Origin of the sequence: Methylomonas albis (genome assembly GCF_014850955.1) — a bacterium.
In the GTDB taxonomy this organism is placed as follows: Bacteria; Pseudomonadota; Gammaproteobacteria; order Methylococcales; family Methylomonadaceae; genus Methylomonas; species Methylomonas albis.
This window is the reverse complement of sequence record NZ_JACXSS010000001.1, coordinates 4,719,514-5,180,886: the sequence shown is the minus strand read 5'-3', so window position 1 is coordinate 5,180,886 and position 461,373 is coordinate 4,719,514. Positions and strand designations below refer to the sequence as shown.

General features: G+C 49.9%; 420 protein-coding genes, 1 tRNA gene, 1 other RNA gene and 12 pseudogenes (1 of these 434 only partly in view). 253 read left to right on the top strand and 181 right to left on the bottom strand.

The window, feature by feature from the left end; translation table 11 throughout:
* The 4 genes in view from EBA_RS23445 to EBA_RS23430 are tightly spaced (at most 16 nt apart) and all read left to right on the top strand, a layout consistent with a single transcriptional unit that may run on beyond the window.
* Window positions 1-706, top strand: the 3' end of a protein-coding gene (locus tag EBA_RS23445; RefSeq protein ID WP_192376965.1) for a class I SAM-dependent DNA methyltransferase. Its footprint begins 863 nt before the window's first position; 706 of the gene's 1,569 nt are visible here — the last part of the coding sequence; its start codon lies off the left edge, out of view; the stop codon is at window positions 704-706.
* A complete protein-coding gene (locus EBA_RS23440; RefSeq protein ID WP_192376964.1) occupies window positions 699-2,087 on the top strand; it encodes a restriction endonuclease subunit S in 1,389 nt (462 codons plus the stop codon). Before EBA_RS23445 ends, EBA_RS23440 begins: the two co-directional genes overlap by 8 nt.
* 16 nt (window positions 2,088-2,103) lie before the next feature.
* Entirely contained in the window at window positions 2,104-3,762 is a 1,659-nt protein-coding gene (locus tag EBA_RS23435; RefSeq protein ID WP_192376963.1) for an AAA family ATPase, read from the top strand.
* The gene (locus EBA_RS23430; RefSeq protein WP_192376962.1) at window positions 3,696-4,856 is read left to right on the top strand and encodes a hypothetical protein; all 1,161 of its coding nucleotides are present in this window, start codon (window positions 3,696-3,698) and stop codon (window positions 4,854-4,856) included. Before EBA_RS23435 ends, EBA_RS23430 begins: the two co-directional genes overlap by 67 nt.
* A gap of 60 nt (window positions 4,857-4,916) precedes the next feature.
* On the opposite strand, the gene EBA_RS23425 is transcribed toward EBA_RS23430, so the two are convergent.
* Genes EBA_RS23425 through EBA_RS23410 form a run of 4 tightly spaced genes read right to left on the bottom strand, consistent with a single transcriptional unit; the run spans window position 4,917 to window position 9,548 of the window.
* Window positions 4,917-7,397 (bottom strand): S8 family peptidase, encoded by a 2,481-nt coding sequence (locus EBA_RS23425; protein ID WP_192376961.1) that lies wholly within the window; start codon window positions 7,395-7,397, stop codon window positions 4,917-4,919.
* Between the two features lie 6 nt (window positions 7,398-7,403).
* Complete coding sequence (locus EBA_RS23420) at window positions 7,404-8,120, bottom strand: AAA family ATPase (RefSeq protein ID WP_225616415.1); 717 nt, start codon at window positions 8,118-8,120, stop codon at window positions 7,404-7,406.
* A 38-nt stretch (window positions 8,121-8,158) separates the two neighbouring features.
* Entirely contained in the window at window positions 8,159-8,521 is a 363-nt protein-coding gene (locus EBA_RS23415; RefSeq protein WP_225616414.1) for a hypothetical protein, read from the bottom strand.
* Window positions 8,511-9,548 carry a hypothetical protein gene (locus EBA_RS23410; RefSeq protein WP_192376960.1) on the bottom strand — a complete coding sequence of 346 codons (1,038 nt, stop codon included), beginning with the start codon at window positions 9,546-9,548 and terminating at the stop codon, window positions 8,511-8,513. Before EBA_RS23410 ends, EBA_RS23415 begins: the two co-directional genes overlap by 11 nt.
* 124 nt (window positions 9,549-9,672) lie before the next feature.
* Between EBA_RS23410 and EBA_RS23405 the strand changes: the two genes are divergently transcribed.
* From EBA_RS23405 to EBA_RS23365, 9 genes are all read left to right on the top strand, one after another.
* On the top strand, window positions 9,673-9,978 hold the full coding sequence (locus EBA_RS23405) for a hypothetical protein (protein WP_192376959.1): 306 nt from the start codon (window positions 9,673-9,675) through the stop codon (window positions 9,976-9,978).
* Window positions 9,979-10,178: 200 nt separating this feature from the next.
* Complete coding sequence (gene istA / locus EBA_RS23400) at window positions 10,179-11,723, top strand: IS21 family transposase (RefSeq protein ID WP_192376958.1); 1,545 nt, start codon at window positions 10,179-10,181, stop codon at window positions 11,721-11,723.
* Window positions 11,723-12,469, top strand: a complete 747-nt coding sequence (gene istB, locus EBA_RS23395) for an IS21-like element helper ATPase IstB (RefSeq protein WP_192376957.1) — start codon at window positions 11,723-11,725, stop codon at window positions 12,467-12,469. Before istA ends, istB begins: the two co-directional genes overlap by 1 nt.
* A gap of 129 nt (window positions 12,470-12,598) precedes the next feature.
* Window positions 12,599-13,621, top strand: coding sequence for a Mu transposase C-terminal domain-containing protein (locus EBA_RS23390; protein WP_225616413.1), 1,023 nt, complete (start codon window positions 12,599-12,601; stop codon window positions 13,619-13,621).
* Complete coding sequence (locus EBA_RS23385) at window positions 13,599-14,573, top strand: TniB family NTP-binding protein (protein ID WP_192376956.1); 975 nt, start codon at window positions 13,599-13,601, stop codon at window positions 14,571-14,573. The genes EBA_RS23390 and EBA_RS23385 overlap by 23 nt, the downstream gene beginning before the upstream one ends.
* Window positions 14,570-16,576, top strand: a complete 2,007-nt coding sequence (locus tag EBA_RS23380; RefSeq protein WP_192376955.1) for a TniQ family protein — start codon at window positions 14,570-14,572, stop codon at window positions 16,574-16,576. The genes EBA_RS23385 and EBA_RS23380 overlap by 4 nt, the downstream gene beginning before the upstream one ends.
* Window positions 16,570-17,232, top strand: coding sequence for a TniQ family protein (locus EBA_RS25000; RefSeq protein WP_082885709.1), 663 nt, complete (start codon window positions 16,570-16,572; stop codon window positions 17,230-17,232). Before EBA_RS23380 ends, EBA_RS25000 begins: the two co-directional genes overlap by 7 nt.
* Window positions 17,233-17,747: 515 nt before the next feature.
* Window positions 17,748-18,569, top strand: coding sequence for a BglII/BstYI family type II restriction endonuclease (locus EBA_RS23370; RefSeq protein ID WP_192376954.1), 822 nt, complete (start codon window positions 17,748-17,750; stop codon window positions 18,567-18,569).
* Between the two features lie 120 nt (window positions 18,570-18,689).
* On the top strand, window positions 18,690-20,198 hold the full coding sequence (locus EBA_RS23365; protein WP_192376953.1) for a methyl-accepting chemotaxis protein: 1,509 nt from the start codon (window positions 18,690-18,692) through the stop codon (window positions 20,196-20,198).
* A gap of 311 nt (window positions 20,199-20,509) precedes the next feature.
* Here EBA_RS23365 and EBA_RS23360 read toward each other — a convergent pair whose 3' ends face one another.
* On the bottom strand, window positions 20,510-20,845 hold the full coding sequence (locus EBA_RS23360; RefSeq protein ID WP_192376952.1) for a hypothetical protein: 336 nt from the start codon (window positions 20,843-20,845) through the stop codon (window positions 20,510-20,512).
* 372 nt (window positions 20,846-21,217) lie between these two features.
* Here EBA_RS23360 and EBA_RS23355 point away from each other — a divergent pair, with 372 nt between their 5' ends.
* On the top strand, window positions 21,218-21,388 hold the full coding sequence (locus EBA_RS23355; protein ID WP_192376951.1) for a hypothetical protein: 171 nt from the start codon (window positions 21,218-21,220) through the stop codon (window positions 21,386-21,388).
* Between the two features lie 368 nt (window positions 21,389-21,756).
* On the opposite strand, the gene EBA_RS23350 is transcribed toward EBA_RS23355, so the two are convergent.
* A complete protein-coding gene (locus tag EBA_RS23350) occupies window positions 21,757-22,281 on the bottom strand; it encodes a helix-turn-helix transcriptional regulator (RefSeq protein ID WP_192376950.1) in 525 nt (174 codons plus the stop codon).
* Window positions 22,282-22,384: 103 nt separating this feature from the next.
* On the opposite strand from EBA_RS23350, the gene EBA_RS23345 reads away from it, so the two are divergent.
* The 3 genes from EBA_RS23345 (at window position 22,385) to EBA_RS23335 (ending at window position 24,334) form a co-directional block, all read left to right on the top strand.
* Window positions 22,385-23,077 carry a cytochrome b/b6 domain-containing protein gene (locus EBA_RS23345; protein ID WP_192376949.1) on the top strand — a complete coding sequence of 231 codons (693 nt, stop codon included), beginning with the start codon at window positions 22,385-22,387 and terminating at the stop codon, window positions 23,075-23,077.
* A gap of 39 nt (window positions 23,078-23,116) precedes the next feature.
* On the top strand, window positions 23,117-23,863 hold the full coding sequence (locus EBA_RS23340; protein ID WP_192376948.1) for a VIT1/CCC1 transporter family protein: 747 nt from the start codon (window positions 23,117-23,119) through the stop codon (window positions 23,861-23,863).
* A 213-nt stretch (window positions 23,864-24,076) separates the two neighbouring features.
* Entirely contained in the window at window positions 24,077-24,334 is a 258-nt protein-coding gene (locus EBA_RS23335; protein ID WP_192376947.1) for a hypothetical protein, read from the top strand.
* A 36-nt stretch (window positions 24,335-24,370) separates the two neighbouring features.
* Here EBA_RS23335 and EBA_RS23330 read toward each other — a convergent pair whose 3' ends face one another.
* Both EBA_RS23330 and EBA_RS24995 read right to left on the bottom strand, forming a co-directional pair.
* Window positions 24,371-24,823: a phosphate-starvation-inducible PsiE family protein gene (locus EBA_RS23330; RefSeq protein ID WP_192376946.1), complete on the bottom strand. Its 453-nt coding sequence runs from the start codon at window positions 24,821-24,823 to the stop codon at window positions 24,371-24,373.
* Between the two features lie 178 nt (window positions 24,824-25,001).
* Window positions 25,002-25,187 carry a KUP/HAK/KT family potassium transporter gene (locus tag EBA_RS24995; RefSeq protein ID WP_192377384.1) on the bottom strand — a complete coding sequence of 62 codons (186 nt, stop codon included), beginning with the start codon at window positions 25,185-25,187 and terminating at the stop codon, window positions 25,002-25,004.
* Window positions 25,188-25,410: 223 nt separating this feature from the next.
* Here EBA_RS24995 and EBA_RS24675 point away from each other — a divergent pair.
* A pseudogene (locus EBA_RS24675) lies at window positions 25,411-25,563 on the top strand (IS3 family transposase); the annotation flags it as partial.
* Window positions 25,564-25,774: 211 nt separating this feature from the next.
* On the opposite strand, the gene EBA_RS23315 reads toward EBA_RS24675, so the two are convergent.
* The 6 genes from EBA_RS23315 to EBA_RS23285 all read right to left on the bottom strand — a co-directional run bounded on the left by EBA_RS23315 (window position 25,775) and on the right by EBA_RS23285 (window position 32,884).
* A complete protein-coding gene (locus tag EBA_RS23315) occupies window positions 25,775-27,334 on the bottom strand; it encodes a glycosyltransferase family 39 protein (RefSeq protein WP_192376944.1) in 1,560 nt (519 codons plus the stop codon).
* 51 nt (window positions 27,335-27,385) lie between these two features.
* Entirely contained in the window at window positions 27,386-28,396 is a 1,011-nt protein-coding gene (locus tag EBA_RS23310; RefSeq protein WP_192376943.1) for a glycosyltransferase family 2 protein, read from the bottom strand.
* Entirely contained in the window at window positions 28,389-29,216 is an 828-nt protein-coding gene (locus tag EBA_RS23305) for a carbohydrate deacetylase (RefSeq protein ID WP_223146731.1), read from the bottom strand. Before EBA_RS23305 ends, EBA_RS23310 begins: the two co-directional genes overlap by 8 nt.
* Window positions 29,217-29,218: 2 nt before the next feature.
* The gene (locus EBA_RS23300; RefSeq protein WP_192376941.1) at window positions 29,219-31,012 is read right to left on the bottom strand and encodes a phospholipid carrier-dependent glycosyltransferase; all 1,794 of its coding nucleotides are present in this window, start codon (window positions 31,010-31,012) and stop codon (window positions 29,219-29,221) included.
* Window positions 31,013-31,742: 730 nt separating this feature from the next.
* Window positions 31,743-31,928 (bottom strand): KUP/HAK/KT family potassium transporter, encoded by a 186-nt coding sequence (locus EBA_RS23290; RefSeq protein ID WP_192377384.1) that lies wholly within the window; start codon window positions 31,926-31,928, stop codon window positions 31,743-31,745.
* A gap of 56 nt (window positions 31,929-31,984) precedes the next feature.
* On the bottom strand, window positions 31,985-32,884 hold the full coding sequence (locus EBA_RS23285; RefSeq protein ID WP_192376940.1) for a hypothetical protein: 900 nt from the start codon (window positions 32,882-32,884) through the stop codon (window positions 31,985-31,987).
* A gap of 758 nt (window positions 32,885-33,642) precedes the next feature.
* Here EBA_RS23285 and EBA_RS23280 point away from each other — a divergent pair.
* From EBA_RS23280 to pqqA, 4 genes are all read left to right on the top strand, one after another.
* Window positions 33,643-35,421, top strand: coding sequence for a PQQ-dependent dehydrogenase, methanol/ethanol family (locus EBA_RS23280; protein WP_192376939.1), 1,779 nt, complete (start codon window positions 33,643-33,645; stop codon window positions 35,419-35,421).
* A 34-nt stretch (window positions 35,422-35,455) separates the two neighbouring features.
* The gene (locus EBA_RS23275) at window positions 35,456-36,310 is read left to right on the top strand and encodes a substrate-binding domain-containing protein (RefSeq protein ID WP_192376938.1); all 855 of its coding nucleotides are present in this window, start codon (window positions 35,456-35,458) and stop codon (window positions 36,308-36,310) included.
* A 35-nt stretch (window positions 36,311-36,345) separates the two neighbouring features.
* Entirely contained in the window at window positions 36,346-36,963 is a 618-nt protein-coding gene (locus EBA_RS23270; protein WP_192376937.1) for a c-type cytochrome, read from the top strand.
* Between the two features lie 78 nt (window positions 36,964-37,041).
* Window positions 37,042-37,116: a pyrroloquinoline quinone precursor peptide PqqA gene (gene pqqA / locus EBA_RS24785; RefSeq protein ID WP_192377383.1), complete on the top strand. Its 75-nt coding sequence runs from the start codon at window positions 37,042-37,044 to the stop codon at window positions 37,114-37,116.
* Between the two features lie 103 nt (window positions 37,117-37,219).
* Here pqqA and EBA_RS23260 read toward each other — a convergent pair.
* From EBA_RS23260 to EBA_RS23240, 5 genes and pseudogenes are all read right to left on the bottom strand, one after another.
* Window positions 37,220-37,845 (bottom strand): annotated as a pseudogene (locus EBA_RS23260) (IS3 family transposase); the annotation flags it as partial.
* Window positions 37,846-38,116: 271 nt separating this feature from the next.
* Complete coding sequence (locus tag EBA_RS23255) at window positions 38,117-39,505, bottom strand: DUF3987 domain-containing protein (RefSeq protein WP_223146730.1); 1,389 nt, start codon at window positions 39,503-39,505, stop codon at window positions 38,117-38,119.
* A 21-nt stretch (window positions 39,506-39,526) separates the two neighbouring features.
* Complete coding sequence (locus EBA_RS23250) at window positions 39,527-40,408, bottom strand: plasmid partitioning protein RepB C-terminal domain-containing protein (protein ID WP_192376934.1); 882 nt, start codon at window positions 40,406-40,408, stop codon at window positions 39,527-39,529.
* Between the two features lie 2 nt (window positions 40,409-40,410).
* Window positions 40,411-41,310 (bottom strand): plasmid partitioning protein RepB C-terminal domain-containing protein, encoded by a 900-nt coding sequence (locus tag EBA_RS23245; protein WP_192376933.1) that lies wholly within the window; start codon window positions 41,308-41,310, stop codon window positions 40,411-40,413.
* Window positions 41,307-42,872, bottom strand: a complete 1,566-nt coding sequence (locus EBA_RS23240; RefSeq protein WP_223146729.1) for a recombinase family protein — start codon at window positions 42,870-42,872, stop codon at window positions 41,307-41,309. The genes EBA_RS23245 and EBA_RS23240 overlap by 4 nt, the downstream gene beginning before the upstream one ends.
* 298 nt (window positions 42,873-43,170) lie before the next feature.
* On the opposite strand from EBA_RS23240, the gene EBA_RS23235 reads away from it, so the two are divergent.
* The 6 genes from EBA_RS23235 to EBA_RS23210 all read left to right on the top strand — a co-directional run bounded on the left by EBA_RS23235 (window position 43,171) and on the right by EBA_RS23210 (window position 51,777).
* Window positions 43,171-43,470, top strand: a complete 300-nt coding sequence (locus EBA_RS23235; RefSeq protein WP_192376932.1) for a hypothetical protein — start codon at window positions 43,171-43,173, stop codon at window positions 43,468-43,470.
* Entirely contained in the window at window positions 43,433-44,623 is a 1,191-nt protein-coding gene (locus tag EBA_RS23230) for a Fic family protein (RefSeq protein WP_223146728.1), read from the top strand. The genes EBA_RS23235 and EBA_RS23230 overlap by 38 nt, the downstream gene beginning before the upstream one ends.
* 719 nt (window positions 44,624-45,342) lie before the next feature.
* Window positions 45,343-47,478, top strand: a complete 2,136-nt coding sequence (locus EBA_RS23225) for a type I restriction endonuclease (protein ID WP_223146727.1) — start codon at window positions 45,343-45,345, stop codon at window positions 47,476-47,478.
* Window positions 47,479-48,328: 850 nt separating this feature from the next.
* On the top strand, window positions 48,329-49,984 hold the full coding sequence (locus EBA_RS23220) for a protein adenylyltransferase SelO (RefSeq protein ID WP_223146726.1): 1,656 nt from the start codon (window positions 48,329-48,331) through the stop codon (window positions 49,982-49,984).
* A gap of 45 nt (window positions 49,985-50,029) precedes the next feature.
* Window positions 50,030-51,160, top strand: a complete 1,131-nt coding sequence (locus EBA_RS23215; protein WP_192376930.1) for a pentapeptide repeat-containing protein — start codon at window positions 50,030-50,032, stop codon at window positions 51,158-51,160.
* Window positions 51,161-51,528: 368 nt separating this feature from the next.
* Window positions 51,529-51,777 (top strand): AbrB/MazE/SpoVT family DNA-binding domain-containing protein, encoded by a 249-nt coding sequence (locus tag EBA_RS23210; protein WP_192376929.1) that lies wholly within the window; start codon window positions 51,529-51,531, stop codon window positions 51,775-51,777.
* A 141-nt stretch (window positions 51,778-51,918) separates the two neighbouring features.
* Here EBA_RS23210 and EBA_RS24670 read toward each other — a convergent pair whose 3' ends face one another.
* Window positions 51,919-52,173, bottom strand: coding sequence for a topoisomerase DNA-binding C4 zinc finger domain-containing protein (locus EBA_RS24670; RefSeq protein WP_225616412.1), 255 nt, complete (start codon window positions 52,171-52,173; stop codon window positions 51,919-51,921).
* Between the two features lie 65 nt (window positions 52,174-52,238).
* The gene (locus EBA_RS23200) at window positions 52,239-53,219 is read right to left on the bottom strand and encodes an NYN domain-containing protein (RefSeq protein WP_192376928.1); all 981 of its coding nucleotides are present in this window, start codon (window positions 53,217-53,219) and stop codon (window positions 52,239-52,241) included.
* Between the two features lie 71 nt (window positions 53,220-53,290).
* Between EBA_RS23200 and EBA_RS23195 the strand changes: the two genes are divergently transcribed.
* The 5 genes and pseudogenes from EBA_RS23195 to EBA_RS23175 all read left to right on the top strand — a co-directional run.
* Window positions 53,291-53,707: a transposase gene (locus EBA_RS23195; protein WP_192373081.1), complete on the top strand. Its 417-nt coding sequence runs from the start codon at window positions 53,291-53,293 to the stop codon at window positions 53,705-53,707.
* Window positions 53,683-54,033 (top strand): IS66 family insertion sequence element accessory protein TnpB, encoded by a 351-nt coding sequence (tnpB, locus tag EBA_RS23190; protein WP_192373083.1) that lies wholly within the window; start codon window positions 53,683-53,685, stop codon window positions 54,031-54,033. The genes EBA_RS23195 and tnpB overlap by 25 nt, the downstream gene beginning before the upstream one ends.
* Window positions 54,034-54,069: 36 nt before the next feature.
* Window positions 54,070-55,665, top strand: coding sequence for an IS66 family transposase (gene tnpC / locus EBA_RS23185; RefSeq protein ID WP_192373085.1), 1,596 nt, complete (start codon window positions 54,070-54,072; stop codon window positions 55,663-55,665).
* Window positions 55,666-55,834: 169 nt separating this feature from the next.
* Complete coding sequence (locus EBA_RS23180; protein WP_192376927.1) at window positions 55,835-56,023, top strand: hypothetical protein; 189 nt, start codon at window positions 55,835-55,837, stop codon at window positions 56,021-56,023.
* Window positions 56,024-56,197: 174 nt separating this feature from the next.
* Window positions 56,198-56,585, top strand: a pseudogene (locus tag EBA_RS23175) (DDE-type integrase/transposase/recombinase); the annotation flags it as partial.
* Between the two features lie 223 nt (window positions 56,586-56,808).
* Here EBA_RS23175 and EBA_RS23170 read toward each other — a convergent pair.
* Window positions 56,809-57,258 (bottom strand): hypothetical protein, encoded by a 450-nt coding sequence (locus tag EBA_RS23170; protein WP_192376926.1) that lies wholly within the window; start codon window positions 57,256-57,258, stop codon window positions 56,809-56,811.
* Window positions 57,259-57,676: 418 nt separating this feature from the next.
* On the opposite strand from EBA_RS23170, the gene EBA_RS23165 reads away from it, so the two are divergent.
* A complete protein-coding gene (locus EBA_RS23165; protein WP_192376925.1) occupies window positions 57,677-58,015 on the top strand; it encodes a PI-PLC domain-containing protein in 339 nt (112 codons plus the stop codon).
* 214 nt (window positions 58,016-58,229) lie between these two features.
* Here the strand turns inward: EBA_RS23165 and EBA_RS23160 are convergent, their stop codons facing one another.
* Window positions 58,230-58,424, bottom strand: coding sequence for a hypothetical protein (locus EBA_RS23160; protein ID WP_225616411.1), 195 nt, complete (start codon window positions 58,422-58,424; stop codon window positions 58,230-58,232).
* Between the two features lie 23 nt (window positions 58,425-58,447).
* A pseudogene (locus tag EBA_RS23155) lies at window positions 58,448-58,926 on the bottom strand (ISNCY family transposase); the annotation flags it as partial.
* Between EBA_RS23155 and EBA_RS23150 the strand changes: the two are divergent.
* A pseudogene (locus EBA_RS23150) lies at window positions 58,904-59,475 on the top strand (transposase); the annotation flags it as partial. The pseudogenes EBA_RS23155 and EBA_RS23150 sit on opposite strands and share 23 nt — an antisense overlap.
* 274 nt (window positions 59,476-59,749) lie before the next feature.
* Here EBA_RS23150 and EBA_RS23145 read toward each other — a convergent pair.
* Genes EBA_RS23145 through EBA_RS23135 form a run of 3 tightly spaced genes read right to left on the bottom strand, consistent with a single transcriptional unit; the run spans window position 59,750 to window position 63,020 of the window.
* Window positions 59,750-62,137: a Lon protease family protein gene (locus EBA_RS23145; RefSeq protein WP_192376922.1), complete on the bottom strand. Its 2,388-nt coding sequence runs from the start codon at window positions 62,135-62,137 to the stop codon at window positions 59,750-59,752.
* A 7-nt stretch (window positions 62,138-62,144) separates the two neighbouring features.
* Entirely contained in the window at window positions 62,145-62,753 is a 609-nt protein-coding gene (ribA, locus tag EBA_RS23140) for a GTP cyclohydrolase II (RefSeq protein WP_192376921.1), read from the bottom strand.
* A 27-nt stretch (window positions 62,754-62,780) separates the two neighbouring features.
* The gene (locus EBA_RS23135) at window positions 62,781-63,020 is read right to left on the bottom strand and encodes a DUF7230 family protein (protein WP_192376920.1); all 240 of its coding nucleotides are present in this window, start codon (window positions 63,018-63,020) and stop codon (window positions 62,781-62,783) included.
* Between the two features lie 54 nt (window positions 63,021-63,074).
* On the opposite strand from EBA_RS23135, the gene mnmG reads away from it, so the two are divergent.
* The 18 genes from mnmG to EBA_RS23045 all read left to right on the top strand — a co-directional run bounded on the left by mnmG (window position 63,075) and on the right by EBA_RS23045 (window position 80,826).
* Window positions 63,075-64,943 (top strand): tRNA uridine-5-carboxymethylaminomethyl(34) synthesis enzyme MnmG, encoded by a 1,869-nt coding sequence (mnmG, locus tag EBA_RS23130; RefSeq protein ID WP_229427862.1) that lies wholly within the window; start codon window positions 63,075-63,077, stop codon window positions 64,941-64,943.
* Window positions 64,943-65,569: a 16S rRNA (guanine(527)-N(7))-methyltransferase RsmG gene (rsmG, locus tag EBA_RS23125; protein WP_192376918.1), complete on the top strand. Its 627-nt coding sequence runs from the start codon at window positions 64,943-64,945 to the stop codon at window positions 65,567-65,569. Before mnmG ends, rsmG begins: the two co-directional genes overlap by 1 nt.
* Window positions 65,562-66,338 (top strand): ParA family protein, encoded by a 777-nt coding sequence (locus EBA_RS23120; protein WP_020484113.1) that lies wholly within the window; start codon window positions 65,562-65,564, stop codon window positions 66,336-66,338. Before rsmG ends, EBA_RS23120 begins: the two co-directional genes overlap by 8 nt.
* Window positions 66,335-67,183 carry a ParB/RepB/Spo0J family partition protein gene (locus tag EBA_RS23115; RefSeq protein WP_192376917.1) on the top strand — a complete coding sequence of 283 codons (849 nt, stop codon included), beginning with the start codon at window positions 66,335-66,337 and terminating at the stop codon, window positions 67,181-67,183. Before EBA_RS23120 ends, EBA_RS23115 begins: the two co-directional genes overlap by 4 nt.
* A 310-nt stretch (window positions 67,184-67,493) precedes the next feature.
* Window positions 67,494-67,862, top strand: coding sequence for an ATP synthase subunit I (locus EBA_RS23110; protein WP_192376916.1), 369 nt, complete (start codon window positions 67,494-67,496; stop codon window positions 67,860-67,862).
* Between the two features lie 18 nt (window positions 67,863-67,880).
* Window positions 67,881-68,645, top strand: coding sequence for a F0F1 ATP synthase subunit A (gene atpB, locus EBA_RS23105; protein ID WP_026147085.1), 765 nt, complete (start codon window positions 67,881-67,883; stop codon window positions 68,643-68,645).
* Window positions 68,646-68,687: 42 nt separating this feature from the next.
* Complete coding sequence (gene atpE, locus EBA_RS23100; protein WP_020484117.1) at window positions 68,688-68,972, top strand: F0F1 ATP synthase subunit C; 285 nt, start codon at window positions 68,688-68,690, stop codon at window positions 68,970-68,972.
* A gap of 84 nt (window positions 68,973-69,056) precedes the next feature.
* A complete protein-coding gene (locus tag EBA_RS23095) occupies window positions 69,057-69,530 on the top strand; it encodes a F0F1 ATP synthase subunit B (protein WP_192376915.1) in 474 nt (157 codons plus the stop codon).
* Between the two features lie 3 nt (window positions 69,531-69,533).
* Window positions 69,534-70,064 (top strand): F0F1 ATP synthase subunit delta, encoded by a 531-nt coding sequence (locus EBA_RS23090; protein ID WP_192376914.1) that lies wholly within the window; start codon window positions 69,534-69,536, stop codon window positions 70,062-70,064.
* Between the two features lie 22 nt (window positions 70,065-70,086).
* Window positions 70,087-71,628, top strand: a complete 1,542-nt coding sequence (gene atpA, locus EBA_RS23085; protein WP_192376913.1) for a F0F1 ATP synthase subunit alpha — start codon at window positions 70,087-70,089, stop codon at window positions 71,626-71,628.
* Between the two features lie 11 nt (window positions 71,629-71,639).
* Window positions 71,640-72,503, top strand: a complete 864-nt coding sequence (gene atpG, locus EBA_RS23080) for a F0F1 ATP synthase subunit gamma (RefSeq protein ID WP_192376912.1) — start codon at window positions 71,640-71,642, stop codon at window positions 72,501-72,503.
* A gap of 42 nt (window positions 72,504-72,545) precedes the next feature.
* On the top strand, window positions 72,546-73,919 hold the full coding sequence (atpD, locus tag EBA_RS23075) for a F0F1 ATP synthase subunit beta (protein ID WP_192376911.1): 1,374 nt from the start codon (window positions 72,546-72,548) through the stop codon (window positions 73,917-73,919).
* A gap of 24 nt (window positions 73,920-73,943) precedes the next feature.
* A complete protein-coding gene (locus EBA_RS23070) occupies window positions 73,944-74,366 on the top strand; it encodes a F0F1 ATP synthase subunit epsilon (protein ID WP_192376910.1) in 423 nt (140 codons plus the stop codon).
* Window positions 74,367-74,438: 72 nt separating this feature from the next.
* The gene (gene glmU / locus EBA_RS23065) at window positions 74,439-75,860 is read left to right on the top strand and encodes a bifunctional UDP-N-acetylglucosamine diphosphorylase/glucosamine-1-phosphate N-acetyltransferase GlmU (RefSeq protein ID WP_192376909.1); all 1,422 of its coding nucleotides are present in this window, start codon (window positions 74,439-74,441) and stop codon (window positions 75,858-75,860) included.
* A gap of 1 nt (window position 75,861) precedes the next feature.
* Window positions 75,862-77,691 (top strand): glutamine--fructose-6-phosphate transaminase (isomerizing), encoded by a 1,830-nt coding sequence (glmS, locus tag EBA_RS23060; RefSeq protein WP_192376908.1) that lies wholly within the window; start codon window positions 75,862-75,864, stop codon window positions 77,689-77,691.
* A gap of 260 nt (window positions 77,692-77,951) precedes the next feature.
* Window positions 77,952-78,089: a hypothetical protein gene (locus EBA_RS23055; RefSeq protein WP_192377396.1), complete on the top strand. Its 138-nt coding sequence runs from the start codon at window positions 77,952-77,954 to the stop codon at window positions 78,087-78,089.
* A gap of 364 nt (window positions 78,090-78,453) precedes the next feature.
* The gene (locus tag EBA_RS23050; RefSeq protein WP_192376907.1) at window positions 78,454-79,968 is read left to right on the top strand and encodes a TIR domain-containing protein; all 1,515 of its coding nucleotides are present in this window, start codon (window positions 78,454-78,456) and stop codon (window positions 79,966-79,968) included.
* 387 nt (window positions 79,969-80,355) lie between these two features.
* Window positions 80,356-80,826: a hypothetical protein gene (locus tag EBA_RS23045; protein WP_026602682.1), complete on the top strand. Its 471-nt coding sequence runs from the start codon at window positions 80,356-80,358 to the stop codon at window positions 80,824-80,826.
* Window positions 80,827-81,150: 324 nt separating this feature from the next.
* On the opposite strand, the gene EBA_RS23040 is transcribed toward EBA_RS23045, so the two are convergent.
* Together EBA_RS23040 and EBA_RS24475 are read right to left on the bottom strand one after the other, a co-directional pair.
* Window positions 81,151-82,380: an IS256 family transposase gene (locus EBA_RS23040; protein WP_192372263.1), complete on the bottom strand. Its 1,230-nt coding sequence runs from the start codon at window positions 82,378-82,380 to the stop codon at window positions 81,151-81,153.
* A 172-nt stretch (window positions 82,381-82,552) separates the two neighbouring features.
* Complete coding sequence (locus EBA_RS24475; RefSeq protein ID WP_229427415.1) at window positions 82,553-82,837, bottom strand: hypothetical protein; 285 nt, start codon at window positions 82,835-82,837, stop codon at window positions 82,553-82,555.
* Here EBA_RS24475 and EBA_RS24985 point away from each other — a divergent pair.
* The 7 genes from EBA_RS24985 to EBA_RS23005 all read left to right on the top strand — a co-directional run bounded on the left by EBA_RS24985 (window position 82,748) and on the right by EBA_RS23005 (window position 89,615).
* Window positions 82,748-83,044 (top strand): tyrosine-type recombinase/integrase, encoded by a 297-nt coding sequence (locus EBA_RS24985; RefSeq protein ID WP_407663605.1) that lies wholly within the window; start codon window positions 82,748-82,750, stop codon window positions 83,042-83,044. The genes EBA_RS24475 and EBA_RS24985 overlap by 90 nt on opposite strands.
* A gap of 426 nt (window positions 83,045-83,470) precedes the next feature.
* Complete coding sequence (locus EBA_RS23030; protein WP_192377376.1) at window positions 83,471-84,991, top strand: fumarate hydratase; 1,521 nt, start codon at window positions 83,471-83,473, stop codon at window positions 84,989-84,991.
* 289 nt (window positions 84,992-85,280) lie between these two features.
* Window positions 85,281-86,285 carry an AraC family transcriptional regulator gene (locus EBA_RS23025; protein WP_192376906.1) on the top strand — a complete coding sequence of 335 codons (1,005 nt, stop codon included), beginning with the start codon at window positions 85,281-85,283 and terminating at the stop codon, window positions 86,283-86,285.
* Window positions 86,286-86,535: 250 nt separating this feature from the next.
* Window positions 86,536-87,825, top strand: a complete 1,290-nt coding sequence (locus EBA_RS23020; RefSeq protein WP_192376905.1) for an SDR family oxidoreductase — start codon at window positions 86,536-86,538, stop codon at window positions 87,823-87,825.
* Complete coding sequence (locus EBA_RS23015; RefSeq protein WP_192376904.1) at window positions 87,822-88,295, top strand: DUF2269 family protein; 474 nt, start codon at window positions 87,822-87,824, stop codon at window positions 88,293-88,295. The genes EBA_RS23020 and EBA_RS23015 overlap by 4 nt, the downstream gene beginning before the upstream one ends.
* Window positions 88,296-88,298: 3 nt before the next feature.
* Complete coding sequence (locus EBA_RS23010; RefSeq protein ID WP_225616410.1) at window positions 88,299-88,880, top strand: DUF4166 domain-containing protein; 582 nt, start codon at window positions 88,299-88,301, stop codon at window positions 88,878-88,880.
* A 240-nt stretch (window positions 88,881-89,120) separates the two neighbouring features.
* Window positions 89,121-89,615 carry an SRPBCC domain-containing protein gene (locus EBA_RS23005; RefSeq protein WP_192376903.1) on the top strand — a complete coding sequence of 165 codons (495 nt, stop codon included), beginning with the start codon at window positions 89,121-89,123 and terminating at the stop codon, window positions 89,613-89,615.
* 78 nt (window positions 89,616-89,693) lie between these two features.
* Here EBA_RS23005 and EBA_RS23000 read toward each other — a convergent pair whose 3' ends face one another.
* The gene (locus tag EBA_RS23000; RefSeq protein ID WP_192376902.1) at window positions 89,694-90,770 is read right to left on the bottom strand and encodes an alkene reductase; all 1,077 of its coding nucleotides are present in this window, start codon (window positions 90,768-90,770) and stop codon (window positions 89,694-89,696) included.
* A gap of 1,373 nt (window positions 90,771-92,143) precedes the next feature.
* On the opposite strand from EBA_RS23000, the gene EBA_RS22995 reads away from it, so the two are divergent.
* Both EBA_RS22995 and EBA_RS22990 read left to right on the top strand, forming a co-directional pair.
* Window positions 92,144-92,305, top strand: coding sequence for a hypothetical protein (locus EBA_RS22995; RefSeq protein ID WP_192376901.1), 162 nt, complete (start codon window positions 92,144-92,146; stop codon window positions 92,303-92,305).
* Between the two features lie 170 nt (window positions 92,306-92,475).
* A complete protein-coding gene (locus EBA_RS22990) occupies window positions 92,476-92,697 on the top strand; it encodes a hypothetical protein (RefSeq protein WP_192376900.1) in 222 nt (73 codons plus the stop codon).
* A 67-nt stretch (window positions 92,698-92,764) separates the two neighbouring features.
* Here EBA_RS22990 and EBA_RS22985 read toward each other — a convergent pair whose 3' ends face one another.
* Together EBA_RS22985 and EBA_RS22980 are read right to left on the bottom strand one after the other, a co-directional pair.
* Entirely contained in the window at window positions 92,765-93,124 is a 360-nt protein-coding gene (locus EBA_RS22985) for a hypothetical protein (protein ID WP_225616409.1), read from the bottom strand.
* 35 nt (window positions 93,125-93,159) lie between these two features.
* A complete protein-coding gene (locus EBA_RS22980) occupies window positions 93,160-94,065 on the bottom strand; it encodes an FUSC family protein (protein WP_225616408.1) in 906 nt (301 codons plus the stop codon).
* 177 nt (window positions 94,066-94,242) lie between these two features.
* Here EBA_RS22980 and EBA_RS22975 point away from each other — a divergent pair.
* Window positions 94,243-94,568, top strand: a pseudogene (locus EBA_RS22975) (IS66 family transposase); the annotation flags it as partial.
* Window positions 94,569-94,844: 276 nt separating this feature from the next.
* On the opposite strand, the gene EBA_RS22970 reads toward EBA_RS22975, so the two are convergent.
* From EBA_RS22970 to EBA_RS22940, 7 genes are all read right to left on the bottom strand, one after another.
* Window positions 94,845-95,045 (bottom strand): hypothetical protein, encoded by a 201-nt coding sequence (locus EBA_RS22970; protein WP_192376899.1) that lies wholly within the window; start codon window positions 95,043-95,045, stop codon window positions 94,845-94,847.
* Between the two features lie 8 nt (window positions 95,046-95,053).
* Window positions 95,054-96,166 carry a hypothetical protein gene (locus tag EBA_RS22965; RefSeq protein WP_192376898.1) on the bottom strand — a complete coding sequence of 371 codons (1,113 nt, stop codon included), beginning with the start codon at window positions 96,164-96,166 and terminating at the stop codon, window positions 95,054-95,056.
* Between the two features lie 104 nt (window positions 96,167-96,270).
* Window positions 96,271-97,662: a bifunctional glycosyltransferase family 2/GtrA family protein gene (locus EBA_RS22960; protein WP_192376897.1), complete on the bottom strand. Its 1,392-nt coding sequence runs from the start codon at window positions 97,660-97,662 to the stop codon at window positions 96,271-96,273.
* A gap of 115 nt (window positions 97,663-97,777) precedes the next feature.
* On the bottom strand, window positions 97,778-98,869 hold the full coding sequence (gene dinB / locus EBA_RS22955) for a DNA polymerase IV (RefSeq protein WP_192376896.1): 1,092 nt from the start codon (window positions 98,867-98,869) through the stop codon (window positions 97,778-97,780).
* Between the two features lie 6 nt (window positions 98,870-98,875).
* Window positions 98,876-99,178 carry a DUF4389 domain-containing protein gene (locus tag EBA_RS22950; RefSeq protein WP_192376895.1) on the bottom strand — a complete coding sequence of 101 codons (303 nt, stop codon included), beginning with the start codon at window positions 99,176-99,178 and terminating at the stop codon, window positions 98,876-98,878.
* 7 nt (window positions 99,179-99,185) lie between these two features.
* A complete protein-coding gene (locus EBA_RS22945; protein ID WP_192376894.1) occupies window positions 99,186-100,205 on the bottom strand; it encodes a DUF2333 family protein in 1,020 nt (339 codons plus the stop codon).
* 108 nt (window positions 100,206-100,313) lie between these two features.
* Window positions 100,314-100,586 carry a YcgL domain-containing protein gene (locus tag EBA_RS22940; protein ID WP_192376893.1) on the bottom strand — a complete coding sequence of 91 codons (273 nt, stop codon included), beginning with the start codon at window positions 100,584-100,586 and terminating at the stop codon, window positions 100,314-100,316.
* Between the two features lie 87 nt (window positions 100,587-100,673).
* Here EBA_RS22940 and EBA_RS22935 point away from each other — a divergent pair, with 87 nt between their 5' ends.
* From EBA_RS22935 to EBA_RS22905, 7 genes and pseudogenes are all read left to right on the top strand, one after another.
* Window positions 100,674-101,264, top strand: a complete 591-nt coding sequence (locus tag EBA_RS22935; protein WP_192376892.1) for a CPBP family intramembrane glutamic endopeptidase — start codon at window positions 100,674-100,676, stop codon at window positions 101,262-101,264.
* A 9-nt stretch (window positions 101,265-101,273) separates the two neighbouring features.
* On the top strand, window positions 101,274-101,750 hold the full coding sequence (locus EBA_RS22930) for a hypothetical protein (RefSeq protein ID WP_225616407.1): 477 nt from the start codon (window positions 101,274-101,276) through the stop codon (window positions 101,748-101,750).
* Window positions 101,751-101,836: 86 nt separating this feature from the next.
* Window positions 101,837-103,303, top strand: coding sequence for an IMP dehydrogenase (gene guaB / locus EBA_RS22925; RefSeq protein ID WP_192376891.1), 1,467 nt, complete (start codon window positions 101,837-101,839; stop codon window positions 103,301-103,303).
* An 83-nt stretch (window positions 103,304-103,386) separates the two neighbouring features.
* Window positions 103,387-104,346, top strand: a complete 960-nt coding sequence (locus EBA_RS22920; RefSeq protein WP_225616406.1) for a class I SAM-dependent methyltransferase — start codon at window positions 103,387-103,389, stop codon at window positions 104,344-104,346.
* 73 nt (window positions 104,347-104,419) lie between these two features.
* Window positions 104,420-106,006 carry a glutamine-hydrolyzing GMP synthase gene (guaA, locus tag EBA_RS22915; RefSeq protein ID WP_192376890.1) on the top strand — a complete coding sequence of 529 codons (1,587 nt, stop codon included), beginning with the start codon at window positions 104,420-104,422 and terminating at the stop codon, window positions 106,004-106,006.
* Between the two features lie 320 nt (window positions 106,007-106,326).
* Entirely contained in the window at window positions 106,327-106,731 is a 405-nt protein-coding gene (locus tag EBA_RS22910) for an Arm DNA-binding domain-containing protein (RefSeq protein ID WP_456085610.1), read from the top strand.
* A 499-nt stretch (window positions 106,732-107,230) separates the two neighbouring features.
* Window positions 107,231-107,925 (top strand): annotated as a pseudogene (locus tag EBA_RS22905) (IS5 family transposase); the annotation flags it as partial.
* A gap of 497 nt (window positions 107,926-108,422) precedes the next feature.
* On the opposite strand, the gene EBA_RS22900 reads toward EBA_RS22905, so the two are convergent.
* The 3 genes from EBA_RS22900 to EBA_RS22890 all read right to left on the bottom strand — a co-directional run bounded on the left by EBA_RS22900 (window position 108,423) and on the right by EBA_RS22890 (window position 110,051).
* Window positions 108,423-109,079 (bottom strand): UPF0149 family protein, encoded by a 657-nt coding sequence (locus EBA_RS22900; RefSeq protein WP_192376888.1) that lies wholly within the window; start codon window positions 109,077-109,079, stop codon window positions 108,423-108,425.
* Window positions 109,080-109,447: 368 nt separating this feature from the next.
* The gene (locus EBA_RS22895) at window positions 109,448-109,684 is read right to left on the bottom strand and encodes a hypothetical protein (protein ID WP_192376887.1); all 237 of its coding nucleotides are present in this window, start codon (window positions 109,682-109,684) and stop codon (window positions 109,448-109,450) included.
* A gap of 118 nt (window positions 109,685-109,802) precedes the next feature.
* On the bottom strand, window positions 109,803-110,051 hold the full coding sequence (locus EBA_RS22890; protein ID WP_192376886.1) for a hypothetical protein: 249 nt from the start codon (window positions 110,049-110,051) through the stop codon (window positions 109,803-109,805).
* A gap of 619 nt (window positions 110,052-110,670) precedes the next feature.
* On the opposite strand from EBA_RS22890, the gene rnpB reads away from it, so the two are divergent.
* From rnpB to rimK, 5 genes are all read left to right on the top strand, one after another.
* Window positions 110,671-111,020, top strand: an RNA gene (rnpB, locus tag EBA_RS22885) — RNase P RNA component class A.
* A gap of 37 nt (window positions 111,021-111,057) precedes the next feature.
* Complete coding sequence (locus EBA_RS22880) at window positions 111,058-111,684, top strand: methylthioribulose 1-phosphate dehydratase (protein ID WP_192376885.1); 627 nt, start codon at window positions 111,058-111,060, stop codon at window positions 111,682-111,684.
* Window positions 111,681-112,238: a 1,2-dihydroxy-3-keto-5-methylthiopentene dioxygenase gene (locus EBA_RS22875; protein WP_192376884.1), complete on the top strand. Its 558-nt coding sequence runs from the start codon at window positions 111,681-111,683 to the stop codon at window positions 112,236-112,238. Before EBA_RS22880 ends, EBA_RS22875 begins: the two co-directional genes overlap by 4 nt.
* On the top strand, window positions 112,235-112,909 hold the full coding sequence (gene mtnC / locus EBA_RS22870; protein ID WP_192376883.1) for an acireductone synthase: 675 nt from the start codon (window positions 112,235-112,237) through the stop codon (window positions 112,907-112,909). Before EBA_RS22875 ends, mtnC begins: the two co-directional genes overlap by 4 nt.
* Window positions 112,910-112,927: 18 nt before the next feature.
* Entirely contained in the window at window positions 112,928-113,818 is an 891-nt protein-coding gene (gene rimK / locus EBA_RS22865) for a 30S ribosomal protein S6--L-glutamate ligase (RefSeq protein WP_192376882.1), read from the top strand.
* A gap of 87 nt (window positions 113,819-113,905) precedes the next feature.
* Here the strand turns inward: rimK and EBA_RS22860 are convergent, their stop codons facing one another.
* From EBA_RS22860 to EBA_RS22850, 3 genes are read right to left on the bottom strand one after another with little or no spacing between them, the layout of a single operon-like run.
* Window positions 113,906-114,316, bottom strand: coding sequence for an ExbD/TolR family protein (locus EBA_RS22860; protein WP_192376881.1), 411 nt, complete (start codon window positions 114,314-114,316; stop codon window positions 113,906-113,908).
* 4 nt (window positions 114,317-114,320) lie between these two features.
* Window positions 114,321-115,001: a MotA/TolQ/ExbB proton channel family protein gene (locus EBA_RS22855; protein ID WP_192376880.1), complete on the bottom strand. Its 681-nt coding sequence runs from the start codon at window positions 114,999-115,001 to the stop codon at window positions 114,321-114,323.
* A 15-nt stretch (window positions 115,002-115,016) separates the two neighbouring features.
* Window positions 115,017-115,808 carry an energy transducer TonB gene (locus EBA_RS22850; protein WP_225616405.1) on the bottom strand — a complete coding sequence of 264 codons (792 nt, stop codon included), beginning with the start codon at window positions 115,806-115,808 and terminating at the stop codon, window positions 115,017-115,019.
* A 224-nt stretch (window positions 115,809-116,032) separates the two neighbouring features.
* Between EBA_RS22850 and EBA_RS22845 the strand changes: the two genes are divergently transcribed.
* The gene (locus EBA_RS22845) at window positions 116,033-117,919 is read left to right on the top strand and encodes a potassium transporter Kup (RefSeq protein WP_192376878.1); all 1,887 of its coding nucleotides are present in this window, start codon (window positions 116,033-116,035) and stop codon (window positions 117,917-117,919) included.
* A gap of 26 nt (window positions 117,920-117,945) precedes the next feature.
* Here EBA_RS22845 and EBA_RS22840 read toward each other — a convergent pair whose 3' ends face one another.
* Together EBA_RS22840 and EBA_RS22835 are read right to left on the bottom strand one after the other, a co-directional pair.
* Window positions 117,946-118,407 (bottom strand): hypothetical protein, encoded by a 462-nt coding sequence (locus tag EBA_RS22840; RefSeq protein WP_192376877.1) that lies wholly within the window; start codon window positions 118,405-118,407, stop codon window positions 117,946-117,948.
* A gap of 79 nt (window positions 118,408-118,486) precedes the next feature.
* Window positions 118,487-119,356, bottom strand: a complete 870-nt coding sequence (locus EBA_RS22835) for a fumarylacetoacetate hydrolase family protein (RefSeq protein WP_192376876.1) — start codon at window positions 119,354-119,356, stop codon at window positions 118,487-118,489.
* Between the two features lie 360 nt (window positions 119,357-119,716).
* On the opposite strand from EBA_RS22835, the gene mmoX reads away from it, so the two are divergent.
* From mmoX to EBA_RS22760, 15 genes are all read left to right on the top strand, one after another.
* Window positions 119,717-121,300 carry an aromatic/alkene monooxygenase hydroxylase subunit alpha gene (mmoX, locus tag EBA_RS22830; RefSeq protein WP_192376875.1) on the top strand — a complete coding sequence of 528 codons (1,584 nt, stop codon included), beginning with the start codon at window positions 119,717-119,719 and terminating at the stop codon, window positions 121,298-121,300.
* A 31-nt stretch (window positions 121,301-121,331) separates the two neighbouring features.
* Entirely contained in the window at window positions 121,332-122,510 is a 1,179-nt protein-coding gene (gene mmoY / locus EBA_RS22825; RefSeq protein WP_192376874.1) for an aromatic/alkene monooxygenase hydroxylase subunit beta, read from the top strand.
* 9 nt (window positions 122,511-122,519) lie between these two features.
* Window positions 122,520-122,945: a methane monooxygenase regulator MmoB gene (mmoB, locus tag EBA_RS22820; RefSeq protein ID WP_192376873.1), complete on the top strand. Its 426-nt coding sequence runs from the start codon at window positions 122,520-122,522 to the stop codon at window positions 122,943-122,945.
* Between the two features lie 9 nt (window positions 122,946-122,954).
* Window positions 122,955-123,452: an aromatic/alkene monooxygenase hydroxylase subunit gamma gene (gene mmoZ / locus EBA_RS22815; protein WP_192376872.1), complete on the top strand. Its 498-nt coding sequence runs from the start codon at window positions 122,955-122,957 to the stop codon at window positions 123,450-123,452.
* Between the two features lie 213 nt (window positions 123,453-123,665).
* Complete coding sequence (mmoD, locus tag EBA_RS22810; RefSeq protein WP_192376871.1) at window positions 123,666-123,926, top strand: soluble methane monooxygenase-binding protein MmoD; 261 nt, start codon at window positions 123,666-123,668, stop codon at window positions 123,924-123,926.
* Between the two features lies 1 nt (window position 123,927).
* A complete protein-coding gene (mmoC, locus tag EBA_RS22805; protein WP_192376870.1) occupies window positions 123,928-124,965 on the top strand; it encodes an aromatic/alkene monooxygenase hydroxylase FAD-binding subunit MmoC in 1,038 nt (345 codons plus the stop codon).
* A 49-nt stretch (window positions 124,966-125,014) separates the two neighbouring features.
* A complete protein-coding gene (locus EBA_RS22800; protein ID WP_225616404.1) occupies window positions 125,015-125,371 on the top strand; it encodes a hypothetical protein in 357 nt (118 codons plus the stop codon).
* A gap of 22 nt (window positions 125,372-125,393) precedes the next feature.
* Window positions 125,394-127,076: a chaperonin GroEL gene (groEL, locus tag EBA_RS22795; RefSeq protein ID WP_192376869.1), complete on the top strand. Its 1,683-nt coding sequence runs from the start codon at window positions 125,394-125,396 to the stop codon at window positions 127,074-127,076.
* A 214-nt stretch (window positions 127,077-127,290) separates the two neighbouring features.
* Window positions 127,291-129,078 (top strand): sigma-54-dependent Fis family transcriptional regulator, encoded by a 1,788-nt coding sequence (locus tag EBA_RS22790; RefSeq protein WP_192376868.1) that lies wholly within the window; start codon window positions 127,291-127,293, stop codon window positions 129,076-129,078.
* A gap of 108 nt (window positions 129,079-129,186) precedes the next feature.
* Entirely contained in the window at window positions 129,187-130,671 is a 1,485-nt protein-coding gene (trpE, locus tag EBA_RS22785; protein WP_192376867.1) for an anthranilate synthase component I, read from the top strand.
* Window positions 130,668-131,258, top strand: coding sequence for an anthranilate synthase component II (locus tag EBA_RS22780; protein WP_192376866.1), 591 nt, complete (start codon window positions 130,668-130,670; stop codon window positions 131,256-131,258). Before trpE ends, EBA_RS22780 begins: the two co-directional genes overlap by 4 nt.
* Window positions 131,259-131,265: 7 nt before the next feature.
* Window positions 131,266-131,799 (top strand): DUF2442 domain-containing protein, encoded by a 534-nt coding sequence (locus EBA_RS22775; protein ID WP_225616403.1) that lies wholly within the window; start codon window positions 131,266-131,268, stop codon window positions 131,797-131,799.
* A gap of 86 nt (window positions 131,800-131,885) precedes the next feature.
* On the top strand, window positions 131,886-132,122 hold the full coding sequence (locus EBA_RS22770) for a hypothetical protein (RefSeq protein WP_192376865.1): 237 nt from the start codon (window positions 131,886-131,888) through the stop codon (window positions 132,120-132,122).
* Window positions 132,119-132,376, top strand: a complete 258-nt coding sequence (locus EBA_RS22765; protein WP_192376864.1) for a Txe/YoeB family addiction module toxin — start codon at window positions 132,119-132,121, stop codon at window positions 132,374-132,376. The genes EBA_RS22770 and EBA_RS22765 overlap by 4 nt, the downstream gene beginning before the upstream one ends.
* Window positions 132,377-132,383: 7 nt before the next feature.
* Complete coding sequence (locus EBA_RS22760) at window positions 132,384-133,628, top strand: TIGR03862 family flavoprotein (RefSeq protein WP_267874702.1); 1,245 nt, start codon at window positions 132,384-132,386, stop codon at window positions 133,626-133,628.
* Window positions 133,629-133,694: 66 nt separating this feature from the next.
* Here the strand turns inward: EBA_RS22760 and EBA_RS22755 are convergent, their stop codons facing one another.
* Window positions 133,695-134,540, bottom strand: coding sequence for a hypothetical protein (locus tag EBA_RS22755; protein WP_192376863.1), 846 nt, complete (start codon window positions 134,538-134,540; stop codon window positions 133,695-133,697).
* A 378-nt stretch (window positions 134,541-134,918) separates the two neighbouring features.
* Between EBA_RS22755 and trpD the strand changes: the two genes are divergently transcribed.
* From trpD to trpC, 6 genes and pseudogenes are all read left to right on the top strand, one after another.
* Window positions 134,919-135,935: an anthranilate phosphoribosyltransferase gene (gene trpD / locus EBA_RS22750; protein ID WP_192376862.1), complete on the top strand. Its 1,017-nt coding sequence runs from the start codon at window positions 134,919-134,921 to the stop codon at window positions 135,933-135,935.
* Between the two features lie 39 nt (window positions 135,936-135,974).
* Window positions 135,975-136,271, top strand: coding sequence for a type II toxin-antitoxin system RelE/ParE family toxin (locus tag EBA_RS22745; RefSeq protein ID WP_192376861.1), 297 nt, complete (start codon window positions 135,975-135,977; stop codon window positions 136,269-136,271).
* Between the two features lie 3 nt (window positions 136,272-136,274).
* The gene (locus EBA_RS22740) at window positions 136,275-136,580 is read left to right on the top strand and encodes an addiction module antidote protein (RefSeq protein WP_033157514.1); all 306 of its coding nucleotides are present in this window, start codon (window positions 136,275-136,277) and stop codon (window positions 136,578-136,580) included.
* A gap of 459 nt (window positions 136,581-137,039) precedes the next feature.
* Window positions 137,040-137,245 (top strand): annotated as a pseudogene (locus EBA_RS22735) (transposase); the annotation flags it as partial.
* A 32-nt stretch (window positions 137,246-137,277) separates the two neighbouring features.
* The gene (locus tag EBA_RS22730; protein WP_192376860.1) at window positions 137,278-137,820 is read left to right on the top strand and encodes a hypothetical protein; all 543 of its coding nucleotides are present in this window, start codon (window positions 137,278-137,280) and stop codon (window positions 137,818-137,820) included.
* Between the two features lie 728 nt (window positions 137,821-138,548).
* On the top strand, window positions 138,549-139,346 hold the full coding sequence (gene trpC, locus EBA_RS22725; RefSeq protein ID WP_192376859.1) for an indole-3-glycerol phosphate synthase TrpC: 798 nt from the start codon (window positions 138,549-138,551) through the stop codon (window positions 139,344-139,346).
* Window positions 139,347-139,514: 168 nt separating this feature from the next.
* Here trpC and EBA_RS22720 read toward each other — a convergent pair whose 3' ends face one another.
* Window positions 139,515-140,258, bottom strand: a complete 744-nt coding sequence (locus EBA_RS22720; protein WP_192376858.1) for a methylenetetrahydrofolate reductase — start codon at window positions 140,256-140,258, stop codon at window positions 139,515-139,517.
* Window positions 140,259-140,570: 312 nt separating this feature from the next.
* Between EBA_RS22720 and EBA_RS22715 the strand changes: the two genes are divergently transcribed.
* From EBA_RS22715 to EBA_RS22675, 9 genes are all read left to right on the top strand, one after another.
* Window positions 140,571-141,980 carry an efflux transporter outer membrane subunit gene (locus tag EBA_RS22715; protein WP_192376857.1) on the top strand — a complete coding sequence of 470 codons (1,410 nt, stop codon included), beginning with the start codon at window positions 140,571-140,573 and terminating at the stop codon, window positions 141,978-141,980.
* A complete protein-coding gene (locus tag EBA_RS22710; RefSeq protein ID WP_192376856.1) occupies window positions 141,977-143,155 on the top strand; it encodes an efflux RND transporter periplasmic adaptor subunit in 1,179 nt (392 codons plus the stop codon). The genes EBA_RS22715 and EBA_RS22710 overlap by 4 nt, the downstream gene beginning before the upstream one ends.
* Window positions 143,152-146,256, top strand: coding sequence for an efflux RND transporter permease subunit (locus EBA_RS22705; RefSeq protein ID WP_192376855.1), 3,105 nt, complete (start codon window positions 143,152-143,154; stop codon window positions 146,254-146,256). Before EBA_RS22710 ends, EBA_RS22705 begins: the two co-directional genes overlap by 4 nt.
* 278 nt (window positions 146,257-146,534) lie before the next feature.
* Window positions 146,535-147,587, top strand: a complete 1,053-nt coding sequence (locus EBA_RS22700) for a hypothetical protein (protein WP_225616402.1) — start codon at window positions 146,535-146,537, stop codon at window positions 147,585-147,587.
* Between the two features lie 32 nt (window positions 147,588-147,619).
* Complete coding sequence (locus EBA_RS22695) at window positions 147,620-148,027, top strand: type 2 periplasmic-binding domain-containing protein (protein ID WP_225616401.1); 408 nt, start codon at window positions 147,620-147,622, stop codon at window positions 148,025-148,027.
* 242 nt (window positions 148,028-148,269) lie between these two features.
* The gene (locus EBA_RS22690; RefSeq protein ID WP_225616400.1) at window positions 148,270-149,661 is read left to right on the top strand and encodes a cytochrome C; all 1,392 of its coding nucleotides are present in this window, start codon (window positions 148,270-148,272) and stop codon (window positions 149,659-149,661) included.
* 93 nt (window positions 149,662-149,754) lie between these two features.
* On the top strand, window positions 149,755-150,474 hold the full coding sequence (locus tag EBA_RS22685) for a hypothetical protein (RefSeq protein ID WP_192376854.1): 720 nt from the start codon (window positions 149,755-149,757) through the stop codon (window positions 150,472-150,474).
* 75 nt (window positions 150,475-150,549) lie between these two features.
* Window positions 150,550-152,334, top strand: coding sequence for a sensor histidine kinase (locus EBA_RS22680; RefSeq protein ID WP_192376853.1), 1,785 nt, complete (start codon window positions 150,550-150,552; stop codon window positions 152,332-152,334).
* The gene (locus tag EBA_RS22675) at window positions 152,328-153,701 is read left to right on the top strand and encodes a sigma-54-dependent transcriptional regulator (protein WP_192376852.1); all 1,374 of its coding nucleotides are present in this window, start codon (window positions 152,328-152,330) and stop codon (window positions 153,699-153,701) included. The genes EBA_RS22680 and EBA_RS22675 overlap by 7 nt, the downstream gene beginning before the upstream one ends.
* A gap of 215 nt (window positions 153,702-153,916) precedes the next feature.
* Here EBA_RS22675 and EBA_RS24980 read toward each other — a convergent pair whose 3' ends face one another.
* The 3 genes from EBA_RS24980 to EBA_RS24975 all read right to left on the bottom strand — a co-directional run bounded on the left by EBA_RS24980 (window position 153,917) and on the right by EBA_RS24975 (window position 154,797).
* Window positions 153,917-154,072, bottom strand: a complete 156-nt coding sequence (locus tag EBA_RS24980) for a DUF6538 domain-containing protein (RefSeq protein ID WP_407663592.1) — start codon at window positions 154,070-154,072, stop codon at window positions 153,917-153,919.
* 297 nt (window positions 154,073-154,369) lie between these two features.
* The gene (locus EBA_RS22670) at window positions 154,370-154,582 is read right to left on the bottom strand and encodes a hypothetical protein (protein ID WP_192376851.1); all 213 of its coding nucleotides are present in this window, start codon (window positions 154,580-154,582) and stop codon (window positions 154,370-154,372) included.
* Between the two features lie 35 nt (window positions 154,583-154,617).
* Window positions 154,618-154,797: an HGGxSTG domain-containing protein gene (locus EBA_RS24975; RefSeq protein ID WP_407663604.1), complete on the bottom strand. Its 180-nt coding sequence runs from the start codon at window positions 154,795-154,797 to the stop codon at window positions 154,618-154,620.
* A gap of 214 nt (window positions 154,798-155,011) precedes the next feature.
* Between EBA_RS24975 and EBA_RS22660 the strand changes: the two genes are divergently transcribed.
* Window positions 155,012-155,314, top strand: a complete 303-nt coding sequence (locus tag EBA_RS22660; protein ID WP_192376849.1) for a hypothetical protein — start codon at window positions 155,012-155,014, stop codon at window positions 155,312-155,314.
* Window positions 155,315-155,528: 214 nt separating this feature from the next.
* Here the strand turns inward: EBA_RS22660 and EBA_RS22655 are convergent, their stop codons facing one another.
* The 3 genes and pseudogenes from EBA_RS22655 to EBA_RS22645 form a co-directional block, all read right to left on the bottom strand.
* The gene (locus EBA_RS22655) at window positions 155,529-155,882 is read right to left on the bottom strand and encodes a hypothetical protein (protein ID WP_192376848.1); all 354 of its coding nucleotides are present in this window, start codon (window positions 155,880-155,882) and stop codon (window positions 155,529-155,531) included.
* Between the two features lie 2 nt (window positions 155,883-155,884).
* Entirely contained in the window at window positions 155,885-156,049 is a 165-nt protein-coding gene (locus EBA_RS22650) for a hypothetical protein (RefSeq protein WP_192376847.1), read from the bottom strand.
* Window positions 156,050-156,273: 224 nt separating this feature from the next.
* A pseudogene (locus EBA_RS22645) lies at window positions 156,274-156,722 on the bottom strand (transposase); the annotation flags it as partial.
* Window positions 156,723-157,907: 1,185 nt separating this feature from the next.
* On the opposite strand from EBA_RS22645, the gene EBA_RS22640 reads away from it, so the two are divergent.
* The 5 genes from EBA_RS22640 (at window position 157,908) to EBA_RS22615 (ending at window position 162,565) form a co-directional block, all read left to right on the top strand.
* A complete protein-coding gene (locus EBA_RS22640; protein ID WP_192376844.1) occupies window positions 157,908-158,411 on the top strand; it encodes a hypothetical protein in 504 nt (167 codons plus the stop codon).
* 717 nt (window positions 158,412-159,128) lie between these two features.
* Window positions 159,129-159,707: a hypothetical protein gene (locus tag EBA_RS22635; RefSeq protein WP_192376843.1), complete on the top strand. Its 579-nt coding sequence runs from the start codon at window positions 159,129-159,131 to the stop codon at window positions 159,705-159,707.
* Between the two features lie 38 nt (window positions 159,708-159,745).
* Window positions 159,746-160,015 carry a hypothetical protein gene (locus EBA_RS22630; protein ID WP_192376842.1) on the top strand — a complete coding sequence of 90 codons (270 nt, stop codon included), beginning with the start codon at window positions 159,746-159,748 and terminating at the stop codon, window positions 160,013-160,015.
* A 211-nt stretch (window positions 160,016-160,226) separates the two neighbouring features.
* Window positions 160,227-161,057 carry an N-acetylmuramidase domain-containing protein gene (locus tag EBA_RS24780; protein WP_267874713.1) on the top strand — a complete coding sequence of 277 codons (831 nt, stop codon included), beginning with the start codon at window positions 160,227-160,229 and terminating at the stop codon, window positions 161,055-161,057.
* Between the two features lie 59 nt (window positions 161,058-161,116).
* Window positions 161,117-162,565 (top strand): hypothetical protein, encoded by a 1,449-nt coding sequence (locus EBA_RS22615; protein WP_192376840.1) that lies wholly within the window; start codon window positions 161,117-161,119, stop codon window positions 162,563-162,565.
* A 145-nt stretch (window positions 162,566-162,710) separates the two neighbouring features.
* Here the strand turns inward: EBA_RS22615 and EBA_RS22610 are convergent, their stop codons facing one another.
* Entirely contained in the window at window positions 162,711-163,643 is a 933-nt protein-coding gene (locus EBA_RS22610) for an IS5 family transposase (protein WP_192377366.1), read from the bottom strand.
* Window positions 163,644-163,845: 202 nt separating this feature from the next.
* Between EBA_RS22610 and EBA_RS22605 the strand changes: the two genes are divergently transcribed.
* Window positions 163,846-164,091, top strand: coding sequence for a hypothetical protein (locus EBA_RS22605; RefSeq protein WP_192376839.1), 246 nt, complete (start codon window positions 163,846-163,848; stop codon window positions 164,089-164,091).
* Window positions 164,092-164,322: 231 nt separating this feature from the next.
* Here EBA_RS22605 and EBA_RS22600 read toward each other — a convergent pair whose 3' ends face one another.
* Window positions 164,323-164,886 carry a hypothetical protein gene (locus EBA_RS22600; RefSeq protein WP_192376838.1) on the bottom strand — a complete coding sequence of 188 codons (564 nt, stop codon included), beginning with the start codon at window positions 164,884-164,886 and terminating at the stop codon, window positions 164,323-164,325.
* 353 nt (window positions 164,887-165,239) lie between these two features.
* Here EBA_RS22600 and EBA_RS22595 point away from each other — a divergent pair, with 353 nt between their 5' ends.
* A complete protein-coding gene (locus tag EBA_RS22595) occupies window positions 165,240-166,277 on the top strand; it encodes a fatty acid desaturase family protein (protein WP_192376837.1) in 1,038 nt (345 codons plus the stop codon).
* A gap of 502 nt (window positions 166,278-166,779) precedes the next feature.
* Here EBA_RS22595 and hemG read toward each other — a convergent pair.
* Together hemG and EBA_RS22585 are read right to left on the bottom strand one after the other, a co-directional pair.
* Window positions 166,780-167,307 carry a menaquinone-dependent protoporphyrinogen IX dehydrogenase gene (hemG, locus tag EBA_RS22590; protein WP_192376836.1) on the bottom strand — a complete coding sequence of 176 codons (528 nt, stop codon included), beginning with the start codon at window positions 167,305-167,307 and terminating at the stop codon, window positions 166,780-166,782.
* Between the two features lie 89 nt (window positions 167,308-167,396).
* Window positions 167,397-168,191, bottom strand: coding sequence for a nuclease-related domain-containing protein (locus EBA_RS22585; RefSeq protein ID WP_192376835.1), 795 nt, complete (start codon window positions 168,189-168,191; stop codon window positions 167,397-167,399).
* A gap of 119 nt (window positions 168,192-168,310) precedes the next feature.
* Here EBA_RS22585 and EBA_RS22580 point away from each other — a divergent pair, with 119 nt between their 5' ends.
* On the top strand, window positions 168,311-169,051 hold the full coding sequence (locus EBA_RS22580; RefSeq protein ID WP_192376834.1) for a DEAD/DEAH box helicase family protein: 741 nt from the start codon (window positions 168,311-168,313) through the stop codon (window positions 169,049-169,051).
* Between the two features lie 311 nt (window positions 169,052-169,362).
* Here the strand turns inward: EBA_RS22580 and EBA_RS22575 are convergent, their stop codons facing one another.
* The 4 genes from EBA_RS22575 to EBA_RS22560 form a co-directional block, all read right to left on the bottom strand.
* Window positions 169,363-170,016: a hypothetical protein gene (locus tag EBA_RS22575; RefSeq protein ID WP_192376833.1), complete on the bottom strand. Its 654-nt coding sequence runs from the start codon at window positions 170,014-170,016 to the stop codon at window positions 169,363-169,365.
* 84 nt (window positions 170,017-170,100) lie between these two features.
* Complete coding sequence (locus EBA_RS22570; protein WP_407663603.1) at window positions 170,101-170,952, bottom strand: tyrosine-type recombinase/integrase; 852 nt, start codon at window positions 170,950-170,952, stop codon at window positions 170,101-170,103.
* Window positions 170,898-171,329 (bottom strand): Arm DNA-binding domain-containing protein, encoded by a 432-nt coding sequence (locus tag EBA_RS22565; RefSeq protein WP_225616399.1) that lies wholly within the window; start codon window positions 171,327-171,329, stop codon window positions 170,898-170,900. The genes EBA_RS22570 and EBA_RS22565 overlap by 55 nt, the downstream gene beginning before the upstream one ends.
* Window positions 171,330-171,494: 165 nt before the next feature.
* Window positions 171,495-171,582: transfer RNA gene (locus tag EBA_RS22560), tRNA-Ser, on the bottom strand.
* A 493-nt stretch (window positions 171,583-172,075) separates the two neighbouring features.
* Here EBA_RS22560 and EBA_RS22555 point away from each other — a divergent pair.
* Window positions 172,076-172,888, top strand: a complete 813-nt coding sequence (locus tag EBA_RS22555) for a sulfite exporter TauE/SafE family protein (RefSeq protein ID WP_192376832.1) — start codon at window positions 172,076-172,078, stop codon at window positions 172,886-172,888.
* A gap of 64 nt (window positions 172,889-172,952) precedes the next feature.
* Here EBA_RS22555 and typA read toward each other — a convergent pair whose 3' ends face one another.
* From typA to EBA_RS22535, 4 genes are all read right to left on the bottom strand, one after another.
* On the bottom strand, window positions 172,953-174,761 hold the full coding sequence (typA, locus tag EBA_RS22550; protein ID WP_192376831.1) for a translational GTPase TypA: 1,809 nt from the start codon (window positions 174,759-174,761) through the stop codon (window positions 172,953-172,955).
* Window positions 174,762-174,867: 106 nt separating this feature from the next.
* On the bottom strand, window positions 174,868-175,260 hold the full coding sequence (locus tag EBA_RS22545; RefSeq protein WP_192376830.1) for a rhodanese-like domain-containing protein: 393 nt from the start codon (window positions 175,258-175,260) through the stop codon (window positions 174,868-174,870).
* Entirely contained in the window at window positions 175,260-175,844 is a 585-nt protein-coding gene (locus EBA_RS22540; RefSeq protein WP_192376829.1) for a class I SAM-dependent methyltransferase, read from the bottom strand. The genes EBA_RS22545 and EBA_RS22540 overlap by 1 nt, the downstream gene beginning before the upstream one ends.
* Entirely contained in the window at window positions 175,841-176,743 is a 903-nt protein-coding gene (locus EBA_RS22535; protein ID WP_192376828.1) for a LysR family transcriptional regulator, read from the bottom strand. The genes EBA_RS22540 and EBA_RS22535 overlap by 4 nt, the downstream gene beginning before the upstream one ends.
* A gap of 526 nt (window positions 176,744-177,269) precedes the next feature.
* Here EBA_RS22535 and EBA_RS22530 point away from each other — a divergent pair.
* From EBA_RS22530 to EBA_RS22495, 8 genes are all read left to right on the top strand, one after another.
* Window positions 177,270-177,590 (top strand): phosphoribosyl-ATP diphosphatase, encoded by a 321-nt coding sequence (locus EBA_RS22530; RefSeq protein ID WP_192376827.1) that lies wholly within the window; start codon window positions 177,270-177,272, stop codon window positions 177,588-177,590.
* A gap of 22 nt (window positions 177,591-177,612) precedes the next feature.
* A complete protein-coding gene (tatA, locus tag EBA_RS22525; RefSeq protein ID WP_192376826.1) occupies window positions 177,613-177,828 on the top strand; it encodes a twin-arginine translocase TatA/TatE family subunit in 216 nt (71 codons plus the stop codon).
* Window positions 177,829-177,836: 8 nt separating this feature from the next.
* Window positions 177,837-178,160, top strand: coding sequence for a Sec-independent protein translocase protein TatB (tatB, locus tag EBA_RS22520; RefSeq protein ID WP_192376825.1), 324 nt, complete (start codon window positions 177,837-177,839; stop codon window positions 178,158-178,160).
* On the top strand, window positions 178,135-178,890 hold the full coding sequence (gene tatC / locus EBA_RS22515; RefSeq protein WP_192376824.1) for a twin-arginine translocase subunit TatC: 756 nt from the start codon (window positions 178,135-178,137) through the stop codon (window positions 178,888-178,890). The genes tatB and tatC overlap by 26 nt, the downstream gene beginning before the upstream one ends.
* A complete protein-coding gene (locus EBA_RS22510) occupies window positions 178,883-179,566 on the top strand; it encodes a YggS family pyridoxal phosphate-dependent enzyme (RefSeq protein WP_192376823.1) in 684 nt (227 codons plus the stop codon). The genes tatC and EBA_RS22510 overlap by 8 nt, the downstream gene beginning before the upstream one ends.
* Window positions 179,567-179,623: 57 nt before the next feature.
* Window positions 179,624-181,381, top strand: a complete 1,758-nt coding sequence (argS, locus tag EBA_RS22505) for an arginine--tRNA ligase (RefSeq protein WP_192376822.1) — start codon at window positions 179,624-179,626, stop codon at window positions 181,379-181,381.
* A complete protein-coding gene (locus tag EBA_RS22500) occupies window positions 181,381-182,022 on the top strand; it encodes an SPOR domain-containing protein (protein ID WP_192376821.1) in 642 nt (213 codons plus the stop codon). Before argS ends, EBA_RS22500 begins: the two co-directional genes overlap by 1 nt.
* A 144-nt stretch (window positions 182,023-182,166) precedes the next feature.
* A complete protein-coding gene (locus tag EBA_RS22495; RefSeq protein WP_192376820.1) occupies window positions 182,167-182,727 on the top strand; it encodes a FlgO family outer membrane protein in 561 nt (186 codons plus the stop codon).
* An 89-nt stretch (window positions 182,728-182,816) separates the two neighbouring features.
* Here the strand turns inward: EBA_RS22495 and EBA_RS22490 are convergent, their stop codons facing one another.
* On the bottom strand, window positions 182,817-183,836 hold the full coding sequence (locus tag EBA_RS22490; RefSeq protein WP_192376819.1) for an asparaginase: 1,020 nt from the start codon (window positions 183,834-183,836) through the stop codon (window positions 182,817-182,819).
* 56 nt (window positions 183,837-183,892) lie between these two features.
* Between EBA_RS22490 and EBA_RS22485 the strand changes: the two genes are divergently transcribed.
* From EBA_RS22485 to phoU, 6 genes are all read left to right on the top strand, one after another.
* Window positions 183,893-184,399: a dihydrofolate reductase gene (locus tag EBA_RS22485; RefSeq protein WP_192376818.1), complete on the top strand. Its 507-nt coding sequence runs from the start codon at window positions 183,893-183,895 to the stop codon at window positions 184,397-184,399.
* A 131-nt stretch (window positions 184,400-184,530) separates the two neighbouring features.
* On the top strand, window positions 184,531-185,520 hold the full coding sequence (locus EBA_RS22480) for a PstS family phosphate ABC transporter substrate-binding protein (RefSeq protein WP_192376817.1): 990 nt from the start codon (window positions 184,531-184,533) through the stop codon (window positions 185,518-185,520).
* Between the two features lie 215 nt (window positions 185,521-185,735).
* Window positions 185,736-188,012, top strand: coding sequence for an ABC transporter permease subunit (locus EBA_RS22475; protein ID WP_192376816.1), 2,277 nt, complete (start codon window positions 185,736-185,738; stop codon window positions 188,010-188,012).
* Window positions 188,009-189,664 carry a phosphate ABC transporter permease PstA gene (pstA, locus tag EBA_RS22470; protein ID WP_192376815.1) on the top strand — a complete coding sequence of 552 codons (1,656 nt, stop codon included), beginning with the start codon at window positions 188,009-188,011 and terminating at the stop codon, window positions 189,662-189,664. The genes EBA_RS22475 and pstA overlap by 4 nt, the downstream gene beginning before the upstream one ends.
* Before the next feature lie 36 nt (window positions 189,665-189,700).
* Window positions 189,701-190,534, top strand: coding sequence for a phosphate ABC transporter ATP-binding protein PstB (pstB, locus tag EBA_RS22465; RefSeq protein WP_192376814.1), 834 nt, complete (start codon window positions 189,701-189,703; stop codon window positions 190,532-190,534).
* A gap of 10 nt (window positions 190,535-190,544) precedes the next feature.
* The gene (gene phoU / locus EBA_RS22460; RefSeq protein ID WP_192376813.1) at window positions 190,545-191,264 is read left to right on the top strand and encodes a phosphate signaling complex protein PhoU; all 720 of its coding nucleotides are present in this window, start codon (window positions 190,545-190,547) and stop codon (window positions 191,262-191,264) included.
* A gap of 83 nt (window positions 191,265-191,347) precedes the next feature.
* Here phoU and EBA_RS22455 read toward each other — a convergent pair whose 3' ends face one another.
* From EBA_RS22455 to EBA_RS22440, 4 genes are all read right to left on the bottom strand, one after another.
* Complete coding sequence (locus EBA_RS22455) at window positions 191,348-191,914, bottom strand: YfiR family protein (RefSeq protein WP_192376812.1); 567 nt, start codon at window positions 191,912-191,914, stop codon at window positions 191,348-191,350.
* Window positions 191,915-193,903: a TonB-dependent receptor plug domain-containing protein gene (locus tag EBA_RS22450; protein ID WP_192376811.1), complete on the bottom strand. Its 1,989-nt coding sequence runs from the start codon at window positions 193,901-193,903 to the stop codon at window positions 191,915-191,917.
* 98 nt (window positions 193,904-194,001) lie between these two features.
* Entirely contained in the window at window positions 194,002-194,619 is a 618-nt protein-coding gene (locus tag EBA_RS22445; RefSeq protein WP_192376810.1) for a class I SAM-dependent methyltransferase, read from the bottom strand.
* A 6-nt stretch (window positions 194,620-194,625) separates the two neighbouring features.
* Window positions 194,626-195,597, bottom strand: a complete 972-nt coding sequence (locus EBA_RS22440) for a Tim44 domain-containing protein (protein WP_192376809.1) — start codon at window positions 195,595-195,597, stop codon at window positions 194,626-194,628.
* A gap of 142 nt (window positions 195,598-195,739) precedes the next feature.
* On the opposite strand from EBA_RS22440, the gene EBA_RS22435 reads away from it, so the two are divergent.
* From EBA_RS22435 to EBA_RS22410, 6 genes are all read left to right on the top strand, one after another.
* On the top strand, window positions 195,740-196,132 hold the full coding sequence (locus tag EBA_RS22435) for a hypothetical protein (protein ID WP_192376808.1): 393 nt from the start codon (window positions 195,740-195,742) through the stop codon (window positions 196,130-196,132).
* Window positions 196,133-196,261: 129 nt separating this feature from the next.
* Window positions 196,262-197,572, top strand: a complete 1,311-nt coding sequence (locus EBA_RS22430; RefSeq protein WP_192376807.1) for a TolC family protein — start codon at window positions 196,262-196,264, stop codon at window positions 197,570-197,572.
* The gene (locus tag EBA_RS22425; protein WP_192376806.1) at window positions 197,569-198,660 is read left to right on the top strand and encodes an efflux RND transporter periplasmic adaptor subunit; all 1,092 of its coding nucleotides are present in this window, start codon (window positions 197,569-197,571) and stop codon (window positions 198,658-198,660) included. The genes EBA_RS22430 and EBA_RS22425 overlap by 4 nt, the downstream gene beginning before the upstream one ends.
* A complete protein-coding gene (locus EBA_RS22420; protein WP_192376805.1) occupies window positions 198,660-201,722 on the top strand; it encodes an efflux RND transporter permease subunit in 3,063 nt (1,020 codons plus the stop codon). Before EBA_RS22425 ends, EBA_RS22420 begins: the two co-directional genes overlap by 1 nt.
* The gene (locus EBA_RS22415; RefSeq protein ID WP_192376804.1) at window positions 201,719-202,024 is read left to right on the top strand and encodes a DUF3240 family protein; all 306 of its coding nucleotides are present in this window, start codon (window positions 201,719-201,721) and stop codon (window positions 202,022-202,024) included. Before EBA_RS22420 ends, EBA_RS22415 begins: the two co-directional genes overlap by 4 nt.
* Window positions 202,025-202,122: 98 nt before the next feature.
* Window positions 202,123-202,836, top strand: a complete 714-nt coding sequence (locus tag EBA_RS22410) for a DUF3240 family protein (RefSeq protein ID WP_192376803.1) — start codon at window positions 202,123-202,125, stop codon at window positions 202,834-202,836.
* A 91-nt stretch (window positions 202,837-202,927) separates the two neighbouring features.
* Here EBA_RS22410 and fdxA read toward each other — a convergent pair whose 3' ends face one another.
* From fdxA to EBA_RS22380, 6 genes are all read right to left on the bottom strand, one after another.
* Window positions 202,928-203,251 (bottom strand): ferredoxin FdxA, encoded by a 324-nt coding sequence (gene fdxA, locus EBA_RS22405; protein ID WP_192376802.1) that lies wholly within the window; start codon window positions 203,249-203,251, stop codon window positions 202,928-202,930.
* Between the two features lie 151 nt (window positions 203,252-203,402).
* Complete coding sequence (gene fusA, locus EBA_RS22400; protein WP_192376801.1) at window positions 203,403-205,508, bottom strand: elongation factor G; 2,106 nt, start codon at window positions 205,506-205,508, stop codon at window positions 203,403-203,405.
* A gap of 220 nt (window positions 205,509-205,728) precedes the next feature.
* Complete coding sequence (locus EBA_RS22395; protein WP_192376800.1) at window positions 205,729-206,667, bottom strand: ketopantoate reductase family protein; 939 nt, start codon at window positions 206,665-206,667, stop codon at window positions 205,729-205,731.
* Window positions 206,664-207,356 (bottom strand): DnaA regulatory inactivator Hda, encoded by a 693-nt coding sequence (gene hda / locus EBA_RS22390; protein WP_192376799.1) that lies wholly within the window; start codon window positions 207,354-207,356, stop codon window positions 206,664-206,666. The genes EBA_RS22395 and hda overlap by 4 nt, the downstream gene beginning before the upstream one ends.
* 11 nt (window positions 207,357-207,367) lie before the next feature.
* A complete protein-coding gene (locus tag EBA_RS22385; protein ID WP_192376798.1) occupies window positions 207,368-207,712 on the bottom strand; it encodes a DUF2069 domain-containing protein in 345 nt (114 codons plus the stop codon).
* Window positions 207,713-207,914: 202 nt separating this feature from the next.
* A complete protein-coding gene (locus EBA_RS22380) occupies window positions 207,915-208,358 on the bottom strand; it encodes a GNAT family N-acetyltransferase (protein ID WP_192376797.1) in 444 nt (147 codons plus the stop codon).
* Window positions 208,359-208,664: 306 nt separating this feature from the next.
* Here EBA_RS22380 and glyQ point away from each other — a divergent pair, with 306 nt between their 5' ends.
* Genes glyQ through EBA_RS22360 form a run of 4 tightly spaced genes read left to right on the top strand, consistent with a single transcriptional unit; the run spans window position 208,665 to window position 212,907 of the window.
* Window positions 208,665-209,579, top strand: coding sequence for a glycine--tRNA ligase subunit alpha (gene glyQ, locus EBA_RS22375; RefSeq protein WP_192376796.1), 915 nt, complete (start codon window positions 208,665-208,667; stop codon window positions 209,577-209,579).
* Between the two features lies 1 nt (window position 209,580).
* Window positions 209,581-211,650 (top strand): glycine--tRNA ligase subunit beta, encoded by a 2,070-nt coding sequence (gene glyS, locus EBA_RS22370; RefSeq protein ID WP_192376795.1) that lies wholly within the window; start codon window positions 209,581-209,583, stop codon window positions 211,648-211,650.
* On the top strand, window positions 211,647-212,189 hold the full coding sequence (gene gmhB / locus EBA_RS22365) for a D-glycero-beta-D-manno-heptose 1,7-bisphosphate 7-phosphatase (protein WP_192376794.1): 543 nt from the start codon (window positions 211,647-211,649) through the stop codon (window positions 212,187-212,189). The genes glyS and gmhB overlap by 4 nt, the downstream gene beginning before the upstream one ends.
* Complete coding sequence (locus EBA_RS22360; RefSeq protein ID WP_192376793.1) at window positions 212,155-212,907, top strand: lysophospholipid acyltransferase family protein; 753 nt, start codon at window positions 212,155-212,157, stop codon at window positions 212,905-212,907. The genes gmhB and EBA_RS22360 overlap by 35 nt, the downstream gene beginning before the upstream one ends.
* A gap of 396 nt (window positions 212,908-213,303) precedes the next feature.
* Here EBA_RS22360 and EBA_RS22355 read toward each other — a convergent pair whose 3' ends face one another.
* The 3 genes from EBA_RS22355 to EBA_RS24665 all read right to left on the bottom strand — a co-directional run bounded on the left by EBA_RS22355 (window position 213,304) and on the right by EBA_RS24665 (window position 215,715).
* Window positions 213,304-213,441: a hypothetical protein gene (locus EBA_RS22355; RefSeq protein WP_192376792.1), complete on the bottom strand. Its 138-nt coding sequence runs from the start codon at window positions 213,439-213,441 to the stop codon at window positions 213,304-213,306.
* A gap of 103 nt (window positions 213,442-213,544) precedes the next feature.
* Window positions 213,545-215,452 carry a DCC1-like thiol-disulfide oxidoreductase family protein gene (locus EBA_RS22350; RefSeq protein ID WP_192376791.1) on the bottom strand — a complete coding sequence of 636 codons (1,908 nt, stop codon included), beginning with the start codon at window positions 215,450-215,452 and terminating at the stop codon, window positions 213,545-213,547.
* 134 nt (window positions 215,453-215,586) lie between these two features.
* Window positions 215,587-215,715 (bottom strand): hypothetical protein, encoded by a 129-nt coding sequence (locus EBA_RS24665; protein ID WP_020483807.1) that lies wholly within the window; start codon window positions 215,713-215,715, stop codon window positions 215,587-215,589.
* Window positions 215,716-215,932: 217 nt separating this feature from the next.
* On the opposite strand from EBA_RS24665, the gene EBA_RS22345 reads away from it, so the two are divergent.
* Window positions 215,933-216,352: a hypothetical protein gene (locus tag EBA_RS22345; protein ID WP_225616398.1), complete on the top strand. Its 420-nt coding sequence runs from the start codon at window positions 215,933-215,935 to the stop codon at window positions 216,350-216,352.
* 55 nt (window positions 216,353-216,407) lie between these two features.
* On the opposite strand, the gene EBA_RS22340 is transcribed toward EBA_RS22345, so the two are convergent.
* Entirely contained in the window at window positions 216,408-216,599 is a 192-nt protein-coding gene (locus tag EBA_RS22340; RefSeq protein WP_192376790.1) for a DUF2970 domain-containing protein, read from the bottom strand.
* 76 nt (window positions 216,600-216,675) lie between these two features.
* On the opposite strand from EBA_RS22340, the gene metH reads away from it, so the two are divergent.
* Entirely contained in the window at window positions 216,676-220,347 is a 3,672-nt protein-coding gene (gene metH / locus EBA_RS22335) for a methionine synthase (RefSeq protein ID WP_192376789.1), read from the top strand.
* 14 nt (window positions 220,348-220,361) lie between these two features.
* A complete protein-coding gene (locus tag EBA_RS22330) occupies window positions 220,362-220,628 on the top strand; it encodes a glutaredoxin family protein (RefSeq protein WP_192376788.1) in 267 nt (88 codons plus the stop codon).
* 42 nt (window positions 220,629-220,670) lie between these two features.
* Here the strand turns inward: EBA_RS22330 and EBA_RS22325 are convergent, their stop codons facing one another.
* Together EBA_RS22325 and EBA_RS22320 are read right to left on the bottom strand one after the other, a co-directional pair.
* Entirely contained in the window at window positions 220,671-224,801 is a 4,131-nt protein-coding gene (locus EBA_RS22325; RefSeq protein WP_192376787.1) for a PAS domain-containing protein, read from the bottom strand.
* A gap of 250 nt (window positions 224,802-225,051) precedes the next feature.
* Window positions 225,052-226,077: an HD domain-containing phosphohydrolase gene (locus EBA_RS22320; RefSeq protein WP_192376786.1), complete on the bottom strand. Its 1,026-nt coding sequence runs from the start codon at window positions 226,075-226,077 to the stop codon at window positions 225,052-225,054.
* Window positions 226,078-226,432: 355 nt separating this feature from the next.
* Between EBA_RS22320 and EBA_RS22315 the strand changes: the two genes are divergently transcribed.
* Window positions 226,433-226,618 carry a YjfB family protein gene (locus EBA_RS22315; RefSeq protein ID WP_192376785.1) on the top strand — a complete coding sequence of 62 codons (186 nt, stop codon included), beginning with the start codon at window positions 226,433-226,435 and terminating at the stop codon, window positions 226,616-226,618.
* A 20-nt stretch (window positions 226,619-226,638) separates the two neighbouring features.
* On the opposite strand, the gene rsmI is transcribed toward EBA_RS22315, so the two are convergent.
* Window positions 226,639-227,490 (bottom strand): 16S rRNA (cytidine(1402)-2'-O)-methyltransferase, encoded by an 852-nt coding sequence (gene rsmI, locus EBA_RS22310; RefSeq protein ID WP_192376784.1) that lies wholly within the window; start codon window positions 227,488-227,490, stop codon window positions 226,639-226,641.
* Between the two features lie 21 nt (window positions 227,491-227,511).
* Here rsmI and EBA_RS22305 point away from each other — a divergent pair, with 21 nt between their 5' ends.
* From EBA_RS22305 to EBA_RS22280, 6 genes are all read left to right on the top strand, one after another.
* Window positions 227,512-229,332 carry a penicillin-binding protein activator gene (locus EBA_RS22305; protein ID WP_192376783.1) on the top strand — a complete coding sequence of 607 codons (1,821 nt, stop codon included), beginning with the start codon at window positions 227,512-227,514 and terminating at the stop codon, window positions 229,330-229,332.
* Window position 229,333: 1 nt separating this feature from the next.
* The gene (locus EBA_RS22300) at window positions 229,334-229,702 is read left to right on the top strand and encodes a YraN family protein (protein ID WP_192376782.1); all 369 of its coding nucleotides are present in this window, start codon (window positions 229,334-229,336) and stop codon (window positions 229,700-229,702) included.
* A gap of 5 nt (window positions 229,703-229,707) precedes the next feature.
* The gene (locus EBA_RS22295) at window positions 229,708-230,295 is read left to right on the top strand and encodes a phosphoheptose isomerase (protein ID WP_020483819.1); all 588 of its coding nucleotides are present in this window, start codon (window positions 229,708-229,710) and stop codon (window positions 230,293-230,295) included.
* Window positions 230,296-230,485: 190 nt separating this feature from the next.
* The gene (locus tag EBA_RS22290) at window positions 230,486-230,959 is read left to right on the top strand and encodes a CYTH domain-containing protein (protein WP_192376781.1); all 474 of its coding nucleotides are present in this window, start codon (window positions 230,486-230,488) and stop codon (window positions 230,957-230,959) included.
* Window positions 230,960-231,275: 316 nt separating this feature from the next.
* Window positions 231,276-231,881, top strand: a complete 606-nt coding sequence (locus EBA_RS22285) for a tetratricopeptide repeat protein (protein WP_225616397.1) — start codon at window positions 231,276-231,278, stop codon at window positions 231,879-231,881.
* A 69-nt stretch (window positions 231,882-231,950) separates the two neighbouring features.
* Complete coding sequence (locus EBA_RS22280) at window positions 231,951-236,585, top strand: EAL domain-containing protein (protein ID WP_192376779.1); 4,635 nt, start codon at window positions 231,951-231,953, stop codon at window positions 236,583-236,585.
* Between the two features lie 272 nt (window positions 236,586-236,857).
* Here the strand turns inward: EBA_RS22280 and EBA_RS22275 are convergent, their stop codons facing one another.
* Both EBA_RS22275 and EBA_RS22270 read right to left on the bottom strand, forming a co-directional pair.
* Complete coding sequence (locus tag EBA_RS22275; RefSeq protein WP_192376778.1) at window positions 236,858-237,370, bottom strand: RNA polymerase sigma factor; 513 nt, start codon at window positions 237,368-237,370, stop codon at window positions 236,858-236,860.
* 9 nt (window positions 237,371-237,379) lie between these two features.
* Window positions 237,380-237,517: a hypothetical protein gene (locus tag EBA_RS22270; RefSeq protein ID WP_192376777.1), complete on the bottom strand. Its 138-nt coding sequence runs from the start codon at window positions 237,515-237,517 to the stop codon at window positions 237,380-237,382.
* A 46-nt stretch (window positions 237,518-237,563) separates the two neighbouring features.
* On the opposite strand from EBA_RS22270, the pseudogene EBA_RS24970 reads away from it, so the two are divergent.
* Window positions 237,564-238,103 (top strand): annotated as a pseudogene (locus EBA_RS24970) (REP-associated tyrosine transposase).
* Window positions 238,104-238,314: 211 nt separating this feature from the next.
* Here EBA_RS24970 and EBA_RS22260 read toward each other — a convergent pair.
* From EBA_RS22260 to EBA_RS22195, 14 genes are all read right to left on the bottom strand, one after another.
* The gene (locus EBA_RS22260; protein ID WP_192376776.1) at window positions 238,315-240,759 is read right to left on the bottom strand and encodes a TonB-dependent siderophore receptor; all 2,445 of its coding nucleotides are present in this window, start codon (window positions 240,757-240,759) and stop codon (window positions 238,315-238,317) included.
* A 280-nt stretch (window positions 240,760-241,039) separates the two neighbouring features.
* Entirely contained in the window at window positions 241,040-241,744 is a 705-nt protein-coding gene (locus EBA_RS22255) for a FecR family protein (RefSeq protein ID WP_225616396.1), read from the bottom strand.
* 50 nt (window positions 241,745-241,794) lie between these two features.
* On the bottom strand, window positions 241,795-242,004 hold the full coding sequence (locus EBA_RS22250; protein WP_229427859.1) for a DUF4880 domain-containing protein: 210 nt from the start codon (window positions 242,002-242,004) through the stop codon (window positions 241,795-241,797).
* Between the two features lie 6 nt (window positions 242,005-242,010).
* Window positions 242,011-242,517, bottom strand: a complete 507-nt coding sequence (locus EBA_RS22245) for a sigma-70 family RNA polymerase sigma factor (RefSeq protein ID WP_192376775.1) — start codon at window positions 242,515-242,517, stop codon at window positions 242,011-242,013.
* A 565-nt stretch (window positions 242,518-243,082) separates the two neighbouring features.
* Window positions 243,083-244,594: a cobyric acid synthase gene (locus EBA_RS22240; RefSeq protein WP_192376774.1), complete on the bottom strand. Its 1,512-nt coding sequence runs from the start codon at window positions 244,592-244,594 to the stop codon at window positions 243,083-243,085.
* Window positions 244,584-245,228 carry a 5,6-dimethylbenzimidazole synthase gene (bluB, locus tag EBA_RS22235; RefSeq protein ID WP_407663591.1) on the bottom strand — a complete coding sequence of 215 codons (645 nt, stop codon included), beginning with the start codon at window positions 245,226-245,228 and terminating at the stop codon, window positions 244,584-244,586. The genes EBA_RS22240 and bluB overlap by 11 nt, the downstream gene beginning before the upstream one ends.
* 65 nt (window positions 245,229-245,293) lie before the next feature.
* Window positions 245,294-246,016 carry an adenosylcobinamide-GDP ribazoletransferase gene (locus EBA_RS22230; RefSeq protein ID WP_192376772.1) on the bottom strand — a complete coding sequence of 241 codons (723 nt, stop codon included), beginning with the start codon at window positions 246,014-246,016 and terminating at the stop codon, window positions 245,294-245,296.
* Window positions 246,017-246,018: 2 nt separating this feature from the next.
* Complete coding sequence (locus EBA_RS22225) at window positions 246,019-246,432, bottom strand: TM2 domain-containing protein (RefSeq protein WP_192376771.1); 414 nt, start codon at window positions 246,430-246,432, stop codon at window positions 246,019-246,021.
* 183 nt (window positions 246,433-246,615) lie between these two features.
* The gene (gene cobT / locus EBA_RS22220; RefSeq protein WP_192376770.1) at window positions 246,616-247,656 is read right to left on the bottom strand and encodes a nicotinate-nucleotide--dimethylbenzimidazole phosphoribosyltransferase; all 1,041 of its coding nucleotides are present in this window, start codon (window positions 247,654-247,656) and stop codon (window positions 246,616-246,618) included.
* Between the two features lie 7 nt (window positions 247,657-247,663).
* A complete protein-coding gene (gene cobU / locus EBA_RS22215) occupies window positions 247,664-248,191 on the bottom strand; it encodes a bifunctional adenosylcobinamide kinase/adenosylcobinamide-phosphate guanylyltransferase (protein ID WP_192376769.1) in 528 nt (175 codons plus the stop codon).
* The gene (locus EBA_RS22210) at window positions 248,184-248,627 is read right to left on the bottom strand and encodes a universal stress protein (RefSeq protein ID WP_192376768.1); all 444 of its coding nucleotides are present in this window, start codon (window positions 248,625-248,627) and stop codon (window positions 248,184-248,186) included. Before EBA_RS22210 ends, cobU begins: the two co-directional genes overlap by 8 nt.
* 8 nt (window positions 248,628-248,635) lie before the next feature.
* Window positions 248,636-249,145, bottom strand: coding sequence for a hypothetical protein (locus tag EBA_RS22205; protein WP_192376767.1), 510 nt, complete (start codon window positions 249,143-249,145; stop codon window positions 248,636-248,638).
* 2 nt (window positions 249,146-249,147) lie between these two features.
* Window positions 249,148-251,031 (bottom strand): ATP-binding cassette domain-containing protein, encoded by a 1,884-nt coding sequence (locus EBA_RS22200; protein ID WP_192376766.1) that lies wholly within the window; start codon window positions 251,029-251,031, stop codon window positions 249,148-249,150.
* A 289-nt stretch (window positions 251,032-251,320) separates the two neighbouring features.
* Window positions 251,321-253,618: a PKD domain-containing protein gene (locus EBA_RS22195; protein WP_192376765.1), complete on the bottom strand. Its 2,298-nt coding sequence runs from the start codon at window positions 253,616-253,618 to the stop codon at window positions 251,321-251,323.
* 471 nt (window positions 253,619-254,089) lie between these two features.
* Between EBA_RS22195 and EBA_RS22190 the strand changes: the two genes are divergently transcribed.
* Together EBA_RS22190 and EBA_RS22185 are read left to right on the top strand one after the other, a co-directional pair.
* Window positions 254,090-254,458, top strand: a complete 369-nt coding sequence (locus EBA_RS22190; RefSeq protein WP_192376764.1) for a hypothetical protein — start codon at window positions 254,090-254,092, stop codon at window positions 254,456-254,458.
* 130 nt (window positions 254,459-254,588) lie between these two features.
* Window positions 254,589-254,855 (top strand): hypothetical protein, encoded by a 267-nt coding sequence (locus tag EBA_RS22185; protein ID WP_192376763.1) that lies wholly within the window; start codon window positions 254,589-254,591, stop codon window positions 254,853-254,855.
* A 143-nt stretch (window positions 254,856-254,998) separates the two neighbouring features.
* On the opposite strand, the gene EBA_RS22180 is transcribed toward EBA_RS22185, so the two are convergent.
* A complete protein-coding gene (locus EBA_RS22180; RefSeq protein ID WP_192376762.1) occupies window positions 254,999-255,679 on the bottom strand; it encodes a zinc ribbon domain-containing protein in 681 nt (226 codons plus the stop codon).
* Window positions 255,680-255,978: 299 nt separating this feature from the next.
* Between EBA_RS22180 and mutY the strand changes: the two genes are divergently transcribed.
* The 3 genes from mutY to EBA_RS22165 all read left to right on the top strand — a co-directional run bounded on the left by mutY (window position 255,979) and on the right by EBA_RS22165 (window position 258,013).
* On the top strand, window positions 255,979-257,046 hold the full coding sequence (gene mutY, locus EBA_RS22175) for an A/G-specific adenine glycosylase (protein ID WP_192376761.1): 1,068 nt from the start codon (window positions 255,979-255,981) through the stop codon (window positions 257,044-257,046).
* Window positions 257,030-257,302 (top strand): oxidative damage protection protein, encoded by a 273-nt coding sequence (locus tag EBA_RS22170; protein WP_192376760.1) that lies wholly within the window; start codon window positions 257,030-257,032, stop codon window positions 257,300-257,302. The genes mutY and EBA_RS22170 overlap by 17 nt, the downstream gene beginning before the upstream one ends.
* A gap of 165 nt (window positions 257,303-257,467) precedes the next feature.
* The gene (locus EBA_RS22165) at window positions 257,468-258,013 is read left to right on the top strand and encodes a globin family protein (RefSeq protein ID WP_192376759.1); all 546 of its coding nucleotides are present in this window, start codon (window positions 257,468-257,470) and stop codon (window positions 258,011-258,013) included.
* Window positions 258,014-258,059: 46 nt separating this feature from the next.
* Here the strand turns inward: EBA_RS22165 and EBA_RS22160 are convergent, their stop codons facing one another.
* The 6 genes from EBA_RS22160 to aceE all read right to left on the bottom strand — a co-directional run bounded on the left by EBA_RS22160 (window position 258,060) and on the right by aceE (window position 265,799).
* Window positions 258,060-258,506, bottom strand: coding sequence for a hypothetical protein (locus tag EBA_RS22160; protein WP_192376758.1), 447 nt, complete (start codon window positions 258,504-258,506; stop codon window positions 258,060-258,062).
* Between the two features lie 96 nt (window positions 258,507-258,602).
* Entirely contained in the window at window positions 258,603-260,018 is a 1,416-nt protein-coding gene (gene lpdA, locus EBA_RS22155; RefSeq protein ID WP_192376757.1) for a dihydrolipoyl dehydrogenase, read from the bottom strand.
* 108 nt (window positions 260,019-260,126) lie between these two features.
* Window positions 260,127-261,119 (bottom strand): hypothetical protein, encoded by a 993-nt coding sequence (locus EBA_RS22150; RefSeq protein ID WP_192376756.1) that lies wholly within the window; start codon window positions 261,117-261,119, stop codon window positions 260,127-260,129.
* A gap of 94 nt (window positions 261,120-261,213) precedes the next feature.
* The gene (locus tag EBA_RS22145) at window positions 261,214-261,717 is read right to left on the bottom strand and encodes an REP-associated tyrosine transposase (protein ID WP_192376755.1); all 504 of its coding nucleotides are present in this window, start codon (window positions 261,715-261,717) and stop codon (window positions 261,214-261,216) included.
* Between the two features lie 100 nt (window positions 261,718-261,817).
* Window positions 261,818-263,113: a 2-oxo acid dehydrogenase subunit E2 gene (locus tag EBA_RS22140; RefSeq protein WP_192376754.1), complete on the bottom strand. Its 1,296-nt coding sequence runs from the start codon at window positions 263,111-263,113 to the stop codon at window positions 261,818-261,820.
* A gap of 13 nt (window positions 263,114-263,126) precedes the next feature.
* Window positions 263,127-265,799 carry a pyruvate dehydrogenase (acetyl-transferring), homodimeric type gene (aceE, locus tag EBA_RS22135; RefSeq protein WP_192376753.1) on the bottom strand — a complete coding sequence of 891 codons (2,673 nt, stop codon included), beginning with the start codon at window positions 265,797-265,799 and terminating at the stop codon, window positions 263,127-263,129.
* Between the two features lie 283 nt (window positions 265,800-266,082).
* On the opposite strand from aceE, the gene EBA_RS22130 reads away from it, so the two are divergent.
* Window positions 266,083-266,655 carry a VPLPA-CTERM sorting domain-containing protein gene (locus EBA_RS22130; RefSeq protein ID WP_192376752.1) on the top strand — a complete coding sequence of 191 codons (573 nt, stop codon included), beginning with the start codon at window positions 266,083-266,085 and terminating at the stop codon, window positions 266,653-266,655.
* Window positions 266,656-266,726: 71 nt separating this feature from the next.
* Here the strand turns inward: EBA_RS22130 and EBA_RS22125 are convergent, their stop codons facing one another.
* Window positions 266,727-268,496 (bottom strand): retention module-containing protein, encoded by a 1,770-nt coding sequence (locus tag EBA_RS22125; RefSeq protein ID WP_192376751.1) that lies wholly within the window; start codon window positions 268,494-268,496, stop codon window positions 266,727-266,729.
* Window positions 268,497-268,608: 112 nt separating this feature from the next.
* Window positions 268,609-270,213, bottom strand: a complete 1,605-nt coding sequence (locus tag EBA_RS22120; protein WP_192376750.1) for a protein adenylyltransferase SelO — start codon at window positions 270,211-270,213, stop codon at window positions 268,609-268,611.
* 110 nt (window positions 270,214-270,323) lie between these two features.
* Between EBA_RS22120 and bamE the strand changes: the two genes are divergently transcribed.
* Window positions 270,324-270,668, top strand: a complete 345-nt coding sequence (gene bamE / locus EBA_RS22115; protein WP_020484282.1) for an outer membrane protein assembly factor BamE domain-containing protein — start codon at window positions 270,324-270,326, stop codon at window positions 270,666-270,668.
* A gap of 45 nt (window positions 270,669-270,713) precedes the next feature.
* Window positions 270,714-271,622 (top strand): M23 family metallopeptidase, encoded by a 909-nt coding sequence (locus EBA_RS22110; RefSeq protein WP_225616395.1) that lies wholly within the window; start codon window positions 270,714-270,716, stop codon window positions 271,620-271,622.
* Here the strand turns inward: EBA_RS22110 and EBA_RS22105 are convergent.
* Together EBA_RS22105 and EBA_RS22100 are read right to left on the bottom strand one after the other, a co-directional pair.
* Window positions 271,619-273,859, bottom strand: a complete 2,241-nt coding sequence (locus EBA_RS22105; RefSeq protein WP_192376748.1) for a PAS domain S-box protein — start codon at window positions 273,857-273,859, stop codon at window positions 271,619-271,621. The two genes, EBA_RS22110 and EBA_RS22105, sit on opposite strands and share 4 nt — an antisense overlap.
* A 110-nt stretch (window positions 273,860-273,969) precedes the next feature.
* Window positions 273,970-275,163: an MFS transporter gene (locus tag EBA_RS22100; protein ID WP_192376747.1), complete on the bottom strand. Its 1,194-nt coding sequence runs from the start codon at window positions 275,161-275,163 to the stop codon at window positions 273,970-273,972.
* A 162-nt stretch (window positions 275,164-275,325) separates the two neighbouring features.
* On the opposite strand from EBA_RS22100, the gene EBA_RS22095 reads away from it, so the two are divergent.
* From EBA_RS22095 to EBA_RS22065, 7 genes are all read left to right on the top strand, one after another.
* Entirely contained in the window at window positions 275,326-276,111 is a 786-nt protein-coding gene (locus tag EBA_RS22095; RefSeq protein ID WP_223146724.1) for a dienelactone hydrolase family protein, read from the top strand.
* Between the two features lie 387 nt (window positions 276,112-276,498).
* Window positions 276,499-277,152 carry a TetR/AcrR family transcriptional regulator C-terminal domain-containing protein gene (locus EBA_RS22090; RefSeq protein WP_192376746.1) on the top strand — a complete coding sequence of 218 codons (654 nt, stop codon included), beginning with the start codon at window positions 276,499-276,501 and terminating at the stop codon, window positions 277,150-277,152.
* A complete protein-coding gene (locus EBA_RS22085) occupies window positions 277,149-278,615 on the top strand; it encodes an efflux transporter outer membrane subunit (protein ID WP_192376745.1) in 1,467 nt (488 codons plus the stop codon). The genes EBA_RS22090 and EBA_RS22085 overlap by 4 nt, the downstream gene beginning before the upstream one ends.
* The gene (locus tag EBA_RS22080) at window positions 278,612-279,739 is read left to right on the top strand and encodes an efflux RND transporter periplasmic adaptor subunit (RefSeq protein ID WP_192376744.1); all 1,128 of its coding nucleotides are present in this window, start codon (window positions 278,612-278,614) and stop codon (window positions 279,737-279,739) included. Before EBA_RS22085 ends, EBA_RS22080 begins: the two co-directional genes overlap by 4 nt.
* 106 nt (window positions 279,740-279,845) lie before the next feature.
* Window positions 279,846-282,971: an efflux RND transporter permease subunit gene (locus EBA_RS22075; protein WP_192376743.1), complete on the top strand. Its 3,126-nt coding sequence runs from the start codon at window positions 279,846-279,848 to the stop codon at window positions 282,969-282,971.
* 233 nt (window positions 282,972-283,204) lie between these two features.
* A complete protein-coding gene (locus tag EBA_RS22070) occupies window positions 283,205-284,377 on the top strand; it encodes an efflux RND transporter periplasmic adaptor subunit (RefSeq protein WP_225616394.1) in 1,173 nt (390 codons plus the stop codon).
* A complete protein-coding gene (locus tag EBA_RS22065; protein ID WP_192376742.1) occupies window positions 284,377-287,427 on the top strand; it encodes an efflux RND transporter permease subunit in 3,051 nt (1,016 codons plus the stop codon). Before EBA_RS22070 ends, EBA_RS22065 begins: the two co-directional genes overlap by 1 nt.
* 30 nt (window positions 287,428-287,457) lie before the next feature.
* On the opposite strand, the gene crp is transcribed toward EBA_RS22065, so the two are convergent.
* Window positions 287,458-288,111: a cAMP-activated global transcriptional regulator CRP gene (gene crp / locus EBA_RS22060; protein ID WP_192376741.1), complete on the bottom strand. Its 654-nt coding sequence runs from the start codon at window positions 288,109-288,111 to the stop codon at window positions 287,458-287,460.
* A gap of 128 nt (window positions 288,112-288,239) precedes the next feature.
* On the opposite strand from crp, the gene EBA_RS22055 reads away from it, so the two are divergent.
* Window positions 288,240-288,659: an OsmC family protein gene (locus tag EBA_RS22055; protein ID WP_192376740.1), complete on the top strand. Its 420-nt coding sequence runs from the start codon at window positions 288,240-288,242 to the stop codon at window positions 288,657-288,659.
* Between the two features lie 4 nt (window positions 288,660-288,663).
* Window positions 288,664-289,443, top strand: a complete 780-nt coding sequence (gene speD, locus EBA_RS22050; RefSeq protein WP_036277248.1) for an adenosylmethionine decarboxylase — start codon at window positions 288,664-288,666, stop codon at window positions 289,441-289,443.
* Between the two features lie 61 nt (window positions 289,444-289,504).
* On the opposite strand, the gene EBA_RS22045 is transcribed toward speD, so the two are convergent.
* From EBA_RS22045 to apaG, 3 genes are all read right to left on the bottom strand, one after another.
* A complete protein-coding gene (locus EBA_RS22045; protein ID WP_192376739.1) occupies window positions 289,505-289,825 on the bottom strand; it encodes a periplasmic heavy metal sensor in 321 nt (106 codons plus the stop codon).
* Window positions 289,826-289,912: 87 nt separating this feature from the next.
* Window positions 289,913-290,746, bottom strand: coding sequence for a symmetrical bis(5'-nucleosyl)-tetraphosphatase (locus EBA_RS22040; RefSeq protein ID WP_192376738.1), 834 nt, complete (start codon window positions 290,744-290,746; stop codon window positions 289,913-289,915).
* Window positions 290,746-291,123, bottom strand: a complete 378-nt coding sequence (apaG, locus tag EBA_RS22035; RefSeq protein ID WP_192376737.1) for a Co2+/Mg2+ efflux protein ApaG — start codon at window positions 291,121-291,123, stop codon at window positions 290,746-290,748. The genes EBA_RS22040 and apaG overlap by 1 nt, the downstream gene beginning before the upstream one ends.
* A gap of 71 nt (window positions 291,124-291,194) precedes the next feature.
* Between apaG and EBA_RS22030 the strand changes: the two genes are divergently transcribed.
* The 4 genes from EBA_RS22030 (at window position 291,195) to EBA_RS22015 (ending at window position 295,454) form a co-directional block, all read left to right on the top strand.
* A complete protein-coding gene (locus EBA_RS22030) occupies window positions 291,195-291,716 on the top strand; it encodes an ankyrin repeat domain-containing protein (RefSeq protein WP_192376736.1) in 522 nt (173 codons plus the stop codon).
* A gap of 62 nt (window positions 291,717-291,778) precedes the next feature.
* Complete coding sequence (mpl, locus tag EBA_RS22025) at window positions 291,779-293,149, top strand: UDP-N-acetylmuramate:L-alanyl-gamma-D-glutamyl-meso-diaminopimelate ligase (RefSeq protein ID WP_192376735.1); 1,371 nt, start codon at window positions 291,779-291,781, stop codon at window positions 293,147-293,149.
* Between the two features lie 3 nt (window positions 293,150-293,152).
* The gene (locus EBA_RS22020; protein WP_192376734.1) at window positions 293,153-293,440 is read left to right on the top strand and encodes a SelT/SelW/SelH family protein; all 288 of its coding nucleotides are present in this window, start codon (window positions 293,153-293,155) and stop codon (window positions 293,438-293,440) included.
* The gene (locus tag EBA_RS22015) at window positions 293,409-295,454 is read left to right on the top strand and encodes a serine/threonine protein kinase (RefSeq protein WP_192376733.1); all 2,046 of its coding nucleotides are present in this window, start codon (window positions 293,409-293,411) and stop codon (window positions 295,452-295,454) included. Before EBA_RS22020 ends, EBA_RS22015 begins: the two co-directional genes overlap by 32 nt.
* A 44-nt stretch (window positions 295,455-295,498) precedes the next feature.
* Here the strand turns inward: EBA_RS22015 and EBA_RS22010 are convergent, their stop codons facing one another.
* Complete coding sequence (locus tag EBA_RS22010; protein WP_192376732.1) at window positions 295,499-297,121, bottom strand: phosphoethanolamine transferase; 1,623 nt, start codon at window positions 297,119-297,121, stop codon at window positions 295,499-295,501.
* 287 nt (window positions 297,122-297,408) lie between these two features.
* Entirely contained in the window at window positions 297,409-298,029 is a 621-nt protein-coding gene (gene yihA / locus EBA_RS22005; protein WP_192376731.1) for a ribosome biogenesis GTP-binding protein YihA/YsxC, read from the bottom strand.
* A 110-nt stretch (window positions 298,030-298,139) separates the two neighbouring features.
* Here yihA and EBA_RS22000 point away from each other — a divergent pair, with 110 nt between their 5' ends.
* The 4 genes from EBA_RS22000 to EBA_RS21985 all read left to right on the top strand — a co-directional run bounded on the left by EBA_RS22000 (window position 298,140) and on the right by EBA_RS21985 (window position 302,976).
* A complete protein-coding gene (locus EBA_RS22000; RefSeq protein ID WP_192376730.1) occupies window positions 298,140-298,823 on the top strand; it encodes a c-type cytochrome in 684 nt (227 codons plus the stop codon).
* A gap of 569 nt (window positions 298,824-299,392) precedes the next feature.
* The gene (locus EBA_RS21995) at window positions 299,393-299,998 is read left to right on the top strand and encodes a thiol:disulfide interchange protein DsbA/DsbL (protein WP_192376729.1); all 606 of its coding nucleotides are present in this window, start codon (window positions 299,393-299,395) and stop codon (window positions 299,996-299,998) included.
* A 125-nt stretch (window positions 299,999-300,123) separates the two neighbouring features.
* A complete protein-coding gene (locus EBA_RS21990) occupies window positions 300,124-301,650 on the top strand; it encodes a GGDEF domain-containing protein (protein WP_192376728.1) in 1,527 nt (508 codons plus the stop codon).
* A gap of 15 nt (window positions 301,651-301,665) precedes the next feature.
* Complete coding sequence (locus tag EBA_RS21985; RefSeq protein ID WP_192376727.1) at window positions 301,666-302,976, top strand: GGDEF domain-containing protein; 1,311 nt, start codon at window positions 301,666-301,668, stop codon at window positions 302,974-302,976.
* A 112-nt stretch (window positions 302,977-303,088) separates the two neighbouring features.
* On the opposite strand, the gene EBA_RS21980 is transcribed toward EBA_RS21985, so the two are convergent.
* Window positions 303,089-303,775, bottom strand: coding sequence for a hypothetical protein (locus EBA_RS21980; RefSeq protein ID WP_192376726.1), 687 nt, complete (start codon window positions 303,773-303,775; stop codon window positions 303,089-303,091).
* A 237-nt stretch (window positions 303,776-304,012) separates the two neighbouring features.
* A complete protein-coding gene (locus EBA_RS21975) occupies window positions 304,013-305,713 on the bottom strand; it encodes a glycoside hydrolase family 17 protein (protein ID WP_192376725.1) in 1,701 nt (566 codons plus the stop codon).
* A 256-nt stretch (window positions 305,714-305,969) separates the two neighbouring features.
* On the opposite strand from EBA_RS21975, the gene EBA_RS21970 reads away from it, so the two are divergent.
* On the top strand, window positions 305,970-307,691 hold the full coding sequence (locus EBA_RS21970; protein WP_192376724.1) for a multicopper oxidase domain-containing protein: 1,722 nt from the start codon (window positions 305,970-305,972) through the stop codon (window positions 307,689-307,691).
* A gap of 62 nt (window positions 307,692-307,753) precedes the next feature.
* Here the strand turns inward: EBA_RS21970 and EBA_RS21965 are convergent, their stop codons facing one another.
* Window positions 307,754-309,454: a multicopper oxidase domain-containing protein gene (locus EBA_RS21965; RefSeq protein ID WP_192376723.1), complete on the bottom strand. Its 1,701-nt coding sequence runs from the start codon at window positions 309,452-309,454 to the stop codon at window positions 307,754-307,756.
* 243 nt (window positions 309,455-309,697) lie between these two features.
* Between EBA_RS21965 and EBA_RS21960 the strand changes: the two genes are divergently transcribed.
* Entirely contained in the window at window positions 309,698-312,334 is a 2,637-nt protein-coding gene (locus tag EBA_RS21960; protein WP_192376722.1) for a UPF0182 family protein, read from the top strand.
* A gap of 39 nt (window positions 312,335-312,373) precedes the next feature.
* On the opposite strand, the gene EBA_RS21955 is transcribed toward EBA_RS21960, so the two are convergent.
* The gene (locus EBA_RS21955; protein WP_192377362.1) at window positions 312,374-312,811 is read right to left on the bottom strand and encodes an Rsd/AlgQ family anti-sigma factor; all 438 of its coding nucleotides are present in this window, start codon (window positions 312,809-312,811) and stop codon (window positions 312,374-312,376) included.
* Between the two features lie 298 nt (window positions 312,812-313,109).
* On the opposite strand from EBA_RS21955, the gene EBA_RS21950 reads away from it, so the two are divergent.
* The gene (locus EBA_RS21950; protein WP_192376721.1) at window positions 313,110-313,742 is read left to right on the top strand and encodes a hypothetical protein; all 633 of its coding nucleotides are present in this window, start codon (window positions 313,110-313,112) and stop codon (window positions 313,740-313,742) included.
* A 75-nt stretch (window positions 313,743-313,817) separates the two neighbouring features.
* Here EBA_RS21950 and EBA_RS21945 read toward each other — a convergent pair whose 3' ends face one another.
* The 3 genes from EBA_RS21945 to EBA_RS21935 form a co-directional block, all read right to left on the bottom strand.
* The gene (locus EBA_RS21945) at window positions 313,818-314,204 is read right to left on the bottom strand and encodes a hypothetical protein (RefSeq protein ID WP_192376720.1); all 387 of its coding nucleotides are present in this window, start codon (window positions 314,202-314,204) and stop codon (window positions 313,818-313,820) included.
* Window positions 314,205-314,368: 164 nt separating this feature from the next.
* Complete coding sequence (locus EBA_RS21940; protein ID WP_192376719.1) at window positions 314,369-315,202, bottom strand: SDR family oxidoreductase; 834 nt, start codon at window positions 315,200-315,202, stop codon at window positions 314,369-314,371.
* On the bottom strand, window positions 315,199-315,789 hold the full coding sequence (locus EBA_RS21935) for a DUF4124 domain-containing protein (RefSeq protein ID WP_192376718.1): 591 nt from the start codon (window positions 315,787-315,789) through the stop codon (window positions 315,199-315,201). The genes EBA_RS21940 and EBA_RS21935 overlap by 4 nt, the downstream gene beginning before the upstream one ends.
* Before the next feature lie 388 nt (window positions 315,790-316,177).
* On the opposite strand from EBA_RS21935, the gene EBA_RS21930 reads away from it, so the two are divergent.
* A complete protein-coding gene (locus EBA_RS21930) occupies window positions 316,178-317,011 on the top strand; it encodes a thymidylate synthase (protein WP_192376715.1) in 834 nt (277 codons plus the stop codon).
* Window positions 317,012-317,087: 76 nt separating this feature from the next.
* Here EBA_RS21930 and smbP read toward each other — a convergent pair whose 3' ends face one another.
* The gene (gene smbP / locus EBA_RS21925; protein WP_192376706.1) at window positions 317,088-317,423 is read right to left on the bottom strand and encodes a small metal-binding protein SmbP; all 336 of its coding nucleotides are present in this window, start codon (window positions 317,421-317,423) and stop codon (window positions 317,088-317,090) included.
* 201 nt (window positions 317,424-317,624) lie between these two features.
* Between smbP and nth the strand changes: the two genes are divergently transcribed.
* The 5 genes from nth to EBA_RS21900 all read left to right on the top strand — a co-directional run bounded on the left by nth (window position 317,625) and on the right by EBA_RS21900 (window position 321,164).
* A complete protein-coding gene (gene nth, locus EBA_RS21920; protein ID WP_192376705.1) occupies window positions 317,625-318,260 on the top strand; it encodes an endonuclease III in 636 nt (211 codons plus the stop codon).
* Window positions 318,261-318,367: 107 nt separating this feature from the next.
* Window positions 318,368-318,949 carry a hypothetical protein gene (locus EBA_RS21915; RefSeq protein ID WP_192376704.1) on the top strand — a complete coding sequence of 194 codons (582 nt, stop codon included), beginning with the start codon at window positions 318,368-318,370 and terminating at the stop codon, window positions 318,947-318,949.
* Window positions 318,950-318,978: 29 nt separating this feature from the next.
* On the top strand, window positions 318,979-319,551 hold the full coding sequence (locus EBA_RS21910) for a DedA family protein (RefSeq protein ID WP_192376702.1): 573 nt from the start codon (window positions 318,979-318,981) through the stop codon (window positions 319,549-319,551).
* Between the two features lie 3 nt (window positions 319,552-319,554).
* Window positions 319,555-320,406: an HvfB family MNIO-type RiPP peptide maturase gene (locus tag EBA_RS21905; RefSeq protein WP_192376701.1), complete on the top strand. Its 852-nt coding sequence runs from the start codon at window positions 319,555-319,557 to the stop codon at window positions 320,404-320,406.
* On the top strand, window positions 320,406-321,164 hold the full coding sequence (locus tag EBA_RS21900) for an HvfC family RiPP maturation protein (protein ID WP_192376700.1): 759 nt from the start codon (window positions 320,406-320,408) through the stop codon (window positions 321,162-321,164). The genes EBA_RS21905 and EBA_RS21900 overlap by 1 nt, the downstream gene beginning before the upstream one ends.
* Here the strand turns inward: EBA_RS21900 and EBA_RS21895 are convergent.
* On the bottom strand, window positions 321,142-321,477 hold the full coding sequence (locus EBA_RS21895; protein WP_192376695.1) for an ASCH domain-containing protein: 336 nt from the start codon (window positions 321,475-321,477) through the stop codon (window positions 321,142-321,144). The two genes, EBA_RS21900 and EBA_RS21895, sit on opposite strands and share 23 nt — an antisense overlap.
* 234 nt (window positions 321,478-321,711) lie before the next feature.
* On the opposite strand from EBA_RS21895, the gene EBA_RS21890 reads away from it, so the two are divergent.
* The 14 genes from EBA_RS21890 (at window position 321,712) to EBA_RS21825 (ending at window position 344,225) form a co-directional block, all read left to right on the top strand.
* Window positions 321,712-322,794 carry a methyl-accepting chemotaxis protein gene (locus tag EBA_RS21890; RefSeq protein WP_192376693.1) on the top strand — a complete coding sequence of 361 codons (1,083 nt, stop codon included), beginning with the start codon at window positions 321,712-321,714 and terminating at the stop codon, window positions 322,792-322,794.
* A 10-nt stretch (window positions 322,795-322,804) separates the two neighbouring features.
* Window positions 322,805-323,173 carry a response regulator gene (locus EBA_RS21885; protein WP_192376692.1) on the top strand — a complete coding sequence of 123 codons (369 nt, stop codon included), beginning with the start codon at window positions 322,805-322,807 and terminating at the stop codon, window positions 323,171-323,173.
* Between the two features lie 80 nt (window positions 323,174-323,253).
* Entirely contained in the window at window positions 323,254-323,547 is a 294-nt protein-coding gene (locus EBA_RS21880; protein WP_192376691.1) for an STAS domain-containing protein, read from the top strand.
* 5 nt (window positions 323,548-323,552) lie between these two features.
* Window positions 323,553-325,733, top strand: coding sequence for a chemotaxis protein CheA (locus EBA_RS21875; protein WP_192376689.1), 2,181 nt, complete (start codon window positions 323,553-323,555; stop codon window positions 325,731-325,733).
* 32 nt (window positions 325,734-325,765) lie between these two features.
* On the top strand, window positions 325,766-331,753 hold the full coding sequence (locus EBA_RS21870; protein ID WP_192376687.1) for a methyl-accepting chemotaxis protein: 5,988 nt from the start codon (window positions 325,766-325,768) through the stop codon (window positions 331,751-331,753).
* Window positions 331,754-331,904: 151 nt separating this feature from the next.
* Complete coding sequence (locus tag EBA_RS21865) at window positions 331,905-336,803, top strand: methyl-accepting chemotaxis protein (protein WP_223146723.1); 4,899 nt, start codon at window positions 331,905-331,907, stop codon at window positions 336,801-336,803.
* Between the two features lie 9 nt (window positions 336,804-336,812).
* Window positions 336,813-337,376 carry a chemotaxis protein CheW gene (locus EBA_RS21860; RefSeq protein WP_192376685.1) on the top strand — a complete coding sequence of 188 codons (564 nt, stop codon included), beginning with the start codon at window positions 336,813-336,815 and terminating at the stop codon, window positions 337,374-337,376.
* Between the two features lie 11 nt (window positions 337,377-337,387).
* Window positions 337,388-338,227: a CheR family methyltransferase gene (locus EBA_RS21855; RefSeq protein ID WP_192376684.1), complete on the top strand. Its 840-nt coding sequence runs from the start codon at window positions 337,388-337,390 to the stop codon at window positions 338,225-338,227.
* 13 nt (window positions 338,228-338,240) lie between these two features.
* The gene (locus EBA_RS21850) at window positions 338,241-338,747 is read left to right on the top strand and encodes a chemotaxis protein CheD (protein ID WP_192376683.1); all 507 of its coding nucleotides are present in this window, start codon (window positions 338,241-338,243) and stop codon (window positions 338,745-338,747) included.
* Complete coding sequence (locus tag EBA_RS21845; protein ID WP_192376682.1) at window positions 338,744-339,844, top strand: protein-glutamate methylesterase/protein-glutamine glutaminase; 1,101 nt, start codon at window positions 338,744-338,746, stop codon at window positions 339,842-339,844. The genes EBA_RS21850 and EBA_RS21845 overlap by 4 nt, the downstream gene beginning before the upstream one ends.
* Window positions 339,845-339,921: 77 nt before the next feature.
* Entirely contained in the window at window positions 339,922-340,362 is a 441-nt protein-coding gene (locus tag EBA_RS21840) for a VOC family protein (RefSeq protein WP_192376681.1), read from the top strand.
* Window positions 340,356-341,504 carry a radical SAM family heme chaperone HemW gene (hemW, locus tag EBA_RS21835; protein WP_192376680.1) on the top strand — a complete coding sequence of 383 codons (1,149 nt, stop codon included), beginning with the start codon at window positions 340,356-340,358 and terminating at the stop codon, window positions 341,502-341,504. The genes EBA_RS21840 and hemW overlap by 7 nt, the downstream gene beginning before the upstream one ends.
* A gap of 48 nt (window positions 341,505-341,552) precedes the next feature.
* Entirely contained in the window at window positions 341,553-342,191 is a 639-nt protein-coding gene (pyrE, locus tag EBA_RS21830) for an orotate phosphoribosyltransferase (protein WP_192376679.1), read from the top strand.
* Between the two features lie 102 nt (window positions 342,192-342,293).
* Window positions 342,294-344,225: a dynamin family protein gene (locus tag EBA_RS21825; protein ID WP_192376678.1), complete on the top strand. Its 1,932-nt coding sequence runs from the start codon at window positions 342,294-342,296 to the stop codon at window positions 344,223-344,225.
* Window positions 344,226-344,262: 37 nt separating this feature from the next.
* Here the strand turns inward: EBA_RS21825 and ampD are convergent, their stop codons facing one another.
* Window positions 344,263-344,829, bottom strand: a complete 567-nt coding sequence (gene ampD, locus EBA_RS21820) for a 1,6-anhydro-N-acetylmuramyl-L-alanine amidase AmpD (RefSeq protein WP_192377360.1) — start codon at window positions 344,827-344,829, stop codon at window positions 344,263-344,265.
* 128 nt (window positions 344,830-344,957) lie between these two features.
* Here ampD and nadC point away from each other — a divergent pair, with 128 nt between their 5' ends.
* Window positions 344,958-345,785 carry a carboxylating nicotinate-nucleotide diphosphorylase gene (gene nadC, locus EBA_RS21815; RefSeq protein WP_192376677.1) on the top strand — a complete coding sequence of 276 codons (828 nt, stop codon included), beginning with the start codon at window positions 344,958-344,960 and terminating at the stop codon, window positions 345,783-345,785.
* A gap of 17 nt (window positions 345,786-345,802) precedes the next feature.
* Here the strand turns inward: nadC and EBA_RS21810 are convergent, their stop codons facing one another.
* Window positions 345,803-346,315 (bottom strand): hypothetical protein, encoded by a 513-nt coding sequence (locus tag EBA_RS21810; RefSeq protein WP_192376676.1) that lies wholly within the window; start codon window positions 346,313-346,315, stop codon window positions 345,803-345,805.
* A gap of 251 nt (window positions 346,316-346,566) precedes the next feature.
* On the opposite strand from EBA_RS21810, the gene EBA_RS21805 reads away from it, so the two are divergent.
* Window positions 346,567-347,169: a peroxiredoxin gene (locus tag EBA_RS21805; RefSeq protein WP_064009166.1), complete on the top strand. Its 603-nt coding sequence runs from the start codon at window positions 346,567-346,569 to the stop codon at window positions 347,167-347,169.
* Window positions 347,170-347,356: 187 nt separating this feature from the next.
* On the opposite strand, the gene EBA_RS21800 is transcribed toward EBA_RS21805, so the two are convergent.
* The 6 genes from EBA_RS21800 to EBA_RS21775 all read right to left on the bottom strand — a co-directional run bounded on the left by EBA_RS21800 (window position 347,357) and on the right by EBA_RS21775 (window position 354,530).
* On the bottom strand, window positions 347,357-348,865 hold the full coding sequence (locus EBA_RS21800; protein WP_192376675.1) for a YifB family Mg chelatase-like AAA ATPase: 1,509 nt from the start codon (window positions 348,863-348,865) through the stop codon (window positions 347,357-347,359).
* 6 nt (window positions 348,866-348,871) lie between these two features.
* Window positions 348,872-349,123 carry a ubiquinone biosynthesis accessory factor UbiK gene (gene ubiK / locus EBA_RS21795; RefSeq protein WP_192376674.1) on the bottom strand — a complete coding sequence of 84 codons (252 nt, stop codon included), beginning with the start codon at window positions 349,121-349,123 and terminating at the stop codon, window positions 348,872-348,874.
* 4 nt (window positions 349,124-349,127) lie between these two features.
* Window positions 349,128-349,712: a MarR family winged helix-turn-helix transcriptional regulator gene (locus EBA_RS21790; protein ID WP_192376673.1), complete on the bottom strand. Its 585-nt coding sequence runs from the start codon at window positions 349,710-349,712 to the stop codon at window positions 349,128-349,130.
* Window positions 349,713-349,783: 71 nt separating this feature from the next.
* Entirely contained in the window at window positions 349,784-351,370 is a 1,587-nt protein-coding gene (locus EBA_RS21785; protein WP_192376672.1) for a hypothetical protein, read from the bottom strand.
* Window positions 351,371-351,381: 11 nt separating this feature from the next.
* Complete coding sequence (locus EBA_RS21780; RefSeq protein ID WP_192376671.1) at window positions 351,382-353,121, bottom strand: alpha/beta hydrolase; 1,740 nt, start codon at window positions 353,119-353,121, stop codon at window positions 351,382-351,384.
* A 23-nt stretch (window positions 353,122-353,144) separates the two neighbouring features.
* Window positions 353,145-354,530: a GMC family oxidoreductase gene (locus EBA_RS21775; RefSeq protein WP_225616393.1), complete on the bottom strand. Its 1,386-nt coding sequence runs from the start codon at window positions 354,528-354,530 to the stop codon at window positions 353,145-353,147.
* 663 nt (window positions 354,531-355,193) lie between these two features.
* Between EBA_RS21775 and EBA_RS21770 the strand changes: the two genes are divergently transcribed.
* The 4 genes from EBA_RS21770 to EBA_RS21755 all read left to right on the top strand — a co-directional run bounded on the left by EBA_RS21770 (window position 355,194) and on the right by EBA_RS21755 (window position 359,299).
* Window positions 355,194-356,423, top strand: a complete 1,230-nt coding sequence (locus tag EBA_RS21770; RefSeq protein ID WP_192376670.1) for an NADP-dependent isocitrate dehydrogenase — start codon at window positions 355,194-355,196, stop codon at window positions 356,421-356,423.
* A 136-nt stretch (window positions 356,424-356,559) separates the two neighbouring features.
* On the top strand, window positions 356,560-357,219 hold the full coding sequence (locus tag EBA_RS21765; protein ID WP_192376669.1) for a response regulator: 660 nt from the start codon (window positions 356,560-356,562) through the stop codon (window positions 357,217-357,219).
* Window positions 357,219-358,625, top strand: coding sequence for an ATP-binding protein (locus EBA_RS21760; RefSeq protein WP_192376668.1), 1,407 nt, complete (start codon window positions 357,219-357,221; stop codon window positions 358,623-358,625). The genes EBA_RS21765 and EBA_RS21760 overlap by 1 nt, the downstream gene beginning before the upstream one ends.
* A gap of 119 nt (window positions 358,626-358,744) precedes the next feature.
* Window positions 358,745-359,299 (top strand): HXXEE domain-containing protein, encoded by a 555-nt coding sequence (locus EBA_RS21755; protein WP_192376667.1) that lies wholly within the window; start codon window positions 358,745-358,747, stop codon window positions 359,297-359,299.
* Window positions 359,300-359,518: 219 nt separating this feature from the next.
* Here EBA_RS21755 and EBA_RS21750 read toward each other — a convergent pair whose 3' ends face one another.
* Window positions 359,519-360,109, bottom strand: coding sequence for a CHRD domain-containing protein (locus tag EBA_RS21750; protein ID WP_192376666.1), 591 nt, complete (start codon window positions 360,107-360,109; stop codon window positions 359,519-359,521).
* Between the two features lie 372 nt (window positions 360,110-360,481).
* Between EBA_RS21750 and EBA_RS21745 the strand changes: the two genes are divergently transcribed.
* From EBA_RS21745 to EBA_RS21730, 4 genes are read left to right on the top strand one after another with little or no spacing between them, the layout of a single operon-like run.
* On the top strand, window positions 360,482-361,702 hold the full coding sequence (locus EBA_RS21745; RefSeq protein ID WP_192376665.1) for a sialidase family protein: 1,221 nt from the start codon (window positions 360,482-360,484) through the stop codon (window positions 361,700-361,702).
* Window positions 361,703-361,726: 24 nt separating this feature from the next.
* A complete protein-coding gene (locus EBA_RS21740) occupies window positions 361,727-362,104 on the top strand; it encodes a copper resistance CopC family protein (protein ID WP_192376664.1) in 378 nt (125 codons plus the stop codon).
* Window positions 362,105-362,131: 27 nt separating this feature from the next.
* Window positions 362,132-362,800: a hypothetical protein gene (locus EBA_RS21735; protein WP_192376663.1), complete on the top strand. Its 669-nt coding sequence runs from the start codon at window positions 362,132-362,134 to the stop codon at window positions 362,798-362,800.
* Window positions 362,801-362,808: 8 nt separating this feature from the next.
* Window positions 362,809-363,924, top strand: coding sequence for a HupE/UreJ family protein (locus EBA_RS21730; protein ID WP_192376662.1), 1,116 nt, complete (start codon window positions 362,809-362,811; stop codon window positions 363,922-363,924).
* Window positions 363,925-364,081: 157 nt separating this feature from the next.
* On the opposite strand, the gene EBA_RS21725 is transcribed toward EBA_RS21730, so the two are convergent.
* On the bottom strand, window positions 364,082-366,469 hold the full coding sequence (locus EBA_RS21725; protein ID WP_192376661.1) for a TonB-dependent siderophore receptor: 2,388 nt from the start codon (window positions 366,467-366,469) through the stop codon (window positions 364,082-364,084).
* Between EBA_RS21725 and EBA_RS24660 the strand changes: the two genes are divergently transcribed.
* The 4 genes from EBA_RS24660 to EBA_RS21710 all read left to right on the top strand — a co-directional run bounded on the left by EBA_RS24660 (window position 366,468) and on the right by EBA_RS21710 (window position 369,068).
* Window positions 366,468-366,602: a hypothetical protein gene (locus tag EBA_RS24660; RefSeq protein WP_267873601.1), complete on the top strand. Its 135-nt coding sequence runs from the start codon at window positions 366,468-366,470 to the stop codon at window positions 366,600-366,602. The two genes, EBA_RS21725 and EBA_RS24660, sit on opposite strands and share 2 nt — an antisense overlap.
* A 287-nt stretch (window positions 366,603-366,889) precedes the next feature.
* Window positions 366,890-367,408, top strand: coding sequence for an RNA polymerase sigma factor (locus EBA_RS21720; RefSeq protein WP_192376660.1), 519 nt, complete (start codon window positions 366,890-366,892; stop codon window positions 367,406-367,408).
* A gap of 74 nt (window positions 367,409-367,482) precedes the next feature.
* On the top strand, window positions 367,483-368,469 hold the full coding sequence (locus EBA_RS21715) for a FecR family protein (RefSeq protein ID WP_192376659.1): 987 nt from the start codon (window positions 367,483-367,485) through the stop codon (window positions 368,467-368,469).
* Window positions 368,470-368,771: 302 nt separating this feature from the next.
* Window positions 368,772-369,068 carry a hypothetical protein gene (locus EBA_RS21710; protein ID WP_192376658.1) on the top strand — a complete coding sequence of 99 codons (297 nt, stop codon included), beginning with the start codon at window positions 368,772-368,774 and terminating at the stop codon, window positions 369,066-369,068.
* A gap of 170 nt (window positions 369,069-369,238) precedes the next feature.
* Here EBA_RS21710 and EBA_RS21705 read toward each other — a convergent pair whose 3' ends face one another.
* The 4 genes from EBA_RS21705 to EBA_RS21685 form a co-directional block, all read right to left on the bottom strand.
* On the bottom strand, window positions 369,239-369,940 hold the full coding sequence (locus tag EBA_RS21705) for a DUF2490 domain-containing protein (protein ID WP_192376657.1): 702 nt from the start codon (window positions 369,938-369,940) through the stop codon (window positions 369,239-369,241).
* Between the two features lie 516 nt (window positions 369,941-370,456).
* Window positions 370,457-370,891, bottom strand: a complete 435-nt coding sequence (locus tag EBA_RS21700; protein WP_192376656.1) for a hypothetical protein — start codon at window positions 370,889-370,891, stop codon at window positions 370,457-370,459.
* Window positions 370,892-371,219: 328 nt separating this feature from the next.
* Window positions 371,220-372,392, bottom strand: coding sequence for a bifunctional aminoglycoside phosphotransferase/ATP-binding protein (locus tag EBA_RS21695; RefSeq protein WP_229427881.1), 1,173 nt, complete (start codon window positions 372,390-372,392; stop codon window positions 371,220-371,222).
* Window positions 372,380-372,781, bottom strand: a complete 402-nt coding sequence (locus EBA_RS21685) for a hypothetical protein (protein ID WP_225616392.1) — start codon at window positions 372,779-372,781, stop codon at window positions 372,380-372,382. The genes EBA_RS21695 and EBA_RS21685 overlap by 13 nt, the downstream gene beginning before the upstream one ends.
* Before the next feature lie 315 nt (window positions 372,782-373,096).
* On the opposite strand from EBA_RS21685, the gene EBA_RS21680 reads away from it, so the two are divergent.
* From EBA_RS21680 to EBA_RS21655, 6 genes are all read left to right on the top strand, one after another.
* The gene (locus tag EBA_RS21680; RefSeq protein WP_192376655.1) at window positions 373,097-373,924 is read left to right on the top strand and encodes an undecaprenyl-diphosphate phosphatase; all 828 of its coding nucleotides are present in this window, start codon (window positions 373,097-373,099) and stop codon (window positions 373,922-373,924) included.
* A gap of 60 nt (window positions 373,925-373,984) precedes the next feature.
* Complete coding sequence (locus EBA_RS21675; protein ID WP_192376654.1) at window positions 373,985-374,968, top strand: calcium/sodium antiporter; 984 nt, start codon at window positions 373,985-373,987, stop codon at window positions 374,966-374,968.
* 2 nt (window positions 374,969-374,970) lie between these two features.
* On the top strand, window positions 374,971-377,637 hold the full coding sequence (locus EBA_RS21670) for an MMPL family transporter (protein WP_192376653.1): 2,667 nt from the start codon (window positions 374,971-374,973) through the stop codon (window positions 377,635-377,637).
* Between the two features lie 116 nt (window positions 377,638-377,753).
* Window positions 377,754-378,602 carry a flagellar motor stator protein MotA gene (gene motA, locus EBA_RS21665; protein WP_192376652.1) on the top strand — a complete coding sequence of 283 codons (849 nt, stop codon included), beginning with the start codon at window positions 377,754-377,756 and terminating at the stop codon, window positions 378,600-378,602.
* 6 nt (window positions 378,603-378,608) lie between these two features.
* A complete protein-coding gene (motB, locus tag EBA_RS21660) occupies window positions 378,609-379,580 on the top strand; it encodes a flagellar motor protein MotB (RefSeq protein WP_192376651.1) in 972 nt (323 codons plus the stop codon).
* Between the two features lie 48 nt (window positions 379,581-379,628).
* On the top strand, window positions 379,629-380,360 hold the full coding sequence (locus EBA_RS21655; RefSeq protein ID WP_192376650.1) for a class I SAM-dependent methyltransferase: 732 nt from the start codon (window positions 379,629-379,631) through the stop codon (window positions 380,358-380,360).
* 2 nt (window positions 380,361-380,362) lie between these two features.
* On the opposite strand, the gene EBA_RS21650 is transcribed toward EBA_RS21655, so the two are convergent.
* The 10 genes from EBA_RS21650 to pyrF all read right to left on the bottom strand — a co-directional run bounded on the left by EBA_RS21650 (window position 380,363) and on the right by pyrF (window position 390,970).
* Window positions 380,363-382,189, bottom strand: coding sequence for a polysaccharide biosynthesis protein (locus tag EBA_RS21650; protein WP_192376649.1), 1,827 nt, complete (start codon window positions 382,187-382,189; stop codon window positions 380,363-380,365).
* Window positions 382,186-383,217: an MraY family glycosyltransferase gene (locus tag EBA_RS21645; RefSeq protein ID WP_192376648.1), complete on the bottom strand. Its 1,032-nt coding sequence runs from the start codon at window positions 383,215-383,217 to the stop codon at window positions 382,186-382,188. The genes EBA_RS21650 and EBA_RS21645 overlap by 4 nt, the downstream gene beginning before the upstream one ends.
* 6 nt (window positions 383,218-383,223) lie before the next feature.
* Complete coding sequence (locus EBA_RS21640) at window positions 383,224-384,177, bottom strand: NAD-dependent epimerase/dehydratase family protein (RefSeq protein WP_192376647.1); 954 nt, start codon at window positions 384,175-384,177, stop codon at window positions 383,224-383,226.
* 127 nt (window positions 384,178-384,304) lie between these two features.
* Window positions 384,305-384,763, bottom strand: coding sequence for a DUF411 domain-containing protein (locus EBA_RS21635; RefSeq protein ID WP_192376646.1), 459 nt, complete (start codon window positions 384,761-384,763; stop codon window positions 384,305-384,307).
* A gap of 9 nt (window positions 384,764-384,772) precedes the next feature.
* Complete coding sequence (locus EBA_RS21630) at window positions 384,773-385,192, bottom strand: secondary thiamine-phosphate synthase enzyme YjbQ (RefSeq protein ID WP_192376645.1); 420 nt, start codon at window positions 385,190-385,192, stop codon at window positions 384,773-384,775.
* Between the two features lie 254 nt (window positions 385,193-385,446).
* The gene (hemE, locus tag EBA_RS21625) at window positions 385,447-386,511 is read right to left on the bottom strand and encodes a uroporphyrinogen decarboxylase (protein ID WP_192376644.1); all 1,065 of its coding nucleotides are present in this window, start codon (window positions 386,509-386,511) and stop codon (window positions 385,447-385,449) included.
* Between the two features lie 23 nt (window positions 386,512-386,534).
* On the bottom strand, window positions 386,535-388,166 hold the full coding sequence (locus tag EBA_RS21620) for an AAA family ATPase (protein WP_192376643.1): 1,632 nt from the start codon (window positions 388,164-388,166) through the stop codon (window positions 386,535-386,537).
* Window positions 388,156-389,238, bottom strand: a complete 1,083-nt coding sequence (gene aroB / locus EBA_RS21615) for a 3-dehydroquinate synthase (RefSeq protein WP_192376642.1) — start codon at window positions 389,236-389,238, stop codon at window positions 388,156-388,158. The genes EBA_RS21620 and aroB overlap by 11 nt, the downstream gene beginning before the upstream one ends.
* Window positions 389,210-389,764, bottom strand: coding sequence for a shikimate kinase (locus tag EBA_RS21610; protein WP_192376641.1), 555 nt, complete (start codon window positions 389,762-389,764; stop codon window positions 389,210-389,212). The genes aroB and EBA_RS21610 overlap by 29 nt, the downstream gene beginning before the upstream one ends.
* Before the next feature lie 480 nt (window positions 389,765-390,244).
* Window positions 390,245-390,970: an orotidine-5'-phosphate decarboxylase gene (gene pyrF, locus EBA_RS21605; RefSeq protein ID WP_192376640.1), complete on the bottom strand. Its 726-nt coding sequence runs from the start codon at window positions 390,968-390,970 to the stop codon at window positions 390,245-390,247.
* 302 nt (window positions 390,971-391,272) lie between these two features.
* Here pyrF and EBA_RS21600 point away from each other — a divergent pair, with 302 nt between their 5' ends.
* The 14 genes and pseudogenes from EBA_RS21600 (at window position 391,273) to EBA_RS21530 (ending at window position 406,951) form a co-directional block, all read left to right on the top strand.
* On the top strand, window positions 391,273-392,694 hold the full coding sequence (locus EBA_RS21600; RefSeq protein WP_225616391.1) for an undecaprenyl-phosphate glucose phosphotransferase: 1,422 nt from the start codon (window positions 391,273-391,275) through the stop codon (window positions 392,692-392,694).
* Between the two features lie 600 nt (window positions 392,695-393,294).
* Window positions 393,295-393,474, top strand: a complete 180-nt coding sequence (locus EBA_RS21595) for a hypothetical protein (protein ID WP_192376639.1) — start codon at window positions 393,295-393,297, stop codon at window positions 393,472-393,474.
* Window positions 393,471-393,839, top strand: a complete 369-nt coding sequence (locus tag EBA_RS21590; RefSeq protein WP_192376638.1) for a hypothetical protein — start codon at window positions 393,471-393,473, stop codon at window positions 393,837-393,839. Before EBA_RS21595 ends, EBA_RS21590 begins: the two co-directional genes overlap by 4 nt.
* Window positions 393,840-393,941: 102 nt before the next feature.
* Window positions 393,942-394,352, top strand: a complete 411-nt coding sequence (locus EBA_RS21585; RefSeq protein ID WP_192376637.1) for a VanZ family protein — start codon at window positions 393,942-393,944, stop codon at window positions 394,350-394,352.
* Window positions 394,353-394,362: 10 nt separating this feature from the next.
* On the top strand, window positions 394,363-395,406 hold the full coding sequence (locus EBA_RS21580) for an acyltransferase family protein (protein WP_192376636.1): 1,044 nt from the start codon (window positions 394,363-394,365) through the stop codon (window positions 395,404-395,406).
* Window positions 395,407-395,485: 79 nt separating this feature from the next.
* On the top strand, window positions 395,486-396,769 hold the full coding sequence (locus EBA_RS21575; protein ID WP_192376635.1) for an O-antigen ligase family protein: 1,284 nt from the start codon (window positions 395,486-395,488) through the stop codon (window positions 396,767-396,769).
* Between the two features lie 35 nt (window positions 396,770-396,804).
* The gene (locus EBA_RS21570; RefSeq protein WP_192376634.1) at window positions 396,805-398,334 is read left to right on the top strand and encodes a lipopolysaccharide biosynthesis protein; all 1,530 of its coding nucleotides are present in this window, start codon (window positions 396,805-396,807) and stop codon (window positions 398,332-398,334) included.
* A 97-nt stretch (window positions 398,335-398,431) separates the two neighbouring features.
* Window positions 398,432-399,424, top strand: coding sequence for a glycosyltransferase family 2 protein (locus tag EBA_RS21565; protein ID WP_192376633.1), 993 nt, complete (start codon window positions 398,432-398,434; stop codon window positions 399,422-399,424).
* Between the two features lie 91 nt (window positions 399,425-399,515).
* A complete protein-coding gene (locus EBA_RS21560; RefSeq protein ID WP_192376632.1) occupies window positions 399,516-400,643 on the top strand; it encodes a glycosyltransferase in 1,128 nt (375 codons plus the stop codon).
* Window positions 400,644-400,678: 35 nt separating this feature from the next.
* Window positions 400,679-401,881, top strand: coding sequence for an acyltransferase family protein (locus EBA_RS21555; protein WP_192376631.1), 1,203 nt, complete (start codon window positions 400,679-400,681; stop codon window positions 401,879-401,881).
* Between the two features lie 668 nt (window positions 401,882-402,549).
* Window positions 402,550-403,314: a class I SAM-dependent methyltransferase gene (locus EBA_RS21550; RefSeq protein WP_192376630.1), complete on the top strand. Its 765-nt coding sequence runs from the start codon at window positions 402,550-402,552 to the stop codon at window positions 403,312-403,314.
* 307 nt (window positions 403,315-403,621) lie between these two features.
* Complete coding sequence (locus EBA_RS21545; RefSeq protein ID WP_192376629.1) at window positions 403,622-404,755, top strand: glycosyltransferase family 4 protein; 1,134 nt, start codon at window positions 403,622-403,624, stop codon at window positions 404,753-404,755.
* Window positions 404,756-404,780: 25 nt separating this feature from the next.
* Window positions 404,781-405,694 (top strand): annotated as a pseudogene (locus EBA_RS21535) (DUF6625 family protein).
* Between the two features lie 84 nt (window positions 405,695-405,778).
* Entirely contained in the window at window positions 405,779-406,951 is a 1,173-nt protein-coding gene (locus EBA_RS21530) for a glycosyltransferase (RefSeq protein WP_192376626.1), read from the top strand.
* 801 nt (window positions 406,952-407,752) lie between these two features.
* Here the strand turns inward: EBA_RS21530 and EBA_RS21525 are convergent.
* On the bottom strand, window positions 407,753-409,834 hold the full coding sequence (locus EBA_RS21525; RefSeq protein ID WP_192376625.1) for a right-handed parallel beta-helix repeat-containing protein: 2,082 nt from the start codon (window positions 409,832-409,834) through the stop codon (window positions 407,753-407,755).
* A gap of 307 nt (window positions 409,835-410,141) precedes the next feature.
* Window positions 410,142-412,244 (bottom strand): right-handed parallel beta-helix repeat-containing protein, encoded by a 2,103-nt coding sequence (locus EBA_RS21520; protein WP_192376624.1) that lies wholly within the window; start codon window positions 412,242-412,244, stop codon window positions 410,142-410,144.
* A gap of 646 nt (window positions 412,245-412,890) precedes the next feature.
* Here EBA_RS21520 and EBA_RS21515 point away from each other — a divergent pair.
* The 4 genes from EBA_RS21515 to EBA_RS21500 all read left to right on the top strand — a co-directional run bounded on the left by EBA_RS21515 (window position 412,891) and on the right by EBA_RS21500 (window position 418,580).
* Window positions 412,891-413,061, top strand: coding sequence for a hypothetical protein (locus EBA_RS21515; protein ID WP_192376623.1), 171 nt, complete (start codon window positions 412,891-412,893; stop codon window positions 413,059-413,061).
* Between the two features lie 323 nt (window positions 413,062-413,384).
* On the top strand, window positions 413,385-414,005 hold the full coding sequence (locus EBA_RS21510) for a hypothetical protein (RefSeq protein ID WP_192376622.1): 621 nt from the start codon (window positions 413,385-413,387) through the stop codon (window positions 414,003-414,005).
* Window positions 414,006-414,271: 266 nt separating this feature from the next.
* Window positions 414,272-415,051 (top strand): WecB/TagA/CpsF family glycosyltransferase, encoded by a 780-nt coding sequence (locus tag EBA_RS21505; RefSeq protein WP_192376621.1) that lies wholly within the window; start codon window positions 414,272-414,274, stop codon window positions 415,049-415,051.
* A 298-nt stretch (window positions 415,052-415,349) separates the two neighbouring features.
* On the top strand, window positions 415,350-418,580 hold the full coding sequence (locus tag EBA_RS21500) for a beta strand repeat-containing protein (RefSeq protein WP_192376620.1): 3,231 nt from the start codon (window positions 415,350-415,352) through the stop codon (window positions 418,578-418,580).
* A gap of 262 nt (window positions 418,581-418,842) precedes the next feature.
* Here EBA_RS21500 and gltA read toward each other — a convergent pair whose 3' ends face one another.
* The gene (gene gltA, locus EBA_RS21495) at window positions 418,843-420,138 is read right to left on the bottom strand and encodes a citrate synthase (protein ID WP_192376619.1); all 1,296 of its coding nucleotides are present in this window, start codon (window positions 420,136-420,138) and stop codon (window positions 418,843-418,845) included.
* 290 nt (window positions 420,139-420,428) lie between these two features.
* Between gltA and EBA_RS21490 the strand changes: the two genes are divergently transcribed.
* On the top strand, window positions 420,429-424,460 hold the full coding sequence (locus EBA_RS21490; RefSeq protein WP_192376618.1) for a hypothetical protein: 4,032 nt from the start codon (window positions 420,429-420,431) through the stop codon (window positions 424,458-424,460).
* Window positions 424,461-424,790: 330 nt separating this feature from the next.
* On the opposite strand, the gene EBA_RS21485 is transcribed toward EBA_RS21490, so the two are convergent.
* Entirely contained in the window at window positions 424,791-425,069 is a 279-nt protein-coding gene (locus EBA_RS21485; RefSeq protein ID WP_192376617.1) for a hypothetical protein, read from the bottom strand.
* A gap of 204 nt (window positions 425,070-425,273) precedes the next feature.
* Here EBA_RS21485 and EBA_RS21480 point away from each other — a divergent pair, with 204 nt between their 5' ends.
* The 3 genes from EBA_RS21480 to EBA_RS21470 all read left to right on the top strand — a co-directional run bounded on the left by EBA_RS21480 (window position 425,274) and on the right by EBA_RS21470 (window position 426,671).
* Window positions 425,274-425,654, top strand: a complete 381-nt coding sequence (locus tag EBA_RS21480) for a hypothetical protein (RefSeq protein ID WP_192376616.1) — start codon at window positions 425,274-425,276, stop codon at window positions 425,652-425,654.
* A complete protein-coding gene (locus tag EBA_RS21475; RefSeq protein WP_192376615.1) occupies window positions 425,654-426,049 on the top strand; it encodes a glycine zipper family protein in 396 nt (131 codons plus the stop codon). Before EBA_RS21480 ends, EBA_RS21475 begins: the two co-directional genes overlap by 1 nt.
* A 175-nt stretch (window positions 426,050-426,224) precedes the next feature.
* Complete coding sequence (locus tag EBA_RS21470) at window positions 426,225-426,671, top strand: septal ring lytic transglycosylase RlpA family protein (RefSeq protein WP_225616390.1); 447 nt, start codon at window positions 426,225-426,227, stop codon at window positions 426,669-426,671.
* A 33-nt stretch (window positions 426,672-426,704) separates the two neighbouring features.
* Here the strand turns inward: EBA_RS21470 and EBA_RS21465 are convergent, their stop codons facing one another.
* The 5 genes from EBA_RS21465 to EBA_RS21445 all read right to left on the bottom strand — a co-directional run bounded on the left by EBA_RS21465 (window position 426,705) and on the right by EBA_RS21445 (window position 433,919).
* On the bottom strand, window positions 426,705-428,171 hold the full coding sequence (locus EBA_RS21465) for a methyl-accepting chemotaxis protein (protein ID WP_192376613.1): 1,467 nt from the start codon (window positions 428,169-428,171) through the stop codon (window positions 426,705-426,707).
* 3 nt (window positions 428,172-428,174) lie between these two features.
* A complete protein-coding gene (locus EBA_RS21460) occupies window positions 428,175-428,714 on the bottom strand; it encodes a PAS domain-containing protein (RefSeq protein WP_192376612.1) in 540 nt (179 codons plus the stop codon).
* Between the two features lie 152 nt (window positions 428,715-428,866).
* Window positions 428,867-429,661, bottom strand: coding sequence for a response regulator (locus EBA_RS21455; RefSeq protein WP_192376611.1), 795 nt, complete (start codon window positions 429,659-429,661; stop codon window positions 428,867-428,869).
* Between the two features lie 3 nt (window positions 429,662-429,664).
* Window positions 429,665-431,107, bottom strand: coding sequence for an HDOD domain-containing protein (locus tag EBA_RS21450; RefSeq protein ID WP_192376610.1), 1,443 nt, complete (start codon window positions 431,105-431,107; stop codon window positions 429,665-429,667).
* Window positions 431,108-431,111: 4 nt separating this feature from the next.
* Entirely contained in the window at window positions 431,112-433,919 is a 2,808-nt protein-coding gene (locus EBA_RS21445) for a valine--tRNA ligase (RefSeq protein WP_192376609.1), read from the bottom strand.
* A gap of 314 nt (window positions 433,920-434,233) precedes the next feature.
* On the opposite strand from EBA_RS21445, the gene EBA_RS21440 reads away from it, so the two are divergent.
* Entirely contained in the window at window positions 434,234-434,782 is a 549-nt protein-coding gene (locus tag EBA_RS21440) for a DUF4145 domain-containing protein (protein ID WP_192376608.1), read from the top strand.
* An 82-nt stretch (window positions 434,783-434,864) separates the two neighbouring features.
* Here EBA_RS21440 and EBA_RS21435 read toward each other — a convergent pair whose 3' ends face one another.
* Both EBA_RS21435 and EBA_RS21430 read right to left on the bottom strand, forming a co-directional pair.
* On the bottom strand, window positions 434,865-435,137 hold the full coding sequence (locus tag EBA_RS21435) for a BrnA antitoxin family protein (RefSeq protein ID WP_192376607.1): 273 nt from the start codon (window positions 435,135-435,137) through the stop codon (window positions 434,865-434,867).
* The gene (locus EBA_RS21430) at window positions 435,112-435,351 is read right to left on the bottom strand and encodes a BrnT family toxin (protein WP_225616632.1); all 240 of its coding nucleotides are present in this window, start codon (window positions 435,349-435,351) and stop codon (window positions 435,112-435,114) included. Before EBA_RS21430 ends, EBA_RS21435 begins: the two co-directional genes overlap by 26 nt.
* A 130-nt stretch (window positions 435,352-435,481) precedes the next feature.
* Between EBA_RS21430 and EBA_RS21425 the strand changes: the two genes are divergently transcribed.
* Window positions 435,482-436,012: an MOSC domain-containing protein gene (locus EBA_RS21425; protein ID WP_192376606.1), complete on the top strand. Its 531-nt coding sequence runs from the start codon at window positions 435,482-435,484 to the stop codon at window positions 436,010-436,012.
* Between the two features lie 83 nt (window positions 436,013-436,095).
* On the opposite strand, the gene EBA_RS21420 is transcribed toward EBA_RS21425, so the two are convergent.
* From EBA_RS21420 to EBA_RS21405, 4 genes are all read right to left on the bottom strand, one after another.
* Window positions 436,096-436,860: a hypothetical protein gene (locus EBA_RS21420; RefSeq protein WP_192376605.1), complete on the bottom strand. Its 765-nt coding sequence runs from the start codon at window positions 436,858-436,860 to the stop codon at window positions 436,096-436,098.
* Window positions 436,861-436,863: 3 nt separating this feature from the next.
* Window positions 436,864-437,286 (bottom strand): YqaA family protein, encoded by a 423-nt coding sequence (locus tag EBA_RS21415; protein ID WP_192376604.1) that lies wholly within the window; start codon window positions 437,284-437,286, stop codon window positions 436,864-436,866.
* A 59-nt stretch (window positions 437,287-437,345) separates the two neighbouring features.
* Entirely contained in the window at window positions 437,346-438,239 is an 894-nt protein-coding gene (locus EBA_RS21410; RefSeq protein WP_192376603.1) for a cupredoxin domain-containing protein, read from the bottom strand.
* A 132-nt stretch (window positions 438,240-438,371) separates the two neighbouring features.
* Window positions 438,372-438,965 (bottom strand): hypothetical protein, encoded by a 594-nt coding sequence (locus tag EBA_RS21405; protein WP_192376602.1) that lies wholly within the window; start codon window positions 438,963-438,965, stop codon window positions 438,372-438,374.
* 313 nt (window positions 438,966-439,278) lie between these two features.
* On the opposite strand from EBA_RS21405, the gene pgi reads away from it, so the two are divergent.
* Entirely contained in the window at window positions 439,279-440,916 is a 1,638-nt protein-coding gene (gene pgi / locus EBA_RS21400; protein WP_192376601.1) for a glucose-6-phosphate isomerase, read from the top strand.
* 255 nt (window positions 440,917-441,171) lie between these two features.
* On the opposite strand, the gene EBA_RS21395 is transcribed toward pgi, so the two are convergent.
* Both EBA_RS21395 and EBA_RS21390 read right to left on the bottom strand, forming a co-directional pair.
* Window positions 441,172-441,345 carry a hypothetical protein gene (locus EBA_RS21395; RefSeq protein WP_192376600.1) on the bottom strand — a complete coding sequence of 58 codons (174 nt, stop codon included), beginning with the start codon at window positions 441,343-441,345 and terminating at the stop codon, window positions 441,172-441,174.
* Between the two features lie 37 nt (window positions 441,346-441,382).
* Entirely contained in the window at window positions 441,383-441,853 is a 471-nt protein-coding gene (locus EBA_RS21390) for a hypothetical protein (RefSeq protein ID WP_192376599.1), read from the bottom strand.
* Window positions 441,854-442,093: 240 nt separating this feature from the next.
* On the opposite strand from EBA_RS21390, the gene EBA_RS21385 reads away from it, so the two are divergent.
* Window positions 442,094-442,309 (top strand): hypothetical protein, encoded by a 216-nt coding sequence (locus EBA_RS21385; RefSeq protein ID WP_192376598.1) that lies wholly within the window; start codon window positions 442,094-442,096, stop codon window positions 442,307-442,309.
* 113 nt (window positions 442,310-442,422) lie between these two features.
* Here EBA_RS21385 and EBA_RS21380 read toward each other — a convergent pair whose 3' ends face one another.
* The 3 genes from EBA_RS21380 to EBA_RS21370 are packed head-to-tail and all read right to left on the bottom strand — an operon-like array spanning window position 442,423 to window position 444,701.
* Entirely contained in the window at window positions 442,423-443,286 is an 864-nt protein-coding gene (locus EBA_RS21380) for an alpha/beta fold hydrolase (RefSeq protein ID WP_192376597.1), read from the bottom strand.
* Between the two features lie 50 nt (window positions 443,287-443,336).
* Window positions 443,337-443,933: a hypothetical protein gene (locus tag EBA_RS21375; protein ID WP_192376596.1), complete on the bottom strand. Its 597-nt coding sequence runs from the start codon at window positions 443,931-443,933 to the stop codon at window positions 443,337-443,339.
* Between the two features lie 60 nt (window positions 443,934-443,993).
* Window positions 443,994-444,701, bottom strand: a complete 708-nt coding sequence (locus EBA_RS21370) for an Lcl C-terminal domain-containing protein (protein ID WP_192376595.1) — start codon at window positions 444,699-444,701, stop codon at window positions 443,994-443,996.
* Between the two features lie 334 nt (window positions 444,702-445,035).
* On the opposite strand from EBA_RS21370, the gene EBA_RS21365 reads away from it, so the two are divergent.
* The 4 genes from EBA_RS21365 (at window position 445,036) to EBA_RS21350 (ending at window position 446,408) form a co-directional block, all read left to right on the top strand.
* The gene (locus EBA_RS21365; protein ID WP_192376594.1) at window positions 445,036-445,428 is read left to right on the top strand and encodes a hypothetical protein; all 393 of its coding nucleotides are present in this window, start codon (window positions 445,036-445,038) and stop codon (window positions 445,426-445,428) included.
* A gap of 194 nt (window positions 445,429-445,622) precedes the next feature.
* The gene (locus tag EBA_RS21360; protein ID WP_192376593.1) at window positions 445,623-445,787 is read left to right on the top strand and encodes a hypothetical protein; all 165 of its coding nucleotides are present in this window, start codon (window positions 445,623-445,625) and stop codon (window positions 445,785-445,787) included.
* Complete coding sequence (locus tag EBA_RS21355) at window positions 445,774-446,226, top strand: DUF998 domain-containing protein (protein ID WP_192376592.1); 453 nt, start codon at window positions 445,774-445,776, stop codon at window positions 446,224-446,226. Before EBA_RS21360 ends, EBA_RS21355 begins: the two co-directional genes overlap by 14 nt.
* Before the next feature lie 38 nt (window positions 446,227-446,264).
* The gene (locus EBA_RS21350; RefSeq protein WP_192376591.1) at window positions 446,265-446,408 is read left to right on the top strand and encodes a hypothetical protein; all 144 of its coding nucleotides are present in this window, start codon (window positions 446,265-446,267) and stop codon (window positions 446,406-446,408) included.
* Window positions 446,409-446,441: 33 nt separating this feature from the next.
* Here the strand turns inward: EBA_RS21350 and EBA_RS21345 are convergent, their stop codons facing one another.
* Both EBA_RS21345 and EBA_RS21340 read right to left on the bottom strand, forming a co-directional pair.
* Entirely contained in the window at window positions 446,442-447,158 is a 717-nt protein-coding gene (locus EBA_RS21345) for a hypothetical protein (protein ID WP_192376590.1), read from the bottom strand.
* 183 nt (window positions 447,159-447,341) lie between these two features.
* Window positions 447,342-447,755 (bottom strand): hypothetical protein, encoded by a 414-nt coding sequence (locus EBA_RS21340; RefSeq protein ID WP_192376589.1) that lies wholly within the window; start codon window positions 447,753-447,755, stop codon window positions 447,342-447,344.
* 454 nt (window positions 447,756-448,209) lie between these two features.
* Here EBA_RS21340 and EBA_RS21335 point away from each other — a divergent pair, with 454 nt between their 5' ends.
* Genes EBA_RS21335 through EBA_RS21320 form a run of 4 tightly spaced genes read left to right on the top strand, consistent with a single transcriptional unit; the run spans window position 448,210 to window position 451,203 of the window.
* A complete protein-coding gene (locus EBA_RS21335) occupies window positions 448,210-448,857 on the top strand; it encodes a LuxR C-terminal-related transcriptional regulator (protein ID WP_192376588.1) in 648 nt (215 codons plus the stop codon).
* Entirely contained in the window at window positions 448,857-450,677 is a 1,821-nt protein-coding gene (locus EBA_RS21330) for an ATP-binding response regulator (RefSeq protein ID WP_192376587.1), read from the top strand. Before EBA_RS21335 ends, EBA_RS21330 begins: the two co-directional genes overlap by 1 nt.
* Entirely contained in the window at window positions 450,658-450,879 is a 222-nt protein-coding gene (locus EBA_RS21325; protein ID WP_192376586.1) for a hypothetical protein, read from the top strand. The genes EBA_RS21330 and EBA_RS21325 overlap by 20 nt, the downstream gene beginning before the upstream one ends.
* 60 nt (window positions 450,880-450,939) lie before the next feature.
* Window positions 450,940-451,203 carry a hypothetical protein gene (locus EBA_RS21320; RefSeq protein WP_192376585.1) on the top strand — a complete coding sequence of 88 codons (264 nt, stop codon included), beginning with the start codon at window positions 450,940-450,942 and terminating at the stop codon, window positions 451,201-451,203.
* A gap of 24 nt (window positions 451,204-451,227) precedes the next feature.
* Here the strand turns inward: EBA_RS21320 and tnpC (EBA_RS21315) are convergent.
* The 8 genes and pseudogenes from tnpC (EBA_RS21315) to EBA_RS21280 all read right to left on the bottom strand — a co-directional run.
* Window positions 451,228-451,989: pseudogene (tnpC, locus tag EBA_RS21315) on the bottom strand (IS66 family transposase); the annotation flags it as partial.
* Window positions 451,971-452,345, bottom strand: coding sequence for an SIR2 family protein (locus EBA_RS21310; protein ID WP_192376584.1), 375 nt, complete (start codon window positions 452,343-452,345; stop codon window positions 451,971-451,973). The pseudogene tnpC (EBA_RS21315) and the gene EBA_RS21310, both read right to left, overlap by 19 nt.
* A 138-nt stretch (window positions 452,346-452,483) precedes the next feature.
* Window positions 452,484-452,777, bottom strand: coding sequence for a type II toxin-antitoxin system RelE/ParE family toxin (locus EBA_RS21305; RefSeq protein ID WP_192376583.1), 294 nt, complete (start codon window positions 452,775-452,777; stop codon window positions 452,484-452,486).
* Window positions 452,770-453,024 carry a type II toxin-antitoxin system ParD family antitoxin gene (locus tag EBA_RS21300; RefSeq protein ID WP_192376582.1) on the bottom strand — a complete coding sequence of 85 codons (255 nt, stop codon included), beginning with the start codon at window positions 453,022-453,024 and terminating at the stop codon, window positions 452,770-452,772. Before EBA_RS21300 ends, EBA_RS21305 begins: the two co-directional genes overlap by 8 nt.
* Window positions 453,025-453,707: 683 nt before the next feature.
* On the bottom strand, window positions 453,708-454,937 hold the full coding sequence (locus EBA_RS21295; protein ID WP_192376581.1) for an IS256 family transposase: 1,230 nt from the start codon (window positions 454,935-454,937) through the stop codon (window positions 453,708-453,710).
* A gap of 645 nt (window positions 454,938-455,582) precedes the next feature.
* The gene (locus EBA_RS21290) at window positions 455,583-458,201 is read right to left on the bottom strand and encodes a glycoside hydrolase family 15 protein (protein ID WP_223146722.1); all 2,619 of its coding nucleotides are present in this window, start codon (window positions 458,199-458,201) and stop codon (window positions 455,583-455,585) included.
* Window positions 458,202-458,248: 47 nt separating this feature from the next.
* The gene (locus EBA_RS21285) at window positions 458,249-459,061 is read right to left on the bottom strand and encodes a hypothetical protein (protein ID WP_192376580.1); all 813 of its coding nucleotides are present in this window, start codon (window positions 459,059-459,061) and stop codon (window positions 458,249-458,251) included.
* Between the two features lie 285 nt (window positions 459,062-459,346).
* Entirely contained in the window at window positions 459,347-461,326 is a 1,980-nt protein-coding gene (locus EBA_RS21280; protein WP_192376579.1) for a right-handed parallel beta-helix repeat-containing protein, read from the bottom strand.
* Between the last annotated feature and the right edge of the window lie 47 nt (window positions 461,327-461,373).

Genomic DNA, 461,373 nt, shown 5'->3' with positions numbered 1-461,373 from the left:
CAAGCAATTGGTGTTCTTGCAGCATATCTACCGTAGCCTGAAGCCAGGCGGACGCGCCGCCGTGGTGTTGCCGGATAACGTGCTATTCGAAGCCGGTGTCGGCAGCGACATCCGCCGCGACCTGATGCAAAAATGCAACCTGCACACCATCCTGCGCCTGCCGACCGGCATCTTTTACGCCCAGGGCGTAAAAACAAACGTGCTGTTCTTCAGCAAAGGTACTGCCGAGAATCCTAGACAGGAAGAAAATTGCACTCAACAGGTGTGGGTCTACGACTTGCGTACCAACATGCCTAGCTTCGGCAAACGCACGCCGTTCGATGAACAGCATTTAGCGCCGTTCGAAGTTTGCTATCACGCCGAAAACCGCCAGGAAGCAGATGGCCAAATCTCACTCTCCCTTGAGGAAGAGGGTCGGGGTGAGAGGGAAGTAGAATCCCGCTGGCGTTGCTTCAGTCGCGACTGGATCAAAACTCAAAAAGGCGACTCGCTGGACATAGCTTGGCTTAAAGACCAGGACAGCGTCGATGCCGCCAGCCTGCCGGAACCGGATGTCTTGGCCGCCGAAGCGATGAGCGAGATGACCGAGGCTTTGCGGGAATTGGATGGATTAATGACAGCGTTAGGAAAGTCAGACGAAGCCACATTACAAAAGAAAATGCTGGCAGACATCTTGGGGTTAGAGGGAGATATTGCCGATGTTTGAAGAGGTTTTGCCTGACGGTTGGGTGAGCACTAGACTGGGCAACTATATGTTTTTAAAGAATGGTTTTGCCTTTAAAAGCACTGATTACGTTGATAAAAGCGAGGACACATTTCCAATAATTCGGATATCGAATATTGATGGAAAATTAGCTTCTGATAAATCAGCAGCTCATATAAAGTCTGCTAACATCGCAAATGGGTTTGAAGTTGAAAATGGTGATTTACTAATTGCGATGTCAGGTGCAACAACGGGTAAGGTTGGTGTGTATCAAGGTCTCATGCCAGCGTATCAGAATCAGCGAGTAGGAAATTTGAAACTCATTGTTGATGAATTAGGGTCGAAAGGTTTTCGAAATTATCTAGTTGCCTTTTTATCCCCTGACATTTTAAAAATAGCATATGGTGGAGCACAACCTAACATATCTGGTAGCGCTATTGAAAATATGGTGGTTAATTTGCCACCTCTCGCCGAACAACACCAAATCGCCGCCAAACTGGACGAACTGCTGGCACAGGTAGACGGCATCAAAACCCGCCTCGACGCCATCCCCAAAATCCTCAAACGCTTCCGTCAATCCGTTCTGGCTGCGGCGGTAACAGGCAATTTGACTCAAGAATGGCGAAAAGTTAATCCAGGCATAAAATACTCGGCAAATTCAGTTGAACTTACTGAGTTTCGAGGAAAAGAGTTAGGAATGCTTCCAAAAAATTGGCAGTGGTTAAAATTTGATCAGGTGGCTTCTGTTGCATCAAACTTACAAGATCCATTACTAACTCCTGAAGCTTTTCACATCGCGCCTAATCACATCGAATCAGGTACAGGAAAGTTATTAGAATATACGACAGTCTCAGAAGACAAAGTGACAAGTTCAAAGCATCGCTTTTATGATGGTCAAATTTTATATTCAAAGATTCGGCCTTATTTATGCAAAGCTGCAATAGTGAGCTTTTCCGGTCTTTGTAGCGCCGATATGTATCCAATAAATTCAAAAATTAATACTCAATACCTTTTTCGATGGATATTATCACACCAGTTTACCTATTGGGCGTCTAATGCAGAAAGTCGTTCTGTTTTACCAAAAATTAATCAAAAGGACCTCGGAATAATCCCTGTGCCGACTCCGCCTCTTCAAGAACAAACCGAAATCGTCCGCCGCGTCGAACAACTCTTCGCTTACGCCGACCAAATCGAACAACGCGTCAAAGACGCCCAGGCCCGCGTCAACCACCTGACTCAATCCATCCTCGCCAAAGCCTTTCGCGGCGAACTCACCGCTGACTGGCGAGCGCAGAATCCCGATCTAATCAGTGGCGAAAACAGTGTGGAAGCTTTACTGAGCAAGATCAAAGCTGAGCGCATTAACGGTAAACGTAAAAAATAATACAGGGAAAATTGAATTGAAACTGCTCAATCTTACTTTGGATGGCTCCTACAAGGGACTTAGCAATCAGAGTTTTGATTTTAGTGTCGCTGATGGCAATGTAATTGCTTTCGTTGGGTTAAACGGTTCGGGTAAATCTCAATTATTAGAACTAATTGCAGAATTTTTTGCTTATGTTGAGCGAGCGTTACGGAAAGATTTTAAAGTTAGAAAATCTTTTCCATTTACAGTATCGGTTGAGTATGAATTAAGGTCATTCCATGCTGTTGAGCCAAATCTTATTTATGTTTATCGCATCACTATTCATAAATCGGGAAATATTGCTCTCCATATATACGATAGAAGTAATGGCTGGAAGGAATGGGGTTTCGATAACGCTGTTATACCCATGCATGTTGTTGGCTACTCTTCAGGGTTAAATGAAAACATACAACGTAGTTTTCTGAAAAACGCTGTGCAATATTTTGACGTCATGAAGGTTCGTGCAGATCGAAGACAAAGATTGGCAGCTAAATTAGATGAGCGAGGAATCGCCAATATAAACCGTTTTTACGCTGCTCGTTACTCTGGCATTTTCGATAAATCATTGAGTTCAGACGACTCCGATTTGGATTATCAAAGCCTCATAGAAAAAGACACCCGACTACCGGCAAATATATTTCTTGATTATGATTGTAATGCGTTATTGATGGCGTCTTTGTCAATACTTGATAAAGACGAGCTTAAATCTTTATTTTCAGAAATACCTTATTGCTACCCACAGAGCTTTACTATCCAGTATGATCTAAGAAAAGTGCCAATTGAGCAGGATTCGATTAGCGATATACGTCAATTAATTCGTATTGCTGGGCCTGATTCGCTTGATGGCATAGGTCGTAGGACTAGCAACAACGAGTATGAGTTGTATGAATTGCCATATCTTACGGGCAATATTATTTTTGATTTTTCAAAGCCAGGCTTGCTAGAAAAGTTGAGAGAGAATTATTACTCTGAACCGCTTAGTTTTTTTGAAAAGATTTATAAGCTGCAATTGTTAGGTGTTAAAAACTGGCAATCCTCGGATAAGAAAAACCTTCGTAATGATACTTTTGATGGCAATGTAAAAAAACCTCTTAAGACGAAATTACCCTTATCAGTTATTCAGCTTAAATTATCCGATGGTCGAAAATGCATCGATTTTGACGATCTGAGCGATGGCGAAGCTCAACTCATACAAACGATAGGTGCTGCCAGGGTTTTTCGTGACGAGCCAACCTTGTTCCTATTTGATGAGCCTGAAACACATTTGAATCCTGCTTGGCGCACTAACTTTCACAAGCACCTGAGCCTTGCGTTGAACAAGCCTAATCAACAGAATCAGGCTATACAGATGCTGCTTTCCACTCATTCGCCATTCCTAGTTTCTTCGCTCCAAAATGAAAATGTGTTTCGCTTTGAGCGCATGGATGACGGATCAATCATCATGGACTCAGTCACTAGTCAGACCTATGGCGCTTCATTTGAAGTGTTGATTAAACAGTTCTTTGGGCTTAAATCATTGATTTCACAAACTGCGGTTGATGAAATTAAAAAACATCTTGAGGCTGGAGATGATTCTGCCGCAAGACAATGGATAGTGGAAAATATTGGCGATTCCATGGAGAAAGCTTATTTGCTAAGGAAGTTAAAGGTCTAATGCTGTTCCCGTTGAATCCCCAAACACCTCGCTCGAAAATTTTTACTGCTTTAAATGAAGAGCTATTACATTTCTTGGAAGCTGCTATCGACGCTAATGAATTTAGCCTAGCTTTATTTACCGATATCGTAGGTCAAGCTTGTTGGGACAATACGAACACTAGAGACAAATTCAATGCATTGTGGGCGCAGTTGCACTTGCTGACGGAACATGAACGTCGACGGCTTTATAATAGAATCAGAAGTAGTCAAGATGTTAGGGGGTATTTTAGTAATCGAACTCTTGAATTTCCTGAAATATCACAAACTGAACTAAATAAAAAACTAGCCGAATTGACTCTACATTTATTTAGTAATACCAAAAAACTAGCTGGCATTCGTGACGCATGTGAAGGGGAAACAATACAGCACCACTTCAACAACTATCGCCAAATGAATGGCAATCTCTGCCAAGTATGCGGAACAGAAATCTTGGCACAGAAGAGATCAGGGATTTTGGATGAAGATCAATGGAGCGCGCCTTATGATCACTTGTTGAGCAAAGACAAATATCCAGCTTACGCAATTCACCCAGATAATCTGCTTCCTATATGTCATACCTGTAATAGCAAAGCAAAATTAGCAAAGCAGTTACTTATCAAAAAACAACATGATGGCACTGAAGTGCGAAGATTAGGTTTCTATCCGTATGAAGAAAGCTGTCGAGATTTGGTTAAGGTTGAGTTACATGGTGGAGTAGCATCATTACAACTTAAGGTTATTTGGGATACCCCCGACGTTGACACCGCTGAAAAAATTATTGCATGGGACGAAGTATATCAAGTAAAACAAAGAGTTGAAGGAGATCAGGTTGATTTTATTTCATGGATAGATGGTGATTGTCAGGCTATTGATTTTGATGATTTTAATCAGCAATTGCAAAGAAGAGCAAATCAGCCCAATGAACAGATTATTCGTTCAGAATGCTACAAATTCTGGCGCTTTAAGCTATACCGTTGGATTGCATATCAAGGTGATGACTTTAAAAATCAGCTTTGGGCAATGATTGAACAACGTCGAAGCGATTATGATTCGAGATTTATATACGGTGTATAAAAGAAAGCCAAAGACCTTCTGAAACTCTTATCAATTGATGCTCAGTAACTTGATTTGATTTTAAACGGTCAGTTGGATAACGATTTGGTTTTCAATCGCCGTGTAAATATCGGTTTCCACACTTGGTGTTTTAATGCTAACGATTAAGGCATATCGGGTCGATTTTCCCCATCTTTCTAAATTTGCTCGCTCTTTCCACCAACCCAGGACTGGATAAACGGCAATATAACCTCGCGCGGCAAGTTCAGCAGCTTGGCCTGTCCAGGTATCGGAGTGAACAGAGCCCAGGCTGCGCAATTTTTCACCTAACAGCCATTGGCCGCTATCGGGTGTAGCGCCGTTGTAGGCATGTTCTTCGTCTCTGGCTTTTTGATTGATGCGTTGTTTGAAATCTGTAAGTGTTTCTAATGGACGACGCACATCGAAACGCAGTCCGTGTGATGCATAGCGGTATTTATTGACCCAGCCGCGTTCCCCTGGGTTAGGTTCAATGAAATACGACAATGTCACCTTCATTTCAACTTGGGTATTCGGCGGTAAGTTGCGCAGAACATCCGTTGGCCAAGGCAAGGTGTGTAAATTGATGTCACGGGTTTTAACGTTACTGCCTTCCTTGGTGTACGGATGAATCACGTCTTGAGCAACAAGGGTCAGTTCGTTACGAGCACTCCAAAATAAGGTGTCTTCATCGGGTACGCCATATCCGCAATAACGCAAGAGTTGCCGGTATTTGTCCTTAGTCGTGAAAGGTTCGAACACCGCTTTCATGGCTGGCGTCCATAGGGCAGAATGAATCAATAGTGCCCTGATGGTTTCCGGCCAATAGTCTGGGTATAAGGCTTGTACTCTTGCTGCCAGATTTGCTGCCAAGGCTGCCGCAGCACTGGTATCGCCAAACGATACCAGTTGTTTACCCAGCACAAATTGATGGCCGGTGCTGAGCAATTGCAAGGCATCGTCGATGTAGTCGGCTTGGATATATGCTGGATTAGTGGCCATATTACCGGCTTCCATGACAATATCCGGCTTGATCGGCCAGGTCTTTTGCCATTCCATGGATGTGCAACTGGCAGGCGCTAATCCACCTGGCGGTGCTAATGGTTCCCAGCCAGGATTTGCCGCAGTATCCAGCCAAACCTTTTCGGTATAACCACCGACCGTGAGTGCATTCCAGGACTGACCTGGATCGTGGACTTCATCGGTCAGGTTATTGTTGGGATATAGGTGTCTGTACTGTGGATCAGTGTTGCCCGCCGAAAGAATGACCAAGCGCTGTTGATCGTCTTCATAACCCGATGTAATGGCGTCAATGGTTGCCGACCATGAAGATGGGCGACCACGGTCTCTGTCGTCGGTGGTGGACACCGCCATGCAAAACACGCGTTGCCGATCTGCTGAGATTTCCACTCTGCCTATACTGTCGCGAGTAATAGCGCCGTATAGTTCTTTGTCATTATGAAAATCTGGATTGGGCGTAATTTTGACCGATTCCAAACGATGGGTGAGTTGTATCGGCAATGGGTTAGCCAATGCCTCGGTTAAGTCGCCATAGATCGATACGCCCGCCATATTGGTGCCATGGCCGTTTCGATCATCGGTACCCCAACCGGGGATATAGGCATGCATGTCGGTCGTTTCTGCGACTGGCCTCAATAGCGGATGCTCATGATTGATACCGGTATCCAAAATACAAACCGTCGGTGCTGTATCAGGTGGTGGCGTCAAATTTTCTAAGGTTTGTTCGATCCAGGCACGTTGGTCTTGTCGACTCATACCGGTGAAGAAATCGGCGGTATCCTTGGCTTTTCTGAGCTCGGCAATTGCACCTAACAAATGGATTGAATGGCTAATTTGTTCGCGTGTACCGAAAACCAGAATAATGGTTCTGTCGAGAAAGCGAATCGACTCGGCACTTACCCTGAGATTGAGCTGCGGCGCATGCTCGCGAATAAAAGCTTCACAATCGTATCTTTCCGAATGTCTTAGCCAAACTTCCCACCAAATCGCTTGCCCTGCATCCGGGATCAATTCGGGCTCATCTGTCCAAAGCGCATCGATTGCGGCAAGCTTGATCGCACTAATGCTTTCAACCAACTCTCTATTTTTGGGTTGGTTTTTATTTGTGTTTTCAGACTGGTATTGGGCGATTTTGGTTAGAAAATGGGCAAGCTTACCTTCCGGTACGAAAACGGTGGCGATGGTTTTGCCATCAACAAGTTTTACGTTACAAAGCTCAATCCCGCTTCGATGAAATTCCAGGCTGGCAAACTTGAGCTCGAAATCCGGTTCGCTTTCAAAGGCCAGATAAAGACCATTACCGACATCCAATCCGAAAGCTTTTTGTTGTTCGATGATGCCGGATTCTTGAGACTGGATATGCTGAATTTGCTCAATCAGTTGTTGAGAGTGGGCCTGACGATCTCTTGATGGTGTTCTTAAGCCAGCGCCGCCCATTGCTTGAGTGGGACGGGAGTAACTTTCGGTGGTTACCGAATCTTTTATCAGTAAATGGGGTAAGCGTTCCTTGCTGTTTTCGGTCATTGGCTATTAATTTACTGTTTTTTGTCTGACTAGCCGTCGCTCTTTAATAGCATTCATGAGATCAGTCTGACTGACTATGTCTTTGTTATGAATAATCGCATCCTTGATTGCATCTTCACAGGCTCTAGTGATGTCACCGTAGCTCAAACTCAATGCAGCTTCGGCGGCTTTACTCCATAAAACTCTGGATGTTTTGAATACGGCAAGCTTAGACTTTAAAGCCGTTATGATTTCATCTTTGCTTGGTAGGTCGTATTCGATTAAATCATCGAACCGTCTAAACAGTGCATGATCGAGTAATTCATGATGATTAGTGGCTGCTATTAACAGACTGTCTGATGTATCCTGCTCGATCATTTGCAAAAAGCTGTTTAAGACTCTGCGAATCTCACCCACGTCGTTGCTGTTACCCCGCTGCGAACCAATGCTGTCGAATTCATCAAATAGATACACGCCACGGGTTTGTTCGATGGCATCGAAGATCAAGCGTAGTTTCCCCGCTGTTTCGCCCATGTATTTGGTCATCAGGCTTTCGAGTCTGACTATGAAAAGTGGTAGACCTAACTCACCAGCCAAGACCGATGCAGTCATAGTTTTGCCTGTTCCAGGCGGCCCAATCAATAACAGCTTTTTACGCGGCGCTAGGCCATGAGCACGTAGTTTTTGTACATGTTTGTGTTCCTTGATTAATCGATCTAGTTTTGCCTGAATGTTTTCAGACAACACCATATCCGCAAGCCGAATTTGAGGATAGGAAACATTCAACAACTGACTGAGTTCCCCCTGGGCTTTACTAATAGCGTCGGCTTTGACTCATTTAGGTTGGGGTTGCTTTTAGCGGAATCAATCAAATCGCGTATTTCTTTAGCCAGATTGCCGTGTCCCTTTTTAGCTTCCTGAGCAGCCATCTGCATAGCAATTGATAAAAACATAGCTTCGTCGCCATCGACATGCGACTTAAGTAATGCTTTGATTTGATTAGCAATAGCCACGGGAGTCAAGACCAGTAAAGTTTTATGAGAATTATGATGTAGTGTAATCGATATTGCTAGACCAGCAATACGGGATTGCAGCGTTTCTGACTGCTGCCTGAAATTTACAGGAAATCCAATTTCAATGCGCATCAGTTACCTTGTTTAGAGACTCCCATAGCTCATCATCAGGCAATCGCCCGTGGGTTCCCCTATTCAGATGAATCCATCCCCAATGAGCGAGCCGAAAATCATATGTCCACGACTTCCATTGCTGTTCTGTTGGTGGTCCAAACTGCCAGTTGGGCATCAATACCAAATTAAGCCCGTATGCCACGTCGGATCCTTTTTTTCCAGACAATAGCTGATACATTGTTTTACATTGGACGGCCCAAGAGGAAAACGGATTTATATCCCGTATTTCATAAAGCAAGCCATATAGCAGTTCAGCGGCCCGTTTGTAATGGGCAGGATTGATACCAAATTGCCGATCGCCCCAATCGGTTGCCGTAAAGACGCGAACCAGAAAAAGTACAAATAACTCTTCTGCAATGTTGCGGCGGCGAAAATCCATTCCCATCATCAATAACAGTTGGTAGATACTGCTAGCTTGACACTGGGTATCCTTATTTTCTCCAAGTCGCTTGGACTCTAGCCAGTACAGCAGCAATGCACTCAACGCATCGAGATTTCCCAACTTGACTAGCTTACTACCCAATCTATGCGTATAGGGCTGTCGTATTTTCAGGAAATTCATCTGATCTTTTGGCGGGTGATATACCACCGTCAGAACGCGTGGCTCCAACTTTTCCATCCAGCTATCAATTTTTGGCAAAGCCCGCTCACCCAAGCGCAAGACTTCCCAAAGAGGGTGATTTAGCTCTCTGGCGGAACCTGGAACTTTGGCTTCAACCAGATCAGCCAAAGCAGTACCGGGCTTGTGCTTGTCGGATTGATACCTACTCCATTTGTTTCGAAATGGCGTTCTTTTATCAATCGATGCTTTTGTGAGTGGTTCAAAGTAGCATTCCAGTTGGTAGGCGGTACTCAGACCGGTTTTTTGCTTGACGCCAGCATACCAATAACGGACTCGTAAGATATTGATGAGACGACGATTGCTGGGATCATCCCAAAATTGCTGCAGGTGCTGCCGCTTTTTTCCTTTGACGCGAAAACTCATAACCAATTGATTTATAAAAATGTTAACTGCTAATTTACAGTAAAAGTTTGCTTAAACTCTCCAGTTTTTTCAATAAACGACTTCGGTTAGGCTATCCGGCATCAGAATCACTACCGAGCGCAACATGACACAACCCGACTCTATCGAGCCTTTAATACTGGAATTGCAGGAGACATTGACTCGCCTGTACGGCCCACTATTGGCGAGTCGCGACCTCTGGAAATTGTTGGGATTTACCAATCCGGCGGCTTATCGCCAAGCCCGTTTGCGGCAGCGGATACCGGTAGTGGAATTCGAAATTGAAGGCCGGCGTGGCCGTTTTGCGTTGACGCAGGATGTTGCACGTTGGCTAGCCGAACAACGTTTATCTATCCCACAAACTAATAAAGACCAGGAGCCAACGAATGAACTAGCTGACAAGCCCAAATAATTCACAGACTCAGAACGACAAAAGCCCAGGGCGGCAACCCCGGGCTTTTCAAGAAACCGTCAAGAAATTCAGACACTCATGACGATTTCATTGTCGATCTAATCCAGACCGGCGTCAAGTCGGCCGTCTGTTCCCATACCCATTTTTTAATACATCGCAACGGGCGAAGGATTTCGCACGCCCGTTGCGAAGGAATGACAATGAAAATATCCATAACCACTTTGCGCCAAGTAATTCGACTCTTGGCAGACCCAGACCTTTCGATGCGCTCCATTGGCATCTCCTGCCGCATTTCACCCAACACCGTCAGAGCGGTCCGAGTGGTGTTGCTCGGAAAACAATTGACATGGGCTGACCTCCACGCCCTGGATGACGGCAAGCTTTACCAAGCGTTGTTCGGCGATAAAAAGTCGGGCGATTCTCGAAAACCTGTTCCAGACTGGATTCAGGCACATTCAGAAATGTACAAACGGGATATGACCTTGCAATTGCTTTGGGAGGAATATCGCCAGCGCAATCCGGAGGGATTTTCTTACGAGCAATATTGCCGCCGTTACCGAGCCTGGAAACGCAGTTGTAAGATCAGTCTGCGTCAAATCTATTTTCCGGGCGAATACATTTTCGTCGACTTTTGCGGGCGCACCATGCCGATTCGTAACGCTGAAACTGGCGAAGTCTGGTTCGCCCAGGTATTTGTCGGGGCACTGGGTGCTTCCGGGTATTTGTTTGCCATTGCCGTCGCCTCCCAGAAAATTGCCGACTGGCTGAAGGCTCACGCGCTCATGTTGGCTCATCTCGGTGGTGTACCGCGTTACATCGTACCGGACAATTTAAAATCCGCAGTGCTACAAAACAATAAACAGGGCTTGTTGTTGAATTCAGCCTATCAAGAATTTGCCGAGCACTACGATTTCATCGTGATGCCGGCCAGACCCCGCAAACCGAAGGATAAGTCCTTGGGTGAGATCGGTGTACAAATCGTACAGCGCTGGGTGCTGGCTCGGTTACGCGATCAAGTATTTTTCAGTTTGGACGAGTTGAATACTGCCATCAGCTACTGGATGGAAAAACTCAATGAGCGTACCACTCGTACTTATCCAAATAGTCGATTCCAACGCTTTTTCGAATTAGATGCACCGGTGTTAAAAGGGCTTCGCAGCGATCCCTATCCTTACAGCCAATGGCGTTATCAGGTCAGAGTGGACGAAAGTTATCACGTTGAATACGAGCAACATTACTATTCGGTGTTGTATACCTATGCTCATCACCAGGTTGATATTCGGGCCAACGACGAGTTTCTCCATGTCTACTACCAACGCCGATTAATTGCATCGCACACACGAAAATTCGGTCCCGGTCGAACCACCTTGGATGAGCATATGCCTCCCAACCACCGATTGTTTCGCGAAGGGACGCTGGAAGGATTGCAGACCTGGGCGCAATCGGTCGGCCCGTCCACCGTGACGTTTTTACAACGCAGTCTTGAAGACAAACGCCACTTTGCCAGTCGTCTAAAAGCCGCGCAATTGCTACGCCGAGACGCCCAGAAAGACAACTGGCAGGGGCGAATTGAATCAGCTTGTACCCATGCATTACGGCTAAATTGCCTGGGTTTTGACCGGCTAAGGGGTATTATTCGTACCAATGCCGATAGTCGCCAGTCTACGGCGCCAACTGTAATGGTGATTGAACACGAAAACTTGCGTGGCGCCGATTATTTCACCACCACACCAGGGGCATCATAATGATCATCGCTGGAACCATACCCCATACACTCGCTCAGCTCGGTCTGCACGGCATGGCTGCGGCCTTGGAAAAACAGCAGTCCGAGCCGAAATTTTCCGCCATGCCTTTTGAGCAACGTCTGGGTTTGTTGATTGAGCAGGAGTTGTTGAGTAAAGACGCCCGCAAAATCGAACGACTATTGAAAAACGCCAAACTCCGTTATTCCCAGGCGGTACTCGAAGACATCGATTACCGGAATCAACGTAGCCTGGACCCTTTGCAAATACAAACGTTGGCGACCGGTGAATGGATGCGGCAAAAGCAAAACCTGATTCTGACCGGTACGACCGGCACCGGCAAAAGTTGGATCGCCTGTGCCTTTGGTCAACAAGCTTGCCGGCGTGGCTTAAGTACGCTCTATATGACCGCAACCCGCTTATTTGAGAATTTAACCGTGGGGATGGCGGATGGCAGTTTGACCAAACTGCGACGTCAATTAATCAGCGCATCGTTGTTAATCATCGACGATGTCGGCATTGGCGGCGTACCCGCTCAATTGGGGCCGATACTTTTAGAAATCCTGGATCAGCAATCGATGGTCGGCTCCTTAATCCTCACCAGTCAATATCCGACCAATAAATGGTACGAATTATTCGAAGACGCCACGGTCGCGGACGCGATTTTGGACCGGATCGTCCATCGGGCTCATCCGATAGAACTCAAGGGCGAATCGATGCGGAAGCTGAAAGGTAAAAACACATCCTAGAGGGCTAATCCATCACTTGTGCAACTTGTCAGACCGAGAGTGTGCAAGTGATGCACTTAGGTGTGCAAATGTCGTGCACTTGAGTGTGCAAGTGGGTGCAATTATGCACCACCATCAGAGCTGGCTGTCATGCGTGCGCTACGGCATGCCATTCTGCCCAAAAACTATGTGACCCAGCAGTATCCAGACGTTGAATGCCAATGGCCAGCTTACGGCATCATGGTCACATTGGTTTGTGATAACGGTCTGGAATTCCATTCGGAGCAGCTGAAACGCATGTGTGCTGAGTTGAATATCGAAATCATCTACTGCCCCAAAAAACAGCCGCACTATAAAGGCGCTATTGAGCGATTCTTAGGGACGTTTAATCGGCAACTGAGCCACAAAATTGCCGGAACCACGTTCTCCAATATTACTCAGCGCGGCGATTATGACTCCGAAAATTCAGCGAACATGACTCTGGCCGAGTTTAAAAAGCTGCTCCATGTCTGGATCATTGATGTTTATAGCCAAGCCACCCACAGAAGCCTGGGTATTAGCCCGGCGCTGGCTTGGCAAGACGGTCTGAAAATCATCGAGCCCATACTGCCGGAAAGTAAGGAAAAGTTGGATTTGATTTTGGCGGTTCAAAAATCCCGTAAGCTCAACCACGAAGGCGTGCAATTTAAAGGTTTGATGTATAACTCGGCGGAACTGGCGGTGTTGCGCAAGCGCGGTGTTGGATCGGTCACCATCCGCATCAACCCGGAAGACCTGGGCGCCATTTGGGTGTTCGATGAACAGCAAGGTGATTATTTCACCGTGCCTTGTACCTATCCGGAATATGCCAACAACCTAACATTGGCCCAGCATTTGTTAATTCGTCGCCATGCCAATTTAACTAATGCCGAACGTATGGATGTCTCAATTTACGAGCGGGGCAAAGAAAAGCTCCGTCAGCTCATCGCGATGGCTAACACCAGCAAGAAACTCAGCCAGCGTAAAAAAGCCGCCCGCTACGATACCAAGGCTCTGCAACAAACACCGTTCTCATCTAACACACTACCCGAAAAAATGGGTAAGCCAAACGATCAAGACTATCGCACCGATGTCATTCCTGATTTCGAGGTAGCGATTAAGGAGGATGATCATGATCGATCAAAGCAATTTTAATAGCATGTGGGTCAGTGTCACTAAACTTATCATAAAATATCCGATATTTGATGATGCGTATCAATTACTTAGCGACGCCTGTATTTTTAATCAGCAAACTGGACTAGCAAAGAATTATCTTCTTGTCGGTCCTTCCGGCACTGGTAAATCAACGTTAAGGGATCTGTTAGTTCTGGCGTTTCCGCAATGCGAAACCCCAGATCGAAAAATAACACCGGTACTTGCTGTGGAAATTCCCGCAACGCCGACGATTAAAAATCTCGCTGAAGAAATTTTAACGCAACTTGGCGACCCGCTTTTCAATCGAGGTTCGGCAACGGAAAAAACTAATCGGATTTTACATTTGATTAAGGAATGTAAAATAAATCTGATTATTTTCGATGAGATGCATCATTTTGTGGAACATGGCCACAAAAAGTTACCGGCAGACGTTGCGGATTGGCTTAAAACGTTAATCAATAAGGCTCAGGTCTCGACAGTACTGATGGGGCTTGAGAATACGCAGATAATTCTGAACGTCAATGAACAATTGCGTCGACGATTTTGTCGTCGAATCGATCTGAAACCTTTCGATCTCGAATGCCCTACTAGTCGCAGCCACTTTCTGGGGGTCATTAAAAAGATCGACACCACGCTGGGTCTGCCGATTCCGATGGACTTGTATCAGGACGGGATTGCCCGGCAATTGCATTTCGCGACCAATGGCATCATGGGCTACATGGTCAAGCTGATGTTGGGTGCTTACAATTATGCACTTAAATTCGATTTGCCGGGCATCGACCGTGAATGCCTTGAAGGCGCATTCAGCGAGGATGTTTGGCATGAAGGCGTAGGCAAGTTGAATCCCTTTAATGCTGATTTTTTCGGTCAACGATTGGATCAATACGGCATGGTGTTCTACAAAGCGCCGGCAATGGGTTTGTCAAAAGCGAAAAAGAGGGAACTCCTATGACTGGCATGCCGTTAAGGTTGGTTTGTCCACCGATTCGCACCAGTGGCTACCCTGATGAAAATCCGATCGGCTATCTCATGCGCTTGGCCGACAAGAATACCTATCCGTCTTACCGGTGGTTGTTGGCAGGTAAAGGGGTTGAAACCGTCGATTATGCAAAGTTATATCAAACCTTCCTAAAGGCGGACTGGACAGGTTTTCAAAACGGTGATCATGGCCTTGATCAGATCTGCACCCTACCCACTATTCATCTGAATGCCACACGACTGCGTTATTGCCCGCTTTGTCTTCAGGAGGGTCACTATTGGCGAATTGGCTGGCAGCTTAAATTGGCATCCGCCTGTATTCACCACCGAGTTTGGTTGCACGATGTCTGCCCACTTTGCTATCAGGAACAAAGCTTTATCAAAGCGCCAGATAAGGACTGTGGCTGTTTGGCGAAATTGTCGGGTGCGCAAGCCATTATTGCGCCGTCATCGGTGGTTCAAATGCAGCAAGTTTTGGAGAAGGGCGCTCTGGAGGCCGGCAATCACTGGTTCGATGCCAAGCAGCTGCTAACGCTGCGTCAGCGCAGTGAATTGATCGCATTTCTGATGAAGTGGTTGGCGATCGGTGATGAGTTAGCCAAACCCGGCAGGCCGCAGTTTCAGCATGTTAGCGCGTTTCAGGCAACTGCCACGCAATGTGCTGACGCCCTGTTTTCCGACGACGAGGGATTTTGGCGCTATTTGCAAGCCATTCATTTTAACCGTGCCAGCCATATCGGCATCCAACAGAAACGTCTGGTATATTTTTACCGGCAGTTTTTCAAAGAATTTCCCGAGTCTTTGTTTGAGCCGCTAAAAGCCGTGGTCGAAGAATATGTCACATTGAACTTGATACGGGACATTACCCAAAAACACACCCTGTTCAGTAAAGATGCCAAGAGAGTTCAGCCTTGGGTTTCGTTTAACAGGGCCTGCAAGCAATATCATCTAGCCGCTTCGGTGTTGAGTCGAGCGATTACTGACAAACACGTTGCCGCTCATCATCAAACGACCCAGGCAAATTACACCCAATGCTCGATCTATCGACCGGATTTGGAAAAGATTCTGCCGCATTTGAAAAGCTTGATTTCGGCACACGATGCAGCTGAGATTCTGGGGGCCACGAAATCACAGTTTGCCCAGTTGCAAAACAGTGGATGCTTTAAATTCGAAATCCCACCCCGCGAGGGCTATTGTTCAACCTGGCAATATTCCAGGCTGGAGTTGGCAACCCTTATCGACATAATCAATCAGGGTGCGGCGCCGCTCACTGACGATTGTGTTCTCTTGGCAGCTACCCTGCAAAATCGAATTCGGGGCAGCATCGAGATGCCGTTCTTGAAACTGTTTAAAGCCATTGTGTCGGGACAACTCATTGTCAGGAAACCCGATGACCAACCTCGGCAATTCCGCAATCTATGGCTGGATAAAGCGGAGATTTGCCGATGGTTAAACCAGCTGCGGCCTCAGGCGGCGGCGTTGACGGTAACAAACGCCGCGAAAGTCCTGGGGATTAACGAAGAGTTTGCCTATCAGTTGGTCAATCGAGGCTATCTGAACCACCAGCTCGACTCACGAAATGCCAAGCGGATATGTCCAGACCATATTAGCCAGTTCAGGCAGGAGTACGTCATGTTATCCAAGCTGTCTGAAGCGTCTGGCCTCAGTTCGGCAAGACTGGTCGACATGTTGGCGTCGTCGGAAATATTCCCGGTCGACCACAACGTTGCTGACAAGCTTAGGCAAAAGCTTTATCGGCGCGCCGATGTGTTGGGGACAAGCGCACTTTCCCGGTATGTTGAACAATTACCCACATATCCTGTGCTTGAAAATAAAGTTGGAAACATGGGGCTGGCGAGCGTTGGAAAGCCAAACGCTGTTAATTCGACATCTGAGTTTCATCGTCTGGATAACGAAGCATTTGAGAAGGTCCTCTTCAATATCCCGCCAAAATCTCGGAAGGGGGAAGGATGTTGATTCCTTTTGACGACTATCCGATTCGCCCACAGATGAAGCACGGAGAAAGCCTATTAGGTTATGTTTACCGCTTTTATGCGGCTAACGGGCATAGCATACCTGCAGACGTCTGTAAGTGGGTATGTAGATTATCACTGGGACTGGAACGAGAATTCGATGAGTCGCTAAAGGTGAGCCAATCGGTGTTCGGCCGTAGCTTGGCACTGGATAATATTTGGTGGATTCGATCTCGCCTGGAGGCTCGTGCAGGTCGACATCAGGATCGGAAATTTAGGATCAGGCGTGGTCATATTCCAGTCCGATTTTGTACGATGTGTCTGAGTGAGTCGGGTTTCCACTATGATGTATTTGAGCATATGATGGGCGACGTATGTCCGCTCCATCGCCGAAACTTAATCAGTAGTTGTCCAAAGTGTTTTAGGCGCTTCTCATGGCGTACGATTAAATCTGATTGGCGATGCCATTGCGAAACACCGATTAAATCCATGGAAATGGGATACGCAACGCGAAATGGGATTTATATCTCCAATACATCGGCATTTGCGAGTTTTGAAGAATTGCCGTTTAGTTTCCAGTTTAAATTGAGACGGGAAGTAAATCCATCTGCTGTAGACCAATATATTCAGGGGCTGATGGCTCGGCTAGCAAGTCGGTAAAGCACTTATTCAGTACTCTGCCAAGACCAACAATGACCGGAAATAGGCGTGTATCAGTCTACATGGGCAATTTGCCCATGACACTGAAACCAATGTGTGAAGGGTTTGGAAAATTAGGGGGAATAGGTCGCGGGTCGATGTAGGTTTTAAGTTGAGAGGCTATTTACCCAGCCAAATTCCGGCCTTTTTGATCGAAATCCCCGGTTATTTACATCTTTTATACCCCAATTAACAGGTCCGTCTGCTGGTTGGGCACAAAAACCTGACAAGAGGGAATAGCTCGCGCTTTCAATTATGCAATCAGTTTTTTAGATGTGATTGGGGCGATAACTAGGGTCTGTGTACACAACAAAAATAGATCGAAGGTTGATAGTCTGGCTAAAACTGACGGTTGGAAACTAGTAACGATCTCTAACATGAGAAAAAGGCGGCAAGCTTACCGGAGGCACCCGGAAAGCTTGCCTAACCAAAACCAGCCTCACTAGGAGGCAAAGCAATGGCTAACAATACTCTATATGGAAAACGGACAAGATCCAGAATTGGATAACGAAAACCAAGTTGAAGAACAAGAATTCGAAGCGAACGATTCGGACGATATATTACTCTATTCCAGTCCCAATGCCGACAATCCGGCAGATGTTGACCGATATATTAGCGGCGAAGTACGTGCGCTGTATGACGTGTATAGCTACCGACACGCAGCGGCTATTTTGGCTAATTCCTTTCCGGAGGAACTCAAAGAAATTGAAGCGGCCTTGCTGGCTTTCCGTATTACGACGCGAGACTTAGGAACACCAGGTGGAAACAAATCCGTTATACCCCAGAAATTTTCGCGTACTTTACGCCCTAGTGGATGGGTCGAATCACGGATTCAAGGAGACCTTATAGTGAGGCTTCATGAGTACGATGAACAGGTTTTGTCTGATGGAAAAGTCCAAAAAGTGAAACGCCCTGACACTAAAACTCAGCTGATCGAGGCCTTTACTGACAGGCATAAAATCGACTTCATAAAAGGTCGTGTTGCCATCTATTTTGAATGGAACTCAACCAAAGAAAAGTTCGACCGGGATTTGCATGCCTTTCGGGCGTTCCACGAATTTGGACTGATTAGCTCGGTGGTCATCGTGACACGTAGCGATAACTTGAATCTCGTTTTGAACAAGGTGCCTCAGCTCAATAAAGCGGGTGAAGAAATCGGAAAAACCGTAAAAGCAAAATACGGCGCCAGTACAACCTGGATGAACCAGCTATTAAATCGGCTCAATGCCGGACTACATGAAGGTTATCCTGTTTTGGTATTCGGCATAACGCCAAAATTGATTGAAGATTGGGAATAAATATGAGGGGCAGTCGCCGGCTACTTGAATGCCGGGGATGTCCCACCCTTTTCAGGGGTAGAATCCGATCCAATCGATGATCAAAATGCAATGGGTACGTAGCTCCAAGGAGTGATAGTCATGGCACAACAGAACAAAAGCTCTAGTTTACGCAGTAAATTGCTCATGGCTTATGCCTGTAGTGCAATTGTTATCGTTATCATCGGTGCGTTCAGTTTCTTCGGCCTCTATAAAGCCTTAAATAGCTATCGACAGGATGTCAATAAGATGCAGGACAAGGCGCTCACGGTGTTGCACATTCAAAGTGAATTTAAAATTCAGGTACAAGAATGGAAAAATGTTCTATTACGCGGCAAGGACAACCAAAAGCGAGATAAATACTGGCAAAGTTTTCAAGAGAAAGAAGCAGCCGTCCGCCAAGACTCAGAGAATTTGGCAGAGAGCCTTCCCGTTGGCAAAGCCAAGACCAAGTTGAATGAATTTATCGCAGCCCATCAAAAGCTGACTCAAGACTATCGGCAGGGGTTGGCTGCTTACATCGAAGCAGGTGCCGACCCCTACATCGGTGATCAAGCCGTTACTGGAATTGATCGTGCTGCTACCAATTTGCTGAATGACGTTGAGAGTGAAATCAATGTGCTGGTACAGCAAGCGATTTCTAATGCTCACACGGAAGCCGAGCGCGGTGCCCAGTTCGGCATAATTGCCTTGCTAATCACATTTGGTGTTGGCATTGTTTCAGCCTACTGGATAGTTAGAATGTTGACGCAACAACTCGGCGGCGAACCTGCTTACGCGGTAGAAGCAGTGACCAGGATTGCTCATGGTGATTTAAATTTTGAAATTCAGTTGAAAGATAACGATCAAGCCAGCCTTTTGCATGAACTAAATGAGATGCGTCTAAAACTTTGCGAAGTGGTCAATGACGTTCGCGCTAATGCCAATAGTGTCGCCGGCATCGCTAAACAAATTAGTGTCAGCGCTCAAACACTCAGCCAAGCAGCCATTGAACAAGCATCAGGCATCGAAAAAACGTCATCCTCTGTTGAGCAACTCAACGCATCGGTACAACAAAATGCAGAAAATGCCGAAAACACTAACATTGTTGCCAATACAGCCGCAATCGATGCCAATAAAAGTAGTGAAGCCGTCAAGCGCACAGCTAGAGCGATGAAAGATATCAACAGCAAAATCAGTTTGATTGAAGATATTTCTTACAAAACCAACTTGTTATCGCTCAATGCCAGTATAGAGGCCGCCCGATCAGGCCAGCACGGAAAAGGCTTTGCCATAGTCGCTGCGGAAGTACGCAAACTGGCCGACAATAGTCATGCGGCAGCTATCGATATAAGCGAACTCACGCAAAGCAGCTTGGAAATCGCGGAACAAGCCGGACATTTGTTGACGCAAACCGTTCCCAATATTCAAAAAACGGCTGACTTGATTGCCAAAATTAGTGCGTCTTCCACAGAACAAGGCATAGGAATCAAACAAATTAACCAAGCCATGACGCAGCTAGATAGGGCTACTCAGCAAAACGCGTCGCTCTCAGAACAATTAGCCAGCACGGCTGAGGACATGAATAGGCAAGCTGACCAGTTACAACGATCCGTGGCGTTTTTCAGCTGAGCAGAATATCTATCCTACAGATAGGATTTAACGATTTTAAAACTACAGTCCGTTACCCAGCCTGGCAGCCAATGGTGTTAACCGGCGCGGAATTTTTCCAGAAATCGGCGCGATGGAAAACTCAGTAAATGATTGAAATTCTGTAACCCTTATAACAGGCTGGAAAAAGTTGGATTCCCATTTTGATTAAAAATTGGAAAATTTTTTACGCCGGTTAACACGCCAAACCAGCCAAACGCTTTTGTCGCGTTTCTCGACATTAAATGCAACAGTTTTATTGCCTATTGCAAGTCAGGCGGTCGCTATTAAATTTAGTCATCGTCATCGTAATAACCGTAGCCGTACCTATAGCGGTTCCAATCTCGCGCTTGGTCATACATCGCTTCGTTTTGGCGAATCTGATATTTGATGGCTTCATCGCGTTGCATAATTCGTTGTGCTTCCCGGAAGTCGCCTTCGTCCAACTCATGGCGTACATCCGCTTGTTCTTGTGCATTGATCGCAGCAATCTGATTATTGGCCATCGCATCTACCGGGTCATAGACCATTCCATAGCGGACGCCTGGATAATAAGCATGGCCATAACGATCAGCCATTGCTGAACTACACGCCACCATCAACGTCAAAGCAATTAAGACTTTGTTCATGACACCATCCTCAATCAATAAGTTAGTCAAATACTGCTCAATGAAGCCTAACCATTTCGCTTCCTTTGGGCTTGCTAACAATTTAGAGGCGCTGACTTAAACCGGTCTTAACAGTTTGGACTTTGAAACACCACGCAAAAAAAATCCGGCACAAGACCGGATTTGAAGGGAGGAAGTTATTGCACTGAACATCTCGTTGCAATGGCTATACTATATAAGATTATTCTAATTCTTTCGATGTGGCATATCGTCTCATGTACTTTAGTTCACATTATTGAGATTTAGCGTTCAAGCTTCAACAGACTATGCCGATAGTCACGGTGTCCGCCGAAACATGGCTGGCAGTTATTTACCACACTTTGGAGAGCAATCATGTCATCCGTTTCGGGAGTCGGTTCTTCACCTTATGTTGCCCAAACTTATCAAGCTAAAATGTCTGCACCTCCGCCACAGCCTGCTGCAACACCCGTGCAGCCTGTCGCAAAAGATGCGGATGGTGATAATGATGGCAGTGTAGGAAAGAACATTGATGTCAGAGCGTAAAAACGTTCAACGCATCGTTGGAAGAAGCCGCTAATCAGCGGCTTCTTTTTATCCTACTTAAAACGTCATTATAGGATCGTGAATTGTATCGACGGTCAAGGAGCAGAAAAGCAGTCAAGCCTGCTAACCGGCGCGGAATTTTTCCAGAAGTCAGCGCGATGGAAAACTCAGTGTAAATGATTGAAATTCTGTAACTCTCACAACCGGCTGGAAAAAGTTGGACGCTCTTTTTGCTCAAAAATTGGAAGATTTTTCATGCCGATTAACCACATAGACCGTTTCCCTTCTAACGATTACGTGTTCTTAACAGGTAACTCGGCTTAGTTTTGAACGCTAGCCACTGCTTAGACATTAGCATGGTCAAAGATCTAGCGAGGTAGTAGCAAATCTTCCAAAAAGAAAGCGGATAGCTCAGTGCGCCCTGTCACACCTGCTTTTCGGTAAATCGCACGGGCTTGATCGCGTATGGTGCGCTCGCTTGCATTGCGCACATTGGCAATTTCGCTATGGCTGAGTCCTTTTAACATCAAAAGCCCGACTTCAGATTCGGCAGGGGTTAGCTGCCACAGACCAAACTGTTTTCGGATTTGCACAGCCAAACCCGCAATAAGTTCACGATTGGCATCGCGCCATTGCTGAGCTTGTTGATGAGCTAAAGCCAAATCATGCGTTAACACATCAATCTTGGATTTTGAAAATTGATGGTAAAGCCGACCAAAGTAGACAATACCTGCTAATGAAAGTATCAGAATGATCACTTCTGTGAGTACATGGGTCCAAGATACCCCGTCTCGATAGTCACCGAATAGATCCAGTGCAATTAGCACGAAAACAAACAAACTGATGGCAATAGCCCATTGGCTAAAACGTTTGTTATCGTCGATTAATGCCATAAATAATCACCTATCCGTCGGATGACGGATGTAAAAAAATGCAGTTTAACCCACTATTACCTCGAACTTAATTTGTATCAGGCGTTTGATCAGGAGACATACCATGATAGGCAAAAAAGAATCTGTAAAAGTTTGGGGACCTTTGATTCGTATTGGACACTGGGCTTTGGTAATTGCATTTTTTACGGCGTATTTGACCGAAGATGATCTCATGCCTATCCATGTCTGGGCAGGCTATGTCGTGGCGGGTTATTTGGTCATGCGCATAGTGTGGGGCTTTTTCGGCGGCAAGTATGTCCGCTTCAGTCATTTCGTCTATTCGCCAGCTAGGATAGCTGACTATTTGAAAAATCTAATCACCCGTCAACCCCAGCATTATATCGGCCACAATCCGGCTGGAGGGATCATGGTGATTGCATTGTTACTTAGCTTGACAGGTACAGCTTTGACCGGCATGAAGTTATATGCGGTTGAGGACAACAAAGGTCCGTTCGCTCTATCCGCCGAGCAATTGCAAGCCCAAACACAATCAGCCTCACTGATTTCCGCTGCCAACGCAGAAGGCATCAAGGACGACGATGACGATGACAAATCCACAGCTGTGGATGCCACTTACAAGGTGGATAAGCAAAGTGAAGAGTTTTGGGAGGAATTACATGAGTTTTTCGCCAACCTGACGCTGTTATTAGTGTTCTTGCACATTTTGGGCGTTATCGTTTCCAGTTACGTCGACAAAGAGAAATTGGTTAAAGCGATGCTCACTGGCAAAAAAGACATTGATGATACTTACCAATAGCCACCCTGTTCACATGGCTAACAGTCAAAAGGAGGTCGTTTGAGACATTCTGAATTACATCGCGCCCATCGAATCGGCTGGTTACGCGCAGCGGTCTTAGGCGCTAACGATGGCATCGTCTCAACATCAAGCCTGGTGATTGGTGTCGCGGCTGCGCATACCGATTTTCACGCCATATTGGTCAGTGGGACGGCAGGCTTAGTGGCCGGTGCCATGTCTATGGCAGCGGGGGAATACGTCTCTGTTAGTTCCCAAGTCGATACCGAGCAAGCAGACCTGAAACGGGAAGCGCAAGAGTTGGCAGACAATCACCCTCATGAGGTGAATGAACTGAAAGCGATATATATCGACAGAGGTTTAGAACCTTTACTGGCTCAACAGGTAGCCGAACAACTGATGCATCACGACGCCTTGGCGGCACATGCTCGGGATGAGTTAGGGTTAACCGAAATAACAACAGCGCGTCCGTTGCAGGCAGCGTTAATCTCCGCACTGACGTTTTCATTAGGGGCTCTGTTACCCCTTGTCATGGTCATGATTTTCCCTTATTTGCCTTTGGCACACGTCAATCAGCTCATTATTGACGTAACGGCGTCGGATACCATGCCGGTGATTGTGACAGTCGGTACGGTTTCGCTGGTATCCCTAATGTCGCTAGGCGGTTTCTCCGCATTAGTGGGTGGCTCGGCTGTTTATACCGCTGTTGCTCGTGTGACATTTTGGGGCATGTTATCGATGGGTATTACTGCGGGTGTTGGTTTATTGTTCGGAGTCGTGAGCGGGTGACTTTGCTTCCCTAGTGAATCATTATGGGTTATCCCGTTGCCTTTCAGTTTAAAAATTCTGGCGTAGCGAAAATATTCAAGAGGTCGACATACGTTATTTGCAAAATTCGATTGCTAGACACCTCGGCATATCTTTTTAATCCGTCGTGGTGCTATGCAGGTTAACTACGGCAAAAATGCCGCAATTTTTATTAATTTATAGGTGTTAAAAAATATGGAATTTAGAACTGGTGTTTATCAGATAGCGATGCTGCTAGCAGGGTTAATATATGCTTGGCCTAAGTCTAAATTAAGTGTGCATCCAGAGCCGACAAGATTGACCTTTGATACTGACTCGCAAAGTTGGTTGCTAACACTCAATGAGGAATTGTCCTCGGGCATTGTGGTGTGTTTTTTGATTACCTTGGTCTATGGTTTTTATTGGCTTAGCTATCAAGAAAAATTTAAAAAAACCGGTAGCGATGAAAATTGACAGGATATATGCAACTTTACATCGGTTTGACACCAATTACTTTGCTTTCTCAATTTCAGTATCCCCCACCAACTTATGCACGATGCCGGTAATCAATAAAGCCAGAAGTAACAAGCCATATTGCCAAGGATCAAACACTTCGTCGCTTGGTAAATTGCTACCCGCCGATTTGACCGGCGCAATTATGATTTGTCGCATCAAGGTAATCATGGCCACATCGACGAAAACTCTCAGATGGATGGAGCCAGTTTGCACATAACTGATTTCCGCTGCAATCAGACTAGAGAAGGTCCAAACCAGGAACAGCGTAGCCAAGGCATGCAAGAAAGCAAAGCCTAATCCCAAGTGATGAACTTGATTTTCGACAATGAATTCCTGGATAGACTCCCAAACAACCATCAAACTGGCTATAGCTAATGCAATAGCCATCAAGACATGCAGAAAGTCATTAAAGCCTTTGAGAAATTTGATCAATAGTTCTGGTTTCATAATACGGAAGTGGGTAATAGATAAGATTAATGTTTCGAGAGAAAAGCGGGTGAAGTGCTATTTTGTAGGGTTTAACGTAAATAACAAGCTAAACATAGTTTCGAACTACACATAACGGCAAAGCCAATGCGACCTCCGGCTGAAGATCTGATGAGGGCTGTAGTTGTGCGAGTGGTAGCTACCTGGATTCGAGCAGTGCAGTGGTCGCTTCCGAGCTCAGATGAGGGACCGGGGATGGCCGGTCGGGGTCGTTGGCGGATTTAATTGGAATAAACCACGCAAGACGAATAGGCTTCAATACAAAATACCCAATGTCCGCGTAGAGAGTTTCTGCGTTGGTGATAGCCAGCACAACAGAACCCATGTGTTGAAGCAGATCGACAAAAGCGGCCGATCTCAATGATCAGCCGCTTCATAGCCTTAATAATCGACTGTCAAATTTCCGCCTGTCAAACCATAGTGCATTTGGTTACGCTGCTTGTATTGACGATATACACAAAACATACTTTCTAGTTAGCGTCTGGTGTTCCGAACCAGTTGCAGTTTGGGTGGAGTATTATCTGCCAAGGCACGTGGGCCAATGTAACGTCGAGGCCATTCATGGCGAGCGACTGCAAACACGGAACGATGCCAAACACCATGTCTTCGAATACATCGAAGTGTATTACAATCGGAAACAGCTTCATTCAAAATTGGGATATCTATCCCCTGAAGCCTTTGAATTTAAACATGCCTCTTAGCTATCTGTCTTTGAAACGCGTAGCTATGTGAGAGCTTTATGAAACCAGCAGCACAGTCGGATATCTCCGTTATTCCACTTTTGACAGCCAATGATCACAGCTTTTAATAGTTGACACATTGAAGGCGTTTTTTTCGAAGAGCGGTATTTTCAAGACGCGAACAGACTGCCAGCAAAACAAACTATATTTATGCTTTGCGATCTGGCACGTTTCAGCCGTGATTCAATCGACAATTTTTAGCGTCCGATTCGGGTGACAAAATAGCCCATGCATAGTCGTGCGGCAAATTACCCCATAGCAGAGAAAACGAACCGGCTGCCATGGCATGGTTAAACACTTCTGAATAATTTGAAGAATCTCTTGTTTCTATGGTCGTCAGCACCATGGCGCCGCAGTTTTTCAGATCCTGCTGAGTTAGCCAGGTTGATATACTCAAGTCATTATTCAGTAACGCAGTGGGCTCAGGGCGGGTGTGCAGCAATAAATTACCGGCTAACCAAGTATCCGCAATGACTATGTTTAAGGGCTGTCCTTGATGTTGTTGCCAGATTTCTGAGACGCGTTCCGCCAATAATTTACCGGGAAAATTGGTCCGGACATCGAGTCCGGCTACTTTCGGGTAAATTATCTTTCCAATGGCAAAGAGCAATAAAATCGTGATTTGACATGACCAGACTATATGACGGGTATTAGCCAATATCCGTTGGTGATTATATTTATCAAAAAAACATTTAACAATTAAAATACCCGACGGCAAGAAAAAGGCACTGACCCAGTCTCTGCTCAAAAAGCTGCCGTTTAATAGTGTCGGTAAGAGCGCAAGTAGGTTTGGTGTAATAAGCGTGGCCATCAAGAAACGCCAATCCGAATCCCGATGATTTATATACAAAACTTCAGTTGGCATACTTTGTTTTACACTAAGTTTTCTAATCCAAAAAAAACCTATAAAAAACGGTAAAAACGGTAGCATTTGCCCAATAAAAAATCGACCAAGAATATCAAACCGACTGTTTAACAGGTTTAATTCGCCATAAAAATAACTGAAGGGTAGCCAGTTATGATGCGACAACCAAAGCACATGAGGAAAAAGTACTAGGGTAAATATCGATGCGCTTATGAATAATCCACGAATGATGAATGGATTCGACCAGATATTTTGCCAGATCAAATAGACAAACGGACCGGCAATAACCAGTAAGGCGCTGTATTTGGTTAGCATCGCCAATCCGGCGACCAAACCCAATGTCAGCCAATTAAGGATACGTTGTGGTTCATGAATAGCGCGGTAAAAGTAGTACAAAACCGCGGCGGAAAAAGGCAAAGAAACGGTATTGTGATCAAATGAGGTTGGCTTGTAATTGTGATAGCCAATCAAGGAAGTGAGTAGAACTGCAGTAATCGCTAAATGAAGTGGCAGCATTTTCCTCGCCAGTCGCCAGACATAGATCAAAGCAATCACCGTACAACCCTGCGCAGCGAAAATCGTCAAGCCTATCGATGGTCCGTTTAATAGCCAATTGAGGCCTGCCATCAATATTGATGGTAGTGGCGGATGCTTATAATAGCCCCATTGCCACGTTTGAGACCAAATCACCTGTTCGACGCTGTCTAAAACAATCGATTCGGACAATATCGCAACTGTTATTGTCCAAGCTAGCCAATACACCAATAAAAAACCGATTAACTGACGAGTATCCCTATTCCCGGCAAGAGCAAAATCAGCATTTCGTTTCAGAAAAATATTTAAATTATCTATTTTTACAGCTAACAATATTTACACCTCAATAATTTGATGTAGTACCCCAGAAATATCAATATATACTTAACGCATTGCGCTACGTTTATACTCGGAGTTCAATGATTTTTCAGCGATCCTTTCGTCGAAGCCTACGCTTGCTTTCATTAAATACAGTGGTCTCTGTTTGACTTCTTCATATATTTTGGCGATATATTCGCCAATAATGCCCAAGCTGATCATAATAAAACTGCCAATTATGAGCAGGCAAATAATAGTTGTGGCAAATCCAGATACCGCTTGACCAGTAAACAAAGACCAAATCGCTTCACTGGCTACGGTAATTCCCAGTACCAATGTTGTAATCCCTAAAATAGTGACAATACGCAGTGGCAACACAGTAAACGACGTCAACGCGGTTATCGCTAATTCCAATAATGCCAAGAAAGACCATTTGCTTTTATCGCCTTGGCGAGTATCGACATCAAAGTAAACGTATTCCTCTTTAAAACCAAGCCAACTCGTCAATCCGCGATAAAAACGTTCTCGTTCCGGAAGTTGGTGGATAATGATGTCGACAATCTCAGCATCCAGTAACTTATAGTCTGAAGAATTATTGATATTTATGCCCCCCAAGCCAGAAATCAGTTTATTGATACAATAGGCCCTGGCCTTCTTTTCCATAGACTCTTGACTGCGCGCACGCTTTACTGCATGCACGATTTGCACGCCCTGTTGCCATTTTTCCAACAAATCCGGAATCAAAACAGGTGGGTGCTGAAGATCGGCATCGATGGTAATCACTGCTTCGCCAGTGGCATGTTCTAGCCCGGCAAAGATTGCCCCTTCCTTGCCGAAGTTTCGGCTCAATGAGATGGCTTTGATACGAGGTTCGAACTGAGCAAGGCGACAAACCTTTTGATAGGTGTCATCTTTGCTACCGTCATCAACCACGATAATCTCCCAATCGACTTTGCAGCTAAATAAAATCGAGATAATCTCGGTTAGTGCTTTCTCTATGCCCACACTTTCGTTATAGGCTGGAACCACGACGCTCAGCACCGGACCTTTATTCGAAATCAAGATATTGTTACTCATAGTGGCTTAATTGAATGCGGTATTTTTGATAAAGTTTTTGAATTTCCTGGCTACGCAGCAATCTCAATTCGCCCTCCCAATCGTGATAACTTGTTAACTTGCGATTTGTTATATGGGTGGCATCGAAATAGCCGGGATGGCACATTAGTTCATATGTCCAACCGGGATTGAGTGTTGCAAACCGGCTTGCCAAGTATTCCAGGCTGAGCCTTCCGCTTTGACCGATTCCCAGCAGAGGAAAGGTGCGGACGTTGAATCTAAGCCGGTTAATCATCGTCAGGCATTGCATCACCGTATTTCTTACCAGCCCGGCTAGTTCTATAGGTAACAACCATTCCGGGTTGGTTAACCTGATATGTTCCACCCGATAGTCTTGGGCTAGCTCCAGTGTTAGAGCAAACAGTACGGGTAACATGTGGATGTGTTCGTGGGAATTTAAAAAACGTATAGTTCGGCCACGGCAAGCCTCTATTTGTGCTCGCCATTCGTTGCGAATGTCATTAACGCCGACCTGACCGGTCAAGATCATCAAACTCATCATGTAAGTCGAGGGGAACTGACCATTGTGTTTCGCTAGCTTATCGGCCATGGCTGCCGTTAAAGGGCGCCCATGGCTTAAATTGAGATGAACCCCAACATCAAGATGCGGAACCTCTTGCAATCTAGCTAGTTGATGGTCTAAATCGGGGCTATTGCCGAGGATGCCAGTAGCCGATATTTTGTTGTCGGCTGCCAATTCAAGGATTCCGCGACTGACACTAGGGTAGTAACCGTAATCATCAGAGTTAACGATCAATCGAATCGGTTGACAATGAGCCATCATCAATTAGCCGAAACGGTTTCAAACAAGGTGTATCGACCAGCGATTTTGACCGGCTTAAGCTGCTGTTTCATAGCGTCGGAGAGCATGTCGAATAACTGCTGATTGAGGACATAAAAATGTCTATTAGCCTGCCGTAGGCTTTGCTGTAATGCGTCGAAATTCGTCAATTCCAGGGTTTTACCGGGCAAATAGAATTGGGCGGAAAATGGCCGTTCACTGATATAAATGAGTTGCTCATCAGGACCTGATTCGCGCAGAAAAGCATCGGCAATATGTTTTTGCGACTTATAAAACTCCACATCAGGCAGTTGGTAAATGAGCACTAACGCAAAAAACGATACGGGCACACACATTGTCAGAGCCGCCCGGTATTTTTTTGATTGCTCAACCCAGCCCGCCACCAACAAAGCCAAGCCCGGCAGGCCTGGCAACACATATGTCCAGATGACGTTGGCAGACAGCGTGAAAAATAAGACCGGTGACAGCATCCACAACAGGCAATACAGTTGCCAGCCATCACTGTCTTGGAAAAAAGTTTTGGTCGCCTTGCCTGGCATCGTGTTGATTAGCTTCTTCAGCAAAACCAAAGTCCAAGGAAAACCGGCGGCTAACCAATAAAGCCAGATCATGCCCCTGGCATGTTCGCGGCCCACACCATATAAATCCCCCTTCCAACCGCTCTCCGTAAAGCGCTTCCAATGTTCACCAATAAAGAAATATTCCCAAAACCCCGGCGTACGCTGTTCGGCCAACCAATACCAAGGTGCGGAAATGACCAGCATTATTAAAGTACCTTTAATCCAGGGAATCCGATGCCAAATCTCGTTCCAGCGTCCAGTAATGGCGGTCCACATGCCAATAGTCAGTCCGGAAATTACGATGGTAATCGGTCCCTTTGCCATCATGCCAATGCCCAGACCGACAAAAAACACATAACCCCATAAAGATTCGCGATGCCTTAATGCCAACCAAAACCCGGAAAGAGCAAGGGTGACACCGAAAGTCATGCATTGGTCCATTGCGACTGTGCCCGACATGACAAAAAACAGCACGGAGCTGGCCAGAACTAAAAGCGTGGAACGCGCGTAGTCGACGCTCCGCTGCAAATGGGCTAAATGAAACAGCACCCAAGCAATACCAATAGATAAGAATACAGACGGTAGCCGGGCAGCAAAATCGTTTACGCCGACAATCTCCATGCTTAGCGAGGTCAGCCATATTGTTAGAGGTGGCTTACCCCAGAAAGGGACACCATAATCAATCATCGGCGTTACCCAATTCTGGGTTTCCAACATCTTGCGGGCCATTTCCGCGTAGCGCGATTCCGATGGATCGTAAAGCGGATAAAGGCCCAGAGTTGCAATACGAATAAACAGAATTAGGAAAATCAGTGCCAAGCTCGGATGAGGTGTTCTGATCGAGAACCCTAGATCAGCGTTGCGTTTAAGACGAGGTTGATCAATGGCAAAGGTCCAGAACAGATTGGCAAAAAAATTCCAGAGCAAAACCAGAGCGGTAGCCATTAATTGCGCATAGAGGTAAAACAAACGCGGTACCAAGATTTGCATCAACGCCAAATTAATACCCATGCCAATCAATGCGATAAGGGTGAATTTAGGCAGAGTCTGCGTGTGAGGCTGACTAGAATTGAATGTCAGCTTGAAATTTAAAACATAATTCACAGCCAAACCCGCCAAGGCGCCCCATCCGGACGCTATGACCGGGTTAAAAGCTTCAAACTCGACTAGGGCATAAAGAATTGAATAATGAACAAGCGTCCCAACGACGCCCACGAGCGCGAATGAAAAAAATTTAAGGAACACGTAAGTCCGTTGTTTATAAAGAAAAATATTATTATTTCAGATCAAACGGTAGCTTAAGGCTTACTTTCATAGCTAGGTATTGAGTCGATGAATGCAGATATTGGTGTTTTATTTTTTATTTGGAAGCACTAGAAACCATAGTAATCAAGTTGAAACAGCGAAATCCGTGCCACAGGATAATCTTTACAAAACTTAACGATTGAAGGCGGCCGAAGAATAATAATTTACTTATGCATGGTTTATATGAACCCCGAATGGGGCAAAAGCCCAATTTAGATAAGCGGCGGGAGAGCGGAGATGTGCCCCTCCATCAACAATCAGTCTATATCGCTGGCGGAAACGCTGGATAAAAGCAGATCGCTCGGTTACCGCTTTAGTGAAATATACGAAGGGCCCAAAAAATAAACGCCAGATTGTTAAAGAGCTGGAGAATTTGGTTCAACAGCTCGTCGAAGAAATCTATCTCAAACCCGAAGGTAATAGCGTTAATGATGTCTATGAGACGTTAAAACTCAAAGTTAAGGCATTAAACGTCAATCGAAATAAGATCAATGTTTCTAGAGAAAAGCGGGTGAAGTGCTATTTTGTAGGGTTTAACGTAAATAACAAGCTAAACATAGTTTCGAACTACACATAACGGCAAAGCCAATGCGACCTCCGGCTGAAGATCTGATGAGGGCTGTAGTTGTGCGAGTGGTAGCTACCTGGATTCGAGCAGTGCAGTGGTCGCTTCCGAGCTCAGATGAGGGACCGGGGATGGCCGGTCGGGGTCGTTGGCGGATTTAATTGGAATAAACCACGCAAGACGAATAGGCTTCAATACAAAATACCCAATGTCCGCGTAGAGAGTTTCTGCGTTGGTGATAGCCAGCACAACAGAACCCATGTGTTGAAGCAGATCGACAAAAGCGGCCGATCTCAATGATCAGCCGCTTCATAGCCTTAATAATCGACTGTCAAATTTCCGCCTGTCAAACCATAGTGCATTTGGTTACGCTGCTTGTATTGACGATAAGCTTCCTTAATGCTGACGGTGATTGGTGTCCCGTTCTGATCTGTTGTGGAACCCGTCGCAGTGACAATGGTTACCCCAGGATGTACCGTGTTAGATTTTTCGACAACAAATACTGGGTTAAGCAAAGTGAAGGACAAGGAGGCTGAGGTGTAAACCACTTCCTTGTTTGTACCGTACGGAATTACCTGAATTACCCCACCGTTGGCGGTGGTCGCGCCCGGATCAATCGGCAGAACATTACCGATGCCGTTGCCTACCCAGTTGTCGGTGTATTGAACCGGTGTAACCGGTGTCGAATCGTTTATCACAATATCGCCAACGGCAATTCGGTTATTCAAGCTGTAAATTTCAAACTTTACCATTCCCGCAAATTCCGCCGGTAACGTGACGGTCGATACGCCTGCCGCATAGGGAATAGGATAGGTAAAGTAAGTTCCGTCAGGGTAGTTGGCGTATGCGGTCAAGGTATTCCCAACGCCGTAATCATTAACGGAAACCGACGAAACATCGAAAGTAATCCCAGAAGGCGGGTTTATAGCTACTTGAGCGCCTACGGCTGGGCTGGTACCGTATTTACCGGCAGTCACTTTGCCCGCATCGACGGCTGGAAGCACATTGGCAGGTATGCAGGTGTTTGATGTACCGGCAAGATTTGCACCCAGCATGGTTACATCAACAGCATAGCCAGATACCAGAACCTCGCACATTGGAATGGTGCTGATGGGTGATCGAGTGACTGGTAGATTGCCCGGAAATGTGAGGGTTAGCTGCTGAGCTTGGGCCAGATTCGAGAACAGCAGAGCGAGTAAAAGCGTAAAGAATCTCATATGGATGCATCCTTAGAATTGTGAGTAACAAATTATCTGGACGATCAAATCCGCAATCAGCCCAGCAAAACAACGAACAACTTCAAATTTTCGTGGTAATTCCATGCCGGGATTACCACGACAACATAAGTTCAAAATTAATCGGACATGCCATAGATTAGTGGGAGTTAATTAACTTCTGAACACATCAAAATAACTGTATTACATCAATATAAATTTAAACTGAAATCAACATTAAGAATTGGTTAAATATCTTTGAGAAAAAAGAATATTTAATAAGTTGTTAGCATATGTCTTCATGTAATTTTTTGATAAAAATCAAAAAATCTAGTCGAATAAATTTCATTTTATTCAGTGTAAGGCTTTTAATATTGAGCATTAGGTCTCGGAACACCTTGTTGTTTTTGCTTACCATTTTTCACAATTAGCCTGTTGATTTAATTGGTAATTATTTTTTATCGTTAATTATATTTCATGTGTTTTTAATTGAAAATTCATGTTTTTTTAATCAAAACATAATTTAAATTATGGGTTTTTGTCATATTTGTTCAAGTAGAATAAAAGTTGCGGGGGCAAGGACAATAATGGAGCTAGCCAGTATTTTCTAAGGATATTTATGTTAAGGACAGACTTACTCGTTTCAATTCCGGGTCATACCAATCTCTAACAGCAAAATATCTCTAGATAATCATTGGCTTCGACGGTATTCCTTTGAATAGAGGAATGCCAAATCTAACTTTTTATCTAAGGAGGCATAGATGCTTATTCAACAACGGCTTAGCGGACAGCAGCGGCCATCGCGAGCGTCTCAATTTCAGCTAAAACACGTAGTGAGCAGTATCTTAATCGGATCAGTATGTTTGATAGGATCGGCACGGGCCGGCACGGACTGGTCCACACCTGGAGGCACTTCGGATGGTCAACGTTATAGTGCGCTAGATCAAATCAATACCGGTAATGTTGCCGATTTGGCCGAAGAATATTCAGTGGATACCGGGGTTAAAGGTAGTCATATGGGCGAGCCATTGGTTATTGGCTCCACGCTTTACGTCGTGACGCCTTTCCCGAATAAATTGATCGCATACGATTTGGCCAACAAAGGTAAGGTCCTGTGGACCTATGTACCCAAGATCAATAAGTACGCCAAAGGCGTGCATTGTTGCGATGCCATCAATCGCGGCGCTGCTTATGCCGATGGCAAAATTGTGTTCAATCTACTCGATAACACCACGGTGGCTGTCAACGCCGTGACCGGCAAGGAAATCTGGCGGAATACTACCGCAGACGTGCGTTCCGGCGTCACGACATCCGGCGCGCCTGTCATCGTCAATGGCAAAGTCATTAGCGGTACCGTCAGCGGAGAAATGGGCGTCAGAGGCTGGGTATTGGCCTTGGATTTGAACACCGGCAAAGAGTTATGGCGTGGCTATAACACCGGGCCCGATAAGGATGTACTGATCAATAGCCAAACCAAATTGCCCTACACAACCGCCGGTCAAAATACTGATTTGGGTCAAAAAAGCTGGCCAGGTAATACTTGGCAACAGGGTGGCAGCTCAGCCTGGGCATATCTAACCTACGATAAAGAAACCGACACCGTGTTCTATGGTACTAGTCAGCCCGGTGTCTGGAACCCAGACGCCCGCGCGCCTGGCGACAACAAATGGGGTTCGTCGATCTTTGCTCGCGACCCGAATACCGGTGCCGTGAAATGGGTTTATCAAACCACGCCTCATGATAACTGGGATTTTGACGCAGACAGCGAAAACATTTCGGTTACCCAAACGATCAACGGTGTGGCACATAAACTTTTGGTGCACTTCGATAAAAACGGTTTTGCCTATGCGCTAGATCGGGAAACCGGCGAAATTGTCAGGGCCGACCAATTTATCCCGGAAGTCAATTGGGCCAGCAGTATAGATTTAACCACCGGTCGTCCTGTGGTCAATCAAGACAAGCTGACTCATACCGGTAAAACCACCTTTGATATTTGTCCGTCAGCCCTGGGTGCGAAAGGTTGGGAACCCGGCGCGTTCTCGCCAAAAACCGGCTTGTTCTACATGCCCACCTTTAATCTGTGTATGAACATGCACATGCTGAAAGCCGAGTACGTATACGGTGCGCCTTACATGGCAATGGATATGGCGATTGCACCAGCTTCCGACACCTCTTATACCAGTGAATTGATTGCCTGGGATGTGACCACCGGTAAGAAAGCCTTTGGCTTGAGAGAGCCCAAGGCCATATACGGCGGGGTGCTCAGCACGGGTGGCGGGCTGGTGTTTTACGGCACCCAAGACAAAGTCTTTAAAGCCATCGATGCCCGTCCGGAGCAAGCGGTTAATGGCGTGCCCAAGCTGTTGTGGTCCAAAACCATGGAGTGCAGTACTGTCGGTAACCCGATCACCTTTACCGGTCCCGACAACCAGCAACGCGTCGCGGTGTTTAGCGGCGTTGGCGCCATGGCGGGCGGTTTTGGCGGCGGAGCCTGCTCGGCCAAGACCGGTGGCAAGGTCCATGTCTATAAACTGCCTTAACTCGGCTGTCTAAATTCCAAGTCGAGGTATTGGCATGATTACAAGTTTTTTAAAGCGCCATCGCTGGCAGAGTCTGCTACCCGCAGTTTGCTTGCTGATTCTGGCCCAATCGGCGGTTGCGCAATCGGAGCTGCGTGTTTGTGCCGACCCTGACAACCTACCGTTTTCCAATCGCAAGCAAGAAGGCTTTGAGAACAAAATCGCTACATTGCTGGCTGAACAGTTACACGCCAAGTTGCGTTATACCTGGCAGCGGCAGCGGAACGGATTTATTCGTCAAACCTTGGGTGCGGAGCGATGCGATCTGGTCATGGGGGTTCCTCATGATTACGAACGGGTGTTGCCTACCGAGCCTTATTACTGGTCCGGTTATGTTTTTGTCACTGCGCGCAATCGTCATCTGAATATCACGTCGTTCGACGATCCGCTGTTGAAACAATTAAAAATCGGACTGCACGGTTTCGGTAATGACGGCTCAAACTCACCGCCGGCTAGCGCCTTGGCGCTGCGCGGTATCACGGATAACATCGTCGGTTATTCCCTGTGGGGAGATGGCATAGCCAAAAATCCGCAAGGCAGGATCATCGACGCCGTAGCCAAGGGAGAGATTGACGTAGCCGTCGTTTGGGGGCCCATCGCGGGTTATTACGCCAAACCGTATGGTCAACGCCTGGAAATTGCCCTAGCTCCTCATGATCCCAAATTGCCTGACATGCCTTTTGACTATGAGATATCGATGGGCGTCAGAAAGCAGGATCAGGCCTTTGCCGCGAAACTGGACGGTATTCTGGAACAACAGCATTACAAAATTCACGACATTTTGACGGCTTATCACGTGCCATTGATAGCGCCGATGATCGGCCAAGTTGCAGCCGATACGCTCAAATGAATGTCTCTTGAACATCCAATTACGAGGTTATCAACATGAAAGTTAGACCTATGACTATCCAACAGATGCTGGGATTTATCACCCTGGCTTCCGTTTTAAGTCTGGCGACTGCCGATCCTAGAATCATCAGTACCTACAAAGCATCCGAATCCGAAGGAAAAACCAGTACTAAAGGCGGTGGTTCCGATAGCGGTTCCGGCACAAGCGGCAGTGGTACAGGGAGCAGCAGCGGTACCGGCAGTACCAGTTCGGGAAGCACTGGTGGCTCGACGCCGGGTACGCAAACCTCTGGCAGCGGCACCGCTTACACCCTGCCCAGCAACTTTAATTTTAACTGTAACACCCGCAATGCGAACGCGGACGCCATCGAAAATGGACGCAGAGCCTATCTGAGATTGAATTGCTCGGTTTGCCATTCCGGTAACGGCCATGGCGGCACGATGGGGCCGAGTCTGGTGGGCGAAGGCGATGAAGTGGCGGAAGCCGTCAGTCAAGGCGAAGAAGGTGGAATGCCGTCATTCAAAAAGTATCTTTGCCCCAACGATCTGGCGGACTTGAAGGCTTATGTCGATTCACTAGGCAGCAAGACCTCGCCTGATTTTACCGACTGGTGGGTTCCCAATCCGCCAGCGCGCTGGGCTGATAGTCAGTAATTTTGATTTTGTTTAACGTGTGCTAAATCTTTGGATTTAGCGCATTTTCCGATGTAAAACTTTAATGAGGATATTTAGATGAAATGGGAAACACCAAGCTTCGCCGATCTACGATTTGGTTTTGAAGTAACTATGTATATCTACAACCGTTAATCAAACTCAAGCGGAGCTAACAAGATCCTGTTACTCCGCTTTATTCATTCCATTCCATGATGCCCCCTTATTGTGATGTGTCAACACTAAACCAGACACATGGTTAAGCGGCTTGATGCCGTAATTCGTCATTAACCGGAGACAGATAGCCATTGGCGGAATGCAGTCGCTCTCGGTTGTAAAACACTTCGATATATTCGAACACTGCTTGTTTGACCTGAGCGCGGGTCTGGAAAGTCTGCTGGTGAATCACTTCGGTTTTCAGGGTGTGAAAGAACTTTCCGAAACCGCGTTATCCCAACAGTTACCTTTTCGACTCATGCTTTGTCGAATGCCGTGTTGTTTAAGCAAAGCTCGATGGCTTTCTGAGGCATATTGGCTACCTCGGTCGGAATGCCAGAGCAAGCCTTTGCTGGGCTTGTGTTTCCAAATAGCCATCAAGAGTGCATCGTTGACCCACTGAGTTTTCATGTGCTCGGCCATCGACCAGCCCACGATCTGGCGAGAAAACAAGTCGATCACCACCGCCAAGTACAACCAGCCTTCCTGGGTATGGATATAAGTGATATCGCCCGCATAGACCCGGTTTGCTTGATCAACGGTAAACTGGCGATCCAAATGATTAGGCGCTATCGGTAGATCATGCTTGGAGTCGGTGGTGACTTTAAATCGGCGTTTGGTTTTACACATCAATCCAGCGTCCCTCATTAAGCGACCAATTCGCCGAGATTTTAAGTTCCACATTTTACTTCGAAGTCGAGGAACTATCCGTGTATTTCGGATATTGCCTCTTTATGAGCTGGATTGATTAATCCCCGTTGAATAGTGTCTAGACTATAAATAAAATGCGATATTGACGAGTTTTTGCGAACCCTGCGAATTTTGCGAACTGTGTTGCCTGATGAGGTTTTCAGGAGGGTTGCGCGAGTGCTAACTCTGCGCGAAGTGTGCGAACTGTGGTGTTCGTTGTGGCCTGGAAAAACGACAACTTCGGCGATTTTTAGCATAATCCTTCTTTAATGGCAGGTCCAGCTTCTACCAATCTATAAATCTTAGTCGGTATGCCCGGTGTTTCCTTGGGGCGATGAATCAGTTTAATACTAATTTTCGGCGGAGCCATGTTGAGGAGTTGCTCGAGGGCTGCGTCGATAACGGCTTTAGTTTGGTGTCTCTGAAAGCATTCCACGGTGATTTCACGACGGCTAGCCTGTCCTCTTTCTTTAAGAAATTCAACAATCCGTTCGGTTATCTGTCGAACTTGCACGATTTTCACTTCGTCGCTGGCACTATTAAAAACATATCTGGCTGATTCATTGGTATACCGAATCCAGGCCATTGCTACCTCAATATGCTCCACATCAATGTTAAGCTGGAGATCGGTTAAGGCAAACAACATGGCCATGCGCAATAGCATGGGCGCGTGCCGTTCCATCAATGATGTAACACGGTTACCCGCGCTATTATCATTAAGTTCGCCCAGATAGAATTGGGCGTAACGTCGTTGTGCCTGTGGTGTCAGGTCCATTCGTAGGAAATCATCATGCTTGGCGGTTCGGGCAAATTCAAGAATCTGCATCACCCGTAACGCCAAAGCATCTATGGTGATCTGGGGTGTTTCTTTTGGAAATGGCAATATTTCAGACCGTTCCGCCCAAATCATTAAAAACCGATTAGCCAAACCATTCGTCATTTCCCGGGATGTCATCAATGCCATCAATTCATGTGGTGTAATGGCTCCGCTGATGCAAACGTGGGGATTGCTGGCATATAGTCGGTTGGATTTGGTAGCCGGTTTCAAGCATATGCCGTCCCAGCAATCACGCAAAGCCGCCGACAGCGTGTTGCCTTTGCCCCGGCCGTGATGAAGGATATTGGAAAATTCGGACTCGATCACCCACAGCCGTTTGTCATCAATCGCCGGAATATTTTGTCCGCCTTGCCGGTAGCCGTCGTGAATCAGGGCCACCAGTCCTTCGCGACTGGACAGGCCACCGCGATGGATTTGGGGTACAAACTCTGGTTTCAGTTGTTGCACCGCCTGCGCTAGTCGAATGGTCAGTGCTAAGGCATCACCCTTGCGGCCGCGACCTGAGCGGCCAATATGCAGTACGAAAAGCCTAGCGTGATGCCAGGTATTACCAATGGGCAGATAGGGGTCACGGCCAATGGCGCAGGAAAGATAGGCCATGAAGTTGGCGGCAATCGCGTAAGGATTGGTTTCTGTGGCCGTGCTGCCAGCCCTCGCCACATCACCCACCAACCCATATAAACAGATTTCGGCGGGTTGAGGTGGATTTCGATGTATCTCCAAATCGTCATGATTAGGCGTAGCTGGAACAAAATCTTGTTCGTCATGTAATGTATTGCAAATCATGGTTTGCCCGCTCATGGCCGTACCCGACAATGTGCATTATTTATCCAGCGATACCGTCTGGATGATGTTTTCAATCTCGGCCAGTACGTCAGGCTGATGAAGCCGAAGGTAACGCGACACTTGTGGGTTATCGAGTAGTTTGGACAAATACCCTTTTGCCAGAACCAGATTTAGAATGACCTCACCATACGTTTGCTCGACCAATTTGTACTGCCCATGTAAATTAGTCATTTCTCGTTCCATTTTGCTGATTTGCTCGGGCGTTACGCCATTGATTCGCTTGGCTTTGCTGGGCTCGACCAATAAATTGTCAGGCGTCGCCATCAACAATGCCTGGGCGTAGGGCACGGTCAAATTGTTGGCTGACACCATGAGTTCCACGCATTCCAATTGTCGAATGGGTTTCATTTTCCGCAGCACCGGACTCACATAAGCCGAGAATTCCTGGTCCTTCAAGAGCTCAACTACCTCAGCGCATAAGCCATCCAGTAAATTGAGCTTTTTGTCCACGAAACTGATATCCATGTTCAACGCAATGGCGAGCCGCTCCCGGGAGACACCGTGTTCCACTGCTCGACGAATCATGTAATGTTCATGCACGGTCGAAAGGCGATTGATACGATTGTTGTAGGTATAGGATTCGTCGTCAGTGGCTATGAGACAGGGGGCATCGTCATATTCAAACTGGCGCAGCACCATCAACCGAATATGGCCATCCAGCAGAATGTGGTGCCCCGTCGCTTTATTAGCCTTGCCGATGGTCAAAGGCTCTATCAGGCCGACTTCGGCAATCGATGATTGAATTTGCTTAAACTTCCGGGAGTTCAGCAAACCCTCTGGCGTTTTTCGAGAAGGTAAAATCCGATCAAGCGGAATCACCAATTGTGACATTTCAAAACCGAGGGGTAATTCTGTCACAGCTAATGGCCTCCCGCCGATACACGCTCTGCCAGATATTTTGGCAGCGTTTCCAAGCTTTCGGCGCGCAGCAATGTTGTAAAATTTTCATCCGCGAGCAATTCTCGCAAGGCGCCGACGACGAACATCAGACGTTGTTGGGCAAATTCCGCCTTTTTGATCATCAGTTTTTGGCGGTCGACTTCCTTTTGATAACTTCTCACCAAGCTGATCGTCGTAACCTCTTTGGGCGTTTTTCGCGGGGCTGCATGTGCGATGGATCGCCCTAGACTTTGGCGTTGTAAAATAACCTTCCGCGCCTGAGTCAACTGCTTGCCTCTTAACTCACCCGATTCGTAAGCCTCCTGGAGAGCGACTTGTACATCTTTTTCGGCGTTGCCGACGTTTGCAATTTCTAGCGCGGTATTTAAAGGGATTCGTCCGCTTTCAACGGCGACAATCAACCGCTCTTCTCCTTGATCCAGTAACATCAAAATGCCTTGGACATAACAGGCGCTTAACCCCGTTTTTTTGGCAATGAGTGCCTTGTCATAACCCTGATCCCTCAATTGCTGAATGCCGGCCAATAACTCAAGCGGTCGACATTGGCGGCGGGCAATGTTTTCCGCCAGGCTCATGATGAAGGCGTCTTCATCGTCGACCTGAATGACTTGTGCTGGAATTCTGGTTTCCCCAAGTTCTTGATAGGCTTTGAGTCGCCCCTCGCCACAAATCAGCAGGAATTGATCTTGGCCATCCGCAGAGCGGCGGGGTGTCACCGTAATGGGCTTCTTGAGGCCAATGGTTTTGATGTTGTTAACGATCTCGCCAAAAACACGATGATTACGATCACGCGGGTTGAGTACCACAATCAGTTCAATGGGAATCATGTGGACACTACCTTGCCGATGTTGTTTGATCATGCCGCTCTCCGGATCCGGCTGCGTTCGGCCATGCCGTACAAGTAATCAAGGGTGTGGAACCGGTAACTTTCGAATTCAATGCTGTTGTGTTCACCGAGACTGATCTTGGGTATGCCGAAATCCAGCTTCGGCAATAAGTAGTAATCCAGAGGCGCCTGATTAGGTTGGTCCAAACGGACTACGATGGTGATATCTGGGGCCAAGCTGGTATCGAATCTGACTTTCCAGCGATAATGGCCGTTATCGAGAGTCTGGCACCGAGCCAGGACAACAGAGACTGAAAACTCGCGATTAATCAGCAGCAGATCGGTGGCCGGATCGCGCTCGACACTGCCACCGAGGTTGGCAATTTTCTGTTCGGTTTGCAAAACAATCTGCGGGTGGAGGCGGCGAAGGAACTGATTCACTTCGAGATAGCGGTAATCCCGGTCAGGGTTAAAACCGACGGTTTGGTAGGCACGGATCAGACTGCCGAAGTGGTGAACGTAGGCGGCTTTGGACGGCATGTCATCGGCTTCGTCGATGATCAGCCCGGACAGGAAGCCTCGGCGTTCGTAGAGATTGCGCAGTTTTTCGATCAGTTCGTCTTTGCTGTATCGATGTGCCCGCGCCCGAATAATGCCATGTGCCGTGTAGAACATCTCGGGAGGAACGATGGCTTCAAAAGCGCCTTCCTTCTTGATCCACATATCCGGCGAATTAACGATGCGAAGCTTTTTTAGTTTGAAGGATATGCGGTTGTAAATATTATTCCCGATGTACTTCTCGTTGCTCAGGACCTCGCGAACGGTACCGCGCGTCCAGTGACGATCCAGGTCGGTACGGACACCTCGCTCATTCAGTCGATTGGCTATTTCGGTTTCGCTGATGCCTTCATCGACGAACCATCGGTACATCTGATAGACGACCTTAATTTCATTATCCGGACCCGGCATCAGAATGACTCGATCGGTCTGTAGACTTTTATGTTCGCCTCTGGCTAGTTCGCCTTTGTGTGCGCCCGATTGATCAATCAATACCCGGCGTAATCCATAACCGGCAGGTCCGCCTTGGCGGAAGCCCATCTCTATCAGGCGGCACTGCCCCGCAAATACTTTGGTGGATAGTTCGCGACTGTATTCGCCGGCCATCGCGCGTTTGACGCCTTTGACGATGGTGGATACCGGTGAGCCGTCGTTTTCGAACTGCTCAGCGCAATAGGCGACCTGGATGCCGGCGCGGCGACAAATATATTCGTAGTAGGCGGATTCGTCGGCATCCTGAAACCGCCCCCAGCGACTAACGTCATAAACCAAGATGACTTGAAATTCCTGAGTACCGGCTTCGACATCCTTGATCAATTGCTGTAAAGCCTGTCGACCATCAATCCGTAATCCGCTTTTACCCTCGTCAGCGTAAGTTCGCACGATTACCAGGTTACGTCGGGCGGCATATTCTCGAATTTTGTCACCCTGATTTTCCGTGGAATATTGTTGGTGTTCCGTTGACATCCGCACGTATTGAGCGGCTTTAAGTGCAGGAGGATGCCTACTATCGGTTTCATTGGTATCGTCTGATTGCATAGCCCATCCCGTAAGCGCGAATTTGCATGTTGTCCTTGTTCAGCCTGATCCAAAGCCAGTCAATTCGGATCAGATGTCTCCAGTTTCAAGGACTTATTTACGTGTAACGGTAATATCAGCCATGGGTAATGTCTATCTGGTCATCTCTTTGCAATTTTCACGGAACCCGAGGAAACACAGGCATGCACCGTGATCTCTACGATCCACACGTCCATCTTTGCAATAGGGTCGTCTGACTTGCGGCTCAGCTGATAGATGCCTGGAGGTAGTGAATTAACAGGGATTGACGCATCCCTCTTTGCAATTACGCTGGCAGTCGCTTGCCGATTTCGTCCCCGTTGCAAAGCTCGATTTCGCTCGACATACTTTGGATGTGATTTGCGATATTGACGCCAATAGTCCGGATTGCGATCAATCCAGGCCTGCTGTGCGCGATTCTGGTTATCTAGATAATCAGGGTCATTTTGCATTTTGTTCCGCTGCCACTGCTTTTTACGCTGGCGCTGGCAACCGGGAGCTGAGCAATAGGATTGATGTGGGGTTTGTGGTCGAGGCAGAAATTGTTGGCCGCATGCAGGGCATTGTTTGTTCTCCATGAAACACTCCACGCAAAAATCTGTATAGAGCATGGAATTACTGCTTTTGGGTGTAAATGGGTGTATTTATGGATAATGGGTGTTATTGGGTGTAAGATTGGGCACATGATAAATTCTGACACCATCCAGATTACCCCGGAGATTCTTGGCTTAATCGCCAAAATTGATGAGTTCAAAGGCGCCTGGCGTGCATTGGGCACACTGGCGCCTGATCGCCTTTCCGCATTGCGACGAGTCGCAACGATTGAAAGCATCGGGTCATCTACCCGCATTGAAGGCAGCAAATTATCCGACCGCGATGTTGAGCGCTTGTTGTCGAATTTGCAGATCAAGACCTTTACCACACGAGACGAACAGGAAGTGGCGGGTTATGCCGAAGTCATGGATTTGGTATTTGCTTCCTGGGCGGACATCGCGCTGACCGAGAACCACATCAAGCAATTGCACCGCGACCTGCTGGTCTACAGCGAAAAGGATGCCTGGCATCGAGGTAACTACAAATCGTCCTCCAATAGCGTGGTTGCTTTTGACGAAAACGGATTGCAACTTGGCGTGGTATTCGAAACCGCTACGCCCTTTGATACCCCAAGATTAATGACCGAATTGGTCACGTGGATTCAGGAAGAACGCAGTTCAGCGCGACTGCATCCGTTGTTATTAATTGGTTTGTGGGTAGTTATTTTCCTTGAAATCCATCCCTTTCAAGATGGTAATGGCCGATTGAGTAGGGTGTTGACCACATTGCTGCTCCTACAAGCAGGTTATAGCTACGTGCCTTATAGCTCGCTGGAAAGCGTCATCGAAATGAACAAGGAAGCCTACTATCTGGCGTTAAGACAGACCCAGGGAACGATTCGAACCGAAGCGCCGAACTGGCAACCTTGGCTTTTGTTTTTCTTGCGTTCGCTTGCCGAGCAAATGCGTCGCCTCAACAAAAAAGTTGAGCGTGAAAAATTGGTTCTAGCGCCGTTGCCTGAGCTATCGCTGCAGATTGTCGAATTTACTCGAGAACACGGTCGCATGACGATGGCAGATGCCATCAGACTAACTGGAAGTAGTCGAAATACCCTGAAACAACATTTCAGGTCGCTGGTTGAGCAGAGACACCTCAATCAGCTTGGTAGTGGTCGGGGTGTTTGGTATGAGCTTCGCTGATCCAAAATGAATCTCGGTTCAATTGCGGAATCGGGAATTGAACTCCTGCCAAACTAGCCTGCATCGACCCGCAATAGCAGAGCAGACGCGGTTTGTTTCAAGTGGCGACACCACCCCAATTATCAAAGCCCAACTGGTCTCAGTTGGACTTTTTATTGCCTGTTACTGCGAGTTCATGCGGGTTTATGCACACGTAATGTGTTACTAGATTGGTTTATTTTTTGTAAGACATTGAATTTTAATGATTAAAATCAATTTATCAAAAATTATGAGATTTTGTTAGGTTTTAACCTTTAATTATGAGATTTTTTAAAGAAATGAAAATCTCATAATTTATGCAACCGGTTGATTTTTATGAAGGTCAGTTTTTCAGAAATTATGAGATCCGACAGTTGTCGATGTCAGATCTCATAATTTCTTAAATAAATCTCACAATTCTTGTACGTAATCTCAAAATTAATTAAACGCGCTACGAAATGGTCCGCATCTGGCGGACCACTTTTTTTACGCCAGAAAGATAGAGAAGCAGCTACTTAACAAGTTATTGTTGGACAAAACTCTGTACGCTTTGTCCGCGCACACGACAAGTCTCTAAGATGGAGCTACCCCAGCGTCATCAAAATAAATTCATCATGGCTTCTTTCTCGTTAAAGAGCCTGCTGATTGAATGAAAGTGTACGATTCTGATTAACAGGCTTAGCTTTCTTGCAAAGGATTACATGAAGTTCACAGAAGATACGCGCGTCAAGATTCCAACGATCCTGCATTTGGTTCGCCTCGGTTATCAATATGTATCGTTGAAAGATCAGCAATGGGATTTGGATACCAACTTATTTCCCGATCTGTTCAAAGCCGCAATCAGCAAGATCAATCCCGGCGTGGCCGATGCCGACGTTGATCGTTTGTTGGCCGATGTAAGGCTCACGCTGGACAACGACGACCTCGGTCAAGCCTTCTTCAACAAGCTTACGGATCGCTCCGGCATCAAGCTGATCGACTTTGAGCACTTCAACAAAAACAGCTTCCATGTTGTTACCGAACTGACCTACCAAAACGGCGACGAAGAGTTCCGGCCCGATATTACTTTGCTGATCAACGGCATGCCGTTGGTGTTTATCGAGGTCAAAAAACCCAACAACCGCGAAGGTATCTTGGCGGAACGAGATCGGATCAATAAACGTTTCCAAAATCCCAAGTTCAAACGCTTCGTCAACGTCACCCAATTGATGGTGTTTTCCAACAACATGGAATACGACGACGGCGATGTGCAGCCGATTCAGGGCGCGTTTTATGCCAGCCCTTCTTACCAACAGCCTCAATTCAATTATTTCCGTGAAGAAGAGGTTTTGAATCTGACGGCATTACTAACGCCTTTAGCCGATGAGACAGAACTGGCAGTCCTGAAAGACAATAACCTGGAAGTGATTCGCAGCAATCCGGAATTCATCACCAACAAAGATCCCAACCGCCCAACCAATCGGATTTGCAGCTCGTTACTGAGTCGTGAGCGACTGGCGTTTATACTGCGCTACGCCCTGACCTATGTGCATGAGACAGACGGCTTGCAAAAGCACGTCATGCGTTATCCGCAGTTATTCGCCACCAAAGCCATCGAGCGCAAATTAAACGAAGGTGTCAAAAAGGGTATCATCTGGCACACCCAAGGCAGTGGGAAAACGGCACTGGCCTTTTACAACGTGCGCTTTTTGACCGATTACTTTCAACAACGGCAAATCGTCCCAAAATTCTATTTCATCGTCGACCGAATCGATCTGCTGACGCAAGCTCACCGCGAATTCACCAGTCGAGGATTGATGGTGCATACCATCGACTCGCGTGAAGCTTTTAAAGGTACATTGACCTGGCTGTTTATCGATGCGGCTACTCGTTATTACCACCCCGATAGATTGCTTTCCGATCAGCGCCCGAGGAAAGAAAAACGATTGGCCGAATTGTTCTTGAGCGGCATTTTTCAGGGGCTGATTGAGGTTCAGGAGCTGCTTAACTTGACATTTGGGTTTGAGGAATTTCATCAGAAGGCGCCTTTGGTGGCTATGGCTGATCTAGCCAAGGAGCCTTACAAACGGATATTGAGGAGTCGCTCGGCGGGTAGCTTGCTCAGTCGCCGTGACGGCAAAAAAGAAAGTCGAATTTTAAAATTGATGCAGTCGGCTGATCTGGTTAAAACGGAAGTACTCGAAGGGTTCTTGAAAACCACCCGAACAAGTCGGCTTATCGGTGTCGAACCGGCTCTTCATAAGGAAGAGAGTCGCTTGCCTTATCTGTTCCCGACACGCCCACTCACAGCTTTAGAAATTTCTGAATTAGCTCCTGAGTGTGTTGGGCTACGCCAAGCCGATGGCAAGATTTGCCAAGAAAAACCTTCCGTTATTTGGGCCAAATATACCCAAGCGATACGAGGCGTATGGATAAAACCAACATTACTCGCAACCCTGCAAGATGGTGAGGAAGAGAAAAAACGTTCGAAGCCAGCAAAGTATTTACGAATCGGAACGGAAAAGAAGCGAAAAATTGTCGTCGCTTTGACGAACCTAAAAACCGACGACAGTGATTGGGCAGCGATGGCTTGCAATAAGTCCAATTTGTCACGGGTGCGCTATCGTCGTATTTCGGATTTGGTGAATCATGCACTTCGATTACACCCCAAGCCCGATTATCTTCTGTTTCCAGAGCTTTCGTTGCCACTGGCATGGGTCGATAGGCTTGAAACAACAAGTGGTATACGACTTGGTAAGGCTGGGGTTACTGACGTCTATCCAAGATCATCTCCCTGGTCGGCGAGTCACGCAAGCAAGTCTCGACGATTTTCAGGCCACCTATATGTCATTGGCTGAATATGCCAAGTCAGTAAATCGGGCGCCGCGATGGCTGCTACAAACTTTACAGATACAGCCGGTTTCAGGACCAATGATCGATGGCAGCCGGCAGTATTTTTTTCGTCGGTCTGAACTATATGGTGAATTGAATGGAAATGGAGCCAGTTTGATTCACACGTTGTCTCCAAAAGAAACGGAGTAGAAACCCCATGATGCCATGTAATCTTTGCAGTCCAGCCGATGAAAACGGTATACGTCAGCCCTTTGGTTCAGAGGGTCAAATGCTTCTGGGTTTAAAACAGCGTGGGAAAACGAAATACTTACCAGATGGAATGAGTTATCAACGGACATACGTTTGTCAGGATTGTGGCGCCGAATGGAAAATGATCGGTAAGCTTGGCCCAAATCCAAGTTACAAAGACATACCCATACTTGAAATCGTCAGGCGCTGAGCAGGAGAAATGCCAGAGAAAAAATCATCGTATTTTTGTAGGGTCTGCCGAGTTAGCTTACTTGCACCGCCATGGCGATAACGCGATGTATGCAACGACAATCGAGCTTCTAACTTGAAAAAATTGACGCCGCTATTGTTGAAAACGCGGTAAATCTTTGACACTCTTATGAGTATTTGCGGTTCCTAATGTACGCCGAACAATTCCTTGATGTATAAATAATCCTCAAAACCAGCGGATAAAACGAATTTTAACACCTCAGAAAAGACGGTTGTGCGTACATTAGGAACTTCTGGTATTGGAATTTATCTTAACGAGCCTTGGCATAAACAATTATGACAAACCGACTGCCCCAGAAAGCCTCCTCGACTATAACGAAGCTCCAGGATCTTGCGAAGTTGGCAAATTACTCTCTCATGGACACGCTGAACTGTGATCCTGACGCGACAAAAAACGGTGACGACCACGCACCGCGACAAGTCTTTACGGGACATTATGTCCCCGTCAAGCCGACCCCAATCATAGACCCTGAGTATGTAGCTCACAGCAAAAACTTTTTTTCCGAGCTTGGCTTTGCCGACAGCATGGCAGAGTCCTCCGATTTCGTCCGCATGTTCTCCGGCGATATCTCTCAGGTTCCAGAGCCGATGAGCAAGGTTGGTTGGGCGACTGGGTACGCACTTTCCATCTATGGCACGGAATACATTCAGCAGTGTCCGTTCCAAACTGGCAACGGGTATGGAGACGGTCGCGCAATTTCTGTGCTTGAGGCCGTCATCAACGGTCGACGCTGGGAGATGCAGCTCAAAGGTGGCGGTCGCACGCCATATTGCCGAGGCGCAGACGGTCGCGCTGTATTGCGGTCAAGTATCCGCGAGTTCTTGGCTCAGGAGCACATGTACGCACTGGGCGTGCCGACATCGCGGTCTTTGAGTTTGTACGTTTCAAAAACGGAGAAGGTAAAGCGACCATGGTACTCGGAGGGTTCGCGCTCGGAGAATCCGGACATGCTTATATCTGAGGCTGTCGCCATATCGACACGCGTCGCGCCGTCGTTCATTCGCGTCGGTCAACTTGAACTTTTCGCTCGCCGAACCCGTAAAAACGAACACCCGAAAGCGCTGGAAGAACTGGAGAAGATTGTACTGCACTTGATTGATCGTGAGTACGCTGACGTGGTCAATAAGCAACTCACAACTCCCGATAAACTGCTGTTGTTGGCGCGCGAGTTTCGTAGCCGCCTCACGTCACTGGTGGCGAACTGGATCCGTGTCGGCTTCTGCCAGGGTAATTTCAACAGCGACAACTGTGCAGTCGGTGGTTTTACACTTGATTATGGCCCCTTCGGCTTTTGCGATGTGTTTAACCCCCATTATCAGCCTTGGACGGGAGGCGGTCATCATTTCTCGTTCCTGAATCAACCAAGCGCAGCGCAACGCAATTTCGATATGTTTTGTTCGTCGTTGCGGCCGTTGCTGGCATCGCATCAGGACTATTTGCTAAAGCTCGACGAGATTCAAAGTGGATTCTCGAAAGTTATGGAAGAGCAAATGGAAAAGATGTGGGCCGCCAAGCTGGCTCTTAGTACTTTGAAAACAGCGTCTCATAAGGCACTTTGCAGCGCACTAATCAGCGAGCTAGGAACACTCATGATGCAAACGCCTGTCGATTACACTATTTTCTTCCGCGAGCTCTCGGCGGTACCCGACGACATGGGCCCACTCAAGAAAAGCTTCTACAATAACGCGGCGCATGATACTACCCCCAAAGAGATAGATAAGCGTTGGGCGGCGTGGCTCGCGAAATGGAAAACACTTCTCAGCAGTTCCAGTGAGGAAACCTCTAGGCAGATGAAGCTTGTAAACCCAAAGTACATTTTGCGAGAGTGGTTTGTTGTGCCGGCATATCAGCAAGCAGCTGTGGGAAATTATTCTCTAATTAGAGAACTTCAGGACGTGATGACGCAGCCCTATGAAGAGCAGTCGAAGGACGTGGAAGATAAATACTATAGGTTGAAACCGCCTGAGTTCTTTGAGGTGGGTGGATTGTCCCACCTTAGTTGCTCGTCGTGATTCGTTGGAATTGAAAAAGTAGTGCCACAGTAGGATTATTGAAGCATGAGCGAATATAAATGCCCCTTTTGTGCCGCTATTAATCGCTCGGACGCTGGAAAATGTAGCACCTGCCAGCAACCATTCCCGTGGGCTGAATCAGAGGCAAGAATCATCAATCTCATCAAAGAACGAGAAATTAGTCGCGTTCGCGCGACTCTTACTGTAGTTGAGGATCTATATGCTACCGTACGAGAGGGAAAACCTTTTCCAGTTTCGTCGCTCAAAGGGCTAATATTTTCATGGCTCCTACCACATGCAGTAGTCATAATTGGATCGTTGATCGGAGCATTACTTCTTTCAGTACAGACATACCTGATCTATCAGCAGATAGTCCTTCAAAAAGCACAGAACGACTTACTTATACATCAAACAACCCTGGATGTTTTCGACAAAACCTCTAGATTCAAGGAGATGTTGTCTAACTCACCAAATCCAGAAGAATGTATTCATAGACCTCGCGAAAAAATTACTCCTAAGTCCTCAAAAACCTGGATGTCACCAAATCTTGCTGCGATCCGCCAAATTGTTAGACTCTCAAGAAATGAACCAGCAACAACGATACCGGTTGTCGAAACGTTACTTGTGGATGACTCTGGAGCGGTATCATCTGGTGCATTCCTTGTTCTGGCTGAACTAAAGCGGCTAGGAATCTATGCTCCAGTTGATAAATTTGCTAATTTTTTTGGAGCGAGCTTGAAGGCGGCTCCATTTGAAGCATGGGAATTTTCTAACACGAATTTCCGCCTGGCCGATCTCTCTTCAGCTAGGATGCAGTCCGGTCATTTCGCCGGTTCTTGGTTCTCTGGTGCGAATCTTCATAATGCATATCTTTATGGATCACTTCTTACCGATACAGACCTAGACTGTACAGACTTGCGAAATGCTGATCTTAGTATGACTAATGTTGAACGAGCTAATTTCGAAGGGGCCGACCTTGATGGGGCCAATTTAAGTGGTATCAATAACTGGCAGCAGATCTCCAGTATAAAGGGTGCAAACATTCGGGGAGTAAAGAATGCGCCACCAGGATTCGAAGAATGGGCATTCGCCAACGGTGCAAAACCAGTTACCATGAGTAAGTCTGCCCAGTGGTCGGGTGAGGCGTCATGTGTTCGTCGGCTACCCTGCGAATGACAACTAAAACACGTTTACGGCAAGTTGCTGAAATGTGCGACTGAAGCAAACGGACCAACTCTAGAGATACGCCAATTGGTTGAAAGGTTTCGCGCAGTCAATCCACGTGTTTTTGGATCAGTACTACATGGGATTCACCGCGACGACAGTGATCTTGATTTATTGGTCGATGATACCCTTGTCAGTCATAAATCCACTACTATCAAAAAATACTAACGCATTGATAGGCCGGTATCGACCAATTGTGTTGAAAAAGTCGGTTTTTCATAAAATTTGGATAATTTTAATGTCATTTTTGATTTTAAGATATTGTTTTCATTGAAAATAAATTTTATGGTTTAACTTGCTTATCCAAGAAGGGTTAATAAATGCAAACTGAAATTAAGAAGTGGGGCAATAGTGCCGTGGTTCGATTGCCGGCCAGGATGCTTGCCCAATTGAAGTTGGAAGTTGGTTCATCAATTGAACTAACTGTTGACGAAACGGGTTTTCGGATTGAACGAACAACAGCAAAACCAAAGCTCAAGTTAGACGACTTGCTGGCCGAAATTACACCCGATAATCGACACGAACCAATTGAGTGGGGAACAAGCGTTGGGCGCGAAGTTGCAATGTGATGGCTGCGCACTATTTGCCTGTTGATTTCAATGGCTTTTTGCTTGCTAGTTGTAAAATGGCGTCTAATTTTCACCACAATGTTAAAGTCTGAGATCAAGCAAAAAGTGTTATAGATAAAATCCGCCTGATCAAATCTAACGTTAAACAGCTTTCACAGTGCGGCATCTAGGATAACCGCTACATCCCCAAAACTGATTGCCTTGGTTGTTTCCCGTTTTAGCGGTTCTCAATATCATCGGTTTTCCGCATTTAGGACAAGCGTTTTCAGGTTGCTGCTGCTTTTGCTCTACGATGCTCTTAACATGCCTGACATGCTCTATGTGAGTCCTGATGGACGGCTTAAGACGACCTGCTTGGATTTTGCGGCACGCTTCCGCTGCTTCGCTTTCGGTCAATAGGATTTTTTACAGTTCACGGATTAGTTTACTTTTTGCGCATCTCATAATATGAGTCACATGGTTTATTTCTCGCCAATTTGCTTCTTGATCGTGTCTTTGCTGATGGTCGAGAGGGTAATCTTCTTGATTTCCTTTGACTTCAATTCCAAGGCATTTGCCTTTTTTAGCTCGAGCAATTTCGCAATCATCAATTTATCCGACTTTAATAAAAAATCCTTGAGCGCAATCTTCCTAACCCGTACTGCATCAATACCGCCTTTAGCCTTTTCGGTATGAACTAAATCCATTCTGATAAATAATGAAAAGGCTTTATTGATTGTTGTTTTCGTGATACTGGAATCTACTTTATGACAGATGACGAAGATGGCCTCTCTTAGTGTAGCCGGATCAGAATAGACGTCCTTTACTGCAACGGCATGTTTATAAATTGTCTTAAGAATATCGGCTTTGTCAGGAAAAGCATTGTGCTTTTTCAGCAAGTTTTTATACGTATCCGCTAACGACGGATTGGTAATCTTTGGTTCAGTGGTGTTCGGATTTTTAGCTAAGTGTGCGAAGTTAATCGTACCCTTTTTCGTTAGCTTAACCCCGTCAATGGATTCTACAAAATCGGTAAAATTTTTAAAGCCGTAATGCCCTTCATCAAATTCTCGGGCTTTCTGCTTAAGGGTGTTTTTAATCTGGCAGATATTGATGGGCTCACCGGCAGATTTTAACTGTGCAGTAACCATCGAATTTGCTTGGGACTGTGTCAGCGAAGGCTTGGTTGAGTCAGTAACTTTCGAGTTGACGACAACGGGTTTTGCAACTGAAGTATCAGGGACCGTTAGCGTATCTATCACCTCGTCGGTATAGATGAATCGGCTGCAAGACGTTTTAACGCATTCACTCAGGGTTGAGTGCTGCCCAACACCAATGACCTCTTTATCCATTTCCCGTAAACGCCGAAACACCGGCGTAAAATCTGAGTCACCCGTGACCAGTACAAAGTAGTTGATGTTGGGTGTGGTTACACTTTTCTTGGACACACTGTAAGCGCTCATTTAACTACGTCTGTCATCGATAACTGAAAGAGTCGAAGATGGTGTCCACCTTCGACTAAGTGGACACCTACATGCTAGAGACAAAGAGTGCGTTATCCAGGCGGTTAGTCATCGGTCACCGCTGTGATGGCCGATGCCGCTATGATCCGATCGCTAAACAAGAGCTGGTTCAGAGTTGCTTGCAGCCGGGTGTGTCGATTGCACGCAAAGCGCTGGAGCATGGCATCAATGCTAACCTACTACGAAAGTGGATCAATCACTATCAGGCCGCTGCGCGTGACACCCAAGCCGATGAGTTAGTGCCGCCACTACCGGCTTTTGTGCCGGTGCTGACACCGGTTATTAAGTCTCAGACGTGCGAAGCGATGCTGTCCATTACCCTAGTGAACGGTGTGCAGATGACGCTCCAGGCCATTGACCTGGCTGAGCTATCACCGCTATTAAACACCTTGGCCCACTTGCCATGTTCCGCTTCGACCCGGGGTTAAAGGTTTATCTGTACCGTGAGCCGGTGGACGGCCGTAAAGCAATCAATGGTCTGGCGCTGCTGGTCGAACAGGGACTCAGCCTCAACCCGTTTGAGTCGGCGGTGTTTGTGTTTAGCAATCGCCGCCGTGATCGGATCAAGTTACTGGCCTGGGATCGCAACGGCTTCTGGTTAATGATTAAACGCCTGGAGGCTGACCGGTTCCGTTGGCCGAAGCAGGAGGCGCTGATGGTGCTGAGCGTGGAACAACTCCATTGGCTATTAGAGGGCATTGATCTGGCCGCCATGCGCCCACATTCCGCCCGAAGCTACAGCCAAATTAGCTGAGGTTTCGTCGTCAAAAACCTTGTAAAATAGGCACTTATGACGACGACTATCACGCTGACATCTGACGAATATGCGGCCTTATTGGCCGAGCGGCAGTCGTGGTTAGCTGACCAGCAGTTGGTGCATATGCTCACCCAACAACTACGTGTAGTCACCGTCGAGCGTGATCTGCTCAAGCAGCGGGTCGATGCCTTTTTACGGCAGCTGTTTGCTGCCAAATCTGAAGCCCGAGCTAATCCTGCTCAGCGCGACTTGTTCATCAACGAAGCCGAAGCGTTGGCGCCCACCGGACAGCCGGTGGCTGAAGAAAGCATTCCCGATACTGAAGTCCAGATCGCCCCCCATAGCCGCAAGAAACGCGGTCGCAAGCCGCTGGATCCTTATCTGCCTCGCGAGATTGTCCGTCATGAATTGCCAGAGTCGGAACGGGTATGCGCGCATGATGGCAGCCCATTGGTGGAAATCGGTGCCGAAATCAGTGAACAGCTGGACATCATTCCACAACAAGTGCGGGTGATACAGCATCAACGCATCAAATATGCCTGCCCCTGCTGTGATGACAGTATCCGGGTCACCCCGGCACCAGTGCGGATTATTCCGAAAGGCTTGCTCACCGAGGCGGCACTGGCCTGGGTCATTACCGGTAAATATCAGGACGGCCTGCCGTTATACCGGCAAGCCGCGCTGTTGAGCCGTTTTGGCGGTGATTTATCCCGCAGTACGCTGGCTGCGAGTGTGGTGCGCGTAGGACATGCGTTGCAACCTTTGATTAATCTGTTGCGGGATCGACTACTGGAAGCGGATGTCATTCACGGTGATGAGACCGTGGTGCAAGTGCTCAAAGAACCGGGGCGCGCAGCACAGACCAAGAGCTATTTGTGGGTGCAGATGACCGATTCTGGGCCTCCGATCCGCTTGTTCAGCTATACCCCGGGGCGTGGTCGTAGCCAGGCGCAACCCTTATACGAAGGCATCAAACCCGGCAGCGTTCTGATGAGCGATGGTTATGAGGTCTATAACGGTTTGGCTGCCGGTCACGGCCTGATTCACTTAGGGTGTTGGGCGCATGCCCGACGCTATTTCGTCGAAGCCGAAGCCGCGCAGCCCAAACCAGCCCGAGTGTCTGAGCCACTAGCGACACGCTTTATCACCGCGATTGGCCAGTTGTACGCCATTGAATCACGGACCAAAGACGCCAGTCCCGAACAACGTCTGCAATTCAGGCAAACGCACAGTCGCGAGATCCTGGCCAATATCGAAACACTGCTGCTACAACACCTGCATGGCGTGATGCCTAACAGTTTACTGGGCAAAGCACTGCATTACCTGTCAGCCCAATGGCCAAAACTGATCCGTTTTGTCGAGAACGGCCGCTGGCCGATTGATAATAACGCCTGCGAAAATGCGATTCGCCCCTTTGTGATTGGCCGTCGCAACTGGTTGTTCAGCGACACGGTGGGTGGCGCACAAGCCAGCGCCAGTCTTTATTCGCTCATCGAAACCTGCAAAGCCAATAGCATTGAGCCTTATGGTTATTTGATTGCCGTGTTCCGGCAACTGCCTTTGGCAAAAACGGCAGAAGATTTTGAAGCCCTGTTACCTTGGCAACTCACACCCTCTGTCATACGTTAATAAACTCAGTCAAGGGTGGTGTTTAATAAGCGCTTACGACACACTTTTACGATACCTAAAATTGAGTGTGGTCCAAATGAGCCGAGAAAAACCAAATATCTATACTGATCCTCACCACGAATATTGGACACGTTAAAAAGCGAGTATTCTCAACCGTAGAGAGAGGTACTTGTTTGAGCATAAATCGACTAGCATGAAAGCCGGCTATACCCGGCATAGCGCTGAATACTGGAAAACGGCGTCTAAGTTTTTCCAACTTTATAATAAAGAGCGATTAAATTTTCCAGTAGTTAACTACCATCCTGTTGAAAATATTACAGATGCTAATTTTTTTGGTGGAAAACTCCGCGCTCATTAGTGGCAAATATTGGAAGCCATTTTCATCGTGTTAAATAGCGTAAAACTTTTTCCAGAAATCGGCGCTATGGAAAATTCCGTAAATCATTGAAATAAAATAACTCGTCTAGGCACCTGAAAAAATTGGACGCTCATTTTGCTCAAAAAATGGAAAAATTTCCAGGCCGGTTAACAGTCCATGAGCGAACGGATGACAGCCGATCTGGCTTGTGATGCACTACGGATGGCGATTTTCAGACGTAAACGCCCCAAGTGCGTCATCGTTCACTCGGATCGCGGTAGCCAATATTGTTCCTATGCTTACCGGCAATTACTGCAACAACATCAGTTGCTGGGTAGCATGAGCGCAAAGGGCAATTGTTACGATAATGCCTGCGCCGAGAGTTTCATTCGCTCAAGGTCGAAGCCATTCACGGTGAGCGATTTGACACACGTGAAGGCATGCGGCAGACGGTATTTGAATACATCGAAACCGATACAATCCCGTCAGACTACACTCAACCAATGGCTTTTTAAGTCCGGTTGAATTTGAAGCCCAGTTTTATCAATCACTCGCTTCTTGATCTGTCCGTTTTTGATGGCGGGGATCATTATCGTCGGATTACGATTTCAAGGATTTAAATGTAATGATTTCGCCAATCAGCTTAACGCCAGCAGCGGCCAGTATTGCACCGGTTGCCCGATCTACAGATTCGCGCACCGGATCAAGATCGAGTCGTGCATAGATAACGTTACCAATAAGCCGCGCGAACGAAGCGTAGCGAAGAGAGCGTCAGCTTGATACGGTCACTCGTCAACCTCGACCTTGGGCTTCGCATTCGGGAAACGCGCGATCGCCGTTGCGAGGATGTCGATGTTCCCCGCATGGACGCTTTCAAAGCGGTGGCGGCTCGGGTGGAATGTCAGGAATTCATCATCGCCACCCTTCACCCTCATGCCGATACGCTTCAGCTCGCGGCGGCCGTAAACGCACTCCTTAGCCTTGCCATCAACGTCGTTAAAGATGGTGTACGAATAGCACTCATGCACCTCGCCACGGCCTATGTTGTCCTTATGTCGATGATCTTGTGTAATACGACCGAATCTAACCAACACCTGCTGACGACCGTCGATCTCCACAATGTCGGGATTTAAGCCACCTGCATCGGCAAAGTACACGGTAAACTTAATGCCGCGTAAGTCGCCGGTATAACCAATAATATTTTCTTTTATGTAAAATTTGTCACAATAACCCATTGTTTATCACTCCTGGTTAGCTAAAAACCACCTGATTCCTAACAAGTAATTAGATAGCCTCCGTCTATCATCCTTGATTGCTAGAATTAGTCAATAGGATCAGTTATTTTTTTGAAATTCTAATCGTATATCTTCCCATAATGGATGCTATACGTTCTTTTTGTAGTAAGTAATAAAGTTGCAAACTAAAGCCGTTAAGCCTAGAATCGTACCAAGAGCCTAGGCTAGGCGGCTTTTGCTTATGGCGAAAAAAATCATACCCAAATTTTGAATTAAAACACCAGAAATGGATAAAGGAGGGACGTGACGCTGATCATGGGCTTGACTATAAACCCTGGCTAACGATAGGGACCTTCCCTATTAGACGAAAGGACATTGAAAGGCAAACATTATACCTACTCAGCCATCGGTGAGTACCATGATTACCAAAGACCGTTCCAACTGGATGCATGAACATCGCGATATTCTGAACGACAAGTTTCTAGCCAGCATTTGCTTGCCGGGCAACCATGACAGCCCTACTGCAAAACTCCAGAATATCGCAACGGACGAGCGACGCAAGGATGATCGACTTCTCAATCTCAACAAGATTCCTTTTGGACTAGCCGAGCATGGATATATCGCGGCGAAGCTGATGGCAACAGCCACGACCAAGGACATTGCGACTCAACTGAATGACGGACTTAGAGCATTCGACTTTCGAGTATTCGAGCAGATGTTCGACGAATCTTACGTCATTGCGCCGGGGGGGCCATAAAAATACATGTGCCAGAACATTATGCATTCTACAGTGTCCATTCACTATTAGGTGAAAGCTACGAGGAACCAGGAGACATCTTTGACCAACTCACTGCATTCCTATCATCCAGGAAGGGCGAGATTCTGTATTTGTCTTTTCTCTTTCTGAAAACCCCTACAACGGCTGACACTCGCGCTAGATTCGCAGCTTTACTTAAACAAAAATTAGGCGCTTACGCGATCCCCGTAAACAACGAAGTCAGCCCGAAAAGGATCATTTTCAGCTCTGTCATCCGTCTGATTCTGGGCAATCCGGCTCTGTGCGAGATTGTCCTCCTGCCAAACGAGCCGGTTTCCCAGTGCTTGAGGTGAAAGCCGCGCAAATTCCTGTCCTTTTTGCGTACTTTCGCCTGAGCATCGCCGCCCATGGTTGTTCCGGTTGCCAAATCGATTACGCAGCGGATTTATTCTGCCAACCTTGTTTCGCCGCTCGCCGTCGTTTCTCGCGCGCTTGCTCTTGTTGCAAGAGGATGTCGCCGATACGGTGGATGTTGCGTGCCACAACGGCCAATGCCACATAGCGTTAAAAACGGCGATGCCGTGGTCGGGGCATTGGTCTAGACCGTGTACTTCCAATGCATTGATGGCCGATTCGACGGCTGCATGGTGGCGGCGCGCTTGTTTGAACATCACACTGTGTTCGATAGCCCGGCGTTCTTGGGAAAGCTTGCCTTTGCGCGACAGCACCACCTGATCCAACTGCTTTGCCAGATCCTGTTGGTTGGCGGGCGAATGAAAGCCTTTGTCAAAGCTGCAGGCCCGAAGGTCCGGAAACTTGTGCTGGGCATCCCGGATGATGGCGACCGCAACCTTGTCGTCCGTTTCGCCTGCCATCACCCGGTGGTGCAGGATGAATCGGTACTGGTCTTCCGGTACCGACATCACCTACATTCGGTTGTTGCGCGGATTCGACTATTTAGTGGCGATCATCGACTGCTACAGCCGCAAGGTATTGGCATGGCGGCTATCCAATACCCTGGATGCAGGATTCTGCGTGGACTGCCTGGAAGAAGCCATCACGAACTACGGCCCGCCGGCGGAGATCTTCAATTCCGACCAGGGTTCACAGTTCACCAGCGATAGCTTTACGGGCGTGTTGATTGAGCAGGGAATTACGATCAGCATGGACGGGGCCGAGGTCGCGCGCTGGATACTATTTTTGTCGAGCGATTATGGCGGACCGTGAAATATGAAGACGTCTATTTGAAAAAATACGACGGTATGCAGGAATTGCTGCTGGGATTAACGCAGTACTTCCTGTTCTACAACGATGAACGCTGGCACCAATCGCTAAATTACAAAACGCCGAACGAGGTGTATCAAACGGCGATGGGCGGCGGTGCTAAGATTGTGGATAAGTTTAATCATGCGAGGGAGACATTAGACTCAGTACCGCAAGATCGGGACAGCGCCATTTAGCTGGAGTGTAAATAGGGCTCTATCTTAAACTAGGCGTTTATTTGTCTGGACAATGGGGTCCACTTTAGTCTTGTCAGTGGCTTTGGTATTCCTGATGGTAACGTCGAAAAGCAGTTCTTTTACCATTTGCAGTAACTCCAAAAGTGAAAAGCGGTAAGTTTGGTTTGTTACTGCAAATATTTCAAACTGTTACTGAATTTTAATGCATGTTGCTGGACGATTATTATTGGATAGGCTATTGTTTTTGATGGATTTTAGGATGTCTTTTGACTTTCTAAACCCCGGTCTCGGTTTCCTTATCCTCGTCCGCAGACATATCGGAGATTTCTTTCAAACGGGCTACGGCCTTGAAGTTGACACTGCCTACGGGATACTGGCCTTCCGCGCTGATGGTGCCGGCCTCTTGCCCGGTCAACAGGCTCAGGGCTTCGTCCACATTCGACACTGTGTAAATCGCAAACAGGCCTTGCTCGACGGCATCCACCACTTGCTGTTTCAGCATCAGGTTGCGTTTGTTCGATGCCGGGATAATCACCGCCTGTTGTCCGGTCAAGCCTCGCGCCGCGCACAGCTCGAAAAAACCTTCGATTTTTTCGTTGACGCCGCCGATGGCTTGTACTTCGCCGTATTGATTGATCGAGCCGGTCATCGCAAAACCTTGTCGAATCGGGGTGCGGGTCAAGGCTGAGATCAGGCAACATAGTTCGGCCAGCGAGGCGCTGTCGCCGTCGATGTGACCATAGGATTGTTCCATGGCGATGCTGGCGGAGATAGCTAACGGAAATTGCTGGGCGTAACAGTGGCCGAGATAGCCGCTCAAAATCATCACGCCTTTGGAATGGATGGGTTGGCCCAGTTCCACTTCCCGTTCGATGTCGACGATGCCTCTGGAGCCGGGATGCACGGTGGCGGTGATCCGCGCCGGCGCGCCGAAGCTGCTGCCGCCGATGTCCATTACGGTCAGACCGTTGACTTTGCCGATGGCTTCGCCGTCGGTATCGATCAAGATGGTGCCTTCCAGCATTTCTTCCAGGATGGCTTCGGCAATCCGGCCATTGCGTTGTTCGCGGGCCGATAATGCCAGTTCGATTTCGGTGTTATCGATATTGACGGCTTGGGTTTGGCTGGCCAGTAAATTGGCTTCGGCGATGATTTCCAGGCAGCTGTTGACGTGTGCGGACAGGCGCTGTTGGTTTTCCGCTTGCCGGCAACTGTATTCGATTAAGCGCAGCAAGGCGCCATCGGTCAAGGCTTTGGCGCCGGAGTCGGCGGCGTGGCGTTTCAGCAATTGCACGAATTGGCCGACATTGTCCGGGCTGCGTTTGATATGATCGTCGAAGTCGGCTAACACCCGAAACATTTCGTTGAATTCACTATCCAGTTCTTCCAACAAATAGTAAATATCGCGCGAGCCGACCAGTATCACTTTGACATTGAGCGGGATTACGCCGGGTTTCAGGGTGATGGTGTTAATGCCCAGCTCGGAATAAGGCGACTCGATTTCGATGCGCCCGGCCTGTAGCGCCCGCTTTAAGCCTTCCCAGACGAAAGGGTAAGTCAGAATTTTTTCCGCATCCAGTATCAAATAACCGCCGTTGGCGCGGTGCAGCGAGCCGGGGCAGATACGCCGGTAACTGGTGACTAGCGTGCCTTGGTCGCTGACGTATTCGATGCGGCCGAACAGGTTTTGATAGATAGGATGCGGCTCGTAGATCACCGGCGCGCCGTTGCCGTCGTGTTTGCAATCCACCAGGATGTTGGGCAGGTATTGCTCGATTAGCGCCAGGCGCTTGGCGATGATCTCCCGGCTATCCTGGCTGCGGGTGGGCATCAGCAACTCGCCGATAGTATTGCTCAGGCTTTTTTCGATCTCTGCCAGATAAGTAATCACATCATCGACGTTTTGATACTTGTCGTTCAGCCCGGCCAGTAACGGTTCCAGAGCTTGCTTGATGGTGTCGTTGTCGAGCTGGCGGATTTCTTCCGCCAGCGTGCGCCGCCATTGCGGTAGTTCCAGCAACACATCGCCGAGATATTCTTCCAGTTCCTCGGTGTGTTGGTGGAAGGCATCGCGCTCGGCTTGCGGCAACAGGGTGAATTGATCTTCGTCCAGTGCCTTGTCATTGCGGATAGGTAGAAAAGTGATAGCGTCGCTGTCGCGGTACAAGGCCACGCTCATTTCGCGGGCCTTGCCATCGACCAAGTCGATGGCGGCGTTGTAGCGCTGATTAAAACGCCGTTCGATCGCGGTTTTCTTTTGCTGATAACTAGGGCTTTCGAACGCGGCCGGAAAAGTGGCCAGCACATCATCAATCAGTTTTTCGATGTCTTTGGCAAAGGCGTGTCCTTCCCCCGAAGGCAATTCGATGGCTACCGGCTCTCGCTGGTTCTCGAAATTGTCCACATAGGCATAAGACAGCGGCGCTTCCTGCTGTTCTGCATAGCTGCTCAAATAATGGCTGACCATAGACAGGCGGCCGGTGCCGGGATCGCCCATCACGAAGATGTTATAGCCCGGCGCTTTCATTGCGATGCCGAAAGCCAGGGCCGATTGGGCGCGGTTCTGGCCCAGAATGGTGTTGTGTTGTTCGCTTGGCGGGGTGCTGGGCAGATCGATAGCCAGCTTTAGGGCTGTGGCCGGTAGTTTTAATTGTTCAAGCATGGCTGGCTTATTGGCTATCCGGCATCGACAGCATGTGACGCATGCGTTCGGCCTTGGTTTTCAGGTATTCAAGATTGTCTTGATGAATGCGGGCTTCGATGGCGATGCGGTTATTTACCTTAATCCCCAGTTTGGTTAATTCGTCGATTTTCAATGGATTGTTGGTGATCAGTTCGATGGAGAGTACTTGCAAGCTGTGCAAAATTAGCGCAGCAATGTCGTATTGACGTTCGTCGGCCAAATGGCCGAGTTTGATATTGGCATCGACGGTATCCAGGCCCTGGTCTTGCAGATTGTAGGCCTGTAATTTTTTCAACAAACCGATGCCGCGGCCTTCCTGGCGCAGATAAATCAAGACGCCGCAACCGGCGGTGTTGATCAAGTCTAGCGCCATGTCCAGCTGTTCGCCGCAGTCGCAGCGCCGTGAACCCAGGACGTCTCCGGTGAAGCATTCGGAATGAATGCGTACCGGCACGTCTTCTTTGCCGGCCACTTCGCCCTTGACGAAGGCGACGTGTTCTTTTTTATCGAGACTGTTGCTGTAGTAGTGCAGAATGAATTCGCCGTGTTTGGTGGGAATTCGGGTTTGAACTTTATCTTCTATGCTTGCTTTCACTGATATTGAAATCCTTAATCCACGGCGTTAAGCGGCTATTGCCGGCGACTGCAGCGCTGCAGAAGCAATGGCGAATTGCCAGGAGCCTTTCTCAATCGCTTGTTCCGAAACGATTGAGAAAGGCTCCTGGCCTTGATGTTTGGCTTTACGGCGATATTGGGTTTTGTCGGCGTAGACTTGTGCTTTGTTGAATCGATGGGCGAATTTCGCCACCGGGTTTTTGCTGGGCTTGTCTTGCAAGTCCTTGCTGGGGTTTTGTTTTCTCATGCTTTTTTCTCCGCAAGCTATTAAAATAACGTTTTATTTGAACATAGAATGCCTGTGAAATTCCAGAAAGACTTTGATGTGATAGTAGTAGGCGGTGGTCATGCCGGTACTGAGGCAGCCTTGGCTGCTGCCCGTTCTGGTGCGCAAACTCTGTTGTTATCGCAAAACATTGAGACCCTGGGGCAGATGAGCTGCAACCCGGCGATAGGTGGCATCGGCAAGGGTCATCTGGTCAAGGAAGTAGATGCGCTGGGCGGTATCATGGCACAGGCCATCGATAAGGGTGGTATTCAGTTCCGCATTCTGAATGCCAGCAAAGGCCCCGCAGTGCGGGCGACGCGGGCGCAGGCGGACCGGATGCTTTATAAGCAAGCCGTGCGTACCGCATTGGAAAATCAGCCCAATCTGGCTTTGTTTCAGCAGACTGTTTCCGACCTGCTGGTTGAGGGCGACAGCGTGGTGGGTGTGAAAACTCAGATGGGTCTGGAGTTTAACGCCCGAGCGGTGGTGTTGACTGCCGGTACCTTTTTGGCTGGCCGCATTCATATCGGTTTGGAAAATTACAGCGGCGGGCGGGCCGGCGACGCGGCATCGATTGCCCTGGCCGAGCGTTTGCGTGAGCTGCCGTTCCGAATTGGTCGTTTGAAAACCGGCACGCCGGCGCGTATCGATGGCCGCACCATCGACTACAGCAAATTGCAGGAACAGCACGGCGATACCCCGCTGCCGGTATTTTCCTTTATGGGTAGCCGCGAACAGCATCCGCGGCAAATTTGCTGCCATATCACCCGCACCAATCAAGAAACCCACGACATCATTCGCTCCGGTCTGGACCGGTCGCCAATGTATTCCGGGATTATCGAAGGTGTCGGTCCGCGTTACTGTCCGTCGATTGAGGATAAAGTTGTGCGCTTCTCCGACCGCGACTCGCATCAGATTTTCGTCGAACCGGAAGGTTTGACGACCAATGAGGTTTACCCCAACGGCATTTCCACCAGTTTGCCATTCGATATTCAGTATCGCTTTATTCGCACCATGTTGGGTTTTGAAAATGCGGAAATCGTTCGCCCTGGTTATGCCATTGAATACGATTTTTTCGATCCGCGCGATTTAAAAACCTCGCTGGAAACCAAGCATATGAACGCCTTGTTCTTTGCCGGCCAGATCAACGGCACCACAGGTTACGAAGAAGCCGCCGCACAAGGCTTGATCGCCGGCTTAAACGCGGCACGCTTGGCCAAAGGCCTGGAAAGCTGGTGTCCGGGCCGCGACGAAGCCTACATTGGCGTGATGATCGATGACCTAATCACCCGCGGCACTGCCGAGCCGTACCGGATGTTCACGAGTCGCGCCGAATACCGTTTGCAGCTGCGTGAAGACAATGCCGATTTGCGTTTGACCGAACAAGGCCGCAAGCTGGGCTTGGTTGACGATGCGCGCTGGCAACGCTTTGAAGAAAAGCGCGAAGCCATCGCCAATCTGCAAGGCAAGCTGGCGAAAAAATGGATACGCACCGAATCCGACGAAGCGGCGCTGGCCGAAGAGTTGTGGGGCAAAAAATTATTGAAAGAAGCCAGCTTGATGGAAATGCTGCGCAGGCCGGAAGTGGATGTCGAGAATCTGCTGCGCTTCAGCGACGACGCCGAGGTGGATGAGCAAGTGGCCGAACAGGTGGCGATACAAGCCAAATATGCCGGCTACATCGACCGCCAACAAACCGAAATCAACCGCACCGCGCGCTATGAGCATTTGAAATTGCCGGATAATGTCGATTACAGCCTGGTGTCGGGCTTGTCCAACGAAGTCAGCGAAAAACTGAAAAAGCAGCGCCCGGAAACCCTGGGCCAGGCCTCACGGATTCCCGGCATCACCCCGGCGGCGATTTCTTTGTTGTTGGTGCATCTGAAAAAGAAAAGCGCTTGATGGATGCCTGTCGAGATAAGCTTGAGCTCGGCTTAAAAGCATTCGGGCTGGATGTAGGCGAACACGGAAATGATGCTTTATTGCGCTTTATTAAGCTGATAGCCAAATGGAATAAAGCCTATAACCTGACGGCTGTACGCGACCCATTGGAGATGGTGAGTTTGCATATCCTGGATAGTTTGGCGATATTGCCGCATCTAAATAACCCTCGCGTTGTGGACATCGGTACCGGTGCCGGCTTGCCGGGTATTCCGTTGGCGATCTGTCTGCCGGATTGCCATTTCACTTTGGTCGATTCCAACTCCAAGAAAACCCGCTTCGTACAACAGGCGGTGTTGGAGTTAAAGCTGAAAAATGTTGAAGTGGTACATAGCCGCGTTGAGCTGTTGCAGCCGGAAGTCTTATTTTCCACGGTGATTTGTCGGGCTTTTGCCAGCATGCAGGATATTCTGCAATTGACCGGTCATTTGCTGGCGGAGGATGGCGTGCTGCTGGCGATGAAAGGTCAGCAGCCCGAGCAAGAGCTGATAGACTTGGCCGAAACATACAGCGTGATTCCGCTGACGGTGCCCGGCATAGCGGCCGAGCGCTGCCTGATTCGACTGGAGAAACCCAAGCATGGCTAAGATTATCGCGATTACCAACCAAAAAGGCGGAGTCGGCAAAACCACTACCAGCGTCAATCTGGCGGCGGCGTTGGCGGCTACCAAGCGCAAGGTGTTGTTAATCGACCTGGACCCGCAAGGCAATGCGGCGATGGGCTGTGGCGTCAATAAGGAAGAGATCGAGTATTCCAGCTGCGAATTGCTGCTGGAGGAAGTGCCGGTTTCCGAGATAGTCGTAAAAAATAAGCAGCTGGGTTTTGATTTGATTCCCGGTAATGCAGATTTGACCGCTGCCGAAGTGCAATTGATGAGCGCGCAGCATCGCGAGCGCCGTCTGGCCGACGCTTTACTGACTATAAAAGATCAATACGATTACATCTTGATCGACTGCCCGCCGTCCTTGAATATGCTGACCTTGAATGCGATGGTGGCGGCCAACAGCGTGTTGATTCCGATGCAGTGCGAATATTATTCGCTGGAAGGCTTGTCTTCATTGATGTCCACCTTGCGCAGCATTCGCGATAGCGTCAATCCCGGTTTGTATCTGGAAGGCATATTGAGAACCATGGTCGATAGTCGGAGCCGTTTGGGCAAGGATGTCTCCGACCAGTTAATCGAGTATTTCGGAGACAAAGTCTTCAGAACCACTATTCCCAGAAACATTCGCCTGGCCGAGGCACCCAGTCACGGCGTGCCGGTACTGGCTTACGATAAAGCCTCGCGCGGCGCGATGGCATACATCGCGCTGGCCGGCGAAATGATCAGAAAAGAAAAAGCGGCCAAAAAATGATGCACAAAAAACGCGGTTTGGGCCGGGGTTTAAGCGAATTGTTGGGCGATGTCAGTGCGCCTGTGCCGGATAAGCCTCAAGACCCGCAAAGCTTGCCGATCGAGTTTTTACAGCGCGGGAAGTATCAGCCGCGTAAGGACATGGATCCGGAAAAACTAAAGGAGTTGTCGGATTCGATAGCCGCGCAAGGTATTATCCAGCCGATCATCGTCCGCAAAGTAGACGGCGAGAAATACGAAATCATCGCTGGCGAGCGCCGTTGGCGAGCCGCGCAGTTGGCCGAGCTGCAAGATGTACCCGTACTGATAAAGGATCTCGACGACCGGTCGGTGATGGCGATAGCCTTGATCGAAAACATTCAGCGCGAGGATTTGAATGCGTTGGAAGAAGCCGAGGCCTTGCATCGGTTGCAGGCGGAATTCGAACTCACCCATCAGCAGATCGCCACAGCAGTGGGCAAGTCGCGTACCACGATCACTAATTTATTACGCCTACTAGAGCTGGCGAGTGAAGTGAAAGGTATGTTGGGCAAGGGTTTGCTGGAAATGGGGCATGCCCGAGCATTGCTGGGGCTGGATGAAGCCAAGCAAGTCGAAATTGCCAATAAAGCCGTCAAGCAAGGTTTGACCGTCAGAGCTGTGGAAAAGCTGGTGCGCGAGCAGCATGAAGATAAGTCGGCGGCAGTGAAAAAAGTCGATCCGGATACCTTGCGCCTGCAACGAGACTTGAGCGAACGAACTGGTGCAAAGGTGGAAATAAATCATCAGAGCAGCGGAAAGGGGAAATTGATTTTTAGTTACACCAGCTTGGAAGAGCTGGAAGGCATCATAAAAAAAATCAACTGAGCGTTTCGGTGCTGGCAAATGTCGTATTTCGGCCACGACAGTTAATATTGTCAGCTTTGCTACATTGTCGAGTTTGGCAATATTTTAGAAAATCAGTGTGTTACGAAATGGCATGCGTATTGCTAAAAGCGTTGGGATGGAAGGTTTGGAGTAAAGTCTCTGTCCGTAGTATGGGTCGAAGGTTTTGTCGGGATAGTCTTGCCAAATCAACAAGGTGGCGAATCTAATGAGATATTCCCGGAAGTGCTTACCTTGCTTTAGGCGTGCTGGCTGGATATAATCGCCCAGCTCAAGACGAAAGGGGAAGTACATGGCAGCTAGAAATGAATTTTCTACTGTCAGAAAAGTAGTTTTTGGACAAGTCCTGATGGCTGCATTGGTGGCGTCGGGATTTTTATTGATGGGCGGTTGGAAAAGTGCAGTGTCTCCGTTACTAGGAGGGTTTGTGGCTATACTGCCCAATCTGTATTTTGCCTACAAAATCTATCTGGCCAAGGATTTGGGCGCGCAGGGTATCGTCAATGCATTTTATGCAGGCGAAACGGTTAAGTTAATTTTGACGGTAGCCCTGTTTTCTATCGTTTTACAGATTCCCTCTGTTGATTTCTTAACGCTGATGGTGGGTTATACCGCAGTGTTGTCGGTTTTTTGGTTTGCGCTGTTTTTGTGGCGTGATTAGTTTTTTTTGCGAGGATAAATGAGTACTGAAGGTGGCGCAACCGGTTATATAGTCCATCACTTGACACCGTTGTCGGTGGGTGAGGGATTTTGGACACTGCATCTGGATACCTTGTTTTTCTCCGCTTTTTTGGGTGGATTGTTCATACTGTTCTTCAAAACAGTGGCGGAAAGAGCGACATCCGGTGTGCCTGGTTTAGCACAAAATATTGCGGAAACCTTGGTGGAGTTTGTCGATACGCAGGTTAAGGACAGTTTTCACGGTCGTAGTCCTTTGATCGCGCCGCTGTCGTTAACGATTTTCTGCTGGGTGTTCATGTGGAATGCGATGGATATGCTGCCGGTGGATTTGTTGCCGATGATTGGTAGTTTGATGGGTATGGAGTACATGCGCGTAGTGCCTAGTACTGACTTGAACGGTACTTTCGCGTTATCCATAAGCGTGTTTTTCCTGATCTTCTTCTACAGTATCAAGGTTAAAGGATTGATGGGGTTCGCCAAGGAAATGACCTGCACGCCATTTGGTCCGAAAATGATGCCGTTCAATCTACTGCTTAAAACAGTTGAAGAATTGGCGAAACCAATCTCGCTGGGTTTGCGGTTATTCGGTAACCTGTATGCGGGTGAGTTGGTATTTATTCTGATTGCCTTACTGCCGCCTATCGTCCAGCCATTACTTGGCTTCCCTTGGGCTGTATTTCATATTCTGGTTATCACTCTACAGGCTTTTATATTCATGGTGTTGACCATCGTTTATTTGAGCTTAGCGCACGAAGATCACTAATAGTTTTATTTTCAACTTTCATATCAATATTTAGGAGACACTATGGAACTCGCATCATTAATTGCCAACGTACAAGGCTTCACCGTTATCGCCGTTGGCATCATCTTGGGCTTGGGCGCAATCGGTACTGCTATCGGCTTTGGTCTGCTGGGCGGTAAATTCCTGGAAGGCGCTGCTCGCCAACCTGAGTTGGTTCCTATGTTGCAGGTCAAAATGTTCATCATCGCCGGCTTGCTTGACGCGGTAACCATGATCGGTGTTGGTCTGGCTCTGATGTTGACTTTCGCAAACCCATTCCTTTCAGCCGTTCAATCCGTCGCGGGTTAATTAGCAATTATCGGATTGAGAGGAATAGGTTAAGCCCTATTCGCATACCGATAGAATGACAACGGCATTACGAGGAAAGCATCAATGAGCATCAATGCTACTCTGATCGGGCAGATGATAACTTTCACACTTCTGGTTTGGTTTACCATGAAGTATGTCTGGCCACCGATCATTGCCGCTCTGGAAGAGCGCAAAACCAAAATTTCCGAAGGTTTGGCTGCGGCCGAAAAAGGCCAGGAAGAAATTAAATTGGCTGAGAAAAAAGCCAAAGGCCTGCTGAAGGAAGCGAAAGAACAATCGGCGGAAATCGTCAGCGTAGCGCAAAAACGCGCCAATCAGCTGATTGAAGAGTCGAAAGATCAAGCCAAAAAAGAAGGCGAGCGTTTGCTTGAAGCAGCAAAAGCCCAGATAGAGCAGGAAATGTTGCATGCTAAAGAGAGCTTGCGCAAAGAAGTATCCTCACTGGCTTTGCGTGCAGCTGAACAGATTTTGAAAGAAGAAATCGACAAAGCCAAGCATCAAGACATTCTGACTAGAGCAGCGGACCAATTGGGTTAAGCAATGGCTGAGTTATCGACATTAGCAAGGCCTTACGCGGAAGCAGCTTTCAAGCGCGCCAAGGAAACTGGAGCGTCCAAGCAATGGTCCGATTCGTTGACGTTTTTGTCTTTGGTCATTCAGGATGAGGCGTTGGCTGCCATAGTCAAAAATCCTCGGGTTGGCAAACTGCGCACAGCACAGTTGATACTGGACATTTGCCAGGATCAGATTCAAGAAGAAGCCAAAAATCTTCTGAAAGTGTTGATAGAAAATGACAAGCTGCCCTTGCTACCGCAAATTGCGGTGATGTTCGAGCAGTACAAGGCGGATGATGAAGGTTACGTCAATGTTGATTTATACAGCGCGTACTCGCTAACAAAGGCCGAGCAAGGTAAATACGTAACCATGCTTGAGAAGCTTTTGAATAAAAAGGTCAATGCATCCGTTTCTGTCGATAAATCGTTAATTGGTGGCATCCTCGCTAAAGCGGGCGATAAAGTCATCGACGGTTCTATCAAAGGCCAGCTTCATCAATTAGCTAAAAGACTTTAAGAGTTAGAGCGGGAAAAATAAAATGCAATTAAATCCATCAGAAATAAGTGATCTGATCAAAAAGAAGATCGAAAACTTCGACGCCCATATTGAGGCTCATACCGAAGGCACCGTAGTCAGTGTCACCGACGGTATTGTTCGGGTTCACGGTCTGTCGGAAGCAATGCAAGGCGAAATGCTGGAATTCCCTGGCGGCTCTTACGGCATGGCTTTGAACCTGGAAAGAGACTCGGTCGGTGTGGTAATGCTCGGTGCTTACCAACATATTACCGAAGGTGATACCGTTAAATGTACCGGTAGAATTCTGGAAGTGCCGGTTGGCGAAGCGTTGTTGGGTCGGGTTGTTGACGCATTGGGTAATCCAATCGACGGCAAAGGCGCAATTGAAACCAAATTAAGCTCTCCAATCGAAAAAATCGCCCCCGGCGTTATCGCCCGTCAATCAGTTGATCAGCCGGTGCAAATCGGTTTGAAAGCGATAGACTCGATGATTCCTGTCGGTCGCGGCCAACGTGAGTTGATCATCGGTGACAGACAGACCGGTAAGACGGCGATTGCGATTGATGCGATCATCAATCAAAAAGGTACAGGTATCAAATGTATCTATGTTGCTATCGGTCAAAAGCGTTCTTCTATTGCCAACGTGGTTCGCAAACTGGAAGAGCACGGGGCGATGGAGCACACTATCATCGTGGTGGCTTCGGCTTCTGAATCGGCGGCGCTGCAATTTATTGCGCCTTACACCGGTTGCTCAATGGGCGAATATTTCCGTGACATTGGCGAAGACGCACTGATTATCTATGACGATTTGACCAAGCAAGCTTGGGCGTATCGCCAAATTTCATTGCTGTTGCGTCGTCCTCCAGGTCGTGAAGCATATCCTGGCGACGTGTTCTACATTCACTCGCGCTTGCTGGAACGTGCGGCTCGCATCAATGCGGTTGAAGTAGAAAAACTGACCAACGGTAAAGTGAAAGGCAAAACCGGTTCATTGACTGCGTTGCCGATTATCGAAACCCAAGGCGGCGACGTATCTGCTTTCGTACCGACCAACGTGATTTCGATCACCGACGGCCAGATATTTCTGGAAACCGGCCTGTTCAACTCAGGTATTCGTCCTGCGGTTAACGCCGGTCTGTCGGTATCTCGGGTTGGCGGTGCAGCACAAACCAAGATCATCAAAAAGCTCGGCGGCGGTATTCGTCTGGATTTGGCGCAGTTCCGCGAGTTGGCGGCGTTTGCTCAGTTCGCTTCCGATCTGGATGAAAGTACACGTAAGCAAATCGAGCGTGGACAACGCGTTACCGAACTGATGAAACAAAATCAATACGCGCCTATGAAGGTTGCGGACATGAGTGTTTCCTTGTATGCCGCTAATGCCGGATTCCTGGATAGCCTGGAAGTTAATAAAGTACGCGATTTTGAAGCGGCTTTACTGGACTTTATGCATACCGACGAATCAGCTTTGATGGCTAAAATCAACGAGAAAGGCGACTACAACGACGAGATTCAAAAAGGCATTCACAGTGCCATCGAACGTTTCGTCAAGACCGGTAGCTGGTAAAGGGTCCGCACATGGCTGTTGGCAAAGAGATACGTACCAAAATCGCGAGTATTAAAAACACTCAGAAGATTACTCGGGCCATGGAAATGGTGGCGGCGAGCAAGATGCGTAAAACCAAAGACAGAATGCAGGCCACTAGGCCTTACGCGAAAAAGATAGGCCAGATCATTAAACATCTGGCTTATGCCAATCCCGAATACAAGCATCCTTTTTTGATCGAACGCGAAGTCAAGCGCATCGGCATCATCGTAGTGAGCTCCGATAGAGGCTTGTGCGGTGGCCTGAATGCTAACTTGTTCCGAAAAGTGTTGGGCGAAATGCAGCAATGGCAAAGTCAGCAGATCGCGGTAGACGTTTGTACTATCGGTAGCAAAGCCGCCGGTTTTTTCAGCATGATCAAAGCCAATTTAATTGGGCAAGTCTCAAAATTGGGCGATACACCGCATCAGAACGAAATTATCGGCACGATCAAGATCATGCTGGATGCTTTCACTGCCGGTGAGATTGATGAATTGTTTTTGATCAGCAATGACTTTGTAAACACCATGACGCAAAAACCGGTCGTACAAAAATTGCTGCCGGTTGCTGTGGGCGATTTAGGTGAAGAGTCCAAAGGTCGCTGGGATTACTTATACGAACCTGATGCTAAAGAAGTATTGGACAGTTTATTGATCCGATATGTGGAATCCGCGGTTTTCCAAGGTTTAGTGGAAAACAACGCCTGCGAGCAGGCTGCCCGAATGGTGGCAATGAAAAGCGCATCCGATAACGCTGGGAATATCATTAAAGAATTGCAGTTGGTTTATAACAAAGCCAGACAAGCCGCAATTACGCAAGAGATTTCCGAGATCGTGGCCGGCGCCGCTGCTGTTTAGTGCATCAAGACAAGTTTAGAGATTTTAAAAGAGGACGACATAATGAGTTTGGGTAAAATCGTTCAGATCATCGGTGCGGTCGTAGACGTGGAGTTTCCACGTGATAACCTGCCGAGAGTATATGATGCGTTGAATGTTAAGGGCGGTCTGGTTTTGGAAGTTCAGCAGCAATTGGGCGACGGCGTAGTCCGGACCATTGCGATGGGCACCACCGATGGCTTGAGCCGAGGCATTGAAGTCAGCAACACCGGCGAAGCGATCAAGGTACCGGTCGGTCAGGCGACACTGGGACGCATCATGAATGTCCTTGGCGAGGCTATCGACGAAAAAGGTCCTATCGGTGAGAAAGAGAAATGGACTATCCATCGCGAGGCACCTTCATACGAAGAGCAAGCACCAGCCAACGAATTGTTGGAAACCGGTATCAAAGTGATCGACTTGGTTTGCCCTTTCGCGAAAGGCGGTAAAGTCGGTCTGTTCGGCGGTGCCGGTGTCGGCAAAACCGTCAACATGATGGAGTTGATCCGTAACATCGCGATTGAGCACAGTGGTTTCTCGGTATTTGCCGGCGTGGGTGAGCGGACTCGTGAAGGGAACGACTTCTACCACGAGATGACCGATTCCAACGTTATCGACAAAGTGTCGCTGGTTTACGGTCAGATGAACGAGCCACCAGGAAACCGTTTGCGCGTCGCGTTAACCGGTTTGACTATGGCGGAGTTTTTCCGTGACGAAGGCCGTGACGTACTGTTTTTCGTCGACAACATTTACCGTTATACCCTGGCAGGTACTGAAGTATCGGCGCTGTTGGGTCGTATGCCTTCTGCGGTGGGTTACCAACCTACACTGGCTGAAGAGATGGGTGTGTTGCAGGAGCGGATTACCTCTACAAAAACCGGTTCTATCACTTCGATCCAAGCGGTATACGTACCTGCTGACGATTTGACCGACCCGTCGCCTGCTACTACCTTCGCTCACTTGGATGCGACCGTGGTATTGTCGCGGCAGATCGCCGAGCTGGGTATTTATCCGGCTATCGATCCGCTGGACTCCAGCAGCCGTCAGCTTGATCCTTTGGTAATCGGCCAAGAGCATTACGAAGTGGCCCGTTCGGTACAAGGTATTTTGCAACGCTATAAAGAATTGCGCGACATTATCGCTATCTTGGGTATGGATGAATTGTCGGAAGTTGACAAATTGACCGTTTCCAGAGCGCGTAAAATTCAACGCTTTTTGTCACAACCGTTCTTTGTTGCCGAAGTCTTTACCGGTTCGCCAGGCAAATACGTATCCTTGAAAGATACCATTGCCGGCTTCAAAGGCATTATTAGCGGCGAGTACGATAGTATTCCGGAACAAGCTTTCTACATGGTCGGCACAATCGACGAAGCCATTGAAAAAGCCAAAGGCATGTAAACCACCTCATAGGAGAGTTTTGACATGGCAATGACAATTCATGTGGACATCGTCAGCGCGGAGCAGGAAATATTTTCCGGCTTGGCTGAAATGGTCTTTGCACCGGCCGAAATGGGCGATGTAGGTATCGCACCGCGCCATGCGCCGTTAATCACCAAGCTTAAGCCTGGTGAAGTGCGGGTTAAGCTGAGCGACAAAGAGTTCCAGGCGTTTTATGTGTCCGGTGGCTTTTTGGAAGTTCAGCCGCATTTGGTAACTGTGTTGGCGGATACCGCGATCAGAGCAAAAGACATCGACGAAGCGGCAGCATTGCACGCTAAAGCGAGAGCGGAAGAAATGCTAAGCGATAAATCGGGTAAAATCGATTACGCGATTGCGCAAGCCGAATTGGCCCAAGCCGTAAATCAATTGAGAACCTTGGAAAGATTAAGAAAACGTGGTGCGTAAACCATTTATTGCGTAAAAATATAAGCCCGATGACGTTTCGTTATCGGGCTTTTTTTGTTTTAAGGAATAGCAATGTCGATTAAAACCATCATCTTGGCAGCCGGCCAAGGCACCAGAATGCGTTCGTCGCGGCCTAAAGTACTGCATGAAATCGCCAATAAAGCGCTGTTGCAACATGTTTACGAAACCAGCCTCTCGCTGGAAAATAATCAGATTTTCGTTATCTACGGTCATGGCGGCGAAACTGTCAAACAAACATTAAGTAGTTTGGATGCCACCTGGATCGAGCAAAAACAGCAACTCGGCACTGGACATGCGGTACAGCAGGCGATTCACCATGTAGCCGATCCGGATACCGTATTGATTCTGTACGGAGATGTACCGTTATTAAAAGAAAAAACCATACAGACGCTATTGCACAAAGTCAGCCTAACATCCTTGGCTTTGCTCACCGTTAATTTGGATGACCCAACCGGGTACGGCCGCATCGTTCGCGATAAAGATCACGCCGTCGTCAAAATAGTCGAGCAAAAAGACGCTAACGAAGTGGAACTGCAAATCAGCGAAGGCAACACCGGTATTCTGGCTTGCAAAGGCAGCCAGTTGAAACAATGGCTGTCCAGACTGAGCAATAACAACGCACAAAACGAATACTATTTGACCGATATTATCGAAATGGCTGTGGAAGACGGGTTGAGTGTCGAAACCACCCAAGCCGGCAGTCAGGATGAAGTATTAGGTGTCAATAATCGTAACCAATTGGCGCATTTGGAGCGCGTCTATCAATCGGAGCAAGCGCAAGCGTTGATGGAAAAAGGCGTCACGCTCCGCGATCCGGCTCGCGTGGATGTGCGGGGCAGTTTTGCCGAGCTTGGTCAGGACATAGATGTGGACGTCAACGTAATCTTCGAGGGCATAAATCGCATCGGCTCCAACGTCAAAATCGGTCCCAATTGTTTGATTAAAAACGCCAGCATCGGGAACGATGTTGAAATCTTCGCTAACAGCGTGATTGAAGATGCCTCAGTCGGAACCGGTAGCCGAATTGGCCCATTCGCCCGTCTGCGTCCACAGACCGAATTGGCTGATCACGTACATATCGGCAATTTCGTGGAAATCAAAAAATCCACCGTTGCCGCAGGCAGCAAGATTAATCATTTAAGCTATATTGGCGATAGCGAAGTGGGCAGTAAAGTCAATATCGGCGCCGGCACCATTACATGCAACTACGACGGCGTGAATAAATTTAAAACCGTTATCGGCGATGGTGCCTTTATCGGCTCCGATACGCAGTTAGTGGCACCGGTGACGGTAGGTAAAAACGCCACCATTGGTGCCGGCTCTACCATCACCCGAGATACGCCGGAAAACCAGTTAACCCTTAGCCGGACCAAACAGCTTAGTGTGCCGACCTGGCAACGTCCGGTTAAACAGGCGGAGATTGTTCCTGACAATTCTCCGCAATCCTTAGCTCCCTGTCAGTCGGAGAAATAATATGTGTGGGATTGTCGCCGGGATTGCACAACGTAATGTTGTGCCGATTTTGCTGGAAGGCTTGAAACGCCTGGAATATCGCGGCTACGATTCGGCCGGTCTGGCCGTGGTCAGTCAAGGCGAGATATTCCGCAAACGCGAGCTGGGCAAAGTTAAAGGCCTGGAAGCATTAATCACAGCCGATCCTATCGAAGGCACTATCGGTATCGCGCACACCCGCTGGGCCACCCACGGCAAACCCAGCACTCGAAACGCCCACCCCCATGTCAGCCGCGATAAAGTGGCGGTGGTGCATAACGGTATTATCGAAAATCACGACCATCTGCGTACGGCCCTGCAGCAGAACGGTTTCGTATTTACCTCCGAAACCGATACCGAAGTCATCGTGCATAAAATTGCCGAAGAGCTGCAAACCACCGACAGCCTGTTAGGTGCGGTAAAAGCCTCAGTCGCGACCTTGCAGGGTGCCTACGCGCTGGGCGTGATCCACATCGACAGCCCGGATACATTGATTGCCTGCCGTAAAGGTAGTCCGTTGGTGATTGGTGTCGGCATCGGTGAGTATTTTATTGCGTCTGATGTTGCCGCTCTTTTGCCGGTGACACAGCGCTTCATTTTTCTGGAAGATGGCGACATCGCCGAATTGAAAATCGATAGCCTGGTCATTTACGACGAGCATGATCGCCGCGTCGAACGCCCTATTGTCGAAAGCCAATTAAAAGCCGATTCGGTCGACAAAGGCAAATACCGCCACTACATGCTCAAGGAAATTTACGAGCAAGCCTGGGCGGTGTCCGAAACCCTGGAAGGCCGTTTCATCGACAACCGCTTGCAAGACAACGCCTTCGGCCACAATGCAGCCGAAGTATTCGATCAAATCAAATCGGTACAAATTCTGGCTTGCGGCACCAGCTACCATTCCGGTTTGGTGGCGCGTTACTGGTTCGAAAAACTTGCTAGGGTGCCGTGCGCTATCGAAGTGGCTAGCGAATTCCGTTACCGTAATCCGGTGATTTCGCCCGACACACTGGTCGTCACGATTTCCCAATCCGGTGAAACCGCCGACACACTGGCGGCCTTGTTGGAAGCTAAACGCCTGGGTGTCAAACACTCTTTAGTGATTTGCAACGCTCCGGAAAGCTCGCTGGTCCGCGAATCCGATCTGGTTATGATGACCCGCGCCGGCCCGGAAATCGGTGTTGCCTCGACCAAAGCCTTCACCACCCAGTTGGTAGCCTTGCTGATGTTGATCATCGCCGTCGGCCGCCGCTTTGCCTTGACCAAGGAAACGGAAGAACAAATTGTCTCCGAGTTGTTCGGTCTGCCCGGCAACATCGAAAAAGTGCTGAAACTGGATAATGCTATCGAACTGTTGTCGCAGCGCTTTGCCGACAAACACAACGCGCTCTTCCTCGGTCGTGGCACCCATTACCCGATTGCGATGGAAGGCGCATTGAAGCTGAAGGAGATTTCCTACATCCACGCCGAAGCCTACCCCGCTGGCGAGTTGAAGCACGGCCCGCTGGCTTTGATCGACGCGGAAATGCCGGTGGTAACAGTCGCGCCCAACAACAACCTGCTGGAAAAACTGAAATCCAACATCCAGGAAGTCAGCGCCCGTGGCGGCCAATTGATCGTGTTCATGGATGAAGAACTGGCGGAAAGTAGCGACGAAAACGTGCAAATCGTCAAAATGCCCAGCGTCGCCAACATCATCTCGCCTATCGTCTACACCGTCCCGCTGCAATTGCTGTCCTACCACGTCGCCGTGCTGAAAGGCACCGACGTAGACCAGCCACGGAACCTAGCCAAGTCGGTCACGGTGGAATAGCGGTTAAATTGGCGGAACGGATTCCGAGGCGTTGAGGTTGGAAGTTAAGGGTTTGTCGAGCTTGGGTTCGGCAAACCCTTTTTTATTAATTATGATCTGATCGTTGTGTTTTGAATTGCCCGATGAACGGGAGGACAGATCGGCCCCGAGCGAAAATTAGTGTATTTAATCCGGCACGCCGGTTTGATATTCAAATAACGAAAGTTGTAGGGTGGATAAGCGAAGCGTCAGCCATCATGGAATAGAAGAGGTTTAAATAGGTGGATGGCGCTTCGCTTATCCACCCTACGGCCCTGGCGGAAAGCAGCGACGAAAACGTGCAAATCGTCAAAATGCCCAGCGTTGCCAACATCATCTCGCCTATCGTCTACACCGTCCCGTTGCAATTGCTGTCCTAGCACGTCGCCGTGCTCAAAGGCACCGATTTCGATCAGCCCAGGAACCTAGCCAAGTCGGTGACGGTGGAATAGCGGGTAATTTGGCGGAATGGATTTCGCGGGTGTAAGGGGTGAATTTAAGGGTATGTCGGGTTCGGCAAACCCTTTTTTTCGATTTGTAGCGGTTTAGTTATGTTCGAGATTCGTGTGTTACGGAGATTAAGGGAAGAGCGATATTGACCCAAAAACGACAGTCATTGTGAATTGTCTTTGGCGCTTTAACGACAAACAGCAGACATATGTGAAAATCCTATGCCATCCATTGTAGAATGGTGAAAGGAAACTAATTTTGGATTTGCAAATACAAACCCAGGCAAAACATTAAATGGATATATATAGTGTTTCAGAGGTATTTAATGAAAGTGAAATACCTGTACTTACTTTCGTTGAACCTAAAGAGTTTAGAGACATAGTTGGTTCTCTGGTTACTAGTGGTAAACATGTAACTCTAAGTGGCCCATCGGGCTGTGGAAAAACCACTTTAGCAAAAAAATCACTTGATGAAGCCGGGTTTGGTCCAGGGAATACACATTGGATATCAGGAAGGGATCATTCTAATGCACATTCTGCCTCCGAGTTATTTAGCAAAGAATTCTCCTGTGAAGAGAATGAGATACTGATTTGTTTGCAGGCTGCAGGCATTGTTGTTGTAGATGATTTTCATCATCTTCACGATGATGTAAGAAACGAAATTGGCTACAAGTTAAAACGTTGGCATGAACAAGGTGTTCGCTTTTTGGTAATAGGTATCGCTAGTTCCAGTAAGAAAATGCTGGATATAGATTCAGAGCTTGGGATTCGGAATGATGTTTATGAAATGAAGCGTCAAAGCGACGACTTTTGTGAAAAAGTTATTTCTCTAGGAGAAAAGCATTTATATATAAAAATTTCTGAAGATTCGCGCGCACAATTTGTTAGGGCTTCAGATGGTATTCCGTCTGCAATTCAGGTTATTTGCAGGGTTGCGTGCATCCGAAATAATGTACTAAAAACACAAAATGAATTAATTGAAATTTCATGCCAAATGAATGAAATTAAGGACGGTGTGCTAAGAATTTACAAAGGGAAGTATCACAATAAACTCGTAGGGTTGTGCAAAGGTAAGCAGCAAGCCAGATCAGTTCACAATACTTATTTCGACATAATTAAAATAATTGCAATTATTGGAAAAGGAGAAATTCATTTCCAAGAAATTCAACAAAGATTGTTAGCTCCTATAGAGGACGCCAAAGAAAAAGCAAAGAAAACCACATCTTTTCATAATTGTATTAAATATTTGCCGTCCGTTATTGAAGAACGTGGCCTTGATGATGCTGTCTACGTAAATCGTAATTCAGAAAGTATTTCTATAGAGGATCCTTCTTTCGGATTATATCTTAGCTTGATTGACCTTGATGAAATTGGACAATCTATCAAATTAAGACGTACCGGTTATCCTTGGGATGTTGCCGTTTCATTTGCTGGAGAAGATAGAGCCATTGTGGAAGAATTCAAGGATATCTTGAATGAATCGGGATACACCGTGTTTTACGATTTTGACGTTCAACATCAATTATGGGGCACCGATCTCAGAATAAAGTTGGCTGATGTTTATGCAAATGACGCGCAATATATGGTGATATTCCTATCAAATCATTATCCAGAAAAAGACTGGACAAATTTTGAATTTGAAATAGGCAAGGAGGCTAAGGGGAAGCGTACTGAAACGTACTTGTTACCCGTTAAGCTAGATGATGTCTCAGTAGTTGGGTTATCATCGAATGTTGGCTATATAGACCTAAGAAGATGTTCACCAAGCGATTTAGCTAATTCATTAATTGAGAAAATTGAACATAGCTAAGAAAACATCTCGGTAGGACCGTAGGATGTACTGAACAGCGTGAAGCGCATCGTTCGCGATTGGTGCGGTTCGTAAACTCGCTACACGCTATGCCTGCTTTTGGCTAGGCAATTGCCATTGGCGCTATTGTATTCGTCCGGCGGTTTTGGTCGCTTTAAGCCTTCCCTCTCAGGCCACAGCAAGTATGGCCTGAATCAAGAGCATCCATAAAAGTTAAATCTCAATCCCGGATTCCGCTTCGCTTCATCCAGGCTACGCACCTGATCAAATAAAATAAGCTCATATCTAACATATAAAATCACTCCTTTTTAGAAAAATAGCCTACGCTTTTTCTCTGCGGACAGGCGCTGCCGGTTCGCGTATTCGGCAACTTTGCAGGAGATTGAGATGAGTCAGAATTTGTTATCGTTAACTTTCAGCGACGCGGCGTTGGCAGAGATCGACGCGGCTTTGAATACCTTGGAAACCCATTTTGTCGGCTTTGCGTCGCTGTCGCCCGACCAGCGTCGCAATATTTTGAAGATGGGCGATAAAACCGAAGCGTTCTGCCGGCAGACGATGCTGCTGGCCGCACAAAATGCTCAGGCGATTCCGCCCAATCTGAACATGCCCGAGGCGCAAGCGGACATGACCAGCCTCGACCAACTCCGCCCACGCTTGCATCGGTTACGTGATTTGCAGGCGCGCGGCGACGATACCGACATGGCGCTGGGCAGCGACATTTACAGCTTTTGCCTGGACGCCTACGCTTCTTTAAAAATCGCCGGTAAAGGCGCGGCGCTGGAAACGCTGCGGCAAGCGATGGCGGTACGTTTCAATCGTGGCGCCAAGAGCAAAGTCGAACCAGCCGCCGGCTAAGCTTGACGGCGGAGTTTGCAACCGGCTGCGGGGGACGGCCGACCGCAAGGCTATACCGCCGAGCTTCAATACTACCAATCCCAGGCTTTTTGCCCTTCCCTAATGCCTTTTAGCCTTAACCGATAAGCAATGTGGCATGCCGGCAAGCCAAAAAGCCATGCTCGCAAGGCGAATAGCTGCAATCGCAAACTTACCTATGTTAGCGCGCAAGCGAAAACAGTCCTTGCCCATAGCAAATCGCTTTAATTGCCAGCCAATATAGCTTTGCGCGCCAGGTAAAAAGTCGGGTGAGGGTGTCCCGAATTTTGTGTAAACGGGTTTAAGTTATCGGTTAGGGATTCGGTCTTCGAACTGAATACTAAACCGGTTTAATGCGGCTTTCCAGTCATAGACGGGCATGGTCCACTTTTGGCTGATATTCTTCAATGCCAGATAGAGCAACTTGGATAATGCGTCATCGCTGGGGAAGATCGCGCGATTTTTTATGATTTTTCTCAGGCTTCGGTTCACCGATTCGATGGTATTAGTGGTGTAGATCACCTTGCGAATCTCGGGCGGATAGTCGAAAAACGGGATGATACGGTCCCAGTTTCGTCGCCAGATCGGGGCAATGGTGGGATAGGCTTCGTGCCAGTTGGCCTCGAATTCGGCCAGTTTTTGTTCGGCTTCCCTGACGGTAGCGGCTTGATAGATACGCTTGAGGTCGTCGGCGACCGACTGGCGCCTTTTGTAGCTGACGTAGTTAAGGCTGTTACGGACCAAGTGCACGATGCACAACTGCACAGTGGCTTTGGGAAACACGGTTTCGATCGCTTCCGGAAACCCCTTTAGACCGTCGACACAGGCGATAAAAATGTCGTTGACGCCACGGTTCTTGAGCTCGGTGACCACTTGCAGCCAAAATTTGGCGCCTTCGCTTTGGGCAATCCATAGCCCCAGCACCTCTTTGTGTCCGTCCAGATTGACACCAATAGCCAGATAGACCGCCTTGATCCGCACACTGCCACTGTCCCGCACTTTGGTGTGTAGGCAGTCGAGGTAGACGATGGGGTAAATCGGATCCAGCGGACGGGTTTGCCAGGCGCTCACCTCCTCAAGGACCGCGTCGGTCACCGAGGAAATCAAGGTGGGCGACACCTCCGTGTGATAGATCTCCAATAGATGGGCCTGGATTTCCCGTACCGTCAGGCCGCGGGCGTACAACGAGATGATCTTGTCGTCGAAGCCCGTCCAGCGCCGTTGATGCTTGGCGATAATCTGGGGTTCGAATTCGCCATGACGGTCACGGGGAATCTCGATGGGTAAGTCGCCGAAGTCGCCTTTGAGCGTTTTCCGGCTCTTGCCGTTACGGGCATTGCTATTGGCGTTGGTCACCGCCTCATGCTTGCCGTGGCCCAAATGCGCGGTCATTTCCGCTTCCAGGGCGCGTTCGACAATGGCTTTGGTCAACTGCTTTAACAGTCCATTGGCACCGATCAGGTCTTCGGGTGTTTGATAGTTCGACATCAAGGCATCGAGTAATTCATCAGGAATGGCTTTGGGTGATACGGTCATTTTTTCATCCTCTTCAGGATCGGTAGTTTCCTACCTCATGGCCGTTTACACAAAAATTCTTACACCCTCATTCGGTACGCCAATTTGGTTCAAACCCAAGCCTACTTGACCTTGCGCGCAAGAACAAAGTCGCGGCAACGCCAAACAAATTACCATTCAGAACGAGCAAAGCTCAATCAACGCTTGCATAAAGTTTCTGTTCCGCAATCATCTCTGTACTGTCGACAAGTTCGATTTCAAAAAGCTGCCACGCATTGACAGAAAAAATGAAGCGATCCGACGTTCGACGTTTGAACAGCGCGAATTTGATGCACTGGTTCGCATAGTCATATGCAAAGGTGGCCATTACTTTAAGCGGTGGCGAAAACTGCTCAAACCAAAACACGAAACCGATCTCATTTTTAGCCTGGATGGCAAAACCGAACTCAGCAAACGCACGCTGCTGTATCACTTCCACAAAATTGTCGAACTGGCTGATATTGAAGATAGCGAAAATAGAGACTCGGTCCCATACAGCTTACGGCACTATATGATCACCGAACGCATTATGAAAGGACTGAGCTTTAGACAAGTCGCGGAAATGTGCGGCACCAGTATCACGCAGATTGAACGCACTTACTATCATTTGAATGATGATATTAGGATGGAAAACGCTTTGGCTTGACCGTCGTTTAACAAGACGCTTGGGATAAAGCGTTACTGTGGTAACGCTTGCGCATTGAATGTCGGGAAACACGACAAACGCGTTGGCTGGTTTTGGCGCTCAAATAGCGTCATCGCGCGTTGCAACGATCCAGCTCGCTACAAGCGTATTCGTTTCCACTTAGCCAAGCTGTAAGACGAAATTTGAAGCTGATTTATTCTTAGCTAGCCTGCAAACTGATGCGCCGTTCTGATCATGTCAATCAAGGCAACACCGATCAAACGGGTTCGCGCAAATAACGGCAGCCTATCCGCAACGGTATTGGGCGCTATCGCGCTTTTGGCCAAGGAGCAGTGCTTGATGGGCATAGGCGGCTATAAAATACTCAATCTACTGGCACTTCGTGATAAATTTCGGCGCATTCTCATCCGCCAATCAGGTATCGCCATGACCACGATCCGCCAAGACGATTTCATCCAAAGCATCGCCGACGCCTTGCAATTTATCTCCTATTACCATCCGAAGGATTTTATCGACGCGCTATACGCCGCGTATCAACAGGAACAAAGCCCGGCCGCCAAGGACGCGATGGCGCAAATTCTGATTAACTCGCGGATGTGTGCGGAAGGCCGGCGGCCGATTTGTCAGGACACCGGTATCGTCACGGTGTTTTTGAAAATAGGTATGGACGTGCGCTGGGACGCCAAACTTGGTGTCAGCGAAATGGTTAACGAGGGCTTGCGTCGCGCCTATTTGCATCCGGACAATGTGCTGCGCGCATCGATTTTATCCGACCCAGCCGGCAAGCGCATCAACACCAAAGACAACACGCCGGCGGTAATTCATATGGAATTGGTACCGGGCGACAAAGTCGACGTGGAACTGGCGGCCAAGGGCGGCGGCTCGGAAGCCAAATCTAAATTCGTGATGCTTAACCCCTCAGACAGTATCGTCGATTGGGTGATGAAAACCGTGCCGACCATGGGCGCGGGCTGGTGTCCACCGGGTATTCTGGGCATCGGCATCGGTGGCACCGCCGAGAAAGCTATGCTCCTGGCCAAACAAGCCTGCATGGGTTCTATCGACATTCGGGATTTAATCGCCCGTGGCCCAAGCACTGCTTTGGAAGAACTGCGTCTGGCGCTATACGACAAAGTCAATGCGCTGGGCATAGGTGCGCAAGGCCTGGGTGGCTTGACCACGGTGTTGGACGTGAAAATCCTGGATTACCCGACTCATGCCGCCAACAAGCCGGTGGCGATGATCCCCAACTGCGCGGCCACCCGTCATGCGCATTTTGTATTAAATGGTGCCGGTCCGGCGCTGTTGACGCAGCCTAGTTTGGCGGACTGGCCGGAAATTACTCAAGCCGCCGGCAGCGCCCGCCGGGTCAATATCAACGGCTTGACCAAACAGGACGTCGCCGACTGGAAACCCGGCGAAACCTTGCTGCTCAGCGGTACGCTGCTGACCGGCCGTGACGCAGCCCACAAACGCATCGTCGATCTATTGAACAAAGGCGAGCCCTTGCCGGATGGCGTCGATCTCAAAGATAAATTTATCTACTACGTCGGCCCGGTCGATGCGGTGCGCGACGAAGTGGTCGGCCCGGCCGGCCCGACTACCGCCACGCGGATGGACGGCTTCACCGATACCGTGCTGGAAAAAACCGGTCTGCTGGGCATGATAGGCAAATCCGAGCGCGGCCCCAAAGCCATTGAGGCCATCGCCAAACATAAAGCCGTTTACCTGATCGCCATAGGTGGCGCGGCCTATTTGGTATCCAAAGCCATCAAACAAGCCCGCGTCATCGCCTTCCCGGAATTGGGCATGGAAGCGATCCACGAGTTTGTGGTTGAGGACATGCCGGTGACGGTGGCGGTGAATAGTCGCGGGGAGTCGATTCACAATACCGCGCCCAAGTTTTGGCAGGCGAAGATTGGGAAGATTCCGGTGCTGGTTGAGTGACTTGTTTCGCCCGGATTTGATTGTTTGGCAATGCCAAATATGTCTGTGCTAAGCGAAGCCGACTTAGCCGAAGCGAACGCTTGACTTCGACTCCGCTCAGTCAACGGAAAATCGCTTGGTTTGGGGACATTTATTGCCATAAATCGCCTAAATCCCACGCGGTAGATTTTTTCTTGAGGTGTCGCTGTTGCGACGCTTACTTGTCGTCGGTCTTGGACCGACAGCCGCGATTGGCACCGTTGAAAAATACCAGCTAAACTCAAGCTCCCTGTCTTCGCTCGTGTTCCCCATGCAGATTGTGTCCTTGTTATTCATCGGTTTCTCCCTGGGTTCAGCAGTCTTGCTCATGCTCGGCAATCTGTTGCACGGGCACGATCCCTCACGTTGGGCGTCTAAAGTGGCCGGGTTTTTATTGATTATCGGTTTGCTGGGCATCCAATGCCTGCATCTGGGTTGGCAGTTGGCTTGGTTCGATCAGGTGCATACTCCGCTGTATTTGCTGTTGCTTTACGGCATTGCGCCGAGTTTTTATTTCTATAGCCGGCAACTGTTGCTGGCTGAGGTTCTTTACCGTCGGTGGGACGGGTTGCATGCTCTGCCGTTAGGCTTGTGCCTGGTTTTGCCTTACCGGCTGGCCTTGCCGGCGGCGTTTTTGGTGGGTAGCGGCTATTTGCTCTGGCTGGCTAAAACCGTGTATGCGTTACGCCGGCAGCGCCAGCGTTTTCATCTGGAACTGCTGGCGCTGGGAACGTTGTTTGCGATTGCCGTTGCGGTGTTACTGCTGGGTTTTATTTGGCAGCTATTGGCCGAAGCCGATTTTATCGGCGCATACAGCGTATTAATCGGTCTGGCGTTTTTCGCCGTAACGCTGACTTTGCTGCGTTTTCCCGGCATCGCCGCCGATGTGTCGGAAGCGGTGCAGGCGGCTTATGCCGAATCGACTTTAAAACATGTCGATAAGCCGGCGCTATTAGCAAGACTCGATGCCTTAATGCAACAGGACAAACTCTATACCCTGGAAACTTTGAGCTTGGGCTCGTTGGCAGAGCAATTGGGGTTGAGCCAGCATCAACTGTCCGAGCTGATCAACACCGAGTTTCAACAAGGCTTTTCCCGCTATATCCGCCAGCAGCGCATCGACGCAGCCAAGCACTTACTGCTGGCAGAGCCGAATGCTTCGGTATTGTCGATAGGGCTGACGGTGGGGTTTAGTACACAGTCCAATTTCTACGCGGCGTTTCGCGATATTGTCGGCGTGGCGCCGGGACAATACCGAAAAACACATGCATCCTAAGTCAACAAACCTCCATTTTTATGATTTTGTAAGTTTATAAAGCATTGATATATGGTGGATTTCATTAGCCATACACTATTTCTATTCCTGTCCTATCAAGCTGGAAGCTCATCAGCCTGACGCTCGTTAACCTGCTCCTGCCTCTCAACTTTTGGAGCAAAACGATGAACATTCTCTGCAACTACTTACGGCCAAACCAAAGGCCAAACGCACGCGTCGCCGGCTGTATAGCTATTTCTGCGAGGTGCTTATGAATATCCTGCTAACCGGCGCCAGCGGTTTTATCGGCGATGCCGTGGCGCGCGAACTGTTGCGACAGAGGCATCATGTCACGGCCTGTTGCCGCCACCCTGAACGACTACTGATCAATAATCCAAAGCTGACGCTGCTAACCCTGGATTTTGCCAAGGCCTGTACGATTGAGGCCTGGCTGCCGCATTTGCAAGGTATCGCTGCTATCGTCAATTGCGTGGGCATTATTGCGGAGAGCACACACCAGCGTTTTGCCCAATTACATAGCCAAGCGCCGATATCCTTGTTTCAGGCGGGTACGCAAGCCGGGGTAAAAACAATCGTGCAGCTTTCGGCCCTGGGCGCCGATGCGGATGCCGAATCAGCCTACCATCTCAGCAAAAAAGTCGCGGACGATGCCTTGCGTGAATTGCCCGTGGACTGGTTTGTGTTGCAACCGTCACTGGTTTACGGACCCGGTGGCCAAAGCAGTGCCTTGTTTCACGCCTTAGCGGCCTTACCGGTACATCTGTTAGCGGATGGTGGATGGCAGCTATTGCAACCGATACATATCGACGATGTGGCCGCCACCGTCTGCCGTTGTCTCGAGCCGGCGGTAGCTGGCCGCAGAACTTTGGCTTTGGTCGGCCCCGGTCCGATTACTTACGCACAATGGCTGCAAGGGCTTAGGCATCGGTTGGGTAAGCCCCAAGCCGCCGCATGGTCCGTGTCTTATCGCTACGCCTTGGCCATGGCGGCTATGGGTAAATGGCTGGGCGAGCCGATGTTGCGCAAAGACAATGTGGCGATGCTAAGTCGGGGTAATAGTGCCGACTCGGGGCCTATCACCGCATTTTTGGGTCGTACCCCACTCAGCGTGAACGAGCAATGGTTCGAACAACCGGCCAGTCAAGCCGAGCGCTGGCAGGCGGGCTTATATTTTCTGAGGCCTGTGCTGCGATACGTGATTGCTATCGTCTGGTTGTGGAGCGGCATCACCTCGCTGTTTTTCTACCCACATGCATTGAGTTACCAGTTATTGGCGGCACTCGGCATCACCGGCTCCGGCGCGCCTATCACTTTATATGGTTTGGCGGCGATGGATATTGCTTTGGGTTTGGCGACCTTATCGCGGTTTAGGATCAGAAGCCTAATGCTGTGGCAGTTGTGGATCGTGTTGGCGTATAGCGGGGTGGTAGCGTGGCGTTTGCCGGAGTTTGTGTTTCACCCGTTCGGCCCGTTATTGAAAAACCTGCCGTTTTTAATGTGCTTGTTGATGATCAGAGAATTGGAAGGAGAGCAGTCATGATGTATTTATCGTTAAAGTTGATCCACATCCTCAGTGCCATCGTCTTGTTCGGCTTGGGTTCCGGCACGGTGTTTTATAAAGTGATGGCGGATAAAAGCGGCGACCACGCGGCCATCGCCACGACGAGTAAACATGTGGTGCTGGCCGATTGGTGGTTTACCACACCCACCGTAATTATCCAGCCGCTAACCGGTGTGTTACTCGCCGAGCAATTGTCGGCTTCGTTCGGCGACGGCTGGCTGTGGTGGACGCTGATCTTGTATTTAACCACCGGACTGTGCTGGCTGCCGGTCGTGCTGTTGCAGATCCGCATGCGCGACATCGCCGTTGATTCACTGGCTCAAGGCCGGGCCTTGCCGTATCTGTACCACTATTACGCAAAGATCTGGTTATGGCTGGGGGTGCCGGCTTTCTTCGGCATGATAGGCATCACCACTTTGATGGTGTTTCATAATGCACTAGGGGGCTAAGCCATGTCTAAATCATTGATGGAAACAGTATTGGGCGACGATTGGCAACAATTGCCGGACGTAATTCAAAGACATTACCGAATCAGCGACGGCCAACAAAGCCGGCTAGAGGGTACGATGGAGATAGGCTATCCCGGCTATCTGTTTCCGCTGATCTGGATGATTCATTTGTTTGGTGGCTTGTTGCTATGGCGCGGGCAGGCGGCACATGCCGAAGTTGACAAGACCGCCAACGGCGAATTACTGCACTGGTATCGAACGATGACTTATGCCAACGGCAGAACCGATTGCTTCAGCTCGCAGATGAGTTATGCGGCTGACCACGAGTTAATCGAAAGCATAGGCTTTGGTTTTGGTTTGCGTTTAAAGGTCAGTGTCGAGAATGGCGATTTACTGTACCGCAGCAAGGGCCATTTCTGGCAATGCGGTCCACTATGCCTGAACATTCCGGATTGTTTATTGCTGGGCTCGGCAAACATCCGCGAGCATGCCGTGTCGGAAGACGCATTTTATCTGGACTTCAGTATCCGTCATCCCTGGTGGGGTGTGAGCTATTACTATCGGGGTAACTTTCGCTATTGCTGACTGAGTTGATCAATGGAAAGGGCGGCACACCTATACAGCTGGCCTCGGTGCTCATTTATTACAAATTCGGGCATATTTAAAATATCTTGTTGCTGTGTGAGTCCTCGACGATCATATGGCTAAAGCTTCGATTAGGCAGTGGTGTCCGCATTATTTATTCAGCAGAAAGACTTGCTAGAACTGGCTTTTCCACCGGGCAAAACCGGTGGGTCAAAAATTGTGCATCAGGAGGGTTAACTTATGAACGATCAATCCGGCATACAATGGCCAGAGCATTACCATCCGCAAAACTGCCCGGTGCATGTTCGCAACGAACTGGATATGGCGGCTAAACCGGAGCAGATTTGGGCTTGGCTAGTAAGGGCGCCGTTGTGGCCGAATTGGTATGTCAATTCGGCCAATCTGCGCCTCCTGGAAACTGCCGGTACAGAGCTTAAACCGGGCACCCGCTTTCGTTGGAAAACTTTTGGCATCACCATTACCTCCACCGTGTTGGAGTACGTGCCAAATGAAAGACTGGCGTGGGATGCGAAGGGTTTAGGCGTTGACGCCTATCATGCCTGGCTATTGCGGCCGAGCACGAACGGTTGTGACGTGCTTACCGAAGAAACCCAGCATGGCTGGCTGGCCTGTCTTAGCCAACTGTTTTTACCAAACCGGATGTCCAAATATCACCAAATTTGGCTGGAGTCATTGCAGGGCAAGGCTTTGTCTGGACTTCCGGATGGCGATTAATATCTCCCCTGCGAGCATCGCAACTAACTGGTGTTTAATATTTGTGGTTCCCGCCTACGCGGGAGCCACAAGATTTTTTTAACCCACATCCGTTACCAAACTGGGGTAATCGGAGTAGCCAATTTTCGGGTCCTGCCCAGCAGCGCCATAAAAGGTTTCAGCATGGTAGGGATTAAGAGCCACATTCAGTTGCAAGCGCCGAACTAAATCGGGATTGGCAATATAGTCCTTGCCAAACGAGACGGCGTCGGCTTCGTCGGCAGCGATGACTTGCTGCGCGGTTTCCCGATTAAAACCTTCGTTGGCAATCAGCACACCGCCGAAGCGCTTTTTTAACTCCGGACTGATGCGATTTTCTCCGAGAGATTCGCGGGTAAAAATGAACGCAATGCCGCGCTGGCCTAATTGCTCCGCTAGATAACCGAACGTGTTCAATGGATCGGAATCGCCCATCGTATGTGAGTCACACCTGGGTGCAAGATGCACGCCCACGCGACCGGCGCCCCATACCGAAATAGCAGTATCGGTCACTTCTAACATTAAACGGGCGCGGTTTTCCACCGAACCGCCGTAGGCATCGGTTCTCTTGTTAGTGCTGTCCTGCAAAAACTGGTCTAACAGATAGCCATTAGCGCCATGAATCTCCACGCCGTCAAAACCGGCAATTTTGGCGTTTTCCGCACCTTCGCGGTAAGTCTCGACAATGCCGGGTATTTCGCAAATGTCCAAGGCTCTGGGTATTACGTAATCCCGCATGGGCCGCAACAGGCTGACATGCCCCAAAGGCGCAATCGCGCTGGGTGCAACGGGCAACTCGCCGTTTAGGTAATCCGGATGAGACACCCGGCCCACGTGCCAGAGTTGCAGGAAAATTCGCCCGCCGGCTGCATGAACTGCTTGGGTTACCTTGGCCCAGCCTTCTACTTGTTCATCCGACCAAATACCAGGTGTATCGGGATAGCCCACACCTTGGGCGGACACGCTTGTGGCCTCGCTTAAGATCAGCCCGGCATCCGCTCGCTGCGCATAGTATTCGGCCATCAGCTCGTTAGGCACACGGCCGGCACTGGCCCGGCAACGTGTTAAAGGCGCTAACACGATTCGGTTAGGTAAATTAATGTCGCCAACTTTGATGGGGTCAAACAGGTTACTCATGTGGTCTCCAAATTAAATGCAATTCATAGCTCTTTTACCTTACAACAAGCCATCCAGCTAGGTATTTTATGAAAATAAAAAATCGGTAGGAACTATCTCTCCATGCCAACCACTCCAAGAATTAGCGTCAAGAATAATCGTCAGTTAAGAGATGTTTAAGCCTAAGAGAGAACAATGAGTTGCAACTGAAGGATCCCAGAAAAGGAGGATTTATGTTCAGGCTTACAACACTATTGACAATCACCTTGTTCTTTTCAAGCGCAGTATTTGCGCATGACGGAGGCTGGCGCAACCGACATCGGCACGGCTATCACCAGGATAGCTATGGGTATAATTATAACAACCCGTATTACCAAACATACGTGCCGCCGCCCGCAGTGGGCTACTATCGGGCACCAGCAAACTATTACGGTTTGCCGCCGGTGAGAGGGTTTGTCTACCAACAACCCATCCCTATACGACGTTGCGACCGGAATAACCGGCACGGCTGGTAGTCATGAACACCACAATACGTTTGGCGCTTGTTTTGATTGCGCTGTCCATGCTGAGCGGGTGCGTGGCTTATGCTCCCTACGCTGAGCCCTATCCAGCAACGTATACCCCCTATGGCTACGGCTATGGCAGCTACGGACATAGTTACGGTTATTCGGCGCCGGTTGTGCCGGTACCCGTACCAATGTACCGTGGTGGGTGGGGATATGGAGGTTATAGGAGCTACGGCGGCGGTCATGGTGGTTATGGGCATTTCGGTCACCATGGGCATCGTTAAGATAGGCTGATCTGCCGCGGCAATTTGGCATGTGACACGATGTCGCATTCTATGTATTAGAAAATACTGATGTTATGTTGATCATTGCAGAGGCGTTCAGTGCAATAACTTCCTCCCTCAATTCCGGCCTCGTGTCGGATTTTTTTTGCGTACGACACTAACCGCTTGAGTGCCCAACTTAGTTTAAAGACGAAGCACCGGTTAAAACGCATTTCACCTTTTTTCAGTACGCTACCCCTTTTCTGATTAGGGCCGACATGCGTATCGTATTGAATCAGTGAAAGCCCTCCAAACCTCGAGTTTCAATCCTTTCGTCAATTAGCTACGGTCGTCGTCAACACACCAGGAACTGTTTGTTATTTCAACGTCTCTGAGAAGTAGATGAGGGTTGTTTAGCGCCCATTGTGGCAGTCAGTCCGGGATTTGCTGATATTGAAAAGACGGCTAGTTATTGCAATGTTGCCATGCTTGTTGCAAAAGTTCCGGAAACTTTGTTTCAAATTAAGAAACAAACAATGCAATAAACACCTGATTGTAAATATTTTTCGTAGGTATATAGTGAAGTCGTACTTAAAAGCGACTAAACATAGTCAAGGTGAACCCAATGAATACTTCAAATAGCTTTTACAGTGACGTGATGACTGGATTGTTTTTTGTCACCGGCATGCTCAGTTTCATGTCGGGTCAATTTATCCTTTCCACGCTGTTGTTTGGTGCCGCATCGTTGACCAGCAATTTGAACCTGGCAACGCCGGTGCGTATTTAAGATTTCCGTGTGACCTCTAGCGGCACCCCTGGCCGCAAACTCTATGGCCTCTATTTTGCCAGTAGGTAGAGGCCTTTTTTGGGGTTCTTTCAAACGAAGCTAAATTTAGCAGTAGGTTAAAGTTCGATCCAGTTATTCAATGCCAAGTACAACGCGATAGGAGAAATACCATGAGCTTACGTTACGCAAACATGAAAAGTGCGCTTGAGTTTTTATACGCACCTCCAGTCACTCTGCCCATTATCGAATCGTGGAGTGAGGACGAATTTGATGATGTATTAAACTGGATTGAACAAATGACTCGCCGGAATTGGCATCGAATACTTAAGCGCTCAGAAATATCCGTGCAACAAAGACCGGATGTCTTGAATGTATTGGATGTTGAAATGTAAGCGCTAATGCCAAAATAGGGATTTACCGGATTTACCCGTCTTTTATCACATGACCTAAGTTGTTTTATTAAGAATTCGGAGCGGATTTTTGAGGATATAAGACGGAATCCAGGGCAGTTTTTTCTATGTTTTCTATCAGCCCCACGATTTGCTGGTCCAGCATAAAGCGCGGCTCCCATTCCATCGCCAAGTCGTCAGCCAAACTGTCGATACAATGATGATCGACATAGCTTTGATGTAGACGTACTTGATGGTTGACAAGCTCCACCCGCTTGCCCGGTTGCTCGTCTTGCAGAAGCCCGGCAGCATGTTCCAGGGCGTTTGCAAGCGCGGCATCGAATGCCCGGCTGAACTGTTGCAATTCATCGGGAAAATGACTGAAGCGTTGGCCGCTGAGCAAGCGATAGCGTTTTCTGACTTGTAACAAACCGGATAAATGGCCGGTATCCTTGACAACTGTCCTCAGCGCCGCCCGCGTTCATGCACTTTTTCAGCTAAGCGTGCATCGGGTTCCAGTACCGCGTGCGCCAACAAGTCTTGAGCGGCGGCCAACTCTTTTTCCGCCGATAGTCGTAAGGGTAAAGTGTAAGTCAAAAGGTGACTGACATCGGGTAAGCGGTTGGTGAAGCTGGCGAGTGTGCGCAACGCCGCAATGCTGTGATGCCGGGCCAGCGCAATCGAGCGCCGCGGCCACAGCGCGTAGTCGATAACGCCCATCACGATAAGTCCGAGCAAAATGCCGATGACCCGGTCGCGCGGCAGATATAGATCGGTAACTTGACCGAAATCATGCAGCACAAACAACGCAAACGAAAAACCGAGTTGCCGACGCAGGTAAGCGATGCGTTCGCTGCCGGCGGTAATCCAGGCCGCCAATGCCCAAAATGGCGCCGTTGCAAACGCAAAGCCGACAACGGTATCGAGCTGAGATTGAAAGACCAATACGTAAAAATAAGCGCAGATTCCGCCGACGGCGGCACCCGACACCCGCAATAGCGAAAGCCAGTAGTCGGCGCCAAGACTGGTTTGTGCCGCAACCAGACAGGTGGGAATGGCGGTATTGATGTCGGGCCAGCCCAGGCTTTCCACGATCAACCTACACACTATCGCGCCCAGGGAGAACTTGATGCCAAATTGCACGCTGTCTGCATGCGTTGCCCAAAACTCGTAGCCAAACCAGGCTGGCAGCCAGCTATTTTCCGGGTTATTGGCGGATTCCACGTTGATTTTGTTACTGTCCGAAGCAGCTATCGGTTGATGCAAAGCGTGCATCAGCCCGACAATGCGTTGCAGCGCGCGCCACAAGGCGGTTAACAGCGACGGATTGGTTTCCCGCGCATAGCGTTGCAATACCTCGTCAGTTAACAAACTATTGATTTCGCCGGCGACATCGGCTGAGCTCGATATTCCGCAGCAAACCCTGATTAAGCCAATCGGCTACTGACGCAAACCGTCTATTTCCAGTAGCAGGGCTCTATAAGTCTCGTGGCGTTCGTGCAAAGCAGGATGAATCAATTCGGCATTTGCCAATAAACCCGTTTGCGCACCGCGCCCAATAGCGCCACGGCTAAAGCCATCGACTATAGCTTGAAACGCTGGGTGGCCTTAAGCCGTTACGCCGAAATAGGCGACCTGCCTATCGACAATAATCCGGTCGAGAACAGCATTCGCCCCATTGCCTTGGGGAAAAAGAATTGGCTGTTCGCCAGCTCTGAACGCGCCGGACAGCGGGCGGCCGTTATTCAAACCTTGCTCGGCACCGCGAAACTTAATGGCCTCGATCCGGCTGCCTGGCTAAAAGACGCCCTGGCCCCCCCACTTGGCCCAACAGCCGAATCGATGAGCTTCTACCGTTCAGTCACATCGATTAAATCCAAACGGCAACTAGCTGACGATGTGGTCGGACTGCTTGCTTACAGTGTTGCCAATGAATGTGACTGTGTAAAAACGTAAAAATCCAAAGAGTGGGGGAAAATTTAGTTTTTCAATTGTATTTTTTGCGTTTTACACCGCCTAGGTCGACTGCGACAACTCGCCACCTCCGGAAGCCGTCATTCACTAATTGCAGAATCTTATCGGAATTGGCGGCTGACAATAATTTAGAACAGCCTGCTGCTGGGTGGAGTTCGCAATATACAAAACACCATTTATTTTTCGGCTTTTGTCATCCACGGGCGTGCCAGCAGCAGCACGCTGAGCAAGCTGCAAAAAACCATATAGTGCGAGTAGCGAAAATCAGGCGATGGCGCCGCCAACATCAAACCCAACTCATGTAGGATGGCACTGGAAGTTAGACAAATCACTTCGATATTGGCCGTCGTGGGGCGAAACAGCGCGGTAAAAAACATACAAATTGTCAGAACAAAATAAGGCCAGGGTTGAAAAAACCAGTATTCAACATACTTGGACATACCGGCCTCAAGCAGCTCTTGCAATTTAGTTGCTTGTGGGGGGCGCCATAAGCCCGTTCGAAATCGACTGGAAAATCTTTAGCCATCATTACCGGGCTCCAGCTGTTATCCGGCACCAAACCCAGGACATATTTCGATACCGCCAAGCGGTGACGTAACCATAAAACCGGCTCCGCCAGTATGGTTTGAATCCACAGTGTGTGTAGTGCCTGTCGTTGCAGGTCTGATAGGCTTTCAAAGCCATGTATCTGCGATTCCATCGAATTGGTCGGGAGCTGTAAGGTTGGCGGCTTGGTGCGGAAAACCTCTCGCCAATACATCGGTGTATAGGCTTTTAGCAAAGGCTCGACAGAACCTGTTGAATTTAGGCTGCTAGCTAATTGATCAAAAATAGCTTGTTGTCGGCCTTTATCCTCAAGCCGTTTGATAACGCCGGCAATATCAAATGAGGCGTTGGCAATCCAGGGATAGGTATGCCTATCGGCAAGCCGGTTGTTTATCGCTCCGGTGGCCACAAATAATGCAAGGGCAAGCGCGGCAGCGGAAACTGCGGAGCGCACCAAGCCAAATACGCTGTTTTGTCGATATAAGCAAAATATGGCAAAGCTCAATATGGGTATTGTTGCAAAAAATGCATTATGTCTGATTAGGATGGCTAGCCATAAGACCAATACGGTTAGTGCAAATAACCGAAATGCCAGCCGTGGGTTTTGCTTGTTATCGTTTTTTATATGCCCCGCAATGCCGAAAGCGGTAAATAGTCCGCCCCACATCAGCATGTCTTTCAAAATCGCGCCACTGATACCAAACAACGGCGGTAAAAATAATAAAATGCCAAGTAATAACGCGGCGACCCTGCCGCCATAGGGTCTAAAAAAGGCATGAAAGGTCAGGTAGGCGCCCGCCCACACCAAGCCGAGTTGTAGAAACAGCATGCCCGCCGGTCCCGGCATGATGTTATCGGTGAAACGCCAAATAATCGCCATTAACGGCGGGTGCCAATCGGAAAAAAGACCTTCGCGAGCTTCAAGGATTTGATTGACCGCGTCATAACACATGAATCCGGGATACATAATGCCGAGATGGATTAAGAACCCGCCGACAAACATCAATTCGGTGGGCAGCGTTCTCGCAAACGCACTTATTTTTCGAGCATTTACCATCAGGCTTGACGAACTTTTTTAAAAACGATTAAACGTGACGCCGAAAAATTTAAAACCATCCCCGCCAATGAACCCGCAGCAACCGCTAGTGCGGGATGCTGATAAGCCATCGGCACACTAAATATCATCCACAAATAAGCGCCGTTGTTAGCGGTCCAACCGAACATATTGGCTAGCACATATCGCAGCCATTCGTGATGAATGGCGTGGTGGCTGGCTCCAAAGGTAAAGCGCCTGTTTAGCCACCAGGTCACGGTAACGGCTGCCGGAAAAGCCAGCATTTGCGCGCGCAACGGCCCCATGTTCTGCACTAGCGATTCTACCAAGCCGGCATTGACGATATAGCCAACTATCCCGACCAATCCAAAGCGCCACATCTGCCCTAGCAAATCGTCGTCCCTGGCATTTAAAAGGCCGCTATCGGCCTGCGAAATAGCCGCTGAATCGGCGCCATCGTTTGGAGCATAAACCGGTGAGGGGTATTGCAAATAGGTCAGCATGCGTAATTCCTTACGCCCGCGAGTCACTGTGTCCAGAATCGTGCCGGTAAATACACTCAAGGACGCCAGCAACATAATACCCATGGCAAGAAAGGCTGTCGGAAATCTAGGCACCAAGCCGGTATCCAGATAAGTCACGATCACGGGCCAGATTAGCGCCAAGGCGGTGATGCTTAGCAATCCGGCCAATGTCCCAAAAAACACCATGGGCCGCTCGTGTCTTACCAATCTGATAATCAGCATCAGGATGCGCCAGCCATCGCGATAAGTGCGCAATTTACTTTCCGAGCCTTCTGCCCGCCCCCGATACTCACCTTCGAGGTGTGCTGCCGGCATCGACAGCTCAAGCGTATGCACGGTCAACTCGGTTTCAATATCAAAGCCGGTGGACAGCGCCGGAAAGGATTTAACAAATCGCCGGGAAAACACCTTGTACCCGGAGAGCATATCCAAAATCCGGTTGCCGAAAATTTGTCGCACTACGCCGGTCAGCAGCCGGTTTCCAAAGCGATGCCCGCCTCGATAAGCCGCATCGCCGGTTTCCTGACGGATGCAATTAACCAGGTCGTAGGGGCCACTCATCGCCAACCTGATCATGTCCGGCGCCAAGCTGGCATCATAGGTGTCGTCGCCATCGACCATCAGGTAAAAATCGGCATCTATATCGCGGAACATGCGGCGCACGACATGGCCTTTCCCTTGTTGGGTTTCATTTCGTACCATGGCTCCCGCTGACCGCGCTTCCAGGACGGTGTTATCGCTGGAATTGTTGTCGAACACGTAAATAGCCGCATCGGGCAACGACTGTCTAAAGTCACTTACTACTCTTGCAATAGACACTTCTTCGTTATGGCAGGGAATGAGGACGGCAATTTTTAACTGATTGAACATGTTCGGTGCTTGGGCTTCCACAGAAAGATAGAGAAATTATAAATACCGACAAGATTGGGCAAGCCCTAGTCGAGCTGACAAAAATATCCGGTAAGCCTATTATGGCAAACCTGCTTCAACGCGGGTCGAACAAATCCATTTGCCGATATTGGCGCAGGCGGGTATCGCCATTTTCCAGGCCCGACAAGGTAACCCCTAGCAAGCGTATTTTAGTGGTACCAATGCCGGTATTTTTCAATAATTCAGTCAACAGTAGTCTAGTAGTCGGACTATCGCTGATCGGCTCCGCCAAGGTTCGGCCACGGGTGATTTGCACGAAATTTTGATATTTGATTTTCACAGTCAGTGTGTAGGCAGTCATCTGTTTTTCGGCCAATCTAACTAGGGCTTTTTCCAGCAAATCCTGTAAATAACACAGAATGGTGCTCAGATCGGCAATGTCGTGATCAAACGTGGTCTCGATGCCCACTGATTTCCGGGCTCGATTGGAGTTGACCTGGCGCAGATCAATACCTCGGGCAATGTTGTAATAATATTGGCCGGTTTTGCCAAAATGCCTCTGCAATTCCGCCAGCGGCACTTGCTTTAGCTCCTTGCCGGTCACAATGCCCAAATCGGACATTTTCTGCTCGGTAGCGCGGCCGATGCCGTGAAACTTGCCGATAGCCAAATTTTCCACAAACAAGGGGCCTTGTTCCGGCGTAATCAGATACAAACCATCCGGTTTGCCCAGGTCGGAGGCGATTTTCGCGAGAAATTTATTATAGGAAATGCCGGCCGAAGCCACCAACTCCGTTTGTCGGCGGATCTCCTGTTTGATGTGCTTGGCCAACAAAGTCGCGGAGCCTTGGTAAAGCTGGCTATCGCTAACATCGAGATAGGCTTCGTCCAGTGACAAGGGTTCGAAACATTCGCAGAAACGGGCGAAAATGCTACGGATAATCTCTGAAGCTTCCCGGTAAACATCAAAACGCGGTTTAACGAAAATAGCTTGCGGGCAAAGCCGGTAAGCATGCGCGGAAGGCATCGCCGAATGAACGCCAAACTGACGCGCTTCGTAACTACAAGTGGCGACTACGCCGCGCGAATCGGGCTTACCGCCAACGATAATGGGCTTATGACGATATTGAGGATGGTCGCGCTGTTCGACCGCCGCATAAAATGCATCCATGTCGATGTGGATGATTTTGCGCGACGCCGATTCCATGAACGTTTACTGCTTGCCGAGCAATTCCAGTTTGGCGGTTTCGTTCCAATCGGAAAACGGAAACGGCAGCTGCTCGGTATTGAAAGTCAAAAACAGCAAGATATGATAATGGTAAGTAGACAAGCTGCGGCCAAAGTTGAGGATGTTGGCATTAGCTTCGCCGGTAAATAACACCGAGCCGACCTGCAACAAGATCACCAGCCACAACAGCAGTTTAACCAAGCTATCGATGGCCGCGAAAATCAGCATGAATATGATGCGTTTCCAGGTCTCGATTTTTTTCAGATTTTCGTTGATTTGTTCCTGCATGATGGCATTAACCTCTGTTCATCACGTCCCGCAAGTCCAGCGCTGCCGCGTTGGCGCGAGCGATATAGTTGGCCATCGCCAGCGAATAGTTAGCAAATATACCAAAGCCGTCGCCATTCAATACCACAGGACTCAAGGTTGGCGACAAGGCGTTTTCCAGGGCTTGGATCATATTGTCCAAGGTATTCATCGCCCGCTTGTCCAGCAGGATGTCGGAAAAGTCATGTTTGATGGCTTTCAAAATATGTAACAGTGCCCAGCAGGAGCCGCGTGCTTCATAGAATACGTTATCGATCTCCATCCAGGGCGTTTGGCCGATGGTTGGCATATTGATGTCAACCGGATTCGATGGGTCGCCGTGGGTAGCGCCGGAAAATTTGTCGGTACTGGCCGCCAAGCGTGTGGAGAGACCGCCCAGCCGCTTAATAACAACCTCGGTATATTGCCAAAGGTTATCAGCTCTGGAGTGGAACTGTGCGGCTTTTGAAGTCGAAGACGGGTTTTGCAAGCGAACCATGTAGGCGTGTAGCGCTTCGATACCTTTTACGTATTCCGATTCGGTGGACGGTAAGGCCCAGGAATTACGTTCATAGTAAAAGTAGGGTTCGGCTCTTGCCAAATCGGGATCTTCAGCAGATTGCGATTGGTCGCGGGCGAAATGGTTACGTAGCGCGGTGGTGCCGTCGCGCAACATGACCAGCGCGCCGTACTCGAAATTTTGAATGTTATCGCAAAACAGACCCGGCGGCGCCACGTCGTTGGACAGGTACCCGCCGGATTTGAACAGAATCACATCAGCTATATGCGCCAGGGTGTTGGCATACACGTAGCCAATCGGCATTTGATCGGTGTGCGTGACATTCATACGCTCGATGGCTTCGTCCTGAACGCTGAACTGCTCGGGTTCGCGGCTCCACCATTCACCCAAAACCAGCATAATAATCAGAACGACGCATAACAGCGAACCAAAACCCCAAAGTATGCCTTTAGACTTTGCGTCTTCGTAAGCTAATGGATTATCTGACATGTGGTGCGTATCCTGGTCTGACTAAATAAATGAGCAAAAACCGTACTTTCCGATAAAGATTTTTTGTGACCATGGTAGCACGGATATACCAATATGGCGCGTGCGATTTCAGTGCAACCGCCTGTCTAAGGCCGCTGGCATGAGACTAATTAAAGTCGGTGGCAATTGCACGAAAAAGCCTTTGCTTTGTAGGCTGGCAATTACTTTTTCCGGATTTTCTCTGGCTAATTTGCGTTCCTGGGTCAACTGCAATTCCATTACAAATGTTAAACGACCAAGGCTTTTGAACAAGGCTTCCGGCACGGCGGAAAAGTCGTCCTTTTTATCCAGATACAAATAGAGTTCGTCTTTTTTTAGGCTTTTATAGATAAAACATTGCATGATGATGATTCCAGATCGCTAATGCTGCCAATTCTAATGGTTTTTGTTTAGAATTTTCAGCCCCCCGTTTGCCTAAACCTCAATACCATGGAAAATCAGCCCGCCACTTCAAACGCTTTTTTCAAGATAGCCTGTTATTTTGAGGGCTCGTTGGCTGTATTGGCCCTAGCTTTAGGTTGGCTCGCCGACTTAGATCCGTTTGCCAGTCTGGATTTTTCCGAGTCGGCATTGGGCATCGGTTTATTGGCAACCGGGCCGTTGCTTATCATGTTTTTCGCAATGCAACAGCTGAGCTATCCGCCGCTCCAAAAAATTCGCGACTTGTTATTGGAAACCTTGGGCGCCCGACTGGCATATAGACATTGGACCGATTTACTGATACTGGCTGCGATTGCCGGTTTTGCCGAAGAAGCGCTATTTCGCGGCTTTTTACAACCTTGGCTGGAAAGTGGCTGGGGTGAGAGCGTAGGCTTGTGGGTTAGTAACTTGTTGTTTGCATTGGTGCATGCGGTCACGCCGCTTTACGCGGTTTTAGCGATGCTGATGGGCCTATACATGGGGACGATGTTGGATTATGGCGGCGAACGCAATCTACTGGTGCCCATGGTGATTCATGCGGTTTATGATTTTGTAGCGTTTGTTGTTATCCTCCGCGATTACCGCAACCGCTCTCGTTAGGAGTTCTCGATGTCCGCTCAACCCCGGTTATCAGCCGCCGATCTTAGGGCGCACTGGCTCATCTGCGCTGCCATGCTATTATCGGTGCTCGGCTATAACCTGGCTTGTCATTTATGGGCTACCGAACTACGAATAGGCATTGACGAAGCGCAACGGGTGCTGATTAGGAGTGTGCTCTACGGCCTAGCTATTTTGTTATTTCCGCTCACCAATCTGCTACGTCACATCCTGCTGCGGCTAAACCAAACCATGCCGGGCCCAAAAACCGCTAGGCAGCGCTATCTGTTGACAATCATAATCACTCAAGTTTTGATCGAGGTTGTCAGCTTGTTCGGTTTAGCGATGTTTATTTTGGGCGACGGTTTTAACACTTTGTATATCTTCAGCTGCATGGGCGTGTTAGGCATTTTCCTACACAAACCCAATTCCGCCGAATATTTGGCCATCGCGGCGGCGCTCTCAATCGAAAACCGCCAGGCGACCTGAATACGATTGACTATTTCCGATTTTTCGGATTGCAGGTTAAGTTGTACAATGGCTGGCTTATTTACGATTAGCCACCCGGTGTGATTATGCAAATCATTCAAGAAGCTCTCACCTTTGACGATGTTTTATTGGTGCCCGCCCACTCCAGCGTACTCCCGCGCGAAGTCGAATTAAAAACCCAACTTACCCGCAAAATTAAGCTGAATATCCCGCTGGTGTCGGCGGCGATGGATACCGTTACCGAAGCCAGACTGGCCATCGCAATCGCTCAGGAAGGCGGCATCGGCATCATCCATAAAAATATGACGATCGAGCAGCAAGCGGCGGAAGTCAGACGCGTAAAAAAATACGAAAGCGGCGTCATCAAAGACCCGATCACCGTGTCGCCCAACGTTACGGTCCGCGAAGTGATGGAATTAACCCGCGCTAAAAATATCTCCGGCGTGCCGGTGGTTGACGGCGAAGAATTAGTGGGTATCGTCACCAGCCGCGACCTGCGCTTTGAAACCCGGCTGGACGAATCGATCCGCTCGATCATGACGCCGAAAGACAAACTGGTTACCGTCAACGAGTCGTTCAAACACAAAGAAGTCATCGATTTACTGCATAAACACCGCATCGAGAAAGTGCTGGTCGTCAACGACGCCTTCCACTTACGAGGCATGATTACCGTAAAGGACATCCAAAAAGCCAAGGATAACCCGCAAGCCTGCAAAGACGAGCAAGAAAGACTCATCGTCGGCGCCGCAGTGGGCACCGGCGCCGATACCGGAGAACGGGTTGGCGCATTGGTGGAAGCCGGCGTCGATGTCATCATCGTCGATACCGCCCACGGCCATTCCCAAGGCGTGCTGGATAAAGTGCGCTGGGTGAAACAAAACTTTCCGCATGTCCAAGTCATCGGCGGCAATATTGCTACCGCAGCTGCCGCATTGGCATTGGTCGAAGCGGGTGCCGACGGCGTCAAAGTCGGCATCGGTCCCGGCTCGATCTGTACTACGCGGATAGTTGCCGGTGTCGGGGTGCCGCAAATCACGGCTGTCAGCAATGTCGCCGATGCGCTGAAAGGCACCGGCGTCCCGCTAATCGCCGATGGTGGAATCCGTTATTCAGGCGATGTGGCCAAAGCTTTGGCGGCCGGCGCACATGCGGTGATGCTGGGCGGTTTGTTCGCAGGCACCGAGGAAGCGCCCGGCGAAGTCGAGTTATTCCAGGGGCGTTCCTACAAATCCTATCGCGGCATGGGCTCATTAGGAGCAATGTCGCAGCAACAAGGTTCCAGCGACCGCTATTTCCAGGAAGACACCGATCAAGTCGAAAAATTGGTGCCGGAAGGCATCGAAGGCCGGGTGCCTTATAAAGGTAGCGTGCTGGCGATTGTGCATCAGTTGTTGGGCGGCATTCGTTCCAGCATGGGCTACACCGGCAACAGCACTATTGCGGCGATGCATGAAAATGCTCAGTTTGTACGCGTCACCAGCGCCGGCATGCGCGAAAGCCATGTCCACGACGTGACGATAACCAAAGAAGCACCAAATTATCATATGAACTAAAACCGCTCCTCCAGTCTTTACTCCTTGGGTCTACGTATTTTGCGTAGACCTGCTTTATCGAAAATAAACCACAGAAGTTCGCAATGTCCGAAACCTCCTCAACTCCATGCAATCTTTGCGGCGGTAATCACGTTGCCGTGTTATCCATGCGCAGCCGCAGCGGCACCGAGTTGCGCACCGTAATCTGCAAGGACTGCGGACTGGTCTGGAGCGATCCATTCCCACACGATCCTCGTCAGTTTTACGAAGAAGACTATCGACTGGAATACAAAAACACTTATGCCCCCAAGGCCAAGCATATCTTGCGCGCCGGTCGAGTCGCTGTGAACAGGCATGAAAAAATCAAGCACTTGCTACACAAACCGCAAACCATGCTGGATGTAGGTACCGGTGGCGGCGAGTTCGCTTATTTGATTAAATCGCTGGGGCACGACCTGCATGGCATTGAGCCGAACAAGGGTTATGGTCAATATTCGGCGGCACAGTATGATTTGAATTTGCAGTTCGGCTTTATTCAAGACGCGCCGTTCGAAGAAAATAGTTTCGACCTGATTACCATTTGGCACGTCCTGGAACACACCGAAGATCCGTTTTTTGTGCTGGGCAAGTTACGCAGCCTTTTGAAACCCGACGGTGTATTAGTAGTGGAGGTGCCGAATATCGAGGCCACCTGCCAATCGCCAAGCAGCACGTTTCACGAGGCACATCTCTACAATTTCAATCTGGCGACGCTACGCCGCATGGGCGAAAAAGCTGGTTTGCTTGAGAACAGGCATTTGTTTTCCGAAGACGGCGGCAATGTCACCTTGTTTTTCAAAAAAGCCGAGTCGGTTGCCGATCAAACCGCCAATTGGGGTATCGCCGAAAATGCCGAACGCATTACCGCGATTGTGCGCGGCCATACCAATTTACGGCATTACATGCGCGCGGCCCCCTATTTACGTTTTATCAAACGTATGACACGTTCATTGCTTGAAAATCGGGACGTAAAAGGTTTCGATAATAATAAAAGCTTGCTCGATCAGCTTTATCGAGGCTTGTAGTACGCTCGTCACTTAGATTTTCCGGTGGGTACGCTATGTCTGCCCACCCTACATTTTTGAAAGGTTTTCCGTCATGTCATCCCACGCGACCAACATCCACTCCGACAAGATTCTGATCCTCGATTTCGGATCACAATATACGCAATTGATCGCCCGCCGCATCCGCGAAATTGGCGTGTATTGCGAGATTTATTCCTGCGATTGCAGCGCAGAGGAAGTCAAAAATTTCGCTCCGAAAGGCATCATCCTGTCCGGTGGCCCGGAAACCGTGACCAGCAGCGACACGCCGCGCGCACCGCAGATCGTTTTTGAATTGGGCGTGCCGGTACTGGGAATTTGCTACGGCATGCAAACCATGGCCGAGCAGTTGGGAGGCAAGGTGGAATCATCTGATCACCGCGAATTCGGCTATGCGCAGATTCGCGCTCGCGGCCATTCCAAGTTATTGTTAAATATCGAAGACCATGCCTCGCCGGAAGGTTTTGGGCTGCTGGATGTATGGATGAGCCACGGTGACCGCGTCGTCGAATTGCCCACCGGTTTTAAGTTGATCGCCAGCTCCGACGGTGCGCCGATTGCCGGCATCGCCGACGAAGACAAGAATTTTTACGCGCTGCAATTCCATCCGGAAGTCACCCATACCAAGCAGGGTGGGCGGATTTTGAGCCGTTTCGTATTGGAAATTTGCGGCTGCCTAGCGTTGTGGAATGCCAGCAATATCATCGAAGACAGCATCACTGCCGTGCGCGAAAAAGTCGGCAACGATCAAGTTATCCTGGGCTTATCCGGTGGCGTTGATTCCTCAGTAGTTGCCGCGCTGTTACATCGCGCTATTGGCGACCAACTAAGCTGCGTCTTCGTCGATACCGGTTTGCTACGATTGCATGAAGGCGATCAGGTGATGGCGATGTTTGCGCAGCACATGGGCATCAAAGTGATTCGCGTCGATGCCGAACAACGCTATTTAGCAGCGTTGGCTGGGATTAACGATCCTGAGCAAAAACGCAAAATCATCGGCGGATTGTTCGTGGACATCTTCGACGAAGAAGCGGTCAAACTCACGGATGCCAAGTGGCTGGCGCAAGGTACCATTTATCCGGACGTCATTGAATCAGCTGGCGCCAAAAGCGGCAAAGCGCACCTGATCAAATCGCACCACAACGTCGGCGGCCTGCCGGAAAACATGAAGCTGAAATTAGTCGAACCCTTGCGCGAACTGTTCAAGGACGAAGTGCGTAAGCTTGGCTTGGAACTAGGCTTGCCAGCCGACATGATCCATCGCCACCCCTTCCCCGGCCCCGGCCTGGGTGTGCGCATCCTCGGCGAAGTCAAAAAACAATATGCCGATTTACTGCGCCAGGCCGATGCCATTTTCATTGAAGAATTGTATCGTCACGACCTATATCACAAAGTCAGCCAAGCCTTCGCGGTATTCCTGCCGGTTAAATCGGTCGGCGTGATGGGCGATGGTCGCAAATACGACTATGTCATCGCCATTCGCGCGGTGGAAACCATAGACTTTATGACTGCCCGCTGGGCGCATCTGCCATATGACTTTTTGGATTTGATTTCACGCCGAATCATCAATGAAGTGGCGGGTATTTCTCGCGTCACCTACGACATCTCCGGCAAACCACCGGCTACGATAGAGTGGGAATGATCACGCGTTAGGCACTAGAAGGCACTAACTGGCAACAAATAACCAATAAGCCCATGTTTTAATGGGCTTTTTTGTTTTTGTTTTTGTTTTTGTGTTTTGCATTGTCTGGCAACTTTTAGCAGCGGGAAGCACCACTTGCGTGTGGTATTCAAGGTGGTATTATCAAGTCATGATGCCGTGAGTAATAGCCGATACCATGCTCCTTGATTCTATGCTTTCATGGCATCAGAATATTATAAATAAATGTTTTTATTGGTATTTTTACCTAATTTTTAGGTGATTTTTCAGTATGGTATCGAACTTAAATAAGGATAAGACTCTTGCTGACCGACACCAAGCTGCGCAACCTCAAGTCGAGGGACAAACTCTATAAGGTGAATGACCGGGATGGCCTATATGTGGCTATTACCCCTGCCGGCTCCATCTCATTCCGTTACAACTATTCGATCAATGGTAGGCAAGAGACGATCACCTTTGGTCGCTACGGTGTTGGTGGCATCACCTTGGCAGAAGCCCGTGAGCGACTTGGTGACGCCAAGCGGGTGGTCGCCAATGGGAAGTCGCCAGCCAAGGAAAAGGCTCGTGATAAGGCGCGAGTGAAAGGGGCTGAAACCTTTGCAGCCGGAAAATTTCAAGCTAGTTGTCGCCTCAATATAAAATTTTATGCGGCTATTTTGTCGGGATTCACGACCTCCTGGGGCGAGTTGTTTTGGGTTTCGGCATGATCCGGATTTAAGTGCACGGTATGGACTCTGTTCCAATTCCGAGTGTTTTGGCTCCATCGTCGCGGATTTTGGCGGCGGGCGTCTTCATAGAGCGATTTGCGTTGATTCAATAGCGCCTCGTCCAATCCAGCATGGCGTTGGGCCGGCGCTGAAAATCTTGGAAACGGAGCGATAGCGAAGTGAAGATTTTTAGTCCCCGATAGCCGTAGCGCTGGGCGGGTTTTCGCAGCGAAGCGGAGAAAACCTGCAAGGCATCGCGACACGGCGTCAAGTCATGCGAGAGCCGATGTTTCGACCCCCTGTTGGGTCGAAATGAGGTGACGCGGACGAATCGGGGCCGCCGAAGGCATAAACTGCCAGCAAATTTTTCGCGCTGAAATCGGATGGGACCCATTTCAGCTTTACCGAAAAATGCTGGCGCTCTTGTTTTATCTCAAATTTAAAAGGTTATAAAAATTTGAGGCGACAACTATTTTGACGCGGGGGGGTACTGGCCTTGGCGGAGTGGAAAAAGTTGCTGTCCGACGAGCATTTTTCCGTGGACGGTACGCTGATTCAGGCCTGGGCTTCGCACAAAAGTTTCGTCAAAAAGGACGGCTCGACCCCGCCCCGGAAGACGGTGGACGCAATCCCACCGTCAACTTCAAGGGCGAAAAACGCAGCAACGACACCCATGCATCGACCACCGATCCCGATGCCCGGCTGTACAAAAAGAGCGAAGGCGACAAATCTCAGCTAGCATTTCTAGGCCATGCCTTGATGGAAAACCGCAACGGTCTGGTGGTCGACGTCGAAGTTACCCAGGCCACTGGCACAGCAGAGCGTGAGGCGGCCGAAACCATGGTCAAGCGCACGATCAGTAAACCTGGCGCCACCTTGGGCGCCGACAAAAACTACGATACAGCGGATTTCGTGGGCAAGCTATGCCGACGCAAAGTCACCCCGCATGTCGCCAGCAAGAACAAAGGCTCGGCCATTGACGGCCGTACCACTAGGCACGACGGTTACCGCAAAAACCTCAAAACCCGCAAGCGGATCGAGGAAGTCTTCGGCTGGGCCAAGACCGTAGGCCCGCTACGGCAAACCCATTTCCGGGGCTTGAAGAAAATCGCTGCGCAAACGATTTTTACTTTTGCGGCTTATAACTTAACGCGAATGGGCGCCATTTTCGGCTGGCGTTACAGCAACGCCTAGGCAGTCGTGCGCCTGAAAGCCGCCAAAAGGCGGAATTTAACCCCTCTCGGGGCGAATATAACCGGCTAAAACCGGTTTTTGAGGCCTAATCGGGCTTCCAGACCACCCGGCGCTTCAAAATATCGCGTCGAAACCGAAAGTATGACGGCAAATTTCAACAGCCTGTTAAGGGTTTGTCGGGACAGGTTTCGGCAGACCCTTTTTGCAGGCCACGATCTACTCGTTGTATTTGGAATTACAATGATGGGGAGAATAGAGGTCGGCCGTAAGCGGAAGTTGGTATATTTAATCTTGATACCGGTTTGAAATTTAAATCGGCCATTCAAATAGCAACAATTGTAGGGTGGATAAGCGAAGCGTCATCCGCCATGGAATAGAAGAGTTTTAAATAGGTGGATGGCGCTTCGCTTATCCACCCTACGGCCCTAAATCTCACTAGTTCAGTCGTTTGTGGCTCCCGTCTTAGCGGGAGTCACAAACGCTAAACTCCGTGATTATTAACGGGCTGCTTCGGTGTTAGTTGCTCCATACGTTTGTAAGCGTCTAGCCATCGTCTCCGCAAATATCCGCAGACACTCATAAGCCGATGGCAATGTTTGAAATACTTCCGCAAGAATATACTCGTCGTTAGGCGGCGCATTATGCTTCGCGGCGAGTTGAGATCTAAGTAATTCCAGATTATCTAAGAAATTGACATCCTCTGTTACCAAGGCGGTGATTATGTTTACACTGGCTTTTACTACATCGTGGGTTTGACCGGTTTCATTGGCGATGATGCCACTTTGCCAAAAAGACCAACGCAGATTAATACCGCGCAAGAAGCCGTAACACCAATGCCAAACCTCATTCAAAGCATCGTTACTTAACTCGGAAAAATGGTAGGGAAAGCTAAGTTGGTTGTTTATTAACAATTTATTGCTTGCTTTGACTGTTGCAATCACGGCCTTTTTCAAGTTTTTCACTTGACTGTTAGTCAACTTAGGCTTTTGTCCCAGAAATAGTTCCGCCATCCATTCCGACGGATCGATAATGCAAGGGGTAATAGTAAGTGCGTGGAAAAACCCGTTTAAGCCCGCTTTGTTTAAATGAAGCGCCGGCTCGACGCATCTATCTAACGAGTGTAGTAAGTTATCTAAGGCGGTGTTGTAGATCATGGGGCTAATTTTTATGTAAGAAGTTATGGGTTTTGATCAATTTGTAAAGCTGTTCCTAAAGTCCCGTAACCCGTTATCTTTGCAAACGCACAAAGCCAATTAGTCATTGGACGTCTACGGTTACGTTAATGTGCTCTTAGTATGCCTTCGGCTGAGTTCGGGAAAACTAGGTCGAATCGATGGCCAAATTATCCTGCGTTCGTCAGGATTTGAATGGCTTGGGGCCTGAGGGGACAGCGCCTGCCAGTAAATTAATAGCCTATACACAAGATAAACCGCTTGCCGGGCGGAGTCGAAGTTAGTCAATTTGCCCGGCTTCGGCTACTTCGCTTAACACAAGTCCATTCGGCGAACGGTTGCGTAATAAGCTAATTTGCACGGCGATCAACGGACGCTGATTGCTGTTGGCTACGGTCGTTTGTATATCGAATACGCTTTAAGCGAAACCAAATCCAGGTTAATTTTTTATCGTCGTGATCCAGTTTTCTTTTGAAGGCCTCTTGTTCCGGCGACGACAGGCATTTTTGAGAATAACGCCGTAATTCGGCTACGCGTTTTTCGCCGATTTTGGCTATTAACTTTTTTTCCGCGTCTATTAATTTCATTAAGCTTTTCTGCGATTCTTGTCTGATCTCAAGCTCAATATCGGCTATATCGGTATTATTGGCGTACAACATTTTATATAGGTAAAAATTTAAAACGGATTGATAGTAGATAACTAGCTTATCGATCACTGGCGGATGGATTCGGACTGAGATAGATTACTTTGGGCCGAAAATTTGCTGCGGGATATTTCGGGTCATATTCGGCCATGTCTTCGGCTTTTTTCAGCTTTGATGAGATATTCTGACTTTCTGCTTGGTCCGCGCTGTAAATTATTTTAGGTTGAAAATACGCGGCAGGATAAGTTTCTGCGCAAATTGGCGATGCTAGGCTTAAGCTCACTAAACCAGTCCCTAGTAAAAGTTTCATGGTGACCTCCTATAGTATTAATTAGTATTAGCTACACCTTGTTCCAGATTCGAATAATTCCAGTGATGCTTAGAACTTTATCTGCTAAAGAAAGCCAGAACTACGCATATTAAAGGGAGTAATTATCTACCGGCGCCGATAAAGCTAATTTCATTATAAGCAGTAAATATGCCATAAAACCATCGCGGCATGGCCTGTCTTAAGTGATTGATTAGCGGGCTGGTTTATTTTTGCAAGTGAGCGAAAAAGAAGGCGAGTGTATATCTTTTGTACGACTGTCGATAAATAAAACGCCTAAACTTAATACAGCTGAAGTTTCCCGAAAATTTTCAAGCCAACATGATAGATATTCATCATTTATAGAAGCGCACTGAGAAAGGGTTGGACTGACAGCTTTTAGAAATATTGAATGTAGCTTATTGGCCGAATGCGACAGCATCGAGAATAGTTTGTCTCTTTTTTGAGCAGCGTGAGGTCGAATCGTCAGGTGAAGATTTCTCAATCTCAAACCATCGCGGCTAGCTTTCATCGAGTCCAAATCATTCAATGTCTCTCCATTCTCGGTAAACGTCGCGTGCAATTACCCCTATTTCCCGGCATTGCCTGTATAATCCTCACCAGAGTTGGCCGAACAGTCGCCGTTTTATGCAAATAAAAGGGAGGAAAGTCCGGGCTCCATAGGGCAGGGTGCCAGGTAATGCCTGGGAGGCGCGAGCCTACGGAAAGTGCCGCAGAAAATATACCGCCTGGTTTTTCGGAACCCGGTAAGGGTGAAATGGTGCGGTAAGAGCGCACCGCGCAACTGGTAACAGGTGTGGCAGGGTAAACCCCACCCGGAGCAAGATCAAATAGAGGAGCATTGGCGTGGCCCGCGCTGCTCCTGGGTAGATTGCTTGAGCGTCAGAGTGATCTGACGCCTAGATGAATGGCTGTTCAAGACAGAACCCGGCTTACAGGCCAACTCTTTCTCTTCTCTTCTTTTCTTTTGCAATCCGCAAAATATTCCATGACTGTAAAAACCGACGAATTTTTCCGCAAGGCAGATCAGTTGATTGCCGCCGGCCGCTTCATCGACAGCAAGGGCTGGGTGCCCGCCACCAGCGGCAATTTCTCCGCCAAACTCAGCGACGGCAATATTGCTATCACTGTGTCCGGCCGGCATAAAGGCCGCTTGCAAGCCGACGATATCATGTTGATCGACAGCAAAGGCCGTTCCCTGGACGGCAAGAAGCCGTCGGCGGAAACGCTCTTGCATACCTCGATTTATCAACGTTTTCCGGACGTTCAGGCGGTATTGCACCCGCATTCGATCAACGCCACGTTGACGGCGCGTTTGTTTAAAAATGAAATCGTGCTGAAGGATTACGAGCTGCTCAAAGCGTTTACCGGCATCAATACCCATGAGACCCGCATCGCCATCCCCATTTTCGGCAACGATCAGGACATTCCCAGATTGGCCGGCAAGGTGGAAAACTACCTGGACCATCACACTCATGACGTTTACGGCTATATTATTGCCGGCCACGGTTTTTATACTTGGGGCGCGTCGGTCGACGATGCCTTGCGCCACCTGGAAGCACTGGAATTTTTATTCGACGTTGAAATTCGCCTACATGGAGTAACAAGACTATGAGCGCACTAACCCTTTACCCTGCCGATAAACCACAACAAGGCACTACTTTTCGAGACTTTGCAGATATTGCCGCGCAACTGCAAGGCATCGGCGTCCAGTTTGAACGCTGGGAGGCCGATTGCGAGTTTTCGGCGGCGGACGATGCAGAGGCGGTTTTAAAGGGCTATCAAAGCTCGATAGACAAACTCAAGCGGCAATACGGTTTTCAGTCGGTGGATGTGATCAGTTTGAATGCGGACCATCCTAATAAAGACGCATTGCGACAAAAGTTTTTATCCGAGCATACCCACAGCGACTTCGAAGTGCGCTTTTTCGTGGAAGGTCGGGGCTTGTTTTATCTGCATGTCGGCGATCAAGTCTATGCGGTGCTGTGCGAGCAGGGCGATCTGATTAGCGTGCCTGCCAATACCACGCATTGGTTCGACATGGGCGAAACCCCGGCATTTAAGTGCGTTCGCCTGTTCACCACCGAAGACGGCTGGGTGGCGGAGTTTACCGGCAATCCGATTGCCGAACGCTTTCCGACCCTGGATCACTATCTGACAACGTTATGATCAAAGCCATTGTCACCGATATTGAAGGAACGACGTCGTCGCTATCCTTTGTGAAAGCTGTGTTGTTTCCGTATGCCCGCGCTCGCTTACCGGATTTTGTGAGACGTCATCGAGAGCAAGCCGAGATCAAGCCATTATTGGCCGAGGCCAAGCAAATTGCCGGCGGCGAGCAGGATGAAGACGCTCTGATCGCGCGATTCATTCACTGGATCGATACCGATCAAAAAATTACGCCATTGAAATCCTTACAGGGCTTGATCTGGCAGGAAGGCTATCGCAATGGCGATTTCACCGGCCATGTTTACGAAGATGCTGTGCGTAATTTAAGAAACTGGTTTGGCCAGGGTTATAAGCTGTATGTCTATTCCTCGGGCTCAGTACAGGCGCAAAAGCTACTGTTCGGACATAGCGACTACGGCGACCTTACGCCAATGTTTTCCGGTTACTTCGATACCCTCATTGGCGGTAAGAAGGAAGCCATTTCCTATGAACGTATTGCTGCCGAGCTGGGTTTACCGGCCGAACAAATTCTGTTTTTGTCGGATATAAAGGATGAACTGGACGCCGCTCGCCTGGCAGGCTTGGCGACTTGCTGGCTGGTGCGCGAGCAGGTGCTGGATACCGGCGCCGCGCATGTTCAGGTCAGCGATTTTGACGGCATTCATCTGTAAACGCGGCGTTATTCGCCTATGAAAATAGCGATCCTGTCGCGCGACGCGACGCTGTATTCCAGCGTCCGGCTGTTGGAGGCCGCCACCGCCCGCGGCCATGAGGCCAGGATATTCGATCCGACCCATTGTTACATGAACATCACCTCGATGAAGCCGTCTATCCATTACATGGGCGAAAATCTGGTAGGTTACGACGCGGTAATTCCCCGCATCGGCGCGTCTATCACCTTTTACGGGACGGCGGTGTTGCGACAGTTTGAGGTAATGAATACCTTTGTCCTCAATACTTCCGCATCGATCAGCCGTTCCCGCGACAAACTGGCTTCCAGCCAGTTGCTGGCGCGCAAGGGTATCGATCTGCCGATTACCGCGTTCGCCCACAATCCGGATAATATCGAAGATCTAATCGCCGAAGTCGGCGGCGCGCCGCTGGTGATCAAACTGGTGGAAGGTTCGCAAGGCATAGGCGTGGTATTGGCGGAAACCCATAACGCCGCGCATAGCGTGATTCAGGCCTTCATGGGGCTTAATGCAAACATCATGGTGCAGGAATTCATTCAGGAAGCAGCCGGCAGCGACATCCGCTGCTTTGTGGTCGGCGACAAGGTGGTTTCGGCGATGAAGCGGCAAGGCCGCGAAGGCGAGTTTCGTTCCAATCTGCATCGTGGCGGCACGGCCACGCTGGTCAGGCTGACTCCGCAAGAACGCTCGACTGCAGTACGAGCCGCCAAAATCATGGGCTTAAATGTCTGCGGTGTGGATTTGCTGCGTTCCAAACGCGGACCGCTGGTGATGGAAGTCAATTCCTCACCTGGTTTGGAAGGCATAGAAAAGACCAGCGACAAGGATATTGCCGGCTTGATGATCGAATATATTGAAAAGAATATAGGTAAAAATAAATCCGGGTAATCGGTAACCCGGATTGAGTAAACTGAATAGTTAGAGCGGTCGGGGGGTAGACCGTGGGTAGGGTAAGCAGATCCCTGTCGATATTGACTATTTTTCCAGCGTCACAAATGCCAGTTTGGAAATGCCGGCGTGCTGCACCGTAGCCATTACTTCGGCAACCTTGCCGTAATTCACGCCTTGATCGGCATAAATGTGAATGATTAGCTCGGGGTTGCCGGCCAATTCATTTCTTAGCGTAGTATCCAACGCCGTTAAATCGGCCACAGCATTTTTATTCAGTGTCACGCCGCCTAGCGCATCGATACCGAGTTGCATGGGCTGTTTTTCCATATCTGGTGTAGTAGAAGCCGTTTTCGGTAAGGCTACATTGACCGATTGGGTCAACAGAGGCGCAGTGACCAATAAAATAATCACCAGCACCAACATCACATCTACCAGCGGCGTAACATTAATTTCGCTAACCGGCCCATCGTCGTCTGAGTTTGTTTTAAATCCCATGTAATTAATCCTTGTTTTTACTGGTATTGTTGTATGAGTCGCCGAAGGCGATATGTAGAAAACCATCGACGAAATTTTCCAGCGAAGCCCGATGGTGCTTGGCGCGACGCTGGAAAAAATTATAGGCCAACACTGCCGGTACGGCTACGGCAATACCGATCGCGGTAGCAATTAAAGCATCGCCTATCGGCCCGGCAACCACGTCCAAACTGGCGGAACCGCTAGCGCTAATATCGTGCATGGCATGCATAATGCCAAGTACGGTACCGAATAGGCCGACGAATGGCGCCGTGCTGCCGATGCTGGCCAGCATGGTTAAGCCGCCTTCCATCCGGCGTTGCTCATCCTGCGTCTGTTTACGTAATGTTTGTTCCAGTAAATCTTGTGGAGAACCGCGAAACTTCAGGCTGGTGCAGGTCTCCGGATGTGTCATTTCCGCCAACCAGGCAAAGCCGCAGGCAGCGACGCGGGCTTTGGGGCCACGCGCGGTTTCGGCGGGTAGTTGCTCGGCGGCTTTTAAATCGGTCGTGTCCCAAAAAGCGCTGTCGTATTGTTTGTTATAATAATTATTCTTGGCAAACTGCCATATTTTGAAAAAAATCAAAGTCCACGTTATCAACGAAAACACCAGCAATGTGTAAAGGGTAGCGTTGATAACCGCTTCCGGGGCTATATGGTAGGGCATTAATCTCTCCGATTTTTATTCACGCAAAGTAAAAATTATTGGCACAATCACCGAACTGGCCACCGGCGTTTCGCCGCGTTTGGCCGGAATGAATTTCCATTTTTTCACGGCTTCCACCGCCGATTCGTCAAGCATCTCGTGGCCACTACTGCGCTCAACCGCCACCGAATCGCTCAAGCCTTCCGGCGACACCTGCACCCGTAACATCACCTTGCCCTGCCAGCCTCGGCTTTTAGCAATCATCGGATATTCCGGCTTGGGGTTGTGGGCGTAGTTGGCTCGAAAATTAGCTTCGGTAAACTGCTCGGCGTTGGTTGCGGTAGTGCTGGTCGTCGTACTCGTTACCGATGTACTGCTCGCTGTACTGGTTACCGGTGTCGGCTGCGGCTCGGAAACAGGCTCAACCGGCGCATATTCCGGCGCTTTTTGCACGATGGGCGGCGCTTTCTTCGGTACCGGCTTTGGCTCCGGCTTTTTCGGCGGCGGCTTTTTCTCGGGCGGTGGCGGTGCTGGAGGTGGCGGGGCCACGCTGGGTTTTGGCGCGGATATCGCTATCATCGATACTTCCATCGTCAACGGCTGCGCCGGGGTGACTTTTTCCTCGGGTTTCAATAACTGCTGCAAACCCCAAAGATGCAGCAAGAATACCAGTAAGGCTAACAACCTCAGCATGCTGGAGGGTCGTTCTTCCCCTAACAGCGTCTGCCAAAAAGAACCGTGACCGCTTGCCACTGTAGGCAGGTAACCGCCGAATGACGCTAACTCGTTATTTTGCAAAGCATCCTCGTGGTTTTTAAATAAATACATATAAACTGTTGAATACAAAATTAAGCGCGATTCGAATTTAGCCGGGTATTGTAAATTAATACGTCCTAGCGCGACAGCCGTCCTTACAGGAAAGAACACGAACTAACCAATCTTAACTAAGACGTTTCAGCCGTTAAAATCCCCACTGGTCGACGACGATTTCGGGCTAAATTACAATTTATGGCATAATTTCCCTTCCCGTCTGTATCTCCGATTTATTCCATATGCCCGAAAAACAATCCGTTCATACCCAGGGACAAGTCAATACACTGGCTTTAAGTGCGATAGGCGTGGTGTTTGGGGACATCGGTACCAGTCCGCTGTATGCGGTGAAAGAGGTGTTTCACGGCGGCTTGCCTACCGATGCTACCCATGTGCTTGGGGTGCTTTCCTTGATGTTTTGGGCCATCACCTTGGTGGTGACTACCAAATACGCGATTTTTATCATGCGTGCCGACAACAAGGGAGAAGGCGGCATCATGGCTTTGATGGCGTTGGCGCTGCAAGGCTCCAAGGATAATCCGACGCGTAAGGCTTTTATCGTCACCATTGGTTTGCTGGGAGCCTCTTTGTTTTATGGCGACAGCATGATTACGCCGGCCATTTCGGTACTCAGCGCCGTGGAAGGTTTGCAAATCGTGGCGCCGCGTCTTGATCACTACGTGTTGCCGATTACCATCGCGGTGCTCAGCGCGCTGTTCATTATCCAGACCAAAGGTACCGGCAAAGTCGGCAGAATGTTCGCGCCCATCATGTGTTTCTGGTTTGCCACGCTCGGTCTTTTGGGAGCCGTCAATATCGTCCAACACCCGGATGTATTGATGGCCGTTAACCCCTGCTATGCAATCAGTTTATTGTTCGAATTGGGCTGGAAGGGCTTTTTAATCATGGGCTCGGTGGTGTTGGCGATAACCGGTGCGGAAGCGCTATATGCAGATATGGGCCATTTCGGCTTGAAACCGATTCGCTTAGCCTGGTTTAGTTTCGTGTTTCCGGCTTTATTGTTGAACTACTTCGGCCAAGGGGCTTTGCTGATTGGCAATCCCCAGGCCGTCGAAAATCCGTTTTATTTAATGGCGCCACATTGGGCCATGTATCCACTGCTGATTCTGGCGACACTGTCCACCGTAATCGCCTCGCAAGCCGTGATTTCCGGGGCTTTTTCGGTAACCCGGCAAGCCATCCAGCTCGGTTACTGCCCCAGGATGAATATCCGCCACACTTCGGGCGACGAAATGGGCCAAGTCTATTTACCTGCCGTCAATTGGTTGCTGATGGTCTCGGTATTTATTTTAGTGTTGAGTTTTAGATCGTCGTCCGCATTGGCATCGGCTTACGGCATTGCGGTGACTGGTACGATGATCGTCGATACCATCCTGGCCTTTATCGTGATCCAGGCACTATGGCAATGGAATAAACCCACGAGTATCACTTTCCTATCGATATTTTTAATTATCGACCTGCTGTTCTTATCTTCGAACAGCCTGAAAATCCCTCATGGCGGCTGGCTGCCATTGGTAGTCGGCGCGGTGTTGTTTTTGATCATGACCACCTGGATTAGAGGGAAGGAGTTATTGGCCAGGTATTTGGACGAAAAACGGGTGCTGTTCGAGGAGTTGGAGCAACGTTTGCGGGATCGCCCGTTGGTGACCGTGCCTGGCACTGCGATTTACATGGCTCGTAGTGTACATGGCGTACCGCAGGTGTTATTACATAATTTGGAACATAATCATGTGATGCACGAAAAGCTGATCGTATTGACCATCGTGACGCGCGAAGAGCCTTATATCGACGAAGCCCATCGGGTGAAAATCCGCATGTTTGGCGATAGCGGCAATTTTTATCGGGTGAAACTATATTTTGGCTTTCAAGAGGAGCAGGACGTGCGCCGCGCCCTGCAACTTTGCTGTCATGAAGGTTTGGTTATCGATCAAAAAACCGTGTCGTTTTTTATCGGTAGCGAGAAACTCTCGTTCCGCCGCAAAAGCCCGATGCCGAAATGGCGGCGCTCCTTGTTCAGCTTCTTAACGCATAACTCTACCAGTGCCATCGAGTATTTCAAAATCCCCGTCGAACGCGTGATCGAACTGGGGATTCGCATCGAATTGTAGGCCACTAACTGAATGGCGCGACAAGGCTAGTCGCCGCGTCTGCCATGATGACCGCCCCAGCCGCCGTGTTGTTGGTGATCGCCACCGTTGCCGCTCCTACCGAAACCCTGTTCGTGCTGTTCCGGCATAGCCCGCTCCTGGCGCGGTGATTGCTCGGCATGCTGTTCATGCCTAAACTCCCGCTGACCCATATCCCTGTTTTGCCAGCCACCGTGTCCGCCATCGTGACGTCCAAAGTGCGGCACGGGCGCGCTCCAACCATGATGTTCATCACCGTGATGCTCGGGGCGATAACTCGGCTGCACAGAGTACCGGCCATAGGTAATACTGGTACTCGGGCGGGAATAACTACGCCCATAGCTTTGGTAATAGCTAGGCGACGAATAGTCACCGCCGTAACCTACAGAGTCACGCTGATAAGAGCCGGTCGCGCAGCCCGACAGGGTTAACGCGGCGATGGTGAGAATGGCGACTTGTATGGTTTTCATGACTGCCTCTTGGCTGGTTGGCCCTCTAATGTGAAGTTGGGCTTAGCGTAGCCGAGGCAGGCTTAATCCATGCTTAACGTCATCCGGCGACCAGAAAATGTTCCGGCTCGGCAATTACCGGATTGCTCAGCGAGCCCAGGCCTTCTATCTCGATGCGCACCGTTTGCCCCGGTTTCAGATAACCGCGCGGCTTCATCTTCACACCCACTCCTGCCGGCGTGCCGGTACTGATTACATCGCCAGGCTCCAGTGTCATCACTTGTGTCAGATAGGCGATCAACTCGTAACAATTAAAAATCATCTCGCTGGTATTGCCGTTTTGCCGCAACTCCTCGTCCACCCAAGTTTTTAGGCCCAGATTATGGGGATCGGCGATTTCGTCAGCGGTGACCAACCACGGCCCCAGCGGGCCATGCGTATCGAAGGATTTGCCCAAGGTCCAGGTTGGGGTGCGCTGTTGCCAGTCGCGTACCGTCACATCGTTGCAAATGGTGTAAGCGGCTATCACGTCATGTGCCTGTTCGACCGGTACATGTTTACAACGCTTCCCGATCACGAATGCCAGCTCACCCTCGTAATCCACTTTGTCGGACACGGGCGGCACATGAATCGCTTCGCCGTCAGCGATGACGCAAGTGCTTTGCTTGGTAAAAAAAGTTGGATATTCCGGTTTTTCCAGGCCGGTTTCACCAATGTGGTCGGCGTAATTTAACCCAACACCCAGCAATTTGCCGGGACGCGGAATTGGCGCCAGCAGTGTCACCTCGGCCAGTGGAATACGCGGCGCGCCGGAGTCGATCAGGGTTTGCATCGTCGATAATGCCTGAGCGCCCGCCGCCAGAAAATCTAGCATGTTGTTCGGCAGTTCGCCGTTTCCCGTTACCACAGCATCACCAAGTACCGCGCCGATGCGGATTTGGCCCTTATAGCTAAATGTCGCCAGTTTCATTCCCAAGTCACTCGATTACAAAAAACGGCATTGTAGCTCAGACCTATTGCCGGCAAACACTCGGTCGCCGTTTACTGCAAAAACCAGGAATAGACGTTTCATTTATAGTCAGTGTCGATTTATTGGACACCTAAATCCCTATTCCTGAATCGCTCTCCCAGTCAAAAATAAATCCTATCTCATTGTTATAACGCTGTTTTTTTTAATAGGCTCGTTTTGGTACGTATGTTGCTCTCAAGGCAGCGAGGCTGGCGCCACTCCAGACGAAGAAACCTGTTACAGACGGCAGGCAGGAAAGCACCTGACTACTGAATGGCGCTGGCCTCTTTTATTCTTATAACAGCACAACGAGGAACAATCATGGCGATAAGTACTGCTACAAAAGCCGCAACTGATGCATTGGCGGCGAATCCCGCGCCAGTCAGCGTAGGAGCACAGGAGGTTCATAGATGGATGCAGAGTTTTACGTGGGATTTTGATAAAAATCGAACCAAATATTCGACCAAATACAAAATGGCCAACGATACCAAAGAGCAATTCAAGCTGATCGCTAAAGAATATGCGCGTATGGAATCGGTAAAGGACGAACGTCAATTCGGTAGTTTGCAAGACGTGTTGACGCGGGTAGACGCTGCCAACCGCGTCCATCCGAAATGGAATGAGTCGATGAAAGTCATCTCCAATTTCCTGGAAGTGGGTGAATACAACGCGATTGCCGCGACCGGTATGTTGTGGGATTCTGCGACTGCTCCCGAGCAAAAAAATGGTTACTTGGGCCAAGTGTTAGACGAAATTCGCCACACTAACCAATGCGCGTACATCAACTACTACTTTGCCAAACAAGGCCAAGACGCTGCCGGTCATAACGATGCCCGTCGCACGCGTGCCATAGGCCCATTGTGGAAAGGCATGAAACGGGTGTTTTCCGATGGTTTTATTTCCGGAGACGCGGTGGAATGTTCCATCAATCTGCAGTTGGTCGGTGAAGCCTGTTTTACCAATCCATTGATCGTGGCGGTAACAGAGTGGGCGTCTGCCAATGGCGACGAAATGACGCCAACTGTGTTCCTGTCCATCGAAACCGATGAGTTGCGCCACATGGCTAACGGTTATCAAACCGTGGTATCCATCGCCAACGACGAAGCGGCTTCCAAATACCTGAACACCGACCTGAACAACGCCTTCTGGACCCAACAAAAATACTTCACACCGGTATTGGGCATGATGTTCGAATACGGCAGCCATTTCAAAGTGGAACCTTGGGTTAAAACCTGGAACCGTTGGGTGTACGAAGATTGGGGCGGTATTTGGATTGGTCGTCTAGGCAAATACGGCGTCGAATCGCCACGTAGCTTGCGCGATGCCAAAAAAGACGCTTACTGGGCACATCACGACTTGTTCTTGATTGCTTATGCCTTGTGGCCCACTGGCTTTTTCCGTTTGAGCCTGCCAACACAGGAAGAAGCTGATTGGTATGAAGCCAACTATCCAGGCTGGTACGACATGTATGGCAAAGTCTATGACGAATGGCGTGCCCGCGGTTGCGAAGATCCAAGCAGCGGCTTCCTGCCTATCCAGTGGTTCATCGAAAACAACCATCCGATCTATATCGACCGTGTTTCGCAAGTACCTTTCTGCCCAAGCTATTGCAAAGGTGAAAGCACGCTACGCGTTCTGGAATTCAACGGCAAAAAACATTCCTTCAGCGACCAATGGGGCGAAAGAATGTGGCTGTCAGAACCTGAGCGTTATGAGTGCCAAAACATCTTTGAACAATACGAAGGCCGCGAGTTATCCGATGTGATTGCCGAAGGCTTTGGTGTGCGTAGCGACGGCAAAACGCTGATCAGTCAGCCACACACCAACAAAGACGGCAAGTTGTGGACGCTGGATGACATCAAAAAGATTAATTGCGTGTTTTCGGATCCATTGAAAGCCCTGTAATCATTTCAACAATTGTTAAGGAAACCTGCTTATGTCTATAGAAGTGAATGGTGGAAGACGTGGTCTGACCGACCCGGAAATTGCCGCTAAAATCATGGCCGCCGTGCCCGACAAGCCGTTAGAAACCCAACGTAAAATGAACTATTTCATGAAACCGCGCGGTAAGCGGATTAATGAATATGAAGTGTTGTGTTGCTATAGCCAGCCGACACCGGACTGGATTCCTGGCGGCTTGGACTGGGGCGACTGGACCCAAAAATTCCACGGTGGCCGGCCATCCTGGAGTAATGAATCCACCGAAATGCGCAGCTCGGATTGGCTGGCGCATCGCGATCCGGCTTTCCGCTGGCACGCGCTGTATGTTAAGGATAAAGCCGAAGAATGGCGTTATACCGACCGCTTTCTGAAAGCCTATTCTGCTGATGGTCATGTGCGTTCGATCGATCCGGTTTGGCGTGATGAAGTGTTGGGCGATTATCTGGGTGCTTTCGGCTTTTACGAGTATGGCTTGTTCAATTCGCATTCCTCCGTGGTCCGTGATTGTCTGGGCGACACACTGCGCATGAGCAGCGCCATGATCGGTCTGGACAAGGTCGACAACGCGCAAATGATTCAAGCGGAGAGAACCTTTTTGTCTAAATTGGTGCCGGGCTTCCCCGAGTCCACCGATGTTCCAAAACAGGAATGGACGAAAGGCACTATTTTCAAAGGCGCTAGAGAATTGGTGCAAGATATTTGGCAAGCAACTTATGACTGGAACGAAATTTTGTTCTCCGGCCATATGATTTGCGACCCTATCTTCGGGCAATTTGTGCGTAGAGAATTCTTTCTGCGCTTGTCGTCATATTACGGCGACAACTTGACACCGTTCTTTATCAACCAAATGCAGTTGTATTTCTCGCAAACTAAAGGCATTACCACCGACATGTTCCATACCTGTCTGGGTGCCGACGTTGAGTTTGGCGATTACAACAACCGGTTGATGCGCGCTTGGGCCGATAAATGGCTACCTAGAACAGTCAACGCACTGAAAGACTTCATGGCTATTTACGCCACCATTCCGGAAATCAAAGGCGTCAGCGACAAAGCAGCGATTGAAGCGGCGCTGGTTCGGGTATTTGCCGATTGGAAACGCGATTTCGCCGATCCGATCAACTACAAAGTGGATACCGCCGCCCTCGTCAAAACCGTGTTAAGCGGACTCAAATAAGGAAATATTATGTCGAAAAGTTCAAATGCTTACAACGCTGGCATTATGCAAAAAACCGGCAAAGCCTTTGCCGATGAGTACTTCGCCGAAGATAACCAGGTCGTGCATGAAAGCCACGAAGTGGTACTAGTCTTGAAAAAATCCGATGAACTCAACACCGTGGTCGAAGAAATTTTGCTGGGCTCTCACAAAGCGGACAACCCCACGCTGGTGGTGGAAGATCGGGCCGGATTCTGGTGGTTGAAAGCGACAGGCAAGATCGAGATCGACTGTGTTGAAGTCTCCGAGTTACTAGGCAAACACTACAGCGTGTATGACCTGTTGGTGGATGTTTCATCCACTATCGGCCGCGCCTACACCTTGGGCGAAACCTTTACCATCACATCTGAATTGATGGGTCTTGACGTCAAACTGAAAGACTTAGCCGCAGCATAGGGGATAACAATGGCAAATATTCACGATAATCCTACTCGCAACGCCTGGATGACAAAAATTGCGACACTGGACACTGTGGCGAAAGCGCATGCTTTCTTGACCGACTTTCGTGCCAAGCACATGAGCCCGTTTAAAACCGACTGGTCGCTGGAATTGGATGGCCTCTGGATAGAGCTGAAAACTGAAGAGAAGCTGGCGCTATTGAAACATAAGGAATTCAACGACAACCAGCTTCTCAACAATTGCAGCTGCGGCGCCAATGCCCAGCAAGTTGCCAACGAAGCTCTCGCCAAAATGGCGGCCTGCGAGGATATGTATGAAGCAGAGCGTATTCATATCAACTTCAGATTGGCCTGCAAGCCGCCTGTCATGCCGGTCAATGTGTTTTTGGACACCGATCGCCAATTGGGTAACAAGTTGATGGAACTGCGTAACACCGACTACTACGCCTTACCGTTAGAGGAATTGCGTAAAAAACGGGGCGTGAAAGTGATTACCTTGCAGTAATCGCCCGACAGGATTGTCACCCCCTGCCCTGTTTTACTGTGCGGGATGAGGGGGTGGCATATTGCGAATCGCCACGCTGGAAGTGTGGCGATTCCTTTACACCCCAAACCGAATGTTTGCCAAATCCGAAAGGCTCTTACGCAGTCACGCGGGAAACCTATGTGCATGTTTGCAAACGTCGTTACAACGAACCACTAACTAGAAGTCAGTATTATGGATTTTTTCTCTAATTTTAAGTCGGCGGTAACGCCCGCTTTTCCGAGTGAAGCCGACAATCTCACCACGCTATACGACATCGAACCCTATACAGCTTTTACTGAAGATCTGGAGTTTATGTGGCGCTGGACCATCTATCGTGACCAAAAGCTGGTCCAGGAGGGTTGTTCCTTAACCCTGGATGCTTCAAAGCGCGCAGTTGATCATGTTCTGGCTTTTTTTAGCGTGTCGACCAAAAGCCAGTCTCATGGAGAATGACATGAGTACCCATCAAATTAAAATTATTACCCAAGATGGTGAATCCCTTTGTTTTGAGTGTTACGAAGACGAGGACGTCATCACCGCCGCCGTGCGACAGGACATCTATTTGATGTCATCCTGCCGGGAAGGCGGTTGCGCGACTTGCAAAGGTTTTTGTGCGGAAGGCGATTATGTTTTGGGTAAATGCAGTTCGCAGGCATTGCCGTATGAAGAAGAGGAAGCCGGGGAAGTCCTGTTATGCCGTTGCTATCCTACGACCGATTTAGACGTTGAAGTGCCTTATACCTACGACAGAATTTCATTTTCGCCCGAAGGTATGATGTTTGAAGCGGAAGTACTTGAGTTGTCGCAAATCTCCATCAACGTCATGAAGTTTTTGCTTCGGCGCACGGGCGACGACAAAACCATTAAATTCGAGTCAGGGCAATTTTTTGATCTGGAAATACCCGGCACCACGATAACCCGCTCCTATTCACCGGCTAACACCGCCAATAAAACTGGTGATTTGGAATTTTTGATTCGCGTCGTCGACGGTGGCAAATTTTCAGAGTATTTGAAAAATGATGCCAAAGTGGGGCAGAGATTGCATGTCAAAGGTCCGTCGGGCATTTTCGGCTTGAAAGAAAACGGCTTTACCCCGCGCTATTTTGTAGCCGGCGGTACCGGTCTGGCGCCGATATTGTCGATGGTGCGGCGGATGCAGGAATGGGAAGAACCGCAAAAGTGCATCATCTATTTCGGCGTCAATACCGAAGCCGAAATTTTCCATCTGGATGAGTTGAATCAATTAGCCGCGCAAATGCCGACGTTAGAACTAAGAAACTGCGTTTGGAAATGTTCGGATGATTGGCATTGTGAAAAAGGCAGTGTGGTGGACATCCTGCGCCGCGATTTGCAGGATACCGGTGCCAAGCCGGATTTATACCTGTGCGGGCCGCCTGGCATGGTCGACGCAACCTTTGCGGTGTGTGCCGAAATGGGGATACCCAAGGAACGCATCTATCTTGAAAAATTCCTGCCTAGCGGGTCGTCGTAATGCCACTGGCAAATGAGGTGCTGCGCCGTTGTATCTATGCTCGGCACGCTTGTTTGCTAAATTAAAACAGCTTTTTTCCATGCCGAAAAAGCGCAACGATGCTGAGGCAATTATGAAAGCCGATGATGTAGAGTTTCTTGCAGACATGGCTGTTCAACTGGATGAAACTATAAGAAAACTGGTGATAGACGAACAGGAAATTCTGGAAAAGTTAGGACCTGCCAGGGTTCAGGAATTAAAGGAGTTCTGGAATCAAGAGTTAACTGCTGAGGAAGACGCGGACTTTAAGCGGAGCATGGACTACTGGGACAAAACGCTTATCCGTATCTGGGCAAATTCCAAACGTGCTCGTCAAACCCGTGCCCAAGTCGGGCAAACCTTGATGAAATTAAATTCACATCTATAAAAACGATAGAGACGTCCTAGACATGAGTAAACAAATTATTTACAACCCGGAGGCTCGGCAGCGTTTGCTGCAAGGCATCAATGCGGTGGCGCGAGCGGCCAGCGTTACCTTGGGTAGCGCGGGTCCCGCCGTGATGATTCAACATCGGACCGACGGCATCATACCCATCTTTACTCGGGATGGCGTCACCGTTGCCAACTCCATAGTCATGGAAGATCGTATTGCCGATTTAGGTGCACGCATGCTGCGGGATGTGGCCGGCTCGGTGTCCCGCGAAGTCGGCGACGGCACCACCACGGCAATTGTTCTGGCGCAAAGTTTGGCTGTCGAAGCCCTGAAATGCGTGGCGGCCGGTTTTCATCCCCTGCAATTGCAAAAGGGGATGGAAGTGGCGCTGATCTTGGTGGAACAGCACTTGAAAAAAACCGCTGTCACTGCAAGCACGGATGACTGGGTCGAAAAAATTACCTTAGTCGCCAGCAAAGGCGAAGCCGGTGTCGGCAAACTGTTGAAACAAGCCCTGGCCGAGCTTGGCGAAGCCGGCACATTGACCTTCCAACTCGGCAATGGCCGAGAAGACCAGCTGGAGATTGTGGAAGGCATCCATTACGAACAGGGCTTTTTGTCGCCGTATTTTATTACCGATAAAACCAGGGCCGAAGCCGTTTTGGAGCGGCCCTATATCCTGCTGTATGACCGGGAAATCAGTGACTTCATGGAGCTGGTGCCTATTCTGGAAGAAGTGGCTGCTGAAGGCCGCCCCCTCCTGGTGATCGCTGAAGCGGTGGCCGAGAAGGCTTTGACAGGCTTGCTGCTGAATCATGTCCGCGGTATTTTCAAAGTGGTAGCAGTCAAGCCGCCCGGCTTTGGTGACAACCGCATCAATAGACTGAGCGATTTGGCGTTGTTAACCGGTGGCACGGCTATCTTGGAAGGGCATGCCATGCGGCTGGAAGATGTCTCACTGGCGCAGCTGGGTCAGGCCCAACGCGCGGTAATTGCAGAAGGCAGCACGACTATCGTTGGTGCGGTTGGTGCGCGCGAGTCGGTAAACACGCGCATAGCAGCGTTACGCGCTGAGTTGGCGCTGGTTCGCGCCCGTAAGCCCGGCGAAGGTTCAGCCACCGGAAATCTACACGAATCGGAAGAGCTGGAACAGCGTATCTCGGTTTTGTCAGGTAAGACCGGTACCTTTAATGTCGGTGGGATCACCGATATGGAGATCAAAGAACGTCTGGTGCGGATCGAAAATGCGTATTTGTCTGCCAAGGCCGCGCTGGAAGAAGGTGTTTTGCCCGGCGGCGGCGTAGGTTTGTTGCGTTGCATGGTCGCGTTAGAAGCGGTTATTGCCGAAAACGCTGAGCAGCAGCAAGGCATCACCATCGTCAAACATGCGCTGGGCGCACCGCTAAGACAATTGTTGAGTAATTGCGGCCTGAACAGTGAAGAAGTTTTGATGCGCTTATCCTCGCAAGCAGACCCGGCGTTTGCCATCGATATGCAGTTGCTGAATTACGGGCATTTTCTGGACATTGGCGTTATCGACCCCGTTAAAGTTGTGCGCATGGCCTTACGTAACGCGGTAAGCGTGGTTGCCACTTTGATCAGCAGCGAGACCGTGATCATGGACGTGCCGGATTTATCCATCATGGCCGACTTTTCGCCCGAATGGGCCGCCGCCACCCGCGAAGATCCGCGCCTTTAACAGCGCACCCATCCCCGCCTCTCCGCCTCCGAAAGTGAGAGTTTTTTCCTTTATTCTGCAATAGAGTAAGGCAATGTGACGTTATGTCGCATTGCCTCTTTTTTTGATTTTGTTATTTTGGACAGCATCGTAGTAAAAAGCAGCTAAACCTCTGTTTTTTATATTTTTGTTTTGTGCCGATACTAATTTGGCACACCAAAATACAAGAGGAAAAATGGATATTGCCTTGCATTTGCCCCACAACGTAAAAATTATCAAAGAAGCTTGCGCTTTCAAACCCACGCTGGAGTTTGAAGTTGACCGACCGATACAGGCCTGGCGTTGGATGGCGCAAACCCGTTGCGTCCCGGATCATGCCGATTGGGTGCGTCCGGAAGTTTCCGAATCCTGGCGCCGTTGCTTGGAGGACTATCAATTGCCCTTGGGCAATTATGCGCGCTGGGATCATCTGCGCTTCATAAGCGATCCGGAGCTGCTTATAAGCCCCGATGCGCAAAGCATTTCGGAGATGCTCAGCCATTTGGGCCACCAATTCGACGTGTTTCTGAAAGAAGCCGGGGTCATGCTGGTCTTGACCGATGCCGAAGGCCGCTTATTACAAGTGTTGGGTGAAAATCCGTTTGCCAGTCCGTTTATGCTGAGTTTGTATGAAAAACACAGTCGCTGGAGCGAAGCGGTTTTAGGCAATAACGGCATCGGCACTGCCGCGCAGCTGAAAAAGCCGATTGCCTTTCAAGGCATGGAGCATTTTTTAAGCCTGCTACATCCCTTCACCACAGTCGGCTACCCCTTATTGGACCAACACAACAATATATCGGCTGTGATTGGTTTGATCAGCGATAGGCAAGAAAGCATGAATTCGCTTTTCGCCTTTCTCCACTTATTGTGTGTGCTGTTGAATACCAATCTGCCCTTAACCCAAAGCCCGGTAGCTCAGGCGCGGGTACTGGAAAAAATACCGTTCAAGCTGGCAAAAAAACCACCCAGCCAGCACGAATCGGCGATTTCCGAGCAGTTGACAGCCTTGGTTGCGAAGGCCGTCAAACTGCAAAACCACAAGATACCGATGTTGATCACCGGCGAATCGGGTGTGGGTAAGGATCACTTCGTCAACCTACTGAAAAACGCCGGACCACGGAAGAATCAGCCACTGATCGCCATCAATTGCGCGTCGATTCCGCACGACTTGATCGAAAGCGAATTGTTCGGTTACGAAGCCGGCAGCTTCACCGGCGCCCGCAACGCCGGCAAGCCGGGAAAATTCTTGCTTGCGGACAAAGGCATCCTGTTTCTGGACGAAATCGGCGATATGAGCCTGGATTTACAATCGACTTTACTGCGGGTGCTGGAAACCTCGGAATTCACGCCGGTCGGCGGCAGTAAGCCGATTAAGGTAGACGTACAAATCGTCGCCGCCACCAACGTCCCCTTGCTGGAAGCCGTCGAAGCCGGCCGTTTTCGCCGCGACCTGTATTACCGGCTGAACGGCGCACAAATTCATCTACCGCCCTTGCGCGAGCGCGACGACAAACTCGGCATCATTCATCACATATTGCAACGCGAGTTGGCCAATCTGCCCAATCCTCAGGCAATCAGGATTTGTCCCAGTGTCATTACCTTAATAGAGCAGCATCCATGGCCCGGTAATATTCGGCAATTAATCAATGTGATCCGGGCCACGGTCTACACTGCCGGCGACACGCTGATTACCCGGCAGGATTTGCCCTTGGATTTTGTCGAAGAACTGGCCAAAGTAGTGCCGGCTATCGACAATATAGCCTTGGATAATATACCGCCTTACGCGCTGTCGGTAGTTCCCGGCCGGGCTATGACTCTGGAAGATTGGGAGTTGTACGGCATAAAAGCCAGCTTGCGGGAATGCGGGGGAAATATCTCATTGGCGGCAAAAAACTTAGGGATAACCCGCACCACTTTGTATCGGAAAATCGAACGATTCGGTCTGGATAAAATCGATTGGCGGGAGCATTCACAAGCCGGCTAAGCTTGGTGTTATTTCCGAGTGCATAGTTTTAAGCCGCGCGGGTCGCTGCTGGGCGCGTTGTGCGTTACAATCGCGAGTCGCACAACCGGTTGCTTCAAGAGAATAATAATGACACCCGCCGAATTTACCGCATACGCCCAACAAGGCTATAACCGCATTCCGATCTGCCGCGAAGTGTTGGCCGATCTGGACACGCCGCTCAGCGCTTATTTAAAGCTGGCCGACGGCCCTTATTCCTATTTGTTCGAATCCGTACATGGCGGCGAGCAGTGGGGACGGTACTCGATCATCGGCTTGCCTTGCAAAACCCGTATCAAAATCAGCGGCCACAACATCACGGTCGAAAAAGACGGCCAGGACACCCAAACTTTTGAGCACGCCCGGCCGCTGGAATGGATAGAAGAATTTCGGCAAGACTACAAGGTGCCGGATGTGCCGGGTTTGCCGCGCTTTAACGGCGGTCTGGTCGGCTATTTCGGTTACGAGACCATAGGCTACATAGAGCCGCGTTTGCAACCCAGCGGCAAGCCGGACCCTATCGGCGCGCCGGACATTTTGTTGATGGTGTCGCAAGACTTACTGGTATTCGACAACCTGTCCGGCAAAATGCTGTTGCTGACCCATGCCGATCCGACCCAAGCCCAAGCTTACGAAAATGCCAAGGCCAGACTGGACGAACTGGTGGTTAAGTTAAGAGAGTTGCAAGCTAATCCGCGAGCACATCCGGCCAGTAAACACGTCCACGAAAACGATTTTGTCTCCGGTTTTACCCAACAGGGCTACGAAGATGCGGTGCTAAAAGCCAAGCAATACATCACCGACGGCGATTGCATGCAGGTGGTGTTGTCGCAGCGTATGTCGATACCATTTAGAGCATCGCCGCTGGATTTGTATCGTGCCTTGCGCTGTCTGAATCCGTCGCCGTATATGTTTTATCTGAACCTGGCTGATTTTCATATTGTCGGTTCCTCGCCGGAAATTTTGGTGCGCCTGGAAGACAACGAAATCACCGTCCGCCCGATTGCCGGCACTCGCCGTCGTGGCGAAACCCACGAACAGGATTTGGAGTTGGAAAAAGAACTACTGGCCGATCCGAAAGAGATTGCCGAGCATTTGATGTTGATCGATCTGGGCCGCAACGACACCGGCCGCGTCGCCAAAATCGGCAGCGTCAAACTCACTGATAAAATGATCGTCGAGCGTTATTCGCACGTGATGCACATTGTTTCCAACGTCACTGGCGAATTGCAGGACGGCAAAAATGCGTTTGATGTACTCGCAGCCACCTTTCCTGCTGGAACAGTGAGCGGTGCACCCAAGATTCGGGCGATGGAAATCATCGACGAGTTGGAGCCGGTCAAGCGTGGCATTTATTCCGGCGCGGTCGGTTATATCTCCTGGTCCGGCAATCTGGATACCGCCATCGCCATTCGCACCGCGGTGATCAAAGATCAAACCTTACACATTCAGGCCGGCGCCGGCATTGTCTACGACTCGATTCCGCGCAATGAATGGGATGAAACAATGAACAAAGGCCGCGCGGTATTCCGCGCCGTCAGCATGGCCGAAGCCGGCCTCGGAGGCAAAGCATGAGCGGCGTCAGATTGGTGATGGTCGACAACTACGATTCTTTCACCTACAACCTGGTGCAATATTTCGGCGAACTTGGTGCCGAGGTGGTGGTGGTACGTAACGACGAGGTCACCGTCGAGGACATCGAAGGGCTGCGTCCCGACAAAATCGTCATTTCCCCCGGCCCCTGCACGCCCAAAGAAGCCGGTATTTCCGTGGACACCATCCATCGCTATGCTGGCAAATACCCGATTTTGGGTGTCTGTCTGGGGCACCAAAGCATAGGCTACGCCTTCGGCGGCAACATCATCCACGCCAAGCAAATCATGCATGGCAAAGTGTCGCCGGTGTATCACAAAGATTTAGGCGTGTTCAAAGGCTTAAGCAATCCGTTCACCGCGACCCGCTACCATTCCCTGGTCATCGAACAAACTAGCTTGCCCGATTGCCTGGAAGTGACCGCCTGGACCCAGGATGAGGCTGGGAAAATCGACGAAATCATGGGCGTGCGCCACAAAACGCTGGACATCGAAGGCGTGCAATTTCACCCGGAGTCGATTTTGACCGAGCATGGGCATGATATGTTGCGGAATTTTTTGGCGCGGTAAGATTGAAATGACAGGAGCTAAGTCCCGCATTTCAACATTGCTTGGCTTGAGTTTTTGGTTCGTGGTTTTCGCTTGGGACTTATATTTCGTATACCGTTGTCTGGAAGCATTGTTTACCGGCGAAATCGGTTTTGGCCGCAGTAGATCGATTATTGATATTAACGAAAGGCCCGGATGGTTCTGGTTTGCTTTTTGGTTTCAATTCATTTTGGGTTTAGCCGCAATACCGGTTATTTGGCAGGAAATTTCAAAGCTCCGAAAAAATTCTACGACACCCAGATCGGATGCTCCGGATAGCGATAAAGCTTTTAGTGTTGAAGTAACTCAAATTTCCAGCCATGGCCTTTGGTTGAAAACTAGGGAAAATACGTTGTACATGGCATATGACGATTTCCCGTGGTTTAAAAACCAGTCTCTTCAGATCATCTACCAAGTCGAAGAGCCATCGCCGGATCATTTTTATTGGCCGGAGATCGATGTTGATTTGACAATAGAAATGATCAAGCATCCTGATAGACATTTGTTGCAAGCCAAGATATAAGCCACTTGAATTAGGGAGTAACGGCAATTCCTGTTACTAATGCTGACTTTGTTACCGCCAACTCAAAATTTCGGGAGCGCATTAACGTGTACACAACTTACAAACTCAAAGCCAGCGAGCTTAACGACGATTTTCTGCAATCTGTTAAAGCCTTGTTCCACGATAAAGTAGTGGAAATCGCCATTTGCGATAGCTTGGAGGCCGAAGAAGACGAAACTACATATTTGCTGAAAAATCCGGTTAACAGCGAACGCTTGCTAACAGCCATTAACAATATCGAGCAAAAACAAAATATCGTTCGTATTGACCTATCCGAGCTATGAAAATCGCTTTCGAGCGAAGTGCATTTCAAGACTTCAATGAATGGGCGCAAACCGACAGAAAAATCTACCAGCGTATCGTTTCGCTGATTAACGACATCGCCCGCAATCCTCATAGTGGATTGGGTAAACCTGAGCCTTTGAAGCATCAGCTGCAAGGATTTTGGTCTAGGCGAATCGATCAGGAACATCGTTTGGTTTACCGGGTACAAAATGGTGAGTGCCTAATCGTCGCGTGCAAATATCATTACCGTTGATTCCAAGGTGACCGCCATTAGCTATTCAGCAATTATCATCGGCGCCGGCCCGGCCGGCTTGATGGCCGCCGAAGTGCTAAGCCAGGCCGGCTTGAGCGTCGCTGTGTATGACGCGATGCCCTCCGCTGGACGCAAATTTTTGATGGCCGGCAAGGGTGGGTTGAACATCACCCATTCGGAACCATTCGAGCCGTTTTTGTCTCGCTACGGCACACAGCGTGCCACACTGGAACCGATGCTAAACGCCTTTTCTCCTGAGGCCCTCAGAGCCTGGGTGCAAGGCTTGGGCATAGAAACCTTTGTCGGCACATCCGGCCGCGTGTTTCCAACGGAGATGAAGGCCGCACCGCTGCTACGCGCCTGGTTGCATCGCTTGCGTTCGAATGGTGTGCACTTTCATATGCGCCACCGCTGGCTGGGTTGGGATGACGATGGAGCGTTGCGTCTGAGCAATCCGGAAGGCGAAATTTCGGTCAAGCCACAGGCAACCGTGTTGGCCCTGGGCGGTGCCAGCTGGCCCCAACTGGGGTCGGATGGCGCTTGGGTGACTTGGTTGCAGGCGCACGGCGTGGAAATTGCACCCTTGCAAAGCGCTAATTGCGGATTTGAAGTGGCGTGGAGTGCGCATCTGCGCGAGAAGTTTGCCGGCGCGCCGCTCAAATCGGTAGCGCTGACCTTTACCGACACGCAGGGCTACACCGAACGCAGACTAGGCGAAATGGTGATTAGCGGGCACGGCGTGGAAGGCAGCCTGATTTACGCGTTTTCGCGGCGGCTGCGCGAATATCTGCATGTTCACGGCAATGCTACCTTCACGGTTGACCTACTGCCCGGACGCGATGAAGAACGGGTGCTGGCCGAAATCAGCCGCCCTCGGGGTTCCCGGTCCTTATCCAGCCATTTACAGAGTCGGGTTGGCATTTCCGGCGTCAAGGCGGCCTTACTGCATGAGGCGCTCAGTCAGGCACAATTTGCTGATGCCGCCATTCTGGCGAAGACTATCAAAGCCTTGCCCATCACTGTCCATGCCACCCGGCCCATCGCGGAGGCGATCAGCAGCGCCGGCGGTGTGAGTTTTAACAGCCTTGATCAAAATCTTATGCTTACCGCGTTACCCGGCATTTTTGTCGCCGGCGAGATGATGGATTGGGAGGCACCGACTGGGGGGTATTTGCTCTCGGCTTGCTTCGCTACCGGCCGCAGTGCCGGTCTGGGCGTGTGTGACTGGCTAAACCTCCGTGAGAAGTTTTAAAGAACACCCCACTCCATAGTCGGATGCAAAAATGGGGTAGCTGGCGCCACCCCTTCAACATCTTGTTTAGCTTGCGACTTCTGCAAATGGCCACATTCCGCGAATTGTTTTAGCCGACCGCAACGAGGCGGCTCCGGCCAAGACACTACCAAATAGCCAGAAAGCACCCGGTAACGGTACACTTCCGCCGCCTCCGGTTCCGTAGTCGTACCCGTAAACCGATGCACTGGTATTCGCGGAAAAACTTCCGCTCCAGCCGTCTTTAAAGACCAAAGCAACAGACAATATATCGTTTTCCGTCACTGGCGCGGAGCCGGTCGATAGATAGCGACTGACATTTTGGTTGACTGACCCGGAGTTTCCACCGTTGTAGTAACTCAAATTGAAGCTTGCGTTGGAGCTTGCGGAGGCATTACTTGAGGCGCCCAGGTCCCCCATCAAACTGTAATTCGCTTCGAAAATTAACAGTCCGCTGCCTTGCACAGTAAAACTGCCGGATCGCTGGCTACTGCTGCTGGCTGATAAGCTTTGATACGGAAAAGTGCCGTTTAGAGAGGCATTGGCATTGATTTCGTTAATCGATGTGGCGCTGGAAGCAGATCTGCTATAGGTCGATGTGGATAGTCCTTCTGTAGTCGAAGTCCCTGAACTCCAATTTGCCGCGCTGTCATTGGCGTTATAGTAGTAACCATAATTCACTTGGCTATTGTCGTACTGATTACTCCAGGTCAAGGTTGGCAGGCCATTGCCAATATCGATGGCGGTAATTTTAAAGGTACTCCAATCGATGGCCGCGCTCGCGGAAACCGTGGCCGCCTCGGTGGATTGAGCAAGGCAAAGCGGTAGCACCAGGATACTAAACAGATAAGTCTTAAAGTAAGGTCGCCGAATCGGCTTGGCAAGGTGTTTCATGGTAATTTCTCCATTGATTAACGAGAACAAATTTTCATCACATGACCAAACGGCCAAAAGCCGTCGCCATGCTAGTCAAGACTAACTCTTAGCGATAAGCCGCTTATTTAAAATGCTAGTCTTGGTCATCATTTAACAGCTAAGCCAATCCCCGTCAATTACCATAAAAATAAAACGGCTTAATCAATGCGCTACGTCAATAAAACTTGAAATTTATAAGCTGGCTTGCAATAAAATCGCCTTTCTTTATCTACCCATTCTCGAGAACGTATAGGCAAGCGCCCTCAGTCGCGAGGGATTGCCAGCCCGCAAGGTTTTCGATATGAGCTGTCGTTTGCTATCATCCCTGCCTTGACCAAAACACCGGCTACCCACTCCATGCAAATCCAAGCCACGCTGCAAAAACTTCTGGATAAACAAGACCTCAGCACCGAGGAAATGCGCGATGTGATGCGTACAATGATGCAAGGCGAATTAACCGACGCGCAAATCGCCGGCTTTTTGATCGCCTTGCGCTGCAAGGGTGAAACCATTGAAGAAATCGCCGCGGCGGTCAGTGTGTTACGTGAGCTGGTGCGACCGGTCCCGGTGCACGGCGAACATGTCATCGACACCTGCGGAACCGGCGGCGACGGAGCCAATACCTTCAATATTTCCACCACCGCCGCTTTCGTGGTGGCAGCGGCGGGCGGCAAGGTGGCCAAACATGGCAATCGCTCGGTATCCAGCAGCTGCGGCAGCGCCGATGTATTGGAAGCCGCCGGCATCAATCTGGATATGCCCGCCGAACAGGTGGCGCAATGCGTCAACGACATCGGCGTCGGCTTTTTGTTCGCCGCCAAACATCACAGCGCAGTGCGCCACACCGTTGGTCCGCGCAAGGAAATGGGTGTGCGCACCCTGTTCAACCTGATCGGCCCGCTCTCCAACCCAGCCAATGCGCCGCATCAATTGATCGGCGTGTTCGATAAACAATGGCTGGTGCCGGTCGCGGAAGTCTTGAAAAAACTGGGCAGCAAGCATGTGCTGGTGGTGCATGCGCGCGACGGCCTGGATGAAATAAGCATCGCTGCGCCCACCGACGTTGCCGAGTTGATCGACGGCATCATCCATTGCTACACCATCACGCCCGAGGGATTTGGCTTGTCTCGCGCCAGCCTCGAAACGCTATCGATTACCTGTGCTGCCGACAGTCTGGCTATCATTCGCTCGGTATTGAACAACCAAGCTGGCCCGGCTCGCGACATCGTTGCCTTGAACGCCGGCGCGGCAATTTATGCCGCCGATTTGACCGACTCGCTGGATGCTGGGATTCGCCGCGCGCATCAGGTGTTGGCGGATGGGAGTGCGTTGGGGAAGTTTGAGGCGTTGGTGGCGTATTCAAAAGCCGGTTAAAGTATTGACGTGATGTAATCGTTCGATTACAGTTTCTGCATGTACACAATCAAACAACTCCCCGCATTCAGCGAATGGCTGTTTGGCTTGAAAGATGGATTAACCCACCGCCGTTTGGCACGCCGACTGGAAAAAGCCCAACAAGGCAAACTCGGTGACGTTAAATCGGTAGGCGAGGGTGTTTTTGAAATGCGTGAACATTTCGGTCCCGGCTGGCGGATGTACTATGTGCAGCGAGGCGAGGTGTTGATTGTGATGCTGGGTGGCGGCGATAAATCAAGCCAGACCGCCGATATTGCCAAAGCTCAGCGCCTAGCCGCGTTGTTGGAGGACTGAATCATGAACGAAAAAATCAAAATTGCCGATTTGCCCGTATTCGACATTACCGAACATCTGGATAGCGATCAAGCCATTGCCGAATACCTAACCGTTGTTCTGGAAGAAGATGATCCGGCGGCCTTGGCCAATGCACTCGGCAGTATTGCCAGGGCGCGAGGCATGACCGAAATTGCCGCTGCCGCGGGCATCAGCCGCGAAGCCTTGTATAAAGCTTTACGCGCCGACGCCCAACCGCGTTTCGAGACCATTGCCAAAGTTTGCAAGGCGCTTGGGGTTAAGCTGACGGTGCAGACAATAGCGGCTTGAGATTAATTGTGTGTCGCTATCGCGACGGGTTTATTTTGTAGTCGGGTCTCGGCCCGACAGCCGGGATACTTTTTCTACGAAAACCATCCTTGGTTTTCGCCTTTCGGGCCAGCCTATCGGCTGTTCAAATTCGCTCCAGGCGAATTTGTGTTTGTCCAAAGAAAAGTATTCAAAAGAAAAGACACCCCGATGCCGCGTGTTTCCTGCGCTCCAGAGAGTTTGAGCGGGGTTGCCTGAAGGGGCTTCCCCGCGCCTGCATGCTACGCGCCGCATCCATGCGTCCCCCGTCGGGCTTATCCGCCCAAACTCTCCGGTGCTCGGCGCGGCATAGGGGACTAACCGCGCACCTTGAAAACTAAAGGCGGCAGATAATTTGGTAAGCTTGGGTAAGTGTTCTGCTGTAGGATGTTGCCGACGTTCGGATGCGCATCGTTCGCGACTAAAGCCCTGTCAAAACAAATGGAAGTCGTTATTCCGCCCAAGAAAAATCGGGTTGAACAACGAGCGTATGACAAGGCAATTTATCGCCTTCGCCAACTTGTGGAAAATGCTTTTTGCATTTGAAGCGATGGCGAGCTATTGCTACCCGCTACACGAAAAACGCAGTCTCGTTCCTGGCTGCGCTACACATCCGCTGTATTGCACTTTGGGCGGCTATCTTATGACGACACTATCTAGTTTCACGGAGAAAAAGATTATGAAAAAAATCATTACGTTTTTATTTTTTTTCTTGGGCGTTATTACATTTCCAAGTCATGCGAGCCTAGTAAAAGGTATCTTAGAAGAATCCAAATCCTTCCTAGTCCCTGATTACTTTTACCCACCCGAGCTTAATTCGGGCGGCGGTTGGCCTGGACAGCAAGCGACTATTTATAGTGGCGCGTCACTTATAGAATCTAAGAGTTATGTAAATGTTGAGTATGATGACGCCTTTTTCTTTATTGCATTGGAAGAAAGTTATCATATCGAGGTTGTTAACCTCAACTTCTATAACTATGAGTTTCAAGGAACCTTTGATCCAGATGTCGGCCCAACAGGTCAGTGGGTTTTTTTGGGTAATTCTACGCAAGAGCAGAGTTTCCAAGTTGGCTACCGTAAGCAGTATCTTGATGAAATTGTTTTACCTCTCCCTTCATCTCTAGCCTTATATACATCTGTACTGCTAGGCTCTTCGATATGGCGTATCAGTAGTCAACGCAAGGTAAATCTAGCTGGCGTAGGTCCGATTAGCGAAGCGTAATCGGACGCATGTTTAAACTTAACCAAGGCTAATTTCAAAAACGGCAATAAACAATGCCTAATTACCGACGCGCATTTGGTCCGGGTGGTACGTGGTTTTTACGGTAAATTTGCTGGAACGTAAAAACCACGATTTACTGCGTCGGGAAATAGATTTGTTACGTGAAGCCCTGAGGGTGGATTATGTGCATGTTAATCCGGTTAAGCATGGGCTTGTGTCACGAGTTGCCGATTGGCCGTTTTCGAGTTTTCATCGATATGTTGAAAAAGACGATTATCTAGAAAATTGGGACGGAGATTTAAAATGGTAGCGGGGGATGATTAACATGCGTCCGATTACGCTTCGGTAATCGGACCTACCGCAGCCTATTTTATAATTTGTAATTCCGGGATGGTTTTCTTCCCCTATGCCGCTAACACTGGAGGGTTTGGACGTAATAGTCTGTTAGGGGCGACGCAGGGATGCGGCGCGTTGCATGCAGGGGCAGGAAGCCAGGCAACCCCGTTCAAACCCTTCGGCGCGCAGGATCAAAGCGGCATTGGGGTGGCTTTTTCTTTGGATACTTTCTTTTGTCCACACAAAAGAAAGTATCTCGGCTGTCGGGCCGACAAATCGGCAGGATAGCCGATTTGCATGCGAAGCATCCGTAGGACGAAACACACGGATGTGATTCGTGAACCCGACGTTAAAATAACCGTCGCGATAGCGACACAAACTAAACAAGAAACATGACAGATACACCAGACATCCTAAAAACCATCCTAGCCAAAAAAGCCGAAGAAGTAGCCCGCCGCAAAAGCAACACGCCGCTGTCGCTGCTGGAAGAACTAGCCGGCACCGTGCAAGGCCCGCGCGGCTTTTATTCTGCATTGCGCAGCAAGGCCGATCAGAGAAAGCCGGCAATCATCGCCGAAATCAAGAAAGCCTCACCCAGCCAGGGCGTGATCCGCGAGAACTTCAAGCCGGTGGAAATTGCCGTCGATTATGCGTTTAGCGGCGCGACTTGTTTGTCGGTGCTGACCGACAAAGAGTTTTTCCAGGGTTCGGAAGCCAATCTGCAAATGGTGCGGCAAAACTGCCCGTTGCCGGCGATTCGCAAGGACTTCATGATCGACCCGTATCAAATCCACGAATCGCGCGCACTCGGCGCGGACTGCATCCTGCTGATCGTCGCTGCTTTGGACGACGCGATGTTGAAAGAACTGGCTGACACCGCCACCGGTTTGGGCATGGATGTGTTGACTGAAGTGCACGACGCGGAGGAATTGGAACGGGCATTGCAGCTGAACACCAATATGATCGGCATCAACAACCGCAATCTGCGTACCTTCGACGTGTCCTTGCAAACCACGCTGGATTTGAAAAACACCATCCCGGCCGACAAATTAATCGTCACCGAAAGCGGCATTCACACCCCGGCCGATGTGAAATTGATGCAGGACAACGGCATCTACACCTTCCTGGTCGGCGAAGCGTTTATGCGTGCAGAATCGCCAGGCAAAAAAATGCGTGAGTTGTTTTTTTAGGCCAACACCAAGATATTACCCAGAGCGTCTAAGGAGGAGTTTCCTCGCGGAACGGCAGGCGTTTCTCCCGTCGTTCCCGCAAACGCGGGAACCCAGGAAAATCAAAAAAGTGGATCCCAGCTTGCGCGGGGATGACGGATTCCTCCGGCTCCCCAAGCAAATCTCATATTACCCGCCCAATTTAATCTCAGCAAAATACCGGGCCAAATCAATCCGAATCGGCATGAAATAGACGTTCAAGCCATGCGCCGCTGCCAAGGCAATCACGCTGTTGGCAAATTCGACGTTCCAGTCGTAATCCGGCCGAAAACTCTTCGGAAACTTGACCTTGTTTTTCACTTCCCAGTAGTTCATAGAGGCTTTGCTGGTGATCGGGCTGATGCCGATATAGGTTTCCAGGTCTTGCATATGCTCGGCGTAGATGTCGATCATACGGCTGTCATAGAACGGCTGCGAGAAAAAGCCGCCGGCACCGGCATCGACCTTGCGCTGGATGTAATCGCATTCATCCTGCACACCGCTGCGATGCGGGTCGAAACCGGCATAAATATGTAAATTGGGAAAACGCTGGCGCACGGCCCGAATCAAATCCACCACATCGGTATTGTAAAACGAGCGCTTCAGACCTTCCGGCGGATCGCCGGACACCAACAAGACGCTGTCCAGCGCATATTCTTCGATGATGCGGTAGAGTTCGCCGCTTTCGATTTTAAAATCTATCGCCCGAAAATGTGGAATAAACCGGTATTTGCTTCGATCAACGCGGGTCGCCAATTCCCAGCTGCGGGTATCGAAGCGCTGGATGTCCGGGACATTAATGATGTTGATACTGTTGTCCAGCGTTTGGACAAAGCTGTATTGCTCGTCGAAAGCTTCTAGGCTGCGAGGGACGATTTCAAACGAAATATTCATTCGTATGGATGCTGGTTCGTTAGTGGGATGAAATAAATAGCGTCGATGTAATGCATCACTTAAGGCAGCGATTGTACCGCAGTACAAACAAACTCCGGTGAATTGGCGCGATTACCCGTTTTTAACCCGGCTCTTAAAATTCGCTGTGCCGTTAAAGCCTGATCGCAAACAATGTCGTTAATTGTCACGCGATCCGGGCAAATGCTCCTCTATTTTTCAGTTGCGGTGGGGATTTTGCGGTCTTGAACGTCTTAACTAATAGTCAGCCACTATTCATCTCATTCATTTATCGCTTCTCGCCATTCCGACTTAATGCCCGCCAAATTCTATTGCCCGACGTTGTGGATTTTTTCAGCCCTAGCGGCGCTATGGGCCGTTGGCTGCGAATCGCCAGCGCCGCGCGACGCCAAGGCTTTGGCTTTTCAGGCGCCGCAGCACTGGAGCAGCAACGGCCATTTTGCCGAGCCGGCCGTAACCGGTTGGCTGCAAGCTTTTAACGATACGGGTTTAACTGAGCTAGTCAACGCTGGCCTGATTGATAACTTTGATCTGAAAAGCGCCGCCGCCCGTGTCGATGCGGCGCGCGAGCAAGCAGTCATCGCCGGCTCCGGGCGCTGGCCGCAATTGTCGCTTGCGCAGGGCTATCAACGCGCAAAAACCAATGCCGGCGGCGAAAGCAGCGAGTACGGCGCGTTTACGGCGTTGTTTAACCTAAGCTGGGAGCTGGATGTGTGGGGCCGGATTAAAGCCGGACAACAAGCGGCGGAAACCGACGCCGAGGCCGCCGGCGACGATTTTCACGCCGCGCAACTGTCATTGGCGGCGCGGATAGCCCAAGCTTATTTCGAATTCAGCGAAGCGCAATTGCAAGCCGCGGTGGCTGCGCAATCGATCAAGGATAGAGGTGTGATCGCCGATCTGGTACGCGGTCGCTTTAACAAGGGTTTGACCCGTGGCCTGGATTTACGGCTGGTGCTGACCGATCTGGCGAATGCCGAAGCACAGCTGGCGCAGGCCAGAAATGATGTGCAATTAATCGGCAGGCGTTTGCAAGCGTTGTTGGGCCGTTATCCGGACAATCAGCTGAGGCAATCCGGATCGAATCAACTCGACCCTGCACTATCGCTGCCGCAACCGCCACCAAGCTTGACTGCCGGCTTACCCGCCGAGCTATTGGAGCGTCGCCCGGATGTGATCGCCGCCTTCAAACGCTTGCGGGCCGCCGACTCGCGCTTGGAAAGCGCCGAAAAAGCCTTGTTGCCGCGCGTAACATTGACGGGCGCCGGCGGCGCCAGCAGTGCGGCCTTGACCGAGATTATCGACCCGCGCGCGGCAGCCTGGAACCTCGCCGCCGGCCTGGCCCAGCCGCTGTTTACCGGCGGCCGGCTGCAAGGCGAAATCCGTTTTAACGAGGCCAAGGTCCAGGAAGCGTTTAACCAATATCAAAGCGTGGCGTTAAATGCCTTTCGGGAAGTGGAGCAAGCATTAGCCGCCGAAGCCTGGCTGCGCACTCAGGAACAGGCCTTACGCGAAGCGGTGCAGCAAACCGAGGCCAGCCGTAAGCTGGCGGTGTATTCCTATCGGCAGGGTTTGATCGAAATCTTGACCTTGCTCGATAGTTACCGCAGCACCCTCAATGCGCAAAGCGCGCATTTGGCCGTGCAGCGGCAATTATTGAACAATCGTATCAACCTCTATCTGGCATTAGGCGGTGGCGTTTGAATCCGCAAGCACGCAATTTAAAAATTCTGTTACCCATCCTGGTCTTGCTGGCCGCAGCCGGCGCGGCCTGGGCGATTATCGCCGCCAAGCCGCAAGCCGTTCAGCAAAGCGCCGAGCCGATTATCCCCAGCGTCAAGGTTATTCGCGTCGAGCCGCAAAGCCTGCGACTGAACGTGATGTCGCAAGGTGTGGTGACGCCGCGCGAGGCCATCGATTTGGTGACCGAAGTCGGCGGCAAGGTGGTACAAGCACATCCGGCTCTGGTCGCCGGTGGTTTTTTTGGCGCCAATGAAATACTGTTGACCATAGACCCGCGAGATTACGATTACGCCATCGTCGCCGCAGAAGCGCAGTTGGCGGAGGCTCGGCGGGTGCTGATCAACGAACAGGCCCAAGTCGAGCAGGCGCAAAGCGAATGGCAAGCATTGGGCGAAGGCGAACCCAGCCCGTTGGCGTTGCGCAAGCCGCAACTGGCGGAGGCGCAAGCCAAACTCAAGGCCGCCGAAGCCGATTTGGCCAAGGCCAAACTCAACCGCAGCCGCTGCGAATTGCGGGCGCCGTTTGCTGGTCGGGTACTGAGCAAGCAAGCCGGATTGGGTCAGTACCTCCCGTCCGGTGCGGTTGTAGCGCGAATTTATGCCAGCGACGTCGCCGAAATCCGTTTGCCCATCGGCACCGAACAACAGGCTTTTCTGGAACTGCCTTTGGGTGAAAACGGCAAAGCCGGTCGCTGGCCGGCGGTGACATTGCGGGCGGAATTGGCCGGTAAGCCGCAAAGTTGGCAAGGTCGCATCGTCCGCAGCGAAGCGGTGTTGGACGACAACAGCGGTCAGCTCTATCTGGTCGCGCAAGTCGGCGAACCGTTTCGGGAAACTGGGAATCGCTCGCCCTTATTGAGCGGCTTATTCGTGCAAGCCGAGATCGAGGGTGTGGTGCGTGATGGCCTGTTTTCCTTGCCGCGCAGCGCATTGAGCAGCTTGCAACAAGTCAAACTGGTCGATAGCGAGCAGCGCTTGGAAATTCGGCAGCTTGAAGTGCTGCGCCAGGAGGCCGAGCGCGCCATTATCAAAGCCGGTCTAAATCCCGGTGAACGGGTGGTGGTGTCGGAACTGCCGGTGCCGGTGGCGGGAATGAAGGTCAACGCGATAGAAGCGCCGCGCGAACCCGGCCGATGATTGATTCCAACCAGCGTGTAGGCCTATTGGCTTGGTTCGCCGGCAACCCGGTCGCGGCCAATTTATTGATGCTGTTGATTCTGACCGGCGGCGTGCTGGGCATCCTTGGTGTCGATAAGGAAGTGTTCCCGCGTTTCAGTCCGCATAAAATTGTGATCGAAGCTGTTTTTCCGGGCGCCGGACCGTCCGAAGTCGAGGAATCGGTGTGCGTACCCATCGAAGAATCCATTCACGATGTGCCGGGCGTTAAACATCTGCATGGCGAGATCAGGAGCGATAACTGCAAGATCGAAGTTGAAATACTGCCTGATCATGATCGCAACCAGATGATGGCGACGCTGCAAAGCCGGGTACAAGCCATTCCGCGTCTGCCGAAACAGCTGGAAAAAATCCAGGTGTTGCCGGCTGACCGCGAAGACGACGACGGCGTAATCTGGCTGGCCTTGCACGGCGCCACCGATGCCGCCACCTTGCAACGCTACGGCGACCGGATTCAGGAACAATTGGCGGCGATACCTGGCGTGAGTAGAGCCCGCAACTACGGCGAGCTGGCGTATGAAATCGACATCGAAGTGTTGCCGCAACAATTGCGCAAATACCAACTCACTCTGGATGAAGTGGCGCAGGCGGTGCGCAAGGCCTCGGTCGATCTGCCGGGTGGCTTGATTAAAAACCCCGACGGCGAGCTGCAACTGCGCGTCAGCGGCCGCGCCCGCGATGCGGATGCGGTCGGCGCCTTGATCGTCAAGACTTTACCGGACGGTAATCGGCTGCGCTTGGATCAGATTGCCACCATCAAGGATGGCCTTGAGGAACGCTTATGGGCCTGGCACCACAATGGTCAGACCGCCCAGGGTTGGGAAATCCACGCCGAACAGGACAGCGTTGCGGTCGCGCGCCGAGTCAAAGCTTACGTTGAAGAGATGCGCACGCAATTGCCGGAAGGCTTGCGCTTGATTACCTGGTGGGATGATTCGCAAGCCTACGACGAGCGCATCGGCACGCTGTTGGAAGACGGTTTGAGCGGTTTCGTGCTGGTCTGCCTGGTGCTGACTTTATTCTTGCGACTGCGGGTAGCGCTGTGGGCGGGCGTCGGCATCTTTACCTCCGTGTTGGGTGCGTTCTGGTTGATGCCGGCCTTGGATATTTCCTTGAACATGTTGTCCTTGTTCGGCTTTCTGTTGGCGATGGGCATCTTGGTGGATGATGCCATTATCATCGGCGAAAGCGTGCATAGCCGGCAGATCGAAGGCAAACTAACGCCGTTGCAAGCCACGATAAGCGGGGTGCAGGAAGTAGCGTTGCCGGTCAGTTTGTCGGTATTGATCGTACTGGTGGCGTTTTTGCCCGGTCTGTTTTTGCCCGGTTGGGCCGGGCAGATGATGCGGCCGATTTGCCTGGTGATGATATTGACCCTGGTGTTTTCCTTGGTCGAAGCCTTACTGATTCTGCCGTCGCATCTGGTTGGTGACATCGACACTCAAGTAAGCCCGAGCCGTTTACAACGCTTGCGCGAACGCATGAATCAAGGGCTGAATGATTTCGTCGACCGCGTCTACCGGCCCTTACTGGAAGCCGCACTGGCCTGGCGTTATTTGACCGTGGCCTTGTTCATCGGGCTGCTGGCAATCTGCGCAGCCTTGGTGCTCAGTGACCGGGTGCGGCAATCGATCAATCCCGACGTGACTAAAGACAGTTTTTGGGTGCAAATGAGTCTGCCGCAAAGCGCACCGTATAGCGAAACTCAGGCCTTAGCCGCTCAGGTGGAAAATGCCTTGTTTGCCTTGCGCGACCAGTTGGATGGGCGCAATCAAGCAAACCTTGACAGTGTCAGCGCGGCCCATGCCAACGATCACAGCGTCATCGTCGGTGTGGAAACCATTATCTGGGAGCACGGCGGCGGCATTTGGCTGGAGTTTTCTGAGGAAGGTCGGCGGCGTTTGAAAGTGGAACAATTCATCCGGGGCTGGCGGCAGCGGATCGGCGACATCGGCCGTGGCAAAATCGATTTTATCTATAAGGAAGGCGATGTGCCTTACGACATCGACTTAAGTCTGGGGGCGGGCGATCCGGGTTTGCTGCAACCAGCCGCGGAGCAACTTAAAAAGACACTGGAAGCGTTTCCCGGTGTTTACGATGTGATCGACTCCGCCGAACCCGGCAAACCGGAAGTGCGTCTGGCTCTGAAGCCGCAGGCTGAGCGCCTGGGTTTGCGCCTGGAACAATTGGCCGAGCAAGTTCGCCAGGGTTATTACGGAGAGGAAGTACATCGTTTCCTGCGCGGCCGCCGCGAAGTGAAAGTGATGGTGCGCTATCCGTTGGAACAACGGCAATCGCTGGACGCGTTGAAGGCGCAACCGGTACGCCTGCCAAACGGCAACAGCGTACCGCTGAACGATCTGGCCGAGATCAAGCTGGAACAAGGCTATTCCCGGCTGAATCGCGAAGACCGGCATCGGGTGTTGAAAGTACAGGCCCGCGTCGATCCGACCAAGGCCGATGTCAATGGCATTTACGCGGCACTGGAGAGCGGTGCTTTGCCGCATCTTGAGCAAGCTTTTCCGGGCTTGAACGTACAAATCGGTCAGCAGCGCCAGGAACAGGAAGCCATGCTGGCGGCCTTCGGCAAAAATACTTTGATAGCGCTGTTGGTGATCTACGCCTTGATCGCGGTGCCGTTTAAATCTTACAGCAAACCGCTGATCTTTCTATTGGCCGCGCCGGTGGCCTGGAGCGGCGCGGTGCTGGCGCATTGGGCAGCCGGCTTGCCCTTGTCGATGGAGTCGCTGGTGGGGATGATTGCAGCCAGCGGTGTGGTGGTTAACGACAGCCTGGTATTGCTGGACTACATCCGCCAGCACGGCGATGACGACACGCCGGTGGAAACGCTGATCGCCGCTGCCTGTACCTCGCGTTTCCGGCCGATTTTATTGGCTTTTCTGACTAACTTCGCCGGCTTCCTGCCGACGTTGATAGAAACCAGTCCGCAAGCGCAGTTTCTGATTCCGATGACTTTGTCGCTATCGGCAGGCCTGCTGATTGGTATGGCCGCCAGCTTGGTTTTGACACCGGTCTGTTACGCAATTTTGGGGAACAGATGATAGGCCGTGTCGGTTTGGAAAATATAAACTGGAGAGAGTGATCTTGCCCGGCGTATCTACAAAAAGCATAAAATCTACTTAATCGATCCATCCATACCCATCCATTTCAAACCGAAATACGAACATTTTTAGAGCTAAGTGGATTTGTTATATACATGGCTGCCTATGTATGCGACAAATCCCTAGCCATCTCGCCGTATTTTTATAAGTAAAAATTGCCAAACAACCGAAATTAGCATGATTATGAGAAAAGGCTCTCGCCACAAATTAGGTCATAGATGTTCATTGGTTTGAAGGCATGGCATTTACGGCTTCTGGTTACCCTAACTATATGGCTTTTTCAGCCAGCCAATCCAGCCAAGTGTGATGATGAATTTTCGCCGCCTTATCGGTTAGGCAGTGGTTATGCGTTAAGCGATAGTGGCTTCCGCTTGGGTGGTTATGTGAATGCCGAAGTGATGGCCGCTGGGACAAATCCGTGGCAGTTCCAGGTAAATGACTTAAGCCTGTTTGTTAGTTGGGATAAAAGCTCATGGTTGCGTTTCTTTTCCGAGCTGGAATTAGCGGATGTATTGACCGCCGGCCAGAGCCAAGCATTGAGTACTCATCAGACACATTTTGAGTCGGAACGCTTTTATTTCGATGGTTTGGTCAACGATAAACTGACGGTACGGGTCGGCAAATTTCTTACGCCTATTGGTCAATGGAACGTGCTGCATGCTGCGCCATTGGTCTGGACCACCTATCGTCCTGTTGCCACTGACAATTTATTTTCCACGCATGTGTCGGGCCTGATGCTGCACGGTGCCTTGCCGTTCGCCGACCGGCAACTCGAATACGCCGTCTACGGCGATGTTACCGAAACAGTCGATCCGCATTTGTCGGATAACCCTTTTAAAGATGCGTTTGGTGCCCATCTAAGATACCAATGGAATGACCAGTTACAATTCGGTATCTCGTTTACCAATTTTCTGCTGATAAACACCCAATCCGACCGCTATTCATTGGTAGGTATTGATGGATTGTGGCAATACAAGAAATACGAAATTCGCAGTGAAATCGTTTATCGTAGCCATGGTAATCTCCCGAACGACAAAAGCTTATGGCAAGGATACTTGCAAGGCGTAGCGCCACTGAACCGGCATTGGTTTCTAGTCGGTCGCTACGAAGCTTTCCAGCAAACTGTCGATAACACCGGTCATGTTGGTGTTATGGGCTTGGCCTATCGGCCTAGTCCGCCTATTGTCTGGAAGCTGGAATATCGTATCGGCGCTAACAATGACAGATTAGCGCCCGATGGTTTGGCTGCTTCATTTGCGGTTCTATTTTGATGGGGTACAAAACCTTTTGCACGATAGGTTTTATGCTGTTGTTTGGTTTTGGTCAGCAAATTCTCGCTGAGCCGATTGCTATTGTGACAGCAGCTAATAGTCCGTTACCTAAGCTGACATTTGAGACCTTGAAGCTCATTTATTTACGCAAGATTCAAATCGATGCCCAAGGTAATCACTGGATTCCTATCAATTTGCCTATTACACATCCGCTAAGACACGATTTTTCTGTGGCCTTATTTTCGATGCTGCCGGAGGATCAGGAGGATTACTGGAATGGTCAATACTTTCATGGCATTACGCCGCCACCGGTGATGCCTTCAGAAGAGGCTGTATTGCGTTTTATCAGTTCTACCCCCGGCGCGATTGGTTATGTTCAACACGATCATGTCGATGGTCGTGTCAAAATCATACTGAACTTGCCTATGGGGGGCCGCTAGGCGGCAGTCATACCAAAATTGCAGGGATCGCCCTGAACCATACCAAATTTGCAGACCTTTCTTGCGCGATGTGTCGGCAGAATTGAAAGCGCATTGCACCGACACAACTATAAGTGCTTGCTGGTATTGGTTTGTCATTACTATGGCATGGTAATTGAATCGATATTGAGGATGCATAATGAGTTAAATGTTTCACACTCGGATGCAGCTTTCAATTAGGCATAGTAAAAAGGTTGCAGTACATGGAAAAGCGGATGTTAAGACCGGCCAATGTAGGCCGTTGCGGGATGTGGATCTGCGTGGCGATATTTTGGTTAGGGCTATCGGGATCGGCCAACGCGCTACCGAGTTTTGCCCGCCAAACCGGCATGGCATGCGCCATGTGCCATACACAAGCGTTCGGCCCCAATCTTACCTCTTATGGCCGTCAATTCAAGCTCAATGGCTATACCTGGGGTAATAACGAATCCTTGTTGAGTCGTCTGGGCGGCATGGCCATGGGTTCTTTCACCAACACCAAAAAAGATAATCCCGATTTGGCTAATCCGGAAGATCAAGCATTGGCGAATCGGCAATATAACGCCAACAATAATTTGGCGATGGACCAGGCTTCGGCATTCTTTGGCGGCCGCGTATTCAAGCAATTGGGAGCGTTCATACAATTTACTTACGATGGCGTGGGGAGCGCATTCGCCCTGGACAATACTGATATTCGTATTTCCGACCAAGCCGATTTGTTAGGCCAAAATTTTGTGTATGGGTTATCGTTCAACAATAATCCATCCGTGCAGGATTTGTGGAACACCACGCCCGCCTGGGGATTTCCCTATGTCGGCTCGCCGCTGGCCAACGGTCCCAGTGCCGGACCGGCGATAAGCAGCTTTGACACGAAATTGGGCGGCGCGACGCTTTATACCATGGTCAATGATATTCTTTTCGTGGAAGCCGGCGCCTACACCAACTTTTCTCGTAGCTTGCAAAAAGGTATGGGTTACCGGGACATCAGCAAACTGGATGGCGGCGCACCGTATTGGCGGATAGCCTTACAAAAAGAATGGCAAGGCCACTATGTGTCGCTGGGGCATTTTGGCTTTCGAGCTAATGTGTTGCCTGATCCGACCGTTGCCTTGACTGATCGTTATACCGATTTGGGGTTGGACTTTAATTATCAATATCTGGCCAATCCAAAACATATCTACGAATTCAAGGCCAGCTATATTAGGGAACAGCAGGAGTTGGGTGCTAGTTATAACGCCAACTTTGATCCCGAGAATCCATCCGGTGCCAGTAGCTTTAATCAGCAATTGGGATTTTTGGGGTTGAACGGTTCGTATACCTTCGACCAGACTTATAGCGCCAGCGTCGGTTTTAATCACATCTACGGCAACAAGGATTTGGGCTTGTATAGCAACGTGCCGAATAAGCCGAACTCGGAGTTTTTTACCTTCGAGTTGGATTACGTGCCTTTTGGTAAAACCGCTTCCACCGGCGCCGCATCCTATTTGAATCTGCGTTTCGCGGCGCAGTACGTGGCCTATACCAAGCTCGATGGCGCGGATAAAAACTATGCTGGCCCCAATACAAGTGCTAGCGACAATAACACGCTGTATTTCAATACCTGGTTGAGTTTTTAGCCTTAAGAGGGTTAAGAATTGTCGTTCTATTGCCGGTACTGTTGTACCGGCATTTTTTGGATTTCGAGATTACATCGAGCGGCACAGTAATTTATGACTAAACAATACACTCGATTTAAAGATATATCGGTTAGCGAGCGAATATTAAACACCGTTTTTCTGTTAACCATCGGCTTGGCCTATATCATGGCCTTGATCAACATGTATTACACTCACCAGGGTCGAGACGGTAAGCCGGGATTGTCTATGAACGACATCGTCATCATGTACCACGGCTCCAATACCCAGACACGCTTGGCCACCGCCATTACCGGCATTATGGAGCCCAACCTCAAATATAAGGGCGACAAGGACGTCATTTTAAAATGGATACACGACGGTGCCGAAGAAAACGGCTATCGGCAAACCATTGCGCCTATTCTGAATAGGGACTGCATACTTTGCCACACGCCCAGCATTAATCCGGCATTACCGGATCTCAGCAATTACGCCGGTGTGTCGGAAGTCGCGCATAGCGGCGGCGCCTCGTTACCGGCGCTAGTCAGGGTGTCGCATATTCATTTGTTTGGTATTGCTTTCATTTTATTCTTCATCGGCCGAATATTTTTGTTGTGTGAGATCAATATCTACGTCAAGCGCATTGCGGTAGTCATCCCCTTTGCCGCTATGCTGTTGGACGTGATGTCTTGGTTCATCACTAAAAATATCTCACAGTTCGCTTACGTCGTGGTTCTTAGCGGCGCGCTGATGGGTATTTCCATGGGCGTGCAAATCCTGCTCAGTATCTATCAGATGTGGTTTTACAAACGCTAGACAACTTTCGTTGTCGGCTGTCTGTCATGCTGAATCTAGGTAAGCAACCGCTGGTTGCTGTCCTTATAATGGGGCATGCGAATTCAGCGGATTTTTTTATTGTCTTTTCTGGCCTTGTTATTTCTGGGAAGCGCGCCTATTGCGGCCCTGTCGTTTTATGCTTCCCGAGTCATGCTGCGACACGAGATAGCCAATAGCCTGGAAAACGATGCTGCCATGCTGATGCAGCAGATTGATATGTTGATGTTCGAACGCTTGCAAAACGTCCATTCCTGGAGTCAGTTGGATATTCTTCAGGAAGGCCGTATTGGCGACATCGACAAACGGCTGGCGCAGTTTCTGGAAAATATGGAGCAAAGTTATCCTGGTGTTTACCTAGGTTTGTTTTATTTGGATGACGCCAACAAAATCGTCGCCGCGTCCAATAGCGATGCGATAGGCTCGTATTTTCGTCCACAAGCCGACTGGATCCAGGCTAACCTGCCACATGGACAAATAGTATTGGAAGCGCCACAGCTAGAACCGCCTTATGATCACGCCCAATTGATCATGCGTGCCTCAGTGCCGGATAAATACTCTGCTGGCGAGCACGGCCAGTTATATGGAATTTTCGATTTCAAACACATCATGGAATTATTCGACCGTGCAAGTCGTGTCGAGTCAGGACAGCGGTATATCGTGTTGTTGGATGCGAACGGCAGAGCAATCGCCGGCTCAGCAGAAATACGCTCGCGACAAATGCTGCTCAGCCAAACCTTCGCCGGCTGGGGAGACAGTAAAGGACACGGATCAAAGATTCATCAGGGTGAGCCCTTGAGCCAGGCACCGGTTTTGGTTGGCTATGCCCATTCCCAAGGCTATCAGGCTTATGCCAATCTAGGCTGGTCATTGTTGATAATGCAGTCCACCGAACAGGCTTTTCAGTCGATCTGGCGCCTGTGGTGGTGGTTCGGCTGTGTGTTTTTGATTAGTAGCTTGATAGCTGCCGCAATAGCGCATTGGTTGGCTCGACGTATCGCTAGCCCCATATTGGACTTAACCTCCTGGGTCAGAAATTTTCAGATACTACCCGTATCCTTTAAGTCAGGTACGGCCGACATTAATGAAGTTCAGGAGTTAAGTCAGGCTTTTGCTCAATTGAGCGAGGACTTGGAGCAGTCGCGGCAACAAGTCATTCACGCCGCTAAATTGGCGGTAGTCGGCGAAATGGCTGCGATCATGGCGCATGAAGTTAGAACACCGCTCAGCATCTTGCAAACCAGCGCGCAGATTCTTCAGGCCGAAACCGCGTTAACGGAGGACGGACGCGACATGAGCCGAATTATCGTAGAAGAAAGCGCCCGCTTGAATCGGCTGATTTCAACCTTACTGGATTGTGCCCGCCCAAGGCCGCCCCATATGCGAGGCTTGGCGGTTGAATTGGTCATTGAGCGAGCCGTTGAATTGCTGAGTAAACAAGCGGAAAACAAGTCGATTGTGATCAAAGTCGTTAAGCCGCAACCGCTAACCATGATAGAGGCCGACGAAGAATTATTGGTACAAGTGTTTTTGAACTTGATGTTAAACGCCATTCAAATGTTGCCCGTGGCCGGCCATATACGCGTGCAAATCATTGCTAGCGATGTCAACCGCGTGCAGATAAAAGTTGAAGACGATGGTCCGGGCATTACGCCCGAATCGCGCCAGCGCCTCTTCGATCCGTTTTTCACTACCCGCGATACCGGAATCGGGCTTGGCCTGACAGTCACGCAGCAAATTATTCTTGCCCATGGCGGTAGCATAAAAGCCGGGCTTAGCGAATTAGGCGGTGCCTGTTTCACTATTCTTTTGCCAAAACGCCAAACAAAAAATCTATGCTAAGCGGTTCACGCGTATTAATTGTTGATGATGAAGCCAATGCCCGGCGGGTTTTGGAAGTTTTACTGAAAAAACTTAAATGTGATGTGCTGAGCGCTGAACATGCCCAAGCCGCTTTGAGCTTATTACGGGAAACAGACGTCGATTTGCTGATTACCGATCTGAATATGCCTGGCATGAATGGCCTGGAACTAATGGCTATGCTTCGTGATGAAGGTCATACGTTTCCGGTGATTGTTGTCACGGCATACGGCACGGTGGAAACTGCCGTGGCAGCCATGAAGCAGGGCGCTTTTGATTTCATCATACGGCCACTGGATGTCGAGCAAGTCGAATTGGTGGTAAGACGGGCGCTCGAGGTTAATCGCATACAACGTGAAAATCAGTTTTTACGGGATGAATCCGCTAAGGGATGGGATGAATTCATTGGTCAAAGCCAAAGCATGCACCAAGTGTATGAACTGATCCGTCAAGCCGGACCCAGTAAGGCCAGTATCTTTGTTTACGGGGAAACGGGTACCGGCAAGGAATTGGTGGCCCGTGCGGTACATGCCAGTTCAGGCCGGGAAGGCTTATTCGTCCCCATTAATTGCGCGGCTATACCGGCAGACATTTTGGAGAGTGAACTGTTCGGTTATGTGCGTGGCGCGTTTACCGGCGCGGTTAAAGACCGGGTCGGTAAGTTCGAGCTTGCTGACGGCGGTACGCTTTTTCTCGATGAAATTACTGAAATGCCGCCCGCCACCCAGGCAAAATTGTTGCGGGTTTTGCAGGAAAGCCGGGTCGACCGCTTGGGCAGTAATCGCAGCATTGAAATCGATTTGCGGGTAATTGCCGCCACCAATCGCAATCCGTTGGAGGCGGTCAAACAGGGACTGTTGCGGGAAGATTTGTACTACCGCTTGAATGTGTTGACCATTGCCTTGCCGGCCTTGCGGGAACGATTAGAGGATATCCCGCTATTGGCAGTGCACTTTATTGAGAAATACCGTTCATCCGTACAATATGGGGCGTCGACGCCATTGTCCGCCGATGTTTGCGAGGCCTTGTTAAATTATGATTGGCCCGGCAATGTGCGCGAGTTGGAAAACATGATAGAGCGGGCTTTGGTCTTGAGTCAGGGACAAACCATAGCATTGTGCCATTTTCCGCGGGAAATCTTGAATCGGTCCACTCAGGAAATCCCAGACGAGAATCTGCAACCAACAAACGAAGGCAACCTGGAAATGGAGTTTAACGTCGAAAGACTGGAAATCAGCTTATTAGCGCAGGCTCTATCCCTGGCTACTGGCAATAAAGCCAAAGCGGCGAGGTTGCTCAAAATCAGCGAACGCACGCTTTGGTATAAGCTGAAAAAATACGGCATTTGATAGACGTGGCTGATTTCGTATGCCACAAAAGCGGTGAATTGGACGTATTATTTCAAAAGTTCAATAAAAATTGGAAGGGTGGATTTGAGCTTGATCAGTGTCGCTTTGTTTCTTTGATCGTAACGGTTCAAAAAGTCTACTACCACCACTGATGGCTTAGGTGCTTGGTTTTGCTGGCGAGGGTTGGGTAATGGAAGATTTAGCAGATCCACTTTCTATAGTTCAATGAATGCTTCTGTTTGTTCTTTGGCTTCGGTTTTTAGACTGACCGTGACACGACTAAAGCTAAGAGAACTTTGGTACTCGGTAGGGATGATGAAGCGAAAGTAGTAGATGTTATTTCTACGAAGAAGATAACGAACACGTGCCAAAAGCAGACCCTTCTTTTAACAGTTTTTTGTAACAAAAACCGCTGTCAAAGGGTGCTTTGCGAAATAGACAATCGAACAATTATCTGTAGGCCTTTATTATCAAGGGTTAAGCGTATTTGTAAATCACAGTTACCCCTAAAGTTACCCCCGCCTGAACAATGTTGCTCCGTCATTTTGCAAAAATGGTGGGATTTTGATTCTTTAGGGTTGCTACATTATCACATGGCCTATTTTCTTGATTTTACAGGCGTTTAGGTAACTGACTGGTTCGTTCAACAAACTCTACTTTGCTGTACTTTATTCCGGTAAATCTTCCAATACATCATTTAACCAATCCACCAACGCCGCGCCTGGGTGAGTGTATGCACCGTATTCGGCAAGTTCACGCTGTAGCCTTGCCATTAGCTTGGGATTAATTTCAATATCCAATCGACGCACACCGCGCCGCCTGTTTAGCTCTCGCCTTTCCCGTTGATATTCGGCGGATGATTTAAAACTGGATGCGGCCATAATCGTTATTCCTCCGTACCTTTGGAACTAGAGTTTTATCTACCGGCATGACTTCGCTTTTGCTTCGGTCGGTTTCCGTTCAACGCCGCTCGCTGTTTGCCGGCTTCGGTCTTGGGGCCGGTGCTGCATCCGCCATGCCATTTACAGCGGCCATTCCTATAAATCGCTTTCTGTTTGCAAGCTGTCCCGGCTCGGGTTTTGGCTCCGCAAGTCATGTCCCGCAAATCATCGGGGAATGGTTCGCGAATTGGTGGTGGATATTGATAGCCCCGTTCTCGCCACTCAGCGAAAACAGCGTCATGCTGCCGATTGAATTCTTTAAGTCGCTTTCGTTGTTCAGTTGTACTCATAACCTTGGTATATACTGAAAGTCGAAAAAGGTAGAAGCTGAGAAACTCTGGGAACATTTGAAACAAACGGAGAACAACAATGAAAAAACTGATTTTGCTCCTTACCGCCCTGACGGCTAGTACCGCTTTTGCGGATAAATTCGTAAATGGGTATGTCCGTAAAGACGGCACATATGTAGCACCGCATTTACGCAGTAGCCCTGATCAATATCGTAGTAACAACTACGGTTCGCAAACCTTTGGTGGTTCGCAGCGAGACGAGTTCAGCAGCAATCCTGCCACAAATCGCGGAAATGCCGGTTACAACATGTACGACAACGACAATGATGGTCAATCAAACGCCTATGACAACACGCCGAACGGTGGAAGTGGTTGGAGATAGCCCGACAACGGTTCTTCCCCAATTATTTGCATTTTCACGCTAGGCATATGGTAAATAATAGGTACATCCCGCATAGTGAACACCCAAGGCTATTTTACGACAAGCTAAGTCATTGATTCTTGGTGTTTTGCGTTCATATTATGAACACCTGTTCACTATACGGCACGACTTGTTCAGCATACGGCACGAAGCGTTCATATAATGAACAAGCAAATCAATTTTCAGGCTGCCAGTTCCGCCATTCATCGCTTGGCTTGTGGTCGTTAAACTCTCGGAAAGTCAGCCGCCATTTTCTAGCTAATTGTTTGCTGAAATGGCCTTCCAGCATGAGTTTTATAAACCCGTGGCTTTCCAATTCTCTAAAGGCTTCGTGCGCCTTGCCCCGGCAACAGCCGATGCGCTTTTGTGCTTCGGAAATACTGTAAGCAATAGGTTCGTACATACGCCAGTGAGTTTGCATCAGGATCAGCAATTTAACCGCATTGCCGCTTAAATCCAGATAAGCGGCAGAGCGGATCATGTCGACGTCCTGGGCGATATAAGCTTTTTTCTTGAGCTTCGCCGCCATGCCTAACTGCCCAGAATCTTAACCCTAGCACCGACAACGCCATCTAGGGCCACTTTCACGGCTTGGTAAATGGCTTTGTAAGACTGCTGGCTTTCCATGCCCTGGGTCAACGCTTGGGCTGCTGTCAGTTCGGCCAGCTCCAGGGTTTTAAGCTGTACCGCTGTCATTAGCTCCCTGATTTCGGTCGCCTGCGGTTCGATGATGACCAGGGCTTTATAAACGGCGTTCGTGATGATTGAGAAATAGCGTTCGGCGTTCTGGCTGCCTTGGCACCCTTATGTTATTCCATTAGAACTGACACCTTCATTTCATTAATTTAGAATTCTGATAGGCTACAGTGCATGATCCTAGATTAGGCAAATTTCCCCTTATCCCAATCCGCAGGACTGATTTAGGGTATAGCCACCGTGACCCGGGCACCCAACTGGGTAAATCGATTTAGCAATGCCGCTCTGATTTGCAGGCCGGCCACTTGGCTGTTAAAGATTCTAGCGTTGACCCGTTCGCCTAAAAGTTTGAAACAACGCATTTTGGTTTCACCAGACTTCGGCGATGATAGCCACTCCATTTTCTACAGATGCCTCTGCCTAGCCTATCGGTCGTACGCAGTGTTTCATTCCTGGTAATGGCACCTAGGGTGTTTTCTTTCAGGGGTTTGCTGTCTTTGAGCACTGGAATTATGGTCTCGGCATCTCGCTCGGCAATCGCGCTCTTACTTTGCTTGGCATCATAAGCCCTGTGGGCACTGACCGAATCAATCCGGTTGTCGCGGGGTATCTGATTTAGCAAATCCGGCAAAACCTGAGCATCGGTCACCCGATTGGATGTCACCTCAATCGCCAGAAATGCCCAAGTGAACTTTACGCTGAGTATTCCGACAAAAATCAGCCAGCCATTCCGATTGAAAACCGCCAAAAGTTACGATTTAAACCTGGCCATCGGATTCCGATATGATTAAGCCATTGTTACATAACGTCTTTTGGAAGTGGTGAATTGTCACAATCGACCCAAACTTGACGGTCGCACTTCTCCAAAGCGTCCAGTCAACCAATCTGCATTCTGCGAACTGGATGCCCAGAAAGCTGCCTTTGGCGATTTCAACCAAACGGCTAATAGCCGCCAGACGAAATGATCCAGCCGATGGCTAATGTCGAGCCAAAAGCAGGCGTAGCTTAAATCATCAGTTTGGCGGTGGCCTGTCTATCGACCATGCAACCGACTTAGTACATTTGTACTGGTACAAATGAGTCATTGATTTATCAGAATTAGTTGATTATTGTTTCTTCAAACTAAATGATAGAAACTGGCATGGACTTTCAAAATGAATTGATTTGAAGCGTTGGGGTGAGCAGCGTTATATACAAAAATCATTGTAGTTAGCGTAAGAATAAATACGGGCTTAGGTATATCCAGCTAGGATAGGAGAACCTTCCAGTGAGCTTTTACGAAGACATTTTAGAATAATTCAAATCTAAAAACGGGCTTTTAAAGTAAGAAAGTTTATTTTCACCCGCGCTGCCAACCACGTTGGCCGATGTTGATAAAGCTAACAATATTCTAAGTTTCAATAAAATCTGTTCAGAGTTTGAGAGGCAATTGCTTGAGGTGTCAAAAAGCAGTGAGGACGACATCATCGAGAAAATATAAGAACTGGAAAATACGGAAACTGACTAAAAAACGCTGGCCCTTTCAAACGGCTTTTGTTAGGCCCGCGAGGGTCCCAGAGATTGGTCTGGGGATACGGTGTTCTAGTTAATGACTTTAATGTCTTCCCTAAACATTGGGATATTGTTGCGCAAGCAACACAAAGTGGCATCGGGATGATGAATACTGCCTCAACGATAGGTGGTGACCTCCTTTTCGCTTATTTGGGTGATAGACCTATTAGTGCTTGGTTTTCTTTTTGGTGAGCGTGCACTGATGAATTTACTTCCATAACTTAAGAGTCTTAAAGCAGGTTAGTTAAATCGCATTGGACTGAAATCACTAGATTATCGTCGATACACCAACTATAAAAGGCACACTATGCAAATTCAAGCCACCGATCAATCCCATGATGGGCCCTCTAACAAACCGCAAGTCGATACCCCGGTATTGGCAAAACTTGACATTCCCTTGTTTTATGCCACTGAGCGTGGGCCAATTCCCTGGCAACACAGTGTGTTTTGCGGAAAAGCGTTTGCTGAAACCGTACTGACGGAATGTGAGAAGCTATTTCAGGATAATAATTACGGTCTTGTACATATTGGGGTTTACAACCCCCGCCAGGCTAGACACAAGGATGGAACTCCAATCATCCCCATTCGATGGAGCAATCATGCTTATGGAGAAGCCATGGACTTTAAAGGTGTTTATACAGACAACGGTAACGGAGAATTTCTTGGCATTGCCAGAATGAAAGCTGAAATTCCCGGGTTTCTTAATAGTCTCCATACTGCTTGCGAAACCGCTGTCACTGCGATTAACCGTAAACCTGAAATTGTGGACGAAGGTGATTGGTTGCACTTAGGTATATGGCCTTCAAGATAAATCGGTCAACGAAACCCAAGTTATTACGCAGTTTTCCGCCGATGAAATTGCTAAAAAATCCAACGGACTGTTCGCTTCCTTAATCGTTCTATTGGCCATTACTTTGCCGCATTTCGTCAAATTCGGCAAAATTTGCGGTGAGTTTCGGGTTCGTTTCATACTGGTTTCAGAAATCCAGATAAAACCGAAACTACTTATGAAAATCTCAGCGCAGTTAATCTGGGATCTATCGCTGATCGAGCAGCGCTTCAAATGACTGACTGGTAGATGTGTGAATGGTTAACATGGCAACCTCCAAATTAGCTTACGGATCAGTTTGAATGATATCCAGAACCTATCTAATAACCCGTTAGGCAGGAGTTGCTGATTGGATGAACGGGAAATGGAAATCCGAAGGTTATGAGTTTGGATTTATCCAGATTGCAATACTGGCGGGAATGACTGCCGGAGACAATCCTCAATTTTGCCAACGGGAGGTGAGACCATCTGATTTAATGCTTGTCGTTCATTCGCTAACTGTCATAGTTCGTTACCTGCGAACGGCTAACATGCTTAGCTGTAAAGACAGCTGTGCTGATTCAGCAGTTCCTGTTCAGAATGAATAAAGTTATTTTCTAAATTTAATGGCAATAACTTAACTTATAGTGCAATATTTAATAATTAAAAATGCGATTTATAGCAGAATTTCATGTTAATTTTTCCGCTCCTGGAGGGTGTATGCAACAAATGTATAATATGTTTATATCTAAAATTGTATTTGCATTCTTTTTAGCTACGCTAGCAGGATGCGCGTCAGTGCCTGTGGAGGTCGCACAGCTACATCAGAAAGAACTCAGCATGATAAAAACCTTAGAAGCTAGTCATAAAAATATTGTGACTGCCTATTTCGATTCAAGAATTAGTGAATTTGAAGGATTTTATTTCAAACAATACGCACCTCGATACTTAGAAAACTATAAAGAGGCATGGGAAAATCAAAATGGAAAAAAATATGATTATGAACAAAACTTTCCCTCCTTTTATGAAAGTTCAATTGCAGTGTATCAAAGCGAAATTCAGCCTCTGTATACACTACGTAATAAACTATTGACCTCAATTGATGATGAATATTCAAAATTAATTACATCTCATCAGGCAATCGACACATGGTTAAAAAGTGTCAATGATCTTAATGATGCGGATAAAAAGGCAATAAATAATATTCTAGATGGCGCCATCCCCGGATTATCAATAGATAGTATAAAAGGCGAGGTTGATAACGTAATAAACGGAATCAAAGCCAAGCTATTTAAATAGTGTACCAATGTTTAAATTATAAAGTCAGGAGAAGTGTTATGCCAAAACAAGATGCAATCTCAAAAATAGCGCAAAATAAAACATCAGAAGAGTTTGCAGATGCATTATCGTCATATTCGAATCTTACCAGTGATCAGCTTGCAAAACTTTTTCCGGAGCAAAGTGATAAAGACGAAATTATTGCTCTCTTGAAAATAGTGAACTCCGCCGCAGATGACAATACGAAAAAGGCAGAACTTGTTGCCAAAATTAGTGATATTGGTGGTGCTGTGATAAAAGTCGCCAAACATTTTGCTACAGGATTATAGTTTGACTGTATAAATGCATTCTTAGGATTATTATGAGGATCTCGAAATGAATTTACAGAAGCAAGGACTCACTTTAAGTCGTGAAGGCATTAACCAAGTTTGTTCTTTGCTTGCTGTTTCCGAGGCGGAAGTTTGGTCCATTATTAATGTCGAGACGTCGGAATTTGGGTTTCTAAGTGATAGACGCCCTCAGATCCTTTTTTAGCGCCATATTTTTCATAAATTAACCAATGGCAAATATGACAACACATACTCTAACATAAGCCATGCTAATACCAGAGGTTATTTAGGTGGGGCAAGAGAATATGCCCGGCTAGGCGACGCATTGGCATTGGATAGGCAATCTGCTCTTAAAAGCGCTTCCTGGGGCATCGGTCAAGTAATGGGGACCAATTACAAATCGGGTGGATTCGATGAAGTTGAGGCTACGGTCACCACCATGGTTAATGATGAAGACTCACAACTACTGACTATGGCTAACTTCATAAAATCAAATCATCTTGATGGCGCATTACAAAATAAAAACTGGGAAACGTTTGCTCGTGTATATAATGGCGCTAATTTCAAAGATAATGACTATGATTCACGTTTGGTGTCGTCATATGCGCAATTCAAAGTAACCCTGCCAGATTTGCGTTTACGAACTGCGCAAGTAGCATTGCTTTATTTAGGGTTTGACCTAGGTAAAATTGATGGTTTACGAAGACGTCGAACGAGTACGGCAATTTATCAATTTCAGGAAAAATCTAAATTACCTCAGACAGGCCAGTTAGACCGAATTGCTGAAGATAACTTGCTTGAGGGGCGTTCAAGCCTGGTAATGCAAGTGCTGGAGGTTAGCCTAAATTTAACAACTTACAAATTTGTACTTAAAATATTGTTTTTGCAAGTGTCCACTATTTGTGGTTGTGACAGTGGACTTTATGTTAAAAATTGCTTTCAGATAATTACAAAAATCGTTAGAGCAAGGAAGGCTTGGAACAACTTTATGAGGTCATTTATTCTGAGATCAATCATAGTAGTTAATCTTCATGATCGATAGAGTCGGAGTGGGCCAATGCTCAGATACGTTAACTTAAATTTTAAAATGGAAGATGTTTTATGAAAAATATAATGCCTATGCTTGGTGGAGTATTGCTAACTGTATTATATTTCACGTATTCTGGGAAAATTTGTTTTCAACTAAATCTTGCCAACTATTCTCGCGATTATATTATATATTTAATAGTCTTATTTTTAGTTTTTCTTGCAATTACACCCATACTCTTGCCAATTCATAGATATAACAAATACGGTAAAAATAATCGCATTAACGATGTCACAGGTTTTTTCGATGTAGACCTTATAGCGGATTATTTCGACCAATTTTTTAGAGGTGATGACAATTGCAGAGAAACGGCCGAAACCTACAGAAAAAATCCGACTTATAAAAATAAGAAAGCGTTGAAAGATGTCTTTGATACAACAATAAGAGATACTTTTGGTCGAGACCGCATCAAATATGCGACGTACGTCCTTTTAATAGTTAGCTTTGTGGTACTGTTTTTTGCCATCGAGGGTGGGGTTCAATTGGCTAGAGAGCTTGGGGGTATAACCGATAGCAAGCCGGTTCATTTCCCTTTAGGACTTAGGCCAGATATTACTAGTCTTGCGGCTATTTTTGGCGCTTACACATGGATTACATCCGATGCAATCTATCGTTATCGCCGAAATGATTTCAATTCGTCGGACGTTTTATGGTATTCCTTACGACTGATTGTGGCCATCCCCTTGGGAGAGGCCGTTGCTGCGTTTGCTCCTATGCAGACTGCCGAAGGTAAAGCAGTGCCTGTCAGTTCTGCTGGCCCGCTATTAGCTTTTGTGATCAGTATGTTCTCCTTTTCCAGTATTCAACAGATGCTAGGTGCTTTCATTAACCGTGCTTACAACTTGCCAACTACAGCAGCAGATGCACGCGATGACGCGCTCATAAAATTGCCAGGAATCGATCAAACCGTCGCGGATCGGTTAGGGGCAGAGGGCATTACCACCATGGCACAACTAGTCGCTACCGACCCCGTTCTGTTATGCAGTCACACTGCAATCCCTTTCTGTTGTATTTTAGATTACGTTAATTCAGCGATGTTATGGAAATTAGTGGGAGCAAAACTGTTGATTTTGAGAGAGTTCGGTTGGCAAGGAACAAGTCAAGTCATCGCGTTCTCAGAAAGGAACATGCCGTCACTTATAGACAACATAAATACATTTAATAAGGCCAAACTTGAACTTGAAGAAGCCCAAACTGAAGTCTTTAATGCCAAGCAAACTTGTGGCGATTCTGAAAATGAGGCCATAAAGAATGCCCAAATATCTTTTAATAAAGCGAAAGAAAAATTCGATTCCGCATTAATACAAGTTAAAAATGGTGGCAAATCCGATGAATCCATATTTGTTGACATGGCGAAAAAAGCAGAAATGGCAGAATCAGCGTTTCCAGAAATCATAAATCAAATAATAATCGATTCCTACGCTCAGTTTATTTACAAAATTAAGATTGCTTGCGGAAAATAAAATATAAACGATTGTTAACTTTTTATATAGTTCCTGCGTAACCCCACTTTCATGAGATAGGCAGTCCAATGCCTGTTCTGATGGACTTTGTTGCATAAATCGAGGCAAGGGTAAATTCCCCCTTACCCCAGTCTGCCAGACGGATTTAGGACATGACCACGGTGATCGGCGTTCCCAGCTGGGTAAACCGATTTAATAGCGCCGCTCGGATTTGAAGTTCGGCGACTTGGCTAGTAAAGATACGCGCCGTGACCCGTTCGCCTAGCAGCTTGAAGCAACGCATTTTGGTTTCCACCAGGCTGCGACGATGATAACCACTCCATTTCTTCCAGATGGCTCTGCCTAACCGTTGCGTGGCACGTAGCGTTTCATTTCGGACTTGAGCCCCTGGCGTATTTTCTTTCCAGGGTTTACCGTTCTTGCGGACGGGAATAATCGCCTCGGCGTCGCCCTCAACGATTGCGGTGTGCGCGTTCTTGGTTTCATATGCGCCGTCACCGCTGACTGAATCGATGCGTTCGTCGCGAGGTATCTGATTCAGCATATGGGGCAACACCTGCGCGTCACCAACACGATTCGATGTCACTTCAATCGCCCGAATTTCCAAGGTTTCAGCATCAATACCCAAATGAACCTTGCGCCATTGCCGACGGTACTCGGCGCCATGCTTCTTAGTTTTCCATTCGCCTTCGCCCAGCATTTTCACGCCCGTACTGTCCACCAACAGATGTAAGCCATTCAGGTTGGAACGATAGGAAATACAGACTTGCAGATGCTGTTGGCGACGGCATAGTGTCGTGTAATCAGGTGTTGGCCAGTCCAGTCCCGACAGCTTCAACAAACTGGCCACCATGCCACTGGCTTGTCGTAATGCCACTCCGAATAGATTCTTAACCATCAAGCAAAACTGAATGGCGGCATCAGAAAACTTCTCAGATCGACCTCGCTTACCGCGACCAGGGGATAACCAATCCATCTTTTTATCAATCCACAGCAGCATCGCGCCACGTTGCTTCAGAGATTGATTGTAGTCACGCCAGTTCGTGGTTCGATATTTCTTCGGTTGCGGCTTGGATATTCCACTTGTGGGTCAGTAAATTCACTCCCCAACATGGGGTCGGTAGTCGATTTATGCAACAAAGCCCATTTTATCTAGCAATAATAATGAAGTAGTAATATACACATATATCCCTAATCCGATAACCATTTTACCATTGAATGCCAGGTATGTTGTTATATGTGGAAAATGGGACCATAAATATGGTTTTGATGGTGGGATTATGAGTTGGAAGGTTTGTGAGCATGAAGATGCACCGATCAATAAAAATGCCATAAAAATTTTGAAATCAGATGGTTCTTGGCTATTTCATTCAAATATTAATGGTAGCACAACAATTTCAATGAAAACCCATACTGAACCAGGAAGTGATTTAAAAAATGATTTATATGCGCTCTTCGTTAACTCCTTTGCTGGCAATAGACTAATAGAGGATTGTGACAGACTTAAAAAGCGCGTAGATCAATAAAAATTTGACTTAAAACAAGATGTGGTTTAGAAATTATAGATAAACTCGAGATCTAGTTAGATTGATTATGCTTATTATAATTCGGCCCCCATCTAAATTTTATGGGGGCATAGCAAGCTATCCCAAGTATGGTCAGCAACTTAAACTATTCGTTTATTTTGACAGATACTTTCGCGAAAGCCGGATAATTTAGTATTTAATTATAAATTCATTTTTAAGGCCAATAAAAAATTATTCTTGTTGATTGTTTTCATCGCCGTTTACCTGTAAAGCTTGCAACGCTCTATGGAGAACAAACTTACTCGTAAAATACCCCCCAAAAAAACCAGTCATTCCAGAGCATATTATAAGAAAAAAGACAAACACAGGGAGGCTTTCAATACTATATTTTAAAGGCGAATTTTCAGGCACAATTAGCTTAGAAGCCATCTCAGAAAATATCCAAAGTCGATCTCCAATTTTATCTATTTCAGTTAGAGTGATACCAATTATTATTTTGGTCAACCAATCCGAAATTTGTTCCAGATTTGTATTATGCAAAAACTTAGGATTACCGTCATTTCCAGGCACTGCATCAGAAACCTGCGAGGTCTTTGGTATTCCAAACAAGAAACCCAAAAAACCACCAATCGATGTTCCTCCTAAGCTAATTACTGCGAGGGTCGAAAAAATACCCCACTTAGGGAGACCGTCGGAGATATCTATGGAGTAGATTAAACAAAATACAGCAACGACTGACATGCCGATTGATACCCATATAAATAATTTTATCTCATCTTTATATTGATTGTTCATAGGGTCTGTCATAATTTTTACTAAATGTGAAAAATGGAATCGGCGAGTGACATATTTTCATGAAGGATTAATGTTACCAATAGCCCATGTTCGTCCTACAATAACTTTACACTGATCCTCAATATCATCTCGTACCCTATATGCATGTGTTTTCGACAAAAAAATGCTGCTCTCCAGTCCTTTATAGGTATGTGTCGTATTGTGTTGTGTCAAGCTACTTATCAGTTCTGGATTAATGGCTGATGTTAGCATTTTATTCGTAAGTTTCGAAAAAAATTTCCGGCAAAAACGGTGTCCCTCCTGTATACTTATCGTGCATGTTAATTGTCAATTAGCCATGGGAAGAGCTTTTAATGGTCACTATCCATCCGCAATTAATTGAAAAAGATGAACGGACTACCAATTTGGATTTAAGTAAGTATATTCCTAATATAAATACTTACTTAAATCCAAGGCCAACTATTTACTGGCTAGACTTTATTGGCTCTGTTTTTGCAACTAACCTTTTTATTTACATTTCTGTAAAAACCACATCTTTTTCGCCTCTGCAACTTATTTTCATTATTGCAGCCGCCATTTTTTTATATAGATCAACAGGATTTATACATGAGGCAGTGCATGTGGGAAAACAGATCTCATTTTTCCCGATAGCATTTAATATATTATTTGGATTTGTCCACAAACTACCCCTATATTCATATCATCCGCATAAATATCATCATCACACAAAAACATATGGCACAAGAAACGACCCTGAATATGAACTATTAAAAGGAACAGCTAGGTATCTTATTTTCATTCCTTTTTTTTCACAAATGGCATTTCCTCTGCTATTTTTAGTTAGGTTTGGGTTTTTTCCAATTTTACTGCCATTTATTGGCAAGAAGGGGCGTAACTATGTATATAGGTTTGCCTCCACAGCTGTCCTTAACTTACAATTTCAGCGCCCTTTACCAGACAAAAAAGAACGTACAGAATGGTATCAGCAAGACGCAGCGTGTTTTTTTTATAATTGTATTTTTTTTTACTTTATGGCCTCTGGCTACTGGCCTTGGAAAGTCCTTTATGTGTGGTACGGAATAACCTACCTTGCATCATTATTTAATTTTTACAGGACATTGTCAGTACATAATTACTATTCAAATTTCGAGAATACTAATTTCAAACAACAGATTCTAGACACAAATACCTATGAAGGTTCATGTGTTCTAGGATGGCTCTATCCTATAGGTACCCGATTTCACGCGCTTCACCATTTATTTCCCCAAATCCCTTATCATAATTTGGCAAAAATGCATCGATTAGTACTTAGCAATTTGCCAGATAATCATCCCTATAGAGAGACTATAGTCTCAAGTTTTATATCAGCGACTGAAAGATTACCTCATTAGATAAGTATTAATAATCGGAAATTTCTCCTAGTTTATATTGAAAATTATGGAACAGAGCGCATCTGTTATTTTAGTGTTTGCAACATGTGCTGCCTATCTTCGTCGGTAATTTTCATTCATTGAATTGACAGTCAACTTTATAATGTAATATTTACATTTAGTAATATGGTCCAATGGCCGGGTCGAGCCAAATAGGGCGTAAGGTTGCTTGCCGAAAAGCTGCCATTCGCTGAACTCAGGGGTCGAAAATTTCGCCAGTACCTTTATTGGCCGCTTTTGGCCGATCCCTAGCATTCAAGCACATAAAAATTCTTCCGCTACAACAGTGGCCTTGGGCTTGGAATCTCAAGCAGTTTTCAAATAAGAATCGGTGCCCGAATAGATTGAAATAAACATGCGGCTTTGAATGAACGAAAATAGATCGGCGAATTGAGCAATATCGGAGTATTCAGGTTGTATTAAACAATTTTGTTTAGTGGAGCCCCTTTGACGAATCGCCGAATTACATTGAACTGATCACCAAGCCAAAAGCGTCGACTTGGTTCCAATCGGTAAACTCGACAATCGCTGACGGATCAGTCGGCCCCTTGGTCACCCACATGATCAGGCGGATAATGGACCGATCAAATAAGCTGTAGCTGGGATAGTCGATTTTTCCGGCAAACACCGCCAGCTGCTTGGGCTTCCAGCGAATCTGTTTGAGAAATTTCTTCAGGTATGGATTGGTATCGGGCGTTTGCTTTTCCGGTTTTCGGGCGACCAGGTTGACCGAGAAAAAAGCGTTAGGCTTACTGTCCAAAATCGACTGGTTCTGTCTGCTGAAAGCCAGAATTTGAGGATCATGACGGCCATAGTGAATGCTGGCACCAATCACGATTTTATCGAAACTTCCCAATGCCACTCGATCAACATCTTGAATCGGGATCAGGGCAACTTGGTGTGACTGCTGTTCAATAACCGATTGCAATCTTTGGCAAATCTTTAGCGTTTGCCCATCGCGAGTTGAGTAGATGATCAGGATATTCGACATAGATTCTAAATCAAAACAATAGCTTTGCGTTATGCAACCGATTCTGGATAACTCGTAGGAAAGATATGCTTGCCAAATAACCAGTACAACTAAACTGGGCGCATAGCTCTGCACTGTGGAAAACCACTACATCCCCAAAATTGATTGCCTTGATTCTCGCCGTTTTTGGCTGTCCGCAATACCATTGGCTTTCCGCATTTCGGACAAGCATTTTCTGCCTGCTGCTGTTTTTGCTCGACAATATTTCTCACGTGTTTGACGTGCTCTACGTGCGTTTTAATCGACGGTTTAAGACGGCCAGATTCGAGTTTGCGGCAAATATCCGCGACTTCCGATTCTCTCAAAATCGGCTGCTGTTTGCTTTTTATGAAGCGAATATAACTTCCCGCATAAACCACGTTATCCGGCATGGGTGTTTGAAACTCACTATCGCCAATAAATACGACGACTGAAAACAACTGGTCTGGCGTCAATTCCAGAGCGGATTGTAATGTCTGCGTGTGTTTGTAATTTTGATGCAGCGGGTTTTGAAATTTATTGGTATGTCGATAAATTTTCTGCGTCCAAGTTTTCTGATGCTCGCCACCGAATATCCAGCCTTTTATATTCTTGGTTTCGATGACAAATACCCCATAGCGTGACACGATGACATGATCAATTTGTGTCGTGCCGCCGTCTTCGGTTCGCAGAGTGACATTTTTAAACAGCGTATAGATTTGTTTATCAAGCCGCAGTTTGGCGATCAAATTGACTTGAAATTCCCCCAACACACCCTTCATGAAAGGTGTTTTCAGGAAACCCAAAATCGCTAACAGCAGCCAAAACCACCAGTAATTACTAATGATTGGGCCGAGAGCTTGTATCAAAATTTGGTTAATATTCATTTAATGATCTGTGGCAGTCAGTTTGCCTAATCATAGTCTTAGTTTGCCGACTGACTCCATGCTCTTGTATCATTCGCGGCATTTACCCATCACTTGAAACTCAGCGCACATAGGGACACATGGCCAACAGCAATGAAGCGTTTTCACGTGCCATCATCGACGCCCAGCTCAAATCACAAGGTTGGAACATTCATGATTCGCTGTCAGTGCGCTTCGAATATGTACTGGAAAATGGCCGCGCCGACTATGTGCTGTGTGATCGGCATGGCCGTGCCATAGCCATCATCGAAGCCAAACGCTATGCGATCAGTCCCGGTGATGCGGCAGAACAAGCCAAAGGGTATGCTGAACAACTGAAAGTGCCGTACATTTTTCTCGCTAACGGCCAGGAAATTCTGTTTTGGGAATGGCAACGCGAGGCCTACCCGCATCCCATCAAAACCTTCTTTAGCCAGGGAGATCTGGAACGTCGCTTCGCCACCTACCAAGTCAGACAAGACATCACGGCGGTGGATATTGATAAGCACATTGCCGGGCGTGATTATCAGCTGGAATGTATCAACGCACTGTGTCACGAAATCAAACTGGGCCGCCGTAAACTTCTGGTAGAAATGGCAACCGGCACTGGCAAAACCCGTACCGCCGCAGCCTTCATTAAACGGCTGTTTCAAGCCAATGCCGCTACCCGCGTTCTGTTTCTGGTAGACCGCATCCCGTTGGCCAAGCAAACTGAAGATGCCTTTGCCGAATATCTGCCTGACTATCCCGCTTACGTACTACGTGCTGGCCGCCGCTTTCAAGACGAAAAGCAAATCACCATCACCACCTTGCAAAGCATGATCAATCTTTACGGTGATTAAGCCATCCAGCAATTGCGGGACAGTGTGAATACACCGTTCACAAAATGTAGATTTTTCTGAAAGCTTCTAAACCAAAGATGGCCGTCATCTGTAAAAGCCACCCATTTACCGCTCCCTCGAAAAAATACCTCGCTCATTGAACACCCCGTCAAAGTGCAAACCGTCCGAAAGGATTAACCGGAAACGGGGGACGAATCCCGCTTGTTGCCCCGTCGGGCTATCCGGTTAAATTCGATTTTAAAGGTTTATCTGATCTGCTTAAACGATATGACCTGCGCGCCATCCTTCAAGCCGTCCAGGCAACTTCATGCTTACTTTTTTATTACATGTTCAAGGTCTGACATCGCTTGGCTAATAAGCTCTAGGATGCACTCGGTAAACTTTTTTCTCTGTTGGGTTGATTCGGGCTCTGGCGAGATAGAAGACAGCAGAATACTCGAATCCATACCTCCTTCTTTCAAAGAAATTTTAATTTCGCCATCAAATGGGTGTTGCTCTGCAACTATTCCTATTATTTTCATGCCGCTATCATTGTATCCAGTACACTTACCACCATTTTCACACTTAAAATCAGTCGCTTTATATTTTTCCAGGCCATTGCCACCTATAAATATCTCCCCATAAGGAGGATAAACTATATCCCAATTCATGTGTTCAAAATTCATAATCGCAGGAACGAGTTTTAACGTTGGAGTAATTACGCTCTTATCCTTGAAATACAGGATGGAAAAAGAACCCATCAACACAACTGGGCTACCTGATAATGCTCTGAAATCCCTATATGCAGCTTGAAACTCAATCTCACAGGCAGAAATAACCCCTTGCTGAGTTATTTTGTTTGTTTTTATATAATTTTTCTGAATAACTCCATCGAAAACTGTTGAGTTAAGCTGTTCCAAACTACTTTGGGCAAAGGCATTGCTTGTTAAAATATAAAGCAATATCAATCTATTAAATTGGTTCATTCCATTTCTGCCGTTATTGTCATTTCTACTGAGGCCTTAATACTTGCCCTATAGGGCTGTCCCGTTAAATAGGATTATAACGGTTTAACTAACCTGCCTGAACGGCAAGACTTGTGCGCCAGCCTTCAAGCTATCCAGATAATCCGCCCAGCTTTGCATCATTTTGCGGCGCTCCGGCAAGTGTTGCGCCCGGTTGTAGGCGGCTTTAACCCGATTGCGTTCGGCATGAGCTAGCTGGCGCTCGATCATGTCGGAATGAAAGCCATGCTCGTGTAATAGCGTACTTGCGGTTGTTCTGAATCCGTGCGCGGTGTGCTGGCCTTGGTAACCCATGCGCCGGATGGCTGCGCCAATCGATTCGCGGCTGATATGTGGCTCATTGCCTTTTTTGCCCTGGTTGCTGGCGAAGACATAACGACTTGAGCCGGTTAGCGGCTGAATATCGCGCAACAAGGCAATGGCTTGTTTGCTGAGCGGGACGATATGCGCGTCTTTCATCTTCATTTTATCGGCGGCAATACGCCATTCGGCGGCGTCCAGGTCAAATTCCGTCCATTCGGCGGCGGCAAGGTTGGCCGGTCTGGCAAATATCAATGGTTGGAGTTGTAGAGCGGTTCTAACAACAAAATTTCCACCATAAGCATCTATATCCTTTAGCAATTCGGCTAATGATTTGGGTTCAGTAATGGCTGGAAAATGGCCGCGATTAGGTGACGGGAGCGCGCCGCGTAAATCGGCGGTTACGTCGCGTTCTGCGCGTCCCGTGGCGATACCGTAGCGGATTTGGCCGATGAATTGTTTGGTTCTGGCGGCGGTTTCCAGTGCGCCACGATCCACAATGCGGCGGAGGGTAGCCAACACCTCGACGGCGGATAAAACTTTTAAGGGCCTATTGCCAATCCAGGGGAAAACATCACGCTCGAAACATTGCTCGATGTGGGCATGATGGCTGGCGCTCCATTTTTCCGGTTGGCCTCCATAAATTCCTTGGCAACGGCGGCGAGGGTGTTTTCGGTACTGCCGGCTTTTTCGATCTTGCGGGTGATGGCGGGATCGATATTGTTGGCAATTTGCTTGCGGAATTCGTCGCGCTTATCTCTTGCTTGGCTGAGGCTGATTTCGGGGTAAGTGCCAAGTGACAGGGATTTCTCCTTACCCCCAAATCGGTACTTGAACCGCCACCACTTACCCCAACTTTCGCCTTGAGGCTGCACTAACAGGAAAAGGCCTTTCTCGTCCGACAGCTTGAAAGGCTTGCCGGCGCTGGCTTTCTCGTTTCTGTGGGCATTCTTGCATGCGGTGTCTGATAGCATTTGGGGGTAACTCCTGCATGGGATAAGTCAGTTACCCCAGATGTTACCCCCAGTTACCCCTGAATTTCAATACATCTGGCTGCATGTCGTTGGACAATAAAAAACCCGCTAAGCCAGATAACTTGCGGGTTTTTGATCTTCTTTGCATCTTGGTGGATGCTTAATTGGCGGAGAAAGAGGGATTCGAACCCTCGATACGTTGCCGTATACACACTTTCCAGGCGTGCGCCTTCGACCGCTCGGCCATCTCTCCTAATGTTCAGCTGGCTATTGTATAAGTTTCTTAGACTTAGCGCAATCGGCTACCTCGTTCTCGTTGCGCTCTCAAGAACAGCACTCACTCTTTTGTTGGATTGTGGCCACGTTAGTTGGGAGGCCGCTTTTTTTCCGCAGCAGTTTTGGCATTATGGATAGGAAGAGCGGCATATTTTCCCTACAAAACTGCAGGATCTCCTCGCGATCTGAGCAAGGGAGTCGGCGCTATTAAACGCAAATATCTCTGTCGTCAGCTTCGGGAAAGTCTATTGATACAAAAATCAATGTCCTATCAGGGTTTTTCTGTAAAAACTAAAGCGTACTGACGGCTTATAGCTTGATTCAGGCAGGTTGCGAGCAAGGTTAAGGCGATTCATAGCAGTATCTAAAAATTAAATATACATATGCCATTTAATCATTAATATGCTGGGCGATTGCGCTGGCATAATGAGTTCACTTATCGAATATTATGAAGTTTAAGGTGATTCTCTATGAATTTAATGTATACGGCCTCCGGTTTTGTCGTGGGTATGCTGGTCGGTGTGACTGGTGTTGGTGGTGGTTCGTTGATGACGCCGCTGCTGGTTTTTTTGTTTGGATTTAAACCAGCAGTCGCGGTAGGTACGGATTTACTGTACGCATCGATTACGAAAACCGCTGGGGTGTTTGTTCATCATGGCAAACACGGCTCGGTGGATTGGAAAATCGTCGGCTGGTTGGCCTTGGGTAGCTTGCCGTTCGCCAGCATCACGCTGTACGTGTTGAAAAATTTAATGGCGGTCGGAACGGAAGTGACCGGCGCGATTACGTTTACTCTTGGCGTTGCACTGTTACTGACGGCTTTTGCCTTGTTGGTGCGCAGTATTCTGTTGCGCAAAGCAGCCAAGACGGCGGCGATAGATGATGATCATAGTAATCAGGAAAACAGCGGCCGTTTTTCCCCGCGCTGGGAAAAAGTTGCCACGGTGTTTACCGGTGCGGTACTGGGAGTATTGGTTACATTATCCTCGGTTGGTGCCGGGGCTTTAGGGACTGTGGCTTTATTGTTTCTTTATCCAAAAATGACCACATTGAAAATTGTCGGTACCGATTTGGCGCATGCCATTCCGCTGACGGCGCTGGCTGGCTTGGGGCATTTGAGTTTGGGTAATTTTGATTTGGATTTGTTGATCAGCTTGTTGCTGGGCTCGGTGCCCGGCATTTGGATCGGTAGTCATTTGAGCGCCAAGATTCCGGAATATTTTCTGCGTCCGGTGTTGGCAACTTTGTTGTTGGTGATAGGCTTGAAGTTTGTAACGCAATAAGTTTTAACGGGCTTGACTTGAAAAAGCCGTTCTTGTCTAAGACAAGAACGGCTTTTTTGTCCGGCTATTTTGGCGCGCGTTTCCGCTCGTTTTCAGTCAATAAAATTTTACGTAGACGAATTGATTTAGGTGTTACTTCAACTAACTCATCATCACTGATAAATTCCAAGGCTTGTTCCAACGTCATTTTTTGAATTTTGGCACAGGACAAGCTATCGTCAGTACCCGCCGCACGGATGTTAGTTAATGGCTTGGGTTTGGTGGGGTTAACCACTAAATCGCTATTACGTGAATGGATACCTACCAATTGCCCTTCGTAGATTTCATCGCCATTAACCACTAACAACTCGCCGCGAGCTTGTAGTGGGTATAGGGAGTAATCGACCGCTTTACCTTTAGCCATGGAAATTAGCACGCCACGAATGCGATTACCCACCGCACCTTCTTTCACGGGGCCATAATGGTCGAAGACGTGATAGAACAAGCCCGATCCGGAGGTTGCGGTCAAAAACTCGGTTTGGAAGCCCAATAAGCCACGGGAAGGCACGATATATTCCAGACGGATACGGCCTTTACCATCCGGCACCATGTCTTTTAGGTCGCCTTTGCGCTCACCTAATTTTTCCATGATGGTGCCTTGATGCTGTTCCTCAACTTCAATCGTGACATTTTCATACGGTTCCGATTTAACCCCATCAATTTCTCTAATGATAACTTGGGGACGTGATACACCCAGCTCGAAACCTTCGCGGCGCATATTTTCGATCAACACCGATAAATGTAATTCACCACGGCCCGATACTTTAAATTTATCCGGGTCGTCGGTGGTTTCAACGCGTAGGGCTACATTGTGTTGTAACTCTTTTTGTAAGCGATCAAAAATTTGGCGGGTGGTGATGAATTTACCTTCTCTACCGGCAAATGGTGAGTTATTGACTTGGAAGGTCATGCTCACGGTCGGTTCATCGACCGATAGCGGCGGTAAAGCTACGACATTATTGGGGTCGCATAAAGTTTCCGAGATTTTTAAATTCTCAATCCCGCAGAAAGCGATGATGTCGCCCGCTTGCGCAGTTTCCACTTCAACGCGTTCCAGGCCATGGAAACCATAGAGTTTCAGCATGCGGCCACTGCGGTTTTTCCCTTCATTATCGACGATGGTTAACGGCATGTTACGCGTCACTTTGCCATGCTGAATACGGCCGATACCGATAACGCCCACATAGGAGTTGTAATCCAGGCTGATCACCTGCATTTGGAAGGGCGCATCGATTTCAACTGGCGGTGGTGCTACTTTATCGACAATCGTTTGGAACAGCGGGGTCATATCGCCGCCCGATACGTCGGCTTCCAGTCCGGCAAAACCGTTTAACGCAGAGGCATAAACAATCGGGAAATCCAATTGTTCATCGGTTGCGCCTAAGTTATCGAACAAATCAAAGGTTTGATCGACCACCCAATCAGGACGAGCGCCAGGGCGATCCACTTTGTTGATCACGACAATGGGTTTCAAGCCCAACGCGAAGGCCTTTTTAGTGACGAAACGAGTTTGCGGCATAGGGCCGTCGACCGCATCCACCAACAGCAAAACCGAATCAACCATCGATAAAACCCGCTCAACTTCGCCGCCGAAATCGGCATGGCCTGGGGTGTCGACGATGTTGATGTGATAGCCGTTCCAGTCAATCGCGGTATTTTTCGCCAGAATGGTAATGCCGCGCTCTTTTTCCAGCGCGTTAGAGTCCATCACTCGTTCGTCGACTTTGGTGTGAGCGTCGAAGGTACCGGATTGCTGTAAAAGTTGGTCGACTAAGGTGGTTTTACCGTGGTCGACGTGGGCGATGATCGCGATGTTTCTAAGTTTTTCTATCACAATAATTTACTTGATGATTTTTAAGGAACAGATAGGCTGGACGGTTAAGCCGACCAGCGAGATTTAGTTTTGGTTTACGCGCTGGCGCGGAGCCGATGACCGGGGATTAACTTTGTTGCCAAGGCAAGCCGTGAAAACGCCAGCCGCCAGAATTGCCGCGGTGCTTGTTTTCATCCAGCGGGCCTTCGAAGCCATCCAGAATGTTGATTAGATGTTCGTAGCCTGCCGCTTCCAAGGCTTTGGCGGCGTCTACAGAGCGTTGTCCGCTGCGGCACAACAGCAGAATCGGCGCGGTTTTATCCGGAGCATGTTGTTGCACTTGATCTACGAACCCCATGTTTAATTGCATGCCGGGAAATTCCTTCCAGGCCACATGAATTGCTTGCGGAGGGTGGCCGACAAAGCTGTGTTCGATGGCTGTCCTGACATCGATCAATATCGCCGCCGGATTAGTTTGTAATACAGCCCAGGATTGTTTGGGGTCGAGATTTTCTATCATTAATTTACCGCTTCATTTTCTTGCCCGATAAAACAGGCTTCGTTTCTATTGCCGAATCGCACATCGCCGAGTTTTGCGTATTCCTGGTAAAAAATCACGTTTAAGGGGCTAAACAGCCGCAATAATTCGTTGCTTGCCAGTAAGTAATCGGGATTGCTGGGGCCTTGTTGGTCAAGTTTGTTGCGGGTAAATGTTTGATAAAACAGCAGGCCGCCCGGTTTCAAGGCTGCCATTATCGCATTACACAGGGTTCGGTCAAGAAAACGACTGATGACAATCACATCGTAAGTCTGTTGCGGTAGGGTTTCGGCGTCGATAAAACATTGGTGGGTTGCAATATCAAGGTGTTTATTGACAGCTGTTTGCTGCAGAATTTGTAGGCCGACGGCGGAAATATCCCACGCGTCCACCTGCAAACCATATTCGGCGAGGAGTAGTGCGTTGCCGCCCAGCCCACAGGCCAAGTCCAGCGCTTTGCCATGCTTGGGTAGCAGGCATTGATGCTGGGTCAGCACCTCGGCAGGGGATGCCGGAGCGGAAGCATTTTGATATATGGCGTCCCACTTGTCTTGCAGGTCGCTCATGGGTTCATGCCGATCCGATGCGGCAGCCAAGCTTGAATAAACTCCAAAAACGACCGTACTTTGGCCGACAAATATTTTCGGTGTGGATAAACCGCATAAATTTCCAACGGCGAGATGGCGTATTGTTCCATTACCACTTGCAAGCGGCCTTGTTCGATGTCGCGGCCGACGATGTAGCGAGGCAGCATGATCAGGCCCAATCCGTTCACCGCAGCGTTGCGGATGGGGTCGGCCATGTTGGCCTGCATCCTGCCTGTGACGGTGACGGTGCGCTCTCCGAGAATGCCCTTGAAACGCCATTTGTTCCGAGGCGGAATTGCCCAGTTGATCAGACAGCTGTGATCTTCCAGGTCTTCCGGATCTTGTGGAGTGCCGTGCGACTTTAGATATTCCGGGGAGGCGCACACGACCAGCGACGAGCTCGCCAGCTTACGGGCTACCAAGCTGGTGTCGTTCAATTGACCTAAATAAATGGCTAAATCGACGCCTTCGTCGATCAAATCGACTTGCCCGCCTTTCAGCACCATTTCCACCGAGAGGTCGGGATAATTTTTTAGGTATTCGGTCAATCCCGGTGAAATATGGCTAGCACCGATGACTGGCGGCGCCAGAATTTTCAGGGTGCCGCGCGGTTCCGTTTGTAAGTGGGTGATTGCCGATTCCATCTCCGCCACATCCAGTAGAACCTGCTGGCAGCGTTCCAAATAGGCTTCGCCGGCTTCAGTCAGGCTTAAGCTGCGGGTCGTGCGATTGAACAAGCGTGTGTTCAGCTCGCTTTCCAATTGCATGATATGTTTGGTCGCCATGGCCCTGGAAATGTCGAGGTCCTTGGCGGCCCCGGCAAAGCTTCCGGCTTTGGCGACGCGGACAAAGACATTCATGCTGGTTAATTTGTCCATGTAATCTCCTGAAAAGTAAAAAATTCACCAAAAGGCGTTGACATTTTTATTGTTTCTTAATTGTATACAATTTATTTAATAAAAGCCTAATTGTAAACTTTTTTCTATCCTGTATAGTAGTTGGCAACTGATGAGCAAGCGCATGAGATTTTGTCAAGCACAAGATTTCAAAACAGAGAATTTGAGCACAATGAGTGAATTTAAAAAAGATATCTTAATCGGCACACTGTTTATCGCCGGTATTTGGAACTTTATTTCAGGCTTATTCGTAATCTCCACTGTATTGTTCGCTGCCGCGTCCATGTTTAGCAGCATGTCGACAAAAGCGCAGTTGAATAGCTGATCCAAGAATTTGTAACTACCTCCTGGTGTTGTAATAACGAGCGGAAACCTCCTTCTAAGCACTCCGCTGGTTTTTTTGCCTCCCTCTGCGCAAGCATTGGGAGGTTTTTTTTGCCTGTAGATTTTTTTTGGCTGTTTCGGCAACGTGCTATGATTTTGCGGTCATAAAACCACGTATATAATAATGAGCGACGTTTTACAGCAATTAGCCCAGGTTCTGGAGCAGCGTAAGCTGCAGACTGCTGATCAGTCCTATGTGGCCAGTTTGTATGCCAAAGGGCTGGATCATATTTTGAAAAAAATCGGCGAAGAGGCCACTGAAACGGTGATCGCCGCCAAAGACGGCGACAAGGATAAAATAGTTTACGAAACCGCCGACCTTTGGTTTCACTGCATGGTCATGTTGGCGCATCAGGAACTAGGCCCGGAACATGTGATCAATGAGTTGCAAAGGCGTTTCGGTTTGTCCGGTTTACAGGAAAAAGCGCAACGCGATGTGTCCTGATGGTTAAATTAAGGAGTAAACAATGGGTTTAAGTATTCCTCATCTATTGGTAGTGCTAGTTATCGTGGTGCTGGTGTTCGGCACCAAGCGCCTGAAAAATGTCGGTGCCGATCTCGGCGAAGCAATCAGGGGATTTCGTTCCGCGGTTAAGGAAGGCGGCGAAGACAAGTCTATCGCTCGCAAGGAAGAAGAGCCTTTGGAAGGTGAAGTCACCAGTAAAGAAAAAGATCAGGTTTAGTCAGCGATATGTTCGATGTAGGCTTTTCAGAATTGTTGATGGTTGGGTTAGTCGCGTTGTTGGTGCTGGGCCCGGAAAAATTGCCAAAGGCGGCGCGATTGGCTGGTTTATGGGTGGGAAAGGCCCGCACTGTATTAGCTACCGCAAAGGCCGAAATCAAGCAGGAGTTGCATGCGGAAGAAATGCGCCAGCTGATGCAGCAGCAAAGCATAGCCGGCGAATTGGAAAAAGTTGTGCAAGAGACCCAGTCGGCTCTCGATGATATTAACTTCAACGTAAAGGCTGCTGCCGAAATTAATCAGGACGATGACAAGCCAACAACCGCAGGATAACGAGCAGTCTTTTTTTAGCCATTTGGTCGAGCTGCGCGACCGCCTGTTAAAGGTGGCGTTATGTGTATTGCTGGTGTTTGTCGGTACTGCTAGTTACGCGAACGAGATCTACACCTACTTGGCGGAACCGTTGTTGCAGCACATGCCGAAAAACAGCACGATGATCGCCATTGATGTGGCGTCGCCGTTTTTCACGCCATTCAAATTGGCTTTTGTGGTGGCGGTGTTTATTTCCATACCGATCATCCTTTACCAGTTCTGGGGCTTCGTGGCGCCGGGCTTGTATCGACACGAAAAGCTGATGGTAGCGCCTTTGTTATTGGCTAGTACCTTGCTGTTTTACGGCGGCGCAGCCTTCGCCTATTTTCTGGTATTTCCGCTGGTATTCGGCTATCTCACTTCGGCAGCGCCGGCTGGCGTGGCGGTGATGACCGATATAGCCACTTATCTGGATTTTGTGTTGGCGATGTTTTTTGCCTTCGGCTTATCGTTTGAAATTCCGATTTTCACTATCGTACTGGTATGGACCGGCATTATTACTCCGGAATCTCTGTCTGAAAAAAGGCCCTATGTCATTGTCGGGGTGTTTGTGGTCGCGATGTTTTTGACGCCGCCCGACGCCTTGTCGCAAACCCTCTTGGCGGTGCCTATGTGGCTGTTGTTCGAATCCGGATTGTTGTTTTCGCGCTTATTCGTCAAAAAAGAGTCGGCGGCTGAGGGTCGTGAATAGTATCTCTCAGCGTTTTGCCAAGGTACGCAGGCAGCTCCGCCAGGCCGAAATAGATGCGCAACGTCCGCCGGGTAGCGTGCAACTGTTGGCCGTCAGCAAGACTAAGCCGGCGTCCGATATTGCCGCGGCCTATTGGATTGGGCAGCGCCATTTCGGCGAAAATTATTTGCAGGAAGCACTCAAAAAGCAGCAGGAATTGGCGGCGTTCAATATCAGCTGGCATTTCATCGGACCGATTCAATCCAACAAAACCAAACTTATTGCTCAGCAATTTGCCTGGGTACACAGCGTCGATCGCTTGAAAATAGCCGAACGTCTCAGTGAGCAGCGTCCGGACTATACGCCGCCTCTGAATATCTGTTTGCAGGTCAATATTAGCGACGAAGTCAGCAAGTCCGGTATCGAGTTGTCCGATTTGCCGGCACTGATCGCGCAAATTAGTACGTTGCCAAATTTGCGTTTGCGCGGGGTGATGGCGATTCCAGAGCCGCAGCAGGATTATCAGGCGCAATGTCTGCCGTATCGGCGGCTTTATCAAGCAGTGCGGCAGCTTGAGCGTGACGATCTCGATACCTTTTCGTTCGGGATGAGTGGCGATTTGCAGGCAGCGGTCGCTGAAGGCTCAACGCTGGTGCGGATAGGCACGGCGCTGTTCGGCGAGCGTCCTAGCCAATAATTTGTTTTTAATGGATAATGGCGGCTATTTTCCGATAAATCCCCATTCTTCAACGCGATGAAACAAAAGCTGGAATCCCTTTTACAACAAGCCGTTACAGCCCTTAAAACTCAAGGTATTCTCGAAAACGATTTTATTGCGCAAATCAATTTAGAACGTACGCGCGATGTTCAGCATGGTGATTTCGCCACCAATCTGGCAATGATGCTGGCCAAGCCGGCCAAACTTAATCCTAGACAGCTGGCCGAAAAAATCATCGCGGCGCTGCCCAGCGATGCACTTATTACCAAGGTTGACATTGCCGGCCCGGGATTTATCAATTTCTTCATCAATCCCGATAGCCAGTTCCAGATTGTCAAGCAGGTGCTAGATGCCGGCTCGGCGTTCGGTTTAAGCAAGATCGGCGCTGGCAAACGTGTCCAAGTCGAATTTGTTTCCGCTAATCCCACTGGGCCGTTGCATGTCGGCCATGGCCGTGGCGCCGCTTATGGTTCGGCAGTGGCGGATTTAATGGCGGCAGTCGGTTTTCAAGTCGAACGTGAATACTATGTGAACGACGCCGGCCGGCAGATGGATATTCTTGCCACCAGTGTCTGGTTGCGATATTTAGAAGCCTGCGACGAAGTAGTGCCTTTTCCGAGCAACGGCTATCGCGGCGAATATGTGCGGGAGATTTCCGCTAATTTGCACAAAAAAGCCGGCGACGCATACCGCCGAGCCGCAGCGCTAGTGTTGGCGGATTTACCCGCCGATGAGCCTCAAGGCGGCGATAAGGAAAAACACATCGATGCGTTGATTGACCGGGCCAAAACCTTGCTCGGAGAGGACTATCAAGAAGTATTTCAAGCCGGCCTGGATGAGATTCTGGACGACATTAAAGAGGATTTGGCCGAGTTCGGTGTCAGTTATCAACAGTGGTTTTCCGAGCGATCACTGATGGAAGATCATTCCGTTGAGCAAGCTTTACAGCGTCTGGATGCCGCGGGTTTTCTGTACAAAAAAGATGGCGCAACTTGGTTTGCCTCCAGCCGTCTGGGCGACGAAAAAGATAGAGTGGTAGTGCGGGACAACGGTCAAACCACCTATTTTGCTTCCGATATTGCCTACCACATGCACAAGTTGGATCGGGGCTTCGATCAGATCGTCAATATTTGGGGCGCCGACCACCATGGGTACATCCCGCGTGTGAAAGCCGCGATGCAAGCCCTGGGCGCCGACGAATCCAAACTGAAAGTATTGCTGGTGCAATTCGCGATCCTCTATCGTGGCGACGAAAAAGTACAGATGTCGACCCGCTCCGGCGAGTTCGTCACTTTAAGACAGCTGCGTAACGAAGTCGGCAGAGATGCTTGCCGCTTCTTTTACGTAATGCGCAAATCCGAGCAACATATGGATTTCGATTTGAAGCTGGCCACCTCCAGAAGTAACGAAAACCCTGTGTATTACGTGCAGTACGCGCACGCCAGAGTTTGTAGCGTATTACGCCAACTCGACGAAAAAGGCCGGCAACGCAATCCGCATTTGGGTATGGAACATCTGAATCTATTGACCGAAGAGCAGGAAACCGCGTTACTGACTACACTTTCGAAATACCCGGAAGCGTTGGAACGTGCAGCTGTGAATTTCGAACCTCATCAATTGATTCATTATCTGCGTGAACTGGCCAATCAGTTCCACAGTTATTACAACGCGCACCAGTTCCTGGTAGACGACGACAAACTTTGCAATGCCCGCATCAATTTGATTTGTGCGGTAAAGCAGGTATTGGTCAATGCCCTATCCCTATTGAAAATTAATACACCTGAAGCGATGTAATGGCCAGAGACTATAAGCACCGCGTTCAAAGTCCCAGTTACGCTAACAGTCGCAGAAAGCCGAAAAAGCCTGCGGTAGCGTTATGGCGTTGGTTGCTGGTCATCGCGCTGATTGTGGCTTTCGGGGTATTTTTGAACATGATCCGCAAGATGGTGCCGGAGCTGGTGGCCGGTAAACCGGAAGCGGAAGCACCGCAAGTAGTGGAAACGTTAAAACAGGAAGTGCCGACCAAGCCGCAAACCCAAACGGCTGCGGAACCGGAAAAGCCGGCAGAGCCGCCACAACCTGCGGAACCGGAAGAGCCTCGTTACGACTTTTATACCATACTGCCACAGGCGGAAGTGGTGGTGCCTGATTACGAAATCAAAACCCGTGTGCGCGAGCAGTTGGTCGGCAAAACCAAGGTGGCCAAATACATCATGCAAGCCGGTTCTTTCCGGGAAGCGCCGGAAGCCGAGCGCCACAAAGCTAAGCTGGCGTCGCTTGGCATAGAGTCCAGGGTCGAGAAGGCTAAAGTCGGCAATGTCATCTGGCACCGAGTTAAGGTCGGTCCTTACGATAATCCCGCCAGTGTTTCCACGATTAAGGAATTGCTGCAGAAAAACGGCATCGGTGTCATCGTTACCGAAAGTGGTCAATAAATGTTCAATAAGTCCAGGGTTTTGTCTGGCGTCGCTCAAGCAATTCTCCAGCGCAATGCTGTGTATACTGCGGTAGTAAATTAGATTGACTCGCTTGCTGTTTTAAGCTCTGATAACTTAAATAATTACGATAGGAGAGGCCTGATGGTTAACAAAAAGACGATGGTGCTAATGCTGTTGGCGCTGATCATGCTAAGTGGTTGCAGCCGGGGTTTTCGGGCTAGCGAAGTCAAAGATGACGATTTGGTTGAGGTAAGCTATGAGGCTGTCGATCAGCTCATTCTCGATTTACGCGAACCTTTGCCCAAAGGCAGTTTAGTGGTTATCAACTCGTTGGTTAATGTCGGCGAACTTGAGCAAACTCTGGCGTTTGGCCGAATTGTCTCGGATCAAATTTCCTCGGCCTTTCATCGGTCCGGTTACCGGGTGATGGGTATGGAATTGCCTACCGAAATTTTTGCTAAAAACGAAGCCGGCATCTTGCAGCTTCCTGATAAAACCAAGGAAGCGTTAAATAATGTTGGTGCCAAAGCTGTCATCGTCGGTTCGTTTGCGCCAGGCTACAACAAGGTTTACGTTTCGTTGCGGGTTGTCGATATTGCCAGCCAGAACGTAATTTCTTCCACCGACTATTCCGTGTCGATGGGTCCTGACGCCAAGGTTTTGGTTAAAAAGCCGCCAGCACCCGCGCCAGTTAAGCCATAGTATTCAACTATTAAGCGGATTGCCTCTTGGCAATCCGCTCCTCGCTACGCTCTAGCAGGCTGGTTCAGAATTATTGTTAGAATCGAACTTTAGTTACACTGCTCGTGAGCCAAATTATTCGCTAAATAGGCAGAAATTGCTGGCGCCGTGTCGAAATTGCCGTAAGCCAATAGTAATTTAGCGTAAGCCGCTTCCAGCGAAGTATTCCAGATCATTTCCGCCCCCACATCCAACAACTCGCGAGTTGAAGCGTATGCGCTTTCCGAATATAGCGCCGGCGCTAGATAAATTTTGATGCGGTTTGCCGCGCAGCGTTTGACGAACTCGACCAGACTGTATTGCTCGCCCATCACCGTCGAGGCGCAAGCCGCCCCGGAATGGTAAAGGTCGTGTAGTACTGCATCGACGCTGTTGAGATTGTAAGTCGAGTAATTCAGGCCGGGATAAGGCTTGATTAACAAAATTCGTTTGGAAAAATCGGCTTTAAGCGTCATTGGCGAGCGTGCGCTTAGCTCTAAATTTTGCAGGGATTGGAATCGTCCGTTCTCGAAGCGCATCCAGGCCTGCGACTGCACGCTGATAAAGTCGCTACTTAACGGCAAACAAGACGACAATCGGCTGCCAAGATGAATCAGCATTGCTTGCCCGGGATTTTGATAGGGCACGAACACGCCAGCCCGACCGAGTTGGCGGATAAACTCCACCGCACAGAGAAAATTCGCTACGCCGTTGGCTTGTGGATTGTCCAGCGGCAGATCGCTCGAAACCAACATTAGCGGAATCGTGAGACCATTGAAGTAAAGACTCAGTGCCGCAGCGCTAAAGGCCAAGCTATCAGTGCCATGCGTAATGATGATGCCGTCGAATTGGCTCAGATCTTCGGTTTCGATTGCAGCGATGATATGCGGCCAGTGGCTGGGATGCAGGTTTTCGCTGAGAATTTGCAATGGCTGCAAGGTTTTGAAACTTACCGAATCCGGCTTGGGGTCTTGTGCCGCAAAGCGCTGTAATAACTTATAACCGGCGCTGCCATGGGTATTGATGGTGTTGCCGCTAAGCTGTGAACCTATGGTGCCGCCGGTAAATACCAGCAGGATGTTTTTCTTCATAAATGATGGTTTCTAGTATGATGTTGCGCCTACAAGCCCCATCTTAAACACTCCGCATGAAAATATCACTGATCGTGGCATTGGCCAGCAATCGCGCGATTGGCCTGAACGGCCAAATGCCCTGGCATCTCTCGGCCGACTTGAAACGCTTCAAACAAATCACCATGGGCGCGCCGATATTGATGGGGCGTAAAACTTTCGAGGCCATCGGCCGGCCCTTGCCGGGACGGGAGAATATCATTATCAGCCGCGACCCAAGTTATCAACAGCCCGGTTGCCGGGTGTTTGGCGACATCGATAGTGTGTTGCAACGCTATGCCGATAGTCGGGAATTATTCGTGATTGGTGGCGCCACCTTGTATGAGGCAATGCTGCGCTACGCGGATTATTTGTATCTGACCGAGATTAATAAAAGTTTCGCAGGCGACACCTTCTTTCCGGAGATTGATCCCAGGCAATGGCGGGAAGTTAGCAGGGACGATGTCGAAAACGATCAAGCCGTTGATTTTACTTACAGCTTTTTAAAGCTGGAAAATGTCCACGCGGGCTCTAGTACGAGCTAGGTTTTGGCGAAACTCGCCTAGGGTAATTAAAATTGGGTGTGTTTGTCATAAAACTGTCATATTCGCTTCATACTATTGTCACGCTGGATTGGCAATATGAATCTTAAGTTTTAAACATTTCGAGAAAATATATGAAAAATACATTCAGGCTGAAATCGCTGGTATTAGGATTTGGTTTTGCATCGGCTGCTTGGGTCGGCGGTGAAGCAGTTGCGGCTCCCGCGACATTGGATCCGGCTTTGCCCGAATATGCAGCAGCCAGCGGCGTGTCCGGCAACATCTCCAGCGTTGGCTCGGATACTTTAGCGAACTTGATGACCTTGTGGGCCGAAGAATTCGGCAAGATTTATCCCAACGTCAACATCCAGATTCAAGCAGCCGGCTCTTCGACCGCGCCGCCGGCTCTGACCGAAGGCACCGCTAACCTAGGCCCGATGAGCCGGAAGATGAAAGACAATGAAATCGACGATTTCGAAAGCAAATACGGTTATAAACCTACTGCGGTCCCGGTTGCGATTGATGCGCTGGCGGTTTTCGTCAACAAGGACAACCCGGTTAAAGGCTTAAGTCTTCCGCAAGTCGATGCGATTTTATCGTCAACCCGTAAATGCGGTTTTGCCAACGATGTCACCAATTGGGGGCAAGTAGGCCTAACCGGCGCGTGGGCTAGCAGACCGATTCAAATGTACGGCCGTAACTCGGTTTCCGGCACTTACGGTTTCTTCAAAGACGAAGCATTGTGCAAAGGCGATTTCAAAAGCAACGTAAATGAGCAACCAGGTTCTGCTTCGGTCGTACAATCGGTTACTACTTCCGCAAATGGCATCGGTTATTCCGGTATCGGTTATTCCACCTCGGGTGTAAAAGCCGTACCTTTGGCGCATAAAGACGGTCAACCGTTTGTTGAGCCTACGCCGGAGAATGCAACCTCGGGCGCTTACCCGTTATCACGTTTCTTGTACGTTTACGTCAACAAAAAACCTAACGAGCCTCTGGCCCCCATGGAAAAAGAGTTCATCAAAATGGTGTTGTCTAAAACCGGCCAGCAAGTTGTGATCAAAGACGGTTATATTCCACTGCCAGCCAAGGCCGTTGAAAAAGCCTTGACGCTGGTTCAGTAATTACATCAGCCAAGGATGTCTGATAAAGGGACAATTCTGCATGGACGCAACAAGGGATTGGCTAATAGAAACAATGTCATTACCCCTCTCGCCAAGTAATGGCGGATGATCTTGTATAATATCAAGCCGATAATTCCAAGTTTTATCGGCTTTTTTGTCTCTGAATGCGTTGAGATTGTTCGGCGCAGCTTTTTGTTAACCAACGATACCTTGTTATGACCGAAGCCCGTCCCATTCCAAAAGCCACGCTGTTGCAAACAGCGACTAGCGATCGTTACCAGCGTTGGCGTCTGGTAAAAGACAAGATGGTGGAGCGCGGCGTGGTAGCCGGTGGTTTGGGCATTATTCTCGCCGTGGTGTTGATCTTTTTTTACCTATTGTATGTGGTTTTTCCGATACTGTTGCCCTCCCACGCGGAAGCAGTCGGTCGTTACGACGTGCCTGAGCAGGCGCTGGGCAATACGGTCTTCCTGTCGATGGAAGAACAGAACGAAGTGGCGGTGCGGTTTACCGACACCGGCAAAGCAATATTTTTTAGCGTTGCCACTGGTCAGCTTATTCGCGTGGACGCTTTGCCTATCCCCAATAACGTGCAAATCACCAGTTACGCCCACGGCGGCGTCGATAAAGGTGTTATCGCCTTTGGTCTATCGGATGGCCGCGCCGTGGTGGTTAAACACGATTACAAATTGAGTTATCCCGACGGCAAGCGGGTCATTACGCCGGCCATTCAGTATCCCTTGGGTGCCGAGCCATTGGTGGTAGATAAACAGGGCCAGGCGCTAACCAAACTGGCGCTTAAGTTGGGCGATAAAAACAGCACGCTGCTGGCAAAAACCGCCGATAACCGCCTGGTGTTGAGCAGCCTCAGCAAAAAAGAATCCTTGTTCGACGACGAAGGGACTTGGGAAGCCACCGATTCGGTGGTCGAGATGGCTGCGGATGGCGTCGATTTCATCCTGCTGGATAAAGAGCTGCGCAATCTGTATTTGGGCAGTCGTTCCGGGGATTTGACCGTGGTGGATATTCTCGATAAGAGTAAGCCCGAGATCAAACATAAGCTGAATGTGCTGAACCAAGGTGTGCAAATCAGCAGCATGGAGTTTTTGAACGGCGATATTTCCCTGTTGATAGGCGATACCAGCGGCGTGATGGCGCAATGGTCCATGGTCCGCGATCAGCAAAACCATTTCAGCATCGAAAAACTGCGCTCGTTTAAGGTATCCGACGCACCGATTATTACCATCAATCCGGAACAGCGCCGCAAAGGCATGCTGGCGGCCGACGCCAACGGCGAGATCGGTATTTATAGTTCCACTGCCGAGCGGGAATTAATCAAAGAAAAAATCGCCGGCGGAAAACCTGTTTCTGTCACCTTATCGCCGCGCGCCAATGCCATGTTGTTGCAGTCTGAAGACGGCAAAATCAATCATTGGACTATTGAAAACGAACACCCGGAAGTATCGTGGAGTTCGTTATGGAACAAGGTTTGGTACGAAAGTTATCCCAAACCCGATTACATCTGGCAATCATCCGCGGCCAGCAACGATTTCGAACCGAAAATGAGTCTGACGCCGCTGGTGTTCGGTACCTTAAAAGCCTCGTTTTATGCGATGTTGATGGGGGTGCCGCTGGCTTTGTTTGGCGCTATTTATACCGGTTACTTCATGGCGCCGAGCGTGCGCCAATATGTGAAGCCGGGCGTGGAAATCATGGGCGCATTACCAACCGTGATTTTGGGCTTTTTGGCCGGTTTGTGGCTGGCACCTTTTGTGGAAGCCAATCTCACCGGGATTTTTTCGCTGCTGATGATGGTGCCGCTGTCGGTGATGATTTTTGCCTATTTCTGGCAATACTTACCGGAAAAAACCCGTCACAAAATCCCTGACGGCTGGGATGCGGTTGTGCTGATCCCGGTGGTGATATTCGGTGCCTGGCTGTCTTTTCAGTTAAGTCCGTCCATAGAAGCCTTGTGTTTTAACGGCGATTTGCGGACCTGGATGCGCGAGGAATTTGGTATAGGTTACGATCAGCGCAACACCTTGGTGGTCGGTTTGGCGATGGGGTTTGCGGTCATTCCGATGATTTTCTCCATCGCCGAAGACGCGATTTTCAGCGTACCCAAGCATTTGACTACCGGCTCGCTGGCTTTGGGAGCTACGCCCTGGCAAACCATGACCAAGGTGGTCTTGCTGACTGCCAGCCCCGGTATTTTCTCGGCGATCATGATTGGTTTCGGTCGCGCGGTCGGCGAGACCATGATCGTGCTGATGGCCACCGGCAATACTGCGGTGATGGATTTGAGTATTTTCCAGGGTTTGCGCACACTGTCCGCCAATATCGCGGTGGAAATGCCGGAATCGGAAGTCAACAGCACTCACTATCGCGTGTTATTCCTGGCGGCCCTGGTGTTGTTCATGTTCACTTTTGTGGTCAACACGCTGGCTGAAGTCATTCGGCAGAATCTAAGACAAAAATACAGCTCATTATGATGAAAGCATGGTTTAAGAGCGGATCTCCCTGGATATGGATGACCGCCGGCGCGGTCAGTTTGAATCTGATATTGGTGGTGGGCTTGCTGCTGCTGATTGCGGTGAGGGGCTTGGGGCATTTTTGGCCGGCCGATATTATCGAATATCGTTATCAAGATCGCGATGGCCCGGAGAGTTCTATTGTCGGGGAAGCGGTGGCCACGTCACTATTGCCCGCCGCGCAAGCCAGGGCTGCCGGGCATGAGTTGCTGGATAATGGCGAATACTTGGTGCAGCATCTGGTAAAAACCGGTAACCGCGATATTCTCGGTAGCGATTTTCGCTGGATACAGCAGCAATATATCCACGGCCAATCTACTCCGGACGATTTGATGATGATCGAGCGCCGCGAGTGGGGTAATTTCTATGGGCGTTTACTGGCAGTTAAGGAAGATGGGCAAGTAATCGCTCAGGGCGAACAAGCCTGGCTAGCCGCGCAAGAAAAACTGGCGACCGTGTTGGATCAGCACGACGAAATCGACAGTTTGCAGGATCACGAAGTCGGTGCGATCAACTATGAATTGGAGCGCTTGCGTTTAAAGCAACGCGCGCTGGAACTGAAAAATGCCTGGAACGATGCGGCTAAGCAGGAATTTGCCGCGCAAAAACAGGCTTACGAGAAGCAATATCAAGTCATCCAGCAACAAATCGGCAAGCTAAGTAAAGAAAGCAAACGCTACAGCCTGGTGGTTGCGGAAGCCGGGCAAAAGGAAATTAGCCTGCCCTTGCATCGGGTTGTAAAAATGACTCGCCCTAACACCATGAGTGTGTTGGACAAATGTATCGAATATATTGAAAATTTCGCGACTTTTGTTAGTGAAGAACCGCGTGAAGCCAATACCGAAGGGGGTATTTTTCCGGCCATTTTCGGTACGGTGTTGATGGTGATGCTGATGGCGGTTGTGGTCACGCCGTTCGGAGTAATCGCTGCGGTTTATCTACGTGAATACGCCAAGCAAGGTTTTATTACCCGCGTGATCCGGATTGCCGTTAATAATTTGGCCGGCGTACCGTCCATCGTTTACGGCGTGTTTGGCTTGGGTTTTTTCGTGTATATCATCGGCGGTAACATCGACCGCCTGTTTTTCCCGGAAGCCGCGCCGGCACCGGTGTTCGGCACCCCTGGTTTGCTATGGGCCTCGTTGACATTGGCCTTGATGACCTTGCCGGTGGTGATCGTCGCCACCGAAGAAGGCTTGTCGCGGATTCCAAAATCAATCCGGGAAGGCAGCTTGGCGCTGGGTGCAACCAAAGCCGAAACCCTGTGGCGCACGGTATTGCCGATGGCTAGCCCGGCGATCATGACCGGCTTGATTCTGGCCGTGGCGCGCGCTGCCGGCGAAGTCGCGCCCTTGATGCTGGTTGGTGTGGTGAAACTGGCGCCAACCTTGCCTTTGGACGGCAATTTCCCTTATTTGCATTTGGATAGAAAGTTTATGCATTTGGGATTTCATATTTACGATGTCGGCTTCCAGAGCCCTAATGTCGAAGCGGCCAGGCCTTTGGTTTACGCGACGTCCCTGCTACTGGTGATGGTGATTATCGGCTTGAACATGTTCGCTATCTCCATACGTAACAATTTGCGGGAAAAATACCGCGCCCTGGAAAATTAAATTCGCATATCCATCCGGAAGACTGGACCCTATATCATGACAACAGCCCAAAAGAATACTCACGCCATTGACATTAGCGCGTTGAAAAGGGAAGACAGAAAAAGCGCCGAGCAGCTGCAAACCTGCATCAAAGTCGAAAATCTGGATTTGTTCTACGGACAGAAGCAGGCTTTACATAGCGTGAATATGGAAATGCCGAACAAGAAAGTGACTGCCTATATCGGTCCCAGCGGTTGCGGCAAATCGACGCTATTGCGCTGTATCAACCGGATGAATGATCTGGTCGACGGCGTGACTATCAAAGGCAAGATTCTCCTGGATGGCGAGGACATTTACGATAAATCGGTGAATGTCGCGGCTCTGCGCCGGCGAGTGGGTATGGTGTTTCAAAAGCCCAATCCGTTCCCGAAAACCATTTATGAAAACGTAGCCTATGGCCTAAGGATTCAAGGCATCAACGACCGGCGCATACTCGACGAAGTGGTCGAAAAATCCCTGCGCGGCGCGGCTTTATGGGATGAGATGAAAGACCGTTTGAACGACAATGCGCTAGGAATGTCCGGCGGTCAGCAGCAAAGGCTGGTAATTGCCCGGGCGATTGCGATTGAGCCGGAAGTAATCCTGTTGGATGAGCCGGCCTCGGCGCTGGACCCGATTTCCACGTTGAAAATCGAAGAGCTCATCAACGAACTAAAAGAAAAATATACGATCGTGATCGTTACCCACAACATGCAACAGGCGGCACGGGTATCCGATTTCACCGCTTTCATGTACATGGGCGAATTAATCGAATTTGGTGAAACCAGCGAGTTGTTTACCAATCCAGCAAAAAAACAAACAGAAGATTACATTACCGGTAGGTACGGCTAGGAGGTAGGCAATGGATAACAGCAAAATAAAACAGCACATTTCCCGTCAATTCAATGAGGAGATGGAAGATATTCGCAACAAGGTACTGACCATGGGCGGATTGGTTGAACAGCAAGTCGATTTGGCGACCAAGGCTTTCATGGGCAACGACATGGAAAATGCCGAAAAGGTCGTACAACAGGATCGGTATGTCAACGAAATGGAAAAAGACATTGATCATGAGTGCACCGAAATCATGGCCAAACGCCAGCCGGCGGCTTTTGATTTACGTATGCTGATTGCTACCATCAAAATCATCACCGACCTGGAGCGAATCGGCGACGAAGCAGCGCGCATTGCCAAAATGACCATGCGTTTGGAAGGCGCCGATTATTATCAAGACAAGTATTACGAAATCGAGCATCTGTTGAACTTGGTCAAGGACATGCTGAACGGTGCGTTGGATGCGTATGCCAGAAATGACGTCGAAGAAGTAATTGCGATTACCGAACAGGACGCCAAGGTAGACCGAGAATACACCAGCATCACCCGGCAGTTGATCACGCAGATGATGGAAAATCCGCGCAACATCACCAGAGCTCTGGATATGTTGTGGGCCGCGCGCGCGCTGGAACGGATAGGCGATCACTCCTGCAATGTCTGCGAGCAGGTGATATACATGGTAAAAGGCAAGGATGTGCGCCATCTCAGTCGCGAAGAACTGGAACGCACTGTCAACTCGGTTCGTTAGTTGAATGCATCGGTTTGAGTCTGGGCTGTGGTGATTTCGCTGGCCTGATCATGTCCGTACTGTAGCAGTGATTAACGTCATGCTTACTCGAGTATCCGCGAACTGCGCAGCAGTTTGGAGCTAACTGCCAGTCCGGTTCGTGTCACGTTTTTTAGCTGAATAACCGGTTGAATACGCGGGCCATCGTTAGCCAGACGGATCATGCCGCCGCGGTGTTCAAAATCGGCAATATCGCTGACGGTTAGCACCGGGAATGGCCTAACGAACTCCAGCGTCGCAGCGAGAATTCTTTCCTGTTGCGCCGGAATATAAATCACCTGGCACTCGTGCAATTGAGCGGGAACGGGATCGATAATGAGTTGAATCGGCTGTTCGTTTACCTGTTCGCCTTCGATCAGTTGCGCGAGGGTGCCGGTAACTGGCGAGTTGGCGTAACTGCAAAACAGAAACTCTTTGTTGGTCGCCGGCCAAGTGACAAAGTAGGCAAAGTTATATAGATAGGCTGCTTTAAGTTCTGTTTCGTTATATCGCAGTTCGTCTGCTATGCCTGCTTGTGTCGGTAGTATAAAGCCCAGTAGCAGCACTAACAGGCTCCGCCGCACAGCCGCGCCGGTGTTCGCCAAGACCGCAGACAAGCTTGGATGCAGCATTTAGTAGCGCACCGAGGCTTTAATATAATAATTTCGTTCGAATTCGCTACTGATCACCGCGTTGTCAAAGCTTGGATTGAATTCCAGGTGCCGGTTGTCCAGCAAATTCTGCGCGCCGACAGCAAGTTCGAAATGCAGATTCGGCTGCCAGCCCAGGCGCAGGTCCAGCCGATGATAGGCCGGCACCTGATTGATCAGGTGGTCGGTGTAATACCAATGCGCATCGAATTCTAATTGATACGGCAGATTGAAGTAGGAACTGAGGTTGAAACGGTTGCGGGCACTATTACCTTCAGCCACTGCTGCGGCGCTATCCAAACTTCCATCGCGCTGATGTACGGCAATCGCAAACAGGCTGTAGCTACCTTGCACACGCCATCGTTCGGATACCCGCCAATTCAGTGCAGTTTCCCAGCCGTAAGCTTCGCCTTTAGCCTTGTTGGCAATCAGAAACGGGATAGTCGTAGTGTCGCCGTTTACAATCGGCGTTTGCGGTTCGGTGGTACTGAGCCGGCCGTAATCGCTATAAAATAGCGTGGTATCCAGATTAAAAATGTCGCTGGGGAAAAATCGGTAGCCCAGTTCATAAGTCAGAGCGCTTTCCGAGTCGAAATTGCTGTCTCCCAATATATTGGCAGTGGTTCCAGGCCCCACGTTGAATAATACATTCACGTCGTGATCGACCCGCGCCGGCACTCTTACCGCTCTGGATACGGCACCCCAGAAGCTGTGATGTTGATTGGGTATCCACAATAGTCGGGCGGAAGGCTGGATTTCGAAGCCGGTAAAATCGTTGTGTTCGACTTTGCTGCCGTATATCAAGCGCAGTTCGTCGTCGAGAAATCGCCATTCGTCCTGAGCGAAGACATTAAACAAATGTACGTTGCGTTGGGGTGGATCGAAATGCAACAAGACCTGTTTTTGCTCAAGTTGATCGCTATTGAACCGATAGCCGGCGCCCCAAGTCACCTTATGTGCTTGCCAATTGAAATCATGCTGTAGATCCAGGTCGAAAGTGCTGCGCCGATAGTTCAGCCTGCTTTGGTCGCGGACGGCATGATCGAAATAGCTACGGATCTGGAGGCGGCTATCGTTATGCAAGGTCTGCTGCCAGCGCAATAACAGGTTGCCGCCATATTTTTTGGTATTGTCCGCGCTAATTGGCGATACCGGGTCGAGACTATTTAGCGATTGCTGCATGTCGCCATTGAAATAGTCGCCCTGTACGTTCAGATTTTCGCGGGCATCCGGCGTCCAGTCGCTGCGAAAACCGGCGCGGCCCATGTCGAGGCTGTCGTTGGCTTTGTCGCCGTTGCCGAAATGAAAATCCTCGCGATGGTTGTATTTTCCGTAGACTCGATAGCTAAAATCCGGATGGAGTTGGCCGCCGTAACGGAAGGTGCCGAATCCGGGTTCTTCCTTGCTGGTGCCGCCTGACAGCAACACGCCTTGCGACTCCTGAGCCGATCGGGTAACGATATTGATGACACCATTGACTGCGTTGGAGCCCCACAGCGTTGCCCCAGGACCGCGAATCACCTCAATACGGTCTATGTCTTCCAGCGGGTAGTCCTGCTCGTTCCAGTAAACGCCGGAGTTCAGCGGATCGTAAACGGTACGCCCATCCATCATCACCAACAGCTTGTTGGCATTTATCCCGTTAAAGCCGCGACTACTGATAGCCCATTGACTGGCATCCACGCGCGCGACTTCTAGGCCGGGCACCTTACGCAGCAGTTCCGGAATCGACTGCATCCCGGAGCGTCTGATTTCTTCATGGCTGATGACAAATACCGCCGACGGGGTTTCGCTGATAGGCTGCTGATTTTTCGAGGCGATGGAAACCGTGGTCGCATTCAGCTCTTGCAGAGATAAGGCTTTTAGGTGGGAAAGCGTATCGTCCGCAGCAACCGGCTTGACGGTGCATAAGACAGTGCAGAAAAACACTATGCGCTGACGTCTGCTCGCCGATTTAAATTTATTTGCCATAACTTCCGTCATTTACGCACGATTAAGCACGCATTCATTGTAGACGGCGGCGGCTAAATAGTAAAAACCGCCTTATTCAGCGGGTTTGTGACGAGGATTTACTTAATGGCGCGGATCAGTTTGATCATGTCGCCGCTGGTGGAATCGACAAGAATTTTTTGGAATGGGCAGGCTTGAACGCTCTTTAACGTTTGCCGATTGATATTGGCGCCTAAGGTATTCACAACTAGCGGGTTGAACAAATTCATCAGGGTGGCTATGGCTTTGTTGGAGCTTAACACATGTTCCAACAACAGCACTTGACCGCCGGGTTTGCAAACGCGATAGAGTTCCTTCAGGCCTTTTCTGGGTTTCGGCACCGAGCAGAACACAAAACTGGCGATGACCGTGTCGAAACTGTTATCGGCGTATTCCAGGAACTGTACATCCATCAGCGCCAGATCGACGGCAATCTGTTTGCGCTGTTGTTTGCGGCGGGCCATTTCCAGCATTTTCGGGCTGAAATCAATGCCGGTGATCCGGCCATCATCAGGGTAGAACTGGAAATTTTTCCCCGTTCCTACCCCGACTTCCAATATGTGGGCGCCGCTAACCTGCGACCAGAGCTTTTTACGTAAACGGCGGAACAGCAAGCCTTCCAGAAAGCCTTCCAGGCCATCGAAATAGGGCGCCAGCCTATCGTAGCGCTGTCTGATTTTATTACTTTCCGCCGTCATGCCGGATTATTCTGTAAATTGCTGAATGCCGTCCAGGAACCAGCGGGTTTGATTGCTGTTTATGGGTTTGACGAAATGCCATACTTCCTTGATGGCTTCAGCTTTACCGCCGTCTTCACTGATCAGCGCGTCGAACAAGACCACCGCTGCCAATTCCGAGCCGGCTTCGCGGACATCAATTAATTCGGCGCTCAGTTTCAGTACGTCAGTTTTGTTGCTGGCGCTGGATGCTTGCAATTGCTCTTGAATTTCCACAAACACCTTGTCGGTAGTTAAGCCGCGGATTTCCGCCAAGTCGCGACTATCCCATGCGGCTTGCAGGTAGCGATAGGCACTTTCTGCGCCGCTTAAAAAGGCACGCTGATCGAATCCGGCCGGCAGCTTGTTTGCATCGAAACTAGCGGCTTGTTGATAGTCATTGTTGCTTGATCCTGCTGTTCTGCCTTTTTTGAACAGCACATCGGTATCGAAACCAGAGGCACTGGCTGCCGGTTGCTGGTTCTCGCGATAATAATTTTGCGATTCCGCCGGTTGCGAGTGAGCGGGTCCGTAACCGGCCGGCGCGGCGGGTTGCTGGCGTGATCTGGCCGCAAACAAGCGATACAGCAGATAAGCGACGCCAGCGAATAGCAGCATGTCCATCATATTAATGTTTTCGAAAGCACCGCCGAAGAACAAAGAGCCTAATAGTCCGCCCAGGGCCAAGCCACCCAGCATACCCATCAGGCCGCCGCGACCAGCCCAGTTTTGTCTGGCTGTTTGATTCTGCGCAGCAGCTTGCTGTTGGCTAGCCGAACGGGTCGGCTGGCTGCTGGCGCCGCTAGGTGAGGTAGAGCGTTGAAAAGGCGTACTATAGCTTGGTTTACTGCCGAAGGATTTGCCGCCGCCCATACGTTTGGCCTGCGCTTCCTGGACACTGCCTAGCAGTAAGGCCAGCGCAATGAATAATGTTGCCAAGGTACCGATCTTTCTGTTCATAGGAATGTTTGCCTAATGTGGATAAGTGTATGCCGATATTCGGGGTAAAATCGCGTAATTCAAGTAGAATAGCCTTTCGTACTGCCCTACACAACCACCGTCTACTGATTAACGACAGCTCACAGACATCCTGAAAACATAAATGGTTGCATATTCGCGTCAATTTCTGGTTATGTTTTTGCTGCTCTTGCAGATTGCGGCGCCGTTAGTGCACGCCCATGTCGGCAAAGATGTCGCGTCGGGTGGTTTGCATCTACACGAATTCGAAGTCTTGCATATTGATCATGATGGCCCCGGTTTTACGGCTGTCGAGCATGATCTGCAAATTCAAAACAGTATTGTCAATCTTGGTTCGGTGATTAAGCAGCAGCAATTGCTGGACAGGCTTATGCCGGCCTTTTATCTGATTGTTAGCTCCGCTCCCGATTTTGCGGTTATGCGCCAAATCGATGCAGTTAATTACTCCCCGCATATTTCCCTACTTGCGCCGGACCCCTTACTCAGTCACAACCCTTCCCGCGCGCCGCCGCGCTGAAAGGGGCATGCTCCGCCATCGCGGCGGGGTTCGCTACACCTAATCGCCCCCTCTCGTCCCATAAAATGGCTGAAGCCTTCCAGGTTTTTGGCCGCTCAGCCTTATTTAATTTTTGCTTTGGAGTGCTCTATGAACGGATACCGTCATCTAAAATGCGGTTTGCCTGTTTTACTTCTGGTCGCGGCGCCTTGCCTTGCCGAGCTTAACGCGGTCGGCGAGGGCTTAGCCGCGACTCATAGTGAAGCGCCTGCGGCCAGTTTGATCGTCGAACACATGGATCCTATCGAAACCGACCCGTCGCTGAGCTTGTCGCAATTAGTCGATATCACCTTGGAAAAATATCCGGATCGCTTAGTCGGCGAAGCCTTGGCTCAAGAAGCAGATGCCTTGGCCGAACGCAGCAGTTCCTGGGTGGCCGGTTCAACTGCTTTGGCCTTGGATTATTTCGATGACCGGATAGCTGATGATCTAGGGTCTAGAGAGGCTGCCGCTAAATTTGAAGTGACAACCTGGAAATGGGGGCAACGCGATGCCGGCCAAGCCGTGGCGGAACGCGCCGGTGTTTCGGCGCAAAAGCAATCGGCGGCGGTTAAGCTGGAAGTGACGCGCTTGATCAGAGACGCCTTGTGGAATATGGAAATCGCCAATATCGGTTTGCAACAGGCGCAAAATGCTTTGTCGATTGCCGAGCATTTAATGAAAAAAGTCGAGCGCCGGGTCGAACTGGGTGATTTGCCGCGCGCGGATTTGCTGTTGGCCAAGGGTGAATATCTGCAAAATCGGGCGTTGGTCACCCAAGCCGAGGCGGAGGTGATGCATAGCCGTAAAGCCTATGCCAGCTTGACCACCTTGTCGCGTGTGCCGGGCAATTATCAGGAAAAACAAAGCGATATTACCTCCGTGACCAGCAGCCACCCGATGCTGGAAGCCATCAATGCCATCATTGACCGTAAACAGGCGGAAATTGACTGGACCAAAACCACTGATCCTATCAATCAGCCCAAGCTCAGTGTAGGCGCGAAAAGCCAACGGGACGGACGCAGCGGTCAGGACATAGAGAGCGTTGGGGTCGGCGTGGTGATGCTGTTTGGCGGCGATGCCTATAACGCGCCGGAAATCGCCAAAGTCAATCTGGAGCTGAATAACGCCAAAGCGCAACGCGAGCATCTTTACCGGCAATTGGAGAAAAATCTGCACGAAGCCGAGCATTCGTTGGAAGTGACGCGGGCGGAACTGGCGATAGCCAACGAACTGAAACAAATCGCCGAAACCCATCTGAAAATGACCGAAATCAGCTTTTCCGCCGGTGAAATCAATTTGCTGGATTTATTGAAAATACAAGCACGTAGTCTGGAGGCGATTCGCAACGCCAAACTACAGGAGGTTAAATTGCAGCGCAATATCGCCTTCTACAACCAAGCAGTTGGTGTTCAACCATGAAGCGGCTGATATTAGGTGTGCTGCTGATTCAAGCAGCTAATGCATTGGCGTTGGATAAGCAGATCCACATTTCTCAAGAACAAATAGACAATCTGGATATTAAAGTCGCTCAACTCCAGCCCAGTTCGCAGGTTCCGCTGTTTTATGCGCCGGGAAAAGTCGTAGTACCGGCTGATCATGAAGTATTGATCAGTACCAGCCAGCCTGGGCTGATCACTCAGCTGCCGGCCAATATTGGCGATAAGGTTAGTAAAGGCCAGCTTTTGGCCCAGCTGAATAGCCCGGCGCTGGTAGGCTTGCAACAGGCTTACTTAACTGCGAGTAGCGAATTGAATCTATCCGGCTTGGAGCAACGCCGTGATCAAAAGTTACTGCAGGAAGGTGTCATAGCCGAACGGCGCTGGCAGGAAACACAGATGCTGCATGGCAATAAATCCGCCAAAACCGATGAAGCGCGGCAGTTATTGTTATTGGCCGGTATGTCCGCTGCCGAGATAAAAACTCTGGCGCAAACTCGCAAACTCGAGAATCAACTCAATATCCGCTCGCCTATAGCCGGCGTGGTATTGGAACGAATGACCAGTCTGGGGGCTAGGCTGGACTTGCAAGCGCCGCTGTATCGGATTGCCGATTTATCGGAGCTATGGCTGGAAATTAATATTCCGCAGGAGCGCTTGAATACAATTCGAATCGGCGACCATGTAAGGTTGGAAGATAGCACGGTCACCGCAAGGATCAGCTTACTCGGCCAAAGTGTCAATCGCGACAACCAGACAGTGTTGGCCAGAGCGGTGATAGACGGTAAAACCGACGGTTTAAGAGTGGGTCAGAATGTGAATGTGCAGATCATGCAAAATAGCCCGCAAACCGGTTTTAAGGTGCCTAATGCCGCCATCGCCCAAAATGAAGGGCATGCGTATATTTTCGTGCGTAACAAAGACGGTTTCGTCGTGACCGAAGTTACCGTGAGTGGCAAGCAGGATGTTGATTCGCTGATAGCAGGCCCGCTGTCAGGTAGCGAACAAATTGCGATCAAGGGTGCGGTGGCTTTGAAGGCCAATTGGTTGGGTTTGGGAGGCGATGAATAATGGCCGGGTTAATTCGTTTTGCGTTGACTCAGCGCTTGTTAATCTTGCTTGGCGTGTTATTGCTGACGGGTGGCGGCTATTATGCCGTGATGCACATCCCTATCGATGCATTTCCGGAAGTGTCTCCCACCCAAGTGAAAATTATTGTCAAAGCCAACGGCATGACGCCGGAAGAGGTGGAAGCAAGAATTACCGCACCTATCGAAGTCGAGTTACTGGGCATTCCGCATCAAACCATGTTGCGCTCGCTGGCGAAATACGCGATTACCGACATTACACTGGATTTTGAAGAAGGTACCGATATTTACTGGGCCAGGCAACAGGTTGCAGAGCGGCTAAATACCTTGTGGGGTAATCTGCCGGCGGGTGTTCAAGGTGGTATAGCCCCGATGACTACGCCTTTGGGTGAGATGTTTATGTTTGCGATCGAGGGCGGCGATTTGTCGCTGATGCAACGCCGCGAGCTGCTGGATTGGACTATTAGACCGGCCTTGCGCACCGTAAAAGGCGTAGCAGATGTGAATGCTTTGGGCGGCTTGGTGCGCAGTTTTGAAGTAGTGCCTAACAATACCAAGATGGCGGCGCGCAATATCAATATCGAACAATTGATGGCGGCGCTGGAAAACAACAACCGTAATGACGGTGCCGGGCGGCTGACTGAAGGTGAGGAAGCTCTGATAGTTCGCGCCGAAGGGCGGATTAAGGATGAGCAAGATGTCAGGGCTATTGTGGTGGCGCAGCATGAGGGTTTGCCAATCAGGGTGGAGGATATTGCTGAAGTCCGCATCGGTGCGCTAACCCGCTATGGTGCCGTTAGCAAGGATGGCAACGGTGAAGCGGTTACCGCTGTGGTGTTGAGTCTACGTGGCGCCAATGCCCGCCAAACTATCGAGCAACTCGAAAGTAAACTGGTGGAATTAGGACCCAGCTTGCCGGAAGGTGTGCATCTCAATGTGTTTTATAACCGCGGCGTGTTGGTGGGCAAGGCGGTCAACACGGTTTCCAAGGCCTTAATGGAAGCCATCGTGCTGGTGGTGATTTTACTGATTCTGTTTCTGGGCGATTTGCGCGCGGCATTGACCGTGGCGCTAGCCTTGCCGATGGCGGCAATGGCGACTTTTATTTTGATGAACGCATTTGGCCTGTCGGCCAATTTGATGAGTTTGGGCGGGCTGGCAATCGCTATCGGGATGTTGGTAGACGGCGCGGTGGTGGTGGTGGAAAACGTGATTACCCAATTGGCCGATCACCACAAAGCAGAGCGCTTGCCGCGCTTGCATTTGATTTATCGGGCTACCCGCGAAGTGGCGGTGCCGGTGACTTCGGGGATTTTAATTATCATCATCGTGTTTTTGCCACTGCTGACTTTGCAAGGCCTGGAAGGCAAATTGTTTGGGCCGGTGGCGATGACTATCGTGTTTGCGTTAAGCGGCTCCTTGATTTTGTCATTGACGGTAATCCCGGTATTGGCCTCGCTGTTGTTGAAACAGGTATCCCATGAGGAGCCCTGGCTGCCGCGCAAATTGTTGCAATGGTATCAACCGATATTGGCGTGGTGTCTAGGGAATAACAAAAAAGTCTTTATCGGTGCCGGGGCTATGTTGTTGGCGAGCTTGCTGGTCTTCACTCAGATCGGTAGCACCTTTATGCCGACCATGGATGAAGGCGACATCATTATGCAGTTGGAAAAGCTACCGTCGATTACCTTGGCTGATTCCGTGCTGTTGGACGGCCAGGTGCAGAAAAATATTCTCGAACATATTCCGGAAGTACAAACCGTAGTTTCCAGGGTTGGCACCGATGAGTTGGGCTTGGATCCGATGAGCCTAAACGATACCGACACTTTCCTGATCCTGAAACCCAAGTCGGAATGGCGGATGGATACCAAGGAACAGCTCATTGAAGAGATTCGCAAAATCATGGTCCATACCCCGGGGATTTCGTTCGGCTTTACTCAGCCTATTGAGATGCGGGTTTCAGAAATGCTGACCGGTACCCGCGGTGATGTTGCGATCAAGTTATTCGGTGCCGATCTGGATACACTGAATCATAAAGCGGAAGAAATAGAAACAGTTCTAAAGACTATTCCAGGCTCCAGCGATGTGTTTACCCGCAAAAACGAGGGGATGCAGTTTTTGCAGTTGAGCATAAACCGGGAAGCCGCCGGCCGTTTTGGTCTTGATAGCAATAGTATCGAAACCCTGTTGCGTGCGCAGATAGAAGGGTTGCAGATGGGTATCGTCCAGGAAGGCGTGAAACGCACACCGTTGCTGTTGAGGGGTGATAGCAATACCGCGAACTTCGAGAACTTACAAATCAGTTTGCCCAACGGTGGGCATGTGCCGATTACCGCGGTGGCTAAAATAACGCCGGTGGAAGGTGTTGTTTCCATCAGTCGGGAAAAGGGCCAACGTTTTGTCGTCATTCGCAGCAACGTGGAAGACCGCGATTTGGTCGGATTTGTCAACGAGGCGCGTAAGGCAGTCGCCGACCGCGTTAAGTTGCCAAGCGGTTTTTATGTCGAGTTTGGCGGCCAGTTCGAAAACCAGCAACGCGCTTCCGCCCGGCTGTCGCTAGTGATTCCGTTGTCGCTGGGATTGATTTTTCTGTTGCTGTTTTCTACATTCGGCTCGGTGCGGCAGGCGGTGCTGGTATTGTCGAATATCCCGCTGGCGATGATAGGCGGTGTGTTCGCGTTGTGGCTGTCGGGCGAATATCTGTCGGTGCCGGCTTCGGTCGGTTTCATCGCTCTGCTGGGCATCGCGGTATTAAATGGCGTGGTGATGGTTAGTTATTTCAATCAGCTCTGCGCGACTGGCATGGAGCTGTCACGGGTGGTGATTATCGGCTCCGGTCGGCGGTTGCGGCCGGTATTGATGACGGCTAGTATTGCCGCCTTCGGCTTGATTCCACTGCTGTTTGCATCCGGGCCAGGCTCGGAAATTCAACGGCCGCTGGCTATTGTGGTCACCGGCGGTTTGCTGTCTTCAACCTTGCTGACCCTCATCTTGTTGCCGATACTCTATCGACTATTCGGCCGCCACCCGGAGCATTGCGTATGAGCCACGAGGCATTTTTATTGACTTTGAGCGTGCCCCCCAGCTTGGAAGAAGTCATGGTGGATTACCTGTTGTCCTTGGAATGGCGGCAGGGTTTCACCAGTTTTCCGGCCAATGTTCACGATCATAATCAGCAGGGTTTGTCGCTAGCAGAGCAGGTAGCCGGGCATCAGCGCAAAATTCGTTTTCAAATGTACGTCGAAAGACAAAACATTTCCGCATTATTGACTAAGCTAAAGGCGGATTTTGCCGGTTCCGGGTTACATTATTGGCTGGTGCCGGCTCTCGAACAAGGCGTCATCTAAGCATAAAGCATGCAGAAATGCACAGGGGATGCTACAGTTCAGGCAAACAGCGGTTAAACATTTTTGAATGAGCTATTTTCTGTGCCATACATAGCCCTATGAATATTTTTTTACGACGAATTCCTGCTAATACCAGGCATACTGAAATTTCCGAATTTGTGGCTCCTGCGTTAAAAAGTGGCTTGTTTAGAAAGTCGGGTCGCATAGTCGATGTGGAGATTCTGGCCTTACAGGATTCCCGCATAGGCACTATCGAATATCACGGCGTGGTAACGCTGGATTCCGAACTTTCGGTGCAAAGAGTCATTAAGGGTCTAAAAAATCGACGATTTAACGGCAGAATGGTGGTTGTTAGGCCTTATTACCATCGCAGTTGGTATAACGATCCCCGCCAGAATCAGCCTACTGCGTCGACCGATATAATGGAAAAACGCAAGGGCGATCGTAGGCGCGGCAAATATCTGCAAGTGATCAAAAATGCTTCTGATCGTTTCAATAGCGAAGACGATTTTTTCAAAACCGTTCACCATCAACAATTCTCCATTTCATTTATCGTGCCGCCTCTCATGGAGGGTCCGATGATGGAATGCCTAAGCAGTTTTGAGGAAGAGCTGCTTAATAGCGATACTGGCGAACACCAGATCACTAAATTTCTCACCGAAGCGGATGACGCGGAACAGCAAACCGCGCGCTTTCAAATTTATGCCGAGAAAATGGCAATTTCCGCTTTGCTGGAAAAATTGAAATCCGAATTTGCCGGTTCAGGTATTCATTACTGGATTATGCCGGTGGTGGATAAGGGTGAAATCTAGCTAATATGCGGCTGCTTTAACGAGGAGTTGAACCAACACCTTTCCGGTTGGGAGGGTGTTGGTTCAGTGCTACATGAGATAACGACGGTTCTTACTTTTCCAGCAACGCGAATTTTCCGGCTTTGCCGTTCCATTCGTCGGCATCCGGCAGAGAGTCTTTGACTTCAGTGATGATAGGCCATTTTTTGGCCAATTCCGCGTTCAGCGCAGCGAAGTGTTCTTGACCTTCAGGCAATTCGTCTTCCGCATGGATGGCGTTGGCCGGGCATTCCGGTTCGCACAGTGTGCAATCGATACATTCATCGGGGTCTATAACCAGAAAATTTGGACCCTCATGAAAGCAATCGACGGGGCATACGTCAACACAGTCGGTAAATTTGCATTTGATGCAGTTTTCGGTGATTACAAAAGCCATATTGTTCTTCCAAGGTTAGGTAAATGAACAAGTTTCCGTGCATTGCGGAAACTTTATGGTTAAAAATGCACCTGCCGCGTTTAGCGGCAGGTGGCTGATCGGCAATATAAGCAAAGTGATGGCGGAACTGTGTTCGGCCATCACAATCGGCTTATTTATCTTTGTTACGTTCTTTAACTTCCTTGATCACTTCTTCCGCGACATTGCGTGGGCAAGCGATGTAATGCGAGAACTCCATAGAGAACTGACCGCGACCGGAAGTCATGGTGCGCAAATCGCCGATGTAACCGAACATGTCGCTCAGCGGTACGTCGGCTTTGATACGCACACCGGTAATGCCTGCATCTTGCGATTTGATCATGCCGCGGCGGCGATTCAAGTCACCGATTACGTCGCCGACATGCGCATCCGGCGTGAATACGTCAACTTTCATGATGGGTTCCAGCAACTGCGGAGCCGCTTTCGGGATTGATTGGCGATACGCGGCGCGGGCAGCAATTTCGAAAGCGATGGATGAGGAGTCAACCGCGTGGAAACCACCATCGGTAAGAATGACCTTGAAGTCCAAGCAAGGGAAGCCTGCCAGAACACCTTTGTCGATACTGGCTTTAAAGCCTTTTTCAACAGCAGGCCAGTATTCGCGAGGTACGTTACCGCCGGTCACTTGTGATTCGAATATGAAGCCGCTACCTGGCTCACCTGGTTCGATGATGTAATCGATTTTCGCGTATTGACCTGAACCACCCGATTGTTTTTTGTGGGTGTAGCTGTCTTCGGTGCGTTGGGTAATGGTTTCGCGGTAGGCCACCTGTGGTTTTCCTACGTTGACGTCTACACCGTGGGTACGGCGCAAAATGTCGACTTTGATGTCCAGATGCAGCTCGCCCATCCCTTTGATGATGGTTTCGCCTGACTCTTGGTCGGTTTCGACGCGGAATGACGGGTCTTCTTGCACCATCTTGCCGATCGCGATACCCATTTTCTCGTTGCTGCCTTTGTCTTTCGGCGAAATCGCAATCGAGATGACGGGATCCGGGAATACCATAGGTTCCAGTGTGGCCGGCTTGTCAGGATCACATAAGGTATGGCCGGTTTGCACGTTTTTCAAACCGATTAAGGCCACGATGTCGCCTGCTTGTGCGGTTTCGATCTCGTTGCGGTCATCGGCGTGCATTTCCACCATACGGCCGATACGCTCGGATTTGCCGGTAAAGGTGTTTAATAGCGTATCGCCTTTTTTGATGCGGCCGGAGTAGATGCGGACAAAGTTCAAGGCGCCGAAACGGTCGTCCATGATTTTGAATACCAGGGCGCGCAAGGGGCGGTCGGCATCGACAATCGCGTATTCGCCGGTTGGAACGCCTTCTAGGTCGGTCTCGGGTTGTGGTTTGACTTCGGTTGGGTTCGGCAAATATTCGATAACGCCGTCCAGTACCAATTGCACACCTTTGTTTTTGAAAGACGAACCGCAAAAAGTCGGGAAGAAATCCATCGCGATGGTGCCTTTACGGATGCAGTGTTTGATTTCTTCAACGGTAGGCTCTTCACCTTCCAGATATTTTTCCATGATGTCGTCGTCTTGATCAGCCACTTGGTCGATCAATTTCGCGCGCCATTCTTCCACTTGCTCTGCCATATCAGCAGGGACGTCTTTAATTTCGTATTTCAATGGGTCGCCGGAGTTATCCCACACCCACGCTTTACGAGTCAGCAAATCGACTACGCCGACAAAGTTTTCTTCTTCGCCGATAGGCAGGGTCATGACGACCGGTTTTGCGCCCAATACTTGTTCGACCTGTTTAACGACGCGGTAGAAGTCGGCACCCATTCTGTCCAGTTTGTTGACGTAGATGACGCGAGAGACTTTGGAGTCGTTCGCATAACGCCAGTTGGTTTCAGATTGTGGCTCAACACCGCCGGAACCGCAGAATACACCGACGCCGCCGTCCAACACTTTCAAGGAACGATAAACTTCGATAGTAAAGTCAACGTGCCCAGGGGTGTCGATGATATTGAAACGGTGTGGTTGGAATTGGCTAGTGCTACCCGGCCAAAAACAGGTGGTGGCAGCCGATTGAATGGTGATGCCGCGTTCTTGCTCCTGCACCATGAAGTCTGTAGTCGCCGCGCCATCGTGCACTTCGCCGATTTTGTGGATTTTTCCGGTCAGCTTCAAAATCCGCTCGGTGGTAGTGGTTTTACCCGCATCGACGTGAGCGAAGATGCCGATGTTTCTGTAAAGCGATAGATCAGTCATGGTTATACTCTAAAAATGGACATAAAAACTTTTAAACCCCAGCACCATTGCCACGGTTAGTTGTGGATCACATAGCTGCTAGCCTAGCGAAATATGCGGCCGGTCTTCGCTTTGCAAGGGTCTGAGGCGAAATTCACACGGCTTCTTCAAAGACAAGGTCAATGAAAATCTTCACATTCTAACCGAAAAATAAGAAAAAGCAGAATGTCAATTGCGTGATTTATTTAAGCGGACCGCTGGAGCGGATTTGCAACTCCCTGAGTTGCATCAACACGTAAAGCGATTGCAGGCAGGGGCAGTCTACTCCTTGCCGTTGTGCGGCGCGCACCGCGTTACCGAGAATGGCTTCGGTTTCCATCGTATGGCCGCGTTCAAAATCCAGCAGCATGCTGGTTTTGTAAGGCGGCATTTCGCGCGTCAGGGTAATATGACTTTCGACAATATCAGTCGGCAAGGGGTGGCTGCAAGCTTCGGCAATATTACAGACTTCCTGCATCACTCGGCGAACAAAGTTTTCCTGATTCTGCAATATCGCCTGAGTTGCCAGGCCACCGGACAGCACCGAGAGTGGGTTGAACGGCGCGTTCCAGACGCATTTTTGCCAGCGGCTGGCGATAATATCTTCACTAATGACGCATTCGATGCCGGCTCGCAGGAACAAATCGCGCAAATGCGGCGTGTTGAGTTCATGACTGTTCGACAGATTGCCCAGGATTAGCTTGCCGTAGGCCAGGTGGCTGATCTTTCCCGGAGCAATTCGGTTACAGCAGATAAACGCCAAGCCACTGATTAATAGGTTGTCCGGAAAAGCTTGTTGCAGCTCATGTTCGATTTCGACACCGTTTTGGATCAGCGCAATCGCCGTGTGTGGAGCTACCGCATCGCGAATTAGTGCAACCCGATCGATGTCAGCGGTCACTTTGCTACATAAAATCAGGTAATCGGCTTGACCTTCGTAGTCGGCGGCATTGCGCAATACCTGGCTAGGCATGAATTGCCAGCTACCCAAGGTAGCGCTTTCGATTCGATAGCCCTGCTGTTTGACGATGTCATAATCGGAGCGGCACACCACCGAGACGTCGGCGCCGGCCTTGGCTAACAATCCGCCGTAAAAGCCGCCAATCGCGCCGGCGCCAGCGATCAACACCTTGTTGTTCATATTTCGTCAGCCAGAATCTGCTTTAAAAATGGAATGGTTAATTTGCGTTGTGCGGCCAAGGTCGCGCGGTCGATTTTTTCCAGGAGCAGCCATAGGGCGGTTAAATCGTGAACATAATGATTCAACAAAAATCGTCCTACCGCCGGCGGAATATCGAATCCCAGAAAATGGGCTTTGTAGGTCAGCGCTTCAATCAACTGATCGTCTCGCAAGGGCTGAATTTTTAAGGTCAACCCCCAAGCCATCCGGGTTTTCAGGTCCGGTAAATCAAAGCCTAAAAACTTCGGCGGGCAATCGGCAGACAGCAGCAATTTATAATTGTTCTGTCGATGAGCATTGTAAAAAGCAAACAGCGCATGCTCCCAATCGTCATGGCCGGCAAGCAATTGCATATCGTCGAAGCAAACCAGTTCCAAGTCTTCCAGGCCTTCCAGTAAGGTCGGGGGTGGTAGATTCTTGGCGTCAAAAGCCAGATAGAACGGATCTTTACCTGCCTGTTTGGCCTGCTGACAACACGCCTGGAGCAAATGACTCTTACCGCTACCGGCATCGCCCCAGACAAAAATCTGTTGTTCTTCGCCGTTTGAAGCCAAAGCCTGCAACTGAGCGACGATTTCGGCGTTATCGCCGGGGAAAAAACTGGCAAAGGTCTGATCGCTCTGAAACTCGAATTGCAATGGGACTTGCATCGCGCTAGTACTCAGGCTTTTTCCGCTTTATAGACATACAAGCCAGCACCGAAGCATAGTAGCAGGCTGAACAGCACTTCCAGTAGCGCATACGGTCGTTCTACTTGATTGACATAGGCTTCGGCGGCGCCATGCGCGAAATACGGTAGGCTCAAATAACACATCCAGGTACAGCTTTTCAGGTTGCGGTTTAATAAGCCTTTAAACGGCAGCAATAGCGGTCCGACTGAGATTAACAACAACAATGCCGTTGGCAACTTGCTTGATGGCGACAGTAGTGTGTGCCAAGCCATCATTAACAGAAACAAGCCGAAAAAGCCGATCAAGGCCGCGTAATAGTAATAGATTCGTTGCATGAGAGCGGCAAATGACCAGAGTGATAGAGTTAAACCTGATCTATTATCACAAAGTCTCTGCATTAATGCAGTGCCGCTCGCGTTTTGCCGGACACAAGAGTTGCTCACGATTAGAAAGTCACCCGCCAGTTTGGCGAGTTTTAGTGCGCTGGCCACCGATAGCCAGTGCTTGGCTTACCGTCGCGCAATCCGGTGTCGATATTTACAAAGCCAGGCGCATAGGCACCATTCCTGACAGCTCAAATCCTTGCCGCTGATAAAACCGCTGAGCGAGTTGATTATCGGCATCGGTCAACAAAGTAAGTCGGCGGCAACCATTTTGCCGGGCAAAGTCCACCGCGTGCTCCAGCAATAGACTGCCAACACCTTTGCCGCGTCCGCCAGGCAACACTACCATGTCTTCCAGCCAGGCTACCCGCTCGCCCAGTGCGGTGGAGATTGTGTACAAAAGATTAACCATGCCCACAATCTGATTTTCGTTGCGCGCAACAAAGATACGGCCGATGGTTGGGTCGGCTATGATGCGTGTCAAGCCCCGGCTTTGGGCCTGATAATCCGGTTGAAATTCTGCTTCTTGTCCGAACAGTTCGCTCAGTAGTTGGCAAAGCGCCGGGATGTCGCTCTCGCTGGCTAAACTTATTTCCACTTAACTCTTCCTTTTTTGATTCCAGATTGAATTACTGCAGACCTGTCAGTGAATACTCTAGCGGCTATAGCTTCGAGGATTCGATACAATCAAATCTTGGACGCCTGTCATTGCGTAGCCGGCGCTAGGCTCTCCGCAAGTCACACCGCAGTGGCCTAACTCTGGCGCTTTGATTTTGCTTTGTTCCATACGCGGAGCGACGTTAATAGGCTTAAGCGCAGATCCCTTAAAGCCCTCTGTCGCCTGTTTGGTGCGCGCTTTTCAGGTACAATAACTGTATTTTTTATCTATCAAGTGGCTCCCGACGTGTCGAATAGCAAAAACGATGTCTCTACTTTTCAGGGCCTGATTCTGACCTTGCAGGAATACTGGTCAAATCAGGGTTGTGTGTTATTGCAGCCTTTGGACCAGGAAGTGGGCGCCGGTACGTTTCATCCCGCCACTTTTTTGCGCGCCATCGGCCCGGAGCCCTGGAACTCGGCTTATGTGCAGCCCTCGCGCCGCCCCACCGATGGTCGTTATGGCGAAAACCCCAACCGCTTGCAGCATTATTATCAATTTCAGGTCATCATGAAGCCGTCGCCGGATAATATCCAGGAATTGTATCTGGGTTCACTGCGGCATATGGGCCTGGATCTACTTGAGCATGACATTCGCTTCGTCGAGGACAACTGGGAATCGCCGACTCTGGGCGCCTGGGGCCTGGGCTGGGAAGTCTGGCTCAACGGTATGGAAGTGACGCAGTTTACCTATTTCCAACAAGTCGGCGGTCTGGAATGTAGGCCGGTAAGTGGCGAGATTACTTACGGCTTGGAGCGGATAGCGATGTATCTGCAAGGCGTGGAAAGTGTTTACGACTTGGTTTGGACGCGCGGCCCGCAAGGCGTGGTCACGTATGGCGACGTGTTTCATCAAAACGAAGTGGAAATGTCCGAGTTCAACTTTGATCATGCCAATGTCGACTTTCTATTCCAATGCTTCGACACCTACGAACGCGAATGTCTGATGCTGCTGGAGAAAAACCTGCCTCTGCCGGCTTACGAAATGGTCTTAAAAGCCTCGCACGCCTTTAATCTGCTAGACGCCCGCCATGCCATCTCGGTCACCGAGCGGCAACGTTACATCTTACGGGTACGCCATATGGCCAAATCGGTCGCCGAAGCCTATTACAACCGTCGGGAAGCACTAGGTTTTCCGATTCTCGCCAGACAGGGAGCGTAACATGACCGAGACCAATCATTTATTGTTCGAATTGGGCTGCGAGGAATTGCCGCCAAAGTCCTTGAAAAAACTCAGCCAGGCTTTGCTGGACAACATCATGGCCGGCTTGCAAGAGGCCGGCTTATGCTACAACCAAGGCCGCGCCTATGCCACGCCGCGCCGCTTGGCGGTATTGATTGACGATTTACAAACCTTCCAGGCTGATAAAGTTGTTGAAAAGCGCGGCCCGGCAGTCCAGGCTGCGTATGGCCAGGACGGTACGCCAAGTAAGGCTGCGCTGGGTTTTGCCGCCAGTTGCGGCGCCGCGTTTGAAGATTTGGAAAAACTGGAAACCGACAAGGGTTCGTGGTTGATATTCAAACAAGCAGTTAAAGGCCAAGCCACTGCTGAGTTGATTCCAGACATCATACGTAAAAGTCTGAACAATCTGCCGATTGCCAAACGCATGCGCTGGGGCAGTTTCGACGCTGAGTTTGCTCGGCCGGTGCATTGGGCTGTTTTGCTGCTTGGCTCCGAAATTCTGATTACCGATATTCTTGGCCGCTCCACCGGTCGGGTAACCCGTGGTCATCGCTTTCATTCGCCACTGGATTTGAGTATCGGCAGCCCACACGATTACCTAGACATCTTGAAACAGCACGGCAAGGTGCTGGTCGACTTTGACGAGCGCATGAGCATCATCCGCGATGCCGCGAATCAGGCTGCCAGCAATGTCGGTGGTATTGCCCATATCGAAGACGATTTATTGGAGGAAGTGGCGGCACTCAACGAATGGCCAGTACCGGTAGTCGGTAATTTCGACGCGCGTTTTCTGGAGTTGCCGCAGGAGGTGTTGATCACCACGATGCAATCAAACCAGAAATATTTCCCAGTGAAGAATGCGGCGGGCCGGCTGTTACCGCACTTCATTACCTTCGCCAATATCGAAAGCTCCAACCCCGGCTCAATTCGTCAGGGCAATGAGCGCGTGGTGTTGCCACGCTTGGTTGACGCTGAGTTTTTCTGGAAACAGGATAGAAAGCAATCGCTGGCCGAACGGGTCGAGAGCTTGAAAAGTATCGTCTTTCAGAAGGATTTGGGCACTTTGTTCGATAAAACCGAGCGCGTCGCTAATTTGGCGGCTTTGATCGCGGAAAAGTTGGGTGCCGACGTGGAGCTTGCCAGACGTGCCGCTTTGCTGGCCAAAACCGATTTGATGACCAATATGGTCGGCGAATTCGCCAACCTGCAAGGTACGATGGGCCGTTATTACGCGGCAGCCGACGGTGAACATGCCGACGTGGCGTTGGCCTTGGAAGAACATTATTATCCCAAACAATCCGGCGGTGCGACACCAAGCGGTCAAATAGGCCAAGTACTGGCGCTGGCGGAGAAAATCGACACGCTAGCTGGCATTTTCAGCGCCGGCTTGATTCCGACCGGTGACAAAGATCCTTACGCTTTGCGCCGAGCCACGCTGGGCATTTTGCGGGTGCTGATCGAAAACGGTATTGCGCTGGATGTAGTCAAACTGCTGGATGTGGCGCTGGATCAGTTCAGCCACGGCTTTAATAAAGCCGAAACCCGGCAAAAGCTGATCGCTTTTCTGTTCGATCGCTTAAAAGGCTATTGTCTGGATCAAGGCTACACCAGCCACGAATTCGAAGCGGTGCTGGCTGTCAGTTCGGCTAGCCCTTTGGATTTTATGCTGCGTATTCGTGCCGTGCAAAGCTTTAGAGCCTTGCCGGAAGCGGAAAGTCTGGCGGCAGCAAACAAACGGATTATCAACATTCTGAAAAAATCGGATCAAGCCCCTGCAGAAGTCATTGGTACGCTGGTCGAAGCGGCCGAGAAAAACTTATTGGCGGCAGCCGAGCAATCGGAAACCGACATTTTGCCCCTGCTGGCCGAACAGAATTATCCGCTGGCGTTGAGTCGTTTAGCCCAATTGCGCGATAGCGTCGATGCGTTTTTCGATAACGTGATGGTCAACACCGACGATGAAGCGTTGCGCAACAGCCGTTTGGCATTGCTGGCCAAATTGTCCAATCAATTCCTAAAAATTGCCGATATATCCAAATTACAATCGTGACCGAGCGTTACGTTATTCTGGATCGGGACGGCACTATCAATGTCGATTCCGACGACTTTATCAAATCTCCCGAAGAATGGCTGCCGCTGGCCGGCAGCCTGGAAGCCATCGCGCTGTTAAATCGGCGCGGCTACAAAGTCGTGGTAATCAGCAATCAGTCGGGGATTGCCAGGGGCTTGTTCGATTTGGCGATGCTGGAGGCGATACATGCCAAAATGCTGCAATTAGCATCCAAGGCGGGCGGGAGCATAGAAGCCATTTATTTTTGCCCTCATGGCCCAAACGACATCTGCGACTGCCGCAAACCCCTGGACGGTCTGTTTCGGCGCTTTGCCGTCGACACGCAAGCCGATTTGAGCCGGACTTATGCGATTGGCGACTCCTTGCGCGATATTCAGGCCGCCGAGTTAGCTGGCGCCAAGCCGATTTTGGTCAGAACCGGGAAAGGCGAAAAAACCGCTATTGATAATCCCCAACTCAACGTTCCTATTTTCGATAATCTTTATGACGCAGCCACACACATCGTCTCGACAAGCTGATTTCAGAGTCTATTTAGGCTCGACATTATTGTTCATTTACATAGTCTTCTCGACACTGATTGTCGGAGTAGCCATCTTGGGTGGATTTTTTCTGCCGTTTCCGATGCGCTATAAAATCGCCGATATTTGGATCAACTGCCTGCTGTTTATGCTGAAGTTATGTTGCGGGCTAAGTTATGAAGTGGAAGGGCTGGAAAACATTCCCCGCGATAAAGCCGCGATTATTCTCAGCAAACATCAGTCGGCCTGGGAAACAGTGGCCTTGCGGCAATTTATTTCTCCGCAAACCGCGGTCTTGAAAAAATCGTTGCTGCAAATTCCATTCGGCGGCTGGGCACTTGCCACATTAAAACCGATCGCCATAGATCGGCAAAATCAGAAAGAAGCGCTAAAAATGCTGATTGAGCGAGGTATAGAACGGCTGCAGGAAGGCTTGTTTGTGGTGGTATTTCCGGAGGGAACTCGCGTAGCACCCGGCCATCATAAAAAATTCAACGCAGGCGGCGCGATGTTGGCGCAAAAATCCGGTTACCCGGTAATTCCACTGGCGCACAATGCCGGCGAATTTTGGCCGCGTAACAGCTTTTTGAAATATCCAGGCGTAATTAAGGTAAGGATTGGTCCTGCGATCAGCAGTACTGATAAAAAATCGAAGGATATTAATGCCGAGGCTGAGGCATGGATCAATAAAGCGATGTTGGAGCTCGGCGCGGGATGAACTGAAAGGCAAATCGAACGAGGTTATTAAAATTAACCACATAAAAAAGGCCCGCTTTTGCGGGCCTTTTTTTCAAGCTTAAAAAATTAAAGCGCTACTGAAGTAGAGCTAGAAACTTTTTGTTTTGATGCATCCGGATTGTCCATGCAACCGCTCAGGCCAGCAATCATCAGGGTCATAGCTAAAAGAGATAATACTTTTTTCATAACATCCTCCAAATAAAAGTTTTTTATATTTTTTCGTGTGCTGAATTAAATAGAAAATTAAGCACGGCGGGATTTAAACATGCCAAGGCAGTTTTGCGCAAACGAAATATGCTTGGAGGGGAGAGTATGAGTTCATAAGGCCCACTTGTGTGGGCCTTATCAGGATATTGCTTCCTGTAAAAAGCGATGGTTATTTCAGACCTGAACCTTGTTGGGCAGGTGAGCCATAGCCTTTTGGTTTTGGGTTGCCGCCGTCTGGATCATCCATGCAACCTGCCAAATTTACAATCATCAGCGCCATAGCCAAGAGAGAAAATACTTTTTTCATAACATCCTCCGAATTAAAGGTTTTTTATAATTTTTAATGTACTCACTTTAAGCACGGGCAAATTTATAGCATGACATTTCCGCTCATGCAATACCCTAATTCATTACAAGATATCGATGTCTTTTGGTAGATTGATCTTTATTTCTTTACCAAACCATTGCGCAGAGCCAATTGCTTGCCATTCTCCGGACAAATTGTTGCTCCTTAAGTCTTTTTCCCAGACAAAGGGGGCTCTGATTTTTTTCATTTTAACGATAAATTGTGTGCCATCCAGATCCAAGCTGGTCTTTTTGCCCCAGAAAGCCGTGACCTTCATGATGAATTTTTTCAAGCGGATTTCATCGATATTCGGCGTTACCGCGATGTTGGCCCACATCGAATGCACCCTCCCCCAATTTGGGGCCAATAAGCGGCCTTGATGACTCACAAACGGCAGCCAATGCTCTTCACCGTCGGCATCCAGATAGGTAATGGCCAGTAAACGGTCATAGCCTTCAAAATGGTCGTGCAGATACAAGGCATGCGGAGTAATGCCTAGAAACGTGTGGGACATCATCAATATCGCATTGCTCATATCCGCCAACATGTTGCTTATTGGTGTCTGGCGCGTGTCCACATGCAAGCGGTACAACAAGCCATAGTGGAAGCTGCTATTGAATTGAAACAAGATTAATACCAACAACACTTTGCTGATTTTGTGCACGCGACTTCTGGCCGGCAGCGCGTGCTCCGCTTCAAAAATTCTGTCATAAAGGCTCGGTGGCAAGGTTTCAGCCGAAATAGGCAAGCAACTCACATCGCACGCCAAGCGCGAACGGGAGTCGGCAATCGCGCGATAACGACGGCATATCCATTGATATAACAGCGGCAACTTCATTGCCCAGCCGATAATCGCCGTATAGCGCATTGCGATTAAAATTTGCGCATAAGTATCAACGCCGGCGTAAACCCGGCCATTACTATCCAATGCGTACAAATCGGTTAGCAGTTGCTTCTCGCCCAATTCGGCCAAGGCCGGATAGTCGATTGCGAATACTTGCGCCGGTTTGAAATCGACGCCGTGCAGTACGTCGAAATGATTGAGCGTTAAAACCGTGCGATTGCACAAGGGGCATTGCTGATCGTAAAACACCGTCAATGAAGGCTGTTTAACGCGCAGGAAGGCACCAATGCGTCTATACCAGGCAAACGGCATCACCAAGGCATAGAAAATCAACATTCCCATTCCGAACGGGTAAATATTGAAGGATAGGGTAATGCCCAAATGCAGTGAAATCCCGATCAGAAAATACAGCCATCTGCACTGGCGGCGATGAAAAAACAACAAGAAAGTGAACTGGAAAACAATGATGGTGTAGCCGATAATTTTCTGCAAAATCTCGATATTCAGCAGCCACGACAAATCCAGCGCGGACATGTAGTAGGGAATCGACGACGGCAACCACGCACCCAGGCCGTTACGCCAATGCTCGGCAAACATTTTGTGTATCGCTGAATCGAAGTACAAAAAGCCCAGGCAAAGCGCGACCGGCAGATAATAAGTTAATGCCGACACTTCGGATGTCTTGTACTGGGAATAATGTATAAACGGGCTCAGCAGTTTTTTTCTGAGACTATCTACTGCAAATGCCCGGTCGATCGGCATGAAAATCAAGAAGAAATTGGCGCCGATCATGAACAAGTCGAAGCCGCCGTCGAAATCGCGCTGCATCGGCGTGAAATTGACGAACACCAGCCAGAAAATATAGTTGGCAATACTGGTAGTTTGGCAGCGGTACCCAATGGCTAAACAGAAAGCGACCAGCGCCCAAAGCCAGAGAAAAAACGGAATCATTGGAAACTCGACATCCATGAATGGAATGGGGTCGAATATCAAATGATTGAAATATAAAAGAAAGAAAACTTCTTGCAGCGTCACCAAGCCGAACAATAGCCTGAACAAGCCTACGCCGGTAGCGGGTACTTTTTTGGAATAAAGAGCGTTTACTTTCCGAACTAACAGTTTGTACATATCGGGTTGGCAGGCCAAAAGGTCACGAATTATAAGGTATTTAAACTAAGCCTGCTTCAGGCAAAAAAAAAGCGGCTACGGGATCTATCCGTAGCCGCTTTTTCCAGAAAAGCTTTGTAAGCGAGGGGTATAGCTTACTCTTCGTCTTTAGGTTCAGCAAAAACCCATTTTACAAAAAAGTATCCTGCAGCGATGATAACCAGCGCTCCAATCATGCCCGACGGTTCTTTCAGCATTTCTGTTAAATCTAAGATCGCTCCCATGGGTGCCTCCTACCTTTAGTTAGTTGTTATAAAATGTGCCATGTCTTTGGCGGTCGAGCTTCATATGTTACTTTAGCCACCTTCAAAGTCAAGCGATTCATGGCTGTCGGGGAAACGTCCCACCGTAATTGCCATCCAGGTGGATTATGGTAGTATGCCCTCTCAACCAGATTTTTGAGAATTATAAAAATAGTTAACAGTTACAAGGGGAATAGAGATGATTGGTGGCGTAATAATGATTTTGACGGCAATCTGGGTATATCAAACCCTGATAAAAGCCAAAACCGGTAATATACTGTTGTGGGTTGCCGGCTGTGCCATAGTGTTCTTGGTCATTCAAGTGATGTTCTACAACATCAATATTATGATTATCGACGGATTAGACGGTAAAGATGTCGGCGGTGAATATGATCGCGATCTGACTAGCGTTGGCGATAGAAAAACGCAGGAAGGTGCTGGTGGCTGGTTCATGCCGGTTTTCTTCGAATTATTGCCGCCTTTTGCCGGCGTAATGGCCGTGGCTTTGATTCGTTGCCAGTTTATTTTGAAACAAGCGCTGACACCGGCTAATCTGTTCAGCGGCGTCAAAGAGCTGTTCGTTAGTATCAAAAACAGCTTCAAAACCTCCAGCAACTAAACAGGCTGATCCCGAAGCCCAAGGCAGCTTGGGCTTCGTTACCGACTGAAGTGCCTCAACCGCCGGTAACCGCGGATACGATACTGACTATCGTTAGAATAAATAACACAGTCACGACCAGCCCAACGAGAATATAGGCAGGCAAAGAGCCATGCTGAAAATCAAGCTCTCTATTCTTATTGCTCTGTACGCCGATCGCGGCGGCAATCACGCTTTTTACGACATGCAATAGACTGGGTTTAGACATGATTTCCCTCAAAATTTGGTTTGATAACAATACGGACTAGCCCACCGTACATTCACCCTTGCGAACTTCAGGCAGTATGAACAGCACACAAAGATTACACCAGTTATTATCTCAACGGATTTTGTTTCTGGACGGTGCCATGGGCACCATGATACAGAGCTACAAATTGGAGGAGAAGGATTATCGCGGCGCACGCTTTGCCGACTGGCCTGTCGATTTGAAGGGCAACAACGATTTATTATCAATTACCCAACCGGATGTAATCAAGGCCATACACCGTGCTTATCTGGACGCCGGCTCGGACATTCTGGAAACCAATACTTTCAACTCCACCCGTGTCGCGATGGCTGATTACCGGATGGAGGATCTGGCTTATGAAATCAACGTGGCATCGGCGCGGGTCGCCAAACAGGCCGCCGAGGAAGTCAGTGCGCTGACGCCGGACAAACCCCGTTTTGTCGCCGGCGTGCTGGGGCCCACCAATCGCACCTCATCAATGTCGCCGGATGTGAATGATCCGGGCTTCCGCAACATCACGTTCGATGATTTGGTAAGCGCCTACAGCGAAGCCACTCAAGGCCTGATAGATGGCGGTGCCGACATCATCCTGATCGAAACCGTGTTCGATACGCTGAATGCCAAAGCGGCGATTTTCGCGGTCGAACAGACTTTCGATAAACTCGGCTACAAATTGCCGGTGATGATCTCCGGCACGATTACCGACGCCTCCGGTCGCACCCTATCCGGCCAAACGGCAGCGGCATTCTGGTACTCATTAAAGCATGTGCAACCGATCTCGATAGGCTTCAACTGCGCACTGGGTGCTCAGGAATTGCGCCAGTATATCGAAGAACTGTCCAACATCGCCGATACCTACGTTTCCGCACATCCTAACGCCGGCCTGCCCAACGAATTTGGGGAATACGACGAAACCCCTGAGCAAATGGCCGCTGAATTGGCTGACTGGGCTGCCAGCGGGTATTTGAATATCATCGGCGGTTGCTGCGGCACCTCGCCCGACACCATCCGCGCTATCGTCGCTGCGCTGGATAAATATCCACCCCGCCAGATTCCGGAATTGGAAAAACGCTGCCACCTAGCCGGCCTGGAAGCCATGAGCATCGGTCCGGAAACTTTATTCGTCAACGTTGGCGAGCGCACCAACGTCACCGGCTCCGCAGTGTTCAAAAAAATGATCATTGAAGAGCGTTACGAAGAAGCCTTGGACGTTGCCAAACAGCAGGTCGAAAACGGCGCGCAGATTATCGACATCAATATGGACGAAGGCATGTTGGATTCCAAAGCGGCAATGGTGCGCTTTTTGAATCTGCTGGCAGCCGAGCCGGACATCGCCAAAGTGCCGATCATGCTCGACTCTTCCAAATGGGAGATTCTGGAAGCCGGTCTGAAATGCATCCAAGGCAAGGGCGTGGTTAACTCGATTTCCATCAAGGAAGGCGAGGAGGCGTTTATTAAGCACGCCAAGCTGGTACGCCGCTATGGCGCAGCCGTCATCGTGATGGCCTTCGATGAACAAGGCCAAGCCGATACGATGGAACGCAAGATCGAAATCTGCAGCCGCGCCTATAAAATTCTGACCGAACAAATCGGTTTCCCGCCGGAAGACATCATCTTCGATCCAAATATCTTTGCGGTCGCCACCGGCATCGAAGAACACAACAATTACGGCGTCGATTTCATCGAAGCCACCCGCGTCATCAAACAGACCTTGCCGCACGCCTTAATTTCCGGCGGCGTCTCCAATGTCTCGTTCTCGTTTCGCGGCAATAACCCGGTGCGCGAGGCGATTCACGCCGTGTTCCTTTATCACGCTGTTCATGCCGGCATGGATATGGGTATAGTCAACGCTGGACAGTTGGCGATTTACGCGGACATTCCCGACGAGCTGCGTAACGCCGTCGAAGACGTAATCCTGAATCGGACACCGGAAGGTACTGAAAATCTGCTGGCAATCGCCGAAAAATACCGCGGCAGCGGCCAGGCCGCCAAGGTAGAAACCCTGGAATGGCGCGAATGGCCGGTCAGCAAACGCTTGGAACACGCGCTGGTCAAAGGCGTCGCCGATTACATCGAAGAAGATACTGAAGCGGCCAGGTTGGAAGCCGAAAAACCGCTGCATGTCATCGAAGGCCCGTTGATGGACGGTATGAACGTAGTCGGCGACTTGTTCGGTGAAGGCAAGATGTTCTTGCCGCAAGTGGTCAAGTCGGCGCGGGTAATGAAAAAAGCCGTGGCGTATTTAATGCCATTCATGGACGCAGAAATAGACGGCAGCGAACGGCAAACCAACGGCAAGGTGCTGATGGCCACCGTGAAAGGCGATGTACACGACATTGGCAAGAACATCGTCGGCGTGGTATTGCAATGCAACAATTATGAAGTCATAGACCTAGGCGTGATGGTACCGGCTGAAACTATTTTGAAAACCGCCCGCGAGCAAAACGTCGATGTGATAGGTCTCAGCGGTTTGATCACGCCCTCGCTGGATGAAATGGTGCATGTCGCCAAAGAAATGCAGCGCCAAGGCTTCACGATTCCGTTGATGATAGGCGGCGCCACTACTTCGCGCGCGCATACCGCCGTAAAAATCGAACCGCACTATCAGTCGCCGACCGTCTACGTGACGGATGCATCGCGCAGTGTTGGCGTGGTCAGCTCCCTGCTCAGCGACGATTTAAAAGCCGATTTTGTGGAAAAAACCCGCGCCGAGTATGAAGTGGTGCGCGAGCGTCACAAGGGGCGACACGCCAAGAATCCCCAGCATAATCTGGAAAAAGCCCGGCAGAACAAATTCAATTACGCAGGCCATCAGCCGGTTAAGCCCAAGTTTCTCGGCACCAAAGTTATCGATAATTTCCCGCTGGATACGCTGGTTTGGTATATCGACTGGACGCCTTTCTTCCAGACCTGGGAATTGTCCGGCAGCTATCCGGCCATTCTTAGCGATCACGTGGTTGGCGTCGAAGCTACCAATCTATTCGAAGACGCTCAGGAGATGCTGAAACACCTGATTCGCGAGCAATGGTTGACAGCCAAGGCTGTGATCGGTTTCTTCCCCGTCAATAGCGACGGCGACGACATCGTGCTGTATAGCGACGACAGCCGCAGTCAGCAACGCGAAACGCTGCATCATTTGCGCCAGCAGAACGTCAAGGCGCCGGGCCGGCCCAATTACTGTCTTTCCGATTTCATCGCGCCGGTCGGTAGCGGCGTTGCCGACTATTTAGGTGGTTTTGCGGTAACTTCTGGTATCGGTATTGAAACCAAGTTGGCCGAATTCGAAAAAGATCACGACGACTACAGCTCCATCATGCTGAAAGCGTTAGCCGACCGTTTGGCTGAAGCGTTTGCGGAATACATGCATCAAGCGGTACGCCGCGATTACTGGGGCTATGCGGAAGATGAAGCGCACGATAACCATGCCTTGATCGAAGAAGCCTATCAAGGCATCCGTCCGGCTCCCGGCTATCCGGCTTGCCCGGACCACACCGAAAAAGCGAAGTTATTCGAGTTGCTGAACGTCACCGAAAACACCACTATCGAACTAACCGAAAACTTTGCGATGTATCCGACCGCGGCGGTTAGCGGCTGGTATTTCTCGCATCCTGATTCGCAGTATTTCAACGTCGGTAAGATCGATCAGGATCAGTTGGAGGATTATGCGCGGCGCAAAGGCTTGAAGATCGAAGTGGCCGAACGTTGGTTGGCGGCGCATTTAAACCATTAACCGGCCCTTCAGCAATGGCCGATTTCATCCTGTTCGGCACCGAAGGCTGCCATTTGTGCGAAGAGGCGGAAGCGGTATTGGTAGCTGCCGGGCTGGATTTTACGAGCCGGGACATTATGGACAGCGAGCAATGGTTGTGCGACTACGGCTTGTTGGTCCCAGTGTTATGGCATGCCAATAGCCGGCGCCAGCTAAATTGGCCATTTGATAGCCTGAAGCTAAAAGCGTTTAGTCAAGCCACCGACACAAACGACTGTTTGCCGCCAGAACGCCTGGCTTAGTATCTGTTTAGCGGCAGTCAAATCGCAAAGCCGAGCGAAAAATCAGCTGGCTATGGCCTTCAGAATGGCAGGATAGTCAAAGTTGTCAGCCAAATAGGTCAGGGTTTTGCGCAATTCCGTATCCTGCGCAGTTGCCAGAACAATCGCTTTTTCTATGCGTTCGGGCTCCAGACTTTCCAGCGCATTTTTCAATTCTTCGCGTACCGATGTCGGCAAGTCGGCCAACATGGCTGGCGTTAATATCGCGAATTGCCGGTTTTGTTCCGGAACACTCTCGTAAACGTAACGTACACCCAAGTGTTTAGCCAGACATTCATAGATTTCGTTAAAGCGGTAAGGCTTGCGCATAAAGTCGTTCATGCCGGCTTCCAGTAGTTCGCTACGCTGTTCCAGGAACGCAGAGGCTGTCAGGGCAACAATTACCACGTCCTGCCCGCCCGGCAGCTTACGGATTCTTCTGGTTGCCTCCAATCCGTCCATTACCGGCATCTGCCTATCCATCCAGATAAAGTGCGGTTGCCAAGTTTGAAATAGCTCTATACCTTGTGCGCCGTTGCCGGCCACCTTGCAGGAAAATCCGACCGATTCCATTAGCTTGGCAAGCAATAACTGGTTTTCGCGCTGATCTTCAACGATTAATATGCGGTAGTCGGTTTGCCCCTCAACTAAGCCGATTTCGGCCCCGGCTTCCGATTTGTCGAGATTGAGGCCGCTAATATCCGCCCCACTAACCTCTGCGAGCGGCAAGTCAATTCTAAATAAAGCACCTTGATCAGGGTGGCTTTCCAAGCTAAGCGTGCCGCCCATCAGTTCCACAAACTGGCGGCTAATGGTCAATCCCAGCCCGGTGCCTTGACTATCCCCGCGTTCGCCCAACTGTACGAACGGCTCGAAAATACGTTGCTGATCAGCCGCCGGGATTCCCACTCCGGAATCTTCGACTTCGATCTGTAGATGCGAAATGCGATTTTTGCGAGTGCCGAGGCGCAAGGTTACGCCGCCTTGCTGAGTAAACTTAATGGCATTACCCACCAGATTGATCAACACCTGACGTAAGCGGGCTTCGTCCCCGGCGATAAAGCGCGGAAACTGCGAAGCCTGATCAATCAACAACCTTAGGCCTTTTTCGGCGGCGCGGACACTCATCATGTCGGTAATGTCCCGCACCATATTGCCCAGGTCGAAGGGGGCATTTTCCAGATGCAGGCGGCCCACTTCGATTTTGGCCATTTCCAACACATCGTTAATCAAGGTCAACAAATGTTCACCACTGCGATTGATGATATCCAGGTTTTGCCTATGCTCGTCCGACAGCTGGGGACTTTTTCGCATCAATTTCGAGAAACCGAGAATGGCGTTCAGCGGGGTACGCAATTCGTGGCTCATATTGGCTAGAAATGTACTCTTGGCCCTATTTGCGGCTTCTGCCGCATCGCGCGCCAATACCAGGTCGGAAGTACGCTGCTGGATTTCGTCTTCGAGGTGTTCTTTATAACGCCGTAATTCTTCCTCGTTTTGCTTTTGATCGTGAATATCCATGCGAATACCCAGCATCCGCATGACTTTACCGTCCGAATCGCGCCTAATGGCGAAACCGCGCACATACTGCCAGCGATAACTGCCGTCTGCGTGGCGCATCCGTGCTTGATATTGATATTCTGTGAAATCGCGGGACAACACGTCGTTCATTTTGTCGCTGATCTCCGCCTGATCCTCAGGATGAACGCTCTCGAACCATTCGAGCCGGTCAACCATACCGGTCCGCGAAGGATAGCCGAGCATCGCGTAATAGGTAGGCGAGGCATACCATTGGTCGTTTTTTACGTCCCAGTCCCAAACACCGACTTGGCTAGCTTCTAATGTCAAACGTAGCCGCTCTTCGGAGTCGCGTAAATGCTCTTCCATTCGCAATCGCTCAGCCTTGTCGCGGAGCACGGTTATGCCAAAGGCCAAATCGCCGGCTAGTTCCTCCAGCAAACGGATCTCCGCTTCTGTGATAGCGTTTGGTTCCGAAGAATAAATCGTTAGCGATCCGAAACTATCCGCTTTTTGATTCTTCAAAGGTAAGGCAATAACTGAGCGATAGCCGCGCTGCAACGCAGCGTCTCGTGCCAAGGTCATCAAGGTATCCGTACTAACATCCTGAACATATACTTGTTCGCCGCTGCGAATGGCGGCGGCGGCGGGGCTTCTCGCGCTTGTCGCAGCCTCATCATAACTGTGATCGGTAGCAGCCAGATAGCCGTCTTCAAAACCGGCCCAGGCTACCGGGCGTATCGTTTGGGTCTGATCTTGCTCAAGATAGCCGACCCAGGCCATACGGTATTCGGCTTCGTCGCAGACAATGCGGCAGATTTCTTTGAGCAAGCTTTGTTCGTCGTCGGTACGCAGCAAAGCCTGATTGCAGTCACTAATCGCTCGCAGCTCGCGATTCAGCCGGAATAAGGCTGCTTCCGCACGCTTGGTTTCGGTGATGTCGGTGCGTAAATAAAGATAATTGCAAACCTGATAGGTATCGTCGTAAATCGGCGATGCAGTGATTTGTTCCCAACGCAATTCGCCGCTTTTGTGGCGATTTGTCAGCGAGGAGTTCCACAGTTTGCCTGCTGCCAAATTTGCCAAACAGTCTTGATACTCGTCAGCAGTTATTTCACTTGAAACTAATGCGCGAGGCGTCATTTTATAGGCCTCGCCAAACGCATACCCGGTGATGCAGGTGTAGGCGTGGTTGGTATAGATCAATATGCCCTTAAGGTCGGTAATCTGAATGCCGGTAGGATTCTGATCCGCCGCTTGCGCCAGCCGATTGATTTCAGTAGCGAATAGGTGCCGTTCTGTAATGTCGCGATTAGTGATACGCCGGCCGCGGTAGTTGTTGTGCTGCCCAAACACGGCTTGGCAACAATGAGAGATCCAGCGAATTTCGCCGTCGCGGCGGACAATGCGAAAATCCACTTCCGCCAAGCGTAAATGCTCGGCATCGTGTAGATGACCGGCCATCAAATGCCTGTCGTCGGGATGGATAACGCTTGACAGCAACTCGGCATCCGCCAAGAACTCCTCTGCGGCATAACCTGTCACTCGCCGGCTTGACGGTGACATATACAAAATCCGGCCGTCTTGGCCTTCCCAATATTCCCAATCGTAGGTAAAGTCAGCAACGGTATGGAACTTCTCCTCTTCAATCGCCAATTGTTTGGCAATCTCCAGGTGTCGCTTCCAGCTTTTGCCAATAAACCACGCGCTACTGACCGAGAGTAAGACGAACAGTATTACTAGGCCGGTCATTTCGAAGACTTCATCCCACCATTCAAGCAGATAGTCGTCTTCAGCCAGTCCGACGCTGATATAAAGCGGGTAAGGCGTTATTTTTCGAAAAGACACTACCCTGGTGGTTTTGTCGAAGCTAGTCGGCGTAAAGAAGACGCCGTTTGCATGCCCGGCTTCGAGCGTCTGGCGAAATTCAGGCGAAATGGTCTTATCGCCTATCACGCTGTCAGGCACTTCAGGGCTGGGGTAACGAAGAATCACGCCCATGTCCCCATCCCTTAGGTTAATGGCTCCGCGACTGCCAACATCAAGGTTGGAAAACGCATTACCCAGATTATCCAAAGAAACATTGGCGAAAACCACACCGGCGAAACTGCCGTCGGCATAGTTAAGACGGCGTGCAAAATTAATGACCCAAACCTTATTGATACGAGACATCACCGGTTTGTTAATAAATAGGCCAAGTTCCGGATGGTCGCGCAAACTGGAAAAATAGAGCCGATCCGCCATGTTGAGCGGCGTGTCTTTAGGTACATCCACACCATAGACTATCCAGCCCTGCTCGTCGGTAGCTCTAAGTCCAATCACCCATGGCAGACTTGATTGCAAATGCCGCATAAACTCAGACATCGCTTCGGCATCGACCTTCCCCAAAGTCTGTTGCCGTTGGAATTCGTCCACTGTCACCAATAGGCCTAAATCGACTTTGTCGATGACGCTACCCAAGTTTTGCGAGATGACGTTAGTTAAGTTTTGCGCATTGATTTCTGCGCGCTGTTGATATTTGTCGAAGCTGAGATACAGCGCAAATCCTACTGTAGAGAGAACCAGTAGGTTAAGCAGTAGTGCCCCGGCAATCAGCCGCTTGGAGAAACTGTTTTGAAAATCAGGCTGACGTGGCATAGCTGAACCCAAAAGACAGACATGGTTTACGGGTGTCCAAGCGCTATAGGACTTGGCGGAACCCTAACAACCGGATATTCCGGAGAAAGCGGGCATAACCGGTTTTTGCTTTGCCTGGGTTTCCAACTTTGCGGGAAAACGTCACAAAGACTCTCGAACTGCTACTAGCTATCGCGCCATAGTATCCGAGCAAACGATTTCGTGTGTACCATATTCGCAGAAGCCCTCGGTTCAATGCGCGAGGAACGGATTAAACAGGCAGACTGTAAGCCTGTTCGCGAAAAAGCTTCAAACAAATATCGACTATCTCTTGTTTATAAAGCACACCGCGATGATCGGAAATTTCCAGTAGTGCAGCATCAAGCCCCAAGCCTGCGCGGTACGGACGATGAGAAGTCATCGCTTCCACCACGTCGGCGACAGCTAGAATTTCGGCTTCCAGTAGAATTTCACCTGTCTTCAAGCCATGCGGATAGCCGCTGCCGTTGGGACGTTCGTGGTGTTGCAACACGATTTGCGCAATTGGCCAAGGGAAATTGATGGATTTAAGGATATCGTAGCCGGTTTCGGCGTGCCGCTTAATCAGGCTGAATTCCAAATCGTCTAGCCGTCCGGGCTTGCTCAGGATTTCGGCAGGAATCCGAATTTTGCCTATATCATGCACCACGCTCGCCAGAGTAAGCCCTTCGATTCGATCTTCCGACAATTGCAGGTTACGGGCAATTGCCGTGGCGAGGTGGGCGACGCGGCACTGATGTCCGGCTGTATAAGGGTCGCGCGCTTCGATGGTGGCGGCAATGGCTGTGACGAAATCCAGCATGCTGGCGCGCAACTTTCTCTCGCTTTCCATGAGCTTGCCGGTCCGTTCCTCTACCTGTTCCTCCAGATGATTGCGCAGCCGATCGAACTCCAAATGAGTTCGCACCCGAACCAATAATTCATCGCGTTGATAAGGCTTTGTAACAAAATCCACCGCGCCTAAATCAAAGCCCCGCACTTTTTCATCAGTATCCAGTATCGCGCTGACAAAGATGATAGGTACATCCTGAGTATTCGGATTGGCCTTTAACTGTCGGCAGACTTCAAATCCATCCATCTCCGGCATGCGAATATCCAATAGCACCAACTCCGGCGGATTTTTCAACGCGGAATTCAACGCCAATTGGCCACTGATCGCGGAACGTACTTCGTAGCCTTCTTCCTTGAGAATATCCGTTAACAGCTTTAATGATGCCGGGGTGTCGTCCACGGCAAGAATATTGCCTTTTTGTGTCATAGAATCATTAATCGGGTTGCCGAAACATTGTCAGGGTAGTGTCAATCGCAGTTATTGGCAAAATAGCGGGCATCTTCCGTAACGGTCGACTTCGGTTTGTCCATCGACGGAGGTTAATACACGCTACCCGGTTCGATTTTGATGCCGGCAACCAATCTTCCGACTCCGGAGCGAGTTGATAGCTTACGTTTAATTACCTGCAATAAACTCTGGTAATCAGCGGGCGAATCTCCGAGTGGACATTTTTTTACATACAACCTAAAGTTATCCGCCCACAGCTCGATAACCTAGTATATGCCAACAATGTCGCCTTGCCGAGATTGCTGCCATCAAATAAACCCTACGAGGCCATGCCATGCTTGATTCCGTCTCTTCCATCGCCGCGCTGGCGACACAAATGTCCACCCAAAAAACCGGTCAGCAAGTCCAAGTCGCCGTGCTGGCTAAAGCCAAGGAAATGCAGGATCAACAAGGGCAAAACGCCTTGAAATTGCTGGAGTCGGCCAGTGTGCCGAACAACAGTGTCGATGTCCGGGTTTGATTTGGCGGGTTGCGTAAAGCTTAGCTGTCTTGTTTATCCTGTATCGCCAGAGCGGCCTGATATAACGTTTTTTTGCGCTGGCCGGTAATCTCCGCAGTCAGCGCGGCGGCTGTTTTGGTGGAACATTCAGTCAGCAATATTCCCAATATCCGCCGTTGCTCGTCGTTTAGTTCATCGTCTTGCGCGCTAGACTCTCGACCGGCCACCAGCACCACGAATTCGCCCTTACGCATGTTTTCGTCGCTCTGCACTTTTTCCAATACTTTGGCTAATTCGTCACCGACAATGGTTTCATGCAGTTTGGTGATTTCCCTGGCCACGACGATTTGATGGTTGGCCGGAAATACCGTCAGCATGTCTTCTAGCGCCGCCTGGATGCGATGACTGGATTCGTAAAAGGCCCAAGTCGAGGAATCGCCCAGTTTGCTTTCAAAAAAGCTGCGTCGCGCCGAACCGGTACGAGGCAGAAAGCCTTCGAAACTAAAGCGACTGGTCGGTAAACCGGCCACCGACAAGGCTGCGATCAGCGCGCAGGCACCGGGGATTGGACACACGTCCACGCCTTGTTGTCTGGCCAACTTGACCAGCGGGAAGCCCGGGTCGCTGATCATCGGTGTGCCGGCATCTGACACCAGGGCCACCGATTGGCCTTCGCGGATTTTGTTCACCAAGCCTTGCGAAGCATGTTCTTCGTTGTGTTGATGTAAAGACTGCAACGGCTTATTGATACCGTAATGTTGCAATAGCATTTTGACGTGGCGGGTATCTTCGGCGGCAATCAAATCCACCTGTTTTAATATTTCCACCGCCCGAAAGCTGAAATCGGCCAGATTACCTATTGGCGTGGCAACCACGTATAATTTTCCGTACATTTATTCTTCAGGCCCTATGCTATGTCTGATCGCAAATTTGCCGCCATTATGCCGCGTCGTGTTTTAAGCTGCTGGTTTTTCGGCCTGTTAATACTGGCTTCGTGCGGCGAACAACCGGTCAAAAACAAGACCCAGCTGGAAGTGCGCCCGCAGACCAGCGCCCGGAAAGCCAAGCCGGCCGAACCGCCGCGCAGTTACCGGATGGCCGACAATCAAAACAGCCTGCACCTGCTGGACGCCGACACCCGACTGCAGGCTGGCGACACCCAGGCCGCGCAAAAAGCCCTGGATAAGGTCAACAGCGAGCAGTTGCCGCCGGAGTTATTCAGCAAATACAAGTTACTCCAGGCCCAAGTAGCATTGAGCATGGGTGATGCGGAGCAAGCCTTGAAAAAACTGGAAGGTGTGCGCCCCGCCGTAATGACCGACGCCGATCAGATAGCCTATTACCAATCCATGGCCTTTGTGAATGCCTTGCTGGGCGATGTGTTGCCCAGCGTCCGAGCACGTCTGAAACTTGGCCGGCTACTGCAAAAACCGGAACAACAAAAACAAAATATTGTCGCGATCCTGGATGCGCTTAGCGTGTTACCGCTGGAGACGCTAAGCGGCTCGTCACCCATCGTCGACGAACTGAGTGGCTGGATGGCGTTGGCTAAAATTCTTAAGCAACGCGGCGTAGCCGGTTTCGATACGGCCGCACAAATCCAGCAATGGCGGCAAATGTATCCCGGTCATCCGGCAAACGCTGATTATCTGCAAGCTTATTTGAATCCGCAGCCCATCAGCCAGCAAGCACTTCAAGAACCCGAACAACCGGCGCAAGCGCCTGCGCCAGGGTCGATCATTGCCGTGTTACTACCAGGTTCAGGCACTTACGCCGGTGCGGCTAAAGCGATCAGGGAAGGGCTGGCCGTAGCCCATCGCCTGGCCGCCAGCGCCGCCCCGCAAATGCCATTAAAATATTACGACAGCGAAAAAGACGATATAGCTAATGTGTATCGGCAAGCGGTTAGCGACGGCGCCAAACAGGTGATAGGGCCATTGGTGAAAGAACAAATCGAAAGTTTGGCGCAATCCACCGAATTAACTGTACCGGTGCTGGCGCTGAATCATTTGGAAAACCTGAGCAAAAGCAATTTGTATCAATTTGGCCTCAGCCCAATCGATGACGCGGAACAGCTGGTGCTGAAGGCCAAGCGCGATGGTCAACAGAACGCCGTGCTGCTGACACCCGATACCACTCAAGGCCAACGCGTGCGCCATTATCTGATGTCGGCTTGGCAAGCCAACGGTGGGGCGGTGGTTGGTATGGAAAGCTACGATCCGAAGCAACACGATTTCGCGGCCATCATGAAAACTTTGCTCAGCCCCAGCATCAGCGTGAATAGTCAGAAACAACCATTGGCCTTGTTCGTCAGCGCCAGCCCGGAATTGGCCAGAGAGCTCGCGCCGCAACTAAAGTACTCGCAAAGCAGCGAATTATCGATTTATGCGATGCCGAATATTTACAGTGGCCGGCAAAACCCGGTTCGTGACAGCGAGCTGGGCAAGGTTAATTTCTGCGATTTGCCCTGGGTGTTTGCCGATGCCTATAGCGGTCCGCTTAGCCAACAAGCCGTGCAGAACACTTGGCAAGGCCTGAGCGATAGTCAGGTCAAGCTGGTGGCGTTGGGCATAGATGCTTACAACATCATCGGCCAATTACCGCAGTTGGCGGGCGGGCCTTATGCCGGCGCGACCGGTCGCTTGTCCTTAAGCGGCGAAAACCGCATTACCCGCAAACTGGTCTGCGCACAGTTCAAAGGCGGCGTGCCGGTCGCCTCGGGTTTTCTCGAGTAGCATGTTATTCGGCAAAACCAAGCCGGTCCATCTGCAGAAAGGCGATAGCGCCGAACAACAGGCCTTGGCTTATTTACTAAAGCAGGGCTTGCAACTGGTGTGCAGCAATTTCCGTTGCAAAATGGGCGAGCTGGATCTGGTGATGAAGGACAGCGCGGCGCTGGTGATCGTGGAAGTACGCTTTCGCAAATCCGAACAATTCGGCGGCGCTCTAGCCAGTATCACCCGGCAAAAACAGGCGCGCATCGTCGCGGCCACACAACACTATGTCATAATCAACAACCTTAGCCATGCCTCGATTCGCTTCGACGTGGTTGCTATATCCGGCGATAACCGCCTGGACTGGATTAAAAACGCTTTTCAAACCTGAGCATTATGAGTTTACAAGATCGTATCATCGCCCATTTTTCCGACAGTATTCAAACCAAACAGGATGCGATGGCCAGCCTGTGCGAGCTGATCGAATTCGCCTCGCAAAAAATCGTCGAGGCCTTGGTAAATGACAAAAAGGTGCTGACTTGCGGCAACGGCGGTTCGGCGGGCGATGCCCAGCATTTTTCTTCGGAAATGCTCAACCGTTTCGAGCGCGAACGCCCGGCTTTACCGGCGATTGCGTTGAGCACCGATACCTCGACCATTACCTCTATCGCCAACGACTACCACTACGACGAAATCTTCGCGAAACAATTGCGCGCTCTCGGGCAGGCTGGCGACATCTTGCTGGTCTACACCAGCAGCGGTAACTCCGGCAATATCATTAAGGCGGTGAAAGTGGCCCACGACCGCGACATGACGGTGATCGCGCTAAGCGGCAAGGACGGCGGCGTGTTGGCCGGTGCCTTGAACGAAGCCGACATCGAAATCCGCGTACCGTCCTATTCCACCGCCCGCATTCAGGAAGTGCATTTGTTGATCTCGCATTGCCTATGCGATTTGATCGATCATCAGCTATTTGGCGGCTAATGCCTGATTCGCCGGTTCATCGGGTTGAGTGATAACCGGTGTAAACCGAACTATCGAGTCGTGCGCTGTTAATCCCCAGCGAAAAAGGCTGGAAAGTCTTTTATGCTCTCGTCTGAACCGAGGCAAAATAATCCCTATCCAATGAGTTAAGCGATTAACAATAAAGCTACCCAATCAAAGGAAAACAGCTATGGCGCTTGAGATTGAACATAAGTTTTTGCTGGCGAACGACGACTGGCGCAGTGAAGTCGATCATTCCGTACACTACAAACAGGGCTATTTAAGCAGTAGTCCGCTCAGCTCGATACGCGTGCGGATTTCCGATAGCAAGGCCTGGCTGAATATCAAGAGAGCCACTATCGGCACTCATCGGCAGGAGTTCGAATATGAAATTCCATTAAGCGATGCCAACAGCATTCTCGACGAGCTATGCCACAAACCGCTAGTCGAAAAGATCCGCTATTTTGTCTATCGCGACCGGCATGTTTGGGAAATTGACGAGTTTATGGGCGACAACCAAGGTTTGATTGTCGCTGAAATCGAATTATCGGCAATTGGTGAGGCTTTTGCTAAGCCGGCCTGGGTGGGCATGGAAGTTACTGACGATTTACGATACTACAACAATAATCTTTGCAAACATCCGTTCAAAGATTGGGACAAGTAACGGGCAGCAATCCAGGATGCGCGATAAAAAACGCTGTTTTCCGGTTTTTGCGTCGGATGTTGCAAAACAGGCACAAGGTATTCGCTGAGTCGCTACAGCACTACAAGCATAGACCTAAGCAGGCGCGCTGCAGCGTGGAGCGTGGCAAATTTTGGCGATAGGCAATACTTCGTTAAAACAATAATTTAAAGTGCATATTGAAATAGAGAATGCAATGCTCTATATTGATTGTATGACTAAAGCTACTATTGTTGTTTTTTTGATACTTTTTGCCGTTCCGCTGCGGGCATCGGAGCTTACGACAGCTATTGCCCATTTGGAAAGTGATTGGGCCAATGCTTATTACCAAAGCGATGAATCCCGGCAAAGGCAGACTTATCCGCAACTGCAAGAACAAGCTGCGGAATTGACAAAGCGCTACCCGAATGCCGCCGAGCCGAAAATTTGGCAAGCCACTATCATCGCTACCAATGCGGCGTTTCAATCTGCGCTGGCTGCCTTGTCAAGCCTGGATGCGGCCAAGGTCTTGCTGGAAGAAGCCATTGCTCAAAATCCCAATGCCTTGGATGGTGCGGCGTATGTCACTTTGGGTACGCTGTATTACATGGTCCCTGGCTGGCCGGTATCTTTTGGGGATAATCAACTCGCCGAGCAAATGTTGAAAGCCAGCTTGAAAATTAATCCTAACGGCATTGATGCCAATTACTTCTACGCCGATTATTTACTACAACAGGATCGTAGCGCGGAAGCCGAGGAATATTTGCGCAAGGCCGTCCAGGCTCCGTTGCGCAAACAGCAAGTTTTTGCAGATAGCCAGTTACAAAACGAAGCTAAACTCGCGTTGGCGAATACCCAGCAACGTAAATCCAACGCCGGCAAAAATAAATTCCAATCGCTGTTCACTTCCGCGACAGCTGACTAAATCCGCTTAGCCCATTTGCCTTTGGATGTAGAATATTCCTACTTTCAAAAAAGGTCGCGACTGGCATTTATGAAAAACCCTCTTTTCTGGCTGCCAGCGGTATTTTTTGTACTGTTTTGTACGTCCAGCCTCGCTGTTACGCCCAGCGCAAATCGGCCGCTGGAAAAAGTGGCATTACAATTAAAATGGTTTCACCAGTTCCAGTTCGCCGGCTATTACGCGGCAATCGAGCAAGGCTACTATGCCGAAGAAGGCCTGCAAGTAGAAATACGCGAGCGCGCACCTAGCCTGGACTACGTCGAACAAGTTGCCTCCGGGCAAGCCGAATACGGTATCGGCGATTCCGGCATCGTGGCGCAGTTCGCCAATGGCAAGCCCATCGTCGCCCTGGCCGCGATTTTTCAACACGATGCGCTGGTGCTATTCAGTAAACAATCGTCCGGCATCATTAGCCCTTACGAAATGGCCGGCAAACGCATCATGTACGATGTGGTTGGCGAGAATAATGCTCAGGTTCGCGCGCTGTTGGCCGAAGCCAATCTGAACGAAAGCCGCTATCAAAAAATTGCCGAGACATTTAACGACGCTGATTTTATTGCGGATAAAGTTGATGTAATGTCCGGCTATATCACCGACCGGCCCTTCGCTTTTCGGACCGCAGGCATCCAAGTCAATATCATCAATCCACAAAACTACGGTATCGACTTTTACGGCGACCTGCTGTTCACCAACCGCAAAGAATTACAGCAACATCCGGGGCGGGCCGAGCGTTTCCGCCGCGCCACTCTAAAAGGCTGGGAATATGCTCTAGCGCATCCCGATGCGCTTATCGAACTGATCCAAAAGCAGTATTCAAGAGAATTTAGCCAGGAGCAACTGCATTACGAAGCCGAGGAAACGCGCAAACTGATCTTGCCGGACAATATCCCCCTCGGCCAGATCGAGTCTGCCCGCTTACGCCGTGTGGCCGGGATTTACGCCAACTTGAAATTGGCCCGGCCCTTGAACGACAGCGAGCTTAACGACTTTGTTTATGGCGGCGGTAAGTCCGGCGATCTGCAATTGAGCGAGGCGGAACGCTTGTGGTTGGCCGAACATCCTGAAATTCGGGTGGGCATCGATCGGGATTTTCCGCCCTACGAATGGCTGGACTCCGCCGGCGAGTACCGTGGCATGATAGCCGAGCACCTGCAATTGATCGAGCGGCGTTTGGGAGTGAAATTTGTCATCACCAAGGATAAATCCTGGCAGGAAGTCCTGGATATGGCTAAACGCGGTGAGCTGGATATGCTGGCCGGTGCCAGCAAAACACCTGACCGCGAACAGTATCTGAATTTTACTCAACCTTACATTAGCACGCCGACCTTGATTATCGGCGATGAAACCAGCGGATATATTAATTCCTTACAACTACTGGCAGGTCGCCAGATTGCCATTGAGCAAGGTTATTTTGTTCAGGAGCTACTAAGTCGAGACTATCCAGAATTGCAACTGGTTACCGCCGCATCGGTAAAACAAGCGCTCAATTTACTTGCTGAAGCTAAGGTAGACGCATATATCGGTGATGCCGCCTCGGCCAGTTATGCGATCAAGCAGCAGGGTTTCTTAAATCTGCATATTGCCGGCCAACCCGGGTATGTCAACGAAACCCGGATGGCAGCCCTAAAATCCCAGCCGCAATTGCTGGCGCTGCTGGAAAAAGCCCTCGCCAGTATCAGCCAAACTGAACACGATGCCATTATTAATCGCTGGATGGGCTTGAAGGTCGAGCAAGGCATTCGGCTGGAGGCGCTGTTGCGATCGGCAGCCGCAGCCTTATTGGCTTTGTTGTTTTTTGCCTATTGGGTGTTCAGGCTGCGGCGGGAAATCAAAGCCCGCAAAGCGAGTGAAGCTGACTTGGCCAGGCTTTACACCAATATGTCGCTGGGTTTTGCATTACATCAGGTAATCCGCGATGAAAGCGGCAAAATCGTCGATTATCGCTATCTGGATATCAATCCGGCTTTTGAAAAAATGACCGGCATCGCTCGTGACAATTGGATAGGCAAAACCGTGAAACAGGTATTGCCTAATACCGAGGGTGCTTGGATCGCCAGTTTTGACGATTTGGACGCCAGCGGCGAACCGCAGCATTTCGAAAACTGTGTAGCCGATTTGGGCCGTTGGTATGCCATTGATTGCTATAAGGCCGGCCCCGACCAATTTGTGGTGTTGGTCCAGGACATTACCGCACGCAAACAGACCGAGCTGGCACTAAAAGAAAGCGAAGAACGCTTTCGTATCTGTCAAATCTATGGTGGCGTCGGCATTTGGGAAGCGGATTTGTTGAAAAATCGCCAGTTTTGGTCGGAAATCGTCACGACCGAATTGGGTTTTCCGAATAAGGCAATGCACACCTGGAGCGATTTCCTGGAAGTGGTTTGCCCGGAAGACAGGCCTTTAATCATAGAGGCGACCCGGCAGCATCTGGAATGCGGCGCCAAGTACGACGTGGAATACCGTATCCAAACCCCTACCGGCGAAAAGTGTTGGATGCGTTCGGTTGGCCAAGTCGAGCGAGACAGCGGCGGCAAACCAGTGCGCATGCGCGGCATTGTCCATGACATTAGCAAACGCAAGGCGGCTGAGGAAAAACTGCGGCTATCGGCGCGGGTGTTTTCGGACGCGCACGAAGGCATCATCATTACCGACCTTGATGCGGCGATCATCGATGTCAACGCCGCCTTCACCGACATCACCGGCTATAGCCGCGAGGAAGCGCTGGGCCGAAACCCCAGCTTTTTGAAATCCGGCCGGCAATTGCCGGAATTTTATGACGCCATGTGGGAGATCATAAACCGGACCGGGCATTGGCAAGGTGAAGTCTGGAATCGAAGGAAAAACGGCGATTTGTATGCCGAATTGTTAACGGTTTCGGCTTTGCGCGACGACGCCGGCAATATCATCAATTATCTGGGTTTGTTCTCGGACATCACCGAAAGCAAGCAACAGCAGCAGGCCCTGGAAGTGTTGGCGCATTTCGACCCGCTCACCCAATTGCCCAATCGCGCCTTATTTGCCGATCGCTTTGCCCAGGCTATCGCCCATAGCAAACGCGCTCAATCGCTGTTGGCGGTGTGTTACCTGGATTTGGATGGCTTCAAGCAAGTCAACGATAACTTCGGCCACGAAATCGGCGATCAATTATTGGTGGAAGTGGCTAAACGCATCAAGTTAAAGCTACGCGAAGGCGACACGGTTTGCCGGCTGGGTGGCGACGAATTTGCGTTGTTATTCGAAAATCTGCAGTCGGTGCAGCAATGCGAAGACGCACTGGCGCGGATTCATCAGGCGATGGCCGAGCCATTCGAGTTAGAAAACCGGCATGTGCGGATTGCCGCAAGCAGCGGCGTCACCATTTATCCTTTAGATTTGGACGATCAGGATATTCTATTGCGCCACGCGGACCAGGCCATGTACCAAGCCAAATCGGATGGTCGCAATCGCTATCGGATTTATGATCATTTGGCCGGACAAGCGACCCCTATCAACCAACGTCCCAGCCGTTTGGAGCAAGCCTTGGCGGAAGTCGGTCAGGCGCTGATGACTAACCAGTTTTGCATGTATTATCAACCCAGGGTCAACATTAAAGTCGGTGAGGTTGTTGGCATGGAAGCCCTGATCCGTTGGCAGCATCCGGAACGCGGCGTGTTGCTGCCAGCCGAATTTCTACCGATAGTCGAAAATACCTCGTTGGAAATCGACGTCAGCAATTGGGTGCTGAGACAAGCATTCAAGCAATTGCAAATCTGGCACGATCTAGGTGTGAATCTGCAAGTCAGCGTGAACATATCGCCGCGTCATCTGCAATGGCCGGATTTCATCAAAACCCTGGAAACCCTGCTGGCGGAATACCCGCAAATTCCTTCGAGACAATTAGAGTTGGAAGTATTGGAGAGTAGCGTACTGGAAGACTTGATCTCGGTTGGCGAGACGCTGAAACAATGCTATCACGACCTGGGGGTACCCTGTGCGCTCGACGATTTCGGCACCGGTTATTCGTCGCTGGCGCATTTGCGGCATTTGACCATCAACACTGTGAAGATCGATCAGAGTTTTGTGCGCAACATGATAGACGACCCCGACGACATGGCCATTGTCGAAAGTGTGATCGCTTTAGCCAAGGCGTTCAAGCGCGAAGCGGTTGCAGAAGGTGTAGAAGATATAGAACATGGCATTTTTCTAATCGACTTGGGGTGTAGCGTCGCTCAAGGTTGTGCCATCGCCGCAGCCATGCCGGCGAGCGCGGTATTGGGCTGGGTCAATAGCTATCAAAATTATCCGGCCTGGTCTGATTGCGCCAAGGTTTCGCTTAATAGTTGGCAAAGCCAATTGGAATTGCTGAAGCTTCAGCAGCTGTATTGGTTGCGTCGTCTGGAACAATGCCTGCAATCCACGTCCGGCGCTAATCCGCGCTGGCCTATCCTTAACTCGAAAAAATCGCATCTGGGTAGGTGGCTGGAACGGATTCGGCACGAACGCCGCATTGATACCGGTTTACTGGAGCAACTGGAGCGGGCGCAAGCTCGCCAACAGCTGTTGGCGGAAAAGCTCCAGCGTCATCGAATGGATGGTGGGGATGGTGGGGATGAAGATTTCAGTAAGTTACGCAAAGCTAATCTGCAAATAGTGCAGTTACTGGAGCAACTCGAATCAGAAGCCTGAGCGAAACAGTGAGGCCTGTGCGTATTCCGATCACACCTGCCAGGCATTCCGTACAACTCCAGCCAGATTTTGAACGCTTTGGAGCGGCCACTAGCGGTCATCCCCAAAAAATCAGAAATTTTTGATGTTTGCTCCAAAGCAGTCATTCGTATTTTAGAGGATCAGGCCTGATCTACTTTGAAATTTCCTGGCATCATCCACTTCGATACTCAATATTTAAATTGCCTATCAATTTTTGGTTTTTCGTGAGTAGTGGCATTGGTAGGGCTGGATTAATAACTGTCGTCACTCAAGCGCATTTCAGCCAGCAATTTTCCGGCCCGGCTCAACACGTGTTCGACGTGGCGCTCCGAAACCCCAAGTTCTACGGCAACTTGCCTCTGACTTTTGCCGTCTATGCGGTACAAATAAAGCATTTGCCGGCTGAATACGGGCAAGTCGCCTAACCAGAGATTGACCGCCCGCCATTGTTGCCAAACTTGCACGAACTGTTCGGGTTGCGGGCATGAGCAGGGCCATTCTTCGTCCAAGTCTCCACCGTCCCGCGCTTGGCGCCGAGCATGTGAGCGTAAATGATCCAACGCCAAATTACCGGCGACCCGGTACAAAAAGGCCCGGCTATTAGCGATTTGCACTTGGTTCGGATAATCGACAATATGCAAAAAGGTATCGTGCAATAAATCGGCTGCAGTTTCCGCGCAATCCACCCGACGTGACAGAAATTGCCGCAACTCGGTTTGATGGCGTAAAAAGGCCGCGGTCAGCGGCGGATAGTCGGGGTTCATTATCTAACGTTAAGAGTATTGGCTATAACAGGACAGGGGTGGACGGACCGCCTCGCCGGTGCTGCATCCGGCGACGATTAAAAACAGCTTCGCCGCTAGACCGTCGTAACGCTGCGCTAAAACCCTCAACTGGCGAATTTTCATCATGACTCCCATGCTATATTTTCGAATACCCTAAATGACATCAACTGCCATGCAATATCGACGAAATTACACGGAAGGTGGCAGTTATTTCTTTACCGTCAACCTGGCGGAGAGAAAACGACGCTTATTGGTGGAACACATCGATATATTACGTGAGACCATCCGCATTGTTCGCAGCCACTACCCGTTTCAGATCGACGCCATGGTGGTCATGCCGGACCATTTGCATGCTATTTTCACTCTGCCACCCGATGATGCCGATTACCCGACCCGCTGGATGTTGATCAAAGCCGGATTTTCCAGAAGCATTCCCAAAACCGAACGCATCAACGCCAGTCGCCAAAGCAAAGGCTAGCGTGGCGTATGGCAGCGGCGGTTTTGGGAACACACCCTGCAAGACGAAGACGACTTTCACCACCACATCGATTACATCCATTACAACCCCGTCAAACACGGTTATGTCACTCGTCCCGCCGACTGGCCGCATTCCAGTATCCACCGATACATCCAAGCCGGTACGTTACCCGCCGATTGGGGGGCGGCCTCCCCCGAAAACGACAAAATGTTTGGGGAGCGTAGGTTGGGGTGAGGTACGAACCCCAACACGACAAGGTTCAGTTATCAGCGAACCATGACAGCGAAACAGCGCAACCAATAAAATCATCAATAACCAATTAAGGCCGAACCGGTTAATAATGTTGGGGTTCGTGCCTCGCCCCAATCTACGCGACATCCCAACGTACCCGGTCATTAATGCCCTGTCGAAAAATATTTTTAATAAAAAATCTAAGTGCATATGATTAAAAATCAGCTCTAATTGACCCCATAAATGTAAGAGGTGCGCCAAATTGAATTTGGTTGGTGCTTTGTGTTCCTGCATAATAAGTTTTGTCCAAAATATTATCTACATTCAGCTGCGTAGTAATTTTTGATGAACCCACTTTCATCTGGTAACTTGTCATTAAGTTTACTGTTACGTATCCCGGTAATTGATAAGTATTAAATATATTACCTTGGCGCTCTCCAACACCAACTAAGCCAGCCCCAAACTTAAATCCGCGAAGATCACCTTCTTGCACTTCATAAGTATTCCAAAGGCTTCCTGAATTTCGAGGAACTGAAAATAATTTGTTTCCTTGATTACCTGTTCCTCCATCGCTGTCAACGTCTTTAATAATCTTTGCGAACGGAGTGTAGGTATATGCGATAATAACATTCCATCCAGGAAGTATTTCACCTGTTGTATCAAACTCTATTCCTCGTGTTTCTGCTGCTCCAAGTGCTCTATAATAAAATGTACCTGGGATAGAAACAGGTAAATTTTGCTTTGTTAAGTTGAAATATGAAATTGTAGATCGTAACTTTCCGTCCAAAAACTCAGTTTTTATACCTGTTTCCCATTGCTGTGCAGTTTGTGGCGGCAAATTATAGCCATTTGAACTAGATGATACGTTTGACACACCAAAATTCTCAGTGTAGCTGCCATAAAGTGATAGCCAGTTTACTGGTTGCCATAGCAACCCACCACGAGGACTAAGTCTATCTTCGGTAGGACTAGTAATTCCTGATATATTATTGCGAATCTGTGCATTGTCATATCGGAATCCACCAAGAGCATGAAAATCATATGGCAAATCGATTTGATCCTGAAAATATAATCCATACCAGGACTCAGTATTGCTAATGTTAAAACTATTAGCAGGTTCAAAATATGGTTGAGATGTAAAATAAACAGGATTAAAAACATTAAGTACAGATGGAGATGTTGTTATATTAATTCCATTGAGAGTGTCTTTAGTATTAAAATAATCAAATCCGAACAATAGGTTGTGTGTTGTGCTCCATGTATTTACCTTGCCAAGCAAGTTGATTGTGGTTGAATAGCGTTCTGCCTTGATTTGCGGGAAGTTTACAAAGAATCTATTTACAGTTCCGTCTAGATGAGCAGGGCCAGCAATATACATCTGGCGAATATCCTTATTGTCATAGTTTTGAGTCATAAATTTATTAACTACTTTCCAGTTGTCGTTAAATTCATGTGACCAATTAAATCCCGCTAATATACTATCACCATTATTCTTGCTGTTGAAAGGCTCTTCTAAGCTTCGGTTAATTGGGATAGGCGCTGGCCTTTTTCCCAGCTGTGGTATCCCGACATCTTGATTAGTATTGTAATGTTGGTATTCAAGCTCAAATGATGCTTGAGTTCGTGAGTCAATATTCCATTTAATTACTGGTGCGACAAAAACAGATTCCCTATCAATAAAATCTCTATAAGACCCTGAGTTTTCATAAGATAAGTTTAATCTATAAAGCAAAGTATCATCCTTGGTAATTGGCCCAGTAGAATCCATAGATGTACGATAGAAAGCATAAGAGCCAAATTGTTGCTGTATCGAGTTAAATGGGGTTGATAGAGGTTGCTTAGTAACTAAATTAATAATACCACCTGGTTCTGCTCGTCCATATAAAAGTGAGCCAGGCCCTTTGAGAACCTCTATTCGCTCAAGATTAGCTGTTTCACGTTTAGTTGTAGTAGAAGAATCAGTAGGCATGAGTAATCCATCACGGTACATATTTGTATTTTGAAATCCACGAACTAGAAAACCGTCGGAAGTACCTTGATTAAAACCACCTTGAACCACACCGCTGACATTTTCAACTGCTTTATCGATCCTAACGGCTTGACGATCTTGTATTACTTGCTTCGACACTACTTGTACCGAGAATGGTGTCTCCATGATCGGAGTATCGGTCTTGGTCGCAGTGGAAGAATTGGGAAGCCTGTAATCTTCGTTATAAGGATCGGTCGAGTCATAAACACCTTTCCCAGTCACTGTCACCGCCGGCAAAGTCGATGCAGCATTGCTTCCTGTCTCGGCAACCCTCACCGCCACCGCGCCCTCCGCTGTAAACGTATAAGTCAGACCGGTACCGGCCAGGAGTCTTTTCAAACCCTCTTCGGCGGTGTAGTCGCCATCCAGACCGGCCGTGGTTTTACCGTCGGTTAATGCAGCTTCCGCCGAATACATAAGCCCGGAGTTGGTCGCAAACTGTCTTAACGCCTGACCCAATGAACCGCCGCTTATGTGATAGCTGTGCCTGATGTTGGCCGTGTCCGTTCTGGTCTCTGCATACGCTGCTGTGGAAACGGTTAGCGCGGAGGCCAGCAAAATGTGTTGTATGGCCTGGTGCAATCGCGAGGGTTGTAGTCCTGCATTGCTGGTGCGACTCGTCATTGACATCGGTTTTATCTCCTTTAAATAATGGTGTTGTCATTACCTTTGCCAATCGAGATTCAAAATCCGGAACTAATAAATGAAAAAATTTTAAATATTTTTTTAACACTATGATTTTGTTTAAAAAATAAATTCAGTTTTTTTGCGACATGCACACGTACTGCTGTTGAAATTTACTTGCAGCCGACTTGCTCTGGGAAACACTGGAGTCCATGCAGTGGCTACATACAGGAACCAGTCACGGATCAAGAAGCAGGAGCGCAATGACCCGAGTAAAACAACCCGACTAGCGCGGTAGAATTTTTACCCAGTATGGGAATGGGCTGGATAGCTTGATCGGCAAGTTGGCCTGGAGATTTAACAGAACTTTGTCTGTGTCTTTGAGGGGAAAGGAGCCAAAAATGCGCATATCGGCAATCTCAGGCGCGCAGGTGACATAGCCTGTTCGGTAGCGATTCAGTTGTACTAAAAATTCACTAAGTGGGATGTTGTCGGCAAGCAGGATGCCTCGACTCCAAGCCGGTTGGTCGAATTTTATTGCGTGGGTTGGATCAGTATGAGTTGTGACAAACTGGGTTTCCTGGCCTGCTTGCAGCAGTTGTTTTGAGGCGGTTGGATCGGTGGGTTGGATTTCAACGCTATTGGCATAAACAGCGACCTGGCTGTAGTCGGGTTGTTTGCTAACGCTAAAGCGTGTGCCGAGCGCCCTAACCCTGCCGTCTTGTGTATCGACCACCAATGGTCGGTGCCAACCGATGTTGTCTTTGGCGGTTTCGATGTAAATTTCACCGGCAAGCAACTGTAAGCGTCGCAAATCCATGCTGAATTCAACATTCAAGGCGCTGCCGCTATCCAGCATGACCGTTGAGCCATCCGCCAAGGTGATGGTTTTGGTTTCACCCTGTGCAACATGATAATCCGCAGTCCATGCTTGCCAATAGCGGCTGCGGGAAAATTGCCAACTGGATAATCCCACCGCACCTAACAGCATGAGGTTCTTGATAGCGCGTCTACGATGTATATCAGGCGCTGTGAGTGCAACTAAGGCGGCCTTGGGGGGAGTGATCTGAGTCGATCTGCATGGAACTCCACTCTGGACCATGCGGTTTGGTGGTCCGGGTGTTCGGTCAGCCAGGTTTCCCATTGTGCTTGCTCAATTGGGTGTGCCTGCCCTTTACGCAGGATCGCATACCATTCGGCAGCCTGAGCCAGGATTTGCGGATCAATACTAGCGCGGCGTTGATTTTGCACGTTGCGTTAAAGGTCCGCGCTCAAGCATTGCAACATGGCTTGTGCAACATATTTTCTGACCATACGGTCACTGACGCCCATCTGCTGGGCAATTTCGGCATCGGTGAGATCTTCAAAGTGCGCCAAGAAAAATGCCTGACGGACTTTTGCCGGGAGTTGATTCAGTAATTCATCGATTTCTCGTAGTACCTCAAGAATGATGGCGTTTTCCTCGGGTGAGAGGACAAATTCTTCTGGAAAAGCCGCAATACGCTCCAGGTAGGCTTGTTCTATGTCGCTTCGTCGCCAGTGGTTAATCAGCAAACCATTTGCGATCGTTGTCAGAAAGGCGCGAGGCGCTTTTAGATTGGGGGCTTGTTTTGATGCAATGACGCGCACAAAGGTATCATGCGCATGATCTTCTGCTTGCAAGCGGCAGGAGACTTTGCGCTCAATCCAATGTAAAAGCCAATCATGGTGGTCTGAATATAATTGGCTGATGATGTAATTGTCAGTTAATCCTTTTGATGTCATGCATTACAGGGTCGAAACAAAAATTGGTTACAATCCATAGATGAGGCAATTTTTGTACCTTGCCTTAGAGTTGCTCTTTTTTGTTAGCATTTATTGATTGATTTTTATATATAAACAATTGGTTACGAAATTTTAGACTAAGAAGAATAGCTATGGCAGCTCGGTCAACTAATCTGATTTACGCACGGAGTACGCGATTTGACATGATTAAACCGTGTTAAATGACATGATTTAATTAAATTTGCATGTATCCCCGTGTCTTCTGAGGCATCAGAAAGCACACCCCAAGATTCGTCTTTGCGTGGCAAAATTTGAAAATGCCGGGAACTTCGCTATTAAAGAATAGCGCTAATTGACTGAACGTAACTTGGTCGGCCAACGTAAGCAATCTAAGAAAGACAACGTTGAGCGTCCGCTTTTCATCAAATTTGCCCTGCAAATACTTTTGAAACTAACATCTCTGAATGTCGCCTTGGGGTCGATTGTGACAAATCGCTACTTCCAAAAGCCGCCATTCAATACTAGCTTAATGGTATCGGGTTGGGTGGCGGTTTTGCGATTGGAATTAGTGGCTGTTTTCAGTCGGAATGAGTGTCTGGTTTGAGGTGGCATATGCAGCTTGTGCTTCCAGCAGGGCAAAATCGCAATGCGTCGCCAGACAATCGGCCAAACGTTCGATACCGGCTTCGCGTAAGGTGTTAAAATCCAGCGCTTGTGCGTGCCGATAACCTGCCCAGTTCAACAGGGCGTTGCAGGCTTCGGGCAAATCGAATAAACCGTGCAGATAACTTCCCGCCACCTGTCCGTCTGCTGATACGGCACCATCGTTGCCTTCGGCAAGTGAAAATAAGGGGTTTGACAGCGCGGAGCCGCTGCTGACGCCCTGATGAATCTCGTAGCCGGCTACCGGCGTAGTGTGCCGGTAAAAAGTGCCGGCGGTTTGTCGCAAGCATTTTTCCGTTTGCAAAACCGTTTCCAACGCCAACAAATCCAAACCTGCAGAACGACCGGCCGGACCTTCCAGTCCCAGCGGATCGTCAATGTGCTTACCCAGCATCTGAAAACCGCCGCAAATCCCCAGCAGTTTGCCCCCATAACGCAGATGGCGACTGATAAACGTGTCCCAGCCTTGCGCTCTAAGTCTAGCTAAATCGCTACGCACCGACTTGCTGCCAGGCAGCACGATCAAATCGGCACCCGCGAGTTGAGCGGGGCTTTTCGCAAAGCTTACCTGCACGCCGGGATGCAATTGCAGTGGATCGAAATCGGTATGATTGCTGAAGCTGGGTAGATGCGGCACGACGATATGAAAAGCGCCGGTTTCGCCCTGTTGGGCATGCCGGGTGGATAAAGCGTCTTCGGCTTCCAGATAGAGATCGTGCAAATACGGCAGCACGGCCAACACCGGCTTGCCGGTTCTCTGCTCCAACCAGTCTAAACCCGGTTGTAATAGCGCGATGTCGCCCCGGAAGCGGTTGATGACAAAACCGACAACGCGTTGTTGCTCGCTTGCCGACAGCAGTTCCAGCGTGCCGACCAAGTGTGCAAATACGCCACCGCGATCAATGTCGGCGATCAAAATCACCGGACAATCCACGGCTTCGGCAAAGCCCATATTGGCGATGTCGCCGGCGCGTAAATTAATCTCGGCTGGACTGCCGGCACCCTCGACTATCAGCATCTGGTATTGCGAGCTCAAGCGTTGCCACGATTCTAAAACCGCTTGCTTGGCAACTTTTTTATAATCGTGGTATTGGCTGGCCGATTGATTTTGCAGGACTTTGCCGTGAATAATCACTTGTGCGGTGGTATCGGTATTGGGCTTTAGCAGTACCGGATTCATATCACTATGCGGCGGCAAACCGCAGGCTGCGGCTTGGGCGGCTTGGGCGCGGCCGATCTCGCCGCCGTCGATAGTCACCGCGCTATTCAGCGCCATGTTTTGCGGCTTGAACGGCGCGACGGCGATACCTTGGCGCCGGTAATAACGGCACAAAGCGGTTACCAAGGTACTTTTGCCGGCGTCGGAAGTGGTGCCTTGCACCATCAACGCTGGGAACGGCGGTTTAGGATACATCGGGCCAGCCGTTTTCGTAGACAAATGCCGATAAGGGTTGCGGCGTTGCCCAATTTTCCAGTTCCAACATCGGTTTGGGGTAAAACTCGGCAACATGGCCAAGGCAAAGCACCGCAATCGGCCGACTACCGGCAGGCATTTTCAATAATAGCGCCAAGGCTTCGGGGTCGAACAGCGAAACCCAGCCCAAACCCAGGCCTTCCGCGCGCGCTGCCAACCACAGGTTTTGAATCGCGCAGGCCGCCGAGGCCAAGTCCATCTCCGGCAATGTCCTGCGACCGAAAATGTGTTGTTCGCGTCGATCCGGTAACGCTACGATCAGCAGTTCGCCGCAATCGAGTATGCCTTCCACTTTAAGCTTCATAAATTCATCGTGCCGTTCGGCCAACGCCTCGGCAGTGAGCCGGCGCTCTTGCTCGACCAGCGTATGAACATCCTTGCGTAAATTGCGATCAGTGACGCGGATAAAGCGCCAAGGTTGCATCAAGCCGACGCTGCCGGCTTGATGCGCAGCCTGCAACAGGCGGGTGAAAATCTCGGCATCGACCGGAGCCGAGAGAAAATGCCGCATGTCGCGGCGTTCGGCAATGGCGCGATAGACGCCGGCAAGTTGTTGATCGGGAAAACGATGCACGGCTGAGGAGGCCTTAGAATCCAATGGGGCTTCGGGAATTGCTGGCGACCGTGGAATTCGCGGTGTCATGGCAGCATAGCCGCAACGAGTACGGCCGCTTCTGTCAGCTCAACCGCCGCACCGTATACGTCGCCGGTTACGCCGCCCAAGCGCGACATAGCGGATTGCCGTACCCAAAATAATACGCCGCCGGCAAGCAGTACCGCTGGCAAGCCTAAAAATACAATAGCGATCAGGACGCTGGTTACAAACGCCCAATTTGCTTTCGACCTTGGCAGTTGTTGTAGTAGCGCTTCGGCTAAACCTTGCGGGCGAACATAGTCTGTTGTCAGCATCAACCCCAGGATTACGGCGCGGCCTAAAACCGGAGCTATCAGCATGGGGGCGAGGCGAGATTGTTCGAACATGGCGGTCAGCGCGGCAAACTTCAGCATTAAAACAAGGATCAGCACACTAACCGCAATCGGCCCGGAAGCCGGATCTTTCATGATTTGTAGGCTGCGCTGCTTATCGCCGTGGCCACCCACCCAAGCATCGGCACAATCGGCCAGACCGTCCAAATGCAAACCGCCGGTCAGTAACACCCATATTGCCAACACGATTGCCGCGAGCAACATAGGCGAACTGCCGGCAAACAGCATCGCCGGCAGACCCATTAGAATACCCAGCAGCATACCTACCGCAGGATAATACAAAACCGAACGCCCCAATACGGGCGCGCCAGTGTCATAGCGATAGCTAACGGGTATGCGAGTCAGAAATTGCAAGGCGACTAGAAAAGCATCCACGACTATTTCAGATGACGTCCCTTGGCATCTTTGTAGATATGCCCCGTGGCAATCAACACGCCTTCTATGAAGCCCCACATGACGCCGAAACCGCCGGTAATCAGCGTGACTACGGCTTGGGTAAATCCGAGAAAATAAAAGCCCAGATAAATGCGATGTAAACCGATCGCGCCGAACGCGATGCCCAGTAAAGCTGCCACTATCTTGCTTTTGACTGGTTTGGCTTCCATCAGATAAGCGCCGACCAGACTGACGTCGGTGACTTTGCCGCTTTCGTGATCGAAATCCACGTCGTCGCCGAGTTTTGGTGGCGCTTCCGATGTCCATTGATCGAGATGGAATTCGTAGAATTGACCTTCGTATTTGATCACGCCGGTCTGGCATCTTTCATCGTAACTTTCTATGTGTCCTAGCATGTTGTTTACCAAATCATCGTTATATGTTTTTATTATTATGTGCAGCTTGTCATCGCGGGCAGCTGCGGGTCTTAAAGCAAGCTCGACAATAATTAGCCAAGCTTATTTTTCGACGCTCATGATACGGGAAAGCCAAAGACCCCGCTATTGCACCTGAAACAGATGGCCGGCGGACAGACTATTTCAAGCAGTGGAGACTTGCGCCTGACTGAATGTAGCCATTTCATTGTGTAAGTGGCAGGCCATTTGCAACAACGGTACTGCCAACACCGCACCGCTACCTTCGCCCAGACGCATTTCCAGATTTAACAACGGCCGCGCATTTAGTGCTTGCAGTACGCGGGCATGGCCTTTTTCTGCGGAACAATGGCCGTAAAAAAACCAATCTACGCAACCGGGATTAATACCCGTCGCCAGCAAAGCTGCAACGCTGCTGATAAACCCGTCGATCAACACCGGTAAACCATTTTGGGCTGCGCTGATGTAGGCTGCGGTTAATGCGGCGATTTCGAAGCCACCTAAGGCTTTTAAAATATCCAATGGCGAGCGCAAAGCGGCTTGGTGCTGTTGTAAGGCTGAGTCGATGACGCCGGCTTTGTGATCGATTTGTCCGGCGTTCAGGCCAGTACCGGCGCCGGTAATTTCGGCGGCGGGTATCCGCAAGCTGGCGGCTGCCAGTGCACTGGCGCTGGTGGTATTGGCGATGCCCATTTCGCCGCCAATAAATAAATCAGCCTGGTTCGCTACGGCCCGCTCGACGGCAGCTTGGCCGGCGGCCAAGGCGATAGTTAATTGTGCGTCGTTCATCGCCGCCGTCCGATTGAAGTTGGCGGTGCCTGCGCCGGCTCGATGGCTGATGATATTGGGTAAAGCCACTGGCTGTAATAGCCCGACATCGACTACTTCGAAATGCGCATCGACATGGCGGGCCAGCACATTCACCGCTGCGCCGCCGGCTGCGAAGTTTTTTACCATCTCCATCGTGACCACTTGCGGAAACGCCGAGACGCCTTCTTCGGCAATGCCGTGATCGGCGGCAAATACGCTGATGTGAATTCTTTCCAGCTTAGGCCGTTCGTTGTGCTGCATCGCCGCTAATCTTACCGCGCAATCTTCCAGCAAACCCAAGGAGCCGGGCGGTTTGGTTAATTGCGTCTGTCTGTCCAATGCGTGTTGGTAATAGCCTGCATCGGGCGCGGCAATCGGCGCGGATAAGCTGTTCATAATGAAATTAGACGTGTTTGAGGATTTGCGGCAAACCGGCGGTGACCAGCACCACCTTGTCGCTGATTTGCGCGAGTTTTTGATGTAAAAAGCCGGCTTCGTCGACGAAACGGCGCGTCATCGCGTCGGCGGCTACGACACCCAAGCCGACTTCGTTGCTAACCATAATGACGCGTTGCCGGCCTGTCGCCAGCGCCGCGCATAAGGCATCGGCCTGTTGGCGATAGCGCTGCTCTTGCAGATTGCCTTGTTTATCGAATAACACATTACACAACCAAAGCGTCAGGCAATCGACCAGCAAGCAATGTTGTTTGCCTGCATACTCGCTAATTACCTTGGCCAAAGCGATGGGTTCTTCAACGGTTAGCCAGTGTGCCGGGCGGCGTTGTTGGTGATGTTGGATGCGGCTGTGCATCTCGTCGTCGCCGGCTTCGGCGGTAGCGATATACACTACTGGTAAACCACAGGCCAAAGCTTGTTGCTCGGCATAGCGGCTTTTACCGGAACGGGCACCGCCCAAAACCAGCTCAATCATCCGCTAACCGCACCGCCAGTACATCGCATTTGGCGTGATGCAGTACGCCGTTTGCAGTCGAGCCGAGCAACAAAGCAAAACCATGGCGGCCGTGCGAACCCACGACGATCAAGTCGGCCTGAATCTCTTCGGCTACTCGGACGATTTCCAGTTTGGGGCTACCCATTTCCAAATATTGGCGCTCCGCAGGAACATTCAGTTTTTCACCCAATTCACTCAGTCGCTTTTTGGTGGCTTCCATCAATTCCTGGGTCAAATCCACATCGAACGGAATAATGGGGCCGTAAGCCGGGTCGGTAATCGGCAGATTATCGACGACATGCACCAAGCTCAGTTGAGCATTGTTTTGCGTGGCGATTTGTTTGGCTTTTTCCGCAACTTGATCGCCATGTTCAAAAAAATCGGCAGCCAATAAAACATGTTTATAAATTGTCATAAATCCTCCTAATTGCTAGCGGCAATCTCGGTAAACAGCAAGGTCATCACCTGCGTGGAAATCAGTATATATAAAAAAGCCAGCGCCAAGCCGAACATTAGGGGTCTATCCAGGGCATGCCGGAAAATATTGCCATTGACCAGCCAGTGCCAGGCCATCAGCACTATCATCGCGATATAGGCCACCTGACTGATCTGAGTATTCAGGCTGGCGACCGCCGGAATGGCGCACAAACTAATTACCACATCTGCACCCAATAATGCGGTAAGGGTTTGCGGAAAGCGGTAGGTTTTGCCAGAAAAATATAATAGCGGATAGCAGAAACCCACCATTAATACGGTCTCCGCACCGATCTGCAGCAAGGCATGCGACCAATCGCTGTCCAGCAGCAAAATCAGCAGATTGATCAGTAGGTAGGGAATGAACATCAGCCGCAACAGCCAAGGCGATGCGGGCACATCCTGCGGCCCTTTGCGCAGAATGCAAATCTCAAAAAACAACACCATCAGTTGGTACATGTTCACTCCGCTTGTTGTAGGTTTTCCTCCGCTGCCAGCCAATCCATTTCTGCCTGTTCCAGCGCGCTATCGATTTGGCCTTTCCGACTCAGTAATTGCTTTAATTGTTCCTTATATTCCTCGACATAAATGGCCGGGTCGGCCAATTGTTCTTCCAGGTCGCGCTGCTGTTGATGAAAATTTTCCACCGCCGCTTCAGCTTTTTTCACCGCGTCCAACAACGGTTTTAAACGCTGCCGACGCTCGGCATCCAGTTTTCGCTGATCCTTGCGCGATACCCCGCCATTGTCGGTCGCCACCGGTTCGTCGCCTGCTTTTTTCTGCTCGGCCAGCCATTGCTTGTAATCGTCCAGATCGCCGTCGAACGCTTGCATCTTGCCGCCGGCCACCAATAACAATTGGTCGGTCACCGACCGTAGTAAATGCCTGTCATGCGACACTACCACGATGGCGCCCTGATATTCCTGCAAGGCCACACTCAAGGCATGGCGCATTTCTAGGTCCAGATGGTTGGTCGGTTCGTCCAACAGCAACAAATTCGGGTTTTGATAAACCAACATCGCCAGCACCAAGCGGGCTTTTTCGCCGCCGGAAAACGGTCCAACCGGATCGTTGACCTTGTCGCCGCGAAAATCAAAGCCGCCCAAAAAATTGCGCAAATCCTTCTCTGTAGCCTGCTTGTCCAGCTTTTGCAGATGCCAGAGCGGGCTTTCTTCCAGGCTCAGCAGTTCTAGCTGATGCTGAGCGAAATAGCCGATATGCAAATCCTGAGCGGTCTGTAGCTTACCAGTCAATGCCGGCATTTGCCCGGAAAGTACTTTGATCAGGCTGGACTTGCCGGCCCCATTGGGGCCCAGCAGGCCGATACGGTCGCCAGGCGCAATGGATAGGCTGGCGTTTTTTATTACCACTTTATCGCCGTAACCAATGTCGGCCTCTTCGATTTTTAGCAGCGGGTTAGGCATTTTTTTCGGCGGCGGAAAACTAAAACCAAACGGCGAATCGACATGAGCCTGAGCGATCAGCTCCATCCGCTCCAACGCTTTGATGCGGCTTTGTGCCTGTCTGGCCTTGGTGGCTTGCGCTTTAAAACGGTCAACAAAGCTTTGGATATGGGCAATTTCGCGCTGCTGTTTTTCGTAGGCGGTTTGTTGCTGAGCCAGTTTTTCGGCGCGCATGCGTTCGAAGTCGGAATAATTGCCCGTGTATATTTCGGCTCTGTTTTGTTCGATGTGGACGATGTGGTCAGTGATGGTGTCTAGAAAATCGCGGTCATGGGAAATCAACAGCAGCGTGCCGGGGTATTTACCGAGCCAATCCTGTAGATAAATCACTGCGTCCAAGTCCAGATGGTTGGTAGGCTCGTCCAGCAATAACACATCCGAGCGGCACATCAGCGCTTGCGCCAGATTCAAGCGCATGCGCCAGCCGCCGGAAAAAGAGCTGACAGGCCGGCTTTCCTGCTCGGTGCTGAAACCCAGGCCGTTCAGTAATCGCGATGCCCGCGCTTGGGCGGTATACCCGCCGACATGATCCAGAGCAGCGTGCAATTCCGCGAGTTTCAGGCCGTCGTGAGCTTGCTCCGCCGCCTGCAATTTTCCTTGCAACGCGCGCAGTTCGCGGTCGCCGTCCAGCACATAGTCTATGGCTGAACATTCCAAGGCCGGCGTTTCCTGGGCAACATGCGCGATTTCCAAATTCGGCGGCATGGAAAAATCGCCTTCGTCGGCATGTAATTCCCCGCGCAGTAACGCAAAAAGGCTGGATTTGCCGGCCCCGTTGGCGCCGGTCAGGCCGATTTTCTGACCTTTATGTATCGTGAAAGAGGCCTCGCTAAACAGCAGACGGTTGCCGCGACGGATGGCGATGTTTTTGAAATTGAGCATGATGGTGAAATTTGGCTGGGTGCGACGCCGCACAATAGGGGAATTTTAGCGCGGGAGAGGGGCGCGCGTCTTTTGCAGTTTACGTTGGATTGTGTGAGTTTGCTGTTTGGCTTGTTTTTTGCCGAGCCGAACAACTATATTGGGGCGCGAGGGGATAACGGCTAGGGAATGCGAGTAGGTGTGGAAAAGTTTTTAGGTTATCCCGGCTTCGGACTGTTTATCTTCAGCCGGGACAACGCCATCGTTTAGCTGGGGAAGGCTTAAGAGTAAGCCTTCCTAAGCATTTTAATTACCAGGATAAACTGCGTGCAATGGCACCGCTACCGTCGTACAAATAGCCGCTCTTGACTACCTTGGTAACTGTGAATGCGCAAGTGCCTTTACTGTTGCTGGGCAGCAGTGCACTGCTCAGGCTGGCGGTGCCTTTGGTGCCGGTAATAGAATAGCTGGTCCCGGTCACATTGGTTTTTGTCGTACCGGAGGTGACTGAACCGCTCCAAGTGCCATAAATGCCTGCTCCGGTAATTGTTGATGTTCCGGATTTGACGGCAATGTCGGCGACGCATTGCGATTTACCGCCGCTTAACAATTTGCGAGTCACTATGGTACTGGCAACTTTCATGTTTATTGCCGCGACACTTTGCGCCGCCTGAATACTTTGGCTGGTGCTGGTTTTCAAGCCGCTACTATCGGTAACTGTCAGGGTTGCTGTGTAGGCCCCAGGGGTGTTGTAGATATGGTTGACCGAGGCGCCGCTGGTTGCTGCTGAGCCATCGCCGAAATTCCATGCATATGAAGAGATAGAGCCACTTCTAGCGCTAGAGCCGGAACCATTCAGGGTTACGTTTAATGGTGCATCGCCGACTGTTGGCAGGGCGGAAATTACCGCTGCGGGAGGAACTGCAGCCTCAATGGGATAATTGCCGGTAATTTGGTATTGACCAAGGCTGCCGTAGTCAGAGTAACCCGTAGTTAAGTCGCCTTTACCAACCCCTTCGATTTTCAGAAAATATTTTCCGGCGTTGAGTGAAACGTTTAAGGACGCTGCCAAACTGTCCACTGGATTGGCTTGAGCAACGGTATTGCCTTGCGCGTCAATTAATTTTAGCAACACATCCAAATTGGGGGCAATTGCATCGGGTGTAACATTCAACTGCGCACTTCCCCCGCCTGTTGAAAACGCGAAAACGTCGACGTCCGTTGTGCGCTCGATGATGCCACTTTGTGAAATCGCGCTGGCATCGCCGGCTAAAGGTGCTGCACTGGCCGTCGTATCGGGGAAGTCGTCAGGCCGCACTGCGGCACCTGCGGCACTTATCACCGCGAGATCATCCTGCAGATTGTTGGCGCCCGGATACTCGCCTTTACTCCATTGTGAGACGGGTTTGTAGTAGCCCACACCCATGATCGGCGCCCAGCCGGTCGCACCGCTACCGTGGCCGGCATAGTAGCCGGTGGTGGCATTACCATCATGATTCAGGTTTAAGTTGTGCCCGACTTCGTGCGAAATAGCTTCGGCAACGTATTTGGGATAACCGTTGCCCAGTTTGTCGAAGAACACCCAGGCGGGCCGATAGCGTTCCGGGTAGGCGGCTGAATAATACGAAAACACGTTAACGTAAGCTACGCCGCCGCATGTTTGGTTGCAAAGTTCCGGCATAGATCGGGTAACCACGGCTCGAGTGCCGTACTGCACGTCGGTGGTGCTACTGCGCCTCAAGGCATCCAAAGTAGGTTCCTGAGTAGTAACGTCAACATCGAATGGGGCGTAGTCTTCCGCTACACGTTGCCATATTTCGCGAATGTTATTTAATTCCGTATTGCTGAAAGCGCCCGGGTTGCCATCGATATCATAGGCTTGAGCGGTAAGCGTAGTCATACTCCAGGCAGTGTTGGTCGCGACGTGGCCATTGAAATCCAAATAGATAACCCGATTGGAACCAGGCTTACTGTGCAGGGCGAATGGATCGGTAGTGGTCGTGCTTGCCGTGGCGCTACCAGCGCTGGTAGCGGTGGCGGTTTCTTGTTCGCCTTGACCCGGAGGAACTTTGGTATGGTCATCAATATAAAGCAAGCGACCACTTTCATCGATCCAGGCCGATGAATCGGTTCGCAATATATCTTCCAGGCGTTCGCTGGACATGTCGTAGGCTTTAGCTACGTCCCCAAGCTTATCGCCCAATGCGTCGATAGCGGCCTGACCGTTTTTTTTGCCTGTTAGCGTAATTTGCGGAAATGCCATTTCGGTTTCCGCCTCGGCGAGGTCGGCAATCCTGGCTGAGGTGTTTTGTGATTTTGCCCTAACGACTTCGAACGGGTTTTCCATGCCGGACCCATTTAAACCGGAGACGAATGCTTGAACTCGGCCATCGGTAAGCAGGGTCAAGCCATAGTTGTAGCCAACCAATGCGCTTTCGGCTTCTTGTTGTGAAGAAAAGTACAGCGGTTCTGAGGAAATACCGGCAGCCGAGGCCGGTAACGCTGTGCTCAAGTCATTTTCAATTGAGGTATTTTGTTCAACCGGCGGTGTGGCGCAACCCACTAAGGTGGTCAGTACGGCGGATGCGATAAGTGTTTGTTTGTTCATGATGGGACTCCCGTGCATTGAAAGATCACTGTACCTATTCCAAAAAAACCGGTAGATACAGGCGAATAGTTCTGTTTGTAGAGTAAACAACAAGGTGTCGAAAAATTTTGAGATCGGAGTGGCGTTTATGAAAAGAAGGGGAAAACTAAACGCATCAGTACCAAGCGGTCTTCAGTAACCCAGCCATTCAATGCCGCTGTGTTCGCGCTCGAAGCCCTTATTATCAAGTTGGATTAATGGCGATCACTAAGGACTCACGTACCGGGTGTGGTATTCGCGGGGATGATCTCTAAGGAAGCAACGGGCCCGTTTAATACTACGCAGAATCCTAGCAGAATTTTACGCGGACTCAATGTTATTCAATCAATTCGTTTTTTAGCGCAAAAAGTGTTGTCTGCTAAATCGTCTAGACTGATTTAGTAGCGATGCACGCATGGTCGCCGACGACCTATCACTTGAGGAGATTAACACATGAAATTGCCCTTATTACTGCAATTAATCGCTGCAATCGTATTGGTAACGGGATCCCAAGCTTGTGGCGCGGATATACTCACCACTGCTAATTACGTTGTCACGATTACCACGCACTGCGAAGAAGGCAACGTTAGTTGCGATAATGTCAGCTATCACGGCATATCAAAAAAAACCGGAAAATCAATTGACCTAAAAGGCAGCACCAAGCATGCAATGTGCGCTGATGGTGTAACACCTTGTAAATTTCTGGGCTATCAGTTCAAGATCGGCAATATTAATTATTTGGTTTTGGAGGCCGGTGCATTGAGAGTAGTCAAGGGTGAAAAGGACGTGCTAGTGGACGAAATTGGCGAATGGACTTATTAGCGGCGGTTGACTGGCAGATAAACTTAAGAACAGAGCGTTCAAGACACCCAGCCCTAACAAAATAAACTTTAATTGTCGGCAATGGTCTGAAGAGTTATTACAAGTTTCCAATCAAGCAAAGAGGTGAGTTATGTCGTTAAGAAACGAATTTGAAAGTTTGCTCGTTAATCTGGATTCGGTTCGCGAGGAATTGCAGCTGAAATTGCATCTAGCCTCAATGGAGGCCAAGGATGAATTCGAAGCAGCGGAAAAACAGTGGGTACAGATTAAAAATAAGGCCGCTGAGATTGCCGACGAGTCAATTGAAACCTCTGAGGAATATATCGCCAAGGCCAAAATTGTCGGCGATGAGTTGAAAGAAGCTTATCAACGAGTGGCCAAACGCCTATCCGAATGAGTTGTATAAATCCAAAAGCTAGCCGCTACCGATGTCTCAGTCTTGGCAGATGGTGATGGACTTCGAGCGCCTTTGTTAGGCTGCATGGAATTGAGCGTTGAAGGCGTGCGGTCTTTATTTCAGCAGTAAGCCCAGCCTATTCATCAACTGTCTGTTATTGTCGCCTTGCCTAGCGCCGATCCGCAGTTCTGACAATATTGTTGATCATCCGTAACATCCGCCCCGCATGCCGAACAAGTATCGGATGTCCGGGTTTTATGTCCGCATGCATTGCAGAAATGAGCGTTTGCGGCAATTTCTGCGCCGCACTGAGTGCAGGCTTGTTTTTGCGGGGGGATAAATCCCGTCACTATTTCAGCCAGCTTAGCGAGCGTATCGACCAAGTAAGCCGCATGGCGATAAGCCCTGAGCACGAACCAAATGCTGACACTTACAATCAGGATGATTGCGCTGCTATGGTAAATCGTTCTACCCAGGCCATCGACGAATGGTGCTAATAATTCCCAAAATAAGGCCTGCACGGTAATCACAATCAGCAGCGCGGTTAAAGGCTCGGCAATACCTCTGGCAAATGACAAGATACCGCCGCTATTGGGAATGGCTTCTATAACGTAGCTGGCGAAAAAATAAAATAAGATTAATGCTGCTAGTCTGGCTAGAAACCAGACAACGGCTGCAGCCTTAAATACCCCAGCCACTTCCAATTCCGTCATCACCGGCACTAGCGTAATTAGCTTGCCTATAAGCAGGATGCTGGCAATGGTGATAAATAGCTGTGCGGCTCGCTGCCATGCATTATTCGCGGAGGAAATTAAAGAAAACATACGCGTTCCAACTCCTGTTTATGGGGGACTTAATTTGAATCGATATATCGAATGAATTTTATTGCCCATTCACCCACCAGCGTTCCTTTGAGCCGGGCTTGAGTGGGATAAGTGGAGAATATCACACAAAAATTCTTACACCCTCCCGCGCAGACAAATGGCCTTTGATGATAACCAAGCCGGTCGCTAGTTATTTCCAGCTTGGCGATATCATCGCAAATGGTTTTTGCCGTATCTAAATCCGATACGGTACTATTCAATAGCAATCCCCAGTTGATTTCTCCTTCTCCCTAAGCCACATGTCCCCTGAACAATTCCAACAAAAACTCTTCATCTGGTTTGATATGCACGGTCGCAAAGATTTGCCTTGGCAACTGGAGATTAATCCCTATCGAGTCTGGGTGTCTGAGATTATGTTGCAGCAAACTCAAGTAGTCAGCGTGATTGCTTATTTCAATCGATTTGTCGCCAGATTTCCAACAGTGCAAAGCCTGGCAAGCGCAGAACTGGACGAGGTGTTACAGCACTGGTCCGGGCTTGGCTATTATGCTCGCGCCAGGAACCTGCACAAAACCGCGCAAATCGTTGCGGACAATGCCGGTGCATTTCCGCAAACAGTAGCAGAGCTCAGCGCTTTGCCCGGTATCGGCCGCTCCACAGCCGGGGCGATACTCAGCATCGCATGTGGGCAAAGCCAGCCTATCCTGGACGGCAACGTCAAACGCGTGCTGGCGCGGTTTCATGCCGTGCATGGCTGGCCTGGCGAGAATAAAGTGGCTGCACGGCTTTGGCAAATTAGTCAGCGTTATACGCCGAGGCAAAGAACCGGAGATTACACGCAGGCAATGATGGATTTGGGCGCCACGCTCTGCACCCGTAGCAAACCGTTATGCGAAGTTTGTCCGGTCGCTGCTGGCTGTCAGGCAAGGCAGTTGGGCTTGGTAAAGCATTTGCCTGGTTCCAAGCCCCGCAAGGATTTACCGGTAAAACAATTATATTTTTTGCTGTTAGTGGATGACGAAAACCGGATATTGCTGGAAAGGCGGCCGCCGACCGGTATTTGGGGAGGTCTTTGGAGCTTACCGGAGTTTGCCGATCCACAGGCTTTGCAAGATTGGTGTTTACACGGTAATTATCGAATTCATACATCGCAAACCTTGCCTAGCCAGCGTCACAGTTTTTCGCACTATCATCTGGATTACATCCCGCTGCTGGCGACACTGGAAAACCCCATAAACAATGTGATGGAAGGTGAGCGGACGGTTTGGTATAAAACTGCCGATATTAATACTTTAGGTCTACCGGCGCCGATCAAGCGTCTGCTGCAACAACATTTCACAGAGGATCAAAATGACGAGAATGATTAAATGCGTAAAACTGGGCGTTGAGGCTGAAGGCCTTGATTCACCGCCATTTCCGGGTGTCAACGGCCAACGCATTTTCGATCATGTATCGAAACAGGCCTGGAAAGACTGGTTGGCGATGCAAACCATGATCATAAACGAGCAGCGGCTGTCCAGTTTCGATCCAGCCGCAAAAAAGATATTGGAAACCGAGCGCGAGAAATTTTTGTTTGCCGGTGGCTTCGAATTGCCGGAGGGCTATGTGCCTAAAAAGGATTAGTATCGTTGAAGCTAGGCGGGTGAGTTGTAGGGGGCATCCCTGCGGTAGTGTCCGAATAATTTCTGTATAGGTTTTGTTTATTTTAAATCGCGAAAAAAGTTTGACAAATTGGCTTGGGCTGGAAAGCTTTGGATGAATGTCAAAACTATTGTCCGGAGAAAAATTATGAACGCAACCGCAGCTCCACAGATACAAGCTTTGCGTGCTACGCTCAACGACCAAGCCCTGATAGGTAAAATAGTCGATGTGTTGTATGCAAAAATGCTGGATGACTACCGCATAAACCGCTTCTTTTTCACCCGGCCTGCTGCGGAGCAGGCGGAGGCCTTAAAGGCATATTTAAGGGTTTACTTCAATAGTTTCAATAGTGCCGACGAGCAAGTATTGGAGGCATTGGATACGTATTTTACTACTGCGTTTGCTCGCACTAATGCCAAACCTAGCTTGGTCACCGGCAATGATTTTGCGTTCCTGCTGGATATTGTCGGTGGGCAAGAGATCAGAAACATTACTTTGTTAAGCCCCTCCCATTGTTTTTTGATCAAGCTCGGACCTGACGACTTCCATTACGACATTGTGATGGAACATTTGGCCGACTCTTTAAAACAACTGAATATTGCCGACGATCTGGCCTATCAAATGCTGGCTTTGGCAGAGAAAGGCAGACATGGTCTTTTGGCTAGAGGCGTAGAAGTTAAGAAAGCCGCTTGAATAGCGTTTTGGTAGCTAGGGTTTCTCTCGCTTAGGCATTGCAACCCTAGCTGTCGTCCTTGATCATTGCAACAAGAAAATCTACGAAGCTCTGAATGGCTAAGCCGGTGCCCACTGCGGTTGCCATGTTTGCCAGCAATTTGCTGACAACGGATAAAAGTTTTTCAAGCAGTTTGTGGCCGCCGATAATTTCTAGTCCGTACAGTAAAAATTCGCCTAAAAAATGATTGACGACGGCCAGTTTTAGATTTAGCTGGGTTCCCAATAAGCCTTGAGCTAACAAAGTGTGGGTTTCGGCGCGTTGCAAGGCGTCTTTTAAAGCCGAAAAATTGGAATTAAGTTCCATCCAGGCTTTTCTATAATCATCGCGAAATTTCGGTTGAAAATACTCGCCGTTATTTATCACCTTATCTAAAAACTGCTGCAGAGCATCAACGAAATTCAGCAATCTTTTTCTATCATCCTCGCCAGCCCCAAAGACAAATTTTTCCACTCGCTGTTCCTTCTATATGATGTCGGTGTTATCACCGAAAAATTGGCAGGCTGACTTTTAACCCGCGCACGAATTTTGCGCTTCGCAAAATAAGGACTATTTCTTTACATACAGGTCGGTAATCGTCCCCTCTATCATCTCCGCCGCAAACGCAAAGGTTTCTGACAACGTTGGATGCGGGTGGATGCTCAAACTAATATCGGTTGCATCCGCGCCCATTTCCAAAGCCAGCACCGCTTCTGCCACCAATTCTCCAGCGCCAGGCCCGGTAAAGCCGGCACCGAGAACGCGACCGGTGGTTTTGTCGGTGAGGATTTTGGTAATACCTTCACTACGACCTAGCGCCAGAGACCTGCCACTGGCAGCCCATGGAAACACAGCCTTATTGAATTCCACGCCTTGTTGCTGCGCCTGGGTTTCGGTTAAGCCCATCCATGCTACTTCGGGATCGGTATAAGCGACCGATGGAATGGTTAGTGCATCGAAACCGGCTTTATGGCCAGCAATCACTTCAGCGGCGATCTTGCCTTCGTGCGTGGCTTTGTGGGCCAGCATCGGATTACCGACGATGTCGCCGATCGCAAAAATATTGCTGATGTTGGTACGACCTTGCTTGTCCACTGGGATGAAGCCGCGTTCGTCGACGTTCACGCCGGCTTTGTCGGCATCGATCAGTTTCCCGTTCGGCCGGCGGCCGACAGCGACCAACACCGCATCGAACACTTCCGATTCCGGTGCATTTTTACCTTCCATCGTGACTTTAATGCCGGCGTCGGTAGCTTCCATCGCCTTGACGCTGGTTTGCAACCACAGGTTTTCATACTGTTTTTTGATCTTGCGTTGCAGCGGCGTGACCAAGTCTTTATCGCAGCCGGGGATAATCTGATCCATCAACTCAACGACGCTGATTTTCGAACCCAGCGCATGATAAACCGTCGCCATTTCCAGGCCGATGATGCCACCGCCGACGATCAGCAGATTTTCCGGAACCGTTTTCAGTTCCAATGCATCGGTGGAATCCCAAACGCGCGGGTCGTCATGCGGAAAGCTGGGGATTTTGGTTGGTTGCGAGCCGGCGGCAATAATCGCGTTATCGAATGTGACGGTTTGTACGCCGGCCTCGCTGGTCACGGTTAAGCTGTTCGCGGCGGCGAATTTGCCGACGCCATTGATTACCGTAACTTTGCGTTGTTTGGCCAATTTGCCCAGGCCTTGATTCAGACTTTGGCTGACGCTTTGTTTCCAGGCGCGGATCTGGTCAAGATCGATGTTGGGTTTACCGAAACTGACGCCATGTTCGGCCATGGCTTCCGCTTCGTGTATCACTTGCGCGGCGTGAAGCAAGGCTTTGGACGGAATACAGCCAACATTCAAACAAACCCCGCCCAATACCGGGTAGCGTTCGACCAACACGACTTGCTTGCCCAAATCAGCGGCGCGAAACGCAGCAGTGTAACCGCCGGGGCCGCCGCCCAGTACTAAAACTTCGGCATGCGTGACAGAATTGCTCATATCCTTAACTCCTAAAAAAAACTGAAATGGCTTTTGATTGATTTTTCCAACCAAGCCGTTTATTTATAATTATTGTTTTGGTTTGCAAGAAAAGGCATGGCGTATTCATTAACTCATTACTGGAAATTGAAGATTGCCAGCTTCGTTTAGCGCTAAAGTTGCTGGAGCGTAGCTTGGCATCGCATTTGCGTGTTGCGGTGCCAGCTCTAGCCATGCATTTAACATAGGCTTACCGGCTCGCATCAATTCGAATAAATCACGGAAAAAACGACTAAAGCCATCACCGTTTCTATTTAAAGTAAATATCAAATTAGCCGTTTTCGGTCCCGGTAGATTAATAGCATTCCGGATAGGCAGCTCGCCATTGGGCGAGGCTAACACTATAATTTTTGCGCCAGTTAGTTGGGCTACTTGTTTTATACCAGCAGAATTTATAGTCCCACGCAACATGCCATTTTCAAGTAAGTCGGCATAAAGGAACAAAACCTCACAACTTGGAATTTTCGTTACTGGCGCAATATTGATATTTTTGAAAAGCTGACTTAAGGCAGCTTTATCATCCTCCAGAAATGGCAAAAAATCGTCGCCAGAAAAATTGCAAAATCCCAAAGTAAGGGGTATTAAGTCTTTGCCATCATCTATTTTTATATCTTTCCCATTGGAAATAGGATGCAAATAAAGAATTTTCCACGGAGTAAAAATAGATCGCCATAGTGCGCTACCTACATCCCTTTCTATCGAACTACTAACACCGCATTGCAGACGGGATGATGTACCGGAATCAACATGGACAACGGACTTTTTACTGCGACACCAATCCAACCGAACTTGAACAAGATGATCACCAGATTCAACTTGAAAATGTTTTGTTTCTCCCGGAGCAATATCACCAACTTTTTCGTTATCGATAAATACAATACAAGGGCGAATAAACACTACTCCGCCATCACGTTCGACCGTAATACTCGTATGGGGGCGCTGTGTGGGGCCAGACCTTAGAGCTTCAGCTCGACGAATGAGACTTTTGTTAAAAACTCGTCTTCCCACAAAAGCGGACACCAGCATAATTAAAAAAAGTATCGCATATACCCGCATATCCATTTGCACCCTTTATCGATTAAATCTAAAGCAACGTAGGATGGATAAGCGCCAGCGCATCCATCACATCAAAATCTAACTTCATTCTAGCTCAAGTTCAACAATCGAATCCGGTTGAGCGTTCCTGCCAGTCAACGTCGTACCATCCGGCCTTGACCGCCTTTTTGAACGAAGAATAGGGCCAATCAATGGGCGATGGCGCCAAGCCATGCTTGACCGGATTGTAATGAATATAATCCATGTGTCGCCGCCAGTCATCTTCGTCGCGAATCTGGTGTTCCCAAAAACGGCGTTGCCAAATATCCCTTTCGCCAGGACGTTTTCCCACCGCGCCAATGCGTTTGGAAACGTATTTTTTGATTTCGCGCCAACGTCCGGAAAAATCCTGGTCGCTGACGGGTAATTGCCAAATACAATGACAATGATCGGGGAGAATTACCATGGCGTCAATTTTGAAAGGCTTTTCCGCCATCACCCGTTTGAACGCGGTTCGCAATAATTCGATATTTTCCGGCAATTCGAAAACGGGACGGCGGCGGTATGTCACCACGGTGAAAAAATAATTGCCGCCCGGTACGAATACTCGCCGGTAGTCGCTCATGTTTGTTTCGGATTTTGGTGGAAGCGCTGGCGCTTATCCACCCTACACTTAGAACAAACTGCGCAGGATGGGTAAGCGTTAAGCGCATCCATCAATTTACTTACAACAACAAACGCCGAATATCGCCCAAATTGGCTTTCAGCGCTTCCATGAAACGCGCGCCTTCGGCACCGTCTATGACGCGGTGGTCGTAAGTAATATCCAGCGGCAGCATCAGCTTAGGATCGAAGCTCGAACCATTCCAGACCGGTTGCACTTTCGAGCGGGTGACGCCCAAAATCGCCACTTCCGGCGCGTTGACGATAGGCGTAAACGCCGTGCCGCCGATGCCTCCCAGGCTGGAGATCGTCATGCAGCCGCCCTGCATGTCGGCAGGTTTCAATTTGCCGGTTCTGGCCAATTCGCTTTTCTCGGCCAGTTCATTGGAAAGCTGAAAAATGCCTTTTTTATCTACGTCGCGGATCACCGGTACCACCAAGCCGTTCGGGGTGTCGACGGCAATGCCGATATGGAAATAATGTTTGAAAATCAGCTTTTCGCCATCCGGAGACAGGGAGCTGTTGAAAGATGGATATTTTTGCATCGCCGCCACCAGCGCCTTCATGATGAAGATCAGACCGGTAACTTTGACGGCATCCTTCGCCAAGCCGGCGTTTACCGACTTACGGAAGTCTTCCATGGCATCGATGGCCACTTCGTCGTGATAGGTCACCAAAGGCAGATTCAGCCAGACGCGAGTCAGATTTTGGCCGGTCAGACGTTTGATTTTGCTGAGCGGTTTTTCCTCGATTTCGCCGAATTGGGTGAAATCGACTGCTGGAATGGCCGGTATGCCTGCGCCGCCGCTGGTTGATCCGCCGGATGCCATCGCTTGTTTGACAAAGCTTTTCACATCGTCTTGCAAGATACGGCCCTTGCGGCCGCTACCGGTTTGGATTTTGCTCAGATCAACGCCCAACTCGCGGGCAAACAGTCTGACGCTGGGCGTGGCGTGCGCTTTGAAACCTTCACTGCTCGCTGCGACAGGCGCAGCAGGCACCGTGACAGGTTGTGCGGGTTCAATTTTTGGGACTTCCACGACCGGTGCCGGAGTTGGTTCAACTGGGGCTGCAGTGGCGGCCGGCGCAGGTTCGACTGGCGCCGCAACAGCTGCCTCACCTACTTCAAGCGTGGCTATCAGTGTGCCCTCGGAGACTTTGTCGCCCGGCTTGATATGGACGGTTTTAATGGTGCCGGCGGCACTGGACGGTAAGTCCATGGTGGCTTTGTCAGTTTCCATCACCGCCAAAGTTTGCTCCACAGTGACCACGTCGCCAGGCTTGATCAGCACTTCGACGATGTCGATTTCAGGGACATTGCCGACGTCGGGGACCTTTATTTCGATTAAAGAACTCATATGTCGCTTTCCGTTAAATCAACCAAGGAGCGGTTGCGTCAGGGTTGATGTTGTATTTGGCAATCGCTACCTCGACCTTGGCGGCATCGAACTCGCCGGCTTGCGCCAGACTGTGCAATGCGGCAACGGTAACGTGGTATCTGTCCACTTCGAAGAAACTACGCAGCTTGGCGCGGGTGTCCGAGCGGCCGAAACCGTCGGTGCCCAGCACCGTATAAGGCCGTTTCATCCATGGGCGAATCTGCTCGGCAAAGGCGCGCATGTAATCGGTAGCGGCAATAATCGGTCCTTTACTATTGTCCAGACAATGCGCGATATGAGTGATACGCGGCTTTTCGGCCGGATGTAACCGGTTCCAACGTTCGCAGGTTTGGCCGTCGCGAGCCAGCTCGGTAAAGCTTGGGCAGCTCCAAATATCGGCGTCCACACCCCAGTCATCGTGCAGCAATTTGGCGGCTTCGATGACTTCGATAAAGATGGTGCCGGAACCCAGCAGTTGCACGCGCGGCTTTTTGCTGTTCGGGCCTTTTTTGAACAAATACATGCCTTTCAGAATGTCGGCCTCCGCGCCTTCCGGCATGGCCGGTTGGTCGTAGTTTTCGTTCATCAAGGTGATGTAATAGAAAATATCTTCCTGTTCGACGAACATCCGGCGCAAGCCGTCCTGGATGATCACCGCTAATTCACAGGCAAAGGTGGGGTCGTAGGAATAGCAGTTTGGCACGGTCGCCGACATCAGATGGCTGTGGCCGTCTTCGTGCTGCAAACCTTCGCCGTTCAAAGTGGTTCTGCCGGCGGTGCCGCCCAGCAGGAAACCGCGGGTACGTTGGTCTGCCGCGGCCCAGATCAAATCGCCGACCCTTTGGAAGCCGAACATCGAGTAATAGATGAAGAATGGAATCATCGGTACGCCGTGGGTGGAATACGCAGTACCGGCCGCAATCCAGTCGCATAGGCCGCCTGCTTCGTTGATACCTTCCTGCAATACCTGGCCGTGCTTATCTTCCTTATAAAACATCAACTGTTCGGCGTCTTGCGGCGTGTAAAGCTGACCTACTTGCGACCAGATACCCAACTGCCGGAACATGCCTTCCATGCCGAAGGTGCGCGATTCGTCCGGGACAATCGGTACTACGCGCTTGCCGATTTGTTTGTCTTTGACCAGGATGTTCAGAATCCGAACAAAAGCCATGGTGGTGGAAATTTCGTGGCCTTCGCCAGTGCCGTCTAGCAACGCTTTGAAAGCGGATAAGGCCGGGATTTCCAATGGGTAAGATTTGGCTCGGCGAGCCGGCAAATAGCCGCCTAAATCGACACGACGCTGACGCAGATAATTCAGTTCGGCAGAGTCTTCCGCGAAACGCAGGTAAGGAAGATTGATCAATTCTTCGTCGCTGACCGGCAATTGATAGCGGTCGCGGATGTATTTGATCGATTCCATGCTCATCTTCTTTTGTTGATGGCTGGTGTTTTGCGCCTGTCCCGAATCCCCCATGCCGTAACCTTTGATGGTTTTGGCCAGAACTACGGTGGGTTGGCCGCTATGGTTGACTGCCGCGTTGAAGGCTGCGAAGACTTTGATCGGGTCGTGGCCGCCGCGATTCAATTCCCATATGTCGCGGTCGGTGTAATCCTTGACTAGTTCCTGCAGTTCGGGTGTATTAAAGAATTTTTCCCGGACGTAAGCGCCGTCCTTGGATTTGAAGGTTTGGTAATCGCCATCGACGCATTCCATCATGCGTTTAACCACCAAACCGTCCTTGTCGCGGGACAGAATGGCGTCCCAACGCCGGCCCCAGATCACTTTGATGACATTCCAGTTGGCGCCGCGGAAGTTGGCTTCCAATTCTTGAATGATTTTGCCGTTGCCGCGTACCGGGCCGTCCAGACGTTGCAGGTTGCAGTTGACGACGAAAATCAGGTTATCCAGCTTTTCGCGGCCGGCCATGCCGATAGCGCCCAGGGTTTCCGGTTCGTCGGTTTCGCCGTCGCCCAGGAAGGCCCAAACTTTACGGCCTTCGGTGTTGGCAAAGCCGCGATTTTGCATGTAGCGCATGAAGCGGGCTTGGTAGATCGCCATAATCGGGCCCAGACCCATCGATACGGTGGGGAATTGCCAGAAGTCCGGCATCAGCCAAGGGTGCGGATAAGACGACAAGCCGTTGCCGCCGACTTCCTGTCTGAAACTATCCATTTGCTCTTCACTCAAACGGCCCAACAAGAAGGCATGAGCATAAGTGCCCGGCGCGGAATGGCCTTGCGAGAAAATCAGGTCGCCGCCGTGTTTATCCGAAGGTGCGTTCCAGAAATGATTTTGACCGACGTCGTACAAGGTGACGGCAGACGCGAAACTGGCGATATGGCCGCCGACGTTGGTGTATTTGTTGGCGCGTAACACCATCATCATGGCGTTCCAACGTACGTAAGAACGGATGGTGCGCTCAATGTCGGTATTACCGGGGAATTTGGGTTGCCGGTCTATCGGGATGGTATTGATATAAGGCGTATTGGCCGAAAACGGAATGTCCATGCCGGCTTGTCTGGCGGTACTGAGCAGGGTTTCAATCAGAAAACTGGCGCGTTCGCCGCCTTCTTTTTCTATTACCGCTTGCAGCGCCTCCATCCATTCTAGGGTTTCAGCAGGATCAATATCGTGTCTGGCGGCAATATCGGTATTGTTGGTCATTACGGAACCTTGGAAAACGTTGGATTAGCTTAAAAAGGATACCCGAAATGACCGGCTTGAGCATATTTTTTTAGCAGCCCACCGCCAGTTAATCGGGCTGCAATCCAGGTAAAACCTGCCAACAGACAAAAACCGAGCGAGTTTGGTTTTTGGAAATAGCTTAATGGTTGCTGTTTGCCTGGAACCGAATTGAATTTGTTGCTTTTCAGCCCTTAAGTACAGGTGGCATTGCAAGCCGACATGCCGTAAAATTTGCGCCAGTACTCATTTTTAAGGAAACCTGATGTGTAATCGAATATTTAAATCCTTGTTTGCTGTGTTTCTTGCTTCTGCAAGTTTAGAGGCTAGTGCCGCGATATTTACATCTCAAGTATTTCATCAAACTCAGGAGAGTGACGGTGAGCTTTTTACCTTTACAATCGAGAACGCACCGCTTGCAGCCTTGGTTGACGGTACCCTGTTGATCCATGCTCGTGGCGATTACAGTGATAATTCCAGTGAGAATATTGAGGTGATGGTTGAGGGGGCGTCGCAAGGTATCGTATCTCCTTCTGACGGCGGTAACATTATCACTAGCTATCACGCCGATGTTGTGGAATGGGACCAAGTGCTTGTGTTAAATGCCGCCGATTTAGTCAGTTGGACTAGCGATCAAAACATTGTTATTAAGCTGGATTTGAGCTCGGACGTGGAATATAGCCTGTTCGCTGGTGGCTTTAATGCCTTGCATCCGCCTTTTGTCGAGGCGACCTTGGTTTATGAAACCTCGGCTGTGCCGTTGCCGGCGGCAACGTGGTTATTCCTGAGCGGTTTAATCGGTATGCTTAGTTACGGCAGGTCGCGCAAAACTATGTGATCCCAACTATCTGCTCACACAAAAAAACCGGCTTAGGCCGGTTTTTTTGTGTGAGCAGATAGTTGCTAAGATTAGTGAATGACGCTATCCGGATGCTGTAAATCTGGCAATATTGGCGTGGTGATATTGTTTAACAGCGCGCCGGTATCGACGCTAAAGCTACCACTAACACTATCGCCGTCGCCGTCGGTCGCCGTAAAGCCAAAGTTTAACGATAAACTCTGGGCGCCAGGGACATTGTATTTTAGGCCCCCTAATTCGAACTTGCCCGCAGTCATTTGGATTACCAATGTATCGTAGCCGTCGACTACGTTGATTGCCGAGGTAAAGCCGTCGCTGGCGGGTGCGGTAACGTTTGCTCTGCTGCCCACTAAGTTGCCGTCTTTAAAGGCCGTCCAGGAAAACCTATCCGGGCCGGATTGATCGACATTGAACTCGTTGAGCTGAACGGCGTTGACCGCCGTCCCGAATTTAAACGTAATCGTCTCGCCTCTATCCAAGGCTGCGTCGTTAACTCCAATGTGGTTTTGGCTTAAAGCAAGATTGTCACCTTCCACCAGCACCGTACCCACAGAAATTTGTCCTGGGGAAACGACGCTGGCGTTGTCAAAAGTTAGAGCAACAGCTGGTGGGGCAGGCATATCCAATATGTCGAATAGCGTTAACTTATAAGCGCCATCCGGAGCGCTGTCGATGGTTGGCGACAACGAAAATACCAGGCGATCTTCAGTTTGAATGTCGGTAAGGTTTATACTTTCATTACCTCTGTCGACAAAAGCATAAAGCTCATCCAATCCATCGTTGTTTGAATCGAATATCTTGATGGTAAGGCTGTCCGATTTGGAGGTTAATCTACCATTCAAGTCCTGCAATCTGACTGCACCCAAACCGTCAAACCCTAGGTCGTAATCGATTAATCCGGTCAATGTGGTGCCTGCAACATCTTTAATGCTGCCATTGCTATTAGCAACGACAGGGCCGTCGTCGAATACACTGGCCGTGAAGCTGGTATTAGCCGTATTGCCATTCAGATCGCTTAACGTTGCGGAAAATGTAAAATCAATAGCAGGCGATTCCTGTGATCCCGTGTTCGCGTGGGTCAAGGCTTGCAATAGAGTGAAGGTATATGTGCCATTGTTAACGGCGACTTGATAAGAGCCGTCGTTGGCGGTCAATGTTTGCGTAGCGCTATCCCAAGTTGCGCCGCTGGCCGACAGCACAACCGATGCTGGGGCTAGGCCATTGATGAGTAATATTCCAGATTCGGTCGGCAACACGTTAGCGCTAGCTTCACTTTCATCCACGATTACATCGCCTGCAACAGCGGCTTGGCCAGGGTTTAAAATCAGTACTTCGGGCACTATTGGGACCAGCGCGATACCGGGACCAGTGGTATCAAAACCATTGGTGACCGGCGCTACCGGATTGAGGTACTCGACGGTAACCGGCACATGGCCTTCGTTACCGGCCCCCGGTGCGCCTCCTGCGCCAGGCGCTCCGCCGGCAGCGGTAGCTTCCGCTATTGCGGTTGGATCGGCGCCGGCCAGTAAGGCCGCCTGAATGTCTTCAGCGCTGAGCCCGGTCGCTGGTGGGGTTTGCGCGGTCTGGGCAACTTCGCCTTGTTCTTGTATAGCCGCGCCCAGTTGCATGCTGTCGTTACCGCCCATGTCAACCAAGGAGCCATTGGCAAGTTGTATCATCACCGTGCTGCCATCGGCAGTGGTCAAGAGATCGGTGGGGTAAACGCGGTCGCCTACCTGCAAAATTCGTTTACTGCCGTCTGCGGCTATTGCGGTGACGGTGCCGGTTACGATTTTAACGATACCGATTTCTTGGGCCATGCTCTGCTCCGGAGATTATTCCAGTTAAATAATGAGATTTAGAGCGCCAATAATAAGCTAATTTCAACAAGCTGACATAGTACCTTGGTCCGAAATTTGCCGAGACGAGTCGTTAGGAGCTGCAAGACAGCATGGAACAGCCGGCGCGCTGCTTAGCCCAGTCGGGCCGTTTAGCGGCAAAACTCTCTTTATCCGGTTGTTCGGCGTACGGATTGCGCAGCACTTCGAGCAATTCCCGCACCAAGGCAAAATCGCCTTGCTCGGCCTGGTCGATTGCCAACTGAGCCAGATAATTACGCAATACGTACCTCGGATTGACCGCGTTCATCGCTGCTCTGCGCTCCAGCGGCAGTCTGCTGTCGCGTTGACTGCGCAGACAATAGGCTTCGAACCAGCGTGTGGCTTGTTCTATGCCGTCGTCTGTCAATGGTTCGTAGCTGGTTTGCTGCAACATAGCCAAAAACTGCGCTAGCGAATCGGCACCAGTGCTTACATCAATATCGGCCAGCTGTCGATAAAACAAGGTCATATCGGTTTCAGCGGTTTGTAAAAGCTGGGTTAGTTCATTGACCAAGGCTTCGTCTTCGCTTGGCTCGAAGCCGATTAAACCCAGCTTGGCCGCCATCATAGCCTGCCAGCCGGCGTCGAAAGTTTCGGTGAAGGCCAATAAGGCTTGTTGCAAGCTTTCCGCGCGCATAATCAAGGGATACAAGGCGTTGGCGAGTTGCACCAAATTCCAATAGGCGATTTTCGCCTGATTGCCGAATCGGTAGCGGCGACCCTGGGCGTCGGTAGTGTTTGGTGTCCAATCCGGGTCGTAGTTTTCCAGCCAACCGTAAGGGCCGTAATCAATGGTTAAACCCAGTATCGACATATTGTCGGTGTTCATCACGCCGTGTACAAAGCCGACTCGCTGCCAGTGCACCACCATCTCGGCGGTTTTGCGGCATACTTCTTTAAACCAATTCAGGTAGACAGGAATCGACGGTTCGCCCAGTTCCGGAAAATCGGTACGGATGGTGTAATCCACCAACTTTTTCAGGGAGTCCAAATCGTCGCGCGCGGTGAAAATTTGAAAACTGCCGAAGCGGGTAAACGACTGTGCGACCCGACAGACCACTGCACCGGCTTCTCTTTGCGGATTACCGTCGTAGAACATATCGCGCACGACTTGCTGGCCAGTCAGGGTCACACTTAAGGCGCGAGTCGTCGGTACGCCGAGATGGTGCATGGCTTCGCTGCACAAAAATTCGCGTACCGATGAGCGTAATACCGCCAAACCGTCGGCGCTGCGTGAGTAAGGCGTCAAGCCGGCGCCCTTTAATTGCAAGGTGTAGCGTTGATTGCGGCTATTAACGACCTCGCCCAGGTTGATGGCCCGGCCATCGCCGAGCTGGCCGGCCCAATGGCCGAATTGATGGCCGCCGTAACACAGCGCATAAGCTTCCATGCCTTTTGCCAGTCGGCTACCGGCGAATACTCGGGCAAAATCCTCCGATTCACAGGTCTCGGCGGATAAGCCCAAGTCGTCGGCCACTTCCTGGGAATAAGCAAGCACCTGCGGCTGTTTCGCCGGCGTGGGTAGTGCCCAGGAATAACAGGCGAAATAAACCTGGCGCCGAAAATTGTCCGGTTCGGGATCACCTGGCAACTCACGGACAAAACGATTGTCGAAGTTCAGATTATCGAGGGCTGAGTTGTCGTTTTCGGTAGGCATGATGACATTCTGTCGGTGGCTAAAAAATTTTCGAATCGCGACTGGAACCGGCTAAGATAAGCCACTAACAGCTGTTTTATCTCAATCAACTTTTCACTCAGGGAATACAAATGAAAAACTTTCTTGCAAAACGCGGACCACGCGCCTTTGGCTTTAGTTCACTGCTGCTGGTCGCAAGCTTGGCGACGACGCAATTGACTGGCTGTTTTACCGTTGGTCAAGAATTCTCGCCGGTCAGAGTGCCGGAAATCAAAGTCGGCCAAACCCGCAAGCAAGATATTACCGAAATGTTCGGTACCCCTTGGCGCACCGGCATGGAAGATGGTAAGCCTACCTGGACTTACGGGATCTACAAATATGCCTTGTTCGGCGGTAACGATTCCCAGGATTTGCTGATTCGCTTTGATGCGCAAGGTGTGGTGCGTTCTTACACCTTTAGCTCTACCCGCAAATAATATTGGTGACCGGTGTTTGCGCGCCGAATTTTAGCGCTTTCGTTAATGCTGGTTTCCAGTGCGGGCCTAGCGAAAAAACTCTATAAATATCAGGATGCCGAAGGCAATTGGTATTTTACCGACCAAGAGCCCGCGGCTAATCAGCCGGCAGAAGTCAGGCAACTAAAAGCCGCCAGCCCAAAACGCGTTTGGCTGGAAAAAACCGCCGATCAACTGCGGCCAAGTTTTTTTGCGCTAAATGCGTATCCTGGGCCTGTCGAACTGGCAGTTGATTGGCGAGAGCGGGAAAATGTCAGCGCCAATCCGGATTTGCCGCGCCGCTTTGTCGTTGAGTCCGGGCAATCCGGCAGCTTGTTTTCGCTTATTCCCAACGAGCGGGCGGGGTCTTACAGCGTTAATCTGCAATACAGCTATGTGATTGGCCGGCCCTTACCGGGCTATGTGAGCCAGACGCTTTACAAGCCACCTTTGTCGGCCGGTGCGCAGTTTCAAATTACCCAAGCTTTTAATGGTCCTTACAGTCATCACGATCAACAAAATCGCTATGCGGTAGACATAATGATGCCGGTCGACACGCCGATTTACGCGGCGCGCGGCGGCATTGTGCTGGAAGTGGAAAACGATTACCTCGGCAATGGCACCAGCCAAACTTATGCTACCAAGGCGAATAGCATCAGGATCTTGCATGAGGACGGTTCCATGGCTGTTTACGCGCATCTGGCCCTGGAAAAGGCTCAGGTCAGTCCGGGAATGCAGGTGGTGACAGGACAGTTGATCGCCTATTCCGGCAATACCGGATTGACGACCGGACCGCATTTGCATTTTGCGGTGCAGATCAATCGCGGCATGGAACTGATTTCCGTACCGTTTCAATTCTCTGACGGCGCGGGGCTGGCCGTGGAGCCGCAACTTGGCTTGTGGTTATACGGACCTAAGCCGGCAATCGGCAACTAGCGAGCGGTTTCGCGCCTAAAAAACCGGAAACAGCCGCGACCGGCGCATTTGGCTTGGTACATGGCATAGTCGGCGTTTTTTATCAGGGTATTCGCATCCAGGCCGTCATCGGGATAGATGGCAATGCCCACACTGGAAGAAATATCCAGCGTGTGATGTTGAATCACAAACGGTTGGTTCAATTTGACCAAGATATTTTCCGCTACCAGTTCGGCGGCTGTGTGCCTGTCCAATTGACTGAGCAAGATTACGAACTCGTCGCCGCCCAAGCGCGACACGGTATCGGTTTCGCGCTTTACGCAGGCCTCCAGTCGATTAGCGACTTCCTTCAACAATAAATCGCCGACATCGTGGCCGAAACTGTCGTTGACGGGCTTGAATTTATCCAGGTCTAGATAAAGCAGGGCAAGCAGTCCGTGTTCGCGTCTTGCTTGGGCGACGGCCTGATGCAGGCGGTCGATCAACAGCGTGCGGTTAGGCAAGTCCGTCAGTGCGTCAAAGTGGGCCAGATGATGAATGTGTTGTTCTATCGCCTTGCGTGCGGTAATGTCCATCATCGTGCCGACATAATGGGTGATCGAGTCATCTGCGCCTTTCACGGCGCTGATGGTTAGCCATTCCGGAAATATATTGCCGTTCTTGCGCCGATTCCAGATTTCACCTTGCCAAACGCCCTTGCTATCGATTGAATTCCACATCTCCGCAAAAAACAGCGTATCGTGCACCCCGGAATTGAGCAAATTCATTTTTTGGCCGATGGCTTCCTCGCTTGAGTAGCCGGTAATTTCGGAAAATGATTTATTCACTTTTACAATCACGGTATCGGCGTCGGTTATCATCATGCCTTCCTGCGATTCGAAAGCAGTCGCGGCAATCCGTAATTCAGTCTCCAGACGCTTGCGTTCGCTTATGTTTTGCGCAAAGGTAAAACTCAGCTCAAAGCCATTGTGAGCGATATAGTGGCAGGTGAGCTCGACGGGAAACGTCGTGCCGTCCTTGCGCCGATGGCGGCTTTCGTGGCTGACGATTTCGCAGTCGCGCAAGCGGTCCCATATACCTGGCCAGGTGCCGGCCAGTAAGTCCGGATCGAATTCCCAAGGCTTCATGCCAACCAATTCTTCCCGCGCATAGCCCAAGGACTGGCAAGCGTAATCATTGACGTAAGTCACCACGCCCTGCGGGTCAAGACAGAAAAAAGCGGTTTTGCTTTTGTCTATCATGGTTTTGGTCAGCCATAACTCGTTTTCGATTTTTTTTAGGTCGGTGATGTCGTCGTATACTCCTAGTACTCCGACGGTTTTGCCATCGCTGTTTCGCAACGGTGCTTTGGAGGTTCGCAGCAGAATCTCCCGGCCATCGGGGGTGGTTTGCGGTTCTTCGTAGGCCAGTTTGGGCAAATTCGAGTGCATCACCAAGCGATCATCGTTGCGGTATATTTCTGCCTGATCTCGCCAGGACAATTGATTATCGGTTTTTCCGAGAATGTCTTCTGCTCCGCTCAAACCGCAATCTCGAGCAAACTGCGAATTGCAACCGAGATAGCGTGATTGCCCGTCTTTCCAAAATACTCGCATGGGTATGGTTTCGATCACCGATTGCAGCAAGCTCCGCGACTCGGCGAGTGCGTTCATCGCTTCGATGCGTTTGGAAATATCGTAGAGCATTACCAGTTGTAACTGACGGCCGGCTCGATCTATTCGGGTTGCGGTGGCCATGACATGTTTATACAGACCGTTTTTGCAACGGATTTTGATTTCCAGAGGTTGAAACTCAAGGTCGCTATTTTCTAAACGTTTTTGCCATTCCGCGTCTATCGTTTCGCGATAGGCTGTGTCAGGGAAGGCTTGCAGACGCCACTCGGACACACTGGGAATATCACTGATTTCGTAACCAAACACCGTGGTAAATTTTGGGTTAAGCATTTGGAGATTGCGTTCTGCATCGAACAGTGCCAACGGGACCGGCAATGCCGTGACGATAGAGCTTAGCTGGACATTGTCCTCTTTCAAGCCGATCAGTTGCTCCAAAAACGCGATGATCATGGCGCAGATCAGCGATGCCACAATCAGCGAAGCGACCAAGCCGGTAATTAGATAATCAAAGCTGATTTGGCCTTTCAGCAGCAAATCCATCACGGTGACAATCGATTCGGTGAGTAGCGTGGCCAGCAAAACCGACATCAGCCAAAGCTGAAATTTACTGATACGCTGTAAACGGCTGAGTAGGGTTTGATTCAAACTGGATTTAAATACTTACGCGGCTGAAAGGCTCAGCCATTTACGGCATATTTTGTGAGCCAAAGCTTACATCTTTGTAAGTCATTGTCAAAATTTTTCCTTGCTCAGCTTTACTTCTGCAACGACTGATGAGCAATCAGGATAAATAGCGTAATGGCACAAAATCCTGCGCCGGCAAAAAACGTAAACTCCGCCCCGTAGCTATCCCACAGTAAACCGGCTGTGACGCTGGCTATCAGCATGGCGATACCGCCTACCAGATTGAAAAAACCGTAAGCGGTGCCGCGGAGGTCGGCTGGCGCGGTGTCGGCAACCATTTTTGCCAGCAAGCCCTGGGTCATGCCCATGTGTATGCCCCACAGCCCCACGCCGGCGAGCACTACCCGCCAATCGGCGCTACTGGCCAATACCAGGTCGGCGGCGATCAGTACTAATAGTCCCCAGGCCAGCAATTTTCGATGCGATATGCTGTCGGAAAGTCTGCCGAACGGGTAAGCCGTAGCCGAATAAACGATGTTCATTGCCACCATTGCCAAAGGTAATAGTGCAATCGGAATGCCGCTTTGTTGGGCGCGCAGCACCAAAAATGCCTCGCTGAAACGCGCCAACGTGAACACTGCGCCGATAATCACTACGCGCCAATAGTCAGCATGTAAGTGTTGCAGATTGGCGCGCTTGATGGGATTACCGTGCTGCGAACGCTGAATATGTTTGGGTTCCTGCACACCAAACAGCAACATCATCACCGACAGCAGACCGGGGATGACCGCTACCCAAAATACCGCCCGAAAATCATTGGCCCAGAGTAGCATCAGCGCCACCGCCAGCAATGGCCCGAGAAAAGAGCCGACCGTATCCAGTGATTGCCGCAAACCGAACGCTGCGCCGCGAATTTCCGGCGGGGTGATGTCCGCTACCAGGGCATCGCGCGGTGCGCCGCGCATACCTTTGCCGACCCGATCCAACAGGCGTGCCGTCAAGACCATGCCGCTGCTGCCGGCGACGGCAAACAAAGGTTTGGTCAGAGCTCCCAGGCTGTAGCCTATCAAGGCCAGGCTTTTGCGCTTACCCAGATAGTCGCTGAGCACGCCGGAAAACACCTTCACGATCAGCGCGGTCGCTTCCGCGGCACCTTCGATTAAACCGATGCTCAGGCTGCTGGCATGCAGGGTGGTGAGCATGAATATCGGCAGCAGGCTGTGGATCATTTCCGAGGAAATATCCATCAACATACTAACAAAGCCCAATGCCCAAACGCCTTTGGGGATTTGTCGCCAGATAGGTTTTGCGCCGGAGTGCGTCATAGAGCCTCTTTTTTTGCCGTTTGGTTAAAGGAAATCGCTGCGTCTAGTTTGCTGTAAAACCTGCCGCCATGGTGGAAATTTATCGTTGTAAGGCAGGAGAGAAGATTGACAATATCCGTTAGCGGTGTAAACGTAAGGCCATATTTTCAACGGGAGGTTTTCATGATGCGCGCCTTATTCTTTTTGGCTTTATTGTTCAGTTCCGGTTTGCAAGCGGCATTGCAGGAGCAAACCGTCAGCTATACCGCCGGCGATACCACGCTAAAGGGCTATCTGGTTTGGGATGACGCGAAGGGCGACAAGCAGCCCGGTGTGTTGGTGGTCCACGAATGGTGGGGCTTGAACGACTACGCCCGGCAACGCGCGAAGATGTTGGCGGAGCTGGGATACACCGCGCTGGCGGTCGATATGTACGGCGACGGCAAATCCAGCGAGCATGCCGCCGAGGCGTCGGCATTCATGAATAACGTGGTGGAACGGGCCGGTGTGTCGCAACTGCGCTTTACGGCAGCGTTGGCCTTTTTACAAAAACAAGCCAGCGTTGATAAGGGCAAGATTGCGGCGATAGGCTATTGTTTCGGCGGCGCGACGGTATTGAATATGGCGCGTTTGGGCACCGATCTGGCGGCGGTGGTGAGTTTTCACGGCACTCTTGCTACGCAAACGCCGGCGCGGACCGGGAAAGTCAAGGCGCGGGTATTGGTGTTGAACGGTGCGGCCGACGAATTTGTCAGTGCCGATAGCGTTACGGCTTTTGAAAAAGAAATGACCCAAGCCGGCGTGGATTACCGTTTCGTCAACTATCCCGGCGCGCGCCACGGGTTTACCAACCCCGATGCCGATAGGTTGGGCAAAGCTAATGATTTGCCCATCGCTTACGACGCCGACGCGGATAAGCAATCCTGGGAAGCCATGCAGCAATTGTTTGGCGAAGTGTTCAAGCAATAACGAATCTAGACTCAATACGGCAGCAGTTAGCGTATAGACCGCGACAAATACGCTGACTGCTCGTTCGACTTTGGCTTGACGTCTTTGGATTTCAATTCCCAACAGGCGTTGAATCAATCTATTTTTGCACTTCACATCGCAATGGGCCGTAAAAATACCTGGCGCATTGACAACAGTCCGACCTAAGCAAGCGACATTCTCCACACGCCCAGAAACATCGGGCAGCAAACTGCCTGTGCCGCACGGCAAGAACGCACATCCCCCTGCCTAGATAAGCTTCCGGTTATGCCGCCATTATCCAATTTCTGACATGCGTACTTGTAAAGTGCGTAAATTTAGGAAATAATAAAAATGAAACGTTTTGTTTTTATTTTATCGGGAACAGCGATGGCGACAGAAACAACCAAAAAACCAAAAGTAGGACGCCCCAAGGCCGGCACGGAAACCGAGCGCAGTGAGTATTTATTGGATAGCGCCTTGACGATATTTATGCGCCAGGGCTACGCCAACGCGAGTATCGCCAAGATTGCTGCAGCGGCCGGCGTCTCGACCCGGACCATTTACGAACGCTACAAAAACAAGGCCGAACTGATGTTAGCCTCGGTGGACCGCTTGGTCGATTCCGATATTTCGGAAATGCAAGGTATCGATAATCTAGCCACGATGTCTTGTCGTGACGGCTTGATCGCGCTCGGCGACACATTGCTGGCTAAAGTGATGCAGCCCGACATGATCTCGTTTTACCGCATGGGCGTTGCCGAGGCGCGGCAATTTCCGGAATTGAGCGATTTGATCGAGAACAGCGGCCCCCAGCGGATTTACCAGATGCTTGCCGAATATTTGAGCGGCCACGACGAGTTAAGCGGCTTATCCGCTACAGATCGTCAGCGCGCGGCGGCCCTGTTCTTGGAAATGTTGGTTGCCGAGCCGAGAAACAAGGCGCTATTCGGTTGCCTAGCGGCCGATTGGGACGCCCGCGCCCACGTTGAATTCGTGGTTAAGGTGTTTTTATTCGGCATTGCCGGCGGGAGTTCTGTATGAGAACGGCCTTATTGACGATCCTGGCCGGCGGCGCCTTGGCCGGCTGCAGTGTGTTTCCCGACTACGTCCGGCCGACCATCGACACCCCGGCGCAATGGCAAGCCAAAGGCACCCAAGCCGCCGGTGCGGCAAAGCGGCTGGACTGGTGGCGCCAGTTCAACGATCCGCTGTTGACCCGCTTGCTGCAGGCCGCCGAACAGGATAACCCGACGCTGGCGCAAGCCGTGGCGAATATCGCGTCGGCGCGCGCCAGCCTGGCCGGCGCGGAGGCGGGGGGCATGCCCAGCCTGACCACCAAAGGCTCTTTCACTCGCTCCAAGGGTGGTACTACCACTGGCACCAGCACGCAAACCACCAGCGCGAGCGGCTCGAGTTTCAATACCGGCATTACCCAAATCCTGTCCGGCAGTCTCGATGCCAGTTGGGAGCTGGATTTGTTCGGCAAATTCGCCTTCAACCGGCAGGCCGAGCAGGCTCGACTGGCCGCGGCCGAATTGAACCTGCATAACGCTAAAGTGAGTTTGGCGGCCGAGGTGGCGAGCGATTATGTGAGTTACCGGGCCTGCCAACTGACGGCGGCCGCCTATCAAAACGCGATCGCTTCGAAACAAGACACCGCGCGCTTGACCGGCGTGCTGGCCGGCGCGGGATTTTCGTCGCCGGCCGACGCGGTATTGGCCGACGCCAGCCTGCATGCCAGCGAATCCAGTCTGATCGCCCAACGCACCGAGTGCGACAACACCGTTAAGGCCTTGGTGGCGTTGACGGGTTTGGCCGAAGCCGATTTGCGCGCTTGGCTGGCGGCTGGCGGCGGCATACCGGTCCCCACGCAATTCCAAGTGGATAGCGTGCCGGCCGATTTACTGACCCAGCGTCCGGATTTAGCCGCCGACGAGCGCAAATTGGCGGCGGCCAGTGCCGACATCGGCAACGCGGTCGCCAAGCGCTATCCCAGCGTTAGCCTGACCGGATCGATCGGCAAACGCAAAACCGAAACCACCGGCTTCACTTTGAGCAGTAACACCTGGTCGATAGGGCCGACCATCACCCTGCCGATCTTCGACGGCGGCGAGTTGCGATCCAAGGTGGATAGCGCCGAAGCCGCTTACGCCGGCGCGCTGGCTACCTACCAGGGCGACATTCGCACTGCGGTCAAGGAAGTTGAACAAGCCTTGGTCAATCTGCACGGCGCCGAGCAACGGGAAAGCGTGGAAGGCCGCAGCGCCGAGCAATATCGCCAGTATTTTCGGGCGGCCGAGCTCAACTGGCGCGCCGGCGGCCTGAGTCTGCTATCGCTGGAGGACGCGCGCGGTCAAATGATCAATCAGGAAATCAGTCACATCACCCAACAACAAAATCGCGTGCAGTATTGGATCGCGTTGTACAAAGCCCTGGGCGGCGGTTGGCGCGCCCAGGACACGCAATTGAGCGCCGGCGACACCCAGCGCGAGGAGTCATTATGAAATTCCATCAAACCATTTCGTTACCGACCTGGCTGGCCGGCATCACCTTGGCCGGTTTAAGCATCGCGATACCGGTCCTGACCAGCGCGCCGGCGCCGGCGGCGGTCGCCGCTAAATCCAAGCCGGTTTTGGCGGTCGAAACGCTGGTGCCGACTAGACAGGATTGGCCGGTGGCTATCAAGGTCAACGGCGCGGTGGCGGCTTGGCAAGAGGCCAAAATCGGCGCCGAAATCGGCAGTTTGCGGATCAAGCAAGTCTTGGTCGATGTCGGCGACCGGGTTAAGCGCGGTCAGGATTTGGCAGTGTTGGCCGACGACACCGTCCTCGCCGAACTGCACAAACAACAAGCGAGCGTCGACAAAAGCCGAGCCAATCTGGCCAAAGCCCAGGCCGACGCTGCCCGCGCTCGCGAAATCCAAGACAGCGGCGCCTTGTCGTCGCAGAAAATCGATGAATATGTGATCGCCGAGCAAACCGCCCGCGCCGATCTGGCCTTGGCGCAAGCGGAGCTGGAAAATCAGCGGATCCGTTTAAGCCAGACGCACATTGTCGCCTCGGACGACGGGGTGATTTCGGCGCGCGGCGCCGGTCTGGGCGATGTGGTCGCGGCCGGGACCGAGTTGTTCCGGCTGGTGCGTCAGGGGCGGGTGGAGTGGCGGGCCGAAGTCAATGCCCAGCAGCTCGCCCAAATCCGCGTCGGCCAAGCGGTGGAATTGAGCTTGCCCGACGGCGGCGGTGTGATCGGCAATGTGCGGATGACCGCGCCGACCGTGGACGACACCACCCGCAACGCGCTGGTTTACGTCGATATTCCGAACGCCGGGGCCAAGCCGGGCATGTATTTGCAAGGCAGCATCGTCGTCGGCGCGCAATCCGCCTTGGTCGTGCCGCAGACCGCATTGGTTTTGCGGGACGGCCGCGATTACTTGTTCGAAATCGCCGAGTTGTCCGGCTCGGCCGAGCAAACCGCCAAACCGGTGATTCAACGTAGCGTCGTCACCGGCCGCCGGGTCGGCGACTGGGTGGAAATCCGCGACGGCATTGGCGGCGATGCCCGCTTGGTCGCTAACGGCGGTGCGTTTTTAAAGGACGGCGACATCGTCAGCGTTACGCCTAACAACTAACGACCGGCGCGCTTATCCGCCACCCTTACACCGGCGCTGCTTAACGCATCGCCATTGATTAGCGCCCCAGTATCGCATCGCGGTCTCGGACGTAGGAGCAAAAATCATGAACTTTTCCGCATGGGCTATCCGCAAACCGGTGCCCAGTTTATTACTGTTCGCGGTGCTGTCCATCTTGGGTGGCCTGGGTTTACAACACTTGGGCAAGCAAAACTTCCCGGACATCGAAGTACCGACCATTACCGTCGCCGCCACCTTGGAAGGCGCGGCGCCGGCGCAGCTGGAAACCGAAGTCGCGCGCAAGATCGAGGACAAGATCGCCGCCATCGGCGGCGTCGAGCACGTACGCACCACAATCACCGACGGCTCGGTATCGATCAAGGTCGAGTTTAACATCGACAAGAATGCCGAAGAGGCCTTGAACCAAGTGCGCAACGCGGTGGATGGTGCCCGCGCCGAACTGCCGTCGGCCATGGCCGCGCCTATCGTCTCCAAGACCACAACGGCCGGTAACGCCATTCTGACGTATGTGGTCAGCGCCGAGAATATGGATGAAACGGCGCTGTCGTGGTTCGTCGATAACGATGTCAGCAAGCGTTTACTAGCGGTCAACGGCGTCGGCAGGGTGACGCGTACCGGCGGGGTCGATCGCGAGGTCCACGTCGATCTCGATCCGGTACGCATGGCCGGCTTGGGCGCGCAGGTCAGCGAAGTGGCGACGCAATTGAAAAAAGTCCAGCAGGATGCATCCGGGGGCCGCGGCGACATCGGCGGCGGCGTGCAGGCGGTGCGGACCTTGGGCCGGGTGGCGACGGCCGGCGAATTGCGCAACCTGGATATTCCGCTCGCCAACGGCAGCCACATCAAACTCGATCAAATTGCGGACATCACCGACACCATCGCCGAACGTTCCACCTACGCGACCCTCGACGGCCGGCCGGTCATCGGCTTCGACATCGTCCGCAACAAAGGCACCAGCGAAGTGACCGTGGCGGAAGCCGTGCGCGCGGCGCTGGCCGAATTCGCCGCCGAGCATCCGCAAGTGAGCATCCGCGAGGCCTTCGACACTGTCCAGCCGGTCGAGGACAACTATACCGGCTCGATGCACTTGCTGTACGAAGGAGCCATTCTGGCCGTGATCGTGGTTTGGTGGTTCTTGCGGGACTGGCGGGCGACACTGGTCGCGGCGGTCGCCTTACCCCTGTCCATCCTGCCGACCTTCGCGGCGATGTGGTACTTCGGTTTTAGTTTGAACATTTTGTCTTTACTGGCCTTGGCGTTGGTGGTGGGGATTTTGGTGGACGATGCCATCGTTGAAATCGAAAACATCGTCCGGCATTTGCGAATGGGCAAAACGCCGCTGCAGGCGGCAATGGACGCCGCCGACGAAATCGGCTTCGCGGTGATCGCCACCACCTTTACCTTGGTGGCGGTGTTCTTGCCGACTGCGTTCATGGGCGGAGTACCCGGCAAATTCTTTCGCCAATTCGGCATGACTGCGGCGGCAGCGGTACTGGCGTCGTTGTTGGTGGCGCGCTTGTTGACGCCGATGATGGCGGCCTATCTGCTGAAGCCGCATCCGGAACGCGACAGCGGCGATAACCCGGTGATGCGGGCCTATCTGCAGGTGGTGGACTGGTGTCTAGGCCATCGCTGGGCGGTCGGCGTTGGCGTGGTGGCGTTCGTGGCCGGTTCGCTGAGCCTGATGCCCTTGCTGCCCAAGGGTTTCGTACCGGCGTCCGACAACAGTCAAACCAAGGTTGCGCTGGAATTGCCGCCGGGCAGCACGCTGGCGCAAACCCGCAACATCGCCGCCGAAGCGGAACGTCGCTTGCGCGAGTTGCCGGACGTCACTCAAGTCTTTAGCGCGGATGGCGTTGGCAGCAGCGGCGGAGGTGGGCCGGACGCTGCTACCACCAACTACGAAGTGCGCAAGGCCTCCTTAACCCTGAGCCTGCGCGACCGCGCCGAACGTCCTTATAAGCAAGCTACGATCGAGGCGGCGATACGCGACAAGCTGGCCGATCTGCCCGGCGTGCGGGTGGCCGTAGGCAGCGGCGGCAGCGGCGAAAAGCTGCAGCTGACCCTGGCCAGCGACGATCCGCAAGCCCTGCGCCGGGCCGCCGATGCGGTCGAACTCGAACTGCGGCAAGTCAGCGGCCTGGGAAACATTACGTCTAGCGCTAGTTTGCAACGTCCGGAGATACAGATTACCCCGGATTTCAATAAAGCCGCCGAATTGGGCGTCACGGTCGAGGCCTTGGCCGAAGTGGTCAGGGTGGCCAGTTACGGCGACTATGCCAACGTGATGGCCAAGCTGAATCTGCCGCAACGGCAAATCCCGATTCGGGTGCGGCTGGCCGAGTCCGTGCGCCACAGCCTCGACGAAATCGGCCAATTGCGGGTGGCAGGACGCGTCGGCAGCGTCAGTCTGGCGACCTTGGCCGACATTCGTCTGGCCGGCGGCTTGCAGCAAATCGACCGCTTGGACCGGATGCGCAACACCACTTTCGAAATCGAGTTGGGCGAGCGGGTGGTAGGCGACGTGTTGGCTGAAGTCATGCAATTGCCGACCATGCAAAACCTGCCGGCCGGGGTGCGCACCATAGAGTCCGGCGACGCACAACGGATGAACGAGCTGTTCGGTAGTTTCGGCGGGGCGATGGCGATTGGCGTGTTGTGTATATACGTGGTGTTGGTGCTGTTGTTCGGCGACTTCAGCCAGCCGGTGACGATACTCGGTGCACTACCTTTATCGCTGGGCGGGGCATTCTTAGCCTTGCTGATGACCGGCGGCAGCTTCGCGATGCCCAGCGTGATCGGGCTGTTGATGCTGATGGGCGTGGTCACCAAAAACTCCATACTGCTGGTCGAATACGCGATGATCGCCCGCCGCGAGCGCGGCATGAGCCGATTCGACGCGGTGATCGATAGTTGCCGTAAGCGGGTGCAACCGATTCTGATGACGACGATCGCGATGGGCGCCGGCATGTTGCCTATCGCCCTGGGCTTGGGTGCCGACCCGAGTTTCCGGGCGCCGATGGCCATTACCGTGATCGGCGGCTTGCTGACCTCTACCGCACTGAGCTTGGTGGTGATTCCGGTGGCCTATACGGCTATTGACGATATTTTGAGTTTTGTCCGCCATATTGTCGGCTTGATCCGGCAACCGCGACATTGGCCGGTCGCGGAGAATGTCGCGGCAAATTCCGGCGAAGCCAGGGCGGACTAGGTGATTGAATAGCCCGAGGGAATCGTTCTGCGCGGTACGTGGATCTTTCAGTGTGTACGGTTCCTTTCGTCCTGCAATCCGGGAGAACCTAATGTTCGAAGCCGACTTTTTCAAACGGGTTGGCGCAGCATCGGTGAATAGGCCATCGATTGGCGAAATTTAAACCGAATGGTTCAGCCTTAAATTGTCGTATAGACTTGGCCCTGAGTAAATGTTTACCGAGATTTTTCGTCATGATGACACACCTAACGTGCTCTATTAGCTTTTATAAGCGTCATTCGCAGGGCGGCACGGCTCGCGGCGCACTGCTTGCAGGGGTTTTTACCGTGCTGGCTGCAGTACTTATAGTCTGGTCTTTACGGCTGGAAAGTCCGGATGCTTCCGTTCCGACGCAAGCCGTGCCGGCTTTAACGGTTACCCGGGCCGCTCCGCAATGGCGGCAATGGCCGACCACCATTGAGGCCTCCGGGGCGATTGCGGCTTGGCAAGAGGCCGTCATTGGCGCTCAGCAATCCGGATTAAGGTTAATCGAAGTCAATGTCAATGTTGGCGATCAGGTCAAACGTGGTCAGTTGTTGGCGCGCTTCGATACGGACATGCTGAGAGCCGATCTGGCGCAATTGAAGGCTAATCTGGCCCAGGCTCAGGCCACTGCCGTCCAGGCCGAGACCAATGAACAGCGGGTGTTGAAACTAAAAAATGCCGCGACACTTAGTCAACAGGAATTGCTGCGTTACGAAACCGAAGCGGAAATCGCCCGCACGCAGGTCGATGCGATCAAGGCCCAGTTAGCGGCCAAGCAGCTGCAACTGGGGTACGCCGAGGTACGCGCGCCCGACGACGGTGCGATTAGTGCGCGACTGGCGACATTGGGTGCAGTGTCCGGCAGTGGCCAGGAGTTGTTTCGGTTGATCAGGCAAAATCGGTTGGAATGGCGCGGCGAATTGACTGCCGGACAAATCGCGCAAATTCAGCCAGGCCAAGCGACTCAGCTTAGTCTTCCGGACGGCAGCATTGCCGAAGCCAGAGTACGACAATTGGCGCCGGCTCTGGATGAGCAATCCCGGCTGGGCCTTATGTATGCCGATATTCTGCCTGGCAGCCATGCGCGGGCCGGTATGTATGCCAGCGGTCGTATCGAGTTAAGTCAACGCCCGGCGCTGACTGTGCCGGCGGCCAGTGTGGTCATTCGCGACGGCCGCAGCTATGTGCTGAAGCTGCACAGCGCTGCCACTACTTCGCCAGTTAGTTTACAGGAGGTCGATACCGGCCGGCGGCAAGGCGTGGAAATTGAAATTGTCCACGGCTTGAGCGAAACCGACCGAGTGGTGGTGGAAGGTGCCGGCTTTCTCAACGATGGCGATCTCGTGCACATCGCTCCGGAGCCGGCGGCGAGGGTTGATTGATGAGTTTTGCCTCTTGGTCGATTCGCAACCCGATTCCATCGATTTTACTGTTTATCTTGTTGACCCTCGCCGGGCTGCGCGGTTTACAGCAGTTATCGATACAGAGCTTGCCGGATCTGGATTTGCCCAGCGTTATCGTTAAGCTTAGTCAACCGGGCGCGGCGCCGGCACAACTCGAAACCGAAGTGGCGCGCAAAGTCGAGGATTCGATCGCCACCTTATCCGGCTTGAAGCATATTCGCACCTCGATCACCGATGGTTCGGTGCAAATCAACGTCGAATTTATCTTGGAGAAAAAGCTCTCGGATGCCTTGATCGAAACCAAGGACGCGGTGGACCGGGTGCGCTCGGACTTGCCTAGCAGCGTGCTGCAACCCAGTATCAGCGCGGTGACAGTGGGCGGCGCGCCAATTTTGACCTACGCGATTGCCTCGGCCAAGTTGGACGAAGAAGCCTTGTCCTGGCTGGTGGACGACACCGTCGGCAAGATACTGTTGGGTGTAGCAGGCGTTGGTCGTTTCGAGCGTTTGGGCGGCGTGCAACGCGAAATTCAACTGGAAGTCGATCCGGTGCGGCTGGCGTCGTTGGGCGTCACCGCGACCGATGTGTCGCGAGCTTTGAAGCAAGTGCAGCAAGAGTCTTCCGGCGGTCGGGGTAATTTAGGCTTGGCGGAGCAATCCGTGCGCACACTGGCTACGGTGCGGCAGGCCAGCGAACTGGCGGCCTTACCAGTGGCAATAGCCAATGGTCATGAGGTGCGCTTGGATCAAATCGCCACAGTCCGCGATACGGTTGCCGAACGCACGCAATTGGCCGCGTTGGACGGCAAGCCATTGATAGGTTTCAACATCTACAGGGCCAAGGGTTTTGACGAAACCCGTATCGCTAAAGAGGTGGAACAGGCCTTGGCGCGGCTGCGCGAAGCCGATCCGTCCTTGAGTTTTACTTTGATTTCCGGTTCGGTCGCGTATTCGCAAGAGCAGTACGAAGGTTCGATGATGATGCTCTACGAAGGCGCGCTGTTGGCTGTCTTGGTGGTGTGGTGGTTCTTGCGCGATTGGCGGGCGACTTTGGTGTCGGCTTCGGCCCTGCCTTTGTCGATTCTGCCGACGTTTGCGGTGATGCATTGGCTGGGGTTTTCCATGAATATGCTGACCATGCTGGCTTTGGCTATCGTGGTCGGGATTTTGGTGGACGATGCGATTGTGGAAATCGAAAATATTGCCCGGCATGTACGGATGGGCAAGAGCATCCGGCAGGCTGCTGCGGAAGCGGTCGATGAAATCGCGCTGGCGGTCATCGCCACCACCTTGACGCTGGTGGTGGTGTTTATGCCTACCGCGCTGATGAGCGGCGTGTCAGGATTGTTTTTCCGGCAGTTCGGTTGGACCGCCGTAGTTGCGGTGCTGGCGTCCTTGCTGGTAGCGCGCTTGCTGACGCCGATGTTGGCGGCTTACTTACTCACCGAAGGCCATCATCCGGCCGCCGTCGATGGTAGGTTGATGCCGAGGTATTTAAAAGCTGTGCAGTGGACTTTGAGCCATCGCAAGACCACCATGCTGCTATCCGCGCTATTTTTTATCGGCGCTTGTGTATTGCTGCCCTTGATCCCGGGGGGTTTTGTGCCGCCCGCTGATCGCGGTTATACCACCGTGCAACTTGAGTTGCCTCCGGGTAGCTCGATAAACGATGCAGGCCGCGTTGCCGAAGCGGCGAGAGCGGTATTGCAACCACTGGCGGGAGTCGAACACGTTTTTACCGCAGTCGGCAGCAGTCAATTGGTTGGTGGCGGCGTGACCAGGCCCGGCGAGCAACGCAAGGGCGCGCTGACCATGACCTTAAGCGCTCGGGAGCAGCGGCCGCATCAAACGCAGATTGAGCAGGCAGTACGGGCGGCGTTGCGAGATGTGCCGGGCGCCCGCTTTTCCATTGGGATTGGCGGCCCTGGCGAGAAAATGTCTTTGATACTGTCCAGCGATAATGCGGCGGCGTTAAAAGCCAGTGCACAGGCGTTGGAGCGCGATTTGCGTACCGTGGGCACCCTGAGTAGCATTAGCTCCACCGCCAGCCTGGAACGGCCGGAAATCGCAATTCGGCCGGACTGGCAGCGCGCTGCCGAATTAGGCGTGACGGCCGAGCTGATCGGCGAAACGGTGAGGATTGCCACCAGCGGTGATTTTGATGCCCAACTGGCCAAGCTGAATCTGGATAACCGCCAACTTGCCATTCGAGTAAGAATAGCCGATGCCGCGCGGCAGGATTTACAGGTCTTAGCTAATCTGAGAGTTAGGGCGGGGGATAGATTGGTACCGCTATCCAGTGTGGCAGAATTGTCCTTAGCCAGCGGTTCTGCGCAGGTGGATAGGTACGACCGCCGCCGCTATGTCACAGTTAACGCCGAACTGGGCGGCATGTCCTTGGGTGAGGCTCTGGCCGCCGCCAAAACTTTGCCGGCGGTGGTGAATATGCCGTCCGGCGTTAAATTGATCCGGACCGGCGACGCCGAAATTATGGCGGAATTGGTCGGCAGTTTCAGCATGGCGATGTTGACCGGTTTGCTGTGCGTGTTTTGCGTGTTAGTACTGCTATTCAAGGATTTCTTTCAGCCCTTGACCATCCTGTCGGCGATACCTTTGTCGATGGGGGGAGCATTTATCGCATTGTTGCTGACCGGCGGAGAGTTAAATATTCCGTCGATGATAGGTTTGATCATGTTGATGGGCATTGTCACCAAAAATTCGATCTTGTTGGTGGAATATGCGTTGTTGGCGATGCGGGAGCATGGCCTAAGCCGGCATGATGCCTTGTTGGATGCGTGTCATAAACGAGCCAGGCCGATTGTCATGACGACGGTGGCCATGATTGCCGGCATGTTACCGATTGCGTTGGGATGGGGTGCGGACGCCAGTTTTCGTCAGCCGATGGCGGTGGCGGTAATCGGTGGCTTGATCAGCTCTACTTTGTTAAGTTTGCTGGTGGTGCCGGTGGTGTTTACCTACGTTGATGGCGCTCGTCAAAGTCTGGTACGCCGTTTTGGGTTGAAAGGCTGAGGGGCGTAACTACGCCCCTACAAACCTGTCTCAGCGGGTACCGAATACCACGATGGTTTTACCGTGCGCGGTAATTAAGCCCTTGTCTTCCAGCTCTTTCAAGACCCTGCCGGCCATTTCCCGCGAACAACCGACGATGCGGCCGATTTCCTGACGGGTGATATGCAGCTGCATGCCGTCCGGATGGGTAATCGCGTCCGGTTCCTTGGCCAAATCCAACAGCGTCCGGGCGATACGGCCTTCCACGTCCATGAAGGCCAAGTCGCGGTATTTGCGGCTGGTAATCAGCAAACGGGTCGATAGCTGCTCTCCCAGTACCGTCAGAATTTCGACGGCCTGGTCGCGTAAGTCGGCATTTAGCAGCATTTTGAAGCGTTCGTAACCGATTTCCGCCATCTGGCATTTGGTCCGGGTTTTCACTAGCACGCTACGGGTATCGGCGTTTTTGAACACGCCGATCTCGCCGACGAAATCGTGCTTGTTCAAGTAGGCCAGGATTAGTTCGCGGCCTTCCTCGTCTTCGACGCTGACGCTGACCGAGCCATCGACTACGAACAGTAACTTGTCGCCGACATCGCCGGGCCGGACGATGGTGATTTTGGCTGGATAGCTCCTAACATGGCAGAAGCGTAAAAAGGCGTCCAGGGCGGCTGGAGAAATCTTGTTTTGTTTAACAAAGCTCATAATTTGTAATAATTCTGTGAACTAGATTGGTTACCCTATCAAGGTGCAGTAGTTTTGCAAAAAAATCAAGACATTTGACGGGTTCGATGTAAAATTCGCGACAATTTTGATTCTGGTTGGGGTTTAGCATGCAGGCGACAATTAAATGGGTCGACGGTAGATTGTTCGTCGGCGAGTCCGGTAGCGGACACACGGTGGTGATGGATGGGCCACCGGATCACGGTGGTCGCAACTTGGGTGTGCGGCCCATGGAATTGCTGCTGTTAGGCATGGGCGGCTGTTCGTCGTTCGACGTGGTGGATATTTTGCAAAAGGGCCGGCATGACATTGTGCATTGCACTGCCGAGCTGAAAGCGGAACGGGTGGATACCGTGCCGGCCGTGTTTAGCAAAATTCATTTGCATTTCAAGGTGACCGGCAAAAATTTACCGGTCGCCGCAGTGGAGCGGGCTGTTAAATTATCCGCCGAAAAATATTGCTCGGCGTCCATTATGTTGGGCAGAGCGGGTGTAGAAATAAGTCATGATTTTGAAGTTATAGAGGGTTGATCGGTTGAGCAAATTACAGTTACACGGGTTTAACAACCTGACCAAATCGTTGAGTTTCAATATCTACGACGTTTGCTACGCGCCGAAAGAGCAGGAAAAAGCCTATATCGAATATATCGACGAAGCGTATAACGCCAAGCGTTTGACCCAGATTTTAAAAGACGTGGCCAACATTATCGGCGCGCAGATTTTGAATATCGCCCATCAGGATTACGACCCGCAGGGGGCCAGCGTCACGATGTTGATTTCCGAAGGTGCGGTGATTCCGGCCGGCATGAATTCAGAGTCGCCGGGGCCACTACCCGATACGATCCTGGCGCATTTGGATAAAAGCCACATCACCGTGCACACCTATCCGGAAAGCCATCCCGACACCGATATTTGTACTTTTCGGGCCGACATCGATGTCTCCACGTGCGGGCAGATTTCGCCGCTGAAAGCCTTGAATTATCTGATTCACAGCTTCGAGTCCGACATCGTGATCATGGACTACCGGGTGCGCGGCTTTACCCGTGACGTCTCGGGTCAAAAGCATTACATCGATCATAAAATCAATTCGATCCAGAATTACATCGCGGAAAGCACCAAAGAGCTGTACCAGATGATCGATGTCAACGTGTATCAGGAAAATATTTTCCACACCAAGATGATGCTGAAGGAAACCGAATTGGAAAATTACTTGTTCGAAAAGGAAAGTAATTTCAGCGACGATGAACAGGAAGAGATTCAGGAAATGCTGCAGGAAGAAATGGCCGAGATTTTTTACGGCCGGAATTTTTCTTAAAAAACGCGCTAAATCGAGCAACGGCCTCAGCGGGAAAAGCTACCGCTGAGGCCGTTTTTTTTTATGGAGCGGGCTTACGCGGGGCTTGTTCGCGCATTTTTTCTTGATGTTGCTTGCGCAAGTCGTCCATTTTCTGCATTTGTTCCGGGCTTAACACCTCTTTCATCCGGCTGTGCGATTCTTCGTGGATGGCGCGGAATTTATCGTGCTGCTCTTTAAAGATCGCTTCCAGTTTGGTTTTTTGCTCAGGGCTGAGTTGCAGCAGTTTGTTCAAATGTTCGAGTTTGTGATCCACCGGCTGGCCGTAGTCGTTTTCGCTGGGATAAGCGAAAGCGGTTAAAGGCAAGGCTAGGATGGCGGCGAGGAGCAGTTTTTTTCGCATGGGATAATCTCGGGTAAAGTTGATGTGGCAAGCCGAACCTGCTCGGCTTGCGAGCTAAGTTGGTGTCGGCGCGCCGGCAAAAGTTCACTAATATGAAAAGGCCTTGGGATTTTGCAGGGCCGCGCAGTCGATGCTGAAGCGTCTGGGCTGCTCCGACAGCTCCAGTGCCGTCAGTTGGCCGCCCCACAAGCAACCGGTGTCTATCGAATAACAGTTATAGCCGTCGAAGTAGCCCAGGGTGGACCAATGACCGAAGATGATGCGCATATCGATACTTTTGCGGCCAGGTACTTCAAACCAGGGTATTAAGTGATCGGGCTGGCTGCCGGGCGCACCTTTCGGCCCAAAGTCCATGACGCCGTCGACGGTGCAAAAACGCAGTCGGCTGAAACAATTGATCGCAAAGCGCAGTTTTTCGGTTTTGAGCAAATCATCGCGCCAGACCACCGGCTTGTTGCCGTACATGGACCTGAAAAAACGTTCGTGATCCGGGCTTTGCATGGCTTGCTCGGTTTCGCGCGCCATGCGCAAGGTGGTTTCAAAATCCCACTGCGGCGGCAATCCGGCGTGCAACATGCAAAAGTCGTCATTGTGATGGAATAACTTTTGATGCCGTAACCAGGCTATCAGTTCTTCGCAGTCTTCAGCTCGTAAAATGTCGCCCAGCGTGTCTTTCTTGCCGGCTTTGCCCAGCGATACCACTGTCGCAATCAAATGCAGATCGTGATTGCCGAGCACGGTAACGGCCGCCGACCCCAAACCCTTCACAAATCGCAAAGTTTCCAGCGATTTTGGGCCACGGTTCACCAGGTCGCCAGCCAGCCAGAGTTGGTCTTGGCCGGGATCGAAGCTTATATGGTCCAGTAAGCGGCGGAACTCGTCGTAACAGCCCTGAATGTCACCAATTGCATAAATCGCCATTAATGCAGTGTTCTAGGTATCGATAAAGTGAATTTAGGAATGGCTGCGTTAAAATTTTCGCCGGCGTCCGACTGCATTTCATATTTGCCCTGCATCACGCCGACCGGGGTTTCTATCATCGCCGCGCTGGTATAGCGGAACGAGTCGCCGGGGCTGAGATGCGGGTTTTCTCCCACCACGCCATCGCCATTTACTTCTTGTACCTTGCCGTTGGCATCGGTAATCAACCAGTGTCGGGTCATTAGCTTTGCCGGCGTGGAGCCGACATTGGTGATAGTGACCGTATAAGCAAAGACATAGCGGTTCTGCTCGGGGGACGATTGGGCCTCGATGTAGTAGGGTTGGGCTTCAACTAAAACTTTGTTTTTTTCGCTCATTGATAGATGATGTAAATCAGTATTTGCCTTATTTCACCCCAACTCATACCCAAACGCAAGCAAGCAATCCGATGAATATCCGCAGATTTCTAAGCGCCGGGCTGATTGTCTTGTCCTTGCAGGCACTTGCCGAAGACAATAAAGACTTATTTGCCGCCGCGGCGACCGGCAAGTTAGATCGTGTCGAGGCGCTTTTGGCGCAAGGGCTGGACGTCAATGGTAAGCTGGAGACGGACCGCACAGCGCTTATGGCTGCCAGTTTTAACGGCAATTTACGGATTGTCAAGGCGCTGCTGGCTTATGGTGCCGACGTCAATCTGGCGGATAAACTGGGCTCCACCGCGCTAACCGATGCGGTAATGTTCGGCAGTGCGGACATCGTTGGTGTGTTAATTGCCGTCGGTGCCAACGTCAATGCCGTGGATAACCAGAGCGTGAAAATTCTCGATAAGGCCAAAAAGCTTGGTCGCGAAAACATCGTTAAACTGTTAGAGGCGGCCGGTGCCAAGGGCTCGGAAGCCAAAGTCGAAGAAAAAATCGAAGGCGAGCCCAAACCCGCCGAGGAAAAAAAGCCGGAAGAACCCAAAAAATGATGCCACCAGTCCAAAACCGAATTTCCAGACTGCCATCTTAAACCCCGCTAAAATTATCAGAAATGACAGAATCACAAAAGCCACTACACATCCATATCCTCGGCATTTGCGGCACCTTCATGGGTGGCCTGGCCCTAATCGCCCGCGAACTGGGCTACACCGTCAGCGGCTCGGACCAAAATGTCTACCCGCCCATGAGCACCCAGTTGGAAGAGCAAGGTATTCGGCTGATGAACGGCTACAAGGCCGAAAATCTGGACTGCAAGCCGGACTTGGTCGTCGTCGGCAACGCCATGTCGCGCGGCAATTCAGAGGTGGAAGCGGTATTGAACTTAGGCTTGCCGTATATCTCGGGTCCGCAATGGCTGGCCGAGCACGTATTGCAACACAAATGGGTGTTGGCGGTGGCCGGGACTCACGGCAAGACCACCACCAGCAGTATGTTGGCTTGGGTCTTGGAATATAACGGTTTCAAACCCGGCTTTCTGATCGGCGGCATCCCGCTGAATTTTGGCATCTCTGCGCGTTTGGGCGAGTCGGATTTTTTTGTGATCGAAGCCGACGAATACGACTGCGCTTTTTTTGATAAGCGTTCCAAATTCGTCCATTACCGCCCACGCACCGCGATATTGAACAACCTGGAATACGATCACGCCGACATCTTCGAAAACCTGGACGCGATCAAAAAGCAGTTTCACCATTTGGTGCGCACTATCCCCAGCGAAGGTCTGATCATCGCCCCTGTTTGTGAACAGCATGTTACTGAAGTTTTGGAAATGGGCTGCTGGACGCCGGTCGTAAAGACCGCAATCGACCGCGAAGGCGATTGGCAGGCTCACTTGTTGAAAGCCGACGGCAGCCGCTTTAGCGTCAGTTTTGCCGGGCAAGAGCAAGGCACGGTTGACTGGACCTTGACCGGTCGCCATAGCGTCTACAACGCCTTGTCTGCCATCGCCGCCGCCCGGCATATCGGCATTCTGGCAAAAGATGCAATAGCGGCCTTGCAGCAATTCCAGAACGTCAAACGACGCATGGAAGTCATTGTCAAAAGCGCTGGCGTCACCGTTTACGATGATTTTGCCCATCACCCTACTGCGATCAAAACTACGCTGGATGGCTTGCGCCAACAAGTCGGCGACGAAAAAATCCTGGCCATCGTCGAGCCGCGCTCCAACACCATGCGTCTGGGTGTGCATACCCAATCCCTGGCGGAATCCTTGGGCCAGGCTGACCAGGCCATCCTGTATCAGCCGGATAACCTGGGCTGGGATTTGAGTCAGCTGTTGAAATACGCCAACAACATCGAGATTTGCAATAGCCTGGAAACTATCATCGCCACTATCAAGGCGCAAGCTGGCGGCGTTTGCCATGTGTTGTTGATGAGTAACGGTAGTTTCGGCGGCATTTATAAACGCTTGCGGGATGAGTTGTAAGCAATGAACCGCGTCGAAATCCGCTACTGCACCCAATGCCGTTGGTTATTGCGCGCGGCCTGGATGGCTCAGGAATTATTAAGCACTTTCGAGCAGGAACTGAGCGAATTGGCTCTGCAACCGGATACCGGCGGCATCTTCGATGTGCGCGCCAACGGCGAATTAGTCTGGTCCCGCAAACAGCAAGGTCGGTTTCCGGAAATTACCGAGTTAAAGCAATTGGTGCGCGATCAGATTGCCCCGGAGCGGGATCTGGGGCATGCCGACCGCAAGCCCACACCACAGTCTTGATTCGGCTGTACTGAGATCAGGCACGGCCAAGCTGTCTGCGATTATGCTCCCGGAAGACGACGCCACCATCATCAAACCGCCAGGCGACGATCTGACTCGGATCAAACTTCGCCCCTATCCGCAGGTGCTGGACGGCAACCCTGCATCCGATGGTAAATTCAACGACGATTATTCGTTGCGCGGCGCCGTGGGCGTGGGTGGTGGCGGCCAGGTGTTGCTCGGTTTTGACGAGCGCATCGGCCGCGAAGTGGCTATCAAGGAATTACTGGACCAAGCTGCGCACGAGGATACCGAACTGAATGCGCGTTTTCTCCGCGAAGCCCGCATTACCGGTCGCCTGGAGCATCCGGGCATAGTGCCGGTTTACGATCTGGGTAAGAAGCAAAGCGGTGCACCCTATTATGTGATGCGCTTGGTGCGTGGCGATACGCTGGCCAAGGCGCTCAAGGCCTGCAATGCTGAAGTGTTGCCTGAGCATGCGCTGTCGCGGCGCTTGAGCTTGTTGGACAGACTCATCGATGTTTGCGAAGCGGTGGCTTATGCCCATTCCAAAGGCGTGATTCATCGCGATATTAAGCCCGGCAATATCGTCTTGGGCCCGTTCGGTGAAACTATTGTCTTAGACTGGGGCTTAGCCAAGGTTGAAAACGAAGCAGATCTGGCTCCGCTGCTGTCTGCCGTCCCAAAACAGGCGGATGAGGATGCGGATTTGACCCGGATCGGCGATATTCTCGGCACTCCGGCGTATATGGCGCCGGAACAAGCTAATCCCAATTTCGGCGGCGTGGATACGCGTTCGGACGTATTTGCGCTGGGTTGCATTCTCTATTATTTGTTGGCCGGCCATCCGCCCTTGCGCGGTAGCGCTGATGAGATACTGGAACAACTTAGTTCGTTAGCGCCGATGCCCTCGGCTCGCGATCCCAAGTTGCCTGCGCCATCGGAATTGATCGCCATTTGCGATAAGGCCTTGGCCAAAGACAAATCACTGCGGTTTCCGGATGCGGCAACCCTAGCCGATGAATTGCGCGCTTATCGCGACGGCCGCTTGGTGAGTGCCTACGCGTATTCGCGCAGCGAGCTGCTGCGTCGATTCATCGCTCGCAACAAAATAGTCTTGTTGGCGACCGCCGCTGTATTGCTGGCTATCATGATCGGTGCCAGCGTAGCCGTGAAGTTTGGCATCGAGGCGCACCGCGCTCGGCAGTTGGCTGTCGCCGAAGCCGAGGCCGTCACCTTGGAAAAACAGCGGGTAGAATCCGCGCTGGCCGATGTAACTCGAATTTCCAACGACAATCTGACCGCCGCCGATGCTGTCGCCGCGACGATACGCGATGCCGTCGACGAAATTCGCATCGGTATCGAACAACTTGCAGTATCGGTACGGAATATAGCCGACCGACAGGCGATGACCGGCGCGCTGGAAGCGTTGCGCCTGAGTTATCCGGGGGCCGAAAGTTTTGCCGCGACTCGGGCGCCGGGGACGATCACCGCGGTTGCGCCCGCTAAATACGCGCAAGCTGTCGGTGCAGACACTTCGCAGCTAGAGCACAATATAGTGGCGCGAGAACGGGGTATTCCGACTATGAGTCGGGTTTATCAAGCACCGGAAGGTTTTGCGGCCGTCACGCTAGTGGTACCTATCAAACGCGGCAAAGTCGTCGCCGGTTTTATTTCCGCTCGCTTCAAGGCCGCCGATTTTTTGGGTGGTTTATTGGCCCGAGGGATTCAAACCGAAAATCGTACCTTATGGGTAGTACAAGACGATGGCCTGATCCTTTATGACACCGATCCGCACGAGATTGGCCTCAACCTGTTCCGGGAGGAGCGCTTTAGCCAGATTCCGGAATTACGCCAGCTTGCTACGGAAATTTCCAAGCAGGACGCCGGCGTCGGTTATTACCAAAGCGAGTCTGCCGGTCACGAGGCTCTGTCGCGACGCATTGCTTCCTGGGTGAGTTTGCGGCCCACTGAAAATCGGCAGTGGAAAGTGGTCGTTTTGGAGGCTTGGTGATTTTGTGCCGTTGGCGCTGCTAAGGTCTTTGGTGGTGTACCTCCTTACGAGTTATTTCGACATTCGGCAAATATATCCAAACTAGCATTATAAACCTGGGTGGCGACCCCCATAAGACCTAAAATTGAGTGAAATAAATTATCATGGCTGACAGGTCTGGCGCTGTGCTGATTTAAGCAGGGAATATCGATGTGGTTATTTTGGATAAAGCCATCTGAAAACCAGCTGAGCATAGGCACATGTTTTTGTTCGTCGGGTGCAATAAAATAAGGCAGGCCGTGTAAATAGACATTTTTTTCGCCTAGGGATTCACCGTGATCAGAGACATAAAACATCGCGGAATTATATTTTTGATTATTTTTCTTTAAAAAGTCGATGACATTTTTGAGGAAAAAGTCAGTATAAATAATCGTGTTGTCGTAAGCATTAACAAGCTCCTGCTGTGAACAATCGTTAAGCGTAGCCTTATCACACTCCGGCGTAAAAACTTTGAATTGTTGCGGGTGGCGTAAATTATAACCAGGACCGTGACTGCCTTGCTGGTGCAATACGATGACGCCATCCTGATTTTGTTTATCAAGATATTCTTGTAAATGTAGTAATAAAACTTCGTCGTAACACACTTCATCATTGCATAAATCGTTTAGATTTAAATGCGCCATATCCTCGTAAGTCACGCGGCTGCATACGCCTTTGCAACTATCGTTATTATTTCGCCATAAAACACTGATTCCGGCATGCGATAACACATCGAGCAGGTTTTCAGTATATTTCGCTTTTGACGAATCAAAGTGTTCACGACCGAAATTGGAAAACATGCACGGCACAGAGGCAGCAGTGGCGGTGCCACAGGAATATGCCTGGCTGAAATTGATAATGTGCTCTTGGCTTAATAGCGGGTTGGTTTGACGGCCATAACCGTCTAAAGAAAAATTGGCTGCTCTGGCGGTTTCACCTATTACCAATATTGTCAGATTTTTCTTGGTCGAATGATTGCGATTGGCAGATAGATTGGCATCGTTGCCGACAACGACCAAAGGGTGGTTTGATTTAAAAATACGGCTGACGTTGGAAATAGAGGAATCCACCAAGTTAACAGGGGTGATCAAATAACGAATCTCCCGGTTATTGCGATAAACCGAGGTGTAATCACCGTAAAAAAAATAACTTGTTATAAATATAGTGACGGCGCAGATAAGCAGTGTTTTGGCGTTGGCGGCCAATTGCCTTAGAAAAGAATAATATTGCGCAGGTCGATTCCAAATAAATATAGAAGGGATGATGCCCAACACGATAATGTATAAAAACATTTTAATATTAACTAATTCCAGGGCTTCCTTTGGATTGGTTTCCAAAGCATTTTGCAGCATGGTTTTGTCAATTACCACATCGTAAGCCAGCATAAAGTATTCTATTAGCGATGTTGCCAACAGAAAGAAAATCAATGTGCCTTTAAATAGGTATTTAAAGCGGAATACTGTGAAAAATAATACCAATAATGCGATTAAAACAATAAAAAAAGGCGCATAAAAAATAACAATATTAAGCGATAGCCCACCTTTAACTTCGAGCAATTTTCGCCATAGCGGCATATTGCAAAAGACAGCCATAAATAGCGAGACTAATAATGCCGGGGGAAAAAGGTTTGCGAGTTTGCTTTGGTTCATTAATTGCCAGTGGGCGTGTTATGTAGGATTGCAGCTGTAATTGTTCGTTCGGTTAGCACAGAGCAAGTAGCCTGGATGAAGCGCAGCGAAATCCGGGGCCGTAGAAGTATCACGGTCTAGGTTTTATTAAGCCCCTTCGACACGTGACGCAGTTTTTTGCAACAACAGGTTTTTAATTACGGGATGGTCTCTTGGTCGTTGGTCTGCGAGCCAACTCCAAAGCAACCCGTCGCAGCGGAGACAAACCAGATGACGACATTCAAGCTCTCCGCGTTTTGCAGCGGAATCTATTCCTCCGAAACAGCCATTTTCCTAAATCCAAACCAGTCATCCAAAACTTGATGCACATCGTCAATCCCCACTTTGTTCAAAGCAGAAAATAATTGCAAGGTCACCAAAATATCGGCTTGGCTTAAATCCTTCTGTACCTGCAACAACGTGGCTTTGGCCGCGCCGAATTTCAGTTTGTCGGATTTAGTCAGCAAAATGTGTAAGGGCAGTTTGCGATGTTCGCACCACTCGACCATTTGCCAATCGAAATCGGTGAGCGGGTGGCGGATGTCCATGACCTGGACGATGCCGCACAAGGCTTGGCGATTGTGCAGGTAACTTTCCATCATTTGTCGCCAGTCTTTTTTGATGGCTTCCGGGACTTTGGCGTAGCCGTAACCGGGCAAATCGACTAGCTTGCGTTTGGCGTCGATTTCAAAAAAATTCAATAGTTGGGTGCGTCCGGGGGTTTTACTGACGCGGGCCAGCGCGGTTTGTCGCACCAAAGTGTTAATCGCGCTGGATTTGCCGGCGTTGGAGCGCCCGGCGAAAGCGATCTCCATGCCTTGGTCGGGCGGTGCGTCCTTCAGTTTGGGGGCGCTGTTGATGAACTTGGCCTGATGGTAGATGTGATTCATCACAGTCTCGCTTAGTGTTTATAAATCGGTTAGAATCCGGCCATTATAGCGTCTGGCGGCTGTCATCAGCTTGCTTTATGTCGATCAACCTTCCTGAGCAGGGGCCCATAATGATAAAAAAATTGCTGACTGTTTCCATCTCTTTGTTGTTGGCAACCGCCGCCGGACAGTCAAACGCGCAGGGTAACGCTAGTGCCAGTGCCGGAAAAACCAAGGCCGCCAGTTGCGCGGGTTGCCACGGCGAAGACGGTAATAGCACGATGCCCGCGTTTCCGAAATTGGCGGGACAGCATCAAACCTATTTGGTTAAACAGTTGCAAGCCTTCAAGAGCGGTGCTCGCTTAGCGCCGATGATGGCGCCATTGGCGGCTGCTCTTGACGATCAAGCGATTCAGGAAATTGCCAGTTACTATGCCGGCAACAAGATTTCCACCAATCCGGCGCCGAAGTTGCCCGTGAGCGATGACGATGATGCGCCGGCTAAAACTGCCGAGCAGGAAAAAGCAGAGCTGGAAGCCTTAATCACGCAGGGTAGCGATTTATATCGTAACGGCAATATCAGTCGCGAAGTATCTGCTTGCGTGGCCTGCCACGGTCCTTACGCGGAAGGTAACAAACCGGCCTCGTTTCCGTCCCTGCATTCGCAACATGCCGATTATCTGATTAAAAGCCTGACTGACTTCAAAACCGGCGCGCGTAGCAATAACCGCGAAAACATGATGCACATGATCGCTACCAAAATGACCGACGCCGACATTAAAGCGGTTGCTTACTATATCTCTACGATGAAATAAGCTTTTTCCATCCGGCAGAGCCCATGCTCTGCCGGAATCCTGTCTAGCCCGTGCTCATCTCTTTCGGCTGTTCATGCCGCGCGCATCAGTCCGGCTTTCCGGGCTTGACGTATCTGATCATTACCTATTCGTGGCAATCACGAATCTGCCGGTGGTTGGTGTGGTGTTCTAGCAAAAGCGGCTCTATCCCACTTGCTAACAAAAAATCAGTTGAACCGCTAAGTGTTCGATTTTGCTCTGCTCGATCCGCAAAAGCCATAAGTGCTTGCAGTGGCGGCCGGTATCAATGTGTAGGGCTGCGGCATCGGTCAATTTGTAGGACGTTATGTAAGCCTAGTTATCGTGGCTGTCTTTACTCGACGATTTGATGTACAAATCCTTTGCGTCGGGCTTTGCTTTTCTCTCGCCGGCGATTATATTGGTGCGCTTTCGGTTAGGTACGCTTTGGGGCGCCGGTCTTGGGAGGCGAGTAAATCCTGGATCTTGCCTTCTAGATGTTTGGTCAGTGTGTTTACGCTTTTGGGCGAGAATATGTTTTTATCAGGATTACATTCTTACGGAGAACTTTGATGTTAAAAATAATCGCATTGTTGGGGCTGTTGGGCTTTTCTTCGCTGGTAAATGCGGAAGGTGGTTACGACGCTGTAACGCCGGCGCAGCCGGTGCAAAATCCAGACAAGATCGAAGTGATAGAGTTCTTTTGGTACGGTTGCCCGCATTGCTATAGTTTGGAGCCGTCCATGGTGGAATGGCTGAAAACCAAGCCCGCCAATGTTGAATTTATCCGCCAGCCCGCAGTGTTCAGCGATCTGTGGGGCAAGCATGCCAAGGCCTACTTTACCGCCGAAGCCTTGGGTGTTTTGGATAAAGTTCATGCTGATCTGTTTGATGCGATTCAGAACAAGAAGCAAAAATTAGTCAGCGAAGACGAGTTGGCTAAGTTTTTTGCCGATCATGGCGTTAAGGACGAGGAGTTTCGTAGTGCATATAACTCGTTTTTGGTCGATGCCAAGCTGCGACAAGCAGAGTCTACCGGTCCGCGTTATGGCATCAGCGGCGTACCCGCTTTGATCGTTAATGGTAAATACAAAGTCACCGGGCAGTCGGCCAAGTCTCAAGCCAATATGCTGACCGTTGTGAATCAGTTGATAGCCCAAGAAAGTCAGAAAAAATAAACATCCGACTAACGAATTGCTGCACAAGGACGTGAGAAGCTAGTGCTGATTGTTGGATGTTCGTCACAAATTCAACGATAGGCTATAATCAACCGACCAGGAATTTTAGAATTAGGGCATGTTTCATGGTTTTTTTTAAAAACAAGGATGAGGGTCCGGATAGGTGGAAGGATAAATACCTCAAGCTGTTGGACGACCAGGAACACACTGAAAAACAATACAAAGCCAACGAAGAGTTGTTGTGTAAGACCATCGTCCGTTTTGCGTTGGCTGTTAAAGGTCTGAACCGGCAACTCGATCCTCACTTAAATCGTATTCGCAATTTATTGAAAGGCGGCCTGCAAAGTCAGCTATTACAGAAAGAGCTGTCGGCTTTTTCTAGTGCGCTGATTATGCTGGAAGAGTCACCTGAGCCCGCTGTCCAGGATGCTTCCTTGTTGTTCGAATTTCTGGGCAAGCAATATCCTCAGCGCCAGGATCAGCTCGATGATATTCAAGGAAAGTACGAAAGCCGTCAGTTTAGTAACAATCAAACTTTTTATTTGGCCCTGCTGGAACTGGTAGAGGATAACAAGCCGCTTGCGAACATTGACTTGGCCTTGGAACTGAGCGAAGTGGATGCCAGAGCCATCAATATTCAATTAATCCGTTTGTTGGACAACGCCGAAATTCCGTTGATTTTTGCCGGGGATGCCGAAAAAATCAAAAGCCGATTGTACGCGGATCATGCCTTGGGGCCTATTTTTGACGATACGGTTGCGTTACTGTTGGCGGTAAAAAAACATTTGGAATCGGAACAGCAGGAAATGGCGGCATTTTTGTCGAAATTAACCGACCAGTTGACCGAGTTGGGCGTAAAAGCCACCGGAGTTAATGCTGCTAACGAAATTAGAGTTAAAAAGCGCAATCTGCTGGATCAGGCCGTATCTGAGCAAATCATGGAGTTGCGGGAAAAGTCTGAGAATGCGACTCAGCTGGAGCCGCTGAAGCAAATAGTCAGCAGTCGACTGATCACCATCACGCAACAAATTCAAGCGCATAACCTCCAGGAGCAACAGGAACGGGATAAGGCGCTGCGCGAAATGCAGGCCTTGTCGCAAAGGCTGCGGGAAATGGAGTCTGAGTCTTCTGAATTGCGCTCAAAGCTGGATCTTGCTCAGCATCGCGCCGCCCGCGACCCGTTGACCAATCTGCCGAATCGGTTAGTGTTTGAGGAACGCTTGGTTGATGAAATGGCGCGTTGTCGGCGTCATAAATCGCCGATGACGTTGATGGTTTGGGATGTAGATCTGTTTAAAAACATCAACGACACCTACGGACACAAGTGCGGGGACAAGGCTTTGATTGTTATTGCCGAATTATTATCCAAACACTGCCGGGAAACCGATTTTGTGGCGCGTTTCGGCGGCGAAGAATTTGTGATGATATTGCCTGGCGCCGATGCCGCATCGGCCTTAATGATAGCGGAAAAACTGCGGAAAACCTTGGAAAACAGTAGTTTCAATGCGAATGGCAACAAAGTGTCTATCACCTTATCGTGCGGAATTAGCCAGTTTGTCGAAGGCGATAGTAACGAGTCAATTTTCAACAGAGCCGATTCCGGCTTGTATAGTGCCAAACAAACCGGTCGTAACCGCTGCGTTGTAGTGTAATTAAGTGCAATAGACATGGCGACTAGTACCCCTTATTCGGCTTCACTTGATAACGAAAAGTTTTTATACAAGCTGGTCATTCAACTGCTGATTTTTTGCCAAGGCAGTCACAAGTTGTTGGAACCCCATCTGTTGGCGATAGGCGCGAAATTGCGGAGCGGTGCGAATTTGCAGGATTTACTGTTCGAGTTGCAAGCTGTGTCGAAAACCTTGTTGCACATTTCCAAGCAAGCTAAACAGGATGTGAATGTCGAGGAAAACGACAGTACTTCGTTGCAAAACAATTATCTGCTGGAGCGATTGGATGAATTGCTGGCCGATGCTCAAGTGCCGTTGCGTTTTCAGCAGCAGACCGCGCTGTTAAAGCAGCGGGTCAGGGCTAATCAGAGCGAGGAGTCGTATAAGAAGGTCATCGACTCGGCGATTACCTTGCTGCTAAATATCAAAGATTACAGCGTATCCGAGCAGAACGGCATCGACGTGTTTTTAGGGGATTTGAGCGAGCGGCTCGACGACCTTGGACAAGACGTAGAAACCGCAGGTCAAACCAATCGAGCATTGATCGACAATCGCGAGATTCTGAATACCGAAATTCACCGGCAAGTCGGTAACCTCAAAGATTCGACGCAGGCTGCTGAAGAGCTTGATCTGTTAAAAAATCACACTGCGGAGCACCTGGATCGTTTATTGGAGCAGATGCTCGAACACAAACAAATAGAAGATAAAAGGCAGCAGGAAGCACAAGAAAAAATTGAGTTAATGACGCAAAAGCTGCAGGAACTGGAAACCGAGACCGAAACCCTGCGCGTTAAACTCAAGATAGAGCACGACAAAGCACTATGTGATTCCTTGACCGGCTTGCCGAATCGTTTGGCGTATAACAATCGCGCCGAAATGGAAGTGAAACGTTGGAAGCGTTACCGAATGCCGCTAACGTTGATCATTTGGGATATCGATTTCTTCAAGCTAATCAACGATACCTATGGGCACAAGGCGGGTGATAAAACCCTGGCTTTAGTTGCGCAATTATTGCTAAACAATTGCCGGGACACCGATTTCGTGGCTCGCTACGGTGGCGAGGAGTTTGTGATGCTGATGCCAAATACCCAAGAGTTTCAAGCGTTGGGAATGGCGGAGAACACCCGTAAAATGATTCATAGCTGTGGGTTTAACTCTAACGGCGAAAATATCAATTTAACCCTGAGTTGCGGTATCAGTGAATTCACAGACGGCGATACGCATGACGACGTGTTCGTGCGGGCCGACCAAGCGCTGTATCAGTCCAAGCAAGGCGGGCGCAATCTGTGTAGCGTATTCAAAGGATAGTCTACCGATCTTGGGGGCTTTCTTTAGATGGGCTGATGATCTAGTGCGGAAAGTAAGGTGTTTTTAGCCGCTTCACAAAAGTAGTTGCTATTGAGTAGCGCTTTGTTTAATTTCAGCCGAACAGAAATGGGTAACGGGCCGATCTAAACGGTGTATTGGCTGTAAGGCAGCTGTCGAATATGCCTATCGCCTCATCGCAGGAGATGATTTCCTGTTGACTGTCCAGAATATAGTGAGCCAGATTGAGGATGCATTTCCAGTGGCGGCGATTGTCGATAAAGCGGAAAGCCTGGGACAGTAATTCCTGCATTTTCTCTTCGCGCTGGTTTTTCGATGCAATGAAATGATCCAGGTAACTGAGTACTTTTTCCAGATCGCTGTAGCCGCCATAGTTATGTAAGGCTTTGAAATTTATTAGATTAATATTAAAAACTTCGTCGTCGCGAATCGATACGTATTTTGCTTCCGCCAAAGGTCCAACCAATAAATTGATCACATCAGCTTCGTAGGCGCGTTGGCAGGCATGTTGCTGATTATCGTCAGATAGTTCGTTAAAGCTTTCCACAACGGCAATCGGCAAGTTTTGGATTAGATTGCCGTCTATCACTTTCGCGAAAAAATCATCGTAAGCGTTGCTTGGCCGTTTGACATGTATTTCGAAAAATACCGGGGGTAATTGTTTTTGGCGGTTGCCGAGATGAATAGCTGCGGCATGTCCTGCTTCATGAAAAGCTGTGCGCCAATTCAGTTCGCTAGGGTGCACGAAAGTTGACGTAGTTGAATAATAGTTTCGTTCCATAGACAGCGACCTCATCCAGAAAAAAGATGCGGCGCTAAGGCCGCATTGAGGAAGGATATTAAAACTCTTTACCCTTTAGGAGAGGGAGCGCATACATAAGAGTTGCATATAGTTTAATGGCGAGAGCATGGTTTGAAAATGTGACAAATTGACGCGCGGCAAACTGTCACTCAATATTGAAGGCGATTTATCCATGAAAAAACGGGTATTACGGCGTAACACCCGTTAACGTAAAACTTAAATGTCCTGTTTAAGGTGGCTCTTGGTCCAAAACGGTAAGGACAAGGCAAGCAAGCAAGCCAACCAGCTTAGGAGTTGCTGGTTATATAGCGTATAGGTCAGCGCAACGGGAAGGCCCTCTGAGAGACCTGGATGCGCTTGAATGAAATCGCGACCGTCCATAAAGGCTTTGCTTTCTCCCAGTATCAGTGCAATAGCGGCAAAGCTCAGTAAATAAGCAATAAACCGGTTGCAACGGCCCTGCAGGCTCCAGCCAATTAAACTGTCAAATGCCAATGATCGGCTATTGAGCTTGTGCTCTTTTAGCAATAGGCAAGCAATCAAGCCGATTACGCCGAAAGCCGGAATGGCGAATTGCTCTACGGGGAAGCTCAAATAGCGGCCATTGATGGCGAGGCCATAGGTCTTATAAAGTGCTAATAATATAAAGAGTAGATAACCGCTTCTCAAGCCGTTAGCCAACTGCATGTTGCCCGGTTTATCGATTAAAATATCGCTACTACGCTGCAGCAGTAGCGTGCCGAGAGCCGTATTCGCAATCACCAGCGCCACGGCATAAAGTCTTTGCCAGGTGCTGTAACTGGTGTACCAGAGAAAGTCGGCCAATGTCACCAGGCAGACGCTGAATACTTGCGCCAGGGTGAAAAACGCTAACATGCGGATCAGCGAGACCTGTTCCAGCTTTTTGGAATATTTCACGATTGCCAGCAGCCAGATCAGCGTGGCGACGGCAAAACGGTTCTGCCAATTGGGGGTTTCTTCGACTGGGCCGGTCAACGGGAATACCGGTTCGCGGTCCGCCGAGAACAAGCCCCAGTTGGCGCCAACCACGCCTTCCAGTTCGCTTTTCCAAGGCTGGTTAAAGGCCTCGACGATGTTGTAATCAAAGCCGTGGCGATTGGCGATCTGTATCATGCCGCGAATAAATTTGGCTTCGTTGACTACGCCGGGAATAGCCATTCCGCGCTGCCTGCCGGCGCTGGGCCAGCCGGATTCACCTATTAATATGGGTTTGCCGGGGGCAATGCCGCGGGCTTCATCTTCTACTTGTTTGACGATTTTTTCCAGATGTTGAGAGGCATTTTCCACCGAAATCGGCTCGTCTTCCCAATAAGGCAGAATGTGAATGGTAATGAAATCCACTTCATTGATCAGCTTGGGGTACTTCATATACATCGACCAGACATCCGCATAAGACACGGGTTGCTTGACCGCCTTTCTCACCTCGCGGATATACCCAATCAGTCTATCGACATCCATATCGCCGCGTAACAGCACTTCGTTGCCGACGATCACCCGTTTCACCACGTCGGGGTTTTCATTGGCCGATTTGATCAGCGCATTGACTTCACTGGTGTTGTCCTTGTAACCGTAGCCAAGCCAGGCGCCCTGGATCATTTTCAAGCCGTGTTTGCGGGCCAGATCAGGGGTGGGTTGCTGGCCGCCAAGGCTGGAGTAGGTGCGGATGCTTTCGGTCTTATCGGCAAGCAGGCGCAAGTCTTCGTCGATATGTTCCGCCAACGGGAATTTTTCTTCCAGCGGACTGAAGCCTTCCCGAAACGGTGCAAAGGACAGGCTCATCAACTTGCCGGACGGCACGTCGGTGCCGGCGTCTTGCGGCCGGTTATACAACCAGTCGAAACTGCCGTGAACTAAAAAGATGAAAATCAAACAAAGCAATACTCTGATGCTGGGCATAATCTGGCTGAGTGGTATGTTGCAAAAATGTCGCGGATTGACTGGCAATAATCGCTGCTTATGGAATTATAAGGCATTAGCCGGCTTGCCGAATTAGATCGTTTGGCGGTGGCATAAAACCGGCCAGGATTGTCGGTGTCTTTAATAATTAATTACTGTACTTTACCCATGGGTTCTGGTTACAGTATCTGGCTTTTCTGATATTCGGAAGCCTTGTTGAGGCATCCGTCAATTCGTCTGTTTTATGAGGTTTTGTATGCATAAAAAGGTTATCCCCATTCTGTGTGGCGCCATGCTGCTTCCGGCGTCGCAATGGGCTATGGCGGCGGTGGATAAATTACCGGCGACCAGTAGCGTCAAAATGGGTGCGGCAGAGGAAGTTTGTTCCGAATTTACCGATGCCAAGTGGCGTGATGCGCAAGTGATCGACGGAGTCGAAATACAAGAATCACGGATGTGTAACCCCGATAATCCTGCCGACATCGCCGCTTTTGTTAAGGGCACCAATAATATTTCAATGTCTACCTTGATGGAGACACAACTGGCCGCCGATGCGATTACCGTCGGTGAAGACATGGACGGCGACGGCGACCCCGATCACTATATTATAAAGCTGGAAATTGCCGAACTGAACGGCCATTCGCCAGACATGAAGGATCCGACCACTACGTTTGACATCGCTCCCGGCATTCAACCCACTTTTTGGGTCTATGCACCGAAAACTCGGGATATGTCGACACTGAGTCTGTACGAACCGGTCGCCAATCCTTTGCTACGCGCGCCGTCGCCGACGATACGGGTCGAACAAGGTGATATCGTTTGGTTGGTACTGGAAAACAGCCATTACTTTCCGCATTCGATCCATTTACACGGCGTTGATCATCCGTACATGGATCATAGTGGGGAAGGCAACGACGGTGTTGGTCAAACCGGTCAGATGGATGTGTTGCCCGGTCAGAGCAAAACTTACGTGATCAAGCCGCGTCAGCCCGGCACCATGTACTACCACTGCCATGTACAGCCGCACACGCATATTCCGATGGGTTTGCAGGGTCTATTTGTAGTTGAGGAAAATCGCCCTAACAACTGGGTGCAGGTTTTCAACGTTGGTAATGGACAGGTACGACATCCGTCAGTCGCGGTCAAAGAAAAATATGCCGCAGAATACGATCTGCACTATCAATCTGTAGACAAGGAACTGCATGAAATGGTGCGTTCCGCCAACGACCCTCGCATCATTGCCAGACGGATGAATCAGGAATATGACATCACTGATTCTACACCCGATTACTTCATGCTTAATGGCAGATCTTTCCCTTACACCTTAAGGGAGTCGCTGATCCTGATGGAAGAAAATAAAAAGGTGAAGCTGCGGATATTGAATGGTCATGAAGAAGCCTTTGCTATGCATATTCACGGCCACAAGCCGATGGTTACCCACTACGATGGCGTTGATAACGGTCCCAACTCGTATATCAAGCGCGACGTTCATGGCATGGTGCCAGCTCAGCGTATCGACCTAGAATTGAGCGGAGTGGACGATGGCTTAAATAGCTTTGGTCAGGGGGTCTGGATGTTCCACGACCACGTCGAAAAATCCTTTACCACTAACGGTATCGGCGAAGGGGGCGACATCAGCCTTGTCGTTTACAAGGGCTTCTCCGACGAAAAAGGCATTCCGAAAGTACATGGCATGAGCCTGGCACCTTATTTCACCAAAGAATTCTGGCAAGGTAAATATCCGGCCTGGCAGGATTATGATGCTTGGAAAAGCTTAGGCTTGCCGGAGCTCAGTAATAATAAGCAAGTGGCTTTTGTGCCGCCACCTCCAGTAGCCAAAGTTGATCTTGCAGCGCAGGCTGCCGCCGAAAATCAGCCGTCTTTTATCGGGCAATTATTGTATGGCTTGATATTAGGTGGATTAATTTACGTCGGCTTTGCCAATCGTCAGCGTATTATAGCGATGATCAAGAAGTAAGCGAAACCTGGATTGTCTAGCAACGCCGCTGTCGAGTTCGTCTCGGCAGCGGCGCTTTACTGTCAGCCTATGTAAAACTGCCGCATCATGCCTAAGTCTTCATGCTCAAGATTGTGGCAGTGATATAAAAACAAGCCTTTATAGTCTTGAAACGGTTTGACAATCTCGACCGTTTCCCCTGGCATTACCAATACCGTATCTTTCCAGCCCGAGTCGATAAAGCCGTCTTTTACCGTAGCATAATCCTTGGGCTTAACCTTGGCTGTGCTTCTGGACAGAATCTGGTATTGCTGACCGTGCAAGTGGATAGGATGGGCCATTTCCATCATCATGCCTCCGCCCATCCCGCCCATCCCCATGCCACCCATTTTGTGGTCGCCGGATTCGCCATCGTGTTCGTTATTGCCGTGCTGCATTCCTCCCATCATGCCCATGCCGCCGGCGTGTTGGCCTGCCGAATCACGATCGTGGAAAATTTTGATTTTCTTGATCGAACCTAGCGCGACTTTCTCGAAATCCATCACTCTGTCCATCGCAAATGACTTGCCGTTTAGCAAGGGCTTCATGTGTTGCATCGAAATGGCTATCGGTAGCGGATTGGCGGCATTGTCTACATCGCGTTCCGTTAGCTGTAGGAATGGCACCAGTTTTTCCGGCAGTTTTGGCGACTCGCTAACCTTCTCGCTGATTTTAAATACAGCAATCGGGAATTTGCCGCCTTGCGGCAAACGGTTGTGCATCATACCCATTCCGCGGCCATCCCCGTGCATTCTGTCATACATCCCCGGCATCACGCCGGAAAACGGCAGACTGTAAAGCATCAGTTGCGAGCCAACTTTACGACCACTGAAATCCAGCCATAAATCGACCCGTTCGCCGGGAGCTAGCATGATATAGGGTCGAGTTTCCGGTTTGGCCAGCAGGCCGGCGTCGGTACCGATTGCGGTTAACGGCGTGCCGTCTTCCCAGCCCAGTTTGTAAATCCGGGAATTGGAGCCGTTCGCGGCCCGGAAACGATAGGCTCGCGATTTCACTGCGAATTCGGCGTTGGGTTTGCCGTTGACCAGGATGTCGCTGCCCAAAAAGCCCATGATACGTTCCGGCATCGCATGCAGATATTGCAGCTGATTTTGACTGTCGAAACTCCGGTCTTGAATCACAAACGGTAAGTCGTACTCGCCGCCAGGTAACTCCAATTTGGCTTCGTCGCTGTCGTTGACGACGATCAAGCCGGCTAGACCACGATAAACCTGTTCGGCAGTCAAATCGTGCGAATGCGAATGGTAAAAGCTGGTGCCGGCTCGATTCAATACCTCGAATTCGTAGACAAACTGTTCGCCGGTATTGATTGAGTACATGGGGTGGCCGTCGCTGTGTTGCGGCACATGCAGGCCATGCCAGTGGATGATAGAGGGTTCTTTAAGCTTGTTATTGAAAAACACTCTGACTTTCTGGCCTTGCTGGAAAGTCAGTATCGGCCCCAAGTAGTTACCTGGCAATTGTGTCAAGGTGTTCGATGGACCCTTACGTAAGGCGGCTATGAATTTTTGTACCTGAGTAGCCGGTCCGCTGGAGAAAATGTTGACTTGCGCCGCTTGTGCGACAAATTCGATTTCCACATCGGCGGTGAAGCCTGGCGTGGCGGTTCTAGTAATTTTACCGCTGTCCGCCGCCAGCAGCAATCCCGGAAATGCGGCCGCGGCCGTACCGAGCATGGAATGTTGCAAAAATTGACGTCTACTGTAGTTGATATTATTGGACATGCGCTCCCCCTTTCTCTTATTGGCTTAGTGAATAAGCTTTTTATTATCGGTTTGAACATACTCCTTTTCCTGCGGGCAAACAACTCAGAGATGTGGTCAACAATCCAGCGATATGCCAGACAATCACAATCCTGAATTGGATGTTAGAATGCTCAGCCATTGATGTTGAGAGGACATTGCCGACCATTGTTTGGCGTTGTGTTCCGCAAGTAGGCGATCGGCTATCTAAGTAAAGAGGAAATTATGCGTAACTGGAAACTGTTGCCGGCGATTATTGCAGCAACCCTGGCGGCTGCTATTGTGCTATACGTCGCGTTCTACTTCGTGTTTCTCGATTTTTTCGTGGATTTATGGTGGTTCCGTTCGCTGGAGTTTGAAGCTTACTTTTGGCTGAAACTGCTCTACCGATTCATTTTTTCAGGTGCAGTTACTGCATTTTTCTTTGTTGTTTTTCTGTTTCATTTCTGGATTGCCTCTCGCTACCTGGGTCTGAATCCGCCCGATGAAACATTAATGGACGATTCCAAGCGCCGGCGTTTTCAACGTTTTGCCGATGTGTTCATGACTGGTTCGGCCAGGATATATACCCCAGTTTCGCTACTACTTGCTGTCGCTATTGCAGTGCCTTTCTACTTGCAATGGGAGCAGGCGCTACTGTTTTTCTTCGGTAGTGCTTCAGGTATCGTCGATCCTGTATACGGCAACGATGTCAGTTTTTACATGTTTTCCTATCCGATTTACATGCTGGTTCAGAAGGAGTTGCTAACCACGGCGGTAATTGTGTTCTTGGCTACCGGCGTGCTGTATTGGATGGAGCATGTGTTTGTGCCTAACCAAAGCAAGGAGTTTCCGTTCGGGGCGAAGATTCATTTGACCGTGCTGTTCACCTTTGTGGTGCTGTTCGTGATCTGGGGATTTTTGTTGGATCGCTTTTCCTTGCTATATGAGGGCGGCAACGAGCCAGTGTTTTTCGGGCCGGGCTTTGTGGATATGCGTTACAAACTACCGCTAATTTGGCTAGAGGTATTGTTCTTCTTAGCGATCGCTGTTTCGGTGGTTTTTTACGCGTTTTCGGAAAGGCATCGCAGTAAGGCGCTGATTATAGTTGCCACATTGGGGTTTTTCGCAGTTTGGGGGCTGCGAGGCTCGCACACAGTTCCGGAAATGATAGAAAAGTTTATCGTCAAGCCTAATTTTACCCGTACCGAAAGTGACTCAATGCGGATGAACATTGATGCGACCATGGCGGCGTTCGATTTAAATAATATCAAAGTCGTGGATTTCAAGGTTAGTCTGGATGCGACTAAAGACATAGAAGCCTGGTCCACAAAAAAGCATTTTGAAAATATTCCAGTTTGGGACCGAGAGTTTCTGATAGACGGCTACATGCAATTGCAGGGGCTACGTCCGTATTATGGCTTTCCGACAGTCGATGAAGATCGCTACTTCATTAATGGACACCATCAGCAAGTCAATCTGGCAGCCCGCGAAGTCAATATCGATAAGCTGCCCAAGGAGGCACAAAATTGGGAAAACACCCATTTGCGATATACCCATGGATACGGCGCGGTCATATCTCCTGCTGCTCAGGATGCCGGAATTCCTATTGTATGGTACTTGCGCGATTTGAACATGACTTCAGATGTCGGATTTTCAGTGAAATATCCGGATATTTATTATGGCCTAGAGAAATATCGCTATGCGATTGTGCCGAACAATTTGGTTGTTAGGGATATTTCCAGCTCCGCTCCGGAGGAGTCGCTGGATTATCAAGGAAACTCCGGCATACCGATTCCGTCTTTGTTCAGAAAGATGTTGTTCGCCTTCTATCTGAAAGACGAAAAAATCTTTTTCGCACCGAACATAACCACGCAAAGCAAGGTTCTGTTACGCCGTAATATCGATGAAAGGATTAGTACGCTGACGCCGTTTTTGCACTTGGATAAGGATCCTTATTTAGTTGTCGGTAAAGATCGATTTTATTGGATTCAAGACGCTTATACCTTGTCGAATTTTTATCCGGTTTCCAAGCCGGCGGCTGATGATTATTTGGATGGCGAGCACAAGTTTAACTATATCCGCAATTCGGTCAAAATCGTGGTTGATGCCTATGACGGCAGAGTCGACTACTATATTTCCGATCCAAAAGATCCGATCATCAATGCTTATAACCGAGCCTATCCTGGGGTTTTTAAAAACGTGCGGGAAATGCCGGACGAACTGCTAGAGCATTTGCGTTATCCGCGCGACTTGTATTATATGCAGATGAAAATTTATGCCAAATATCATCAAAACAGCCCGGAGTTGTTTTATGAACAGGCAGAAACCTGGCAATTCGCGTCGGTGGATGGGCTGCCCGTCCTGCCGTATTTCATTACCATGGACTTTGATCGTTGCAACGACCTGGAAGAGTTTGTGATGATCAATCCGATGACGCCGGTGCATAGGGAAAATTTAAGCATGGTCGGGGTTGCCGGAACTGTCGATGAAAATAGCTGCGATCACAGTTATAAGCCCGGTATCACTATCTACAAATTTCCGAAGGCTGTTCAGGTTAACGGACCGTCGCAGGTCAATGCGCTGATTGATCAAAATCCTGAAATTGCCGCACAATTTACGCTATGGAACCAGCAAGGTTCAGAAGTTAAAAAAGGCCGGATGGTGATTTTGACCATGGGTAATTCAATCTTATATGTGCAGCCCATTTATATGCTGGCGACCAAAACCAAGATACCTGAGCTGGCGCGAGTGATCGTTTCGATTGGTAATCAGGTGGTGATGGACAAAACCCTACAGGCGGCCTTCGGTCGCTTGAAGGATTTGTTTATCAAGGGTGCCAACGGTTCGGTTTCCGGGATTTCGTCCACCGAAAGCAAATAGCCGATTGGCGTCGTCTACAGGGGGAGAGACGCCAGGCGATCAATGTAGCAGCATGGAACATAGCCGGTCTTCTAACTCCATGCGCTCTGCAAGTCTTTCGCCGAGCACGGATAAATCCTGGGCCAGATTCTCGGTATTAAATTTACGCTTGCCGTCGTCGTAAGTGTCGCTGAAAGTAATGGCTGATTCGGTAGTGTTGGAAAAAGCCGGATACATCTGTTCAGCGTAAGACAGCGTTGAATTTTGATGTTGTTTTTCGGCAATTAGATGTTCGTAAATGCTGAAGTGGCCGAATGAGATGTAATCTATTAGCAGTTGTGAAAACTCCGATAGCATAGGCCTAATCGCGTTCTCGCTGGAGAATGGTTTCATTTCGGCGATTTGGCAATATAAGGTCCAGACTGCGGAGCGCTCTTCCTGCAATGCTGCAACCAGATGCAGATTGTTTGCGCTGGTGTCGGTAGCTATAGAATTCATTTCAGTCACGGCGCGTCTCCCTTTGAAAATTGACGAGCCTTAAATTTATGTGAATTGTTAGAAATGTTCAACAATTGATTAAAATATAAAGGAAATTTTCGTAAAATTTGTGACTGACTTTGCACCATTAGCTTTTATCTTTGTCGCATTAAACTGTGAGGCGAAGCCCTTAATCCAAGCTTGGCGGCTAAAAAACCAGCCGCAAAAGCAGCCCTTTGCAATCTACCGAAACCACGAAATCGTTCTAGTTATTAGTGGTGTAGGTAAAATTGCGATGGCGGGTGCGGTGGCTTATACAATGGCGCAATTTCCCGACATCGCCCAGCCTATCCTGCTTAATTTTGGTATCGCCGGCCATGGCCAACAGGCGCTAGGCAGTTGTTTTTTGGCCGATAAAGTCACTGACGCCGACACCCAGCGACACTTTTATCCGCAATTTTCTTTCCATACTCCTTGCCGGACACTACCGTTAACTACGTTGTCCAGGGCCGATGCCGATTATACCGACGATAATCTGCGCGACATGGAGGCTTCGGCGTTTTATGAAATAGCCGTTAAATTCAGTTCCAGCGAATTGATCCACTGCTTAAAAGTGGTGTCGGATAATGCCGAATCGACAATAGAGAATATCAATGAAGGTGCGGTCGCAGCGTGGGTGCAGGCGCGTCTAGCCAGTATAGACAATGTGATCTCTGCGCTGGTTAAGCTCAGGGGAGCGATGCCGGTCATAGAAAGCGAGTTATATAGACAGTTGCTTGGACAGTTTCATTTCACCGCGACCAATGCGGTTAAATTGCGTGCGCTGTTAAATCGTTGGCAAGTATTAAATCGGGATGGGACGTTCCATTTGTCTGAGACTAATACCGGTAACGCCAGGGAGTTATTAGTTTGGTTGGAAAGACAGCTAGAGGAAAAGCGGTTTTATTTGTAAAGCTTGCCAGAGCAGGCGGTGAACTTAGAGGGATTGAAAAATACGGGGTGCCCCGAAAGACACCCCGGGACAGCATTACAGCAGTTTTTTCAAAGCTTCAACGCCTTCTTTGCCGGCAGCTAAATGTTGTTTGGCTTCTTGCAAGTTAGCGGCTTTAGCTGAAGTAATGGCTGCTTTCAAATGGCCTCTAGCTTTATCGGCATATCTGGCAACTTTATCGTTTGCGTTCAGTTCCTTGATGAAACCAGCCGCTTTTTGGATCAAATCGACAACAGCAGCATCTTCAGCACCATTGTTGATTGCTGCCTCGGCAGCTGTAATACGCGCTACAACCTCATTGATTACATCGGTAGGTTTGTAAGCAGTTCTGCCTGGATCGGATTCAGCAACAGCAGCAGTTGAAAAAGAACCCATGGCAGCAGCTAAAGAGAACGCGATAACAGCACTTTTTAAAATTTTCATGTATTGAACCTCACAGTTATTTTTATAAGAACATATAGCTGCTAACCCAACCGCTTTAACCACTACATGTTGGGCCGGGATGATAGCACAGTTAATTCTGTTTGCTAGTCTGTTTATAGCGGTTTTTATGGTTTTTTCGGTGCTGAAAAAATGCCGCTGCGGCCTTATTCGACGCTGACTAGCAGGTTGTCCAGCCATGCGCTGGGCAGCAGCCGTTTCAGCCAGGCAAACAAATGCGTGGGCACTGTCACCCGGTAGCGAATTTTTGGCCGATTCGACTCCAAAGCATGCGCCACTTTTTCAGCGACTGCGGTGGGGGGTAAAGTAAACGGTGCAGCCGGACCGGGTTTTTGTAGTCGGGCTTCCATGGCTTTATAGGTATCTTTATGAAAGCTATGTTCGGCATCGATGTGTTTTTGATACAAAGCAAAAGCATTTTGCCGGAAACGGCTTGCTATTGGTCCCGGTTCGATCAAAACGATATGAATGCCGGTGCCACGCAATTCCAGTCGTAAAGTATCGGCCAAACCTTCCAATGCGAATTTGCTGGCGTTATATGCGCCGCGAAACTTCATGGCCACGAAACCCAGTACCGAGCTGTTATAAATCACCCGGCCATGTCCTTGTTTGCGCATCAACGGTAATAGCAGATTGGTTAGCTCATGCGTACCAAACAGATTGGTTTCGAATTGATGGCGCAACACATCCCTGCTCAAATCTTCCACTGCGCCGGGCTGGCCGAAGGCGCCATTATTAAATAGCGCATCGATTTTGCCGCCGGTTAGTACAATTAATTCAGTGACTGCCTGCTGGATGCTCTGCGAATCAGCCAGATCCAACAGCAGACATTCAAAACCTTCGCTGCGCAAACGTTCGACATCTTCGAGGTTGCGCGCCGAACAAATGACCCGATGGCCGCGTTGTTTTAAAAAGACGGAGGTGTGGTAGCCGATGCCGGAAGAGCAGCCGGTGACGAATAGGGTTTTACTGACAATCATGGTGGGGTGAGTTCAGCCTCGTTAAGTATAAAAGTCTTGCCGCTGCTGCAGTTGATCAAAAAATTCAGCTGATCCAGTTTGCTTTTAGCCGTCAACTCATCGGCCTCTATGCGCTGGCATTCGCCGCTGGCCAAGGCTTTTTGCGCTGCTAACCGGCGAAATTTTTCCACATCCGCCAGACGGCTTTCGAAGGGTTTGACTTGTGCGGGCAGTTTGTCCGGGTCGTAAGGCGGAATCGCGAAGGCGGAAAATTGCATGGGGTTCTGTTTGATCAGAGTTTGCGTCAACTCGCTTTGTGATTTGATTTCTTGTTTGGCTTTGGCAATAGCGTCAAGTTTGGCCTGTTGCTCCGCTTGTTCCTGGGCAGATTGCTGCTTTTTCAATTCGGCTTCCGCGGCTTGCTGTCTTTCCACGGCATTTAAGTCGATGCTGCCACCGGTTTTGGTATTCATCTGCACGGCTTTGTGCTCCACGGTACAGGGAGATGATTGGTAATTGGTGTGACCGGTTGCGTCGGTACATTTAAAAACCCCGGCCCAGCTGTCGACTGACAGGCACAGGGCAAAAACGAAGAAGAGATTTTTCATTGTGTTCCTGTTGGTTAAATACTATGGCAAAACTATTACCTAGCTCGCGGTCAGTGTAAATAAGTTTCTTCTATTGACTCATGTAAGCCCCGCGCCGCATCAAAAACACAAAGGTGGCTTTCGCCGCTGTCTGTTTCCAGTGTGCGATCTTGGCGAAGTTTATCAGGCTTTGCGGCAATATCCAGCCGGATAAAATGCTGATTGTAAATGCTGTTGGCGCGAAAGAACTTCCGGAAAGGCCCTCTAAGGTTTTGTTAGCGCTTCCTAGCGCTTCAGCAGTGCCGACTGGTGTTAGTGCCGACCGGAGATGACGATCTTAATGTCGGTTCGTTTCCAAAGATTTTCAGTGCAAGTTATACTGCCCACCAATTTTTGACCTTAGAGTGTTATGCAACCTTACTTGGATCTCCTCGCCGATATCATGACCAACGGTATCGACAAAAGCGACCGCACCGGTACTGGTACTCGATCAGTGTTTGGCCGACAGATGCGTTACAGCCTGGCTGATGGCTTTCCGTTGCTGACTACCAAAAAGCTACATTTCAAATCCATCGCCTGTGAGTTGTTGTGGTTTTTGCGTGGTGATACCAACATTAAATATTTGAACGATCACGGCGTAACGATCTGGAACGAGTGGGCCACGCCCGAAGGCGAGCTGGGTCCGGTGTACGGCGCTCAATGGCGTAACTGGCTGGGGCCGAACGGTGAGCGTTACGATCAGATGCTGATTTTGCTGGACAGTTTAAAAAATAAACCGGATTCGCGCCGACATATTGTCAGCGGTTGGAATGTGGCATTTTTGCCGGACGAAACTATCGGACCGCGCGAAAACGCAGCTGCGGGGCGTATGGCCTTGCCGCCTTGCCATGTGTTGTATCAATTTTATGTGGCAAACGGTAAGTTGTCCTGCATGATGACGCAGCGCAGTGCCGACTGCTTTTTAGGCGTGCCTTACAATCAGGCGAGCGTGGCGTTGTTGACGCATATGCTGGCGCAGCAATCCGACTTGGAAGTGGGTGAACTGATTATGTCGTTCGGTGACGTGCATATTTATCGCAACCATTTCGAACAAGTTGAATTGCAACTCAGCAGACAACCATGGTCTGCGCCGCAACTGAAATTCAGACGTCGGCCGGAATCGCTGTTTTCCTACGAGTTTGCCGACTTCGAATTGCTGGATTATCAGGCACATCGGCATATTGCCGGTGCTGTTTCAGTTTAGAGAAGTATGTAGAGACGCAAAACTTGTGTCTCTACATAGTGATCGCCAACGGATCTATTGGTTTGATGCTAAGGATTTACTTGTTGCCGGCTTTGATGTGTTCGACGGCTTCTTCGGCCGCTTTAGTAGCTACGTCGGCATGGCCCATTTTGCCGTGTTCAATGGCGCTTTCCAAGGATTTTACACCGGCATCGAGATGGGTTTTAGACTCGCCCTTGGCGACTTCGGCGCCTTTTTTGGCATGGGTAAGTGCTGCTTCGGCATGTTCCACCAAGATTGGACTATGGCCTGCCTTGCCATGGGCGACGGCTTGATTGGCGTGTTCCAGAGCCGCTGCGGCATGCTCTTCGGCAAATACACCGGTGCTGATGAACAATAAAGCGCTGACAATGATTGCTGTAAATGTTTTCATAATTCCCCCGAATTAAATTGTTGTGTTTTTTCGTGCACCGTTTTGGGTGCTAGCTAATGACTTGATGCGCGGGAGTTTGGTTCCAAATTTAATGATGCAATTAAATTTAATCGCCTTCCATCGTTCTTCGCGAACGACTAATGTTTACCTTGCAAGCCGGCGCAATCCTGGAAAGCTGGGCTTTGAATTTATTTTTTGAGTATGAATAACGAAAAACGCCTATTGATATTCGAACGGTTGGCGGAGGCCACGCCGAATCCAACCACCGAACTGAACTTCGTTACACCATTCGAATTGTTGGTGGCAGTGGTGTTGTCGGCGCAAGCGACCGATAAGGGCGTCAACAAGGCCACCGCCAAGTTGTTTCCGGTGGCCAATACGCCGCAGGCGATCTTGGCCTTGGGTGAAGACGGTTTGAAGGAGTACATCAAAACCATTGGTTTATTCAACAGTAAGGCGGCAAATGTCATAAAACTTTGCCAGACTCTGCTGGAAAAGCATGGCGGAGAAGTGCCGCGTGAGCGGGAGGCACTGGAGGCGCTAGCCGGTGTGGGTCGCAAAACGGCGAATGTGATTTTAAACACCGCATTCGGCGAACCCACCATCGCCGTGGACACGCATATTTTTCGGGTTTCCAACCGAATCGGTCTGGCTCCGGGAAAAAATGTGTTGGAAGTGGAGCGGAAACTGGACAAAACCGTGCCCAAGCAATACAAGAAAGATGCTCATCATTTATTGATTCTGCACGGCCGCTATTTTTGCGTGGCGAGGAAGCCGCGTTGTGGTGCTTGCTGCATCGCTGATGTCTGCGAATTTAAGGAAAAGAATTTAGACTGAATATGCAATAATCAAGCTTGAACCATAAAGATTACGCGTCAGTCGTAAGCCCCGGCAGTTGTATGTTGGAGCAACATAATTAAAAAATCACACGAGAGGATAAACGCATGAAAAAATTTAATAAATCTCCGTTGGCCGCCGCGATGGGTAGTGCGCTTCTGTCCGGTATGGCTATCAACGTACAGGCCGATACCAATCCATTCGCTGTTTCCGAGTTGTCCAGCGGCTATATGCAAGTTGCTGCGTCGCATGTCGAACATTCAAACGGCAAAATCAGCCAAGGTGCTTGTGGCTCTAATGCAGCGGACGGTAATGGCGTCAAAAAAAGTGATGGCAAAAAAGCCGAAGCTAAAAAAACTGAAGGTTCGTGCGGCGAAGGTATGTGCGGCGGCATGATGAGCGGCGGCAAAATGAAAAAAGGGATGGAAAGTTCATGCGGCGCCATGATGAAGGGTAAAGAAGGTGCTTGCGGTATGGGTATGATGACCGGCGGCGGTATGAGCAGCATGGGTAGCATGGGCGGTATGGATCATGGTGCCGACAAATCTACAAAAGCCGAAGAAGGCAGCTGCGGCGCGATGATGGGTGGCGAGAAAAAAGCCGCTGAACATAGCTGCGGCGCGATGATGAAAGGCGAAGAAGGCAGCTGCGGCAATAAAGTCGATGCCAACAAAGCCGCTGGCCATTAATTTCGATTCATCGCGAATATACCGACACTATGGATTTTCATGATTTACAGCAGCTGGTTATCGATTACGGCTATTTAGCCTTGTTTATCGGTACGTATCTGGAAGGCGAAACCATCTTAGTCATCGCCGGTTTTTTGGCACATGGTGGCTATTTGGAATTGGAATGGGTGATGCTGACCGCGTTTCTGGGTACCTTTGCCGGAGATCAGACCTTTTTCTATCTGGGGCGTTGGAAAGGTATCGCTTTTCTGGAGAAACGTCCGCTTTGGCACAGCAAGACCGATAAGGTCTTCGATTTGCTGCACAAGCATCAAATCCCGGTGATATTGGGATTCCGCTTTCTTTATGGCGTGCGCAACGTGACGCCATTTGTGATCGGAGCCAGCAAGATTCATCCCTTGAAGTTTTTCTTGCTAAATTTTCTCGGCGCCGGCATTTGGGCGATAGCAGTCGCGTATCTGGGTTATACCTTCGGCGAATTTGCCGAATCCATCATGGGCCAGGTCAAAAAATACGAAATGTATATTCTGGGTGTGTTGGTGGCTATTGGTGTGGCCTTGTTCTGGCGGTCTACGCACAAACCGGAAACACCGGAAGAGTAAGTCATGGATAGTGTTCGCAATCTCGTTCACGGTGCCGGCTTGGGCTTGAGGCGTTCGTTTTTGAGCGAGATTGTCGAATTGCCGCCCAGCAATGTCGGTTTTTACGAAGTGGCGCCGGAAAACTGGATGACCATAGGCGGCAAGTTCGGCAAGCAGTTTAGGGCAATGACAGAACGCTTCGACTTTGTTTGCCACGGTTTGTCTCTGTCGATAGGCAGCAGCGATGCGCTGGACGAGCAATTCGTGCGTGATCTGAAGCTGTTCATGCGTGAACACGGCATCAAGTTTTACAGTGAACATCTAAGTTATTGCAGCCGCGGCGGACATTTGTACGACTTGATGCCCATGCCGTTTACCGAAGACGCTGTTAAGCATGTCGCTGCGCGGATCCGTAGGGTGCAGGACATTCTGGAACAGCGCATGGCCATCGAAAACATTTCCTATTACGCCGCGCCGGGTCAGGAAATGGCCGAGATCGATTTTTTCAACGCGGTGGTCAATGAAGCCGATTGTGATGTCCTGATCGACATCAACAATATCTACGTTAACAGCGTCAATCACGGCTACGATGCCGAAGCGTTTCTGCGGGCCATGCCTGCCGAACGCATTGCTTACGCGCACATTGCCGGTCATTATGTGGAAGCAGAGGATTTTCTGGTCGATACCCACGGCGCGCCGGTGATTGATCCGGTCTGGACTTTGTTGGGAAAAGCTTACGAACTTTTCGGCGTGTTCCCTACCCTGCTGGAGCGGGATTTCAACATCCCCTCCTTGCTTGAATTAAGCAAAGAAGTAGACACCATCCAAACCATTCAGCAGCATTATGCGGCTGAGCGGCAAAAACAGGTGGCCTGATGGCTGCCGATTTTCAGGCTACCCAAGGCCAATTTGCCGCCTATATTCGCGATCCGCAAAATAACCCGCCACCGGCAGATGTCGAGCCGCGGCGTATGGCTATGTATCGGGAGTTGTTTTTCAATAATATCGACAGTTTTATTGCCAGTAATTTTCCGGTGTTGCGAGCCATCCTCAACGATGCGCAATGGCTGGAAATAACCCAGGATTTTTTCGCCAAGCATAGCTGTGAAACGCCGTATTTCTCGGAAATTGCCGAAGAGTTTTTAGCCTATCTGCAAAACGAACGTAACAATCCGGACGATTATGCGTTTCTGTTGGAATTGGCGCATTACGAATGGGTGGAAATGGCTTTGTCGATTGCCAAGTACACGCCAACGCTGGGCGACGGCGATTTTCTGGAGAAACTGTTACCGCGCAGCTTAGCCCTGTCGCCCTTGGCATGGCCGCTACTGTACCGCTATCCGGTGCAAGCCATAGGCCCTGAATTTTTGCCGCTAGAGCCGCCAGAGCAGCCCACTTGTTTGATCGTTTATCGGGACGCTCTCGACAATGTACATTTTCTCAAAACCACAGGCCTGACCATCCGTTTGCTGCAAATTTTGCAGGATAAAGGGCCTATGACGGGCGAGCGCTGTTTGCAAACGGTCGCCACGGAATTCCCGCAACTCGATAGCCAAGCTTTAATGACCAGCGGCCCGCCGATACTGCGGGAACTGGCCGAGAAAGGTATTCTTATTCCAGCTGTTGACGGCTGAAGCTGTGTACCCAGACCAGTCCGTCCTCGTTCCACTCCATGCCACTGTGCATTTTCAGAATTAAATCCTTATACATCGCCAGACTCGGATAGCCCTCGGCTCTAGCATCCGCGTCGCTCATGTCGCCTAATCTTTGGCGCACTACGCTAGTCACTTCGAACACTACCTCTTCCAACAAAAAGGTTTCGCCGGGGTACGCATATATGCCGTCGCGGCGTTGCTGGGTTTTTTCGCCGGCCAGCGTTGCGGCTACCAGTTTCGGGTGGCGAACCAATCGGTCTATATCACAGGCTTTTTCAGGGTAATTGTTCATGGTCATTTTATGGCACGCAAAAAGCCCCACACTCTAAAAGCCTTTTTTATGTAAAACAAGCGCGACGCGTAACTGGGTCACATTTTTTTTTCATCTATTGTGGTGTGTCAGGCATTTCCTACAAGCCTGAATCAGCAATATGGAATTCTATGACTATACTGCTCCATATATTCACGGTTGAGTCTTTGAATAGGTCCATGTAATTCGATTTCAAGTGAAAGGAGACTGAAACAAGTGGTGATTTATCAAGTTTTGATTCTGTTATTGCTGGCATCTCTGTTCAGTGGCTGGCTGGGTTCCTCGCTGATTAAACGGCGTTTGCTTGCTGAACAAGCAAATAAACCAGTGCCTCCGCCATCCTTGCCGATAGCCGAGCTGGAAAAATATCTTGCCGGTATCGACAAGTTCGCCAATGACATAGCGCCGGTGTGGGCATCGCACGTCGAAACGTCTCGACAACAAATGGAGCAGGCTATCGGTGAATTAACCGGGCGGTTTGCCGGTATCACCACCAGCCTCGATAGTGTGCTCAGTGTTTCGACTGGTTCGGGAATCGGCGGTAACGAAGACGTTTTTTCAAGTAGCAACGCCAACCTGCAAAAAGTTGTCGGTTCGCTGGATGCGGCGTTGCAAGAAAATCTGCAGGTGTTGACCAAAATTCGCTCGTTGGCAGGATTTATCGAAGAGCTGAAAAATATGGCCAGAGAAGTGGCGCGGATCGCCGAGCAAACCAATTTGATTGCCTTAAATGCCGCGATTGAGGCCGCTAGAGCCGGAGAAGCGGGCCGAGGATTTGCGGTGGTGGCCGACGAAGTTAGGAAACTATCCAATTTGTCCGGGGAAACCGGTAAATTAATCGGCTCCAAAGTCGAACAAGTCAGTGCGGCGATTCAAACTACGCTTGTCGCGGTGGAAAAAAGCACTGAAAACGAAACAGCCGCCGTTGCCGCTTCGCATGGCAATATTCAAACGGTGATGAATGCATTGCATGGCGTATTCGATCAACTCCGCAAACATTCAGATGATATGGATAGTCAAGCGAGGGTGATTAAGCGCGAAATTGATGAATCCTTGGTGCAATTTCAATTTCAAGATCGGATTGGCCAAGTTTTAATGCATGTGCGCGACAGCATCGGCGATTTGCCCCGGCATGTCATGAAGAGTCACGCCGACGGCGCTAAGAGTTTGAAGCCTCTGGCAACCGATGAAATTCTGCACGACCTGAGAAGCACTTACACGATGGAGTCCGAGCATCGCTCCCATGGCGGTCAAGGACACCATCAAGAACAAACATCTACCGAAATCACTTTTTTCTAGGGTAAAGAAAATGGCAAAAACGATATTAGTTGTCGATGACTCCGCTTCAGTTCGTCAAGTGGTCAGCATTGCTTTAAAAAGCGCTGGATACGATGTAATTGAAGGCGTGGATGGGAAAGATGCCTTGAGCAAATTGACCGGGCAAAAGGTTCACTTGGTTATTTCCGACGTCAATATGCCTAATATGGATGGCATCACCTTTGTTAAGGAACTCAAACAATTGGCGGCGTACAAATTCACTCCGGTGATTATGTTAACCACAGAGTCCCAGGAAGGTAAGAAACAGGAAGGGCAGGCGGCCGGTGCCAAGGCCTGGGTGGTAAAGCCATTCCAGCCCGCGCAAATGTTGGCGGCGGTTTCCAAGTTGATTCTCCCTTAAGTACACACTTTCGGCGGCTTAACGCTGGACGGTTCGTCCGAGGTTTCGGGCTTATCAATCTTATGATCAAGGGTTCCACAATGCAAACGCTAACTATAGAAGACGAGTTAACTATCTTTACCGCATCGGATCAGAAGCCTAATTTGCTTAGTTTTTTAGGTTCCGGTGACGAGCTAGAAATTAATCTGTCCGGCGTCATGGAAATGGATACCGCCGGTTTGCAGTTATTGATTTTGGTGAAGCGAGAAGCAGCCCAAACCGGTAAGCGCTTGCGATTTGTCATGCATAGCAAGGTGGTGTTGGACATTCTGGAACTCGCTAATCTGACTGCTGCATTTGGCGATCAGGTGGTCATCTCGCATAACGGGGATTAACGGATATGAGTATCGATGCTGAAATGAAGGCGGCTCTGGTCACTTTTACAATAGAAAGTCTGGAGTTATTGCAGGATATGGAAGATGGCCTGCTAAGTCTTGAAGATGGCGAAGATCCCACGGAACGGATTAATTCCATATTTCGCGCCGCACACACGATAAAAGGCTCGTCCGGCTTATTTGGACTCGATCATATCGTTAAATTTACCCATGTAGTGGAAAGTGTTTTAGACCTGGTCCGTGAGGGTAAGGTGGCGGTAAGCTCCGAGTTGATCGCTGTGTTGCTGCCTTGCTGCGATCACATGGCTTTACTGATCCGCGCGGTAATCGATGGCGATGTCGATGAAAATCCGACGACCACAGCCGCCGGAGATGATCTGTTAGTCGAGTTAAGGCCTTTTCTGGAGTGCGATAGCGATAACAAAGTAGCGGCCTTTACACCGGCTCAGGAGCGTTTCGAAGCCTCGGGCGGCGGGGATGTGGAAACAGGCGACTGGCATTTGTCCTTGCGATTTGGTGCAGACAGCTTACGCAGTGGTATGGACCCTTTGTCCTTCATCCGCTACCTCTCTACGCTAGGCAATATCGTCAATCTGACGACCATCACCAACAGTATTCCGGCTGCCGAGGACATGGATCCGGAAACTAATTATTTGGGCTTTGAGATAGACGTTAAAAGCCATGCCGGCAAGGAAGCGTTGGAAAATGTATTCGAGTTTGTCCGTGGCGATAGCTTGATACACATCTTGCCTTTGGAAAGTGCCATTGGTGATTACATTGAATTGATTCGTTCCTTGCCGGAAGACGATATTTTCCTCGGTGAGCTACTGGTAAAAAGCGGTGTGTTGACCAAACGCGAGTTGGACGAAGGCTTAAGCAAGCAAAAAATAGATTCCGAAAACAGCCAGACAGCGCAACCGATAGGCGAAATATTGGTAGGGCAGCGTGTCGTCCAGCAGCCTTTGATCAATGCAGCGTTGGAAAAACAAAAGCAGATCAAAGACAACAAAGCCCGTGAAAATCAGAGTATTCGGGTAGATGCGGAGCGCCTGGACAAGTTGATCGATCTGATTGGCGAACTGGTGATCTCCAGTGCCGGTGTGAACTTGCGTGCGCTGCAAGTCGCCGAAACAGTGCTCTTGGAAGCGACGAGCGAAATGATGCGCCTAGTCGAAGAGGTTCGCGATAGCGCATTGCAATTACGCATGGTGCCCATAGGCTCGACATTCAGCCGTTTCCAGCGCGTGGTTCGGGACGTCAGCAAGGATCTGGGCAAAGAGATCAATTTGGTTATAACCGGCGGTGATACCGAAGTAGATAAATCCGTTGTCGAAAAAATTGGCGATCCGCTGATGCATTTGGTGCGTAACGCCATGGACCACGGCATCGAGTCGGCCGAAGTTCGCCAACAAAACGGCAAGCCCAGTCAAGGCAGCCTGCGCCTGAATGCCTATCATGAGTCGGGCACCATTGCCATTGAGGTTGGCGATGATGGCGGTGGCTTAAACCGCGAGCGCATTTTGGCAAAAGCTGTTGAGAAAGGCCTGGTCGCGGCTGATGCCAAACTGACCGATCAGGAAGTCTACGCGCTTATCTTCGAGCCGGGCTTTTCCACGGCCGCGCAAATCTCCAACTTGTCCGGTCGCGGTGTGGGCATGGATGTGGTGAAGCGCAATGTCACTGATTTGCGCGGCAGCATCGAAGTTGAAAGCAGCATGGGCGTTGGCACCACCATACGGGTTCGTTTGCCGCTCACCCTAGCGATTATCGATGGCTTTTTGGTTGGCGTCGGTAAGGCATCGTTCGTTGTGCCGCTGGATCGGGTGGTGGAATGCCTGGAATTAACCAACGACACAGAAACTCACGATTACATGGATTTACGCGGTGAAGTATTGCCGTTTATCCGTCTCCGCAGTCTGTTCGGCATAGTTGAGCAACCGCCGCGCCGCTCCAACGTCATAGTCGTTGAGGTGGCCGGTAGCAAAACCGGGTTGGTCGTGGATCGTCTACTCGGTGAATTCCAAACCGTCATCAAGCCATTGGGCAAACTGTTTGCCCATGTTCAGGGCTTGGGCGGTTCCACCATATTGGGCAGCGGCGAAGTGGCGTTAATCCTGGATGTGCCGGTGTTGGTCAGTTCTTTTGAACAAAAACTCCAGCGCAATACACAGCTATATCCAGCGTGAATAAATCCCAGTAAGTCTTATGGATTAGAGTAATGAGAAATAATCAGCCTGTTACAAATACCGAACTGCATTTTTCTGAAGAAGATGTTCTTGCCTCCACCACAGATCTGGATGGACATATAACCAGTGTTAGTCCGGCTTTTGTAAAACTGAGCGGCTTTAGCGAGGAGGAGTTGCTTGGGCAAGCTCACAGCATAGTGCGCCATCCCGACATGCCCGCGGAAGCCTTTGAATGGATGTGGCAGACGATTATGTCCGGATGTAGTTGGCGCGGTTTAGTCAAAAACAGATCCAAAAACGGCGATTACTACTGGGTGGATGCCAATGTGTCTCCGATTTATACCGACGGACGGATTGTCGGCTATCGCTCTATTCGTTTCAGACCTAGCCGAGAAGAGGTTAACGAGGCTGCGTCTTTATATACGCGTATCAAAGCCGGCGGCATAAAAAACCCCTTTCAAGACAGAAAAATCAACAAGTTGTTAACAGGTATAAAGCTGGGGCAAAAATTTATCGCTTTGATTTTTTTAGCCATATTGATGTTCGCGGTGCCTACCTATTTACTCATTAGCCGCAGCCTGGAAGAAAAGAGCGCCACGCTTAAAGAGAAACAAGGCGTGGACTATAGCTCGGAAACCATCAAATTAATGCAGCTGGTGCTGGAACACCGCAATTTAGGCGCTGCCGTATTGGGCGGTAACGGTAAAGAGGCTGGTAGCTGGGAGACAAAACGTAACGAAGTTGCTCAACAACTTCAGGTAATCGACAAAGTAGACAGCCATTTATCGGCGCTCGGGTTGACATCCGCGTGGAGTCAATTGCGCAAGCAATGGCAGGAGCTGATAAAAGATGTTAATCAACTGGGTGTCAGTGCCAATTATGACAAACATAACGAATTCGTTGAGCAGTTACACGCATTTAACCGCTCGATAACGGAAAAATCGGGTATTGCCTTGGATCCGGAAGCCGGTACTTACTACTTGGCCGTATTCGCCATTAACCAAGTGCCGGACTTAACCGAAAAACTTGAAATGATGCGGGCCATAGTCCTACCAATAACGGAAGGAAAAGCGGCAGCCGACCATGGCGCTTTACACGAACTGAACAGTGCCGCCGAGGAAAATTTGGCGATAATCGATGAAACCATCGCCAAAATTGACCTGCTTGACGACCTCACCCGCTCAGCACTGCTTAAAGCCAGTCAGGATGCCAAGCAAGCATTAGCGCTCACGGAAGAAAAAATTCTGAATTCCACCAGATCACAGTCAGACGCTAAGGACTATGTACAAACTTTAAGCACCAGCATCAACCAGTATTATGCGAAATCCGCCGGACTGGGCCAGCTACTAAATAGTGGTTTCGATGCCCGTTTGGAGAGGATAAATTCGATCATTTTTACTACCCTAACAGTGTTGTTACTCTCGCTGAGCAGTTTCTTGGCACTTAGTTGGTACATCGTGATGGGTGTGCTTAGGCCGGTAAAATCCATGACGCAGGCTTTGACGATGTTCGGCCAAGGCCAAATGCCGCGACAAGACACCAACAATTACGGTTTGGAATTCAATCAGCTCAATGAGGGCATAAAGGCGGCGGTGTTTTCAGTGCAGGCGCTTATTGCCGATGCCAGGGTGCTGTCGCAAGCTGCAGTTGAAGGCAAACTGTCCACTAGGGCTGACGCCACCAAACACCAAGGCGATTTCGGCAGAATCGTCGAAGGCGTCAACAACACCCTGGATGCCGTGATCGTCCCGCTCAACGTCGCCGCCAACTACGTCGACAACATCTCCCGCGGCAACATCCCCGCCAAGATCACCGACACCTACAACGGCGACTTCAACGTCATCAAAAACAACCTCAACACCTGCATCGATGCCGTCAACGCCCTGGTGGCCGACGCCAACCTACTGGCCAAAGCCGCCGTGGACGGCCGCCTGTCCACCCGTGCCGACGCCAGCAAACACCAAGGCGACTTCGGCAAAATCGTCGAAGGCGTCAATAACACCCTGGACTCCGTGATCGGCCCCTTGAACGTGGCAGCGGACTACGTGGACAACATCTCCAAAGGTAACATCCCGGCGAAAATCACCGACACCTACAACGGTGACTTCAACACCATCAAAAACAACCTGAACAACTGCATCGACGCCATCAGCAACATGGTGACCGAAGCCGCTGCACTGGAAAAAGCCGCGATCGAAGGCCGCCTGGCCACCCGCGCCGACGCCAGCCAATACCAAGGCGACTACCGGAAAATCGTCGAAGGCGTCAACAACACCCTGGATGCCGTGATCGGTCCGCTCAACGTGGCTGCAAATTATGTCGACAACATCTCCCGCGGCAACATTCCCGCCAAGATCACCGACACCTACAACGGCGACTTCAACGTCATCAAAAACAACCTCAACACCTGCATCGATGCCGTCAATGCTTTGGTGGCCGACGCCAACCTACTGGCCAAAGCCGCCGTGGACGGCCGCTTGTCCACCCGTGCCGACGCCAGCAAACACCAAGGCGACTTCGGCAAAATCGTCGAAGGCGTCAATAACACCCTGGACTCCGTGATCGGCCCCTTGAACGTGGCAGCGGACTACGTGGACAACATCTCCAAAGGTAACATCCCGGCGAAAATCACCGACACCTACAACGGTGACTTCAACACCATCAAAAACAACCTGAACAACTGCATCGACGCCATCAGCAACATGGTGACCGAAGCCGCTGCACTGGAAAAAGCCGCGATCGAAGGCCGCCTGGCCACCCGCGCCGACGCCAGCCAATACCAAGGCGACTACCGGAAAATCGTCGAAGGCGTCAACAACACCCTGGATGCCGTGATCGTCCCGCTCAACGTCGCCGCCAACTACGTCGACAACATCTCCCGCGGCAACATTCCCGCCAAGATCACCGACACCTACAACGGCGACTTCAACGTCATCAAAAACAACCTCAACACCTGCATCGATGCCGTCAACGCCCTGGTGGCCGACGCCAACCTACTGGCCAAAGCCGCCGTGGACGGCCGCTTGTCCACCCGTGCCGACGCCAGCAAACACCAAGGCGACTTCGGCAAAATCGTCGAAGGCGTCAATAACACCCTGGACTCCGTGATCGGCCCCTTGAACGTGGCAGCGGACTACGTGGACAACATCTCCAAAGGTAACATCCCGGCGAAAATCACCGACACCTACAACGGTGACTTCAACACCATCAAAAACAACCTGAACAACTGCATCGACGCCATCAGCAACATGGTGACCGAAGCCGCTGCACTGGAAAAAGCCGCGATCGAAGGCCGCCTGGCCACCCGCGCCGACGCCAGCCAATACCAAGGCGACTACCGGAAAATCGTCGAAGGCGTCAACAACACCCTGGATGCCGTGATCGGTCCGCTCAACGTGGCTGCAAATTATGTCGACAACATCTCCCGCGGCAACATTCCCGCCAAGATCACCGACACCTACAACGGCGACTTCAACGTCATCAAAAACAACCTCAACACCTGCATCGATGCCGTCAACGCCCTGGTGGCCGACGCCAACCTACTGGCCAAAGCCGCCGTGGACGGCCGCTTGTCCACCCGTGCCGACGCCAGCAAACACCAAGGCGACTTCGGCAAAATCGTCGAAGGCGTCAATAACACCCTGGACTCCGTGATCGGCCCCTTGAACGTGGCAGCGGACTACGTGGACAACATCTCCAAAGGTAACATCCCGGCGAAAATCACCGACACCTACAACGGTGACTTCAACACCATCAAAAACAACCTGAACAACTGCATCGACGCCATCAGCAACATGGTGACCGAAGCCGCTGCACTGGAAAAAGCCGCGATCGAAGGCCGCCTGGCCACCCGCGCCGACGCCAGCCAATACCAAGGCGACTACCGGAAAATCGTCGAAGGCGTCAACAACACCCTGGATGCCGTGATCGGTCCGCTCAACGTGGCTGCAAATTATGTCGACAACATCTCCCGCGGCAACATTCCCGCCAAGATCACCGACACCTACAACGGCGACTTCAACGTCATCAAAAACAACCTCAACACCTGCATCGATGCCGTCAACGCCCTGGTGGCCGACGCCAACCTACTGGCCAAAGCCGCCGTGGACGGCCGCTTGTCCACCCGTGCCGACGCCAGCAAACACCAAGGCGACTTCGGCAAAATCGTCGAAGGCGTCAATAACACCCTGGACTCCGTGATCGGCCCCTTGAACGTGGCAGCGGACTACGTGGACAACATCTCCAAAGGTAACATCCCGGCGAAAATCACCGACACCTACAACGGTGACTTCAACACCATCAAAAACAACCTGAACAACTGCATCGACGCCATCAGCAACATGGTGACCGAAGCCGCTGCACTGGAAAAAGCCGCGATCGAAGGCCGCCTGGCCACCCGCGCCGACGCCAGCCAATACCAAGGCGACTACCGGAAAATCGTCGAAGGCGTCAACAACACCCTGGATGCCGTGATCGGTCCGCTCAACGTGGCTGCAAATTATGTCGACAACATCTCCCGCGGCAACATTCCCGCCAAGATCACCGACACCTACAACGGCGACTTCAACGTCATCAAAAACAACCTCAACACCTGCATCGATGCCGTCAATGCTTTGGTGGCCGACGCCAACCTGCTGGCATCTGCCGCCCAGGAAGGTCGCCTGCAAACCCGCGCGGATGCCGGCAAACACCAAGGCGACTTCCGTAAAATCGTCGAAGGCGTCAACGATACCCTGGATGGGGTGATTCTACCGCTCAACGAAGCGGTCGAAGTCCTGTCCCTGGTCGAACAAGGCGACTTGACCCGCACCGTAAGGGGCGACTACCGTGGTCAACTCGGCGACTTCAAAGATACCGTCAACAACACCATTGCCAACCTCTCCAAAACCATAAGCGACGTGATCGTCGCGGCCGACCAGCTGACCAATGCTTCCGAGCAAATCAGCTCCACCTCGCAGTCGCTATCGCAAGCGGCCAGCGAACAAGCCGCCAGCGTGGAAGAAACCAGCGCCAGTATCGAAGAAATGGCGGCCAGCATCAACCAAAACGCCGAGAACGCCAAAGTCACCGATGGCATGGCCGGCAAAGCCTCCAAAGAAGCCGTCGAAGGCGGCGGCGCGGTAAAACAAACCGTCGACGCGATGAAAGAAATCGCCAACAAAATCGGCATCATCGACGACATCGCCTACCAGACCAACATGTTGGCCTTAAACGCCGCCATTGAAGCGGCGCGAGCGGGCGACCACGGCAAAGGCTTTGCGGTGGTGGCGGCGGAAGTGCGCAAATTGGCGGAACGCAGCCAAGTGGCGGCGCAGGAAATTGGTGAATTGGCGGACAGCAGCGTGAAGACCGCCGAAAGCGCCGGCAAACTGCTGGACGAAATCGTACCGAGCATCGCCAAAACCTCCGACCTGGTCCAAGAAATCGCTGCCGCCTCGCAAGAGCAATCGGCCGGCGTCAGCCAAGTCAACAATGCGATGAACCAAATGAACCAAATCACCCAGCAAAACGCCTCGGCCAGCGAGCAGTTGGCGGCGACAGCGGAAGAGATGACCGGCCAATCCGAACAGCTGCAATCTCTGATGGCGTTTTTCAAAATCTCTAAAGGCGGACAGAGTTTCGCCGCAACCGGAAAATCACCGGCAGTAGCGGCCGAGGTTGAGTCCATCGATTTGGACGCGGCGCTGCAAGCCCATAGTGAATGGAAAATCAAGCTACGCCGGGGGATTAGTCAGCACGAGCAGATGGATTCGGCAACTATCGGTAGGGACAACTGTTGCAAATTGGGTAAGTGGTTGCACGGTCCCGGTCAAAAGCAATTTCAGCAATTAGCCAGCTTTAAAGATTGTCTGCAAAAGCACGCTGCATTTCACAAGGAGGCGGGCAGAGTCGCAGAAATTATCAATAGTGGCCAATATGAGACTGCCGAATCGATGTTGGATAGAGGCAGCGCATATGCCACCGCGTCCAGCGAGGTGGGATTGGCAATTACGGAATTAAAAAAACGAGCGCATTTGTAAGCGCAGACGGCACCGTCATAGGTGTCGTTTTAAAACGGTGCCGATTACAAAGGAGATCGGCGAAATCGCGGTGAGCAAGTGGCACCGTAAGGGATGCAGAAATTGAATAACGCGCGAGCGAAACTTTTTTAAATAATCAGAGGGTTTAACAATGACAGTCACACAACGCATGTTGTTATTAATCGGGTCGGCCGTATTGGGGTTGGCGGGTTTGGCCAGCTTCAATTACGTACAGATCGATAAGGTCTATACCGCAACCAATTTCAATACTATCAACACTTTGCCTAGCGTCTTGCTGTTGAACGACATCGTCGGTGAAATATCCGGGGTTCGTGCTCATGTCTGGCAACATCTGACCGAAACCGAAGATGCTGCTATGGTTCCTGTGGAGAAAGAAATAGACAGCAAACGTGCCAATATTGATAAGTTGCTGAAGGACTACGAAAAGTTTTTGGCGGACGACGAAGATAAAAGACTTTTGGCCGAAGATAAAAGCGCTTTGGCGGAGTATGACAAGTTAAGATTAAAAGTTCGCGACCTCTCCAGGCTAAATAAGAACGGTGAAGCGCGCGATTTCATGATGTCCAATCAAGCCGTGGTCGACAAACTGCTGACTGCTTTCAAAAATCACAGTGGCTACAATCAGCGTCTGGGTAAGCAATCTTCGGATGAGGCGGTGGCTATTCAATCCACAGCAACCACCATTTCCATCCTGATTTCACTACTGGCGGCTGCCATTGTTGGCGCCCTGGGTTTATTCATTGCCCGCAATCTAATGCGGCAGCTGGGTGGAGAGCCGAGCTTGGTAGCGGACTTGGCGTATAACATTTCGCAAGGTGATTTGGACAGCCAAATTCCGGTGCGAGCCGGCGATGAAACCAGTGTGATGGCTAACATGAAGCGGCTGAGCGATAACATTAAAGCCCTATTGGCCGAAATGGATCACATGGCTAATGAACATGAAAAAGGCGAGATAGACGTCGTTGTCGATCAGCACAAATTTCACGGCAGCTTTAAAGCCGTAGCCAAAGGCGTTAACGATATGGTTAATGGACACATTGCTGTTAAGAAGATTGCGATGGCGGTATTTAGAGCCTTTGGAGATGGTAACTTCGATGCGCCGATGGAAAAATTACCAGGTAAAAAAGTCTTTATCAACGAAACTATTGAATTGGTGCGCGGTAACTTGAAAGCGGTGGTCGCCGACGCCAATCTGCTGGCTATGGCTGCTGTGGAAGGTAAGTTAAGTACTCGCGCTGATGCGTCTAAACATCAAGGTGACTTTCGTAAATTGGTGGAAGGCGTCAATAACACCCTGGACTCCGTGATCGGCCCCTTGAACGTGGCAGCGGACTACGTGGACAACATCTCCAAAGGTAACATCCCGGCGAAAATCACCGACACCTACAACGGTGACTTCAACACCATCAAAAACAACCTGAACAACTGCATCGACGCCATCAGCAACATGGTGACCGAAGCCGCTGCACTGGAAAAAGCCGCGATCGAAGGCCGCCTGGCCACCCGCGCCGACGCCAGCCAATACCAAGGCGACTACCGGAAAATCGTCGAAGGCGTCAACAACACCCTGGATGCCGTGATCGTCCCGCTCAACGTCGCCGCCAACTACGTCGACAACATCTCCCGCGGCAACATTCCCGCCAAGATCACCGACACCTACAACGGCGACTTCAACGTCATCAAAAACAACCTCAACACCTGCATCGATGCCGTCAACGCCCTGGTGGCCGACGCCAACCTACTGGCCAAAGCCGCCGTGGACGGCCGCTTGTCCACCCGTGCCGACGCCAGCAAACACCAAGGCGACTTCGGCAAAATCGTCGAAGGCGTCAATAACACCCTGGACTCCGTGATCGGCCCCTTGAACGTGGCAGCGGACTACGTGGACAACATCTCCAAAGGTAACATCCCGGCGAAAATCACCGACACCTACAACGGTGACTTCAACACCATCAAAAACAACCTGAACAACTGCATCGACGCCATCAGCAACATGGTGACCGAAGCCGCTGCACTGGAAAAAGCCGCGATCGAAGGCCGCCTGGCCACCCGCGCCGACGCCAGCCAATACCAAGGCGACTACCGGAAAATCGTCGAAGGCGTCAACAACACCCTGGATGCCGTGATCGTCCCGCTCAACGTCGCCGCCAACTACGTCGACAACATCTCCCGCGGCAACATCCCCGCCAAGATCACCGACACCTACAACGGCGACTTCAACGTCATCAAAAACAACCTCAACACCTGCATCGATGCCGTCAACGCCCTGGTGGCCGACGCCAACCTACTGGCCAAAGCCGCCGTGGACGGCCGCCTGTCCACCCGTGCCGACGCCAGCAAACACCAAGGCGACTTCGGCAAAATCGTCGAAGGCGTCAATAACACCCTGGACTCCGTGATCGGCCCCTTGAACGTGGCAGCGGACTACGTGGACAACATCTCCAAAGGTAACATCCCGGCGAAAATCACCGACACCTACAACGGTGACTTCAACACCATCAAAAACAACCTGAACAACTGCATCGACGCCATCAGCAACATGGTGACCGAAGCCGCTGCACTGGAAAAAGCCGCGATCGAAGGCCGCCTGGCCACCCGCGCCGACGCCAGCCAATACCAAGGCGACTACCGGAAAATCGTCGAAGGCGTCAACAACACCCTGGATGCCGTGATCGTCCCGCTCAACGTCGCCGCCAACTACGTCGACAACATCTCCCGCGGCAACATTCCCGCCAAGATCACCGACACCTACAACGGCGACTTCAACGTCATCAAAAACAACCTCAACACCTGCATCGATGCCGTCAACGCCCTGGTGGCCGACGCCAACCTACTGGCCAAAGCCGCCGTGGACGGCCGCTTGTCCACCCGTGCCGACGCCAGCAAACACCAAGGCGACTTCGGCAAAATCGTCGAAGGCGTCAATAACACCCTGGACTCCGTGATCGGCCCCTTGAACGTGGCAGCGGACTACGTGGACAACATCTCCAAAGGTAACATCCCGGCGAAAATCACCGACACCTACAACGGTGACTTCAACACCATCAAAAACAACCTGAACAACTGCATCGACGCCATCAGCAACATGGTGACCGAAGCCGCTGCACTGGAAAAAGCCGCGATCGAAGGCCGCCTGGCCACCCGCGCCGACGCCAGCCAATACCAAGGCGACTACCGGAAAATCGTCGAAGGCGTCAACAACACCCTGGATGCCGTGATCGGTCCGCTCAACGTGGCTGCAAATTATGTCGACAACATCTCCCGCGGCAACATTCCCGCCAAGATCACCGACACCTACAACGGCGACTTCAACGTCATCAAAAACAACCTCAACACCTGCATCGATGCCGTCAACGCCCTGGTGGCCGACGCCAACCTACTGGCCAAAGCCGCCGTGGACGGCCGCTTGTCCACCCGTGCCGACGCCAGCAAACACCAAGGCGACTTCGGCAAAATCGTCGAAGGCGTCAATAACACCCTGGACTCCGTGATCGGCCCCTTGAACGTGGCAGCGGACTACGTGGACAACATCTCCAAAGGTAACATCCCGGCGAAAATCACCGACACCTACAACGGTGACTTCAACACCATCAAAAACAACCTGAACAACTGCATCGACGCCATCAGCAACATGGTGACCGAAGCCGCTGCACTGGAAAAAGCCGCGATCGAAGGCCGCCTGGCCACCCGCGCCGACGCCAGCCAATACCAAGGCGACTACCGGAAAATCGTCGAAGGCGTCAACAACACCCTGGATGCCGTGATCGGTCCGCTCAACGTGGCTGCAAATTATGTCGACAACATCTCCCGCGGCAACATTCCCGCCAAGATCACCGACACCTACAACGGCGACTTCAACGTCATCAAAAACAACCTCAACACCTGCATCGATGCCGTCAATGCTTTGGTGGCCGACGCCAACCTGCTGGCATCTGCCGCCCAGGAAGGTCGCCTGCAAACCCGCGCGGATGCCGGCAAACACCAAGGCGACTTCCGTAAAATCGTCGAAGGCGTCAACGATACCCTGGATGGGGTGATTCTACCGCTCAACGAAGCGGTCGAAGTCCTGTCCCTGGTCGAACAAGGCGACTTGACCCGCACCGTAAGGGGCGACTACCGTGGTCAACTCGGCGACTTCAAAGATACCGTCAACAACACCATTGCCAACCTCTCCAAAACCATAAGCGACGTGATCGTCGCGGCCGACCAGCTGACCAATGCTTCCGAGCAAATCAGCTCCACCTCGCAGTCGCTATCGCAAGCGGCCAGCGAACAAGCCGCCAGCGTGGAAGAAACCAGCGCCAGTATCGAAGAAATGGCGGCCAGCATCAACCAAAACGCCGAGAACGCCAAAGTCACCGATGGCATGGCCGGCAAAGCCTCCAAAGAAGCCGTCGAAGGCGGCGGCGCGGTAAAACAAACCGTCGACGCGATGAAAGAAATCGCCAACAAAATCGGCATCATCGACGACATCGCCTACCAGACCAACATGTTGGCCTTAAACGCCGCCATTGAAGCGGCGCGAGCGGGCGACCACGGCAAAGGCTTTGCGGTGGTGGCGGCGGAAGTGCGCAAATTGGCGGAACGCAGCCAAGTGGCGGCGCAGGAAATTGGTGAATTGGCGGACAGCAGCGTGAAGACCGCCGAAAGCGCCGGCAAACTGCTGGACGAAATCGTACCGAGCATCGCCAAAACCTCCGACCTGGTCCAAGAAATCGCTGCCGCCTCGCAAGAGCAATCGGCCGGCGTCAGCCAAGTCAACAATGCGATGAACCAAATGAACCAAATCACCCAGCAAAACGCCTCGGCCAGCGAGCAGTTGGCGGCGACAGCGGAAGAGATGACCGGCCAATCCGAACAGCTGCAATCTCTGATGGCGTTTTTCAAAATCGGTCAGGCTGCTCCGAGCGCCGGACGCGCCGTCAAAAAAGCGCCGAAGCGAATCGAGAAAGTCAAAGCGGTTAAGCCAAGTAGCGATGCGGACGAGCATGAGGCGGAGTTTGATTTAAGCCAATTTGAACGCTTCTAGGGGGCTGTCATGGGAGCAATAGCAACCACGTCGGCACAGTTGCCGGCCATAAGCCCTGACGCGTTAGCCAATGCCGGCCAGTACCTGACTTTTGTATTGGGTGGCGAGGTTTACGCATTGGGTATTTTAAACATTAAGGAGATTATCGATTACGGGCAACTTACAGAAGTGCCGATGATGCCGTCTTTTGTGCGCGGTGTGATCAACTTGCGCGGTAGCGTGGTGCCTGTCATCGATTTGTTGGCGCGTTTCGGGAGGGGGACAACGCAAATTGTCAAGCGTACCGGAATTGTTATTGTCGAGACCTCCGCCGGCGAAAACGAAGATGAGCTTAGCCAGGATATTGGCATTATCGTTGACGCCGTTAATGAGGTGGTGGAGATCAGCCGGCAGGATATCGAGCCGCCGCCCAGTTTCGGCGCCGGTATTAGGCCCGATTTTATTAATGGCATGGCGAAACGCGACAATCGTTTTGTAATTTTATTGAACGTAAACAAAGTTCTTTCCGTGGATGAAATGGCGGCATTGGGGCAAACCATCGCCGGGCCTGCTCATGAAGGAGCGATTGAGTAGGGTGCGTGACAATGACCGCTAACAACCGTGTGTATGGCTCTTCTCCGGTACTGCAGAAGCATGAGTTTTCCTGGATTAAGGATTATTTGTACAAGCATGCCGGTATTGTCCTGAATGACAGTAAGCATGCCATGGTCATGGGCCGCTTGGAAAAGCGGCTGCGGCATCATGGACTGAGCAACTACACCGAATATTTTCGGTTATTCGGTAAGCCCGGTTTCGAGAAAGAAACCACGATGGCGATCGATTTATTGACAACCAATGAAACGTATTTTTTTCGGGAGTCCAAGCATTTTGACTATTTGACCGAGCAGATTCTGCCTCAGCATTCGTCGGGCAAGCCTTTTCGGGTATGGAGCGCGGCAAGTTCCAGTGGTGAAGAGGCCTATACGCTGGCTATGTTATTGGCGAATCAAGCTAGGTTGGGGCAGTGGGAGATAGTGGGGACTGATATTTCCAGCCGTATTTTGGATAAGGCCCGCCGCGGTCTGTACCCGAATCATGCTGCCGAAAAAATCCCGACGATGTTGTTAAAGAAATATTGCTTGAAAGGGACTGGCGACTTCGATGGGTTTTTCTTGATTGATCCTGCGGTGCGTAAGCATGTGAAGTTTATTTACGCAAATTTGATCAGCAACTTACCGAATTTGGATATGTTCGATGTTATTTTTCTTAGAAATGTGATGATTTATTTCGATATGGAGACCAAGCAGCGCTTGTTGGAGCGGATTACCAAATATCTTCAACCTGGAGGTTATTTTTTTGTGAGTCATTCTGAGTCTTTGAGTGGTATGAAAACCGATTTGCAAATTGTTACACCGTCGATTTATCGCAAACCGATTAATACATGAGACTGGAAGTTATATGAAAAAGCCGGATTTTTTTATCGACATTTTTTTGCAGCCTGGGGAGCTGTATTTTGGCGATAGCGAAACGCGCATCAGGACTGTTTTGGGCTCATGTGTGGCGATTACCTTATGGCACCCTACGCGGCGGATTGGCGGTATGTGCCATTTTATGCTGCCGGGTAATAGGCGCATACAACGCCACAAAGGTTTGGATGGCCGTTATGCGGACGATGCGATGCTGATGTTTATGCAAGAGTTGCATAAAACCAAAACCAGGCCTGCTGATTACGAGGTGAAAGTGTTTGGTGGTGGGGACCAGTTTCCAGGGCACTCGAAACCTGCCAATCTCAGGGTTTCCGATAACAACGTGTTAGCGGGCAGAGCATTGCTGGCGGAACACGGGTTTCATATAAAAGCCGAGCATTTAGGCGGAACGGGCCACCGCAATGTTATTTTCGATTTGTGGAGCGGGCATGTGTATATGCGGCATATTTCTAAAGAATTAGAGGAGATTAGCGCATGAGCGACAAAAAAATAGGGGTATTGATCGTCGACGATTCCGCTGTGGTTCGCCAAGTGCTGACGCAACTGTTGAGCAAGTCCGCCGATATTAAGGTGTTAGGTTCCGTATCCGATCCGATATTTGCCATGGCGAAAATGAACCAGGATTGGCCGGATGTGGTTGTACTGGATGTGGAAATGCCCCGAATGGACGGCATTACGTTTTTGAAAAAGATTATGTCGGTACGGCCGACACCGGTGGTGATTTGTTCCACACTGACCGAAAAAGGCGCGGAAACCACCATGCAGGCGCTGTCTGCCGGTGCTACCGGTATCGTTACCAAGCCCAAGGCCGGCTTGAAAAGCTTTTTGGAGGATGATAGCGGCGACATTATTCATGCGATCAAGGCCGCCGCAATGACCGATATGCGGTGTATGAAGGCCATGACCATGGCGGTTCACGCTAAGCCTGGTCGGGTGCAAAATGAGCAAGCAACGACCGTAAGTGCCAATGCCAATGCCAATGCCAGTGCTTCCGCTTTGGCGGCTACCACGGACCGCTTGGTGGCAATCGGCACCTCTACCGGGGGGACGCAAGCTTTGGAAGTTGTGTTGACACAGTTATCTCGAATCAGTCCAGGCATTGTGATTGTGCAGCATATGCCGGAAAAATTTACCGGCGCGTTTGCCGCGCGTCTGAATAGCATTTGCGAAATTGAAGTCAAAGAAGCGGTAAGCGGAGATAGGGTTATTGCCGGTCGAGCGTTAATCGCGCCGGGTGGTAAGCATATGTCCGTAAAACGCAGTGGCGCTCAGTATGTGGTTGATGTCCAAGATGGGCCGTTAGTGAATAGGCATCGGCCGTCCGTCGATGTATTGTTTCGTTCGGTGGCCAAATGGGCTGGGAAAAACGCATTGGGTATCATCATGACCGGCATGGGTGATGACGGCGCGCGGGGGCTTAAAGATATGCATGCAGTCGGCGCGCGCACAGCCGGCCAGGATGAAAAAACCTGCGTGGTTTACGGTATGCCTAAAGAAGCCATGAAACTGGGCGCCGTGCAGCAGGAGTTACCGCTACAGGCGATTGCCGGCCTTATCGAACAATATGGAAAGTAAACGCCACAGCGCGCAAAACTTCTATATTTGGCGCCGACTCAGTCATAATTGCGCTTTTATTTTTCGGGGCGGCCAATATGCGTTATTTACACACCATGGTTCGGGTAAAGGATCTTGCCGCATCGCTGGATTTTTATTGCAATAAATTAGGGTTGGCTGAAGTTCGGCGGATGGAAAGTGATGCCGGGCGTTTTACTTTGGTATATCTGGCCGCCACTAGCGACCGGCAAAATGCCGAAGTGCTTGACGCGCCATTGCTGGAGCTTACCTACAATTGGGATACTGAGGATTATGGCGGAGGCCGTAATTTTGGCCATTTAGCCTTTGAAGTGGACGATATTTATGCGGTTTGCCGAGATTTGATGGCACGAGACGTGACGATTAATCGGCCGCCACGCGATGGCTGCATGGCATTTTTGCGTTCGCCCGACCAAATCTCCATCGAATTATTGCAAAAGGGTAGTGCGTTGCCACCGCAAGAGCCGTGGGCCTCCATGGCAAATGTCGGCGTGTGGTAAGGCCTGTCGAATTGTTGCCGCTGAGTCTTTATATCCATTTTCCCTGGTGTATCCAGAAGTGCCCGTATTGCGATTTTAATTCCCACGCCGTTAAGAATCCCATTCCGGAAGAGGCTTATGTCGATGCCTTGTTGATCGATTTGCAAGCTGATTTGGAATTGTTGGGTGCGCCGCGGAACATCAACAGCATATTTATGGGAGGTGGCACCCCCAGCTTGTTCTCGCCGGAGGCGTTGCATCGTTTGTTGGCCGGTGCCAGACAGTTAGTACCCTTGGCGGAACAGTGTGAAATTACCTTGGAAGCCAATCCCGGGACCTTTGAAAGTGCAAAATTTCAGGAGTTTCGGGATTTAGGCATCAATCGCCTGTCGATAGGTATTCAAAGCTTCCAGGACCGGCATTTGCGGACATTAGGCCGGGTGCATTCCGCCGCCGAAGCCAGGGCGGCGGTGGAAATAGCGGTTAAGGCCGGGTTCGATAATTTCAATCTTGATTTGATGTTCGGCTTACCGGATCAGAGTGAGGTTGAAGCCTTGAACGATGTGGAAATGGCTATTGATCTGGCCCCAACCCATATCTCCTTTTACCAGTTGACGCTGGAACCCAACACGTATTTTTATAAATTTCCGCCGAAACTGCCGGAAGACGATGTGATATTCAACGCGCAAAAGCGTTGCCAGCGCTTGTTGGCGGATCACGGCTATCAGCAGTACGAAGTTTCCGCGTATGCAAAGCCTGGCAAACAATCTTTGCACAATCGCAATTACTGGCAATTTGGCGATTATTTGGGGATAGGTGCCGGCGCGCACGGCAAGATCAGCCGAACCTTGCCGAACGAGATTGTTCGCACGGTTAAACCGAGAAGCCCCGAACACTATTTGTTTCAACCCGGTCGGTTGCAATGTGAAGCGATTGTTGTCGCACAATTGCCGTTAGAGTTCCTGATGAACCAATTGCGATTGAAGGCTGGATTTAGTTTGAACGACTATGAAGCGGCTACCGGATTGGCGGCGGATAGCTTGGAGCCGAATTTGTCGGTTTGTCTGGAGCAAGGTCTACTGTGTCGGCAGGGCTCGGTTTATAGCTGTACCGAAAAAGGCTGGGATTTTCTGGATGTGGTCCTAGAAAAATTCATCGATTAAATACGCACGGGTATAATTGCTCTCATTTTAGATTTGTAACACTCCACCATGCTTGATTACCAAAAACAGTTTATTCAGTACGCTTTGGATTGCGGCGTATTAAAGTTTGGCGAATTTCACTTAAAGTCCGGACGAGTCAGTCCTTATTTCTTTAATACCGGTTTGTTTAACAGCGGCGCTCAGCTGGATAAGCTGGGGCAGTTTTATGCGCAGGCGCTGATTAGTGCTGGCGTCGAGATAGACGTTTTGTACGGTCCGGCTTACAAAGGCATTCCCTTGGTCAGTACTACCTCGATTGCGTATTCCCGCTTGCAGCGCGATATTCCGTTTGCATTTAACCGCAAGGAAGCCAAGGATCACGGCGAGGGTGGCGTGTTGGTCGGTGCACCCTTGCAAGGCAAGGTCTGGATTCTGGATGATGTGATTACCGCCGGCACTTCGGTGCGCGAATCGGTGGAGATTATCAACGCGGCCAGAGCAACGGTGGCGGGGGTGCTTATAGCGCTGGATCGTCAGGAAAAAGGTCAGAACGAATTGTCGGCCGTGCAGGAAGTGTCGGTACAATTCGGCATTCCGGTGATTGCGATAATCTGTTTGGCGGATATCATTGAGTTTATTGCCCAAGAAGACGGTTCGACGGATAAGTTGGCTATTATCCAAGCCTATCGACAGCAGTACGGAATTTGAGTAGTCATGCGTGCCTTAGGCTTTTGCTTATGGATTATTGGTCTACACTTAGCCGTTACAATTTGCCCCTTATATTGAGTACAGTCGGAACAAAGGCGAGCCATGAGAAATCTGGAATTTAAAGAACAGTTGCACGAATACACGCATTGGCGCGAACAACTGATTCAGGGTATCGAATTGTATCGGGAGTGGCGTAATCGCTATCGCTTCAGTGACCCGCAAAGTACCGATACCTTGCTGAATATATTGCAAGGCTTGCATAATGATCGCGTTACCTTGGCGTTTGTGGCGGAGTTTTCCAGAGGTAAAACCGAGTTAATCAACGCGCTGTTTTTTGCGGAAACCGGCGTGCGTTTGTTGCCGTCGTCGCCGGGCCGCACTACGATGTCGCCTACTGAGCTATTCTGGGATGAAAAGGGCGGCAGTTATATTCGATTGCTCAATATCGAGAGTCGTTTGGAAGATATTTCCTTGATGGATTACAAGCGTAATCCTGACCGGTGGACGCAAATCGATCTGAATTGTGATTCGCCTACCCAGATGCAGGAAGCATTCAGAGAATTGATTTCGACTAAGCGGGTTTCTCGGGAAATGGCCGATAAGCTGGGTTTGTGGAACGAACGCGAAGCCGCCGAGCAAGGCATTATCAACCCGGAATCCGTGGAAGTGCCGTGTTGGCGGCATGCGATGATCAGTTTTCCACATCCCTTATTGAAAGAAGGTTTGTGCATTCTGGATACGCCGGGCTTGAATGCCCTGGGTACTGAGCCTGAGCTAACTTTAAGTATGTTGCCTAGTGCGCAAGCCATTATTTTCGTTTTGGCCGCCGATACCGGCGTGACTAAAAGCGACTTGGAAATGTGGAAAAGCCACGTCTGTAGTTCCAGGGGTAATCGTCGCCAAGGCTTGGCCGTGGTAATGAATAAAATCGACTCGATGTGGGACGACTTGGCTGGCGAAACGGGTTACGAAGCCTCGATCCAAAAACAAATCGAAACCTCGGCGATGATTCTGAATCTGGAGAAGGAAGTTATTTTTCCGGTTTCCGCGAAACAGGCTTTATTGGCTAAGGTGAAGGGCGACGATGCCTTGCTGCAAAAAAGTCGTCTCAATCTGCTGGAAAGCTATTTGTCAGATGATATTCTCGACCAACGTCGGGACATTCTGAAAGGGGTGGTCGATAAGGAAATTGGCTTTCTGGTTAGCGAATCCGTCAAGCTGATGGATTCTAAGATTGTTAACGCTCAAAAGCAGCTCGACGAATTCAAGCAGGTCGATTTCGAGAATCAGGAATTGACCGGTAAATTGATGGCGGAAACCCGCGACCGTCAAAACGCTTATATGGCCAATATCGAGAACTTTCAGGCCAGCCGCAAAGTGTTCGCAGTACAAGCCAAAATGTTAATCGACTCTTTTGCCAAAGAAAAAATCGATGACATCATCAGACGTACCAAGGACGATATGAGCAAAAGCCTGACCACTTACGGTATGAAACAGAATATGCGTAGGTTGTTCGACGAGTTGCGCGATCTGTTGCAGGACTCGGTGGATATGACCGAAGAAACTCGGCGCTTGATTAAAGCCATTCACAAAAAATTTCAGGACGAATACGGCTTTAAGGAAATCGAGCCACAGTTGTTTTCGATAAAACAGCACCAGTTTGAGCTGGAGCAGATTTTTGACGAAGGCGAAGCGTTTCGCAATAGCGCCAAAACCACGATGACCGAGCAAAGTATAGTGGTTAACAAGCTATACGGTACGTTGATAGCGAAGGCCAGAAATATATTGCAACTCGCCCAGCGCGATGCGGTTACTTGGAGCAATAGCGTTCTGTCACCGCTGATGCACCAAATCAAGGACCACAAAAAGCAAATCGAAAGCCGTTTGATTATGCTCAGAAAAATCAACGAATCCAAAGGCAATGTCAACGAGAGTATTGCGCAGTTAGAGGGTGAATTGGGGCCGCTACAAGTTCAGTATCAAGAGTTACTCGAGATTCTTAAATCCGTGCATTTGGAAGCTAAAGCCGATTAGCTCTGTTCAATTGTTCCTTGAGGGGCGCTTACGCCGCTTATTCCGAGGGGCTCGCAACTTTAAAAGCTAGCAATTCGTGAAAGTGCGGCCAGTCGAAAAAAGGGCCGGGGTCAGTTTTTCGGCCAGGGGCGATGTCGCTATGACCGACAATGAGCTGGTTCGACAATTTCGGATAATTTGCCAGCAAGGTTTTAGTCACATCGACTAGCTTCTGGTATTGCATGTTCGTGTATTCCACGCTTATTGCGCCTTCCAGCTCAATACCAATAGAAAAGTCGTTACAACGTTCCCTGTCTTGATATTTTGAGACGCCTGCGTGCCAGGCTCTGCGGTTGAACGGTACATATTGTCTAATGCTGCCATCCCGGCGAATCAGTAAATGCGCGGACACCTTAAGCTGATGTATGTCTTGGAAATAAGGATGCGCGCTTGGATCCAGGCAGTTGCAAAACAGTTGGTCGATATAGCCGCCCTCGAATTGCTCCGGAGGCAGGCTGATGCAATGGATTACTAATAAGGAAACGTCGTCGGGATCCGGTCTATCGTCGCAGTTCGGCGAAGCGATCTGGCAAGCGCTACTCAGGTAGTGGTCGAGAATCATCATAGTTTTCAAGCTCTGAGGGTGTTGCGGTATTTTAAAGATTTGCTTGCTGATTGGTCTGAGTTTCGTTCGGTAGTCACGAGTTTGCGGTTTATAATGACCAGCCTTGTTCATCGCCCATTATCACGTCCATGCAACCAAGTTCCGCAGAAATCGCGCGTTATCTCGCCGAAGATATAGGTAGCGGCGATATTACCGCCAGCATTGTCTCGGTCGAGGCCCAGGCTAATGCCACAGTGTTGACCCGAGAGCCCATGGTGCTGTGTGGCCGAACGTGGTTCGATGCTGTGTTTCAACAACTGAGTCCACGAGTCGTCGTCGATTGGCAATGCGATGAGGGCGAGAGCGTATCGGCGAATACATTGCTATGCCGGTTGTATGGCCCTGCTCGCGCATTGCTGACAGGCGAGCGCACAGCGCTGAATTTGCTGCAAACCTTATCCGCGACGGCTACTGCCGCTCGCCGCTATGCCGATGCTGTGGCGGGGACTGGCTGTAAGGTATTGGATACCCGAAAAACCGTGCCCGGCTTGCGTTTGGCGCAAAAATACGCGGTTAAGTGCGGTGGTTGTTTTAATCATCGTATCGGTTTATTCGATGCAGTCCTAATCAAGGAAAACCATATTATCGCGGCCGGCTCAATTGCCAACGCGATTGGACTGGCTAGAGGCTATGCGAATGTGCCGGTCGAGGTGGAGGTGGAAGACCTTGACGAATTTGCCCAGGCTTTTGCTTCGCAACCGGATCGGATAATGCTGGATAATTTTTCGCTGGCCGATATGCGTATAGCGGTGGGACGGAATCGGGGGGCGGTAGAGCTAGAAGCGTCAGGAAATATTACTTTGGATAATATTCGATCTGTAGCGGAAACCGGCGTCGACTTTATTTCGATAGGTGCCTTAACCAAAAACATCGCAGCGGTGGATCTGTCGATGCGTATAGCCATACGCATCGATTAATCACCATGCTGATGCGCTCAGTTAACAGCGTTCAACATCTCATTTTCATATAAACGCAATTTTTTCCAGTTCACGAATTTAGTGTCGTCGAACGGCGCGTCGTGATCTATGGCATGCTCGTAGCAGCTGCGAAATAGACGGGCGGTTCGAAACGCATGTAATTCGTCGTCGGCGGTGACCGTATCCACATTACCGACTTGGAAGGTTTTATTGCGGGACTTCCCGTCTTTTACCCAAAATACCGTGTAGCAAAGATAGCTTTTATCTTTGCGGTGATCGAATTTGATGGTTCTGGATACGCCGGTTACGCCCGTAGTGGTTTTGTTTTTGGGTGGTTTTAGGAAGCGGGTCTTGCTGCCTTTCAATACCACCAGCATCTGATCGCGCCAAGTGATCGCGGCTTTCAGCGACTTGGTTTTGCTACCCCAGAGCTTGTGAGAAAAATAACGGCTGCTTTCCTTGCCGCGCCGGACGATGCGTACTTGAAAACCGAAAGTATCGGGTTCTGTAATGTGTTTTACTTTTGCCATTTGTCGTACCCTAAAAAATCCACAAAGGTCTGCATAGTGAATTTAAGCAGCGCGAAGCACGCAGACCGCCTGTTATTTGTGTAAGCTATGGATTACAAATTAGCGCGAAATCGACAGTCTTGCAAGCGGAATTTGCTAGGATTATTAGGTGAATACCAACTAATTTAGTGTAGAATAAGTCTCAGCCTTTTTGCGGAGGCGTAAACATACTCTTAACCTTTTGTTTTTGTAACTAATTTTGGAGAAAATTGATGAGCGTTTTAGTAGGTAAGCAAGCTCCTGACTTTACAGTTCCTGCGGTATTAGGCGACGGTCAAATTGTTGACTCTTACAGTTTTTCCGGTGCGACTAGCGGCAAATATGCAGTACTTTTCTTTTATCCTTTGGATTTCACCTTCGTTTGCCCAAGCGAATTGATTGCTTTGGATCATCGTATCGACGAATTCAAAAGCCGTGGCGTTGAAGTGGTTGGTGTTTCTATTGACTCGCACTTTACCCATAACGCGTGGCGCAACACGCCTGTCAATCAAGGCGGTATCGGTCCCGTTCGCTACACACTGGCAGCCGACATGACGCATAGCATCTGCAAAGACTATGATGTTGAATCCGCTGGTGGCGTGGCTTTCCGCGGTAGTTTCTTGATTGATAAAGCAGGTGTTGTCCGTCATCAAGTTGTCAACGACTTGCCTCTGGGCCGTAACTTCGACGAAATGTTGCGCATGGTTGACGCGCTTCAGTTCCATGAAGAGCACGGCGAAGTTTGCCCAGCGGGTTGGACTAAAGGTGATGCAGGCATGAATGCCAATCCTGCTGGTGTAGCTGAATATCTGAGTAAAAATGCTGATAAACTGTAAGCATTAGCTTTATTTTGAGATAAGGCGCATTGTCTAGACAATGCGCCTTTTTTTTGCCTAACATTCTGTCTGGCCGAACGAAGTACATTGAAGAAATCTAGGCAGAGCTGCTTGGTAAATCTGCCGCCGCAATTCGCAAGTTATTCGCGTGTATGGTCAATCAATTTTTGCCAGCCGAAAACTTACTTTAGCGCGTTCTGTCCAGCTTGCGGTAGCCTATGGCTTCGCTAAGGTGAGCGATTTCAATAGTCGGGGAATTGGCCAGATCGGCAATCGTTCGCGCCAGTTTCAAAATCCGGTGGTAAGCCCTATGCGACAGGCCGAATTTTTCCAGCGCTTGTTCCAGTAGCTGGTGGCCGGTTTCAGACAAACCGCAAATAGTCTTCACTTCGGCGGCGGTCAGCGCGGCATTGGCTTTGCCTTGGCGTCGGTAAGCGATTTCTCGGGCCGCGACGACGCGTTGACGAATAGTCTCGCTAAGTTCTTCGCCGGTCGCCGAGCCTTTACGCAATACATCTAGCGCGACGCGCGGTACTTCCATATGCATGTCTATCCTGTCCAGTAGCGGTCCGGAAACTCTAGCGCGATAACGGGCTACTTGCTCCGATGTACAGCGGCAACGCCCGGATGCATCGCCCAGATAGCCGCATGGGCAGGGGTTCATTGCTGCGATCAATTGAAAGCTGGCCGGAAAATCGGCTTGGCGGTTGGCGCGGGAAATAGTGATATGGCCGGTTTCCAAGGGTTCGCGTAGAACTTCCAAAACCTTTCTATCGAACTCCGGAAGTTCGTCCAAAAATAAGGCACCGTTGTGCGACAGGGATATTTCGCCAGGTTTGGGATTGCTGCCGCCACCAACCAACGCCGCAGCTGATGCGGTATGGTGGGGTGCTCGGTATGGAGGTTGCCGCCAACGGCTGACGTCCAGACCATGGTCGCTGATAGAGGCCAACGCGGCCGTTTCCTGAGCTTGCTGTTCGCTGAGTTCCGGCAAAATCGTCGGCAAACGCGCCGCCAGCATGGATTTACCAGTGCCGGGCGGGCCTAGCATCAGTAAATTATGTTTTCCGGCAGCGGCAATTTCCATGGCTCGCTTGACGTGAAATTGGCCATGCACATCGGCAAAGTCGACGGTATAGACTACTTGCTCGACGCCTAGGCTGATTTCGGCTGGCGCAATGGCTTGCCGACCTGCAAGATGAGCACAGACTTCCAATAGCGTCCTAGCCGGCAGCAATTGTGCATCCTTGATTAACGAGGCCTCCGCCGCACAAGCTGCTGGCAGAATTAGTTGTCTGAAAGCGTTTCGGCAATGGATTGCCACTGGCAAAGCGCCGGGAATAGGCCGCAATTCGCCGCCTAGCGACAGTTCGCCTATGCATTCGTATTCATGCAGTGCGTCTTTGGGGATTTGTCCGGAAGCAGCCAGAATGCCCAAGGCAATCGCCAAATCGAAGCGGCCGCCTTCTTTGGGCAAGTCGGCGGGCGCCAGATTGATAGTGATGCGCTGAAACGGAAACTCGAAGTGCGAATTAATGATCGCTCCGCGCACCCTATCCTTGCTTTCTTTCACCGCTGTCTCGGGCAAGCCGACTATGTTTAGAGCAGGCAAACCGTTACTGACATGCACTTCCACGGTCACTTGCGGAGCGTCTATGCCGGCGCGGCCCCGGCTGTAAACGACGGCCAGTGACATGGCGCTTTAAGCTTGCGGAATCCGCTGTTCCAGATCGGCGACGCGTTTTTCCAGTTCTTCCAAACGGGCGCGGGTTTTTGCCAATACGGCTTTTTGCACTTCAAATTCTTCGCGGCTGACCAGGTCCAATTTGGATAACCCGCTTTGCAGCAAGGCGTGGACGTTTTTTTCGACGTCGTCTTTCAAGTTGGTCAAACCGGGTGGAATGGCGCCGGCGATACGTTCGGCAAGGTTGTCTATAGCTTTGGGATCGAACATGGTTTTACTCTTGGTCTATGAATGAATTGGGAACGGGTAAATGATCACGGCATATTTTATCAGTATCCTCGCGATCCAACGGTTGTTCAGTCAGGCCACATTGATAGTGATGAGCTTCCACCGAAAAATAATGGCAGGAGCGGCACAAGCCAAAACTCTTGGATTGGTTGACTTTCTGCAGCACGCCCAGTGTGGTTTGCAAGGCCTGGCCTATCGTATCGAATTCCTGCCGGCTGACCTTGGATTCGGCCTGCTTAAAAATATCCAAGGGTTTTAACTCGTCGATCAACTGCATGCCGGCTTCGGTTAGACTTAGATGCACCACCCTACCGTCTAACGGATCGGTAGTCTTATTCAGATAATGCTTACGCTCCAAAATCTGAATAGTCTGCGATACCGTGCCCTTGGTCAAGCCCAGATACTCGGCCACCGCAGCATGGGTGTTGCTGTATTTATTGCACTTGGCCAGATATTCCAACACCTGACCATGCACTGGTTGTAAGTTGATCGCTGCGTATTTTTTGCGTTCTTCCGAGCGCAATAAGGCGCTGATCCGTTCGATCAGCTTAAATGTGTCTAATTCATGCATTAGCGCGATTCTAACACAGGCCGGACGCTTAGCATGAACGGCGGCCGGCTGTGGTGTGGAAATCGGCGGATTTAGCCCAAACTATCCATGTGGTCGCCCCAACTAAGATTGTCTTTGACATAGTAGCGATACTGCCCCGGCGTTTGCTGTTGCAGACTCAACACATACAGCGTACGCCCGACGCCGCGCCGCCGATAACCGCTTTTTTCCTTATCCACGACTTGATCGCGCCAAGCGCCGAAGTTGATATAGGTAAAGTTGTTGTGTTTGCTGGGTGGCGGCGGATTAATGTCGGCTTCAGCTTCCAGGGGAATATGGGTGTGGCCTTCGCCGTGTAGCCGGAAACCTTGGGCTAGAAAAGCATCTTGAAAGGTCGGGAATGCTTGCAGGTTTTTAAAGCTGGCGCCATCCTCGCTGTAAACAGATATCGGCAGCAGTTTTTCTAGTATATCGGCGAGCAACAAAATACCCCGCACCAACCGCAATTGAATGCGGAACATATTGAAAGGGCCGGTCAGCATCAGCCACACTCGTGCGGCTTTCAAGCCAAGGCGCCGGGCCGCCGGTGAGCATTCCAGCACAAAGTCATCCTGCAACCATTCGCATAAGGCTTTGTATAGCTCGGCTTCGATAATATCGCGCACTGCCTCGGACGCTTTATTGCGCGTTTCATCCAAGATCCGACTGACGGCGGCCGTTGTTGGTCGGTACAGATCCAATTCGGCCAAAATCCGTTTGATGCGCGTCAGATCCGGTTCGGGTTGTGTCTGCCGTTGGTATTGGTCCAGAGCCAGATAACTGCGATAAATGAAGGTCGATAACGCGCCGGACGCGACGGTGTCGCCGAAGCAGGGCGCGGTGAACGGCTGGTAGTTCAGCTGTTGCCAAGCCTTGGCGCGCCAGCCATCCTTGGTGGTCCATCCCGGTTGGGTGTTGGCGGCCTTAAAACTGAGACAATTGTCGCGGTCTCGCCATTGTCCGTGTGTGATGAATAGCCGCAGTCCGGCGTCGCCCCAATAAAACGGCAGCCAGGGCACGCTGTCGGGCGCGGCGAACTGCTGCTCGTTGTCGAAGTACATTCGCCCTACCCATTCACGATACGCCGGAGATAGTTCCGAAATTATTTGCCCCAGGCATTTCTCGTAAAAAGTCTTCAACACCTCGGGAACAGTGAATATCTCCTTGTCATGGTTGCCCAGCAAGGTCAGCACTTCAACCGCTACGCCCTTGCCACGCAACGCCTTGGCGGTTTCCTGCAACAGATAGAAGAATCCTGCTGGTTTGCTTTCGCTTGGTCCGAGCGTGTGAATGTCAACGATCTTGTTCATAATCCTGGTCAAACAGGGCGCGAACTCCGGGTGTTGGCGCTGCCAGGGATATACCCGGCTTTTGGCCCATTCCGCACTGCGGATCATATCCACCACGTCGCCGTCCAAAATCAAAACCAGCTCGTTGATTGTCTGGGTGTCGCAGGTTCTGACGATGTCATCGAAGAAAGCTGGCCATACTGTTTCTTCCGGGCTTTGGTCGCCTGCGCTGTCGTCGGTGAAATGCACGTCGCTGATACAGACGCACAAGCGATTTTGCGGCACCGGGCCGCTGCGTTCTGCTTGCAGCGTAGCCAGCGTCAGTTCTAAATCTTCTTGAGTACTTGTCATGGCTGCATTCCTCAATTGCGATGTTTATTCAAGAATTCCACAAGACGCGGAAAAATATCCTGAGCGGCATTCTTGCCCATGATCACGTCGGCGTGGCCGTAATCCGGAATCACCGCCAATTCATGGCGACCAGGGACGATTTGCTCCAGACGTTGGTGGCAGACGATGTTGGAATCGCGGAACAAAGCATTGTCCTGACCGGCGACGAACAGGCACGGCGTTTCGATCTCGCTGGCATATTGAAAGTAATTGTCAGGCAGAGTCCGGTAACGTGGCTCGTTGGTTTGGTATTTGACGGCCGTGTTGCCAGCGTTGACCATTTTCAATACGTGACGGTAATAGTTGACCGAACTACCGCCGAACAGGTCGCCGCAACGGCGATGGGTCACATCGTGCAGATTTTCGTGTTTGTACAACACCGGAAAGCCCCAGCCCCACATAAAGCTCAGCATGTGGCATTCCGGCGAATCGCATTCGTGGTGGAATGCCGAAATCGCCATCGCCAGTAATTTGCCGGCGCCAAATCCCGGATCACGCCGCCAATGTGGATTCAGATAATCGACGCCCAGAATATAGTCGGCAGCAAGCGGCCCCAGATACAACTTGATTTTCGCGGGTAGCGGTACGCGCGGTGTCAAACCCACGCCATTGGCGATAAAACTGCTGATGCCGGTTACCGCCTTACCGAACAAGCTCATGCTAAACGCCAGCGCACCAAAGCAATGGCTGATCACGTGAATCCGCGCGTCCGGCCCCACCGCCTGGCGCACGGTCGAGATGGCCGCCGGCATGTCGTACAGGGCCAGATCGTCGACGTTGTAACGGTGTCGTTGCAGGTTGTAGGAATAGCGGTTGCTAATCCGGCCGTCCAGGGTCCAGACGTCACCAAAACCATTGTCCAGCAGATAACTGGTCAAATTGTAATGTTCGGGCATGATGAACATGTCGCTGGCGGCAGTCAGGCCGGGGACCAAAACGACCACGTCCTGACTGGCTGCGCGTTTGAAACGTAACAGACTCAAACCCAGCCGGTCGGCGGTGGTAAAGTGATGAGTCGTCACCTCGGCATCCTTCACGCCTTCCAGCGTATACAATGGAATCTCCCGCTCGAAACTGCCCATCTTTGGCGTCATGGACGGTTTGTAGACTTCCCATAGCGCGCCCAAAAAGAAGCCGCCGAAGCGTTCCACCGCGTGCAAGCGGTCTGTTAATGTTTCGCCGCTGGCGCGTATCGTGGTCAGTTGCTTGGCAAAGTCCATCACTTCGATATACAACAAGCCGGTGGCGTAGACCTTGGCTTTGGCTTCCTTGTCAGCTTCCACATGGCCCTTGAATAAGTTGGTGAACAAGGTGGTGGTGTCGGCCCACAGATCCGGACCGACGTTGTTTTGAATCTGTTTGCGCCCGCTCAGGGTCAAAGCCTGGCCGTTGGCATCGGTGAAAAACAGGCGATAGAGCATTTGTTTGCGATCGGCATCGGCGCTATCGACGAACAGATTGAACACGCCTTTATCCACCGTGCGCCGGCCGCCGATCAGATCGCCTTCCACATAGCCGATGGCCGCCGATTGATGGGCGTCGGATTCTAAAAAAGTATCCAAATCGTCGCTTTGGATGGTCAGATGAAACATGAAGTAATGGTTATCTTCCTTGCCTTGCCTATAACCGTCTTCGAAAGCGGTTTGGCCCAGGCTGAGATAGCCTTTCATTTCTTCGGTGAATTCGAACGAGGCTTTGTTGGTAGTTGTCATGTCAGTAGTCCTGTGAATTAGGTTTACACGCCCAAGCTGGCATCGGGTTTGATACCGGTGATACCTTCGGCAATCCATTCCGCAGTCGCGGAAATGGTTGCGACGGGGTTGGCGCCGACTGCACTGGGCAGAATTGAGCCATCGACGACATATAGGCCTTGATAGCCAAATGCCTGGCCGCGTTGCTCGGGGTGGCCGCTGACCACGCCTTTATCCGGCGAGTCGGCCAAGATACAGCCGCCCAAAGGATGTACGGTCACGTTGTGGCGAATCGGCAAGTCCCAAGTCGGTAGCGGGAAAAACCAATTGGATTTGACAAATTTTTTGAAGCGCTCGCCGGCCGAGAGAATCGCCTGATACAAACTCATGCTGGTTTCTTGCGGCCAGTCTAGGTCGATTCGGTCAGCCTTGTTGAGTGTCAGTGTGCCGTCGCCGTTATCCAGGCCCATGCAGAGCATGACTACGGATTTTGAGGACAAATCATCCTTTAAAATCTCATGCAAGGAAAATCCCAGCACACCGTTCCAGATGCCGTTGTGCAGATATTTTTTCAGCCATGCGGCCAGGGCTTTCACGGCCCGCACCAGCTTGCGTAGGGTGCTGGTCGGAAACGCGCCTTCTATATACCAAGCCAGCCAAGCCGGATAAGAGGCGTCTTCCAGTACGAAAGCCTGCTCTCTATTGAAGCGGTCGAACAAATTGTAATCGGTGTATTGGGTAATGACCGGCCCGTAGTTGGGGTCGGCGTCTTTTTTGCCTTCCACTGCAAATGACAGAAAGTCGCCATTGCCGGAGAACCAGCGCCCCAATTGCTCGCTGAGTTTGGGTAGGCTGTGATACACATCACGACAGCGCAGCAATAGCTCGTTGCTGCCGAACGTACCTGCCGAAACTACGACGCGGCGGGTTTTCAGGCTTTGCGACTGTCCCGAGGCAAAATTCTGAAATTCCACCCGATAGCCGAATTCGCCGCCAGCGGAGGCGTCGTCATCGCCATGCTGATTGAGGGGCACAATTTTTTCGGCTTGGCAGTCGGTAAACACTTGGCCACCATGCTGGTGTTGGCCGGCGTGAATGTAGTTTAGGTCCAGGGTGTTTTTAGAGTGGGTATTGCAGCCGATATCGCATTCGGCACAATAGGTACATGAAGTTTGCGTGGCGCCATAGCGGTTTTTCTCCTGCAAACCGATGGCGATGGGTGCGTCGGAACCGTTGTAGTTGTAATCGTTGCCAAAAAATACGCAGATGTCGGCCAGCTTGCTGGTGCGGTTTTCGTGGGCAGCAAACTCTTGAAACAGTTCGGTGCGGACGATTTTTCGGCGGCTGTCGGTTTGCCAGGATGGAACCGGGCGGGCTCCCAAAACTTGCTTGGCGACTTGATAATACGGAGCAAGGGTGGTTTTATCCAAGCCGGTCGGCCAGCCCTGCTCGAATACCTGCTCGGGGGGGCGAGGAAGACGTTGGCATAAATCAGCGATCCACCGCCCAGACCGGCGGAGATGACTGCATCCATCTTCTTATAATTGCGAATGTCGAACAGGCCGCGCAGATTCTTGTTTTGAATGTGGCGTGGCCGGTCTACCTCATCGCCTTCCATGCTCCAAAAACTGTCGGCAATTTGTTTGGGTGAGCGGGCGAAAGAACCCATCGGATAATGCCTGCCGCGTTCCAGTAACAGCACCTTGGCACCCCATTTTTGTGCGAGCCTGCAAAAACTGATGGAACCGCCGAAGCCGCTACCGATGACTATCGCTTCGTAATCAAAGATCGAATTAGCCATTTACACCTCCTCAAGAAAGATTTTTTATTATTTTTGGATCATTGTCCTGCTAGCAAAAAGTTAAAGAAAATCGGTGTTGCCAAGCTAAGCGTATCGCTAAAAACCTGTACAGAACAATGCCTTGCAACGTCATGCGCCGACGCTGTTTCGGCAGTATAGCCTAGTTCGTGTCGTGATTCGATTAATGTGAAAAAGGTCACTCGCAGCGTCGGGGATGGCGTTAAACATTCCTTGTTTTCGCGATAGGAAGGCTATACTTGAGGCCATTTTTAGCCATAGGTGAGGAGCCGTTATGAATAAAATATCCGTCAAAAATCCGGTGGTGGAGATCGACGGCGATGAAATGACTCGCATCATCTGGCATTTCATCAAAGACAAACTGATTCTGCCTTACCTGGATCTGCAAATCGACTATTACGACCTGGGAATCGAACAGCGAGATGCTACCGACGACCAAATTACCATCGATGCGGCCAATGCCATTAAAAAGCATGGCGTGGGGATAAAATGCGCCACCATCACCCCCGATGAAGCGAGGGTCGAAGAATTCAAACTGAAAAAAATGTACAAATCGCCGAACGGCACGATTCGGAATATTCTGGATGGCACGGTCTTCCGCGAACCGATCATATGCAATAACGTGCCGCGCCTGGTGCCGAATTGGACCCAGCCGATTTGCATTGGCCGGCATGCGTTCGGCGACCAATACCGAGCTACCGATTTCGTGACCAAGGGCAAAGGCAAATTAAAGATCAGCTTTACCCCGGACGATGGCGGTCCGGAGCAAAGTTTTGAGGTCTATCATTTCGAAGGTGACGGCGTGGCTCTGGCAATGTACAACACCGATGAATCCATCGCAGGTTTTGCCCGTAGCTGTTTCAACGTGGCGCTGGATCGTGGCTGGCCGCTGTATCTGTCCACCAAAAATACCATCCTAAAAAAATACGATGGCCGTTTCAAGGACATCTTCGAAGACATCTACCAAGCCGAATACAAAGACTTATACCAAACCACAGGCATCGTCTACGAACACAAACTAATCGACGACATGGTGGCATCGGCGTTGAAATGGAACGGCGCCTTTGTCTGGGCCTGCAAGAACTACGACGGCGACGTGCAATCGGATACCGTGGCGCAGGGTTTTGGATCGTTGGGCTTGATGACTTCCACCTTGGTCACGCCGGACGGAAAAACTATGGAAGCTGAAGCGGCGCATGGCACCGTCACCCGCCATTACCGCATGCATCAACAGGGCAAAAAAACCTCCACCAATCCGATTGCGTCTATCTTTGCCTGGACGCGCGGCTTGGCATTTCGCGGCAAATTGGACGGTAATCCTGAGCTGATTAACTTTTGCGAAACCCTGGAAAAAGTCTGTGTCGATACTGTCGAAGCGGGACAAATGACTAAGGATTTGGCCTTGTGCATCTACGGCGACGATTTAAACGACTCGCATTATTTGACGACCGAAGATTTTCTGGAGGCGCTGCGAGTCAATCTGGAGCAAAGCCTTTCAGCTTAATGCGGCTTTTGTAATTCGCTGGGTTTGGTCGCCGTCCCGGCGAATTTTTAAGTTGCTGACTTGCTCACAGATCGCTAAGAAATCATTGCTACAATCCAGGCTAAGTTAATCACTCAGCCCATAGGTACACAACATCATGCGCTTATTATTGGTAGAAGATGACGCCATCCTCGGTGATGGTTTGAAAGCCGGCTTGACGCTGGAAGGTTATGCGGTGGATTGGTTAATCGACGGTGCGCAGGCCGACGAAGCGCTGAAATTGAACCATTACGATCTCGTAGTGTTGGACCTGAACTTGCCGCGCATGGACGGGATGAGCGTGTTGAAAAACCTGCGCCGCCGTAAGGACAGTACCCCGGTTCTGGTCTTGACCGCTCGCGAAGGCGTCGCCGAACGGGTGGCGGGGTTGGACAACGGCGCCGACGACTTTGTCACCAAACCTTTCGATCTGGCGGAAATTTGCGCACGTTTGCGCGCATTGGCCCGCCGTCATGATGGCCATAGCTTACCCTTGCTGGAACACAAAGGCGTAACAATCGATCCGGCCGCGCACCAGGTTTATTTCAACGGCAAACCGGTTGATCTGGCGCAAAAAGAATTTGAAGTGCTTAGTTATCTAATTGGCCATATCGGCCAGGTCATCTCTCGTGCCCGTTTGGAAGAGTCTTTATATGCCTGGGGCTCGGAAGTGGAAAGCAATGCGGTGGAAGTACATATCCATCATCTGCGTAAAAAATTGGATACCAATCTGATTCGCACCATCCGCGGGGTCGGTTACATCATCGACGAAAATTAATGAGTAAACGCTTTCGACTGGCGCCGCGTTCGCTGAAAAAGCAGCTGCTGTTCTCGCTATTGTCTTCGCTGTTGTTGGTGTGGGGTGTGACTGCCTATATCAGTTACAAACAAACCCGCGACGAAATCGCCGAACTGTTTAATGCCGAATTAGCGCAGTCGGCGCGCGTGGTGCATGCTTTTGTGGAAAACATGGTGCGGCAACGGGCGCTGACCAAGTTGTGGGAGCGTGACAAAACCCCTGAACTGTTCGACACACCCATCCTTGGGCATAAGTACGAACGCAAGATTGCCTTTCAACTGCGCTCGGTGAAAGAAGGTTTGGTGTTGCGCTCGGAAAGCGCCCCGGAATATGCGTTGTCGCTGACCCGCAATGGCTATAGTGAAACGATGCTGGACGGTCAGCTTTGGCATGTGTTCAGTTTGAGCACCGAAAACGGCAATTATGTGATTCACGTTGGTCAGCGCGACGACATACGCCGGCAATTGGTGGAAGGTATCGCCGGCCAACAAGTGATCGGTTTTTTGATAGCGTTGCCGATTTTGGGCGTGATGATCTGGTGGATCGTTAGTCGTACGCTGTCGCCGGTCAATCAGGTCAAGGAACAATTGGCCAGCCGTGCCGCCGGCTATCTGCAACCACTTGATGTTGAAAATTTGCCGGACGAAGTGCTGCCGGTGGTCACGCAAATCAACAGCTTATTTGCGATGCTGGAACAGGCCTTTGCTAACGAACGCAACTTTACCTCAGACGCCTCTCATGAGCTGCGTACCCCGCTAGCCGGTCTGTTGACGCAAATTCAAGTGGCGCAAAAAACCACCGATGCGCAGATGCGCGATCAGGCTCTGCAAAAAGCCCAACAAGCAGTGTCTCGAATGACACATACGGTGCAGCAATTGCTGACTTTGTCACGGGTGCAGCACCAACAAGCCGGGATTGCCAAGCAGTCTGTCGATGTGAATCAAGCCTTGATCGAAGTGATTTCCGATTTGGATCACGCCGCCCGCGCCAAACGCATCGATATTGAATTACTAGGTGAGTCGGGTCTGCTGATAGACGCCAACCCCCAGTTATTTCAGGTGTTACTGCGCAATTTAATCGATAACGCAATCAAATATTCACCTACTCAAGGCTGTATCAAAGTGGTTTGTCGCCGCGAAAAAAATCGGCTTTATTTAAGCGTGGACGACAGCGGTCCCGGCGTTGCCGATGACGACTACCAGCGCATCACCCAGCGCTTTTACCGTTGCGTGGAGACCGCCAGTAGCGTCGAGGGTAGCGGCTTGGGTTTGTCCATCGTGCAGCGCATTGTGGCTTTGCATGCTGCCGAGATCGATTTTGCCAAGTCGAGTTTGGGTGGATTGAAAGCAATCTTGAGGCTGGATTTGATCGATCAGCGGCGGTAGTTCGACTCTAGCATGGTGGTATTGCCAAGGACGGATTGGCTCCAGCCGTCATTTGCAAGCAAAGTGTGACTATACTTTCTGCATTACTTCTATCCCTCTCCACTCTTTAAATCTTAATCATGCTTAACCGACTTATTGCGAACTGGGTTTATGGCGGCGTCCTGGCCGGGCTGTTATTGCTGTTGCTTACGCCCTTGCTGACGGCGTCATGGTCAGAAGCATTGACGGCGACGTTTCTCCTTTTGCCGGTTTATATGCTTCACCAATACGAAGAACATGACAATGACCGTTTCCGGCTGTTCTTCAATGCCACGCTCGGCAAAGGTAAGGACGTTCTCTCGCCAACTGCGGTATTTATCACTAATGTTCCCGGTGTTTGGGGTGTAATCGGCTTGTCGCTGTACCTGGCTGCGGGGGGCAATGTCGGATGGGCACTTATCGCGGTCTATCTGGTGCTGGTGAATGCTTTTGTCCATATTGTGCATGCCTTCGTTTTTCGCGGCTACAACCCCGGCCTTGGTACTGCGTTAGTGCTATTCACACCCTTTGGCGCGTATGCCTTGCGGCAGGTACAAATCGCGGGGGGAGGAGCGCCGGCGTTTCATGCGATAGGCCTTGTTATAGCGATTGCTATCCACGCGGCTATTTTGCTGCATGTGCGGCGCCAGCTATAAGTCGATACAAGTGCTGCCAAGTTTTTACCGTTGTGTGGAATCCTTGAACCCTGCCGAAGGTAATGGCTCGGGTTTATCGGTTTTAAAGATGGTTGCGCCCTGAAGCCCAAGCAGGCCGGAGGGCGCGTAAGCTTTTCCGGCCAATTTGTGTTTTGGAAATGGTTACGTGATCGCTGATTATTTTTTGCCAAAAAAGTGCCGCAGCGCCTACTCGGTATTTTAAGCTTGGTTGCGACGGCGGCTTAAAGAGAACAAACCGACGACGCTAGCAAATAACCAAATTGCAGCCGGTACGGGGACTGGTTGCAAGAATCCGCGAATCTCGCCGCCGAGAAATGCCTCAGTATGAATGTTGAGATAGGCTTTGCCCTCTGCCGCTCCGGCCAGCAAGGCATTCAATGCGGAGCTAACATTTTGGCCATGATTAAAGATGAATGCACTGTTATAACCGAATTGTTGGCTAAGATCGTAAGTTTGGTCCATGCTGCCGGATGCTTTGCCCAAAGGAAATAGACTAAAGCTTGGAGTTTCACTGGCTACGCCCGCCGTCCCGATACCGGCTAGGGAAGTGCAGCAATGGAGATGTGACGCGGTGGTGTTGCCTGTCAAGCCGCTAAAAGAAAGTTGAACCCGCATGGTGACTAAGTCCAGATCAAAAGTGACTAGACCTTTGCCAGTACCAGGCGAACTATTTGCGGGGGCTTCGTTTGGCCCAGATAAATCGACAGTATAAATAAGCTCGTGAGCTGCCGCGCCAGTGCTGGTTAAACTTACCGACAGTAACGCTAGTAACAACATAATGCTTTTCATGAAAATCTCCCTAAATACCAATGCTGGATTAATGGATTTTGTGTCAAAAAACGTCTGCCGATAGCTCAGTTCGCTACCTTCCCCTAAAAGGCAATTGGATTGTCACTTGCTTTGATATGTGCGGTCAATCACATAATTCTTAATTTTTTCAATGGCTAGATATTAAACCAAGTGGGCCGGCGACAAAGCCGGGATAGGTCGATTTGTCCTTCAATCAGCGGGCCGAAATTTGAGCGACGCTACTGGTATCCATTGGGCTTCTGTATTGCTCAAAGTTGCTGGCATTTCCCGTTTTTGGCAAGTTTCCCGGTTCTGATTTGCGCGTCAATATGGTCTAATCATCGCCTTTTTTGTCGGAGAGGCGTCATACCCATGCCAAACTTCAAGGCTATTTATTTGGGCGTTGCCGTGCTCACCAATTTGGCGTTGTTTGGTTGTGGCGAACAAAAACTTGCGACCGCGAAGCCGGCTTTGGGTCAGACTATTCTCAGCCCTATAGACGCCAAAGCGCTAGGCTTACAAAATCTAGTCAGTTTCGATGTGTATGTCGACAGGCAGACTGTGCATGCTGTTTTCGTCGCGATGCCAGCCGGTAGCAAGCAACCGTATATAGGCTATCTGCGCTCGGAAGACGGCGGCTTACATTGGTCGCCACCCAGCGCTTTAAGCCCACAATTTAATCAGCCTGTTGAGGCGAAAATCGGCAACGATATTCAAATTGCCGCAGCCGGCGACAAATTGCTGATCGTCTGGCAAACTACCGGCGAATTGCCGGGTATGGGGCCGTTGCTAACTGTTTATTCGACTGATGTCGGAAAAACTTGGCAGCAAGGAACCAAGCCGACCGGCAGCGATGCCGATCAATCGCACCACGAATTATTGGCTGACAGCGAAGGCCGCTTTCATGCGGTGTGGCTGGACGATAGAGACGAGAACGGATACCAAGGTGTGCGCTATGCGCGTAGCAGCGATGTTGGTAAAAGCTGGGAACTGGCACAGACTATCGATGATTCCAGTTGCTCGTGTTGCTGGAACCGCCTGGCTGTGGGCGCCGATGGCAAGTTGAATCTGTTGTATCGGGATATGCAGCCGCGCGATATGGCGTTGGCACAAACTGCTGATGGTGGCACCAGTTGGCAGCGCTTGAGTACGGTAGGTGAGTTCAATTGGATTTTCGATGGCTGTCCGCATAACGGCGGCGGATTGAGCGTGGCCGGCGATGGTTCTTTGCACAGTTTGGTATGGACCGGCGCGGAAAATCAGGTAGGGCTGTATCATATGCAATCCACCGACAGTGGTAAAAGCTGGACGCCGCCGCAACGGCTTGGCGAAGCCGGGGCATTTCATTCGGATATCGCGTTCGGTGCCGGTCGCTTGGTTGCAGTGTGGGATGCGCTGGGGCCGGAAGGTTCTAAAGTATCCGTCGCGGAATCCGCCGACAATGGCGGGCATTGGTCGGCGGCAAAACCTTTGTCCTTGTCAGGCGGTTCGGCAACATTTCCGCGCATCGTCGCCACGCAGACTGGCTTGCTGGCAATGTGGTTAGAGCAAACGCCAGCTGGCAAACAATGGTCGGCGGCAGTTTTACAATGATTTTTATACTTAAAAGAGGTGGTCATGCCCAAGTTAGACATAACAAAAATAATAAAACCCTGTTTGTTGGCCATCGCCTTATTCAGCCCGGTTCCGGCATTTGCGCACGCTATTTTGGTGAAATCGCAACCGGCTAAGGACGAAACCGTCACAGAATCGCCCAAGCAAATCGACTTGTGGTTTAACGACGCCGTACGCAGCGAATATAAAGCCCTGGCTGTGATCGATAGCACCGGTAAGCGCGTGGATAATCACGATGTCGGGCAAAGCCTGACCAACGGCGCCAACATTTATGCCACGGTGCCAACACTGGCACCCGGCACTTATACTATCCGCTACCGAGTGGTTTCCGAGGATACCCATATCGTCACCGGTAAGTTCGAATTTACCGTCAAGCCCTAGTTTGCATTCTTCCATCGGTTTACATTTATGACTATTCAGCGACTTCCCGTCTTATTGATAGCCGGGCTTATGGCCTGCGTCTTTTTACTGAGCGGCTGTGACAAGCTCGGATTTAGCAATAAGCAATCTAACGCATTGGGCAACCGCCCGGATTTGGATTGCATCATCGCCAACGATTTTTATGCAGTGCATTTCAGCGCTTATTTGCAACCGTCCAAGGACGATAAAAACGTCGATCCTAAAGCCGCTTTCGTGCCGTTTTGCCAAAAAATCCCCAGAGCCGGCAAGATGTTTTTCACCGCCGATCTGATCGATCGCGATATTCGCGCCACGCCTATCGGCATTCGTTTAGTGGAAGTGGAAAAGACCGGTCAGAAAGCCCCTGATGACTTTCGCGAAATCCGCACCGTCGCCGAAATTCCCTCCAAACTCTATCCAAAAGGCGCGGTAGAAGCGCAAGCCGATGTGGATAAAAACGGCGATTATGTGTTGTACCTATTGATCGGCGAAGCACTGGAAGACGACGATAAATTCCAGGTGGCCTTGGAAGTGGGTGTCGACCCAAAAGGCGCAGATCTGCCGTTGGTCGCTATTGGCGCTGTCGTGGCCTTGCTGTTAGTCGTGCTCGGGTTTTTGATCTATCTGTACAAACGTAAAAAAGCCGCGCCAGTCGATAATAATGGGGAACAGCCCTAGTGAAAGACATGCGTAAACGATATGGGCGGTTTGGCTTGGGGCCGTATCTGCTATTGGCCGGTTTGCTGTTGCAATCGGGCTGGGCGGTTGCCCACGCACCCGGCCTTAGCTCGATTGATGTAGCCGTCAAAGCTGATCAAGTCGTCACCAAATTGACTTTTGCCTTGCAAGACATCGAAGCCTTTGCACCGATGGACAGCGATCTGGATGCCGAAGTCAGCACCGCCGAGCGCGAAGCGGCCAAGCCGGATATCGCCAAAATGCTGGCTGAGCAGTTGCGGGTCAATGTTGATGGCAACGACGTACATATCGCAACGCCGGGCATCGTGAATTACGACGAGCAGAACAATGCCCATGTCGAGTTCAACTTTTCGGCTGCGCCGCAAAAGCAGCTGGTGTTGCAATCCAAACTACTGGCCTGGTTGCCGGACGGCCATCAGCAATATGTCACAGTGCGCGACGCTGCCGGGAACACGCTGCGCGAGAAAATGCTGAGCCGAGCCGACGACCAGCTGCAGCTGGGATTGGTCCAGGCCGACGCTTCCACCGTGCAAAATGATTCCAAGTTTTCGGCGTTTGCGGATTTTTTGAAACTGGGCATCGAGCACATTCTCACCGGTTACGATCATTTGCTGTTTTTGTTTGCCTTGCTGGCGGTGACGCATAGCTTCTGGCCGGCGATCAAGATTGTTACCTTTTTTACCATCGCCCATTCCATCACCCTGGCCTTTGCCGGGCTTAACCTGGTGCAGCTGCCCAGCAGTTTCGTCGAGCCGGTGATTGCTCTGACCATTATTTATGTGGCGGTGGAAAATATTATTCGCGGCGACCATCCCAAAGGTCGCCAATGGCTGACCTTTGGTTTTGGTTTGATTCACGGCTTTGGTTTTGCCAGCGTCTTGCGGGAAATGGATATTACCAGCGGCGATACCGGTATCTTGTTGCCTTTGCTGTCGTTTAACTTAGGTATAGAGACCGGCCAAATTGCCGTGGCATCGGTGGTATTGCCGCTGATCTGGTGGTTGAACAACAAACCGGCGATAGCCGAGAAATTTCTGAAAGCTTGCTCGGCGCTGGTGGCCTTGATGGGCGCTTATTGGTTGTTGGAGCGGACGGTTTTATAGACCTTAGCCGGTAGGTGTGGAACGTTTTTCCGGTCCCCGTGCGCTGCGCGGGGACCGGAATATTTGGCGTTGCGATGATTCTGTGCCGCAGCGAGGCGAAGATTGCAATTCCCACGTGGCGCGTGGGAATGAGCCCAAACACCTACCGTCTCACGGGTTAAAACTCTACCTTTATGGACCCCAGCAGCGTTCGCGGTGTGCCGATATTGACCCGCGAGTTTGGCCCCAGGCCTGGAATCACGTCTTGTAGATAATTTTTGTCCAGCAGGTTGTTTACATTCAGCTGGAAGGTGACTTTGGATTTACTGACTTTCAAATTGTAGGCCGCCATTAGGTCGACCGTGACGAACCCAGGCACATTATAGGTATTCGGCACATTGGTGGAGCCATCGCGCAGGGTAATGCCGCCGCCAACTTTAAAGCCTTTCAATGAATCCTGTTGAAAGTCGTAGGTATTCCAAAACGTCCCCACATTCCTTGGTATTGCGTACATTCGCAACCCTTCGCGGCCATTGTTATCTTTGGTAACGCGGGTGTCCAGATTGGCGTAGGTGGCAATCATATTCCAGCCCGGCAGGATTTCGCCTTTGATGTCCAGCTCCGGTCCGCGGCTACGTACTTCACCGACCGCAATGGAATACAGCGGATTGCTCGGATCGGTAGTGGCGACGTTTTGCTTGGTCAGATCGAAATAGGCCAGCGTGGCGCTGAGCCGGCCGTCGAAAAACTCGCTTTTGGCACCTAATTCCCATTGCTGCGCGCTCTCCGGTGGCAGCGGTTTACCGCCTTGAGCCAGACCGTTGGTGGCGCCAAAATTTTCGACATAGTTGCCGTAAAAGCTCAACCAATCTTGTGCTTGCCACAACACGCCGACTCGCGGAGTCACCGCATCGACGGAAAGATTTGTCAGCGCTACTTTATCGGCTTGATCGATCACCTGATAACGTAAACCGCCCATCACATGAATCCCGTGCGGCAACTGAATCTGATCCTGGGCGTACAAGCCGTAGAAGTCGGTGTCGGTGTCGTAGCGGTCAAATCCGGTCGGAAAGCGGTAGCCGGTGTGGATAGGGTTATAGATGTCGATGCCGGTCGCGGGATCGCCGTAATAATATTGGCCGGTCGAACAGTTGTTGTAATAATCGCCGCCGACCAACAGTGTGTGCTTCAATCCAAAGGTATTGAAATGGCCGGTTAAGTCCAGCGTCGTGTAATAAGTATTGATGTCGGCCGGATTGGCGACCACGATTCGATTTAACTGGTTACCCGTCAGTCCATCTCCCAGCATCGCTACGCTGTTCGGGGTATCCCGGCGTTCGGTGGCGAAACGGTGGCTGATGCTCCAGTCGTCGTTAAATTGATGCGACCAATTGAAGCCCAACAAAATGTCGTCGTGATTCTCCGGGGTCTTTTCCATTAAATTGCGCCCGCGCGGCATATCGATGAACCGGCCGTCGACGTAAGGCCAAACCATGGTGTCGTTGACCAGATTGTCGTGTTTGTATTCCATCTCGAAGGTAATTTGCGTTCGAGCGCTGATGTTCCATTTCAGCACCGGCGCCAGAAAGATGCGCTCGCTATCGACCAATTCCCGATACGACCCGCTATTTTCGTAAGACGCATTCATCCGGTACAACAAGGTATCGTCGTCCGTCAGCGGACCGGTCGCATCGATTGTGGTGCGGTAAAAATCGAACGAACCGAACTGCTGCTGTAAGGCGTAATAAGGGGTATTCAGCGGCTGCTTGGTCACCACGTTGACCATGCCGCCCGGCTCCATCCGCCCGTAAAGAATGGAGGCCGGGCCTTTGATCACTTCAACCCGTTCGACATTGGCCATCTGCCGTTTGCCCCAAGAACTGAACTCGGAGTCGTAGCGAAAGCCGTTCCGAAAGATAGCCGAACTGCGAAAACCGCGTAGGTACAGGTCGTCCGACAGGCCGCCGGAGCCCGCGCTGGCGGTTACGCCGCTGACATTTTTCAACGCGGTATCGATGGTGACGGCCTGCTGATCGCTCAATACTGCTTTCGGCACGATTTGAATATTTACCGGCGTTTCCATCAACGGCGTATCGGTTTTGGTAGCCGTCGCGGAATCGCGCAGCGCATAGTCCTTGCTATACGGATCGTTCGCGTCATACGCCGCCTTACCCATCACCGTCACAGCCGGCATCGTAGCCGCCGACTGCGGCTCGCTTTTATTGATCGGCGGTTTAGCTTCAATAATCGCCGTATCCTTGCCCACCAAACGATAGCCCAGCCCGCTGTCCTTCAGCAATTTATTCAGGCCTTGGGCAACGGTGACGGTGTCATGCAGGGCCGGCGCGCTCAAGCCGCGCGTCAGCTCGGCGTTGAACACCAGTTTCAGATTGGCCTGGTCGGCGAAAGCGGTCAGGGCTTCGGTCAAACCTCCGGCGGCGATTGAATAGGTTTGTGTGCTATCGAATAGGGGTTCGGCACTGAGCGTGGGGCAAGCAATGCTCAGTGCCAGGGCCGTCATGGCGAATGGCGTGGCGGTAAGCGGGGCGAATGTTGATGTCCTCATGGATGCTCCTGATTGCGTGAAGGGCGACGCCAATAGCCGGCGTTACTCTTCACAACGTTTCAGCGCGAAAATCATGAACACCGGCGCGATATTTTTTTCCAACATCGCCGGCATGCAGTGGCAATCAAGATAGTTTGGGGAAAGCATTTGGCTGGCTTGGACTGCGTCATATCCCGATCTGTACGGCATTTGACACGGTTTTAGTGACATGCAGAGGCTAGCAAATTTGGTGTATGGCTCAAACCGAGATTTAGCAAGCCGGGGTTGTAGGTGCTGCTCAAGCCTTATGCAAAGCCAAAATGGTGGAGATTTCCAGCGGGCCGGCTTACCTGATTCGGCAGCGGTTGAAGAAATTGGCGCCATTTTTGCTGTTGTATAAGCCGCTCACTCTTTTTCTTATCCTTGCCCATACGCCAACTGATGAATGCTGTTTCGGATAATCTGGATCATTTCTTTCGGGAAAACCGGGACGATTTAGTTGGCTTTTTTCTGCGGCGCTTGCATTGCCCGGATACTGCCAAGGATTTGGCCCAGGAAACCTTCTTGCGGATTTTGTTCTCCGAACAACGCGGGCCCACCCAGGATAGGCGGGCTTTGGCGTTTTTCATCGCCGGCAATTTGGTGGTCGACCACATTCGCAAGGAATCGGTCCGAGCCCGTTATGCTCCAGCCCAGGATATGCCGGCCGACATGCTGGAGGCGGTCGCCAGCAATGACCCGGATTCCGAAAAGCAGTTGATGGTTTTGCAAGATCTGGAAGCGGTCGATGCAGCCTTGAATGAATTGCCGGACGATTGCCGTACGGCTTTTTACCTGAGCGCCATTGAAGGCCTGACGTATACGCAAATTGGCGAATGTCTGGGGGTGTCCGAACGGGTTATCGCCAAACGCATTGCTAAGACCCTAAAGCATTGCCGGGCCAGTCGCGAACAGTATTGAATCCAGTAGCCGGTTTATTTTTCGGCGGCATTATTATATCGTTCCCACCCTCTTCCTTTGTCCCCGCTGCCTTGATGAACATCAATCCCGACAACTCCGGCGAAAGCTTAGCCGACCAGGCGATAGACTGGTTGGTGCAGATGCGTTCCGGGTCGGTTACCGATGCCATGCGTTGCGAGTTCGAGGTTTGGTATAGGCAAGACGACGCGCACCGGCAAGCCTATGTCGAGGCCGAGATGCTGTGGGGTTCGGTTGCTGAGGCGGTCAAAGCTGCGCCGCCCGCTAATCTTCCGGCCGGGCAGCTGCGGTCGGTGCCGCAAGCGGTAGCAATTCGCCGCAGGCCGCGTCTCGCGGGCTTGGCGCTGGCAGCCTCGCTGCTGCTTGGGGCAATGTTGGGCCGGGGCATGCTGCAAGATTGGTTGCTTAGCGATTATGCAACCGCCGTTGGTGAGCAACAGCAGATTCAACTCGCCGACGGCAGCAGTGTGCTGCTGAATACCGATACCGCGCTGGCGCTGGACTGGTCGGCGGAGCGGCGGCGGGTGGTGTTGCTCAGAGGGCAAGCCGAATTCAAGGTCGTCGCTGACACACATAGGCCGTTTGAAGTTGTCGCGGGCGATACCGCGGTCCGGGCTTTGGGGACGGTGTTTGATGTGGCGCGGCGGGAATCCGGTGCGGTCGAGGTCAGCGTCACAGAGCATGCGGTGGCGGTACGGTTGACCGACAAACCCGATGTGGTGCCGATGCGGGTCGAGGAAGGGCAGCATCTGCAGTATGTCGGCAGCGGTGGCTTAAATAAGCCGGACGCGGCAAATCTCAAGCAGTTAAATGCCTGGAAACGCGGCAAACTCATTTTTAACGATCAGGCGCTGGCTGACGTGGTGACAGAGTTGAACCGGTATTCAAAAGCCAAAATCCTGCTTCAAGGCCAGGAGATAACGCATTTTCGCGTTAGCGGTGTGTTCCCTACCGACAGTCTGGCCATGCTGGACGCCTTGCAAAAATCCTTGTCCATCCGTATGACGAAGTTAGGGCCGTGGCTGGTGATTTTGCATATGTGATGGTTTGGGGTTTCAAGCGAAACTGATAATTTGGTCGGTGAGACTTTCCGGAGATGGCGTGTGCAAGTTGGTTGCGGCCTAACTGAAGTGTTTCAAGCCGCCGCCTTGGCGGATAAGCGACAAATTGTCAGGAAAGTAGCAGGGTTTTTAGGGGTGTGGTCTCAAATATTATTTATATATCAATATCTTATATTTGTTTTATGGTGGCATCTTAATTGCTTGGCAAGAACCGCCGGTATAGGCCGGATTGATTTTGGCAATCCGCTTTGACCGGTATTTTTTACTAGTCATGAGGTGTTGATATGTTCGAAGCCATTGTATTGTTCATACTGAGCGGCCTGGTCGCTGCGTGCGCATACTCGTCTCAGGGTTGCGGACTTTCCTTTTTCGGCAAATTATTCCGTTCCGGTAAAGGCCAAACGCCAGCGACACTGACCAGCCAGGCTGACGGCGCTGCGCCGACGTCAAGTTTTCTGGAGCAGCTGCAAAGCGAAATTGAAGCCACACTATTTCCGCGTCCTACCGACTCGGTATTGCGACGTCATTACGACGCACTGGTAGCTGTGGAAGTGAAAAACCGTTTGAGCTTTTTTAGCTGAGAGCCGTGGATTCTATATGCAGCCCGCACAGGCTGCATATAGCGTCAGTTGTATGTTTTTGGCAGTAAGGTTTTGTTTATCTTCCCGAAACATCCGAGTTACCCAACGCATTGACCAAGTCGATTTAACGGACGCCAATTGCTCCTAAAAATCCCCGAACTTTCTCCGATCTAAAAATTGATGTTGATATTGCTTAGCCAGACGTGGTTAGTCACATCGGGTGCGCCGTAGTTATGAATGTACTGCAATTGGTAGCCGGTATCGACATTCAAGTTTTTCGTGAGCTTGTAGCCTACCCCGACATAGCTGCGATTTTGGTTAATGCCGGTTTGCACGGAACGCGCCAGCCGCCCTTCGTCTATCGAGTTGAAATACACAAACAGTTCATCCAGCGCGATCAAATAAGCCTGGCTGTCGGGTAAGGAATACACGAAGCGGAAGCGGTGGCGCATGCGATGGCCGACATCGCCTTCGTCGGCAAAGAAGCGCTGCTCTAAACGAAAACGGTATTGAAAATTTAGCTGTGGCGTCCAGTTGTCTATCCATTGCAACTGCTGCATCGCATCGTTGGTAGCGAGTTCGAAATCGGTTTGCTCGCTGTATTCACCCTGCCAAGTATAGCCTAGCCACAATTGCAGCTGTTTGGTGATTTTATAGCCGATTAACGGGCGGACGATGATTTGGCTAAACAGCGTATTGTCGGTCTTCGTGCGTGGCGCCAATTCCAGAAAAGCCAAATAGGGGCTGCCGCCAAAATCGGTTTGATAGGTATTGCTGATCCAGGTGCTGAAATCGTCTCGCACCGGGCCGGCCTCGGCAAATGGAGCAAGCGTTAAGCCTGCGAGCAGCAGGGCTAAGTGTGTTTTTTGCATATGTTTTTATACCGAATGTCTTGAATTCGAGCGGATTACATGCTGCTTGGGTGCACGGTTTCGCAGACGAAGATAAGCTTTCTCAATTCTTGATAAATGCTCGCAGCCTTGATTTATATTCTAAGCTACACCGCAACGGAACGTGTTTGACATGATCGAAGGTTGACTGGCGAGCTACCTGAAGAGCGGGAACGGCTAAATGAGAGAAGCTACGGGGGCGGTTTCGGCAGAGATTGTCGCCCGAATTAATATAGAGATTGTCGCCCGAATTAATATGTTGAGAAAAACAGATTGCCAATAGACAGCTAGGTATGGAACGTGTCGTTTTGTGTTGCGTTGGCCTGCAATAAGCCCCGGACAGCCGGGTCGTTAAGTTAAGAAACTATTGCCAAGACAAGCCGCTGGCTTAGCGGAATCTAAGCCAGTCAATTCGCTTCGGCTCCGCTCAGCGAACGTCTTAACTTAACGGGTATTGCCCCGGTAGCCAGAGGGCAGTCTTGGCGCGATTAATTGAGCTTAATCGGTTAATCCGCTAACACCTTCGATAGACCAGTTGTCGAAATCGTTTACGCCGGAGGTGTCATCGCCTTTGTTGTATTGAATCCGACACGCGTAGTGGCGTGTGACGTTGGGGCTGTCCTTGCTGCTGATTTCAACGTCGGCATTCACGATATATTCGTAGTTACCGAGAGTCCAGGCGTTGGTCGCTTGGCTGGCAAATGACAGGCTTTGATCTTCATCGGCTTCGTTCTTGATATAAGTGTTGCAGTTTGCAAATGCCAGCGCAGTCATGTCGGTGCTAATGGACATAGGGTTGGCGGCGTCCTTGCTTTCCACCAAAAATAAATCAGAAGCGGCGATGTCGTACATAAACGGCAGGAAGAGCTTAATCTGGATGGCAAGCAGGCCTGCCAGACAGATGGCAAATATTATAATTTTCTTTTTATTCATGGCTCAAATAGTGGTTTTTATTGGTTTAATTATCTAGCGATCGCCCGCGATTCTAACAAAGATCGTGGATGGTAGGAAATGCCAACCCTCGTAAGCTAATTTACCGTGAATTTACTAATGTCCAAGAGAACGCTTTTACTGCGCCGATTGTGTACAGTCCGGCCTTTGCCAATCAGTGAAGCTACCGCGTTCTGGATCAGGCTGTTTTTTAGCTTGGAAGCGCCAAATTGGCGACAGTCAGAGGAAAAGTCTGTGCATACGTCAAAATCCGGGTATGTGCAGCGATTGCCAAGAACCTACCATTTGGCAAATGCCATTCCGCGAAAATTTATTCTAATACTCGTGCCAACTCACGCCAGGCTGCTTGCCGGTCATTTTTATCCAGGCCATCGTTATCGTTAGCCAATACCAAGTTATACGGCAATTCTTCGGCTTGTAATGCTTCCACCTTGGTCATGGCCTGGTCGAGTACGGCCAGGTCGGCTTCCGACGCGTCGAAGCCTTCTGCTTGTCTATGTAGGATACGCTGCCGCAACACTGCCTCCGTAGCCGTTATAGAGAGAATGACGAAAGGAATTCCCTGGTTTTGCGCCAGCAACTGAAACGGACTGCGTTGGGCGTGCTTCAAAAAAGAGGCGTCGATAATTAGTGCAAAGCCATATTCAAGCAGGGTTTGCGCCTTACTTAATAGGTGGCGATAGGTTTTTTGGCTCACTTGAGGGTCGTATAGACCGCTATCAATTGCCGATCCGCTGTTTTGGCCGGCACTCAATCCGAATAGCCGTTTTCTCTCGACATCCGAACGCAAGCGAATCAGTTGGTGTTTTTCCAATAATAATTGCGAAACTGCGCTTTTGCCGCAACCGGGCAATCCGTGAGTCAGAATTAATGCCGGTTTACGCGGCCTTAAACTGCTGCCGGCCAAACTCAGGTAGCTTAGGCATTCTTGTCTGGCCGATTCGGCACCGGTTTGTGCGAACCTAAATCCGGCAATTTTCGCGCGTACTGCCGCTCGGTAGCTGAGATAAAAGCGCAATACGCCTAAGCCGGCGAAGTCGCCGTTGATTTGCAAATACGCGTTTAAAAATCGGTATGCCAGGTCGGCGCGGCCGCGATGGACTAAATCCATGATCAAGAATGCCGCGTCACTGATCGTATCGATCCAGCGTAATGCCGGCGAGAATTCGATACCATCGAATGCGACCGGCCGGCCTCTTAACAGCACGATATTGCCCAGGTGCAGGTCGCCGTGACATTCGCGGATAAAACCGGCTTGCTGTCGTTGTTTGAACAAGGTTTCGGCTGCTAAAAACGCTTGCCGGCAGCCGTCTTGCAGTTGATTGACCAATGCGGCGTCTTCAGGTGGCAGCAGTTCAAGCAACTGCTGGAAATTTTGCCGGGCCGGCGCGTCAATAGCGGCCGGCGCGCCGTAGTCCGATTCGGGGTTTGCCGGCGGTAAGCCTGTATGAAATTTAGCGACAGTCTCGGCTAAGCTGTCAATATGATCGGGAGTGACTTCCCCCGCGTCAGCAAGGTATCCAGGAGCTTGCCGGTGGCAAAGCGCCGCATTTTTACCGCAAATTCAAATGCCGGCTCTGCGTTAATTAGGGGTTGAGCAGGGTTGCCGCCTATCGCCGTTACCTTTAAATAAATGCCGGGTGCCAGACGTCGATTCAAGCGAATCTCTTCCTGGCAATAAAAATGTCTTTGGCTGAGTTGGCTGAAATCCAGAAAGCCCAGGTTGACCGGTTTCTTGATTTTGTAAGCGTAGCGGCCGGCCAGAAGCACCCAGGAAATATGGGTCTCCAGCACGGTAACCCGTTTGACCGGATGCGGGTAACAAGCTGGTTCGCAAAGTGCGGCTATCAGAGGTGGGTATGCGTTTGCCATGATCAAAAACCTTGCTGGGACGACGCGCGATTACAGTCGAAAAGGTAATGCCAGTATTACCGCCGATTCTGGCAGATCGGCAACGGCTATGCAAAGCGATGTTAGACGGAAATTGGCGCGGCGAAGGTGGGGCGTAAATGCTAGGATTTGCCGAGCCTTACAGGGTAAAGTTACGTAATAATAGAGATTTCGACTATAATCCCGCCCCGCTTATATGGCTTTTTCATAGGCTTACCAATTTCGACTGATTTACATCCCTCATCGCTATGCTGATTTCGACCCTGGTACCTGACTGGTACGGAGCCTGATTAAAAAATGGACATTACCCTCATCATAAAATCCCTGATACTCGGCGTAGTTGAAGGTTTAACCGAATTTCTTCCCATTTCCAGCACCGGCCATTTGATTCTCGCCGGCGACTTGCTGAATTTTAACGACGACAAGGCCAAGCTGTTTACCATCGTGATTCAGGTTGGCGCGATACTGGCGATTTGCTGGGAATATCGAGCCAAGATCGGCTCGGTGCTGAGCGGGTTGACCAGCGATAGACAGGCGCAAAAATTCGTGTTGAATCTGGTGATTGCGTTTATGCCGCTGGCAACGCTGGGTTTGCTGTTTGGCAAGTATATTAAGGCCGCGCTGTTTAAACCGGTGCCGGTGGCCTTGGCCTTTATCATCGGTGCGTTTGTGATCATCTGGGCGGAAAAGCGCGAGCATAAAATTCGCGTCGAAAGCGTAGACGATCTGAGTCCATTGGATGCATTGAAATTGGGTGTAGCCCAAGCTTTTGCGTTGATTCCCGGTACCTCCCGCTCCGGTGCAACCATCATCGGCGGCTTGTTATTCGGGTTGTCGCGCAAGGCTTCTACCGAGTTTTCTTTCTTTTTGGCGATTCCAACCTTGGTCGTCGCCAGTCTCTACGACTTATATAAACACCGCGATCTGTTGAATGTCGAGAGCGACGCCCTATCGTTCGCGGTGGGTTTGATCGCCGCCTTTATCAGTGCCTTGCTGGCAGTTAAGGGTTTACTGCGTTACATCAGTCATCACGATTTCATTATTTTTGCGTGGTATCGGATCGTGTTTGGCGTGGTGGTAATTGCCAGCGCCTATAGCGGTCTGGTGCAGTGGACGGTGGATTAGCATCTGGCGTCACACACGGCAGTATTTCGGTTTTTTGGTCTTTAAATTTAAGGGTAGGTTATGGCATTGCCACTGTTGATGATAGTCATCGGTCTGATTGTGTTGGTTTGGAGTGCCGATATTTTTGTCGAAGGAGCGGCCGCGATAGCGCGTTTTTTGGGGATGTCGCCCTTATTAATCGGGATGGTGGTGATCGGTTTCGGCACCTCCGCACCGGAATTGACGGTATCGGCCTTATCGGCTTGGCAAGGTAATCCGGGCATCGCCCTGGGTAATGCCTATGGATCGAATATTACCAATATCGCCTTGATTCTCGGCGCGGTGGCGTTGATTAGTCCAATCGTGGTGCATTCGCAAATTGTGAAAAAAGAGCTACCGGTGTTGTTTGCGGTAACGGTGTTTGCGCTCGGCCAGGTATACGACGGCGATCTGTCGCGGACGGATGCGGTGTTGGAGTTGGTGGTGTTTGTCGGTGTGATGACCTGGATGGTCCGTCAAGGCTTAAGTAAAAAAGCCGAGAAAAGTGACGTGCTGGGTGAAGAGATGGCTGAAGAGCTGGATGAGCACAGTATGTCTTTCGCGCAGTCCGTCATTTGGTTAGGCGGCGGATTGCTATTGTTGGTGATCAGTTCCAGGTTGTTGGTCTGGGGCGCGGTATCGATTGCCCAGGATTTGGGAGTCAGCGATTTGGTGATCGGTTTGACCATCATTGCCATCGGTACCTCCTTGCCCGAGCTGGCGTCGTCGATTGCCGCCGCTCGCAAAGGCGAACACGACCTGGCCCTGGGTAATATCATCGGTTCCAATTTATTCAATACCCTGGCGGTAGTAGGTCTGGCCGGGGTGATTCATCCGATGGCCATCCCCGTGGAGATTGTTAATCGCGATTGGCCGCTGATGGCCTTGTTGACGGTGTCGCTGTTCTTTTTGGGGTATTCCAGGAAAGGCGAGCAAGGCAGTATTAATCGGGTCGAAGGCGGCGTATTGTTGGCTGTCTACGCCAGTTACACCGTGTATTTGATTAACACCGTAGTGAGCGCTTAAGCATGTCTTTAGAAAAACGTTTGGGAAATATCGCCTTTCGTTGGGGTAATTGGCTGCTGTATTCGCCGGCATTGGTATTACTGGTCTCGGTTGTCGTGGCGTATTTTGCCGTTCAATACACCGGCAATCATCTTACCGTCAATACCGATACTGCTGAACTGATCGCTCCCGATGCGCCGTTTCAACAAAATCGGCGCAAGTTCGAGCAGCAATTCGGCCAGGAAGTACACACGCTGCTGTTGGTAATCGAATCTTCCAGTCCGGAGTTGACCAAAGCCGCCGCGCAACGCCTGAGCCGCGAACTCAGAGCCGATACCGAACATTTCACCAAAATCTATCGGCCGGATGAAAACGTGTTTTTTCAACGCAATGGCCTGCTATATCTGGATACCGATAAGTTGCAGGACTTTTCGGTGACGTTGGCCCAAGCCCAGCCTTTCATCGGCCGGATTTCGCAAGATCCCAGTCTGAACGGTTTTTTCTCGATTTTCGAAGATGCGTTAAATGCCGAAACCAAAACCGAGGAAGTGCCAATTGACTTAATGTCTCTTATAGATAAAGTCAGCAATTCCCTGCATAAAACTCTCAATGGCGAAACCGATCTGCTGTCCTGGCAAAAGCTGATCGCCGAAAACAAGATCAGCGAAGAACAATCGGACAAAGCCTTTATCTTCGTCACGCCAAAATTCGACTACAGCCAGATTTTACCGGTAGAACCTGCGATCAACATTATTCGTAAGGCGGCCGACAAAATTCAAGATCCTAATCTACCGGCAGTTAAAGTTTGGGTGACCGGCGAGGTTGGATTGGAACATGACGAAATGGCCGGGATGAGCGAAGGTACGTTCACAGCCAGCATCTTTTCCATCGTATTGGTTTGCGGCATTTTGTTGATTGCTTACCGTTCCTGGCTGTTGATGCTGGCAACATTGCTGACGCTGGCCTTGGGTATGGTGTTTTGCGGTTTGTTTGCGTCCGTAGCGGTCAAACAACTGAATCTGATTTCGGTGGCCTTCGCGGTTTCCAATATCGGCTTGGGCGTGGAATATGCGATCCATTTTTGCCTGCGGTATCGCGATAATCTGGATTTATATGGTAGCGATAAGGGCAAGGCGATTCGCTCGGCATTATTGGCGACCAGTCCATCCTTGATACTGTGCGCCGGTACTACTTCTATCGGTTTGTATGCCTTTATTCCGACCGATTATCAGGGTATTTCCGAACTGGGCTTGCTGGCAGGTACCAGCTTGTTTATTTGTTTATTCATCACCTTGACCGTGTTGCCCGTGCTGCTTAAGGTCTTACCAAATCCGCCCGTGCACCAATTACATGGTGAACAACCCGGTGAGTCGAAATTTACGCACCTGTTGGCTCACTTTACCTTGCACTATGCCAAATCGATTTCCTTGCTCACGTTGATTGGCGCGGTAGTCTCGGTGTACTTTGTGTTTCAGGTGCAAACCGATTTCAATCCCTTGAATCTGCGCGACCCGAATACGGAATCGGTGATTGCTTTCAAGGACTTGATGAAGGAACGCGATACTTCACCGATGACCTTGACGGTTTTGGTGCAAAATGAGGCGGAAGCCAGGGCAGCACAGAAAAAATTGGAGAGCTTGAAAACTGTCGATAAAACCGTCAGTTTGTTCGATTTTGTGCCTGACGACCAGGCAAGCAAGCTGGGTATCATCGACGACATGGTGCTGACATTGGGTCCGCAAAGCCAGTTCTTCCCGCAACTGAAAACCGGCACCGATCCGTTACCGGCGATCAAGCGCATGATAGCGGCGATAGACAACAATCTGCCAAAAAAGACCAATCCCGCCGACATTAAATCGCTGCAAACCTTTAAGCAAGAATTGCAGGACGTCATGGTGGAGTTGGAAGCCAGATTGCAGCCCGACCGTGGCGTGTTTATCGAGAAGATCCAAACGTCATTGCTTGGTACCCTGCCGGCTGTGATGAACCAACTTTTGATCGGTTTCCATGCGGAGGAAATCGTGCCGACCGGCATTCCAGCTGAAATCAAGGAACGCTGGTTGAGTAAAGACGGTTTGTACCGTATCCAGATTTTTCCGAAGGAAGATTTGAACGATCTCAGTAACTTGCAGACTTTCATCACCGATGTGCAGGCGGTAGCGCCCAATGCCACCGATTTGCCGGTGATGTATTGGGAATCCATGAAAGCCGTGATTGGCGCTTTCCAGGAAGCCATCATCATCGCATTGGTGGCGATTGCTGTGCTGTTGATAGTGATTCGTCGTAGCGTCGTCGATACCTTGCTAGTGATGACGCCCTTGGTGCTGGCCGGATTGTTCACGATGGCTACTACCGTGTTTACCGGTACCCCTATCAATTTTGCCAATATTATTGCCCTGCCACTATTAATGGGCCTGGGTGTCGATAACGGTATCCATATGGTGGAAAAATTACATCTCTCCCTATCGGAAGACCAGAATATTTATCAATCCAGTACTGCGCGCGGCATGTTCTATGGTGCGTTGACCACTATTTCCAGCTTTGTCGGCTTGGCTTTTTCGCCGCATCAAGGCATTTCCAGCATGGGTCTGGTAATCACCATCGGTATTTTCTGGATCATGACCTGTACTTTTGTGGTGCTGCCGGCGATTAGTAAACTGGTTTTGAAAAAAACTGAGCATTTAGCCTGAGATATTAAAAACCATAGCCTAGACTTATCCGGCAACTTACAGGGCTGACGGTAAAACGGGCGAATCCAGGGTAGGTTTGAATTTTTATAATTAACTTTTAGTTTTTAGAGGCAACCATGTTTGTAATCATTGGTTATGTGATCATTTTGGGCTGCGTATTGGGCGGCTTCATGATGGCCGGCGGCCACTTGGGTGTACTTTGGCAGCCGGTCGAGGTGGTGATCATTGTCGGCGCTGCCTTTGGTTCCTTTTTAGCCAGTAACTCGTTAGCCAACAGCAAGGCAGCCATGGCTGGTGGTACTGCGACATTAAAAGGTAGTACCTACACCAAGGAATACTACATGGAGCTTCTGATGAGCTTTAATGCGCTGAGTCAGAAGGCCCGTAAGGAAGGTTTGCTATCCCTGGAAAAAGTCGTAGACGATCCGGAGGGCAGTTCGATTTTTGGTGAAAAAATCGTGCATGACCACCATCTGATGGAATTTATTTGCGACAAACTCAGGCTGATTTTGACTGGGGTTGATGTCAACCAACTTGAAGACATCATGGACGCGGAAATTGAAATTCACCATGCCGAAGGCAACGAGCCGATCAAGGCCGTGCAAAAAGTGGGTGACGGTATGCCGGCTTTCGGTATCGTTGCGGCGGTAATGGGGGTGGTCCACACCATGGAGTCGGTGGGCATCCCGCCGGCGGAATTGGGCAAATTGATCGCCGCGGCGCTGGTCGGTACCTTCCTTGGTATTTTGGTGTCTTACGGCTTTATTGGCCCGGTTGCTTCCGTGATGGAGGCCCGGTTGGAAGAAGAAGGCAATGCCTATAAATGTACCCAGAAAGGTCTGCTGAATTGCGCGAAAGGCACTTCACCGGCGATGACAGTGGAATTTATGCGTACCGCGATACCGCACCATACCCGGCCGACTTTTACCGAACTGGAAGAGCAATTGAAAGCTGGCAAAGGGTAAGCGAGCATGGCCGAACAACCAATAATCATCAAGAAAATCAAAAAAGCCGGTCACGGCGGTCACCACGGCGGCGCCTGGAAAATTGCCTATGCCGACTTCGTGACGGCGATGATGGCTTTCTTTTTGTTGATGTGGCTGCTCGGTTCCACCGATGAGAAAACCAAAAAAGGCATTTCCGAATATTTCCAGAATCCCTTCGGTGTAGCGATTACCAATAGTAGCGGCGAGGGTACCGGCGACCGAACCAGCATCATTCAGGCCGGTGGTCAGGACTTGAAATCGCAAGAGGAGGGCCAAGTGCATCAGGGGGAAAATACCCCGGCCGAACCCACCCCTGAGGATATTGAAAAGCTGGCGGAAGAGCAGGAAAAACTCAAGCTGGAGAAGTTGCAGGAAAAAATCGAGGATATGTTAAAAGCCAATGACAAATTGGCCGAATACAAAGATCAGATCAAACTGGAAACCACCCCGGAAGGTTTGAAAATCCAGATTATCGATGCGCAAAACCGGCCGATGTTCAAGTTGGCCAGTTCGGGTATCGAAACCTATGCGCAAGCTATCCTGCGCGAACTGGCACCGGTGATCAACGAATTACCGAATAAAGTCACCATCAATGGCCATACCGACGCATTGCCGTTTCCCAGCAATCGCACCGGGTATTCCAACTGGGAACTATCCAGCGACCGGGCCAATGTGGCGCGCCGTGAGTTAACCCAAGGCGGACTCAGCGAAGACAAGGTGCTGCGCGTAGTCGGCTTGGCCTCAAGTATTCCTTACAAGGGTGATGTACCCAACGATCCGATGAACCGGCGCATATCCATCGTGGTGATGAACAAAAAGACCGAAAATCAGGTGCTGCACGATGGCGCCGAAGATAAAGCCGGTAGCAGCGATACTACTGCCCCTGGTCTGCCGACTATGTCGCCGACGATTCAGCAAAATACCAAAATTACCGGCGCGGACACTGCGGCACATTAGATAAGTGCTGTCGACAGTCGCGGCGGATAGCTCGGTAACGATACGGCGATGCAGTTAGTCAAGGCCTTGCTAAGTCAGCTACTGGCCTGTGTCTGCGTACTGGGCTTACGTGCTGCATTCCCGTCCATTAGCGTTTGGCAGTTTGTCGTGATACAGGCTGGATTGGCGGCGCTATTCTCTCGTGGCTTTCGCCAGCCCTACTGGTGGTTACCCATCCATTTTCTGTTTCTGCCGGCCATTTTACTGGGGTTGACCTGGCAAATACCTGCCTGGTTATATCTGCTGGTGTTATTGCTGCTAACCCTATTATTTTGGGGGACAGTGAAAGGCGATGTGCCATTATTCTTATCGTCCTCGGCCGTTAGCGGTGCGCTAATCGAAATAGTAAGCCGCGAAGGGGCGCAATCGGTTATCGATATCGGTGCCGGTTTGGCGACGGTTGTGGTGCCGCTGGCAAAAGCTCGGCCGGACGTGGCCATAGCGGCCCTGGAGCGAGCACCGCTACCCTGGTTACTGGCGGCATGGCGTTGTCGTAATCTGGCCAATGTCCGGGTGGGAAGGTCAAGCTTTTGGGACCAAGATTTGCGGCAATTTGATGTGGTGTTTGCATTCCTATCGCCACCGGTCATGGCGAAAATAGGCGAAAAAATTCGGCGAGAAATGCGGGTCGGCTGCCTATTTGTCTCGTCCTCTTTTCCGCTACCGAATAGCGAAGCCGAGTCGGTACTCGAACTGAATGATCGCCGGAAAACTAAACTGTATTACTATCGAATAGACTAGGTCTAGCTGTTCTTAAACTCGGGGACCAGCTGTTTCAAGCCAGCGAATAGTTGCTGGTTATCGTAGTGCTGGCAGACACGCTGTAAGTCTTCAATCTGCTTAGCCCATTCGATGGAGTCGTAGAGTCGGGCTTTGGCCAAGCGTAATTTCGCATGGCTGGTTGCCATTAATTGTTCCTGGTCGTGGAATAGCTCTTCGTAGAGTTTCTCGCCGGGCCGCAAGCCGACAATTTTAATCTCGATGTCTTTATTCGGGGTTTTGCCGCTCAGGCGGATCATTTGCTCCGCCAGGTAAGTAATTTTGACCGGTTCGCCCATATCCAGCACGAATACCTCTCCGCCCTGGCCTATGGTTTCCGCTTGCATGATTAACTGGCAGGCTTCCGGAATCGTCATGAAGTAGCGGGTAATATCCGGATGCGTGACAGTGATAGGGCCGCCGGCCTTGATTTGCTCTCTGAACAAAGGCACCACGCTGCCGGCCGAATCGAGCACGTTGCCGAAACGGACTGTGGTAAAGCGGGTGTTGCCGGTCTGATTCAGATTTTGGCAGAGGATTTCCGCCGCGCGTTTGGTCGCGCCCATCACATTGGTCGGGTTGACCGCCTTGTCAGTGGAAATGAGCACGAAACGCGCTACGCCTGCGGCGATAGCGGCTTCCGCTAGTATCTTGGTGCCGATCAGATTGTTATGCACGGCCTCGCGGATTTGATTTTCCAATAAGGGTACGTGTTTATAAGCAGCCGCGTGAAACACGATTTCCGGTTGTTGGCCGGTGATTAACTGTTGCACCGCGATGGGGTCGGCGACATCGCCCAGCGCGGCTTGGTGCGATAATTCCGGGAACAGCCTGTTTAAATCGGCATTAATTTTGTACAAATTAAATTCGCATTGATCAAACACAATCAGCTTACGCGGTTGCGCCCTGGCCAGTTGCTTACAAAGCTCGGAACCTATCGAGCCGCCGCCGCCGGTCACCAAAATGACTTTGTCGTGCAGATGGCTTTTTATGCCGGGCCAATCCAACTTCACCGGCGTACGGCCCAAAATATCTTCAATGGATACACTGCGCAGATTGGCGGTGGTGACCGCGCCGCTCAGCAGTTCCTTAACCGACGGTAGGGTCTGAAAATCAACGGAGCAGTTTTCGCAGATTTCCACGATACGGCGCATTTGCTGATCGCTGGCCGACGGCACGGCAATCAGCACCGTTTCGATATTCCAGCGCTCGACTAAGTCGGGAATTTGCTCCACAGTGCCGGCGACGCGGATACCGCGAATCTCGCGTTTGTATTTGCCATGGTTGTCGTCAACGAAAATGATAGGCACATAGTCGCTATCGACATTGGCTAATAAATCCCTAATCAACATTTCGCCGGCGGAGCCGGCGCCGACGATCAGGGCGCGCCGACCAACGCGCTCGGCGAAAGTCTGTTCCTTCCAAAACCGATAAACCAGACGCGGAATGCTGAGCAAGGAAAACAGGATCAGCACATAAAGTGGTACGACTGATCGCGGCACGCCTTGCAGGCGGTCGTATAAAAACAAGGCGGAGGCAATAAAAAAAATCCCGGTCAACACGGCTTTGCCGATGCGGATCAGGTCCGGCAGAGAGGAAAACCGCCAGACGCCGCGATACAAGCCAAACACCCAGAATAAACTGACCTGGATAGCCATGACCCAAGGGAGGAACAATAAGGCCGAATAAAAAAATTCGTCCGGGATGTCTTGCAGATTAAAACGTAGCCAGTAAGCGCCAAACCAGGCCAGCGGGATCATGGCCAGGTCGTGCACAAAGATGGTGGTACGGGAGCGAAATTGGAGGGTCACGAAATAACAAACTCGGTTTGGCCGGCTTTAAATCGGTAAGCCAGATAGATTAACGGCAAATAAGCGAAGGCAATGCCGGCCAGCGCATGGCTGGGATGCTTGAATATCCATAAAGAGACAGGCAATAGCCAGCCACAATTGATTGCCCAGGTAGCCAATAACACCGGTAAATGTCCGTAACGCTTGGCCGCGTGTTGGTAAGTGTGTGAGCAATGCGCCGCGTACCATTTTTGTCCGCTGAACATTCTAACCGCCAAGGTATAGCTGGCATCCACGATGAACGCACCGAATAAAATCAGCCCGCAATACAGCAACACGGCGGCTTGCTGCGCGGCCAGTAAAATCAATAAACCCAGTAATAGACCGATAAAGCCGCTACCGACATCGCCCATGAAGATTTTCGCCTTCGGCCAATTCCAAAGCAAAAAGCCGCCGCAAGCCGCCGCCAAACTCAAGGCGACTGCACAAAGACTTTGGTCAATAAAAAACAAATAGCCTGCTAATGCCGCCGATACGAACAGCGCTTCCGAAGCGGCAATGCCGTCGGTTCCGTCCATGAAATTAAACAGGTTTAAAGTCCACACCAAAAACAGTGCGCCCAGCGGATAGCCCAGCCAGCCGGGATTTAAGCTTAAGCGCCCGAAGATGGCGTCGAAGGGCGCCGGGACCGATAACACCGGTAGGCCGCCCAATAATTCCAAGGCGATGATAGCTGCGAGTAAATGCGTCAAGAAGCGCCAGCGCGCGGCCACATCGCCGTGATCGTCGCAAAAACCGATAGCGGCTACCAACAGCGGGGAGCTTAGTAAGGCTAAAGAAGTGCCTGTTAATTGATTATAAAAAAACAGCCAGAGTGTGGCCGCGCAAAATGCCAGCACGATAGCCAAGCCACCGCCACGCGGTGTTGGCACACTATGTGAACTGCGTTGGTTGGGAATGTCCAGCACCTTGTAAGTTAAGGCGTAGCGGCGAATCAGGCCGGTCAATATGACGGCAAGCAGCAAAGTAACAATGAAAAGCAGTAGCACGCTAGATTAACTTAGATGGCGAATAATATCGGGTAGGGCTTTCCTGAGAGTATGTCGAGGTTGAAAGCCCAATTCGCGGCTGATTTTAGCAGACGAATACCACGCCGAACCGGTTAATTTCTCCAGGCTATCGCTATCGATAGGAAAACGTCGCCGCGTTAGCCGGCCAAATCCATCGCCTAAGCGAGCCAAGCTGCTTAGTAGCGCTAATGGTACCGACCAAGCGATAGCCGACTTGCCAAGGGCGGTTCTGATGGCGTCGTAAATCTGTCGGGTGGAATAGCTTTGTTGATCGGTGACAATATAAATTTGCCCAGCTGCCTCGGGTTTCTCGGCCGCCAACAATGCGGCTTCAATCACGTCTGCTACATGGACCATGGAACGATGGTTACCGGATTCCGGTAGCGGTGGAAATATGCCGCGGCGGATCGCGTGGATCATGCGCGGCAGATTGCCTTTCTCGGTATCGCCGTAGACCATGCTGAGTCGCAGTACCACGGGATGGGGCACGTAGCCACCATGTAACACCAATTGCTCCGCGGCGTATTTGGATAAGCCGTAGGGATCGGTGGCCGGCTGCTCAACCGTTTCGTCCATGGGTTGTTGAGTACAGTGGTCGACTGCTTTGACGCTGCTGAAAAACACAAACACTTTTACGCCGGCCTGTTGCGCCGCTTCCAGTAATTTGCGCGTGCCGTCGGTGTTAACTTGTCGATATTCCGCTTCATCCTGACGATTTTCCGCCAAGGCGTGGGCTTTACCGGCCAGATGAAACACCACGTCTATGCCGGCACACAGTTCCGCAGGGCAAGCTTCCGATTTTGCAAAATCAAAGGTTATGTTGTCCGGGCCGTGTCCGGCGCGGTTGCAAGTTCTTACCGCATAACCTTGATTTTTTAAGGTCTGGCAGAGTTGCGAGCCGATAAAGCCGCTGGCGCCGGTGACGAGGGCCTTGCTCATCTGCTGTGTTGCCGGAAATAGTAGTTAACTAAGCGGAAATAGGCGGGAGTGCTGCGCGTCATCTGTCCGCAGTTATAGATTTTAATGTGTAATTGCAAGGCATGATTAGTCAGTTTAAAGAGATGAATTATGGGTTACTTCCATGCTCTGCAAACACCTCATACTTTCCTTCATTATCGAAGGAAACCACCTTATACGCGTCTTGCTGACCGCCCATCTCCATGCCGGGACTACCCATCGGCATGCCCGGCGCGGCGATACCGGCGATGTTGGATTTGCTTTGCAGTAGTTTTTGGATGTCGGCAGCCGGTACATGGCCTTCAATGACACGGCCGTTCACGACGGCGGTGTGGCAAGATGCCAGTTTTTCGGGGACGCCAAAGCGGGCTTTGATGGTCTCCATGTCTTCGCTGATCACATCGTTGATTTTAAAGCCGTTTTGTTTGGCGTGTTCTAGCCATTTACCGCAGCAGCCGCAGGTGGGGCTGCGATAGACCGTCATTTCCAAGGGGTTGCCGGTTTCCTCTGCTGACAAGTTTTGGCTAATAGCCGCGAGTAACAAAACGATTAGTTTCGATGCTTTCATAAATTCCTCTTATTCGCCGTGTAGCGTAACGATGATAGTGCGATTGCCGGCACGATTGCGATGCTCGCATAGATAAATGCCTTGCCAGATTCCCAAGGCCAATTGGCCGTCGCTGATCGGAATGCTTAGCGAGCTGCCTAATATAACGGTTTTTATATGAGCAGGCATATCGTCCGGCCCTTCGAGCGTGTGGCGATAGTATGGTTCATTTTCCGCTACTGCTCGGGAGAAATAGCTCTCCAAGTCCCGGCGTACGTCTGCATCCGCGTTCTCATTGATTGCCAGCGACGCCGAGGTGTGTTGCAAAAATACGTGGGCCAGGCCAATCTCGATATCGTCCAGTACAGAGAGCTGCTCGACTATCTCCCGTGTTATCAAATGAAAGCCGCGCGGTTTGGCGGTCAGCTGGATGCGTTTTTGAACCCACATATCGAGAATGCTAAAAATTGATAAATACTGGAAATCTGGATGGTTACAAATTATTCTGCAAATCGCAAGACACTGCAATTGGCCCTCTAATCCCGGAGCCATACCGCTAAGTTGGGGTCGATAATTCCTTCTCCCTTCGGGAGAAGGTTAGGATGAGGGGGATTAAAGTCAATTATTTACATCCCTCACCCTAGCCCTCTCCCCGGGGGGGAGGTTTAACATAGCGGCATTCCCTAGAGTATAAACGCCTTTATTTATCGATGATATTGCGGACTCAATTCCCGCACCGCATCGACCATGGCTTTGACGTGTTCCGGATTAATGTCCGGCAAAATGCCGTGTCCCAGGTTGAATACATGTCCTGAGCCGTTACCGAAACTTTGCAGCACTTTCCCTACTTTCTCGCGGATCACTTCCGGTTGCGCGTACAAGGTAATCGGATCCATATTGCCTTGCAAAGCGACGCGGTCGCCCACGCGGGCGCGGGCCTGGCCGATGTCGGTTTGCCAGTCCAGGCCCAGTGCGTCGTAACCCGTATCCGCCATCGCTTCCAGCCACAGACCACCGCCTTTGGTAAACAAAATGGTGGGGATTTGCTTGCCATCATGGCGGGTATTCAACAACTCGCGAACCTGCCGTGCATAGCGTAGTGAAAACTCCAGATAATCGTCGTGGCTGAGCATGCCGCCCCAGGTGTCGAATACCATTACTGCATCGGCGCCGGCGGCGATTTGCGCATTCAGATAAGAGGCCACCGATTGCGCCAGCTTATCCAGCATTTGGTGCATGAGCTGCGGTTGTTCGAACATCAAACTTTTCACTTTTTGAAAGCATTTGCTGCTTTTACCTTCCACCATGTAAGTCGCCAAGGTCCAGGGGCTGCCGGAAAAGCCAATCAATGGTACTCGACCATGCAGATTGGTTTTGATCAAGCGCACGGCGTCGATCACATAACGCAATTCGGTTTCCGGATCGGGAATCGGCAGTTTGGCGATGTCGGCGGCGGTTCTGACCGGGCTTGCGAATTGCGGGCCTTCGCCTTCGGCAAACGACAAGCCTAAGCCCATCGCATCCGGTATAGTCAGAATGTCGGAAAACAAAATCGCCGCGTCGAAATTAAAGCGTTCCAGCGGCTGCAAGGTCACTTCGCAAGCCAACTCCGGATTGGTACAGAGCTGCATGAAACTGCCGGCCTTGGCGCGTACCTCGCGGTACTCGGGCAAATAACGTCCGGCTTGGCGCATCATCCAGACAGGGGTACGCTCGACAGGCTGTCTTAACAGGGCTCTTAAGAATAAATCGTTTTGTAAGTTGGTCATTCGTTTCGATTGGGGGGTGAGAATCAGCGGCGGCTTTCTTTTTGTACGGCCCGGAAGCGCTTTTCCATGGCCTGCTTAAATTCGCCGGGCATCACGGTTTTAAGCTGGATCGCTTCGGCGGCGGTTTGGAAAGAGCCGTAAATTACCACGTATTTTTCCAGCTCGCCTTGTTTGATGGGATAGAACTTCAGGCCGTCGCGGTAATCGGCGTATTTTTTTTGAAAACGCAGCGCCGCATCTTTGCTGGACAATACCATGATTTGCAGCGTGAAGTTCCCGGCCGGTTGGGCCGCTATCCAGTCCTGATCGCTGCCTTCGAAGCCGGGGGCGGCTGGTTTGCGTTCGACGGGCTTAGCGAGAGTTGGCGCAGCAACGGGTGCTATCTCCGCTGCAGGCGCAGGGTTGGATGTCGCCGGTTTTTCAGCTTGCTGCTCGGGCTGGGGTTGTACAGGGCTTGGGGCTGTTGAGTTATTTAATGACGCAGCGTCGGCTGAGCGGAGTCGAAGCCGGTCGGTCGCTTCGACTCCGCTCAGAGGGCGGTTTGATTCAATCGGCGGGTGGTTCGCTTCGGCTCCGCTCAGCGAGCGGTTTGATTCAATCGGTGAACGGTTTGATTCAAGCAGCGCACGGGTTGATTCAATTGGATTGGCTCCAGGGCTGGGGGCGGTAGAGGCCATTGCCGGTTCCGATTCCGGCGCTTTGGGCTCGGGTGGGGGCATAATTTGCGGCGGTGCCAGGACGGCGGTTTCGACTGCCGGTGCGGGTGTCGGCTGCGGGGCTGTTATGCTTTCGGCGGCAGCTTTGTCGACACTGTCGGTTTGAATGGCAATAGGTAGGTTGACGGCGGTTTGCTCGGTGACAAAGTCCGGCGGCATCAAAGATTTCAGCGTATAGCCGGCGCCGGCTACCACGCCGGCGATTGCCAACCATAAGCCCACTTTGCTGCGTTTATGGTTTTGGGTATTCGCTAATTTAGGTAATTGCGCGAGTATCTTGCCGGGGATGCCGTTGCTGACGCGGTATAAATCCTCGATCAGGCTGTCGCTGATGGCATTGAAGGACACCACCGCACCCGGTTGGGCCGACAGGTTTTGTAAATATTCGCCGCATTGTTTTTTGCTGAGCGGCGGTAGTTCGATGAAATGACATTCCTCCGCCAGCTTGTCGGTACCGCTCTTGATATGGAATTGATCGTGATTCATCGCAAACACCAGGCGTAAACCCGGTAGCGAATCTGCAAACTCTATCAGCATGGTGATCAGGCCTGGCACCAAATCGCCGGCATCGTCGATCAGCAGTACCACTTTTTGTTTGGCGCATTTGTCGCGCAAGGCGCTTAAATCGAAAGCCGAGGCTTTAGCGATGTTCAGGCCGCGTAATAGATCGTTGATCAGGCTTTCGAAACTGGAATCGGCTGAGGCCGGCAGCAGCACGACTTCCCACATGTCTTTGCGGTTTTGTCTGACGGTTTCCAATAAGGTGGTTTTACCGATGCCTTCCGGGCCACAGACGATCAGTGATTGTTGTAAATTGGCCAGTAAATGCAGTAGCAAATCCAGTTTTTGCGAACGCTCCAGCGTAATCAGGGCTCGTTCGGGGTTGTTGCCGACAGAACGTTTTTGGTAACTGTAGGTCAGGTCGTCGTTATCCAGCATAGCCGTTCAAGGTTGCTTGTAATTGCGCCAGATCGACGTTGACGGGCAACGAGGCTTTGCCGACCGCCTCCAGTAGAATCACCCGAATTTTGCCGTCAATATTCTTCTTATCCACTGCCATCAAATCCACATAGTGCTCGGTGGTCATTTCGGTAGGTGGTGTTACGGGTAATTTGGCTGCTTTGAATACGGCGATAATCCGATCGACGTCGGCATCGTTCAGCCAGCCCAGGCGCCGCGATAAATCGGCGGCAAAACAAGTGCCGATAGCTACTGCTTCGCCGTGCAGATAATGACCGTAGCCGCTGCCGGTTTCAATGGCGTGGCCGAAAGTATGGCCTAGATTCAGGGTGGCGCGCACGCCGGATTCGAACTCGTCTTCACCGACTACTTCGGCTTTGTTAATGCAGGAGCGCTCAATCGCATAAGCCAGCGCGTCTTTATCGCGGGCCAGCAATTTAGGCATATTGGCTTCCAGCCATTGCAGAAATTCAGGGTCGCGGATCAAGCCGTATTTGATTACTTCCGCCAAGCCGGCCGACAACTGCCTGTCATCCAGCGTGTCCAGCACATCGGCATCGGCGATCACGCATTGCGGTTGATAAAACGCACCTATCATGTTTTTACCCAGCGGATGGTTGACGCCGGTTTTGCCGCCGACCGAGGAATCGACTTGAGCCAATAAAGTGGTGGGGATTTGGATGAAGGCGATGCCGCGTTGATAACAGGCCGCCGCAAAGCCGCCCATATCGCCGATCACGCCGCCGCCCAAGGCAATCAAGGTGGCGTTGCGGCTAAATTTTTTGGCAAGCAATTGATCGAAGACTTTTTCAAGATATTGCAGCGTTTTGTATTGCTCGCCGTCCGGCAGGATGACCGTTTCGACTTGGTAATCGGTTAAAGCGGCCTGTAGTTTTGCCAAATAAAGCGGTGCGATAGTCTCGTTGGTAACGATCAATACCTGCTTGGAGCGAATATGTTTAGCCAACAGTTCCGGCTGAGTCAGCAAGCCGGCGCCAATGTAAATCGGGTAACTTCTGTCGTTATTTAGTGCAACTTGCAATTCTGTCATGATCTTCTAAAGCAGCCTGATATTGCTGCAAAATGGTTTTAACCACGGTTTTAGTGGGCAGTACGCCGGAATCGATTTTAAAGTCGGCGCATTCTGTATATAGCGGGTCGCGTTGGGCCAACAAGGTTTGCAGGCGTTGTCTGGGGTTATCGGTGCGCAATAGCGGGCGTTGCGTATCGTGTTTGGTGCGATGCAGGATCTTGTCGATAGAGCAATGCAGATAGACGACGAAGCCGTTTTCTTTTAATGCGGTCCGATTCTCCGGCATTAACACCGCGCCGCCGCCGGTAGCCATCACTATCCCTTGCAATGCCGATAAATGATGAATCACGGTTTGTTCGCGCATTCGGAAGCCTTCTTCACCTTCGTAGGAGAAGATAGTGGGAATATCTACACCGGTGCATTCCTCGATGACTCTGTCGCTGTCGTAGAACGGCCATTGCAAGGCTCTAGCAAGCTGTTTGCCTATCGTGGTTTTGCCCACACCCATCAGGCCGATCAAATAGATATTTGCCGCTGGTTTCATTGCATTGGCTGGTTTCGCGCATTAAAAACCGGAGCATTATGCCCACTTTTTGCAGGGAGTTAAATTTTAGATGTTGGGTATAAGCTTAACAAGTTAATAAAAATTCAAAATCTCCGCGTCTTTTGGTAACTGCAAGGGATAAATGGGAAGACAGGTAGGAATGAGGGCAATGCCGCTAGTTAAGCCTGTCATGAGCTCTTTGGCTGCGCTCAGGACAGGCTTGTGGAAGCGAATGGGCTCCGCTCAGCCAACGGTTCGGCTCGGATCAGTCAGCGGTTCGGCTCGGATCAGTCAGCGGTTCGGCTCGGATCAGTCAGCGGTTCGGCTCGGATCAGTCAGCGGTTCGGCTCGGATCAGTCAGCGGTTCGTCTTCGCTCGGACAACGACTCGGCCCCCGACCAACGGCTCGGCTTCGCTCAGCCGGCGAATAGTTTTTTAACCTAACGGTATTCGGGTTGGGGTGAGGGAGATTAAAACCACTCAAGCAAACTGCGCTGCAATCTGCCCCTGGATTTTTTCCGCCATAGCCCTGCGATCAGTCGCATCGCGGATCGGCCTGCCCACCACTATATAATCCGCGCCGTTTTGAATCGCTTGCTCCACGCTGACCGCGCGTTTTTGATCGTCGTCTTCGCGGTTGTCCACTGGCCGGATACCTGGGGTGATTACCAGTAGCTTCTCGCCCAACTGTTCCCGAATCATTGCCACTTCCAAACCGGATGAAACAATACCGTCGCAACCTATTTGCAACGCCCGTTTGGCGCGTGACAAAACCAACTCGCGCACATCACATTGAAAGCCCAAATCGTCCAAATCGCCACGATCCAGACTGGTTAAAGCAGTGACCGCCAATACTTTTAAGTCGCCTTTCGCTGCCGCCGCCGCTTCCATGATGGAATCGTTGCCATGGATGGTAGCCAGATCCACGCCCTTATTGCTTAAGGCTTTAATCGCCCGGCCCACTGTGGCAGGAATGTCGAAGAATTTAAGATCGACAAAGACCTTTTTGTCACGGGCCTTTAGCCATTCGATGAAACCGAAGTAGTCGCCGGACATAAATAATTCCATGCCCACTTTGTAAAAAATAACCGCTTCCCCCAGTTCCTCGACCAAGGCTTGTGCGTCTGCAATGCTGGAAACATCCAGAGCCATTATCAGGCGTTCGCGGACGGGAATGGCTTTATTTGATATGAAAGATTCTGTCATAAGGATTATGAAATAGTCTGTTTACTTGGTTAAGGGTAGGGTTTTAATTGGTGAGTGTGGCAAGACCTGCTAAAGTGGTTTACAAGCAACGTTGATTGTTTTAGTTGGTTTTCTACTATCAATTGTCGTGCTTGCAATGTTGCTAAGAAGTGATACGCAGGATGATCTTGTATATGCCATGCGGTTTACATGCCGCCGTAGGTGTTTAATTAAACTTTCATTAAGCTGAAATAATTTTGGCTTAAAGTCCTATAATCAGGCAGGCAAATGATGTACTCATTAAGCTAACCAGTATATTTGATATGAATCAGTTTCGCCCAAAAGGATTTATCAGGCCGCTGCAGCCTGAATTGCAGAGCATAAAGCGGGCGATGGATACCGCGTTGATTTTTATCTCGCTATACATCTCGCTGCATATCTATGGCGAGCCGTTCGACCGTGAATACCTAGGCTTATTTATTGTCTGTACCGTGCTGTTCGGTATTTTTGCCGAGCATCAGGAGATCTATCACGGCTGGCGTGGCGATCCCTTGTTCGACGACGCAGTGCGGATCTTATTGTCATGGATAGTGGCCTTTGCGCTGATTGCCAGCAGTTTTTTCGTATTTGACCTTGGCTTTGAATACTCCCGGCAAGTGCTGGAATTGTGGCTACCGCTAGCGCCGCTCAGCATCATCATGCTGCACTCGCTGCGCCGCTCCACACTGTCATACTTGCGGATGAATGGCCTCAATACACGAAACTACGCAATTTTGGGCGGCAATTCGCTAGGCAAGCGCCTAAACGCCGCGCTGACTGAAATGCCTTGGTTGGGCTATAGCTTTATTGGTTTTTTTGACGACCGCATCGAAAACAAACAGCGTCGGCTCGATGAAGACATGGTCGACATCATCGTTGGCGACTTCAAAGAATTATTGGAAAGAGCGCAGCGCGGAGAAATAGATCATATCTATATCACCCTGCCATTGCGTGCTGAAAAGCGGATTAACCAATTGATCCGAGAGCTGGCCGACAGTACAGTCTCGGTAAACATAGTGCCAGATTTTTTTACCTTTAACCTGATGCAGTCCAAACTGAGCAGTGTAAAGGGCATTCCGGTGGTCAGCGTCTTCGATACACCTTTAAATTCGTCTATGGATGGTGCTGCTAAACGCCTTGAAGATTTGTTGTTGTGTGCGATCATCTTGCCGATTATCGCCATACCGATGTTGATCATCGCCATTGCTATCAAGATTACCTCGCCGGGGCCGGTTATCTTCAAGCAAATGCGTTACGGCGTGAAGGGCGAGCAGATTGAAGTATGGAAGTTTCGATCGATGTCAGTATGTGAAAATGGCGATGCCATCAAACAAGCCACCGCCAACGATAGCCGTGTGACGCCCTTGGGCGGCTTTTTACGGCGTACCTCGTTAGACGAATTGCCGCAATTTCTAAACGTATTGAGCGGCACCATGTCTGTGGTCGGCCCAAGGCCCCACGCGGTGGCTCACAATGAATACTACCGCAAGCAAATCCAAGGCTACATGCTGCGGCATAAAATGAAACCCGGTATAACCGGCCTGGCACAAATCAGCGGTTGTCGCGGTGAAACCGAAACTATCGACAAAATGGAAAGGCGGATTCATCATGATTTGGAATACATCCGGCAATGGTCGGTGGTTTTGGACATAAAAATAGTTGTTTTGACCGTTTTTAAAGGGTTTGTGGGGCAGCAGGCTTATTGAGACGGTCCTAGGAGGCCGTCGTAAAATTCCCATCTTCTAGAGGCAATGCCGTTAAGTTAAGACGCCTCTCCCGCTGGAAGAGGGAATGTTTCCATTAACTTAAAGACATTGCTTCTATATGGAGGGGATGAGACCATACCGTTTAAGTTAAGGCTGTACAGTCCCTTCTCCCTCAGGGAGAAGGTTGGGATGACGGAGTCTCCATAATTGATCTTCCGCACCTCCAGCTCCCACTGTCGTGCGAGGGAAAGGGATGTGGGCAATGCCGTTAAGTTAAGAACTAACCGTTCGTCCTGAGTACTGTCGAAGGGCGAATGATTGAGCCGCTCATGGTTCGACAAACTCACCACGATCGGCGTAACCCAACTGCATTGCCCTTTTGGGTGCGACAAATACACGTTGATTGAGGGGTAGGAGGAAAAATGAATAGAGGATACCAAGGCGCATACATCACGCAGTAGCTATATGGACATAAGCCATGCGAATAACCCAACAGCAAACTGACATAAGAACATCGCCATTGACGTATTTGGAACGCAAGCACGTCTGCAATTATTTGGCTCGCGTACAGACGACGCTATGCGTGGTGGAGACATAGATTTGTACGTAAAAGGATTTAATCAAAACCTAGAAAAAACCTTGGATGCCAAATTGCGCTATCTGGTTAAAGCCAAACGGGCACTTGGCGAACAGCGTATCGGTCTAGTGTTTGCCCCGGCCATGGGGCAAGAGCAACAACCCATTCAGCGTATTGCGGAACAGACAGCTATTCCGTTATGAATAAACAAGACAGCATCGAATTTAAACTGCGCCCAGCACCACAGGAATGTTGGCTGCATCAGACTCGATTGCATACAGCTTGGCAAGAAGCTGTTAATTTTCCCTCCATTAAGGATCTAACTATCCGAGACTCAAACGACGTGGAAGTCCGTATGCTCGACCGAATTGTGGTTCGTTTCGGCAAATTACAGAATTTAATCGGCTTGAGATTATTGCCAGCTATTTTACAAATACTGCAAGAACGGCAGGAAAACGACGCCTTCCTGGACAAGCTAAATAGGGCGGAAAAAATAGGTGTCTTACCCTCCGTAGAGAATTGGATATTATTGCGCGAATTGCGTAATCAAACAGATGAATATCCCTAGTACCCAAAAGAAGTATGAGGCGCCTGTTAAAGCGTGTGTCCAAGCTCGGATGGATTGGGGGATGCCTTTAATGCACGGTTTTAACCCTACATGGATCAGGTAATGGCTAATCTAAAAGGCAACCGTAAACTTGCGATTCTATTCGTTCTGCTGAGTATCGCTTGGATATTATTTTTGTTTGCGGAATCATCACAGCCACCTGCCAAAATAATGAGTTCAGGGTATGGTGTTGACAAACTGGCTCATTTTGTAGCTTTCGGTATATTAGCACTATTGGTTTGCTCTGCCTCCTTATGTTTGCGAGGTAAAAATAAAAACTCAACATTTTTTTTTGTTTTAGTGCTCGTTACAATTGTGGGTGTAGCTGATGAGTGCTATCAATTATTAAACCCTAGCCGAGCGTTCGAGTTTTTAGATCTCATGGCTGATATTTTTGGCGCAATTGTGTTTTTATACGTTTTTAATATTGTATTAAAAAGCAGTTTAAGTAGGTGGTTCGTTATTTTCAAATAGTCTCTAATGCATGCTGATTAAAGTACTAGCGTCATTGGTGTTTAGTAAAATGGTTAATATTTTGAGTAAAAAAAATAGGTTGATTGATATAGATAGATCAAAAGGGTTTGCTATTTTTCTTGTCGTTCTAGGGCATATTGTAGCAACCGATGTGCCTCAAGGAAATGAATGGTATGGGGCTCTTAAATTCTATATCTATAAGTTTCATATGCCATTTTTCATGTTTATATCAGGAATAATAATGGCGTATACATTTCCTGTAGTTAATAGCCTCAAAAGTTATTTTGAATATGTTTTTAAAAGGCTAAAACGCCTGGCTCCTGGTTATTTATTGTTTGGTGTATTGATATATCTTGGTAAGTCTTATTTGTCCAGTACGCTTCAAGTGGATGATGTGCCAGGGGATGTCTATTCTGAGATGTATAATCTTCTAATAGTGCCTTCGAAAAGTGCGGGGGGATCGCTTTGGTTTGTTTATGTTTTAATGGAAATGTACATAATTTTTCCTTTGATTATTTTGTTTCTTATTCATAGGCCTGTGTTGATTATATTAATAGGTGTATTGATTGCCTTTGTGCCAGTTACAGATTCGTTTATGCTGGATAGGTTTTGCGAATATTTTTTATTCTTTTCGATAGGTGTTGTTGTTGTGCAGTCATATGAGAAATACTTATGTCTGATTGATAAGTATAGCTATATATTTCTTGCTCTATTTATACTATCATTTTTATCAATGTCTTATTTTTCACAGATTGATTCAAAAATAATTATCGGAATTTTTTCGCTGCCTGCGCTACATTCCTTTATGCGAAATGGATTTTTAGGTGCTCTTCCAGTTTGGGAGTTGTTTGGTAAATATACTTACAGCATTTATCTTATGAACACTATTCTGATTGGCATAGCAAAGGGGTTTATGCTTACGTTCTTTTCTTGGGAAGGTGCTGGTTTTTTATTGATGGCACCTGTTTTGTTGGTTGCTGGTTTATACGGAGCTATCTTTATTAAAAGCTATATTTTGCCAAGATATAAAATATTGGATCGCATTACTAGTTAGCGGCTGTATATATGTAAATACTATACCTTTTACATTAGTATATTAAGGCTCGGAGTCTCGTATTGTTGATTATAATTACATGAATACAATTTCTTATAAACCGGTTGGCGCAATATATCTCTTCCCATTTGTCGTGTTTTTTTTGTTGGCGGGTCTTAGTATATTGCATACTAATGCAAACCAAGAAAGTAGTACTGTAAATCAAATTGTTGACTCTTTAGCTTATGTTTCTGCTTTTATTATATTATGGATAAAGCAGCGAGGTTTTTTTATATATGCATTAAGTCGATCGGCGCCTTTGCTGATAATGCTATTTTTTGCGTTATTATCTATATTGTGGACCGAATTTCCACGGTTTTTGTTAATGGGCTTCGTGCATAAGGTAGGAGCTAGTTTTATAGCTATATCCGCTGCTAGCTTGCTGGCACAAAATATAAACAAGTTTTTCAATGCTCTTCTCGTTGTTTTCTTTTTTTACTTTGTCGCCACCATAATATTCTCGTTTATACGGCCCGATATGGCGCAAATGCCAGCGACCCTTTATGGTGAATATAGGGCAGGGTTGCGGGGGTTTACTTTGCACCCTAATACATTAGGTGCTATATGTGTAGATGGGGTTTGGATTTCAATAAGTAGCTTATTTCTAATCGATAACAAAAATAAAACCACAACGGTGTTGGCGGTTCTATTGCTGATATGTGCTAGCTATTGCCTTGTTAAAGCAGATAGTATGACTTCAATTCTCGTATCTTTAGCGATGGTATTTATCATTGGATGGTGTAAATTTATTAGGTCATCCTCTGGAAGCATAAGACTGATGAAAATAATCCTTGTTATGTTTAGTCTGTTTATGGTCATGGCATCATTGTTTGTATTTAAGCCAGAAATTTTTACTATTGAGTATTTCTTTAAGGCAATAGGTAGGGATTCAACATTCACAGGGCGCGCTAGTTTATGGGAAACCGCATTAAATGGTTTTTATGAAAAACCAATTTTTGGTTGGGGAGAAGACAACCTCCTTACCTTTCATAAGCATTATCATCAATCTTTTGGGCAGCTTCACAATGGCTATTTTGATTTACTAGTTCGTGGTGGAATTGTGGCAATTGTCCTCTTCCTTATAATATTATTGCAGATTTATAGAGGCATATTAAGATTGGCAAAGAGTAATAACCAAAGTTACATTCTAATATTGTCATTTATAAGTGTATGGCTTGTGCACAATGTTACAGAGGCGTCCATTTTTAAAAGCCCTAATGTATTATGGTTGTTTTGTTTGGTTTTATATTTTTTTAGTATAGGGTTTGATTATCAATTTAATAGGTCTAAATATGCAGGATCAAGCTATTTTAAGCGGTATTAAGATAATGTGTTAATTGGTTTAGGTTTATAAAAATTATGGGTAAATCACGGCTGGAAAAGGCTATAAAAAACGCAAAAATAAGTTTGCTTTTTTATTTTTTATTGCTTGCTTCAACCTTTGTGGCAAGGAGTATATTTATTAAGCATCTGGGTGCCGATTTTGTCGGATTGACCAGTGCAATGATGAATATAATGGGGTTTTTAAATCTGGCTGAAATGGGCTTTTCTTCAGTTATAGCATTTTCCCTGTATAAGCCGATCTATGAAAAAAATCGGGAAGGTATTAACGAAGTACTCTCAGTGCTCGCATTTATTTATAACAGGATTGGTTGGTTTGTATTGATTTGCGGTGCGGCTTTGGCAGTGTCTATGCCATATTTTTTTAAGGGTAGCGGTTTTTCAAATGAAATAATATGGGCTACTTTCTTCACTTATTTGCTCACAACCTTGTTAGGTTTTTTTGTTAACTACAAAGAAGCTTTGCTTGCCGCAGATCAAAAAAATTACGTAAAAGTAAAGTTTTTCAATATAGTAAAAATCACAAAAATAATATCGCAAATATTATGCTTAACATATGTAGATTACGGCGTTTATGGTTGGTTATTGCTTGAGTTTGTGTTCTTGTGCTTATATTCTTTATTTATCAATAGGCAGATAAAAAAAATATATCCTTATCTTGCTTCAAGCACAAAAGCTGGTAAGGCCTTAACTAAAAAATATGAGTTTATATATCAAAAAGCAAAGCAAGCATTTTTCCATAAATTTAGCGCCGTAGTTTTGCAGCAGGTTTCCGGAATACTTGTATATGTGTTTTCTAATCTAACAATGGTTACAAAATATACGAATTATACATTGATAACGTCATCAATTTATACGTTACTAAGTAGCATTTTTGATAGTACAAATGCGGCGGTTGGTAGTTTGGTGGCGGAAAAAAATAACAGTAAAATATTAAAAGTATATTGGGAGTTACAGGTTTCAAGATACTGGATTGCAACATGCATGGTATACGCGACTTATACTACAATAGATTTATTTATTGCTGTCTGGCTAAATGATTCATTTATATTGTCCTATGACATAAAAGCAATTCTTATGTTGAATCTATTTATCATGCTCACAAGAAAAACAAATGATGAGTTTATTAGTGCGTGTGGATTATTTAAAGATGTGTGGGCGCCTATTACTGAAGCGGTTCTAAACATCGCAGTGGCAACGGTTGCTGGCCAACGTTATGGTATTGTGGGTATACCGTTAGGTGGGTTCGTAAGTACGCTTTTGATAATAGGGGTATGGAAGCCAATTTTTCTATTTAAGGAGTTTATGCCGGAGGAGATAATATATTACTTCTTTAGGGTATTTAAGTATATGGCAATATCGTTAGCTTCAATTTATCTAGTTGAGCAAATCCCTTTAGTATTTCCTGAGTGCGGTAATAAATACTATGATTTTTTGAGCTTAGCTACGCAAAAAACTTTAACTATATTTATGGTTGCCGGGTTTTGTTATTTTATTTTTACAGTAGAAATGAGAAGGTTTATGAGGCGATTTTTGAGGATATTTTAAAAAATACAATTATGAGTTATATGGAATCCCCGAAAGTTTTGCTGGATCAGTCTGGAAAGAACTATTTTTATAAGCTGACGCTGGAGTATTTTTAGTAATGAATGGTGCCAAAGTAAATACGCCGGTGTCGGTCATTATCCCTGCGTTTAACATTGAAAATTATATTGTAGAAACAATTGAATCGCTTTTGAGTCAAAGTGTTAAGCCACAAGAAATCATAATAATTGATGATGGGTCAACTGATAATACAAAAGGTATTCTTTTGGAGAGGTATGAGGGTAATGGTCTTATAAAAATAATTTCTCAAGAAAATAAAGGTGCCGGCGAAGCAAGAAATCATGGCGTTAGCTTAGCTTGTGGTGATTATATATTTTTTTGCGATTCAGATGATATTGTCTTGCCAGGTTTTTTTGAAACCTTCGACGGCAAACTACGAGAAGATAGTAATATTGATATGTTTTGCTTTAGTTCTGAGTTTTTTTATGAAAATGGTTATAAGGGGAATAAGACTGTTCATCATGCGTCTGGTTGGCTTCCTAGCGCTAAAATTGCCCTTTCCGATCTGCTTGTCCGCAATAGTTATACCGCAGCATCATGGACATATATTATCAGGAAAAATATTATCACTGATAATGGTCTCAAATTTTATGGGAGACTTCATGAAGATCATATTATAACCATGAGTGCTTATTTAATCAGTAAAGCAACCTATAGAACTGAAAATATTTTATACTCGCAAAGGGTTAGGGAGGGTTCTTTGACGAGATCAAAACACATCATCGATTTTTCACCTCGAATAGATGCCTTAAACAGCACGCTAAATGTGTTGGACAAAATAGTAGATGTAGAAAAATCCGAAATTCAGCTTATAAGGGCAAGGTATGTCAATTCTTCGCTATTCTTTTTAATTGATATGTGCGCTGACACTTGCGTATTTTTACCAAGTATTGTGCTTGATACATTTAAGTGTCACAAAAAAAACACGGTATTTTCACTGAAAGAAAAGTTTTTATTAAATTTTCCAGAATTATATTTCGCCTTAAAAAAAATATATATTTTTTGTATGAGGCCATCTCATTCATACCGATGAGTTTTTATGAAAAAAATTTACATAAGCTTTATTAAGCTTATGTGTTTTGCTTATCAACACAAGACTTATATTGAAATACGTAAAATTCCGAATGGAAAAATTAATTGCAATTTATCGTACGGTTTATCTACTTCCGTCTGAAGCTTTTATACCTAGCCAGCTGTCTGGCTTGCGTCATTATATCCCGGTGATATGGTATAGAGATGCTACCACTACTAACCCAGCGTCCTTGACAGGATTTAACGCTGTATGTTTAATCGGTGCGACCAGTTTTTGGAAGAAAGTTGTTTTTACCTTGTTCGGTCTGGCAAAGCTTGCGCAGATTCCGCAATTGGTTCATGCCCATTTTGGACCAGATGCGGCAATGATTTTGCCATTTGTAAAGCGAAATAAATTGCCTTTGGTGGTGACATACCATGGTTTTGATGCTCAGCAATCTCGTGGCGCCATGCTCTGTTCAAGAAAGTTATCCAATATTCTGTTTCTTTTTAGAGAAAAGGGGCTAATTCGCTATGCCTCGCGGATTATTGTGGTTTCCGAATTTTTAAAAAATTGTTTAATCAATAAAGGGTATCCTGCCGATAAGCTCCTGGTTCATTATATAGGGGTTGATACAGAAAAATTTGTGCCAGGAATAAACGCCAAAGTAGCGTACCGACTCATTAATATATCAAGACATGTAAATTGGAAAGGAGTTGATACTATCTTGAGAGCATTACCAGCCCTTATAGTCAAATATCCTGGATTACATTTAATTCAGATTGGCTCCGGGTCGGAAACTGAGACGCTAAAACGGCTTGCGGACGAACTTGGAGTTTCCAATCATATTGAATGGCTCGGTGCATTATCCCATGATAAAGTCCTAGCCGAACTTGGTAAGGCATCATTGTACATTCACGCTAGTAGACAAGACTCAAAAGGACAGACTGAAGCATTTGGGATTGCATTAATCGAGGCGCAGGCTTGCGGATTGCCCGTGGTTGCAACTCGTTCGGGCGGAATACCGGAGGCTATAATTGAAAATGAAACGGGCTTATTATTTGAAGAGAATGATTATATGTCTTTGGCGTTTCAAGTAGATGAGCTGTTTTCAAATCCTGACGATCTTGTGCTAAAAGCAAAAAAAGCTCGCCAGTTTGTTGTCAATAAGTTTGACATTATTAATTGCTCGGCTAAGTTAGAAAATATTTATGATGAAATTTTAACTAAAAGCGATTAAATTAGTAGGCAATTATAGTAAGGTGGTGATTCGCAATGAAATATAACGCTATTAATGTTGAAACTGATCCATTGATTCGCGGAAACTCCGAGTATAACCATGGGCTATCTTCCTTTTTAGATGCTGCCAGATGGGTGTCTGCGTTTTTTGTTATACTAACTCACTTAAATAATAGGATGTTTGTCGTATTAGACAAAATACCATCTCCCGATAGGACCATAGAAAGTTATCTTTGGGGATTTGTATGTGGTTTTGCGCATTGGGGGGTTGTTGTATTCTTTGTTTTGAGTGGTTTTTTGGTGGGTGGTCCTGTCCTAAAAAAGGCGCTAAATGGGCAAAAATTTAATACAAAAAAATATCTTGTCGCTCGTATAACTAGGATTTATCTTGTCCTTATTCCCGTATTGGTTGTCGGGAGCTCTTTGGATTACTTGGGTATGGGTCTTTTCTCGGCATCAGGTGTTTATAGCGAGCATTTAGAGAAGCTTAATAGTCAGTCAGAATCGGCCTTTATTTTTTCAATAGTTGGTTCATTATTAAATCTACAAAATTTATTTTGCGATATTTTGGGTACAAACGGTCCCCTAGAAACCCTTGCAAATGAATTCTGGTACTATATGACATTCCCTCTAATTTTAGCGCCAATTCTCTATCACAGGTCTCTGAAAACATGGTTTTTATTTGGAGTTGGACTCTGCCTTATTATTTCAATGTCTTTGGCTTCAAAATGGCATTTTGTTGGATTTGTTTTGTGGAGTATTGGTGCGGTTTTTTCTGTGAAGAGAGAAAGGTCCTTTGTTAATTCACCATTTGTGGAATTTTGTATTTTTATTGCAATGTTGATCTTAATCCGATTGGTGGTTCGGTCATCAGTAATATTTGGGCCATATGGCTTTTTGTTTGAAATTATAATCGCAATTTTATTCGCAAATGTGCTGTGCTCTTTACAATATAATAAAGTTAACTGGTCACTATTGAATTGGGCTGGGCATGGCAAATTAGGTGGTTTCTCGTATTCATTGTACGCAATACATGTGCCACTACTTATGTTTATGTGTGCAGCGCTAAAAAGCAACTTTGGGTATGGATGGCACGATATTCCCAGGTACTACCATCAGTGGTTAACGGCTTTATTATTTCTTGTTATTTGTGTTGTGATAGCTTGGACCTTATCTTTATTAACTGAAAGGCATACTTATCGTGTGAGAGCTTTCTTTAATAGACGAATTGGTTTGTAGCGGATGGAATAGGCGGTATTTTCGTTATTTTTTATTTAAGAGCATTCAATCTAACTACTTAAGGAACCTCTGATTAATTCGTTATCTCGAATTTTTGGCAACTATTAAATCAATAGCTTGCGCATCTGTTTTTCTTGAAAAACTGCATTAATCAGAGGCTCAACTTCTAATGTTATAAATTTTCCAGCGCTAACAAAAGTAAAAAAATTAGGCTTCATTTTTAACGTTTCTAATTTAATCTGATGCTCTATTAGTGTGGATATAGATTATTTAGAGCGATGCAGCTGGCGCTCACGGTACTATTAGGACTAAAGATTTGGCATTAGCGAAAGGTATCTATGAAGCTATGAAGGATGTAGATTTTTAGTTTGAGCGCTTATCTACTATAGATTCGCCATTGCATATTTGTATAACTATTTAAAATATACAATAAGTTGGAATGTTCATGGGGCTTGTTTGTGATAGTCAACGTTATAAAATTTTGGTAAGTCTTCAATTCTACATCGGTCACATAAGTTAATATATTTGAAGGCAATCAAGATATAAAAAAAATTGGGTTGCACAATTACACTTTAGTACCAGTTCATTAGTAAAAAGTTTAGCTATGGTGCTATTTTACTAACGAAATTTAAATTTTTCGATAATTGTCAATATATAAGGATACCTTCATGACACCAAAAGACCACGTTCACAGGCTAAAGAATAAAATTGATTTATTGATTTTGAATCTTCGTGATCCACATAGGGAGAGGTTTGAATGTCCTCTTTGTGGTTACGATGGTCCTTTTCTAGATATTATTGGCTCAACTGGCCCAAGAAAACACGCAAAATGTCCAAATTGCAATTCCGGAGAAAGGCAAAGAATTCAGTTTCTTGTCGTAAATGACGTGTTAAAACAGATTAACTCTGGTAATCTGAAAATGCTTCATTTTGCCCCCGAATCATTCTTCCGCGATTTTTTTAGTAAGCGTTTTGGTCAATATGAGACTGCGGATTTAAATATGAAGGGCGTTGATCACAATGTCGATCTGCAGCAACTTCCGTTTGACGATCATACATATGATTTTGTCTTTGCTTCACATGTATTGGAACATGTGCCTGACGATGAAAAGGCTATCTCAGAAATTTATAGAATTCTAAAGCCGAACGGCATAGCGATACTGCCAGTCCCAATAGTAGCTGAAAAAACGATTGAGTACCCTGAGCCAAATCCAGAAGAAGACTATCATGTGCGGGCGCCTGGCTTTGATTATTTTAAAAGATATGAGCGTTATTTTTCGAAAGTAGATGCGATCTCCTCTGATTCTCTACCAAGTAAATATCAGTTATTTATTTATGAGGATAGGGAGGGCTGGCCAACTAAAGATTGTCCTCTACGACTCTCTATGCTGGGTGAAAAACATATTGATATTGTCCCGGTATGTTACGTGTGATTTTCTATTGATAGTTAAATAGCTAATGGTGTATTGGGCATTCTGCTATTTACCTATCAAAGCTTGTTCGGAAGGTTTATAACAATAGGTTTTAGACTCTACTAAATGCATTAGACCATTTGTTACGGCGCGGGTCGGTTCAGGCGTTGATGCGGTTAAGCTCAAGCCGGCACAAGAAAATATCCCCTTTACGGTGGGACGAGGGCAAAAGATTGGCTATAGTCACCAAAGTCGGTGTTATTAGGTCTCTTTGGTCAATTGCAATAACGCCGTCAATAAAAATGACAGATCATCAGCTCGGACTTTCATGAAAATAGTTATATTTCAGCCCATGTTAAAACAATATCGAGTGCCGCTGTTTGAATTAATGGGGAAACTACTTGCAGAGCAAGGGCACGAGCTACGAGTCGTTTGTGGCAGTCCACCACCACATGAGCAAAGCAAAGGCGATAATGTTGTTTTGGGTAATCAATTTTGTCGAATAGAAAAGAGTCTTTGGTTTTTTGGTGGTAAATTACATTTTTTAGATAATGCCTTGTCCCACATTTTATGGGGGGATCTAATCATCACGGAACAGGCTAACAAACATTTTCACAATTATATACTAATTCTTTTTAGAAAGATCCATTGTAAGCATTTTGCTTACTGGGGTCATGGTCAAAATAGGCAAGGTAATCCACGTAGTTGGAGAGAACAATTAAAAAAGAAGCTGTCAACGCAATGTGACTGGTGGTTTGCCTATACGCAAGGTGTAGCAAACTATATAGGCGAATTAGGTTATCAAAGCTCAAAAATTACTGTGTTGAATAATAGCATCGATACTTCGGAGTTCAAACAGTTACTCGCTTTGCAATTACCGGAATGTGTAATCCAGTTTAGACAATCTTTAGCTATTGGTGAAAATGGTAGAATCGGATTGTTTTGCGGCAGCCTATACGCGGATAAGAGAATCAGATTTTTATTGTCCGCCGCATTAATAATCCATCGAAAAAATCCTGACTTTGTGCTGTTGGTAGTTGGTAATGGCAAAGATCGTATTTTAGTAGAAGAGTTTGCGAATCGATATTCATTTGTCAAATATTTAGGGTCGTTGTTTGGCGATCGAAAAGCGGTGGCTTTTAAGTCTGCAGAATTGTTTTTATGCCCCGGTCTTGTCGGTTTAGCTATATTGGATGCTTTTACTGCAAGTCTGCCATTATTTACTAGCGATATACCCAATCACAGTCCGGAAATTGAATACCTACAGCATGGCTTTAATGGCGTAATGACTAAACACTCTGAAGAAGATTACGCACAAGCGATAGTTGATGTTCTTGAATCGCAAGACTCGTTAGCTAAGTTGCAAAATAATGCATTAGCAAGTGGTGATTTGTTTTCAATAGAAAAAATGGCGCTGAATTTTGTTGAAGGTATTCAAAAATACTTTAATACCGTTGGATGAACAATTAATCCTTAGAAGAGGAAGCATGAAAATTATTATTTTGAATATTTACTTCGGTAAGCGCCCTGATTATTTTGATTTGTTCTTATATTCTTGTGGAGTGAATAAACTTGTCGATTTTTTATTCTTCATTGATTTTGATACTCCCTTGAGTCTACCTTCTAATGTCAGGATCATAAAGACCACATTCGAGGATATTCGTGTCCGCTTTCAATCTGTTATTGCGTTTCCGATAGCGCTTAACTCACCGTATAAGCTTACTGATTTTCAGCCGGCATATGGAGAGTTGCTTGTGGATTATTTGGAGAATTATGATTGGTGGGGCATTGTGATTTTGATATGGTATTTGGAGATTTAACTCCAGTAGTGGAAGTCGCGAAACAGGCGCAGTATGTTAAAATTTTTCGTAGAGGTCACTTAACCCTTTATAAGAATTCAAAAGAAAATAATGGTGTATATAAAAATATTGTCGATTCGCTTAGCTATCGAGATATTTTTTCATCTGAAAATTTTTTTAATTTTGACGAAACCAATGGCATCGATAAGATATTCGCAACGATGGGGCTTCCGGTGTTTCGCGAAGAGTTGATTGCCGATATAAATCCAAAATCTCCTTTCTTATATATGACGGCCCATCCTAATCATTGGGGGCAATATTTTATCTGGTCGCATGGCAAGCTACTTTGTAAAAACGGAACAGGTGAAGATAACGAATATATTTATATTCATTTTCAGAAAAGAAAGATGGCGGAACATTATTGTATTACAATCGAAGTTCCGCCAAAGATTCTGATTAATCAGTTTGGCCTCTTTGGCGCTAAAAGTGGTTTGCAAAGCAGGATAAACAGAATTCTTGTTTATTTCCCAAATTTGGTTCATTTACGGCGATTTTTCTTGCCTCGCATCGTTAAATTCATAAAAAGCAAACACGCGGCCTAATCTTGGTTGGTTTAGTTCAACAATAAAATAGGTAACCTTTTAGTTAGCGGTCGCCTCAACCTTATATCAATATCCCCCAATCCAATGAAAATTCTGGTTGTCCATAATAGTTACCAGCAGGCTGGAGGCGAAGATAATGTTGTCGCTGCGGAAGTAAGTTTATTAACTAAATACGATAATGAAGTAGAGTTATGGAGTGTTGACAATAAAGACTTGCCAAATGGATTAATTGGCAAGATTGGAACTGCGTTAAATACCAACTATTCGCCAGCCGCTCGGGCGATTGCTAGGGAGAAATTGCGAAATTTCCAACCGGATGTTGTCCATGTGCATAATTTTTTTCCGCAAATTAGTCCATCTATCTATGATGCTTGCTTGGATGAAGGAATCCCGGTAGTTCAGACTCTACATAATTACCGGCTGATTTGTCCAGGAGCGATGCTGATGCGCGATGGTAATATTTGTGAGCAATGCGTCTCACGTTCGCCATACCAAGCGGCTTGGTATGCTTGTTATCGTGGATCAAGGCTGGGCAGTTTAGTAGTGGCGCATATGGTCGCACAACATCGCAATCGAGGCACTTGGCAGGATAAGGTCACTCGTTTCATCGCTCTGACTGAATTTGCAAAGTCTAAATTTATCGCCGCTGGATTTCCAGCAGATAAGATCGCTATTAAAGCTAATTTTTTACATGATCCTTTTCTGAATTCGTCACTTACGATATCCCCACCCTTATCCTCCGAGTTTGCATTGTTCGTAGGCCGTATAAGTAAGGAAAAAGGCATTAAAGTATTGATGGACGCATGGATAGCGTTGAGCGAAAAAAATATGTTGAAAGTTGCTGGCAGCGGGCCCCTTGAGTCATTGTTGCTGGGGCGGAACAATGTCGAGGCATTAGGTCGGCAAACTACAGCTGAGGTTAGTGCTTTAATGCGAAAAGCTACTTTTTTGGTGTTACCCTCCCAGTGGTATGAAGGTTTTCCGTTGGTGCTGGTTGAAGCATTTGCTCACGGCCTGCCCGTTCTCGCCTCTCGCCTAGGTAGTATGGCCGATATAATCAAGGATGGCGAAACAGGTCTGTTATTTGAACCGGGCAATGCCGAGGATCTCGCTGAAAAAGCTAAATTTCTACTGGAAAACCCTTTGCAAGCGCGACAGCTCGGCGCAAACGCTAGGCGTATTTTTCTTGAAAAATATACCGCCGAGCAAAATTACGCTGAGCTTATGGCAATTTATACGGATGCTTGTGCCGCATAAATCAAAGCTAATATTATTTCAAGTGGGCGAGATTTTATGAACTGTCATTCATCTTGAAGATTTTAATGATCAAATCTTAGACGGCAACGGTAAACAGCTGTAATTATCCCGTAATGATGATTTTATTGAGGCTGGCGGCGGGTTAATCATTAACTCCCAAAGGAAAAAATTTTGATGGCAGCAAAACCGTTTTCGTTGACATATTTCCAGAAGGGGGTATCAGTCTGATAAAAACTCAGGATTAAGTCCAGTCCCATGTGATATTGTTAGTGCTGCATAAAATGTCTTGGTACTAAACACGACTACTCCGAATAAATAAAAATCAAGTTGGTTTTAACTACTAATTATGCGTTGTCCCTAGTTTACTTAATAGTAAACGGAGAGAATGATTATAATGTTGAGTATGATGACTTACATTACTTTATTGCGATGGAGGAATATTATTATATAGAGGTTGTTAACTTCTACTCTTAGATATATGAGTTTCAAGGAACCTTTGATCCTGGCCACGGCCAGTGGGGCAATGGTTTTTTAGGCCTTTCAAACCGTCAGGAGAGCTTTCAAGTTGGTTACCGTATGCAATTTCTTGATGAAATTGGCTTGCCTATTCATTCATTTATTGTCTTATACGCATCTGCCTTGCTTGGGTTTCTGATAAGGCGCAATACACGGAATTCAACCCAGTGGTCGCCACGCCGGAGTCCAAACACCACATACCGTATACAAACTAAGCAACATATATGGGGATGAAGTTACGGGACTTGGGTTTTACGTCACCCCCAATAAATTTTGGCTATAAAATTATCTTATTAAGCCAATATCAGTAGGTATAGCTTGGAATCCGATTTTTTTGGCTGGCGAGTCCGGGCAAAAAGTGACTTGGTTTCCGGTTATTGTCACACAGGGGTCCGCATAGATACTGTCTTGCTCTATTCCTTCATTGTTCCATTCTCGCCAAGAAGTTCTGCCGCGTTTAGACGAGACGTCCAAAATATCGTATTCGACGCTAAATTGGTTTGAGGGACTCCACACCAGATTGCTACCTAAAACGTTACTCTGCTTGGGCATTAAATAACGCAAGGACGGACCGGTCAGATTATTGGAGATAATAATATTGCGTTGCAGGCTATTATTTTCCGGCCAGTTTTCATTATGCATGGGCTGACCCAGTTTGGGATATTTGCTCAGCCAAATGGGGCTTTGGTAAGGTACTTGTGTAAGTCGCTTTTTAATTTCAGTACCCGGTACCCTGTGATCTACAAAAAGTGCGTAATTAGCCGTGCTGATAAGGTTATTTTCTATGATATTGAAACGGCCACTGCCTAGCTGGATTGCCAATGCGCCGGCATTATTAAATAGATTGCCGATCACACTGAATCCACTAACAGAGTCATCCAGATAAACGCCGCGCACACCGTCGGGTTTTACATAAGTGACTTTATTGTTGGTAATGTCTACACTTTGCAAGCCGTAACCGAACAGGTCATGGATACTGTTATACCTGATAATATTCCCGTGAAAAGTCCAATCCCGCCCGGAGTAAATTGCGCCGCAATCGGATGCTTGCTCGCAAACATGATGAACTTCATTTTTTTCAAGCAAATGGTCATTTCCGTATATCATTATTCCCGTTCCAGGGCTTTGTTCAATTAAATTGTGTGTGACGCGGCTACCTACTCCACCCAATTCGATGGCTGCGGTATTGGTCATTACCACTCGCCCAAATTCATGAATATGGTTGTTATGGACAAAATTATTGGCCGCTTCCAGGGTGTTTCTGTTACCGCCGCTTATAAAAACTCCTCCTGCGCCAGTTTTATGAATATGGCTGTTAATAATGCTGGTATTGATGCTATTTTTGGCCTCTATTGCCCAGCCACCAATATTGTTAGCCTCTATCTCGTTAAAAAGCAGATGACTGGTTTTGTCGAGACGAATCGCAATATCGGTACTGTACCGAAATGCTACTTTGTTAAAACTGATGTAATTTGAATCCTTAATAATCAGTAGGTTTTCCAAGGCCGAAATGACTATCTCACTGGGCTCGGCTTTTTCTGGGGGAATAAATAATATTTTATTATTCGTCTGATCGTAAAACCATTCGCTAGGCGTATCCAGCTCTGAGCGAATATTTTGCAGATAAAATCTTCGACCACTAGCTAATTGATAATTGGTGTTGCTTGAAAGGGTAATCTCGTTTTGGTATTGATCAATTGCGGATACACCAAGATATTGATCATGCCAGTCGTTACCCGCCATTATGTGGACTTGAGCCCGATTCAGGTCGTTCGCTAGTGGAGGTAATGGCTCTATGATACTAAAGCGGGTTCTTTCGTCTATAGGTAGTTTAATATGGGCCCAATCCGTATTAGGCCAGCGGGCAAGATGCATAGGCTGCTGATTTATAAATAATTCAAAGCCTGGAATGTCGCCACGCTTGCGGTATCCCTGCAGATATTTAATCTTATCCAATGGTAACCCTGAGGTTGTACAACTCCAGATTTCGCCGTTATCTACCCCGCAGTTTTGCAACGCAATACCTCCACTAATTACAACTGGGCCGTTTTCGCCTTGCCAACGAATTTCGCGGCCAGCGAAACCAGAATCTCTAATATCAAATTCTAGAGGTTTTTGCAGAACATAAATACCAGTTTGGATATGCACTGTGATTGGTTCTTTGAATAGTCCATTCTTTTTTAAGTCCCTAATGGCTTGTTGCGCACGTGTAAGGGTTTTAAATGGACCACTTGTTCCTGCAGTGGTGGCTTCGGCGGCTAGACCGTTTGTTTGATCATTTCCGGAGGGGGTAACGTAAAAATCTAAGGCCGTTGCTTTGGTCGAAATGCAAAGTAAAGTGATAAGAAAGACAATATTATATAGCATAGTTACCTCATCTAATGCCTGGGTGATAGAAATTAAAATTTCTAATGCCCTTTAGGAATAGTGATATTTTGTATAAGTTTTTTAAGTTGACGGGGTAATGCGGTTGCGTTGAGCAGTAATATCTTTAATATTCCTGATCTTTTACTGCCAATGTCTGGCTAAAAAATTCTGTTTCCCAAGCGAAATAACGGCTTCCCACAATATTATGAGAAGCTGTTTTCATGACATTTTCCTGGGTTTATATCCAGCGTAATAGTTTTGATGCAGGTATAAAATTATTTGGATTAGCTAGTAATTAATTGGTTTCCTATTGAAAAATGCCAATGTCGGAGGGCGGGATTTGGAAACCTATTTTAGATAAAGGTGAATTAGTACATCCAATGCTAATTTTACTGCCTGATATGTTCAAGCATGGGTCCTCATTTATACTATTATTTTCAATGCTATGACTTAGCCAATCACGCCAGGGTGCACGATTTTTACCGATAAACGTACCTAGTATTTGGTAATACACCCTTATGTCGCTGCTAGCGTGCCATGCTAGATTGTTGCCTACCGTATTGCCTTGCGGAGGTAATACGTAAAACAACGAATAACCTAGGCTGTTTGTCGAAAGAATGACATTTCGTTGAATGCTGTTGCCTTCTGGCCAGGTATCATGAGCCATCGGGGCTCCCAGCTCTGGATATTTTGTCAACCACACGCTACTGGTAATAGGCATGGTTTTCAAAGAGTCTCTGTTGTTATCCCAATTGTAACTTCCGAAGCGTTGATCAATATATATTGCATATGTGCTAGTTTTAATAACATTGTTTTCTATATGATGGTCGCGGCCCCCGCCGAGCTGAATTGAGATAGAGCCAGCGTTAACCAGGATATTGCCGAATACTGTAAACCCGCTGACCGCGTCGTCAAGATAAATGCCTCGTGTACCTTCGCGCGTATACTGGATAATATTATTGGCGATATCAAGTGTCTTCAATTGATAGCCGGAAAAGTCGTGAAGATAGTTGTAACGTACGATATTGCCGCGATATGTCCAATCTCTGCCGGAATAAATTGCTCCGCAATCGTCAGATTGCTGACAGACCTGCGAGATCTCGTTTTTTTCGATGAGATGGTCGTTTCCGTAAAGGAAGACACCATTACCATGTCCGTTCTCGATGAGATTATGAGTTATTACCGATGCGACACCATTAGTTGAGACGCCAGGCGAATACGTGAACAAAATAGCATCATAGTTATCAATATGATTATTATCGATTAGGTTACCCGAAGCCGTTAGTGTCGGTCTATCCCCACCAGAAATTAAAATTCCACCAGTTCCGACATCGTGAATATGATTATTTGAGATGGTTATGTTAGTGTTTTCTGGTGCGTATATTGCTGTGCCAGCGATATTATTTATCTCCAAATTATCGAATAACACACTTTCAGATCGCTGAGTCCTGATTGCAGCCCCGGTACTATGTCGAAAAGTCAAATTTTTAAAGCCAATATGACTTGCATCATTAATCATCAATAGATTTTTTGCCGAGGATAATACAATGTTGTTCTGAGTTGTGCCGATAGGTGGAATAAATAGTATTTTATTATTGGTTTGGTCATAAAACCATTCATCTTGAACATCTAGGGCTGCTTCTAAGTTTTGTAAATAAAAACGCCTGCCGCTAGTCAATTTATAAATAGTTTCACTGGATAAATTGATTTGATTGTTGACAAAATCTATTGTTGATACGCCAGTATAATGGTCGTAAATGTCATTGCCTGGAAAAATATGGACTTGTGCATTGCTTAAGTCCCCCGAAAATTGCGGCATTTTTTCAAATACACTAAAGCGAGTATTTTCATCTAACGGCACTTTGATATGGGCCCAATCCTCATTAGGCCAGCGCGCAAGGTGCATTCGCCGTTCGTTAATGAAAATCTCAAATGCTGGACTATTTCCTTGAATTCGGTGATTATTTTCCCTTTGGATGTTGGCTACAGTATCTGCATTTAAAGGACAGCTTAAAATTTGCAGAGGATTGGCGGCATTATAGGGTTGGCAATTTTTAAGCGTGATGCCACCAGAAATGATGCTGGTGCCTTTTTCGCCGATCCACAAAATTTCCTGACTAGGTAAGCCAGAATCTCTATCATCAAATTCCAGCGCCGACTGCAACTGGTAAGTGCCTTTACCTACGTGCACGGTAATGGCTTCGTTAAACTTTCCGGCCGCTTTTAATTTGCGTATAGCTTGCTGGGCACGAGCTAGGGTTTTGAAGGGGCCTGTTTTTGTCCAGTAATTGGCGCTGGGGGATAAGCCGTTCAGGCTGTCGCTGCCTGAGGGTGATACGTAAAAATCCTTTGCCGTTACTGCGGAGCAGAACGTCAAGATTGCTAGAGTGATGACAAGTTTAGATAACATTTTCTCTCCTTTTTATTAACGCATGCTCCAATAGCCTGACAGACCACGGAATACAGTCAGCTAATTCAGTTAATATTTTCGGGGTAGTGTTCCGGTCCTTGGTTACTAAGGTACTTTGTATATGTTTCAGTATTGGGTCAACAGTGGGCTATTCCATAAAGCCTGTATCGCCAACACGCTTACAATACTAGCAGCTCTTTTGAAAACCGAAGTACGGAACCTCTCCAATAACGCTTTTTCAACCGCAGTCAGCTTGCAATTAATTTTTACGAGCTAATTTGGTGCGCCGGACTAGCATTTGAGCTAAAGCGCGCCGGTCTGACATACTTTTGAAATGTGTTGATAACTGCCTGTCGCGATTACACATGCCGACAATGGCATTTAATGTGCCCATCCTGGCTTATATTGATACGCATCTCTAATGGATATATTTCGTCTGATTTGGCAAGTGCAGGCGTTGCATCAAGCTATCTGTACGGGCCTAAGGTGTCGAAATATAAGCGGATGATATTAGAGGCTAGGTACAGCCTAAATCATAATTACTTGATAACCAAGTCATTTTGCAATTTTAATTAAATCTTAATGGAGGGCCATAGATTGTTTTGGCGGTGTTCCTGAGCGATTTCTGGGGGCTCACAGAGAATTTGTGGGGGCGCGGAATGGATTGGTTGGCACCACCAGGCGCTTCGTCGGCACCGATGCAGCGCTCGTGGGCACGGCCAAGCGCTTTGTCGGTATCCATAAATGCGCCGTGGGTACCGACGCGACATTTAGCCGCACCGCCAAAGGCTTGTGGCGCGCCCTAAAACGCATATAGAATCAATTAAACCGTTAGTGTCTATGCCGCGAAGTTCGGTTTGTTCTACGGTGAAATCCGTCGCGCTAATTATGCGCTGCTTGTATTTATCAGTCTGTCGACACAGCCTGCTCTAGCAGGCGTTGGGGACACAATAACGTCAAGTTATGCTTGAGGGCACAACAGCTGTTTGTCTTGATCTCTGTGGAATCAACAGCAGTTTTTTACCCTTTGTCCTTCGGCAAATCCAATGTCCACTGGGCATAAAGATGAACGGTTACTCCTCAGCTTAACTGAATTTGCGTGTGTACGACAATTTCTAGTCACAACAAGGAGAATTTAATATGGCTAAATCCGACTACTTTCCGCATCCCGATAACGATTTATTGGTTTGGCATGATCGTTTCAAGGTGAATCTTGCCGCGAAGCAAGCTGAATTAGGTTTATCCGCGGAAGATATTGCCAGTGTCGAACGCGATAACCTGGAGTTACACGATAGGATCAGCGCAGGCAGTGCTGCTTCTGCGGCAGCCAGACAAGCCACGGCCGCCAAGACTGCCAGCGTCAATAATGTCGAAGGTAATACCAGGGCTTTAGTCAGACGCGTCAAAGCGCATCCGGCGTATTCGGATGCAATGGGTAATTTTCTGGGCGTCATAGGCGCGGAAGATACGATCAAGCTTTCTGAGGCTAAACCGGTTTTGACCGGTGTAGATCAAACGGGCGGTGTGGTGGTGCTTAATTTTATTAAATCGAAAAGCGATGGCATCAATATTTACTGCCAGCGCGAGGGCGAGCCGGACTTTATATTTTTGGCCAGGGATACGATACCGCCTTATGTGGACAACCGGCCCTTGCTGGTAGCCGGCAAGCCGGAGTTACGCCGGTATACGGCGGTTTATATTTTGAAAGATGCTGAGGTTGGGCAATATAGCGATGAGTTGGTAGTTATTTGTGCGCCTTGACCGTTTTGGTATTTGGAGTGATTGGGCGACGCTTCTCAAGCGTATAGCTATCCGAAATACGCGTTACTACTGTTCGATATGGAAGACTGATTGTCTGGATTCCCGCTTTTGCGGGAACGACGAAACAAGGATTTCCTGGCTTGTTCAACCATCCTGCATTTTTTATCAATCGCGAGTGGATTGACTCTGTGCGTGAATATAGCGATGCTAGCGGCATGATAGAATCAAGAAGTACCCTTTCAATTAGCCACCCGATGGAGCACGGAATGCAGTCAATCAAGTCAGTAGATATTTTCGGAGTTCGCTTCCCTATCCTGGATTACGAGCTTACTTTAAAGCTATTTCAAGAGTGGATTGGTAGTGGCCAATCTCATCAGGTGTGTATCGCCAATGTGCATACCACGGTGGCCTGTCTCTCCGATCATGAGTTACGTGATATTTCCAATAGGGCCCTCTCCACCATGGATGGCTTGCCTTTGGTTTGGTATGCCAAACTGGTGCATCAAGCAGAGATTAAGACCCGGGTTTGCGGACCGGATTTGATGCTGAAATGCCTGGATCATGGTCAGCAACTGGGTTGGCGACATTTTTTTCTGGGCGGCAAGGATGAGGTGTTGGCGGATTTAGTGGCCAACATCCACGAGAGCTATCCGCAAGCCGAACTTGTGGGTTGGCATTCCCCGCCGTTTCGGCCCTTGTCCGCGGAAGAAGATCAACAATTGGTCGATTTAATCAACGCGGCTAAGCCGGATTTTCTCTGGGTGGGCTTAGGTGCACCCAAACAGGAAAAATGGATCGCGGCGCATCTCGATCGAGTTCATGTGCCCGTGCAATTAGGGGTAGGGGCGGCTTTTGATTTTCATTCGGGACATATCAAACGGGCCCCGCTGTGGATGCAAAAAAGCGGTTTGGAATGGTGCTACAGAATGGCCAAGGACAGGCGCTTGGTTAAGCGCTATTTTTCCACCAATCCGGTGTTCCTGCTGCGCTTTGCCAGGGATTTTTTGCTGATTAGATTGTTGAAGCGCAGCCCGCTAGATTATTGAATCGTTAAATTCAGATTGGGGTAGTAAAAACTTTCTCGGCAGGTTTACGCCCCTTTATGTTGTCCACTTATTAAATACACTAGGTCGAAATAGGGTGTTGTTGTTTAATATCAATTGTTAGCTTATTAACTAGGTTGCTTTTGTCGGGGTTTAAATACATTAACTATGCTCAACAGTTTGGTGTTGGCTGACTTAGCGGGTTAACAGTTCGTGCTTTTTTTGCAATAAACAACACGCTAACGCTATAGAGATGGCAGTCGTTGATTGTCTCCAACTCATTCATCGTAAGGATTGGGCTATGAAGATAAATCCAGTAAGTAAGGCTATTTCGGTAATTTTAATTGCCAGTGTCACAGGAATAACACCACAGTACGCATGCGCAGACATGATCACTATCAACGGTAATCCGGGAGCTGACGGTGCTCCAGGCGCATCTGGGAGTCCGGGAATTGATGGTGCTAACGGCGTAGCAGGCGGCGATGCATCGGCGTTTGCTAATGGATCTACGTTATATAACAACGCGAATGCAAACGCTGGATCTGGCGGGGATGGTGGTAATGGCGGCGATGGTTCGCTGGCCGGTGCAAATGGTGGTCAGGGGGGTAACGGTGGCAAAGGCGGCGATGCCCATGCATCCGCGACAACCGATTTATACAGTGGCTTCACGGTTGCCGCATCGACATCTGCGTCTGCCGGCAACGGTGGAGTTGGTGGGATAGGCGGGACTGGATCGACACCTGGTCTAGCTGGATCGACCGGTGGACCAGGAATTGGCGGCAATGCTTCAGCCATTGCAACATCACGTAATAGTGGCTACGGTGGAAGTACAGCTGATGCGGTTTCATACGGTGGTGTTGGTAATGCAGGTGTTGATAATCGCTCAGGTGCTGACGGCGGCAGCGCGAATTCGGTAACCACCGCCACGACCACAAATGGGATGAGCATTTCAAGCTCACAAAGTACCGCTTATGGCGGTAATGGTGGTACTGGTTACAGCTTGGGCCAGAAAGGTGGCAACGGCGGTACAAGCACCGCGACTGCCAGTGGCGATTCCAGTGGAGGTGGATATGTACAGGTCTATGCGCACCAGACGGGAGGTGACGGAGGTTATGGCGGCGGGGCTGGCTACGACACAATAGACGGTGCTGACGGAGGTAATGGCGCCGATTCCATCATGCAAAATACTGTCACTGGGTCGACCAGTGGCATACTGACCCTAGGTCAATATGCCACTGGCGGAAACGCTGGAGGTAGTAATGGCGGCAAAATCGGATTGGCTGGTAAGGCCAGTTCCACCCTGTCTGTAAACAATACCGAAAGTATTTTACTGAACACCAGAACAAGTGCTATTGGCGGCGTTGGTGGCAATAATGATACTGGTCGAGACGACAGCGGCCGTGCCGTTGGCGGTGATGCTTTAGCCGCAAATACCACAGAAAGTCACGAAGATGGGCGTAATATAAATGCCGACAGTTATGCTGAGGGAGGTAGCGGCGGCGGTGTTAATGCTGCCGATTTTTTGTATAACGCCCGTGGAAATGGGGGAGCGGGTGGCAGCGCTACCAGTAAAACTACTGCTAGTGCTAACGGAAACAGTTATGTTCAGGTAAACGATAAAGCCACTGGTGGCAACGGCGGGGGAGTTAACGAGCCCTTTTTATCTGGCTATGGGCTGGCGGGTGCTGGCGGTAATGCCTCTTCCAACGCAATCGGCAGTAACGCGGGCAATCAAAGCGTTGATGTCTCTAGCACTGCTGTCGGTGGTCGCCGCGGCTTGGGTTATGGTGCAAATGCCGGTACGGCCATTGCCAAAGCTAGTGGCAATTCTAGTGGCGGCGGCAACGTTACGGTTAGTGCCTACCAATATGGAGGTAGCGGTAGCAATAGCGATGGTGCCGGCTCTTTAATGCAAAACGCGGTCACTGGTTTCACCAGTGGCTCGCTAACCTTGAGGCAATACGCTTACGGTGGAGATTCGACCGGTGGTTTAAGTAGTCACGATGATTTTATAGGAAATGGTGGTAAGGCACATTCTGATCTGTCTGTGAACAATAACGTTAGCCAGGTATTAACCACGGTGACTCAGGCTAACGGTGGTGTCGGTAGTCCTGCATTTGGTAGAGCCGGTAATGGCGGCGATGCCATTTCAAACAATACTACTGGTGGTAGTGGTGAAGGACGCAGCATTTATATCAGTAGTGATGCTACGGGTGGTGGTGGCGGCGGCGGAGATGTGGGATTTGGTGCCAATGGCGGTAACGGCGGCAATGCCACCAGCTATTCCAACGGTAGTATCAACGGTAACAATGTTGTTCAGATCAACGATAAAGCAAGAGGCGGGGACGGGGGGAATGCGTATCCATTCGCCTATAGCAATGGTAACGGAGGGGCTGCATTCTCAAGAGCTAATGCCATTACTACTGGTAGTAACAGTGTTTCTATTTCTAGTAATGCTATCGGAGGTAATGCCGGTAAGGGAGGTAAAGGTGGTAACGGCGGTAGCGCCTCCGCTACCACAAACGCCAATAACAGCGGAAATCGATCTGTCTATGCCACAAGTTATGCTATTGGTGGAGCGAGTGACGGAATTGATGGTTTTGGTTTAGCCGGTGATGCGCAAGCTGGCACCAATGGTATAAGTAACGGCTACGCTTCAAGTATTGCAATCGCAAGTGCGGGAGCTGGGCCGGCTCTTGCTAAGCTTGTAATCGCAGATGCAAATTCCGTAGGAGGAAACGGTTCATACGCAAAAGCACTAGCTAATCAAAGTGGTTACGCCTCGGTTTTTGCTGAAGCTAGCGTTCCCGAGGCCGTTACAGGCTCCAGTGACGTAAAGGCGTCGCTTGGGCAATCAGCTACTTCAGCATCGACAGCGAATGGCAAAGAAGCTGTCGCATATGCAAGCGCCCTGCCGTTGTCAACGGATGTAACTGCTGCAGTGGCTAACCATCCTGATGTTAGTCGCAATTTTAACATTGGTGCCGATACGCAAGTTTGGTTGTTGGGTAACCAGGGGGTGCTGAATAATGCAGTCGATGGGAACTTCCATGACTATTCCAGTAAGATAGATTTGAATATCGATACTGCCCGTTATAACTATCAACAAAATTTATTGTTGGGGCTGTTGTCTCCAACATTTGGTGATAGTAATTTGGGGGCTAGTGACATTTTGACCCTAAGCATTATTATCTCTGGGGCGGGCGGGACTCTGTCGAGAAACTATAGTTTTAGCAATTTGCTTGATACTAATGTTTCAAATAGTGCTGCTAGCTTTTTCCACGACAAAACCTTGGACTTAGGCGCATGGTCTGAATTTGTGACAATAACCGACGACAACCTGGATATTGCGCTAAGCCTAAATCTACACACACAAACCGGCCATACCGGCATGAGCTTTAATTACATTTTGGGTAACTCAGCATATATTAGCGCTGTACCCCTGCCCGCTGCATTTTGGTCATTTTCATCTGCATTGTTGGGCTGGGTTGGCTTTATTGTCCGTAGTAAAAACAAAAAAGCCGATGCTTGAATTAAGTAGTGCAAAATTATTGTCCTTAAGTCACCATCACTATGGCGACAGATTGCTCTGCCACCAAAATCAGAAAACCAGCGATAGATTTCGGATCCGGTTACATTTAGGTACCGATCATACACAGAGGAAGCGGGACAAGCTTTTAGCTTCTAGATCGTGGTAGCTCATCTGTGGCCCCCCTTTTTTCAAAGAGGGGTGACATAATGGCCGAGCTTAACTTAACGGCATCGCCTGGAGGGAGAGATGATTTTTTAAATTTTCACCGACTAGAAATATATTTCACATCTCTAGTCGTTACACCTTTATACAACTGGCGCGGGCGGCCGATTTTTAGTTCAGGGTCGGAGATCATTTCGTCCCATTGGGCGATCCAGCCTACCGAACGGGCCAATGCGAAGATGGCGGTGAACATGTCGGTCGGGATGCCCAGCGCGCGCAGGACGATACCGGAATAGAAATCGACGTTGGGGTAGAGTTTTTTCTCGACGAAATACGGGTCTTCCAGCGCTATACGTTCCAATTCCATCGCCAGTTTGAACAGGCGGTCGTCGTTCAGATTCAATTCGTCCAACACTTCGTGGCAGGTTTGCCGCATCAGCTTGGCGCGCGGGTCGTAGTTTTTGTAAACCCGGTGACCAAAACCCATCAGCCGGAACGGATCGTTTTTGTCCTTGGCTTTGGCAACATATTCACCAATCTTCGACACATCGCCGATTTCCTCCAGCATGTTCAGCACCGCCTCGTTGGCGCCGCCATGCGCCGCGCCCCATAGGCAGGCAATGCCAGCTGCCACGCAGGCATACGGGTTGGCGCCGCTGGAGCCGGCCAGTCGCACGGTTGAGGTCGATGCGTTTTGTTCGTGGTCGGCGTGCAGGATCAGGATTCTATCCAGCGCTCTGACCAAAACCGGGTTGGCCAGGTAGTCTTCGCCGGCATCGCCGTGCATCATGCGCATGAAGTTTTCCGCATAGCCCAGTTTGCGTTTGGGATAGATAAACGGCATGCCGATGCTGTATTTGTAACACATGGCCACCATGGTCGGCATTTTGGCGATGAGGCGGATGGCCGATTTATACCGATCTTCCTTGCAGGTGATGTCCATCACTTCGTGATAGAACGCCGATAGCGCACCCACTACACCGACCAGTACTGCCATCGGGTGCGCGTCGCGGCGGAAGCCGCTATAAAATTTAATCAGCTGTTCGTGTACCATGACATGCTGACTGATGTTGGTAACGAAGCCCTTCATCTCCGAGCCGTTGGGCAAATCACCGTTTAGCAGCAGGTAACAGACTTCCAGAAAATCGCATTTTTCCGCCAGTTGTTCGATGGGGTAGCCCCGATACAACAGCACGCCGGCGTCGCCGTCGATAAAGGTGATTTTTGAGGTGCAGCTGGCTGTGGAGGTAAAGCCGGGATCGTAAGTAAAATGGCCGGTCTGCGCGTATAAAGAACGAATATCGATGACGGACGGGCCCATGGTGCCGGGTGTGACCGGTAATTCGATAACGCGGTCTTGGTCGTCCTGTTTTAACGTCACTTTTTTATCAGTCATGTCGAATTCTCCGGAGAGCTAGCTGTTGAAAAGGGGATGGTTTGTATTCTATTGCAAATAGCGAATAAACACAGCTTTAGATCGGGATTGTTTACAATTTAAAGAAAAATGAGAGGCTATTTGATGGGTAGGGCGCAGCTAAACCCATCGTTTGCCCTCGTTCCTACGCGCTGCGTGGGAATGATGATTAACCGCGCTGCGGTGCACATCGGGCCGCGGCGCGGCCATGTCCTGCGTTACCACGCGGCGCGTAGGAACGAGAAAAAGTAGGTTTGAGTCTGGAGGATATTATGGGTCGGTTCATTTTCGTGCTGTGGCTATTGGTTGGGCAGGCGTCGTTGCAGACAGCAAGGGCGCTGGATATTCAAGACATTCCGGAACCGCTAAAACCCTGGGTCAACTGGGTGTTGGCGGATGAAGCCCAGTACCGTTGCCCGTTTTTCTTCGATGATTTTCAGCAAAAACATTGCGCCTGGCCGGGGGCGCTGCACCTCAATTTACAAACTAAGCACGGAAGTTTCGTCGCCGACTGGACTGTGTACCGTAAGGATTGGATTATCTTGCCGGGTGATAGCCAGCATTGGCCGCAAACTGTCTCTGTCAACAAACAAACTCAGCCGGTCGTGGAAAAAGACGGCAAGCCGGCCCTGCAATTGCCGCCCGGTCATTACCAGATTAGCGGCGAATTTCTCTGGGAAAGTTTGCCGGAACAATTAGCCTTGCCCGAGACCAGCGGCTTGATTCACCTCAGTGTCAATGATAAGCCGGTCGTTTATCCGCCCATCAAACAAGGCGCATTGTGGCTGGCTGCCGATAACGACGACGCTGCGGATCGGGAGCAGGATAGGCTGGATCTGCAAGTATTCCGGCAGGTGTTGGACGAGGTGCCGCTGCAAGTCGTCACCCGCCAGGATTTGGAGGTTTCCGGCAAGGCGCGGGAGATCGAATTTCCTTATGCCTTATTGCCTGACTTTATCCCGGTGGCTCTGAATAGTCCCTTGCCGGCCCGTCTGGATGGCAACGGCCGGTTATTGGTGCAAGTGCGGCCGGGGCGCTGGAGTATCGACATTCATGCCCGCCACCCGCAAGCTTTGACGCAACTGGAGCTGGCGGTCAAGGACGACAATTGGCCGGCCGAAGAGCTGTGGGCATTTCAGGCCATGCCAGCATTGCGTTTGGTGGAGATCGAGAATTTGACTGCGATAGATGGCAGTCAAACCAATTTGCCAGCCGAATGGCAGCATTTACCCACCTATCAAATAAAGCAGGGCGAGACTATGGCGTTTAAGCTGGTACGTCGAGGCGACCCGGAGCCTGAGCCGAATCAACTCAAGTTGATGCGTACGCTGTGGCTGGATTTTGCGGGCGGCGGCTACACCGTCAGCGATAACATCACCGGTAGCATGAGCCGCGATTGGCGCTTGAACGCGGTGTCGACGTTGGGACTTGGGCAGGTACAACTGGATGGTCAGAGCCAATTAATCACCCAGCTGGCGGATGGCAGCCAAGGTGTCGAAGTGCGGCGCGGTGCTATTCAGCTTAATGCCGATAGCCGGATCGAGGCCGACTTGAGCGTGCTCAGTGCCAGCGGCTGGCAGCAGCGCTTTCAACAGGTGACGGCGGAGCTCAACATCCCGCCCGGCTGGCGCTTGCTGGCGGTCAGCGGCGTGGATAATGTGCCGAATAGCTGGTTAAACCGCTGGACATTGCTGGATTTGTTTTTGGTCTTGATAGCCGCGTTGGCCGTGGGGCGGCTCTGGTCGCCGCAATGGGGGGCGTTTGCGTTGCTGAGCTTGGCGCTGATTTGGCATGAGACCGACGCGCCGCGCTTGATTTGGCTGAATGTGTTGGCTGTGTTGGCGCTGCTGCGGGTATTGCCGGACGGTAGCTTTTGGAATTGGTTGAAATGGTATCGCAATGCCAGCTGGCTGGCGCTGCTGATGCTGACGATTCCGTTCATGATAGATCAGATTCGTATCGGTATTTACCCGCAACTGGAACTGCCTGAACAACCCATTCAACGCCAGTATTCTTCAATGAATGCCGCCGCGCCGATGGCGATGCAAGTGGAGCAGATGACGGATTCTGTGATGGAGCCGGAACGGAGTGAGTCTGGTGAGCAGGAGCGCAGGGTGTTTAAAAAGTCGCTAGCAGCTGCTTCCCCTTATGGCGGCAGCGCTGCCAGTTTGCCACGTATCGATCCGGAGGCCAATCTGCAAACCGGTCCCGGTCTACCGCAATGGCATTGGCATAGTGTGCAGTTGAGCTGGAACGGCGCGGTCGATAGCGGTCAGCAAATCCGGCTATGGTATTTATCGCCGTTTATGATGATGTTGCTGCATTTTGCCCAAGCCATATTGGTGGCGGTATTGGTTTTGAAAATGCTTGGAGCCATCGCCACTATCTGGCGCGTCTCCTTGCCGGGTTTAACTTGTCTATTGCTGTTGCCGCTATTGATTGCACCCAGCGAAAAGGCCTACGCCGATTTGCCCGATGCGCCAATGCTGGCGCAATTGAAAACCCGCTTGCTGCAAGCGCCGCAGTGTCTGCCCAACTGTGCGCAGATTGCCGATATGCAATTATGGGTTAAGCCGGAGTTGCTGCGTATCGAACTGCAATTGCATGCGCAGCAAGACTTGGCGGTGCCGTTACCGGCTCAACTTGAACAATGGTTTCCGGAGCAGGTCAGCGTCGATGGCGGCGAAGCACAGGCTTTGATCAGACAGGATGACGGCAGCTTGTGGTTGATGGTGACGCAGGGCGTACACAAGGTAGCGATGCAGGGCCGCTATACCGTGCAGGATAAATTCAGTTTACCGTTGCCCTTGCCGCCGCAACACGCCAGCGTCAATGCCGACGGTTGGCGGGTGGATGGCTGGTATGAAGACGGCAAGGTGGGGCCGCAACTGGAGTTCAGCCGCGTGCAGCCTGATACCGGGCCGAAAAATAAGCTGCAACAAACCGCTTTGCCGGCATTCGTGCGGGTGGAAAGAACTTTACATTTGGGCTTGGATTGGCGGGTGTCGACCCGCGTCGAGCAATTGGCCGGCGCGCTTAGCCCGGTGATGTTGGAATTGCCGTTGTTGCCGGGCGAAGCGGTCACTAGCCCGCAGGTGCGGGTTAAAGACGGTAAGGTTTTGGTGAATATGGCGGCCGGCCAAGCCACTCTGGAATGGGAGTCGGCATTGGCAAAAGCTGAGCAACTGGTCTTGCAGGCTGCCGATACCCCACAATGGCATGAGGTTTGGCGCGCTGATGTCAGCCCGATCTGGCATTTGCAGGCCGATGGCATTGCGGTAGTGCATCATCAGGATGGTCAGGGACAGTGGTTGCCGGAATGGCGGCCCTGGCCGGGCGAGCGGGTCAATCTGACTATTAGTCGTCCGCAAGCACTGGCTGGCGCTACCCTAACCATCGATAGTAGCGAATTGATGGTTAAGCCTGGGCAACGAACTGAAACGGTGGAATTGACCTTGAGTATCCGTAGTTCCAAAGGTGCGCAACACCCCATAAAGTTGCCGGAGCAGGCGGAACTGCAAAGCGTCAGGATAGACGGCGTGAGTCAGCCGATTCGGCAGCAAGGCGCGATGGTCAGTTTGCCGATACACCCCGGCACCCAGCAAATCGTGTTGAATTGGCAAGCAGCGAAACAGCCCGGCTTGCTGTTGAGCACGCCACCGGTCGATCTGGGCGTTACCAGCGTTAACAGCAGCATCAAATTATTGATGCCGCAAGACCGTTGGTTGCTGTGGACTTTCGGCCCAACATTTGGGCCGGCGGCGTTGATCTGGGGCTTACTGATAGTGCTGGCCGTATTGGCGCTGGGATTGGCTAAGCTGCGCATCACGCCCTTACGGCATTGGCAGTGGTATTTGTTGTTGATCGGCTTGAGCCAGTTGCATGTTGCCGCGGCATTTTTGGTGGTAGGTTGGTTGTTTGCGCTGGGTTTCCGCGCGGAGCATGCGCCGGAGCGGCGACGCTGGTTTAATCTGGCGCAAATTGCTTTGGCTGGCTTGACCTTGTTGGCCCTGTTGCTGATAGCAATTGCGGTTGAACAAGGTTTGTTGGGCAGTCCGGATATGCAGATAGCCGGGAATCAATCTTCGGCGACATTGCTAAATTGGTATCAGGATCGCAACGGCCCTCAGTTGGCAACTGCCACGGTAATTAGTCTGCCTTTGCTGGCGTACCGAATTTTGATGCTGGCTTGGTCTTTGTGGATGGCGGCAGCCTTGCTCAATTGGCTGCGTTGGGGGTGGAGTTGTTTTGCCGGTGGCGGCCTGTGGAAAAAGGCGCCGGCTCAAGCCGTGGTTCCGAAATGATCCGATCCAAATCTGACTTACCCGCAGGATGAATGAAAAATTCCGGAAATTCGCTTCGGCTACTTCGGCTTCGCTCAGCACAAGTCCGCTCAGCGAACGGCTCAGTCTCTAAGGGCATACAGGCGACCGGAATTTAAGGCACGGGTTAATTCTACTTTGTCAGATTACAAAAAAGTCGTCATACCCGCTGGGAAGCGGGTATCCAGTGCCGTGGATGGTAAGCTTCGATCCGTCCATGGGTCCGGATTTCGGCAATCCCTGCCGAAACGACGGACTACAGAGATGTAATTCCACTAATCCGACAAAGTAGAATTAATAGCGGTATTGGTATTAGCCTAGCGCCAATTCATGCTCATCCAGCGTTAATCCGGCTTTGCCGTTGCTCATGCCGCGGTGAGTTGCACGGGGGTTTCCGGAAAATAACCGCATCATTTCCGCCGGCAGGACGTGTTCGGCGCTCATTAAAAACGCTTCGCTGTCAATATCATTGGCGATGCAAGCTCGCGAAGCCATTTCTCTCATTCGATTTAACACAACCAACTCCTCACATAACCCAATAAACATGCGGCGAGTATAGAGTTCGAGCGTGACAAAAATATGACAAGGCATGCTGTAGCGTCTGCGCGAAAATTCGTTGCGGGTGGGTATTTCGGAGGTGGTGTCTTCGGCTTGATGGTCGTCTTGTTTGCCTGTAAGGCCCGGATCATCGGGGCTGTATTCTTAATCCGATCATAATCTGCGCTTAATTCTGTTTTAAGCCAACGTCCCTAGAATTTGCCGCAACTGAATAATTTCCCAAACAAGGAGTTAACTATGTTCAGAATGACAAAAGTTATATTGATCGGTTTATTGTTTTCGTCAGTGGCGTTGGCCGATGGCGATTGGGGCGAACATCGTCATCACGGACACCATCATCATCGTGATCATGGGTATGAGTATTACCCGGCTTACCCCGTGGAGCGCGTGTATGTGCCCGAACGAGTAGTGGAATACGTGCCTATGCAACAGCGCTATTATGCGCCACCACCCCCACCGCCTGTCAGATACGGTGCTTACGACCAGCGTTCTCCGCAAGGCTTGGTCGGCGGAATGGTGGGCAGTGCGATGGGTTATGAAATGGGCCGTGGCGATCCATTGGCGGCCGGTATTGGTGCCGCTGCCGGTTCGTGGATTGGTAACGGGATGAATAGATAATGGCAAAGGTACCTCTCTGTTCAGTCGCTGTCGGCTGTCTAATACTATCGGCTTGCGCCTCGCAAACCGGCTGGACGCCAACCGTCGACACCTACAACAATCAAAACTCTTATCGCTTGAATCAGGACATGCATGAGTGCCAGCAACTGGCCTCGCAAGCATCGGGCGGCACGGTGAAGGAAACGGCAATAGGCGCCGGCGTCGGCGGCCTGATTGGCGCAGCCGGTGGCGCGGCTTTGGGCGCCGTGCTCGGCAGCCCGGGAAAAGGCGCGGCTATCGGTGCGGCTGCGGGCGGTATCGGCGGCGCATCCAAGCAAGGCATTCAATCCGAAGATCGGTATAAAAATGCATACAACAACTGCTTACGTCAACGCGGCCATCGGGTAGTTAACTGAGTAACCAGGCCAGCTGAAACCCGCTTAGCAATCTCTTCTAAATCTTTCCAGACCATCCATTGAAGGCTGTTTGGTTTAAGCAGCCTATCACGCGGAGAAATAACGTATGTTCTTAAACTCGGTACCGGCTTTTTCAAGTCGATTCAGCCTTATTGCGTTACGACGCCTAGTATTTATGCCACTGACGTTTTTCAGCCTGCTCAGCGGCTGTTCCGTCATGCCGCCGCAGCAACCCAGCGACGATCAGGCTTTACTGCCGGACACGACAAAAACCGCTTACAGCAAATCTTACAGAATTAAAGGTAAAACCTACTCGCCGATGAAAACCGCCTTGGGGTACAAAGCGCAGGGTTTGGCTTCTTGGTATGGTGCCGAGTCCGGCAATTTTACCGCCAGTGGTGAGCGTTTCGATCCGCGTGGCATGACGGCTGCGCATAAAACCCTGCCTATCCCTTCCAAAGTTCGGGTTACCAATCTGCGTAACGGCCGTTCAGTGGATGTGCTGATCAACGATAGAGGGCCTTTTAAGGCGAATCGACTTATCGATCTGTCCCAGGGAGCGGCGGAACAGATCGGCATGCGTGGGCTGGCGGAAGTGACGGTCGAATATTTGGGGAGTTAGATCAAGCAAAATTTGCATAATGCGTTGAGATGCTTACCTTATGTGTTTCTCTTCAACCATATCATCTATATATCGCATGACATCGGCGCTGGCTTGCTCGGATAGTTGCATTTGCCGAATGATTTCGTCGAGCATGGCCGGATTTTCCACCCATTTACTACGAGAAACTTCATAGGCGTATTGGGTGGTTTTATGCACGTCGGCATGGGGCTGATTCAATTTGGCGTAAGCAGCGGTCGTTCTGAATTTTTCATGGCCCAGGCCCTCGTAATACCACTTCCCGAGCCGGCAATTATGATTATCCACCATGATGGCTTGGTGTTGAGGACAGTCGTTGGCTGTTTCAATCGCTACATAGCCGTTTTGTTTGTAAACGATATGGTCGAGTTTGGCCAATACCCCGAAGGATTTATCCTTGGCATACGTGATGTAATCGACCGATATTTTGGCGGAGGTGGAAAGATTGGAAAATTGCTGGCGGAATGAATTTACTTGCGCCAATATCTCTTGAGATAGCGAGGCGGATGTGTCCGCTTCCACATGCATTTGCTCGACGCGTTTATTGAAAGCTCTCAGGGTTCTCGACACCTCAAGCGCTGCGTCCTTAGTGTGTTCGGACAGATTTTTGACTTCGTCCGCAACGACTGCGAAGCCCCGGCCGTGTTCGCCGGCTCTGGCCGCTTCGATCGAGGCATTCAGGGCCAATAAATTGGTTTGATCGGCAATGCCGGTGATCATCGATAGCGATTCAGTTATTTTTTTGCTGTCGTTAATTAAGGCGCCGATGACGTTTGAGACCGAATGAACGTTGGCGTTGATGTCGGACAATGAGTTGCTGATAGTTTCCACAATCGACAGGCTGGCATCGGCGTTTTGACCGGTTTCCGTGGCGATATTTTCCACCTTTTGCATTTGCTCGGTAATATTCAGCAGATCGGCTTGATTGCCTTTCAAATTTGTGAGCAGATTTGAGGTGTTCAGCGCGTGCAAACCAGCGGATAAACGCCGTTTAATCATCAGTTTGTCATTTTCATCCATATGTTTGATGGAAATGTTCATGTTTTTAGCGGATTGTTTCAGCAAGCCGGGAAATCCGTCCACCAATGCATAACGCTCATGATTGCCACTGGAGGCATGCTGGAAGCAGGTGTTGATCTCCTTGAAGTAAGATTCCATGATGTCGAGCGTTTCATTCAATTCCCAGGCTATTTTGCCAATTTCACCCATGCCACGGGTTTGGGTAATGCGATGATAGAGTTCGCCATGATTGGTTCTTTCCAATACCCGTTGGATGCGGTCCAGGACGTCAAGACATTGCTTGCCGGTTCGCCAGAGGCCAAACGCCACCAGGGGCGACGGCAAAATCAGCATCAATGCCAGCGCTGAGAAACCTTGTGTGAGCAGAATATAGACAAAAGTTGCAATGGCGGACAGCAGGATGCCGGTAACGGCATAGTTGAGCTTGGAGTTCAGAAAGGGAATATTGGCGCTTGAACTCATGACTTACACTCCATTCGGTTTGTAGAGACTCAATACCAAGTTATTGTAGTTTGAACTGCCGGATTGCTGCACGACATCCAATAAATATTCCAGCGATTTATCAGGCGCCTCCTTGGCAGAGCTGCGTTTTTCTATTGCCAGCATCTCTTGATATACCGGTATCAGGATATTCAGCGCTGAACGTGGTGGGTTGCGACGCACGGAATAATAACCTTGTAATTTGCCGTCGTTATCGAAATCCGGTGTTATGTTGGCAAACACCCAATAATAAGCGCCGTCTGCGCAGAGGTTTTTGGCAAAGCCGAAAAATTCGTCACCGGCTTTTAAGGTATTCCACATGAATCTAAATACGCCGCGAGGCATATCCGGATGTCTGATGATGTTGTGCTGTATGCCCAGTAACTCATGTTCGGGGTAGCCGGCAATATCCATAAAAATACGATTGGCATAGGTGATGCGGCCCGAGCTGTCGGTTTTTGAAACGATAAAATCCTCGTCCCCGAGTTTTTTTTCGGTATTGTTGGGCGTGATATTGGGCTTCATATTCCGTACCTTGATTTGGAGCTATTGGTTGTTATCCATGCGGTTTTTATTCAAAACTAGATGCGCTTAACGGGGCGCCTCGGAGAATAACTCGATCTGCGAGTGCAATAGCGGCACTTGGCATGTGGTTATTCCTGCCAGACAAGATTAGCTCAATTGAGTAAATTAATGAGGAGGCGTTTGATTGAGGTTGCTTCGAACGGCTTGTCGAGTATTGCGGATACTTCTGATTTTTCAATTGCCGCCAGGCGACTTAGGTTTTGCTCGCTGGTGACCATCAAAATGGGCACCGAGCCGCGTTCAGGATGGTTACGGATATGATCGACCAGTTCTAGACCATCCATTTTCGGCATGTTGTAGTCGGTAACGACGAGGTCGAAATACTGTTGATTGAATATCTGTAAGCCCTGGTTACCGTCGTGAGCCGTGACTATCTGATAGATGCCTATGTTTTCGAAAACTTTGGTTAGATATTTCAACGAGAATTCGCTGTCGTCCACCAGCAGTACGCGCAGGTCTTCAATATCCAGGTGTGTCAGGTTAAGTTTTTCCGGGCGAACATATTCCATCGTGGAATGCAGCGCGGTTTCTAATGCCTGCAAGGTAAACGGCTTGGGTAGTATCGCAATCGCGCCGGCCTGGCGGATCGGTTCCAGATATTTGATATTGGTTTCGCTGGAAATTAGCAAAAAGGCCATTTCATAGGAGGCGTCGTCGTTGCGTAGCGCGTGTACCAACTCCACGCCGGTCATGTCCGGCAAATACATTGCGCTGATAATTAGATCGGGGCGGGTGTGCTGTAAGTGTTCGAATAAATCCTTGCCGCTATTTAGGCAGGTGATATCGTTGATGCCGCAGTCGTGCAAATAATGCGAGATGATCTGCTGCTGGGTATGCGAAGGTTCGACGAGAAAGACTTGAAGACTGGCAATCTGAATATCGGTCATAGTTTAGTGGCTCTTCATACAGTATAGGGTTAAACCGATATGCGCCTGTTTGGCAAAATGCTTGGCTGCGATGAAATCCTCGCGGGTTAAGGGTAGTCCATGAATCGAGTGGTCGCAATAAATAAGGCCTACAGTCTTTTTTTCCGCATAAACCGGAAAAATGAAGCACTCATATTCGCCGAAATGTTGGCGAATTTGTGGCGTGTAAAGTTGGTGGTGTTGCTCGGGAAACAGCCAGACGCCTTCCGGTTGCTGTAAGGCATGAAACAATAAGTTCGCGGAGGCCTCGGAATTGAGGATGCGCATTTTTTGGTCGAGCGTGGTTTTTTGCCAGCCCAAGGAAAACTTTTCACTCAAGGTCTGTTTATCCGGACTGATCAGCATGAACAGGGTTCTGTCCATCTCCACGCCGCGGTGTATGCCTTCCAGTACCATTTCAAATAGCCCGTTCAGATCGATCTGACCGCTGATATGGCTGCTGATGTCTTGCAAAATTTGAAATTGCAGCTGTTTCTTATCGGCCTTTTCTTCTTCCGCTTCTTCAAATTTGGCGATGATGGCTTCGGTACTGATGAATTTGGAAGCATCGTTGGCGCCAAATTGCCGGGCGATATGTACCGCTTCAGAGGTGTTTTTGTCTATTTTGGTTTTCAGGATTTCCGGGGATAAGCCGGTGAATGCGGCGACTTTCTGCAGACAAGCCTGCATCGCCTCTGAATCGTGGCCGGCTTTTAGTGCGGCGCAGATCTGATGTCCCAGTTGCACCATCTGTACCCTTTTCTCCGCGGAGTCGGGTTTGGCGATGGCCGCTTCTATCAAGCCGCTCAAGCACCAGGATTTGCTGAGCTTCTTACCGAGATCCTGTAAGGTAAAGCCCAGCACTTTTTTTTCGGCTTCGCGAGTATTCAGTCCGCTTTTTTCGATCTGTTCGTGGACTTTTTTGGATTGCGGATTGCCGGAGCACCAGAAGGCGATATGGCCGATATTGTGCAGCAGGGCCGCGACAAACACTTCCTCGGGCGAGGTGTCGCCCATGCTCAGTGCCAAGTCCTTGGCTTGTACGGCAGCGTGCAGAGCCAGCGCGATCTCCCGATTGGCTCGGTCTTTGTTGGCGGACGACAGCATGGCTTCGAAAAACGAGCAGGCCAGCGTCAACTCCCGAATCACCTCTGCACCCAGTACCACGATGGCTCGCGATACGGTGCTCATCTTCTGTTTGGAGGGGTTGTAATAAGGGCTGCTACCCACCTTCAACAACTTGGCAGTGAGATTGGGGTCTTGCAAAATCACCGTTGCCAGCTCGATTGCCCCCTTGTGCCTGTCGTCCAACGCCGCGTAGATGTTATGCGCGGTGTTGGAGAAAATCGGCATTTCCTGCACACGCAGTAGCTCTACCCATTCGTCCAGGGTTTGCGGTGGCTTCTGCGTGGTGCCGGTAGGGGTCATCGGATTACAAGGCTTTGATTTTGGCGAATTGCTCGTTCAGGTTTTTTAAAGATGATTGTAGTCCTGCCAGTTTCTCCCGCTCTTTATCGATCACTTCCGGCGGCGCTTTGTCGACAAACGCGGCATTGCCAAGTTTGCCTTCGATGCGCGGCAGTTCTTTTTCGATGCGCTGGATTTCTTTTTCCAACCGCGCCAGTTCCGCGTCTTTGTCGATCAGGCCGGCCATCGGAATCAGGATTTTCATGTCGCCGACCAGCGCAATCGCCGATTCCGGCGTGTTGTCGTCGGTATTAAGCCAAGTGATGCTTTCCAGCCTGCCCAGTTTCAACAGATAGCTTTCGCCTTCTTTGAGATAGGCCTGGTCAGCGGCGCTGCCGTTTTGTAACAGCACGTTCAGGGGTTTGCCGGGGGCGATATTCATTTCGCCGCGGATTCTGCGAATCCCCAGGATGAAATCCATCGCCCATTGCACCTGGGTTTCGGCATCGGTGTTGATCGCCGCGCGGTCACTTTCCGGATACGGCTGCAGCATAATGGTGGCAGCGGTGACGCCAGCCAACGGTCCAACCCGTTGCCAAATTTCCTCGGTGATGAACGGCATAATCGGGTGCGCCAATCTTAGAACGGTTTCCAGCACGCGCAACAAAGTTTGGCGAGTACCGCGTTGCAGGGTCAGGTCTTCGCTTTGCAGCGAGATTTTCGCCAGCTCCAGATACCAATCGCAGTATTCGTTCCAGGTGAATTCGTAGATCGCTTGCGCGGCCAAGTCGAAGCGGTAGCTGTTGATGGCGTCGCTGGTCGTGGCGATGGTGCGGTTCAGGCGCGACAGTATCCACAAGTCTGCCTGGCTATAAGTGCAGTCGGCGCAGTCGATGCCGTTGTCTTGCTCTTCGGTGTTCATCAACACGTAGCGCGCCGCGTTCCACAATTTGTTACAGAAGTTGCGGTAGCCTTCGGTACGTTGCAAGTCAAAGCGAATGTCGCGGCCGGTCGAAGCCAGCGAAGCAAAGGTAAAGCGCAGCGCATCGGTACCGAACGATTGAATACCGTCCGGGAATTGTTTGCGGGTAGCTTTTTCTATTTTGGGAGCATCTTGCGGTTGCATTAGACCTGTGGTGCGTTTGACAACCAATGTTTCCAGATCAATGCCGTCGATGATGTCGATAGGGTCCAGCACGTTGCCTTTGGACTTGGACATCTTCTGTCCTTCGGCATCGCGCACCAGACCGTGGATATACACTTCCCTGAACGGCACTTCGCCTTGGAACTTCAGGCCCATCATGATCATCCGGGCGACCCAGAAGAAGATGATGTCGAAACCGGTGACCAGTACGCTGGTGGGGTAATGGGCCGCCAATTCCGGCGTTTTATCCGGCCAGCCCAGGGTCGAGAACGGCCACAGCGCCGACGAAAACCAGGTATCCAGTACGTCGTCGTCTTGCTTGAGCGGATAATCGGCGGCCAAGCCATGCGTGGCGCGGATTTCGGCTTCATTATGGCCGACGTAGGTGTTGCCCTGGTCGTCATACCAAGCGGGTATGCGGTGACCCCACCAGATTTGCCGGGAGATACACCAATCCTGGATGTTGCGCATCCATTCAAAATAAGTGTTTTTCCAGTTGTCCGGCACGAATTTGATCGCGCCGGTTTCCACCGCTTCGATGGCTGGCTTGGCCAGCGGGGCGATTTTCACGTACCACTGGTTGGTCAATAAAGGTTCGATCACCGCGCCGGTGCGGTCGCCGCGCGGCACCATTAGTTTGTGGTCGGCGATTTTTTCCAGCAGGCCTTGGGCATCCAGATCGGCGATTATGCGTTTACGGGCTTCGAACCTATCCAGGCCGATGTAGGCATTGGGGATTAATGTATATTCGTCATCGTTGCCGCGTATCGCCGCATCGACTGTGAAGATATTGATCAGGCCGCCATGCGGCAGGTCGGCGATGGCGGAGACCTGTTTGTGTCTTGACCAAACTTCGTAGTCGTTGAAGTCGTGCGCCGGGGTAATTTTCACGCAGCCGGTACCGAATTCCGGATCGACATACTCGTCAGCAATAACAGGAATACGGCGGCCGGTCAGCGGTAATTCGACAAATTCGCCCAGCAGATGTTTGTAGCGCTCGTCGTCAGGATGAATCGCCACCGCCGCGTCACCCAGCATGGTTTCCGGACGCGTGGTCGCCACCAACAAATGGCCGGTGCCGTTGGTCAACGGGTAACGCATATACCACATGGAGCCGTTTTCTTCTTCGGACAACACTTCCAGGTCGGAGACTGCGGTGTGCAACACCGGGTCCCAGTTAACCAAACGCTTGCCGCGATAGATCAGGCCTTCTTCGTACAATTTGATGAACACTTCCTGCACCGCATCGGACATGCCGTCATCCATGGTGAAGCGCTCTTTTTCCCAATCCAGTGACGAACCCATGCGCCGCAATTGCCGGGTGATGGTGCCGCCGGACTCTTCTTTCCATTCCCAGACTTTTTCGATAAACGCCTCGCGGCCTAAGTCATGGCGGGTTTTGCCGTCGGCGTTGATGATACGTTCCACCACCATCTGCGTGGCGATACCGGCATGGTCGGTGCCTGGTTGCCAAAGTGTGTTGTAGCCTTTCATGCGGTGATAGCGGGTCAGGGCATCCATGATGGTGTCCTGAAACGCATGCCCCATATGCAAACTGCCGGTGACATTGGGCGGCGGAATCATGATGCAATACGACTCTCCCTCTTGTTTAGCGGCGAAATAACCGCTCTGTTCCCAAAGTTGATACCAGCGTTGTTCGATTGCGTGCGGGGAATAGGTTTTGTCCATGTTCTGTGTCGGTTGAGCTTGCATTAAAAACAGGCAGGTATTTTACCTGTAAAACGCGGGGGAGGTAGGGTTTGGAGGGAAATAGGGGCCAACTTGTAGCACGTATCTAGCAACGCGGAATAAGGGGTGGTTGATTTTAACCCGGATTGCGTTTCGCTTCATCCAGGCTACGCCGGCTTGATGGCCAATCGATTGATTGTGGCATGAAAAGGGGAGATCGTTTTTACTTGAAGGCAAAACCGTCTATCATCAGGCTTTGGAAGATATACAGAAACCATCTAATCACTCGTTAGCTTTCTACGGCGCATACCTTTATGGAACTTCTTGTAACTCTAATAACTGGAATAGCATGGCCTGTTGCCGTGGTTTGGATCGCGTATCTGTTCAAGGGTGAACTACGGTCATTGATGCACCGAATGTCCCAGTTGAAATACAAAGATGTCGAAGCGAAGTTCGAACTTGGTCTTGCCGAGGCAGAAGCAAAAGTAACCGTAATTGAACAATCATCACCGTCCATCCTTCCGCGCCCGGAGATTACATCAAAACTTGAATTGCTGCGCCGCATAGCAGACGTATCTCTCCGCGCAGCGATCATGGAGGCATGGGTGCTGGTTGAAGATGCCGCGGGTAAATCTGGATTCGTGCAAGGAGCCGCCGTTCCTCGCGTTAATCTTCGTCTTTTTGTTGAGGAATTGGTTCGCCTCGGGAAGCTGCCAAAGGGCGGTGATTCATTGCTCGATCAAATGCGAAGGCTACGTAATCAAGCTGCACACTTACCAGATTTCAGTTTCAATCAAGATGAAGCTGACCGCTATCTTCAGTTGGCTACCAGAATGTCGGAGCTTATTCTCAATGTTGAATAAAGCTCAAGCGGGTCGCTACACTTGCGTCGTAGCCGACTAGGGTAGGCACAGTTTTGTGCCCACGCGCAATGAACGCTCACCCTCAAACTCGCGAATGTTCCTTCAGCCAATCCTTCAAAACGTCGTTCATCCGACTTTGCCAGCCGCGACCGGTAGCGCGGAAAGTAGCTATGACATCGGCATCAAAGCGCACGGTGGTGGAAATCTTGGTCGGCGCTTTTTGTTTGCCGCGACCTTGCAACACTTCTTGTAAGGATTCCGGTAACTCGGAAAATGCTACAGCGCTTTTAAAATCGTCTGCCGTCAATTCACGGACTTCGCCGTCCGCGTCAGTCAAGGGTAAGGGTTTTGCCATGTTTACTAGCCTCTCTGGAATTGGCTTTGCGAAAACTAATCACCCGAATGCCGCCGGGGATAAACACGAAGCACAAAAAATGCAGCCTGCCACCGAGATAACCAACAGCAACTCGGCGAATTTCGCCATAATCTTGCCGGTCGTCAATCAGATAGATAGCCGTTTCAAAATCGAACTCGTTTGCGCGACTGAAGCTTAATCGGCGTTCCTGCAGATTTTTTCAGACTTGGCTGGGTCAAATTCGATTAGCATGCGTTAGTGTAACGTAATCAAACACACGAGCAATCTTTTTGTTACTACAATTTTGTCTTTCTTGTTACCAGCCCCCCAAACACTAATCGTTCATGACCCTACGTAAGCTATGCCAACAATTCTCCAGCGAAGGCCGAATCGAAGCCATTATCCTGCGCCCGGCGCGGGGCGAGCCGACCGTTTTGGTTGATGAGGCCCTGGCTGAGCCGGGGCGGGGATTGATCGGTGATCGTCGGGCGAAAAGCGCTCGTTCCGGTCGGCAATCGTCAAAACGCGAACTGACCTTGTTCCAAGCCGAACACTTGCCCATCGTGGCTGCTTGGTGCGGGTTGACGGAATTGGAGCCGACCCGTCTGCGGCGCAATCTCGTGGTTTCCGGGCTTAATCTGATTGGCATGCGCTCGCCGTTCCCGGATGCGCTGTTGGAATGGGCGGTGGGTGATGAGGTGATTATTCAGATCACCGGGCCTTGCGATCCGTGTTCAAAAATGGCGGCCGAACTGGGTGTAGGAAGTTATAACGCACTGCGTGGTCACGGCGGCATGACGGCGCGGATTTTGGCCGGCGGCTTGATTCGAGTAGGTGACCGGATGCGCTTAAATGCGATCCGACATTTTGAGTAACGTAGGCTGGGCTGAGCAACGCGAAACCCAGCATTGAAGGCGTTTTTGCCGGGTATCGCTTCGCTCAACTCTGCCGGCAACGGTCAAGCCCGTTGCCGTTGTAATACCAAGGCGGTTTTAGTGAAGGCGTGCAATACCGGACCCGCACCGGCAATCGCAACTGCATCCACCAAGCAATACCAGGCGGCGACGCCGCTAGGCGGATTGCCTTGCGGTAGGTGCGAGGCCGGGTCGATGGCTGCCCAAGCCCAAGTCCCGGCACTGGTACCGACGATTTCCAGCCAGGAGGTAATGAAGAATGCGCCAAGGTAAACCATAGGCGAGCGGCCTTTGAACAGGTAACCTAAAAACACCACAAACAACACTGCGCCGATGATGTCCGGGCGTTGGCTCCAAGCGCTGACGCCCCAGAACACCCAAAGCCCGCAAACGCTGACCACAAACACCGCTATCCGGCGGGCGTGTTGCTGGAATAATCCGGAGCGGCCCAGCGCCACGGCGGTTAAATACACCAGACCATGACCAGCCGGCACGTAGGCCGGGACGTTGCCGAAACGGTAGATATAGCCTTTCATGTACACGGACGCAAAGTATTCGCCGATCACCGCAAAGGTGACCGCTACCGCCACCTGGGTGCGCACGTATTTACATTCGCCGCGCAGCCAGGCGATCAAAAACAGCCAGCCGAAAAATGCCAGTACGTATTGCATGAATTGCGGTGTGTAGCCGTCCATCGTCAAGCAGATGGTAGTGGTCACAAAGGTAAACGCGGCAATTTGATAATCGCGCTTACGGTGTTCGGCGACTGTATTGGCAGCGGGGAAGTGCGGTAAGGAAAAGAAACTCATGGCTTAGACAAAGGCGTAGGCAACGGCGATATAACGCAGCACTTTACCTAAAAAAATCGCTAACAGCGAGGACAGCATGGAAAGGCGTAACCAGCCACCGGCAAAACACAGGCCGTCGCCCACCAGCGGCAACCAGGAAAACAGCAAAGCCCAACTGCCCCAGCGGCGCACGGTATTTAGAGATTTTTGATGCTGTTTGGCTAAAGCTTCGGCGGGATATTTTTTGGCGGCCCACAGGCCCAGCCACCAAGTCGTCAATGCGCCGAGGGTATTGCCGATACTGGCAATAGCCACCAATTGGCTGACTGAATGTTGTTGGCTGTTAACCAGATAAGCCAGTATTGCTTCGGAACCGCCGGGAGCGACGGTGGACGAGATGAAGGCGCTGATAAATAATCCCAAAGGGCCGAGCGATTCTAACTGCATTTGTTTAGCCCATAAAAAAGCCCCTGAAACTGTGGTTTCAGGGGCTTTTTGCTTAGTCTTTATTTGTCCGGTAAGGCGATGACGTTTTTGCCGGATACCAGTTTGATCAACTTGCCGATCAATTGCACCACGAAGCCGACGCCGTGCGCCACTTGCTCCAGCACCGTGGCGACGATCTCGCCGGCGCTCATGCCTTTAAAGCGTTTCGCCAGCCAGGGCGCGGCAATAAAGCCGATAGCCAAACCGATTACGGTAGTGCCGGAAACAATCGAATCGTCGACTTCTGTCGGAGCGGGCGCCGCTGCCACGACTGGCGCTGCTACGGGTGTGCTGGCAACCGGCGCATCGAGCACGGGGTCATAAGGCTTTCCGCTGTAATCGTCCGGGAAAACTGCGGCGGTTACGCCGGGAATGCTGGGTAAGTCTTCGCTGCCTTTGCCGACTTTTAATTGGGCTTTCATGCCTTTTTCCATGTGCTGAGCGATGTCGCAATGCACAAGATAGGTTTTGTCGCCGGGTGGCAAGATCAGCGTGCCGGAGACTTTGCCGGGACCGCTCACTTCCAAATGGAACATGCCTTTTGGATACAAATATTTGGGTAAACCGTGCATCATCCATTGATGGCGGATTTCATCGTCGTTAATGAAATGTACGGTGAGTTTGGTGCAAGGTTCGAATTGAAATTCTTGCTGATCGAACGCAAACATGGTGCCGGGGAATTTCTCGGAATACTTGTGTCCGGCGTGTACGGTAATTTCCTTAGTAGCGGCGATTTTATCGCAACCGCCAGGCAAGGTGTCGGTGTTTTGGCCCATGACCATGCCGCCATCCATATCCATCAAATGACCGTCGCCATGGTTCATCATCTGGTTGTGATCCTGCATTTCTTTTGCAGACACAGTAGTAACAGATAAGGCACAGACCAGTGTGGCAAGTGATACGAATTTGACCATTATTGCATTACCTCGAAGGGGCGTTATGTATTGCGTCGATTATGCCGCGATAGTTCTGAATGACAAGGCTGCCCGAAATTACGTTATTCCGCCGTGCAGCAAAGGCGGAATAACGGTTCTTGCGGCGTTTCCTTAAACTTCTTTAGCTTTACCGATCATTTCGTCGACTTTGCGTTTGAAGCCGGCGTTAGACAGATAGAAAATGTACAAGCCCGCAAACAGCACCAATGCATACAAGCCATAACTGCCTTTGCTGGTAGGTTGGCCCGCACCGGCTTTGAAGCTCATGTGCGCATCCAATCTTTCGCCATTATCTTGCAACAGAGTGATGTGGATAAGGTGTTTGCCGGCCTCTGATACGCCTGCTGGCAGGTTCAGAATGACGGTGCCGGATTTGTGTTTTTCAGCGGCTTGGAAGAATACCCGTTTGCCTTCAGGCTCTTTGGTCACTTCAAACTCGATAGCCATACCGCGATAGCGCTGATCTTGATAGTCGAATACCAATTGAGTCAAAGTATTGATATCGGGAATGTTGCCGCAAAACTCTTCCGCCGGGTAGGCGTTAGGTTGGTAGGCGGTGTAATGGATCCAGTGGTCTTTTTCCAATTCGAACTTACATTGGTCAGTGTCTGTACCTGCCGCGCCACCGTGCGCCCATAGCGCGGATGAAAAAATCAGGCCCAACAAGCCCAGTAAACCGTTTCTTAATATGCGAGAGCTTTTCATAAATCCCCTTCCCGTGTTAATAAATACTATAGTTTTTATTATTTTTCATGTGCTTATACATGAACTTGTTTAAATCACATGGCTAGTGTAACTGCCTGATTTCGATCAAAACAGCGGCTAACTCTAGCACATCGCCATAGCCAAAGAAAGGCCATCGTTCCTTAGTTGGGATGAACGATTCAAGCTGTAATTTTTTTTGTCAGCAATCAAAGACAATCCTTATAATGGGGTTATGAATCATTCCTTTAAAATGCCTCTGCTTGTTCAGGTCCACTGAAAAATCCCCCTATCCGGTTAATTAAATAACAACAATATGTCCAAATTAATAAACTCTGCCGAATGGAATGCCGTTAAGCAACATCACCTCGAGATTGCCGGTAAATTTTGCATGAAGGATGCGTTTGATAAAGATCCGCAGCGCTTCGACAAGTTTTCGGCGACATTTGACGATTTGTTGTTCGACTTTTCTAAAAATCTGATTACCGAGGAAACCTTGCCTTTGTTGATCGACTTGGCGAAGCGAGCAGAGTTGTCCGCTAAGACCGAAGCAATGTTTTCAGGCTCCATCATTAATACCACGGAAAAACGCGCTGTCTTGCATACCGCCTTGCGGAATCGCAGTAACAAGCCGGTGCTGTTTCGCGGCCAGGATGTGATGCCGGAAATCAATAAGGTTCTGGCAAAAATGCGGGTATTCACCGAACAGGTTCGTTCCGGCGCCTGGGTGGGGTATACCGGCAAAGCCATTACCGACATTGTCAATATCGGCATCGGAGGATCGGACCTAGGGCCGAAAATGGTCGATACCGCGCTGGCGCCCTACGGTAAAGACGGCTTGAAAGCCCATTTTGTTTCCAATGTCGATCAAACCGATATTGTCGAGACTTTAAAACCGCTTAATCCGGAAACCACGCTGTTTTTGATTTCCTCAAAAACCTTTACCACGCAAGAAACCATGACCAACGCCCGTTCGGCGCGCAACTGGTTTTTGCAGGCCGCCGTCGATCCCGCGCATATTTCCAAGCATTTCGTGGCCATATCGACCAATGTCACCAAAGTGAAGGAATTTGGTATCGATCCGGACAATATGTTCGAGTTCTGGGATTGGGTGGGCGGCCGTTATTCTTTGTGGTCCGTGATCGGCATGTCGATTGCCCTATACGTGGGTATGGATAATTTCGAAGAGTTGCTGATGGGCGCGCATTTGGCCGACGAGCATTTTCGTAGCGCGCCGTTCGAAAAGAACATTCCGGTGATCATGGGCTTGCTGGGCATCTGGTACAACAACTTCTTCGATGCGGAAACCTACGCGATTTTGCCTTACGCACAGTCCTTGAAATATTTTGCCGATTATTTCCAGCAGGGCGATATGGAAAGTAATGGCAAAAGCGCCACTATGAAGGGTGAAAAAGTGGATTACAACACTGGGCCAATTATCTGGGGCCAGCCCGGTACTAATGGACAGCATGCGTTTTTCCAGTTGATCCATCAGGGCACCAAGCTCATTCCCGGCGACTTCCTGGCGGCCGCGCAAAGTCAATACGACTTACCCGACCACCACGACATCCTGATTTCTAATTTTCTGGCCCAAGCGGAAGCCTTGATGCGCGGCAAAACCGAGGTCGAAGTTAGAAAAGATTTAAGCCATGAGCCAAACCTGGATGATGCCTTGATTGCGTCCAAAATTTTCGACGGCAACAAACCGTCCAATTCGTTTTTGTTCAAAAAGCTTACGCCCAGAACATTGGGAACACTGATAGCCTTTTACGAACACAAAATCTTCGTGCAAGGCGTGATTTGGAATATCAACTCTTTCGATCAGATGGGGGTGGAATTGGGTAAAGTGTTAGCGCGGGCGATTCTGCCACAGCTGAAAAACGAAGAATTCGTTACCGATCACGACAGCTCCACCAACGGCTTGATCAATGCTTACAAACGCTTGCGTAAATAAGCTTATGCAAGCGGGTAAGCTAATTTAGAAGGCGAACAAGCAGTATTTGATAGGCATAAGCCGTATTCCAAACCTGAATGTTGCAGACCTTTCCGCAACCTTCAGGTGCCTTACCAGAGTAACGAGTAATTCCCCTGATTGATAGCCTTCCCCGCTCAAATGATTTAGCTCAATGTTCGAGCGATCTAGCAGCAAACTCGGCTTTTCCTAAAAATAATGCCACCCCCTTGATCCCAAGCTAAAGCCTCCGATGTTTCAGATCAGCTTGCCGGCGTAGGTATCGCGCCCCGCGTGGGCGCGTGGATTGAAGGATTGCTTGGACTTGGCGGCTATAGAAGGCAATCTGGACGGCGAATATTGGTCATTTGCGTTCGCCGGCCGTGCAGGCAGTTTAGAAAACTTGAGAATGACTGTCAGCGGAATCGCCATATCCTGAAGGACATGGCGATTATTTTTGCACTGCGTTTTAGTAATACAGTACAGAGGCAATACAGGAAATATCGATATATCGCGACGGATTGACAACGCCTTCGAAAGCTTCCGGACTGAATGGGGTCGCTACGCGGGTTAGAACCAGCTGGCTTTTGAAATTTAACGGTGAATCAGCCAAGGAGATGGACGGGATGATCACGGCGGCGTGCTCGACATATAAATCCGGTACGGCATGCAAAACCACTTCCCACAAATCGCCAATCAATGTCGCTTCGGTGGTTATGTCGGCTTCTGCAAACGTATGATTTTTCTGGCCCACCTGTAGATTTAATTGAGTTTGCGGAGGCCGGATGCCAACTTCGGCCTTGCTGCCTATGGTCAAGCTCAGGCTGACATTCCGACCGGAGCATTCGTAATAATTGGGGGCTTGGGCGGCGGAAGCGAATTGGCTGGCGCTTAGTCCGGCGACAATGGCCGCTACTGCTGAAAGTGTTTTGCTGTTCATTTGAGTCCTCTTTGGTTTATGGCGGTTAAGAATTAATCGAGTTGCGCCGCATAAGACTGGAGCAAAGGCCTAGGTAAATTTAAGTCGAGATTTTATGTGCGTTAGCTTTTAGACTGTGTGGCATTCCCTCGAGTGCTTATAGTAGCAACATGTTGCAGCGAAACAACCCCCCATGAGTAGGTTGTTTTTTCCTCAAACTCAGAGCAGTAAGACTACCTTTTCAAAATACAGACGCCAGGCGTGTTCAATATCCTCGCAAAATGCTGGCCCAACTCTAGCAAATCTGGCAGCGGTGTATCGGCGAGTCAGCTTGGCGGCGATCTGCAAAACTTGGTGGGTTTGACTGTCGAGCATCGCGAACGGTTGGCTTTGAAAATGTTGCGGACGATGCAGGCGTTGCCCAGTGTGGCGCAAGGCATGTCATTTGAGCGTATCGGTTCGCGGCTGCATATCTAGCCAGCCACGGTCAAGGATCATGTCTGCAAGATCTACACCAAATTGGATATTAACCAGCGTGATGAACTGCTGCGCAAATTATTGGCGAAGGCCGGTTAATGGCGCTGCGAGGGTTAGGGTTTTTCCTTTTTCGCCAAGACGTCTCTTGTCGAGGCAGTCGGCTTAGCCGAGTTCGGCCAGGTGATCGACAAGACTTCGCGGATTGCCGAAACGATAGGCTCCGGCTTCTCCAGCGGAATGGCATGGCCGCTATCTACCCAGCGTTGAATCGCTCCCGGATAAAGCCGCGAAATATCTTTGCGTTTTTGGTTGCCGTCGATTGCCAACGCCGACGTATCAGACAAGGGTTGAGCTGCGCTTAATACTATGACCGGCCCGCGGGTAAACGGTGGAGCCGCCAAAACCTCGTCACCGGTTAGATCGAGGGCGGCTAGCTCTCGCTCTGCAGTAGCCGACGTCAGCAAACCAAACGCCAATCGCACCCACATCGGCCAGTTTTCGATAGCCCCCGCACCTTTTAGTTGCGAGGGATGAGTCGAATCGACCAGAATCAGGGCCGCCACTTCCTGCGGATGGTAGCGGGCGTACCACTGCATATACAAGCCGCCCAGCGAATGTCCCACCAGTACATATGGCGGCGCCAGACCCCGGCTGGCGAGCAAGCTACGTAACTCTTCGACAATATGCCGGCCGTCGCGCGGCGCCTCGACTGTTTCGCTATTCCCGTAGCCCGCGCGGTTATAGACCAATGCGGTGGCGTCTTGGGCTATCGCCGGATACACGTCATCCCACCAGGCGAAAGTCCCGTCCAGCCCCGCTTCGAAGACAACCGGCACAGTGCCGTGCTTACTAATCGCAAATTCTACTTGCCGGCCGGAGACTTTCCCCATCGTTACATTCGGGGTGGTGGCGGCACAGCCGCTTAGCATGATTAGCAATAGCAACAGAATGACCATTACTGATGGTCTAAATTTCATCAGCCGCGTCCCCTATCAGTCGAATTAGCGCTGGGTGTGTTTCACGATGGTTATTCCTGGGCAAATTGCCGGGAGCAATGGTTTCGCCGGCGCCTGCCGCGAGCCAGCAAACCAACCAGACCTCCGCCGAACAGCCAAGCGGCGCCGGGCAACGGCACGGGAGCGGTAGCGGAATAAGTCAGGTTGTCGATGACGACACCGTCCGAGGTTCCGTGAAAATAGATTTTATCGATTAGGCCGCTGTAGCCTGATGCCAACCAATAAACTTCCGGCGGCTGATCTTCTGGAACCAGCAGTGCGCTATAAACCAGTTGGTTTTGGTAATACAGTTCGTAGCTGATATTGCTGTCGAAGCCGACAAAATTATAGTGCACACCCTCAAATACCACCGGCGCCGAGTCGAAACTCAGCTCCGCACCGCCGTAAGAAACCGCAAAATAACGATCGCCCATGTCCGGTTGATGGGACGGGTAAATGGAATAATCTCGCAATCCTCCGCCGGCTTGCCATCCGGAAATACCGCCATAACCGTCAACCAAATCCCCATCGTTCAAGTTTTCAAAGGTGAGCACGGTTTGCGAGGCATAAGCCTCCGATGCGCTTAATAAAGCCATAGCCCAAACCCCAGCCATCAATTTCAATTTCATAAGATCTCCTCGAAAGTAACAAGCGGCCTGCAAAAGCCGCCCGCCGGATTAAAAATCAAGTTATACGCTGCGACGCTTTGCGTATATCAAGCCCATCAGCGCGCTACCGAACAGCCAGACCGCACCTGGCAAAGGCACCGCCGCGACATCGCCGTCGCGCACCGCCCATACGTAATAATTGGTACCTTTGCTGATGTAATTTTGCATGCCGGTCGCAGTGCTCAGGTACCAGGCTTTGCTGGCGTCGCCGCCGTAACTGGTGCCTAGCCAGTAACCAAAGGATTGAATATGGCTAAACAGACTTTCGTCGTCGGCAGTCGCCGGATCGTCGACGATGCCGTAGCCGGACTGTGGTCCGCCACGCGAATCGAGGGAGCCTTTGTTACTGAAGTCGCCGTAATAGAGATGAGCAAGCTCCGAGCTGGCCGTGGAGACGTTGAATCCGCAATCGCTACCGCTGTATCCATAGTCGCAACCGGGCACTCCCAGGTCGTTGAAGGTCGGTAAGCGCCAATCGCTGTAGGTGGTGCCGCGTACGCCGTCCAAGTAGCTGAGGCCGTCCACCCAGGCCACGGCGTTTTGCCAGCTCATCTTGCCTTGGGCGTCGGAACCACTGGTTTTGGCGTAGTTGGCGTCCGCCAGCCAGGTGACGTTTTGCGCGCTATCGTAGATCAGGCCGCCGCCGCGGTCGAACAACTGCGCTTGCACGCTGCCTGCTGCCAGCGTACCGAGCGCCGCCAACGCGGCGCATAAAATTTTACGTTTCATCGTTTTCTCCAAAAAGCTGTTCTTGAACTGATGCCACGCGGAAACCGGACTAACGGCTCCAAGGCTGGGCGCATTATCGGAAGGCGGATGCAGACAGGGAACCCTACCGGAGTAGGGTGTGATCCAGGCCAGGCGGTTTGTTAAGATGTAATTATTTTGCATGTTTTGAGTCGGTCTGATTTAGTTCTGCCAACAGCAGAAAAATCGACCTGCGCCGGCACAACAACCATCTGGACACTTAGTTGGGCCGCTTGATACCACAACTTGACGTTAGGCATATTTTCGCGCTCCTATGCCCTGCGTTTCTTTAACTCGGAGCGTTGGAGAATCAATAATGGTAGAAAAACTTCTGACTGTAACTCTCTTGTTGGTACTTTCCGGCTGCGCAACAACGGCAAATAACACTCCCGCCCAAGGAAGCAACAAAGCCGAAGGCAAAATATCAATGGCGATTGGCCGTGAAATTGGTAACTTCACAATTACTAATTCACAGGCAACGGAAGCGCCAGCTGGTTATAACGGCATGCAGTACACCGTTAAAACGAACGATGGGGCCATCTTTAAATGTGAAATTTTAGAACCGTCGGGGTTCGGTAAATTCGCGACCTGGGGGATGGCAAGCGGGGCTGATGCTATGTGCACGGATTTCACCAAGGGCTCAAGCGATGCCGGAAAAACCAACAAAGCAAGCTGCAATGCGTTATTAAAAGCCGCCGGCAAATGCTGAAGTAATGCCTAACACCGAAGTCGGCATCGCGGAAGACGGCCTGCAAGGTATCTATTCGCCGCTCTTCCGCCCCGAACATGCCTGGCGGATCGACAACGCCGGCCACGGTCTGGGCCTGGCGGTGGTGGCGCGTTGCGCCGATTTGATGGGCGCTAGCCAGGGTTGGAGTTCGCGGGAGGGACGCCGCCGGGGCAATGATCAGCGGCGAACTCGATTCGCCGACCCTGGACCAAGCCGAGCAGCAGGGCTATCTGGTCTTGCACAAGCCCTTGGACGCAGTGGTCTTGTATGCGCTGCTTGGCCGCCAATTGCCATCCGGTCCGCTGACAGGGATAGCCAAGAGAAATGAAATCGCCTAGTAGTATTCTTGCCGGATGGCTGGGGCTGGCTTCCTCGGGCCTGTTGGCTTGGGGTAACTGGCATTATGGCCAATCGCTACCCAACTACGACGCCGTGCGCCAGACCATCAGCGAATTGGCTTCGTTCGGAACGCCATTGGCGGACCAAATCAATTACGGACTTTTCCTGCCGGTGGGTTTGACACAATGGCTTGCGTTGGCCTGCCAGTACCGCATGCTCAAGCAGAACTCTACTCATCGCCAGGGTTTACTGGCATTTTCCTGGGTGGGAACGGCTTATGTGATTTGTGCGCTGTTCCCGTGTGATCCTGGCTCCCCGCTGGTCGGCTCCTGGGCCAGCAAATTCATAACCTGTTCGGTGCGCTTGAATATCTGGGAGGCGGTTTTGGCTTGCTTCTATTGGGGCGAATTCCGAGCAAACGCGTCGCGATCCCGTTAAAGATTTCCGGCGTTCTGGTGTTGATTGGGCTTGCGTTCATGACTCTGCCGACTCTGACCAACCATCGAGGTCTGATTCAACGCCTTACCGAAGGCGTGCTGTTCGGCTGGCTAGCATTGGCAAGCGTCGTGCAATTAACCGAAGCCTACATTGGCCGAATTGAAGTCACGAAGCAACCCTAAAGTCATGCATTTTCATCAAGCTGATCGATAGGGTTAATGTTTTCCGACAGCCTGCTGTAGACGTCTAGCGAATTCGACGGATTTGCCGTCGGATGGCAGCGAGTCCGGTAAATAAATCTTAGCATTCCAAATGCTGCCATCATCCGCCTCTTTACTCATACATTGCTTTATGCCGTCCGCGTTGACGACACATCGGCGCTGGTAACCGTTGGGAAGCGTATAGGTTTCCGTTTCTTGCACGGGCCTGCTATCCGGCGCCTTAAGATTTTCCGGGGCAACCGCCAATTTGCGGCGATCGAACTTGCTCCCTCCTTCAAGTTCGGCCGATTCTCGGGCGACTTGACGCATATCGTTCAATACCTTGGATAGGTCGAGCTTGGCAGACTCCGGATGTGCGGGATTCGCTGACTTGTCGGTCCGCGGCGCGGCGTTGTTCGTTTGCCGGGGCGAAGAATCGCCATGATCCGGCAAAATCCGCGCCGGCTTTGGTGGCGTCCTTGATCCGCCGCCGGCCATCCTGGATGGCGGACTTAGCGGCAACTGATTTTGCCTGTCTTGTTTCGCTAAGCGTAGGATCTTGAATTCCACCGATAGCGCTGTCAAACGGTCAGCCGGTTTCCTCGGCCGATCTATATCGGTCAACGCCAACACTATCCCAAGATGTATCGACAAAGATACCGTCAGGCATAAGACAAACCTGCGCTGCACCGATTCGATCATCGGCACCAGCCATGGGGATTTTGTCCGCATTGAAACGCAGCAGTATTCCGGGTAATTCGGTGCCGAAGAACCTTGCTACTCATACTAAAAATGCTAAGTCGGTCTTGTAACGTATAGCTAAACAGCGCGTTTGTCTCGGAAGATGGGTTTCGACCGGGCAAAAATCATGGATCGAGTTAACCGTGGCGGGTAAAATCCAACCGCCCTAACTGGCTAGTTGGCTCGCGAGCTCACACCGATAAACGCCTGATCGCTTCGGACATCGCATTTGAGCAAATAGGTTTGGGCTGCTTGTAAAACCAGGGTTTTCTTGGGTCTATGGCTCGAAAATCCTTTAAAGCAATAGACTTGAATTTCGTACTCTCCGGGCAAGACATGAATTTCGCTGGGGTAGTCTGTAAAACCCGGCAACCCAAATGCCTTCTGTTCGCCTGAGCCGTTGGCTTCAATCTTCATATAGCCGATGATGGTCGCGTGATAGGCATCGGCAAAAGGGGTACCCACAACACTTTGGATTACCGCAATCTCGTCAGCGCTAAGAGTGTCGCCCGAATATTGCTTGGCTGGCGTCATAAAACCGCATGAACAGAGCATGGACGTGGCAATGATTGTCATAACATTTTTCATGGATTCGCCTTGTGATTGCCCCGCAAACGTAAAGCACACCCACTAATGGTTAAAACAACCACAACCGGTAACGATGGAAAGCACGTTTTCATAGCGTCGCCTCTTTTTAATTGATAGACCTAAGGTTGATGTAACGGCATCGAATGTTTTATAAAATTCGTCATTTGCCGTATCTTCGTCATGGGCTGCTTTTATTGATTAATAAATCAGTGGGATCAAAAAGCGTTTTCCAAACAGTCGTTTTACACGGATGCAAATGCCCGGAACCCTGACGAACGCCGGCAAGCCTGGGCAGCATTATCGGAAGCGCGGCGCGGCGGCGGAACCCTACCGGAGTAGGGTGTCAGGATGTGCCGACTGTTTGTTAAGATGCAACCATTTTACATGTTTTAGCGCTAGCTTCCTTCGGTGGAGAATAGCGAACAAAGCTATCGACCATTAGGGAGAGTTGACTGTGACAAATTCGGCTAGCGCGTTGGTTATCGACGACCATCCGCTGTTGGCGAGCGGCATCGCCGATTTTTTGCTATCGCATTGCGGCTTCGGCCAGGTCCGGCCGGTGTCCGGCATCGCTGAGTTTTGGGATATTCTCGATGCCGCCCAGCCGCCGTCGTTGGTCGTGGTGGATTTTTGGCTGCCGGAAGGTGCGTCGCTGCCGTTGTTAGTGGAAATGAAACGGCAGTACCCGGCGACGCGTTTGCTGGCAATCAGCGCGGACGACAATTCGGCCGTGTCGGACAAGGCACGCGAGGCCGGTGCCGACGGTTTTCTGCATAAGCAGGAAGCGCCGGAGATATTCGGCCGTGCCGTGGCTGCATTGCTGCGGGGCGACACTTGGTTTCACACCGGTCCCTTTGCCGTGACAGGTGTCAATCAGCCGCTCAAGGAACTGCCGGTCACCGCAGCCGAGCTGGGCTTGACCGCCCGCCAAGGCCAAGTGCTGGCGATGATGTTGAAGGGCTTGCCCAATAAGCGCATCGCGCTGAATTTGTCGCTGTCTGAGCAAACCGTCAAGGAACACGTCAGCGGCATTCTCGAGCGTTTGGGTGCGCGCAACCGGATCGAGGTGATCACCATGTTACGCGGCAGACGGATAGAGTGATGGGGGGCGAACTCAAGTTAACATTTGCCGATGTTGGTACGGAAGGACGGGCTAGACTCCTGGATATGACATATGGCCGCCTGGTTCACGGCATCGGCCTGCTACCCATTTCCGGTGTTGCCTTTGGTTATTGGCAATACAGCTTGGGATTGAACCCGGAAGGTTATTGGCTTTGGACCTTGTCTTACCTACTTGCCGGCCTGGCCGTAAGACAGCAAAATGCTATCTACCGCCAGGATCGAGCACGCTTGCCCAGCGAGCGAGCACTCGACAAATGGCTGCCTATCGTCTATCGAACCGCGACGTTGCACGGATTTGGCTTGGCCGCCACTGGTGTTATTACTGCGGGAAGAGTGCCTTTTGAGTTCACATTGCTGCAAGCCGTGGTGCTGACAACTATCGTTGCGGCAAACGCCTCGCAACTATCGCCGGTCTTGGGCGCGTATCGTCGTTTCGCGAATGCCGCTTGGTTGCCTTGCATGATGATTGCGCCGTGGGCATTTCCCGACCATTGGGTTTTGGTTCTGCCGCTATCTGGTGTGATGCTGTGGACGTTAGATCGCCAATCCGTTATTTCCCACGGGTTCTTTTTACGGCAAATCAAACTGGAAGAGGACAGTATCCGTTTGGCCGAAAACTATCGGCTTGCTAAGGATGAAGCGGAAGCCGCACTGCGCGCCAAAAACCAGTTCCTGACCACGGCCAGCCACGACTTGCGCCAGCCGGTGCATGCCATGGGCTTTTTGATCGAATCCATTTCCCGCCGCAACCGGGATTTACTGTTGAGCCCAGCCTTGCAGGATTTGCGGCAAAGCGTGCAGTCGGTGACGCAGATGTTCAACTCGCTGTTGGATTTGTCCAGAATCGAGCTGGGCGCCCAGCCGGTGAATCTGCAAACCGTGGCGCTCGACCTGCTGATGAATGATGTCGCCACCCTGTTTAAAGAAGAAGCCCGGTCTCGGCAAATCGATCTCAGGGTAAGATTGAGCGGCGGTCACGCGCTGGTTGTCGCCGACGCCATGTTACTGCGCCAATCCATGATCAACCTGATGCAGAATGCTTTGCGCTATACCCAACGCGGCGGAGTGCTGATGTCTGTCAGGCGCCGTAGTGGCGACTGGCAATTTGAGGTGTGGGATACCGGTGTCGGTATTGCGGAAGACGACCAACAACGCATCTATTCACCGTTTTTTCGTCCGGAGCATGCCTGGCGCATCGATAACGCCGGCCATGGCTTGGGCTTGGCCGTGGTGGCGCGTTGCGCTGATTTAATGGGCGCCAGCCAAGGTTTGAGTTCGCGAGAAGGTCGAGGTTCTCGTTTCTGGTTGCGATTGCTCGCCGCGCAAAGCAACGAACAGCGGTCGGCGGCGCGCGAGCAGGCATTGCTGCCGGCCTCTCACGGCGAGCTCTTGGGTGGCAGGTGCCTAATTATCGACGACGAACCGCAAGTGCGCGGCGCCTGGCTAGCGTTGTTGAACTCCTGGGGGGTGGAAGCAGCTTGCGCGGCATCGGCCAACGAAGCATTTGCTTTGCTTGATGCCGGTTTCACGCCGGACGCGATTTTTTGCGACCAGCGTTTGCGCTCCGGCGAAAGCGGTTTCGAGTTGTTGCAAGCCTTGCTGGAACGCTGCCCGGAGGCCGCCGGGGCAATGATCAGCGGCGAGTTCAATTCTCCCGCACTAAACCAAGCCGAGCAGGAAGGCTATCTGGTGTTACATAAGCCGTTGGATCCGCAGAAACTATACACCCTGCTGTGCAGGCTATTGCCATCCAATATGCCGACAGAGGTTGGTAAGACAAATGAATTCGCATCCTTGTAGCCACGCCGGATGGCTGGGGTTGGTTTCAGCGGGTCTGTTGGCTTGGGGTAATTGGCACTATATCCAAGTCCTGAGCAACTATGACGCAGTGCGCCAGGCTATTAGTGAATTGGGTGCATTTGGTTCGCCCTTGGCGGACGAAGTCAATTTCGGGATTTTTCTACCGGTGGGTTTGCAGTGGCTTGCGCTTACTTGTCATTAGCGGGCATTCAAAATACATCCTCAACTACGGCAGGGTTTACTGGCATTTTCCTGAGTGGGCGTGGCTTATGTATTCGGTGCGGTTTTTCCGTGCGATCCAGGCTCTCCGCTGATTGGCTCTTGGCGCCAGCAAATTCATAATCTGTTCGGTACGTTTGAATATCTGGGAGGTGGTTTTAGATTACTTCTTTTTGACCGGATTCCTAGCGCCCGTATGGTGGTGCCGCTGAAGATTTCCGGTGTATTGGTGCTGTTAGGCTTGGTATTGCTAACCATCCCCAGTTTGGCGGGTTATAGGTATGCGCCCTTTAAACCACGCCATTGATTTTCAGAGCGGACTTGTAGCAGCTTATTGTTCAATTTTTGGCTCGACGAGTTGCCAGGGCAGCAATGCCTCGAAGTCTTCGACGGTTTTGGCCAGAGGCAACTGGCGGAACAATGCCGCTAAATAGATGTAAGGTTCGATGCGGTTGGCTTTGCAGGTCTCAATCAGCGAGTAGAGATTGGCGCTGGCTTGGGCACCGGCCACCGTGTCGCAGAACAACCCGTTGCGGCGACCGACCACAAACGGGCGTATGGCGTTCTCGCAGAGGTTGTTATCGATGGGCCAGGCGCCGTTCTCGACAAAGCGGTTCAGTTTCGGCCATTGCGACGACAGATAATGCAAGGCCTTGCCCAGCAAACTGCCGGGAGTGACCCCATGCAGATGCTCTACTAGCAAACCTTCGATCTTAGCCAATACCGGTTGACTTAACAATTGTCGTTGTTGCCCACGCTGTTCGACGCTCAAGTCTTTGGCCTTGGCTTCAAGGGCATACAGTTCGCCGATCGCTGCAATAAACTGAGTCGCCAGTGATTCCGGTCCACGCGCGGCTATGGGGATGACCGTTTCGGCTTCGACAAAGTAACGGCGCGCATGCGCCCAGCAGCCGAGGTGAATGGCACCGCGCACCGCCGCAATAGCGTTATACACCTCATAGCCATCGCTCATCAGTACTGCGCCGAGTTTGATGCCTTCGTACAGCGGTTGCGCGTGCGCACCCCAACGCCCCGGCGTGTAGCTGAACAGGCGGATAGGCGGCCCGGAACCGGTCATTTGCGCCCACAGATATCATTGATAGCTTTATAGATGCTGTCGCCTTCAGTTTTGCCAGTTAGATGCTTAGCAACGTTCAAAGGGTAACCGTTTTGCTCGGCAATCAATGTCGCAATTGAAAGTTGCTTTTTCGGGTCTAGTGTTTGTAGTTGTTCGACTTCTGAATAATTCAGAAAGGCATGTTGTCTCAAGTCTTCGAGAATGCAGTTGGCTAATCCTTGCCAAGAAGGTAAGCCCAATAAACGAGAAACACCAGCGCCGATGAATAGAATCAAATTACCGTCTTTACCGGCTTGAATAACTTCATCTGGAGGGATAATTGTCTCTCTTAAATCAGGCACTTTTCTCATAACAAACCATTTAAGGCGCAAGCTATGAACCTGATTTGTCCAAACCTCTTTTGATCCATATATTGAAATTACTCTGCATTGAAAAAATGAAAGCCCTATAAGTTAGAGAGTCATAAAATTAGCTTTGGCTTTTCTTGCGAGTCGGTAACCGAAAGCAAGCTAAGTCAAGTGACGCAATGGATCTTCCCCCGGACCGAATATTCGGAGCATCAAAATTTCATTGCCATTGACCAGATAGTATATGCTGTGCGATTCATATACAAACCTCCTTGCTTTTGGCTTGATATGGTCTTGGTCGCTTCCTATTAAGGGGAAATCGGAAATCATTTCAAAAGTCTTAAATAACCCATCCCGATATAGCCTTGCTTGCTTTACCCCGAAATTTTGGATGGTGTAGAGCGCAATATTTGTGACATCTTTTTCCGCGCGTTTGGATAAGCGGTAATTAGCCATTATTTACAGGGCTCGAAGCTTCCGCAGCAGCCCAAATTTCTTGAGGATTCCGTTCACTAAAGCCACTGGCTTCGGCATCATCCAAGAAATTGCGGAGACGGGTTTCTGCTTCTTGTCTTTCCTGATCCCGGCGCACCAAATCACGAAAGTATTCACTGTCGTTACCAAATTTACCAGAATCAACTTGGATTTTTACCCAGCTTTCCAATTTATCAGTAAGGGTAATCGTTTTACGTTGCATGGCCATGAGCTTACCTCGAATCATTTTTGTATGAAATTATCATACGATATTCTCGTAGAATGCAATACTGGATTTGAATTCAAATTGGTTAACGATAGTGAATTTTGAAAGTCTGCTTAGACATATTTTAAGGTTAGCTTTGGCAAGGCTCGAACGGCTGGAGTTGGCCGATAGCCACGTAAGTCTGCCAACAATACATTGATCGATTACAGGCAATTCCGGGACAGTTGGACAGCGCCGGGCCTGAGTTTCTGCGGGAGGATATGGATTCTCCCCTCAACCGCAGGCCTTGAAACCCCGCACGAATCGCATTGTACGATTCACCAAAGCTTCGCTCGCTTGGACGCAAACCAAAACGCGTTGCCATATGGCTTTGTAGGCATGCGGGCAACGTAAAAAGCTTTGCGACGATAGCAAATGACCGCATGCACGACCTTAAATGCATTACGCGCGAGGTGTTTTGCCGGTCGGGCGGATGAATTTGCATTGTCCGCCAGGCTTTTAGGTTAATTCGCAAAGCTGGGTAGGCTTGCTCGCAAGGCAAAAAGCTTTGCGACGATAGCAAAAAGACTCGTGCGCGAGCTTAAATGGGTTGCGCGCGAGGTGTTTTGCCGGTCGGGCGGATGAATTTGCATTGCCCGCCAGGCGTTTAGGGGGGGCATCCCGAATTTTGTGTAAACGGGTTTAAGTTATCGGTTAGGGATTCGGTCTTCGAACTGAATACTAAACCGGTTTAATGCGGCTTTCCAGTCATAGACGGGCATGGTCCACTTTTGGCTGATATTCTTCAATGCCAGATAGAGCAACTTGGGTAATGCGTCATCGCTGGGGAAGATCGCGCGATTTTTTATGATTTTTCTCAGGCTTCGGTTCACCGATTCGATGGTATTAGTGGTGTAGATCACCTTGCGAATCTCGGGCGGATAGTCGAAAAACGGGATGATACGGTCCCAGTTTCGTCGCCAGATCGGGGCAATGGTGGGATAGGCTTCGTGCCAGTTGGCCTCGAATTCGGCCAGTTTTTGTTCGGCTTCCCTGACGGTAGCGGCTTGATAGATACGCTTGAGGTCGTCGGCGACCGACTGGCGCCTTTTGTAGCTGACGTAGTTAAGGCTGTTACGGACCAAGTGCACGATGCACAACTGCACAGTGGCTTTGGGAAACACGGTTTCGATCGCTTCCGGAAACCCCTTTAGACCGTCGACACAGGCGATAAAAACGTCGTTGACGCCACGGTTCTTGAGCTCGGTGACCACTTGCAGCCAAAATTTGGCGCCTTCGCTTTGGGCAATCCACAGCCCCAGCACCTCTTTGTGTCCGTCCAGATTGACACCAATAGCCAGATAGACCGCCTTGATCCGCACACTGCCACTGTCCCGCACTTTGGTGTGTAGGCAGTCGAGGTAGACGATGGGGTAAATCGGATCCAGCGGACGGGTTTGCCAGGCGCTCACCTCCTCAAGGACCGCGTCGGTCACCGAGGAAATCAAGGTGGGCGACACCTCCGTGTGATAGATCTCCAATAGATGGGCCTGGATTTCCCGTACCGTCAGGCCGCGGGCGTACAACGAGATGATCTTGTCGTCGAAGCCCGTCCAGCGCCGTTGATGCTTGGCGATAATCTGGGGTTCGAATTCGCCATGACGGTCACGGGGAATCTCGATGGGTAAGTCGCCGAAGTCGCCTTTGAGCGTTTTCCGGCTCTTGCCGTTACGGGCATTGCTATTGGCGTTGGTCACCGCCTCATGCTTGCCGTGGCCCAAATGCGCGGTCATTTCCGCTTCCAGGGCGCGTTCGACAATGGCTTTGGTCAACTGCTTTAACAGTCCATTGGCACCGATCAGGTCTTCGGGTGTTTGATAGTTCGACATTAAGGCATCGAGTAATTCATCAGGAATGGCTTTGGGTGATACGGTCATTTTTTCATCCTCATCAGGATCGGTAGTTTCCTACCTCATGGCCGTTTACACAAAAATTCTTACACCCTCCGTTTAGGTTAATTCGCAAAGCTCGGTAGGCTTGCTCGCAAGGCAAAATGCTTTGCGGCGATAGCAAAAAGACTCGTGCGCGAGCTTAAATGCGTTGCGCGCGAGGTGTTTTGCCGGTCGGGCGGATGAGTTTGCATTGCCCGCCAGGCTTGAAGGTTAATTCGTAAGGTTCAGCAGGCTTGCTCGCAAGGTAAAAAGCTTTGTGACGATACCAAAACACCGAAGCGCCGCTCGCCGTGGGTAAGCCTCTCGAGGCATGACGCTCGCTTATAGATCCTTCGACTGCGGACAAGCTGGCGAACAGCCGGTAGGATGCCGTAAACAACATGCACCGCATCGTTCGCGATTGGTGCCACACCCTGCGCCTACTTTTAGCGAGGCTAGATCTATTGGTCGTGCCCTGTAGGAACTTTGCCAAGGAGCAACGGTGAATTACGCTTGGATCAAGCAACATACGACAGAATTCACCGTGTGTTCGACGTGTCGGTTATTACAAGTCTCCTATATGCCAGGTGTTAACCCAATCTGGGTTTCCTAGGCAACCGTTCCAAGCAGTACTCCGCCGGACCGGGAAAATCATCGAAAGCTATCGTCGCGGGTGACTTCGCCGCTGGCGGGGGTGGTGAAGTCCCGATTGTCCCCGCTTTCCCAAATCGTGTTGCCGTTACTGTCACGTTTGACATATTTGTACGCCAAAGGTGTTCCGGCAGGTAATGACACCGTCACGCTCCAGATCGGGTAGTTAGCCGGCGATAGCTTGATCCCCGATGTGGGCACCCAGTTACTCAGCAAAGGGCTGCTCCCCACCAAATATAGATTCTCGCCAAACTTCGTGTCTGCCTTGACCTTGAACGTTACAGTTGTTTGCGGCTTGTCGCAGGCATAGCGCTGACAGACCACGCTAGGTGCGTCGCTATGCCCCTGATTTATCGCCGCAATCAGGTTGATGTATTCGCCCATGGCCCAGCTTAGCGGACGCATTGATTTGGTCGATGTGCCGACAGTAAATGCCGCCGGCGTATCGGTCTGCCAGCCGGTAATATTGGCACTGTTGTTCCATATCTGTTCAGGAATAAATCCGACTTGCGAGGAAAAAGCCTTCAGCGCTTGGCGATAGGATTCGCCCTTAGAGCCATCACCGGATTTGGCGATTTCATAAATCCCGCGTTCGGCGGTGAAGATAGGCCATAGTCGGCCTCGACCGCTGCCGTCGTAATTCCGGCCATCGTTATATTCGCCATAGCCGTCATAGTTGTAGCGAAACCAAGCGTCTCCTTTTCCGGCGATAGTCTGTTTGAGAATGGCATCATATTCCGGCAGGGTTTCAAGGATGGTCCAGTCCTTAGGGCTCATCACGCCCATGCGCACGAGTTCGAGAAAACCGCCGTCGACGATCCAACGCTCGCCGTGGCTGCCGACGCCGTTGCCAAAAGTCAGATTGGCATCATCATTGGGGTTTTGGTTGGCATTGATGCGAATATAATATTTGCCGTTACCATGAAAGCCGGTGCTGGTAAATGTCCAGTTCGCCACGTTATTCCGCCATTCATCGGCCTTCTGCAAATAGAAATTCGCCGCGCCCGGATCATTTGCCGCATTAGCCAAGTCAGCGGCGCAGACTAAACCGGCGATTTCGGCGGCAATCGTGGAGGGTGAATAACCGCCCATCTCCTCCCAACGCTCCTGTCCGGTGCCTGGCCCCGCGTGAGACAGAAATTCCGCGGCCAGCTTGATCTTAGGCCATAGATCGACACGATTTAGTTTCCACGCCAGAATGATGGGCATGGCCGCCTCGTCCATTTGCGACCCATTCCAATAAGGCTTGCCGTCCACCAGACTATTTTGCGGGAAACGGCCCGGGCGTGAATAAGGATTGTCTTGGGTGGCTGTCTGCATCTGAGTGTTGAACAAAAACTCGACAGCTTTGTTAGCGGAAGCGGCATCGCCGGCGGCGATCAGCGCACTGGCGAATTTGAACAAGTCGCGCGACCAGATCAAATGGTAGCCCCCCAGGTTGCTGTCGCTGCTGGTTTCACCCCACGGTGTGCCAGAGCCGGCGATCATGGCGCCATTGCTCTTGTCCTGTATGCTTTTTAAGGCCATTACGGCCAGATAATATTGATCGTCCGCCTTGCCTTTTTGGTTGTTGAGACCTTGGCTGTAGGCGATCCAATCGTCCGTAAAAGTCTTCTCCAGTGTGTTCAGGTCGCTGCCCAGAGTGGCATTGGCCGTATTCATCGCTTCAGCCTCGTTATTGCCGAAGGCCAGTACCACGTCAAAGGAGATGCTGTTGGCCGTGCTATTGCCCGAATCGATCCAGCCCATTTGCGCGACATTGCCACCGGAGGCACTGTCAAAGTTAAAGTCCATGGTTTTGTCGCCGGCGCCGGCAAATAGATCGGTAAAGCCATCGTTGCGGCCTACAAAGCCGTTGGAGACCATGGGAGTGCCGCCGACCGCTTTCCAGGGTAATGAGATGGCGAGTGCCGAAGATGTGGAATTGGGTTCTGACGCAGCCAGCATGACGCGGCCGTTGGCAGTGAGCGTGCGGGAGTTATCGGCGCCTTGATCCGTGCCTTGCTTGCCGCTGCATTGATTGGTATTGCCGCTGCCCGCCCCGCTGTTATTAATGGCCGGATTATTGAGCAGGTAGAGGTTGTAATCCTTAACTGTTTTACCGGGTTCCAGGGTTTGGAAGGTAACACGTTGTATAACCGTGTTGCGCCCCGGATCGGCGAAGATCTTTTTGGTAATTTTCCACTTACCGCTGTCGGCACTAGTGCTTACCTGCCACAGCATGGCGCGTTTGTTTACCTGATTGATTTCATGCCGGGTTTGCCGGCGCTCTTCGTCGCCCCAGGTCTTTTGGGCGTCGGTGACCAATAATTGCAGATCTACGTTCTGCACCTTGTCGAGCGTGGGGTAGAACACTTCGGTCAATATCCCCTCGGCGCCGGTAAAGTAGACCCGGGACTGAGTGCTGATGGAGGTGCCCAGAAAGTCCTTGGCCGCCGGGGCCCAAACCGAGGAATTACCCGGCGCGCATGGCGCTTCCGATGCCAGCGCCATGCTTGGTTCCAGTAGCGCCGTCAATATCATGGCGAGCGCTGTTAAATTTCCATAGCCAGCACCCGGTTTGCGAAATACCACCCAATCAGAGCGGTCTACTATAAAAGCACGTATCGTCTGTTTCATATCAAACGTCCTCTGTAGGGAAAAAAATCATATCGTCCCAAACAAAATTAGTTGCTTGTGGAGGGTAGCCATACTTCTAAAATGCCGGTCGGCAACTGCTTGGAGCTGGTCACTAAGATTGCGTTGTCGGAACCGGCTGGCAAACTCAGCGATTTTCCCAATTCAACCGCCAGTTTCTCCGCGTAGGTCAGTTGGTCGGGACGGTAGTAACGTACTTGCAAGCGGGAGGGGACTTTAGCAACTTGCTCAATACCCGGAACCCGATAGCCAAAACTAAGGAGCAGGCTTCGCGTCTTTTCGGCCACATCTCGCCCGTCACTGGGATACTGAACGTAAATCGTAAAGTCGGATGGTTTCAGGCTCGACGTTGGGGGCTGTGGTGATTGTTTGGCGTTGGCCAATGCGTCCTGGACTCCCGCGACGGCAGCCAAGCTGTCCAAACGATTCGAGTCATCGTTTCCACTGGGAGGCGGAATTCTAGATCGCTCCGCATTTAACACACCCTGTACAGCCTTAGGCGCCACGGCAGCCAGGACACGAAGGTTCAATGCAGCTTGCTCGGCGTTTTTCGTTAGATCAAAAAGCTCGCTCTTACTGAAATACATTTCGATGACTTTGAAGCCCCATTCTCTTTCCTCCTTGGCTTGCGCTTCAATTCTAGCGCGCTCAGTAGTCTGAATCGCGCTTTGCTGTTGCACGTAACTGAACATGCTTGCGATAAAACCAGCCATTAGCGTCACGAGGGTAGGCAACCATTTTTTAGCGAACGAGTTGTCCAGCAAAAAGCGCTTCTCATCCAGACAAACACGCCTTTCTTCAAGTGGAAGTTGAGAGTCAGTATTCTCGTTGCCTGGCTTCATTACTAGTTCTCCAATCTTGGGAGATGAAATCACGCTAGATCTTGCCGGAGAGGCGCTAGCATAAAATGAAAGAGTTTTGGTGTATCTACCACATAGACTCATTCTGCTGCAATAGAGCTGACATTTAATACTAGGCAGCAACCCTATTAATATGAATTTGTCGGTAATAAATTGACACTATCATGAACACATCCAGGGAGGTTTTCCAAGACTTGGGAGGGAAAGCTAGTCTTTAGTTGCTTTCCCTCACTCCTGGCCTTTAGGGTATTTAAAAGCGATTATCTATCATTGTGCCACCATAAACCTATCAACCCAGTCGCCCTTACCGCTTTTTGAATATATCCGAGGTATCGCAAGCGGATTGCCGGGTTTACGCGCGACATCGCAGATGCCGTCATTATCCAAATCCTGAATTATTAATTGGTTTAGGCGCTCGGTTTTAGTATTAAGATATTGCCACTGCTGAGTTACAGCCGAACGCACCCACCAAGTTACACCCGTTGCCATGAAGTCATCCGGCAAACCATCACCGGTAAAATCACATTTCACTAGATTTTTTAGTGGTTTAGCGCCCCACAGATTGTTTGGAGTCACAGTAATTGGATTAGAAATCTTTAAAATAAGTTGAGGAACTCCTCTCGGGGGGTAATAGTATCCAGTCGCAGTGTAGTTTTGCACTATAGCATCAGCGCGATTACTGTGGGCAAAGACATTGGCATTGATATAAACTTTATCCTTTGGGTTGCCACGGATTTTTATTGCATTACCGTTTTCCCATGGTCCTAACAATGTTTGAGACGGGTCCCACTGGTCAAGATCGTAGATGTGATGACGCGGTCCACCTGTATATAAAATCGTGTTTTGCTCAATAATCATAGTTTCACCGGCTGTTCCACTATCATAGTCTGATTGTCGTGATATATCGCCGTGCATATCTATTTGGTGGGTACGCCAGCAGATATTTGGACCATTGTTATCCACAATACTATTCTCGGTGCAATGCGCCCCGCCTCCGGGTAAGATTAAGTTATTTCGTGCAATATAGCCTGAAAAATCGGTGCCATCGTCACTTTTACTTTCACCTGCAATAGCATGCCGATTTTGTTCAAACACATTTTGCGCGATGAGTGCATAGCCCCCCTCCCCAACGCTTACACCATAACCAAAGCCACTGTGGTGCCGATTGTGATGAATATAATTATCGTGGATATAAACGCCTGAGGCATTATTAAACGTCAATCTGCCGGGATGATCAGTTGTATTCGTGTCATTAACTTCAACTCCCGCACCACTCCAGTTATAGATTTCCATTTGACTGATCTCAATTCCTTGTAAAGGGTCGCCATCTTTCACAACTGGAAGAATTTTTATACCAATTTCCTTATTACTATTGCCATTACCTATCTCTGGATTAGGGCCTTGCAACCTGAAACCCGAAATTTTGACATTACTATCGTTGATAATAAACAGGGGGTTGCGTGATACACCAGTATTAATCAAATAGAGCCTTGGGCCTAAATTATCCGCATTTCGGGCGGGTGGGCGGTAAACATTGTCAACCGCATTCGACAAGAGATTTGAAAATTTGACATTCGCCTTTTTAGAGCTGGTTTTTGCAGGCACAAAGGCCTTATAAATTGCTGGCTCTGGCATTTCACTGGTAAGAGTGGTGCCGCTTTTAATGTTGATGCTTTCTATTCCGGTTAAATCCATATCAACATCAGAGGCCAGTACAATTTTTTTATTGCCGGCTTGCAAGGCTTGTATTAACACTCCCTTCCAATCGTCATTGCTCCCATCGATATGAACAGTATTTGGCAAGGTAACTTCGACTTCCTGGCTAAGTAGGTAATAGTTTTTGTTTGGAGTTGAAATAGATAAAGAATAGGTGCGAGTGGACATAGGTTTTATTACTTGATCACCGTCCAAACCTACCGGTTTACCTGCTAATTCAACTGAAGAAAAAACCTCATTACATTTTGATGGATATTCTATGTGCCAGCTCAGATTAACAGAGTCGCCAAAACTGATGTTTTGCGGGGTTAGGGTTAAGGATGCTGAGGTTTTAGCATAATTAACACATTCGTCAACCAGATTGCCATTAGGCGTGGGGTCAGGAACAGGGTCGGGTGGTTGATTAGGTAAAGAAAATGCAAGTTGTATATTGGCTAGACAACAGAATAAGAATATAAATTTTAAGATGATATGCGGTGTTTTCCATAAAGATACGGAAGTTTTATTCCTAGATGAGTAATAGTTAAGCATGGTAAAGTCTCCAGTTTTATCGGCATATAGAAATTCTCTATAAGGCT

Excerpts from the sequence above, each read along its gene's own strand:
- EBA_RS21425 (WP_192376606.1), top strand. The coding sequence starts at position 435,482 with ATGACCCTACGTAAGCTATGCCAACAATTCTCCAGCGAAGGCCGAATC.
- EBA_RS21295 (WP_192376581.1), bottom strand. The coding sequence starts at position 454,937 with ATGACCGTATCACCCAAAGCCATTCCTGATGAATTACTCGATGCCTTA.
- EBA_RS22920 (WP_225616406.1), top strand. The coding sequence starts at position 103,387 with ATGTCCGAAACCTCCTCAACTCCATGCAATCTTTGCGGCGGTAATCAC.
- groEL (WP_192376869.1), top strand. The coding sequence starts at position 125,394 with ATGAGTAAACAAATTATTTACAACCCGGAGGCTCGGCAGCGTTTGCTG.
- EBA_RS22180 (WP_192376762.1), bottom strand. The coding sequence starts at position 255,679 with ATGTTTTCTTTAATTTCCTCCGCGAATAATGCATGGCAGCGAGCCGCA.
- EBA_RS22440 (WP_192376809.1), bottom strand. The coding sequence starts at position 195,597 with ATGAACAGAAAGATCGGTACCTTGGCAACATTATTCATTGCGCTGGCC.
- EBA_RS22295 (WP_020483819.1), top strand. The coding sequence starts at position 229,708 with ATGAGTTTACAAGATCGTATCATCGCCCATTTTTCCGACAGTATTCAA.
- EBA_RS21720 (WP_192376660.1), top strand. The coding sequence starts at position 366,890 with ATGAATGCTGTTTCGGATAATCTGGATCATTTCTTTCGGGAAAACCGG.
- mtnC (WP_192376883.1), top strand. The coding sequence starts at position 112,235 with ATGATCAAAGCCATTGTCACCGATATTGAAGGAACGACGTCGTCGCTA.
- EBA_RS21990 (WP_192376728.1), top strand. The coding sequence starts at position 300,124 with ATGGTTTTTTTTAAAAACAAGGATGAGGGTCCGGATAGGTGGAAGGAT.
- EBA_RS23145 (WP_192376922.1), bottom strand. The coding sequence starts at position 62,137 with ATGCTTGAACAATTAAAACTACCGGCCACAGCCCTAAAGCTGGCTATC.
- EBA_RS21560 (WP_192376632.1), top strand. The coding sequence starts at position 399,516 with ATGGAAAAATTAATTGCAATTTATCGTACGGTTTATCTACTTCCGTCT.
- EBA_RS22450 (WP_192376811.1), bottom strand. The coding sequence starts at position 193,903 with ATGGCAAATAAATTTAAATCGGCGAGCAGACGTCAGCGCATAGTGTTT.
- EBA_RS22655 (WP_192376848.1), bottom strand. The coding sequence starts at position 155,882 with ATGGCGGCGAAGCTCAAGAAAAAAGCTTATATCGCCCAGGACGTCGAC.
- EBA_RS23285 (WP_192376940.1), bottom strand. The coding sequence starts at position 32,884 with ATGAGATTCTTTACGCTTTTACTCGCTCTGCTGTTCTCGAATCTGGCC.
- pyrF (WP_192376640.1), bottom strand. The coding sequence starts at position 390,970 with ATGACAGAATCTTTCATATCAAATAAAGCCATTCCCGTCCGCGAACGC.
- EBA_RS21995 (WP_192376729.1), top strand. The coding sequence starts at position 299,393 with ATGTTAAAAATAATCGCATTGTTGGGGCTGTTGGGCTTTTCTTCGCTG.
- EBA_RS22580 (WP_192376834.1), top strand. The coding sequence starts at position 168,311 with ATGGCCAACAGCAATGAAGCGTTTTCACGTGCCATCATCGACGCCCAG.
- EBA_RS21745 (WP_192376665.1), top strand. The coding sequence starts at position 360,482 with ATGCCAAACTTCAAGGCTATTTATTTGGGCGTTGCCGTGCTCACCAAT.
- EBA_RS21715 (WP_192376659.1), top strand. The coding sequence starts at position 367,483 with ATGAACATCAATCCCGACAACTCCGGCGAAAGCTTAGCCGACCAGGCG.
- EBA_RS21355 (WP_192376592.1), top strand. The coding sequence starts at position 445,774 with ATGAAATCGCCTAGTAGTATTCTTGCCGGATGGCTGGGGCTGGCTTCC.
- EBA_RS22890 (WP_192376886.1), bottom strand. The coding sequence starts at position 110,051 with ATGAAACTTTTACTAGGGACTGGTTTAGTGAGCTTAAGCCTAGCATCG.
- EBA_RS21550 (WP_192376630.1), top strand. The coding sequence starts at position 402,550 with ATGACACCAAAAGACCACGTTCACAGGCTAAAGAATAAAATTGATTTA.
- guaA (WP_192376890.1), top strand. The coding sequence starts at position 104,420 with ATGTCATCCCACGCGACCAACATCCACTCCGACAAGATTCTGATCCTC.
- EBA_RS21870 (WP_192376687.1), top strand. The coding sequence starts at position 325,766 with ATGAGAAATAATCAGCCTGTTACAAATACCGAACTGCATTTTTCTGAA.
- EBA_RS21845 (WP_192376682.1), top strand. The coding sequence starts at position 338,744 with ATGAGCGACAAAAAAATAGGGGTATTGATCGTCGACGATTCCGCTGTG.
- EBA_RS21405 (WP_192376602.1), bottom strand. The coding sequence starts at position 438,965 with ATGAAAAGCTCTCGCATATTAAGAAACGGTTTACTGGGCTTGTTGGGC.
- EBA_RS21810 (WP_192376676.1), bottom strand. The coding sequence starts at position 346,315 with ATGGCAAAAGTAAAACACATTACAGAACCCGATACTTTCGGTTTTCAA.
- EBA_RS21935 (WP_192376718.1), bottom strand. The coding sequence starts at position 315,789 with ATGAAAAATCTCTTCTTCGTTTTTGCCCTGTGCCTGTCAGTCGACAGC.
- EBA_RS21970 (WP_192376724.1), top strand. The coding sequence starts at position 305,970 with ATGCATAAAAAGGTTATCCCCATTCTGTGTGGCGCCATGCTGCTTCCG.
- EBA_RS21360 (WP_192376593.1), top strand. The coding sequence starts at position 445,623 with ATGATCAGCGGCGAACTCGATTCGCCGACCCTGGACCAAGCCGAGCAG.
- EBA_RS22205 (WP_192376767.1), bottom strand. The coding sequence starts at position 249,145 with ATGTACCAACTGATGGTGTTGTTTTTTGAGATTTGCATTCTGCGCAAA.
- EBA_RS22195 (WP_192376765.1), bottom strand. The coding sequence starts at position 253,618 with ATGAACAAACAAACACTTATCGCATCCGCCGTACTGACCACCTTAGTG.
- tnpB (WP_192373083.1), top strand. The coding sequence starts at position 53,683 with ATGTTCCGCTTCGACCCGGGGTTAAAGGTTTATCTGTACCGTGAGCCG.
- EBA_RS23165 (WP_192376925.1), top strand. The coding sequence starts at position 57,677 with ATGATTACCAAAGACCGTTCCAACTGGATGCATGAACATCGCGATATT.
- tatC (WP_192376824.1), top strand. The coding sequence starts at position 178,135 with ATGACAAGCCAACAACCGCAGGATAACGAGCAGTCTTTTTTTAGCCAT.
- EBA_RS23045 (WP_026602682.1), top strand. The coding sequence starts at position 80,356 with ATGAGTCAGAATTTGTTATCGTTAACTTTCAGCGACGCGGCGTTGGCA.
- EBA_RS23050 (WP_192376907.1), top strand. The coding sequence starts at position 78,454 with ATGGATATATATAGTGTTTCAGAGGTATTTAATGAAAGTGAAATACCT.
- EBA_RS22685 (WP_192376854.1), top strand. The coding sequence starts at position 149,755 with ATGACTAAACAATACACTCGATTTAAAGATATATCGGTTAGCGAGCGA.
- EBA_RS22595 (WP_192376837.1), top strand. The coding sequence starts at position 165,240 with ATGGTCACTATCCATCCGCAATTAATTGAAAAAGATGAACGGACTACC.
- EBA_RS22320 (WP_192376786.1), bottom strand. The coding sequence starts at position 226,077 with ATGACACAAAAAGGCAATATTCTTGCCGTGGACGACACCCCGGCATCA.
- EBA_RS23360 (WP_192376952.1), bottom strand. The coding sequence starts at position 20,845 with ATGAACAAAGTCTTAATTGCTTTGACGTTGATGGTGGCGTGTAGTTCA.
- EBA_RS22635 (WP_192376843.1), top strand. The coding sequence starts at position 159,129 with ATGCAACAAATGTATAATATGTTTATATCTAAAATTGTATTTGCATTC.
- EBA_RS22775 (WP_225616403.1), top strand. The coding sequence starts at position 131,266 with ATGACAGGAGCTAAGTCCCGCATTTCAACATTGCTTGGCTTGAGTTTT.
- EBA_RS21860 (WP_192376685.1), top strand. The coding sequence starts at position 336,813 with ATGGGAGCAATAGCAACCACGTCGGCACAGTTGCCGGCCATAAGCCCT.
- EBA_RS21480 (WP_192376616.1), top strand. The coding sequence starts at position 425,274 with ATGTTCAGAATGACAAAAGTTATATTGATCGGTTTATTGTTTTCGTCA.
- trpD (WP_192376862.1), top strand. The coding sequence starts at position 134,919 with ATGCAAATCCAAGCCACGCTGCAAAAACTTCTGGATAAACAAGACCTC.
- EBA_RS23305 (WP_223146731.1), bottom strand. The coding sequence starts at position 29,216 with ATGGCTCATTGTCAACCGATTCGATTGATCGTTAACTCTGATGATTAC.
- EBA_RS22960 (WP_192376897.1), bottom strand. The coding sequence starts at position 97,662 with ATGTTCAATCAGTTAAAAATTGCCGTCCTCATTCCCTGCCATAACGAA.
- EBA_RS21590 (WP_192376638.1), top strand. The coding sequence starts at position 393,471 with ATGAATAAACAAGACAGCATCGAATTTAAACTGCGCCCAGCACCACAG.
- EBA_RS22010 (WP_192376732.1), bottom strand. The coding sequence starts at position 297,121 with ATGAACCAAAGCAAACTCGCAAACCTTTTTCCCCCGGCATTATTAGTC.
- trpE (WP_192376867.1), top strand. The coding sequence starts at position 129,187 with ATGACACCCGCCGAATTTACCGCATACGCCCAACAAGGCTATAACCGC.
- EBA_RS21440 (WP_192376608.1), top strand. The coding sequence starts at position 434,234 with ATGGAACTTCTTGTAACTCTAATAACTGGAATAGCATGGCCTGTTGCC.
- EBA_RS22065 (WP_192376742.1), top strand. The coding sequence starts at position 284,377 with ATGAGTTTTGCCTCTTGGTCGATTCGCAACCCGATTCCATCGATTTTA.
- EBA_RS22855 (WP_192376880.1), bottom strand. The coding sequence starts at position 115,001 with ATGCCCTACCATATAGCCCCGGAAGCGGTTATCAACGCTACCCTTTAC.
- EBA_RS22535 (WP_192376828.1), bottom strand. The coding sequence starts at position 176,743 with ATGGACAAATTAACCAGCATGAATGTCTTTGTCCGCGTCGCCAAAGCC.
- EBA_RS21585 (WP_192376637.1), top strand. The coding sequence starts at position 393,942 with ATGGCTAATCTAAAAGGCAACCGTAAACTTGCGATTCTATTCGTTCTG.
- EBA_RS21880 (WP_192376691.1), top strand. The coding sequence starts at position 323,254 with ATGCAAACGCTAACTATAGAAGACGAGTTAACTATCTTTACCGCATCG.
- pstB (WP_192376814.1), top strand. The coding sequence starts at position 189,701 with ATGACAACAGCCCAAAAGAATACTCACGCCATTGACATTAGCGCGTTG.
- EBA_RS22245 (WP_192376775.1), bottom strand. The coding sequence starts at position 242,517 with ATGACATCAAAAGGATTAACTGACAATTACATCATCAGCCAATTATAT.
- EBA_RS22660 (WP_192376849.1), top strand. The coding sequence starts at position 155,012 with ATGAAAAAACTGATTTTGCTCCTTACCGCCCTGACGGCTAGTACCGCT.
- bamE (WP_020484282.1), top strand. The coding sequence starts at position 270,324 with ATGAAAAACTTTCTTGCAAAACGCGGACCACGCGCCTTTGGCTTTAGT.
- EBA_RS22260 (WP_192376776.1), bottom strand. The coding sequence starts at position 240,759 with ATGTCAATGACGAGTCGCACCAGCAATGCAGGACTACAACCCTCGCGA.
- EBA_RS22900 (WP_192376888.1), bottom strand. The coding sequence starts at position 109,079 with ATGATCTACAACACCGCCTTAGATAACTTACTACACTCGTTAGATAGA.
- EBA_RS21975 (WP_192376725.1), bottom strand. The coding sequence starts at position 305,713 with ATGCCCAGCATCAGAGTATTGCTTTGTTTGATTTTCATCTTTTTAGTT.
- EBA_RS23415 (WP_225616414.1), bottom strand. The coding sequence starts at position 8,521 with ATGCGCATTGAAATTGGATTTCCTGTAAATTTCAGGCAGCAGTCAGAA.
- EBA_RS21340 (WP_192376589.1), bottom strand. The coding sequence starts at position 447,755 with ATGAAAAATGTTATGACAATCATTGCCACGTCCATGCTCTGTTCATGC.
- EBA_RS23005 (WP_192376903.1), top strand. The coding sequence starts at position 89,121 with ATGAACGATCAATCCGGCATACAATGGCCAGAGCATTACCATCCGCAA.
- argS (WP_192376822.1), top strand. The coding sequence starts at position 179,624 with ATGAAACAAAAGCTGGAATCCCTTTTACAACAAGCCGTTACAGCCCTT.
- lpdA (WP_192376757.1), bottom strand. The coding sequence starts at position 260,018 with ATGAGCAATTCTGTCACGCATGCCGAAGTTTTAGTACTGGGCGGCGGC.
- mmoB (WP_192376873.1), top strand. The coding sequence starts at position 122,520 with ATGTCGAAAAGTTCAAATGCTTACAACGCTGGCATTATGCAAAAAACC.
- pgi (WP_192376601.1), top strand. The coding sequence starts at position 439,279 with ATGTCCAAATTAATAAACTCTGCCGAATGGAATGCCGTTAAGCAACAT.
- rsmG (WP_192376918.1), top strand. The coding sequence starts at position 64,943 with ATGGATGCCTGTCGAGATAAGCTTGAGCTCGGCTTAAAAGCATTCGGG.
- EBA_RS21415 (WP_192376604.1), bottom strand. The coding sequence starts at position 437,286 with ATGCAGTTAGAATCGCTCGGCCCTTTGGGATTATTTATCAGCGCCTTC.
- EBA_RS22015 (WP_192376733.1), top strand. The coding sequence starts at position 293,409 with ATGCCGACCGCAAGCCCACACCACAGTCTTGATTCGGCTGTACTGAGA.
- EBA_RS23425 (WP_192376961.1), bottom strand. The coding sequence starts at position 7,397 with ATGACCGAAAACAGCAAGGAACGCTTACCCCATTTACTGATAAAAGAT.
- EBA_RS22430 (WP_192376807.1), top strand. The coding sequence starts at position 196,262 with ATGAACGGATACCGTCATCTAAAATGCGGTTTGCCTGTTTTACTTCTG.
- EBA_RS21910 (WP_192376702.1), top strand. The coding sequence starts at position 318,979 with ATGGATTTTCATGATTTACAGCAGCTGGTTATCGATTACGGCTATTTA.
- EBA_RS22860 (WP_192376881.1), bottom strand. The coding sequence starts at position 114,316 with ATGGGATTTAAAACAAACTCAGACGACGATGGGCCGGTTAGCGAAATT.
- EBA_RS22055 (WP_192376740.1), top strand. The coding sequence starts at position 288,240 with ATGCAGGCGACAATTAAATGGGTCGACGGTAGATTGTTCGTCGGCGAG.
- nadC (WP_192376677.1), top strand. The coding sequence starts at position 344,958 with ATGCAACCAAGTTCCGCAGAAATCGCGCGTTATCTCGCCGAAGATATA.
- EBA_RS21345 (WP_192376590.1), bottom strand. The coding sequence starts at position 447,158 with ATGCGGACAAAATCCCCATGGCTGGTGCCGATGATCGAATCGGTGCAG.
- atpG (WP_192376912.1), top strand. The coding sequence starts at position 71,640 with ATGGCTGTTGGCAAAGAGATACGTACCAAAATCGCGAGTATTAAAAAC.
- atpE (WP_020484117.1), top strand. The coding sequence starts at position 68,688 with ATGGAACTCGCATCATTAATTGCCAACGTACAAGGCTTCACCGTTATC.
- EBA_RS21710 (WP_192376658.1), top strand. The coding sequence starts at position 368,772 with ATGTTCGAAGCCATTGTATTGTTCATACTGAGCGGCCTGGTCGCTGCG.
- EBA_RS23195 (WP_192373081.1), top strand. The coding sequence starts at position 53,291 with ATGCTAGAGACAAAGAGTGCGTTATCCAGGCGGTTAGTCATCGGTCAC.
- EBA_RS22705 (WP_192376855.1), top strand. The coding sequence starts at position 143,152 with ATGATTGATTCCAACCAGCGTGTAGGCCTATTGGCTTGGTTCGCCGGC.
- apaG (WP_192376737.1), bottom strand. The coding sequence starts at position 291,123 with ATGAGCGAAAAAAACAAAGTTTTAGTTGAAGCCCAACCCTACTACATC.
- tnpC (WP_192373085.1), top strand. The coding sequence starts at position 54,070 with ATGACGACGACTATCACGCTGACATCTGACGAATATGCGGCCTTATTG.
- EBA_RS23245 (WP_192376933.1), bottom strand. The coding sequence starts at position 41,310 with ATGATCAAACAACATCGGCAAGGTAGTGTCCACATGATTCCCATTGAA.
- EBA_RS22780 (WP_192376866.1), top strand. The coding sequence starts at position 130,668 with ATGAGCGGCGTCAGATTGGTGATGGTCGACAACTACGATTCTTTCACC.
- EBA_RS22850 (WP_225616405.1), bottom strand. The coding sequence starts at position 115,808 with ATGTATTTATTTAAAAACCACGAGGATGCTTTGCAAAATAACGAGTTA.
- fusA (WP_192376801.1), bottom strand. The coding sequence starts at position 205,508 with ATGACTGATCTATCGCTTTACAGAAACATCGGCATCTTCGCTCACGTC.
- EBA_RS23115 (WP_192376917.1), top strand. The coding sequence starts at position 66,335 with ATGATGCACAAAAAACGCGGTTTGGGCCGGGGTTTAAGCGAATTGTTG.
- EBA_RS22415 (WP_192376804.1), top strand. The coding sequence starts at position 201,719 with ATGAGCCACGAGGCATTTTTATTGACTTTGAGCGTGCCCCCCAGCTTG.
- glmS (WP_192376908.1), top strand. The coding sequence starts at position 75,862 with ATGTGTGGGATTGTCGCCGGGATTGCACAACGTAATGTTGTGCCGATT.
- EBA_RS21825 (WP_192376678.1), top strand. The coding sequence starts at position 342,294 with ATGAGAAATCTGGAATTTAAAGAACAGTTGCACGAATACACGCATTGG.
- EBA_RS21610 (WP_192376641.1), bottom strand. The coding sequence starts at position 389,764 with ATGAAACCAGCGGCAAATATCTATTTGATCGGCCTGATGGGTGTGGGC.
- EBA_RS21950 (WP_192376721.1), top strand. The coding sequence starts at position 313,110 with ATGGCGCAATTTCCCGACATCGCCCAGCCTATCCTGCTTAATTTTGGT.
- guaB (WP_192376891.1), top strand. The coding sequence starts at position 101,837 with ATGCAAATCATTCAAGAAGCTCTCACCTTTGACGATGTTTTATTGGTG.
- EBA_RS21965 (WP_192376723.1), bottom strand. The coding sequence starts at position 309,454 with ATGTCCAATAATATCAACTACAGTAGACGTCAATTTTTGCAACATTCC.
- EBA_RS21280 (WP_192376579.1), bottom strand. The coding sequence starts at position 461,326 with ATGCTTAACTATTACTCATCTAGGAATAAAACTTCCGTATCTTTATGG.
- EBA_RS22490 (WP_192376819.1), bottom strand. The coding sequence starts at position 183,836 with ATGAAGAAAAACATCCTGCTGGTATTTACCGGCGGCACCATAGGTTCA.
- EBA_RS21900 (WP_192376700.1), top strand. The coding sequence starts at position 320,406 with ATGGCTGCCGATTTTCAGGCTACCCAAGGCCAATTTGCCGCCTATATT.
- EBA_RS21455 (WP_192376611.1), bottom strand. The coding sequence starts at position 429,661 with ATGACCGATATTCAGATTGCCAGTCTTCAAGTCTTTCTCGTCGAACCT.
- EBA_RS21485 (WP_192376617.1), bottom strand. The coding sequence starts at position 425,069 with ATGCCTTGTCATATTTTTGTCACGCTCGAACTCTATACTCGCCGCATG.
- glyS (WP_192376795.1), top strand. The coding sequence starts at position 209,581 with ATGACCGAGACCAATCATTTATTGTTCGAATTGGGCTGCGAGGAATTG.
- EBA_RS21840 (WP_192376681.1), top strand. The coding sequence starts at position 339,922 with ATGCGTTATTTACACACCATGGTTCGGGTAAAGGATCTTGCCGCATCG.
- EBA_RS22420 (WP_192376805.1), top strand. The coding sequence starts at position 198,660 with ATGGCCGGGTTAATTCGTTTTGCGTTGACTCAGCGCTTGTTAATCTTG.
- EBA_RS21325 (WP_192376586.1), top strand. The coding sequence starts at position 450,658 with ATGAATTCGCATCCTTGTAGCCACGCCGGATGGCTGGGGTTGGTTTCA.
- EBA_RS21640 (WP_192376647.1), bottom strand. The coding sequence starts at position 384,177 with ATGAGCAAGGCCCTCGTCACCGGCGCCAGCGGCTTTATCGGCTCGCAA.
- gltA (WP_192376619.1), bottom strand. The coding sequence starts at position 420,138 with ATGACTGATAAAAAAGTGACGTTAAAACAGGACGACCAAGACCGCGTT.
- EBA_RS21885 (WP_192376692.1), top strand. The coding sequence starts at position 322,805 with ATGGCAAAAACGATATTAGTTGTCGATGACTCCGCTTCAGTTCGTCAA.
- EBA_RS22290 (WP_192376781.1), top strand. The coding sequence starts at position 230,486 with ATGGCGCTTGAGATTGAACATAAGTTTTTGCTGGCGAACGACGACTGG.
- EBA_RS22000 (WP_192376730.1), top strand. The coding sequence starts at position 298,140 with ATGATAAAAAAATTGCTGACTGTTTCCATCTCTTTGTTGTTGGCAACC.
- mutY (WP_192376761.1), top strand. The coding sequence starts at position 255,979 with ATGTCCCCTGAACAATTCCAACAAAAACTCTTCATCTGGTTTGATATG.
- fdxA (WP_192376802.1), bottom strand. The coding sequence starts at position 203,251 with ATGGCTTTTGTAATCACCGAAAACTGCATCAAATGCAAATTTACCGAC.
- EBA_RS22680 (WP_192376853.1), top strand. The coding sequence starts at position 150,550 with ATGCGAATTCAGCGGATTTTTTTATTGTCTTTTCTGGCCTTGTTATTT.
- EBA_RS22740 (WP_033157514.1), top strand. The coding sequence starts at position 136,275 with ATGAACGAAAAAATCAAAATTGCCGATTTGCCCGTATTCGACATTACC.
- EBA_RS21525 (WP_192376625.1), bottom strand. The coding sequence starts at position 409,834 with ATGCTATATAATATTGTCTTTCTTATCACTTTACTTTGCATTTCGACC.
- EBA_RS22225 (WP_192376771.1), bottom strand. The coding sequence starts at position 246,432 with ATGCTAGGACACATAGAAAGTTACGATGAAAGATGCCAGACCGGCGTG.
- aceE (WP_192376753.1), bottom strand. The coding sequence starts at position 265,799 with ATGACCAACAATACCGATATTGCCGCCAGACACGATATTGATCCTGCT.
- EBA_RS22435 (WP_192376808.1), top strand. The coding sequence starts at position 195,740 with ATGGTTGCATATTCGCGTCAATTTCTGGTTATGTTTTTGCTGCTCTTG.
- EBA_RS21600 (WP_225616391.1), top strand. The coding sequence starts at position 391,273 with ATGAATCAGTTTCGCCCAAAAGGATTTATCAGGCCGCTGCAGCCTGAA.
- EBA_RS22720 (WP_192376858.1), bottom strand. The coding sequence starts at position 140,258 with ATGAATATTTCGTTTGAAATCGTCCCTCGCAGCCTAGAAGCTTTCGAC.
- EBA_RS22545 (WP_192376830.1), bottom strand. The coding sequence starts at position 175,260 with ATGATAGAAAATCTCGACCCCAAACAATCCTGGGCTGTATTACAAACT.
- EBA_RS21980 (WP_192376726.1), bottom strand. The coding sequence starts at position 303,775 with ATGGAACGAAACTATTATTCAACTACGTCAACTTTCGTGCACCCTAGC.
- EBA_RS21740 (WP_192376664.1), top strand. The coding sequence starts at position 361,727 with ATGCCCAAGTTAGACATAACAAAAATAATAAAACCCTGTTTGTTGGCC.
- EBA_RS22185 (WP_192376763.1), top strand. The coding sequence starts at position 254,589 with ATGTCGTTAAGAAACGAATTTGAAAGTTTGCTCGTTAATCTGGATTCG.
- EBA_RS22475 (WP_192376816.1), top strand. The coding sequence starts at position 185,736 with ATGACCGAAGCCCGTCCCATTCCAAAAGCCACGCTGTTGCAAACAGCG.
- EBA_RS22020 (WP_192376734.1), top strand. The coding sequence starts at position 293,153 with ATGAACCGCGTCGAAATCCGCTACTGCACCCAATGCCGTTGGTTATTG.
- EBA_RS22360 (WP_192376793.1), top strand. The coding sequence starts at position 212,155 with ATGACGCAGCCACACACATCGTCTCGACAAGCTGATTTCAGAGTCTAT.
- EBA_RS25000 (WP_082885709.1), top strand. The coding sequence starts at position 16,570 with ATGTTGATTCCTTTTGACGACTATCCGATTCGCCCACAGATGAAGCAC.
- hemG (WP_192376836.1), bottom strand. The coding sequence starts at position 167,307 with ATGTCGAATATCCTGATCATCTACTCAACTCGCGATGGGCAAACGCTA.
- EBA_RS23225 (WP_223146727.1), top strand. The coding sequence starts at position 45,343 with ATGAAGTTCACAGAAGATACGCGCGTCAAGATTCCAACGATCCTGCAT.
- EBA_RS22530 (WP_192376827.1), top strand. The coding sequence starts at position 177,270 with ATGAGCGACGTTTTACAGCAATTAGCCCAGGTTCTGGAGCAGCGTAAG.
- EBA_RS22965 (WP_192376898.1), bottom strand. The coding sequence starts at position 96,166 with ATGTGTTATGACGCGGTCAATCAAATCCTTGAAGCTCGCGAAGGTCTT.
- EBA_RS21955 (WP_192377362.1), bottom strand. The coding sequence starts at position 312,811 with ATGAATTCTATAGCTACCGACACCAGCGCAAACAATCTGCATCTGGTT.
- EBA_RS23095 (WP_192376915.1), top strand. The coding sequence starts at position 69,057 with ATGAGCATCAATGCTACTCTGATCGGGCAGATGATAACTTTCACACTT.
- EBA_RS23405 (WP_192376959.1), top strand. The coding sequence starts at position 9,673 with ATGACACAACCCGACTCTATCGAGCCTTTAATACTGGAATTGCAGGAG.
- EBA_RS22605 (WP_192376839.1), top strand. The coding sequence starts at position 163,846 with ATGAGTTGGAAGGTTTGTGAGCATGAAGATGCACCGATCAATAAAAAT.
- EBA_RS21285 (WP_192376580.1), bottom strand. The coding sequence starts at position 459,061 with ATGAAGCCAGGCAACGAGAATACTGACTCTCAACTTCCACTTGAAGAA.
- EBA_RS23355 (WP_192376951.1), top strand. The coding sequence starts at position 21,218 with ATGTCATCCGTTTCGGGAGTCGGTTCTTCACCTTATGTTGCCCAAACT.
- EBA_RS23120 (WP_020484113.1), top strand. The coding sequence starts at position 65,562 with ATGGCTAAGATTATCGCGATTACCAACCAAAAAGGCGGAGTCGGCAAA.
- EBA_RS22895 (WP_192376887.1), bottom strand. The coding sequence starts at position 109,684 with ATGAAATTAATAGACGCGGAAAAAAAGTTAATAGCCAAAATCGGCGAA.
- EBA_RS22355 (WP_192376792.1), bottom strand. The coding sequence starts at position 213,441 with ATGAAAAAAGTATTTTCTCTCTTGGCTATGGCGCTGATGATTGTAAAT.
- dinB (WP_192376896.1), bottom strand. The coding sequence starts at position 98,869 with ATGGAATCGGCGTCGCGCAAAATCATCCACATCGACATGGATGCATTT.
- EBA_RS21680 (WP_192376655.1), top strand. The coding sequence starts at position 373,097 with ATGGACATTACCCTCATCATAAAATCCCTGATACTCGGCGTAGTTGAA.
- EBA_RS21580 (WP_192376636.1), top strand. The coding sequence starts at position 394,363 with ATGCTGATTAAAGTACTAGCGTCATTGGTGTTTAGTAAAATGGTTAAT.
- EBA_RS21800 (WP_192376675.1), bottom strand. The coding sequence starts at position 348,865 with ATGTCACTGGCCGTCGTTTACAGCCGGGGCCGCGCCGGCATAGACGCT.
- EBA_RS22650 (WP_192376847.1), bottom strand. The coding sequence starts at position 156,049 with ATGACAGCGGTACAGCTTAAAACCCTGGAGCTGGCCGAACTGACAGCA.
- EBA_RS23330 (WP_192376946.1), bottom strand. The coding sequence starts at position 24,823 with ATGAAACCAGAACTATTGATCAAATTTCTCAAAGGCTTTAATGACTTT.
- EBA_RS24665 (WP_020483807.1), bottom strand. The coding sequence starts at position 215,715 with ATGGGAGCGATCTTAGATTTAACAGAAATGCTGAAAGAACCGTCGGGC.
- EBA_RS22615 (WP_192376840.1), top strand. The coding sequence starts at position 161,117 with ATGAAAAATATAATGCCTATGCTTGGTGGAGTATTGCTAACTGTATTA.
- EBA_RS22280 (WP_192376779.1), top strand. The coding sequence starts at position 231,951 with ATGAAAAACCCTCTTTTCTGGCTGCCAGCGGTATTTTTTGTACTGTTT.
- EBA_RS21410 (WP_192376603.1), bottom strand. The coding sequence starts at position 438,239 with ATGGTCAAATTCGTATCACTTGCCACACTGGTCTGTGCCTTATCTGTT.
- EBA_RS22385 (WP_192376798.1), bottom strand. The coding sequence starts at position 207,712 with ATGCAACGAATCTATTACTATTACGCGGCCTTGATCGGCTTTTTCGGC.
- EBA_RS23000 (WP_192376902.1), bottom strand. The coding sequence starts at position 90,770 with ATGAGTAACCTGTTTGACCCCATCAAAGTTGGCGACATTAATTTACCT.
- EBA_RS22845 (WP_192376878.1), top strand. The coding sequence starts at position 116,033 with ATGCCCGAAAAACAATCCGTTCATACCCAGGGACAAGTCAATACACTG.
- EBA_RS22090 (WP_192376746.1), top strand. The coding sequence starts at position 276,499 with ATGGCGACAGAAACAACCAAAAAACCAAAAGTAGGACGCCCCAAGGCC.
- metH (WP_192376789.1), top strand. The coding sequence starts at position 216,676 with ATGAACAGCACACAAAGATTACACCAGTTATTATCTCAACGGATTTTG.
- EBA_RS21505 (WP_192376621.1), top strand. The coding sequence starts at position 414,272 with ATGCAGTCAATCAAGTCAGTAGATATTTTCGGAGTTCGCTTCCCTATC.
- pyrE (WP_192376679.1), top strand. The coding sequence starts at position 341,553 with ATGCTTGATTACCAAAAACAGTTTATTCAGTACGCTTTGGATTGCGGC.
- EBA_RS22455 (WP_192376812.1), bottom strand. The coding sequence starts at position 191,914 with ATGCTGCATCCAAGCTTGTCTGCGGTCTTGGCGAACACCGGCGCGGCT.
- nth (WP_192376705.1), top strand. The coding sequence starts at position 317,625 with ATGAATAACGAAAAACGCCTATTGATATTCGAACGGTTGGCGGAGGCC.
- EBA_RS22835 (WP_192376876.1), bottom strand. The coding sequence starts at position 119,356 with ATGAAACTGGCGACATTTAGCTATAAGGGCCAAATCCGCATCGGCGCG.
- EBA_RS23290 (WP_192377384.1), bottom strand. The coding sequence starts at position 31,928 with ATGGGTTCTGTTGTGCTGGCTATCACCAACGCAGAAACTCTCTACGCG.
- EBA_RS22300 (WP_192376782.1), top strand. The coding sequence starts at position 229,334 with ATGTTATTCGGCAAAACCAAGCCGGTCCATCTGCAGAAAGGCGATAGC.
- EBA_RS22715 (WP_192376857.1), top strand. The coding sequence starts at position 140,571 with ATGCCCGCCAAATTCTATTGCCCGACGTTGTGGATTTTTTCAGCCCTA.
- EBA_RS22030 (WP_192376736.1), top strand. The coding sequence starts at position 291,195 with ATGAATATCCGCAGATTTCTAAGCGCCGGGCTGATTGTCTTGTCCTTG.
- EBA_RS22095 (WP_223146724.1), top strand. The coding sequence starts at position 275,326 with ATGATGCGCGCCTTATTCTTTTTGGCTTTATTGTTCAGTTCCGGTTTG.
- aroB (WP_192376642.1), bottom strand. The coding sequence starts at position 389,238 with ATGACAGAATTGCAAGTTGCACTAAATAACGACAGAAGTTACCCGATT.
- EBA_RS22950 (WP_192376895.1), bottom strand. The coding sequence starts at position 99,178 with ATGCAGGAACAAATCAACGAAAATCTGAAAAAAATCGAGACCTGGAAA.
- EBA_RS22600 (WP_192376838.1), bottom strand. The coding sequence starts at position 164,886 with ATGAACAATCAATATAAAGATGAGATAAAATTATTTATATGGGTATCA.
- EBA_RS21915 (WP_192376704.1), top strand. The coding sequence starts at position 318,368 with ATGAAAAAATTTAATAAATCTCCGTTGGCCGCCGCGATGGGTAGTGCG.
- EBA_RS22140 (WP_192376754.1), bottom strand. The coding sequence starts at position 263,113 with ATGAGTTCTTTAATCGAAATAAAGGTCCCCGACGTCGGCAATGTCCCT.
- EBA_RS21805 (WP_064009166.1), top strand. The coding sequence starts at position 346,567 with ATGAGCGTTTTAGTAGGTAAGCAAGCTCCTGACTTTACAGTTCCTGCG.
- EBA_RS22495 (WP_192376820.1), top strand. The coding sequence starts at position 182,167 with ATGGTTAACAAAAAGACGATGGTGCTAATGCTGTTGGCGCTGATCATG.
- EBA_RS21850 (WP_192376683.1), top strand. The coding sequence starts at position 338,241 with ATGAAAAAGCCGGATTTTTTTATCGACATTTTTTTGCAGCCTGGGGAG.
- EBA_RS23015 (WP_192376904.1), top strand. The coding sequence starts at position 87,822 with ATGATGTATTTATCGTTAAAGTTGATCCACATCCTCAGTGCCATCGTC.
- EBA_RS23310 (WP_192376943.1), bottom strand. The coding sequence starts at position 28,396 with ATGAGTAACAATATCTTGATTTCGAATAAAGGTCCGGTGCTGAGCGTC.
- EBA_RS22995 (WP_192376901.1), top strand. The coding sequence starts at position 92,144 with ATGAATACTTCAAATAGCTTTTACAGTGACGTGATGACTGGATTGTTT.
- EBA_RS22395 (WP_192376800.1), bottom strand. The coding sequence starts at position 206,667 with ATGAACAACAAGGTGTTGATCGCTGGCGCCGGCGCGATTGGCGGCTTT.
- EBA_RS22585 (WP_192376835.1), bottom strand. The coding sequence starts at position 168,191 with ATGAATATTAACCAAATTTTGATACAAGCTCTCGGCCCAATCATTAGT.
- EBA_RS21655 (WP_192376650.1), top strand. The coding sequence starts at position 379,629 with ATGCAGTTAGTCAAGGCCTTGCTAAGTCAGCTACTGGCCTGTGTCTGC.
- EBA_RS23275 (WP_192376938.1), top strand. The coding sequence starts at position 35,456 with ATGATTACAAGTTTTTTAAAGCGCCATCGCTGGCAGAGTCTGCTACCC.
- EBA_RS22120 (WP_192376750.1), bottom strand. The coding sequence starts at position 270,213 with ATGCCTACCGAAAACGACAACTCAGCCCTCGATAATCTGAACTTCGAC.
- rimK (WP_192376882.1), top strand. The coding sequence starts at position 112,928 with ATGAAAATAGCGATCCTGTCGCGCGACGCGACGCTGTATTCCAGCGTC.
- EBA_RS22130 (WP_192376752.1), top strand. The coding sequence starts at position 266,083 with ATGTGTAATCGAATATTTAAATCCTTGTTTGCTGTGTTTCTTGCTTCT.
- EBA_RS21420 (WP_192376605.1), bottom strand. The coding sequence starts at position 436,860 with ATGAGTTTCTTTTCCTTACCGCACTTCCCCGCTGCCAATACAGTCGCC.
- EBA_RS22485 (WP_192376818.1), top strand. The coding sequence starts at position 183,893 with ATGAAAATATCACTGATCGTGGCATTGGCCAGCAATCGCGCGATTGGC.
- EBA_RS21700 (WP_192376656.1), bottom strand. The coding sequence starts at position 370,891 with ATGAATAAAAAGAAAATTATAATATTTGCCATCTGTCTGGCAGGCCTG.
- EBA_RS22445 (WP_192376810.1), bottom strand. The coding sequence starts at position 194,619 with ATGACGGCGGAAAGTAATAAAATCAGACAGCGCTACGATAGGCTGGCG.
- EBA_RS22040 (WP_192376738.1), bottom strand. The coding sequence starts at position 290,746 with ATGGCGATTTATGCAATTGGTGACATTCAGGGCTGTTACGACGAGTTC.
- EBA_RS22045 (WP_192376739.1), bottom strand. The coding sequence starts at position 289,825 with ATGCGAAAAAAACTGCTCCTCGCCGCCATCCTAGCCTTGCCTTTAACC.
- atpD (WP_192376911.1), top strand. The coding sequence starts at position 72,546 with ATGAGTTTGGGTAAAATCGTTCAGATCATCGGTGCGGTCGTAGACGTG.
- EBA_RS22670 (WP_192376851.1), bottom strand. The coding sequence starts at position 154,582 with ATGGCCGCATCCAGTTTTAAATCATCCGCCGAATATCAACGGGAAAGG.
- EBA_RS21685 (WP_225616392.1), bottom strand. The coding sequence starts at position 372,781 with ATGGCAAACGCATACCCACCTCTGATAGCCGCACTTTGCGAACCAGCT.
- EBA_RS21960 (WP_192376722.1), top strand. The coding sequence starts at position 309,698 with ATGCGTAACTGGAAACTGTTGCCGGCGATTATTGCAGCAACCCTGGCG.
- atpB (WP_026147085.1), top strand. The coding sequence starts at position 67,881 with ATGAGTACTGAAGGTGGCGCAACCGGTTATATAGTCCATCACTTGACA.
- EBA_RS21865 (WP_223146723.1), top strand. The coding sequence starts at position 331,905 with ATGACAGTCACACAACGCATGTTGTTATTAATCGGGTCGGCCGTATTG.
- EBA_RS21545 (WP_192376629.1), top strand. The coding sequence starts at position 403,622 with ATGAAAATAGTTATATTTCAGCCCATGTTAAAACAATATCGAGTGCCG.
- EBA_RS21735 (WP_192376663.1), top strand. The coding sequence starts at position 362,132 with ATGACTATTCAGCGACTTCCCGTCTTATTGATAGCCGGGCTTATGGCC.
- EBA_RS23410 (WP_192376960.1), bottom strand. The coding sequence starts at position 9,548 with ATGAGTTTTCGCGTCAAAGGAAAAAAGCGGCAGCACCTGCAGCAATTT.
- ampD (WP_192377360.1), bottom strand. The coding sequence starts at position 344,829 with ATGATGATTCTCGACCACTACCTGAGTAGCGCTTGCCAGATCGCTTCG.
- motA (WP_192376652.1), top strand. The coding sequence starts at position 377,754 with ATGTTTGTAATCATTGGTTATGTGATCATTTTGGGCTGCGTATTGGGC.
- EBA_RS22080 (WP_192376744.1), top strand. The coding sequence starts at position 278,612 with ATGAAATTCCATCAAACCATTTCGTTACCGACCTGGCTGGCCGGCATC.
- EBA_RS23220 (WP_223146726.1), top strand. The coding sequence starts at position 48,329 with ATGGACACGCTGAACTGTGATCCTGACGCGACAAAAAACGGTGACGAC.
- EBA_RS22165 (WP_192376759.1), top strand. The coding sequence starts at position 257,468 with ATGAACGCAACCGCAGCTCCACAGATACAAGCTTTGCGTGCTACGCTC.
- EBA_RS21730 (WP_192376662.1), top strand. The coding sequence starts at position 362,809 with ATGCGTAAACGATATGGGCGGTTTGGCTTGGGGCCGTATCTGCTATTG.
- EBA_RS22730 (WP_192376860.1), top strand. The coding sequence starts at position 137,278 with ATGAAAAAAATCATTACGTTTTTATTTTTTTTCTTGGGCGTTATTACA.
- EBA_RS21765 (WP_192376669.1), top strand. The coding sequence starts at position 356,560 with ATGCGCTTATTATTGGTAGAAGATGACGCCATCCTCGGTGATGGTTTG.
- EBA_RS23255 (WP_223146730.1), bottom strand. The coding sequence starts at position 39,505 with ATGAGCGGGCAAACCATGATTTGCAATACATTACATGACGAACAAGAT.
- EBA_RS22425 (WP_192376806.1), top strand. The coding sequence starts at position 197,569 with ATGAAGCGGCTGATATTAGGTGTGCTGCTGATTCAAGCAGCTAATGCA.
- yihA (WP_192376731.1), bottom strand. The coding sequence starts at position 298,029 with ATGAATCACATCTACCATCAGGCCAAGTTCATCAACAGCGCCCCCAAA.
- EBA_RS21510 (WP_192376622.1), top strand. The coding sequence starts at position 413,385 with ATGGCTAAATCCGACTACTTTCCGCATCCCGATAACGATTTATTGGTT.
- EBA_RS22695 (WP_225616401.1), top strand. The coding sequence starts at position 147,620 with ATGCTGTTGTTTGGTTTTGGTCAGCAAATTCTCGCTGAGCCGATTGCT.
- ubiK (WP_192376674.1), bottom strand. The coding sequence starts at position 349,123 with ATGTTCGATCCCAAAGCTATAGACAACCTTGCCGAACGTATCGCCGGC.
- tatB (WP_192376825.1), top strand. The coding sequence starts at position 177,837 with ATGTTCGATGTAGGCTTTTCAGAATTGTTGATGGTTGGGTTAGTCGCG.
- EBA_RS21395 (WP_192376600.1), bottom strand. The coding sequence starts at position 441,345 with ATGGCGATTCCGCTGACAGTCATTCTCAAGTTTTCTAAACTGCCTGCA.
- EBA_RS24995 (WP_192377384.1), bottom strand. The coding sequence starts at position 25,187 with ATGGGTTCTGTTGTGCTGGCTATCACCAACGCAGAAACTCTCTACGCG.
- EBA_RS23350 (WP_192376950.1), bottom strand. The coding sequence starts at position 22,281 with ATGGCATTAATCGACGATAACAAACGTTTTAGCCAATGGGCTATTGCC.
- hemE (WP_192376644.1), bottom strand. The coding sequence starts at position 386,511 with ATGACCAACTTACAAAACGATTTATTCTTAAGAGCCCTGTTAAGACAG.
- EBA_RS22480 (WP_192376817.1), top strand. The coding sequence starts at position 184,531 with ATGAAAAATACATTCAGGCTGAAATCGCTGGTATTAGGATTTGGTTTT.
- EBA_RS22630 (WP_192376842.1), top strand. The coding sequence starts at position 159,746 with ATGCCAAAACAAGATGCAATCTCAAAAATAGCGCAAAATAAAACATCA.
- EBA_RS21855 (WP_192376684.1), top strand. The coding sequence starts at position 337,388 with ATGACCGCTAACAACCGTGTGTATGGCTCTTCTCCGGTACTGCAGAAG.
- phoU (WP_192376813.1), top strand. The coding sequence starts at position 190,545 with ATGGATAACAGCAAAATAAAACAGCACATTTCCCGTCAATTCAATGAG.
- EBA_RS23135 (WP_192376920.1), bottom strand. The coding sequence starts at position 63,020 with ATGAGAAAACAAAACCCCAGCAAGGACTTGCAAGACAAGCCCAGCAAA.
- istB (WP_192376957.1), top strand. The coding sequence starts at position 11,723 with ATGATCATCGCTGGAACCATACCCCATACACTCGCTCAGCTCGGTCTG.
- EBA_RS22145 (WP_192376755.1), bottom strand. The coding sequence starts at position 261,717 with ATGAGCGACTACCGGCGAGTATTCGTACCGGGCGGCAATTATTTTTTC.
- EBA_RS23280 (WP_192376939.1), top strand. The coding sequence starts at position 33,643 with ATGCTTATTCAACAACGGCTTAGCGGACAGCAGCGGCCATCGCGAGCG.
- EBA_RS22075 (WP_192376743.1), top strand. The coding sequence starts at position 279,846 with ATGAACTTTTCCGCATGGGCTATCCGCAAACCGGTGCCCAGTTTATTA.
- EBA_RS21570 (WP_192376634.1), top strand. The coding sequence starts at position 396,805 with ATGGGTAAATCACGGCTGGAAAAGGCTATAAAAAACGCAAAAATAAGT.
- EBA_RS21895 (WP_192376695.1), bottom strand. The coding sequence starts at position 321,477 with ATGAACAATTACCCTGAAAAAGCCTGTGATATAGACCGATTGGTTCGC.
- EBA_RS22555 (WP_192376832.1), top strand. The coding sequence starts at position 172,076 with ATGAATTTAATGTATACGGCCTCCGGTTTTGTCGTGGGTATGCTGGTC.
- EBA_RS21290 (WP_223146722.1), bottom strand. The coding sequence starts at position 458,201 with ATGAAACAGACGATACGTGCTTTTATAGTAGACCGCTCTGATTGGGTG.
- EBA_RS23040 (WP_192372263.1), bottom strand. The coding sequence starts at position 82,380 with ATGACCGTATCACCCAAAGCCATTCCTGATGAATTACTCGATGCCTTG.
- EBA_RS22150 (WP_192376756.1), bottom strand. The coding sequence starts at position 261,119 with ATGGATATGCGGGTATATGCGATACTTTTTTTAATTATGCTGGTGTCC.
- EBA_RS21755 (WP_192376667.1), top strand. The coding sequence starts at position 358,745 with ATGCTTAACCGACTTATTGCGAACTGGGTTTATGGCGGCGTCCTGGCC.
- EBA_RS22945 (WP_192376894.1), bottom strand. The coding sequence starts at position 100,205 with ATGTCAGATAATCCATTAGCTTACGAAGACGCAAAGTCTAAAGGCATA.
- EBA_RS21500 (WP_192376620.1), top strand. The coding sequence starts at position 415,350 with ATGAAGATAAATCCAGTAAGTAAGGCTATTTCGGTAATTTTAATTGCC.
- EBA_RS21620 (WP_192376643.1), bottom strand. The coding sequence starts at position 388,166 with ATGCTGGATAACGACGACCTGACCTACAGTTACCAAAAACGTTCTGTC.
- EBA_RS23200 (WP_192376928.1), bottom strand. The coding sequence starts at position 53,219 with ATGAGCGCTTACAGTGTGTCCAAGAAAAGTGTAACCACACCCAACATC.
- EBA_RS21725 (WP_192376661.1), bottom strand. The coding sequence starts at position 366,469 with ATGAGGACATCAACATTCGCCCCGCTTACCGCCACGCCATTCGCCATG.
- rsmI (WP_192376784.1), bottom strand. The coding sequence starts at position 227,490 with ATGTACGGAAAATTATACGTGGTTGCCACGCCAATAGGTAATCTGGCC.
- hda (WP_192376799.1), bottom strand. The coding sequence starts at position 207,356 with ATGCAAGTCCCATTGCAATTCGAGTTTCAGAGCGATCAGACCTTTGCC.
- EBA_RS21380 (WP_192376597.1), bottom strand. The coding sequence starts at position 443,286 with ATGAAATTTAGACCATCAGTAATGGTCATTCTGTTGCTATTGCTAATC.
- EBA_RS23270 (WP_192376937.1), top strand. The coding sequence starts at position 36,346 with ATGAAAGTTAGACCTATGACTATCCAACAGATGCTGGGATTTATCACC.
- EBA_RS21475 (WP_192376615.1), top strand. The coding sequence starts at position 425,654 with ATGGCAAAGGTACCTCTCTGTTCAGTCGCTGTCGGCTGTCTAATACTA.
- mmoD (WP_192376871.1), top strand. The coding sequence starts at position 123,666 with ATGGATTTTTTCTCTAATTTTAAGTCGGCGGTAACGCCCGCTTTTCCG.
- EBA_RS21450 (WP_192376610.1), bottom strand. The coding sequence starts at position 431,107 with ATGACCCCTACCGGCACCACGCAGAAGCCACCGCAAACCCTGGACGAA.
- EBA_RS21705 (WP_192376657.1), bottom strand. The coding sequence starts at position 369,940 with ATGCAAAAAACACACTTAGCCCTGCTGCTCGCAGGCTTAACGCTTGCT.
- EBA_RS23170 (WP_192376926.1), bottom strand. The coding sequence starts at position 57,258 with ATGGGTTATTGTGACAAATTTTACATAAAAGAAAATATTATTGGTTAT.
- EBA_RS21780 (WP_192376671.1), bottom strand. The coding sequence starts at position 353,121 with ATGACAACTACCAACAAAGCCTCGTTCGAATTCACCGAAGAAATGAAA.
- EBA_RS21390 (WP_192376599.1), bottom strand. The coding sequence starts at position 441,853 with ATGAACAGCAAAACACTTTCAGCAGTAGCGGCCATTGTCGCCGGACTA.
- EBA_RS22970 (WP_192376899.1), bottom strand. The coding sequence starts at position 95,045 with ATGTTTTTTACCGCGCTGTTTCGCCCCACGACGGCCAATATCGAAGTG.
- mmoC (WP_192376870.1), top strand. The coding sequence starts at position 123,928 with ATGAGTACCCATCAAATTAAAATTATTACCCAAGATGGTGAATCCCTT.
- EBA_RS23345 (WP_192376949.1), top strand. The coding sequence starts at position 22,385 with ATGATAGGCAAAAAAGAATCTGTAAAAGTTTGGGGACCTTTGATTCGT.
- EBA_RS22410 (WP_192376803.1), top strand. The coding sequence starts at position 202,123 with ATGAATATTTTTTTACGACGAATTCCTGCTAATACCAGGCATACTGAA.
- EBA_RS22690 (WP_225616400.1), top strand. The coding sequence starts at position 148,270 with ATGGAAAAGCGGATGTTAAGACCGGCCAATGTAGGCCGTTGCGGGATG.
- EBA_RS22340 (WP_192376790.1), bottom strand. The coding sequence starts at position 216,599 with ATGTCTAAACCCAGTCTATTGCATGTCGTAAAAAGCGTGATTGCCGCC.
- EBA_RS24660 (WP_267873601.1), top strand. The coding sequence starts at position 366,468 with ATGGATGCTCCTGATTGCGTGAAGGGCGACGCCAATAGCCGGCGTTAC.
- EBA_RS22085 (WP_192376745.1), top strand. The coding sequence starts at position 277,149 with ATGAGAACGGCCTTATTGACGATCCTGGCCGGCGGCGCCTTGGCCGGC.
- EBA_RS22070 (WP_225616394.1), top strand. The coding sequence starts at position 283,205 with ATGATGACACACCTAACGTGCTCTATTAGCTTTTATAAGCGTCATTCG.
- EBA_RS23025 (WP_192376906.1), top strand. The coding sequence starts at position 85,281 with ATGCAGATTGTGTCCTTGTTATTCATCGGTTTCTCCCTGGGTTCAGCA.
- EBA_RS22765 (WP_192376864.1), top strand. The coding sequence starts at position 132,119 with ATGAAAATCGCTTTCGAGCGAAGTGCATTTCAAGACTTCAATGAATGG.
- EBA_RS21330 (WP_192376587.1), top strand. The coding sequence starts at position 448,857 with ATGGGGGGCGAACTCAAGTTAACATTTGCCGATGTTGGTACGGAAGGA.
- EBA_RS21670 (WP_192376653.1), top strand. The coding sequence starts at position 374,971 with ATGTCTTTAGAAAAACGTTTGGGAAATATCGCCTTTCGTTGGGGTAAT.
- tatA (WP_192376826.1), top strand. The coding sequence starts at position 177,613 with ATGGGTTTAAGTATTCCTCATCTATTGGTAGTGCTAGTTATCGTGGTG.
- EBA_RS22170 (WP_192376760.1), top strand. The coding sequence starts at position 257,030 with ATGACGAGAATGATTAAATGCGTAAAACTGGGCGTTGAGGCTGAAGGC.
- EBA_RS21460 (WP_192376612.1), bottom strand. The coding sequence starts at position 428,714 with ATGAAGCCCAATATCACGCCCAACAATACCGAAAAAAAACTCGGGGAC.
- EBA_RS23090 (WP_192376914.1), top strand. The coding sequence starts at position 69,534 with ATGGCTGAGTTATCGACATTAGCAAGGCCTTACGCGGAAGCAGCTTTC.
- EBA_RS21375 (WP_192376596.1), bottom strand. The coding sequence starts at position 443,933 with ATGAAATTGAAATTGATGGCTGGGGTTTGGGCTATGGCTTTATTAAGC.
- EBA_RS23385 (WP_192376956.1), top strand. The coding sequence starts at position 13,599 with ATGATCGATCAAAGCAATTTTAATAGCATGTGGGTCAGTGTCACTAAA.
- EBA_RS22200 (WP_192376766.1), bottom strand. The coding sequence starts at position 251,031 with ATGCTCAATTTCAAAAACATCGCCATCCGTCGCGGCAACCGTCTGCTG.
- cobU (WP_192376769.1), bottom strand. The coding sequence starts at position 248,191 with ATGATTGAGCTGGTTTTGGGCGGTGCCCGTTCCGGTAAAAGCCGCTAT.
- EBA_RS22755 (WP_192376863.1), bottom strand. The coding sequence starts at position 134,540 with ATGAAACACCTTGCCAAGCCGATTCGGCGACCTTACTTTAAGACTTAT.
- EBA_RS21675 (WP_192376654.1), top strand. The coding sequence starts at position 373,985 with ATGGCATTGCCACTGTTGATGATAGTCATCGGTCTGATTGTGTTGGTT.
- EBA_RS22880 (WP_192376885.1), top strand. The coding sequence starts at position 111,058 with ATGACTGTAAAAACCGACGAATTTTTCCGCAAGGCAGATCAGTTGATT.
- EBA_RS21790 (WP_192376673.1), bottom strand. The coding sequence starts at position 349,712 with ATGCATGAATTAGACACATTTAAGCTGATCGAACGGATCAGCGCCTTA.
- EBA_RS22210 (WP_192376768.1), bottom strand. The coding sequence starts at position 248,627 with ATGACAATTTATAAACATGTTTTATTGGCTGCCGATTTTTTTGAACAT.
- glmU (WP_192376909.1), top strand. The coding sequence starts at position 74,439 with ATGTCGATTAAAACCATCATCTTGGCAGCCGGCCAAGGCACCAGAATG.
- EBA_RS21300 (WP_192376582.1), bottom strand. The coding sequence starts at position 453,024 with ATGGCCATGCAACGTAAAACGATTACCCTTACTGATAAATTGGAAAGC.
- EBA_RS22100 (WP_192376747.1), bottom strand. The coding sequence starts at position 275,163 with ATGACGCACTCCGGCGCAAAACCTATCTGGCGACAAATCCCCAAAGGC.
- crp (WP_192376741.1), bottom strand. The coding sequence starts at position 288,111 with ATGAGCTTTGTTAAACAAAACAAGATTTCTCCAGCCGCCCTGGACGCC.
- EBA_RS22350 (WP_192376791.1), bottom strand. The coding sequence starts at position 215,452 with ATGTACAAACTGTTAGTTCGGAAAGTAAACGCTCTTTATTCCAAAAAA.
- EBA_RS23390 (WP_225616413.1), top strand. The coding sequence starts at position 12,599 with ATGCGTGCGCTACGGCATGCCATTCTGCCCAAAAACTATGTGACCCAG.
- EBA_RS21435 (WP_192376607.1), bottom strand. The coding sequence starts at position 435,137 with ATGGCAAAACCCTTACCCTTGACTGACGCGGACGGCGAAGTCCGTGAA.
- EBA_RS22575 (WP_192376833.1), bottom strand. The coding sequence starts at position 170,016 with ATGAACCAATTTAATAGATTGATATTGCTTTATATTTTAACAAGCAAT.
- EBA_RS22700 (WP_225616402.1), top strand. The coding sequence starts at position 146,535 with ATGTTCATTGGTTTGAAGGCATGGCATTTACGGCTTCTGGTTACCCTA.
- EBA_RS21785 (WP_192376672.1), bottom strand. The coding sequence starts at position 351,370 with ATGACAAGTACTCAAGAAGATTTAGAACTGACGCTGGCTACGCTGCAA.
- EBA_RS23240 (WP_223146729.1), bottom strand. The coding sequence starts at position 42,872 with ATGCAATCAGACGATACCAATGAAACCGATAGTAGGCATCCTCCTGCA.
- EBA_RS21905 (WP_192376701.1), top strand. The coding sequence starts at position 319,555 with ATGGATAGTGTTCGCAATCTCGTTCACGGTGCCGGCTTGGGCTTGAGG.
- EBA_RS22255 (WP_225616396.1), bottom strand. The coding sequence starts at position 241,744 with ATGCTGTTAGGTGCGGTGGGATTATCCAGTTGGCAATTTTCCCGCAGC.
- EBA_RS22540 (WP_192376829.1), bottom strand. The coding sequence starts at position 175,844 with ATGAGCGACCTGCAAGACAAGTGGGACGCCATATATCAAAATGCTTCC.
- EBA_RS23440 (WP_192376964.1), top strand. The coding sequence starts at position 699 with ATGTTTGAAGAGGTTTTGCCTGACGGTTGGGTGAGCACTAGACTGGGC.
- EBA_RS22990 (WP_192376900.1), top strand. The coding sequence starts at position 92,476 with ATGAGCTTACGTTACGCAAACATGAAAAGTGCGCTTGAGTTTTTATAC.
- EBA_RS21490 (WP_192376618.1), top strand. The coding sequence starts at position 420,429 with ATGGGTCGGTTCATTTTCGTGCTGTGGCTATTGGTTGGGCAGGCGTCG.
- EBA_RS23010 (WP_225616410.1), top strand. The coding sequence starts at position 88,299 with ATGTCTAAATCATTGATGGAAACAGTATTGGGCGACGATTGGCAACAA.
- EBA_RS24975 (WP_407663604.1), bottom strand. The coding sequence starts at position 154,797 with ATGACTTGCGGAGCCAAAACCCGAGCCGGGACAGCTTGCAAACAGAAA.
- EBA_RS21555 (WP_192376631.1), top strand. The coding sequence starts at position 400,679 with ATGAAATATAACGCTATTAATGTTGAAACTGATCCATTGATTCGCGGA.
- EBA_RS23430 (WP_192376962.1), top strand. The coding sequence starts at position 3,696 with ATGGATAGTGGAAAATATTGGCGATTCCATGGAGAAAGCTTATTTGCT.
- EBA_RS21750 (WP_192376666.1), bottom strand. The coding sequence starts at position 360,109 with ATGAAAAGCATTATGTTGTTACTAGCGTTACTGTCGGTAAGTTTAACC.
- mmoY (WP_192376874.1), top strand. The coding sequence starts at position 121,332 with ATGTCTATAGAAGTGAATGGTGGAAGACGTGGTCTGACCGACCCGGAA.
- EBA_RS22640 (WP_192376844.1), top strand. The coding sequence starts at position 157,908 with ATGCAAATTCAAGCCACCGATCAATCCCATGATGGGCCCTCTAACAAA.
- trpC (WP_192376859.1), top strand. The coding sequence starts at position 138,549 with ATGACAGATACACCAGACATCCTAAAAACCATCCTAGCCAAAAAAGCC.
- EBA_RS22305 (WP_192376783.1), top strand. The coding sequence starts at position 227,512 with ATGTCTGATCGCAAATTTGCCGCCATTATGCCGCGTCGTGTTTTAAGC.
- EBA_RS21365 (WP_192376594.1), top strand. The coding sequence starts at position 445,036 with ATGGTAGAAAAACTTCTGACTGTAACTCTCTTGTTGGTACTTTCCGGC.
- EBA_RS22840 (WP_192376877.1), bottom strand. The coding sequence starts at position 118,407 with ATGAAAACCATACAAGTCGCCATTCTCACCATCGCCGCGTTAACCCTG.
- EBA_RS21875 (WP_192376689.1), top strand. The coding sequence starts at position 323,553 with ATGAGTATCGATGCTGAAATGAAGGCGGCTCTGGTCACTTTTACAATA.
- mpl (WP_192376735.1), top strand. The coding sequence starts at position 291,779 with ATGACAGAATCACAAAAGCCACTACACATCCATATCCTCGGCATTTGC.
- EBA_RS21350 (WP_192376591.1), top strand. The coding sequence starts at position 446,265 with ATGACTCTGCCGACTCTGACCAACCATCGAGGTCTGATTCAACGCCTT.
- EBA_RS22935 (WP_192376892.1), top strand. The coding sequence starts at position 100,674 with ATGGAAAATCAGCCCGCCACTTCAAACGCTTTTTTCAAGATAGCCTGT.
- EBA_RS22675 (WP_192376852.1), top strand. The coding sequence starts at position 152,328 with ATGCTAAGCGGTTCACGCGTATTAATTGTTGATGATGAAGCCAATGCC.
- EBA_RS21565 (WP_192376633.1), top strand. The coding sequence starts at position 398,432 with ATGAATGGTGCCAAAGTAAATACGCCGGTGTCGGTCATTATCCCTGCG.
- EBA_RS23215 (WP_192376930.1), top strand. The coding sequence starts at position 50,030 with ATGAGCGAATATAAATGCCCCTTTTGTGCCGCTATTAATCGCTCGGAC.
- EBA_RS21370 (WP_192376595.1), bottom strand. The coding sequence starts at position 444,701 with ATGAAACGTAAAATTTTATGCGCCGCGTTGGCGGCGCTCGGTACGCTG.
- EBA_RS21630 (WP_192376645.1), bottom strand. The coding sequence starts at position 385,192 with ATGTGGGTTCAAAAACGCATCCAGCTGACCGCCAAACCGCGCGGCTTT.
- motB (WP_192376651.1), top strand. The coding sequence starts at position 378,609 with ATGGCCGAACAACCAATAATCATCAAGAAAATCAAAAAAGCCGGTCAC.
- istA (WP_192376958.1), top strand. The coding sequence starts at position 10,179 with ATGAAAATATCCATAACCACTTTGCGCCAAGTAATTCGACTCTTGGCA.
- EBA_RS21520 (WP_192376624.1), bottom strand. The coding sequence starts at position 412,244 with ATGTTATCTAAACTTGTCATCACTCTAGCAATCTTGACGTTCTGCTCC.
- EBA_RS21760 (WP_192376668.1), top strand. The coding sequence starts at position 357,219 with ATGAGTAAACGCTTTCGACTGGCGCCGCGTTCGCTGAAAAAGCAGCTG.
- EBA_RS22345 (WP_225616398.1), top strand. The coding sequence starts at position 215,933 with ATGATTGGTGGCGTAATAATGATTTTGACGGCAATCTGGGTATATCAA.
- EBA_RS21470 (WP_225616390.1), top strand. The coding sequence starts at position 426,225 with ATGCCACTGACGTTTTTCAGCCTGCTCAGCGGCTGTTCCGTCATGCCG.
- EBA_RS22270 (WP_192376777.1), bottom strand. The coding sequence starts at position 237,517 with ATGATGAAAATTCGCCAGTTGAGGGTTTTAGCGCAGCGTTACGACGGT.
- EBA_RS21940 (WP_192376719.1), bottom strand. The coding sequence starts at position 315,202 with ATGATTGTCAGTAAAACCCTATTCGTCACCGGCTGCTCTTCCGGCATC.
- EBA_RS22190 (WP_192376764.1), top strand. The coding sequence starts at position 254,090 with ATGAAATTGCCCTTATTACTGCAATTAATCGCTGCAATCGTATTGGTA.
- EBA_RS22240 (WP_192376774.1), bottom strand. The coding sequence starts at position 244,594 with ATGTATCCTAAACCGCCGTTCCCAGCGTTGATGGTGCAAGGCACCACT.
- EBA_RS22940 (WP_192376893.1), bottom strand. The coding sequence starts at position 100,586 with ATGCAATGTTTTATCTATAAAAGCCTAAAAAAAGACGAACTCTATTTG.
- EBA_RS22125 (WP_192376751.1), bottom strand. The coding sequence starts at position 268,496 with ATGGCCCAAGAAATCGGTATCGTTAAAATCGTAACCGGCACCGTCACC.
- EBA_RS22875 (WP_192376884.1), top strand. The coding sequence starts at position 111,681 with ATGAGCGCACTAACCCTTTACCCTGCCGATAAACCACAACAAGGCACT.
- smbP (WP_192376706.1), bottom strand. The coding sequence starts at position 317,423 with ATGAAAACATTTACAGCAATCATTGTCAGCGCTTTATTGTTCATCAGC.
- atpA (WP_192376913.1), top strand. The coding sequence starts at position 70,087 with ATGCAATTAAATCCATCAGAAATAAGTGATCTGATCAAAAAGAAGATC.
- EBA_RS23110 (WP_192376916.1), top strand. The coding sequence starts at position 67,494 with ATGGCAGCTAGAAATGAATTTTCTACTGTCAGAAAAGTAGTTTTTGGA.
- EBA_RS23335 (WP_192376947.1), top strand. The coding sequence starts at position 24,077 with ATGGAATTTAGAACTGGTGTTTATCAGATAGCGATGCTGCTAGCAGGG.
- EBA_RS22325 (WP_192376787.1), bottom strand. The coding sequence starts at position 224,801 with ATGCCACGTCAGCCTGATTTTCAAAACAGTTTCTCCAAGCGGCTGATT.
- EBA_RS23365 (WP_192376953.1), top strand. The coding sequence starts at position 18,690 with ATGGCACAACAGAACAAAAGCTCTAGTTTACGCAGTAAATTGCTCATG.
- EBA_RS22790 (WP_192376868.1), top strand. The coding sequence starts at position 127,291 with ATGGATATTGCCTTGCATTTGCCCCACAACGTAAAAATTATCAAAGAA.
- EBA_RS23160 (WP_225616411.1), bottom strand. The coding sequence starts at position 58,424 with ATGGGCGGCGATGCTCAGGCGAAAGTACGCAAAAAGGACAGGAATTTG.
- EBA_RS21930 (WP_192376715.1), top strand. The coding sequence starts at position 316,178 with ATGCAACCTTACTTGGATCTCCTCGCCGATATCATGACCAACGGTATC.
- EBA_RS21945 (WP_192376720.1), bottom strand. The coding sequence starts at position 314,204 with ATGAAAATTTTAAAAAGTGCTGTTATCGCGTTCTCTTTAGCTGCTGCC.
- EBA_RS21305 (WP_192376583.1), bottom strand. The coding sequence starts at position 452,777 with ATGGCTAATTACCGCTTATCCAAACGCGCGGAAAAAGATGTCACAAAT.
- pstA (WP_192376815.1), top strand. The coding sequence starts at position 188,009 with ATGATGAAAGCATGGTTTAAGAGCGGATCTCCCTGGATATGGATGACC.
- EBA_RS22275 (WP_192376778.1), bottom strand. The coding sequence starts at position 237,370 with ATGAACCCCGACTATCCGCCGCTGACCGCGGCCTTTTTACGCCATCAA.
- EBA_RS22565 (WP_225616399.1), bottom strand. The coding sequence starts at position 171,329 with ATGCTATCAGACACCGCATGCAAGAATGCCCACAGAAACGAGAAAGCC.
- EBA_RS23210 (WP_192376929.1), top strand. The coding sequence starts at position 51,529 with ATGCAAACTGAAATTAAGAAGTGGGGCAATAGTGCCGTGGTTCGATTG.
- EBA_RS21445 (WP_192376609.1), bottom strand. The coding sequence starts at position 433,919 with ATGGACAAAACCTATTCCCCGCACGCAATCGAACAACGCTGGTATCAA.
- mmoX (WP_192376875.1), top strand. The coding sequence starts at position 119,717 with ATGGCGATAAGTACTGCTACAAAAGCCGCAACTGATGCATTGGCGGCG.
- EBA_RS21575 (WP_192376635.1), top strand. The coding sequence starts at position 395,486 with ATGAATACAATTTCTTATAAACCGGTTGGCGCAATATATCTCTTCCCA.
- EBA_RS21985 (WP_192376727.1), top strand. The coding sequence starts at position 301,666 with ATGGCGACTAGTACCCCTTATTCGGCTTCACTTGATAACGAAAAGTTT.
- EBA_RS22500 (WP_192376821.1), top strand. The coding sequence starts at position 181,381 with ATGGCCAGAGACTATAAGCACCGCGTTCAAAGTCCCAGTTACGCTAAC.
- EBA_RS21770 (WP_192376670.1), top strand. The coding sequence starts at position 355,194 with ATGAATAAAATATCCGTCAAAAATCCGGTGGTGGAGATCGACGGCGAT.
- EBA_RS23370 (WP_192376954.1), top strand. The coding sequence starts at position 17,748 with ATGGAAAACGGACAAGATCCAGAATTGGATAACGAAAACCAAGTTGAA.
- mmoZ (WP_192376872.1), top strand. The coding sequence starts at position 122,955 with ATGGCAAATATTCACGATAATCCTACTCGCAACGCCTGGATGACAAAA.
- EBA_RS21530 (WP_192376626.1), top strand. The coding sequence starts at position 405,779 with ATGAAAATTCTGGTTGTCCATAATAGTTACCAGCAGGCTGGAGGCGAA.
- cobT (WP_192376770.1), bottom strand. The coding sequence starts at position 247,656 with ATGAACAGCTTATCCGCGCCGATTGCCGCGCCCGATGCAGGCTATTAC.
- EBA_RS22315 (WP_192376785.1), top strand. The coding sequence starts at position 226,433 with ATGCTTGATTCCGTCTCTTCCATCGCCGCGCTGGCGACACAAATGTCC.
- EBA_RS22110 (WP_225616395.1), top strand. The coding sequence starts at position 270,714 with ATGCTGGTTTCCAGTGCGGGCCTAGCGAAAAAACTCTATAAATATCAG.
- EBA_RS22745 (WP_192376861.1), top strand. The coding sequence starts at position 135,975 with ATGTACACAATCAAACAACTCCCCGCATTCAGCGAATGGCTGTTTGGC.
- EBA_RS22330 (WP_192376788.1), top strand. The coding sequence starts at position 220,362 with ATGGCCGATTTCATCCTGTTCGGCACCGAAGGCTGCCATTTGTGCGAA.
- EBA_RS23380 (WP_192376955.1), top strand. The coding sequence starts at position 14,570 with ATGACTGGCATGCCGTTAAGGTTGGTTTGTCCACCGATTCGCACCAGT.
- EBA_RS23070 (WP_192376910.1), top strand. The coding sequence starts at position 73,944 with ATGGCAATGACAATTCATGTGGACATCGTCAGCGCGGAGCAGGAAATA.
- EBA_RS21635 (WP_192376646.1), bottom strand. The coding sequence starts at position 384,763 with ATGAAAGCATCGAAACTAATCGTTTTGTTACTCGCGGCTATTAGCCAA.
- EBA_RS23020 (WP_192376905.1), top strand. The coding sequence starts at position 86,536 with ATGAATATCCTGCTAACCGGCGCCAGCGGTTTTATCGGCGATGCCGTG.
- EBA_RS23030 (WP_192377376.1), top strand. The coding sequence starts at position 83,471 with ATGACCACGATCCGCCAAGACGATTTCATCCAAAGCATCGCCGACGCC.
- EBA_RS22930 (WP_225616407.1), top strand. The coding sequence starts at position 101,274 with ATGTCCGCTCAACCCCGGTTATCAGCCGCCGATCTTAGGGCGCACTGG.
- EBA_RS21465 (WP_192376613.1), bottom strand. The coding sequence starts at position 428,171 with ATGAGTTCAAGCGCCAATATTCCCTTTCTGAACTCCAAGCTCAACTAT.